421 protein-coding genes, 9 tRNA genes, 40 pseudogenes and 1 riboswitch (2 of these 471 only partly in view) are annotated in these 447,702 nt (G+C 65.7%); of the genes and pseudogenes, 226 read left to right on the forward strand and 244 right to left on the reverse strand.

Annotated features, from left to right (window positions below; all coding sequences use genetic code 11):
- The 7 genes in view from H9L12_RS01585 to edd are tightly spaced (at most 58 nt apart) and all read left to right on the forward strand, a layout consistent with a single transcriptional unit that may run on beyond the window.
- On the forward strand, positions 1-866 hold the 3' portion of the coding sequence (locus H9L12_RS01585) for an alpha-amylase family glycosyl hydrolase (protein WP_187542346.1). The gene continues 754 nt to the left of window position 1, outside the view; 866 of the gene's 1,620 nt are visible here — the last part of the coding sequence; the start codon falls outside the window, past its left edge; it ends in the stop codon at positions 864-866.
- Between the two features lie 2 nt (positions 867-868).
- Positions 869-2,959 (forward strand): glycoside hydrolase family 97 protein, encoded by a 2,091-nt coding sequence (locus tag H9L12_RS01590; protein ID WP_187542347.1) that lies wholly within the window; start codon positions 869-871, stop codon positions 2,957-2,959.
- Entirely contained in the window at positions 2,959-3,771 is an 813-nt protein-coding gene (locus tag H9L12_RS13845) for an FAD-dependent oxidoreductase (RefSeq protein WP_281399790.1), read from the forward strand. The genes H9L12_RS01590 and H9L12_RS13845 overlap by 1 nt, the downstream gene beginning before the upstream one ends.
- Positions 3,747-4,487, forward strand: a complete 741-nt coding sequence (locus H9L12_RS13850) for a tryptophan 7-halogenase (RefSeq protein ID WP_281399791.1) — start codon at positions 3,747-3,749, stop codon at positions 4,485-4,487. Before H9L12_RS13845 ends, H9L12_RS13850 begins: the two co-directional genes overlap by 25 nt.
- A gap of 58 nt (positions 4,488-4,545) precedes the next feature.
- Positions 4,546-6,003, forward strand: a complete 1,458-nt coding sequence (zwf, locus tag H9L12_RS01600; protein WP_187542348.1) for a glucose-6-phosphate dehydrogenase — start codon at positions 4,546-4,548, stop codon at positions 6,001-6,003.
- The gene (gene pgl, locus H9L12_RS01605) at positions 5,996-6,697 is read left to right on the forward strand and encodes a 6-phosphogluconolactonase (protein WP_187542349.1); all 702 of its coding nucleotides are present in this window, start codon (positions 5,996-5,998) and stop codon (positions 6,695-6,697) included. The genes zwf and pgl overlap by 8 nt, the downstream gene beginning before the upstream one ends.
- The gene (gene edd / locus H9L12_RS01610; RefSeq protein ID WP_187542350.1) at positions 6,697-8,550 is read left to right on the forward strand and encodes a phosphogluconate dehydratase; all 1,854 of its coding nucleotides are present in this window, start codon (positions 6,697-6,699) and stop codon (positions 8,548-8,550) included. Before pgl ends, edd begins: the two co-directional genes overlap by 1 nt.
- 4 nt (positions 8,551-8,554) lie before the next feature.
- On the opposite strand, the gene H9L12_RS01615 is transcribed toward edd, so the two are convergent.
- The 13 genes and pseudogenes from H9L12_RS01615 to H9L12_RS01675 all read right to left on the reverse strand — a co-directional run bounded on the left by H9L12_RS01615 (position 8,555) and on the right by H9L12_RS01675 (position 23,218).
- The gene (locus tag H9L12_RS01615; protein WP_187542351.1) at positions 8,555-9,127 is read right to left on the reverse strand and encodes a hypothetical protein; all 573 of its coding nucleotides are present in this window, start codon (positions 9,125-9,127) and stop codon (positions 8,555-8,557) included.
- A 119-nt stretch (positions 9,128-9,246) separates the two neighbouring features.
- Positions 9,247-10,659, reverse strand: coding sequence for a TonB-dependent receptor (locus tag H9L12_RS01620; RefSeq protein WP_187542352.1), 1,413 nt, complete (start codon positions 10,657-10,659; stop codon positions 9,247-9,249).
- A gap of 113 nt (positions 10,660-10,772) precedes the next feature.
- A complete protein-coding gene (locus H9L12_RS01625; RefSeq protein ID WP_187542353.1) occupies positions 10,773-11,753 on the reverse strand; it encodes a hypothetical protein in 981 nt (326 codons plus the stop codon).
- Between the two features lie 106 nt (positions 11,754-11,859).
- A complete protein-coding gene (locus H9L12_RS01630; RefSeq protein ID WP_187542354.1) occupies positions 11,860-13,644 on the reverse strand; it encodes a M56 family metallopeptidase in 1,785 nt (594 codons plus the stop codon).
- 3 nt (positions 13,645-13,647) lie between these two features.
- Positions 13,648-13,962: a BlaI/MecI/CopY family transcriptional regulator gene (locus tag H9L12_RS01635; RefSeq protein ID WP_223177139.1), complete on the reverse strand. Its 315-nt coding sequence runs from the start codon at positions 13,960-13,962 to the stop codon at positions 13,648-13,650.
- A 158-nt stretch (positions 13,963-14,120) separates the two neighbouring features.
- Complete coding sequence (locus H9L12_RS01640) at positions 14,121-15,758, reverse strand: MFS transporter (RefSeq protein ID WP_187542355.1); 1,638 nt, start codon at positions 15,756-15,758, stop codon at positions 14,121-14,123.
- A gap of 61 nt (positions 15,759-15,819) precedes the next feature.
- On the reverse strand, positions 15,820-16,302 hold the full coding sequence (locus H9L12_RS01645) for a DUF3833 family protein (RefSeq protein WP_187542356.1): 483 nt from the start codon (positions 16,300-16,302) through the stop codon (positions 15,820-15,822).
- Between the two features lie 3 nt (positions 16,303-16,305).
- Positions 16,306-18,236 (reverse strand): annotated as a pseudogene (gene acs, locus H9L12_RS01650) (acetate--CoA ligase).
- Complete coding sequence (locus H9L12_RS01655) at positions 18,233-19,282, reverse strand: NAD(P)-dependent alcohol dehydrogenase (RefSeq protein WP_187542357.1); 1,050 nt, start codon at positions 19,280-19,282, stop codon at positions 18,233-18,235. The pseudogene acs and the gene H9L12_RS01655 overlap by 4 nt, the downstream one beginning before the upstream one ends.
- Positions 19,283-19,301: 19 nt before the next feature.
- Positions 19,302-20,138, reverse strand: a complete 837-nt coding sequence (locus H9L12_RS01660; RefSeq protein ID WP_187542358.1) for an HpcH/HpaI aldolase/citrate lyase family protein — start codon at positions 20,136-20,138, stop codon at positions 19,302-19,304.
- Positions 20,135-20,587 (reverse strand): MaoC family dehydratase, encoded by a 453-nt coding sequence (locus H9L12_RS01665; RefSeq protein WP_187542359.1) that lies wholly within the window; start codon positions 20,585-20,587, stop codon positions 20,135-20,137. Before H9L12_RS01665 ends, H9L12_RS01660 begins: the two co-directional genes overlap by 4 nt.
- A gap of 31 nt (positions 20,588-20,618) precedes the next feature.
- Positions 20,619-20,879, reverse strand: coding sequence for a hypothetical protein (locus tag H9L12_RS01670; protein WP_187542360.1), 261 nt, complete (start codon positions 20,877-20,879; stop codon positions 20,619-20,621).
- A 24-nt stretch (positions 20,880-20,903) separates the two neighbouring features.
- Positions 20,904-23,218 (reverse strand): annotated as a pseudogene (locus tag H9L12_RS01675) (transketolase).
- A gap of 81 nt (positions 23,219-23,299) precedes the next feature.
- Here H9L12_RS01675 and H9L12_RS01680 point away from each other — a divergent pair.
- Both H9L12_RS01680 and H9L12_RS01685 read left to right on the forward strand, forming a co-directional pair.
- Complete coding sequence (locus H9L12_RS01680) at positions 23,300-23,740, forward strand: copper chaperone PCu(A)C (RefSeq protein ID WP_187542361.1); 441 nt, start codon at positions 23,300-23,302, stop codon at positions 23,738-23,740.
- A gap of 174 nt (positions 23,741-23,914) precedes the next feature.
- Positions 23,915-24,349 carry an SCO family protein gene (locus H9L12_RS01685; RefSeq protein WP_187542362.1) on the forward strand — a complete coding sequence of 145 codons (435 nt, stop codon included), beginning with the start codon at positions 23,915-23,917 and terminating at the stop codon, positions 24,347-24,349.
- A gap of 7 nt (positions 24,350-24,356) precedes the next feature.
- On the opposite strand, the gene H9L12_RS01690 is transcribed toward H9L12_RS01685, so the two are convergent.
- Entirely contained in the window at positions 24,357-24,551 is a 195-nt protein-coding gene (locus H9L12_RS01690) for a hypothetical protein (RefSeq protein WP_187542363.1), read from the reverse strand.
- A gap of 173 nt (positions 24,552-24,724) precedes the next feature.
- On the opposite strand from H9L12_RS01690, the gene H9L12_RS01695 reads away from it, so the two are divergent.
- Genes H9L12_RS01695 through H9L12_RS01705 form a run of 3 tightly spaced genes read left to right on the forward strand, consistent with a single transcriptional unit; the run spans position 24,725 to position 29,200 of the window.
- Positions 24,725-26,158, forward strand: a complete 1,434-nt coding sequence (locus H9L12_RS01695) for a class I adenylate-forming enzyme family protein (protein WP_187542364.1) — start codon at positions 24,725-24,727, stop codon at positions 26,156-26,158.
- A 1-nt stretch (position 26,159) separates the two neighbouring features.
- On the forward strand, positions 26,160-27,317 hold the full coding sequence (locus tag H9L12_RS01700; RefSeq protein ID WP_223177140.1) for an isocitrate/isopropylmalate family dehydrogenase: 1,158 nt from the start codon (positions 26,160-26,162) through the stop codon (positions 27,315-27,317).
- Positions 27,314-29,200 (forward strand): aldehyde dehydrogenase family protein, encoded by a 1,887-nt coding sequence (locus H9L12_RS01705; RefSeq protein ID WP_187542365.1) that lies wholly within the window; start codon positions 27,314-27,316, stop codon positions 29,198-29,200. The genes H9L12_RS01700 and H9L12_RS01705 overlap by 4 nt, the downstream gene beginning before the upstream one ends.
- Here the strand turns inward: H9L12_RS01705 and H9L12_RS01710 are convergent.
- Entirely contained in the window at positions 29,197-29,577 is a 381-nt protein-coding gene (locus H9L12_RS01710; RefSeq protein WP_246450499.1) for a winged helix-turn-helix transcriptional regulator, read from the reverse strand. The two genes, H9L12_RS01705 and H9L12_RS01710, sit on opposite strands and share 4 nt — an antisense overlap.
- A 132-nt stretch (positions 29,578-29,709) precedes the next feature.
- Here H9L12_RS01710 and H9L12_RS01715 point away from each other — a divergent pair, with 132 nt between their 5' ends.
- The gene (locus H9L12_RS01715) at positions 29,710-30,255 is read left to right on the forward strand and encodes an FMN-dependent NADH-azoreductase (RefSeq protein ID WP_187542367.1); all 546 of its coding nucleotides are present in this window, start codon (positions 29,710-29,712) and stop codon (positions 30,253-30,255) included.
- Positions 30,256-30,281: 26 nt separating this feature from the next.
- Positions 30,282-30,683, forward strand: a complete 402-nt coding sequence (locus H9L12_RS01720; RefSeq protein ID WP_187542368.1) for a DoxX family protein — start codon at positions 30,282-30,284, stop codon at positions 30,681-30,683.
- A gap of 25 nt (positions 30,684-30,708) precedes the next feature.
- Here the strand turns inward: H9L12_RS01720 and H9L12_RS01725 are convergent, their stop codons facing one another.
- From H9L12_RS01725 to H9L12_RS01740, 4 genes are all read right to left on the reverse strand, one after another.
- Positions 30,709-31,344, reverse strand: a complete 636-nt coding sequence (locus tag H9L12_RS01725) for a dioxygenase family protein (protein ID WP_187542369.1) — start codon at positions 31,342-31,344, stop codon at positions 30,709-30,711.
- A gap of 96 nt (positions 31,345-31,440) precedes the next feature.
- Positions 31,441-32,730: a dihydrolipoamide acetyltransferase family protein gene (locus H9L12_RS01730; protein ID WP_187542370.1), complete on the reverse strand. Its 1,290-nt coding sequence runs from the start codon at positions 32,728-32,730 to the stop codon at positions 31,441-31,443.
- The gene (locus H9L12_RS01735; RefSeq protein ID WP_187542371.1) at positions 32,730-33,755 is read right to left on the reverse strand and encodes an alpha-ketoacid dehydrogenase subunit beta; all 1,026 of its coding nucleotides are present in this window, start codon (positions 33,753-33,755) and stop codon (positions 32,730-32,732) included. The genes H9L12_RS01730 and H9L12_RS01735 overlap by 1 nt, the downstream gene beginning before the upstream one ends.
- On the reverse strand, positions 33,752-35,035 hold the full coding sequence (locus H9L12_RS01740) for a 3-methyl-2-oxobutanoate dehydrogenase (2-methylpropanoyl-transferring) subunit alpha (protein WP_187542372.1): 1,284 nt from the start codon (positions 35,033-35,035) through the stop codon (positions 33,752-33,754). The genes H9L12_RS01735 and H9L12_RS01740 overlap by 4 nt, the downstream gene beginning before the upstream one ends.
- A gap of 135 nt (positions 35,036-35,170) precedes the next feature.
- On the opposite strand from H9L12_RS01740, the gene H9L12_RS01745 reads away from it, so the two are divergent.
- Positions 35,171-35,437, forward strand: a complete 267-nt coding sequence (locus H9L12_RS01745) for a DUF3297 family protein (protein WP_187542373.1) — start codon at positions 35,171-35,173, stop codon at positions 35,435-35,437.
- Here the strand turns inward: H9L12_RS01745 and H9L12_RS13290 are convergent.
- Entirely contained in the window at positions 35,422-35,790 is a 369-nt protein-coding gene (locus H9L12_RS13290; RefSeq protein ID WP_246450500.1) for a hypothetical protein, read from the reverse strand. The genes H9L12_RS01745 and H9L12_RS13290 overlap by 16 nt on opposite strands.
- A gap of 75 nt (positions 35,791-35,865) precedes the next feature.
- Here H9L12_RS13290 and H9L12_RS01755 point away from each other — a divergent pair, with 75 nt between their 5' ends.
- From H9L12_RS01755 to H9L12_RS13295, 4 genes and pseudogenes are all read left to right on the forward strand, one after another.
- A complete protein-coding gene (locus H9L12_RS01755) occupies positions 35,866-36,006 on the forward strand; it encodes a hypothetical protein (protein ID WP_187542374.1) in 141 nt (46 codons plus the stop codon).
- A complete protein-coding gene (pspA, locus tag H9L12_RS01760; protein ID WP_187542375.1) occupies positions 35,999-36,784 on the forward strand; it encodes a phage shock protein PspA in 786 nt (261 codons plus the stop codon). The genes H9L12_RS01755 and pspA overlap by 8 nt, the downstream gene beginning before the upstream one ends.
- Positions 36,785-36,799: 15 nt before the next feature.
- Complete coding sequence (locus tag H9L12_RS01765; protein ID WP_187542376.1) at positions 36,800-37,201, forward strand: PspC domain-containing protein; 402 nt, start codon at positions 36,800-36,802, stop codon at positions 37,199-37,201.
- Positions 37,201-37,433 (forward strand): annotated as a pseudogene (locus tag H9L12_RS13295) (hypothetical protein). Before H9L12_RS01765 ends, H9L12_RS13295 begins: the two are co-directional and overlap by 1 nt.
- A gap of 10 nt (positions 37,434-37,443) precedes the next feature.
- On the opposite strand, the gene H9L12_RS01770 reads toward H9L12_RS13295, so the two are convergent.
- From H9L12_RS01770 to H9L12_RS01805, 8 genes and pseudogenes are all read right to left on the reverse strand, one after another.
- Positions 37,444-39,513: a TonB-dependent receptor gene (locus tag H9L12_RS01770; RefSeq protein ID WP_187542377.1), complete on the reverse strand. Its 2,070-nt coding sequence runs from the start codon at positions 39,511-39,513 to the stop codon at positions 37,444-37,446.
- Positions 39,514-39,626: 113 nt separating this feature from the next.
- On the reverse strand, positions 39,627-40,928 hold the full coding sequence (ribB, locus tag H9L12_RS01775) for a 3,4-dihydroxy-2-butanone-4-phosphate synthase (RefSeq protein ID WP_187542378.1): 1,302 nt from the start codon (positions 40,926-40,928) through the stop codon (positions 39,627-39,629).
- A gap of 73 nt (positions 40,929-41,001) precedes the next feature.
- Positions 41,002-41,077: transfer RNA gene (locus H9L12_RS01780), tRNA-Thr, on the reverse strand.
- Between the two features lie 42 nt (positions 41,078-41,119).
- Positions 41,120-41,829: pseudogene (locus tag H9L12_RS01785) on the reverse strand (VIT1/CCC1 transporter family protein).
- A 28-nt stretch (positions 41,830-41,857) separates the two neighbouring features.
- Complete coding sequence (locus H9L12_RS01790; RefSeq protein WP_187542379.1) at positions 41,858-42,709, reverse strand: hypothetical protein; 852 nt, start codon at positions 42,707-42,709, stop codon at positions 41,858-41,860.
- Positions 42,706-43,059: a hypothetical protein gene (locus H9L12_RS01795; RefSeq protein ID WP_187542380.1), complete on the reverse strand. Its 354-nt coding sequence runs from the start codon at positions 43,057-43,059 to the stop codon at positions 42,706-42,708. The genes H9L12_RS01790 and H9L12_RS01795 overlap by 4 nt, the downstream gene beginning before the upstream one ends.
- The gene (locus H9L12_RS01800) at positions 43,059-44,360 is read right to left on the reverse strand and encodes a mechanosensitive ion channel (RefSeq protein WP_187542381.1); all 1,302 of its coding nucleotides are present in this window, start codon (positions 44,358-44,360) and stop codon (positions 43,059-43,061) included. Before H9L12_RS01800 ends, H9L12_RS01795 begins: the two co-directional genes overlap by 1 nt.
- Before the next feature lie 59 nt (positions 44,361-44,419).
- The gene (locus H9L12_RS01805; RefSeq protein ID WP_187542382.1) at positions 44,420-45,739 is read right to left on the reverse strand and encodes a replication-associated recombination protein A; all 1,320 of its coding nucleotides are present in this window, start codon (positions 45,737-45,739) and stop codon (positions 44,420-44,422) included.
- A gap of 107 nt (positions 45,740-45,846) precedes the next feature.
- Between H9L12_RS01805 and H9L12_RS01810 the strand changes: the two genes are divergently transcribed.
- Entirely contained in the window at positions 45,847-46,476 is a 630-nt protein-coding gene (locus tag H9L12_RS01810; RefSeq protein ID WP_246450501.1) for a PadR family transcriptional regulator, read from the forward strand.
- Here H9L12_RS01810 and H9L12_RS01815 read toward each other — a convergent pair.
- Both H9L12_RS01815 and H9L12_RS01820 read right to left on the reverse strand, forming a co-directional pair.
- Positions 46,473-47,636 carry a glycosyltransferase family 4 protein gene (locus H9L12_RS01815; protein ID WP_187542383.1) on the reverse strand — a complete coding sequence of 388 codons (1,164 nt, stop codon included), beginning with the start codon at positions 47,634-47,636 and terminating at the stop codon, positions 46,473-46,475. The two genes, H9L12_RS01810 and H9L12_RS01815, sit on opposite strands and share 4 nt — an antisense overlap.
- A gap of 42 nt (positions 47,637-47,678) precedes the next feature.
- Positions 47,679-47,924, reverse strand: a complete 246-nt coding sequence (locus tag H9L12_RS01820; RefSeq protein ID WP_187542384.1) for a hypothetical protein — start codon at positions 47,922-47,924, stop codon at positions 47,679-47,681.
- A 65-nt stretch (positions 47,925-47,989) separates the two neighbouring features.
- Between H9L12_RS01820 and H9L12_RS01825 the strand changes: the two genes are divergently transcribed.
- From H9L12_RS01825 to H9L12_RS01835, 3 genes are read left to right on the forward strand one after another with little or no spacing between them, the layout of a single operon-like run.
- On the forward strand, positions 47,990-48,502 hold the full coding sequence (locus H9L12_RS01825; RefSeq protein ID WP_187542385.1) for a DNA-deoxyinosine glycosylase: 513 nt from the start codon (positions 47,990-47,992) through the stop codon (positions 48,500-48,502).
- The gene (locus H9L12_RS01830) at positions 48,502-48,798 is read left to right on the forward strand and encodes a hypothetical protein (RefSeq protein ID WP_187542386.1); all 297 of its coding nucleotides are present in this window, start codon (positions 48,502-48,504) and stop codon (positions 48,796-48,798) included. Before H9L12_RS01825 ends, H9L12_RS01830 begins: the two co-directional genes overlap by 1 nt.
- Before the next feature lie 18 nt (positions 48,799-48,816).
- The gene (locus tag H9L12_RS01835; RefSeq protein ID WP_187542387.1) at positions 48,817-49,338 is read left to right on the forward strand and encodes a sterol desaturase family protein; all 522 of its coding nucleotides are present in this window, start codon (positions 48,817-48,819) and stop codon (positions 49,336-49,338) included.
- On the opposite strand, the gene H9L12_RS01840 is transcribed toward H9L12_RS01835, so the two are convergent.
- Genes H9L12_RS01840 through crtY form a run of 3 tightly spaced genes read right to left on the reverse strand, consistent with a single transcriptional unit; the run spans position 49,223 to position 52,832 of the window.
- A complete protein-coding gene (locus H9L12_RS01840; RefSeq protein WP_187542388.1) occupies positions 49,223-50,230 on the reverse strand; it encodes a phytoene/squalene synthase family protein in 1,008 nt (335 codons plus the stop codon). The two genes, H9L12_RS01835 and H9L12_RS01840, sit on opposite strands and share 116 nt — an antisense overlap.
- Positions 50,227-51,693, reverse strand: coding sequence for a phytoene desaturase (locus H9L12_RS01845; protein WP_187542389.1), 1,467 nt, complete (start codon positions 51,691-51,693; stop codon positions 50,227-50,229). The genes H9L12_RS01840 and H9L12_RS01845 overlap by 4 nt, the downstream gene beginning before the upstream one ends.
- Positions 51,690-52,832 (reverse strand): lycopene beta-cyclase CrtY, encoded by a 1,143-nt coding sequence (gene crtY / locus H9L12_RS01850; RefSeq protein WP_187542390.1) that lies wholly within the window; start codon positions 52,830-52,832, stop codon positions 51,690-51,692. The genes H9L12_RS01845 and crtY overlap by 4 nt, the downstream gene beginning before the upstream one ends.
- Positions 52,833-52,878: 46 nt before the next feature.
- On the opposite strand from crtY, the gene H9L12_RS01855 reads away from it, so the two are divergent.
- The 4 genes from H9L12_RS01855 (at position 52,879) to H9L12_RS01870 (ending at position 58,602) form a co-directional block, all read left to right on the forward strand.
- A complete protein-coding gene (locus H9L12_RS01855) occupies positions 52,879-53,667 on the forward strand; it encodes a sterol desaturase family protein (RefSeq protein WP_187542391.1) in 789 nt (262 codons plus the stop codon).
- Entirely contained in the window at positions 53,609-54,010 is a 402-nt protein-coding gene (locus tag H9L12_RS01860; RefSeq protein WP_187542392.1) for a DUF2141 domain-containing protein, read from the forward strand. The genes H9L12_RS01855 and H9L12_RS01860 overlap by 59 nt, the downstream gene beginning before the upstream one ends.
- A gap of 126 nt (positions 54,011-54,136) precedes the next feature.
- Positions 54,137-55,030: an ABC transporter ATP-binding protein gene (locus H9L12_RS01865; protein ID WP_246450502.1), complete on the forward strand. Its 894-nt coding sequence runs from the start codon at positions 54,137-54,139 to the stop codon at positions 55,028-55,030.
- Positions 55,030-58,602: an ABC transporter permease/M1 family aminopeptidase gene (locus H9L12_RS01870; protein ID WP_187542393.1), complete on the forward strand. Its 3,573-nt coding sequence runs from the start codon at positions 55,030-55,032 to the stop codon at positions 58,600-58,602. The genes H9L12_RS01865 and H9L12_RS01870 overlap by 1 nt, the downstream gene beginning before the upstream one ends.
- 20 nt (positions 58,603-58,622) lie before the next feature.
- On the opposite strand, the gene H9L12_RS01875 is transcribed toward H9L12_RS01870, so the two are convergent.
- Positions 58,623-58,697 (reverse strand) — tRNA-Glu (locus H9L12_RS01875).
- A gap of 53 nt (positions 58,698-58,750) precedes the next feature.
- Positions 58,751-59,851, reverse strand: coding sequence for a non-hydrolyzing UDP-N-acetylglucosamine 2-epimerase (gene wecB, locus H9L12_RS01880; RefSeq protein WP_187542394.1), 1,101 nt, complete (start codon positions 59,849-59,851; stop codon positions 58,751-58,753).
- 142 nt (positions 59,852-59,993) lie between these two features.
- Between wecB and H9L12_RS01885 the strand changes: the two genes are divergently transcribed.
- On the forward strand, positions 59,994-60,878 hold the full coding sequence (locus H9L12_RS01885) for a phosphodiesterase (RefSeq protein WP_187542395.1): 885 nt from the start codon (positions 59,994-59,996) through the stop codon (positions 60,876-60,878).
- Positions 60,879-60,881: 3 nt separating this feature from the next.
- Here the strand turns inward: H9L12_RS01885 and H9L12_RS14335 are convergent, their stop codons facing one another.
- From H9L12_RS14335 to H9L12_RS01900, 4 genes are read right to left on the reverse strand one after another with little or no spacing between them, the layout of a single operon-like run.
- Positions 60,882-61,049: an NADH dehydrogenase ubiquinone Fe-S protein 4 gene (locus H9L12_RS14335; protein ID WP_425506832.1), complete on the reverse strand. Its 168-nt coding sequence runs from the start codon at positions 61,047-61,049 to the stop codon at positions 60,882-60,884.
- Positions 61,046-61,162 carry an ETC complex I subunit gene (locus H9L12_RS14535; protein WP_484592925.1) on the reverse strand — a complete coding sequence of 39 codons (117 nt, stop codon included), beginning with the start codon at positions 61,160-61,162 and terminating at the stop codon, positions 61,046-61,048. The genes H9L12_RS14335 and H9L12_RS14535 overlap by 4 nt, the downstream gene beginning before the upstream one ends.
- Before the next feature lie 31 nt (positions 61,163-61,193).
- On the reverse strand, positions 61,194-63,644 hold the full coding sequence (gene hrpB, locus H9L12_RS01895) for an ATP-dependent helicase HrpB (protein WP_187542396.1): 2,451 nt from the start codon (positions 63,642-63,644) through the stop codon (positions 61,194-61,196).
- Positions 63,645-63,677: 33 nt separating this feature from the next.
- On the reverse strand, positions 63,678-64,460 hold the full coding sequence (locus H9L12_RS01900; RefSeq protein ID WP_187542397.1) for an N-acyl amino acid synthase FeeM domain-containing protein: 783 nt from the start codon (positions 64,458-64,460) through the stop codon (positions 63,678-63,680).
- 657 nt (positions 64,461-65,117) lie between these two features.
- Here H9L12_RS01900 and H9L12_RS13300 point away from each other — a divergent pair.
- From H9L12_RS13300 to H9L12_RS01925, 6 genes are all read left to right on the forward strand, one after another.
- Entirely contained in the window at positions 65,118-65,528 is a 411-nt protein-coding gene (locus H9L12_RS13300; protein WP_246450764.1) for an FxDxF family PEP-CTERM protein, read from the forward strand.
- A 136-nt stretch (positions 65,529-65,664) separates the two neighbouring features.
- Positions 65,665-66,450 carry an EAL domain-containing protein gene (locus H9L12_RS01910; RefSeq protein WP_187542398.1) on the forward strand — a complete coding sequence of 262 codons (786 nt, stop codon included), beginning with the start codon at positions 65,665-65,667 and terminating at the stop codon, positions 66,448-66,450.
- Between the two features lie 81 nt (positions 66,451-66,531).
- A complete protein-coding gene (locus H9L12_RS01915; protein ID WP_223177141.1) occupies positions 66,532-67,005 on the forward strand; it encodes a hypothetical protein in 474 nt (157 codons plus the stop codon).
- Complete coding sequence (locus H9L12_RS13855) at positions 67,002-67,127, forward strand: hypothetical protein (protein ID WP_281399792.1); 126 nt, start codon at positions 67,002-67,004, stop codon at positions 67,125-67,127. The genes H9L12_RS01915 and H9L12_RS13855 overlap by 4 nt, the downstream gene beginning before the upstream one ends.
- Before the next feature lie 143 nt (positions 67,128-67,270).
- Positions 67,271-67,612 (forward strand): PadR family transcriptional regulator, encoded by a 342-nt coding sequence (locus H9L12_RS01920; RefSeq protein ID WP_187542399.1) that lies wholly within the window; start codon positions 67,271-67,273, stop codon positions 67,610-67,612.
- Positions 67,609-68,577 carry a hypothetical protein gene (locus H9L12_RS01925; RefSeq protein ID WP_187542400.1) on the forward strand — a complete coding sequence of 323 codons (969 nt, stop codon included), beginning with the start codon at positions 67,609-67,611 and terminating at the stop codon, positions 68,575-68,577. The genes H9L12_RS01920 and H9L12_RS01925 overlap by 4 nt, the downstream gene beginning before the upstream one ends.
- Before the next feature lie 3 nt (positions 68,578-68,580).
- Here the strand turns inward: H9L12_RS01925 and H9L12_RS01930 are convergent.
- From H9L12_RS01930 to H9L12_RS01950, 6 genes and pseudogenes are all read right to left on the reverse strand, one after another.
- Positions 68,581-69,593: pseudogene (locus H9L12_RS01930) on the reverse strand (polyprenyl synthetase family protein).
- A 60-nt stretch (positions 69,594-69,653) separates the two neighbouring features.
- A pseudogene (locus H9L12_RS13310) lies at positions 69,654-71,158 on the reverse strand (M13 family metallopeptidase).
- Between the two features lie 41 nt (positions 71,159-71,199).
- Positions 71,200-71,745 (reverse strand): annotated as a pseudogene (locus tag H9L12_RS13315) (M13 family peptidase); the annotation flags it as partial.
- Between the two features lie 74 nt (positions 71,746-71,819).
- Positions 71,820-73,129 (reverse strand): annotated as a pseudogene (locus tag H9L12_RS01940) (sensor histidine kinase).
- 77 nt (positions 73,130-73,206) lie between these two features.
- Positions 73,207-73,872 carry a response regulator transcription factor gene (locus tag H9L12_RS01945; protein ID WP_187542401.1) on the reverse strand — a complete coding sequence of 222 codons (666 nt, stop codon included), beginning with the start codon at positions 73,870-73,872 and terminating at the stop codon, positions 73,207-73,209.
- Between the two features lie 94 nt (positions 73,873-73,966).
- Complete coding sequence (locus H9L12_RS01950; RefSeq protein WP_246450504.1) at positions 73,967-74,287, reverse strand: hypothetical protein; 321 nt, start codon at positions 74,285-74,287, stop codon at positions 73,967-73,969.
- Between the two features lie 119 nt (positions 74,288-74,406).
- Here H9L12_RS01950 and H9L12_RS01955 point away from each other — a divergent pair, with 119 nt between their 5' ends.
- On the forward strand, positions 74,407-76,188 hold the full coding sequence (locus H9L12_RS01955) for an ABC-F family ATP-binding cassette domain-containing protein (RefSeq protein WP_187542402.1): 1,782 nt from the start codon (positions 74,407-74,409) through the stop codon (positions 76,186-76,188).
- Here the strand turns inward: H9L12_RS01955 and H9L12_RS01960 are convergent.
- The 5 genes from H9L12_RS01960 to prsK are packed head-to-tail and all read right to left on the reverse strand — an operon-like array spanning position 76,185 to position 82,311.
- Complete coding sequence (locus H9L12_RS01960; RefSeq protein WP_187543119.1) at positions 76,185-77,195, reverse strand: glycosyltransferase family 4 protein; 1,011 nt, start codon at positions 77,193-77,195, stop codon at positions 76,185-76,187. The genes H9L12_RS01955 and H9L12_RS01960 overlap by 4 nt on opposite strands.
- Positions 77,196-77,197: 2 nt before the next feature.
- Positions 77,198-78,793: an alpha-amylase family glycosyl hydrolase gene (locus H9L12_RS01965; protein WP_187542403.1), complete on the reverse strand. Its 1,596-nt coding sequence runs from the start codon at positions 78,791-78,793 to the stop codon at positions 77,198-77,200.
- Between the two features lie 52 nt (positions 78,794-78,845).
- Positions 78,846-80,219: a PEP-CTERM-box response regulator transcription factor gene (prsR, locus tag H9L12_RS01970; protein ID WP_187542404.1), complete on the reverse strand. Its 1,374-nt coding sequence runs from the start codon at positions 80,217-80,219 to the stop codon at positions 78,846-78,848.
- Positions 80,216-80,584, reverse strand: a complete 369-nt coding sequence (locus tag H9L12_RS01975; protein ID WP_187542405.1) for an ATP-binding protein — start codon at positions 80,582-80,584, stop codon at positions 80,216-80,218. Before H9L12_RS01975 ends, prsR begins: the two co-directional genes overlap by 4 nt.
- A 20-nt stretch (positions 80,585-80,604) precedes the next feature.
- The gene (gene prsK / locus H9L12_RS01980) at positions 80,605-82,311 is read right to left on the reverse strand and encodes an XrtA/PEP-CTERM system histidine kinase PrsK (protein ID WP_187542406.1); all 1,707 of its coding nucleotides are present in this window, start codon (positions 82,309-82,311) and stop codon (positions 80,605-80,607) included.
- Between the two features lie 113 nt (positions 82,312-82,424).
- Between prsK and H9L12_RS01985 the strand changes: the two genes are divergently transcribed.
- Complete coding sequence (locus tag H9L12_RS01985; RefSeq protein WP_187542407.1) at positions 82,425-83,483, forward strand: mannose-1-phosphate guanylyltransferase; 1,059 nt, start codon at positions 82,425-82,427, stop codon at positions 83,481-83,483.
- Positions 83,480-84,421 (forward strand): aldo/keto reductase, encoded by a 942-nt coding sequence (locus H9L12_RS01990; RefSeq protein WP_187542408.1) that lies wholly within the window; start codon positions 83,480-83,482, stop codon positions 84,419-84,421. Before H9L12_RS01985 ends, H9L12_RS01990 begins: the two co-directional genes overlap by 4 nt.
- On the opposite strand, the gene H9L12_RS01995 is transcribed toward H9L12_RS01990, so the two are convergent.
- Together H9L12_RS01995 and H9L12_RS02000 are read right to left on the reverse strand one after the other, a co-directional pair.
- Positions 84,418-85,047: a DUF4893 domain-containing protein gene (locus H9L12_RS01995; RefSeq protein ID WP_187542409.1), complete on the reverse strand. Its 630-nt coding sequence runs from the start codon at positions 85,045-85,047 to the stop codon at positions 84,418-84,420. The genes H9L12_RS01990 and H9L12_RS01995 overlap by 4 nt on opposite strands.
- Positions 85,048-85,056: 9 nt before the next feature.
- A pseudogene (locus H9L12_RS02000) lies at positions 85,057-85,841 on the reverse strand (3-hydroxybutyrate dehydrogenase).
- 103 nt (positions 85,842-85,944) lie between these two features.
- On the opposite strand from H9L12_RS02000, the gene ypfJ reads away from it, so the two are divergent.
- On the forward strand, positions 85,945-86,796 hold the full coding sequence (gene ypfJ / locus H9L12_RS02005; protein ID WP_187542410.1) for a KPN_02809 family neutral zinc metallopeptidase: 852 nt from the start codon (positions 85,945-85,947) through the stop codon (positions 86,794-86,796).
- Positions 86,797-86,803: 7 nt separating this feature from the next.
- Here ypfJ and H9L12_RS02010 read toward each other — a convergent pair.
- A pseudogene (locus H9L12_RS02010) lies at positions 86,804-87,789 on the reverse strand (NADP-dependent oxidoreductase).
- A gap of 139 nt (positions 87,790-87,928) precedes the next feature.
- The gene (locus tag H9L12_RS02015; RefSeq protein ID WP_187542411.1) at positions 87,929-88,783 is read right to left on the reverse strand and encodes a DUF2171 domain-containing protein; all 855 of its coding nucleotides are present in this window, start codon (positions 88,781-88,783) and stop codon (positions 87,929-87,931) included.
- Positions 88,784-88,967: 184 nt separating this feature from the next.
- Between H9L12_RS02015 and H9L12_RS02020 the strand changes: the two genes are divergently transcribed.
- A tRNA-Ala gene (locus H9L12_RS02020) sits at positions 88,968-89,043 on the forward strand.
- A 158-nt stretch (positions 89,044-89,201) separates the two neighbouring features.
- Here H9L12_RS02020 and H9L12_RS02025 read toward each other — a convergent pair.
- The 4 genes and pseudogenes from H9L12_RS02025 to truB all read right to left on the reverse strand — a co-directional run bounded on the left by H9L12_RS02025 (position 89,202) and on the right by truB (position 93,230).
- Positions 89,202-89,390: a hypothetical protein gene (locus tag H9L12_RS02025; protein ID WP_187543311.1), complete on the reverse strand. Its 189-nt coding sequence runs from the start codon at positions 89,388-89,390 to the stop codon at positions 89,202-89,204.
- A 142-nt stretch (positions 89,391-89,532) separates the two neighbouring features.
- Positions 89,533-91,880: pseudogene (gene pnp, locus H9L12_RS02030) on the reverse strand (polyribonucleotide nucleotidyltransferase).
- A 164-nt stretch (positions 91,881-92,044) separates the two neighbouring features.
- Positions 92,045-92,314: a 30S ribosomal protein S15 gene (gene rpsO, locus H9L12_RS02035; RefSeq protein WP_187542412.1), complete on the reverse strand. Its 270-nt coding sequence runs from the start codon at positions 92,312-92,314 to the stop codon at positions 92,045-92,047.
- A 19-nt stretch (positions 92,315-92,333) separates the two neighbouring features.
- Positions 92,334-93,230 (reverse strand): tRNA pseudouridine(55) synthase TruB, encoded by an 897-nt coding sequence (truB, locus tag H9L12_RS02040; RefSeq protein WP_187542413.1) that lies wholly within the window; start codon positions 93,228-93,230, stop codon positions 92,334-92,336.
- Positions 93,231-93,297: 67 nt separating this feature from the next.
- On the opposite strand from truB, the gene H9L12_RS02045 reads away from it, so the two are divergent.
- Positions 93,298-94,182, forward strand: a complete 885-nt coding sequence (locus tag H9L12_RS02045) for a hypothetical protein (RefSeq protein ID WP_187542414.1) — start codon at positions 93,298-93,300, stop codon at positions 94,180-94,182.
- Complete coding sequence (locus H9L12_RS13860) at positions 94,179-94,301, forward strand: hypothetical protein (protein ID WP_281399793.1); 123 nt, start codon at positions 94,179-94,181, stop codon at positions 94,299-94,301. Before H9L12_RS02045 ends, H9L12_RS13860 begins: the two co-directional genes overlap by 4 nt.
- Before the next feature lies 1 nt (position 94,302).
- On the opposite strand, the gene H9L12_RS02050 is transcribed toward H9L12_RS13860, so the two are convergent.
- From H9L12_RS02050 to H9L12_RS02095, 10 genes and pseudogenes are all read right to left on the reverse strand, one after another.
- Entirely contained in the window at positions 94,303-94,923 is a 621-nt protein-coding gene (locus H9L12_RS02050; protein WP_187542415.1) for a thymidine kinase, read from the reverse strand.
- Positions 94,923-95,459 carry a GNAT family N-acetyltransferase gene (locus H9L12_RS02055; RefSeq protein ID WP_187542416.1) on the reverse strand — a complete coding sequence of 179 codons (537 nt, stop codon included), beginning with the start codon at positions 95,457-95,459 and terminating at the stop codon, positions 94,923-94,925. Before H9L12_RS02055 ends, H9L12_RS02050 begins: the two co-directional genes overlap by 1 nt.
- Entirely contained in the window at positions 95,456-95,815 is a 360-nt protein-coding gene (rbfA, locus tag H9L12_RS02060) for a 30S ribosome-binding factor RbfA (RefSeq protein WP_187542417.1), read from the reverse strand. The genes H9L12_RS02055 and rbfA overlap by 4 nt, the downstream gene beginning before the upstream one ends.
- 70 nt (positions 95,816-95,885) lie before the next feature.
- Complete coding sequence (locus tag H9L12_RS02065) at positions 95,886-96,581, reverse strand: FkbM family methyltransferase (RefSeq protein WP_187542418.1); 696 nt, start codon at positions 96,579-96,581, stop codon at positions 95,886-95,888.
- A 158-nt stretch (positions 96,582-96,739) separates the two neighbouring features.
- Positions 96,740-99,249 (reverse strand): annotated as a pseudogene (gene infB / locus H9L12_RS02070) (translation initiation factor IF-2).
- The gene (locus tag H9L12_RS02075; protein WP_187542419.1) at positions 99,246-99,965 is read right to left on the reverse strand and encodes a DUF448 domain-containing protein; all 720 of its coding nucleotides are present in this window, start codon (positions 99,963-99,965) and stop codon (positions 99,246-99,248) included. The pseudogene infB and the gene H9L12_RS02075 overlap by 4 nt, the downstream one beginning before the upstream one ends.
- Positions 99,946-101,573 (reverse strand): annotated as a pseudogene (nusA, locus tag H9L12_RS02080) (transcription termination factor NusA). Before nusA ends, H9L12_RS02075 begins: the two are co-directional and overlap by 20 nt.
- Before the next feature lies 1 nt (position 101,574).
- A complete protein-coding gene (gene rimP, locus H9L12_RS02085; RefSeq protein ID WP_246450767.1) occupies positions 101,575-102,102 on the reverse strand; it encodes a ribosome maturation protein RimP in 528 nt (175 codons plus the stop codon).
- A 130-nt stretch (positions 102,103-102,232) separates the two neighbouring features.
- A complete protein-coding gene (locus tag H9L12_RS02090) occupies positions 102,233-102,727 on the reverse strand; it encodes an isoprenylcysteine carboxyl methyltransferase family protein (protein ID WP_187542421.1) in 495 nt (164 codons plus the stop codon).
- Positions 102,724-103,767 (reverse strand): type III polyketide synthase, encoded by a 1,044-nt coding sequence (locus H9L12_RS02095; protein ID WP_187542422.1) that lies wholly within the window; start codon positions 103,765-103,767, stop codon positions 102,724-102,726. Before H9L12_RS02095 ends, H9L12_RS02090 begins: the two co-directional genes overlap by 4 nt.
- A 75-nt stretch (positions 103,768-103,842) precedes the next feature.
- Here H9L12_RS02095 and H9L12_RS02100 point away from each other — a divergent pair, with 75 nt between their 5' ends.
- Together H9L12_RS02100 and H9L12_RS02105 are read left to right on the forward strand one after the other, a co-directional pair.
- Positions 103,843-104,979, forward strand: coding sequence for a PQQ-dependent sugar dehydrogenase (locus tag H9L12_RS02100; RefSeq protein ID WP_187542423.1), 1,137 nt, complete (start codon positions 103,843-103,845; stop codon positions 104,977-104,979).
- 90 nt (positions 104,980-105,069) lie between these two features.
- On the forward strand, positions 105,070-105,507 hold the full coding sequence (locus H9L12_RS02105) for a YybH family protein (RefSeq protein WP_187542424.1): 438 nt from the start codon (positions 105,070-105,072) through the stop codon (positions 105,505-105,507).
- A 79-nt stretch (positions 105,508-105,586) separates the two neighbouring features.
- Here H9L12_RS02105 and trmB read toward each other — a convergent pair whose 3' ends face one another.
- Positions 105,587-106,285 carry a tRNA (guanine(46)-N(7))-methyltransferase TrmB gene (trmB, locus tag H9L12_RS02110; RefSeq protein ID WP_187542425.1) on the reverse strand — a complete coding sequence of 233 codons (699 nt, stop codon included), beginning with the start codon at positions 106,283-106,285 and terminating at the stop codon, positions 105,587-105,589.
- Between the two features lie 65 nt (positions 106,286-106,350).
- On the opposite strand from trmB, the gene H9L12_RS02115 reads away from it, so the two are divergent.
- Complete coding sequence (locus H9L12_RS02115) at positions 106,351-106,932, forward strand: phosphatase PAP2 family protein (RefSeq protein ID WP_187542426.1); 582 nt, start codon at positions 106,351-106,353, stop codon at positions 106,930-106,932.
- Here H9L12_RS02115 and metK read toward each other — a convergent pair.
- The 23 genes and pseudogenes from metK to H9L12_RS02230 form a co-directional block, all read right to left on the reverse strand.
- The gene (metK, locus tag H9L12_RS02120) at positions 106,913-108,124 is read right to left on the reverse strand and encodes a methionine adenosyltransferase (RefSeq protein WP_187542427.1); all 1,212 of its coding nucleotides are present in this window, start codon (positions 108,122-108,124) and stop codon (positions 106,913-106,915) included. The genes H9L12_RS02115 and metK overlap by 20 nt on opposite strands.
- Positions 108,125-108,186: 62 nt before the next feature.
- Positions 108,187-109,611, reverse strand: coding sequence for an apolipoprotein N-acyltransferase (lnt, locus tag H9L12_RS02125; RefSeq protein ID WP_187542428.1), 1,425 nt, complete (start codon positions 109,609-109,611; stop codon positions 108,187-108,189).
- A 140-nt stretch (positions 109,612-109,751) separates the two neighbouring features.
- Positions 109,752-110,633, reverse strand: a complete 882-nt coding sequence (locus H9L12_RS02130; protein ID WP_187542429.1) for a hemolysin family protein — start codon at positions 110,631-110,633, stop codon at positions 109,752-109,754.
- Positions 110,633-111,133 (reverse strand): rRNA maturation RNase YbeY, encoded by a 501-nt coding sequence (gene ybeY, locus H9L12_RS02135; RefSeq protein ID WP_187543120.1) that lies wholly within the window; start codon positions 111,131-111,133, stop codon positions 110,633-110,635. Before ybeY ends, H9L12_RS02130 begins: the two co-directional genes overlap by 1 nt.
- Positions 111,133-112,134: a PhoH family protein gene (locus H9L12_RS02140; protein ID WP_187542430.1), complete on the reverse strand. Its 1,002-nt coding sequence runs from the start codon at positions 112,132-112,134 to the stop codon at positions 111,133-111,135. Before H9L12_RS02140 ends, ybeY begins: the two co-directional genes overlap by 1 nt.
- Positions 112,134-113,441 (reverse strand): tRNA (N6-isopentenyl adenosine(37)-C2)-methylthiotransferase MiaB, encoded by a 1,308-nt coding sequence (gene miaB, locus H9L12_RS02145; RefSeq protein WP_187542431.1) that lies wholly within the window; start codon positions 113,439-113,441, stop codon positions 112,134-112,136. The genes H9L12_RS02140 and miaB overlap by 1 nt, the downstream gene beginning before the upstream one ends.
- Positions 113,442-113,453: 12 nt before the next feature.
- Positions 113,454-114,044, reverse strand: coding sequence for a lysophospholipid acyltransferase family protein (locus tag H9L12_RS02150; RefSeq protein WP_187542432.1), 591 nt, complete (start codon positions 114,042-114,044; stop codon positions 113,454-113,456).
- 157 nt (positions 114,045-114,201) lie between these two features.
- Positions 114,202-114,624, reverse strand: a complete 423-nt coding sequence (locus H9L12_RS02155) for a Fur family transcriptional regulator (protein ID WP_187542433.1) — start codon at positions 114,622-114,624, stop codon at positions 114,202-114,204.
- Positions 114,625-114,707: 83 nt separating this feature from the next.
- A complete protein-coding gene (locus H9L12_RS02160) occupies positions 114,708-115,127 on the reverse strand; it encodes a Ros/MucR family transcriptional regulator (protein WP_187542434.1) in 420 nt (139 codons plus the stop codon).
- A 110-nt stretch (positions 115,128-115,237) separates the two neighbouring features.
- Positions 115,238-115,744, reverse strand: a complete 507-nt coding sequence (locus tag H9L12_RS02165; RefSeq protein ID WP_246450507.1) for a GNAT family N-acetyltransferase — start codon at positions 115,742-115,744, stop codon at positions 115,238-115,240.
- Entirely contained in the window at positions 115,741-116,400 is a 660-nt protein-coding gene (gene tsaB, locus H9L12_RS02170; protein WP_246450510.1) for a tRNA (adenosine(37)-N6)-threonylcarbamoyltransferase complex dimerization subunit type 1 TsaB, read from the reverse strand. Before tsaB ends, H9L12_RS02165 begins: the two co-directional genes overlap by 4 nt.
- Before the next feature lie 56 nt (positions 116,401-116,456).
- A pseudogene (locus tag H9L12_RS02175) lies at positions 116,457-117,034 on the reverse strand (NifU family protein).
- 31 nt (positions 117,035-117,065) lie between these two features.
- Positions 117,066-117,970 (reverse strand): annotated as a pseudogene (gene mmsB, locus H9L12_RS02180) (3-hydroxyisobutyrate dehydrogenase).
- A 263-nt stretch (positions 117,971-118,233) separates the two neighbouring features.
- Positions 118,234-119,007, reverse strand: coding sequence for an enoyl-CoA hydratase (locus H9L12_RS02185; protein WP_187542435.1), 774 nt, complete (start codon positions 119,005-119,007; stop codon positions 118,234-118,236).
- 10 nt (positions 119,008-119,017) lie between these two features.
- Positions 119,018-120,084: pseudogene (locus tag H9L12_RS14340) on the reverse strand (enoyl-CoA hydratase/isomerase family protein).
- A gap of 8 nt (positions 120,085-120,092) precedes the next feature.
- On the reverse strand, positions 120,093-121,784 hold the full coding sequence (locus H9L12_RS02195) for a PHA/PHB synthase family protein (protein ID WP_187542436.1): 1,692 nt from the start codon (positions 121,782-121,784) through the stop codon (positions 120,093-120,095).
- Complete coding sequence (locus H9L12_RS02200) at positions 121,781-122,923, reverse strand: acyl-CoA dehydrogenase family protein (protein WP_187542437.1); 1,143 nt, start codon at positions 122,921-122,923, stop codon at positions 121,781-121,783. Before H9L12_RS02200 ends, H9L12_RS02195 begins: the two co-directional genes overlap by 4 nt.
- 39 nt (positions 122,924-122,962) lie before the next feature.
- Positions 122,963-123,589: a glutathione transferase GstA gene (gene gstA, locus H9L12_RS02205; RefSeq protein WP_187542438.1), complete on the reverse strand. Its 627-nt coding sequence runs from the start codon at positions 123,587-123,589 to the stop codon at positions 122,963-122,965.
- A 78-nt stretch (positions 123,590-123,667) separates the two neighbouring features.
- Positions 123,668-124,099 carry a hypothetical protein gene (locus tag H9L12_RS02210; protein ID WP_187542439.1) on the reverse strand — a complete coding sequence of 144 codons (432 nt, stop codon included), beginning with the start codon at positions 124,097-124,099 and terminating at the stop codon, positions 123,668-123,670.
- Positions 124,086-124,478, reverse strand: coding sequence for a RidA family protein (locus tag H9L12_RS02215; protein WP_187542440.1), 393 nt, complete (start codon positions 124,476-124,478; stop codon positions 124,086-124,088). The genes H9L12_RS02210 and H9L12_RS02215 overlap by 14 nt, the downstream gene beginning before the upstream one ends.
- A complete protein-coding gene (locus H9L12_RS02220) occupies positions 124,475-125,413 on the reverse strand; it encodes a polysaccharide deacetylase family protein (protein WP_187542441.1) in 939 nt (312 codons plus the stop codon). Before H9L12_RS02220 ends, H9L12_RS02215 begins: the two co-directional genes overlap by 4 nt.
- Positions 125,414-125,417: 4 nt before the next feature.
- A pseudogene (locus tag H9L12_RS02225) lies at positions 125,418-126,919 on the reverse strand (CoA-acylating methylmalonate-semialdehyde dehydrogenase).
- A gap of 61 nt (positions 126,920-126,980) precedes the next feature.
- Entirely contained in the window at positions 126,981-127,739 is a 759-nt protein-coding gene (locus tag H9L12_RS02230) for a hypothetical protein (RefSeq protein WP_187542442.1), read from the reverse strand.
- Positions 127,740-127,819: 80 nt separating this feature from the next.
- Here H9L12_RS02230 and H9L12_RS02235 point away from each other — a divergent pair, with 80 nt between their 5' ends.
- On the forward strand, positions 127,820-128,743 hold the full coding sequence (locus H9L12_RS02235) for a DMT family transporter (protein WP_187542443.1): 924 nt from the start codon (positions 127,820-127,822) through the stop codon (positions 128,741-128,743).
- Here the strand turns inward: H9L12_RS02235 and H9L12_RS02240 are convergent.
- Entirely contained in the window at positions 128,740-129,288 is a 549-nt protein-coding gene (locus H9L12_RS02240) for an isopropylmalate isomerase (protein WP_187542444.1), read from the reverse strand. The genes H9L12_RS02235 and H9L12_RS02240 overlap by 4 nt on opposite strands.
- A gap of 75 nt (positions 129,289-129,363) precedes the next feature.
- On the opposite strand from H9L12_RS02240, the pseudogene H9L12_RS02245 reads away from it, so the two are divergent.
- The 4 genes and pseudogenes from H9L12_RS02245 to H9L12_RS02260 all read left to right on the forward strand — a co-directional run bounded on the left by H9L12_RS02245 (position 129,364) and on the right by H9L12_RS02260 (position 133,401).
- Positions 129,364-131,627, forward strand: a pseudogene (locus H9L12_RS02245) (ribonuclease R family protein).
- Between the two features lie 55 nt (positions 131,628-131,682).
- Complete coding sequence (locus tag H9L12_RS02250; protein ID WP_187542445.1) at positions 131,683-132,528, forward strand: cytochrome c4; 846 nt, start codon at positions 131,683-131,685, stop codon at positions 132,526-132,528.
- A gap of 34 nt (positions 132,529-132,562) precedes the next feature.
- On the forward strand, positions 132,563-133,162 hold the full coding sequence (locus H9L12_RS02255) for an NADPH-dependent FMN reductase (RefSeq protein WP_187542446.1): 600 nt from the start codon (positions 132,563-132,565) through the stop codon (positions 133,160-133,162).
- Positions 133,163-133,224: 62 nt separating this feature from the next.
- The gene (locus tag H9L12_RS02260; RefSeq protein ID WP_084184226.1) at positions 133,225-133,401 is read left to right on the forward strand and encodes a YegP family protein; all 177 of its coding nucleotides are present in this window, start codon (positions 133,225-133,227) and stop codon (positions 133,399-133,401) included.
- Between the two features lie 113 nt (positions 133,402-133,514).
- Here H9L12_RS02260 and dcd read toward each other — a convergent pair.
- A pseudogene (dcd, locus tag H9L12_RS02265) lies at positions 133,515-134,068 on the reverse strand (dCTP deaminase).
- A gap of 118 nt (positions 134,069-134,186) precedes the next feature.
- On the opposite strand from dcd, the gene H9L12_RS02270 reads away from it, so the two are divergent.
- Both H9L12_RS02270 and H9L12_RS02275 read left to right on the forward strand, forming a co-directional pair.
- Positions 134,187-135,680: a replicative DNA helicase gene (locus H9L12_RS02270; protein ID WP_187542447.1), complete on the forward strand. Its 1,494-nt coding sequence runs from the start codon at positions 134,187-134,189 to the stop codon at positions 135,678-135,680.
- Positions 135,681-135,720: 40 nt separating this feature from the next.
- Positions 135,721-136,119 carry a DUF2147 domain-containing protein gene (locus H9L12_RS02275; protein ID WP_187542448.1) on the forward strand — a complete coding sequence of 133 codons (399 nt, stop codon included), beginning with the start codon at positions 135,721-135,723 and terminating at the stop codon, positions 136,117-136,119.
- A gap of 28 nt (positions 136,120-136,147) precedes the next feature.
- Here H9L12_RS02275 and H9L12_RS02280 read toward each other — a convergent pair whose 3' ends face one another.
- The 3 genes and pseudogenes from H9L12_RS02280 to H9L12_RS02290 all read right to left on the reverse strand — a co-directional run bounded on the left by H9L12_RS02280 (position 136,148) and on the right by H9L12_RS02290 (position 139,595).
- Complete coding sequence (locus H9L12_RS02280) at positions 136,148-136,660, reverse strand: pyridoxamine 5'-phosphate oxidase family protein (protein WP_187542449.1); 513 nt, start codon at positions 136,658-136,660, stop codon at positions 136,148-136,150.
- Positions 136,661-136,734: 74 nt separating this feature from the next.
- Positions 136,735-138,165, reverse strand: a complete 1,431-nt coding sequence (gene astD / locus H9L12_RS02285; RefSeq protein ID WP_187542450.1) for a succinylglutamate-semialdehyde dehydrogenase — start codon at positions 138,163-138,165, stop codon at positions 136,735-136,737.
- A 52-nt stretch (positions 138,166-138,217) separates the two neighbouring features.
- Positions 138,218-139,595 (reverse strand): annotated as a pseudogene (locus H9L12_RS02290) (protein adenylyltransferase SelO family protein).
- Between the two features lie 39 nt (positions 139,596-139,634).
- Between H9L12_RS02290 and H9L12_RS02295 the strand changes: the two are divergent.
- Positions 139,635-140,510, forward strand: coding sequence for an alpha/beta fold hydrolase (locus tag H9L12_RS02295; RefSeq protein WP_187542451.1), 876 nt, complete (start codon positions 139,635-139,637; stop codon positions 140,508-140,510).
- Between the two features lie 2 nt (positions 140,511-140,512).
- On the opposite strand, the gene H9L12_RS02300 is transcribed toward H9L12_RS02295, so the two are convergent.
- The gene (locus H9L12_RS02300; protein WP_187542452.1) at positions 140,513-140,998 is read right to left on the reverse strand and encodes an EF-hand domain-containing protein; all 486 of its coding nucleotides are present in this window, start codon (positions 140,996-140,998) and stop codon (positions 140,513-140,515) included.
- A gap of 190 nt (positions 140,999-141,188) precedes the next feature.
- Between H9L12_RS02300 and H9L12_RS02305 the strand changes: the two genes are divergently transcribed.
- Together H9L12_RS02305 and eda are read left to right on the forward strand one after the other, a co-directional pair.
- A complete protein-coding gene (locus tag H9L12_RS02305; protein WP_187542453.1) occupies positions 141,189-142,169 on the forward strand; it encodes a glucokinase in 981 nt (326 codons plus the stop codon).
- A gap of 3 nt (positions 142,170-142,172) precedes the next feature.
- Positions 142,173-142,787, forward strand: coding sequence for a bifunctional 4-hydroxy-2-oxoglutarate aldolase/2-dehydro-3-deoxy-phosphogluconate aldolase (eda, locus tag H9L12_RS02310; protein WP_187542454.1), 615 nt, complete (start codon positions 142,173-142,175; stop codon positions 142,785-142,787).
- A gap of 2 nt (positions 142,788-142,789) precedes the next feature.
- On the opposite strand, the gene H9L12_RS02315 is transcribed toward eda, so the two are convergent.
- Positions 142,790-142,863, reverse strand: a tRNA-Cys gene (locus H9L12_RS02315).
- Between the two features lie 168 nt (positions 142,864-143,031).
- On the opposite strand from H9L12_RS02315, the gene H9L12_RS02320 reads away from it, so the two are divergent.
- The 5 genes and pseudogenes from H9L12_RS02320 to H9L12_RS02340 all read left to right on the forward strand — a co-directional run bounded on the left by H9L12_RS02320 (position 143,032) and on the right by H9L12_RS02340 (position 150,276).
- Positions 143,032-143,598 carry a protein-L-isoaspartate O-methyltransferase family protein gene (locus tag H9L12_RS02320; protein WP_187542455.1) on the forward strand — a complete coding sequence of 189 codons (567 nt, stop codon included), beginning with the start codon at positions 143,032-143,034 and terminating at the stop codon, positions 143,596-143,598.
- Between the two features lie 11 nt (positions 143,599-143,609).
- A complete protein-coding gene (locus H9L12_RS02325; protein ID WP_246450512.1) occupies positions 143,610-145,052 on the forward strand; it encodes a TolC family outer membrane protein in 1,443 nt (480 codons plus the stop codon).
- A gap of 38 nt (positions 145,053-145,090) precedes the next feature.
- A complete protein-coding gene (locus H9L12_RS02330; RefSeq protein ID WP_223177142.1) occupies positions 145,091-145,507 on the forward strand; it encodes a DUF2497 domain-containing protein in 417 nt (138 codons plus the stop codon).
- 40 nt (positions 145,508-145,547) lie between these two features.
- Positions 145,548-147,614, forward strand: a complete 2,067-nt coding sequence (locus tag H9L12_RS02335; protein WP_187542458.1) for a S9 family peptidase — start codon at positions 145,548-145,550, stop codon at positions 147,612-147,614.
- Positions 147,615-147,652: 38 nt separating this feature from the next.
- Positions 147,653-150,276, forward strand: a pseudogene (locus H9L12_RS02340) (valine--tRNA ligase).
- Here the strand turns inward: H9L12_RS02340 and H9L12_RS02345 are convergent.
- Positions 150,273-151,159, reverse strand: a pseudogene (locus H9L12_RS02345) (diacylglycerol/lipid kinase family protein). The pseudogenes H9L12_RS02340 and H9L12_RS02345 overlap by 4 nt on opposite strands.
- An 85-nt stretch (positions 151,160-151,244) precedes the next feature.
- A riboswitch (SAM riboswitch) is annotated at positions 151,245-151,366 on the forward strand.
- Between the two features lie 86 nt (positions 151,367-151,452).
- On the opposite strand from H9L12_RS02345, the gene metX reads away from it, so the two are divergent.
- The 4 genes and pseudogenes from metX (at position 151,453) to H9L12_RS02365 (ending at position 155,229) form a co-directional block, all read left to right on the forward strand.
- Positions 151,453-152,433, forward strand: a complete 981-nt coding sequence (metX, locus tag H9L12_RS02350; RefSeq protein WP_246450675.1) for a homoserine O-succinyltransferase MetX — start codon at positions 151,453-151,455, stop codon at positions 152,431-152,433.
- Between the two features lie 3 nt (positions 152,434-152,436).
- Positions 152,437-153,620 (forward strand): annotated as a pseudogene (metB, locus tag H9L12_RS02355) (cystathionine gamma-synthase).
- A gap of 39 nt (positions 153,621-153,659) precedes the next feature.
- The gene (hemB, locus tag H9L12_RS02360) at positions 153,660-154,670 is read left to right on the forward strand and encodes a porphobilinogen synthase (RefSeq protein ID WP_187542460.1); all 1,011 of its coding nucleotides are present in this window, start codon (positions 153,660-153,662) and stop codon (positions 154,668-154,670) included.
- Positions 154,663-155,229 (forward strand): GNAT family N-acetyltransferase, encoded by a 567-nt coding sequence (locus H9L12_RS02365; protein ID WP_187542461.1) that lies wholly within the window; start codon positions 154,663-154,665, stop codon positions 155,227-155,229. The genes hemB and H9L12_RS02365 overlap by 8 nt, the downstream gene beginning before the upstream one ends.
- Here the strand turns inward: H9L12_RS02365 and H9L12_RS02370 are convergent.
- Positions 155,226-155,735, reverse strand: coding sequence for a hypothetical protein (locus H9L12_RS02370; protein ID WP_187542462.1), 510 nt, complete (start codon positions 155,733-155,735; stop codon positions 155,226-155,228). The genes H9L12_RS02365 and H9L12_RS02370 overlap by 4 nt on opposite strands.
- A gap of 103 nt (positions 155,736-155,838) precedes the next feature.
- Between H9L12_RS02370 and H9L12_RS02375 the strand changes: the two genes are divergently transcribed.
- Positions 155,839-155,915 (forward strand) — tRNA-Arg (locus H9L12_RS02375).
- 343 nt (positions 155,916-156,258) lie between these two features.
- Positions 156,259-157,104, forward strand: a complete 846-nt coding sequence (locus H9L12_RS02380) for a zinc metalloprotease HtpX (RefSeq protein WP_187542463.1) — start codon at positions 156,259-156,261, stop codon at positions 157,102-157,104.
- 275 nt (positions 157,105-157,379) lie between these two features.
- Here the strand turns inward: H9L12_RS02380 and H9L12_RS02385 are convergent, their stop codons facing one another.
- Complete coding sequence (locus H9L12_RS02385; RefSeq protein ID WP_187542464.1) at positions 157,380-157,562, reverse strand: hypothetical protein; 183 nt, start codon at positions 157,560-157,562, stop codon at positions 157,380-157,382.
- Positions 157,563-157,835: 273 nt separating this feature from the next.
- Between H9L12_RS02385 and H9L12_RS02390 the strand changes: the two genes are divergently transcribed.
- Positions 157,836-158,180 (forward strand): hypothetical protein, encoded by a 345-nt coding sequence (locus tag H9L12_RS02390; protein WP_187542465.1) that lies wholly within the window; start codon positions 157,836-157,838, stop codon positions 158,178-158,180.
- On the opposite strand, the gene H9L12_RS14045 is transcribed toward H9L12_RS02390, so the two are convergent.
- The 5 genes and pseudogenes from H9L12_RS14045 to H9L12_RS02415 all read right to left on the reverse strand — a co-directional run bounded on the left by H9L12_RS14045 (position 158,107) and on the right by H9L12_RS02415 (position 162,531).
- Complete coding sequence (locus H9L12_RS14045; protein ID WP_343060454.1) at positions 158,107-158,466, reverse strand: hypothetical protein; 360 nt, start codon at positions 158,464-158,466, stop codon at positions 158,107-158,109. The genes H9L12_RS02390 and H9L12_RS14045 overlap by 74 nt on opposite strands.
- An 84-nt stretch (positions 158,467-158,550) precedes the next feature.
- A complete protein-coding gene (locus H9L12_RS02400; RefSeq protein WP_187542466.1) occupies positions 158,551-159,807 on the reverse strand; it encodes an N-succinylarginine dihydrolase in 1,257 nt (418 codons plus the stop codon).
- Complete coding sequence (locus H9L12_RS02405; protein ID WP_187542467.1) at positions 159,804-160,832, reverse strand: arginine N-succinyltransferase; 1,029 nt, start codon at positions 160,830-160,832, stop codon at positions 159,804-159,806. The genes H9L12_RS02400 and H9L12_RS02405 overlap by 4 nt, the downstream gene beginning before the upstream one ends.
- Positions 160,829-162,033: pseudogene (locus tag H9L12_RS02410) on the reverse strand (hydrolase). The gene H9L12_RS02405 and the pseudogene H9L12_RS02410 overlap by 4 nt, the downstream one beginning before the upstream one ends.
- A 27-nt stretch (positions 162,034-162,060) precedes the next feature.
- Entirely contained in the window at positions 162,061-162,531 is a 471-nt protein-coding gene (locus H9L12_RS02415; protein WP_187542468.1) for an RNA pyrophosphohydrolase, read from the reverse strand.
- Between the two features lie 294 nt (positions 162,532-162,825).
- Between H9L12_RS02415 and H9L12_RS02420 the strand changes: the two genes are divergently transcribed.
- The 9 genes from H9L12_RS02420 (at position 162,826) to H9L12_RS02455 (ending at position 171,072) form a co-directional block, all read left to right on the forward strand.
- Positions 162,826-163,470, forward strand: a complete 645-nt coding sequence (locus tag H9L12_RS02420; RefSeq protein ID WP_187542469.1) for a PEPxxWA-CTERM sorting domain-containing protein — start codon at positions 162,826-162,828, stop codon at positions 163,468-163,470.
- A 154-nt stretch (positions 163,471-163,624) separates the two neighbouring features.
- Positions 163,625-165,586 (forward strand): 2-oxoacid:acceptor oxidoreductase subunit alpha, encoded by a 1,962-nt coding sequence (locus tag H9L12_RS02425; protein ID WP_187542470.1) that lies wholly within the window; start codon positions 163,625-163,627, stop codon positions 165,584-165,586.
- 2 nt (positions 165,587-165,588) lie between these two features.
- Positions 165,589-165,723, forward strand: a complete 135-nt coding sequence (locus H9L12_RS13865; protein ID WP_281399794.1) for a hypothetical protein — start codon at positions 165,589-165,591, stop codon at positions 165,721-165,723.
- A gap of 1 nt (position 165,724) precedes the next feature.
- Positions 165,725-166,738: a 2-oxoacid:ferredoxin oxidoreductase subunit beta gene (locus H9L12_RS02430; protein WP_187542471.1), complete on the forward strand. Its 1,014-nt coding sequence runs from the start codon at positions 165,725-165,727 to the stop codon at positions 166,736-166,738.
- Positions 166,735-167,151 carry a hypothetical protein gene (locus H9L12_RS02435; RefSeq protein ID WP_187542472.1) on the forward strand — a complete coding sequence of 139 codons (417 nt, stop codon included), beginning with the start codon at positions 166,735-166,737 and terminating at the stop codon, positions 167,149-167,151. The genes H9L12_RS02430 and H9L12_RS02435 overlap by 4 nt, the downstream gene beginning before the upstream one ends.
- 6 nt (positions 167,152-167,157) lie before the next feature.
- Positions 167,158-168,153 carry a metal-dependent hydrolase gene (locus H9L12_RS02440; protein WP_187542473.1) on the forward strand — a complete coding sequence of 332 codons (996 nt, stop codon included), beginning with the start codon at positions 167,158-167,160 and terminating at the stop codon, positions 168,151-168,153.
- A 4-nt stretch (positions 168,154-168,157) separates the two neighbouring features.
- Positions 168,158-169,501, forward strand: a complete 1,344-nt coding sequence (locus H9L12_RS02445) for a cryptochrome/photolyase family protein (RefSeq protein WP_187542474.1) — start codon at positions 168,158-168,160, stop codon at positions 169,499-169,501.
- A 16-nt stretch (positions 169,502-169,517) separates the two neighbouring features.
- Positions 169,518-170,765 carry an SAM-dependent methyltransferase gene (locus H9L12_RS02450; protein ID WP_187542475.1) on the forward strand — a complete coding sequence of 416 codons (1,248 nt, stop codon included), beginning with the start codon at positions 169,518-169,520 and terminating at the stop codon, positions 170,763-170,765.
- 88 nt (positions 170,766-170,853) lie between these two features.
- A complete protein-coding gene (locus H9L12_RS02455) occupies positions 170,854-171,072 on the forward strand; it encodes a DUF1294 domain-containing protein (protein WP_187543123.1) in 219 nt (72 codons plus the stop codon).
- On the opposite strand, the gene H9L12_RS02460 is transcribed toward H9L12_RS02455, so the two are convergent.
- Entirely contained in the window at positions 171,069-171,785 is a 717-nt protein-coding gene (locus tag H9L12_RS02460) for an SDR family NAD(P)-dependent oxidoreductase (RefSeq protein WP_187542476.1), read from the reverse strand. The two genes, H9L12_RS02455 and H9L12_RS02460, sit on opposite strands and share 4 nt — an antisense overlap.
- Before the next feature lie 11 nt (positions 171,786-171,796).
- Positions 171,797-173,269, reverse strand: a complete 1,473-nt coding sequence (purF, locus tag H9L12_RS02465; protein WP_187542477.1) for an amidophosphoribosyltransferase — start codon at positions 173,267-173,269, stop codon at positions 171,797-171,799.
- A gap of 139 nt (positions 173,270-173,408) precedes the next feature.
- On the opposite strand from purF, the gene H9L12_RS02470 reads away from it, so the two are divergent.
- Together H9L12_RS02470 and H9L12_RS02475 are read left to right on the forward strand one after the other, a co-directional pair.
- A complete protein-coding gene (locus H9L12_RS02470; RefSeq protein ID WP_187542478.1) occupies positions 173,409-173,777 on the forward strand; it encodes a MerR family transcriptional regulator in 369 nt (122 codons plus the stop codon).
- Positions 173,778-173,796: 19 nt separating this feature from the next.
- Positions 173,797-175,593, forward strand: coding sequence for an acyl-CoA dehydrogenase C-terminal domain-containing protein (locus tag H9L12_RS02475; RefSeq protein ID WP_187542479.1), 1,797 nt, complete (start codon positions 173,797-173,799; stop codon positions 175,591-175,593).
- A 7-nt stretch (positions 175,594-175,600) separates the two neighbouring features.
- On the opposite strand, the gene H9L12_RS02480 is transcribed toward H9L12_RS02475, so the two are convergent.
- Genes H9L12_RS02480 through H9L12_RS02490 form a run of 3 tightly spaced genes read right to left on the reverse strand, consistent with a single transcriptional unit; the run spans position 175,601 to position 180,573 of the window.
- Positions 175,601-178,312, reverse strand: coding sequence for a putative bifunctional diguanylate cyclase/phosphodiesterase (locus H9L12_RS02480; protein WP_187542480.1), 2,712 nt, complete (start codon positions 178,310-178,312; stop codon positions 175,601-175,603).
- 60 nt (positions 178,313-178,372) lie between these two features.
- Positions 178,373-179,299 (reverse strand): cysteine synthase A, encoded by a 927-nt coding sequence (gene cysK / locus H9L12_RS02485; RefSeq protein ID WP_187542481.1) that lies wholly within the window; start codon positions 179,297-179,299, stop codon positions 178,373-178,375.
- The gene (locus H9L12_RS02490; protein WP_187542482.1) at positions 179,296-180,573 is read right to left on the reverse strand and encodes an MFS transporter; all 1,278 of its coding nucleotides are present in this window, start codon (positions 180,571-180,573) and stop codon (positions 179,296-179,298) included. Before H9L12_RS02490 ends, cysK begins: the two co-directional genes overlap by 4 nt.
- A gap of 90 nt (positions 180,574-180,663) precedes the next feature.
- Here H9L12_RS02490 and radA point away from each other — a divergent pair, with 90 nt between their 5' ends.
- Positions 180,664-182,031 (forward strand): DNA repair protein RadA, encoded by a 1,368-nt coding sequence (gene radA, locus H9L12_RS02495; protein WP_187542483.1) that lies wholly within the window; start codon positions 180,664-180,666, stop codon positions 182,029-182,031.
- A 147-nt stretch (positions 182,032-182,178) separates the two neighbouring features.
- Positions 182,179-182,514: a response regulator gene (locus H9L12_RS02500; RefSeq protein ID WP_223177143.1), complete on the forward strand. Its 336-nt coding sequence runs from the start codon at positions 182,179-182,181 to the stop codon at positions 182,512-182,514.
- A 267-nt stretch (positions 182,515-182,781) separates the two neighbouring features.
- Here the strand turns inward: H9L12_RS02500 and H9L12_RS02505 are convergent, their stop codons facing one another.
- From H9L12_RS02505 to H9L12_RS02515, 3 genes are all read right to left on the reverse strand, one after another.
- Positions 182,782-182,988, reverse strand: a complete 207-nt coding sequence (locus H9L12_RS02505; protein WP_187542485.1) for a cold-shock protein — start codon at positions 182,986-182,988, stop codon at positions 182,782-182,784.
- 240 nt (positions 182,989-183,228) lie between these two features.
- Positions 183,229-183,702 carry a nuclear transport factor 2 family protein gene (locus tag H9L12_RS02510; RefSeq protein ID WP_187542486.1) on the reverse strand — a complete coding sequence of 158 codons (474 nt, stop codon included), beginning with the start codon at positions 183,700-183,702 and terminating at the stop codon, positions 183,229-183,231.
- An 83-nt stretch (positions 183,703-183,785) separates the two neighbouring features.
- Entirely contained in the window at positions 183,786-185,783 is a 1,998-nt protein-coding gene (locus tag H9L12_RS02515; RefSeq protein ID WP_187542487.1) for a sensor histidine kinase, read from the reverse strand.
- Between the two features lie 237 nt (positions 185,784-186,020).
- Between H9L12_RS02515 and H9L12_RS02520 the strand changes: the two genes are divergently transcribed.
- The 4 genes from H9L12_RS02520 to H9L12_RS02535 are packed head-to-tail and all read left to right on the forward strand — an operon-like array spanning position 186,021 to position 190,136.
- The gene (locus tag H9L12_RS02520; RefSeq protein ID WP_187542488.1) at positions 186,021-186,530 is read left to right on the forward strand and encodes a CvpA family protein; all 510 of its coding nucleotides are present in this window, start codon (positions 186,021-186,023) and stop codon (positions 186,528-186,530) included.
- On the forward strand, positions 186,527-187,933 hold the full coding sequence (cysS, locus tag H9L12_RS02525) for a cysteine--tRNA ligase (RefSeq protein ID WP_246450514.1): 1,407 nt from the start codon (positions 186,527-186,529) through the stop codon (positions 187,931-187,933). Before H9L12_RS02520 ends, cysS begins: the two co-directional genes overlap by 4 nt.
- A complete protein-coding gene (locus H9L12_RS02530; protein ID WP_187542490.1) occupies positions 187,930-188,346 on the forward strand; it encodes an iron-sulfur cluster assembly scaffold protein in 417 nt (138 codons plus the stop codon). The genes cysS and H9L12_RS02530 overlap by 4 nt, the downstream gene beginning before the upstream one ends.
- On the forward strand, positions 188,343-190,136 hold the full coding sequence (locus H9L12_RS02535) for a cation:proton antiporter domain-containing protein (protein WP_187542491.1): 1,794 nt from the start codon (positions 188,343-188,345) through the stop codon (positions 190,134-190,136). The genes H9L12_RS02530 and H9L12_RS02535 overlap by 4 nt, the downstream gene beginning before the upstream one ends.
- Here H9L12_RS02535 and aroB read toward each other — a convergent pair.
- Entirely contained in the window at positions 190,133-191,224 is a 1,092-nt protein-coding gene (gene aroB / locus H9L12_RS02540; RefSeq protein WP_187542492.1) for a 3-dehydroquinate synthase, read from the reverse strand. The two genes, H9L12_RS02535 and aroB, sit on opposite strands and share 4 nt — an antisense overlap.
- Entirely contained in the window at positions 191,209-191,751 is a 543-nt protein-coding gene (locus H9L12_RS02545; protein ID WP_343060457.1) for a shikimate kinase, read from the reverse strand. Before H9L12_RS02545 ends, aroB begins: the two co-directional genes overlap by 16 nt.
- 77 nt (positions 191,752-191,828) lie before the next feature.
- Here H9L12_RS02545 and H9L12_RS02550 point away from each other — a divergent pair, with 77 nt between their 5' ends.
- The 5 genes from H9L12_RS02550 to H9L12_RS02570 all read left to right on the forward strand — a co-directional run bounded on the left by H9L12_RS02550 (position 191,829) and on the right by H9L12_RS02570 (position 197,187).
- Positions 191,829-191,966, forward strand: a complete 138-nt coding sequence (locus H9L12_RS02550; RefSeq protein WP_187542493.1) for a hypothetical protein — start codon at positions 191,829-191,831, stop codon at positions 191,964-191,966.
- A gap of 321 nt (positions 191,967-192,287) precedes the next feature.
- Entirely contained in the window at positions 192,288-193,775 is a 1,488-nt protein-coding gene (locus tag H9L12_RS02555; RefSeq protein WP_187542494.1) for a hypothetical protein, read from the forward strand.
- 43 nt (positions 193,776-193,818) lie between these two features.
- Positions 193,819-194,667 (forward strand): tyrosine recombinase, encoded by an 849-nt coding sequence (locus H9L12_RS02560; protein WP_246450677.1) that lies wholly within the window; start codon positions 193,819-193,821, stop codon positions 194,665-194,667.
- A 35-nt stretch (positions 194,668-194,702) separates the two neighbouring features.
- Positions 194,703-195,644 (forward strand): acetyl-CoA carboxylase carboxyltransferase subunit alpha, encoded by a 942-nt coding sequence (locus tag H9L12_RS02565; protein ID WP_187542496.1) that lies wholly within the window; start codon positions 194,703-194,705, stop codon positions 195,642-195,644.
- Between the two features lie 79 nt (positions 195,645-195,723).
- Positions 195,724-197,187 carry a M48 family metalloprotease gene (locus H9L12_RS02570; RefSeq protein ID WP_187542497.1) on the forward strand — a complete coding sequence of 488 codons (1,464 nt, stop codon included), beginning with the start codon at positions 195,724-195,726 and terminating at the stop codon, positions 197,185-197,187.
- 65 nt (positions 197,188-197,252) lie between these two features.
- Here the strand turns inward: H9L12_RS02570 and H9L12_RS02575 are convergent, their stop codons facing one another.
- The gene (locus H9L12_RS02575; RefSeq protein ID WP_425506793.1) at positions 197,253-197,435 is read right to left on the reverse strand and encodes a Flp family type IVb pilin; all 183 of its coding nucleotides are present in this window, start codon (positions 197,433-197,435) and stop codon (positions 197,253-197,255) included.
- A gap of 84 nt (positions 197,436-197,519) precedes the next feature.
- A complete protein-coding gene (locus H9L12_RS02580; RefSeq protein ID WP_187543312.1) occupies positions 197,520-198,278 on the reverse strand; it encodes a class I SAM-dependent methyltransferase in 759 nt (252 codons plus the stop codon).
- A 43-nt stretch (positions 198,279-198,321) separates the two neighbouring features.
- Between H9L12_RS02580 and H9L12_RS02585 the strand changes: the two genes are divergently transcribed.
- The 11 genes and pseudogenes from H9L12_RS02585 to H9L12_RS02635 all read left to right on the forward strand — a co-directional run bounded on the left by H9L12_RS02585 (position 198,322) and on the right by H9L12_RS02635 (position 206,949).
- A complete protein-coding gene (locus tag H9L12_RS02585) occupies positions 198,322-199,062 on the forward strand; it encodes a ComF family protein (RefSeq protein WP_246450516.1) in 741 nt (246 codons plus the stop codon).
- A gap of 33 nt (positions 199,063-199,095) precedes the next feature.
- A complete protein-coding gene (gene grxC, locus H9L12_RS02590) occupies positions 199,096-199,353 on the forward strand; it encodes a glutaredoxin 3 (protein WP_187542499.1) in 258 nt (85 codons plus the stop codon).
- Positions 199,350-200,199, forward strand: a pseudogene (locus H9L12_RS02595) (carbon-nitrogen hydrolase family protein). The gene grxC and the pseudogene H9L12_RS02595 overlap by 4 nt, the downstream one beginning before the upstream one ends.
- A 17-nt stretch (positions 200,200-200,216) precedes the next feature.
- A tRNA-Arg gene (locus H9L12_RS02600) sits at positions 200,217-200,293 on the forward strand.
- Positions 200,294-200,317: 24 nt separating this feature from the next.
- Positions 200,318-200,929 carry a GTP cyclohydrolase I FolE gene (folE, locus tag H9L12_RS02605; protein WP_187542500.1) on the forward strand — a complete coding sequence of 204 codons (612 nt, stop codon included), beginning with the start codon at positions 200,318-200,320 and terminating at the stop codon, positions 200,927-200,929.
- 102 nt (positions 200,930-201,031) lie between these two features.
- Positions 201,032-202,018: a HupA family protein gene (locus H9L12_RS02610; protein ID WP_187542501.1), complete on the forward strand. Its 987-nt coding sequence runs from the start codon at positions 201,032-201,034 to the stop codon at positions 202,016-202,018.
- Between the two features lie 161 nt (positions 202,019-202,179).
- A complete protein-coding gene (locus H9L12_RS13870; RefSeq protein WP_281399795.1) occupies positions 202,180-203,184 on the forward strand; it encodes a HupA family protein in 1,005 nt (334 codons plus the stop codon).
- Between the two features lie 299 nt (positions 203,185-203,483).
- Positions 203,484-204,281, forward strand: a complete 798-nt coding sequence (locus H9L12_RS02620; protein WP_187542502.1) for a transferrin-binding protein-like solute binding protein — start codon at positions 203,484-203,486, stop codon at positions 204,279-204,281.
- An 88-nt stretch (positions 204,282-204,369) separates the two neighbouring features.
- Positions 204,370-204,612 (forward strand): DUF6356 family protein, encoded by a 243-nt coding sequence (locus H9L12_RS02625; protein WP_187542503.1) that lies wholly within the window; start codon positions 204,370-204,372, stop codon positions 204,610-204,612.
- 2 nt (positions 204,613-204,614) lie between these two features.
- Entirely contained in the window at positions 204,615-205,943 is a 1,329-nt protein-coding gene (locus H9L12_RS02630; RefSeq protein ID WP_187542504.1) for an FAD/NAD(P)-binding protein, read from the forward strand.
- A gap of 142 nt (positions 205,944-206,085) precedes the next feature.
- Positions 206,086-206,949, forward strand: coding sequence for a HupA family protein (locus H9L12_RS02635; protein ID WP_187542505.1), 864 nt, complete (start codon positions 206,086-206,088; stop codon positions 206,947-206,949).
- 125 nt (positions 206,950-207,074) lie between these two features.
- On the opposite strand, the gene H9L12_RS02640 is transcribed toward H9L12_RS02635, so the two are convergent.
- Entirely contained in the window at positions 207,075-208,640 is a 1,566-nt protein-coding gene (locus H9L12_RS02640) for a calcium-binding protein (RefSeq protein WP_187542506.1), read from the reverse strand.
- Positions 208,641-208,935: 295 nt separating this feature from the next.
- Here H9L12_RS02640 and H9L12_RS02645 point away from each other — a divergent pair, with 295 nt between their 5' ends.
- The 4 genes from H9L12_RS02645 to H9L12_RS02660 all read left to right on the forward strand — a co-directional run bounded on the left by H9L12_RS02645 (position 208,936) and on the right by H9L12_RS02660 (position 210,574).
- Positions 208,936-209,328: a hypothetical protein gene (locus H9L12_RS02645; RefSeq protein ID WP_187542507.1), complete on the forward strand. Its 393-nt coding sequence runs from the start codon at positions 208,936-208,938 to the stop codon at positions 209,326-209,328.
- Positions 209,329-209,404: 76 nt separating this feature from the next.
- A complete protein-coding gene (locus tag H9L12_RS02650) occupies positions 209,405-209,746 on the forward strand; it encodes a VOC family protein (protein ID WP_187542508.1) in 342 nt (113 codons plus the stop codon).
- A 110-nt stretch (positions 209,747-209,856) separates the two neighbouring features.
- Complete coding sequence (locus tag H9L12_RS02655) at positions 209,857-210,117, forward strand: PilZ domain-containing protein (RefSeq protein WP_187542509.1); 261 nt, start codon at positions 209,857-209,859, stop codon at positions 210,115-210,117.
- A gap of 118 nt (positions 210,118-210,235) precedes the next feature.
- Entirely contained in the window at positions 210,236-210,574 is a 339-nt protein-coding gene (locus H9L12_RS02660) for an acyl-CoA thioesterase (RefSeq protein WP_187543126.1), read from the forward strand.
- Positions 210,575-210,577: 3 nt separating this feature from the next.
- On the opposite strand, the gene H9L12_RS02665 is transcribed toward H9L12_RS02660, so the two are convergent.
- Entirely contained in the window at positions 210,578-211,693 is a 1,116-nt protein-coding gene (locus tag H9L12_RS02665) for a glycoside hydrolase family 130 protein (protein WP_187542510.1), read from the reverse strand.
- A gap of 259 nt (positions 211,694-211,952) precedes the next feature.
- Here H9L12_RS02665 and H9L12_RS02670 point away from each other — a divergent pair, with 259 nt between their 5' ends.
- Positions 211,953-212,513 carry a hypothetical protein gene (locus H9L12_RS02670; RefSeq protein ID WP_187542511.1) on the forward strand — a complete coding sequence of 187 codons (561 nt, stop codon included), beginning with the start codon at positions 211,953-211,955 and terminating at the stop codon, positions 212,511-212,513.
- A pseudogene (locus H9L12_RS02675) lies at positions 212,510-213,852 on the forward strand (DNA-packaging protein). The gene H9L12_RS02670 and the pseudogene H9L12_RS02675 overlap by 4 nt, the downstream one beginning before the upstream one ends.
- Here H9L12_RS02675 and H9L12_RS02680 read toward each other — a convergent pair.
- The gene (locus H9L12_RS02680; protein ID WP_187542512.1) at positions 213,833-214,507 is read right to left on the reverse strand and encodes a hypothetical protein; all 675 of its coding nucleotides are present in this window, start codon (positions 214,505-214,507) and stop codon (positions 213,833-213,835) included. The pseudogene H9L12_RS02675 and the gene H9L12_RS02680 sit on opposite strands and share 20 nt — an antisense overlap.
- A gap of 47 nt (positions 214,508-214,554) precedes the next feature.
- Between H9L12_RS02680 and H9L12_RS02685 the strand changes: the two genes are divergently transcribed.
- The 4 genes and pseudogenes from H9L12_RS02685 to H9L12_RS02700 all read left to right on the forward strand — a co-directional run bounded on the left by H9L12_RS02685 (position 214,555) and on the right by H9L12_RS02700 (position 218,177).
- The gene (locus H9L12_RS02685) at positions 214,555-215,001 is read left to right on the forward strand and encodes a hypothetical protein (RefSeq protein ID WP_187542513.1); all 447 of its coding nucleotides are present in this window, start codon (positions 214,555-214,557) and stop codon (positions 214,999-215,001) included.
- A gap of 147 nt (positions 215,002-215,148) precedes the next feature.
- A complete protein-coding gene (locus tag H9L12_RS02690; protein ID WP_187542514.1) occupies positions 215,149-216,201 on the forward strand; it encodes a phage portal protein in 1,053 nt (350 codons plus the stop codon).
- Positions 216,202-216,226: 25 nt separating this feature from the next.
- Positions 216,227-217,401, forward strand: a pseudogene (locus H9L12_RS02695) (OmpA family protein).
- A gap of 152 nt (positions 217,402-217,553) precedes the next feature.
- Entirely contained in the window at positions 217,554-218,177 is a 624-nt protein-coding gene (locus tag H9L12_RS02700; RefSeq protein WP_187542515.1) for a superoxide dismutase family protein, read from the forward strand.
- A 6-nt stretch (positions 218,178-218,183) separates the two neighbouring features.
- Here the strand turns inward: H9L12_RS02700 and uvrA are convergent, their stop codons facing one another.
- Entirely contained in the window at positions 218,184-221,117 is a 2,934-nt protein-coding gene (uvrA, locus tag H9L12_RS02705; RefSeq protein WP_187542516.1) for an excinuclease ABC subunit UvrA, read from the reverse strand.
- A gap of 92 nt (positions 221,118-221,209) precedes the next feature.
- A complete protein-coding gene (thpR, locus tag H9L12_RS02710; protein ID WP_246450520.1) occupies positions 221,210-221,686 on the reverse strand; it encodes an RNA 2',3'-cyclic phosphodiesterase in 477 nt (158 codons plus the stop codon).
- A gap of 184 nt (positions 221,687-221,870) precedes the next feature.
- On the opposite strand from thpR, the gene H9L12_RS02715 reads away from it, so the two are divergent.
- Positions 221,871-222,599: a Bax inhibitor-1/YccA family protein gene (locus H9L12_RS02715; protein WP_187542517.1), complete on the forward strand. Its 729-nt coding sequence runs from the start codon at positions 221,871-221,873 to the stop codon at positions 222,597-222,599.
- A 67-nt stretch (positions 222,600-222,666) separates the two neighbouring features.
- Here the strand turns inward: H9L12_RS02715 and H9L12_RS02720 are convergent, their stop codons facing one another.
- The 8 genes from H9L12_RS02720 to H9L12_RS02745 all read right to left on the reverse strand — a co-directional run bounded on the left by H9L12_RS02720 (position 222,667) and on the right by H9L12_RS02745 (position 230,307).
- Positions 222,667-223,113, reverse strand: a complete 447-nt coding sequence (locus H9L12_RS02720; protein WP_281399796.1) for a dienelactone hydrolase family protein — start codon at positions 223,111-223,113, stop codon at positions 222,667-222,669.
- Entirely contained in the window at positions 223,110-223,535 is a 426-nt protein-coding gene (locus H9L12_RS13875) for a dienelactone hydrolase family protein (protein ID WP_281399797.1), read from the reverse strand. The genes H9L12_RS02720 and H9L12_RS13875 overlap by 4 nt, the downstream gene beginning before the upstream one ends.
- Entirely contained in the window at positions 223,532-224,167 is a 636-nt protein-coding gene (locus tag H9L12_RS02725; protein WP_187542518.1) for a glutathione S-transferase family protein, read from the reverse strand. The genes H9L12_RS13875 and H9L12_RS02725 overlap by 4 nt, the downstream gene beginning before the upstream one ends.
- 17 nt (positions 224,168-224,184) lie before the next feature.
- Positions 224,185-225,912 carry a M1 family metallopeptidase gene (locus H9L12_RS02730; RefSeq protein WP_187542519.1) on the reverse strand — a complete coding sequence of 576 codons (1,728 nt, stop codon included), beginning with the start codon at positions 225,910-225,912 and terminating at the stop codon, positions 224,185-224,187.
- Positions 225,912-227,096: a M28 family peptidase gene (locus H9L12_RS02735; RefSeq protein ID WP_343060460.1), complete on the reverse strand. Its 1,185-nt coding sequence runs from the start codon at positions 227,094-227,096 to the stop codon at positions 225,912-225,914. Before H9L12_RS02735 ends, H9L12_RS02730 begins: the two co-directional genes overlap by 1 nt.
- Complete coding sequence (locus H9L12_RS14050) at positions 227,015-227,587, reverse strand: hypothetical protein (RefSeq protein WP_343060461.1); 573 nt, start codon at positions 227,585-227,587, stop codon at positions 227,015-227,017. The genes H9L12_RS02735 and H9L12_RS14050 overlap by 82 nt, the downstream gene beginning before the upstream one ends.
- Before the next feature lie 94 nt (positions 227,588-227,681).
- The gene (gene clpA, locus H9L12_RS02740) at positions 227,682-230,033 is read right to left on the reverse strand and encodes an ATP-dependent Clp protease ATP-binding subunit ClpA (protein ID WP_187542520.1); all 2,352 of its coding nucleotides are present in this window, start codon (positions 230,031-230,033) and stop codon (positions 227,682-227,684) included.
- Between the two features lie 76 nt (positions 230,034-230,109).
- Positions 230,110-230,307 carry a DUF1192 domain-containing protein gene (locus tag H9L12_RS02745; RefSeq protein ID WP_187542521.1) on the reverse strand — a complete coding sequence of 66 codons (198 nt, stop codon included), beginning with the start codon at positions 230,305-230,307 and terminating at the stop codon, positions 230,110-230,112.
- Positions 230,308-230,403: 96 nt separating this feature from the next.
- Between H9L12_RS02745 and H9L12_RS02750 the strand changes: the two genes are divergently transcribed.
- From H9L12_RS02750 to queA, 7 genes are all read left to right on the forward strand, one after another.
- Positions 230,404-231,378 (forward strand): NAD(P)H-quinone oxidoreductase, encoded by a 975-nt coding sequence (locus tag H9L12_RS02750; protein ID WP_187543127.1) that lies wholly within the window; start codon positions 230,404-230,406, stop codon positions 231,376-231,378.
- Between the two features lie 128 nt (positions 231,379-231,506).
- Positions 231,507-232,199 (forward strand): DUF1013 domain-containing protein, encoded by a 693-nt coding sequence (locus H9L12_RS02755; RefSeq protein WP_187542522.1) that lies wholly within the window; start codon positions 231,507-231,509, stop codon positions 232,197-232,199.
- A 32-nt stretch (positions 232,200-232,231) separates the two neighbouring features.
- The gene (locus tag H9L12_RS02760) at positions 232,232-232,474 is read left to right on the forward strand and encodes an exodeoxyribonuclease VII small subunit (protein ID WP_187542523.1); all 243 of its coding nucleotides are present in this window, start codon (positions 232,232-232,234) and stop codon (positions 232,472-232,474) included.
- Complete coding sequence (locus tag H9L12_RS02765) at positions 232,464-233,372, forward strand: polyprenyl synthetase family protein (protein WP_187542524.1); 909 nt, start codon at positions 232,464-232,466, stop codon at positions 233,370-233,372. The genes H9L12_RS02760 and H9L12_RS02765 overlap by 11 nt, the downstream gene beginning before the upstream one ends.
- Before the next feature lie 11 nt (positions 233,373-233,383).
- A complete protein-coding gene (gene coaD, locus H9L12_RS02770; protein WP_187543128.1) occupies positions 233,384-233,863 on the forward strand; it encodes a pantetheine-phosphate adenylyltransferase in 480 nt (159 codons plus the stop codon).
- A gap of 64 nt (positions 233,864-233,927) precedes the next feature.
- Complete coding sequence (locus H9L12_RS02775; RefSeq protein ID WP_425506810.1) at positions 233,928-234,542, forward strand: peptidylprolyl isomerase; 615 nt, start codon at positions 233,928-233,930, stop codon at positions 234,540-234,542.
- Positions 234,542-235,576, forward strand: a complete 1,035-nt coding sequence (gene queA, locus H9L12_RS02780; RefSeq protein WP_187542525.1) for a tRNA preQ1(34) S-adenosylmethionine ribosyltransferase-isomerase QueA — start codon at positions 234,542-234,544, stop codon at positions 235,574-235,576. The genes H9L12_RS02775 and queA overlap by 1 nt, the downstream gene beginning before the upstream one ends.
- Here the strand turns inward: queA and H9L12_RS02785 are convergent.
- Both H9L12_RS02785 and H9L12_RS02790 read right to left on the reverse strand, forming a co-directional pair.
- Positions 235,573-236,568, reverse strand: a complete 996-nt coding sequence (locus tag H9L12_RS02785; RefSeq protein ID WP_187542526.1) for a sulfotransferase family protein — start codon at positions 236,566-236,568, stop codon at positions 235,573-235,575. The two genes, queA and H9L12_RS02785, sit on opposite strands and share 4 nt — an antisense overlap.
- A 27-nt stretch (positions 236,569-236,595) precedes the next feature.
- Positions 236,596-237,348 carry a TSUP family transporter gene (locus H9L12_RS02790; RefSeq protein ID WP_223177144.1) on the reverse strand — a complete coding sequence of 251 codons (753 nt, stop codon included), beginning with the start codon at positions 237,346-237,348 and terminating at the stop codon, positions 236,596-236,598.
- A 47-nt stretch (positions 237,349-237,395) separates the two neighbouring features.
- Between H9L12_RS02790 and tgt the strand changes: the two genes are divergently transcribed.
- Positions 237,396-238,529, forward strand: a complete 1,134-nt coding sequence (gene tgt / locus H9L12_RS02795) for a tRNA guanosine(34) transglycosylase Tgt (protein ID WP_187542527.1) — start codon at positions 237,396-237,398, stop codon at positions 238,527-238,529.
- Here the strand turns inward: tgt and H9L12_RS02800 are convergent.
- The gene (locus H9L12_RS02800) at positions 238,526-239,875 is read right to left on the reverse strand and encodes a DEAD/DEAH box helicase (RefSeq protein WP_187542528.1); all 1,350 of its coding nucleotides are present in this window, start codon (positions 239,873-239,875) and stop codon (positions 238,526-238,528) included. The two genes, tgt and H9L12_RS02800, sit on opposite strands and share 4 nt — an antisense overlap.
- A gap of 91 nt (positions 239,876-239,966) precedes the next feature.
- The gene (locus H9L12_RS02805) at positions 239,967-240,410 is read right to left on the reverse strand and encodes a hypothetical protein (RefSeq protein WP_246450523.1); all 444 of its coding nucleotides are present in this window, start codon (positions 240,408-240,410) and stop codon (positions 239,967-239,969) included.
- Positions 240,411-240,611: 201 nt separating this feature from the next.
- On the opposite strand from H9L12_RS02805, the gene H9L12_RS02810 reads away from it, so the two are divergent.
- Positions 240,612-241,403: a SapC family protein gene (locus H9L12_RS02810; protein WP_187542529.1), complete on the forward strand. Its 792-nt coding sequence runs from the start codon at positions 240,612-240,614 to the stop codon at positions 241,401-241,403.
- Positions 241,404-241,568: 165 nt separating this feature from the next.
- Here the strand turns inward: H9L12_RS02810 and H9L12_RS02815 are convergent, their stop codons facing one another.
- Positions 241,569-242,417, reverse strand: a complete 849-nt coding sequence (locus H9L12_RS02815; RefSeq protein ID WP_187542530.1) for an N-formylglutamate amidohydrolase — start codon at positions 242,415-242,417, stop codon at positions 241,569-241,571.
- A 95-nt stretch (positions 242,418-242,512) separates the two neighbouring features.
- On the opposite strand from H9L12_RS02815, the gene cpdR reads away from it, so the two are divergent.
- From cpdR to H9L12_RS02840, 5 genes are all read left to right on the forward strand, one after another.
- Positions 242,513-242,890 (forward strand): cell cycle two-component system response regulator CpdR, encoded by a 378-nt coding sequence (gene cpdR, locus H9L12_RS02820; protein ID WP_187542531.1) that lies wholly within the window; start codon positions 242,513-242,515, stop codon positions 242,888-242,890.
- Positions 242,891-242,995: 105 nt separating this feature from the next.
- Positions 242,996-243,070 (forward strand) — tRNA-Val (locus tag H9L12_RS02825).
- Between the two features lie 60 nt (positions 243,071-243,130).
- Positions 243,131-244,582: a cytochrome ubiquinol oxidase subunit I gene (locus H9L12_RS02830; protein WP_187542532.1), complete on the forward strand. Its 1,452-nt coding sequence runs from the start codon at positions 243,131-243,133 to the stop codon at positions 244,580-244,582.
- Positions 244,582-245,589, forward strand: a complete 1,008-nt coding sequence (gene cydB, locus H9L12_RS02835) for a cytochrome d ubiquinol oxidase subunit II (protein WP_187542533.1) — start codon at positions 244,582-244,584, stop codon at positions 245,587-245,589. The genes H9L12_RS02830 and cydB overlap by 1 nt, the downstream gene beginning before the upstream one ends.
- The gene (locus H9L12_RS02840) at positions 245,586-245,723 is read left to right on the forward strand and encodes a DUF2474 family protein (RefSeq protein WP_246450524.1); all 138 of its coding nucleotides are present in this window, start codon (positions 245,586-245,588) and stop codon (positions 245,721-245,723) included. Before cydB ends, H9L12_RS02840 begins: the two co-directional genes overlap by 4 nt.
- A 1-nt stretch (position 245,724) precedes the next feature.
- On the opposite strand, the gene H9L12_RS02845 is transcribed toward H9L12_RS02840, so the two are convergent.
- The 10 genes from H9L12_RS02845 to H9L12_RS02890 form a co-directional block, all read right to left on the reverse strand.
- The gene (locus H9L12_RS02845; RefSeq protein WP_187542534.1) at positions 245,725-246,483 is read right to left on the reverse strand and encodes a carboxylesterase family protein; all 759 of its coding nucleotides are present in this window, start codon (positions 246,481-246,483) and stop codon (positions 245,725-245,727) included.
- A gap of 56 nt (positions 246,484-246,539) precedes the next feature.
- Positions 246,540-248,057: a TadA family conjugal transfer-associated ATPase gene (locus H9L12_RS02850; protein ID WP_187542535.1), complete on the reverse strand. Its 1,518-nt coding sequence runs from the start codon at positions 248,055-248,057 to the stop codon at positions 246,540-246,542.
- Between the two features lie 60 nt (positions 248,058-248,117).
- Positions 248,118-249,662 (reverse strand): ArnT family glycosyltransferase, encoded by a 1,545-nt coding sequence (locus H9L12_RS02855; protein WP_187542536.1) that lies wholly within the window; start codon positions 249,660-249,662, stop codon positions 248,118-248,120.
- Complete coding sequence (locus H9L12_RS02860; protein WP_223177145.1) at positions 249,647-250,771, reverse strand: glycosyltransferase; 1,125 nt, start codon at positions 250,769-250,771, stop codon at positions 249,647-249,649. Before H9L12_RS02860 ends, H9L12_RS02855 begins: the two co-directional genes overlap by 16 nt.
- Before the next feature lie 67 nt (positions 250,772-250,838).
- Positions 250,839-251,099 (reverse strand): ATP synthase F1 subunit epsilon, encoded by a 261-nt coding sequence (locus tag H9L12_RS02865; protein WP_187542537.1) that lies wholly within the window; start codon positions 251,097-251,099, stop codon positions 250,839-250,841.
- A 1-nt stretch (position 251,100) separates the two neighbouring features.
- Positions 251,101-251,289 carry an eL24 family ribosomal protein gene (locus H9L12_RS02870; protein WP_187542538.1) on the reverse strand — a complete coding sequence of 63 codons (189 nt, stop codon included), beginning with the start codon at positions 251,287-251,289 and terminating at the stop codon, positions 251,101-251,103.
- 6 nt (positions 251,290-251,295) lie between these two features.
- Complete coding sequence (gene atpD, locus H9L12_RS02875) at positions 251,296-252,807, reverse strand: F0F1 ATP synthase subunit beta (RefSeq protein ID WP_246450526.1); 1,512 nt, start codon at positions 252,805-252,807, stop codon at positions 251,296-251,298.
- A gap of 27 nt (positions 252,808-252,834) precedes the next feature.
- Complete coding sequence (locus tag H9L12_RS02880) at positions 252,835-253,722, reverse strand: F0F1 ATP synthase subunit gamma (RefSeq protein ID WP_187542539.1); 888 nt, start codon at positions 253,720-253,722, stop codon at positions 252,835-252,837.
- Between the two features lie 18 nt (positions 253,723-253,740).
- Complete coding sequence (gene atpA / locus H9L12_RS02885; protein ID WP_187542540.1) at positions 253,741-255,270, reverse strand: F0F1 ATP synthase subunit alpha; 1,530 nt, start codon at positions 255,268-255,270, stop codon at positions 253,741-253,743.
- A gap of 2 nt (positions 255,271-255,272) precedes the next feature.
- Complete coding sequence (locus H9L12_RS02890; RefSeq protein ID WP_187542541.1) at positions 255,273-255,827, reverse strand: F0F1 ATP synthase subunit delta; 555 nt, start codon at positions 255,825-255,827, stop codon at positions 255,273-255,275.
- A gap of 209 nt (positions 255,828-256,036) precedes the next feature.
- Between H9L12_RS02890 and H9L12_RS02895 the strand changes: the two genes are divergently transcribed.
- Positions 256,037-256,498 (forward strand): DUF1203 domain-containing protein, encoded by a 462-nt coding sequence (locus tag H9L12_RS02895; protein ID WP_187542542.1) that lies wholly within the window; start codon positions 256,037-256,039, stop codon positions 256,496-256,498.
- Here H9L12_RS02895 and H9L12_RS02900 read toward each other — a convergent pair.
- Both H9L12_RS02900 and H9L12_RS02905 read right to left on the reverse strand, forming a co-directional pair.
- Complete coding sequence (locus H9L12_RS02900) at positions 256,495-256,968, reverse strand: GNAT family N-acetyltransferase (protein ID WP_246450527.1); 474 nt, start codon at positions 256,966-256,968, stop codon at positions 256,495-256,497. The two genes, H9L12_RS02895 and H9L12_RS02900, sit on opposite strands and share 4 nt — an antisense overlap.
- Complete coding sequence (locus tag H9L12_RS02905) at positions 256,956-257,852, reverse strand: endonuclease/exonuclease/phosphatase family protein (RefSeq protein WP_187542543.1); 897 nt, start codon at positions 257,850-257,852, stop codon at positions 256,956-256,958. The genes H9L12_RS02900 and H9L12_RS02905 overlap by 13 nt, the downstream gene beginning before the upstream one ends.
- 15 nt (positions 257,853-257,867) lie before the next feature.
- Here H9L12_RS02905 and H9L12_RS13320 point away from each other — a divergent pair.
- Positions 257,868-258,936 (forward strand): annotated as a pseudogene (locus tag H9L12_RS13320) (bifunctional transcriptional activator/DNA repair enzyme AdaA).
- Between the two features lie 51 nt (positions 258,937-258,987).
- Positions 258,988-259,953 (forward strand): CPBP family intramembrane glutamic endopeptidase, encoded by a 966-nt coding sequence (locus H9L12_RS02920; protein WP_187542546.1) that lies wholly within the window; start codon positions 258,988-258,990, stop codon positions 259,951-259,953.
- Here H9L12_RS02920 and H9L12_RS02925 read toward each other — a convergent pair.
- The 4 genes from H9L12_RS02925 to H9L12_RS02940 form a co-directional block, all read right to left on the reverse strand.
- On the reverse strand, positions 259,950-262,118 hold the full coding sequence (locus tag H9L12_RS02925) for a primosomal protein N' (protein ID WP_187542547.1): 2,169 nt from the start codon (positions 262,116-262,118) through the stop codon (positions 259,950-259,952). The two genes, H9L12_RS02920 and H9L12_RS02925, sit on opposite strands and share 4 nt — an antisense overlap.
- Positions 262,119-262,179: 61 nt before the next feature.
- Entirely contained in the window at positions 262,180-264,273 is a 2,094-nt protein-coding gene (locus H9L12_RS02930) for a S9 family peptidase (protein ID WP_246450528.1), read from the reverse strand.
- Between the two features lie 68 nt (positions 264,274-264,341).
- Complete coding sequence (purC, locus tag H9L12_RS02935) at positions 264,342-265,124, reverse strand: phosphoribosylaminoimidazolesuccinocarboxamide synthase (protein WP_187542548.1); 783 nt, start codon at positions 265,122-265,124, stop codon at positions 264,342-264,344.
- 110 nt (positions 265,125-265,234) lie between these two features.
- Complete coding sequence (locus H9L12_RS02940; RefSeq protein WP_187542549.1) at positions 265,235-265,411, reverse strand: hypothetical protein; 177 nt, start codon at positions 265,409-265,411, stop codon at positions 265,235-265,237.
- Between the two features lie 137 nt (positions 265,412-265,548).
- On the opposite strand from H9L12_RS02940, the gene H9L12_RS02945 reads away from it, so the two are divergent.
- On the forward strand, positions 265,549-266,463 hold the full coding sequence (locus H9L12_RS02945) for a LysR substrate-binding domain-containing protein (RefSeq protein ID WP_187542550.1): 915 nt from the start codon (positions 265,549-265,551) through the stop codon (positions 266,461-266,463).
- Here the strand turns inward: H9L12_RS02945 and H9L12_RS02950 are convergent.
- Together H9L12_RS02950 and H9L12_RS13325 are read right to left on the reverse strand one after the other, a co-directional pair.
- The gene (locus H9L12_RS02950; RefSeq protein ID WP_187542551.1) at positions 266,460-269,315 is read right to left on the reverse strand and encodes a M16 family metallopeptidase; all 2,856 of its coding nucleotides are present in this window, start codon (positions 269,313-269,315) and stop codon (positions 266,460-266,462) included. The genes H9L12_RS02945 and H9L12_RS02950 overlap by 4 nt on opposite strands.
- 140 nt (positions 269,316-269,455) lie before the next feature.
- Positions 269,456-270,253: a PEPxxWA-CTERM sorting domain-containing protein gene (locus tag H9L12_RS13325; protein WP_246450530.1), complete on the reverse strand. Its 798-nt coding sequence runs from the start codon at positions 270,251-270,253 to the stop codon at positions 269,456-269,458.
- A gap of 307 nt (positions 270,254-270,560) precedes the next feature.
- Here H9L12_RS13325 and H9L12_RS02960 point away from each other — a divergent pair, with 307 nt between their 5' ends.
- Both H9L12_RS02960 and H9L12_RS02965 read left to right on the forward strand, forming a co-directional pair.
- Positions 270,561-270,731, forward strand: coding sequence for a hypothetical protein (locus H9L12_RS02960; RefSeq protein WP_187542552.1), 171 nt, complete (start codon positions 270,561-270,563; stop codon positions 270,729-270,731).
- A 191-nt stretch (positions 270,732-270,922) separates the two neighbouring features.
- Positions 270,923-271,159 carry a hypothetical protein gene (locus H9L12_RS02965; protein WP_187542553.1) on the forward strand — a complete coding sequence of 79 codons (237 nt, stop codon included), beginning with the start codon at positions 270,923-270,925 and terminating at the stop codon, positions 271,157-271,159.
- 104 nt (positions 271,160-271,263) lie between these two features.
- Here H9L12_RS02965 and H9L12_RS02970 read toward each other — a convergent pair whose 3' ends face one another.
- On the reverse strand, positions 271,264-271,581 hold the full coding sequence (locus tag H9L12_RS02970) for a hypothetical protein (protein WP_187542554.1): 318 nt from the start codon (positions 271,579-271,581) through the stop codon (positions 271,264-271,266).
- A 92-nt stretch (positions 271,582-271,673) separates the two neighbouring features.
- On the opposite strand from H9L12_RS02970, the gene H9L12_RS02975 reads away from it, so the two are divergent.
- From H9L12_RS02975 to H9L12_RS03000, 7 genes and pseudogenes are all read left to right on the forward strand, one after another.
- A complete protein-coding gene (locus H9L12_RS02975; protein WP_187542555.1) occupies positions 271,674-272,528 on the forward strand; it encodes a hypothetical protein in 855 nt (284 codons plus the stop codon).
- Positions 272,521-274,719 (forward strand): UvrD-helicase domain-containing protein, encoded by a 2,199-nt coding sequence (locus tag H9L12_RS02980; RefSeq protein ID WP_187542556.1) that lies wholly within the window; start codon positions 272,521-272,523, stop codon positions 274,717-274,719. Before H9L12_RS02975 ends, H9L12_RS02980 begins: the two co-directional genes overlap by 8 nt.
- A 43-nt stretch (positions 274,720-274,762) precedes the next feature.
- Positions 274,763-277,032: pseudogene (parC, locus tag H9L12_RS02985) on the forward strand (DNA topoisomerase IV subunit A).
- Between the two features lie 77 nt (positions 277,033-277,109).
- The gene (locus H9L12_RS02990; RefSeq protein WP_246450532.1) at positions 277,110-278,813 is read left to right on the forward strand and encodes a putative bifunctional diguanylate cyclase/phosphodiesterase; all 1,704 of its coding nucleotides are present in this window, start codon (positions 277,110-277,112) and stop codon (positions 278,811-278,813) included.
- Positions 278,814-279,054: 241 nt separating this feature from the next.
- The gene (locus tag H9L12_RS02995; protein WP_246450534.1) at positions 279,055-279,636 is read left to right on the forward strand and encodes a sigma-70 family RNA polymerase sigma factor; all 582 of its coding nucleotides are present in this window, start codon (positions 279,055-279,057) and stop codon (positions 279,634-279,636) included.
- Positions 279,633-280,064 (forward strand): hypothetical protein, encoded by a 432-nt coding sequence (locus tag H9L12_RS14345; RefSeq protein WP_425506794.1) that lies wholly within the window; start codon positions 279,633-279,635, stop codon positions 280,062-280,064. The genes H9L12_RS02995 and H9L12_RS14345 overlap by 4 nt, the downstream gene beginning before the upstream one ends.
- Positions 280,064-280,396, forward strand: a complete 333-nt coding sequence (locus tag H9L12_RS03000) for an anti-sigma factor (RefSeq protein ID WP_425506795.1) — start codon at positions 280,064-280,066, stop codon at positions 280,394-280,396. The genes H9L12_RS14345 and H9L12_RS03000 overlap by 1 nt, the downstream gene beginning before the upstream one ends.
- Here the strand turns inward: H9L12_RS03000 and H9L12_RS03005 are convergent.
- From H9L12_RS03005 to H9L12_RS03015, 3 genes are read right to left on the reverse strand one after another with little or no spacing between them, the layout of a single operon-like run.
- On the reverse strand, positions 280,393-281,568 hold the full coding sequence (locus tag H9L12_RS03005; RefSeq protein WP_187542558.1) for a CCA tRNA nucleotidyltransferase: 1,176 nt from the start codon (positions 281,566-281,568) through the stop codon (positions 280,393-280,395). The two genes, H9L12_RS03000 and H9L12_RS03005, sit on opposite strands and share 4 nt — an antisense overlap.
- Positions 281,559-282,143 carry a CoA pyrophosphatase gene (locus H9L12_RS03010; RefSeq protein WP_187542559.1) on the reverse strand — a complete coding sequence of 195 codons (585 nt, stop codon included), beginning with the start codon at positions 282,141-282,143 and terminating at the stop codon, positions 281,559-281,561. Before H9L12_RS03010 ends, H9L12_RS03005 begins: the two co-directional genes overlap by 10 nt.
- Positions 282,140-282,709: a DUF1285 domain-containing protein gene (locus H9L12_RS03015; protein ID WP_187542560.1), complete on the reverse strand. Its 570-nt coding sequence runs from the start codon at positions 282,707-282,709 to the stop codon at positions 282,140-282,142. The genes H9L12_RS03010 and H9L12_RS03015 overlap by 4 nt, the downstream gene beginning before the upstream one ends.
- A 66-nt stretch (positions 282,710-282,775) precedes the next feature.
- On the opposite strand from H9L12_RS03015, the gene H9L12_RS03020 reads away from it, so the two are divergent.
- The 7 genes from H9L12_RS03020 to H9L12_RS03045 all read left to right on the forward strand — a co-directional run bounded on the left by H9L12_RS03020 (position 282,776) and on the right by H9L12_RS03045 (position 286,682).
- On the forward strand, positions 282,776-283,516 hold the full coding sequence (locus tag H9L12_RS03020; RefSeq protein WP_187542561.1) for an SDR family oxidoreductase: 741 nt from the start codon (positions 282,776-282,778) through the stop codon (positions 283,514-283,516).
- A complete protein-coding gene (locus H9L12_RS03025) occupies positions 283,513-283,935 on the forward strand; it encodes a dihydroneopterin aldolase (protein ID WP_187542562.1) in 423 nt (140 codons plus the stop codon). The genes H9L12_RS03020 and H9L12_RS03025 overlap by 4 nt, the downstream gene beginning before the upstream one ends.
- A 206-nt stretch (positions 283,936-284,141) precedes the next feature.
- Positions 284,142-284,372 carry a hypothetical protein gene (locus H9L12_RS14055; RefSeq protein ID WP_343060468.1) on the forward strand — a complete coding sequence of 77 codons (231 nt, stop codon included), beginning with the start codon at positions 284,142-284,144 and terminating at the stop codon, positions 284,370-284,372.
- A 62-nt stretch (positions 284,373-284,434) separates the two neighbouring features.
- Entirely contained in the window at positions 284,435-284,806 is a 372-nt protein-coding gene (locus H9L12_RS14060; RefSeq protein ID WP_343060469.1) for an energy transducer TonB, read from the forward strand.
- Between the two features lie 45 nt (positions 284,807-284,851).
- Positions 284,852-285,664: a MotA/TolQ/ExbB proton channel family protein gene (locus H9L12_RS03035; protein ID WP_223177146.1), complete on the forward strand. Its 813-nt coding sequence runs from the start codon at positions 284,852-284,854 to the stop codon at positions 285,662-285,664.
- An 83-nt stretch (positions 285,665-285,747) separates the two neighbouring features.
- Positions 285,748-286,230, forward strand: coding sequence for an ExbD/TolR family protein (locus H9L12_RS03040; RefSeq protein ID WP_187542563.1), 483 nt, complete (start codon positions 285,748-285,750; stop codon positions 286,228-286,230).
- Positions 286,231-286,247: 17 nt separating this feature from the next.
- Positions 286,248-286,682, forward strand: coding sequence for an ExbD/TolR family protein (locus H9L12_RS03045; RefSeq protein ID WP_425506796.1), 435 nt, complete (start codon positions 286,248-286,250; stop codon positions 286,680-286,682).
- A 226-nt stretch (positions 286,683-286,908) separates the two neighbouring features.
- Here the strand turns inward: H9L12_RS03045 and H9L12_RS03050 are convergent, their stop codons facing one another.
- Entirely contained in the window at positions 286,909-287,628 is a 720-nt protein-coding gene (locus tag H9L12_RS03050) for a leucine-rich repeat domain-containing protein (RefSeq protein WP_187542564.1), read from the reverse strand.
- 178 nt (positions 287,629-287,806) lie between these two features.
- The gene (locus H9L12_RS03055; RefSeq protein ID WP_187542565.1) at positions 287,807-288,466 is read right to left on the reverse strand and encodes a porin family protein; all 660 of its coding nucleotides are present in this window, start codon (positions 288,464-288,466) and stop codon (positions 287,807-287,809) included.
- 170 nt (positions 288,467-288,636) lie between these two features.
- Here H9L12_RS03055 and H9L12_RS03060 point away from each other — a divergent pair, with 170 nt between their 5' ends.
- A complete protein-coding gene (locus H9L12_RS03060) occupies positions 288,637-289,725 on the forward strand; it encodes a helix-turn-helix transcriptional regulator (RefSeq protein WP_187542566.1) in 1,089 nt (362 codons plus the stop codon).
- Between the two features lie 37 nt (positions 289,726-289,762).
- A complete protein-coding gene (locus tag H9L12_RS03065) occupies positions 289,763-290,527 on the forward strand; it encodes a hypothetical protein (protein ID WP_187542567.1) in 765 nt (254 codons plus the stop codon).
- On the opposite strand, the gene H9L12_RS13330 is transcribed toward H9L12_RS03065, so the two are convergent.
- From H9L12_RS13330 to H9L12_RS03080, 4 genes and pseudogenes are all read right to left on the reverse strand, one after another.
- The gene (locus tag H9L12_RS13330; protein ID WP_246450686.1) at positions 290,524-290,976 is read right to left on the reverse strand and encodes a hypothetical protein; all 453 of its coding nucleotides are present in this window, start codon (positions 290,974-290,976) and stop codon (positions 290,524-290,526) included. The two genes, H9L12_RS03065 and H9L12_RS13330, sit on opposite strands and share 4 nt — an antisense overlap.
- Positions 290,977-291,128: 152 nt before the next feature.
- Positions 291,129-292,226, reverse strand: a pseudogene (locus H9L12_RS13335) (cytochrome c biogenesis protein/redoxin); the annotation flags it as partial.
- Positions 292,226-292,711 carry a peptide-methionine (R)-S-oxide reductase MsrB gene (gene msrB, locus H9L12_RS03075; RefSeq protein ID WP_187542568.1) on the reverse strand — a complete coding sequence of 162 codons (486 nt, stop codon included), beginning with the start codon at positions 292,709-292,711 and terminating at the stop codon, positions 292,226-292,228. The pseudogene H9L12_RS13335 and the gene msrB, both read right to left, overlap by 1 nt.
- A gap of 63 nt (positions 292,712-292,774) precedes the next feature.
- Positions 292,775-294,544, reverse strand: coding sequence for an ABC transporter transmembrane domain-containing protein (locus H9L12_RS03080; RefSeq protein WP_187542569.1), 1,770 nt, complete (start codon positions 294,542-294,544; stop codon positions 292,775-292,777).
- Positions 294,545-294,676: 132 nt separating this feature from the next.
- Between H9L12_RS03080 and H9L12_RS03085 the strand changes: the two genes are divergently transcribed.
- The gene (locus tag H9L12_RS03085) at positions 294,677-295,906 is read left to right on the forward strand and encodes a polyhydroxyalkanoate depolymerase (RefSeq protein WP_187542570.1); all 1,230 of its coding nucleotides are present in this window, start codon (positions 294,677-294,679) and stop codon (positions 295,904-295,906) included.
- Between the two features lie 65 nt (positions 295,907-295,971).
- The gene (locus H9L12_RS03090) at positions 295,972-297,816 is read left to right on the forward strand and encodes a DUF885 domain-containing protein (RefSeq protein WP_187542571.1); all 1,845 of its coding nucleotides are present in this window, start codon (positions 295,972-295,974) and stop codon (positions 297,814-297,816) included.
- Here the strand turns inward: H9L12_RS03090 and H9L12_RS03095 are convergent.
- Both H9L12_RS03095 and H9L12_RS03100 read right to left on the reverse strand, forming a co-directional pair.
- Entirely contained in the window at positions 297,813-299,147 is a 1,335-nt protein-coding gene (locus H9L12_RS03095; RefSeq protein ID WP_246450536.1) for an MFS transporter, read from the reverse strand. The genes H9L12_RS03090 and H9L12_RS03095 overlap by 4 nt on opposite strands.
- Before the next feature lie 41 nt (positions 299,148-299,188).
- Positions 299,189-299,803, reverse strand: coding sequence for a DUF4126 domain-containing protein (locus tag H9L12_RS03100; RefSeq protein WP_187542572.1), 615 nt, complete (start codon positions 299,801-299,803; stop codon positions 299,189-299,191).
- Between the two features lie 291 nt (positions 299,804-300,094).
- Here H9L12_RS03100 and H9L12_RS03105 point away from each other — a divergent pair, with 291 nt between their 5' ends.
- A complete protein-coding gene (locus H9L12_RS03105; RefSeq protein ID WP_223177147.1) occupies positions 300,095-300,532 on the forward strand; it encodes a nuclear transport factor 2 family protein in 438 nt (145 codons plus the stop codon).
- A 1-nt stretch (position 300,533) separates the two neighbouring features.
- Here H9L12_RS03105 and H9L12_RS03110 read toward each other — a convergent pair whose 3' ends face one another.
- The 4 genes from H9L12_RS03110 to H9L12_RS03125 all read right to left on the reverse strand — a co-directional run bounded on the left by H9L12_RS03110 (position 300,534) and on the right by H9L12_RS03125 (position 303,158).
- Complete coding sequence (locus H9L12_RS03110) at positions 300,534-301,112, reverse strand: hypothetical protein (protein WP_187542573.1); 579 nt, start codon at positions 301,110-301,112, stop codon at positions 300,534-300,536.
- A 70-nt stretch (positions 301,113-301,182) separates the two neighbouring features.
- Entirely contained in the window at positions 301,183-301,488 is a 306-nt protein-coding gene (locus H9L12_RS03115) for a hypothetical protein (protein ID WP_187542574.1), read from the reverse strand.
- An 18-nt stretch (positions 301,489-301,506) separates the two neighbouring features.
- Positions 301,507-302,691, reverse strand: coding sequence for an acetyl-CoA C-acyltransferase (locus tag H9L12_RS03120; RefSeq protein WP_187542575.1), 1,185 nt, complete (start codon positions 302,689-302,691; stop codon positions 301,507-301,509).
- Positions 302,692-302,702: 11 nt separating this feature from the next.
- Positions 302,703-303,158, reverse strand: a complete 456-nt coding sequence (locus tag H9L12_RS03125; protein WP_187542576.1) for a MaoC family dehydratase — start codon at positions 303,156-303,158, stop codon at positions 302,703-302,705.
- Between the two features lie 119 nt (positions 303,159-303,277).
- Between H9L12_RS03125 and H9L12_RS03130 the strand changes: the two genes are divergently transcribed.
- Positions 303,278-304,315: a peptidoglycan DD-metalloendopeptidase family protein gene (locus tag H9L12_RS03130; protein WP_187542577.1), complete on the forward strand. Its 1,038-nt coding sequence runs from the start codon at positions 303,278-303,280 to the stop codon at positions 304,313-304,315.
- On the opposite strand, the gene H9L12_RS03135 is transcribed toward H9L12_RS03130, so the two are convergent.
- Together H9L12_RS03135 and H9L12_RS03140 are read right to left on the reverse strand one after the other, a co-directional pair.
- Entirely contained in the window at positions 304,312-305,460 is a 1,149-nt protein-coding gene (locus tag H9L12_RS03135) for a mechanosensitive ion channel family protein (protein WP_187542578.1), read from the reverse strand. The two genes, H9L12_RS03130 and H9L12_RS03135, sit on opposite strands and share 4 nt — an antisense overlap.
- Before the next feature lie 48 nt (positions 305,461-305,508).
- On the reverse strand, positions 305,509-306,588 hold the full coding sequence (locus H9L12_RS03140; protein ID WP_343060513.1) for a DNA topoisomerase IB: 1,080 nt from the start codon (positions 306,586-306,588) through the stop codon (positions 305,509-305,511).
- Positions 306,589-306,590: 2 nt separating this feature from the next.
- Between H9L12_RS03140 and H9L12_RS03145 the strand changes: the two genes are divergently transcribed.
- Entirely contained in the window at positions 306,591-307,133 is a 543-nt protein-coding gene (locus H9L12_RS03145) for a DJ-1/PfpI/YhbO family deglycase/protease (RefSeq protein ID WP_187542579.1), read from the forward strand.
- Between the two features lie 14 nt (positions 307,134-307,147).
- The gene (locus tag H9L12_RS03150) at positions 307,148-307,702 is read left to right on the forward strand and encodes a hypothetical protein (RefSeq protein WP_187542580.1); all 555 of its coding nucleotides are present in this window, start codon (positions 307,148-307,150) and stop codon (positions 307,700-307,702) included.
- A 16-nt stretch (positions 307,703-307,718) separates the two neighbouring features.
- On the opposite strand, the gene H9L12_RS03155 is transcribed toward H9L12_RS03150, so the two are convergent.
- Positions 307,719-308,051: a hypothetical protein gene (locus H9L12_RS03155; protein ID WP_187542581.1), complete on the reverse strand. Its 333-nt coding sequence runs from the start codon at positions 308,049-308,051 to the stop codon at positions 307,719-307,721.
- A gap of 270 nt (positions 308,052-308,321) precedes the next feature.
- Between H9L12_RS03155 and H9L12_RS03160 the strand changes: the two genes are divergently transcribed.
- The gene (locus tag H9L12_RS03160) at positions 308,322-308,972 is read left to right on the forward strand and encodes a S24 family peptidase (RefSeq protein WP_187542582.1); all 651 of its coding nucleotides are present in this window, start codon (positions 308,322-308,324) and stop codon (positions 308,970-308,972) included.
- On the opposite strand, the gene H9L12_RS03165 is transcribed toward H9L12_RS03160, so the two are convergent.
- Complete coding sequence (locus tag H9L12_RS03165; RefSeq protein WP_187542583.1) at positions 308,969-309,136, reverse strand: hypothetical protein; 168 nt, start codon at positions 309,134-309,136, stop codon at positions 308,969-308,971. The genes H9L12_RS03160 and H9L12_RS03165 overlap by 4 nt on opposite strands.
- A gap of 111 nt (positions 309,137-309,247) precedes the next feature.
- Here H9L12_RS03165 and H9L12_RS03170 point away from each other — a divergent pair, with 111 nt between their 5' ends.
- From H9L12_RS03170 to H9L12_RS03185, 4 genes and pseudogenes are all read left to right on the forward strand, one after another.
- The gene (locus H9L12_RS03170; protein WP_187542584.1) at positions 309,248-309,457 is read left to right on the forward strand and encodes a hypothetical protein; all 210 of its coding nucleotides are present in this window, start codon (positions 309,248-309,250) and stop codon (positions 309,455-309,457) included.
- A 63-nt stretch (positions 309,458-309,520) separates the two neighbouring features.
- Positions 309,521-311,512 carry an autotransporter assembly complex protein TamA gene (locus H9L12_RS03175; RefSeq protein ID WP_187542585.1) on the forward strand — a complete coding sequence of 664 codons (1,992 nt, stop codon included), beginning with the start codon at positions 309,521-309,523 and terminating at the stop codon, positions 311,510-311,512.
- Between the two features lie 2 nt (positions 311,513-311,514).
- Complete coding sequence (locus tag H9L12_RS03180; RefSeq protein ID WP_187542586.1) at positions 311,515-315,669, forward strand: translocation/assembly module TamB domain-containing protein; 4,155 nt, start codon at positions 311,515-311,517, stop codon at positions 315,667-315,669.
- Positions 315,669-316,956 (forward strand): annotated as a pseudogene (locus H9L12_RS03185) (MFS transporter). Before H9L12_RS03180 ends, H9L12_RS03185 begins: the two are co-directional and overlap by 1 nt.
- A gap of 23 nt (positions 316,957-316,979) precedes the next feature.
- On the opposite strand, the gene H9L12_RS03190 reads toward H9L12_RS03185, so the two are convergent.
- The 7 genes from H9L12_RS03190 to H9L12_RS03220 form a co-directional block, all read right to left on the reverse strand.
- Positions 316,980-317,900, reverse strand: a complete 921-nt coding sequence (locus tag H9L12_RS03190) for a PilZ domain-containing protein (RefSeq protein WP_187542587.1) — start codon at positions 317,898-317,900, stop codon at positions 316,980-316,982.
- Positions 317,901-318,016: 116 nt separating this feature from the next.
- On the reverse strand, positions 318,017-319,429 hold the full coding sequence (gene glnA, locus H9L12_RS03195) for a type I glutamate--ammonia ligase (protein ID WP_187542588.1): 1,413 nt from the start codon (positions 319,427-319,429) through the stop codon (positions 318,017-318,019).
- Between the two features lie 117 nt (positions 319,430-319,546).
- The gene (xth, locus tag H9L12_RS03200; protein ID WP_187542589.1) at positions 319,547-320,317 is read right to left on the reverse strand and encodes an exodeoxyribonuclease III; all 771 of its coding nucleotides are present in this window, start codon (positions 320,315-320,317) and stop codon (positions 319,547-319,549) included.
- Between the two features lie 43 nt (positions 320,318-320,360).
- On the reverse strand, positions 320,361-320,603 hold the full coding sequence (locus tag H9L12_RS03205) for a YgaP family membrane protein (RefSeq protein WP_187542590.1): 243 nt from the start codon (positions 320,601-320,603) through the stop codon (positions 320,361-320,363).
- 85 nt (positions 320,604-320,688) lie between these two features.
- Entirely contained in the window at positions 320,689-320,982 is a 294-nt protein-coding gene (locus tag H9L12_RS03210; protein WP_187542591.1) for a hypothetical protein, read from the reverse strand.
- Between the two features lie 47 nt (positions 320,983-321,029).
- Positions 321,030-321,254, reverse strand: a complete 225-nt coding sequence (locus H9L12_RS03215) for a helix-turn-helix domain-containing protein (protein ID WP_246450538.1) — start codon at positions 321,252-321,254, stop codon at positions 321,030-321,032.
- Between the two features lie 19 nt (positions 321,255-321,273).
- On the reverse strand, positions 321,274-321,612 hold the full coding sequence (locus tag H9L12_RS03220) for a P-II family nitrogen regulator (protein WP_187542592.1): 339 nt from the start codon (positions 321,610-321,612) through the stop codon (positions 321,274-321,276).
- A gap of 134 nt (positions 321,613-321,746) precedes the next feature.
- Here H9L12_RS03220 and H9L12_RS03225 point away from each other — a divergent pair, with 134 nt between their 5' ends.
- Complete coding sequence (locus H9L12_RS03225; RefSeq protein ID WP_187542593.1) at positions 321,747-322,499, forward strand: phosphocholine cytidylyltransferase family protein; 753 nt, start codon at positions 321,747-321,749, stop codon at positions 322,497-322,499.
- Here H9L12_RS03225 and map read toward each other — a convergent pair.
- Entirely contained in the window at positions 322,496-323,323 is an 828-nt protein-coding gene (gene map / locus H9L12_RS03230; protein ID WP_187542594.1) for a type I methionyl aminopeptidase, read from the reverse strand. The two genes, H9L12_RS03225 and map, sit on opposite strands and share 4 nt — an antisense overlap.
- A gap of 43 nt (positions 323,324-323,366) precedes the next feature.
- Entirely contained in the window at positions 323,367-324,554 is a 1,188-nt protein-coding gene (locus H9L12_RS03235) for a glycosyltransferase family 4 protein (RefSeq protein WP_187542595.1), read from the reverse strand.
- Positions 324,555-324,676: 122 nt separating this feature from the next.
- Here H9L12_RS03235 and H9L12_RS03240 point away from each other — a divergent pair.
- A pseudogene (locus tag H9L12_RS03240) lies at positions 324,677-325,437 on the forward strand (competence/damage-inducible protein A).
- Here the strand turns inward: H9L12_RS03240 and H9L12_RS03245 are convergent.
- The gene (locus H9L12_RS03245) at positions 325,434-326,606 is read right to left on the reverse strand and encodes a DUF1996 domain-containing protein (protein WP_187542596.1); all 1,173 of its coding nucleotides are present in this window, start codon (positions 326,604-326,606) and stop codon (positions 325,434-325,436) included. The pseudogene H9L12_RS03240 and the gene H9L12_RS03245 overlap by 4 nt on opposite strands.
- 293 nt (positions 326,607-326,899) lie before the next feature.
- Positions 326,900-327,583: an NADPH-dependent FMN reductase gene (locus H9L12_RS03250; protein WP_343060475.1), complete on the reverse strand. Its 684-nt coding sequence runs from the start codon at positions 327,581-327,583 to the stop codon at positions 326,900-326,902.
- A gap of 87 nt (positions 327,584-327,670) precedes the next feature.
- Between H9L12_RS03250 and H9L12_RS03255 the strand changes: the two genes are divergently transcribed.
- From H9L12_RS03255 to arsB, 4 genes and pseudogenes are all read left to right on the forward strand, one after another.
- Positions 327,671-328,012 carry an ArsR/SmtB family transcription factor gene (locus tag H9L12_RS03255; protein ID WP_187542598.1) on the forward strand — a complete coding sequence of 114 codons (342 nt, stop codon included), beginning with the start codon at positions 327,671-327,673 and terminating at the stop codon, positions 328,010-328,012.
- Complete coding sequence (locus H9L12_RS03260; RefSeq protein WP_187542599.1) at positions 328,009-328,479, forward strand: ArsI/CadI family heavy metal resistance metalloenzyme; 471 nt, start codon at positions 328,009-328,011, stop codon at positions 328,477-328,479. Before H9L12_RS03255 ends, H9L12_RS03260 begins: the two co-directional genes overlap by 4 nt.
- A pseudogene (arsC, locus tag H9L12_RS03265) lies at positions 328,476-328,882 on the forward strand (arsenate reductase (glutaredoxin)). The gene H9L12_RS03260 and the pseudogene arsC overlap by 4 nt, the downstream one beginning before the upstream one ends.
- Entirely contained in the window at positions 328,875-329,939 is a 1,065-nt protein-coding gene (gene arsB, locus H9L12_RS03270) for an ACR3 family arsenite efflux transporter (protein ID WP_187542600.1), read from the forward strand. Before arsC ends, arsB begins: the two are co-directional and overlap by 8 nt.
- Before the next feature lie 92 nt (positions 329,940-330,031).
- Here arsB and H9L12_RS14350 read toward each other — a convergent pair whose 3' ends face one another.
- From H9L12_RS14350 to H9L12_RS03315, 10 genes are read right to left on the reverse strand one after another with little or no spacing between them, the layout of a single operon-like run.
- A complete protein-coding gene (locus tag H9L12_RS14350; RefSeq protein WP_281399799.1) occupies positions 330,032-330,283 on the reverse strand; it encodes a cation transporter dimerization domain-containing protein in 252 nt (83 codons plus the stop codon).
- Positions 330,235-330,936, reverse strand: a complete 702-nt coding sequence (locus H9L12_RS03275; RefSeq protein WP_281399800.1) for a cation diffusion facilitator family transporter — start codon at positions 330,934-330,936, stop codon at positions 330,235-330,237. The genes H9L12_RS14350 and H9L12_RS03275 overlap by 49 nt, the downstream gene beginning before the upstream one ends.
- A gap of 11 nt (positions 330,937-330,947) precedes the next feature.
- The gene (locus H9L12_RS03280; RefSeq protein ID WP_187542601.1) at positions 330,948-334,208 is read right to left on the reverse strand and encodes an efflux RND transporter permease subunit; all 3,261 of its coding nucleotides are present in this window, start codon (positions 334,206-334,208) and stop codon (positions 330,948-330,950) included.
- Position 334,209: 1 nt separating this feature from the next.
- Positions 334,210-334,608: an efflux RND transporter periplasmic adaptor subunit gene (locus H9L12_RS03285; protein ID WP_187542602.1), complete on the reverse strand. Its 399-nt coding sequence runs from the start codon at positions 334,606-334,608 to the stop codon at positions 334,210-334,212.
- Complete coding sequence (locus tag H9L12_RS03290) at positions 334,605-335,144, reverse strand: efflux RND transporter periplasmic adaptor subunit (RefSeq protein ID WP_187542603.1); 540 nt, start codon at positions 335,142-335,144, stop codon at positions 334,605-334,607. The genes H9L12_RS03285 and H9L12_RS03290 overlap by 4 nt, the downstream gene beginning before the upstream one ends.
- The gene (locus H9L12_RS03295; protein ID WP_187542604.1) at positions 335,084-335,401 is read right to left on the reverse strand and encodes a hypothetical protein; all 318 of its coding nucleotides are present in this window, start codon (positions 335,399-335,401) and stop codon (positions 335,084-335,086) included. Before H9L12_RS03295 ends, H9L12_RS03290 begins: the two co-directional genes overlap by 61 nt.
- Before the next feature lie 10 nt (positions 335,402-335,411).
- Entirely contained in the window at positions 335,412-336,731 is a 1,320-nt protein-coding gene (locus H9L12_RS03300; protein WP_187542605.1) for a TolC family protein, read from the reverse strand.
- Between the two features lie 51 nt (positions 336,732-336,782).
- The gene (locus H9L12_RS03305; protein WP_187542606.1) at positions 336,783-337,115 is read right to left on the reverse strand and encodes a hypothetical protein; all 333 of its coding nucleotides are present in this window, start codon (positions 337,113-337,115) and stop codon (positions 336,783-336,785) included.
- 46 nt (positions 337,116-337,161) lie between these two features.
- Positions 337,162-337,569 carry a methyltransferase family protein gene (locus tag H9L12_RS03310; protein ID WP_187542607.1) on the reverse strand — a complete coding sequence of 136 codons (408 nt, stop codon included), beginning with the start codon at positions 337,567-337,569 and terminating at the stop codon, positions 337,162-337,164.
- A 41-nt stretch (positions 337,570-337,610) separates the two neighbouring features.
- Positions 337,611-338,246, reverse strand: coding sequence for a cation efflux transmembrane domain-containing protein (locus H9L12_RS03315; protein WP_187542608.1), 636 nt, complete (start codon positions 338,244-338,246; stop codon positions 337,611-337,613).
- 64 nt (positions 338,247-338,310) lie between these two features.
- On the opposite strand from H9L12_RS03315, the gene H9L12_RS03320 reads away from it, so the two are divergent.
- Positions 338,311-338,724, forward strand: a complete 414-nt coding sequence (locus H9L12_RS03320) for a MerR family transcriptional regulator (RefSeq protein ID WP_147493508.1) — start codon at positions 338,311-338,313, stop codon at positions 338,722-338,724.
- A 22-nt stretch (positions 338,725-338,746) separates the two neighbouring features.
- Here the strand turns inward: H9L12_RS03320 and H9L12_RS03325 are convergent, their stop codons facing one another.
- The 19 genes from H9L12_RS03325 to H9L12_RS13360 form a co-directional block, all read right to left on the reverse strand.
- A complete protein-coding gene (locus tag H9L12_RS03325) occupies positions 338,747-339,466 on the reverse strand; it encodes a PepSY domain-containing protein (RefSeq protein WP_187107831.1) in 720 nt (239 codons plus the stop codon).
- On the reverse strand, positions 339,463-340,167 hold the full coding sequence (locus tag H9L12_RS03330) for a PepSY domain-containing protein (protein WP_187542609.1): 705 nt from the start codon (positions 340,165-340,167) through the stop codon (positions 339,463-339,465). The genes H9L12_RS03325 and H9L12_RS03330 overlap by 4 nt, the downstream gene beginning before the upstream one ends.
- Before the next feature lie 73 nt (positions 340,168-340,240).
- Complete coding sequence (locus H9L12_RS03335) at positions 340,241-341,038, reverse strand: DUF305 domain-containing protein (protein WP_187542610.1); 798 nt, start codon at positions 341,036-341,038, stop codon at positions 340,241-340,243.
- Between the two features lie 33 nt (positions 341,039-341,071).
- Complete coding sequence (locus tag H9L12_RS03340) at positions 341,072-341,581, reverse strand: DUF411 domain-containing protein (protein ID WP_147493504.1); 510 nt, start codon at positions 341,579-341,581, stop codon at positions 341,072-341,074.
- 2 nt (positions 341,582-341,583) lie between these two features.
- Positions 341,584-342,090 carry a DUF305 domain-containing protein gene (locus tag H9L12_RS03345; RefSeq protein WP_246104811.1) on the reverse strand — a complete coding sequence of 169 codons (507 nt, stop codon included), beginning with the start codon at positions 342,088-342,090 and terminating at the stop codon, positions 341,584-341,586.
- Between the two features lie 203 nt (positions 342,091-342,293).
- Positions 342,294-342,791 (reverse strand): DUF2231 domain-containing protein, encoded by a 498-nt coding sequence (locus tag H9L12_RS03350; protein WP_187542611.1) that lies wholly within the window; start codon positions 342,789-342,791, stop codon positions 342,294-342,296.
- 1 nt (position 342,792) lies between these two features.
- Positions 342,793-343,293, reverse strand: coding sequence for a YybH family protein (locus tag H9L12_RS03355; RefSeq protein ID WP_147493502.1), 501 nt, complete (start codon positions 343,291-343,293; stop codon positions 342,793-342,795).
- A 16-nt stretch (positions 343,294-343,309) separates the two neighbouring features.
- A complete protein-coding gene (locus tag H9L12_RS03360) occupies positions 343,310-344,530 on the reverse strand; it encodes a copper resistance protein B (RefSeq protein ID WP_187542612.1) in 1,221 nt (406 codons plus the stop codon).
- Positions 344,527-346,623, reverse strand: coding sequence for a copper resistance system multicopper oxidase (locus tag H9L12_RS03365; protein ID WP_187542613.1), 2,097 nt, complete (start codon positions 346,621-346,623; stop codon positions 344,527-344,529). The genes H9L12_RS03360 and H9L12_RS03365 overlap by 4 nt, the downstream gene beginning before the upstream one ends.
- A gap of 79 nt (positions 346,624-346,702) precedes the next feature.
- Positions 346,703-346,966 carry a hypothetical protein gene (locus H9L12_RS03370; protein ID WP_147493499.1) on the reverse strand — a complete coding sequence of 88 codons (264 nt, stop codon included), beginning with the start codon at positions 346,964-346,966 and terminating at the stop codon, positions 346,703-346,705.
- A 34-nt stretch (positions 346,967-347,000) separates the two neighbouring features.
- Positions 347,001-347,372: a hypothetical protein gene (locus H9L12_RS03375; protein ID WP_187542614.1), complete on the reverse strand. Its 372-nt coding sequence runs from the start codon at positions 347,370-347,372 to the stop codon at positions 347,001-347,003.
- A gap of 29 nt (positions 347,373-347,401) precedes the next feature.
- Complete coding sequence (gene cueR, locus H9L12_RS03380; RefSeq protein WP_147493497.1) at positions 347,402-347,791, reverse strand: Cu(I)-responsive transcriptional regulator; 390 nt, start codon at positions 347,789-347,791, stop codon at positions 347,402-347,404.
- The gene (locus H9L12_RS03385) at positions 347,788-348,450 is read right to left on the reverse strand and encodes a class I SAM-dependent methyltransferase (RefSeq protein ID WP_187542615.1); all 663 of its coding nucleotides are present in this window, start codon (positions 348,448-348,450) and stop codon (positions 347,788-347,790) included. The genes cueR and H9L12_RS03385 overlap by 4 nt, the downstream gene beginning before the upstream one ends.
- A complete protein-coding gene (locus H9L12_RS03390; protein ID WP_246450540.1) occupies positions 348,447-350,732 on the reverse strand; it encodes a heavy metal translocating P-type ATPase in 2,286 nt (761 codons plus the stop codon). The genes H9L12_RS03385 and H9L12_RS03390 overlap by 4 nt, the downstream gene beginning before the upstream one ends.
- A 309-nt stretch (positions 350,733-351,041) precedes the next feature.
- Entirely contained in the window at positions 351,042-351,230 is a 189-nt protein-coding gene (locus H9L12_RS13340; protein ID WP_246450542.1) for a hypothetical protein, read from the reverse strand.
- Positions 351,227-352,354, reverse strand: coding sequence for a hypothetical protein (locus H9L12_RS13345; RefSeq protein ID WP_246450544.1), 1,128 nt, complete (start codon positions 352,352-352,354; stop codon positions 351,227-351,229). Before H9L12_RS13345 ends, H9L12_RS13340 begins: the two co-directional genes overlap by 4 nt.
- Positions 352,355-352,426: 72 nt before the next feature.
- Complete coding sequence (locus H9L12_RS13350; protein WP_246450546.1) at positions 352,427-352,570, reverse strand: hypothetical protein; 144 nt, start codon at positions 352,568-352,570, stop codon at positions 352,427-352,429.
- A gap of 45 nt (positions 352,571-352,615) precedes the next feature.
- Positions 352,616-352,987 carry a hypothetical protein gene (locus H9L12_RS13355; protein ID WP_246450548.1) on the reverse strand — a complete coding sequence of 124 codons (372 nt, stop codon included), beginning with the start codon at positions 352,985-352,987 and terminating at the stop codon, positions 352,616-352,618.
- Positions 352,987-353,580 (reverse strand): hypothetical protein, encoded by a 594-nt coding sequence (locus H9L12_RS13360; RefSeq protein WP_246450550.1) that lies wholly within the window; start codon positions 353,578-353,580, stop codon positions 352,987-352,989. Before H9L12_RS13360 ends, H9L12_RS13355 begins: the two co-directional genes overlap by 1 nt.
- Positions 353,581-353,781: 201 nt before the next feature.
- Here H9L12_RS13360 and H9L12_RS03400 point away from each other — a divergent pair, with 201 nt between their 5' ends.
- From H9L12_RS03400 to H9L12_RS03420, 5 genes are all read left to right on the forward strand, one after another.
- Positions 353,782-354,147 carry a hypothetical protein gene (locus tag H9L12_RS03400; RefSeq protein ID WP_187542617.1) on the forward strand — a complete coding sequence of 122 codons (366 nt, stop codon included), beginning with the start codon at positions 353,782-353,784 and terminating at the stop codon, positions 354,145-354,147.
- Positions 354,148-354,637: 490 nt separating this feature from the next.
- Positions 354,638-357,313 (forward strand): MobA/MobL family protein, encoded by a 2,676-nt coding sequence (locus H9L12_RS03405; protein WP_187542618.1) that lies wholly within the window; start codon positions 354,638-354,640, stop codon positions 357,311-357,313.
- Between the two features lie 107 nt (positions 357,314-357,420).
- Entirely contained in the window at positions 357,421-358,260 is an 840-nt protein-coding gene (locus tag H9L12_RS03410) for a 3'-5' exonuclease family protein (protein ID WP_187542619.1), read from the forward strand.
- 97 nt (positions 358,261-358,357) lie between these two features.
- Entirely contained in the window at positions 358,358-358,996 is a 639-nt protein-coding gene (locus H9L12_RS03415; RefSeq protein WP_187542620.1) for a hypothetical protein, read from the forward strand.
- 117 nt (positions 358,997-359,113) lie between these two features.
- A complete protein-coding gene (locus H9L12_RS03420; protein ID WP_187542621.1) occupies positions 359,114-359,890 on the forward strand; it encodes a 3'-5' exonuclease family protein in 777 nt (258 codons plus the stop codon).
- A 119-nt stretch (positions 359,891-360,009) separates the two neighbouring features.
- Here H9L12_RS03420 and H9L12_RS03425 read toward each other — a convergent pair whose 3' ends face one another.
- Together H9L12_RS03425 and H9L12_RS03430 are read right to left on the reverse strand one after the other, a co-directional pair.
- Positions 360,010-362,001 carry a DUF6538 domain-containing protein gene (locus H9L12_RS03425; protein ID WP_343060478.1) on the reverse strand — a complete coding sequence of 664 codons (1,992 nt, stop codon included), beginning with the start codon at positions 361,999-362,001 and terminating at the stop codon, positions 360,010-360,012.
- Positions 362,002-362,147: 146 nt separating this feature from the next.
- Positions 362,148-362,221, reverse strand: a tRNA-Gly gene (locus H9L12_RS03430).
- Positions 362,222-362,478: 257 nt separating this feature from the next.
- Between H9L12_RS03430 and gltB the strand changes: the two genes are divergently transcribed.
- Both gltB and H9L12_RS03440 read left to right on the forward strand, forming a co-directional pair.
- Positions 362,479-366,963 carry a glutamate synthase large subunit gene (gene gltB / locus H9L12_RS03435; protein ID WP_484592926.1) on the forward strand — a complete coding sequence of 1,495 codons (4,485 nt, stop codon included), beginning with the start codon at positions 362,479-362,481 and terminating at the stop codon, positions 366,961-366,963.
- Entirely contained in the window at positions 366,960-368,324 is a 1,365-nt protein-coding gene (locus H9L12_RS03440; protein ID WP_187542623.1) for a glutamate synthase subunit beta, read from the forward strand. The genes gltB and H9L12_RS03440 overlap by 4 nt, the downstream gene beginning before the upstream one ends.
- 72 nt (positions 368,325-368,396) lie before the next feature.
- Here H9L12_RS03440 and H9L12_RS03445 read toward each other — a convergent pair.
- From H9L12_RS03445 to H9L12_RS03455, 3 genes and pseudogenes are all read right to left on the reverse strand, one after another.
- Positions 368,397-369,829, reverse strand: a pseudogene (locus H9L12_RS03445) (ammonium transporter).
- A gap of 13 nt (positions 369,830-369,842) precedes the next feature.
- Positions 369,843-370,181 carry a P-II family nitrogen regulator gene (locus H9L12_RS03450; RefSeq protein ID WP_187542624.1) on the reverse strand — a complete coding sequence of 113 codons (339 nt, stop codon included), beginning with the start codon at positions 370,179-370,181 and terminating at the stop codon, positions 369,843-369,845.
- Between the two features lie 15 nt (positions 370,182-370,196).
- On the reverse strand, positions 370,197-370,949 hold the full coding sequence (locus H9L12_RS03455) for a TorF family putative porin (protein ID WP_246450553.1): 753 nt from the start codon (positions 370,947-370,949) through the stop codon (positions 370,197-370,199).
- 341 nt (positions 370,950-371,290) lie between these two features.
- Between H9L12_RS03455 and H9L12_RS03460 the strand changes: the two genes are divergently transcribed.
- A complete protein-coding gene (locus tag H9L12_RS03460; protein ID WP_246450556.1) occupies positions 371,291-372,319 on the forward strand; it encodes a CaiB/BaiF CoA transferase family protein in 1,029 nt (342 codons plus the stop codon).
- Positions 372,320-372,365: 46 nt separating this feature from the next.
- Here H9L12_RS03460 and H9L12_RS03465 read toward each other — a convergent pair whose 3' ends face one another.
- On the reverse strand, positions 372,366-373,052 hold the full coding sequence (locus tag H9L12_RS03465; RefSeq protein ID WP_187542625.1) for a queuosine precursor transporter: 687 nt from the start codon (positions 373,050-373,052) through the stop codon (positions 372,366-372,368).
- A 111-nt stretch (positions 373,053-373,163) separates the two neighbouring features.
- Positions 373,164-375,809: a TonB-dependent receptor gene (locus tag H9L12_RS03470; RefSeq protein ID WP_187542626.1), complete on the reverse strand. Its 2,646-nt coding sequence runs from the start codon at positions 375,807-375,809 to the stop codon at positions 373,164-373,166.
- Positions 375,810-376,174: 365 nt separating this feature from the next.
- On the opposite strand from H9L12_RS03470, the gene H9L12_RS03475 reads away from it, so the two are divergent.
- From H9L12_RS03475 to H9L12_RS03495, 6 genes are all read left to right on the forward strand, one after another.
- On the forward strand, positions 376,175-377,161 hold the full coding sequence (locus H9L12_RS03475) for an adenosine kinase (RefSeq protein ID WP_187542627.1): 987 nt from the start codon (positions 376,175-376,177) through the stop codon (positions 377,159-377,161).
- A 2-nt stretch (positions 377,162-377,163) separates the two neighbouring features.
- Positions 377,164-377,733, forward strand: coding sequence for an LOG family protein (locus H9L12_RS03480; protein WP_187543147.1), 570 nt, complete (start codon positions 377,164-377,166; stop codon positions 377,731-377,733).
- 27 nt (positions 377,734-377,760) lie between these two features.
- Positions 377,761-377,883 (forward strand): hypothetical protein, encoded by a 123-nt coding sequence (locus tag H9L12_RS14355; protein WP_425506797.1) that lies wholly within the window; start codon positions 377,761-377,763, stop codon positions 377,881-377,883.
- An 11-nt stretch (positions 377,884-377,894) separates the two neighbouring features.
- On the forward strand, positions 377,895-379,028 hold the full coding sequence (locus H9L12_RS03485) for a NupC/NupG family nucleoside CNT transporter (RefSeq protein ID WP_425506798.1): 1,134 nt from the start codon (positions 377,895-377,897) through the stop codon (positions 379,026-379,028).
- Positions 379,029-379,085: 57 nt separating this feature from the next.
- Positions 379,086-380,036, forward strand: coding sequence for an isopenicillin N synthase family dioxygenase (locus tag H9L12_RS03490; protein WP_187542628.1), 951 nt, complete (start codon positions 379,086-379,088; stop codon positions 380,034-380,036).
- 176 nt (positions 380,037-380,212) lie between these two features.
- On the forward strand, positions 380,213-380,737 hold the full coding sequence (locus H9L12_RS03495; protein WP_187542629.1) for a hypothetical protein: 525 nt from the start codon (positions 380,213-380,215) through the stop codon (positions 380,735-380,737).
- A gap of 50 nt (positions 380,738-380,787) precedes the next feature.
- Here H9L12_RS03495 and H9L12_RS03500 read toward each other — a convergent pair whose 3' ends face one another.
- Complete coding sequence (locus H9L12_RS03500) at positions 380,788-381,231, reverse strand: cytidine deaminase (protein ID WP_187542630.1); 444 nt, start codon at positions 381,229-381,231, stop codon at positions 380,788-380,790.
- An 89-nt stretch (positions 381,232-381,320) separates the two neighbouring features.
- Here H9L12_RS03500 and H9L12_RS03505 point away from each other — a divergent pair, with 89 nt between their 5' ends.
- Positions 381,321-383,069, forward strand: coding sequence for a bifunctional metallophosphatase/5'-nucleotidase (locus tag H9L12_RS03505; RefSeq protein ID WP_187542631.1), 1,749 nt, complete (start codon positions 381,321-381,323; stop codon positions 383,067-383,069).
- On the opposite strand, the gene H9L12_RS03510 is transcribed toward H9L12_RS03505, so the two are convergent.
- A complete protein-coding gene (locus H9L12_RS03510) occupies positions 383,066-384,517 on the reverse strand; it encodes an AMP nucleosidase (RefSeq protein ID WP_187542632.1) in 1,452 nt (483 codons plus the stop codon). The two genes, H9L12_RS03505 and H9L12_RS03510, sit on opposite strands and share 4 nt — an antisense overlap.
- Before the next feature lie 79 nt (positions 384,518-384,596).
- Between H9L12_RS03510 and H9L12_RS03515 the strand changes: the two genes are divergently transcribed.
- The 5 genes from H9L12_RS03515 (at position 384,597) to H9L12_RS03530 (ending at position 389,618) form a co-directional block, all read left to right on the forward strand.
- Positions 384,597-385,040, forward strand: a complete 444-nt coding sequence (locus tag H9L12_RS03515; RefSeq protein WP_187542633.1) for a MarR family winged helix-turn-helix transcriptional regulator — start codon at positions 384,597-384,599, stop codon at positions 385,038-385,040.
- On the forward strand, positions 385,037-386,110 hold the full coding sequence (locus H9L12_RS03520; RefSeq protein WP_187542634.1) for an HlyD family secretion protein: 1,074 nt from the start codon (positions 385,037-385,039) through the stop codon (positions 386,108-386,110). Before H9L12_RS03515 ends, H9L12_RS03520 begins: the two co-directional genes overlap by 4 nt.
- Positions 386,111-386,123: 13 nt before the next feature.
- Positions 386,124-386,564, forward strand: coding sequence for an MFS transporter (locus H9L12_RS13885; RefSeq protein ID WP_281399802.1), 441 nt, complete (start codon positions 386,124-386,126; stop codon positions 386,562-386,564).
- Positions 386,537-387,655: a DHA2 family efflux MFS transporter permease subunit gene (locus H9L12_RS03525; protein WP_281399803.1), complete on the forward strand. Its 1,119-nt coding sequence runs from the start codon at positions 386,537-386,539 to the stop codon at positions 387,653-387,655. Before H9L12_RS13885 ends, H9L12_RS03525 begins: the two co-directional genes overlap by 28 nt.
- Before the next feature lie 94 nt (positions 387,656-387,749).
- The gene (locus H9L12_RS03530; RefSeq protein WP_187542635.1) at positions 387,750-389,618 is read left to right on the forward strand and encodes a M3 family oligoendopeptidase; all 1,869 of its coding nucleotides are present in this window, start codon (positions 387,750-387,752) and stop codon (positions 389,616-389,618) included.
- On the opposite strand, the gene H9L12_RS03535 is transcribed toward H9L12_RS03530, so the two are convergent.
- Together H9L12_RS03535 and H9L12_RS13365 are read right to left on the reverse strand one after the other, a co-directional pair.
- Positions 389,615-390,460 carry an alpha/beta fold hydrolase gene (locus H9L12_RS03535; protein ID WP_187542636.1) on the reverse strand — a complete coding sequence of 282 codons (846 nt, stop codon included), beginning with the start codon at positions 390,458-390,460 and terminating at the stop codon, positions 389,615-389,617. The two genes, H9L12_RS03530 and H9L12_RS03535, sit on opposite strands and share 4 nt — an antisense overlap.
- A 133-nt stretch (positions 390,461-390,593) precedes the next feature.
- A complete protein-coding gene (locus tag H9L12_RS13365) occupies positions 390,594-391,208 on the reverse strand; it encodes a PEPxxWA-CTERM sorting domain-containing protein (RefSeq protein WP_187542637.1) in 615 nt (204 codons plus the stop codon).
- A gap of 265 nt (positions 391,209-391,473) precedes the next feature.
- Between H9L12_RS13365 and H9L12_RS03545 the strand changes: the two genes are divergently transcribed.
- A complete protein-coding gene (locus tag H9L12_RS03545) occupies positions 391,474-391,863 on the forward strand; it encodes an ArsR/SmtB family transcription factor (protein WP_187542638.1) in 390 nt (129 codons plus the stop codon).
- Entirely contained in the window at positions 391,823-392,308 is a 486-nt protein-coding gene (locus H9L12_RS03550; protein ID WP_246450558.1) for an SRPBCC family protein, read from the forward strand. The genes H9L12_RS03545 and H9L12_RS03550 overlap by 41 nt, the downstream gene beginning before the upstream one ends.
- 71 nt (positions 392,309-392,379) lie before the next feature.
- Here H9L12_RS03550 and rpsI read toward each other — a convergent pair whose 3' ends face one another.
- From rpsI to H9L12_RS03570, 4 genes are all read right to left on the reverse strand, one after another.
- Positions 392,380-392,952: a 30S ribosomal protein S9 gene (rpsI, locus tag H9L12_RS03555; RefSeq protein WP_187542640.1), complete on the reverse strand. Its 573-nt coding sequence runs from the start codon at positions 392,950-392,952 to the stop codon at positions 392,380-392,382.
- A 1-nt stretch (position 392,953) separates the two neighbouring features.
- Positions 392,954-393,433, reverse strand: coding sequence for a 50S ribosomal protein L13 (gene rplM / locus H9L12_RS03560; protein WP_187542641.1), 480 nt, complete (start codon positions 393,431-393,433; stop codon positions 392,954-392,956).
- Between the two features lie 123 nt (positions 393,434-393,556).
- Complete coding sequence (gene cutA / locus H9L12_RS03565; RefSeq protein ID WP_187542642.1) at positions 393,557-393,871, reverse strand: divalent-cation tolerance protein CutA; 315 nt, start codon at positions 393,869-393,871, stop codon at positions 393,557-393,559.
- Positions 393,868-394,857: a COX15/CtaA family protein gene (locus H9L12_RS03570; RefSeq protein ID WP_246450560.1), complete on the reverse strand. Its 990-nt coding sequence runs from the start codon at positions 394,855-394,857 to the stop codon at positions 393,868-393,870. The genes cutA and H9L12_RS03570 overlap by 4 nt, the downstream gene beginning before the upstream one ends.
- Before the next feature lie 173 nt (positions 394,858-395,030).
- Here H9L12_RS03570 and H9L12_RS03575 point away from each other — a divergent pair, with 173 nt between their 5' ends.
- The 14 genes and pseudogenes from H9L12_RS03575 (at position 395,031) to H9L12_RS03640 (ending at position 408,036) form a co-directional block, all read left to right on the forward strand.
- Positions 395,031-395,387 (forward strand): MerC domain-containing protein, encoded by a 357-nt coding sequence (locus tag H9L12_RS03575; protein WP_246450561.1) that lies wholly within the window; start codon positions 395,031-395,033, stop codon positions 395,385-395,387.
- A 46-nt stretch (positions 395,388-395,433) separates the two neighbouring features.
- Positions 395,434-395,895, forward strand: coding sequence for a Fur family transcriptional regulator (locus H9L12_RS03580; protein WP_187542645.1), 462 nt, complete (start codon positions 395,434-395,436; stop codon positions 395,893-395,895).
- 38 nt (positions 395,896-395,933) lie between these two features.
- Positions 395,934-397,868: a 1-deoxy-D-xylulose-5-phosphate synthase gene (dxs, locus tag H9L12_RS03585; RefSeq protein ID WP_187542646.1), complete on the forward strand. Its 1,935-nt coding sequence runs from the start codon at positions 395,934-395,936 to the stop codon at positions 397,866-397,868.
- An 8-nt stretch (positions 397,869-397,876) separates the two neighbouring features.
- Positions 397,877-398,287, forward strand: a complete 411-nt coding sequence (locus tag H9L12_RS03590) for a hypothetical protein (RefSeq protein ID WP_187542647.1) — start codon at positions 397,877-397,879, stop codon at positions 398,285-398,287.
- Complete coding sequence (locus H9L12_RS03595; RefSeq protein WP_187542648.1) at positions 398,284-399,375, forward strand: endonuclease/exonuclease/phosphatase family protein; 1,092 nt, start codon at positions 398,284-398,286, stop codon at positions 399,373-399,375. Before H9L12_RS03590 ends, H9L12_RS03595 begins: the two co-directional genes overlap by 4 nt.
- Positions 399,365-400,107 (forward strand): annotated as a pseudogene (locus H9L12_RS03600) (TlyA family RNA methyltransferase). Before H9L12_RS03595 ends, H9L12_RS03600 begins: the two are co-directional and overlap by 11 nt.
- Positions 400,104-400,640: a TspO/MBR family protein gene (locus H9L12_RS03605; protein WP_187542649.1), complete on the forward strand. Its 537-nt coding sequence runs from the start codon at positions 400,104-400,106 to the stop codon at positions 400,638-400,640. The pseudogene H9L12_RS03600 and the gene H9L12_RS03605 overlap by 4 nt, the downstream one beginning before the upstream one ends.
- Positions 400,641-400,643: 3 nt before the next feature.
- Positions 400,644-400,925, forward strand: a complete 282-nt coding sequence (locus tag H9L12_RS03610; RefSeq protein ID WP_187542650.1) for an accessory factor UbiK family protein — start codon at positions 400,644-400,646, stop codon at positions 400,923-400,925.
- 2 nt (positions 400,926-400,927) lie between these two features.
- A complete protein-coding gene (locus H9L12_RS03615) occupies positions 400,928-401,434 on the forward strand; it encodes a type III secretion system chaperone family protein (RefSeq protein ID WP_187543148.1) in 507 nt (168 codons plus the stop codon).
- Between the two features lie 3 nt (positions 401,435-401,437).
- Positions 401,438-402,247 (forward strand): pyrroline-5-carboxylate reductase family protein, encoded by an 810-nt coding sequence (locus H9L12_RS03620; RefSeq protein WP_187542651.1) that lies wholly within the window; start codon positions 401,438-401,440, stop codon positions 402,245-402,247.
- A gap of 56 nt (positions 402,248-402,303) precedes the next feature.
- Entirely contained in the window at positions 402,304-403,194 is an 891-nt protein-coding gene (locus tag H9L12_RS03625; RefSeq protein ID WP_187542652.1) for a branched-chain amino acid aminotransferase, read from the forward strand.
- Positions 403,195-403,360: 166 nt separating this feature from the next.
- Positions 403,361-405,637, forward strand: a complete 2,277-nt coding sequence (locus H9L12_RS03630) for a putative bifunctional diguanylate cyclase/phosphodiesterase (RefSeq protein WP_187542653.1) — start codon at positions 403,361-403,363, stop codon at positions 405,635-405,637.
- A 76-nt stretch (positions 405,638-405,713) separates the two neighbouring features.
- A tRNA-Gln gene (locus tag H9L12_RS03635) sits at positions 405,714-405,788 on the forward strand.
- Between the two features lie 178 nt (positions 405,789-405,966).
- On the forward strand, positions 405,967-408,036 hold the full coding sequence (locus H9L12_RS03640) for a TonB-dependent receptor (protein ID WP_187542654.1): 2,070 nt from the start codon (positions 405,967-405,969) through the stop codon (positions 408,034-408,036).
- Here the strand turns inward: H9L12_RS03640 and H9L12_RS03645 are convergent.
- Together H9L12_RS03645 and H9L12_RS14360 are read right to left on the reverse strand one after the other, a co-directional pair.
- Positions 408,033-409,169 (reverse strand): tetratricopeptide repeat protein, encoded by a 1,137-nt coding sequence (locus H9L12_RS03645; RefSeq protein WP_246450563.1) that lies wholly within the window; start codon positions 409,167-409,169, stop codon positions 408,033-408,035. The genes H9L12_RS03640 and H9L12_RS03645 overlap by 4 nt on opposite strands.
- 138 nt (positions 409,170-409,307) lie before the next feature.
- Positions 409,308-409,445: pseudogene (locus H9L12_RS14360) on the reverse strand (winged helix-turn-helix domain-containing protein); the annotation flags it as partial.
- 306 nt (positions 409,446-409,751) lie between these two features.
- On the opposite strand from H9L12_RS14360, the gene H9L12_RS03650 reads away from it, so the two are divergent.
- The gene (locus H9L12_RS03650) at positions 409,752-411,044 is read left to right on the forward strand and encodes a surface lipoprotein assembly modifier (RefSeq protein WP_187542656.1); all 1,293 of its coding nucleotides are present in this window, start codon (positions 409,752-409,754) and stop codon (positions 411,042-411,044) included.
- Between the two features lie 6 nt (positions 411,045-411,050).
- Here H9L12_RS03650 and H9L12_RS03655 read toward each other — a convergent pair whose 3' ends face one another.
- Positions 411,051-411,518 carry an FKBP-type peptidyl-prolyl cis-trans isomerase gene (locus H9L12_RS03655; RefSeq protein ID WP_187542657.1) on the reverse strand — a complete coding sequence of 156 codons (468 nt, stop codon included), beginning with the start codon at positions 411,516-411,518 and terminating at the stop codon, positions 411,051-411,053.
- Positions 411,519-411,713: 195 nt separating this feature from the next.
- Here H9L12_RS03655 and H9L12_RS03660 point away from each other — a divergent pair, with 195 nt between their 5' ends.
- Positions 411,714-412,988, forward strand: a complete 1,275-nt coding sequence (locus H9L12_RS03660; RefSeq protein WP_246450567.1) for an RNB domain-containing ribonuclease — start codon at positions 411,714-411,716, stop codon at positions 412,986-412,988.
- On the opposite strand, the gene H9L12_RS03665 is transcribed toward H9L12_RS03660, so the two are convergent.
- A complete protein-coding gene (locus tag H9L12_RS03665) occupies positions 412,985-414,130 on the reverse strand; it encodes an acyl-CoA dehydrogenase family protein (RefSeq protein ID WP_187542658.1) in 1,146 nt (381 codons plus the stop codon). The genes H9L12_RS03660 and H9L12_RS03665 overlap by 4 nt on opposite strands.
- A gap of 57 nt (positions 414,131-414,187) precedes the next feature.
- Here H9L12_RS03665 and H9L12_RS03670 point away from each other — a divergent pair.
- A pseudogene (locus H9L12_RS03670) lies at positions 414,188-415,341 on the forward strand (aminotransferase).
- Positions 415,338-416,828 (forward strand): L-piperidine-6-carboxylate dehydrogenase, encoded by a 1,491-nt coding sequence (gene amaB, locus H9L12_RS03675; RefSeq protein WP_223177148.1) that lies wholly within the window; start codon positions 415,338-415,340, stop codon positions 416,826-416,828. Before H9L12_RS03670 ends, amaB begins: the two are co-directional and overlap by 4 nt.
- On the opposite strand, the gene H9L12_RS03680 is transcribed toward amaB, so the two are convergent.
- Together H9L12_RS03680 and H9L12_RS03685 are read right to left on the reverse strand one after the other, a co-directional pair.
- Positions 416,770-417,654 carry an EAL domain-containing protein gene (locus tag H9L12_RS03680; protein WP_187542659.1) on the reverse strand — a complete coding sequence of 295 codons (885 nt, stop codon included), beginning with the start codon at positions 417,652-417,654 and terminating at the stop codon, positions 416,770-416,772. The two genes, amaB and H9L12_RS03680, sit on opposite strands and share 59 nt — an antisense overlap.
- Positions 417,651-417,968, reverse strand: a complete 318-nt coding sequence (locus tag H9L12_RS03685) for a response regulator (RefSeq protein WP_246450569.1) — start codon at positions 417,966-417,968, stop codon at positions 417,651-417,653. The genes H9L12_RS03680 and H9L12_RS03685 overlap by 4 nt, the downstream gene beginning before the upstream one ends.
- A 224-nt stretch (positions 417,969-418,192) precedes the next feature.
- Here H9L12_RS03685 and H9L12_RS03690 point away from each other — a divergent pair, with 224 nt between their 5' ends.
- From H9L12_RS03690 to H9L12_RS03705, 4 genes are all read left to right on the forward strand, one after another.
- Positions 418,193-418,411 (forward strand): hypothetical protein, encoded by a 219-nt coding sequence (locus H9L12_RS03690; RefSeq protein WP_187542661.1) that lies wholly within the window; start codon positions 418,193-418,195, stop codon positions 418,409-418,411.
- Positions 418,411-418,896, forward strand: coding sequence for a PilZ domain-containing protein (locus H9L12_RS03695; protein WP_187542662.1), 486 nt, complete (start codon positions 418,411-418,413; stop codon positions 418,894-418,896). The genes H9L12_RS03690 and H9L12_RS03695 overlap by 1 nt, the downstream gene beginning before the upstream one ends.
- 62 nt (positions 418,897-418,958) lie before the next feature.
- Complete coding sequence (gene msrA, locus H9L12_RS03700; RefSeq protein WP_187542663.1) at positions 418,959-419,510, forward strand: peptide-methionine (S)-S-oxide reductase MsrA; 552 nt, start codon at positions 418,959-418,961, stop codon at positions 419,508-419,510.
- A gap of 72 nt (positions 419,511-419,582) precedes the next feature.
- On the forward strand, positions 419,583-420,236 hold the full coding sequence (locus tag H9L12_RS03705) for a hypothetical protein (protein WP_187542664.1): 654 nt from the start codon (positions 419,583-419,585) through the stop codon (positions 420,234-420,236).
- 23 nt (positions 420,237-420,259) lie between these two features.
- On the opposite strand, the gene H9L12_RS03710 is transcribed toward H9L12_RS03705, so the two are convergent.
- Positions 420,260-421,192 (reverse strand): L-threonylcarbamoyladenylate synthase, encoded by a 933-nt coding sequence (locus H9L12_RS03710; protein WP_187542665.1) that lies wholly within the window; start codon positions 421,190-421,192, stop codon positions 420,260-420,262.
- A 54-nt stretch (positions 421,193-421,246) separates the two neighbouring features.
- Between H9L12_RS03710 and H9L12_RS03715 the strand changes: the two genes are divergently transcribed.
- Positions 421,247-422,890 (forward strand): acyl-CoA dehydrogenase family protein, encoded by a 1,644-nt coding sequence (locus tag H9L12_RS03715; RefSeq protein ID WP_187542666.1) that lies wholly within the window; start codon positions 421,247-421,249, stop codon positions 422,888-422,890.
- On the opposite strand, the gene H9L12_RS03720 is transcribed toward H9L12_RS03715, so the two are convergent.
- The gene (locus H9L12_RS03720) at positions 422,887-423,243 is read right to left on the reverse strand and encodes a GntR family transcriptional regulator (protein WP_187542667.1); all 357 of its coding nucleotides are present in this window, start codon (positions 423,241-423,243) and stop codon (positions 422,887-422,889) included. The two genes, H9L12_RS03715 and H9L12_RS03720, sit on opposite strands and share 4 nt — an antisense overlap.
- Complete coding sequence (locus H9L12_RS03725; RefSeq protein ID WP_187542668.1) at positions 423,240-423,863, reverse strand: nitroreductase family protein; 624 nt, start codon at positions 423,861-423,863, stop codon at positions 423,240-423,242. The genes H9L12_RS03720 and H9L12_RS03725 overlap by 4 nt, the downstream gene beginning before the upstream one ends.
- A gap of 137 nt (positions 423,864-424,000) precedes the next feature.
- Between H9L12_RS03725 and H9L12_RS03730 the strand changes: the two genes are divergently transcribed.
- The 10 genes from H9L12_RS03730 (at position 424,001) to folP (ending at position 435,847) form a co-directional block, all read left to right on the forward strand.
- A complete protein-coding gene (locus tag H9L12_RS03730) occupies positions 424,001-425,644 on the forward strand; it encodes a peptide MFS transporter (RefSeq protein ID WP_187542669.1) in 1,644 nt (547 codons plus the stop codon).
- Complete coding sequence (locus H9L12_RS03735; RefSeq protein WP_187542670.1) at positions 425,644-427,047, forward strand: amidohydrolase; 1,404 nt, start codon at positions 425,644-425,646, stop codon at positions 427,045-427,047. The genes H9L12_RS03730 and H9L12_RS03735 overlap by 1 nt, the downstream gene beginning before the upstream one ends.
- Entirely contained in the window at positions 427,044-428,435 is a 1,392-nt protein-coding gene (locus tag H9L12_RS03740) for an amidohydrolase family protein (RefSeq protein WP_187542671.1), read from the forward strand. Before H9L12_RS03735 ends, H9L12_RS03740 begins: the two co-directional genes overlap by 4 nt.
- The gene (locus tag H9L12_RS03745) at positions 428,432-429,115 is read left to right on the forward strand and encodes an NnrU family protein (RefSeq protein ID WP_187542672.1); all 684 of its coding nucleotides are present in this window, start codon (positions 428,432-428,434) and stop codon (positions 429,113-429,115) included. The genes H9L12_RS03740 and H9L12_RS03745 overlap by 4 nt, the downstream gene beginning before the upstream one ends.
- Before the next feature lie 59 nt (positions 429,116-429,174).
- On the forward strand, positions 429,175-430,185 hold the full coding sequence (locus H9L12_RS03750) for an acyltransferase family protein (protein ID WP_187542673.1): 1,011 nt from the start codon (positions 429,175-429,177) through the stop codon (positions 430,183-430,185).
- A 51-nt stretch (positions 430,186-430,236) separates the two neighbouring features.
- A complete protein-coding gene (glmM, locus tag H9L12_RS03755) occupies positions 430,237-431,577 on the forward strand; it encodes a phosphoglucosamine mutase (RefSeq protein WP_187542674.1) in 1,341 nt (446 codons plus the stop codon).
- A gap of 8 nt (positions 431,578-431,585) precedes the next feature.
- A complete protein-coding gene (thiD, locus tag H9L12_RS14365) occupies positions 431,586-432,785 on the forward strand; it encodes a bifunctional hydroxymethylpyrimidine kinase/phosphomethylpyrimidine kinase (RefSeq protein ID WP_425506799.1) in 1,200 nt (399 codons plus the stop codon).
- Between the two features lie 33 nt (positions 432,786-432,818).
- On the forward strand, positions 432,819-433,484 hold the full coding sequence (locus H9L12_RS03765; protein ID WP_187542675.1) for a ribonuclease HII: 666 nt from the start codon (positions 432,819-432,821) through the stop codon (positions 433,482-433,484).
- Positions 433,485-433,647: 163 nt separating this feature from the next.
- Positions 433,648-434,778 carry a site-specific DNA-methyltransferase gene (locus H9L12_RS03770; protein WP_425506811.1) on the forward strand — a complete coding sequence of 377 codons (1,131 nt, stop codon included), beginning with the start codon at positions 433,648-433,650 and terminating at the stop codon, positions 434,776-434,778.
- 7 nt (positions 434,779-434,785) lie between these two features.
- Entirely contained in the window at positions 434,786-435,847 is a 1,062-nt protein-coding gene (gene folP / locus H9L12_RS03775; protein ID WP_187542676.1) for a dihydropteroate synthase, read from the forward strand.
- Here folP and H9L12_RS03780 read toward each other — a convergent pair.
- Entirely contained in the window at positions 435,795-436,580 is a 786-nt protein-coding gene (locus tag H9L12_RS03780; protein WP_187542677.1) for a phosphodiester glycosidase family protein, read from the reverse strand. The genes folP and H9L12_RS03780 overlap by 53 nt on opposite strands.
- Positions 436,581-436,597: 17 nt before the next feature.
- The gene (locus H9L12_RS03785; RefSeq protein ID WP_187542678.1) at positions 436,598-438,034 is read right to left on the reverse strand and encodes a sigma-54-dependent transcriptional regulator; all 1,437 of its coding nucleotides are present in this window, start codon (positions 438,032-438,034) and stop codon (positions 436,598-436,600) included.
- A gap of 133 nt (positions 438,035-438,167) precedes the next feature.
- Between H9L12_RS03785 and H9L12_RS03790 the strand changes: the two genes are divergently transcribed.
- The gene (locus H9L12_RS03790) at positions 438,168-438,317 is read left to right on the forward strand and encodes an aa3-type cytochrome c oxidase subunit IV (protein ID WP_187542679.1); all 150 of its coding nucleotides are present in this window, start codon (positions 438,168-438,170) and stop codon (positions 438,315-438,317) included.
- Between the two features lie 20 nt (positions 438,318-438,337).
- Positions 438,338-439,462, forward strand: a complete 1,125-nt coding sequence (locus tag H9L12_RS03795; protein WP_187542680.1) for an NAD(P) transhydrogenase subunit alpha — start codon at positions 438,338-438,340, stop codon at positions 439,460-439,462.
- Positions 439,463-439,790: 328 nt separating this feature from the next.
- On the opposite strand, the gene H9L12_RS13375 is transcribed toward H9L12_RS03795, so the two are convergent.
- Positions 439,791-440,522: an EAL domain-containing protein gene (locus tag H9L12_RS13375; protein ID WP_246450571.1), complete on the reverse strand. Its 732-nt coding sequence runs from the start codon at positions 440,520-440,522 to the stop codon at positions 439,791-439,793.
- A 773-nt stretch (positions 440,523-441,295) separates the two neighbouring features.
- Positions 441,296-442,102: pseudogene (locus H9L12_RS13380) on the reverse strand (CHASE2 domain-containing protein); the annotation flags it as partial.
- A gap of 130 nt (positions 442,103-442,232) precedes the next feature.
- Between H9L12_RS13380 and H9L12_RS03805 the strand changes: the two are divergent.
- The 3 genes from H9L12_RS03805 (at position 442,233) to H9L12_RS03815 (ending at position 444,727) form a co-directional block, all read left to right on the forward strand.
- Positions 442,233-442,514 carry an NAD(P) transhydrogenase subunit alpha part 2 gene (locus H9L12_RS03805; RefSeq protein WP_187542682.1) on the forward strand — a complete coding sequence of 94 codons (282 nt, stop codon included), beginning with the start codon at positions 442,233-442,235 and terminating at the stop codon, positions 442,512-442,514.
- A gap of 1 nt (position 442,515) precedes the next feature.
- Positions 442,516-443,928: an NAD(P)(+) transhydrogenase (Re/Si-specific) subunit beta gene (locus H9L12_RS03810; RefSeq protein ID WP_187542683.1), complete on the forward strand. Its 1,413-nt coding sequence runs from the start codon at positions 442,516-442,518 to the stop codon at positions 443,926-443,928.
- Positions 443,929-444,010: 82 nt separating this feature from the next.
- The gene (locus tag H9L12_RS03815) at positions 444,011-444,727 is read left to right on the forward strand and encodes an aspartate/glutamate racemase family protein (protein WP_187542684.1); all 717 of its coding nucleotides are present in this window, start codon (positions 444,011-444,013) and stop codon (positions 444,725-444,727) included.
- Here H9L12_RS03815 and H9L12_RS03820 read toward each other — a convergent pair whose 3' ends face one another.
- Positions 444,728-445,075 (reverse strand): DUF6356 family protein, encoded by a 348-nt coding sequence (locus H9L12_RS03820; protein ID WP_187542685.1) that lies wholly within the window; start codon positions 445,073-445,075, stop codon positions 444,728-444,730.
- A gap of 208 nt (positions 445,076-445,283) precedes the next feature.
- Between H9L12_RS03820 and uvrC the strand changes: the two are divergent.
- Together uvrC and recO are read left to right on the forward strand one after the other, a co-directional pair.
- A pseudogene (gene uvrC, locus H9L12_RS13890) lies at positions 445,284-447,222 on the forward strand (excinuclease ABC subunit UvrC).
- Positions 447,222-447,702, forward strand: a pseudogene (gene recO / locus H9L12_RS03830) (DNA repair protein RecO) (it continues 255 nt past the right edge of the window). The pseudogenes uvrC and recO overlap by 1 nt, the downstream one beginning before the upstream one ends.

A 447,702-nucleotide genomic window follows, 5' to 3' on the forward strand; every position in this document is an offset into this window, starting at 1 on the left:
ATTCGGACGTGGTGAAGTTCATCGAGCGGATCCAGGCGCTGCTCGACAGCTATCCCGGCCGCTTCAGCCTGGCCGAAGTCGGCGGCGAGCAGGCGTCGAGCGAGATGAAGACCTACACCGCTGGAGAGGGGCGGCTGAACAGCGCGTACGGCTTCGACTATCTCTACGCCGACCGGCTGACCCCCGACGTGGTTCGCGACACGATCCGCAACTGGCCTGGCGGCGCGGGCGAGGGGTGGCCAAGCTGGGCCTTTTCCAACCATGACGCGCCGCGCTTCGCCTCGCGCTGGTGGGAGGCCGATACCCGTCCGCAAATGGTCCGGGTCGCAATGCTTCTGCTGATGTGCCTGCGGGGCAACGCAATCCTCTACCAGGGCGAGGAACTGGGCCTGCCGCAGGCCAATATTCCGTTCGAAAAGCTGCGCGATCCGGAAGCGATCGCCAACTGGCCGCAGACGCTGGGCCGCGACGGGGCGCGCTCGCCCTTGCCATGGACCGAGGCTCCCGACGGCGGCTTCGGAAGTGCCGACCCATGGCTGCCGGTCGACCCCGCGCACCTGGCGCTGAGTGTCGAAAGCCAGGAGGACGATCCGTCATCGATTCTCCACTGGACGCGAAGGATGATCGCGCTTCGGCACGCGGAGCCTGCATTGCGGTGCGGGACGATCCGGCTGGTCGATTGCGATCCGCGCCTGTTGGCGTTCGAACGCGCGGCCGATGGCCAAGTCGTGCTGTGCCTGTTCAACCTTGGCGACGAGGCGGTGCCCGTGCCATCAGCGTCGGGCCAGGCGCTGGTGACGGCGGGCGAGCCTATCGTCGACGGGGTCTTGCCGCCCCATTCGGCGGCTATCATTCGAAAGGGATAAGCATGCGGCGATTGATCATGTTGATGGCGTTGGCGTCGACGCCCTCGCTGGCCTTCGCGCAACAGAGCGATGTCGCCCCGCAGCCGCAGACCGACGTGGCGCAGGCGACCCAAAGCGGCGCAATCGCTTCCGCGACCAGCCCGGACGGTCAGATCAAGGTCGAGTTGTCGCTCAACGGCGAAGGGCGGGCGGGCTATGCCGTCACCCGGGCCGGCCGGCCGGTCATCACCGAAAGTCACATGGGCTTCCTGTTGACCGATGCCCCGCAGTTGCTCCGCAACTTCCGGCTCGTTTCCTCGTCGACCAGCGACCATGACGACACGTGGCAGCAGCCCTGGGGCGAGTGGAAATCCATCCGCAACCACTATCGCCAGCTGACCGCGACGTTCGAGGAGAAGACCTCGCTGAAACGACGGATCACGGTGGAATTCCGGATCTTCAACGACGGTGTCGGCTTCCGCTACCTGTTCCCGGACCAGCCCAACCTCAAGACCGTCAACATCGCCGAGGAACTCACCCAGTTCGCGGTCGCGCAGGACGGCAAGGCGTGGTGGGCGCCCGCGTTCGAAAGCAACCGCGAAGAATATCTCAACGAGAATACCGCGATCAGCGGCATCGGCACCGGCCAGACCCCGCTGACGATGGTACTGGCAGACGGCACGCACCTGTCGATTCACGAAGCGGCGCTGGTCGACTATTCGGGGATGAACGTCGCGCGTTCGACGGGCACGCAGTTGAAGGCGGTGCTCACGCCGTCGTCGACCGGGGCGAAGGTCAGCCGCCTCGCGCCGTTCTCGACGCCCTGGCGGACCCTGCTCATCACCGGTGACGCGCCGTCGCTTTATCATGCGTCGAAGATCATCCTGAACCTCAACGAGCCCAACAAATTGGGCGACGTCAGCTGGTTCAAGCCAATGAAATATGCCGGCATCTGGTGGGGGATGCATCTCGACACGCAGAGCTGGAACAGCGGGCCGAAGCACGGCGCGACCACCGCCTATGCCAAGAAGATGATCGACTTCGCCGCCGCCAACAACATGAGCGGACTGCTGGTCGAGGGCTGGAATGTCGGCTGGGACGGCGACTGGTTCGCGACCGGATGGGACTTCAGCTTCACCAAGCCCTATCCGGACTTCGACATCCGCGAGGTCGCGGCCTACGGCAAGTCGAAGGGCGTGATGCTGATCGGGCATCATGAAACGTCAGCGAACATCGCCAATTACGAAGCGCAGATGGGCGCGGCCTTCGACCTCGACAAGTCGCTCGGCATCCATGCGGTAAAAACCGGCTATGTCTCGGACGCGGGTGGCGTGCAGGCGCGCGGCCCCGACGGCAAGATCCGCTTCGAATGGCACGAGGGCCAGGTCATGTCGCGCCACCACCTCAAGGTCGTGACCGAAGCGGCCAAGCGGCAGGTCGCGATCAATGCGCACGAACCGATCAAGGATACCGGCCTTCGCCGCACCTACCCGAACTGGATTTCCCGCGAAGGCCAGCGCGGGATGGAATACAACGCCTGGGGCGTGCCCAAGAACCCGCCGAAGTGGGAAAGCGAGATCTTCTTCGGCCGGATGCTCGGCGGGCCGTTCGATTTCACCCCTGGCGTGGTCAGCCTGAAGGGCCGCGGCGACACCGACATCCTGTCGACGCTGGCCAAGCAACTGGCGCTCTACCTCGTCATCTATTCCCCGGTGCAGATGGCGGCCGACCTTCCGGAAAACTACGAGAAGGAGCCGGTCGCGCTGGACTTCATTCGCCGGGTACCGGTGGATTGGGACGACACGCGCGTCCTTGGCGGCGCCGTGGGCGACAGCGTCGTCGTTGCGCGCCTGGCCAAGGGAACCCGCGACTGGTGGGTCGGCGGCGTCACCGACGAGAATGCGCGCGACCTTGCCGTCCCGCTTGCCTTCCTGCCGAAAGGTCAGCGCTTCACCGCGGAAATCTGGCGTGACGGACCGACCGCCAGCTTCGGCGCCAAGGGCCACGACATGGTCAAGGAAACCCGCACCGTGACCGCGGCCGACACGCTGACCCTGCGCGCGGCGCCGGGCGGGGGCTTCGCGCTGAAGCTGTCGCCGGCCCGCCGGAAATAGTGGCGGAGGCGACCGACACCGGCCCGCTGCCGCGACGGATCCTGATCCTCGGAGGCGGTACGGCCGGATGGATGGCGGCGTGCCGGTTCCAGCAGCACTGGGGCCCGCGCGGCGTTTCCGTCACGCTGGTTGAGAGCGCGGAGATCGGGATCATCGGCGTCGGGGAAGGATCGACCCCGCAGCTCAAATTCTTCTTCGACACGCTCGGCATTGCCGAGTCCGAGTGGATGCCGCGCTGCAACGCCACCTACAAGACGGGCATCGAGTTCGTCGGCTGGTCGGATGCGCCGGGATATGAACGCTACTTCCACCCCTTCCAGACCGACCTGGACCGTTTCACCGCGGGCAAGTTCTTCCGGCAGACGCAGGCGCGCCGGGGCGGACTGGACGTTGACGCCCATCCCGACCGCTATTTCGTCCCGACCGCTCTCGCCCGCGAGCGCAAGGCGCCGCTGACGCCGCCCAACTTTCCCTTCTTCGTCAGCTACGGCTACCACTTTGATGCCTATCTGGTCGGCGCCCATCTGCGAGAGATTGCGGCGAAGCTCGGTGTCGAGCGGGTCGAGGCCACCGTGGCTTCCGTCGATGTCGATGCCGGCGGACTGGTCGACGCGCTGGTGACCAGTGACGGACGCCGGCTCGAGGCGGACCTGTTCGTCGACGCCAGCGGGTTTCGGGCCACGATCATCGAAGGCGCGCTTCGGGAACGCTACCTCTCCTTCGCCGACAACCTGTTCAACGACAGCGCGGTGGTGCTGCCGACACCCGTCCCCGCCGCCGGCCCGAGGTGGCGACCCGTGCGACCGCGCTGAGCGCAGGATGGGCGTGGCACATCCCGCTGACCAACCGCAGCGGCAACGGCTATGTCTATTCGTCGCGCTTCATCGATGCGGAGGCCGCCGAGCGCGAGCTCCGCGCCCACACCGGAGTCGGCGACGAGGTCGAGGCGCGGCACCTCAAGATGCGCGTCGGCCGGATCGAGAACTGCTGGTCGGGTAACTGCCTGGCGATCGGCCTGGCCCAGGGTTTCGTCGAACCGCTGGAGGCGACCGCACTCCACGTCGTGCTGGCCACCGTCGAAGGGTTCATCGGCACGCTCCAGCGTGACGGCGTGACACCGGAATCGATCGCCGGTTTCAACGCCGACATCGCTGCGCGGATCGAGGGCATCCGCGATTACCTCGTCTGCCACTATCGCGCCGCCCGGCGGTCCGACAGCGACTATTGGCGTGCCGCGACCGGCCACGACCATCTGTCGGATAGCCTCAAATCAATCTTCACCAGCTGGTTCACCGGCGGCGACCTGGCAGAGGAGGTCGAGCGGCAGGGCATCGACCGGGTCTACACGCCGTTCAGCTGGCACTGCCTGCTGGCCGGCTATGGCAACTTCCCCGATCCCGCCAAGCTGGTTCGGCCGCCCGTCGACCCGGTCGACATGGCGGAGGTAGACCGCTTCGTCGCCGGGTGCGCCAGTAACTTCCCGAGCCACGCCGACGCGCTGGCACGGTTGGCGAATACGACTTCATGACGCTTTTTCCGCCGCCGGTTATCGCATCCGCGGTCCGGTGGCGCTAGGAAGGCCCGCGATGACCCTCACCAAAGCTTCAACCCTGCTGCTGTTCGGCGCGACCGGCGACCTGTCGCACCGGATGCTGCTGCCTTCGCTCTACGGCCTCCACGTCGACGAACTGCTGCCGGAAGGCCTCAAGATCGTCGCCACGGCGCGCAGCCAGCTCACTGACGACGAGTTCCGCGCAAGCGCGATCGAGGCGCTGGAAGAACATGTTCCGGCCGACTTCTTCGACGCCGGCAAGGCGGCCGAGTTCGCCACGCGGCTGGTCTATGTCGGCCTCGACGCCACCGACATCTCCAGCTTTGCGCGGCTGCAGGAACATATCCGGCCCGATCAGTCCCTGGCGATCTTCCTGTCGACCGCACCGTCGCTGTTCGAGCCTACCATCGCGGGACTGGAATCGGTCGGCCTGACCGGCGAGCAGGTGCGGATGGCCCTGGAAAAGCCGCTTGGCTTCGACCTCGCGTCCAGCCGGGAGATCAACGACGCGGTCGGCGCCGCCTTCCCGGAAGACCGCATTTTCCGCATCGACCATTACCTCGGCAAGGAAACCGTCCAGAACCTGCTGGCGCTGCGCTTCGCCAATTCGATCTTCGAGCCGATCTGGAACGCGGGCCACATCGACCATGTGCAGATCAGCGTGTCGGAAACGGTGGGGCTTGAAGGCCGCACCGGCTATTACGACGGTGCCGGCGCGCTTCGCGACATGGTCCAGAACCATATGCTTCAGCTGCTCGCGCTGGTGGCGATGGAGCCCCCGACCGAATTCGACGCCAACTCCGTCCGCGACGAGAAGGTCAAGGTGCTGAGGTCGCTTCGTCCGATCCGCCCGGACGAGGTCGATCATGACATTGCGCTCGGCCAGTATGGCGCGGGCACGGAGGACGGGAAGGCGACACCATCCTACCTCGACGAACTGGGCAAGGATTCGACGACCGAGACGTTCGTCGCGCTGGAAGTCCGGGTCGAGAACTGGCGCTGGGCCGGCGTGCCGTTCTATCTTCGCACCGGCAAGCGCCTGCCGGAGCGCAAGACCGAGATCGTTATCCAGTTCAAATGCGTTCCGCACTCGATCTTCGCCGCCGGTGGCGCGAGATCGGTACCCAACCGGCTGGTGATCGAGATCCAGCCGCGCGAAAACATCCGGCTGGAGCTGATGGCCAAGAGGCCCGGCCTCGACCGCGATGGTATCCGCCTGCGCGAGGTGCCGCTGGACCTCAGCCTCGCCAACGCGTTCGCTGATCATCGCCGCCGCATCGCCTACGAACGGCTTCTGCTCGACCTGATCGAAGGACAGCAGACCTTGTTCGTTCGCCGCGACGAGGTGGAGGCGCAGTGGCAGTGGATCGATGGCGTCCGCGCCTCGTTGGCCGCGGCAAGGGCCGCGCCGCAGGAATATAAGGCGGGCAGTTGGGGACCGAGGGCGGCGCAGTCGCTGATCGAACGCGATGGAAGGCAGTGGAATGATTGAGGCCGAATTCTGGGATTATGACTCGGTCGACGAGATGGCGGACGCTGTCGCCGGCGACATCGGCTTCATCGTCGAAAGCGCGATCGAGGCGCGGGGCAATGCCCTGCTCGCGCTGCCCGGGGGCAAGACACCGGTGCCGATCTACCAGCGGCTGGCGAAAGCCGAACTGCCGTGGAAGCGGGTGACGATCATTCCCGGCGACGAGCGGCTGGTGCCGATGGACAATGAACTCAGCAACGTCCGCGCGCTGGCCAAGACCTTCCTTCCGGTGGGCGCGCGGGTCATCCCGGTGACCGGCGACATCGCCGATGTGAAGTTGGCCGGGAACAGCGCCGACGCGCGGTTGCAGGACCTGCCGTGGCCGCCCGACGTCGTCCTGCTCGGCATGGGCACGGACGGGCATACCGCCTCGATCTTCCCCGGCGCCGACCTGGAGGACGCGCTCAATGCGCCCAAGGCGCGCCGGATGGTCGGCGTCACGCCCGACCCGCTGCCGCCCGAGGCGCCGGTCGGCCGGGTGACGCTGACCCGGTCCGCGATCCTGTCGGCGCGCACCCTGCTGATCGCGATCACCGGTCAGGAGAAGCGCGACCTGCTGGAACAGGCGATCGAGGACGGACATTCCTCCAAGCTCCCGATCGGGCGAGTGCTCGCCGAGGCCGAGCAACCGATCGACATCCACTGGGCGCCGTGATGGCCGCGCTCGACCCCCGCATCGCCGCGGTCACCGACCGCATCGTCGAACGGTCGAAGGTCCGGCGCCGCCACTATCTCGACCTGATCGAGGCCGAAGCGGAACGCGGCATCGACCGCCCGCGCCTGTCGTGCGGCAACTTCGCCCACGGCTTCGCCGCGGCGGGTGAGGACAAGGCCGCGATCCGCACCATGCGCGGGCCGAACATCGGCATCGTCACCGCGTTCAACGACATGCTGTCGGCGCACCAGCCCTATGGGCGCTACCCGGAGCAGATGAAGATCTTCGCCCGTGAGGTCGGCGCGACGGCGCAGGTCGCGGGCGGCACGCCGGCGATGTGTGACGGCGTGACACAGGGCCAGACGGGCATGGAGCTGTCGCTGCAGAGCCGCGACGTCATCGCATTGTCGACCGCGGTCGCGCTGAGCCATGGCATGTTCGAAGGCGTCGCGATGCTGGGCATTTGCGACAAGATCGTGCCCGGCCTGCTGATCGGCGCGCTGCGCTTCGGCCACCTGCCGGCGCTGCTGGTGCCCGCCGGCCCGATGCCGTCGGGCCTCGCCAACAAGGAGAAGCAGCGCGTCCGCCAGCTCTACGCGGAAGGCAAGGTCGGCAAGGACGAGCTGCTTGCCGCGGAAGCCGCGTCCTACCATGGCGCGGGCACCTGCACCTTCTACGGCACCGCCAACAGCAACCAGATGATGATGGAACTGATGGGGCTTCACATCCCCGGCAGCGCCTTCGTCAATCCCGGTACGCCGCTTCGCCAGGCACTGACCCGCGCCGCCGTCCATCGCGTTGCCGCGCTGGCGGCCGCCAAGCAACGGCCGTTGGGACTGGTCGTCGACGAACGTGCCATCGTGAACGCGGCCGTCGGCCTGCTGGCGACCGGCGGGTCGACCAACCACGCAATCCACATCCCGGCGATCGCCCGTGCGGCGGGGATCGTCATCGACTGGCAGGACCTCGACGCACTGTCGGCGGCGGTGCCGCTGATCGCCCGGGTCTATCCCAACGGATCGGGCGACGTGAACGACTTCCACCACGCCGGTGGCATGGCCTTCACCACTCGGACGCTGCTCGAAGCCGGGCTGCTCCATGGCGACATCCTCGCCGCGGGTGCCGACGACTTCGAGGACTTCGCCACCAACCCGCGGCTCGAAGGTGACGACATCGTCTGGGACGCGGTCGGCGAAAGCCGCAACCCGGATATGCTCCGCCCGGTCGGCGATCCGTTTCTTGCCGACGGCGGCATGCGGCTCGTCACCGGCAACCTTGGCCGTGCGATCTTCAAGACCAGCGCGGTCGCGCCGGAACGCTGGACGATCGAAGCGCCGTGCCGGGTCTTTTCCGACCAGGACCAGGTGCTTTTGGCGTTCAAGGCCGGCGAACTCGACCGCGACGTCATCGTCGTCGTCCGTTTCCAGGGACCGCGCGCCAACGGCATGCCGGAGCTTCACAAGCTGACGCCGCCGCTTGGCGTGCTCCAGGACAAGGGCTTCAAGGTGGCGCTGGTCACCGACGGCCGGATGTCGGGCGCCAGCGGCAAGGTGCCAGCGGCGATCCATTGCTGCCCCGAAGCGCTGGTCGGCGGACCGCTCGCCCGGGTTCGGGATGGCGATATCGTTCGCCTGTCCGCACACGACGGCCGTATCGAAGTGGTCGGCGTCGACCTCGACCAGCGCGAGCCGACACCGCCGCCGCTGCCGAGCTGGGGCACGGGCCGCGAACTGTTCGCCTTCATGCGCCACGGCGCCGACAACGCCGAGCTTGGCGGATCGGCGATGCTGGCGGCGATGGAGGCGGAACAGCCCGTCGCCGACGAGACTGTCCCGGCCCCCGTTCCCGCGTGACGCTCTAGAAGCTGCCCCGCACCAGCAGTTCGAAGATCGGCCCGATCAGCTGGTCCTGTGACTGGTAATAGCTGACCGGCGAGTCGTTGCGGCGGCCGGTGTAGACCGTCCGTTCGAACCGATGGCGGGCGTTGAAGGCATTGCCGACGATGGCGCGGACATTGAGTCCGGCAACGTCCTTGTGCTCGACAAAAAAGCTTCCGAACACCGGACCTTCCCAGCCTCGCCCGACCTCGGTCAGGAAGGTGCTGTTGGTATAATGCTGGTGGTTGAAATTGGCGCCCCAGGCGATCTTGCTGTTGGGGATGTCGTGACGGAAGGAGGCGCTGACATAGCGGTCCTGCTCGCCGCTGATCTCGCGACGTTCGCCGGTCAGGGGATCGCGGACACGGTTGCGCTCCATGCCGATGGTGAGGTCGAGCCTCGCGCCTTTCCAGCCGATCGGGTCGAATTGCACGGTGCTCTTGCTTTCAAATCCGAAGCGGGTCGCGCGCGGCAGGTTGCCGACGCCTTCGGAGCCGTCCTCCAGCGGGATGATGTCGATGATGTCATCGACACGGTGGGCATAAACTTTCATCCGGGTCTTGCCCCACGCGCCGAAGTCGCGGCCAATCTCGCCCTCGACTTCCCAGCTTTGTGGCGGGACGAGGTCGGGGTTGCCGCCATTGTCGCGGTCCTGTGACAGGCTGGGCTGGGTCAGGAAGTCATAAAAGCTGATCTGGCCGACGCGTCGGCGCAGCTTGAAACTGCCATCCCACCCTTGGCTGGGCGCCAGCCGAGGGTCAGGCTCCCCTTGGGACGGAAGAATTTGCGCGGTGCGGTATCCCCGTCGACGCGTTCCAGGGTCGATCGCTCGGCACCTGCCGCAATCTGCAGGTCGAGGGTCGGGCTGAGTGCCCGGCTGAACGTCGCGATGCCTTCGTAGCGGACTTCCTGGACGATGCCGCTGAGGCCGGGGAAGTCGACTTCCTCGAAGTCGCCGGCGGGCGTCAGCTCCTCGAACTTTCCGCGCTGGTCGAGCTTGTTGAACGCGCGTTCGAAGGTGACCTGCCAGTCGTTCTTGCCCGTCTTCCAGCCATATTCGCCCTTGAACACGGTTTCACCGATGCGGCTGTCGCGGGTGAAGCGCAGGCCGGTGTCGGGGGCGCCGCTTTCATAGACGAAGCGCTGCGTCTGGATCATCGGTTCATGGTCGAAATGGCGCAGCCCGATCAGCTTCAGCCGCCCTGGCCCTACGGCAAATTCATAGTCGGCGTTGATGTCGATGTAATAGCCGTCGAGCTGCGTCTTGATGTCGCGCGTGCGGTTGTCGCCATCGGCGCGGACCCGGCGTTCGAAGTTCGATCCGGGCGCCCAATAAGGCGTGTAGCCAAGCAACAGGTTGGCCACCGACGACCCCGGTCCATCGATCGCGAACTTGCCCTGGAAAGTGACGAGGTCGCTTTCGTTGTGAAGCACCTGGTGGCGGGTTTCAACCAGCTCGCGATCGGCGTCATAGATGTAGATCGGGCCGCCGAACGCACCGCGTCCGGCCTGGTCCTTGACCGACAGCGTGTATCCGACCGGACCCTTGACGCCGGTGTAGCTGACGAACCCGTTGAACAGGTTGGGCTTCGAATAATGGGCGCGGAAGTCGGGGTTCCATTCGAATTGCCCGCTCGATTTCCTGGCCGCCTTCTGGATGATGTTGGCAACCTCGCCCGACAGGCCGGCTATGCCGAGGCTGGCCGCCTCGACGATCTCGATCCGCTCGACATTGGCGACGTTGATCTTGCGCACTTCTTCCAGCGCGCCGCCCGATTTGTTGTTGATGCGCTGGCCGTTGATGAGGACGTTTTCAGACGCCTGGCCAAGCCCGCGTTCCTGGACGGCGCTGTGGATGGTGAAGCCCGGCACCTGGACCAGCATGTCATACGCAGTCTTCGGTGCGAAGCGGGCGAAGTCGGCAGGCGTGTAAACCTGCTTCGTTCCCGCCGTGGACGCCGTGGGAGGCGGCGCCACGGCGGGATCGGCCGGCGCGGTTGATGTCTGGGCGACGGCCGGGATGGCGATCAGATTGGCGATGCCGGTCAGCAGCGCGATACGGTACAGGCGCGAAAACTTGGTCATTGGGTCCCCCTTGGACGTGGCCTTCCGGCACGGCGCCTTTCGGCACCACGGATGTTCGATGAAATGAGGTGACCGACTCGCCAGCCGACGAACGGCTGGACGAGCGGCGGAGGTTAGTCGGTGTGGCGGCCGCGGCGCATCGGCCCGAGGATCTTGCGTTCCACCAGCGCTTCGGCGGTCACCTTGCGGCCCTCGCGGCGAAGCGCCTCGAGGTCGGCGGTCGACACGTTGAAGATCTTGAGCTGGACCAGCTCGTCGGCGGTCAGGTTGGTGAAGCCGGCGCGGCGGAACTGGCCGACGAATTCCGGCGTGACTCCGACGGCCTTCATGCCGGCAATGTCGTCCGCCGACAGCTTGCCGTAGCCCGCGGCCTGCATCCCGCGCAGGTAATCCGGGGAAACGCCCAGCGCCTTGAACTGGACCATCGCGTCGGCGTCCATGTGGGCGTAGCCGGCACGGCTCATCGCATCGATATAGTCGGGCGAGATGTCGAGCGCCTTGAACGCGATCAGGTCGCTGGTCTCGCCCGGCTTGTAACCGCGACCGGCGAGGGCGGAGATGTAGGCGCGGTTCACGCCGATCGCCGACAGGCCCATCAGGTCGTCGAGGTCCTCGACGGCGTAGCGCGCCTCGGCCAGCGACGCGACCAGGTCGCGGTTGGCGTTGGTGATGGCAAGGCCGTAGCTTTCGTCGACCGACGGACGCGGCAGGCCGCTGCGGACGACATAGTCGGCAAAGGCCTGGTCCGGCGTGAAGCGACAGGTTCCGGTGGCCCGGCGGTTCTCGGCCCGGCCAGTGCAATCGAGGCGTCCGGCCTCGCGCACCAGGGCGAAGCTGACCGGTCCCGACGTGCCCGATTCCAGAAGGCGGCGATCTAAGCCGGCGAGGTCGCGGGCGGCGAAGCCGTTCGACGATTGGCCGCGGTCGCCGGAGCGGAGGCTTAGCTGGATGTCCCCAGCGTTGCGGGCCTCGGCGGTGAAGCGGATGTCCTTGGCGCTCGGTCCGACGTGCTGGTGTGGCTTGGCATAACAGGCGCTGGTAACGGCGATCGCGGCGCACATGGTGGCGGCGAGGAAGGCGAAGGTACGGGTCATGATGGTCTCCTTTTTCTTGAGGTCTTCAGGCAAGCCGGACCCGTTCGCCCCAGGCGGGGCGTCATCGGATCGGCATTCGGTGGTGGTTGTGGGTTAGCCGGTCAGCTTATTCGGGGTTGTCCGGGGCTTCGGGCGGTTCGGGCGGTTCCGCGACATGGACGTTGACGCTGACCGGCGGGATCGGAACCTTGATCTTGAACTTCCGCTCGATCAGCTCGTCGGAATCGGCGCCGGGATTGCGGCGGACGTCGTTCGGGGTGATGCCGACGGCGCGCAGCTCGACGAAATCGTCCAGGCTGCCGTTGACTCCGGCGGCGCGCATGGCGCGGATCCAGCCGCCGTTGAGGCCGATCGCCCGCGCTTCCATCAAGTCCTCCTGGTCGAGGTTGGGGAAGCCGGCGGCAGCCATGTCGCGGGCGAATTCCGGCGTGACCCCGAGCAGCTTCATCTCGACCGCGCGTTCGGCGATGCTGGAATTGCGGACCTTGTTCGCCTCGGCGCGAAGCTGGGCCGCGTCGGCACGGGAGCGCATCAGCTCCGTCATGCCGCGCACTTCGCGGGCGTCGACGAAGCTCATCGTCGAACCCTTGTGGTCGCGCATGTACATCGCGCGGCGGCCGCTGGCGTCGGGCGGGCCGAGGGTGATGATCGCACCGTTGGCGCTGGTGATGACCATCGACCCGTCCGGGCGCTGCTGGATCGACGACGCGCCGGGGTCGCGCACCATCTGCCATGCCTTCTGCGATTGCGGCGTGGTGGGATGGACGAGCTCGGCGACTTTCACGCCGTCAATCGTCTTGGTGGTCGTCGTCGTGCTGACGGCCTTCGTCTTGCCGGCGGCGGCGATGTCGCTTTCGCTAAGCTTGTCTTCGGCCTTTGGTCCGAAGCTGAGGGCGGCGAGGGGGGCGGCCATGACCAGCATGCCGGCGGCGAACCCGGTGATCCAGCTGCGGCCGGCCGGGCCGCGCGCCAGGGTGCTGTCGAGCACCCGGCCGACACGGCGGCGAAGCGATCCCTTGCTGGGGGCGACACCGTGTGCGCCGAGCAGGAGCCCGCGGCATTCGTGGCGGGCAACCCCGACCAGCAGCTGGGCGTAATCGGGGCCGGCGATGTTGGCGGCCAGCACCGCATCATCGGCTGCTTCCTCGCGCAGCTGGTGCGCTTCGCGGGCCAGCACCCACGCCAGCGGGTTGAACCAGAAAATGGCGGTGGCGACGCGCGACAGGATCAGCTTGGCCCAGTCGAGGCGGGCGACGTGCGCCAGTTCATGGGCAATGATCGCTTCGGCCTCGTGGGTCGCGACGAGCGCTTCCTCGTTCAGCAGGATTACTGGGCGCATCAGGCCCCAGCTGATCGGCGAATGAAGGTCGGTCGAGGTCAACAGCGCGGTGCCGTTCTTGAAGCCCATGCGCCGCTGGGCGTGGGCGAGCGCGCTGAGCCAGGTCGGGTCGACCAGAACCTGGGCGCGGCTGCGCAGCTCGACGAGCCGGAGCAGGGCGAACAAGGTGACGATCAGCAACGCGATGGCCGGGACGGCATAGGCAACGCGAGTCCAGTCGACTGACGCCAGCGCTTCGCTCAGCGCGGACGGTTGCGCGTCCACCGCCGGTGCGCTCGCCGCCGTGGCGGCGGTCGAAGGCGTTACATCGTCGAACGCGACCAGTGCCGCTTCGCTGACCACCGGCGTTGCCGGCGTCAGCATGTCGGGCAGGGGCACGCGCAGCGCCGGGAGCGCCAGGCTGGCAAAGGGAATGGCGACCATTGCGACCAGCCCGAGGTGGGCGATCAGCGACCGTTCGGCGGCCGAGCGGTGCGCGGTCAGGCGCAACAGTCCGAGCGTGGCGGCCGCGACGATCAGCGATTTCAGCGCCAGGCCGATGAGCAGTTCCATCGCCTATTCCCCCTTGGCCTTGCGCGCTTCGGCGATCATCGCCTCCAGCGCGTCGAGTTCGTCATTGTCGATCTTGTCGGACATGCCGAGCAGCGCGCTGGCCGCGCTGGCCGGCGATCCGTTGAAAAAAGTCTTCACGACATCGCCCAGCGCGGACTTGCGCGCCTGGGTGTCGGAAACGGTCGGCAGGTAGAGGAAGCCGCGGTCGGACGATTCGCGGCGGACGTAACCCTTGTCCTCGAGGCGTTTGAGCATCGCCCGAACCGCCGACCCGCTGAGATCGCCGGGAATGGTCTCGCACAGGTCGGTGACGGCCATCGCCCCCGCTGGTACAGCAGGTCGACAATCTGGCGTTCACGCGGCGGCAATCGATTCAACATGCGTCATTCTCCACACTACATTTGTAGCGTGCTACATTTGTAGCGTCGACGCAATCGCGGATTCGACAAACGGACGAACGGCGGTTCGTCGATCGGTCAGTCGAGGGGCTTCCCTGCTGTTTCCTTGAGGAAGAAGATTGTCGTCAGCACCGAGATCAGCGTGAAGATCACCGAGTACCAAAGGCCCGCGTAAATATCGCCGGTCAGCGCCACGATGGCGAAGCTGGTGAACGGTAGGAAGCCGCCAACCCATCCCGTGCCGAAGTGATAGGGCAAGCTCATCGCGCTGTAGCGGACCCGGGTCGGGAACATCTCCACCAATGCCGCGGCCTGCGGGCCATAGAGCGCGGTCGCGGCGACCACGAACAGCAGCAGCACGCCGACCAGGACGGGCCAGTTCATCCGCGCCGGATCGGCCGACGCGGGATAGCCGGCGGCGGTCAGGCTTTCCTTCAACGCGTTGCCGAGGTCGGCTTTCGCCGTCTTCAGTTCCGCATCGCTCAGCGTCTGGCCATTGGTCAGCGCGATCCGCTGGTTGCCGACGGCGATGACCGCACCGGTGGGATCGCTGCTATCGACGCTGTTGTAGTTGATGCCTCGCGCGACAAGCAGGCTCTTGGCGATGTCGCACGCGCTGTCGAAGCGGCGGGTCCCGGTGGGGTCGAATTGCGCGGAACAGGTCGACGGATCGGCCACCACCGTCACCGGCGTGGCCCGCTGCGCCTCGACCAGCGCGGGATTGGCGGCGTTGGCGATCCAGTGGCTTCCGGGGAAATAGAGCACCAGCGCCAGCAGCATTCCGAACAGCATCACCGGCTTGCGGCCCCAGCGGTCGCTGAGCTTGCCGAACACGACGTAGAGCGGCGCGCTGACGATCGTCATGATGATGAGCAGAAGGTCCTTGGTCGCGCCGGGAATGCCGAGCGACTTTTCCAGGAAGACCTGCATGTAGAAGAAGGTGAAGTACCAGACCGCGCCCTGCGCGCACATGATGGCGAAGAAGGCGATCGCCACCCGCTTCAGATTCTCGCGGTCGGCAAAGGCTTCGCGCAGCGGCGCCTTCGACACCTGCCCTTCGTCGCGAAGCTTGGCGAAGGCCGGGCTCTCCGACAATTTGACGCGCATCCACACCGAGATGGCGAGCAGGATGACGGAGACGAGGAACGGGATCCGCCAGCCCCAGGCGTCGAAGGCTTCTGCGCCCACCGCCCGCCGCGTCGCGAAGATGACCAGCAGCGCGGCGAGCAGGCCGAACGAGGCCGACGACTGGATCCAGCCGGTCGACGCGCCGCGGTGGTGGTCCTCAGCGTGCTCCGCGACGTAAATGGCCGCACCGCCATACTCACCGCCCAGCGCGGTGCCCTGGCAGATGCGCAGGATGATCAGCAGGATCGGCGCGATGACGCCAGCCTGGGCATAGGTCGGCAGCAGGCCGATGGCGAAGGTGGCGCCGCCCATGAGGCTGACGGTGGCGAGGAAGGTCGCCTTTCGCCCGACGCGGTCGCCCATCGCGCCGAAGATGATCGCGCCCAAGGGGCGGAACGCGAAGCCGACCGCGAACAGCGCCAGCGCAGCGACCAGCGCCGCGGTCGGGTCGAGCCCTGCGAAGAACACCTTGGAAATGATCGGCGTCAGCGAACCGAAGATGAAGAAGTCGTACCATTCGAACGCCGTCCCCGCCGACGATGCGGTCACGACGCGGGTCATCGACCAGGGCTTGGCCGTCTCGGACATCTTCACTCCCCCAGATGCTTTTCTTTGAGGGGTTAGCGGCTGCGCCGGACGGCGCAAGCGTTCAGCGCTTTTCGATGCGTTCCTGCAGCGTGGCGACGATCAGGCCGAGTTTCCGCACCCGCATCAGGTTGTCCATCACCCGGCCGCGTTCCTGCGGGGTCAGCGTCTGTTCGACCTGCAGCCCGTCCTTCATCTCGTAGCGGATTTGGACGGCCTGCGTGTCGCTGGTGACCGTCACCGGGCCGACGGCGTCGCTCAGCGTGCCCGTGTAGCGGCCCGGGGCCAGCCGGCGCAGAACCCAGCGACGGCTCTTGGCTTCCTTGCCTTCCTGGCGAACGCGCTGGTCGAGGATCAGCGTGCCGTTCCGCCCGCGCTTGCCGATGCTCTCGACCGTCACGGTCGTCGTCGGTTGCAGCAGGACCTTCAGCGTCGCTTCGCCGTGGCTCCGGCCGGTAAAGAAGGCGATCGGGTCGATCGGTCCCTTGGCCGTGGCCGCCGAGGGAAGAGTGGCAGCGAGAGCCGCTGCGACGGTCCAGACGCGCATGGCTCAGCCGATCCGGTTGGCGACCAGCGAGTCGACGACGGAGGGGTCCGCGAGTGTCGAGGTATCGCCCAGCTGGTCGATTGCCCCTTCCGCGACTTTGCGCAGGATCCGCCGCATGATCTTGCCCGACCGGGTCTTGGGAAGGCCCGGCGCGAATTGGATCGCTTCGGGCGCGGCCATCGCGCCAATGTGCTTGCGAACCTCCTGGTTCAGCTCGCGGCGGAGATCGTCGTCGCCGGGCTCGCCGGCAATCGGGGTGACGAAGGCGTAGATTCCCTGCCCTTCACGTCGTGCGGCACGCCGACGACCGCGGCTTCGGCGACCTTGGGGTGCATTACCAGCGCACTTTCGACCTCCGCGGTGCCGATGCGGTGGCCGCTGACGTTGATGACATCGTCGACCCGGCCGGTGATCCAGTAATAGCCGTCCTCGTCACGGCGGCAGCCGTCGCCGGTGAAGTAGAGGCCCGGATAAGCAGTGAAATAGGTCTGGAAGAAGCGGTCGTGGTCGCCCCAGACGGTCCGCATCTGCCCCGGCCAGGACGAGCGCAGGCAAAGGTTGCCGCTGACCGCGCCCTCAAGCTCGCGTCCCTCGGCATCGACCAGCAGCGGCTGGATGCCGGGCAGGGGACGGGTCGCCGATCCCGGCTTCATGTCGATCGCCCCGGGCAGGTTGGCGATCAGCGCGGCGCCGGTCTCGGTCTGCCACCAGGTGTCGACGATCGGGCAGCGCTGGTCCCCGACGACATCGAAATACCATTCCCAGGCGGCGGGGTTGATCGGCTCTCCGACAGTGCCCAACAGGCGGATCGACGAGCGATCGTGGGCCTTGACCGGTACGTCCCCCTCCCGTTCCAGCGCGCGGATCGCGGTCGGGGCGGTGTAGAAGATGGTGACGCCCAGCCGGTCGCAAGTCTCCCAGAACCGGCCGAAGTCGGGATAGTTGGGGACGCCGTCGAACATGACGGTCGACCGGCCCATCATCAGCGGCCCGTATACGACATAGCTGTGGCCGGTGATCCAGCCGACGTCCGCGGTGCACCAGAACAGGTCGTTGTCGGTCGCGCCGAAAATCCAGTCGAAGGTGGTCGCCGCCCAAGTCGCATAGCCGCCGGTGGTATGAACGACGCCCTTGGGCTTCCCGGTCGATCCCGAGGTGTAGAGGATGAACAGCGGGTCTTCCGCACCCATCGCTTCTGCCGGACAATCGTCGGAAAGCGACTCGAAGACGTCGTCCCAGCGAATGTCCCGGCCCTCGGTCCAGGCCACGTCGGCACCGGTGCGGGTAACGACGATCACCCGGTCGATCCTGCCGTGCGCCATGTCGCAGGCGGAATCGACGTTGGCCTTGAGCGGGATTTTCTTGCCGCCGCGGACGCCCTCGTCGGCGGTGATGACGACCCGGGCGTCGCAATCCTCGATCCGGCCGGCCAGGCTTTCGGGCGAGAAGCCACCGAACACGACCGAGTGGATTGCTCCGATGCGCGCGCAGGCGAGCATCGCCGCTGCCGCTTCGGGGATCATCGGCATGTAGATCATGACACGGTCGCCGCGTTTGACGCCCTCGCGTTTCAACAGGTTGGCGAAGCGACAGGTAAGAGCATGGAGCTCGCGGTAGGTCAGCGACCGTCCCTCGCCGGGTTCGTCCGCCTCGAACACGATCGCGGTCTTGTCGCCGCGCTCGGCGAGGTGACGGTCGAGGCAATTGACGCTGAGATTAAGCTCGCCGTCCTCGTACCAGCGAACGTGAAAATCTTCCCTCGCGTAGCTCCAATCGCCGGCCTTGGTCGGGAACCGAGTCCAGTCCAGCCGCTTCGCCTGCGAAAGCCAGAAGGCATCGGCATCGGCGGCGAAGTCGGCGTGAAGCTGCGCCAACTCCGCCGGGCCGATGGCGGCCTTGAAGCCTTGCGGAACGGCGTGGACTGTCTCGCTCATAGGCCGTGGGCCATGTCGATCACGAAGCGGTAGCGGACGTCGTTTTTGAGCAGCCGCTCATAGGCGTCGTTGACCTCGTCCATGCGGATCATCTCGCAGTCCGGGTAAATGCCGTTGGCCGCGCAGAAGTCGAGCATCTCCTGGGTTTCGGGGATGCCGCCGATGGCCGATCCGCCGACCGCGCGGTTCCACCAGATGATGTTGAAACCGGTGAACCCCGGCATCGGGGTCAGCGCGCCGACGATGACCATCCGCCCCGACCGGCCGAGCAGGTTGAGGTAGCCGTCGATCTCATGGCTGACCGGGATGGTGTTGAGGATGAAGTCGAACCGCGTCGCCGCCGCCTTCATCTGTTCCGGGTCGGTCGACACGATGACGTCGTGCGCGCCCAGCCGCCGCGCGTCCTCGCCCTTTTCCGGCGTGGTGGTGATCATGGTGACGTGCGCGCCCATCGCGGCGCCGAGCTTGACGCCCATGTGGCCGAGCCCGCCGAGGCCGACGACCGCCATCTTGGTGCCTTCGCCGACATTGTACTGGCGAAGCGGGGAATAGGTGGTGATGCCGGCGCACAGCAATGGCGCCGTCTTGCTGGCGTCCATGCCGTCGGGGACCTTGCACACGAAATGGTCGCGGACGACGATGTGGTCGGTGTAGCCGCCCTTGCTGATCGTGTGGTCGTGGCGGTCGGGGCTGTTGTAGGTCTGGACGCAACCTTCGCGGCAGAACACTTCCCAACCCTCGAGGCATTGGTCGCAGGCCATGCAGCTGTCGACCATGCAGCCGACGGCGACCGTGTCGCCGACCTTGTGATCGGTGACGTCGGCGCCGACCTCTGTAACGGTGCCGACGATCTCATGGCCGGGGATCACCGGATAGCGGGTGCCACCCCAGTCGTTGCGGGCGGTGTGAAGGTCGCTGTGGCAAATGCCGGCGTAGGTGATCTTGATCGCGACATCGTTGGGGCGAAGGTCGCGCCGCTCGAATTCCATCGGGCGCAGCGGCTGGTCGGGCGCGTCGGTGCCCCATCCCTTGGCTTGAGTCGGCATGTCGCGATTCTCCTTCGAATTAGCGGGCCCGGGCGATTACTCCCTGGGCCTGGATCAGGTGGGGGCGGTCGACCATGCGGCCGCCGACGGACAGGACGCCGGCCGACGGGTCGGCGGCGAACGCATCGACGATGGCGCGGGCGTGCGACAGTTCGGCGTCGCTGGGCGTGAAGGCGGCGTTGATCGGGTCGACCTGCGCCGGATGAATGGCGAGCTTGCCGGTGAAGCCTTCACGCGCCGCCGCCTCGGCTTCGGCGATCAGTCCGGCCTCGTCACGGAAATCGGCGAACACGCCATCGACCGGTTGCACCCCGGCGGAGACGGCGCCTGCCAAGCACAGCGATCGTGCAAGCTTGTAGGTGAAGGACAGCGACCCGTCGGCGTCGTATTTGCTCGATGCGCCCAGCGCCGCCGACAGGTCTTCCGCGCCCCAGCTCATCGCCCGCAGCGGCGACTTGGCATCGCGATAGCTGAGCAGGCCGAACAAAGAAGGCGCTGTTTCGGTGACGATGGCGTGAATCGGGATGTTGCCGGTGCGATGGGCGAGGCGGGTGACGTCGGCGCCGCTTTCCGCTTTGGGCAGGACGAAGCCTTCGACGTCGGCGACGCCGATCAGCTCCAGGTCTTCCTTGTGGAACGGACTGCCGATGGGGTTGAGGCGCACCCACCAGCGCGGACCGCCGTCGCGCTTCCCCATGTCCTTCAAGAATTCGCGCGCCGCCGCCTTGCGGTCGGGCGCGACGCTATCTTCCAGGTCGAAGATGAGGGCGTCGGCGGTGGTCTCGATCGCTTTCGCAATCTTCTTTTCGCTGTCGGCGGGGACGAACAGCCAGCTGCGCGGCGGCGCCTCGCTCATGCCGGCTTCCGCTTGAGCAGCGCGGATCGGGTGCATTCGCACACCAGTTCGCCGCGCTGGTTGAAGCTGCGATGCGCCCAGGTGACGATGCCGGCGTCCGGCCGCGACTTGCTTTCGCGGACGGCGATGCATTCGCTCTCCGACCGCAACGTGTCGCCAGTGAACACGGGCTTGGGGAACACCAGTTTGTCGTAGCCGAGGTTGGCGACCAGCGTGCCGAGCGTGGTGTCGGCAACCGACACGCCGATCATTAGGCCGAAGGTGAAGACCGAATTGACCAGCGGCTTGCCGAATTCGCTCGCGGCGGCCGCCTCATGGTCGAGGTGCATCGGCTGCGGATTGTGGGTCAGTGTCGAAATCAGGACGTTGTCGGTTTCGGTGACGGTGCGGCGAACCGCGTGGGCGACCTTGTCGCCGACCTGCCATTCATCGAAGTAGCGTCCTGCCATGCGCCGGCTCTAGGACAGTGAACGGCTGGCCTCAAGCGGCGCGGGACAGTTTCGCCTTCAGGTCGCACATGCCGATCTGCTCGACCGCGTGCGGCCGGTCCTCGGACCGCACGACGTTGGCGATATGACCCAGCATCTGGCCGACGATGTCGATCGCCTGCAGCGACAGGCCGTGGCGCGATACCACCGCGAAATCGGTCGACAGCTCATCGCCCATCATCACCAGCATGTCGCGGGCATGATCGAGTTCGGCGGCAAGGCGAAGATCGAGGTCGGTGAGGGGGCGGCCCATGCCATCCTCGCTACGCCGCCATCGTTAAGAAGAGGTGAGGAGAATCTCCGCGATGGCTTCCGTAATGGCCGCGCCATCAAGCCGGTAGGCGGCGTACAGGTCGGCAAGGTTGCCGGTCTGCCCGAACCTTTCGACTCCGAGCGGCGCAACCCGCTGTCCGAGGACGCCGCCCAGCCACGACAGCGACGCGGGCGCCGCGTCGCACAGGGTGACGAGGCCGGCGCCCGGCCGGAGTGCGCCAAGCAGCGTTTCGACGTGGCTGGGTTCGCGCCTTTCTTGCCATCGGGCGGCTTGGGCCGAGGTCCAGCCGCGATGGAGAAGGTCCGGCGAGGTAACCGCCAGCAGGCCCAGGCTCGGCAGGTCGGCACGCAATTCTTCCCATGCCGCCAGGGCTTCGGGCATCAGCGCGCCCATCGCGACAATCGCCGCCTCGGCGTCCGGTCCCGGCTCTCGAAGCCAATAACCGCCCTTGAGCGCCCCGTCCTTCCAATGATCGTCGATGCGTTCAACCTGCGCGATCGAGCGGGTCGACAGGCGAAGATAGGTCGACTCGCCTGCCGGGTCGTCGATCAGGCGGAAGGCCTCCTCCATCATCGCCGCAAGCTCGTCGGCGAAGGCAGGCTCGTAATGTCGCAGACCAGGCTTGCCGAGCGCGATCAGCGGGGGGTTGATCGACTGGTGCGCGCCGCCCTCCGGCCCAAGCGTCAGGCCGCTCGGCGTCGCCACCAGCAAGAACCGTGCGTCCTGGTAACAAGCGTAGTTCAGGCTATCGAGGCCGCGGGCGATGAAGGGGTCGTAGAGTGTCCCGATCGGGACCAGCCGCTGCCCGAACAGGTCGCCCGACAGTCCGAGCGCGGCCAGCATCAAAAACAGGTTGGATTCGGCGATGCCAAGCTCGATGTGCTGGCCTTGATTTGTCGCAGACCATTTTTGCGCCGAAGGAATCTTTGCGGCGGCGAAAACGTCCTTCATGTCGCGCCGCTTGAACAGGCCGCGCTGGTTCACCCAGGCGCCAAGATTGGTCGAAACGGTGACGTCGGGCGACGTTGTGACGATGCGGTCGGCTAACGTTCCGCCCGCGCGCGACAAATCGAGCAAAATGCGCCCGAATGCCGCCTGCGTCGATTGTTCCTCGCCGGTCGGCGCCGGTAGCGCCGGAACGCCGATCCGGCCGAAATCGCGCGGGCGCTTGTCACGCGCGACGCGCGTTCGTTCGAGCACCGCTTCAACTCCCGCGCGAGCATTGCCGCCCAGTCCTGCCAAAGGCTGCCACTCGTCACCCTCGGCGATGCCCATCGAGTCGCGCAGTGCGGCGGCCTGCGTCGGGTTCATCAGCCCGGCGTGGTTGTCCTTGTGGCCGGCGAACGGCAGGCCGAAGCCCTTGACGGTCCAGGCGACGAACAGAGTCGGGACATCGTCCTGCGCCGCGTCGAACGCCTCGACGAGGGACTCAAGGCAATGCCCGCCGAGGTTCGTCATCAGCGCACCCAGCGCGTCGTCGTCGCGATCACGCAGGAACGCGGCCGCACCCTTACCGAGGTCGCCATCCAGTCGTTCGCGCCACGCGGCTCCGCCCTGATAGGACAGGGCGGCAAAGTCGGCGTTCGGCAACGCATCGAGCCACCGCTTCACGTTCGGCGCCGATTGCAGGGCCGCAGCAAGCTGCTTGCCGTAGCGAAGTTCGACCGTCCGCCAGCCGCAGGAGGCAAAGATTTCGTCGAAGCGTTCGAACATGCGGTCGGCGCTGGTCGCGTCGAGGCTTTGGCGGTTGTAGTCGACAATCCACCAGCAATTGCGGATGTCGTGCTTGTAGCCCTCGATCAGGCACTCGTAGATGTTGCCTCGTCGAGCTCCGCGTCACCAATCAGGGCCACGAAGCGGCCGCGATCGGATTCGTCGATCATCGCGTGCGCCGTGAGGTAATCCTGCACCAGGCTGGCGAATGCGGTGATCGCGACGCCGAGCCCGACCGAGCCGGTGGAGAAATCGACCGGAATGCGATCCTTGGTTCGGCTGGGGTAGCTCTGCATCCCGCCAAAGCCGCGGAAATTCTGCAGCTGCTCCAGCGATTGCGAGCCGAGCAGATAGTGGATGGCGTGAAGCAACGGCCCGGCGTGGGGCTTCACCGCGACACGGTCGTTGGGCCCGAGCGCGTGGAAATAGAGTGCAGCCATGATCGCTGACATCGATGCGCAGCTCGCCTGGTGTCCGCCGACCTTCAGCCCATCGACGGATTCGCGCACATGGTTGGCATTATGGATCGTCCAGCTCGACAGGAATCGAAGCTTGTCGTCGAGCGCCTTCAGCGCGGCGAAATCGGGCGTGACCGTTTTGAGCATGCGCCGAGCCGTAGCGATTCGCTGCGCCGGGGCAAGCGCGCCGGACTGGCGGCGGGCGGCATTCCTCGCTAGCGGGCGGCCATGCGCATTCTTATCGCTTCGGCGTTGGCCGTGCTGGTCGCTGCCTGCAGCCCCGCATCGCCCAACCTTAACGTCACCGACGCCTGGGCGCGTCCGGCCGCCGCGGGGCAATCGTCCGCGGCCTATTTCACCATCACCAACCAGGGCGGCGCGGACCGGCTGGTCAGCGTCACGGCCGACGGGGCCGAGGCCTCGCTGCACCGTTCCTCAACCGAGGACGGTGTCGCCCGGATGCGGCCGCTGGCGGACGGCCTCGCGATCGGGGCCGGCGCGACGGCTGTCCTTCGCCCGGGCGGGGACCATGTCATGCTGATGAAGTTGCAGCGATCGCTGGTGGCGGGTGGAACGGTATCGCTTCGCCTGACCTTCGAACGGAGCGGCGAGCGAACCGTGACGGCAACCGTCACCAACAACGGAGCAGGCGCGCATGGCGGACACTGACCGGGTGCGAACCCTTCGGCGCGTCCAGCTGGCCATTTGGGCGCTCGTGATCCTCGCGCTTGGGGGGATGGCCTATCTACTGCTTCGCCCGGCCGCCCTCCGCTTGAGGTCGAGCAGTCGACCGATGTCAGCACGCTGGGCGGGCCGTTTTCCCTGACGGGCAGCGACGGGAAGGTGTTCTCCAGCAGCCGACTCAACGGCAAGCCCTACGCCATCTTCTTCGGCTTCACCCATTGTCCCGACGTCTGCCCGACGACGCTGGCCCGGATGGCGCGGCTTCGCCAGCAGGCGGGGATTGCGCCGGCAGCAATGCCGCTGCTGTTCGTGACAGTCGATCCGGAACGGGATGGCCCGGCCGAGGTCGGCAAGTACGCGGACCTGTTCGGCGCGCCGGTCATCGGATTGACCGGAAGTCCGGCGCAGATCGATGGGGTGAAGAAGCAGTTCGGGATTTTTTCGGCCAAGGTGGCCGGCGAGAATGGCGACTATTCCGTCGATCACACGGCGACGGTGCTGCTGTTCGGTGCTGACGGCAAATTCGTCGGGACGATCGCGCCCGAAGAAGGCGATTCAGTCGCCCTTGCCAAGCTGAGGCGACTGGTCGCCTGACGCCGCTTCAGCGCGCGAGGACGTGAATGCGCGGCATTTCAAGGCCGAGCATCCGGGTGCGCTGTCGCACCTCCTCTTCAGGCCGGCCGAGCATCCGCGCGATCTCGGCGGGCGGAATCTCGTTGGTGTAGAAGGCGCGCAGCGTCTGGGTGTCACGCTGCGTCCAGGGGGAATCGCTGAAAAACCGGATCGTACGCGCCATTGCTGTTCTCCCGCCCCACCTCGAATACCGGAGGTCGGTGGCAGTTTGGAGAATGCGCGAAGACACAAATGGTTGCGGTGCAGCGACACAAGGACGACGATCAACAATCGGGGTCATTGGCGTGTCTTGCGGCGCACGGCTTTATCCCTATCGTTGGCGCCAGGGGGACAACGGTGGATTTGATCGCACCGGGCGCAGCCGAAGACCGCGTGGCGGTCGCGGCGGGCGCCCAGCACCTGACTTATGGCGAGTTGCGCCGGCTGGTGCGCGCGGCAATCGCCTATTTCCGGCAGGCCGGTGTCGGGCCGAGTAGTCGAATCGCGATTGGCGCGGGATCCAACCGCGACGGACAAAGCCTCGACAACTGGATCGCGCATCTCGCTATCATGGCGATTGGCGCGACACATGCTTCGGTTGGATCGGGACAGGGGCTGGCCCGGCTGATCCAAGCGCGGCTCGTCAAGATCCTGATCGGTCCAGCGCGACCCGGCGAACCCGTGCCAAAGCCGCTGCGCCTGATCCCGTTCCGGGCAGCGCTGCTTGCCCCGGTCCGCGGCGACGACCCGATCACGCTCCACCCGCGAGCGGTCCGATTGAACATGTCCTCGGGCACGACCGGCACGCCCAAGCGCGTCGAGTGGGACAGCGCGATGATCGAACAGCGATTGGCGCAAGCCGGGGAGTTCGTCACCGGCGACACGAAACTGTTCGACTTCCTGTCGATGACGACCACGGCCGGTTTCCGCTATCCGCTGGCGACCTGGCGCGCGGGCGGAACGGTGCTGTTCTACCCGCAGGGCGACGAAAAAGGGCTCCGCAGGACGATCGAGCGGTCGAACCTGTTCGTGTGTTCGCCCGACGAACTGTCCCACCGCCTGAAGAAAAATGACGGACCGTGGCTGGGCCGCGAAGATCGCACGATCATGGTACTCGGGGCACGCCTGCCAACTGCGGTGCGCGATGCAGCTTTGCAGGATGTCGGTCGCGAGATCGTCATCAGCTACGGCTCTACAGAGGGCGGGAGTGTCGCATCGGGAAGTAGCGACCTTCTCGATCGTCATCCCGGCGCGGTCGGGTTCGTGCGTGAAGGGGTCACGGTCCGTGTCGCCGACGACAGGGGCGTCGAATGTCCGCCGGGGGTCGCGGGCGAGCTTGCCATCCAGGGGCCGGCGGTGTGCCGGGCCGCCTATCGCGGCTCGGGCAAGGGCGACCGCTGGTTTTATCCTGGAGACCTGGCGGTGCTCCACGAGGACGGACTGCTGGCGATAGAGGGACGCGTTTCGGAAACGCTCAACCTTGGCGGCACCAAACATAATGCGGCAGCGATGGAGACGCGCCTGCTGAAAATCGAGGGAATCGACGATGCGGCGGTCTGCGTGGTCAGCACGACGAGCAGCGACCACGGGGTCGTTGCGCTGGTCTGTGAAGCATCGGTCGATGTCGAGGCCATACGCCCTGCGATCACCGAGGCCGTGACGCTTCGGGATTTCGAGATCATCCGCATCGAGAAGCTGCCGCGCAATTCCATGGGAAAGATTGTTCGCCACGACCTGGGGCGACAGTTGAAGCCCGCGATCGAAGCGCTTGGAGCTCGCCAGGATGCATAAGATGATCAGCCGACCGATGAGCGATGGGAATGCCCGGCCACGGCTGACGTCAGTGCTTCAAACGCCGTTCGCTTCGTTCGACCGTTCCCGCGATCATCACATTGGCGTGTTTGTTGGTGAAGGAATCGGCGAAGAAGTCGTGCCGGTTGCGGTCCGCCTGCTCGAACGGCTTGGCGAGCATTTCGGTCGGCGCCTTGTCCTCCATGAAGGCGGGCTGATCGGCCTGCCCGCCAAGATCGAGTCCGGAAGTAGCCTGTCGGAGGCGGTGAAGGCGCAGGCGCGCGAGGTCTTCGCGCTGGGCGGCGCCCTGTTCTGCGGCCCGGGCGGCGATCGCTTCGTCTACGAGGTGCGGCGGGAATTCGACCTCTATTGCAAGTTCACGCCGATCGAGCCGTTTCCCGAGTTGCGCGGCGCCGGATCGGTCCGCGACGCCACAGTTGCAAAGGCCGACATGATCGCCGTCCGGGAGAATATGGGCGGCATCTACCAGGGCGAATGGAGCGACGAGCGCGGCGATGATGGCCGCGTTGCACATCATCGCTTCCACTATCGCGAGGCCGACGTCTGCCGGATCCTGGAGGTCGCGGCGCGGCTGGCGAGCACCCGCCGCGGCTCCCTGACCATCGTCCTCAAACCCGGCGGTATCCCATCGATCACCCACCTGTGGCGCGACTGTGCCGATCCGATCGCGCGCAGGTTCGATGTGCGCTTGAACGAGCTGGAGATCGACAATGCGGTCTACCAGCTGATTGCCGACCCCGGCCAGTTCGATGTGCTGGTGTCGCCCAACATGTTCGGCGACGTGCTGGCGGATTGCGGCGCGCTGCTGCTGGCCTCGCGCGGGCTGTCCTTCTCCGGCAATTTCAACGATTCCGGCAATGGCGTCTACCAGACCGGCCATGGCGCGGCGCGGGCGATTGCCGGCATGGGCGTCGCCAACCCGACCGGGCAAATCCTGTCGCTCGGCATGATGCTTCGCGAAAGTTTCGACTGGCCCGAAGCCGATGTGCTCCTGCGCGCCGCCGTCCGGCAGACCCTGGCCGATGGCATCGTCACCAGTGATGTCGCGGCGCCGGGTCAGGCGCCGGTTGGAACTGCGGAATTCGGTGCTGCCGTCGGCGATCGACTGGAACGGCTGCTCGACCAGCATCGGCCGTGACCGGCCGCATCGCGCTCCTGTCGATCGACCTGCAGCGCGATTATCTCGCGCGGCGCGGCCTGATGCCGGAGGCGGAAACGCTGGTCGCGAACGCCGAAGCCTTGCTTGGCTATGCGCGGTCGAAGGGCTGGCTGGTGGTCCATGTGCGGACCGAAAGTGACGCCGATCAGGTCATGCCGCATCGGCGCGACGTACCCGAAGTGGTCGCGGGCTCGGCGGGTGCGGAGTCGCCGCCCGAGCTGACGGCGGTCGATGGCGAGTCGGTGGTCATCAAGCGATTCTTCGATCCGTTCGACCGGCCCGAACTGGACGAACGGCTCCGCGAATCCGGGGTGGCGCGGGTCGTCCTGATGGGCGTGCAGTCGCACGCCTGCATTCGGGCGGCCGCCGTTTCCGCCTACGCCCGCGGTTATGATGTCGCCATTGCGACCGAGGCCGTCGGCAGCGACTCCCCCTTGGACGGCGATTTGGCGCTGGAGTGGCTGGACCGCAGGGCCATGACCTCGGTCCGGCTCGCTTCGCTTGGCGGCGTTTCGCCGGCGCCGGTCATGTGGCGTCATGTCGATCCGACCGACCGCACTGCCATCCTGTTCGAAGTCGAAAGCGGCTCGCCGGCCAGCGTCGCGGCGGCCGCCGACACCCTTCGTTGCCGGCAGCCCGGCTTGAAGGAACTGCCGACGGCCGAGCGCGCGTCAAGGCTTCGTCGCTGGCACGACGACTTGAACGCGCGCCGCCCGGACTGGGTCGAAGCGATCGTCCGCGATGTCGCCAAGCCGAGGCGAGATGCCGAGGGCGAGGTCGCCTACGGACTCGACCTGCTCGCCAATGTTGCCGCGACGGTCGCGCTCGGCGACGAAGCCCCGCATGTCGCCCGCCATCCGCATGGGCTGGTCGGCCTGATCACGCCTTGGAACAATCCGTTCGCACTCGCCGTCGGCAAGATCGCGCCCGCGCTCGGGTTCGGCAATGTCGCGCTGCTGAAGCCCGCGTTCCCGGGCGCGCGCATCGCCACCCGGCTCATCGAAAGCCTCGAGGCTGCCGGCCTGGCCGACTTCATCGCCGTCGCCCAAGGCGGGCCATCGGTCGGCCGTGCGGTCGCAAACGTCGCGGATGCGGTGTCGATCACTGGCTCGACGCTCGCCGGCCAGCAACTGGCCGGCCTCGGCGGCCATCGCCGCATCCCCGTGCAGGCGGAGATGGGCGGCAACAATGCGGCGATCGTCGACGAGAGCGCCGACCTTGACGCAGCCGCGGTCGATCTCGCGGCCGCCATGTTCAGCTTCTCTGGCCAGCGCTGCACTGCGGTCCGCCGGGTTATCCTTCTGGATTCGATCGCGGAGGCATTCACGGAGCGACTCGCGGCCGCGACGCGGGCACTCCCCATTGGCATGCCGTCGGACCCGGCGACGATCATCGGGCCGGTGATCAGCGAGGCGAAGCGCGACCAACTTCTGACGACGATCGCGTCGGTAGGAACCTCGGGCGGACGTCTGCTTTGCGGCGGGGAAGACGGCGGCTTGGAAGGCGGAAGCTGGCTCGCGCCGACGATCGTCGACCATATCGACCCCGCACACCCCCTGGTCTGCGATGAGCAGTTCGGGCCGGTGGTCGCGCTGGAAAGCGTCACGACCTTCGATGATGCCCTAGCCGCGCATGACCGCACCGGTGCTGGCCTTCTGGGTGCGCTATTTTCGACCGATGAGGCACGGATTGCCCGCTTTCGCCGCGTCGCGATGGCGGGAATTCTGTCGATCAATCGGGCGCGGCCTCCGTTCGACGCCGGTGGGCCGTTCGTCGGCTGGAAGGACAGCGGCTTTGGCGTGGCCGAGCACGGACGCTGGAACCGCGACGTCTATACGCGGGTCCAGGCCGTCTACCGCTAGGCGTCGTTGGCCTTGTCAAACCGTTCCTGTGCGGCGCGGATGCAGCCGATGTGCTCGATTGCCCAGTCGCCAAGCGCGCGGACGGGTCCGCGAAGGCTGACCCCCAGCTCGGTCAATTCATAGTCGACGCGCGGCGGGATGGTGGGCGTCACCGTTCGGGTGACGAGCCCGTCACGCTCCAGCCCGCGCAGGCTGAGCGTCAGCATCCGCTGTGAAATGCCGTCGATGGCGCGCTTCAATTCCGAAAAGCGCTTGGGTCCGTCGCTCAGGATCATGACGATCAGCATGCTCCATTTGTCGCCCACGCGGTTGAGCACCGGCGCGACGTTCTTGCAGCCGGCCTGGTGGAGTTCGGGCGGGGGCGCGACCTCGGTCAAATGCCCGCTCGAAGCTTGCCCGGGGGCGGTCACAGAAATGTGACCTGGTGACAAAATTTTGCGTTCTTGTGCGACGTCCATGCCTGGTTATTTAAAGTGTCCCGGTAACAAATCAATACCAAGGACCAAATCATGACCACCATCCTCAAGATCGACAGCAGCATCACCGGCGACGCCAGCGTCAGCCGTCAGTTGACCGAGGCAACGGTCGGCCAGCTGCGCCGCTCCGCACCCGACGCGAAGCTTGTCCAGCGCGACCTAGTCGCGACCCCGCTTTCGCACCTGACCCTTGGCGGATCGGGTGACGATGACGTCCTCGACGAATTCCTTGCCGCCGACGCCGTCGTGATCGGCGCGCCGATGTATAATTTTTCGATCCCCAGCCAGTTGAAAGCGTGGATCGACCGCATCGCGGTGGCCGGCAAAACCTTCCGCTATACCGACGCCGGTCCCGAAGGCCTTGCTGGCGGCAAGCGCGTGGTGATCGCCATCTCGCGCGGTGGTTTCTACACCCCGGATAACGCATTCGAGCATGTCGAAAGCTATCTGAAGAGCCTGTTCAATTTCATCGGCATCGAGCCGGAGTTCGTTCACTCCGACGGCGTCAACTACGGCCCCGACCAGCGCGCCGCGGGCATCGCCAATGGCCTCGCCGAAGTCGAGCGCCTGGCCGCCTGACCCTCACACTCTTGGAGATTGATCGAATGACCAACCAACTCGACGACAAGGCGCCGCTCATGCTCGGCGTGCTCCGGATCATGGCCGGCCTCCTGTTCCTGGCGCATGGCACGCAGAAATTCCTTGGTTTTCCCCACGGCCAGATGGCGGGCATGGGCCTCGCGCTCGACAATCCCGGCGCTTATGCCGGGATCATCGAACTGGTGGCGGGCGCGCTAATCGCGCTGGGCCTGTTTACGCGTCCGGCGGCGTTCTTGGCGTCGGGAACGATGGCCGCGGCCTATTTCATCGGCCACGCGCCGCAGAACTTCTGGCCGGTCAACAACATGGGCGACGCGGCCATTCTCTACTGCTTCGTCTTCCTCTATTTCGTGTTCGCCGGTCCAGGACGCCTGAGCGTCTCGGGCACGGCGCAGCGCGCGGCCTGAGTTGCCGGTCGGCAAGGCCTAGGTCCTAGCCAACCGCTAGGACGATGTCCCATTGCCAGCCCACGGCGCCGGGTTCCGGGGTCACGGCACCGACCGACTTCGCCAGCACGCTCGACTTGGGATTGGCAACCGCGAAGATGAAGTCCTTTTCGTTGAGCGGGTCGCCGGCAAAATACATCTGCGTCGTCAGCCGCTCTTTCCGGCCCGTGACGTCGACGTGGATGTGGGGCGGCCGCACCCGGTCGCCGGGGATCGGGTAGGCGCCGGGCTTGATCGTCCGGAACCGGTAGTTGCCGTCCGCGTCGGCGACGATGATCGCCGAACCCTGGAAATTGGGGTCGAGCGGAACGTCGCGGGCGTCGCCGGGATGGTCGTAACGGCCGAGTGCATTGGCCTGCCAGATATCCAGCCGTGCCTGCGGTACCGGCCGGCCGGCGGCGTCGGTCACCCGGCCGAATACGTCGATGACCTGGCCGCTGGCGACGCCCTTGCCATTCTTGACGCGGGTAAGGTCGGCGTCCTGCTCCAACGGTCGGATCACCGGGTAGAAGGGTCCGAGTTCCTGGGCGGACGTGGGGACTGCACCGATGGCGCGCGCGGCGACGAGGCTGACACCGGTCCCGATCAGGGCACGGCGCGACAGGACGATCGATTGAGACATGGCTTCCCCCCGGATGCGGTCATTGTAAACGCAGGCACAGGAGGCGCGGCGCGACCATGCGCCCAACGCCGCGGGGAATCCAGCCTTATCGGACGGTCAGGCCGAAAGCAGCTGGATCGGGTTTTCGATGAAGCCCTTGAGGTGCTGCATGAAGTTTGCCGCATCCCAGCCGTCGACCACGCGGTGATCGCAGGACAGCGATAAATTCATGCGCTTGCGCACTTCTAGGTCGCCATCGACGACGACGACCTTTTCCTCGAGCTTGTTGACCGCGATGGTCGCGACCTGCGGCGGGTTGATGACCGGGGTCGAGGCGATCCCGCCCATCGGGCCAAGCGAACTGATCGTGAAGGTCGGCCCGGTCAGTTCCTCGCGGGTCGCCTTGCCGGTGCGCGCTGCCTCGCTCAGGCGAAGGATTTCGCGCGCCAGCTGCCACACGCTCTTGCCATGCGCGTCGCGGATGACGGGGACCATCAGGCCGCCGTCGGTCTGGGTCGCGACGCCCATGTGCACCGCGCCGTGACGGGTCACCACGTTGGCGGCATCGTCGTAGGTCGCGTTGATCATCGGCCAGTCCGCCACCGCCTTGCTGAGCGCGGTGATCAGAAACGGAAGGATCGTCAGCTTCGGATTGTCGCCGCGGTCGCGGTTCATCATCGCCCGCGTGTCCTCGAGGTCGGTAACGTCGAATTCCTCGACCAGCGCGAAGTGCGGGATGCGGCGCTTCGCTTCCTGCATGTTTTCCGCGATCTTGCGGCGAAGCCCGACGACCTTGATCGTCTCGTCGGCGCGGCGCGCGCCGCCGCCGTGCGACACGCTGCCACCATTGTAGAGAAGGTAGGCGTCGAGGTCGGCATGGCGGATGCGGTCGCTCGACGTTTTCACTTCTGACAGGTCGATGCCGAGGTCGCGGGCGCGCTGGCGGACGGCCGGCGAGGCAAGCACCTTGGCGCCGTGCGCGGCCGGGGCCGGGGCGGGTTCGCGCACAGCCGGGGCAGAGGCCTGAGCAGCAGCCGGTGCCGGCGCGGTCGCGGTGACCGGAATCTCTTCCTCTTGCGCCGCCGTCGGCTCGACGATCCCGTCGGCCAGCGGCTGTTCGTCGGTGGTGGTCGGCGTCCGTTCCGGGGCGCTCGCGGCGGCGTCGCCCTCGGTCTCGATTTCGACCAGCACGCTGCCAATGGCGACCTGGTCGCCGACCTCGCCGGCAAGCCTGGTAACGGTCCCCGCGACCGGGCTTTCCATCTCGACCGTCGCCTTGTCGGTCATCATGTCGGCCAGCTGCTGGTCTTCCTCGACCCGGTCGCCGACCTTGATGTGCCAGGCGACGATTTCCGCCTCGGCGATGCCTTCGCCAATGTCGGGCAGCTTGAACTGATAGGTCGCCATTATGCGAGTACCTTCTTGAGTGCGTTCTTCATCCGCAGCGGGCCGGGGAAGTAAATCCATTCATAGGCGTGGGGGTAGGGCGTGTCCCACCCCGTCACCCGCTCGACCGGCGCCTCGAGGTGATAGAAACAGCGTTCCTGCACCAGCGCGGCGAGCTCGGCGCCGAACCCCGACGTCTTGGTCGCTTCCTGGACGACCAGGCAGCGGCCGGTCTTCTTGACCGATTCCTCGATGGTCTCGATGTCCAGCGGCACCAGCGTGCGCAGGTCGATGACCTCGGCGTCGATCCCGTTCTCCTCGACCGCCGCGCGGGCGATGTGGACCATCGTGCCGTACGCCAGAACGGTCAGTTCCTCGCCGGGGCGGACGATCGCCGCCTTGCCGAGGGGAACGGTGTAGTGACCGTCGGGAACCTCGGCCTCTTCCCGCTTCGACCAGGGCGTCACCGGCCGGTCGTGATGGCCGTCGAATGGGCCGTTGTAGATGCGCTTGGGTTCGAAAAAGACGACCGGGTCGGGGTCCTCGATAGCCGCGATCAGCAGGCCCTTGGCGTCGTAAGGGTTCGACGGGATGACCGTCTTGATGCCGGCAATGTGGGTGAACAGCGCCTCGGGCGACTGGCTGTGAGTCTGGCCGCCAAAGATGCCGCCGCCATAGGGCGAGCGGATGACCATCGGCATGGTCCATTCACCGGCAGTGCGATAACGCATGCGCGCCACTTCGCTGACGATCTGGTCGTAGCCGGGGTAGATATAATCGGCGAACTGGATCTCGATGACCGGCTTCAGCCCATAGGCGGCCATGCCGACCGCAGTGCCGACGATGCCGCCTTCCGAGATCGGCGCGTCGAAACAGCGGGTCTTGCCGAACTGTTTCTGCAGGCCCGCGGTCGCGCGGAACACGCCGCCGAAATAACCGACGTCCTCCCCATAGACGACGACGGTCTCGTCCCGCTCCATCATCACGCGATGGGCGTCGTTGATCGCCTCGATCATGTTGCGGGTTTTGGTGGGTCCTTGGGTCATTTCGGTTCGTGCCCCAGGAATTCGCGTGCCTCGGCCATCGATGCATCGCGCTGCTCGGCGAGGTGCCACGGCGTGTCGGCGTAAACGTCTTCGAACATCGACGGGATATTGTCGAAGCCCTGCTGCGGCAGCGTGCCCATGGCCTCGGCTTCCTTCTGTGCGGCGCGAACGAACGCGTCGAGGTCCTTGTCAAGCGCTGCGTCGCGCTCGTCATCCCATTCGCCGAGTGCGACGAGGTGCGCCTTCAGCCGGGCGATCGGGTCGCCCAGCGGCCACTTCTGCGCTTCGCCGGCGGGGCGGTATCCGGTCGGGTCGTCCGACGTCGAATGGCCCTCGGCGCGATAGGTGAAGAACTCGATCAGCGTCGGTCCCTTGTTCGACCGTGCGCGCTCGGACGCCCAGCGGACCGCGGCATAGACTGCCAGGGCGTCATTGCCGTCGACGCGGAGCCCGGCGATGCCATAGCCGACCGCGCGGGCGGCGAAGGTCGCCTGCTCCGCCCCGGCGATGCCGCTGAAACTGGAAATCGCCCACTGGTTGTTGACCACCGCAAGGATAACGGGCGCCTGGTAGACGGCGGCGAAGGTCAGTGCGGAATGGAAGTCGCCCTCTGCCGTCGCGCCGTCGCCGATCCAGCCCATCGCGATGCGGCTGTCCCCGCGGATCGCGCTGGCCATCGCCCAGCCGACCGCCTGCGGATACTGCGTGCCAAGGTTGCCGGAGATGGAGAAGAAGCCATGCTTCTTGTCGGAATACATGATCGGCAGCTGGCGGCCGTGTAGCGGGTCACCGGCGTTCGAGTAGATCTGGCACATCATCGTCTTGAGCGGATAGCCGCGGGCGACGAGCAGGCCCTGCTGGCGATAGGTCGGGAAGTGCATGTCTTCCGGGTCCATCGCCGTGGCGGCGGCGACCGCGATCGCCTCTTCGCCGGTGCACTTCATGTAAAAGCTGGTCTTGCCCTGCCGCTGAGCGCGATACATGCGGTCGTCGAAGACCCGGACGGTCTTCATGTCCTTCAGCATCTTGCGCAGCGTGTCGGGGTCGAGGCGCGGGTCCCACGGGCCGACCGCCCGGCCTTCATCGTCCAGGACGCGCACGAGGTGGGTAGTCAGCGGTTGGGTCGCCTCCGCCTCGGCCGCGATGTCCGGGCGGGGCGCTTCGCCGGCCGCCGGAACGCTGATCGAGGAGAAGTCAGGGGCGTCGCCAGGACGGTACGCGGGCTCGGGCACATGCAGTGCCAGCGCCGGGCGGTTGGCACGCGTCGGAGTCTCGGTCATCCTCACCTTTCATCGCCGGGCTTCTTGCGGGCGCCGGTCGTTCACGGATTCGCTGGTTCCCCTAGTCTCTAACGCCGCGCGCCTCAACCGCACCCGCGTTGACGGGGGCGAACGCCAGCGGCTAGACGCCCCGCCATGACCGACCTTCCCGACCGCCTTTCGCTCGACCCGCGCAGCCCGCATTTCAACCAGCCGCTGCTGGAACAGGGCATCGGCATCAAGTTCAACGGCGCGGAAAAAACCAACGTCGAGGAATATTGCGTCTCCGAAGGCTGGATTCGTGTCGCGGCCGGCCGCAGCCTCGATCGCTACGGCCAGCCGATGACGATCAAGCTCAAGGGCAAGGTCGAACCCTATCTGAAGGGTGACGACGACGCCCTCGGGGATCAGGCCGAGGCCTGACCCGTGCGGCGGTCGCGCCGGCGATCGTAAATCTTCTTCGCCGCCCAGCCGGCGCCAAGAGCCAGCGACAGCGGACCCAGCCCGCGACGGGCGATCATGGGCACGGCGGCGCCGATCAGCGCGCCGGCGGCCTTGTTGTTGCGTCCGGCAATCTTTTCGCCCGCGAGGGCCCCGAGAATCTTGGCAAGCATCGACTGTCCTTTTCGGAAAAATGGTGTCCGACAGGAAAGCCCCAGCAGGGTCGCAAGTTCCCCCGCACCCGGTTGGTAATCCGTCCCAACCTTGGGTGGGAAAATCCGCCAACCTCGGCGGATTCGATGCTCGCCAATCAATTTTTTGGCGGAAAACCGCAATTGGCACGGCTCATGAAATGAACTCGGCATGAACCTGCTGCTCCCATGCGGCGGTTCACAAAAGGGAGAATGAAAATGTCCGGTCTCACGTTCAAGCGTCATCTGATGGCGGCGTTCGCTTCGCTGCTGATGAGCTCGATCGCCGTCGGCGCCGCCATTGCGCCGAGCACTGTCTCAGCGGCTTCGGCCAACTCGGAAATCGTGACCTATGCCTGATTTCGAACCGATCGAAGCACGCCCCGCCGTCCGCATCCCGCGGCCCGGCAGCGAGGCGGACCAGGGTCAGACGACCACTGTCCGCTTCGCGCCGCTGGCGGGGCTGCTCTCGGGCCCGATCTTCACCCGCACCCGCGACATCATCGCCGCGAACGTCACCGAGCTGCTCGACCGCTCGGAAGACCCGGCGCGGATGATTCGGATGATCATCATCGAGATGGAAGACACGCTGTCCGACGTCCGCGCCACCGCGGCTCGCTCGATCGCCGACATCAAGGAAATGCGCCGCGCCTGCCAGCGCCTCGACGGTCTCGGCCTCGACTGGGGCGACAAGGCCCAGCTGGCGCTCGACAAGGGCCGCGAGGACCTCGCCCGCGCCGCCCTTTGCGAAAAGCAGAAAGTCCAGGAAATCGCCGAGGGCCTGCACGCCGAAATCGCGCAGATCGAGCAGGTGCTTCGCGGCTATGAAGCTGATATTCAACGGCTTCAGGCCAAGCTGGCCGAGGCTCGCGCCCGCCAGCAGTCGATCGAACTCCGGATGGAAAGCGCCATGTCCCGCGCCCGTACCCGCGAAGTGCTCCACGGCAGCCGTACCGAAGATGCGTTCGCGCGCTTCGAACTGCTGGAACGCCGCGCCGACCTGGCCGAAGGCCACGCCGACGCGCTCGCTTTGTCGGGTCCGCGCAGCCTGGAAGAAGAATTCGCCGAACTGCGTACCGCCGAAGCGGTCGACGCGGAACTCGACGCCATGAAAGCCGCGCTCGCGGCCCGCCGTTAAGAAGGGGACCAGACCATGTCACGCTATTCGATGAACCGCCGCGACAAGAAGCTGGCCGGCGTCGCTTCGACCCTGGGCGAGGTGTTCAACATCGACCCGACCTTCATCCGGGTCGGCTTCGCCGCCATCGCGTTGCTGATCAGCTGGAAGCTGGCGATCATCGCCTATGTCGGCGCCGGGCTTTACCTGCACTTCCAGAAGAAGGGCGTCATCAACCGCTTCGGCGAACGCCGGCGCCCGCCGGTCCTCGGCGGCGAATATGGCGACATGAACCGCCGCGCGCCGCGCGCATCCGTCCATGACCTTCGCACCAAGCTCGATGAGAACGATCGCCGGATGATGGCCATCGACCATCACCTGCACACGCAGAACGACGAGCTGGCCCGCGAAATCGAAGCTCTTCGGGGAGAGAAATGATGATGGACCCGATTTCCGCCGGACTGATCGGCGCAACCGTCCTGCTGACCATCGTTGCGGCAAGCTTCGCTGCGCTCAAGGGATGGCAGGGCTGGCTGGACCTCAAGCGGCTCGAACTGGCGAGCCATGCCGGCGACGCGACCCTGCCGCCCGCCGGGGCCGGATCGAGATCGCCGACCTCAAGGAACGCGTCCGCAAGCTGGAAGCGATTGCCGCCGGGATCGAGCTTTGAGGCTCGATCCCTAGTAGTTGAACCTGGCGGTCAGGCGAATGTCCCGCCCCGCCAGCGGCGCATAATCCTTCAGCAGGCTGGTCGAGCGCCGCGCCTCCACATCGAAGATATTGTTGGCCGCAAGGCCCAGCGTCAATTCAGGCCGCTCGCGAAGCGGCTGCCACTCGACCGACGCGTTGATCAGGGTGAAGCCCGGGGTCGCCGTTTCCAGTGGCGCGACGCGATCGTGCGACCAGTCGTGCTCGACCTCCAGCCGGGTGCTGACCGGTCCGCGTTCGGCGGTCAGCGCGCCGATCACCCGAAGTGGCGGGATCAGCGGCGCCGGGCCGAAGCCGCGGATGGTTGCGCGGGTCTTGTCCGCGCTGGCCTCCGCGCCCAGCTTCCAGCCCGATACGGTGCCAAGCCCGGCCTCGGCCTGGACCTCGAAACCGGTATAGGTCGCACGGCCCTGCCGGTATTCGTAGACCGGGAAGTCGTCCTCGATCTCGCCGGTCGGCGCCTGGTAGATGAAGTTCGAATAGCGCGTGCGATAGACGGTTGCGTCGAAGGTGATCGGCCCGGCGTGATGGTGCAGGTGCAGCTCGCCACCGATGCCCTTTTCCTGGCCGAGGTTGGGATTGCCGACCTCGAAGACCGCGTTGCCGGCGTGTGGGCCGTTGGCGTAAAGTTCCTCGACCGACGGCGCACGCGACGAGCGCGAGAGGCTGAGCGACACCTTCGATGACGGCGCGAAGGCGTAGCTGGCACCGCCCGAATAGCTCAGGCTGGTGAAATCGCGGCGGAGGTCGGGGTTGCCGACGACGTCACTCGCTTGCGCGGTCTGCCGGCTGCGTTCGAGGCGAAAACCGCCCTCGACGCGCCACGGTCCGCGGTCCAGGTGCTGGACCGAAAACAGCGCCACGTCCCGCGACCGGCTCGGCGGCAGATACTGCTCGTCGCCATTAATCCGAACCTTGACGTCGAATAGCTGGAGGCCGCTGGTGCCGCCCCATCCGTCCTTGTCGCGCTGGACGAAGTCGGCGCGGGCCTCGCCGCCCTTGGAGAAGACCTGGCTGCCGACCTCGCCATCCTCGGCAATCTCGCGATGCTGATAGTCGTTGTATCCACCGCGAAGCCGGATCGACTTCAGGAAGCCTTCCAGCGGGATTTCCGCCCGGGCATCGTAGCGGGTCTGCTCAAGGTCGATATGAACCGCCTCGGCCTCGACCGCGGGGTCGAGCGAATAGCGGATCGGCACGCCATAATTCGAGGTGCGCCGCGACACCGACGCGCCGACGTTGAACGCGCCATCGACGTAGGCGAGCGCGCCCGCGGCCTCGAACGACTTGCCGTCGCTGTTGGGTAGTTCGCCCTTGAGATCGGCCAGCGAACGGATTTCGGGATCGTCGCTGGCGGCGGCCTCCTCGCGAAGCGGTCGCGACAGGATGTAGCCGCCGGTCTTCAGATCGTCATTGCGGCTATAAGCGGCATCGACATGGGCAACCAGGTTGCCGGTCAGCGGAATGTCGATCTTGCCGCCGGCGAGGACCTCGTCGGCGGCGGTGCCATAGCTGACGGAACCGGCCACGCTCGGCGCGTCGATCTGGCGGCGCGGAATACGGCTGTCGCGGACATCGACCACGCCGCCAACCGCCGCGGAACCATAGATCAGGGCGGCAGGGCCATGAATGACCTCGATGGAGTCGGCGGTCAGCGGGTTGATCGCCACCGCATGGTCGCTGGACGAGGCGGAGACATCGAGACTGCCGATGCCGTCGATCAGGACGCGGATACGGTCGCCGGCGAGTCCGCGAAGAACCGGCTTCGAGACGTTGGGGCCGGAGCCGGTGGCAGTGACGCCGGGAATCTTGGCAAGCGTCTCGCCAATCGTCGGCCGGACACTGGCGGCCAGGTCGTCGCCGCTCAGGATCTTGACCTCGCCGAGAACGTCGTCGGTCCGCCGGCGGCCCGTGACAACTACTTCGCCAGCGGTGGTGGCTTGCGGTTGCGGAGCCGGGGACGGGGCGGTGGGCGCCGCATCCTGCGCGAACGCAGGGACGGGCAGCAGGACGGTGGCCAGAAGGGCAGGCATGAGGCGCATTTCAATCTCCGATTTGCGGCTCACATAGCTCCATGTGACAGTATATCAAGACGCGTGCATTCTCTCGGCGGGTTGCTTCGACCAACGGCACCGGCCTTACGACGAAGCGAGCGTTACGCCTGCGTCGACCCGCAATCGATCGGCCGTTCGCCGACGATGGCCAGATCATAGCCGTCAAGCGCGACCAGGCTGTGGTGTGTGTTGGTCAGCAGAACCATGTCATGGACGCCCATTTCGGCGAGGATCTGCGCGCCGACGCCATATTCGCGAAGCTCGTCCATGTCAGACGACGGGGCGGGTTTCGGCTCGGCCCCGCCGAATGACCGGCTGAACATGTCGGGCGTTCGGCGGCTGATGAACACAATCAGGCCGGCGCCTTCCTCGGCGATAATTTCCATCGACCGTTCCAGGATATTGCTTCGCTCACCGACGCGGCCAAACAAATCGTCGAGCACGCTGCTCTGGTGCATCCGAACCAGAGTCGGCTGGTTGGCGACGACATGGCCTTTCTGCAGCACAAGCTGCTCGCTCTCGGTCGCGCGGTTGTAGAAGACGATGGCCTTCCAGTCGCCGCCCCAGCGGCTGGCGAAGCTGAGCTCGCAGCGCCGCTCGACCAGGTTGTCGTGACGGCGGCGATAGGCGATCAGGTCGCGGATCGTGCCGATCTTCATGCGGTGCTTGCGGCCGAATTCCAGCAGGTCGTCGAGCCGCGCCATGGTCCCGTCGTCCTTCATGATCTCGCAGATCACGGCCGACGGGTTGAGCCCGGCGAGGCGGGCGATGTCGACCGCGGCCTCGGTGTGACCGGTGCGGACGAGAACGCCGCCGTCCTGGGCGATCAGCGGGAAGACATGGCCGGGCGAGACGATGTCGTTGCGGCCGCGCGACTGGTCGATCGCGGTGGCGACGGTGCGGGCGCGGTCGGCGGCGCTGATCCCGGTGTCGATCCCCTCGCGGGCCTCGATCGACACGGTGAAGGCCGTGCTGTGCCGCGCCTGGTTATTCTTGCTCATCGGCTCCAGCCCCAGCTGCGTCACGCGCTCGCGGGTGAGGGCGAGGCAGATGAGGCCGCGGCCGTGAGTCGCCATGAAGTTGATCGCGTCGGGCGTCGCCATCTGCGCGGGAATGATAAGGTCGCCCTCATTCTCGCGGTCCTCGTCGTCGACCAGGATGAACATCCGCCCGTTGCGGGCTTCGTTGATGATTTCCTCGGGCGAGGCGAGGGCAGCACCGCCTTCGCGCCGTTCCAGGTAGGCCTGCAGCTTGGCCAGCGTGTCCGCGGTGGGATTCCAGTCGTCCTCACCCATGCGACGAAGGCTGTTGGCGTGCAGGCCGGCGGATCGGGCAAGGCCGGATCGAGTCACCTCTCCAGTTTCGACGAGGTGGCAGAGATCTTCCATGAGGCCCGTGTGCATTGCCGCGACTCCAAATGCGTGGAGTCGTACCATTACAATGTGACCAACGCTTAAGGCAATCACATTGGAATGATGGTGCCGGTTGCAGGAATCGAACCCGCGACCTTCGGTTTACAAAACCGCTGCTCTACCAGCTGAGCTAAACCGGCAACGGGCCAGCCTTTGCGTCAGACGGAAGCGGCAGTCCAGTCCTATACCGCCGTCCCGGCAAGCTTCCCGATCCCCGCGGTCAGCGCCATCGCCAGGGCGCCCCAGAAAGCGACCCGCGCGGTCGCCTTGCCGACCGGCGCTCCGCCCGCCCTCGCGCCGATCGCGCCGAGAAGCGCCAGGAAGATGAGCGAGGCGACCGCGACGGACACCATCATCGCCTGACCGACGGGGGACAGCCAGGCAGTGGCGAGGGGAAGGGCCGCTCCGGCGGTGAAGGTCGCCGCGGAGGTGAAGGCGGCCTGCACCGGCCGGGCGGTGGTGATGTGCGTGATGCTCAACTCGTCACGGGCATGACTGCCAAGCGCATCCGCGGCCATCAATTGTTCTGCCACCTTGTCCGCCGTCGCCTCGTCAAGGCCCCGTTGCCGGTAGATGGCCGCCAGTTCCGCCCGCTCGAATTCCGGTGCCGTCGCGAGTTCCGCCTTCTCGCGGCGAGGTCGGCGTTCTCCGTATCGGCCTGCGAGCTGACCGAGACATATTCGCCGGCGGCCATCGACATCGCGCCGGCGACGAGGCCGGCGACCCCGGCGAGCAGCACCTCGTTGCGTCCGGACGCCGCCGCGGCAACGCCGACGATCAGGCTGGCGGTCGAGACGATTCCGTCATTGGCGCCGAGCACCGCGGCCCTCAACCAACCGATGCGTTCGACAAGATGCCGTTCGGGATGTGCGTGGGACAGTGCCATGACCATTACCTCCCCTGGGTGCGTCGATTGTCGTTCAGGCGATGCCGAAGGTCCACCCCTCGGTTTGGGCAAGAGACGGCGTCAGGCCCGGCGGGTCGAACGCGAACCGGCTGGCGGCGTGCGCCCGCATTCCCGCTGCGGTGATCAGCGCGTCGGTCTGGTGATCGGTTGGAACATGGTCGAGGAAGGCCGGATCGCTGCCGAGCGCAACGAGCGCCGTGTCGAGCTCGGCCGCGGTGCGGACCTTCTTGCCTGGCAACCCGGCATTGCGGATGTAGATCCGGGTGTAGATCTCGACAACGGCGCTGCCGTTTCCGGGAAGCGGGTCCATCGGCCAGATGGCGACCCTCTCGCTCAGCCGGTGGAGCAATCGCATGCCGGAAAAACTGGCCTTGGCGACCTGTGCCGCGCCGATCGCGTCGTAGGCGCTGGCCGTCTTGCGACCACCCTGCGCGTTGAGGTGCGCATCGCAAATGCGGAAGCGGACGAAGTCGGCCTTCACGCCGTCGGCGATGCCGAAATAGAAATGGCGGCGGTGCACCTCCTCCAGGAAGCTGGCTGCGCCCAGATCCTCGTCGGCGCTCTTGCCGTCGACATAGGCCCAAAAGTCGCGCGCATTGTCGGGAATGCCGTTCTCGCCCGGCAGGTAGGCGCCGCGCTCCGCGAACGGCGGTGCGAAACTGAAGTCGAACCCGAACAGCGTCGGTTCCCTGGCCGCCTCCACCAACAACCAGTCGAGCACTTCCCGTCGCGACCAGACATGACCCGGCCGGACCAGCGCGGGCGCGGCGTCGGCGCGCGCCTCCGCAATGGCGATGCCCTTGTGCCGCTGTCCCTTGGCGCCCGACCAGTCGATGGCGACGAAGCGCGAGAAGCGGCCGCTCACGCTTTCTTGCGCGATGCGGCAGGCTTCAGCGCCTCCGCCCAGTCACGCGCTCGTTCGATAGTATCGGCGACCCGCTCGGGATCGTCACTGTTGTAGCGGACGAGGACGCAGGGGTAGCCGTCGTAATGCGGCGTCTGCCAGAACGTCTCCGGGCCGGTTTCCATCAGCACCAGCTTGCTGTCCTGGTCGATATGCAGGCCGAACGAGTCGGCTTCGCGCGACGGCGTGACCAGCGGCCGGCCGTTGGCGGCGATCCTGACCGCCGGCCCGCCATAGTAGGTGCCGAGTTCCGTCCCGGGAAGCGTCAGTGCATGGGCGACCACCGCCTCCCAGGACGAAAGATCGGGCATCAGACCAGCGGCGGCTGGCTGTCGTCCGCCGGCGGCGCCTTCTTGAGGCGCGGCGGCGGGGGAGGCGCGAACGGCGGGCTGCCGCGCTGCCATTCCTCCAGCGTGCGGGCGGCGAAGTCGCGTCCCCCAAGCCCGAAGGCGATGGCGGTGGCGACCGCGGCCGAGCCCAGGATCAGGCCGAACGCCATCATCACGATCTGGTCGGCCAAGCCCATGAAGGTCAGGCCGATCGCGGTGAACAGCGCCAGGATAGCGTATTTGACAATGGTCTGGGCGTAACCGGCCTCGCCGGTCGAACTGCCGACCAGCCCGGCCAGGATCCGGGCCAGGAACAGGCCGACAACGATGATGACCGTGCCAAAGATAACCTTGCCGCCAAGCTCGGTGATCTGGAACAGCAGCACCGCAACGCTGTCGCCGCCCAGCTGCCGGGCCGCCTCGATCGCCGCGCCCAGCAGGATGGCGGTCATGGCGATCGCGCCGACGACCCGCGACGGGTTGGCGCTGGCCGGCATGATGCCCAGCGCGCGAACGCTGTTGTCGAAGCCAAGGCTGGGGAGCACGGTTTCGATCAGCGCCTTGACCCATTTGCCGATCAGGAAGGCGATCGCCAGCCACACCAGCGCGGCCAGCACGCGGGGGATGGCGGTGGCAATGGTGTTAAGCATCGCCGTCGCCGGATCGGAGATCGCCGACACCTGCAGGATCTGCAGCGCGCCGATCGCGGCGAAGATGATGATCGTCGCGCTGACGGTGACTCCGACCGCGCGGGCGATCGAGCTCCGCGCCGGGGCGGTGCCCTCGCTGGCGGTGCCGGACGCGTCGACCGTGACCGGGGCATCGCCAAGTTTCAATCCCGCGCGGCCCGCGAGCTTCTCGAGGTTGAGCGCACCCAGCGCGGCCTCGACGATGTGACGGACGATGCGGGCAAGGATCAGGCCGGCGAAGAAGAACAGACCGGCGCCAAGCAGGCGCGGCAGAAAGGCGAACACCTCGTTGGTCATCTGGGTGACCGGGGTCAGCACGCCCGACAGGCCAAGCGGCTGCAGCGCCGCGATCAGGCCGACCAGCCAGATCAGCCAGTAGGCGAGGCGGCCAAGCTCCTTGCCGACGCTGTCACCGCCGACGCCGGGATGGCGCTTCAGGATCGGCATCTTGTCGACGACGCGCGACACGCCCCACTGCACCGCCTTCGCCAGGAAGTGCGTGACGACGAGGATGAGCACGGCGAACAGGACCTTGGGTCCCCATTCGACGAGTTGTGCTTGCCAGTAAGCGGCCGGCGGCTGGTTCTGATACATGGTGAAGGCACCCCTCTGTTGCGTGCATTACGCTCACTCTAGCGCCTCGGGCGCGGGCCTCAACCGTCGCCGCGCAGTTCCTTGCGCTTCGTATCCCACCATTCGATGCGTTCGCGCACCTTGGCCTCGAACCCGCGATCGACCGGGTGATAGAAGGCCTGCGGCTCCATCTCGTTAGGCCAGTAGTTCGCGCCCGAAAAGCCGCCTTCCGCATCGTGGTCGTATTCGTAGCCCTTGCCGTAACCGGCGTCCTTCATCAGCCGCGTCGACGCGTTGACGATGTTCATCGGCGGCATCAGCGATCCCGTGTCGCGCGCGCTTCGCCACGCCGCGCCCATCGCCTTGTAGGCCGCGTTCGATTTGGGCGCGGTGGCGAGGTAGAGGCAGGCCTGGACGATCGCCAACTCGCCTTCGGGGCTGCCGAGGAAGTCGTAGGCGTCCTTGGCGGCAAGGCATTGCACCAGCGCCTGCGGGTCGGCGAGGCCGACATCCTCCACCGCCGCCCGCACGAGACGGCGAAGGACGAACAGCGGCTCCTCACCCGCGACCAGCATGCGCGCGAGGTAATAGAGCGCCGCCTGCGGGTCGGACCCGCGAATCGACTTATGAAGCGCGGAGATGAGGTTGTAGTGCCCCTCGCGGTCCTTGTCATAGACCGCGACCCGCCGCTGGAGCAGCGCGGCAAGACCGGCCGGATCGAGCGGCGCTTTCAGTTTCAGGTCGAGCAGGGTTTCCGCCTGGTTGAGCAGGAAACGGCCATCGCCGTCGGCGCTGGCGACCAGCGCGGCGCGGGCGTCATCGTCGAGCTGCAACGCCTCGCCGGCGGCCCGCTCGGCCCTGTCGAGCAGGGTCGCGAGCGCCGATTGATCGAGGCGGCGAAGGATCAGGACCTGTGCCCGGCTCAGGAGCGCCGCGTTCAATTCGAAGCTGGGATTTTCGGTCGTCGCACCGACCAGGGTGATGGTGCCGTCCTCGACATAGGGCAGGAAACCGTCCTGCTGCGATCGGTTGAAGCGATGGATCTCGTCCACGAACAACAGGGTGCGCTGGCCGGCACGGGCAGCGGTCTTCGCCTCCGCAAACACCTTCTTTAGGTCCGCGACGCCGGAGAACACCGCCGACAGCGACACGAAACGCAATCCGACCGCGTCGGCGAGTAGCCGTGCAATGCTGGTCTTGCCCGTGCCTGGCGGACCCCAAAGGATCATCGACGACAGCTTGCCGGCCGCGACCATTCGACCGATCGCGCCTTCCGGACCGGTCAGATGCTCCTGCCCTACGACCTCCTCGAGCGACTTGGGACGAAGCCGGTCGGCCAGCGGCGCTGTGCCGGCCACTTGGTCGTCGGGAAGCGGATCGTCGGCGAAAAGGTCGGCCATCGGTAGCGCCAATAGCCAAGCGCGGCGAACGTTGCATCTGCTCTTGACGAAATTCTATCAAGATATATCTTCGACCCATCTTGAATGATCATTTTGAAGGAATTGACATGCGACATCACGGTTGTGATCGGTCGGCCGACCGCTTCGGCCACTATGCTCGGCGCGCGATGAAGGCCGCGATGGCTTCGGGCCGGTGGGATCCGGTCGGCGGCGAGGGCGGCCCGGGTGGCTTGGGCCCCAGTTTCGGACGCGGGTTCGGCGGGCCGGGAGGCGGCCGTGGACGCCGCCGGATGTTTGACGGCACCCAGCTTCGGCTGCTGCTGCTCAAACTGGTCGGTGATGAGCCTCGTCACGGCTATTCGCTGATCAAGGCGATCGAGGAACTGTCGGGCGGCGATTACGCCCCGAGTCCGGGCGTCGTTTATCCGACCCTCAACCTGATGGTCGATGAGGGCCTGGTGATCCAGGCCGACGAGGAAGGGGGCCGCCGGTCCTATTCCATCACCGAAGCCGGAACCGCGGAGCTGGCGAACAAGGCGGACGAAATCGGCGACATCGTCGCCCGGTTGGAGCGCCATGGCGAACACCGCGCCGGCCGCGCTCCGGTCCGCCGGGCCGTCCAGAACCTGATGACCGCCGTGTTCCACCAGGTCCAGCAGGGCGGGTTCGACGACGACAAGCTGAACGCAATCGTCGACCTGATCGACGAGACCGCGCGCAAGGTCGAGCGGCTCTAGCGCATCGCTTCCAGCCGCCGTCGCCGTTCGATGACCCGCTTGTAGGTCTTGAGGACGGCGCCGTTGATCTCGTCCCAGTCCATCGTCCGGGCAAAATCCAGTCCCGCGGCCCCGTGCTTCCTGCGAAGCGCGGGGTCGCTGGCGTAGCGCGTCAGCGCGTCGGCGTACTGGTCGATCTCGCCCGGCTCGGCGAGTTGCCCGGTGACGTCATGCTGCACCAGGCTGGTGGCGCCCGAGGCGGCCGCGGCGACGACCGGCAGGGCGCAGGCCATCGCCTCCAGGGTCACGTTGCCGAAGGTTTCCGTGACCGAGGGATTGAGGAACACATCCGCCGACGCCAGCGCTTGGGCCAGGGCGTCGCCGGTCAACTGGCCGGTGAATTCCGCATCGGGAAGCCGTTCCTCGAAATAGGGACGCGCCGGACCGTCGCCGATGGCCAGCACGCGAATGGAGGTGCCCTGCGCACGCGCCGCGTCGATCGCGTCGGCGAACACGTCGAGCCCCTTTTCCAGCACCAGGCGCCCGAGGAACGCGACCACCATGTCGTCGGGCTTGAACCCGTGCGCCGTGCGGAACGCTTCGCTTCGCTGCTGCGGATTGAACTGTCCACGGTCGACCCCGCGCGCCCAGATCGAAATGTCGCGGTTCATGCGCTGGGCCCGAAGGATCGCCGCGGTCGACGGCGCGGGCGCCATGATCGCGTCGCAGCGCGTATAGAGCCGCCGCAAGATGCCGCGAATGATCGGCTCCAGCTTCTCCAGGTGATAATATTGGAGGTAGGTTTCGAAGCGGGTGTGGATGGACGCGACCGCCGGGATCCTGTTCCGCCGGGCCCAGCTGACGGCGCGATGGGCGACGATGTCGGGGCTGGCGATGTGGACGATGTTCGGCGCGAACTGCTCAAGGTCGCGCTGCGCCGCGCCCGCCAGCCGCCACGGCACGCGATATTCGTCGCGGCCGGGGATGGGGAACGACGGCACGTCGACCAGGTCGCCGGTCGGCGGAAAGGCGGGATCGTCGACGACCGGCGAATAGACGCGAACATGGGCGCCCTGCCGCAAGAGGTAAGCGACGAGACGATTCAGCGCCTGGTTCGCCCCGTCCCGGACATAATTGTAATTACCCGAGAACAGGGCGATGCGGAGCTCGTCGGGGTTCATCGCCCGGGCCTTAGCGGTTGCGTCGCCCATCGGGCAACCGGCTCACGGTTCGGAAGGCGGCCGGTAACCCAACGCCCCAAGATCGATTCCCTGTTCCTTCAGGCGCGCTGCATCGGCCGGCGTACCGTACCGCTTCAGCGCCTCCAGCTGATCCCGTTGCTCAAGATCGCCCGGCGACTGATTTGAAAGGTCGGGCGGCGGCGGTGCGTGGTTCCGCCGCTTGCGCGCGCTCGTCGCGGCGCCAATCCCGACCGCCGCCAGCACGAACAAGAACCACAGCCAGACCATCCGCCCGCACGCTGCGCCGCAAGCGGGTAGATGGCAAGCAGCCGCACCCGCGCTATCGGGAGGGCATGGTGCGCAAGGCTTCGATGAGCCCGGTCGGGTCGGACGATGCGGTGCTGCTGGTCCTCGGCAGCCTGCCGGGCGAAGCGTCGCTCGCCGCCCAGCGCTACTATGCCCATCCCCGGAACCAGTTCTGGCGATTGCTGGGCGATGCGATCGGCGAGCCGCTGGCGACGCTCGACTATGAGGAGCGACTGGCGCGTCTCGCCGCGCGGCGAATCGCGCTGTGGGACGTGGTTTCCGAAGCGACCCGGTCCGGAAGCCTCGACGGGGCCATCCGCGGCGCAACGGCCAACCCGCTGGCGGATTATGTGGAAACCCATGGCGATCTTCGCGCCGTCGCCTTCAACGGCCAGACCGCGGCGAAAATCGGCCGGCGCGCGCTCATCGGATCGGCGCTGACCCTGATCGACCTTCCATCCTCCAGTCCGGCCTACACCTTGAGCTACGCGGCCAAGGCGGACCGCTGGTCCGTGCTGGGACCGCTTGCACCGTCGGCGAAAAGCGGCAGGATGGCATGATGTCCGAGACATTTGACGAAACCGAAGACGAAGACGCCGACGCTTCCCCGCTGACGATGGTCGACGAGGCACTGGTTGCTGGCAACATCGCCAACACCAACGGATTGCTCGTCATCCTTGCCAAGCTGGTCGCCAAGGGCGTGTTCGACCAGGAAGACCTCCAGGCCTTTTCCGACAGCTATTCCAAGCCGCTGGACCATGAGGGCATGCGCGAGAACGAGTTGATCAGCCAGATGCAGGACCAGATGGAAGCGACGCTCGCCCAGCTCATGAGCTATCTGTCCGAACAGCAGTAGTCCTTCTATAGGAAGGACATGAGTTTGATCGGAATGCTGGCGCTGTTCGTTGCGACGGTCGCCTTCATGGAAGGCTTCGCCTACGTCGTGCACCGCTGGGTGATGCACGGCAGGCTCGGCTGGTTCCTTCACGAAAGCCATCACCGCCCCCGCACCGGGCGGTTCGAGCTCAACGACCTGTACGGGGTCATTTTCGCCATCCCGTCGATCGTCCTGCTCTACGGGGGTGTGCAGGCGGGCTGGGGCGACTGGGCGACCGCGGTCGGCGCGGGCATTGCCGCCTACGGCGCCATCTATTTCGGCTTCCACGACGTCATCGTCCACCGCCGCCTCGAACACCGGATCGTGCCGCGCTCGTCCTATTTCAAGCGCATCGTCCAGGCGCATCGGCTCCACCACGCGGTCGAGAGCCGCGAAGGCTGCGTCAGCTTCGGTTTTGTCTACGCCCCGCCGGTCGACCAGTTGAAGGCCGCGCTCGCCGCGAGCGAGGAGGCGCGGTTGCGGCGGCCTTCGGGCGTGTCCACAGTCCCGAACGGCTGACCGGCGCCGGGGCGCGGAAGGAATCCCACAGCGCCGCCGCGAGCAGCGCAAACTTGGTCGCCTTGGTCGTGACGATCCGCTGGTCCCAGGCGCGCGGCCCAAGCTCGGCGGCGCGGGTCGCGACCCAGCCGTAGATTCGCGCCGCGCTCAACACCGCCCAGCGGCTGCGGAAGGGCAGGCGGGCAGCGCCGACCATGCTCGACCGGCGATAGCGCTCGGCAAGGTCGGCCAGCCTGGTTGCGATCCGTGCCAGCGCCTGGCGGTGAGCGGGGTCGGCCAGTCCCTTGCCCTCAATCCCCTCCGCCGAGGTCCATTCCCGAGGCAGGTAGGTGCGGCCGACCCGGGCGTCCTCGACGATGTCGCGGGCAATATTGGCAAGCTGGAAGGCGATGCCGAGGTCGCTGGCGCGGTCGAGCGTGTCGCGGTCGCTGGCCGGCACGCCCATGACGTGCGCCATCATCACCCCGACCACCCCGGCCACCTGGTAGCAATAGGACAACAGGTCCTGCTCTGTTTCCGGCCGCCACCCCGCCGCATCGCGCGCAAAACCGGCCAGATGGTCATGGGGCAGCGAGTCGGGAATCGCGGTTTCGCCCGCTACCCGTGCCAGCGCATCGAACGGGACCAGCCCGGTCGGCTGACCGGCCAGCGCGCGGTCGGTGGCGTCGCGAATGAAGGCGATGCGGGCATCCGGGTCATTGGGAACCTGTGCATCATGGCCCAGAGTCTGCCCGTCGGTGATGTCGTCGCAAGCGCGGCACCAGCTGTAGAGAAGCCAGCTGCGCTCGCGGGTCTCCAGGTCGAAAATCTGGCTGGCGAAGCGAAAGCTCTTGGAGCCGCGCGCGATGGTGCGGCCGGCCTCCTCGACCAGTCGGTCGCGCTCCTCGCTCATGCCAGCATCAGGCCCGCGGTCGCCTCGGCCGATCCGATCACGCCGGGAATGCCCGCGCCGGGATGGGTTCCGGCGCCGACGAAGTAGAGGTTGCGGATGACATCGTCGCGGTTGTGAGTGCGAAGCCACGCCGATTGCCACAGCACCGGCTCCAGGCTGAACGCGCTGCCGAGATGCGCGAACAGGTCGGTCTGGAAGTCGGCGGGCGTGTAATGGAACTGCGTGCGGATCCGGGCGCGAAGACCGGGCAGCATGCGCTGTTCCAACGTGTCGAGGATGACGTTTGCGTAGCGATCGCCTTCCGCAGCCCAGTCGACCGGCGCGCGGCCAAGGTGGGGGACGGGGGCGAGGGCATAGAAGGTCGAGCAGCCCGGCGGCGCCATGCCCGGATCGGTCGCGGTCGGGTGGTGCAGGTAAATCGACGGGTCCGTCGGCAGGCTGCCGCGATCATAGATGTCGCCGAGTAGCCCCTCGTAGCGCGGGCCGAACAGGATCGAATGGTGCGGGACGTCGGGGTAGGTGCCCTCGACGCCAAAATGGAGGACGAACAGCGACGGCGAGTAGCGCTTGCGCTTCAGCGCCCGCACCCGCGCCGGTCCGCGGCGATGACCCTCGATAAGGCCGTAGCTCGCGACGACATCGCCGTTGGTCGCGACTGCGTCCGCCTCGCCCCGCCAACCGGAGGCGGTGCGGACGGCCGTGGCGCGGTCTGCGTCCGTTTCGATCGCCACCACCGCGTCGCCGAGGCGGATGGTGCCGCCCAGCCGTTCGAACAATGCGACCATCGCCGCGACCAGCCGGTTGGTGCCGCCCATCGCGAACCACACGCCGCCGTCCCGCTCCAATTTGTGAATCAGCGCGTAGATCGATGAGCAGGTCATGGGGTTGCCGCCGACCAGCAGCGTGTGGAAGCTCAGCGCCTGCCGCAAATGTTCTTCCGCGACAAATTTTGAAACGATCGAATAAACCGAGCGCCACGCCTGATATTTGGCGAGGGCGGGGGCGGCTTTCAGCATGTCGCCGAAACTCTCGAACGCCTTCGTGCCGAGCTTGCGATAGCCCTCCTCGAAGACGCCGGCCGAATAGGCGAGGAAGCGTTTGTAGCCCTCTACGTCGGCCGGGTTGAGCGCGGCGATCTGTGCGAACAGCGCCTCGTCATCATTGCTGTAGTCGAACCGCGTCCCGTCGGGCCAGTCGAGCGCGTAAAACGGCGTGACCGGGACCAGCGTGACATCGTCGGCAATATCCTGGCCGCTGAGCTTCCACAGCCGCTCCAGGCAATCAGGGTCGGTGATGACGGTGGGCCCGCCGTCGAAGACGTGGCCGTCGCGCTCCCAGTAATAGGCCCGGCCGCCGGGCTTGTCGCGCGCCTCGACGATGGTCGTCTGCACGCCCGCCGATTGAAGGCGGATCGCCAACGCCAACCCGCCGAACCCCGAACCGATAACGATGGCTGTCTTCACGCAGGCTCCATAATGGCCTTGATGGCCCTGGCGATGGATACGGGCGGCCGGCCCGCGAGGATGCGAACCCGGTCCGCCAATGTGGTCTGACCGGCATAGAAGCGTTCGATCAGCGGTGCCGGCAGCCGGTAGAATCGTTCCAGCACGCGATATCGCTGCGCGGGCTCCGCGGCCTTCATCAGCATTCGTGCCAGCATCCGGTCGAACCGTCCGCGCCGCCAGTGCGCCCGGGCGTAGGCGCGGGTCGCTGCGCCCAGCCGGTCGCCGGACGGCGCTTGCGTCGCCAGCCAGTGGGCAAAGCGGACGGCGTCGGGCAACGAATAGCTGGTCAGCGGGTGGAACAGCCCGGCCCTGACGCCGGCGCGAGCCACCCCGTCGTTGGCGGGCCAGAAGCGATCGAAATCACCGCCGGTGACGACGGGCAGCACGCCGCGTTCCTCGCGAGTGGCGACGGCACCTTTCCAGCCGCTGGCGCGCGCATAATCATCGATCCGTCGTCCCAGCGCGGCCTGGTCCAACTCCGGGCTTTCGGAATAATAGGTGTCCTCGACGAAGACCCTGGTTCGCGAAAGCGGCAGCAGGTAGATGAAACGATAGCCGTCGCGCTGGTCGACGGTGGCGTTCATCACGACCGGTTGATCGACACCGTGGCCGGACGGCACGTCGATCGCACGCCCGACGAACTTCTGCCAACCGCAGGACAGCCCCTGTGGCGGCGCGGTCAATCCCCGCGCGTCGAGGACGGCGGCACCATGGATGGTCGTTCCGTCCGACAGGCCCACGCTCGTCGGCGTCATATGCTCGGCCCGCCCCGCCACGATCATTGCGCCGCTTGCCCGGACGGCGCGATCCAGCGCTTCGCTTTCGATGGTCGAATAGGGTTGCGGCAGGTGCCGGCGATGGCCCGGAAAGCGCACGTCGTAGCCAGACCACGAATGGGCGACCAGCGGGTCGAGAAGCGCGCGATGGTCGCCGGCGATGTCGCTGCCGAAGAAGGACCACAGGTGATTGCCGCCGATCGGGCCCGGCTCGATCACCGTTACCGACCGGTCCGGGGTCGCCCGGCTTGCCGCCAGCGCGGCCAGTCCGCCCGCCAGCCCGCCGCCGACGATGATCAGGTCCGGTCGAGGCGCTGGCATCGCCACCGCTCTAGCGGCCCGCGTGCGCCGCGCCTAGTGTAGGCGCATGGCAACCGGCCTTATCCTTTCCTCCGTGGCGATGACGCTGATCGTCGGCGTGCGCTATCTCATCACCAGCGGGCTGTTCGCCGCCTGGACGGCGCGGCGTTTCCCGGGGCGATTGGCGGGAATGCGGCCGCAGGTGCGGCGGGAAATCGCGTGGAGCCTGGCGTCCGCGGCGATCTATGGCGCGCCGGCTGGCATCGTCGCCTGGGGCTGGCAGGAGCGGGGCTGGACCCGGATTTACGCGGATGTGGCCGACTATCCGTTGTGGTGGATGCCGGTCTCGCTGCTGGCCTACCTGCTGGCGCACGATACCTGGTTCTACTGGACGCACCGACTGATGCATCGGCCATGGTGGTTCAAGCGGATGCATTCGGTCCATCACGACAGCCGGCCGCCCACCGCCTGGGCGGCGATGAGCTTTCATCCGTGGGAGGCGGCGACCGGGGCGATCGTCATCCCGTTGCTGGTGTTCGTGATCCCGATCCACATCGCGGTGCTGGGCCTGGTGCTGACGATCATGACCGTGATGGGCGTCACCAACCACATGGGGTGGGAGATGTTTCCGCGCATCATGGTTCAGGGAAAATTGGGGAAATGGCTGATAACGGCTAGCCATCACGAGCTTCACCATCAAAAGTATCGCTGCAATTATGGCCTATATTTTCGACTCTGGGATCACCTTTGCGGCACCGACCGGGGCCTGGGCACGTTTGCCGCTCCTCGCCCTCGCGATGATCGGCACGACCGGCGCCAGCCCGCCGCAGGGCGCCAGCCTGCACCTGTCGATTGAAGGGCTGCGCAACACGAAGGGCGCGGTGATGCTGTGCCTGACCCGACAGCAGGCCTTCCTGAAATGCGCCGAAGATCCCGGACGTCTGTCGCGGACCATCAGCGCCGCGTCGGCGCGGTCGATTGACATCAAGGGCGTGCCGCCGGGCGAATGGTCGCTGCTGCTGGTCCACGACGAGAACCGCAACGGAAAGCTGGACAAGATGATGGGAATGCCGCGCGAAGGCTTCGGCTTTTCGCGCAACCCCGTGATCCGCTTTGGTCCGCCAAGCTATGGCGATGTGCGTTTCGCCTTGCCGCCCGGCGGATCGAGCCAGTCGGTCAAGGTCAAGTATCTGCTCTGACCGCGATCCGGCGACCACCGGCGGTCGACCGATCCATCCATTCGCAGAACGGCAGGTGCCAGACGGCGCATCTGTATTACCAACCTAACACAATGCATCAGCGATGTTGCGTTTGAGGGGGAGCGGATGATGCTGGAATTGAACGATCTTCGCCATGTCTACGGCGACGGGACAGTGGCGCTGGATGGGGTCAGCCTGTCCATTCCCGTCGGCATGTTCGGGCTTTTGGGCCCCAATGGCGCGGGCAAGTCCAGCCTGATGCGGACGATCGCCACGCTCCAGACACCGACCAGCGGATCGATCCGCTTCGACGGCATCGACCTGCTCGCCGATCCGGCGCGATTGCGGCAGGTGCTCGGCTACCTGCCGCAGGATTTCGGGGTCTATCCGCGGGTCACCGCCTACGACCTGCTCGACCATATGGCGGTGCTGAAGGGCATAACGGTCAAGGCCGACCGGCGTCAAACGGTCGAAACGCTGCTCGACCGCGTCAACCTTTGGGACGTTCGCAAGCGCGCGGTGGCCGGATTTTCCGGAGGGATGCGCCAGCGGTTCGGCATCGCCCAGGCGCTGATCGGCAGCCCGCGGCTGATCATCGTCGACGAGCCGACCGCCGGCCTGGACCCCGAAGAGCGCAATCGCTTCCACGGCCTGCTGGCGGAAATCGGCGAGAATGTCGTCGTCATTCTCTCCACTCACATCGTCGAGGACGTCGCCGACCTGTGTCCGCGCATGGCCGTGCTCGCGGCGGGCAGGATCCTGCTCGACGGCGCGCCGCAGGAATTGATCGGGGCGATGCGCGGGCAAGTCTGGCGGAAGGTCGTCGCCCGGCGTGATGTCGATGACTACCGCGCCCGCCTGCCGGTGATCTCGACCCGGCTGCGCGGCGGCGAGACGGTCGTTCATGTCCTGTCCGACGAGTCGCCGGGAACGGGCTTCGAGCAGGTGGCAGGCGACCTGGAGGACGTTTATTTCGCGGCGCTGTCCCGCTCGGCGCAGGCCGCGAAGGCCGCGGCCTGATGCTGCGCCCGGTCGCGGCGTTCGAAGTCCGCTATCTCGTCCGAAACCCGCTGTTCCTCGCGACGTTCGCGGCCTTCTTCCTTGCCTCGTTCTTCGACATGGCGATCTTCAAGCTGGTCCAGGAAGCCGGCGGGACGGTGCTGTTCAACAGTCCCAACGCGATCATCAAGACTCACCTCATTGCATCGCTGCTCTACTTGTTCGTCGGTGCGGCCTTCATTTCCAATGCCCTGCTGCGCGACCGGCAGACGGGGTACGCGCCGATCCTGCTGACAACTCGGGTCAGCAAGGCGGACGTCCTCCTCGGACGGCTGGCCGGCGCCATCGTCGCCGGCGCGGCAGTGCTGGCCGCCGTCAGCCTCGGCACGTGGCTGGGGACGCTGATGCCGTTCGCCGACCAGGCCATGCTCGGCCCCAACCGCCTTTCGGGCTGGGCCTTCGGTTACCTGTTCTTCGCGTTTCCCAATGCGATCATCATCTCGGCGATCCTGTTCGCACTGACCGGCGCGACCCGGTCGACCGCCGGCACCTTCATTGGTGTCGTGCTGCTGCTCGTCTTTTACCTCGTCGGCCAGCGGCTGATGGAAAACGCGCCGGACCTGATCAGCCTGCGCGTCCTCGCCGACCCATTCGGGATGAGCGGCTACATGGCCGGCGCGCGCTATCTTACCGCGCCCGAACTCAACGCAGGGATCGTGCCGGTAACGCCGTTGATGATCGGCAGTCGCCTGCTGTGGCTGGCGATTGCCGCGGTGCTCATCACGATGACGGTGCGCATGCACCGGATGGCCGAGCCGAACGTCTCGGCGCGTCGCCTGCGCAAGCTGGCCCGCGCGAGCCAAGCGCCGTCGACACGTCCTGACCGCGTCGCCGAGGCCGTCCTGCCGTCGGCAACATTCGACCGCCGCACCGCCCGCCGCCAGTTCGCCGCCCGGGTCCGGATGGACGCACGTCACGTGCTGAAGAGCCCGGTGTTCGTGGTCCTGCTGCTGATCGCCTTTGCCTTCGCGATTCCCGGCCTGCTCAGCGCATCGACGTTCGCCGGAACGCCGCTTTATCCACTGACCTCGATCCTCGTTCCGATCCTCAACGCCAGCTTCCGCACCTTCCTGGTCATCGTCGCCGCCTATTTCGCCGGTGAATTGGTGTGGCGCGACCGGGAACGGCACATCGACCAGTTGATCGACGCCGCACCGGTCCCGTCGTGGAGCCTGATGCTCCCGAAGTTCCTCGGCCTCGCGCTAGTGCTGTTGTCGACCCTGGCCGTGACCGTGCTGGTCGCGATGCTCGTCCAGTTCGCCAGCGGCGCCGTGCCGATCCGGCCGGGTGAGTATCTCCGCTGGTACGTCCTTCCGACCGGCGCCGACCTGCTGCTCGTCGCGGCGCTGGCAATCTTCGTCCAGGCGCTCAGCCCCGGCAAATATGCCGGCTGGGGCGTCATGGCGGTCTATGTCGTCCTCCTGTTCGTCGGACCGGCGATCGGCCTGGCGCACCCGCTCGCTTTCTACGGCCAGGTGCCGGGCGTCCCGCTGGCCGACATGACCGGAAGCGGATCGTTCGGCGCGGCGGCGTGGTGGGTGCGGCTGTTCTGGGCCGCGATCGCCGGGCTGATGCTGGTGGCGGCGCAACTGCTGTGGCCGCGTGGCATCGCCGGCGGAATGAGGACAAAGCTGCGTCTACTGCCGCGACGCTGGACGGGGCCGGCGCGCGCAATGACCTTGTCGTTGCTCGGGATGGCCGGCCTGTCTGGCGCCTGGATTTTCTACAACGGCCACATTCTCAACCGCTACGAAACCACCGCGCAGTCGGAAGATTATCTCGCCGATTATGAGCGCCGCTACCTGCGCTATGCATCACGGCCGCAGCCGGTGGTGACCCACCTTGCCCTGTCGGTCGACCTGTTTCCCGACCAGCCTCGCGCGGACGTTGGCGGCACCCTTCGCTTCGAGAACAAGAGCGGGCAGCCGATCCGCGACTTGCATGTGCGCGTCGCCAACGCCGGCCTCGAATTGCTCGCCGCCGATGTCGCGGGTGCGCGGCTGGTCCATGACGACCGCCGGTTCGGTTACCGCATCTTCCGCTTCGACCGGCCGATGCTTCCGGACGCGACCGGCACGCTCACCTTCCGCGGCCGGCGAGGGCGGGCCGGTTTCGTGCTGTCCGGGCAGGAACGTGCGCTGGTCGAGAACGGGACGGTGCTCGACGCCTTCGACCTCATCCCGCGGATCGGGATGCATGACAGCGGTCTTCTGACTGACCCGGCCGCGCGGAAGCGCCAGGGACTCGATCCGGCCCGGCCCTTGCCGGCTCTGGAAAGCCGCCGGGCGGTCGACACGCTGATGTCCGACAATGGCTGGATCACCGCCGACCTGACGGTGTCGACCGCGGCGGACCAGACGCCGGTCGCGCCGGGGCGGCGCGTTTGGGATCGGAAAGCGCATGGCCGGCGGGTCGCGCGCTTCGTCTCTGACGTCCCGACATTCAACGACGTCTCGTTCCATTCCGGCCGCTTTGCGCTCGCGTCACTGATGCATGGCGGGGTGAAATTCGCGGTCTATCACCATCCCGAGCATCGCTGGAACGTCCGGCGGATGCTGGACGCGATGACAAGGTCGGTCGACTATTACCGTTCGGCGTTCGGGCCCTATCAGTTCGACCGGCTGCAGATCGTCGAAAATCCCTATGGCGAGGGCGCACACGCCTATCCGCACACGCTCTCGATGGGCGAAGCCGGCGGTTTCGCGATGGACCTGCGCGATCCCAGCCAGCTCGACATAGCGACGATGCTGGTCGCGCACGAAACCGCCCATCAATGGTGGGGACACCAGCTGCGCGGCACGCGGATGGAAGGGACCGCCCTGCTGATCGAAACGCTTGCCCAATATTCGGCGCTGATGGTGCTCGAGAAGACCAAGGGCCCGGACCAGGTGCAACGCTTCCTCCGCTTCCAGCGCGACCGCTACCTCGCCGGTCGCCGGGCGCAGGTCGGCGCCGAACCGCCGCTGGTCCGCGTCGCGCCGGGAGATAATCACATCACCTACGGCAAGGGTGCGCTGGCAATGTATTTGCTTCGCCAGCAGATGGGCGAGGCGGTGGTCAATCGCGCGCTTCGCGGGCTTCTGGCGCGCCATCGCTTTTCGGTCCCGCCCTATCCGCGATCCCTCGACCTTGTCGCGGCGCTGAGGGCGGAAGCGCAATTGCCGCAGCAACAAGAGCTGATCACCGACGTGTTCGAACGCGTTACCCTGTACGACTTCAAGATCGACGGCGTTACCTCGGCCCGGCGCCCCGACGGCCAATGGACGACTGTCGTCACCGTCAAGGCCGCCAAGGCATTTGTCGGCGGTGACGGGATTGCCCGGACGGCCCCGCTCGACGCGATCGTCCCCATCGCCTTGCTATCGATGCATCCTGAAGAAGCGGTCGCGCGCAGCGCCGTTCTGCGCCAGTCGACGCAACGCTTGCGGTCGGGGGAGCAGAAGGTCCGCTTCGTCACGGCGAGGCGACCGGCCTATGTCGCAGTCGACCCGTCGGCCTTTATGTCGACCGGACGATCGACGACAATCTGTTGAAGGTTGCGTCGGACGAATGATGGTGACCCCTACGGGAATCGAACCCGTGTTTCAGCCGTGAGAGGGCCGCGTCCTAACCGCTAGACGAAGGGGCCAGCGTGCCGCCTGGCGCGCCGGGGCCTATGCGTATGTTGGCCAACGGAGTCAATCAGGCGCGGCGCGGCTCCGACCGGTCGCGATATTCGCGATCGAGCCACTGCAGGGCAGCGGCGGCAATGCGTGGCGCGGCCTGGCCGTCACCGAACGGGAAGCGCTGCTGCGACATGTTGGCGCGCAGTTTCCGGTCACCGGCGATCTCGTCGACCGAGGCAATGATCCGGCGGCTATCCGTGCCCACCAGGCGCATCGCACCCTGTTCGACACCCTCGGGCCGCTCGGTCTTGTCGCGAAGCACCAGCAGCGGAACGCCGAGGGTCGGCGCTTCTTCCTGCACCCCGCCGCTGTCGCTGAGGATCAGGTCGCTCCGCAGCATCGCCTCCAGCATCGCCGCGTGAGACAAGGGCGGCAGAAGCCGGATCGAAGCGTTGTGGCCAAGTTGCTCGAACATGGCCTCGCTGACCCGCGGATTGGGATGAAGCACGACGTCGATGCGGATGCGCGGGCGGCGGGTCAGTTCGACCAGCGCGGCCGACACCGCCGCGAACCCGACGCCCCAATTTTCGCGGCGATGGCAGGTGACGAGGATGTTGAACCGTCCCGCCGGCCAGTGGCGCGGGGCTTTGCCCGGAAGCCCACGGTCTGCAACACCGGCATCGATGCCGGTGTTGCCGGTGATGTGCACCTGGCCCTGACACCGCTCGCTGATCAGGTTGGACGCACTGGTCGATGTGGGGGCAAACAGCAGGTCGCTGACCCGGTCGATCTCGATCCGGAAATCTTCCTCGGGCCACGGCTGGCGGGAATCGAAGCTGCGAAGGCCCGCTTCGACGTGCGCCAGGGGAATCCCGCTGGCGACGGCCGCGCGGGCGCCGCCAAGGGCGCTCGACGTGTCGCCCTGAACCATCACCATGTCGGGACCGCGGAACTTCCAGATCCGCGCCAGGCCGTTGGCAACGCGGTCGACATGTTCGTGAGGGTCGGGAAGGCCGGGCTGCTGCAGTGGCGTGCAGGGAAACGCGTCGAGCCCATGGGCCGCAGGTTCCAGACCGGGATGCTGGCCCGTGAAATAGAGATGGACGGCGGCGCCGGCGCGGGCGAGCGAATGGGCGACCGGGACGAGCTTGATCGCCTCCGGCCTGGTCCCGATCACGAGACCCACGTTACGCTGAAACAGAAATCCCCCTAGCTCGGCGGACGGACACTGCCGTCTGGCCTCACGCTCGGCAAGGGGAATCAAAGGCTTTGACAACTCGTTTCGTTGGCAGCACCTATTGTCGAGGGGAGAGGGTTACTTGGCGAATGCGAGCGCGACGCGCGACCTCATCGTCGCGCAGATCACCGATCTTCATATCGGTTTCGACCGTGACAACCCTCACGAGATCAATGTTCGCCGCCTCAACATGGTCATCGACGAACTGATGACGATGCAGCCCAAGCCCGTTGTCCTGGTGGTCAGCGGCGACCTCGTCGAAAACGGCGACGATATCGACGCCTACCAGCATATGCGCGCCCTCGTCGGGCGGTGGGACGGGCCGGTGCTCTGGGCCATCGGCAATCATGACGACCGTGCCAATTTCCTGGCCATCGTCCATGGCGTCCCGACCGACCAGAACGGCTTCGTCCAGTATGAGGCCGACCATGAAGGGCTGCGCTTCATCGTCCTCGACACGCTCGATCCCGGCCGCCACGGCGGGATGATGTGCGAGCAGCGGATCGCCTGGCTGGCCGACCGGCTGGCCGAGCGGACCGAGGATCCGACCGTCATCATCCTCCACCATCCGCCGGTCGACACCGGCATCGACTGGATGAGCGCCCTGTCGTGCGAACAGTGGGTGCAGCGCCTAAACGCGGTGGTCGAACCGGCCCGGCAGGTGGTCGGCATGATGACCGGCCACGTCCACCGGCCGATCGCCACCAGTTTCGCTGGCAAGCCCCTGACCGTGTGCGCGTCGACCGCGCCGTGGCTGGCGCTCGACCTTGACCCGATCGACCCGGGCAAGCCGGACGGGCGGGCGTTGATTCTCGGCACCTCGCCGGCATTCGCGTTGCACTATTGGAATGGCGAGCGGATGCTGACCCATTTCGACGTCGCCGAGCCTCGTCACGTGCTGGCGAGCTTCGATACCACGCTGCAGCCCATGATCCGCGACTTCATCGCGGAGCGGGGGACGGGCTAGGCCCTAGCGGAAATTGTCCGCGTAGGCCTGGATCTTGAGCGATACCGGCGGCGCGGGCACCAGGTGGATGTCGAAGCCCTTGCGCGTCGCATAGGCGACCGCCTCGTCCTTGGTCGCGAACTTCAGACGAACCTGCGTGTTGGTGTCGCCGGAGCCCGCCCAACCGGTCAGGGGTCGGGGCGCAGCGGCTCCTGCCGCTCATATTCCAGCGTCCAGCGTCCATCGCGGGCCTTGCCCGACTGGGTGGTCTTGCGCTGTTCCTCGATGATCCGTGCGACGGGCATGGCGCGGCGATGGCTCAACCGTGCAGCGGAATCAAGAGGAGGCGCGCTTGGTGCGCAGCGTCGGTGGCGCGGACGCGGGATCATCGGGCCAGGGATGGCGTGGATATCGGCCGCGCATTTCCTTGGCAACGTCGCGCCACGACCCGGCCCAGAAGGCGGGCAGGTCCTTGGTGGTCTGGATCGGGCGGTGGGCCGGGCTGGTGATGGCGATGGTCAGGGGGGCGCGGCCGCCGCCGACCGTCGGGTGGTCGCGAAGGCCGAACAGGGCCTGGGCGCGGACCTCGACGATCGGCCCGCCGGTCGCAGCGTAATCGATCGGATGACTGGAATCGGCGGGCGTTCGGAAGTGGGTCGGGGCCAGGCGATCGATGAGCCGTCCCGCCTCGTAGCCGAGCAGTCCGTCAAGCGCCGACCGATGCTCGCCGGGCGTGATGGCGTCAAAGCGGCGTTTGCCGGCGATCAACGGCGGAAGCCATTCGTCCAGCCGATCGAGCAGGCCGGCGTCCGACAGGTCAGGAATGCTGTCGTCGAAGCGGCGGGCGAAAGCGGCGCGGTCACGAAGGGCGGAAGCGCTGTCGGTCCAGGGCAGTAGCCCGAGTCCGTGACGGCGCACGGCATCGACCATGCCCTGTTCGATCGCTGCCTGGTCCGGCCTGGGGTCGGGCGCGGATGACAACCGGATTGAACCCAGGCGTCGTCCACGGGTCGCCGACATCGCCGAGGTGGCGGGGTCGAAGCGGACCTCGCTGAATGCTTCGATCTCGTCGCCGAACAGCGTTTCAATGTCGCTCCAGTCGATCGTCGCGGCGGAGACGATGCGTGCGCCCGAGGCCGCGCCTGCCACTTCGGCGACGGCCAGCCATTCGCTGCTCGCCAGCGGACTGGCCGGATCGAGACGGAAACCGCGCCCGCCGACCGACTGCCAATGCTCGCCGCTGGAATCGCGGCGCCGGGCGAGCCGGTCCGGGAAGGCGAGGGCGACGGCTTGGGCCAGCGCGTGGGCAGCGCACTTATCGCCGCCACCTGCCCGTCGCGCCCAGCCGTCGGCCATGCGGCGGGCAGCAACGGCGCGCGGTCCGCGATCGCCCGACCAGCGGCGCCGACGAAGTTCCAGGTCAGCGTCATTCCCGCCAAGTCCGCGCTCGCCGAGCAGAGCGGCGACGTCGGCGGCGGCCGACGCGAAGCCGCGGTCGCCCGCTTCGACCATCATATGGGCAAGACGCGGCTCGAGCGGCCATGAGGCGATCTCCCGCCCGTGCGCCGTCAATCGACCGGCCCCGTCCAGGGCGCCCAACCGCGTCAGGCGCGCGCGGGCCTCGTCGAGGGCGGCAAGGGGTGGGGAATCGATGAAGGGCAGGCGTCGCGGATCCGCCTCGCCCCACAACAGCGAGGTTAACAACAGGCTCGAAAGGTCGGCCTCGAGGATTTCCGGCGGGTCATGGGCGGGCAAGGATGCGGTGGCTGCCTCTTCCCACAGCCGGATGGCGATGCCCGGACCCTGACGCGCCGCGCGGCCGGCGCGCTGGGTGACGGCCGCGCGGCTGGCGCGTTCGGTGACCAGCCGGGTCAGGCCTGCGTCACGGTCGTAGCGCGGACGGCGGGCGAGGCCGCTGTCGATCACGATCCGGACGCCGTCGACGGTAACACTGGTCTCGGCAATGGCGCTGGCGAGGACAAGCTTGCGTGTTCCGGGCGCGGCGGGTGCAAGGGCCGCTCGCTGTGCGGCGGGTTCGATGCCGCCGTGGAGGCGATGAAGGACGACGTCGGCCGGGAGATCGCCGAGCGCATCGGCGGTGCGCTCGATCTCGGCAACGCCGGGCAGGAAGGCGAGCAGCGAGCCGGGGTGGGCCAAGAGTGCCCGACGGATCGAAGCCGCGATCTGCGGTTCGATCCGTTGACCCGCGTCCCGGCCTTCGTGAATCAGGGTCAACGGATAGGCCTTGCCCTCGCTTTCGATGCGCGGGGCGTCGCCCAGCAGCGCCGCGAAGCGTTCGGCATCGAGCGTCGCCGACATCGCGACGATGCGAAGGTCCGGACGCAGGCCAGCCGCGGCGTCGAGCGCCAGCGCCAGGCCGAGGTCATTGTCGAGGCCGCGTTCATGAACTTCGTCGAACAGCACCGCCGCCACCCCGGCGAGTTCAGGGTCGGCCTGGACCCGGGCGAGAAAGACACCGTGGGTCATGACGACAATCCGTGTCGCCTTGCCGGTCTTGCGCTCCAGGCGGGTCAGCAGGCCGATGGTCGCGCCCGTTTCCTCGCCGCGCTCGCGCGCCATGAAGTCGGCGGCAGCGCGAGCGGCGAGGCGACGCGGAACCAGCAGCAGGATTTCACCGTCACACCAGGGCTCGCCCAGCAAGGCCGGCGCGATCCGGGTCGTCTTGCCGGCGCCGGGCGGTGCGACCAGCAGCGCGCGTGTGCCGTCGCGAAGCGCGGCGCACAAAGCCGGCAGGACGGAGTCGACGGGTAAGGCGGCGGTCGGCATCGTCCGCCCGATGGCAGGCGGCGGCGGCGCTGGCTAGAGCGCGGGGGTCGGGCCGGCGATGGCGGTCGGCTGGGGCAGCGGCCGACCCAATAGCCGCGACATCGACGCGCCGATTTCCTGGCCGAGCGCGCGGAGCATGCGGACGCGGTCACGAAGGCTCATCGAGAGGATCGCCTCCGGCGAACGGCCTTCTTCGGCCAGGCCGGCAAGGCGGTTGTAGATGCCCTGCTCCTCACGCTGGGAGAAAAAGTGCGGGTAAAGCGAACGGCCGTCGGTCACGCCTTCCGCGGTGTATTTGTCGATATAGCGGCGAATGTCGGCGACGTTGATCCACATCAGCTGCGACGGCGCGTTGACCGCGGTGTTGGTGCGAACCTCCCCGACCCGGCGGAAGCCCAGCATCACCTCGTAAAAGCGCCGATGGCGCGGATTGATCTCGATCAGCAGGTCGGTGCAACCGTAATGCATCGACCCGTAGATGAAGATGAGGTGGAACAGCGCGGCGAGGCGCGGGCGCGCCGGGCTGGACGTATCGAACGCGAACTTGGTGAGTTCGCAAAGCTTCGCCCCGGGGGCCCGGCGGAACGTGTCGACCTCGTCCTTGAAGGTCTGGTCGATCGCGAGGCCCGCAGGCGAATCGATGCCCAGCGTCAGCGTGCCGATGACGTCATCGCGGTCAGTCGCGGTAAAGGTGATGCAGTTCGGGTCGGCCGGCAGGCGAATGGTGTTGCCGTAGCCGCGCCAGGAATACATGCGGCTCAGCAGCATATTGGCGCGGTTGCGGTGGCCATCGCAGTCCGCGAGTCGGATGGTCATCGACGCATCTTCGTCGCCTGGCTGTTTCGGAAGCGCGAACGTGTGCAGGCTCGATCCGCCGATCGCGCGGTGCCTGTTGCTGACTGGTGAGCGCCGACGGAAGCGCCGAGCCGCCAATTCCGATTTCACGATTGTGCCCCACCCAGAGTGTCGAAAATCCTTACAATCCAGACTGAAGGCTTACGCGGCAAAAGTTTAGAGGTCGTGAAAGGGTAAGCGACGAACGGTGCATCGGAAGCGACTGTGCGCGATGCCTGCAGGAACAATCACGCCGCAAGCTCTCTCTACGTTGATCCAGATTAAGGGATTTGTCTCGAATCAGGACAGGCGCGGGGCGATATACAATGGAACGGACTGGTAATTTCCAAGTTTATCCGTAAGATTAACGAATCGATAACAGGTGGAATTAACGGGAGGCACTTTTATGCGCGCGTTTATGACAGGTCTGGCCGCACTCTCAGCAGTGGTCTTGGCCGCTCCGGCCTCGGCGGCCGATACGACCATCACCGTCCCGGTGAACACGACTTATGTCGGTCCCAACGGCTTCGCCTTTTTCTCAGCTTCTCCGAACCCGTATCTGGGCACAGGGCCGGTTGTGGCGACCTTGGGCATACCGGCATTCCGCTCGGAACGTTCCAAGATTTCTACACCTTCACGCTGGGCGAAGACGGCACCGGTAGCGGCTCGGTCACCACCAGCATCGACATCAACGCTCTCTTCGAGGGCGCGACCGACACGGACTTTATTTCGGTCCTGGTGAACGGTTTCGCCGCGACGGCGTCCTACCGCCTGCAGGACGGTGTAACGCCGTGCAATACGCCGGGCGTTGGCGGCTGCGGCTCGGTCGAGACCTATGCTCTGACCAACGTTCCGATCTACGCGTTCCAGCTCAACACGATCGAGATCAACGGCATCTCGCGTGGTCTTGGCTCGTACGGTGGCCAGGCTTCGTTCACCCCAGGCGCGGTTCCAGAACCGGGCACGTGGGCGATGATGCTCCTCGGCTTTGGCGCGATCGGCTTCGGCCTCCGCCGCCGCCGTCCGGCCTTCCAGGCGCAGCTGGCCTAAGCCAGGCTGACACCTGCTATCGATGGAGGAGGCGGTCTTCGGGCCGCCTCCTTTTTTCGTGCCTGCGACCCGGCGGCCGGTCAGAATGTCGTCCTTGAAAACAGCCTGTTAAGGCTTCGCGTGTAGCAAGGACGTCATGCAGGCGTCCGTAATCACCAAGTCCGGCTTCGCCGGCCAGACCGAGTTCCCGATCCGCGCGGCCTTCCAGCCGATCGTCGATATCGTGTCCGGGGACGTCTTCGCCTACGAAGCACTGGTTCGCGGCTCTCAGGGCCAGTCGGCCGGGGAGGTACTGTCGTGGATCAACGACGACAATCGCCATGCCTTCGACCAAGCCTGCCGGGTGACCGCGATCAACGACGCAGTGGCGGCCGGAATCCTTGAAACCCGGGCCAAGCTGTCGATCAATTTCATGCCGACGGCTGTCGACTCGCCCTATGCCGACATCCAGCTGACGTTGCGGACCGCGCGTCAGGCGGGCTTCCCGGTCGACCGGCTTATGTTCGAATTCACCGAGCATCAGAAGACCAACGTCGACCACCTGCGCAGCATCATCGCCACCTACCGCGAACTGGGCCTGACGACCGCGATCGACGACTTCGGCGTCGGCCAGTCGGGCCTGGGCCTGCTCGCCAGTATCCAGACCGATGTCGTGAAGCTCGACATGTACCTGGTACGCGGAATCGACAGCAATCGCCCGAAGCAGGCCATCGTCGAAGCCATGCTTGGCCTCAGTAACCGGCTGGGCATGAAGCTGATCGCCGAGGGCATCGAAACCGAAGGCGAACTGAACATGCTTCGCGGGCTCGGTGTCCGGCTGGCGCAGGGCTATTTCATCGGGCGGCCTGCGCTCGGCAAGCTCAGCGCCTTCCCGCCGCTGTTCAACCGCGGCCTTGCGGAGCGTCGCCGCCGCGTCGGCTGACCAACCCCCTTTCGACGGATTCCGCGCGAATTCACTGCCATTTCGTGGTAGTTGTGCCGCCCTCTACCGATGGAGGGCACCATGATGAATCGTGGCCTGATGATCCCGTTGGTTTCCGTTTCGATCGTCGCGCTGGGCGCTTGCAGCAAGCAAGCCGCCATTGCCGCCAACGATGGCGACTCGGCCGCCGCCGCGAAGCCCGCGGCAACACCGGCTGACCCCGTGCAAAGTGCGCTGGCCGCCGCACCCGCCTCGATCTCCGCCGAAGCCGCGGTCATGGCGCCGCAGCCGGACGGAACGATGAAGGTGCTGCGCCAGGGTAAGAACGGCTGGTCGTGCATGCCCGACAACCCGGCGACGCCCGGGCCCGACCCGATGTGCATGGACGCCAACGCCATGAAATGGGCGGAAGCGTGGATCGGCCACAAGGACCCGCCGAAGGACAATGTCGGGCTGATGTACATGCTGTCGGGGGAACCGATGCCAGCAATACCGACCCCTACGGGCAGAAGCCGCCGGAAGGGAAGGACTGGGTCAAGACCGGTCCGCACGTGATGGTGGTCGGCGCCGAGTCGCTCAACCGGATCTATCCCGGCGGCGAGGATCCGGACACGTCGAAGCCGTATGTCATGTTCGGTGGGACGCCCTACGCCCATGTCATGATCCCTATCGGCTAGACCAGTATTGCGCCGTGATGGGCGGTGATTCGCCGCCCGTCCCGCCGCGCCCATTCAAAAAACGCCCAGATTTCAAGGTCATCCGATATCTTGCATTTCACATACCGAGTGATAAACAGTGTGCACGACACAGGATGTGACGCATGGGTGATGAGGCCACTTTCGACAAGCTAAGGGTTGAGCTTCGGCGCGGCGCGCTGGTGATGGCGGTGCTGCTGTCGCTGCGAACCGAACGCTATGGCTACACGCTTCGCTCCGACCTGGAGGAAGCGGGGCTGCCGATCGACGAAGGCGCGCTTTACCCGCTGCTTCGCCGCCTTGAATCCCAGGGCTTGCTCAAGAGCGAGTGGCGCGAGGATGCCAAGCGCAACAAGCGATATTACCGGCTGTCCCCGGAAGGCGAAACGATGCTCGCCCAGCTTCGCGACGAATGGGACGGCATTTCCAACTCGATCACCAGACTTTCATCGGGAGGCCGTTCATGACGATGCTCGACAACTATCTGAACGCGGTGCGCCGCAACCTGCCGCCGGGCGGGGCCGACGACATCATCGCCGAGCTTCGCGACGTCCTGCTCGAGCGCGCAGAGGAGCGGGAGCGCGACGGCGCGGTCGACTGGCCGGCCCTGCTCAGGGATCACGGTCATCCGCTCAAGGTCGCTGCCCATTATCGCGGCGACCAGTATCTGATCGGGCCGGAACTCTACCCCTTCTATCGCCACTTCCTGCAAAAAGTGGTCGGCATCGTGGTGCTCGCGGTGGGCGCGATCACATTGTTCAAGCTGGCCAGCTTCGGCGGCGACGCCGGACAGATCATCGCCAAGCTGCTCGGCGCGTTGTGGTGGGCGGTGCTTTGCTCGGTCGGCGCGGTGACGCTGGCCTTTGTCCTGATCGACCGGTTCGGCGGAATGGACCGGCACTTCCTGGCGTGGAAGCCGGAGGAACTGCCCGAACCCGCCGTCGACCAGCCAAGCACCGCGGAATCGGTATTCGAGGTCAGCGCCAGCTCGCTCTTCATCCTGTGGTGGATCGGCATCCTCGCCACACCCGAACTAGGCGGTCCCAACGGCTTTCGAATCGAGGCCGCGCCGATCTGGACCACGCTCTACTTGCCGATCCTGGCCCTGCTCATCGCCCGGCTGGCCTACAGCCTGGTGTCGTGGCGCCGCCCCAACTGGCGCGCGCTTCGCGGCATCATGGACATCGGAACGAGTGTCGCGGCGATCGTGCTGGCCATCATCGTCCATCGTGCGGGACAGTGGGCGACGGTGGTGGGCGGCGACCCCGCCCAGGCCGCCCGTGTCGAAAGCAGCCTGAACTTCAGCCTCAAGATCGGCATCGCCGCCACCGTGATCATCCTGGCGATCACGGCGCTGGTGGCTTCATGGAAGCTGGTGCGGCCCCTGTTCACCGGCGAGGGCAGGGGCGACGCCCGAATGCTGTCGCTCTAGGCGTCAGTAGGCGCGGGACACCGCGAACTCGACCGCCTCGACCATCGCTGCCTTGGCCCGTCCGTTGTGGAACGGCGCCAGGGCATCGACGGCGCGGCGGCCGTAAAGGCGGGCGCGTTCCATCGTGTCGGCCAGCGCCCCGGTCTCGTTGATCAGGCGGGTGGCGTGGGCAAGGTCGTCGTCCCCCGACCGCTCCCCTGCATCGCCGCTTTCCAGAAGGCGCGGTCGGCATCGCTGCCCCGTGCGTTCGCAAGGATCACCGGCAGAGTCACTTTGCCGTCGCGGAAATCGTCGCCGCGCCCCTTGCCCATCGTCGCCTCGTCGCTGGCGTAATCGATCGCGTCGTCGACCAGCTGGAAAGCGACGCCGAGGTTGCGCCCGAAGCTGTCGAGCGCTTCTTCCGCCTGCTCGCCGGCCTCCGCCACCACGGGCGCGATCCGGCACGCGGCGGCGAACAGCGCCGCCGTTTTCGCGCCGATGATATGCAGGTAATGCTCCTCGCTGGTGCCGACCTGGCGCTGGGCGGTGAGCTGGTCGACTTCGCCCTCGGCAATCACCGCCGACGCGTTGCTGAGGATCCGCAGCACCTTGAGGCTGCCATCCTCGACCATCAGTTCAAAGGCTCGGCTGAACAGGAAATCGCCGACCAGCACGCTTGCCGGATTGCCCCAGATCAGGTTGGCGGCGCGCTTGCCGCGGCGCATCTCGCTCAGGTCGACGACATCGTCATGAAGCAGCGTGGCAGTGTGGATAAATTCGACCGCCGCGGCGAGCTTGTGATGGCGATTGCCCGGATAGTCGAGCAGGGCGGCGCTCGCCAGCGTCAGCATCGGCCGCATCCGCTTCCCGCCGCCGGCGATCAGGTGCCCGGCAAGCTCGGGTATCAGCGCCACTTTCGACTGCATCCGGTCGAGGATGACGGCGTTCACCGCATTCATGTCGCCGGCCGTCAGGGCAATCATCGGGTCGAGCGAGGGCGCACGCCTGTCGCCCAGCGAATGGATCGTCGCGGTCATCGCCCGCTGCCCTAGGCAGGCCAGCGACGAAGGGCAAGTTGGGCGGGCTCGCCGCGCTTGCTACCAGATGCGGATGCGCTGCTCCGGCGGCAGGTACATGGCGTCGCCGGGCTGGACATTGAAGGCGCGATACCATTCGTCCATGTTGCGGACGACGCCGTTGACCCGATATTTCGAAGGCGAGTGCGGGTCGGTCAGCAACTGCGACCGCAGCGTCCCTTCGCGGAATTTCGATTGCCAGCTGTAGCCATAGGCGATGAAGAAGCGCTGGTCGCCGGTGAGCCCGCCGATCACCGGCGGTTCCCCATGTTCCGCGACGTAGCGGCGATAGGCGGCATAGGCGACTTCGAGCCCGCCGAGATCGCCGATGTTCTCGCCAAGGGTGAGCTCCCCTTGATCCGCATGCCCGGCAGCGGCTCGTACTGATTATATTGCTTCACCAGCGCCGCGGTGCGCGTTTCATAGGCCTTGGCGCTGGCCGGGGTCCACCAGTCGCGAAGCAGGCCGGTGGCGTCGTACAGTCGCCCTTGGTCGTCGAAGCCATGGCCGATCTCGTGACCGATCGTCGCGCCGATGCTGCCGTAATTGGCAGCCGGGTCGGCGTTGGGATCGAAATAGGGTGGCTGCAGGATGGCAGCGGGGAAGGTGATCTGGTTGGTCGACGGATCGTAATAGGCGTTGTTGGTTTGCGGCAGCATTCCCCACAACGTCCGATCGACCGGCTTGGGCAGCATGGCGACCTGCCGCTCTTCCTCGAACTTGCCGGAACGGATGACGTTGCCGAGCAGGTCGCCGCGATCGACCTTGAGGTTGGTGTAGTTGATATATTTAACCGGATGGCCGGTGCGCGGGTCGAAGCTTGCAAGCTTGGCCTGCGCCTCCGCCTTGGTGGCGGCGTCCATCCAGCCGTTGTTGTCGATCTTTTCCTTGAGCGCGGCACGGACGTTGGCGATCAGTTCGCCCATCTGCCGGTCGCTTTCGGGCGGGTAGTGACGCTCGACGTAGATCTGCCCGACCGCCTCGCCGAGCGCGCCGTTGACGAAGCTGACACCGCGCTTCCACCGGTCGCGCTGGACCGCCTGGCCGCGAAGAGTCTTCGCATAGAAGTTGAAATAGGCGTCCTCGAATGCCTTCGGCAGGAAGTTCGCGGCGTTGCTCACGAAGTGGAACGCGACATAATCCTTCCACAACTCGACCGGCTGGCTGGCGACCAGCTTCGCCTCCTCGGCGATGGCGCTCTTTTCCTGGACGATGAAGCCCTGCTGCGCGCCAAGGCCCTGCGCGGCAAGGAAGGCGTCCCAATCGAGCTGCGGCGCGAAGGATTTGAGCTGCGCCCGGGTCATCGGGTTGGTGGTCGCCTTGGTGTCGCGGGCACGCTCCGGGGCCCAGTGAACCCGGGCGATCTGCGTTTCCAGCTTGATGATCCGGTCGGCCTTGGCCTCGGCGTCGGTAATGCCGGCCAGCTTCTGGACGGTGACGATATAGTCGCGATAGGCCTTGCGGATCGCGACGTATTTTTCATCCTGCAGCAGGTAATAATCACGGCCGGCAGGCCGAGCCCGGATTGGGTGATGTAGACCGTATTGCGGGTCGGGTCGGCCGAATCCGGCTGAATGAACGCGCCGATCGGCGAGGTGAAGCCGCTGCTGCCGAACAGGGTGGCAAGCTGGGCACGAGTCCGCACCGCCGCGACTTGCTGCAGATACGGCTTGAGCGGCGCGGCGCCCTTCGCCTCGATCGTGGCCTGGTCCATGAAGCTCGCGTAAAAATCGCCGACCTTCTGGCTGATGCTGCCCGGTGCGCCGGGGTTGGCGGCCTGGTCCTCGATGATCGAGCGGACGTCGCGGTCGATCTGGTCGTTGAGAACGGAATCAATTCCGACGAACGTCCGGTCGGCGGCGATTTCGGTGCGTTTTGCCCAACCGCCGTTTACGTAAGACCAGAAATCGTCGCCGGGCTTCACGCTCGGGTCGGCGGCGGTGAGATCGACGCCCCAGGGGCGGAATTTCGGCGCGGGCGCCGCCGTCGCGACCGCGGTCACAGCATCGGATGCGGCTCCCGCGACAGGCGTCGGCCCGGCGTCGTCGTTGACCGTGGCACAGGCGGCAAGAGTCAGGCTGGACGCGGCCAGCAAAAGGGCATGAAAACGCATGGAAACTCCCCGGCTCGATTTGAGCGCGACCTTAAGCGGAGCCCGCGACCGGGCAAGAGGCTTTCGACGGGGCGTCAGGCGACCGGCAGGCTGAGCGTCACGAGGAGGCCGCCCAGGTCCTCGCTTTCGTCCAGCGTCACGGTGCCGCCGTAGATTTCCGCGACGTCGCGAACGATGGCTAATCCCAGGCCGGTCCCGGGCTTGCCCGTCGTATCGAGCCGGGTGCCGCGGACGAACAGGTCGGCGCGCCGCTCGGCCGGAATGCCCGGCCCATCGTCCTCGACCAGGATCGCGACCTTGCCGTTGTCCGGCTTCTCGACGGTGACGAAGACCCGCCCACCCCCATATTTGGCGGCATTCTCGACCAGGTTGCCGAGCATTTCGTCGAGGTCCTGCCGCTCGACCCGGACCTGCGCAGTGCGGTCACCGGCGATGTCGATGGTCGCGTCCTCATACAGCCGGTCGACGGCCCGCTGCACCGCCTGCGCGCTGTCCCACACCAGCGCCCGGGCCTGCGCCGAGGCGCGGCGGCCAATGGCGCGGGCGCGGGCGAGGTGGTGGTCGACTTGCCGGCGCATGACCGACGCCTCGCGAATGACGGTGTTGTCGAGATCGGGGTCGTGGGCCGTCGCCGCGTTGGTGATGACGGTCAGCGGAGTCTTCAGCGCATGGGCAAGGTTGCCGGCATGGCGCCGCGCCTCTTCTGCCTGGGCCTCGCTGTGCGCCAGCAGCTCGTTGATCTCATCGACCAGCGGCCGGATTTCGGTCGGAAACTGCTCCGTGATGCGCGTCTGGGCGCCGGAGCGGATGGCCGCGACCTCCTGCCGCACCCGGCGCAGCGGCCACAGCCCGTAGAGGGTCTGCAGCGCGGCGAGCACCAACAGGCCGACCCGAGAAGGGTGAAGCTCCACGTCAGCGTTTCGCGCAATGACCGCAGCTGGCTGTCGATGGATTCGCGCGACTGCGCGACCTGGAAACGCCAGACCACCGCCGATCCCGGCAGGATGACGTCGCGCTCCAGCACGCGCAGCGGCTCGCCCGGGAATTCCAGGCTGTTGTATTTGTGGAGCTGCTTGTCGTTGTGGTTGCTGACAACCTTCAGCCGCCTGTCCCACAAAGACCGCGACGGGAAGCTTTCCGCGCCTTTGCCGGACACCTGGAAATAAACGCCGGAATATGGCTCCAAAAAGCGCTGGTCGGCGGGCGGGCGGGTGAACCGGACTTCGCCTTCCGGCCCAATCTCCGATGCCGCGATCATCGCGTTGAGCACGTAATTGAGCTGGGCGTCGAAATTGTCGACCACCGACCGCGACAGCACCCGGTCGAGCGCAAACCCGCCGACCAGGAGCAGCACGCCGATCCACAGCGCCGCCACGCCGATCATGCGCCGCGTCAGCGCTCCGCCTCGCGCGGGCTTGCGGGCCGGACCTGTCTCCGCCGCCTCCAGGGGGGCGGCATCATTCAAGCGGTCGGATCCTCAAGGCTGTAACCGAGGCCGCGAATGGTGGTGATGGTGTCGGCGCCCAGCTTCTTGCGGATGCGGGTCACGAATACTTCGATTGTGTTCGAATCGCGGTCGAAGTCCTGGTCGTAGATATGTTCGATCAGCTCGGTGCGGCTGACCACCTTGCCCTTGTGGTGCATCAGGTAGCTCAGCAGCTTATATTCCTGCGCGGTCAGCTTGACCGGCTCGCCGCCTTTGCTGACCTTGCCCGAACGGGTGTCGAGGCGGATGTCGCCGGCGATCAGTTCGGACGAGGCATTGCCCGACGCGCGGCGGATCAGGGCGCGAAGGCGGGCGATCAGCTCCTCGGTCTGGAACGGCTTGGCCAGATAGTCGTCGGCCCCGGCGTCGAGGCCGGCGACCTTGTCCGACCAGCTATCGCGCGCGGTCAGGACGAGTACCGGCATCCGGCGGCCTTCCTTGCGCCAGCGATCGAGCACGGTCAGGCCGTCGACCTCGGGCAGGCCGAGGTCGAGCACGACCGCGTCATAGCTTTCGGTGGAACCGAGGTAATGGCCGTCCTCGCCATCGGTGGCGAGGTCGACCGCGTAACCGGCGCCCTCCAGGGTCGAGCGCAATTGCCGACCGAGATTGGGTTCGTCCTCGACGATCAAGACGCGCATTTATTCTGCCCTCGCATTGGAAACCTGCCGCTTCTAACCGCCTCTAGCGGAGAAGGTTGCGAGGGCACAACGACCCGTGGCCGGAATGCGACGATCAGCGGCGGCGGCCGGACCGGTCGGACTTGCCGACGATGCGGCCCGACTGGGCATCGACATCGACCCAGATCACCCGGCCGTCGCGCATGAATTTCAGGCGATAGGTGTCGCCGTTGAATTCAGGGCCCAGATAGTCCGCGCCGCCCATGTGCGGCATCACCCGCCGCTCGATCATCGGCAGCGGCATCGACCGGCCATGCTGGGTGGCGGAATAGGCGCGATCCTGGTCGCGCGGCGCATGCTGCGCAGCGGCAGGAACGGCGGCAAAAGCCGCGGCGGTGCCCATCAGGGCGAGGAGGAGTTTACGATACTGGCTCATGGCGAAATCTTTCTTTGGCCGGTCTTACGGACAAGCCATTGAATGACTTATGAATGGCGCGGTCAGCCGGGTGCAAGCCCCGCTTGCGTGGGCGCTTCACGGGCGGCTAGGGCGCCCCCATGCCGCCGCCCGTGCTCAGCTTCGAAAATCTCGGCCTCGTCCAAGGGGAAGGCTGGCTCTTTCGCGGCATCGACGTTCATATCGGCCCGCGCGACCGGCTGGCGCTGATCGGCCGTAACGGGGCCGGCAAGACGACGCTGCTCAAGTGCCTCGCGGGCCAGATCGACACCGACGAGGGAATTCGCAAGACCGTTCCGGGCACCCGCGTCGTCCTGTTGGAACAGGACCCGCCGATGACCGGCTTCGCGACGCTGGAGGATTGGGTGCTGGCCGGGGAGGGCGCGCCGCAGGCCCACGAGGCAGCGGCCATCGCCGACCAGATCGGGATCGATCTTGGACGCGACACCGCGACCGCCAGCGGCGGCGAGCGTCGGCGGGCGGCGATCGTCCGCGCGCTTGCGCAGGATCCCGACGTGCTGCTGCTCGACGAGCCGACCAATCACCTGGATCTCGGCGCGATCGACTGGCTGGAAGAATGGCTCGGTCGCTTCAAGGGCGCATTCGTGGTCATCAGCCACGACCGGACCTTCCTGGCGCGCCTCACCAAGAGCTGCCTGTGGCTCGACCGCGGCACGATGCGCCGCGCGGAAATCGGTTTCGGCGGCTTCGATGCCTGGACCGAGAAGGTCTACGAGGAGGAGCAGCGCGCCGCCGAAAAGCTCGACGCGAAGCTGGCGATCGAACTCCACTGGCTCCAACGCGGGGTGACCGCCCGCCGCCGCCGCAACCAGGGCCGCCTCGCCAAGCTCAACGAGATGCGGGCCCAGCGCGCGGCGATGATCGGACCGGCCGGCTCGGCCAAGCTCGGTCTCGCCAAGGACGACGTGAAGACCAAGACGGTGATCGATGCGGAGCATGTGTCCAAGTCGTTCGGCGACCGCCCGATCATCCGCGACTTCACGCTGCGCATCCAGCGCGGCGACCGCATCGGGTTGGTCGGCGCCAATGGTACCGGCAAGACGACGCTGCTGAAACTGCTCACCGGCGAACTGGCGCCGGACAGCGGCAAGGTCGTCCAGGCCAAGTCGCTGGAAGGGATCGTCATCGACCAGCAGCGGCGGCTGATGGAACCGACCAAGCGGGTACGCGACGTGCTGGCCGACGGCGGCGACTGGATCGAGGTGCGCGGCGTCAAGAAGCACATCAAGGGCTATTTGAAGGAATTCCTGTTCGCGCCGGAACTGACCGAGGCGCCGGTCGCGTCATTGTCGGGCGGGGAGCGGTCGCGGCTGCTGCTGGCGCGGGAGTTCGCGCGCGAGTCCAACCTGCTTGTGCTGGACGAGCCGACCAACGACCTCGACCTTGAAACGCTCGACCTGCTTCAGGAAGTCATCGCCGATTACGAGGGCACCGTGCTGATCGTCAGCCATGACCGCGACTTTCTCGACAAGACGGTGACCGTCACGCTCGGCCTCGACGGGTCGGGCAAGGTCGATATCGTCGCCGGCGGCTACGAGGACTGGGCGCGGCGGCGGCGCGAGGTTCGGGCACCGTCAAAGGCCGCCCCGGTGAAGCCGTCCGCACCCGCCGCCGCGGCGCCCGCGCGGAAACTCAGCTACAAGGACCAGCGCGATCTCGATCGGCTGCCCGGCGAGGTGGATCGGCTGGAGACCGAGATCGCCGACATCGAGCAGCGCCTCGCCGATCCCGACCTCTACGCTCGCGATCGCAAGTCGTTCGACGAACTGACCGCGACCGCCGATGCCAAGCGCGCCGAAAAGGAAGCGGCCGAGGAACGCTGGCTGGAAGTCGTCGAGCTGTCCGAAGCGCTGGGGCGCTAGCGGCCGAGCAGGCGCCGATAAAGGGCGAGGTAATCGTCCGCCATCCGGTCGACGGTGAAGCGGCGTTCGACCGCGGCGCGGCACGCCCGACGGTCGATCTGGTCGAGCCTTGCGATGGCCGCGACCGCCTCGTCCGGCGTGTCCACCAGGAATCCGGTGACCCCGTCATCGATCAGTTCCGGCATCGATCCGCGCCGGTAGGCGATCACCGGCGTGCCGCACGCCATGGCCTCGACGACCGACAGGCCGAACGGCTCGTCAAATCCGATCAGGTGCAGCAGCCCGCGGGCGTGCCCAAGCGTCTCGAGCCGCTCGCGACCGCCGACGACGCCGCGATAGACGACCCGGTCTCCATCGATGAAGGGTGCCACCTCGCGCTGGTGATAGGCCTCGTCCTGGACCAGCCCGCACAGGATGAGGCGGCGGCCGGATGCCTGCGCTGCACGGATCGCTTCTCCCGCGCCCTTGTCGGCGTGGATCCGGCCGAAGAACAACAAATCGTCGCTGCCGTTCGGGTCGAAGGGAAAATCGTCGACCGGGATGCCGTGGTGGATCGTCGCGGCGTAGGACAGGGACGGCGCGCGGTCGGCATCGCTGATCGCGACATAGGCAACGTCGCCGTCATACTCCTCATAGACCGGCAGGATGCGCTCCGAGCCGAAGCCGTGGATGGTCGTCACCATCGGCGTGCCGATCAGCCGCGAGAAGGCCAGCGGTGGAAAGTCGGCCTGGTTATGGATCAGGTCGAACTCGCCCGCCCGCTCGAACAGGTGGCCGAAGTGCAGCGTTTCCCACACCTTGGCGTCGAGACCGGCGCCTTCCGAATATCCATGCGGCGCGACGCCATCGAGCTTGCCGCTCGTCAGTGAGTCCAGCGTGGCGAACAGGGTGACATCGACGCCGCGCGCGACCAGCGCTTCGGTAAGCAGGCTGGTGACCAATTCCCACGGCCCATAGGCCCGCGGAGGTGTTCGCCAGCTGATCGACGACAGCATCGCGACGCGCATCGTCATGCTACCGCTCCCAGATCGATGATGATTCCTTCATTGGGTCGAAGGACATCGCGGTCTGCTTCGTTCCCGAGCGTGGACAGTAGACATGCGCCTTCGCGGACGAACCCTGTCTCGACTTCGCCGAGGTTGAGCGCGATGCGCAGCCGCTCGGTGCCCGATATCCGGTCGAAAACCAGCAGGTCCCCGGCCGCCGAAACGCCCTGATAGTCGCCCAAGGCCAGCGCCGTCCTCTGCCGACGAAGGGCCAGCAGGTCGCGATAGAGCCAGAGCATCGAGCCGCGGTCCGCCTCCTGGTTCGCGACATTGCGCGTCTGCCAGTCGCCGTTCAGCGGCAGCCACGGCTCGACGCTGCTGAACCCGGCGAAGGGCGCATCGCCGGTCCACGGCATCGGCGTCCGGGACCAGTCACGGCCGAGGCCGAGCCCCGGTTCGCGCAGTTCGCGGGGATCGCGGATGCGGTCGGCCGGGATTTCGACCCGGCCGATGCCGAGCTCATCGCCCTGGTACAGCGTCGGCGTGCCGCGAAGGGTCAGCAGCAGCATCGCCGCGACCCGGGCCTGCGCCTCGCCGATCCGGGCCGCGATCCGTGCGGCGTCGTGGCTGCCATAGACCCAGTTCGGCCAGCCCCCGGGCGGCAGGGCGGCCTCATAGTCCGCCACCAGCCGGCCGATGGTTTCAGCGTTCCACGCGTTCTCGATCAGCGCGAAATTGAACGGCAAATGCACTTCGGGCCGCTCATCGTTGCCGTACCAGGCGCACAACCGGTCGTTGGGCAGGAAGATTTCGCCCACCAGCAGCCGGTCGCCATAGCTGTCGGCGAGCCGGCGCATCTCCGCGGCGATGGCGTGAGCCTCCGGCTGGTCGGTGGAATGGCGCTGGATCAGCATGTCGCGCTGGCCCAGCCTGTCGTGCCAATAGGGATTGACCGGGTTGTCGGGAAACCCCTCGGCTTTGACGATGTGCCACAGCACGTCGATCCGAAAGCCGTCGACCCCGCGGTCGAACCAGAAGCGCATGACGTCGAACATCGCTGCCTGGACGTCGGGATTGCGCCAGTTGAGGTCGGGCTGTTCCTTCAGAAAGGCGTGGAGGTAATATTCGCCGCTGGCCTCGTCCCACTCCCACGACGATCCGCCAAAGTCGCTGATCCAGTTGTTTGGCGGTCCACCATCCGGGCCGGGCGGAGCCCAGATGTACCAATCCCTCTTCGCGCTGCCCTTCGACGCCCGGCTGTCGACGAACCAGGGATGACGATCGCTGCTGTGGTTGGGGACGAAATCCAGCAGCAGCTTGAGCCCGCGCCGGTGGGCCGCCGCGACCAGCCGGTCAAAGTCCTCGATCGTGCCGAACATCGGCTCGATATCCGTATAGTCGGCGACATCGTAGCCGAAATCGGCCATTGGCGAGGGAAAGACTGGCGACAGCCAGATCGCGTCGACGCCCAGCGCCGCGACATAGTCCAGCCGCTGCTTTATGCCGCGAAGGTCACCGACACCGTCACCGTCGCTGTCCTGGAACGAGCGCGGATAAATCTGGTAGATGACTCCGCGCTCCCACCACGGCGGGATGCGGCCGGCACTCTTCTCGTTCATTCGCCCTCGCGTTCGCTCCTCGAACACGAACGGACGTCGGCCGGTTCCGGGTTCAGGCGCTCAGCTGATATTGTTTCATCAGGTCGTACAGCGTCGGGCGGCTGATCCCGAGCAGCTTGGCGGCGCCGGAGATATTGTTCTCGGTCCGGCTCAGCGCATGGCCGATGGCTCGGCGATCGGCGATCTCGCGCGCGGCGCGCAGGTTGATCTCCAGCCTCGCGCCATCGGCGTCCGCCGTACCGGGCAGGTCGAGGTCGGCGGCGCTCACCCATTTGCCGTCGGCCATGATGACCGCGCGCTTGATGCGGTTTTCCAGTTCACGGACATTGCCGGGCCAGGCGTAGGCGTCGATCGCTTCGAGGGCATCGGGCGCGAGGCCCTGGACCGGCGCATTCAGCTCACGCGCGAAGCGATTGACGAAATGGCGGGCGAGCAGCGCGGCGTCGCCGGGTCGTTCGGCAAGGCCGGGGATCTTCACCACAATCTCGGCGAGGCGATAGTAGAGATCCTCGCGGAAGCGCCCTTGGGCCTGCATCAGGTCGAGGTCCTGGTGGGTCGCGCAGACGATCCGCGTATCGACGGCGATCGCGACCCGGCCGCCGATGCGTTCGATAACCCGCTCCTGCAGGAAGCGCAGCAGCTTGACCTGGAGCGGCAGGGGAATGTCGCCGACCTCGTCGAGGAACAGCGTCCCGCCCTGCGCCTGCTCGATCTTGCCGGGCGTGGTTTTGACCGCGCCGGTGAAGGCGCCGCGCTCGTAACCGAACAGCTCGGCTTCCAGCAGGTTTTCGGGGATCGCCGCGCAATTGATCGCGACGAACTCGCCCTTGGCACGCGGGCTTAGGTCGTGAACGGCGCGGGCCAGCAATTCCTTGCCGGTGCCCGACGCGCCGAGCAGCATGACCGACACGTCGGCGCCGGCGACCCGCTCGATGGTCCGCGCCACCTTGAGCATTTCGGGCGCGCCCGAGACGATCGAGCCGAGAATGGTCGATCCGCCGTTGCTGGCGGCGAGGCGGCGGTTTTCGCTCTCGATAGCGTGAAGCGCGAAGGCGCGCGAAACGATCAGGCCAAGTTCGTCGATGTCGACCGGCTTGCGGTAGAAATCATAGGCGCCGAGCGCGATGGCACGAAGCGCGCTTTCCCGGGCGCCATGACCGGACGCGACGATGATCTTGGTGTCGGGCTTGATCGCCAGGATCTCGGTCAATGCAGCGAACCCTTCGGTGGTGCCGTCGGGATCGGGCGGAAGGCCAAGGTCGAGCGTCACCACCGCGGGCTCGTGCAGCCGGACCATGTCGATCGCGGCCGCCCGGCTGGTCGCCGAGACCACCTGGTAGCCTTCGTAGGCCCACTTCAGCTGGCGCTGTAGGCCTTCATCGTCTTCGATCACCAGCAGCACGGGAAGTTGCTTGTCGTCGCTCATGCTCGTTTCCGTTCGGGTTGCTCGTCTTGCGCGGCGTCCGCGGCGCAGAGGTGGATGGTGAAGCGGCTGCCCTCGCCGACGCGGCTGTCGACCGTCAGCCGGCCGCCCATCGCGGCGACCAGCGAGCGCGCCTCGAATGCGCCGACGCCGAATCCCCCGTCCTTGGTCGAGGTGAAGGGCTGGAACAGCCGGCTGCGGACGAACTCGGCGTCCATCCCGCTGCCTTCGTCGATGACCGAAATGGCAACGCCGTCGCCCTCGCGGCCAACCTTCACGGTGACGGCCTGGTGACGCGCGCTGGCGTCGATCGCGTTCTGGATCAGGTGGCCGACCGCCTGTTCCAGCCCCGCCTCGTCGCCAAGCACCCAAAGCCCCGCGTCGCCCTTCAGTTCGACGTCGTGACTACGGCGCTTGTCGGCGATCGTCGCGGACAGGAGGGGCGAAGCTCGATCGGGCGAAGCTGGGCAATCCGGGCACCGCCCTTGGGCGCGATCCGCTGCAGCAGGTCGTTCATCTTGCCGACCGACGATTTGAGCGTCGCGACCATGTCGGCGCGGAAGTCGGGGTTGTCGGCGTGGCGCTCGGCGTTGCGGCTGAGCAGCGACAGCTGGCTGACCAGATTCTTGATATCGTGGAGGATGAAAGCGAAGCGGCGGTTGAAATCCTCGAATCGCTGCGCGTTCATCAGGGCCTGCTGGCCATGGGCTTCGGACAGGCTGGACGCGGCCTGGCGTCCGGCGGTGCGGAGCAGGTCGTAATCTTCCCAGTCGAGCGACTGGCGGAAGGGGGGCGACGACAGCAGCACTAGTCCGATGAGCCGCCGTTCATGGATCAGCGGGACGCCGGCCCACGCCTCAGGCTCGGCCAGCAGCGCGTCCGGCACGGCCAGGGCCCGCTCCCGCGGGGTCGCCCAGCCGCCACGCCGCGCCTCGAAATCGATCATCCGCCCGTCTTCCGCGACTGCGTTCCAGAAGGCTGTGACCTCGTTGCGCGGCGCGTCGCGGGCCGGGGCGGCATCGCCGCGCCAGTTCCACGCGGCGGCCGGCTCCAGGCTGCCGCTGTCGTTGGTGACCAACAACAGGCCGCCCGGCGATTCCAGGATGGCGGCGAAGGCCTTGACGATGCGCTCGCCCAGCGGCGGTGCGTCGGGTCCCCAGGCGCCGATCGTGTCGGTAAAGCGCAGCCATTCGGCGCGGTAGTCGTAGCGATGCTCGAAGAAATGCTTGGCGACCTTCGTCCGGGTCCAGGCGCGGGCGCGGGCATTCATCAGCAATGCGATCGCGGCGACGGTGACGGGGATCAGCAAACCGATACCGGCCGCCCGTGCCCAGTTCAGCCCGATCCCGCGCACCGCGTTCGCGAACAGGATCATGCCCGCGAAATAGACGCAAATGGCGAGCAGCGAGATCGACTGGAAGGTCGCCGCGCGCGACAGCTTGATCCGCCAGCCTTGCCCGTCGCCGGCGCTCAACGCGAACAGCGGCGCCACCAGCGCCAGCGCCAGGCCGCGCCACCGCCACATGTAATCTGCGGCCGAGATATCGAGGTAGGCGAGGGTGTAGAGGTTGAGGTCGAACCCCCACATCAACGCGAGCGCCAGCATCGCCAGGCGGATCTCGCCACGACTGGACGGCGCGGACTGGCCGTAGAGATTGTGGACTAGGACGAGCGCGCCGGCGGCGGCGGTGATCCGCAACAAGAGTGCGGTGCTCATCATCGCGCGGGCGCTGGCGGGGTCGCTGGTGTCGACCAGCAAGGGCAGCGCGCCAATCAGCAGGTGCATGCCGAGGACCGCTGCAACCGCGACATAGACCGGAAGCACGCCGCGCTGGCGGGCGTCGGCGCCGTTCCACTGCGACAACCTGTAAAGCACGCCGACCCAGATGAGGTTGCGCGCGGTCTCGGCATAGTCGGTGGACAGCGCATCGGGCGCGACCGCGGACAGCCACGCCCACACCGCCGTCATCCCGAACGCGGACAGCAAGTAGCGCTGCGTCCCCGCCGGCCGGCCCCGCCGCAATTCCCACAGCAAGAGCGAGGCGAACAGGGCCGCGGCGAGCGCGTGAGTCCAGAAGGTGATCAGCCCCTCCACTCGTCCCCGCCTGTCAATTTCACCGACATGCCCAGGACTGTCGCAAAACTTTACAAATTTTGTCTGAACGAGCTTCGCTTTCCCTCGTTCTCCGCTTCGCTAGAGTGAGGTTTATGAGCCAGTCATCCGTATCCCCCGTCCGACCCGTGATTCTTGCCGGAGGTGCCGGCACCCGATTGTGGCCGCTGTCGACCGCTGAGGCGCCGAAACACCTGCTGCCCCTATTGGGGCCGCATACGCTGTTCGACGAAACGCTGGAGCGAGTCAGTGGACACGACATGTTCGCGCCGCCGATCGTTGTCGCCAATATCGCGCAGGAACAGGCACTGACCGGATTGCTGTCGCCAATCCCCGGCGCGCGGCTGTTGCTGGAGCCGATGAAGCGCGACAGCGCCCCCGCCATCGCGCTGGCGGCCCTCGCGGCCGAGGAGGACGAACTGTTGCTGGTCTGCCCCAGCGACCAGCATGTCGCCGATCCCGCAGCCTTTCGTGCCGCAATCGCGAAGGGCATCGTCGCCGCGCGCGACGGAGCGATTGTCACCTTCGGGATCGAGCCCGACCATCCGGCAACCGGTTTCGGCTACATCAAGGCGACCGCGGGCGAAGGCGCGGTGCCGGTCGACCGATTCGTCGAAAAACCGGCGCTGCCGACGGCGGAGGCGATGCTGGCCCAGGGCGGGCATTACTGGAACGCCGGTATCTTCCTCGCCAGCGCCGCGACCTGGCGGAGCGAATTCCAAGCCCACGCCCCGGCGATGCTGGAGGCGGCCGGGAAGGCACTTGAGGCGGGCAAATCGCGCGGCCTGGCAACGCTGGTCGATGCCGACGCTTTCGCCCATTCGCCGGCGCAATCGATCGACTATGCCGTGATGGAAAAGGCGGCGCGGGTGATGGTCGTGCCGGTGTCGATGGGCTGGTCGGACGTCGGTAGCTGGCAGTCGGTTCACGATGCGGCCGATAAGGACGAGGTCGGCAACGCCATCGGGCAGAACCACACCGTGATCGACGGCAGCGGCAACCTCCTCCGGTCCAGCGGCCCACGCATCGCCGCGATTGGGGTCGACAATCTCGTGATCATTGCCACGCCGGACGCGGTGCTGGTCACGCGCCGCGACCAGGCGCAGCGCGTTCGCGAAGCGGCCGCCTGGTTCGCGGAAGGGGGCGGGGTATGACCCACGCCAAGCGGATGATGGGATCGAGCGGCATCGAACTGGCGCCGCTTGCGCTCGGCGGCAACGTGTTCGGCTGGACCGCCGACCGCGACACCAGCTTCCGCATCCTCGACGCATTCGTCGATGCCGGCGGATCGATGATCGACACCGCCGACGTCTATTCGGCGTGGGTGCCGGGCCATGCCGGCGGCGAAAGCGAAACGGTCATCGGCGAATGGCTGAGGCGCGATCCCGCCAAGCGCGACAAGGTCATCATCGCCACCAAGGTCGGCTTCATGGCGGGACTGAAGCCCGACACGATCGCGCCGTCGTGCGACGCGTCGCTGTCACGACTCGGGGTGACCGAAATCGACCTATACTATCAGCACAAGGACGATGAATCGGTGCCGCTGGCCGACAGCATCGGCGAGTTCGACGCGCTGAAGAAGGCCGGAAAGATTCGTGAGGCGGGCCTCAGCAATTTTACCGCGCCTCGCGTTGAGGAGGCGCTAGCCGTCTGCCATTCCAACCACTTCGACCTGCCGGTGGCGCTGCAGAACTGGTACAACATGGTCGAGCGCGACCGGTTCGAGGGCGAGCTCGAGATGCTCGCCGCCAACCAGGGCCTGGCCGTGTTCTCCTATTACAGCCTCGCCAACGGGTTCCTGACCGGCAAGTACCGGTCGAAGGATGATCTCGGCCGAAGCCCGCGCGGGCTGCGCAACATCGGCTATCTGGACGGGAAGGGGCCGCGCGTGCTCGCCGCGCTCGACCAGGTCGCGGCCGAGACCGGCGCCAGCCTCGCCGCGATCGCGCTGGCCTGGACCATGGCACGGCCGACAATCACCGCGCCGATCGCCAGCGCCACGAGCCTTGAACAGCTGAGCGAGCAACTGGCGGCGCTGACCCTCGATTTAAGCCCCGCGCAAATGGAACTGCTGAACGAAGCCAGCGACTAGCGCGCCGGGACCAGTTCAACCACGTCGGTCAGGGATTCGAAACGCGGGCTGGGGAAGACCATCCGCCACCGGTTCGGTCCGATCCGCTCGACCCAGGCAATCAGGTCCCGGTCGGGGTCGTTGCCATATTGCATCGCCCGCGCTTCGTCGCCGAGTACCAGCGTGCCGAGGAACACCTGCCGGGTTGCCTCCGACGGGAAGACCAGGCCAACCGGGCGCTGCGATCCGGTCAGCTTGGCGAAACCCTGCAGGTTCCTCTCCTGCTGGATGCGGCAGCGGAAGGCGGGATAGGCGATGTAATCGAGCAGCCCCGGCTGCTTGGCTCCGACCTTGATCACGCGGCAGCGATACTGGCCGTTGGGGATCACCGCCCCGCCCAGCGCGGCATCCGGTTCCAGCAGCGCGCCCTCCGCCGCGATCGCGCTGCCATGACCGGCGGCGCGGGCTTGGGCGAGGGCGGTCGTGAAGGTGCTTCGCCAATTGCGCAGCCGTTCCCGGTCGTTCTCGGTCGCGACGGCGCGCCAGTCGCTGGACGGGACAAGCACCGGCGAGGAAGGGGCCTGGGCGGTCGTGGTGCAACCGGCCAGCGCGGTCGCCGCCAGTGCGGCGAGAAGGGGGAGCTTCATCGTCTTCACCTATTGCGCCGTCCAGCCGCCGTCCATGCTGAGGTTGGCGCCGGTGATCGAGCCGGCCTCGTCGCGGCACAGGAACAGGGCGAGGGCCGCAACCTCTTCGGGGGTGACGAACTTCTTGGTCGGCTGGGCGGCGAGCAGGACGTCGTTCATCACCTGCTCGCGGGTCAGGTTTCGGGCCTTCATGGTATCGGGGATCTGGTTTTCGACCAGCGGCGTCCAGACGTAGCCCGGTGAGATGCAGTTGACGGTGACGCCATCCTGCGCCGCTTCCAGCGCGACGGTCTTGGTGAAACCGGCAACGCCATGCTTGGCGGCGACATAGGCCGACTTGTTGGGGCTGGCGACCAGGCTATGCGCCGACGCGGTGTTGATGATCCGGCCCACGCCTTGGCGCGCATCGCGGGAAGGGAGAGGCGAGTGGTGTGGAACACCGCGGTCAGGTTGATCCGCAAGATCGCTTCCCATTTCTCGGGCGGAAAATCGGCGACCGGCGAGACGAACTGGATTCCGGCATTGTTGACCAGGATATCGGGCCCGCCGAGTTCGCTGCTGCAACGGGCAAGCATCGCCTCGATCGCCGCGGCATCGCCCAGGTCCGCTCCGTCGTGAAGGGCGCGGGCACCGGACGATTGCTCGAGTTCGCCGCGGATCGCCTCGATTTCCCCGGCATCGCCGAAGCCGTTGATCATCAGGCTCGCGCCCTCCGCGGCCAGCGCACGCGCGATGGCGAGCCCGATGCCCGACGTTGATCCGGTGACGAGCGCGGTCTTGCCCTGAAGCTGCATGCGATTCTCCGATTGGGGAGGGGCGGGTTTCGCTGTCGGACACGCCAATTGCAACCGTTACGGGCGTGGAGCATTTGAAGGGGAAGGACGAGGGAGACACGAAATGCGGTTGGACGGGCCCGGTAGCGACAATTTCGAAGACCGGACGGGCCAGTCCGGCCCGATGCTCGGCGGCATGGGCGGGGGCCTCATTGGCATGTTCCTGCCGATGATCCTGTCGCGCTTCGGCATCGTTGGCATCCTCATCCTGGCGCTCGGCTATTGCGCGCTGACGTCCCTGGGCGGCGGGCTCGGCGGTGGCGGCGGCGGGTCGCCGTCAGGCAAGTCGACGCTCGATCCGGCAACCGGCACATTCATGCGGCAGGTCCTCGGCTCAACCGAGCAGGTCTGGGGCCAGATATTCCAGCAGGCGGGTGCGACCTACAAGCCGACGACGCTGGTCGCCTACAGCAACTCGGGCCAGAGTGGCTGTGGCGCCGCCCAATCGGCGATGGGGCCGTTCTACTGCCCGACCGACCAACGCATCTACATCGATCCGGTGTTCTTCAACGAACTGTCGCGCCGCTTCCAGGCGCCGGGCGATTTTGCCCAGGCCTATGTCATCGCGCACGAGGTCGGCCATCACATCCAGAACCTCGAAGGCACGCTTGACCAGGCGCAGTCCGCGCAGGCGCGGATGAGCCAGGCGGAGGGCAACCAGGTCCAGGTCGCGATCGAACTGCAGGCCGACTGCTATGCCGGCGTGTGGGCTAACCGCTCCGGGGGGATCGAGGCCGGCGACATCGAGGAAGGCATGCGCGCCGCCGAAGCGATCGGCGACGATACGCTTCAGCAGCAGACGCAGGGGCGCGTCGTACCCGAAAGCTTCACCCACGGGTCTTCCGCCCAGCGCATGGAGGCGCTGCGCCGCGGCCTGTCGACCGGCGACCCGGCGCAGTGCCGCTACACCCGCTAGGCCCGGCCTAAAGCCGGACCAGCATCTTCCCGGTGTTGGCGCCGCGGAACAGGCCAAGGAACGCGTCCGGGGCCTGTTCCAAGCCATCAACGATCGTGTCGCGGTCCTTGACCGCGCCCGATGCGACCCAGCCGCCCATGTCGCGGTAGAAATCGCCCATCTTCGGCAGGTAATCGGTGTAGATGAAGCCTTGCAGCCGGATGCGCATCGCGATCACGCGCATGATGTAGCGGAAGGCCATCGGCTCCCCGCTATTGTAGGCGTCGATCATGCCGCAGATCGCGAAGCGTGCATTCTGCCGGGCCAGCGCGAAGGCGGCGTCGAGGTGTTCGCCGCCGACATTGTCGAAATAGACGTCGATGCCCTTGGGCGCCGCCTCTGCCAGCGCCTTGACCACCGGCCCCGCCTTGTAATCGATCACCGCGTCCGCGCCGAGGGAACGGACGAATTCGCATTTGTCCGGCCCGCCCGCCGAACCGATAACGGTCATGCCGCGCGCCTTGGCGATCTGGACGACGGCCGACCCGACCGCGCCGGCCGCGGCTGACACAAAGACAATGTCGCCCTCTTTCGCCGACGCCGCCTCGAACAGGCCGAAATAGGCGGTCGCCCCGGTAAGGCCGAGGTTGGCGAGGAACGCCTGGGGCGGCGCGCCGAGCTGCGGCAGCTTGTTGAGCGCGGAACCGGGAAGGACCGCTTCGTCGCGCCATCCGGCCATGTGGAACACCTGGTCGCCCGGCGCGAAATTGGGATCGCGGCTTTCGACGACGTCGCCCACCGCGCCGCCGTCCATGGGGGCGTCGAGCTGGAATGGCGGGACGTAGCTTTTCACGTCATTCATTCGTCCGCGCATATAGGGGTCGACCGACAGCCAGCGGTTGGCGACGCGCACCTCGCCCTCGGCAAGGTCGCGGGCGGAAGGTCCTTCAGCGCAAAATCTTCCATTACCGGCATGCCCTGCGGGCGGCGCATCAGATGCCAGGCCTTCGCCATTGGTCGACTCCATCGAAGAGGTTGCAATCCGCTACCGGCCTAGGCCCGACGGCGACCAAACGAAAGGCCCGGCCGCCAAGGGGGAAGCGGCCGGGCCTAGTGGTCAGTCGCAGGACGCGCCGACCATAGGGTTGGGCGGTTAGTAGGTGCCCGAGAAGCTACGATCGAGGATGTGCGGACCTTCGTTGCGATGGTCGTCATCCCGTTCGAACAGGGCGCGGTTGCGCACGTCGCTGTCGACGCACAACGCCCGCGCCTCGTCGGCATTCCTGTTGAGGATGACACGGTCACCCTCGACCCTGTCGACCAGCGAGCAGGAGAGCATGTGATGGCGGCCATCGCTGCTGTCATTCTTGGTCAGGACGATATTGTCGCCACGAACCTTGTCGACGGTGCCGATCTGCTCCTCGTCGGACCCGACCACGGTCATATGTTCGCGGACGGATTGCAGCATCTGGCGCTTGCCCTGGCGCTCGTTGCGCCAGCTCGAGAATTCATTCTCGAAGCGCGACTGGTTCTCGCGGCGATATTCATCATAATCACGGTCGAGCGCGTCGATCTGGCGGCGGCGCCACTCGCCATAATGCGGATCGTGGACTCCGCCTGCACTCCCGGCCGCCATTCCGGTGAAGTCACGCTGGCTCGCCCCGCGGTCAAAGCGGTTCTCGAACGACCTGCCCTGGTCCTGGCCGTAATCGCGGTTGGTGTAGCTGCCGGTGTAGGGGCGGCGAGCACCTTCGTCGCGGTATCGCGGCTGGTCGCCGTAGCTACGCGACGGCTGGCTCCAGCGATCGTCCCGGCTGTCCGTCCGGCGGCGGCGTTCTGCGTCGTCGTCACCGAACCAGCTGGCAACTTCGTCACCGGCTCGTTCGAACCAGCCGCGTTCGTCCCGATCATGGTCCCGCCCGTAACGGCCGTACCGGTCACTTCCATGCTCGTCATAGCGGCTGCGCGGTTCGCGCCAATCACGGTTTGGATTGCGATTCCTGGTCATCTTGGTCTCCTCTCGACGCAACTTTCCCCAGCGGAAAATCCACGTCGGTGAAACGCATGGCGACACGCGGCGTTGCGAGCGCTGCGGTGAACGGAGAAGGCGGAACGCCTAATTGACGGACGCATGAGGAACGGCGTTGCAAGGGGGCAAAAGCGCCGCTATTGGGGCCGCCTGCCGAGGGCGCGGGGCTGTAGCTCAGATGGGAGAGCGCTGCAATCGCACTGCAGAGGTCAGGGGTTCGATTCCCCTCAGCTCCACCACCCGCACCTTGGCTGTTTCCCCAACGTGGCAGCAAACCTTCGCACCGAAATCCGGTTAACGATTCGTTGCCGAAACTATCCCGATGCTGTATTGATGGCTGGCTGCCGTCGAGTTGGAGGGACCCCTTATCCCAGCGTCTCGGCGGCGGCACCGCTCGCTAGCGGATCGCGTCGCCCGGCGCTTGAGCCCGCTGAAGGTCGCGGTCGGCGTTGTCGATGGCTTCCAGCAACCCTTCGAACTTCGGTGATTGGTCGATCGGCCACAGCCGATCGAACGAGGAGCCCAAGACCTGGAGGTCTCGCCGGGTCAGCAGTCCGACTGCAACGATCATATCCCCGTGCGACACCTGTACGTCCTTTCGGCTACAGGATTAAACGACCTAGGGACGGTGAAGTGCCTTCCGTTCCGCGTCCGTAATCCGGCGCCAAGAAAAAGGGCCCCTCCGTCATGACGGAGAGGCCCCAATCCGGTTCAGGCTTCTACGAAGCTTAGTCGTCGTTGCGCTGCAGGAAGGCCGGCGCGAATTCGGGCGCCGAGCCTTCGTTGTCACGGTCCGAGCGTTCGCGGCGCGGGCCGCGATCGCCGCGGTCGCCACGATCACCGCGCGGACCACGGTCGCCGCCGTCACGGCGCGGACCGCGGTCGCCACGGCCACCGCCGTCGCGGCGCGGGCCCGGTCACCCCGATCGCCGCGCGGGCCGCGGTCTTCACGCGGCTCGCGGGCCGGACGGGAATCTTCCAGCTCCGCGCCGGTTTCCTGGTCGACGACGCGCATCGACAGGCGAACCTTGCCGCGCTGGTCGACTTCCAGCAGCTTGACCTTCACTTCCTGGCCTTCGGACAGGACGTCGCGGACGTTCTCGACCCGCTCGTTCTTGATTTCCGACACGTGGACCAGGCCGTCCTTGCCCGGCATGAACGTCACGAACGCGCCGAAATCGACGATGTTGGCGACCTTGCCGGTGTAGATGGTGCCGACTTCCGGTTCCGCGACGATGCCGTGGATCCACTGGCGGGCAGCCTCGATCTGCGACAGGTCGGACGAGCTGATCTTGATCAGGCCCTCGTCGTCGATGTCGACCTTGGCGCCGGTCGTCGCGACGATTTCGCGGATGACCTTGCCGCCGGTGCCGATCACTTCGCGGATCTTGTCCTTGGCGATTTGCATCGTTTCGATGCGCGGCGCGTGGGCGGACAGTTCCTCGCGGGTATGGTCGAGCGCCTTGGCCATTTCGCCGAGGATGTGGCTGCGGCCGTCCTTGGCCTGGGCCAAGGCGACCTTCATGATCTCCTCGGTGATGCCGGCGACCTTGATGTCCATCTGCATCGTGGTGATGCCTTCGGACGTGCCGGCGACCTTGAAGTCCATGTCGCCGAGGTGATCTTCATCACCAAGAATGTCGCTGATGACCGCGAAATCCTTGCCTTCGAGGATCAGGCCCATGGCGATGCCGGCGACCGGACGGACCAGCGGAACGCCGGCGTCCATCATCGACAGCGAACCGCCGCAGACGGTGGCCATCGACGACGAGCCATTGCTCTCCGTGATGTCCGACAGGACGCGGATCGTGTAGGGGAAGTCGTCCATCGACGGCAGCATCGGACGCAGCGCGCGCCACGCCAGCTTGCCGTGACCGACTTCGCGGCGGCCCGGCGCGCCAAAGCGGCCCACTTCACCGACCGAATAGGGCGGGAAGTTATAGTGCAGCATGAAGCGCTGGTACGACAGGCCGTCGAGGCCGTCGATCATCTGCTCGGCGTCCTTGGTGCCCAGCGTGGTGGTGCAGATCGCCTGCGTTTCGCCACGCGTGAACAGGGCCGAACCATGGGCGCGCGGCAGGAAGCCGACGATCGCTTCGATCGGGCGGACCGTCTTGGTGTCGCGACCGTCGATGCGGCGGCCTTCCTTGAGGATCGCTGTGCGGACGATATCCGCCTCGAGCGACTTGACCGCCTTGCCGGCTGACAGCTGCTCTTGCGGATCGGCGTCAGCGAAGGCTTCCTTGGCCTTGTCGCGGGCGGCATTGAGCGCGGCCGAACGGGCCGACTTGTCGGTCAGCTTGTAGGCGGCTTCGACGTCGGCGCCGATGATGCCCTTGAGCTTTTCCTTGGCGGCCTTCTTGGCGTCGCTGGTCGCCAGGTCCCACGGATCCTTGGCGGCCTTTTCGGCCAGCTTGATGATGCCTTCGCAGACCTTCTTGCTGGCGGCATGGGCGAACATCACCGCGCCAAGCATCGTGTCTTCCGACAGTTCCTTGGCTTCGGATTCGACCATCATCACGGCGTCGAGCGTGCCGGCGACGACCAGGTCGAGGTCACCTTCGGCGACTTCGGTGTTGGTCGGGTTGAGGATGTATTCGCCATCCTTGTAGCCGACGCGGGCGGCGCCGATCGGGCCCATGAACGGGACGCCCGACAGGGTCAGGGCGGCCGAGGCGGCGCACATCGCGACGATGTCCGGCTCGTTCTCGCCATCGTACGACAGCACCTGCGCGATCACGAGGACTTCGTTGTAGAAGCCTTCCGGGAACAGCGGGCGGATCGGACGGTCGATCAGGCGGCTGACCAGCGTTTCCTTTTCGGTCGCGCCGCGCTCACGCTTGAAGAAGCCGCCCGGGATGCGCCCGGCGGCCGAGAATTTTTCCTGGTAGTGGACGGTCAGCGGGAAGAAGTCCTGTCCCGGCTTGACGTTCTTGGCGGCGGTAACCGCGCAAAGGACGACGGTTTCGCCCATGGTGGCCATGACGGAGCCATTGGCCTGGCGGGCAACGCGGCCCGTTTCGAGCTTGAGGGTCTTGCCGCCAAGATCGATTTCTACAGTTTTGATATCGAACATTTGATTTCCTTCACCCGCGGGCCGGATGCTCCGCGGGTTCATCTGGTGCGGGCAATCCGGCCCGCGGCGGGGTGGGGCGTTCGTTCCTGCCCGGGTCCTGCGCCCCACGCCGAATTGCGAGGGCGTCAGATAGGTAAAGGGCGCCCGAAGGCGCCCTCGTGAAGTTACTTGCGGAGGCCGAGCTTGCCGATCAGGTCGGTGTAGCGCTGGGCATCCTTCTTGCGGAGATAGTCCAGGAGGCTGCGGCGCTTGTTGACCATCATCAGCAGGCCGCGGCGCGAATGGTTGTCCTTCGCGTGGCTCTTGAAATGCTCGGTCAGCGTCTGGATGCGGCTGGTCAGGATCGCGACCTGCACTTCGGGCGAACCGGTGTCGCCGTCTTCGCGGGCGTGTTCCTTGATCAATTCCGACTTCTTCTCAGCGGTAATCGACATCACATACTCCTTGTCGTTTCTAGATGTTGAACCCGCGCACGACGTTGACGTCGCTGTCCGAAACCTCGACCAGCGCCACCGGACGTGTCTCGTCGGTGGCAAGGTAGAGACCCGGATTTACGGGCTTCCCGCAAAGCCGCTGTCCATGACGGAGCAGCTGCGCTTCATCGGGAGTGACGGGGAGGGCCGGGATGTCGTCCAGCCCCGCGCGTAGCGGGAGAACCACCTCGTCAAGGGTGCGCGCCTTAGCGGCTTCGTCCAGAAAGTCCAGCGATATCGCCTGATCAAGGCCGAACGGCCCGGCGTGCGTCCTGCGTAACATGGTGACGTGGCCGCGCGAATTCAACGCCAGCGCGATGTCGCGGGCGAGGCTGCGGATGTAGGTGCCCTTGCTGACGGTCGCCGACAGGGTCGCCTCGCCGGGCGCGAACTTGACCAGGTCGAGCGCGTGGATCTTTACCGCGCGGGTCTTGAGTTCGACCGCCTCGCCCTTGCGCGCAAGGTCGTAGGCGCGCTGCCCGTCGACCTTCAGCGCGGAGTAGGCGGGCGGCACCTGCTCGATCGGTCCGGTGAAGCGGGGCAGGACGGCGCGCACGTCCTGCTCGGTCGGAATGACCTCGCTGGTGGCGATGATCGCGCCTTCCAGGTCGAGCGTGTCGGTTTCGGCGCCGAAGCGGATGGTGAAGTCGTAAGCCTTGGTCGCGTCGAGCATCCGGCCGGCCAGCTTGGTCGCTTCGCCGATCGCGATCGGAAGCACGCCGGACGCCAACGGATCGAGCGTCCCGCCATGACCGACCCGGCCCTTCGACACCCCCGCCTCCCGAAGCGCGCGCTTGACCCAGCCGACGCAGGTCGTCGATCCCTTGCCGACCGGCTTGTCGATGATGATCCAGCCATGCAAGGGGGTCGCCGTCATGGGCGGGCCTGTAGGGGCTTGGCGTGGACAATGCCATGGCCGCGGCTCATAAGCGGCGCCGCGCCCGATGAACGAGCAACCGCCCTCCCGAAGCAAGTTGCGCACCCGGAGCCGCAAGGTGGCGCGCAAGGCCGTCCACCTCACCGCCCGCGAATATCTGCCGATGGCCGCCGCGATCGCCTTCTGGGCGGTATCGGCGCTGGCGGTCGGCCATGCCGACGCGGCGCGACTGCTGTCGGCGACGGTCCTGTTGCGCGCCATCGTCATGCTGGTCGACCTTTCGACCGTGGGCCCGCTTCGCGCCCGCCGCGATGCCCCCGCCGCCGTGTGGCGAAAGAGCCGCCGCAACACCTTCCTGATGCAAGGGGCGGGCCTTGCGCTGGCCCTTGCCATCGTCACGCTGGCCAGCATGGCGCTGTTCGAAGCCGGACAGCAGGCGCTGGCGATGGCCCTGCCGCTGGTGGCGAACGGCCTGCCGGCTCGCGCTTACCGCGGCGCCGATATCAATGCCACGTCGCCCTATTTCCGGCTGATCGTGTCGGGAAGCGCGCTTGCCGCTGCGCTGGCGGCGTGGGCGATGGGGGCTGGCCTGCCGGGCCTCGCGGTCGCCTACGGGCTGCGCGAATGGATCGCGACGATCGTGATGAAGCTCATCCCGCGCCCGCCGGCCGAGAATGAGCGGCAGACCGACGAACCGCTGCGCTTCGCCGAGGTGGCACGCAACACCGTCGTCACCAGCCGTCGCCTGCTGACCTACCGGCTGACCAAGAACATCCTCACCGTGTTCGGTCCGTTCGGCAATTTCGCCGCCCGGACCGGGCGTGGGCTGAACTGGCACAGCCGGCTGGAGCCCTACATGCCCCACCGCCGCAGCGGCTTCATCCTGTTTGCGCTGTTCACCGGGGGGCGGCGATCGGGCTGGTCGTCTGGAGCGGCGAGCCGGCGGCGATGATCGCGGCTGCGGGCCTGACGCAGCTTTGCGCCATCGCCATCAACGTGCTCATCCTGTGGCGTTACCTGCCGCGGCGGGACGATCCGGACCTCGTCATCGACGAGAGCGAGGACGAATAGGTCAGGGCCGGCGCGACAGGCCGAGAGACAGCTGGCGGGCCTCACCCTCGCGCAGCCGTTCGAAGAAATGCTTGCGGCACAGCGCGACATAGCGGTCGTTGCCGCCGATCTCGGTCTGCGCCCCGGCGGCGACGGCCAGCCCCTCGGCGTCGACGCGAAGGTTCATCGTCGCCTTGCGCCCGCATTCGCAGACTGCCTTCAATTCGATCAGGCTGTCGGCCAGCGCCAGCAGGGCGGCCGATCCCGGGAACAGCTGCGCCTGGAAATCGGTCCGCAGGCCGTAGCACAGCACGGGAATGCCAATCTCGTCGGCGACGCGGGTGAGCTGCAGCACATGGCCGGTCGTCAGGAACTGCGCCTCGTCGACCAGCACGCAATCGAGCGGACGCTGCTTGATCTCATCGCCGATCGCCTGGAACAGGTCGATGTCGGGGGCGAACCGGTGCGCATCGGTGGCGAGGCCAATGCGAGAGCCGATAACGCCGTCACCCTGCCGATCATCGAGCGCCGCGGTCCACAGCATCGTGCCCATGCCGCGCTCACGATAGTTGAAGTCGGCTTGCAGCAGCGTCGTCGATTTTCCCGCGTTCATCGCCGCGTAGTAGAAATAGAGTTTGGCCATCAGCGCGCCTCCCACTCGTCGCGCAGGATCGAGAACAGCACCGTGTCGCGGACATGGCCGGTCCAGGTGATGCGGTCGGCGCGCATGACGCCCTCACGCACCGCGCCCAGCTTGGTCATCGCCGCCTGGCTCCGGGCGTTGCGCGCGTCGACTCGGAACTCGATCCGGCGGTATCCGCAGTCGAAGGCGCGGCGCATCATCATGTCCTTGATCCGGCGGTTGATGCCGGTGCCGCGATAGCGCGGACGGTAATAGGTATTGCCGATCTCCAGCACGCCGCGGGCTTCGTCGATGCCGAGGAAGCAGCTCATTCCGATCGTCTCGCCATCCGCATCGAACAGCACGAAGCGCACCCACGGCAGGGCCATGATCTTGTCGAAGCTGGCGTCGAACGCCTCGCGACCGAAATTGGTCGCGTAGATTTCCCAAATTTCCGGGTCTTCGGCGCAGGCGGCTTTCAACGCCGGGCGATGCGCCTCGGTCATCGGCACCGCACGAACGCCATCACCTTCGATCGGCGCGGCAAGGCCGCTCATTCGGCCTCATCGTCCAGGTCCTGCGCCACATGCTCACTGCGAAGGATCTGGTCGATCTTGCCGCCTTCGTCGAAGCTCTCGTCGACCAGGAACTTGAGGCGCGCGGCATATTTCATGCTCACGCGCTGGGCGACCTCGCGCTGCAGATAGGCGGTGTTGGTGCGCAGCGCCTTCAGCACGACCGCCTCGTCCTGGCCGAGCAGCGGTTTCACGAACACGGTCGCGTGGCGAAGGTCGGGCGACATGCGCACCTCTGTGACGCTGACGAGATGGCTTTGCAGCGTGTCGTCGTGGACATCGCCCCGCTGCAGGATGTCGCTCAGGATGTGACGCACCTGCTCGCCAACGCGCAGCAATCGGACGCTGCGTCCTTCGGGGAGGTGTCGTTATGCCGGGCCATTGAGGTTTTCTAACTCCAAGATCGGGTTACGTCTTCCGCCGGAAAACGCAGTCGAATTCGACCGCGCTGGCGGGATCGTCGGGCAGGCTGTTGACCATGTGGAACTGCGCCGGGCTGAATCCCATGCCGTCAAGCTCGACGATCGCCTCTGGGAAGGTCCAGACACCTTCATAAAGCCGCTCGACCGGGATCTCGAGCTGAACGCCGGCGCAGCTCTTCAACAGTTTGCCCGCGCCATCAAGCACCGCCTTCTCGAACCCCTGGGTGTCGATCTTGAGGAAGATCGCCCTCGCGTCGTTCCCCTTGAGCGTCGAATCCAGAGTTACCAGCGGCACCCGCTCGACATGCACCTTTTCCAGCGACCGGTAGTTCGCGGCGCCATAGTCAGACGCGGGAAGGATGGAGCTGAACACGTCGTTGCGGGTGACGTTGACCGTCGCCTCGCCCTTCCTGGCGCCAACCGCCGCCCGGGTGGTCGTCCAGTTTCCGTCGGCCTTGGCGATGGCCGACAGGTCGTCATAGGCGGCGGCGACCGGTTCGAACGACCAGATGCGGCCGCGATAGCCGCGCTCACGGAGCATCGTGCCATACTGGCCGCGGTTGGCGCCGACATCGAGCACCAGGTCGACCTTGCGATGGTCGAGGAAGCGGCGGAGACCCGGTTCGTTGTGGATCTCCGCGCCGAAGCGATAGGCGATGTCGTGAACCAGCCTTTTAAACATCGTCCCGCCTTATTGGCCTTGCCCGAAAATAATGGGCACAAGCACGATCGCCAGGCAGCTGGCGGCCAGCCACAAGCAACCCAGGTCGCCAAGGCAACCGATGAAGACTTCCGCGCAGCCTTGGCGCTCGCGGACCTGTTCGTCGGTTGGCCCGTCCGTCACAGCGTGCGTGCGCGCTCTTCCGTCTCGAAGACTTCAAGCATGTCGCCCGGCTTGATGTCGTTGGTGTCGGCCAGGAGGACGCCGCACTCGGTGCCCGCGACCACTTCGGATACGTCGTCCTTGAAGCGGCGAAGCGACGAGATGGTCGTGCGGCTGACGATGACGTCCTCGCGGGTGAGGCGGGCGTTGAGACCCTTGCGGATCGCGCCTTCCAGCACCAGCAGGCCGGCGGCCTTGTCGCGCTTGCCGGCCGGGAAGACTTCCTGGACCTTGGCGCGGCCGACGACGGTCTCAATAACTTCCGGACCAAGCTCACCCGCCATCGCCGACTTCACCCAGTCGGTGAGGTGGTAGATGACGTCGTAGTAGCGAAGCTCGACCTTGTTGCGGTCCGACGCCTCGCGCGCTTTGGCGTTGGGACGGACGTTGAAGCCGATGATCGGCGCTCCCGTCGAGGCGGCCAGCGTCACGTCGCTTTCGGTGATCGCACCGACGCCCGAATGCAGCACGCGGACGCGGATCTCGTCGGTCGAGATCTTGTTGACCGCGCTGACGATCGCTTCGGCCGAGCCCTGCACGTCGGCCTTGATGACCAGCGGGAATTCGATGGTCGTCGAGGCGCGGTTGGCGAACATGTTCTCCAGGCTGAGCGGTGCCGAGGTGGTGCGCTTCTTGTCGAGCACGCCCTGGCGATAGGCGGCGACTTCGCGGGCGCGCGCCTCGTTCTCGACCACGGTCAGCTGGTCGCCCGCCGATGGCACGGCGCCCAGGCCGAGCACCTCGACCGGGAACGACGGACCGGCTTCCTTAACCTGCCGGCCATGGTCGTCGAGCATGGCGCGGACCTTGCCCGACGCGGCGCCGACGACGATGACGTCGCCAACGCGAAGCGTGCCGCGCTGCACCAGCACGGTCGCCAGCGGGCCGCGGCCCTTGTCGAGCTTGGCCTCGACCACCGTCGCTTCCGCGGCGCGGTCGGGGTTGGCCTTCAGCTCCAGTATTTCGGCCTGCAGGTTGATGGCGTCGATCAGCCCTTCGAGGTTGGTTTTCTTCAGCGCCGACACCTCGACGTCCTGGACGTCGCCGCCCAGCTGTTCGACGACGATCTCGTGCTGCAGCAATTCTTCGCGGACTCGCTGCGGCTTGGCTTCCGGCTTGTCGATCTTGTTGATCGCCACGATCATCGGCACGCCGGCCGCCTTCGTGTGGTTGATCGCCTCGACCGTCTGCGGCTTCAGGCCATCGTCGGCGGCGACGACCAGCACGACGATGTCGGTGACGTTGGCGCCGCGGGCGCGCATTTCGCTGAACGCTTCGTGGCCCGGCGTGTCGAGGAAGGTGACCTTCGACTTGTCCTTCAGCGCGACCTGGTAGGCGCCGATGTGCTGGGTGATGCCGCCGGCTTCGCCCGACTGCACCGATGCGCCGCGAATGGCGTCGAGCAGCGAGGTCTTGCCGTGGTCGACGTGGCCCATGATGGTCACGACCGGCGGGCGGGTCTGCAGGGTTTCGTCCGCATCGACGTCGCTGGCGCTGTCGATGTCGATATCGCTTTCGCTGACACGCTTGATGTTGTGGCCGAACTCGGTGACCAGGAGCTCGGCGGTGTCTTGGTCGATCGTCTGGTTGACGGTGACCATCATACCCATCTTGAACAGCGACTTGACCAGGTCCGCAGCCTTTTCGGCCATGCGGTTGGCGAGTTCGCCGACGGTGATGCTTTCCGGGACGACGACGTCACGGACCTGCTTTACCGACGGCCCGGCGCTCATGTGGGCGCGCTTTTCCTTTTCGCGCGCACGGCGGAGCGCGGCGAGGCTGCGAGCGCGGCTGTCGTCCTCACCCGACAGGGCGCGGCTGACGGTCAGCTTGCCCGAATGGCGGCGGTCGTCGCGGCCGCGGTTCTGGCCCGGACGGGCCGGCTCCGGACGGCGCGGCGCAGGCGCGGAGGCCGGACGCGTAAAGCGGCGCTCTTCCTCGGCGCCAGCGGCAGCCGTGGCCGGTGCCTCGGGGCGGGCGCGGGGGCGTTCTTCGCTTCCTCGGCCAGGCGCGCGGCTTCGGCCGCGGCGGCTTCCTCGGCCTTGCGGTTTTCCTCGGCGCGGCGCTTTTCTTCCTCGGACTGCTCCTGCCTGGAGCGGTCTTCGCGGCGGCGGGCCTCTTCCAGGCTCGCCATGCGCGCTTCCTCGGCCTCGCGCAGCAAGCGCTCCTGCATTTCCTTGCGGGCGGCGATATCGTCGACCGGGCGGCGCGGCGCGGGCTTGGGCTCGGGCGCCACCGGCTTCGGCGCGGGCGCGGGCGCGGGCGCGGCGGCCTCTACCTTGGGCTCGGGCGCGGCGGCGGGCGCTTCGCCGGGCTTGCCCAGGATGCGGCGCTTCTTGACCTCGACCACCACGGTGTTCGAGCGGCCATGGCTGAAGCTCTGCTTCACCTTGCCGGTCTCGACCGTGCGCTTGAGGCCCAGCGGCGGCCGGGTACCAAGCTTGGGCTTGTCGCTCTGGTCGGTCATGCGTTTCCTTCGTTCTTCGTCAAGTCGGCCGGGCGCGAGCCGCCATCGGAGGCGCGCTCTAACCCAGCGAGGGGATCAATGAAAGCTTGCCACCGGTCGATGGCATGGCGGACCCGCCGGGCGGCGGCGGGATCGGTCAGCGCGCAATGTACCACATTTTCGCGCCCAAGCGCCATCGACAAGATGGTGCGTCCTTCGGGAAAAACCACTCCCTGCGGCTCGCCGCCGCCGACGCGCCATGCCTGGTCGAGGCGGCGATTGCCGTCCTCACCCGCATCGGCGGCGTGGATCAGGAGGTGAACCTTACCCTGGCGCGCGGCCTGCTCAACCCGCTCGGCGCCGTTGACCAGCGTCCCGCTGCGCGCCTCTAGGCCAAGCCGGTCGAGCGCCGCCTGGCGAAGCGCGGTCTCGACCAGCGCGCCAAGGTCGGCGGGGACGGTGACGCCCTGCGACTTGAACGCCCGGTTGAGCGCGCCGCGAAGCTTGCCCTTGGCATTCGCCTCGTCGAGCTCGGCCCGGCCGACGCCGATCCACGCACCGCGGCCCGGCGCTCGGGCGCGAACGTCGGGGGCGACGACGCCGTCGGGGGACAGCGCGAGGCGGATCAGCTGGTCCTTGGGGCGGCAGGCGCGGGTCAGCACGCAGGTCCGTTCCGGACCCGCGCCTTCAACCACGTCGCTGTCGGCGACTAGCGGATCATTGCGAGGATTCCGCATCGGCGGCCTCCTCGTTGTCGGCGGCGGGTTCGTCCTCGAACCAGTGCGCGCGCGCGGCCATGATGATCTCGTTGCCCTGCTCTTCGCTGAGGCCGTACTCGGCGAGCACGCCGGCCTTGTCCTCGGCCCGCTTGGGCGCGTCGGCGCGGCGGCGCGGCTCGACGCGCTTCTTCTGGATCAGCTCGTCGGTGGCGAGGTCGGCGAGGTCGTCGAGCGTCAGGATGCCGGCCTTGCCCAGCGTGACCAGCATCGCTTCGGTCATGTAGGGCAGCTCGGCCAGCGCGTCGTCGACGCCCATGGCGCGGCGTTCCTCGCGGGCAGCGGCCTCGCGGCGTTCCAGCGCTTCGCCGGCGCGGCTCTGCAACTCGCCCGCGATGTCATCGTCCAGACCCTCGATCGAGGCGATTTCGTCGGCTTCGACGTAGGCGACTTCCTCCAGGCTGGTGAATCCTTCGGCGACCAGCAGCTGGGCCAGAGTCTCGTCGACGTCGAGCTCGTTCTGGAACATCTCGGAACGCTCGACGAACTCGCGCTGGCGCTTTTCGGAAGCGTCGGCCTCGGTCAGGATGTCGATCTGCGACGCGGTTAGCTGCGACGCGAGGCGGACGTTCTGGCCGCGGCGGCCGATGGCCAGGCTCAGCTGGTCGTCGGGGACGACGACCTCGATGCGGCTTTCTTCCTCGTCAATGACGACGCGGCTGACGGTCGCGGGCTGGAGCGCGTTGACGACGAAGGTCGCGGTGTCCTCGCTCCACGGGATGATGTCGATCTTTTCGCCCTGCAATTCCTGGACGACCGCCTGGACGCGGCTGCCCTTCATGCCGACGCAGGCGCCGACCGGGTCGATCGAGCTGTCGTAGCTGATGACGCCGATCTTGGCGCGGCTGCCCGGGTCACGGGCGGCGGCCTTGATCTCGATGATGCCGTCGTAGATTTCCGGCACTTCCTGCGCGAACAGCTTCTTCATGAACTCCGGATGGGCGCGCGACAGGAAGATCTGCGGCCCGCGCACTTCGCGGCGGACCGCCATGATCAGGCTGCGGATACGGTCGCCGACGCGGACCATTTCGCGCGGGATCTGCTGGTCGCGGCGGATGACGCCCTCGGCGCGGCCAAGATCGACGACGACGTGGCCGAACTCGACCCGCTTGACGACGCCGGTGATGACCTCGTTGGCGCGATCCTTGAATTCCTCATACTGGCGCTCGCGCTCGGCGTCGCGGACCTTCTGGAAAATGACCTGCTTGGCGGCCTGGGCGGCGATGCGGCCGAATTCGATCGGGGCAGGGGATCGACGATGAAGTCGCCCAGCGCGGCACCCTTCTGAAGCTTCTCCGCGCCCTTCAGGTCGACCTGCTTGAAGTGATCGTCGACTTCCTCGACCACCTCCAGCACGCGCCACAGGCGAAGATCGCCGGTGTTCGGGTCAAGCTTGGCGCGAATGTCGTTCTCGGCGCCGTAGCGGGCACGGGCGGCGCGCTGGATGGCGTCTTCCATCGCCTCGATGACGATGCCGCGGTCGATCAGCTTTTCGCGCGCGACGGAGTCGGCGATGGCGAGCAGCTCGGCCTTGTTGGCGGTGGCGGCAGCAGGTGCGGCAGTGGCCATCTTAGTCTTCCTCTGTCTCGAAAATTTCTTCGGCGCCGTCGGTGCTGAGCGGCGCGGTGGCGTTGATGAGCTTGTCGGTCAAGACCAGCTTGGCCGACGCGATGTTGGCGAAATCGACGGTGCGTTCGCCCATGGTGGTGGCGACGCGGATGGTGTCGCCGTCGATGCCCTCGATGATGCCGGAAACCTGCTTGGCGCCGTCGACCGGCTGCTCGAAGCGGATGCGCGCTTCATGGCCTGCCCAGTCGGCATAGTCGGCGCGGCGGGTCAGCGGCCGGTCGATGCCCGGCGAGCTGACTTCCAGGCGATAGGCCTCCTCGATCGGATCGGCCTCGTCCAGGATGTCCGACAGCTTGCGCGACAGGTCGGCGCAATCGTCGATGTGCAGCTGACGCGTATCGGGCCGTTCGGCCATCACCTGCAGCGTCGGGTCGGACTTGCCGCCGATCATCGCCACGCGCACCAGCTCGAACCCCAGTTCCTTGACGGCGGGTTCGATCAGTCGGGCGATGGCAGCGGTGTCGGTCAAACAGGTCCTCGATGAAATCCAGCAGCTCCCGTTGCCGGACCGACCCCGGCCCGGCCCCAACGTCTTGACGATGTCGAGGAGAGTGAGGGCCATATAGGCCTCGGCAAGGGGAGTCGCAAGCGCGAAGAGTCTAGCGGCCCAGCGCCCGGTCCTCGGCGCGAATCCGGACGGTCAGGATCGCGGCGTTCAAGAGGCTGAACAATAACGCGAGCTGCCACAGGCCGAACACCAGCGGCAGCACGGCGATCTCGCCGATGACGACGAAATAGTTGGGGTGGTGGAGGAAGCGATAGGGTCCGCGCGCGACCAGCGTTTCGCCGGGCACGACGATGATCCGGGTCGTCCAACGCGGCCCGAGGGTCTGCAACGTCCAGACGCGTATCACCTGCAAAAGGCCAAACAGGACGAGCAACGGAATCGAGATCGGCTCGCCCGGCGCCAACCACCACAGCGCCGCGAGCCACGACGCGTGCAGCGCGACGATGAAGGGGTAATGCCCCGGCGCGACCTCGCGGCCACCACGCGCCAGCAGGCCCTGCGTGTTGGCGCGGGCGATGGGTAGCTCCACCAGCCGCTGCAGCGTGACGAAGCCGAGGATGGCAATATGCGGCCAGAGGGGGGTCATCGGTCGAGCAACAGTCCGGCGCAGGTGAAACCCGGTCCGAAGGCGGTCATCATCGTCCGTCCGGGCAGGCCCCGCGCGATGAGGTTCTCAAGCACGAACAGCACGGTCGGCGCGCTCATGTTGCCGAAGTCGCGCAGCACCGCGCGTTCCACGTCCAGCGCCTGCGGTTCGAGCGTCAGCGCGGTCTCGATCGCATCGATCACCTTGATCCCGCCAGGGTGGCAGCAGAAGCGGTAGATGTCGGTCCGCGTTCGCCCGTTTGCGGCAAGGATACCGTCGACGGCGACGGCCAACTCGGCCTCGATGAACGGCGGAATGGCCCGGTCGAAGACGACGCCGAGGCCGGGGTCCTCGACCCGCCAGCCCATGATGCCCAGCGTGTCCGGCCACAGCTTCTCCCCCGCGCCGGCGATGGTGGCGATGCCGTCGCCCGCGGTGGACACGATCGCGGCGGCCGCCCCGTCGCCGAACAGCGCGGTGGCGACGATGGCCGCCGGGTCGTCGCTGTCGAGGCGGATCGAGATCGAGCAGGTCTCGATAGTGACGAACAACCATCGAGTGCCCGGCTCCGCCGCCGCCAGCCGGGCGGCGGTGGCAAGGCCCGACACGCCGCCTGCGCAGCCCAGGCCGAAGACCGGCACTCGCCGGACGTCCGGACGAAGCCCGATCGCCGGCCCGTTGCGCGCCTCCAGGCTGGGTGTCGCGATTCCGGTGGTCGATACGGTCACGATCCCGTCGATGTCGGTCGGCTGTAGCCCGGCCCCGGAGATCGCCTTCGTTGCCGCGTCGATAAACAGCGTGTCGGCCGCGTCGAGGAAGACCCGGTTGCGCTCCCCCCAGCCGTGTTGCTCGCGGTACCAGTCGACCGGCGCGACGATATGTCGCTGGTCGATGCCGGCATTGTCGAACACGCCCGCCAGCCGGTCGAACAATAGCTTGCGTCCGCCGAACAGCTCGCGACCAAGCCGCTTGGCGTCGGCTTGGGAAATGATCGTCGGCGGCACCGCGGTGGCGACCGACAGCAGGCGGGTGGATTGCAAGGCGCGGACCTTCGCTTGATCGTCAGGCAGCGAATCTGCCGCTTGGACATTGTTACGCGCGACGGAGGAAAAAGGATGCGGAATCGATTGCTTCAACCGCTGCTGGCAACGGCGATGGTCCTGGGTGCCTGCCAGGCGTCGCCCGATGCCAGCTCGGCCGCACCCGCCTCGGCATCGAAGCCGTTCGAAGCGCGTGAGGTGGCTTCGTTCGGCACTCCCTGGGCCATGCAGTTCCTGCCCGGTCGCGGAAACCAGGCGCTGGTGACCGAAAAGGACGGCAAATTGTGGCTGGTCGACGCCGGCAGTGGCCAGCGCAAGGAAGTGACCGGCATCCCGGCGCCGTACGTCGCCGGTCAGGGCGGACTTGGCGATGTCATCGTCCACCCCGACTTCGCCAATAACCGGCGCGTCTACCTGACGTGGGTCGAAGCCGGCCCGAACGGCACCAGCGGCGCGGCGATGGGCTATGGCCAGCTGGTCGACACCGGTGGCACGATGAGCCTCATGGATTTCAGGACCGTCTGGCGCCAGAACCCGAAGGTCGAAGGCAACGGCCATTTCTCGCATCGCATGGCGTTCGGCCCCGACGGCTTCCTCTACCTGACGTCCGGTGAACGGCAGAAGTTCGAGCCTGCGCAGGACCTGTCCGGCAACCTGGGCAAGGTCCTTCGCCTGACCGCCGAGGGGCAGCCCGCGCCCGGCAATCCCTTCGCTTCGCGCGGCAGGGTCAGCGCGGAAATCTGGAGCTACGGCCACCGCAACCTGCTTGGGCTGGCGTTCGACGCCCAGGGTCGCCTGTGGGAAAGCGAGATGGGCCCGGAGGGCGGCGACGAGGTCAACCTGATCGCGGCGGGCAAGAACTACGGCTATCCGCGCGCGTCGAATGGCAGCCATTATGGCGGCAAGGACATTCCCGACCATAAGCCGGGCGACGGATTCGAAGCGCCCAAGGTGTGGTGGACTCCGTCGATTTCCCCGGGTTCATTGATGATCGTTCGCGGCGACAAATATCCGGGGTGGAACGGCGATGCGCTGGTCGGCGCGCTGTCGGGCGAGGCGCTGATCCGCGTCGACCTCGACGGCGACAAGGCGGCCAAGGCGGACGAGTGGCCGATGGGCGGGCGGATCCGCGAGGTCGAGGAAGCGCCCGACGGCACGATCTATTTGCTGGAGGACAAGGGGCGCCTGCTGCGCCTCGACCCGGTCAAGTAGACGCGCGAGGATGTCCGCTTTCGATCCATAGCGGACGTTCAAGTTCGCATGTTACGTTGTGTCGAGGATTTGGGGCCGAGGGGCTATACGATGAGCAAGTGGGCTGTGGCGCTGGCAATCTCGGCGCTACTTTCGGGCTGTGCGTCCTTGCCGGACAAGCGGCAGGCGGGCGACACGCGGGCTGCCGAAGCGGAAATCAGACGTCTTGAGGAAGGCTGGACGACGGCGTTCAACAACCGGGATACCCGCTTCATGAAGGATGTAATGGCTCCCGAATATGTGCTGTTCAGTGCGGGTGAACCCCAGGGTAGGAATGTCACCAACCGCGACGCTTGGATGCGGGTCTGGCTGCGCCAGGATTCGCTCCCTTACGAAGCCAAAGTTCTAGGCGTGGTGGTTGTCGGCGACACAGCGGTAGCGACTCTTGAGGCACGTTGGCGGCGAGAGTCATACCTGACCGATACATGGGCGCGGCGACAGGGGCGCTGGCAACTTATCTTTCGCCATTCAGCGGCCCGACGCCGATAGTCGCAGTGTAGCCTGCGAAGGTCCGCTTTCCACCCATTGCGGCCATCCTCGCACTCGATAGCGATATTGATCCGGCTCCCTAACGCCTCCGGTATCGAAGCGCGTAGGCGTCGCGGCCCTCGCGTTTGGCCTTTTGCTCGTATCGAGTCGCCGGCCATCCACCCGGGCGCTGCAGAAAATCCTTCGGCGTTTCCGCCAGCCAGTCGAACGCCTCGGTATGCCGCTGCATGACCATCAGCGTATGGGCGAGATAAACCGGATGGTCGGTGGCGATCCGGAATTCGCCGCCGGGCTTCATTTTCGACGCGATCAGTTCGATCGGCCCGTCGTTGGCCATGCGCCGCTTGGCATGGCGGGCCTTGGGCCAGGGATCGGGATGGAGCAGGTAGACGAACGACAGCGCGCCGTCCGGAATCCGCCGAAGCACGTCCAGCGCGTCGCCCATCCACAGGCGGACATTGGTCAAGCGCTGGTCGCGAATATGTCCGAGCGCCTGCGCCACCCCGTTGAGGAACGGTTCGCAGCCGATGAAGCCATGGTCGGGCAGCATGTCGGCCCGGTAGGCAAGATGCTCGCCACCGCCGAAGCCGATCTCGAAATGCAGCGGCCGGTCCTCGCCGAACAGCCCGACCGCGGTCACCTCGCCATCGGCGGGCACGGAAATCGCCGGCAGCAATGTCTCGACCAGTTCGGCCTGTCCCTGGCGCAGCTTGTGGCCGCTCGACCGGCCATACAGCCGGTTGAGAGTCGTCGGGTCCCCGGATTTGAATGCGGTCATGGGCGCGGCGGCTAGCGAATGCACCTGCCCGGCACAAGGTCGGCCGCACGAGCGTTGAGGCATGCATGGCTCGTCAACTCCATCCCGTTGAACGGCTCGATCTCGACCTGGCGAAGGCTTCGGCACTTCCCGAGGGCAGCGATGCGCAGCGCATCGCCAAGGGCATCGCCGGGGTGGGCGACCAGCCGCCGCTGATCCTGGCCTGCGGAGTGACGATCGCCGTCGGAACGCTGGCCCGGGACGAGCGGCTGGCGCGGACGGGCCTGCGGATGCTGGCGGCGCACGCCTTCAGCATCATGGGCAAGCTGATGGTCAAAGGCGTCGTCGACCGGACGCGCCCCGACGAGGCGTTGAAGCGGGGCCGCTACAAGCTGGAGGAGGGCGGAAGCGAGAGCGGCGAGCTTCGCTCGATGCCCTCGGGACATAGCGCCGGGACGGTCGCCGTGGCGATGGCCGCGGCCGTCGATTACCCCGCCGCGCGTCCGGCGCTGGCCACCGGGGCGGCGACCATCGTCGGCGCACAATTGCCCAGCCGCAACCATTTCCTGTCGGACACCGTTGCGGGCAGCATGATAGGCCTTGGCGCCGCGGCGCTCGCGGCGTGGCTCATCCCCGCCGAGCGGAAGGTCAGGCCAGCGCGGCCTTGAGGTCATCGACCAGGTCGGTCTTTTCCCACGGGAAATAGTCACCCTCGGCATGGCGGCCAAAATGACCGTAGGCCGCGGTGCGCTGGTAGATCGGCTTGTTGAGGCCGAGGTGCGTGCGGATGCCGCGCGGCGTCAGGTTGCCGAGCTTGTCGATCCGTCCGATCGCCGCCTCGATGGCGTCGTCACCGACCGTTCCCGTGCCGTGCGTGTCGACGTAGAGGGACAGCGGCTTCGACACGCCGATCGCATAGGCCAGTTGGATCGTGCAGCGAGTGGCGAGGCCCGCGGCGACGATGTTCTTGGCAAGATAGCGGCTGATATAGGCGGCCGACCGGTCGACCTTGGTCGGGTCCTTGCCGCTGAACGCGCCGCCGCCGTGGGGCGCCGCCCCGCCATAGGTGTCGACGATGATCTTGCGCCCGGTGATCCCGGCGTCGCCGTCGGGTCCGCCGATCTCGAAGCTCCCGGTCGGGTTGATGTGGTACACAGTCTCGTTGCCGAGCAGGCTGGCGGGCAGCACGTCGGCCACGACCTGCTTCACATAGGCGTGAAGTTCAGCCTGCTTCTCGCCCTGGTCGTAGCCCGGCTTGTGCTGGGTCGACACGACGATCGCGGTCGCCTTGGCCGGCTTGCCGTTCTCGAAGCGGAGCGTGACCTGGCTCTTGGCGTCCGGCTCCAGGAACGGCGCGGCGCCCGAATGGCGGTCGGCGGCCATCCGTTCGAGGATCTTGTGGCTGTAATCCAGCGTCGCGGGCATCAGGTCGGGCGTCTCGTCGCAGGCGAAGCCGAACATGATGCCCTGGTCACCCGCGCCCTCGTCCTTTTCGGCGCCGGCATCGACGCCCTGCGCGATGTGCGCCGACTGCGGGTGGAGGTGGTTGGCGAAGTCGAGGCGGTCCCAATGGAAGCCTTCCTGTTCGTAACCGATGCGCTTCACCGTCTCGCGCACGGTGCGCTCGATTTCCTCGCGCACGCCCTCGGCCCAGTTGCCGGCCTCGTCCATGATCCCCTTGCCGCGAATTTCGCCGGCCAGCACGACCCGGTTGGTCGTGGTCATCGTCTCGCACGCCACGCGCGCTTCGGGGTCCTTCGACAGGAACAGGTCGACGATGGCGTCGCTGATCTGGTCGGCGACCTTGTCGGGATGGCCTTCCGAAACGGATTCGGACGTGAATAGATAGGCGCTGCGCATGGGCCGCTGGTTTCCTTGAGGCGTTGGGTCCGCTGACGCGGATTCAAGATATAAAGATTCGCTTATGTCTGCCTGTAGCGATGGCCCGCGCCGGTGGCAATCGCCAGCGCGATCAGCAGGAAGCCGAGGGCGAGCGGGATGATATTTCCCCAACGGGCGAACGCCGTCACTCCTATCGCGGGGCGCGGCAGGGTAGCGCGGATGACACCCGCCCGCTGCCATGGCAACGAAGCGTAAAGTTCGCCCGCCGGCCCGACCAGTGCGCTGATCCCCGTCGGGGTCGACCGGATCACCGGCAACGCTTCCTCGGCGGCGCGAAGCCGCGCCTGGGCCAGGTGCTGCGGCGGCCCCCAGCGCCCGAACCAGGCGTCATTGGACGGATTGAAAATGAGGTCGGGCCGCTGCGCACGATCGACAACCTGGCCGGAGAATATGATCTCATAGCAGATTTGGAAGCCAATCCGGCCCCAGCCGTTGGGAAGGTCGATCGAGCGGGGACCGGGACCCGGCGCGAAATCGAGGTCGCCGGGGGCCAACCGCGACAGGCCGATCGCCGACAGGATCGGCCGCATCGGCAGATATTCGCCGTAAGGGACCAGGTGCGCCTTGTCATAGCGGCCGTAGCCCTGGCCGAGTGGGCCCATCACGAACACGCTGTTGGTTGCGCCGGTGACCCGCTGCCCGTCGTTCGACAGGAAGGCGAGCCCGCCGGTCAGCAACAGGTCGTCGTTGTTGAGCGTCCGCGTGGCTTCCGAGCGGACCTCGCTGACCACTTGCCCGGCCGCTTTCCGCCCGTCCTGCAGCGGATCGGTGACCGCTGCCTCAGGCCAGAACACCAGTTCGGGCGTGACGGTCCGGCCGACGACCGACAGCCGCTCCAGCCGGCGCGCGGCCTCGTCCTCGAACCCTTCGCGCCATTTGTCCTGTTGGCCGATGTTGGGCTGGACGATGCGGACGGGCGGCATAGCGATCGGTCGCGGCGCCAGCGCCACGGACGGCAGAAAGGTAAGCAGCATCGGCACCGCCAGCAGCGCGGCGGTCGGCCGCACCTCGCGCCGGGCCGCCAGCCACAACGCGCCGCCGAGCAGGACGACCAGCGCCGACAGCCCGTAGGTGCCGATGAAGCGGCTGGCCTTCAGCAGGTCGGTATCGACCAGCACCACGCCGACCGGGTTCCAGGCGAAGCCGGTGAAGATGGTCGCGCGCAGCCATTCGGCGATCGCCCAGCCGCCGGCCAGCGCCAGCACCAGCGCGAGGCGCCGCCCTCTGCCGAAGCGCCACGCCAGCCCGACGGCAAGCATCGGATAAACGGCGAGGTAGAGCGACAGCAGGACGACCGCGATCCACCCGAGCCAAGCCGGCATCGCCGCCTGGAAGGTGAAGGCGGTGGCGATCCAGTTCAGCCCGACGCAGAACTGCCCGACCCCGAAGCCCCACCCGACCAGCAACGCGCTGCGCAGCCGAGGGCTCGGTCGGTCAGTTCGCATAGGGCCGCGAAGGCCAGGGGCATCAACAGGCCGATGGCGAAGGGCTGGAAAGCAAAAGCGGACAGTGCGCCGGCGGCAAGCGCAATCAGGAACAGCATGGCAGCGGTCGCTAGCGGCTGGCGACGTTCGTGGGAAGGAGCCTATTCGTCCACGGTCTCGATCACCGGGGCGTGCAGGCGGAAACGGATCATCCGCCGCGCGTCGGCCTCGACGCACTCGATCCGCCATCCCGACGGATGTTCGACCGACTCGCCCGGCGACAGGAGCCGCCCGGCGAGCAGGAAGGTCAGCCCGCCGATGGTGTCCACTTCGTCATCCTCGGCGACGAGCCGCGCGTCGATGTCGCGGGCGACCTCTTCCAGTTCGGCGCGCGCGTCCGCTTCCCACAGCCCGTCGTCGAGCAGTCGAAGGCCGGCAGCCTCCTGCTCGTCATGCTCGTCCTCGATCTCGCCGACGATTTCCTCGACCACGTCCTCAATCGTGACCAGGCCCTCGGTGCCGCCGAATTCATCGACGACGATGGCCAGGTGGACGCGCTCGGTCCGCATCCGCGCCAGCAGGTCGAGGACGCCCATCGATTCCGGAACGAACAGCGGCACGCGAAGCAGGCCGTCGATCGACCGGTCGCGGCTGGTGTCGACCTGCGCCTTGAACACGTCCTTGATGTGAATCATGCCGATCACTTCATCCAGGCTGTCGCCGGTGACCGGAAGGCGGCTGTGCTCGGCCTCGGCAAATGCCGCGACCAGCTCTTCGAAAGTCACGCTGCTCGGGATCGAGATGATGTCGCCGCGCGTCACCGCAATCTCTCCGGCGGTGCGGTCGCCGAAGTGCAGCAGGTTGCGCAGCATCTGCCGTTCCAGCACCGACAGGTCGCCGCGCTTGGGCGCCGCCGTCTCGGCCTCGTCGATCGCTTCCTCGATCTGGTCGCGAAGCGTGGTGTCGTAATCCTCGCCGAAGATCAGCGCGCGCATTCCGCGCCACAGCCGCGAACCGCCGTCATCGTCGTTGCGGGTCGCCATCAGCAGCGGTCTCCGTAGGGGTCTTCAATACCAAGGCGGGCGAGGGCGCGGACCTCGCGTGCCTCCATGTCCTCGGCCTCGGCGTCGTCGTGATGGTCATAGCCGAGCAGGTGCAGCGTGCCGTGGACCATCAGGTGAGCGGCGTGCTTTTCGACCGGGATCGATTTCTCGGCGGCCTCGGCCAGGCACACGCCACGCGCCAGGATGATGTCGCCAAGCATCAGCTCGGGACCTTCGCCGGCGGTATCGGCAAGCTCGTCGGGCTCGCTCATCGGAAAGGACAGGACGTTGGTGGGCTTGTCCTTGCCGCGCCATTCGGCATTGAGGGCGCGCACTTCCTCGTCGCTGGTCAGGCGGATCGACAGCTCGACCTCGCGCGCCCCGCGGCCAAGCTGCGGGAAGGCACTTTCGGCGATGGCGGCTTCGGCGGCGGAGCGCGCAAGCGCGCCCCAGTCGCTACTGTCCCACTCCGGATCGGCGTCGATCGCGATATCCAGCATCATCGTCCCGGGCCTTCATAGGCTTCGACGATCTTGCCGACCAGCGGGTGGCGGACGACGTCGGCGGCGCCGAAGCGGACCATCGACAGCTTCGGGATGCCCTCCAGCTTCTCGACTGCGTCGTTCAGCCCGGATTCGATGCCGCGCGGCAAGTCGGTCTGGTTGGGGTCGCCGCAGATGACCATCCGGCTGCGCATTCCGAAGCGGGTCAGGAACATCTTCATCTGCGGCGGCGTGGTGTTCTGCGCCTCGTCGAGGATGATGAAAGCGTCGTTCAGGGTGCGGCCGCGCATGAAGGCGATCGGCGCGATCTCGATCTCGCCCGACGCGATGCGCCGCTCGACCTGTTCGGTCGGCAACATGTCGTAGAGCGCGTCGTAGAGCGGGCGGAGATAGGGATCGACCTTCTCCTTCATGTCGCCGGGCAGGAAGCCGAGCCGCTCGCCGGCCTCGACCGCCGGACGGGACAGGATCAGCCGGTCGACCTGGCCGGTAATCAGCATCGCCACCGCCTGCGCGACGGCGAGGTAGGTCTTCCCAGTGCCCGCGGGCCCCAGCGCGAAGATCATGTCGTCGCGGCCCAGCGCTTCCATATATTGGGTCTGGATGGTCGAGCGCGGGACGATGGTCTTCTTGCGCGTGCGGATCATCACCCGCGGCGCGTTCGATACTTCCGGGGAAATGATGCCGTCGAGCGCGGGCTGCGCGGCCATGCCGAGCAGGGCCTCCACCGCCGCGCTGTCGACATCGTGGCCCTGGTCGAGCCGGTTGTAGAGCCCGGTCAGCACGTCGCGGGCGCGCGCCGCGCTGTCGGCGTCGCCCTCGATCATCACGCGGTTGCCGCGGGCCGCGATGTTCACGCCAAGCCGGTCCTCGATCATCACCAGGTGGCGGTCGTAATCGCCGAACAGCGGCCCCAGCAGGTAAGGCTGGTCGAATTCCAGTTCGAGGCGGGCGCGGTCGCCCTCGTCGACGGCGCGAAGGTCGGGTTTGCGAGCCATCAGGCGGCCACCCGCGCGTCGCGAAGGACGCCGCCAAGGCTGTTGGGAAGCGCGTGGGTGACGGTCACGTCGACCATGTCGCCGATCGCCGCGTCGGTGTCGACGAACACCGACTGAAGCCAGGGCGACTTGCCGATCATCTGTCCGGGGAGGCGGCCCTTGCGGTCGATCAGGATTTTAAGGTCCTTCCCGATCGTGGCGCGGTTGAAGGCGAGGCTATGCTCGGCGAGACGCGACTGAAGCCGCTGCAACCGTTCATCCATCACGTGGGCTTCCACCGCTCCTTCCATGGTCGCCGCGGGCGTTCCCGGCCGCGGAGAATATTTGAACGAATAGGCCGAAGCGTAACCGACCGCATCGACGATGGCGAGGGTGTCGGTGAAATCTTCATCGCTCTCGCCCGGGAAGCCGACGATGAAGTCGCCGCTGATGGCGATGTCCGGCCGCGCGGCGCGCACCTTGTCCAGCGTACGCAGGTAGGATTCGGCGGTGTGGCTGCGGTTCATCGCCTTGAGAATCCGGTCGCTGCCCGACTGCACCGGCAGGTGGAGGTAGGGCATCAGCTTGTCGACCTCGCCATGCGCGGCGATCAGCGCGTCGCTCATGTCGGCGGGATGGCTGGTGGTGTAGCGAATCCGCTCCAGCCCATCGATTTTCGCGATCGCCCGGATCAGCTTGTCGAGCCCGCCCTCGAACGCGTTGACGTTCTGGCCGAGCAGCGTGATCTCGCGCGCGCCGCCGTCGACCAAGCCCTGCGCCTCGGCCACGACGTCGTCGAACGGGCGGCTAATCTCCGCGCCGCGGGTGTAGGGCACCACGCAATAGGTGCAGAATTTGTCGCAGCCTTCTTGGACCGTCAGGAAGGCGCTCGGCCCGACGCGGCGGCGGGCGGGCAGGGCATCGAACTTGGAAATCGCCGGCATGTTGGTGTCGACCGGGCGTTCGCCGCGCGCGACCTGCGCAATCATGTCCGGAAGGCGATGGTAGGCTTGCGGCCCCACGACCATGTCGATCGCCTTCGACCGGCGCTTGGCCTCCGGCCCTTCGGCCTGTGCAACGCATCCGGCCAGCGCGACCAATGGACGGGTGCCGTCCTCGCGGGTCAGCCGGCCGACGTCCGAATAGGCCTTCTCGGCCGCCTTCTCGCGGATGTGGCAGGTGTTGAGGACGACCAGGTCGGCGTCGTCAGCCGGACCGGCGGCGCGCATGCCGCTGGACTCAAGCAGTTCGGCCATGCGCTCGCCGTCATAGACGTTCATCTGGCAGCCGAAGCTCTTGATTCGAAAGCGTTGGGGAAGGTCGGTCATGATTGGCGCGGCCTATAGTCGCCCCGCCCCGTTCACGGAAGAGAGGGCGGATTCGATCGCCGTCGCGGCCTTGCGGGCCAGCGCCTTGCGGTCGCCGGTCGGCGGCAAGGGATCGAGCAGCCGGACCGTGACCGACAATCGCCCACGCCGCCCCAGGACCCGCATGACATTCTCCATCCCGCGTTCCCCGTCGTGCCAGCTGATTTGGTCGACCGCCTCCGCATAGTCGATGGCAATGCCGCGTACGGTCGCGCCTTCGGGCGGCGGGCTGACCGCGGCGAGGAGGGTAGAGCGGAACGGCAGCAGGCTGCGGCCATGCCCGGTCGTGCCTTCAGGGAAGATGGTGAGCGGCTGCCCGCGACCGAGCGCATGGCCGATCTGTTCGATCTGCCGGCGCGCATCGCCGCGCTCGCTTCGGGAAATGTAGACGGTGTCATTCTGGTCGGCGAGCCAGCCGATCAGCGGCGTCGATCTTACTTCCGCCTTCGACACAAATGCGGTTCCGGTCGATCCGCCGAGGATCAGGATGTCGAGCCAGCTCGTATGGTTGGCGACCGTCAGCGTGTGGGGCTCGAGCGGCGGTCCTTCGACGCTTGTCCGCACACCGGCAATCCGGCTCGCCGCCGCCAGGAACCGCCGCGGCCAAGTCGACCGGCCGCCGCGAACCGACTTTTCAATCAGGTGCGGCGGTAAATAGGCGAGAAACAGGCCGACGAGCCCGGCGATGCGGGCATAGGCGCGGAGGCGGGACGGCGGCGCCTCAGGAATCGCGGCTGGTGGTGACGCCGTAAAGCTCCATGCGATGATCGACCAGGCGATAGCCGAGCTTCTCGGCGATGCGCCGCTGGAGCGCCTCCAGCTCCTCGTCGACGAATTCGATGACCTTTCCGGTCTCGACGTCGATCAGATGGTCGTGGTGTGCTTCCGAAGCCGCTTCATATCGCGAGCGTCCGTCGCCGAACTCGTGCCGCTCCAGGATGCCGGCCTCTTCGAACAGGCGGACGGTGCGGTAGACGGTGGCGATGGAAATGTTGGGATCGATCGCTGCCGCCCGGGCGTGCAGCGTCTCGACGTCCGGGTGATCCTCGCTTTCGCCTAGCACCCGCGCGATGGTCCGGCGCTGCTCGGTGATGCGAAGGCCCTTGTCGGCACACAATTGTTCGATGTCGATCTGGCGATGCATGGCAGGAAACGTAGTGCCCGCGCCTCGCAAAGGAAAGGGGAGGACGTTCGGCGCGTCCTCCCCTCCTTACTTGGCTGAAACGATTATTTGCCGCGCGTCTTGCGGCGCTTGGTGCCGAGGCCGATCGACTTGGCCAGCGTCCGGCGCTGTTCGGCATAGTTCGGCGCGACCATCGGGTAGTCGGGCGACAGGCCCCACTTCTGGCGGTATTGATCCGGGGTCATCTGGTAATGCGTCATCAGGTGACGCTTCAACATCTTCAGCTTTTTCCCGTCTTCAAGGCAGACAATATAGTCCGGCTTGATCGACGAGCGAATGGAAACGCGTGGTTCCGGCTTCGCTTCCGGTACGGCAACCGCGCCTGAAAGTCCCGACAAGGCGCCGTGAACGTTCTGGATAAGTTGCGGGAGGTCGTTGACCGCGACGCTGTTGTTGCTCACGTGCGCGGCGACAATGTCCGCCGTCAACGTGATCAGCGTGTCGTCAGATTGCTGATTGTCCATGATTCCATACCCCGAGCATAAGTAGGGGACAGGACGAAAATCGTTCTCTCCCTTTACTGTAAATAATACTCAGCCAATTTGGATACAAGGCGCGATCATATTGCCTTGGATCAGCTTTCGACGGTTTTCCGAAGGGTCAGCGCGTCGTGATGCCCGCCGTTCGCGCCATGGTAATATTCGTGTCGCCGGCCGGCGACGGCGAAGCCGGCGGCGTGGTACATCCTGATCGCGGGATTGCCGTCGCGCACTTCCAAATGAAGATGTCGGGCGCCGTCGGCGATGGCGCGGTCGATGAAATCTTCCAGCAAGGCCTGCCCAATGCCGCGCCGCCGTGCCTCCGGCGCGACGGCGATCAGCAGCAGTTCCGCTTCGTCCGCGACGGTGCGCATCAGTGAAAAGCCAATCGGCGCGGAAGCCCCCAGGCTGGCGATCCGCAACTCGACGCCGCTCATCGGCAGGATCCCCGCGCACTGCGAGCGGGTCCAGCGCTCGCCGAACTGGGCATCGAACGCTGCGTTCATCACCTCGATGACGCCGTCCAGGTCGCCGACCCCGCCATGGCGGATGGTCGGCGCCGGCATCAGGCTGGGCGAAGCCATGTCGCGGCGCTCGCTCACGCCGCGACCTTCGGCTTGGCATCGGGCGCGCGGGCATAGGCCGGTTTCGGGTCGAGCGAGCGCAGGTCTTCGGGGAGGCTGAGGACCCGCGAGGCGCTTGGAACGATGTCGTCCACGTCGCCATGGCCGCGCACATCGACCAGCGCCGCAGCGCCGCTGCCGACGACCAGGGACGCGGTAATCGCCGTGGCTGCGTCGCCGGGTTTCAGGCTCCGGACGTCGTCCAGCGGCTGGAGCGTGCGGCCGTCGAACGTGCGGACGAACAGTTCGCCATGACCGCCGTTGATCGCCACCGCGACAGGCTGATCGGTGCGGCGGTCGCTCGATGCGGCCAGCAGCGCCAACGAGTCGACGCCGCGAAGGTCGACCTCCCAGCCGATGGACAAGCCCTGCGCCGTGGCCAGGCCGACGCGGATGCCGGTGAAGCTGCCCGGTCCGATCCCGACCAGGATTTGCGTCGGGATATGGCCGCCCAGAAGCTGTTCGATCATCGGCGCCAGCCGCTCGGCGTGACCGCGATCGATCCGCTCGTCGATCGACGCGTGCACCTCGCCGCCGGTCGTCAGCAGGGCAACCGTGCAGGCGGCGCTGGAACTGTCGATCGCGAGGATCATCGGCCGTCGGTGCGGGGCGGGGTCATTCGGCAAAGTGGGCATGATTCGGCGCTGGCGGGCAAGCAAAAACCGACGCGCTGCCCCGTCGGCGGGACGGCCTAGACCGCTTCGATCGTCTCGACCTCGGGGACGTAGTGCTTGATCAGGCCCTCGATCCCGCGCTTCAGCGTGATCGCCGACGATGGGCAGCCGGAACAGGCGCCCTGCATGGCGAGGTAGAGCGTGCCGTCCCTGTAGCCGCGATAGACGATGTCGCCGCCGTCATTGGCGACCGCGGGACGAACGCGGGTGTCGAGCAGTTCCTTGATCTGGTCGACGATGTCGGCATCGGCCGGGTCTTCCTCGACCGCGAAGTCGGCATCGGGGGCGACGTCGATCCGGCGGCGGTGCCGGGGCGAAACAGCGGCGCGCCGGTGACGAAATGGTCGAGCAGCAGGCCGATCACGTCGGGCTCGAACGCGTCCCAGAAGGTCGGGTCCTTGAGGCTCACCGAAATGAAGTCGCGGCCGAAGTAGACGCCGTCGACCTCGCCGGTTGCGAACAGCGCGGCGGCCAGCGGGCTGGCCTCGGCCGCTTCGGCGGTGGCGAAGTCGCGACCGCCCGATTCCATGACGGTCTGTCCGGGCAGGAACTTGCGGGTCGCCGGGTTGGGCGTGCGTTCAGTCTCGATCAGCATGCGCGCCATGTGGTCGCTGGCGGCCCGGCGATCAAGCCTCGTCGTCGGGCACCTGCCAGCTGTCGTCGATCATCTTGATCAGCGCCGAGAAATCCTTGGTGCCGCCACCGCGCTCGACAAAGCGCTGGTACAGCTCCTCCGCCTCGCCGCCCATCGGGGTGTAGGCGCCGGCCTCCTTCGCCGCCTCCATCGCCAGCTTGAGGTCCTTGAGCATCAGCGCCGCCGCGAACCCGCCGACATAGTCGCGGTCTGCCGGCGTTTCCGGGCCAACGCCGGGGACGGGGCAGTAGCTGGTCATCGACCAGCTCTGGCCGCTCGCCTTGGACGAAATGTCGAAGAAGGTCTGCGGGTCGAGCCCCAGCTTCTGCGCCAGCACGAACGCTTCACAGGTGCCGGCCATGGTGACGCCCAGCAGCATGTTGTTGACGATCTTCGCCGCCTGACCCGCGCCCGGTCCGCCGGCGTGGATGACGGCCTTGCCCATCTTGTCGAGGAAGGGCTGGGCCCGCGCGAAGCCTTCGTCGCTGCCCCGACCATGAAGGTAAGCGTTCCGCCCTCGGCCGCGGCGATGCCGCCGCTGACCGGCGCGTCGACCATGGTGAAACCGGCGAACGACGCCTCGTCCTCTACCTGCTTGGCGGTGGCGACGTCGATGGTCGAACAATCGATCAGGATCGCGGTCTTGGGCGCGTTGATCAGGACGTTCTTGCGATAGACTTCGGCGACATGCTTGCCGGCGGGCAGCATGGTGACGACCGCGTCGACATCGGCCACCGCCTGCTCCGCGCCTTCGGCGATAGTGCAGGCGTTGGTCGCCGCACGCGCCAGCGCGTCCTCGCTCAGGTCGAAGGCAATGACCTCATGCCCGGCCTTCGACAGGTTCGCGGCCATCCCGCCGCCCATGTTGCCAAGCCCGATGAATGCGACGCGTGCCATTAGTCCGTCCTCTTATGCATAACGTGACGAGTGAGTCTTCCGCCGAAGGCCAGAAACAGAATGAGCGGGAGAGCAATCAAACTTACGCGCCCGAACGCCGGCCAATCTCTCCACGGCCAATCCAATAAGAGGCCAGTCAAAAGACCGAACAGCGCGTAACCTATGACCACACTCAACGCGAACGATTGACCTCGTAGCGATAAAAAGAGCGCGCTCACGCTTGCGAAAAAGATGCAAGCGATAATGACAATACCGGCGCCCAACTATTTCCCCGTCCAGTTGCCCGGGCGCTTTTCGACGAAGGCGGCCATGCCCTCCTTCTGGTCGGCGCTGCCGAACAGGCCGTGGAACAGGCGCCGTTCGAAATTGATGCCCTGGGCCAGGCCCATCTCAAACGCGGCGTTGACCATTTCCTTGTTGGCGATCGCGGCGAGCGGGGCCATGCCGGCGATGGTTTCGGCGGTTTTGAGCGCTTCGTCGATCAGGTCGGCGGCGGGAACGACCCGCGCCACCAGCCCGCTGCGTTCAGCTTCCTCCGCGCCCATCATCCGGCCAGTCAGGCACATTTCCATCGCCTTGGCCTTGCCAATCGCCCAGGTAAGGCGTTGCGACCCGCCCATGCCAGGCGTCACGCCCAGCTTGATTTCCGGCTGGCCGAACTTGGCGGTGTCGGCGGCGATGATGAAGTCGGCCATCATCGCCACTTCGCAGCCGCCACCCAGCGCGAAGCCGGCGACCGCCGCGATCCACGGCTTGCGCGTGCGCGTGACCTGTTCCCACCCGGCGAAGAAGTTCGACGCGTACATCTCGGCGAAGCCTTGGGCCTGCATTTCCTTGATGTCGGCGCCGGCCGCGAACGCCTTTTCGCTGCCGGTCAGGACCAGGCAGCGCTGGCTGTCGTCCGCGTCATAGGCGGCGAACGCGTCGATCAATTCCTTGAGCACGCTCGTGTTGAGCGCGTTCAGCGCCTGAGGGCGATTGAGCGTGACCAGCGTCACCGCGCCCTTCTGTTCGACCAGGATGGTTTCGTAGCTCATCGTCACCTCGTCAAAAATCGAACGGCCGCCACGCTTCCTCGACCGGCAGCGGTACGAAAAAGGCGTCGACATCGCGGCTTCCGATCGACGCCGGATTGGTCGGCCGCCATTGCGGCGCATTGTCCTTGTCGATCAGCAGCGCGCGGACGCCTTCGCGGAAATCGGGATGGTGGATCAGGCGGACCATGATGCCATATTCCATCCGCATTTCGTCGATGAAATGAGGCTGGAACGGGCTTTCCTGGAGCAGCTTCAGGCTGACCTTGCAGGCCATTGGCGATCGCTTGCGGATCGTCGCCGCTTCCGTCGCCGCCCACTCGTCGCCCTCCTCGGCGCCGCGATCGAGGGCGTCGAGGATTTCCTCGAGCTCGTCCGACTCGAAATAGCGGTCGATCTTCGGCAGGTTGTCCATGATGCGCGGACGGGGCGGCTCGTCGTCGCTCAATTCGTCAAGGACGGCCTGCACGCGGAACGGCTGGTCCAGGATCCGGTCCTTCGCCTCGGGAAGCCGCTCCGACGGGACGTAGTGGGAGGCGAGACGCAGCTTGAGGCATTCGGACCCGTCGAGGCGAGCGCCGGTCAGCGCCAGGAATTGCGCCAGCCGCCCCGAAGCCGCGACAGGTATCGACCGCCGCCGACGTCGGGGAAGATGCCGATCGTCGTTTCCGGCATCGCCAGCACCGTCCGCTCGGTCGCGACGCGATAGCGGCAGGGCAGGGCGATGCCGACGCCGCCGCCCATCGTGATCCCGTCCATGAACGCCACGCCCGGCTTGGGGTAGGTATATTCGAGGTGGTTGAGGCGATATTCGTCGAAGAAGAAGGCGCGCGCCGCCGCATCCGCGCCGTCGACGCTGTTAGCGATATCGACCACGTCGCCGCCCGCGCAGAAGCCGCGCCCCTCGGCATGGTCGATCAGGATGATCCTGACTTCGGGATCGTCCCGCCATTCGAGCAGCGCGCTCGCCATGTCGCGCACCATCTGGCGATTGAGGCTGTGCAGGGCCTTGGGCCGGTTGAGCCGCAGGCGTCCGCCCTGGCCCTCCTTGATCGTCAATACGTCGGCGTTGGTCGTCATCATGTCCATCACGGCATCATCGCGTAGCGGCCGGGGGCAGGCTCGATGCCATCGGCGATGGCCCGCGCCGCGACCTGCTTGCCGCTGCCATGGTCGGTCAGCCAGCTCGTCCACCAAGGCCACCAGCTGCCCTCGTTGCGGGTCGCGCCGGCAAGCCAGTCGTCGGCATCTTCGGGCTTGTCGTCACGGGTCCAGAAGCCATGCTTGTTGGCCGCGGGCGGATTGATCACGCCGGCGTTATGTCCGGATCCGCCCAGCACGAAGTCTGCGCCGATATTGCGCGCGCCTCGATACACCGCGTCCCACGCGGAGACATGGTCGTCCTTCAAGGCGATGACCAACATCGGCGCCTCGATCTTGGCGAGGTCGACCGGCGTTCCGCGCACCGCGAAGCCGGCCGGTTCGGCCAGCTTGTTGTTGAGCAGCAGCTCGCGGTTGTAGCTCTTGAGGAAGGCGGCCGGGATGCGCGCTCCATCCTCGAACCAGTAGAGCAGGTCGCTCGGCGGCGCTTCCTTGTCGAGGAGGTAGTGGTTGACCACGCTCGACCAGATGAGGTCGTTGGCGCGCATCGCCGCGAACAGGCGCTGCAATTCCAGGCTGTCGATGAAGCCCTGGCTTTCGAGATGATCCTCGAGCGCCGACAGATGCCCTTCGTGAACGAAGGCCGACCAGTCGCGCATGTCGGCGAAGTCGACCAGGCTGCCGATCAGCGTAGCGCTGTTTGCGTCCTTGCCGCGCCCCTGCGCCGCCAGCCACGCCAGCGCGATCGCGACCAGCGTCCCGCCCAGGCAAAAGGCGAACAGGTCGGGCGCGGTGCCGGTGCGCCGCCGAACCTCGTCGACCGCTGCGACGACGCCGTCGACGACATAATCCTCGACGCCCTTGTCCTTGTGCGCTTGCGTGGGATTGACCCAGCTGACGACAAAAACGGTGCGGCCCTCGTCGACCAGCCACTTCACCAGGCTTTGGCGCGGCACCAGGTCGATCATGTAGAAACGGTTGACCAGCGGCGGCACGTACAGCAGCGGCTCGACCGCGACCTTGTCCGTCGTCGGCGAGTACTGGATCAGCTGGAACAGCTCGTTCTCGAACACGACCTCGCCCGGCGTCGCGGCGATGGTCTTGCCCTTTTCGAACGCACTCGGGTCGCTTCGGCGCTGGACGATGCCCTTGCCGCTGGTGACGTCTTCCAGGAAGTGCGCGAAACCCTGCACCAAATTGGCGCCGTTGGTTTCCTTCGTCCGCTTGACCACGTCCGGGTTGGTGCCGGCGAAATTGCTGGGCGATACGGCGTTCAAATATTGGTCGAGCAGGAAGCGGGCCATGGCCTGGCCGCTTCCGGTGCCGTCGCCGACCGAGATGACGTCGCGCAGCTGCTTCGACGCCAAGAGGTACGCGTCGCGCAGCCCGCGATAATAGGCGTCGTCCTGCCACTCGGGCGAGGCGAAGCGGCGGTCGCGGGGTTTTTCGCCCGCCTGGCCCGACAGGGCGCCCATCCAGAATTCGCCCCATTGGCGCGCCGCGTCCATCTGGACCTGCATCAATTCCTGCGGCCGGGCGGCGAGACCCATGGCGAATTCGCCGCTGGCCTGGGCGATGGCGAATGGATCGAACGGCAGGGTTGCCTTGACCTCGCCGCGCATCATCCGTTCCGCGGCCTCGGTCAGCCGCCGGGTCATATCCGCAAAGCCGTCGGTCACTGGCGGGTCAACTCGCGGCCGACGATCATCCGCATGACCTGGTTGGTGCCTTCCAGGATCGAATGGACGCGCAGGTCGCGCCAGAAGCGTTCGATCGGGTAATCCTGAAGGTAGCCGTAGCCGCCGTGAAGCTGCAGCGCGCGGTCGACGATCGAGCTGCCGTTGTCGGTCGCCAGCCGCTTGGCCATCGCCGCGAACTTGGTCTTGTCGGGGGCGTTGGCGGTCACCTTGGCCGCCGCGACATAGAGCAGCATCCGCGCCGCCTGCAGGTCCGTTTCCATGTCGGCCAAGGTAAACTGGGTGTTCTGGAAATCGGCGATCGCCTTGCCGAACTGCTTGCGGTCCTTCGTATAGGCGATCGCTTCGTCCAGGCAGCGCTGCGCCCCGCCCAGCGAGCAGGCGCCGATGTTGAGGCGGCCGCCGTCGAGGCCCATCATCGCGATGCGAAAGCCCTCGCCCTCGCCGCCGACGCGGTTCGACACCGGCACGCGCACCTCGTCGAAATTGACCTGCGCGGTGGGCTGCGAATGCCAGCCGAGCTTCTTCTCGTTCGCCCCGAAGCTGACCCCCGGCATGTCCTTCTCGATGACCAGGCAGCTGATGCCCTTCGGCCCGTCCTCGCCTGTGCGGACCATCGTCACGTAAATCTCGTTCTCGCCGCCGCCGGAGATGAACGCCTTGCTGCCGCTGACGACATAGTGGTCGCCATCGCGGACCGCGCGGGTCTTGAGCGCCGCTGCGTCGCTGCCCGATGACGGTTCGGTCAGGCAGTAGCTTCCGATCCGCTCCATCGGGATTAGCGAGGGGAGATACTTGTCCTTCAGCGCCTGGTCGCCGAAGCGGTCGATCATCCAGCTCGCCATGTTGTGGATCGAGATGAAGGCGCTGGTCGACGGGCAGCCATAGGCCATCGCCTCCATGATCAGCGCCGCTTCCAGCCGGCCAAGGCCGATGCCACCGGATTCCTCGCTGACATAGATTGATCCGAAGCCGAGCTCGGCGGCTTGCCGGATCGTGTCGCGCGGGAAGATGTGCTTCTCGTCCCACTCGGCGGCGAACGGCGTGATGGCGTCGGCGGTGAATTTCTGCGCCATCTCCTGGATCTGGCGCTGGTCGTCGGTCAGGTCGAACTGCTGCATGGCGGCGGCCTTAAGAGCCTCGTGCGCGGGCGACAAGCGCTATCGGGCGCTCGCCTCCTGCCGCCGCTTTTCCACCGCCAGCACTTCCTGCACCGACGGCCGCTGCTTCATCGTCTCGCGGAATTCGGCGAGGCGCGGCCAGCGGTCGAGGCCAAGGAATTTCTCGGCCCAGCCGGTGATGACGAAAAGATAGGCGTCCGGCAGGGTGATGTCCTTGCCCATTAGGTATGGGCCTTTGAACTCGCGCTCGACATAATCGAGCTTGTCGCTGACCAGCGCCTTTGTAAAGCTTTTGACATCATCGCTGGCGTCCGGCCTGAACAGCGGGCCGAAGCTCTTGTGAAGATCGGTGGTGATGAAATTCACCCACTCCAGCACTCGGTAGCGGCGGAAATCGCCGAGCAGGGGCAGCATGTCACCAAGCGCGGCGCGGTCGCCGATATATTGCAGGATGACCGCATTTTCGGTGAGCACCTCGCCATTGTCGAGCGCCAGCGCCGGCACGGCGCCCTTCGGATTGATGGCGAGATAATCGCCGCCATCGGCGGTCGTCTTGGCGCGAAGGTCAACCGGCACCGACGAGTGCGCCAGGCCCGTTTCGTGGAGCACGATGTGCGGGGCCTGGCTGCAGGCGCCGGGTGCGTAATAGAGGGTGAGCCCGCTCATCGCGTCACGCGCACCTTGCATAGTCGTAGGTGCCTTCGTCGTCGGCGCGTTTCAGCTTGTCGCCGGTGCGGGTCAACGTCACGACCTTGGTCCATTCCTGGCCCTCGCCGATGAAGGCATATTCGCCGCGAAACTGGTCGCGATTGCCGGACGCTGTTCCTTTAGCGTGGCGCGCGATTCGTAGAATTTGATCGTCTTGTCGTCGATCGTGATCAGGCCCTTGTTATCCGCCCGGGACGGGTCGCAATCGGCCGGGACCATTCCCCATCGGCCACGATACTGCGCGGGAATCTTCGCGGACACGGCGGTCGGCTGCGAACCGTTGGCGACCGCGTCGACCTGGTTCTCGGTCGGCTCGAGCGCCGGATTGCCCTCGTCGGCCGGGATGGTTTCGACGTCGGCTCCGGCCAGGTTGGCGTCGACGTCGTTGGCGGAAGTGTCCGTCCGCTGGCAGGCCATGGCTGCGAACGAGAGCAGGGCGGCGGCGATGAGGGTGCTAGTGCGTTTCATCCCCGACCAACGCCTCGGCCTCGATTTCGATGCGCCACTCGGGCCGGAGCAGCGCGGCCACGACGACCATCGTCGCCGCCGGACGCACCTTGCCGAAGAATTCGCCGTGAACCGCCCCGACCTCGTCGGCATCGGCCGGATCGACGATGAACATGCGGGTGCGGACGACGTCGCGGGCGCTTCCGCCCAGGTCGGCGATGGCCTTGAGGATGATCGCAAAGCAGCGCCGGGCCTGCGCGGCGGCGTCGCCGGGGGTCGACGACCCGTCGTTCTCGACCGGCGCTGTACCGGACACGAAGATACGATTGCCCACGCGGTGGCCGCGCGAGAAGCCGTAGAGCGCTTCGTAAGGGGAAGTCCCGTGCGCTTGTCGCCTCACTTCGTGGCCTCGTGAAGCACACGCTCGCGGAACAGCCTGCCCTGCAATTCCGTATTGTTGCGCTCGTACCAGCGCGGCTCGGGCTCGCCGGCCGCCCAGGCGATTGCCTCGGTCAGCGTGCCTTGGGCGGAGGGCACATCGACCCTCATCGCCAACGCGGCGATCGGGTCGGCATAGGCCTCGTCGGCGCTGACGATTGTCCAGCCGCGCTTGCGCAATCCCGCGACCAGGTCGCGGATATAGAGCGCGGCAAGGTCGGTCTCGTGAAGCAGCAGCATGTGTACCGGCGATCGCCCGGTCGTCTTGACCGCCAGCCGGTCGTAGAACTCCGACGCCTCGACCATGGTCTCGACATAGAGGTCGCGAAGCGCCTTGCGATCGATCTTCCGGCCCGCCGTCGCCGCCTCGACGGTCAGCGTTTCGAGGTTCCAGTCGGAACCGTCGACCGTCACATAGCCGTTCGCCAGTCCGCGCGCCTTCAGGCCCGCGCGAACCGCGTCCCGCTTGGCCTTGTCGCCCTGGCCTTCGTCCAGGAAGGGGAAGCGGAACCAGGGGCGGTGGCCGGGACGGCCGCGAAGCCAGCGCTCGGCCCGGTCGATGTCGGCCAGATAGTCCGCTGCCGGGATGGCGTTCAGATGGCGGTGGGCGAAGCTGTGGTTGGCAAGGACGTGCCCCGCCGCCGCATAGCGCGCGATCCGCCGCTCGCCGCCCGCCCCGTCGGGCTCGGCAAGGTTGCCGGGCGTGACGAAGAAGACGGCTTGCCGGACACCGGCAGCTTTCAGTCCGGTAATCAGCCGTGCAGTCCGCTGGTCGGGCGCCAGGAAGGCGCCGCGACCGCGCGGAACGTCGTCGAACGACAGGGCAATCCGCTTTTGCGCGACGGCCGGCGCGGACCAGCCGAACAGCGCGAGGATCAGCAGGATCGCCCAGCGCACCCGCTTACCCCATCGTCGGGATGTGGAACGCCTCGCGATGGTCCCCGCCGCCGATCCGTCGGGCCAGCGCTGGGTGACCGTCTTGACCTTGGTCCAGAACTTCACGCCTTCCATGCCGTGCTGGTTGGTGTCGCCGAAGCCGCTGCGTTTCCAGCCGCCGAAGGTGTGATAGGCGACCGGCACGGGGATCGGCACGTTGATCCCGACCATGCCGACATTGACCCGCGCCGCGAACTCACGCGCCGCGTGGCCGTTGCGGGTGAAGATGGCGACGCCGTTGCCATAGGGATGCTCGCTCGGCAGGCGCAGCGCCTCCTCGAAGCTGTCGGCGCGGACCATCTGCAGCACCGGCCCGAAGATTTCCTCCTGATAGCTCTGGAAGTGCGGCTTGACGTGATCGAACAGGGTCGGGCCGACGAAAAAGCCTTCCTCGTGCCCCTGCAGCGTGAACCCGCGACCGTCAACGACCAGCTCGCCGCCTTCGTCGGCGCACATCTGGATGTAGTTCTCGACGCGCTGCTTGTGGGCGGCATTGACCACCGGGCCGTAGTGCGCGTCGGGATCGTTGGACACGCCGACCTTCAGCTTGTCGATCGCGGGCACCAGCTTCTCGCGAAGCGCTGCCGCGGTGTCGTCGCCGACCGGCACGACCACCGGCAACGCCATGCAGCGTTCACCGGCCGAACCGAATGCGGCGCCGGTCAGGTCGGTGACGACCTGGTCCAGGTCGGCGTCGGGCAGGACGATGCCGTGGTTCTTGGCGCCGCCGAACGCCTGCACCCGCTTGTTGTTCGCGGTGCCGCGCGAGTAGATGTACTGGGCGATATCGGACGACCCGACGAAGCTGACCGCCTTGATGTCGTCATGGTCGAGGATCGCGTCGACCATTTCCTTGTCGCCATGGACGACCTGAAGGATGCCGTCGGGAAGGCCGGCTTCCTTCATCAGTTCGGCCAGCCGCACCGGCACCGAGGGGTCGCGTTCCGACGGCTTCAGGATGAAGGCGTTGCCGCAGGCGATGGCGACCCCGAACATCCACATCGGGATCATCGCCGGGAAATTGAACGGGGTGATGCCCGCGCCGATGCCCAGCGGCTGGCGCATCGAATAGACGTCGATGCCGGGACCGGCGCCGACCGAATATTCGCCTTTGAGAGCGTGCGGGATTCCGCAGGCGAACTCGATCACTTCAAGGCCGCGCTGCACGTCGCCCTTGGCATCGGCGACGACCTTGCCATGCTCGCTGGACAGCAGTTCCGCCAGGTCGTCCATATTCTGTTCGACCAGGTCCTTGAACCGGAACATCACGCGGGCGCGGCGCTGCGGATTGGTCGCGGCCCAGGCGGGCTGCGCGGCGAGCGCGGCGGCGACTGCCTTTTCCAGTGTCGCGGCGGTGCCGAGCCCGACCCGGGCCTGCACCTCACCATGGCTCGGGTTCCACACGTCGCTGCTGCGCGGGGCGTCCGAATGGCTGGTGCCGTTGATGAAATGGTCGATGGTACGCATGGGGCGGGGCCTCTTCCTGATTCCGTTTGGACCGCTCCCTATGCCCTGAAACGCGCGCTGGCTAGGCGGGGCAGTTCGCGTAGTGGCCGCGAAGCAGCCGCTGCCACGCCGCCGCCCCGCCCGCCTCGGTCCTGTCCAGCTTCAGCCGGAAATCCCTCATGCCGGGATGGTTGGGGACGCTCGCCTCCGCCTCGACGATCGCACCGGAGGCCGGATCGGTCCACAGCGTCCCGCTACCCTCCGTCCCGGCGATGAAGTGAAGGTCGAAGCGCCGCACGCTTCGGCCGTCGCGCTGTTCGATGCCGCGATGGGCGGCGTGGATCGTCGCCATCGACCGGACGAAATCCTTGTCGTCGGGCCACACCAGCGCCAGGGCGAACATGAACTCGTCGCTCGGTCGACGCTCCTGAAGGAAGGCGTTGAGGTCGCCCAGGTCGTAATCGAACAGGAACCACGGCATGCCCGCGGGCATCGTCGCGGTGTCGCTGATCGTCCCCTCGGGCAAGGTCACTGAAGCTGAAAGGGTGCGCGTGTTGGGCTCCATGCTCAGCCGCCCGAAGCGCGCCTGCGTGCCGTCCTTCGCGACCTTGCCGGCGTCGAGATACTTCGCCTCCCAACTGGCCGGGTCCATTTCGGCCGTGACGAAAGCGGCGGTCGCGCACTTCGACACCCACTTGTAAACCGCGACCTCGGTCGCGGCGGGACGGAACTGGACGATATGCTCCGGCTCGCTGCCGTCACGATTTGACCGGATGTAGTGACGGATCAGCCCGTCCGGCGAACCGGCGGCCAGCGCGGCAACGGCGATCAAGCTCAGCATCAGCCCCCTTTAAGTGTATTAGGCGTATAACACAATAAGCGGCTCGACGGGCGGGCGGCGATGCTGGTAGCGGCGCAGCCATGCCCGTCGCGCCGCTTTCCACCGATCGCCCGGTCGCCCAGCGCCAGCTGGCGGGGATGGCGCTGCGGTTGCTGACGGCGGCGCTGCTCAGCGCGATGTTCGCGATGATCAAGCTGGCTGGACAGCGCGGAGTCCACGTCGTCGAAAGCCTGTTCTGGCGGCAGGTCGGATCGGCGGTCTGCGCCACCGCCTGGGTCGCGATCGGCCCGGGGTTTGCCAGCCTGCGCACGCGACGGGTACGCGCCCATGTCGAACGGATGGCGCTCGGCCTCGTTACCATGGCGCTCAACTTCCTCGCTTTCATGATGCTGCCGCTGGCGGAGGCGACGGCCATCTTCTTCTCGGCGCCGATCTTCTCGACCCTGCTCGCGGCGACGATGCTGAGCGAACCGACCGGACGCTGGCGGTGGGGCGCGGTGATCGCCGGCTTCCTCGGCGTGCTGGTCATCGTCCGTCCCGGCGGGGCGGATCTTCCGTTGTCGGGCGCGTCGGTCGCGCTCGTCGCGGCGCTGCTGACCGCGTCGGTGACCATCGTCATCCGCCGGCTGTCGGCGACCGAGGCGGCGGCGACCACCGTGTTCTGGTTCGCGACCAGCTCGCTGGTCCCGCTCGGACTGCTGATGCTCTTCTTCGGGCAGGTGCACGATGCGACGACGATGGCCCTGTTCGCCGGGATCGCGCTGACCGGCGGGCTGGCGCAGCTAGCGCTGACCGGGGCGCTTAGGCTGGCGCCGGTCGCGCTGGTCATGCCGATGGATTACACCGGCCTGATCTGGGCGGCGCTGCTCGGCCTGCTGATCTTTGGTGAATGGCCGGCACCGGTGACCTGGATCGGCGCGCTGATCGTCATCGCCTCCGGACTCGTCATCCTGTGGCGCGAACAGCGGCTCCATCGCCGCGCCGCGCCGGTCACCGACAGCTAGCGCCGGGACCGCCGTCCGGCCGGGCGGAGCATCCACAGCGCCCCGGCGGCGATAACGACGATGCCGCCGATCTCGAGCCAATGGTTGAGGCGAGGCGTCCCGATCTGGCGGTTGATCAGCGCATCGATCCTCTCCAGAGACGCGGCGCGGATGAAGACGAAGCCCATCAGCATCGCCAGCCCGACCATCGACAGCTTGACCTGCGCGCCGGCCCGCCGGAGCCGCGCCACCATCAGCACCGCCGCGACCAGCATCAGCGCCAGGATCGCCCCGACGAACATGTATTGATAGGGCCGCCGATCCTCGTACCAACCCTGGTTCTTGGCGACGGTCCGGCCGATGTCGGTGAACAGCGTCTGCAGGTCGATCTGCTTGTTGATGCATAGCAGGGCGAGGATGACGGCCAGCGCTTGCCACCAGCGCCGCTCGGTCTTGGGCGACTTGCCCGCCGCCAGCCAGCACAGCACCGCCGCCACCGCGTAGGCCGCGACCGTTACCCATCCCAGCGTCGTGGGATCGCCGATTCCCGGCTTCCAACCGAACATTACTGCCCCCTCAATCGTTCCTGGCGGTGTCCTATTGGGTTGCCGATGGGGCAACAAGCCGCCACTTGAGGACCGATGCCCAAAAAACCGGCCCCCGGCCTGCCAACGCCGAAACAGATCCTCGACTTCATCGAACAATCCGGCAGTCCCGCCGGAAAGCGCGAGATCGCCCGCGCCTTCGGGCTGCACGGTCATGAGAAGATCCTGCTCAAGGCGCTGCTCAAGGACATGGCCGACGAAGGCCTGATCGACAGCGCGCCCGGCCGCGCCTTCCACAAGGCGGGCGGCGTGCCGAAGGTCACGGTGCTTCGGGTCATCTCGGTCGATGACGGCGAGGTATGGGCGACGCCGGAAAGCTGGCACGCCGACACGCCCGCGCCGCGCCTTCGCGTGATGGAGCGCGGCAAGCGGTCCGCGCTGGCGCTTAACGACCGGATCTTGGCCCGCACGGAAGAGCGGGGGAAGGGGCACATCGCCCACCCGATGAAGCGGCTCGCCCGGTCGGCGGAACTGATCCTTGGCGTCGTCCGCAAGGAAGGCAGTCGCCACTATCTATCGCCGGTCGACAAGCGCGAGCGGAGGGAATTGCCGATCGCCGACCTTGGCGAGGCGCAACCCGGCGACCTCGTGCTGGCCGAACCGCAGGGCCGCCCGCCCAAGACGGTGGCGCGGGTCGATGCCATCCTTGGCGATCCCTTCGCGCCGCGCAGCTTCAGCCTGATCGCCATCCACAAGCACGGCATTCGCGACACCTTCCCCGAGGAGGCGATCAAGGAGGCCGAACGGGTCGCCAAGCTCGACCTCGGCGAGCGCGAGGACCTCACCCATCTGCCGATTGTCGCCATCGATCCGGAGGACGCGCGCGACCATGACGACGCGATCTGGGCGGCGCGGCGCGAGGACGGCGACGGGTGGGACGCGATTGTCGCCATCGCCGACGTCAGCTTCTACGTCCGCGAGAATTCGGCGCTCGATAAGGAGGCCTCGGCGCGCGGCAACAGCGTCTATTTTCCCGACCGCGTCGTGCCGATGCTGCCCGAGGAATTGTCCGCTGACATCTGCTCGCTAAAGGCGGGCAAGGTGCGCGCGGCGATGGCCTGCCATCTTCATGTCGGCAAGGACGGCGCCCCTAAATCATGGCGCTTCTCACGTGCCAAGATTTGCGTGGCCGCAAACATTGCGTACGAAAATGCACAGGCTGCCATCGACGCGGCCGGAGAGGAAATCGTCGAGGTCGCCTCATCGCCGTGCTCGATGCCGCCGGTCGAAGGGCCGGTGCCGGCCGAGCTGGTCGAAGGCGCGCTGAAGCCGCTGTGGGAATGCTGGCGGGCGCTGCTCGCCGCCCGCGAAAAGCGCGAACCGCTGGAGCTCGACCTGCCCGAACGGCGCGTGATGCTCGACGAAAAGGGCCGCATCCTGTCGGTCGCACCGCGCGAGCGGCTCGACGCCCACCGGCTGGTCGAGGACTATATGATCGCCGCCAACGTCGCGGCGGCCAAGGCGCTGGAAAAGAAGAAGGCGCCGGTCATGTACCGCGTCCACGAAGCGCCGGGCCGCGAGAAGCTGGTCGCGCTCAAGGATTACCTTGGCACCTTCGACATCGAGTTCGCGCTGGGCCAGGTGATCAAGCCCGGCACCTTCAACCGCATCATCGAACGGCTGGGCGACAGCGATTCCCGGCCGGAGATCATGGAGCAATTGCTGCGCACTCAGATGCAGGCACGCTACGGCCCCGAACCGCTCGGCCACTTCGGGCTGGCGCTGCCGAGCTACGCCCATTTCACCTCGCCGATCCGCCGCTATGCCGACCTGCTCGTCCATCGTGCGCTGGTGCGAAGCTACAAGCTCGGCGACGGGCCGCTTAGCGAGGGCCGCGCTAGCGAATTCGAGAAAATCGGCGAGCATCTTTCGATGCTGGAACGGCGCGCGATGGAGGCGGAGCGGGAAACGATCGATCGCTACGTCGCCGCCTACCTCGCCGACCGTGTCGGGCAGATCATCCCCTGCCGCATCACGGGCGTGCAGCCGTTCGGTTTCTTCGCGACGGTCGAAGGGCTGGGCGGCGACGGGCTGGTCCGGCGGCGATCCTCGGCAACGAATATTTCCGCTTCGACGAGGCGGCCCGGGCCCTGATTGGGGATCAGAGCGGGGAGACCTTTAAGCAGGGCCAGCGACTGGAACTGAAGCTGGTCGAGGCCAATCCGGCGTCGGGTGCGCTGCGCTTCGAATTGCCCCAAGGCAGGTTCGCCGCCCCGCCGCGCGAACGCCGCGACCGCACCCGCGTCACGCCGCGCCGTGGCCGCCCGACGAATATCCGGCACCAGGGGCGCAAGCGCTAGGAAGCGCGTTTCACCTGCGTTATAGGCCCGCGTCAGGAAAAACCGGGGGCTTTTCATGCGCTGGCTCAAGCGAATCGGAATTGCGGTGCTCGTCGTCGTCGTGGTCGGCGTCCGGTTCATCTACATCGCCTCGCATCGAATGCTGAGCCGCAAGGTCACCGGCCACCCTGAAACACTGGCGGCGTCGAACCTGCCACTGGCCGAAGCCGCACGGCGCGCGCGCACGTTTGGTTGTCTCGACTGCCACGGTGAGGGGCTTCGCGGAAAGAAATTCGTCGAGATTCCGCAGGTGGTGACGATGTACGCCCCCAACATCACCCGCGTGGCGGCAAGGGCCACTGACGAGCAGCTTGCTCGAGCGATCCGGCAGGGCATTGGCGTCGATGGCCGATCGCTCTTCATCATGCCGTCAATTTCGTATCGCAATCTCACCGACCAGGAGACTGGCGACCTCGTCCGCTATATCCGGTCGCTGCCCGTCAGCGGAGCAGATCATCCCCTGCCTTCTGTCGGTCCGCTTGGACGAATCGGCGTTATCCAGGGCAAGTTCGAGGCGCAGCCCGATGTCATCGCCGCGTCCGCCGACCGCCGCATTCCCGATCTCGGCCCGGCCACCGCCGCCGGGCGGCACTTGGTCGAAACGCACTGCAGCGACTGCCATGGCGTCACGCTAGAGGGAGGCGAAGCAGAACCTGGCCTGATGGCGCCCGACCTCTCGATCGCGGGCGCGTATAACGATCCGGCGTTCTTGCGCCTGCTGCGGGCCGGCGTTCCCGCCGATGGCCGGCAAATGAAGCTGATGGACAAGGTCTCCAAGAGCGCCTTCTCTCATCTCACCAACGCGGAAATCGCCGCGATCCACGCTTATTTGAAGGCCCGGGCCAATGTGGTGGCAGATTGACGCAACCTTGTGCGCCTCGGCTCATTGAGGGGGCATGGAAAACCACAGCATCGCCATCATCGTCGGCTCGCTTCGCGACGGCAGCATCAACCGCAAGGTCGCCCGCTCCATGTGCGCGCTTCACGACCGCCTGGATTGCACGATCGTCGAGATCGGCGATCTGCCGCTTTACAATCCGGACATCGACGGCGATTCGCCGCCCGAAGCCTATACCCGCTTTCGCGACGCGATCCGCTCGGCGGAAGGCGTGCTGTTCGTAACCCCCGAATATAATCGCTCGGTACCCGGGGCGCTCAAGAACGCGATCGACGTCGGCTCACGCCCTTACGGCAAGAGCGTGTTCGCCAAGAAGCCGGCGGCCATCGTCACCGTGTCGCCCGGCGCGCTCGGCGGGTTCGGCGCCAACCATCACCTTCGCCAGTCGGCGGTATTCCTCGACATGCCGGTGATGCAGCAGCCCGAAGCCTACCTCGGCCATGTCAGCGACGACGCGTTCGGTAAGGACGGGCTGCTCAAGGACGGCGACCTCAAGAATCTGGTCGAAAAGCTGTCGGCGGCGTTCGCGGACTGGATCGACCTGATCAAGGCGGGTCGCGAGAAGCTGCTCGGCGATAGCGCAGGGTCGAACGGCTAAGTCATCGACACGACTCAATCGTCGGTCTAGCCTGCTCGCAGTGATCGCGAGGGAGGCAGACGATGGCCCACAAGTTCGTCATCAAGAAATCGTCGAACGGCGAGTATGTCGCCAGCTTCGAATATAATGGCGAGAAAGTGTTCTGGACCGAGACCTACAAGTCGAAATCCAGCGCGCAGAATGCCATCGATTCGATCAAGAAGAACGGCCCGATGGCCGAAGTCCACGACGCCACCTGAGCGCCCGAGCACAAGGCAAAGCCTTGCGTCGAAGAGAGCGCGAAGGCCGGCCGGCAGGTCGCGCCAGCGAACCTGATCGACGTCACGGATTCACGCCCGTGACGCCCCGCGTCCTACAACTTCGGCAGCGTCACGCCCTTCTGGCCCATGTATTTCCCGGCGCGATCCTTGTAGCTGGTCTCGCACCGCTCGTTCCCCTTCAGGAACAGGAACTGGCACCCGCCCTCGTTGGCGTAGATCTTGGCCGGCAGCGGGGTCGTGTTGGAAAATTCCAGCGTGACATGGCCTTCCCAGCCCGGCTCCAGCGGGGTCACGTTGACGATGATCCCGCACCGGGCGTAGGTCGACTTGCCCAGGCAGATGACGAGAACGTCTTCGGGCACCCGGAAATATTCCACCGTCCGCGCCAGCGCGAAGCTGTTGGGAGGGATGATGCAGACGTCGGTCTGCCGGTCGACGAAGCTGTTGGCGGCGAAATCCTTGGGTCGACCACCGCGCTGTCGACATTGGTGAAGATCTTGAATTCGTCGGCGACCCGCGCGTCGTAGCCGTAGGACGACAGGCCATAGCTGATGCAGCCGTCGCGCCGCTGCGCCTCGACGAACGGCTCGATCATGCCGTTGGTGGTGGCCTGCTCGCGAATCCAGCGGTCGGAAAGAATGCTCATGGGACAACCGCTAGCCGCCCCATGGGCAGGCGCGCAACGCCCCTGCTTATCCACAGCCTCACCCACGGAAAAATGGCCGGGGGAATCGCGAAGGCGCATTTTCGTGTAGGGTCCGCGCATGGCCGAGATCATCCGAATCAACGAGGGCGCGGAAGCGCCGGCGAGCACTACACTGCCCCAGAATGTCGAGGCGGAGGCCGCGCTGCTGGGCGCGCTGATGATCGACAACCGGCTGGTCGAGGACGTCCAGATCCGGTTGAAGCCGCACCATTTCTTCGAACCGCTGCACGGCCGCATCTACGAGGCGATCCTGCGCCTGACGGACCGCAACATGGTCGCCAACCCGGTCACGCTGAAGCCGCTGTTCGAGGCCGATGAACCGATGAAGGAAGTCGGCGGGCCGGCCTATCTCGCCAAGCTGACCGGCTCCAGCGCCGCGGTGATCGGCGCCCGCGATTTCGCGTCTCAAATCTACGACCTGGCGCTGCTTCGCGCGCTGGTCACGGTCGGCCGCGATCTCGTCGAAAACGCGCTCGACACGTCGGAGGACGTTGCCCCGCTGCAGCAGATTGAGCGGGCCGAGGGCGAGCTTTACCGCGTCGCCGAAGAGGGCGGCAACGAGGGCAAGGTCAAGAGTTTCGGCGAGGCGTCGATCCTCGCCGTCCGCCAGGCCGAAAAGGCGCTCAACAGCGGCGGCCACCTGAGTGGCGTCACCACCGGTCTCAACGGGGTCAACACCAAGGTCGGCGGCCTGCACAAGAGCGACCTTGTCATCCTCGCCGGCCGTCCCGGTATGGGCAAGACCTCGCTGGCGACCAACATGGCGTTCGCCGCCGCGCAGCGTTGGGTGCGCGACCAGGAAGACGGAATCGAACTGGCCAAGTCGGCCGGCGCGCCGGTCGCCTTTTTCAGCCTGGAAATGTCGGCCGACCAGCTCGCCACGCGTATCCTCGCCGAACAGTCGGGAATCAGCTCCGAGAACCTGCGCATGGGCAAGATTTCGAAGCAGGAATTCGCCAACCTCGCCCGCGCCTCGGGCGAGCTGTCGAACCTGCCGCTCTACATTGATGATACCCCCGGCCTGACCATCGCGTCGCTTCGCGCCCGCGCTCGCCGGCTGAAGCGGCAGAAGAACATCGGCATGATCGTCGTCGACTACCTGCAGCTGCTTCAGGGGTCGGGCAAGGGCAGCGCCGGCGACAACCGCGTCCAGGAAATCTCGGAAATCAGCCGCGGCCTGAAACAGCTCGCCAAGGAACTCGACGTTCCGGTGCTGGCGCTGTCGCAGCTCAGCCGCGCGGTCGAACAGCGCGAGGACAAGAAGCCGCAGCTGTCCGACCTTCGCGAATCCGGCTCGATCGAACAGGACGCCGACATGGTCTGGTTCGTCTTCCGCCCCGACTATTACGTCGCCGCCAAGCAGCCGCAGGAAGACCATCCGGACTTCGCGGCGTGGCAGGAAGAGATGGCCCGCGTCTACGGTACCGCCGAACTGATCGTCGCCAAGCAGCGCCACGGCGCCACCGGCAAGGTCCGCATGCGGTTCGACAGCCGCATCACCAAGTTCAGCGACCCGATCGACGAAGGCTATATGCCGGAGCTTCGGGGGTAGTTGCGGGGAAACGGCGGGTCAGGGGGGGACGGATTCCTAGATGTCATTGCCGCTCCTTCTCGCACTGGCCCTCGTCCCCTCCGATCTTCCCTCGGGAACCGGCCTCGAAGGTCACTGGCGCAACCCCAGCGAGACCGTGGTGATCGTCATAGGCCCTTGCGGAACGGAGCTTTGCGGCCGGGTTCAGTGGGCTTCCGAAAAGGCGACCGTCGACGCGCGAAAGGGAGGGACCGACCCGCTGGTCGGCGCGACCCTACTCAGCCGGATCGTCGCTCGTGGTCCCAATCGCTGGGATGCGCGACTGTTCGTGCCGGACCTCAACAGGACGTCCAAGGCCCAACTCCGCGTCGCTCCGTCGGGAACGCTGAAGGTTACCGGTTGCGCGGTGGGCCGCATGATCTGCAAATCGCAAATCTGGACCCGCACCGAACCCAGGTAGTTCGAAAATCCCGCCAGGGATGACGGGCTCAGTTCATCGGCGGGATATTGCTTCCATAACCCCAATCGTGATGCTGGTCCTCGGCCTCGCGGACGGTTCCGTCCGGATCGAGCTTGAGCAGCGTCGAATGGCCGTAGCCCTTGGAGTAATCGAGAAGCCGGATTTCCTCGGGAACGGCGACCATCACCGCAGAGTGGCGGTCGTCGGGTTCATCCAGCTTCTTGAGCGCGGGCCGCTTGTCGAACAGCAGCTCGAGGGCGCGCTTCCGCTCCGCCGGGTCTTCGACGACACTCGCACGGGCCTTGATGGCCAGCGCACGAATGCTCGACGGATCGATCACGTCGCGCCCGATGGCCATCGAGACGCGGTCGTCGCGTTCGATGTCGATCAGCTTCTGGCTGCCGCGGGCGATCACGAAGTAAATGCGGGCCCGGTCGTTCGCGATCCCCACCGTCGTGCAGTGCGGCCACCCGTCTGGATCGACGGTCGCCATCGCCGCCAGCCGGTTGTTGCGCAAGATTTCGAGAACTTGTTCGATCATCGCCGCTCACCCCTTCAGGCACGGGCCCATGATGGAGTGTTGCGAGCCGCGCGACAAGGCGACAAAGGCCGGCCCTATTCGTCCTCCGGAACATAGGCAGGACGAAGCCCCTCGGTGATCACCGCGCGAACCATTTCCGCCTCGACGCTGGTGACCGGATAGGCGCAATAGTCGGCGGCGTAGTAGGCGCTGGGGCGGTGGTTGCCGCTGGCGCCGATGCCGCCGAACGGTGCGTTGGACGGGGCGCCGTTGGTCGGCTTGTTCCAGTTGATGACGCCGGCCCGGCCGCTCGCCCAATATTTGTCGTAAAGCGCCGGGTCCTTGCACAGCAGGCTGGCGGCGAGGCCGAAGCGCGTGCGGTTGGCCTCGTCGATCGCGGCGTCGAAATCGGGAACGCGGATCATCTGCAGGACGGGTCCGAACAATTCCTCGTCCGGGCGTTCCTTGGCCTCGGTCATGTCGATGAGCGCCGGGGACAGGAACGGCTTGTCCTCACTGTGGCGCTCCAGCCGGCGGATCGGCTGGCCGCCCTTCATCATCAGCGCCAGATACTGTTCCTGCAGGTGGTCGGCGGCGCCATTGTCGATCAGCGGTCCCATGAACGGCGCCGGGTCGGCGTGGGGATGGTCGATGATGATGCGATCCATCAGCTTGACGATCTCGCCGACCAGCGGCTCGTGCTGGCCGTCCTCGACGATCAGGCGGCGGGCCGCGGTGCAGCGCTGCCCGGCCGACAGGAAGGCGGACTGGACGACGATCGCCGCCGCCGCCTGAAGGTCGCCGGGGTTCCACACCACGATCGGGTTGTTGCCGCCCAGTTCCAGCGCCAGGATCTTGCCCGGCGTTTCCGCGAACTGGCGGTGGAGCGACTGGCCGGCGCGGGCCGACCCGGTGAACAGCAGGCCGTCGATGCCGGGCTCTGCGGCAAGCTCCTTGCCTTCCTTCGGGCCGCCGATCAGCAGGCGGACGACGCCCTCGGGAATACCCGCCTCGTGAAGGCACTCGACCAGCATCGCGCCGGTCGCGGGGGTCTTCTCCGACGGCTTGAACACCACCGCGTTGCCGGCGATCAGCGCGGGCAGGATATGGCCGTTGGGCAGGTGCGCCGGGAAATTGTAGGGGCCGAGCACCGCCAGCACGCCGTGCGGCTTGTGGCGGACGGTGACCTTGTTGCCGATCGCCGCTTCCAGCCGGCGCATCGGCGTGCGCTCGCCATAGGCGGCGATCGAGATTTCGACCTTGTTGATGACCGAGGTGACCTCGGTTTTCGCTTCCCACAACGGCTTGCCGGTTTCGCGGGCGATGAGGTCCGCGAACGCGCCCTCGCGGCTGCGCACGACATTGGCGAAGCGGCGGATCGCCTCCATTCGATAGGCAACGCTGTGCGCGGCCCACGCCGGCCACGCCTCGCGGGCGGCGGCAACCTCGGCGGCGGCATCACCGACCGCGCCGCGCCAGACTTCGGCGCCCGTCGCGGGTTCGGTCGAAACGATGACGTCGCTCATGGGGTCTCCGGGCACAAGGGAGCCGCGGCGTTCCCATGCTGCCGCGCCCCGGTCAACCCTGCCGCTCCAGCATGGCGCTTCCCATCCGGCGGATCGCGGCGATCTTGGAGTCGAACGGTCCCCAATCGTCGCGCTCGGCGATGGCGGACCAGATCGCCTCGACCTCGTCGATCAGCATCGAGCAGGGCGCTTCATCGCTCCAGTAGGCGTGGGCGAGGGGACGGCGCGCCCTTCGACGGCCGTCCGCAGGTCGTCGAAGGCCGCGTCGGCGTAGTCCTCGCCGGCTGGCGTCCGTCCGCCCTGCCAGTCGAAGAAGAAGCGGTCGATGCCGACCCGCTGGCTGCGCAGTCCCTTGAGCATCGCCGACACCAATGCGCGGTCGGCGGCCTCGTCAGTCGCGCCGATGCCGATCCGGTCGAGCAGCCGCCCGATCAGCGCCGCCTCGAACCGCGCCGGCCATTCGCCGAGAATTTCCGACAGGGCGGGGCGGGGCTTAGTCGGGCGAGGCAGCCGGCGAGTTGCGCGACGTCCCAGTGGATCGCCTCGGGCTGCCGGCCGAAGGCATAGAGCCCGGCATGGTCGAAGTAAGCGGCGGTGAACCCTTCGTCCCACGTCGGCGCGAACCTCCACGGGCCGTAATCGAAGCTTTCGCCGGTGATGTTGATGTTGTCGCTGTTAAGCACGCCGTGGACGAAGCCCGCGGCGACGTAGGAAGCGGCGAGGGTCGCGGTTTGCTTTGCGACCAGGTCGAACAGGCGAAGGGCGTTTCCGGCCTCGTCGCCGCCCGGCGTTTCGTCGAACAGCTGGGCGAGGGCGTAGCGGACCAGCGTCGCCATGCTGGCGTCGTCCTCAAAGAAGGCGAGCCGCTGGAACGTGCCGATGCGCACGTGCGAATGGCTCAGCCGGGTCAGCACTGCCGAGCGAGTGGGGGAAGGCTCGTCGTTGCGCTCCAGCGCTTCGCCGGTCTCGAACAGCGCGAAGCTCTTCGACGTATTGACGCCCAGCGCCTCCAGCATCTCGGTAGCCAACACTTCGCGGACCCCGCCCTTCAGCGTCAGCCGCCCGTCGCCGAAGCGGCTGTAGGGGGTCTGTCCGCTGCCCTTGGTGCCGAAGTCGAGCAGTCGCCCGCGATCATCGCGCCACTGCGCGAACAGGAAGCCGCGCCCGTCGCCGATGTCCGGGTTGTAGTGGCGAAACTGGTGCCCGTGATAGCGCAGCGCAAGCGGCTGCGGCAGGCTGCCGGGCAGGGGCTCGAACCGTGCGAAATGCGCCGCCCAGTCGATGTCGCCAAGTCCCATCCGGTCCGCCCAGCGGCGATTCAGGAACCGCGGGATGTGGGCCGGGAAGCGCGCCGGCTCGACGGGATCGTAGAACGCATCGCCAAGTTCCAGGATCGATTGTGCCGGCTGACAGGATTGCGCGGGTGGCATTTGCCCGCGATAGGGGTGTGGGCGATCAAGGGGAAGCGAATGAAGCGCTGGCAGGACAGATACTGGAACAGCGCTGACGGCCTTCGACTCCATTATCGCGACTATCCCGGTCCCCATGACCGGCCGCCCTTGCTGTGCATCCCGGGCCTGACCCGCAATGCCGCCGATTTCGAGCCCATTGCCGACCATGTCGCCGGCCAATGGCGGGTGATCGCGGTCGACCTTCGCGGACGTGGCTTGAGCGACCGCGATCCCAACTCGGGCAACTACACGCCGCCGGTCTACGCCACGGACCTGCTCAAGCTGCTCGACCAGCTCGGAATCGCCGACGCCGTGTTCGTCGGAACGTCGCTCGGCGGGCTGGTGACGATGCTTATGGCGTGGAGCGACAGCGAGCGGATCGCTGGCGCGCTGATCAACGACATCGGTCCCGATATTGACCGCGAGGGGCTGGAATGGATCTCGACCTATGTCGGCAAGGATGTCCGCTATCCCGACTGGTCAGCGGCCACGGCCGCGATCCGCAAGCGCAGCGGCGCCAAATTCCCGTACTGGTCGGATGGCGCGTGGGACCGCTTCGCCCGCCGCGTGTGCCGGGAGGAAAAGGGCGAGGTCCGCTTCGACTACGATATGGCGCTGGCGGAGAATTTCCGCCGGGCGATGGACGAGGAACCGGCCGACCTGTGGCCGGGCCTCGCCGCGCTATCGGGCGTGCCGGTGACGGTGCTTCGCGGCGAGCTGAGCGACCTGCTGTCGGTCGAAACTGCCCGGCGCATGGGTGAGACGGTGCCCGGCGCGGAGATCGTCACCATCCCCGCGACGGGCCACACGCCCAATCTGGAAGAGCCGGAAAGCCTGGCGGCGCTCGACCGCCTGCTGGCGCGGGTGCTCGAATCGCACACCGCGCCGGAATAGGCTTAGCGCGCGGCGGCCTTCTTCTGCTCTTCGACCGACACTGTGCCGTCCTTGTTGGTGTCGAGCTTCGCGAAGACCGTAAGCATCGGCGCCTTGAACTCGGCCGCCGTCACCTTGCCGTCCTTGTTGGTGTCGAGCTTGGAGAGCGTCTGCTTGCCGTCGCTGTTTAGCTTCGGCGTACCCGTCGCCGCCGAGAATTCGGCGAAGCTCAGGTTGCCGTCCTTGTTCGTGTCGGCCTTTTCGAACGATGCCTTGCGGCGGGCGAGCAGCTGCGCCTCGATCTGCTGGCGGGTGCGGGTTTCCGCCGCGCTCAGCTCGGCAAGATTCAGCGAACCGTCCTTGTTACCGTCGACGGAGGCGAAGCGGCCATCCAGTTCCTTTTGGTAATTCGCCTTGGTGATCGGCTTCGGCGCCTGCGCGGTCTGCGCGGCGAGCGGCGCAGCGACCAGCGCGGCGAGGCCCATCGCGGCGAAATGGAATTTGGTCATGTCATGCTCCTTGTCAGGAACGGGCGGCAAGGCGGCCGCGCCGTTCGTTGAATTTCATCCGTCCCTAAAGCCTAAGCCAAACTGACGCTGAAATGAACGGCGTCGTCGTCGGGCGACCCGATCCGCGCGGTAAAACGGCTTCGAGCCGCCGCTGCTCGCCATCGCGGTTCGACTATGGCAAGGCGCGGGCATGAAACTTGTTGCTGCCGATATTGGGGGCACGCACGCGCGATTCGCCCTCGCCGAAATCGACGCCGGGCGGGTCGTGTCGCTGGGCGAAGCGGTCACCCTGCCGACCGCCAACTTCGCCAGCATGCAGACGGCGTGGGAGGAATTCGGCCGCCAGGTCGGCGATCTTCCGCCCGCTGCCGCAATCGCCATCGCCGCCGCGATCGAAGGCGACGAAATCAAGCTTACCAACAACCCGTGGGTGATCCGACCGTCACAGGTCAACCGCGCGCTCGGACTCGACCGGTCGGTGCTGGTCAATGATTTTGAAGCGGTCGGCCATGCCGTTGCCCAGGCTGACGACGATCATTTCGTGTGCCTGTGCGGGCCGAAGACGTCTCTGCCCGTCGAAGGCGTGGTCAGCATCATCGGCCCGGGCACCGGCCTCGGCGTGTCCTATGTCCTGCGCTCGGCAGCGCTTGGACCGGGCGGCTACCATGTCCAGGCGACCGAAGGCGGGCACTCCGACTTCCCGCCGCTCGACCCCATCGACGATGCCATCCTGGAGCGGATCCGCCTTCGTCACCGCCGCGTATCGTGCGAGCGGATGGTCGCCGGCCCCGCGATCGTCGACATCTACGAAGCACTCGCCGCGCTGGAAGGGCGAAGCGTCCCGACCCGCACCGACCGCGAATTGTGGACGCTGGGACTGGCGCGCGAGGACAGCCTTGCGGTGGCCGCGGTCGAGCGCTTCTGTCTTTCGCTGGGCAGCGTCGCGGGCGACGTCGCGCTGGTGCAGGGCGGCAGCGGGGTGGTGATCGCCGGCGGCCTCGGCCTGCGGATCCGCGACACATTGCTGGCCTCGGGCTTCGCCGATCGCTTCCGCGCCAAGGGCCGGTTCGAACGGATGATGAACCGGATGCCGGTCAAGCTGCTCGTCCATCCCCAACCCGGGCTATACGGCGCCGCCGCCGCCTTCGCCCAGCGCCATCCGGGAGACTGATCCATGCGGCCGGTCGAAACCATCATGCGCACCGCGCCGGTCATCCCTGTGCTGGTCATCGACCGGCTGGAGGACGCGGAGCCGATGGCGCGCGCGCTGGTCGCCGGCGGCCTCCGGGTGCTGGAAGTGACCCTGCGCACGCCCTGCGCGCTCGACGCGATCCGGGCGATGAAGAACGTCGACGGCGCCATCGTCGGCGCGGGCACCGTGACCGGCGAGGAAACGCTCAAGGCCGCGCTCGACGCGGGGTCGGAATTCATCGTTTCGCCGGGGCTGACTGAGCGGCTGGGCCGGGCGGCGATCGAAAGCGGCGTGCCGTTCCTGCCCGGCGTCGCCAACGCCGGCGACATCATGCGCGGGCTGGAGCTCGGGCTCGGCCACTTCAAATTCTTCCCGGCGATGACGTCCGGCGGCCTCCCGGCGCTGAAGTCGCTCGCCGGTCCGTTCGGCGATGTGCGCTTCTGCCCGACCGGCGGAATCACGCCCGCGAACGCGCCGGAGTGGCTCGCCGCCGACCCGGTGCTGTGCGTGGGTGGAACCTGGATCGTCCCGAAGGGCCCGCTCGACCCTGCGGCGGTCGAGGCAACCGCCCGCGCCGCCGCCGCGCTTCGCCGATAGGGTGGAGGCCCGAGCCGGAATCGAACCGGCGTGCAAGGATTTGCAGTCCTCTGCGTAACCACTCCGCCATCGGGCCCCGAGGCGTGGAGGCGCCGCCTTGGGCGAGGCGGGCGGGGCTTGTCAATGTTGTGTTTCGACCAACGGCGGACGCTGGTGCTTCCCCTGCCGCACCGCAGCGGATAAAGACGCCTTGAAGCCTCACTGTATTACTGCCATATAACAGTCCGGCAAGGGACGAGTTTCGATGACCGATTTTCAAGTCGCACGGCGGGCGATGATCGACAGCCAGCTGCGGCCACAAGGCGTGACCAACACGGCGGTCCTCGCGGCCATGGCCGGGGTTCCGCGCGAGGACCATGTGCCGGAATCGGCGCGCGCTTTCGCCTACTTCGACCGTTCCATCCCGCTGGGAGATGGCCGCGCGATGATGCCGCCGGCCGCGATCGGTCGCCTGCTCGACGCGCTCGACCCGAAGCCGGGCGAGCGCGCGCTCGTCGTCGCCGGGGCCGGTGGCTATGCCGCCGCGCTGCTCGAGGCGATCGGCTGTTCGGCGGATTCGATCGACGCCGGAGCATCGCCGTCGGGCAGCTATGACCTGATCCTCGTCGACGGAGCCATCGAGGAATTGCCGGCCGCTTTTGCGGGCGCGCTGGCGCCGCATGGCCGCCTTGGCACCGCACTGCTCGATCGCGGGGTCGCGCGCCTCGCCATTGCCACCGTTGCCGGGGGCGCGCTTGCGTTCCGGACATTCGCCGATGCGGACGTTGCGCCGCTTGCCGCCTACCAGCGCCCGCGGGCGTTCACTTTTTGATGGGATTTGCTGTGACGAAGCGGAAGCTTGGCGCCGCGCTGGCGCTGTCCTTGTTGTCGACCGCGGCCTCGGCCGACACGCTGCGTGAAGCGCTTAACCGCGCCTATGCGTCGAATCCGACCCTGACCGCGCAACGGGAAGCGTTGAAGGCGACCGACGCCAACGTCGCCATCGCCCGTGCCGCCGGGCGGCCGCAGGTCACCGGCGTGGTCGGCCTCAACCGCAACCTGACGCGCAGCGGCGTCATCGCCCAGACCCAGGGTAACGACAAGAACATCAGCCTGTCGGGCGGCGTCGACCTCAGCCTGCCGATCTTCAGCGGCGGCGCGGTCCGCAATTCGGTCGCCGCGGCCAAGACCCGGGTCGAGGCCGGCCGGGCCACGCTTCGCGCGGTCGAAGGCGACGTCTTCACCGAGGCGACCGCCGCCTACATGGACGTGATTCGCGACCGCGCGATCGTCGAGCTCAACGACAACCAGGTGAAGGTCCTGTCGACCAACCTGGAGGCGACCCGCGACCGGTTCGAAATCGGCGACCTCACCCGGACCGACGTCGCCCAGTCGGAATCGCGCCTGTCACTGGGCCGCGCCAACCTTGCCACCGCGCGTGGCCGGCTGACCTCCAGCGAGGAAAACTACCGCCGCGTGATCGGCAAGGCCCCGGGCGTGCTGGCCCCGCCGCCGCCGCTGCCGCCGCTTCCGGCGACCGCCGACGAGGCGGTGCGCATCGCGCTGGCCAACAACCCCGACCTCATCGCCGTCACCCGCCAAGCGTCGGCCGCCGGGCTCGATGTCCGCGCGACCCGTGCCAGCCGCCTTCCGACCGTGTCGGGCGTGGCGAGCGGCGACTATACCAACCAGCTGACCGGCGACACCAACGGGCTGCAGCGTTCGGGCACGGCGACCGCGATCGGCGTGCAGGGCCGGATCCCGCTCTACCAAGGCGGCCTGCCCTCGGCGCGGATCCGCCAGGCGCAGGCGTTCGAGGGCCAGGCGCTGGAGCAGGTCATCGGCACCGAGCGCGCGGTGGTGTCCTCGACCCGTTCGGCGTTCGCCCTCTACCAGGCGGCCCGCGGCGCAATCAGCGCCAACGAAGTCGCGGTGAAGGCCAACGAGCTCGCACTGGAAGGCGCCCGCGCCGAAAACAGCGTCGGCACCCGCACCATCCTCGACGTCCTCAACGCCGAGCAGGAATTGCTCAACGCGCAGGTCGCGCTGGTGACCGCCCGCCGCGATGCGTACGTCGCCGGGTTCCAGCTGCTCAACGCTATGGGCCAGGCCGAGGCCGACGACCTCGGGCTCGACGGCGGGCCGCTCTACGATCCGCTCGGCAATTACCGTCAGGTCGCGGGCGATTGGTCCGACTGGGCCGGCGATCCCAGGCACACGCCGGTTGCCACGCGCACCGTCGTTCCGGCCGAAGAACCTCAGAGCGTGACTCCCGCAACGCGTTAGGTAAAAGGACGTCCATGTCCTCGGCCCGCGAACCATCGATGGAAGACATTCTGGCGTCGATCAAACGGGTGATCGCCGAAGAAAAGGAAATTCGCGCCTCTGCCCCGCCGCCGTCACCGGCGATCGACGGGGAGGTCCTGCCGGAGGACGAGGACGTGCTGGAACTCGACGCCAGCATGACCGCGCCGGAGATCGCCTCGGCGGAAGAGCTGATCGATACCGGCCCGCCGCTGGTCGAAGCCACGGTGGTCGATTCCAGCCGGTCGAGCTTCGCCGCGCTGGCCGATGCCGCCGCAAAGGCGCCGCCGCCCGCGCCGGCCGCCAACCCCCTGGAGGAAGTTGTGCGCGAGATGCTTCGCCCGATCCTCAAGGACTGGCTCGACGATCATTTGCCGCGAATCGTCGATGAACATGTGAAGCGCGAAATCCACCGCATCACGGGGCGCCAGGTCTAAGCCACTGGCGAACGACGCGGCGGCTTGCTAGCCATCGCCCATGATCCAGCGTCTCGCTTTCGCCGCCACCGTCGCGGCCGCCGCCCTCTTCACCGCCACCCCCGCGCTCGCTCGCCCGATGACCGCGACCGACATGCACATGATGCATCGCCTCGGCGCGCCGAGCATCTCACCCGACGGACGCTATGCGCTGTTCACCCTGTCGACGACCGACCTTGCGAAGAACAAGCGCAACAACCCGGTCCACATCCTCGACCTGCGCGCCGCCGGGGCGAAGCCGAAGCCGCTGACAGGCCTTCCGGCGGGTGCGCACGACGCGGTATTCGGTGCGGACGGCTCGGTGTGGTTCCTGGCGCCGGTCAAGGACCGCGACCAGCTTCACCGCATGGCGATCGGCGGCAAGCCCACCGTCCTGAGCGACTTCGGCGCCGACATCTCCGGCTTCAAGGTCGCCGACAACGGCAGCCGGGTGATCGTCTGGGCCGACACCCGCGATTGTCCCGACATCGCCTGCGCCGCGACGACCTTCGCCGCCAAGCCGGAAGGGTCGGGCCGCGAATATGACCAGCTGTTCGTGCGCCACTGGGATACGTGGGCGGAGCCGGGCGTCCGCTCGCGAATCTTCAGCTATCCGGTGGTCGGCGGAAAGCTGACCGGCGGCGGCGTCCGCGTTACCGGCTCGCTGGTCGGCGACACGCCGTCGAAGCCGTTCGGCGGCGGCGAGGAAATCGCGCTGTCGAAGGACGGCCGCACCGTCTATTTCGCGCTGCGGGAGGCGGGACGGATCGAGCCGACCTCCACCAACCTCGACATTTTCGCAGCGCCCGCCGACGGCTCCGCGCCGCCGGTCAACCTGACCGCCGACAACGACGGCACCGACAATCTTCCGACGCTGTCACCCGATGGCCGGACGCTGGCCTATTTCTCGATGGCCCGCGCCGGCTACGAGGCGGACCGCCAGGTGCTCAAGCTTCGCGACCTCGCCACCGGCCGGGTTCGCGCCGTCACCGCTAATTGGGACCGGTCGGTCGGCTCGATCGCCTGGGCCAAGGACGGCCGCTCGCTGCTCGTCACCGCGCAGGACGTCATGGAAGAGCCGATCTTCCGCGTCGACGCGGCCAGTGGGCGGGTGACGCGCCTGACCGGCAACGGTCACGCCGGCAACGTCAATCCGACCGCCGACGGCGGCGCCATCTTCACCCAGAACAGCGTGATGGCGCCCGACGACCTGTTCCGGGTCGATGCCCGCGGACGGGTGGTGCGCCTGACCGACGTCAACCGCGCCATCCTGTCGCAACTCGACCCGGTGACGTTCGAGAAATTCAGCTTCAAGGGCGCCAACGGCGACACCGTGTGGGGCATGAAGGTCAAGCCGGTGATGAACCGCACGCTGCCGATCGCCTTCGTCGTCCATGGCGGGCCGCAGGGCAGCTTCGGCAACGGCTGGTCCTACCGCTGGAACCCGCGGCTGTTCGCGGCGCCCGGCTACGCCGTGGTCAGCGTCGATTTCCACGGCTCGACCGGCTACGGCCAGGCCTTCACTGATGCGATCCGCAACGACTGGGGCGGCAAGCCGTTGGAAGACCTGAAGCGGGGCCTGGCCTTCGCCACCGCCAACGACCCTCAACTGGAAGCCAACAATGCCTGCGCGCTTGGCGCCAGCTATGGCGGCTACATGATGAACTGGATCGCGGGGCAGTGGCCCGACCGGTTCAAGTGCCTCGTCCAGCACGACGGCGTGTTCGACGCCCGCGCCATGGCCTACGAAACCGAAGAACTGTGGTTCGACGAGTGGGAACATGGCGGGAAGACCTATTACGAGGACCCCAAGGCGTTCGAGCGCTGGAACCCGGTCAATTACGTTGCCAACTGGCGCACGCCGATGCTGGTCATCACCGGCGAGAAGGATTTCCGGATCCCTTACACGCAGGGCATCGCCGCCTTCACCGCGCTGCAGCGGCGGGGCATCCCGTCGAAGCTGGTCGTGTTCCCGGACGAAAATCACTGGGTGCTGAAGCCCAAGAACTCGATCCAGTGGTACGACAATGTCTTCGCGTGGATGAACCGGTGGACGGGCAGGGGCGAGGTCTCTGCCATCGCCCGCTGATGTTGCAGTGCGGCGTGCTTATGCTTTAGGCGCGCAAAATGACCGAGCTTGCCAAGACGTTCGAACCCGGCCCGATCGAGGCCAAATGGTATGCCCATTGGGAAGGCGAAGGGCTGTTCCGGCCCGAACGCCCGGACGCCGAGCCGTTCACCATCGTCATGCCGCCGCCGAACGTCACCGGCTCTCTGCATATCGGTCACGCGCTGGACAACACGCTGCAGGACGTGCTGGTCCGCATCGCGCGGATGCAGGGCAAGGACAGCCTGTGGGTCGTCGGCATGGACCACGCCGGTATCGCCACCCAGATGGTGGTCGAGCGCCAGCTGGATTCCGAGCAGGTCAAGCGCACCGACCTCGGCCGTGAGGCCTTCGTCGAGCGGGTGTGGCAATGGAAGGCCGAAAGCGGCGGCCAGATCACCAAGCAGCTGCGACGCCTCGGCGCCTCGTGCGACTGGGCCAATGAGCGCTTCACAATGGACCCCGGCTTCTCCGCCGCGGTCACCAAGGTGTTCGTCGAGCTTTACCGGCGCGGCCTGCTCTATCGCGACAAGCGGCTCGTCAACTGGGACCCGCGTTTCCAGACCGCGATCAGCGACCTTGAGGTCGAGACCAAGGACACGCCGGGCAAGTTCTGGACGCTGCGCTATCCCATCGAGGACGGCAGCGGGTTCGTGGAGGTCGCGACCACGCGCCCCGAAACAATGCTCGCCGACATGGCGGTCGCGGTGCACCCGGATGACGAGCGCTATGCGAACATTGTCGGCAAGAAGCTGAAGCAGCCGATCACCGGCCGCCTGATCCCGGTCATCACCGACGAACACGCCGATCCCGAACTGGGCTCGGGCGCGGTCAAGATCACGCCGGGACACGACTTCAACGACTATGAGGTCGGCAAGCGGGCCGGGTTCAAGCCGGCCGAGATGCTCAACATGCTGAGCGCCGACGCCCATGTCTGCCAGACCGCCGACGGGCTGATCCCCGCCGACCTGATCGGGCTGGAACGGTTCGAGGCGCGCAAGGCTGTGGTGGCGCTGCTCGAAGCCGAGGGCGCGCTGGTCAAGGTCGAGGACCGCCAGATCGCGACGCCGTTCGGCGACCGCAGCGGCGTGGTGATCGAACCGTGGCTCACCGACCAATGGTATGTCGACGCGGCCAAGCTGGCGGTGAAGCCACTGGAGGCGGTTCGCTCCGGCGAGATCGCGGTAGTGCCCGAAACCTGGAAGAAGACCTGGTACAACTGGCTGGAGAACATCCAGCCTTGGTGCGTGTCGCGCCAGCTGTGGTGGGGCCACCGCATCCCGGCGTGGTTCGATGCGGACGGCAATGTTTTCGTGGCGGAAACATTTGAGCAGGCGCAAGCCGAGGCCGGTGACGGCGTCTCGCTTCGCCAGGACGAGGACGTGCTCGACACCTGGTTCAGTAGCGCGCTGTGGCCGTTCGCGACTCTCGGCTGGCCGGAACAGACGCACGACCTCAAGCGCCATTACCCCAACGACGTGCTAATTTCCGGCTTCGACATCCTGTTCTTCTGGGACGCGCGGATGGCGATGCAGGGCTTTGAGTTCATGGGCGAGGCGCCGTGGAAGACGCTCTACCTTCATGGGCTGGTGCGCGATGCGACCGGTGCCAAAATGTCGAAATCCAAGGGCAACACCGTCGACCCGCTCGGCCTGATCGACCGCTTTGGCGCCGACGCGCTGCGGTTCACGCTGGCGGCGATGGAAAGCCAGGGCCGCGACATCAAGCTCGATGAAAAGCGGGTCGAGGGCTACCGCAACTTCGCCACCAAGCTGTGGAACGCCGCACGCTTCTTGGCTGGCAATGGCGTCGGCGCCAGCGCCTCGATCAAGGCGCCGGACGCGACCCGCCCGGTTAACCGCTGGATCATCGGCGAGGTGGTCGCGACGCTCGACGCGATGAACGCCGCCATCGCCGAACTTCGCTTCGACGGCATGGCCGACGCCATCTACCATTTCACTTGGGGCACCTTCTGCGACTGGTATGTGGAACTGGTGAAGGGCAGCTTCGACGACGAAACCCGCGCCGTCGCGGCGTGGGTGTTCGACCAGATCCTGGTCATGCTCCACCCGCTGATGCCGTTCGTCACCGAGGAACTGTGGCACGCGATGGGGACCGGCCCTACGACCTGATCGTCGCGAAATGGCCGCAGCCGGATGCGCAGGGCGACCCGCAAGCGAAGGCCGAGCTCGACTGGGTCACGCGCCTGATCGGCGAACTTCGCTCAGCCCGGACCGAGCTCAACGTCCCGCCCTCGGCCAAGCTCAACCTGTTCGCGGGCGACGCCGACGCGGTCACCGCGGCACGGCTGGATTCGCAATTCGCGACGCTGCTCCGCATGGCGCGGCTGGAATCGATCCAGCTGTCGTCGTTCGCCGGCAGCGGTGCGGCGCAGGTGGTTGTCGACGGCGCGACCTATGCACTGCCGCTGGAGGGCGTGATCGATCTCGACGCCGAGAAGTCGCGTCTCGCCAAGGCGATCGCGGCGGCGGAGAAGGACCGTGACAGCCTCGCCGCCCGGCTCGGCAACCCGGCGTTCGCGGAGCGGGCGAAGCCGGAGGCGGTCGTCAAGGCGCGCGAGGATCATGACGCCCGCGCCGCCGAGGCGGAGCGGCTGTCGGCGGCGCTGGCGAGGCTCGGTTAAGCGGGCGCGGCGACGTCGATCGCCGCGTCGGCCACTTCGACCGTCACCGGTGTGCGCGCCGCGATTTCGCCGTCGATGCTGATCTTCTGGCGCGGGCGCGCCTCCAGCCGAAGCTTCTGGCCCCGCCATTCGGTGGTCGTCTGGGCGCGGTGGCGGAGCTTGAATAGGGTCGAGAACCAGCTCCAGGCGAGGCCCCACAGGCTTTTGCCGGTGACCGCCTGGATGACGATGTCGCCGCTGTCGAGCGACTGGTCCTCGACCAGCTCGACCCGCCGTGGTGCGTCCCGTTGGCGATCCGCGCCTCGGTCGCCCAGGTCTTGACCATCGTGCCGTCGTCAAGGGTGATGCGCAGCCGGAACGGCCGGAACAGGAAGGCGACCCGCGCCGCCCAGATCAGGTATCCGACCATCCCGAGATATTTCTTGAGCTTGTGCGGCACCGTGTCGGCGATCAGCGGCGAAAGGCCGAGCGCGGCGGCATTGACGAAATAGTCCCCGTCGATGACGCCAAGGTCGATCCGCTTGCGCCGGCCGTGCGCGATCACGTCGACCGCCGCATCGAGGTCGGTGTCCATGCCCAGCGTCTTGGCAAAGCTGTTGGCGGTGCCCAGCGGCAGGATGGCGAACACCGTGTCCTTGCCGACGAAATGATCGACATTGGACGACAGCGAACCGTCGCCACCGCCGACGATGACCATTGGCGCGCGATCGATGGCGTCGACGACGATCTTGTCCATCTGGTCCGGCTGGTCGACCGCGATGGCATCGATCAGCTCGACTCCCGCCGCGACCAGCTTGGAACGCGCGTCTTCGAACGCGGCCGCGCCGCGCCGGCTCATGGCATTGACGATCAGGATCGCCTGGCGGGGAAGCGGCTTCGACATCGGCAGCACAATGCATGGCCGGTGCGAAATCTCCGTTTCGCAATCGCAGCAATTGACTCTTTGTCCCGTTCGGGCAATTTCGGGGCATCCATCGAGACCGGCTGAGGGACAGGCCCGAAGACGCCGGGGCAACCGGGGAGCAGCGCCAAACTGCTTTCAAAGGTGCCAAGTCCTGCGGGGACCTGAGTGTCCACCGGCAGATGGTCTGGGCAGGTTCCCGCGCGGGAAATCGCCGCCCGCGCTGTCCGTCGCCCCGCAAGCCTCCTTGGACGTGAAGAGGCCGGGTGAACGCGATGCTGAAGACACTGACACGAACCGCGACGGACGACGGGTCATTGCCCGATGCCGGACGGTTCACGGTCGAAATGCATTTGCCGCTCCATCATGGCGGAGAGGCCGAAGTCGCCATTCGCGCCGAGGTCGTTGGCCCCGCGCGTGCTCCGGTGCTGCTTGCCGCCGGCGGCATTTCCGCCGGCCGCCATGTCCTCGCCAACCGCCTCGACCCCTCGGACGGGTGGTGGCAGTGCCAGGCGGGATCCTTCGCCGGCCATCGCCTGCTGGCGATCGACTTCCTTGCCGCCGACGGAACGCTCGACCGGCCGGTCGACACTCGCGACCAGGCCCGCGCGATGCTCGCCGTCATGGATTACCTCGGGATCGCTCATGCCGCCGGCTTCGTTGGTGCGAGCTACGGCGCGATGGTCGGGATGCAGCTTGCAGTGATCGCCCCGCACCGCGTCGGCGGCCTGCTGGCGATCAGCGCCGCGCACCGCGCCCATCCCTTCTCCAGCGCCCAGCGCGCGTTGCAACGGCAGGCGATCGAGCTTGGCGAGCGGTTCGGCGATCCGGCGGCGGGCGTCGCGCTGGCGCGCAAGTTCGCCATCCTTACCTACCGGTCGGCGGCCGAGTTCGAGGGCCGTTTCCGCGACGCGCCGCGCGTCGGCACCGGTCGCGCCAAGGTCTCGGCCGAACCCTATCTCGACCATCAGGGCGACCGGCATTGCCGACGGATGAGCGCCGCCGCCTACCGCCGCCTGTCGGAATCGATTGACCTTCACTGCATAGAGCCCGGCAACATCGCCGTGCCGGCCACCTTCGTCGCGGTCGAAAGCGACGCGCTGGTGCCGATCGCCGATATCGCCCGCGCCGCGACCGGCGCGCCGCTCGGGAGGCTGGTGACCATCGCCTCGCGCTTCGGCCACGACGCCTTCCTCAAGGAAGACGCCGCCATCGCCGCGATCCTCGACACCTTCCTCACATCAATGGGGGCCTAACGAATGACCCGCAAGCGCCTGTCCACCACCGCGGTCCGCGCCGGGATCGACACCGATACGCAATTCGGTGCGGTCGTTCCGCCGGTCGTCCTGTCGACCAATTTCACCTTCGAAGGTTTGGGCGCCAAGCGGCCCTACGACTACAGCCGCAGCGGCAACCCGACCCGCGACCTGCTCGGCAACGCCCTCGCCGAGCTGGAGGGCGGCGCGGGATCGGTCGTGACGTCGAGCGGAATGGCCGCGGTCGGACTTGTCCTCCAGGCGCTGCTCAAGCCGGGCGACCGACTGCTCGTCCCGCACGACTGCTACGGCGGCAGCTGGCGGCTGTTCCAGGCGCTCGCCAATCGTGGCGCTTACATTCTCGACACGGTCGATTTCACCGACGAGGACGCGCTGGCCGCCGCGATCGCGGAAAAGCCAACCATCGTCTGGATCGAAACACCGTCGAACCCGCTGCTCCGCATAACCGACCTTGCTGCCACCGCCGACCTGGCCAAGTCGGTCGGCGCGATCGTCGTCGCTGACAACACCTTCCTGTCGCCGGCGTTGCAGCGGCCGATCGAGCATGGCGCCGACATCGTCGTTCATTCGACCACCAAATATCTGAACGGCCACAGCGACATCGTCGGCGGCGCCGCCATCGCCAGGGATGCCGCGCTGCTGGAAACGCTGGCGTGGTGGGGCAATTGCCTTGGGCTGACCGGGTCGCCGTTCGACAGCTTCCTGACGCTTCGCGGCCTGCGCACGCTCGACGCGCGACTCCGCATCCACCAGGAAAATGCTATGGCCATCGCGGAGCTGCTATCGGCCCACCGCGCCGTGTCGCGGCTGCATTTCCCGGCTGCGTCGGCCATCCCGGCCATCAGATCGCGAGGAAGCAGCAGGACGGCTTCGGGGCGATGATCTCGTTCGAGTTGGCCAACGGCGAGGCGGGCGTCCGCGCCTTCCTCGACGGACTGCGCTTTTTCAGCCTCGCGGAATCCCTGGGCGGGGTCGAAAGCCTGGTCGCGCACCCGGCGACGATGACCCACGCCGCGATGGACGAGGAGGCGCGGCGCAAGGCTGGGATCGGTCCGGGCCTGCTCCGCCTGTCGGTCGGCATCGAACATGCCGACGACCTCACCGCCGACCTGATCGCCGGGCTTGACCGGGCGGCGCTGGCCACGCCGAACCGGTCCGCCGCCTGACGCTGGCGCGGTGGGGCAGGGGGCGCTAACAGGCGCGCCATGTCCCAAGCTTCCTTCCCGGCCCAGTCTTTTCCTGCAACGCGCATGCGGCGCGGCCGCTCCAGCCCCTGGATCCGCGAGATGCTGGCGGAACACCGGCTGCATCCCAGCGACCTCATCTGGCCGCTCTTCATCGCCGACGGCAAGGGCGCGGAGGAGCCGGTTGCCAGCCTTCCCGGCGTGTCGCGCTGGTCGGTCGACCGGCTTGCGGACCGCGCCCGCGAAGCGCACTCGCTGGGTATCCCGTGCCTCGCCCTGTTCCCCAACACGCCGCCCGCTTTGCGCAGCGAGCGTGCCGAGGAAGCGCTCAACCGCGACAACCTCGTCTGTCGCGCCATCCGCGCCATCAAGGACGCGGTGCCGGACATCGGAGTACTGACCGACGTCGCGCTCGACCCTTATACCGCTCATGGCCATGACGGGCTGGTCGACGCGGCGGGCTATGTCCTCAATGACGAAACCACCGAGATCCTGACCGGCCAGGCGCTGGTCCAGGCCGAGGCGGGGGCCGACATCGTCGCCCCGTCGGACATGATGGACGGGCGTGTCGGTGCGATCCGCGAGGCGCTGGAAGCGGGCGGCCATCGCAACGTCGCGATCATGGCCTACGCCGCCAAATACGCCTCCGCCTTCTATGGCCCGTTCCGCGACGCTGTCGGCTCGCGCGGCCTGCTGAAAGGCGACAAGCGGGGGTACCAGATGGACCCGGCCAACGGCGGCGAGGCGCTGCGCGAAGTCGCGCTCGACCTGGCCGAAGGCGCGGACATGGTGATGGTGAAGCCCGGCCTGCCCTACCTCGACGTCGTTGCCCGGGTGAAGGATGCGTTCGGGGTCCCGACCTTCGCCTACCAGGTGTCGGGCGAGTATGCGATGATCGAAGCCGCGGTCGCCGCCGGCGCCGGGGAGCGTGACGCGCTGATCCTCGAAACGCTGATGAGCTTCAAGCGGGCAGGCGCGACGGGCGTTTTGACCTACCACGCGCTCGACGCGGCGCGCCTCCTCCATGGCTAGCACGATCGTCGAAACCGGGCGGCTTCGGCTGCGCGAATGGGACAACGCCGACGAGGCCAGCTTCTACGCGGTGATGAATACGCCGGCGGTAATGCGGCACCTCGGCGGCGTGCAGACCCCCGACCAGTGGCACGCGGCCTACGAGCGGCTGCGCGGGTACCAGCGCGATTTCGGCTTCACCTTCTGGATCGTCGAACGGCTAGGCGATGGCGAACTGCAGGGCTTTTGCGGCCTGAAGCGGGTCAATTACGACGGCGCCCCCAATCCCGGCGAGTGCGAAATCGGCTGGCGCCTTCGCGAAAGCGCGTGGGGGCAGGGGATCGCCAAGGAAGCGGCCATCGCCACGCTCGACCTTGCCTTCGGCCGCTTCGCCGAACCGAGCGCGGTCGCACTGACGTTCGACGCCAACGGATCGAGCTGGGGGCTAATGGAGCGGCTGGGCATGACCTACGACCCTGCGCTCGATTTCGTCGATCCGCGATTCCCCGACGACATCGTCAAGCAGTGGCGGATGACCGCCGCCGACTGGCCGGCGGCACGCGCGGTGGCGCTCGCCTAGCCGCCGAGGCGCGCCGTCAGCTCGCTGATCACCGCGGCCTGCGCCTCGTCGATCGCGCTGACCCGTGCCGCCGCCTGCTCGATGGCGATCCGGTCGCCGGCGGGAAGGCCGCCCCGTTGCGCCAGCGCCTGCGCGCCGACCGCGTCGACGTCGCCCATCGCCCTGGTGACCGGCGCACGCGACTTGACCAGTGCAGACAGCGCCTGCTGCGCCACGATCCAGCTTTCGCTCTGCGGCGCACCGGCGGCGTTGGCGGCGTTGCGCGCGATGGCTGCCTGCGCGTCGAAGCCCGACCGGCCCGCCTCGGCGTCCGCCACCAGCCGTGCCAGCGTCGCCGCCAGTGCCGGCGACACCGGACCGGCCTTCTCCTCGGACGGGATCGGCAGGCGGGGGTCGATCGCCTCGGCCGCGCGCGGGGCCAGCCGGACGCTGGGGTCGGGCCCGCCGGTGCACGCGGCGACCGCGAGGGCGAGGGCTGCGAGGATCGGGAGCGCGCGAAGCATCATTGCGCCCGTCCTATGCGGCCCGCGCGGCGAGGGCAATCAGGCAGGAAAATCCCCCGCGGGGGTTGCGCCCCTCGAACCATCCCCCTATTGGCCTCCCCGGCACGCGCCCGTAGCTCAGCTGGATAGAGCATCAGACTACGAATCTGAGGGTCGGACGTTCGAATCGTTCCGGGCGCGCCATTTTCTTGATTGACCCACGTCCGGTGCCGGTTGCTGGCGGTCGCCCGTTCCCCGAGCGGCATATGCACGTCCTCCGCTCGTCGCGGCACCTTCCCAGCCCGACCAGTCCCATCAGAACTCTCGCCGCAACGCCAGCCAAGGCGAGGGCGTCTCTCCGGGTCCTTACGCTCCGTGAGCGGCGGGCTTTCACAAAGAGGAGCAGCGGCAAAATTTTGGGATGAGCCTGCGCACTTGATTAACGATCCCGGCCTAAGCGCGGCCCCGGCTCAATGTTGGCCGGGTAACGGGGAATGGAGATGAACGGGGTGGGTACGCGAGATCTTGGGAACCGGATTTCTTCTGGATGTGGTTCGTCGCCGTCAACGCGACGCTTCTGATCGGGATCATATGGGTCGGCGCTGTCGGGCTGTTTGCACCCGTCATCGGCATCGGTGGCGCGTTTCTGTCCCTTCTTTTCGCGAAGGCACTCGCAATCCGGGCGCATGGCATCAAGCTGATCGAGCCGATGAATCCACGTTCCGGTGCTGAGCGTGAATTGCTCGACATGATAACCGATCTTGCGGGTCGAGCAGGCCTTGAACACGTTCCGGCCGTTGGCGTCTACGCCAGCCCTGACCTGAATGCCTTTGCCACGGGGACCAACCAAAAGGGATCTTTGGTCGCCTTCACAGATCGATTGCTCGAAGAGCTGCCAGCCGAGGAAATCCGCGCTGTTGCCGCTCACGAGATTGCCCACATCGCCAACCGTGACATGCTGGCCATGGTGCTGCTGCAAGGCGCAATCAACTCGATCATCATCGCGATCGTGGTACCGATCAGCTTCATGCGCTTCTTCGTCGATAGCTCCGACAAGTATGGAGTGATGCTCGATGGCCTGCTTTGGCTCCTCAAGGCGGCGCTTGCGCTAGTGCTGACCTTTCTTGGGAGTCTGCTCGTAAAAGCCTTCTCAAGGCGGCGAGAGCTGCGTGCAGATGCGTTGGCTGCACGACTGTGCGGAAGCGGTTCAATGATCGCGGCACTGAAATCCATCGATCGAGATACTGCGATCATTCCGCGCGCGCAGCTCGGCTACGCTGCATTCAAGATTGCCGGCGGCTCTTCGTGGGGCGAGTGGTTCTCCACCCATCCAAGCATGGCACGCCGTATCGCCAACCTGGATTCGCTTCCCCATGGGCCGGTGGAAGGATGAGCTGTTTGTCGACGCCGCCTGACGTGGACCATCGTTGATCAGTTCAGCAGTGAGGGTGGGCTGCAGGCCCCCTCACTGCCCGCTAGGATTGGTGGTCGGGGTAAGTGGAAGATCGGTGGCATTACGATCCGCCTTGCCCGAGCCCCCTCAGTATTCTGCGAATCCAAGGGCAGCCGTTCGAATCGTTCCGGGCGCGCCATTTTCCCGATTCCACAACGAAAAACGGCCCTGGCGATGGCCGGGCCGTCGTGCCGTTCGCGGGTCTTGGGGAGCGCTCAGGCGCTCAGCGCGACCGGGACGGAATTGGCGATGGTCGAACCGGCCGCTGCCAAGGCGCGCTCGGCGAAGTCTTCGGCGAGCTTCTTGTGCCATTCACGGGCCTGCGGAGTCATGGAGCGCATCGCGGCGGTGCGTTCTTCCGCCGCCCGGCGAAGATAAAAGCGCTGGTTCGATTCCATCCTGTCGCACTCCCCCACAGCCTTGTCGGCATCGCAACAATGCCTGTGGACTGGTAAATCGAACGTTAAAGCGCTCGGCGCCCCCACGACGCTGAATTCACAGGGGAAATGTGCCAAAAGACCGATACGGGAGCGAATCGGTTCAACGCAGCGACAAAACGCCTTGCCGACAATCCGATTATTTTACGTCCGTTGAACGCCAAACCTTTCCGGTCTTGTAGGATCACTGCTTAACCCTTTGAAAAGCACGATCAGGCCATTATTTCAGGTGTCATGAAAGTCGCATCGATCCTGACCGCGCTGGCACTGCTGGTGACGACGCCCACCGCCGCCATTGCCGGCGCCAACGGCTTCACTCTGGTCAACCAGTCGGGAAGCGGCATCACCTCGTTGTCGATCCGCCGAACGGGCACGCAGGCGTGGCAGCCGGTCGGCAACGCGCTGTCGCTGGGTGCGCGCAGCAAGGTTGCCTTCGCCGACGAGGATTGTGCGTTCGACATTCGCGCGACGCTCGCCGGCGACGGCGAGGCGATCTGGCGAGGCGTCAATCTCTGCGAGGTGACGAACGTGACCCTGCAGCGTAACGCAGCGGGCGCGACCTGGGTCGAGTATGATTGAACGCACGCCGGCGTGGCCGCGCCGGCATTGAACGTGCGGCCAGTCGCTTCGCCGTCGCCGCTTCCAGCGCCTGTTCGGCCCGCACCGCATCGAGGATCTTGGCGCCGGCGATAAACACCACGCCGGTGCACAGCACCGCGAACACCATTCCGGGCCAGCCGGGCAGCATGTTCATGTAGTGAAGGCCGCGCTCGGCCGCGCCGACGGCAATCGCGTAGATGACGAGAAAAGCCTCGAACCGCGTCTTGACGGTGAACAGTCTGGCGACGCGGCTACGCATGCTCATGGTAAAGCAAACGTTATGCCAATGGCGGAGTTCCGCCAATTCGTCGTTAAGACTGATCGTTTACTGTCAATTAACCCGACATTTTTACCGGGCGTTGACCAGCTCGGGCAGGGACAGGGCGTCGAGCAAAGCCGCGCGGGCACGCTCGATGTCGGCGATGAGGGACGCTTTCTGAAGGTCGGCGACCTCGATCGCCACCGGCCAGTGCGACCCGATGACATCCGCCAGCCGGTCGAGCTTGGCATCGTCGACCAGGAAACGCGGATCGACATCGGCGGGATCGCAGGCGACGCGGAGCCGCAGGCACGCCGGGCCGCCGCCATTGGCCATCGACTGGCGCACGTCGACGAACTCGACCCGGCGGATGGCACCGTTGGAGGCGAGGTGGCGGTCGATCCACGCCTTGACGCTCGGCGTGTCGCTGCACTCGGTCGGCGCCACCAGCGTCATCGCGCCATCGGGCGGAGTCACCAGCTGGGCGTTGAACAAATAGCTCTTGATCGCATCGGCCAGCGGGACCTCGGCGTCGGCGACCTCGACCAGCTCGAACCCCGGAACCTTGGTCGACAATTCGTCGACCAGCGCGCCGACGTCGGCGAAGGCGCGTTCGTGCGCGAACAGCACGGGGCCGTTGGCGACCGCGACGACGTCGTTGTGGAAGGCGCCGGCGGCAATCGCTTCCTCGCTCTGCGCGGCGAAGATGGTGCGGGCCGGGTCGAGCCCGTGGAGCCGAGCGACCGCGCGCGACGCCTCGACATGCTGGCGGGCAGGGAAGGGACCGCCGGACACGCCGTAGACGAACACCTCGACCCCCGGCGCATCGTGTGACGGCGTCAGGCGCATGTGGTTGGCCGCGCCCTCGTCGCCGAACGCGGGCGGGACGGGGCCGTGGACCGCGAAGGCATCGCTCGCGAAAATGGTGCTGAGCTGCGCCAGCGTCGCCGGCCATTCGTGACTGCGATGCGGCATCGATTTCAGGTTGGCGACGGTCAGGTGGCAGCGGCCGTCGGCGGTGTCGGGCGCGGGGCTGACCGTGGCCGCATTGGCCGCCCACATCGCCGACGCGCTCATCGCATTGGCGGCAAGGACCCGGTCCGCATCCTCGATGGTCGTTCCCAGCGCCGACAGCCAGCCGCGCGCCGGGCGCGGCGGCGGGACGAACAGGCCCTGGACCAGGCCCAGCGCCAGGTTGGCCCGCATCTTGTCGAGACCCTGCAGCGCGGCGGCGCGCGGCTGTGACACCTCGCCGGCATTGCGGGCGGAGGCGAGGTTGCCGAAGCTCAGGCCCGTGTAATTGTGGCTCGGCCCGACAAGCCCGTCGAAGTTGATTTCCCGGATCATCCGCGCGGCACCGACAGGACGCGGTCGCCGCTTTCCAGCTTCAGCCGGTCGAACGCTTCCTGGTCGATCAGCAGTTCGCCGCCGCCGGTCATCGTCACCTGGCCGTAGCAGCACAGGAAATTGTCGAGCATGCCGGTCGCCAGCATTCGTGTTTCAGCCTTCTCGGGATTGCCCTCGATCGGTCCCGCGACGCGCAGCCAATCGGCGGTGCGGATCGTCTTGATCTGGTCGGTTGCGGCGGTGACCGTCGGGCCGCCATCGAAAATGTCGATGTAGCAGTCCCAGACGAAACCCTCATTTTCGAGCATCTTGAGCGCCGCGCGCCCGGTCGGGTGCGGCTGGCCGATCACCGCCCGGGCGCTTTCGGGCAGCATGTTCACATAGACCGGCGCGTTGGGCATCAGGTCGGCGATGAACTGGGTGCCGTGAACGGCGTTGAATTCGTCGGCTTCGGGGAAGGTCATGCCGAAGAAGCGCCCGGCCAGCGCGTCCCAGAAGGGCGAGTGGCCGGCCTGGTCCATCACCCCGCGAAGCTCGGCAAGGACCCGGTTCCCGAACCGCGGCCGGTGCTGCTTGATGAACAGGTAGCGCGATCGCGCCAGCAGCATGCCAAGCCCGCCGGCGCGCTCGTGCGGGTGAAGGAAGAGGCCGCCGACCTCGCTCGACCCTTCAAGGTCGGTGCACAGGCTGAGCGTCTGGTTGCGGAAGATGCGGCCCAGTTCCTCGCTCTTCTGGGTCAGCGTGGACAAGCGATAGCTGTAGAAAGGGCGGTCGGCGCCCACCTCGCCGAACACCTGGCAGGTGCCGCGGATCGCGCCGGTGCGGGTGTCTTCCAGCACGAACACGTACAGGTCGTCGCCCTGGTTCTGGCCTTCCCGCGCGAAGCCCTCGGCGCTCTTGGCCAGCTTGCGTTCCAGCGTGCCCTTGTCGGCCGGCAGGTTGGTGAACCCGCCGCCGGTCAGCTTGCTGAGGTCATAGAGCGCGGTGAGGTCGTCGGTCGTCGCGGCGCGGATCAGGTGGGTCACGCGGCGCCTCCCGCCAGTCGCAGGATCGTCAGCGCGGACAGGGCGGATCGTTCGGCCAGGCTCTCGGCGATCAGATATTCCTCCATCGAATGAATCTTGCCGCCGCGCACCCCCATCGTGTCGATCACGGGACGCCGCAGGCGGCGATGTTGTTGCCGTCGCACACCCCGCCCGACGGCTGCCAGGCAATGGGCTGGCCAAGGTCGGTGCCGGCCCGCTTGACGACGCCGAACAGCGCCTCGAGTTCGGGCGTCATCGGTTTGGGCGGGCGGGCGAAGTGGCCGTGGACGTCGATCGCCACGTCATGTTCCGACGCGACCAGCGCCACCGCCCCCTCGATCAGGCTTTGCGCCCGCGCCTGATCGTCCAGGGTCGCGGGCCGCATGTTGACGCGCAGGATGGCTAGGTCGGGAACGACATTGTTGGGGCTGCCGCCATCGATCCGCGCGGCATTGACCGACAGGCGCGGTCCCTTGGCCTTGTCCAGACGCAGGGCGAGGTCCGCGGCCGCGACCAGCGCGTTCCGGCCGTCCTCCGGATTGCGCCCGGCATGGGCCGACCGGCCGCGAATGGTGAAGCTGAAATTGCCGCTGCCGGGACGCGCGCCGGCCAGCGTGCCGTCTGGCAGGGCCGATGGCTCATAGGTCAGCGCGGCGCGCTTGCCGCGCGCGGCCTCGGCGATCAGCGCCGCGGAGCCGAGCGAACCGACTTCCTCGTCGCTGTTGATCACGATTTCGTAGCCGAGCTGGTGCTGGCCAGCCGCCTCGACCGCGGTCAGCGCGGCGAGCATGACGGCGATTCCGCCTTTCATGTCGGCAACGCCGGGGCCGCCCAGCGTTCGCTCGTCCAACCAGGTCAGATCCTGGAACGGGTGGTCGGCGGCAAACACCGTGTCCATGTGGCCCGTGAACAGCAATTGCAGGGGCGCGTCGGGGCGGACCCGGACGTGGAGGTTGCGGCCATGCGCCAGTTCGAACCGCTGGCCGTTCTCGTCGACCGCCTCGACCGGCGCCGGATCGACGAAACGAACCTCGCCGGGAAGGTTGGCGAAGGCATCGGCCAGCATCCCGCCGACCTCGGCCAGCCCGCCAAGGTTGCGCGAGCCGCTGTTGACCGCCGCCCATGCCTCGACGCGGTCCAGCATCTGCTCCGCGGCCGCGCGCTCGACACAAGCCCGTTCGATATTGGTCAGCCCCTCCATGGCGCGCTGCCTAGCGCGGCACGGGCTTCAAAGCCAGTCGGAGAAGCCGTCGACGATCCGGCGGTACATGTCGCGCTTGAAGGGGACGATGAGGTCGGGGAGGCGCGCCGGCTCGACCCATTGCCAGGCGTTGAATTCGGGTTCTTGGGTGGCGATGTCGATGTCGCTGTCGTCGCCCAGGAAACGTGCCAGGTACCAATCCTGGATCTGCCCCTTCCACTTACCGCCCCACAGGCGGGAGGCGATGGCGTCGGGAATGTCATAGCGAAGCTGTTCGGGGTGGCAGGCGACCTGCTCGACCAGCTTCTTGCGGATGCCGGTTTCTTCCTTGAGTTCGCGCAGTGCCCCGGCCCAGCTTTCCTCGCCGTCGTCGAGGCCGCCTTGCGGCATTTGCCAGGCTTCGTCGGTGTTATCGATACGCTGGCCAACCCATACCAACTTGTCGGCATTGATCAGCATCACGCCGACCCCGCGGCGATAGAGGTTTTCTTGATTCATTCGTGCTCCGTCGCAGTCGGCTCGACCGGCTATAGCGTGCCGTCGCGGTTCGGCACCATCCCGGGCGGAACGTCGAATTAGGCGCAACGAAATGGCTCACCCCTGTCTCGAATCGAGACATGCAACCCTTAAGTCGCGAGAACTATGACCCTATTCGCTGAGCGCGCCGCGCACGGAATTTGGCGCCGCAAACATTGATTATGGTTAACTCTCCATTTATCCTATTCCAATGAGTCGATGATGACCCCGGCGAACCGGCCGGACAGGAAATCGGCTCCGCCAAGGGGTCTTGAGATGCGGATTTTCCTTCCTTTCGCCGCCGCCGCCGTTGCTTGCCTTGCAAGCCCGGCCACGGCGCAGACGCTGGATTTCGAAGGCATCGCGAACAGCACGCCGGTCGCATCATATTATGCACCGAACTACATTTTTTCGCCCGCGACCCTGGCTCTCGTCGATGAAGATGCCGGCGGGACGGGCAACTTCGCCAACGAACCCAGCGCGAATACGATCATGTTCTTCCTCGACACGAACAATGCGATCCTCGATGTGACCAACGGGTTCACGACGGGGTTCAGCTTCTTTTATACCTCGTCGACCGCGGCGACGATCAACGTTTACGATGGCTTGGGCGGAACCGGGAATATCCTCGCCACGCTCGGGGTGACCGCGCAGCATACCAATAATTGTGTCGGCGATCCGACCGGAACCTTCTGCAATTGGACGGCGGTGGGGGTCACCTTCGCCGGGACGGCCTATTCGATCGATTTCGGTGGCACGGCCGGTCAGACCGGATACGACAACATCACCTTTGGCTCGGCAACTCCAGGCGGCGCGGTTCCCGAACCGGGCACCTGGGCGATGATGCTGATGGGTTTCGGCGCTGTCGGGTTTGCGATGCGTCGCCGCCGCTCGACGTCCGGAGCGCTCCAGGCCGCCTGATCACAGTGTAGGGGGCAGAAGGTCAAAATCGGTCCGGCCGCGTGGCCGGGCCGATTTTCCTTTGTGCGCGATGCGGGGCTGACATCACCACTGGCGGTTGGCGTCCCGCAGTCGTAAAGAAGGCGGCAAGCAGTTCACCACAGGACAAGCGTTCATGGCCTCGGCCACCCATTTTACGACTCTCGAAGAATCCGAAGCTCACCCGCCGCTGGAGGCGATGGTCGTCCGGTTCGCCGGCGACAGCGGCGACGGCATGCAGTTGACCGGCGGGCAGTTCACCCTGTCGACCGCGCTGGCCGGCAACGATCTTGCGACCTTCCCCGACTTTCCCGCCGAAATCCGCGCGCCGCAGGGCACGACGTTCGGTGTCTCCGCCTTCCAGATCAATTTCGGATCGACCGCGATCGAGACCGCGGGCGACGCCCCCGACGTGCTGATCGCGATGAACCCGGCGGCGCTGAAGGTGAACGTCAAGTCGCTGCGTGACGGCGGGCTGATCATCGCCGACGAGGGCGAGTTCACCGCGCGCAACCTCGCGAAGGCGGGGTATGACTCGAACCCGCTGGAGGACGACAGCCTTGCCCGCTGGCAGCTGGTCAAGTTCAACATCTCGCAACTGACGCTCGACAGCGTGAAGCCGTTCGGCCTTGGCAACAAGGAAGCGCTGCGCTGCAAGAACATGTGGACGCTGGGCCTGGCGCTGTGGATGTTCGACCGCGAGCGCGGGCCGATCGTCGATTGGCTCAACACCAAGTTCGCCAAGAAGCCGGAGCTGGCCGAGGCCAATATCGCCGCGCTGAACGCCGGCCATGCCTATGGCGAGACGGTGGAGATCGGCGCGCAGGTCCGCCGCCACCACATCGACGCGGCGCCGGCCGAACCGGGCCTCTACCGCACCGTCACTGGCGCCGAGGCGATTTCGGTCGGCCTGGTCGCGGGCGCGCAGCTGGCCGGCCTGCCGATGTTCTTCGGCGGTTATCCGATCACCCCGGCGTCGGCCATCCTGCATCACCTGTCGCGCCTCAAGGAATATGGCATCACCACCTTCCAGGCGGAGGACGAGATCGCGGCGATCTGCTCCGCGATCGGCGCCAGCTACGCCGGGCAGTTGGGGGTCACCTCCTCGTCGGGTCCGGGGATCGCGCTGAAGGGCGAGGCGATGGGCCTCGCCTTCATCACCGAACTGCCGCTGGTCATCGTCAATTCGCAGCGCGGCGGCCCGTCCACCGGCCTGCCGACCAAGACCGAACAGTCGGACCTGTACCAGGCGGTCTACGGCCGCAACGGCGATGCGCCGATCCCGGTGGTCGCCGCGCGATCGCCCGCCGACGCGTTCGATTGCGCGATCGAGGCGTGCCGTATCGCCACCCGCTACATGACGCCGGTGATGCTGCTGACCGACGGCTACATCGCCAATGCGGCGGAGCCGTGGAAGGTGCCGGACATGGCCGATTACGCGCCGTTCCCGGTCGCCTTCGCGCCGCCGGCTGCCAACGACGATCCGGTCCAGCCGTTCGCCCGCAACGGCGATGGCGCGCGTCCGTGGATCAAGCCCGGCACCGTCGGGCTGGAACATCGCATCGGCGGGATCGAAAAGGCGCCGGGATCGGGCGCGATCGACTATTCGCCGGAAGCGCACGCGCAGATGACCCGCGAACGGCTGGGCAAGGTTGCCGGCATCGCCGACAGCATCCCCGACCAGGACGTGGCGCTGGGCGAGGCGAGCGGCAAGCTGGCGGTGGTCGGCTGGGGCTCGACGTTCGGCCCGATCCACCAGGCGGTGCGCCGTGCCCGCCGCAAGGGCCAGGACGTCGCCCACATCCACATCCGCCACATCGTGCCGTTCCCGAAGAACCTCGGCAAGCTGCTGAAGGGCTATGACCGGATCATCGTCCCGGAAATGAATTCGGGCCAGCTCAAGACCATCCTTCGCGACCAGTTCCTGGTCGACGCACGCCCGCTCAACAAGGTCAGCGGCCAGCCATTCCGCATCGCCGAGATCGAAACCGCGATCGACGAGGCGCTGGCCGGGCAGGATCCCCATCCGCTCGGCGCCGACGCGACCCAGCTGCCCGAACCCGAATCCGGTTTCGATCCGGGCAGGCAGGCGAACTGACCATGGCCTACACGCCGCGCAACCCGAACACGCCGCCCAAGCGAGAGCCGGCTCCCAAGCCGATCAATCCCTTCCCGCTGATCGCCCTGCTGGTGGTGGTCGTTTTCATGATCCTTTGGTTTGGTGGCTACGTCTGACATGAACGAAATCACGAAAATCACCACGGCGAAGGACTGGGCGTCCGACCAGGAGGTCCGCTGGTGTCCCGGCTGCGGCGATTATGCCGTGCTGAAGGCGGTGCAGCGGACGATGCCCGACCTTGGCGTCGCGCGCGAAAAGACCGTGTTCATCAGCGGCATCGGCTGCTCCAGCCGCTTTCCCTATTACATGGCGGCCTACGGCTTCCACACCATCCACGGCCGTGCCTGCGCGGTGGCGACCGGGACCAAGCTCGCCAACCCCGAACTCGATGTATGGATCATCACCGGCGACGGCGACGCGCTGTCCATCGGCGGCAACCACACCATGCACCTGCTGCGCCGCAACCTCGATTGCCAGCTGCTGTTGTTCAACAACGAGATCTACGGCCTGACCAAGGGCCAATATTCGCCCACCAGCCGCATCGGCACGCGCAGCCCGTCGACCCCGTTCGGATCGGTCGACCGGCCCGCCAATCCTTGCGCCTTCGCGCTGGGCAGTGGCGCGCGCTTCGTGGCCCGCGGGATCGACGTTCACAAGAACCTCGTCGACGTGCTGAAGGCGGCGCACGCGCACCGCGGCGCCAGCTTCGTGGAAATCTTCCAGAACTGCGTCGTCTACAACGACGACGTGTTCGCGCCGTTCACCGACAAGGGCGTGGCGGCGGAAAAGCAGCTGTGGCTGCAGGCGGGCGAAAAGATGCTGTTCGCCAACGGCACCAAGGGCATCGCGCTCGACACCGAGCGGCTGATGCTGAAGGTCGTCGATGGCGACAACGACGAGGTCATCGTCCACAATCCGCGCAATCGCGCGGTGGCGCATATGCTGGTCGAAATGCCGGCGGCATCCTTCCCGGTCGCGCTGGGCGTGATCTACGAGGATCCGGCACCGACGTTCGACAGCGCGGTGGTCGAACAGAACGCCGCCGCCGCGGCGGGCAAGACGCCCAACCTCCAGAAACTCGTCAGCCAGGGCCAGACCTGGCAGGTCGAGAAGGAGCCTCGCGCCGAATGATCGCCCTGTTCGCGTTGCTTGTCGCGGCCCAGGCCGTGGCGCCCCAGCCCGTCACCGTCGTCCGAACCCCGCCCGTGGTCGCCGTCCCGGCCGATCCGCTCGCCGGCATGACAGCGGCGGGCCGCGCGCTGGTCACCGCCCAGTTGCCGGTGCAGCGCGCTCTCAAGGAAGCCGATGCGCAAGCGATCGCCGCCGCGCACCAGCAGGTGGTCGCCGTCCTCGCCAGGCGGCCGATGGACCTTGCCGCGCTTCGCACCGCGCTCGCCGCGCGCGATGCCGCGGTCGACACGGCGCGCCGTGCCCAGTCGCAGCGGGCGATCGACCTGATGGCGAAGCTGGTCGAAGCCGACCGCCAGATCGTTGCCCGCGCCCTGCTTGCCGACGGCGCCGCGACACCGGCCGCCGCCCGCTAATCCCGCTTGGACAATTTCACCCACTCGCTCGCCGGCTGGGCGCTGGGGCAGGCCGGCCTCAAGACCAAGACCCGCAAGGGCCTTGCCGCGCTGATCCTCGGCGCGAACATGCCCGACCTCGACGTGTTCGTATCCGGCGGCTTCCCGTGGGAGCCGCTGGCGATTCACCGGGGCTTCACCCATTCGCTGATCGGCGGGATCATCGTCCTTCCGCCGGTCCTGTTCGGCTTCCTGATGTTGCTCGACCGCTGGCAGGAACGGCGCGGCAAGCCGTTCAAGAGCGGCCTGGCATTGCATAAGGGCTGGCTGCTCGCGCTGTGCAACCTCGGTGTGCTGACCCACCCGCTGCTCGACCTCCAGACGACCTACGCGGTGCAGCTGTTCACGCCGTTCTCGGGCGAATGGTGGCACAGCGACACGCTGTTCATCATCGACGTCTGGGTCTGGACCTTGCTCGCCGGCAGCATCGCCTGGTCCCGCTGGCGCGAAAAGCGCGGGCGTGAGTGGAAGCGGCCGGTGCAGGCGGCGATCGGCATTTTCCTCGCCTACCTGGGTCTCAATTCGGCGATCACCGTCTCGGCGGTGAACAGTTTGCCGGAAGTGGCGACCTGCGATGCGCCGACCATTGCCTTCGCCAGCCCGCCGCCGGCGTGGTCGTGGCGGCGGGATGTCGCGTGGCGCTACGCCAGCGCGAGGCCGCCCGAATCGTGGTTCGTCTACAACCGCGCTCACTACGCGCCCTTTTCGGGCTGGTCGAAGCGGGAGGCCGAATGCTCGGGCCGTCCCGACCATATGGCCGATCCCGTCGTGCAAAAGGCGATCCGCAACGACCCGTCGCTCAAGCGCTTCCTCGCCTGGTCGGTGATGCCGGTCGCCAGCATCGAGCGCGGCCGCTGCGAAGCGCGGGTGACGATTGCCGACTATCGTTACGGCGATCCCGATCGTGGCACGTCGCGGATCAACCGCGAAACGGTCGTGCCAATCGCCGGACCAGGTTGCTAAGCCGATGAGCGCGCCCGCGCTGCTCTGGTTCCGGCGCGACCTGCGGATCGCCGACCATCACGCGCTCACCGCCGCCGCCGCTGCGGGCAGGGTCGTGCCATTGTTCGTCCTCGACGACGACACGCCCGGCGAGTTTCGCATCGGCGGCGCGCAGCGGTGGTGGCTCCATCACAGCCTCGCCGCGCTGAACGAGTCCATCGGCGGCAAGCTGGTGCTGCGGCGGGGCAGGGCCGCTGACGTGGTTCGGGCAGTAGCGCAGGAAATCGGCGCGGCCGAGGTGCATGCCACCGCGCTGTACGAACCGTGGGAGCGGGAGACCGAGGCCGCGCTGGCCGACCTCGTCACCTTCCACGACGGCGACACGCTGGTCCCGCCTGACCGGGTGACGACGCAAGGCGGATCGCCGTTCAAGGTCTACGGCGCGTTCTGGCGCGCGCTGACCGAGCAGCTTCCGCCCGAGCAGGCGCTGCCCGCGCCCGATGTACAGTTCGTCGCCGGTCCAGGGGGAGACAAGCTGGCGAACTGGAACCTGCTGCCGACCAAGCCCGATTGGGCGACCGGCTTCGGCAAGGAATGGACGCCGGGGGAAGCGGGCGCGCTCGAGCGCCTTGACGAGTTCGTCACCGAGGTCGCGGCCTACGAACGCCGCCGCGACCGGCCGTCGGAGGAGGGGACGAGCCGCCTGTCGCCGCACCTCCATTGGGGCGAGGTATCGCCGCGCCAGGTGTGGGACGCGCTTCACCCGCGCGGCGGGTCCAAATTCCTCAAGGAACTGGCGTGGCGCGACTTTGCCCGATCGGCGATGCTGGCCCAGCCTGACATCGGCTGGAGCAATGGCCGCGCGGCGATGGACCGCCTGCCGTGGCGGACCGGCGCTGACGCCGAGGCCGATTTCGCCGCGTGGACGAAAGGCCGCACCGGCTATCCGATCGTCGACGCGGGCATGCGGCAATTGTGGGCGACCGGATGGATGCACAACCGGGGGCGGATGATCGCGGCGAGCTTCCTTACAAAGCACTTGCTGATCGACTGGCGGCGCGGCGCGGCCTGGTTCTGGGACACGCTGATCGATGCCGATTATGGCAACAACAGCCTCAACTGGCAGTGGATCGCCGGCACCGGCACTGCCAGCCAGATGTTCAACCGGATCATGGCGCCGCTCGCCCAGTCGGAGAAGTTCGACGCCGGCGATTACATCCGTGAGTGGGTGCCGGAACTGGCCGGCCTTGATGACGACATGATCCACGATCCGGCCGACGACCGGCGCGGCGCCTATCCGCCAAGGCTGATCGGCCACCGCGAAGCGCGCGACCGGGCGCTGTCGGCGCTTGCCAAGGTCCGCGGCTAGGGGGATAGCGCGGCCCATGGCCAGTCGCGGGCATCACCTCGTCAAAAGCGGACGATCGTTCGTCAACGGCAGCGGCTTGTTGAGCCGCCTGTTCGCGCGGGGTTTCGCCCGGCTGATCGACCAGCTTCACGAGCGACTTCAGGTCGGCGGCATCGACGCGACCCTGCCCGACGGCAGCAAACGCCGCGTCGGCTTCCACGCAGCCGGGCCGGTGGCCGTCGTTCATTTGAAAAGCTGGAACGCGCTGGTGCGGCTGGCGACGTCCGGCTCGATCGGCTGGTATCGCGCCTGGGCCAAGGGCGAATGGACCTCGCCCGACCCTGTGCCGTTGTTCGAACTGTTCATGGCCAACGCCGTCGCGCTGGGCGATGCCGCGCGGGCCAAGGGCAGTGCGCGCCTGCTCAACCGCTTCCGCCATCGCCGCCGCGACAACGACCTTGCCGGCGCGCGCGACAACATCGCCGCCCACTACGACCTCGGCAACGATTTCTACGCCGAATGGCTCGACCCAAGCATGACCTACTCGTCGGCGCGGTTCGAAGGCAGCGACGACCTGGAGGCGGCGCAGCATCGCAAGGTGGCCATGCTCCTCGACCGGCTCGACCTGCAACCGGGACAGCGCTTGCTGGAAATCGGCTGCGGCTGGGGCACGCTGGCCATCGCGGCGGCGAGGCGCGGGGTCGATGTCGTCGGCCTGACCCTGTCGAAGGAACAGAAGGCGTGGGCCGACGCACGGGTCGCGGAGGCGGGGTTATCCGAACGCGTCGAAATCCGCCTCGCCGACTATCGCGAGACCGCCGGTCAGTTCGACGCGATTGCCTCGGTCGAAATGGTCGAGGCGGTCGGCCAGCGCTGGTGGCCCGCCTACATGGATTGCATCGCGCGCAACCTCAAACCCGGTGGCCGGGCGGCGCTGCAGTTCATTTCGATCGATCACCGCCTGTTCGATGCCTATTCGCAGAGCGCGGATTTCATCCAGGCGTACATTTTCCCGGGCGGCATGCTGATCGACGAGCCGAGCTTCGCGGCCCTGGCGGCGGAACGGGGGTTAAGCTGGCAGGACCGCGACGGCTTCGGCCTCGATTATGCCGAGACGCTCAAGCAGTGGCGCGAGCGATACGATACGGCAGTGGCGGGCGGCCGCCTTCCGGAATTCGCCTCGGCCTTCCACGACCTGTGGCGATACTATCTGATGTACTGCGAAGGCGGCTTCCGCGGCCGCGGGATCGACGTCGCGCAAGTGACGCTGGTGAAGGCCGCCTAAGGTTTTTGTAATCCGCCGCTGGTAGGGCGCAGTCGTGTTTACCCTTCCGAACATCCTGATAGCGCTGGCGGCGATCAACCTCTGGACGATGGTCGCCTTTTGGCGGGACAAGCAGGCGGCGGTCGAAGGCCGGCGTCGGACGTCGGAGGCCGACCTTCTGCTCTTCGCCATCATCGGTGGCTCGCCGGGCGCATACGCGGCGCGCAGGATGTTTCGGCACAAGACCAGGAAGGAGCCGTTTTCGACCCAGCTTTTCGTGATCGCCACGCTGCAGGTCGGTGCGGCGATCGGCTTCCTGCTGGTCTAGCCTTCGACCCGCATCCGCTCGCCGGTCGGGGCATCACCCTGCAGCCGGTCGACGATTGCAGACGCGACGACCTCCGGTCCCTTGAGCGTCGAGGCTTCCTCGCCCGGGAAGGCGAGCTGGCGCATGCGGGTTGCGGTGGCGCCCGGGTCGACGATGTGGACCCGGAGGCGGCCAGCGTGGGCCGTTTCGTCGGCATAGGCGCCGAGCATCGTGTCCAGCGCTGCCTTCGACGCGCCATAGCCGCCCCAGAAGGCGCGGGGCTCCGCCCCGACCGACGAGGTGACGCCCACGACCTCGGCCCGTTCCGACCGGCGCAGCAGCGGGTCGAACGCCGCGATCAGCACCTGGTTAGCGAAGACGTTCAGCGCGAACAGTCGGCCCAGTTCCTTGGCGTCGAGATGCTCGACCGGGCTCAACGAGCCCAGCATTGCGGCGTTGAGGACAAGGATGTCGAGGCTGCCCCAGCGGCCGGCGACGGCCTCCGCCAGCTTCTTCACATGCTCGGTTTCGGTAAGGTCCATCGGCGCGATGGTCGCGCTTCCGCCGGCGTCATGGATCCGGCCCTCGACCTCCTCCAGCGCGGTGGCGCCGCGGGCGGTGAGGATGACGTGCGCTCCGGCGGCGGCGAGCGCCTCGGCGGTGGCGGCGCCGATCCCGCGGCTGGCGCCGGTGACGAGCGCCAGCTTGCCGGCAAAGGGCTTCGCGTCGGTCATCGATTCAGCTCCTAGCGGGCGACGAAGCGGACGACCTGGTCCGCCATTTCCGCTTCCTTGGTGCCCTCGTCGGTGCCCGGGTCGCAGTCGGTCAATGTGGTCGGGTAATTGCCGGTGAAGCAGGCATCGCAGCGCTGCGGCCGGTCGGCGTCGCGGTTGTCGCCCAGCGCGCGGTACAGACCGTCGATCGAAATGAAGGCGAGGCTGTCGGCGTCGATATATTTCGCCATGTCCTCGACGCTCATGTGCGACGCGATCAGCTTGCTGCGCTCGGGCGTATCGACGCCGTAGAAACAGCTATGCTTGGTCGGCGGCGAGGCGATGCGCATGTGCACCTCGGTCGCGCCGGCGTCCCGCATCATCTTCACGATCTTCAGGCTGGTTGTTCCGCGCACGATCGAATCATCGACCAGAACGATGCGCTTGCCCTTGATCAGCGCGCTGTTGGCGTTGTGCTTCAGCTTGACGCCCAGGTGGCGGACATCCTGGCTCGGCTGGATGAAGGTCCGGCCGACGTAGTGGGAACGGATGATGCCAAGCTCGAACGGGATGCCCGACGCGTGGCTGAAACCGAGCGCGGCGGGAACGCCGCTGTCGGGGACGGGGACGACGAAATCAGCCTCGATCGGCGCTTCGCGGCTCAGTTCGGCGCCGATGTTCTTGCGCACTTCGTAGACCGACGTTCCGTCGACCACGCTGTCGGGGCGGGCGAAATAAACATGTTCAAAAATGCACGGACGGGGGGCGGCCTTCGCGAACGGATGGAAGGAGCGTTCGCCTGCCTCGTTGACCAGGATCATCTCGCCCGGCTCCACGTCGCGGATGTAGTGCGCGCCGATGACGTCCAGCGCGACCGTTTCCGAGGCGAAGATGGTCGCGTCGCCGATCTTGCCCATGACCAGCGGCCGGATGCCGAGCGGGTCGCGGCAGGCGACGAGGCCTTCGGGCGTCAGGCAGACCAGTGAATAGGCGCCTTCGACCTGGCGCAGGGCGTCGCCCAGCCGGTCGATGATGCCGGACTTCGACGATGTCGCGACGAGGTGGATGATGACCTCGGTGTCGCTGGTCGACTGGAAGATCGACCCCCGCCGGTTGAGCGCCTTGCGCAGCGTCATCGCGTTCGACAGGTTGCCGTTGTGCGCGACCGCGAAACCGCCGTCCGACAAGTCGGCGAACAGCGGCTGGACGTTGCGAAGCGCGGTTTCCCCGGTGGTCGAATAGCGGACGTGGCCGATGGCGACCCGGCCCGACAACTTGCGAATGATGTCGTCGCGGTCGAAGTTGCCGGCGACATGGCCCATGGCGCGATGGGCGTGATAATGTTCGCCGTCGGAGCTGACGATTCCCGCCGCTTCCTGGCCGCGATGCTGCAGCGCGTGGAGGCCGAGGGCCACGAAGCTCGACGCCGTGTCGGCGCCCCAGATTCCAAAGACACCGCATTCTTCGCGGAGTTTATCGTCGTCGAACGGGTTGGTCGTCAGCATGGGTGAGGGCGAATCCATGTGGGGGCGATGCGCGCGCCTATACGCGCCTGTCATGGATTTGTCGCGCTTCGGCTGAATGGCGATTGAAGCGCGCGACAATCGGTTGACCTTTACGGAAGCGTAAGGCATTGATCGGCCCATGCTGACCGCCAAATCCCACTTCTCGATCGGCGAGCTTTGCGACGAGTTCGCGGTGACCGCCCGTGCCCTTCGCTTCTACGAGGACGAGGGGCTGATCGCGCCCGAGCGGCGCGGCACGCAGCGGCTCTATTCGGAGCGGGACCGCGCCCGGCTGGCGTGGATCCTGCGCGGCAAGCGGGTCGGCTTCAGCCTTGCCGAGATCAAGGAACTGCTCGACCTCTACGACGTCGGCGACGGCCGCCAGACGCAACGGCTCAAGACGATCGAGCATTGCCGCAACCGGATCGCCAACCTCGAACGGCAGAAGATCGACATCTACGCGACCATCGATGAACTCAGCGAATTCCTCAAAGTCCTGAACGGCTAACCTTCAAGGAAGACCGACCATGCCCACCTACGCAGCGCCCGTCCGCGATACGAAGTACGTCCTCGACCACGTTGTCGGCATGCAGAAATATTCGAACCTGCCGGGCTTCGCCGACGCGACCCCCGACCTGGTCGAAGCGATCCTGTCGGAAGGCGGCCGGTTCTGCGAGGAGGTGCTGCAACCGCTCAACCGCATCGGTGACGAACATGGCTGCACTCGCCATGACGACGGGTCGGTGACGACGCCGCCGGGGTTCAAGGATGCGTGGGACCAATTCGTCGCGGGTGGCTGGACGACCCTACACGCGCCGACCGAATTCGGCGGGCAGGGCCTGCCGTCGGTGCTCGCCACCGCGATTGCCGAATATTTCGGCTCGTCCAACCACAGCTTTGAAATGTACAACGGCCTGACGCAGGGGGCGATCGCGTCGCTGCTGGTCAAGGGATCGGACGAGATCAAGGCGACCTACGTGCCCAACATGGTCGCCGGCAAGTGGACCGGCACGATGAACCTGACGGAGCCGCATTGCGGCACCGACCTCGGCCTCATCAAGACCAGGGCCGATCCCAATCCGGACGGCAGCTATTCGATCACCGGCACCAAGATCTTCATCTCGTCGGGCGAGCATGACCTTAGCGAGAACATCATCCACCTCGTCCTCGCCAAGATCGCCGGCGCGCCGGACAATGTGAAGGGCATCTCGCTGTTCGTCGTGCCCAAGTTCCTGGTCAACGAGGACGGTTCGCCGGGCGAGCGAAACTCGCTGGGCTGCGGGTCGATCGAGCACAAGATGGGTATCCACGGCAATTCGACGTGCGTCATGAACTATGACGGCGCGAAGGGCTGGCTGGTCGGCGAGCCGGAAAAGGGCCTCGCCGCCATGTTCATCATGATGAACGCGGCGCGGCTCGGCGTCGGCCTGCAGGGCCTGGCGCAGGGCGAGGTCGCCTACCAGAACGCGGTTGCCTACGCGAAGGACCGCCGCCAGGGCCGGGCGTTGAAGCCCGACGACCGCGATCCAAACGCCAAGGCTGACAATCTGTTCGTCCACCCCGACGTCCGCCGCATGCTGATGGAAGGCAAGGCGTTCAACGAAGGCGCGCGCGCGTTCATCCTGTGGGGCGCGCTCCAGGTCGACCTGGCGCGCAAGGCGCAGACCGAGGAGGAGCGGCTGGCGGCCGACGACCTCATCTCGCTGCTGACCCCGGTCATCAAGGGCTACCTCACCGATCGCGGGTTCGAGGTCGCGGTCAACGCCCAACAGGTGTTTGGCGGCCACGGCTACATTCGCGAATGGGGCATGGACCAGTTCGTCCGCGACGCCCGCATCGCCCAGATCTACGAAGGCACCAACGGTGTGCAGGCGATGGACCTCGTCGGCCGCAAGCTGGCCAAGGACGGCGGGCGCGGCGTTCGCGCCTTCTTCGACGCCGTCACCACGGACATCGCCGCGGCGCGGGCCGCGGGCGATCCGGCCGGGGTCGCCGGGCCGCTCGAAAAGGCGCTCCAGCACCTGCAGGCGTCGACGATGTGGCTTGCCCAGAACGGCATGGCCGATCCCAACAACGCCGGCGCGGGCGCCTACGCCTATATGCAGCTGATGGGGCTCACCAGTCTCGGCTGGATGTGGCTCAAGATGGCGATGGTGTCGGACCGGCTGAAGGATGAGGCTGGCGAGGACCGCAAGTTCCACGAGAATAAGCTGGCGACCGCCCGCTATTTCGCGGAGCGCGAGCTGGTCAGCGCCGGCGCGCTGCGCAGCAAGGTCGAAGCCGGGGCGGGCTCGCTGATGGCGCTGGCCGAAGCCGACTTCTGATCGAAGCCTAGCTCGCCTTCACTTCGGGCGGTGGCGACAGGTACCAAGGCGTCATTACCGAAGGGCTGGCCCTGCGCTCGACCTTGGGCGCCAGGCGGCCGAGGTCGAACTGCTCCGTGAACTGCAGTCCGAACTTGCCGGACTGCGCCCAGCGCACGGTGCCGATGACCGGGCCGACGCCGACGATGTCGATCGTCATCGTTTCGCCCGGCGTGACGACCTGGTCGCATTCGGCCAGGGCGCCCATCGACGAAATGTTGCGCAGGCGGATTTCCTTGGTCTCGCCGCCGATCGAGGCGATCGCCCGGCGCATCAGCCGCTGGCGCGGCGCACGAACGCAGGAATAGCCGTCGGCCTCGACCCGCATCGAATTGGCCATGGTCCGCGCCTGGTCCGACGGCGCCGGCTTGCCGAAGATATAGCCCTGGACCTGGCTGACGCCGAGGTCGCGGATCAGCGCGAGATCGTCGTGCGTCTCCACGCCCTCGGCGGTGGTATCCATGCCAAGGCTTTCGGCAAGGGTGACGATGGCGCGGATGATGGCGGTGTTGCGGTGCGCGGTCGAGGCGGCGCCGCGAACGAAGCTCTGGTCGATCTTGATCTTGTCGAACGGCGCCTTTTTCAAATAGCCGAGCGAGGAATATCCGGTGCCGAAGTCGTCGAGCGCCAGGCGAACTCCCAGTGATTTGAGGCGGGCGAACGTATCGTCGGTGGCGTCGCTGTCGGCCAGGAACACGCCTTCGGTGATCTCCAGCTCCAGCCGGTTGGCGCGTATCTTGTGCTCCGCCAGCGCGGCGCCGACGACGTCGACGATCGCCGGATCGTTGAACTGGATCGGTGACAGGTTGACGGCGATGCGTACGCTGTCCGGCCAGTTCGCGGCCTCGGCCATTGCCTGGTTGAGCACGAATTCGCCGATCTTGGCGATCATCCCGCACTCTTCCGCCAGCGCAATGAAGCGGTCGGGCGACACGGGACCCCGGGTCGGGTGGTTCCACCGGACCAGCGCTTCGAACCCGGAGATTTCTTCGCCCGCGGTGCGCACGATCGGCTGGTAGGCGACCCACATCTCCCCGCGGTCGAGCGCCTGGCGGAGGTCGTTTTCCAGCACCTGCCGGTCCGACGCCTCGCTGTGCATCGACGCTTCGTAGAACATGTGCTTGCCGCGCCCGGCGGCCTTGGCGGCATAGAGCGCAAGGTCGGCGTTGCGGATCAGGCTGTCGGCGCAGCTGCGTTCCGGGTCGCCGATGGCGATGCCGATCGACGCGCCGATCGTCACCCGGTGCCCTTCGATGATGTAGGGGCGCGAGACATGGTCGATCATGGTCCGCGCCAGGCTTTCCAGCAGGCCGGTCTCGACCGCACCCGGAAGCACCGCCTTGAACTCGTCACCGCCGAGGCGTCCGACCTGGCCATGGTCGCCCATCACGCTGGTCAGGCGCTGCGCGACCTGGCGAAGGAGCGCGTCGCCGATGGGGTGGCCGAGCGTGTCGTTGACGTTCTTGAACCGATCGAGGTCGATCAGGAACAGGGTGCAGCCCTTGCGGCGGCTGGCGGCGTTGCGCAGCGCCTCGTCGAGGGTCTGGCGCATCAGCGCGCGGTTGGGCAGGCCGGTGAGCGAGTCAAAGCGGGCAAGGCGGGTGATTTCCTGTTCCGACCGGCGCTGTTCGGTAAGGTCGGTGCCGATGCCGCGAAAACCGAGGAAGCGGCCACGCTCGTCGAACACCGGGTTGCCCGACAGCGACCAGTGCACGTCCTCGGTGCTGGCGGCGCGCACGACGACATCGCTGAACGGGAAGCGCGCCGACAGATGGAAGCCGAGCGTGCGCTCCTCGCGCATGATGTCGCCGGGGGTGGTGTCGACCGACAGAAGGTCGGTGAACTGGCGGCCCAGCAGGGCATCGGGTTCGCAATGGAAATCGTCAGCCAGCTGCTGCGACACGTAAGACAGTGTGCCCTGGTAATTGGTTTCCCAGAACCAGCCGCGGCCGCTGTTCTCGAACTCGTTGACGAAATGGAGCGCCTTGTGCGCCTCGTAGTCGAGCTTCAGCCGGGCGCGCGCGGTGGCGATCATCGTGCTGGAACTGGCCGCGCTGAACACGACGACGATCAGCGCCAGAAAGGCGATGCCGGCGGTGAAGGTGGGGTCGTTGCTGAACAGTGCGGAGCCGACCGTGCCGACGATCGCGCTGACGATCGCCAGCGGCGGCGATTCGATCGCCACCACCGCGCAGGCGGTAACCGAAGTGCCGATCACCAGCGACAGCAGCGGGCCGTCGCTCATCGCCGGGATCCACGATGCGATATGTCCGAAGAAGGTCATCATCGCCGACCCGAACCCGACCAGCGTGCACAGCGCCAGCGTCACCGTCCGCGAGGACAGCCGGAAGCGGGTGCGGGCCTGGAGCAGGACGAACGCCAAGATATCGGAGGCAATCGCCAGGCCGATGGCGGCCAGCAGGAAGCCTGGATTGATTGGCCCGAAATTGCCGTGGCTGTGAAGGTAAACCACCGCACCGCACACCAAGTGCGCGACGGCCAACAAGAGGGGGACATGCATCAGCTGCGCAGCGCGCTGCGCAGCGATCGTCTCGCTTTCCTCGTTTTCCGGGGCGCGGATGTCGAAGAACAGGGCTTCGGCGAACTGGCTCGGCCGATCCGCCGCCTCGTTCGTCACCCCCGCGAATCGCGATCGCCTTGCTCTTTCCAATCCGGACATGGGGGAACGATTAAACGGAAAGGTTTAACACATCCCTCACAGTGGCCGGTATGCCGGAAGTTAACCTTCCTCGGGCAAGAAGTCCGCTACGGAGAGGTAACGCTCGCCAGTATCGTAATTGAAGCCGAGGATTTTGGCGCCGGCGCCGAGTTCCGGTAACTTTTGATTAATCGCCGAAAGCGTCGCCCCGGACGAAATGCCGACGAGCACGCCTTCCTCGCGCGCGGCGCGTCGCGCCATCTCCTTGGCGTCGTCGGGCGCGACCTGGATCACGCCGTCCAGCAGGCCGACGTCGAGGTTCTTGGGGATGAAGCCGGCGCCGATGCCCTGGATCGGGTGCGGCGCGGGTTCGCCGCCGGAAATGACCGGCGACAGGGTCGGTTCGACCGCGAACACCTTGAGGTTGGGCCAGGCCTTTTTCAGCACCTGGGCGCAGGCGGTAATGTGGCCGCCGGTGCCGACGCCGGTGATCAGCGCGTCGAACGGCGCATCGGCGAAGTCCTTCAGGATTTCCTGCGCCGTGGTGCGGACGTGGACGTCGATGTTGGCCGGATTGTCGAATTGCTGCGGCATCCACGCGCCGGGTGTGGAGGCGAGGATTTCCTCGGCGCGGGCGATGGCGCCCTTCATGCCGTTGGCCCGCGGGGTCAGGTCGAAGGTCGCGCCATAGGCCAGCATCAGCCGGCGTCGTTCGATCGACATGCTGTCGGGCATGACCAGGATCAGCTTGTAGCCCTTGACCGCCGCGACCATCGCCAGGCCGACGCCGGTGTTGCCGCTGGTCGGCTCGACGATCGTCCCGCCGGGTTTCAGCTTGCCCGATTTCTCGGCGTCCTCGATCATCGACAGGGCGATGCGGTCCTTGATCGACCCGCCGGGGTTGGACCGTTCGGACTTGATCCAGACCTCGGCCTGGTCGCCGAACAGGCGATTGACGCGGATCGTCGGCGTATTGCCGATGGTATCGAGGATGGTGTCAGCCCTCATGTCGCATTCTCCATCTGGGGTCGGCCCGGTACATCGGGAGGGTCAAAGGTTCGCGCAAGCCTGAGTTCCGGAAATTTCCACGCCCACAGGCCGACGACAAGCATCGCGCCCACCCCGCCGGCGATAACCGCGACGACCGGCCCGATCAGCGCGGCGAGGAACCCGCTTTCGGCCTCGCCAAGCTCGTTCGACGCGGAAATGAACAGCGAACTGACCGCCCCGACCCGGCCGCGCATCGCGTCGGGGGTATGAAGCTGGATCAGCGACTGGCGGACATAGACCGAGAGCATGTCGGCTGCGCCGAGCAGTGCCAGGCAGGCCAGGCTGAGCGGCATCCAGCGCGACAGGCCGAACACGACCGTCGCCGCGCCGAACACGCCGACCGCGACCAGCATCTTGGCGCCGACATTGGTTTTCAACGGCCGGAACGCGAACAGCAGCGCGGTCAGCGTCGCCCCGACGGCCGGCGCGGCGCGCAGGTGGCCAAGCCCCTCCGGACCGGCGTGGAGAACATCGCGGGCGAACACCGGCAACATCGCCGTCGCCCCGCCCAGCAGCACCGCGAACAGGTCCAGGCTGATCGCGCCCAGCACCAGCCGGTTGCGGCGGACGTAGCGGATGCCCTCCGCCAACTGTGTCGCGAACGGCGGCCTTTCCTCCGGCCGTTCGGGCATGGCGATCGGGCCGATGGTCAACAGGGCGATCAGCGACAGCGCGAACAGGCCCGCGCTGACCGCATAGGGCGCGAGCGGCGAGGCGGCGTAGAGGTAACCGCCGAGCGCCGGCCCGGCGATGCTGCCGGCCTGCCAGGCGATGGCCGACAGGGCGATGGCGTTGGGCAGGATGGCGCGCGGCACCAGGTTAGGCGCCAGCGCGCCGAGCGAGGGACCGGCGAAGGCGCGGGCCACACCGAGTAGCGCGGCGATGCCATATAGCGGCACCAGGCTGCGGCTGCCGGTCGCGGCGAAATAGGCGAGGGTCGCGGCGCAGACCAATTCCAGCGCGACCGCCGCCCGCGCTACCCAGCGCCGGTCGACATGGTCGGCGGTCCAGCCGCTGACCGGGGTCAGCACGAACAGCGGCACGAACTGGACGACGCCGATGATGCCGAGACGGAGTGCCGCCGCCTTTAGGTCCATCGTGTCGCGGGCGATGTCGTACACTTGCCACCCGATGACGATGACCATCGCCATCTGCGCCACCGTCGCCGCCAGCCGCGCCACGAAATAGGCCCGGAAATCGGCGATCCTCAGCGGCTCGGGCAGGATGCTCATCCCTCGCGGCGTAGACGACCATGCTGCACCGCGCAATCAAGGCCCCACATCGCCCTTGCGTTCCCGCTTCGTTCCGATATCGTCGCGTCCATGGCGAAAGCGAAGAAGGTCTATGTCTGTCAGGCGTGCGGCTCCTCCAGCCACCGCTGGCAGGGGCAATGCGACGATTGCAGCGAGTGGAATACGCTGGTCGAGGAAGTGCCCGTCGGCGCAACCGTCTTCGCCGCGCGGCATGATTTGCAGGGCGGCGGCCGCGCGATCGAACTGGTCGGGCTCGACGCCGAGGTCGCGCTTCCGGAACGCATCCAGTCGGGCATTGCCGAATTCGACCGCGCGGTCGGCGGCGGCATCGTCGCCGGATCCGCCATGCTGGTCGGCGGCGATCCCGGCATCGGCAAGTCGACCCTGCTGCTGCAGGTCGCGGCGAAGATCGCGGGGCAGGGGCGGCCGGTGGTCTATGTCTCGGGCGAGGAAGCGGCCGACCAGGTGCGGCTGCGCGCGCTTCGCCTCGGGCTTGGCCGATCGCCGGTACGGTTGGCGGCGGCGACCAGCGTTCGCGACATCCTGACCACCGTCGGCAGCGCCGAACCGCCCGCGTTGCTGGTGATCGACAGCATCCAGACGATGCACAGCGACCTGATCGAAGGCGCGCCGGGGACGGTCAGCCAGGTGCGCGCCTCGGCGCAGGAATTGATCCGCTTCGCCAAGGAACGCGGCACCGCGGTCATCCTGGTCGGCCATGTCACCAAGGATGGCACCATCGCCGGCCCGCGCGTGCTGGAACATATGGTCGATGCGGTGCTCGGCTTCGAAGGCGACCGCAGCCACCAGTACCGAATCCTCCGCGCCGCCAAGAACCGCTTCGGCGGCACCGACGAGATCGGCGTGTTCGCGATGGAGGGCGCCGGCCTGGCCGAAGTGCCCAACCCGTCGGCGCTGTTCCTGACCAACCGCGGGGCGCCGGTCAGCGGCACCAGCGTCTTCCCGGCGCTGGAGGGCACGCGGCCGCTGCTGCTCGAAATCCAGGCATTGGTCGTGCGGCTGGCCAGCGGGGCGACCCCGCGCCGCTCGGCGGTCGGCTGGGACAGCGGCCGCCTGGCGATGATCCTCGCCGTGCTGGAGGCGCGCTGCAACCTGAGCTTTGCTACCGCCGAAGTGTATCTCAATGTCGCCGGCGGCTACCGCCTCGCCGACCCAGGGGCCGACCTCGCCGTCGCCGCCGCGCTGGTCTCGGCCTTGAGCGAACGCCCGATCCCCGACGGCACGGTGGTGATGGGGGAAATCGCCCTGTCCGGCGAAGTCCGCCCGATCGCCCACAGCGCGCTCCGCCTCAAGGAAGCGGCCAAGCTTGGCTTTGAATCCGGCTGGGCCCCTTCAGGCGCCGATGGTCCGAGCGGCCTGTCGATCAGCCACTTCCCCCACCTCCGCGACCTCGTCGACCGGATTTTGGGGCGGTAGCCAGGGCAGTCACCGGAACTTCGCCACTAGTGACGGGTTTCCTTGATCGTGGAGCAGGCTCCTGAGCTGCGAGACCGGTCGCCCTCGCCACGAAGTGACCGCCTAGGGCGCAGCTCCCAAATGCCAAATCGATCAGTCGTCCTTTTGGTGGAGGACGAGTCCTTCATTCGTTTATCGACTGCGGATGAGTTGCAGCAGGCTGGTTTTGTCGTTTTGGAAGCGGATTCCGCCAGCGAAGCAATCCGAATTCTTGAGCAGCGACACGACATATGCATCGTCTTTACCGACGTGCACTTGGAAGATTCGATGGACGGCCTCGAACTCCTTCGCTTCGTCGCTAGCCGCTGGCCACCGATCCGCCTGTTCGCGACATCGGGAGCGGCCGCAGTTACGGATTCCGAATTGCCGAGTGGCGCGAAGTTTTTTCCGAAGCCGTACGATCGCGCCTCGTTAGTGAGCGCCTTTCAAAATGCCCTGCGATGAAGAAGGCTTTCTTCAATCTTGAGATGATTGCGAGGCCTTAACTCTCTCGGTTTCTTGTCGCGCAAGGTCCGTCCTGCGCGCACGGTTTGCCATCGCCTCCCAAGCCATCTGAGCGCGCCGGCAACGATCCCGAACATTATCCAGCGTCGCAGCATCACCCTCCGCGATGGCTTGGGCCGCCCGTGCAAGGTAGAAGTCGAGTTGTGACAAAGTGTTTCTCCATCGATGAGGTTTCTCCCGCCGCGGAAGGCGCGGCGGGAGAAGAATTCATGCTGACTGGAGGCGCACCGCGCTCATCTTGCCACGACGGTCCTGCTCAAGCTCGTACGACACGCGCTGATCACGATCGAGCGTTTGCATCCCTGCGGCCTCGACCGCAGAAATATGCACGAACGCATCGCCCGTGCCGTCTTCCGGCTGGATAAAGCCATAGCCCTTGTCGGCGTTGAAAAATTTTACGGTGCCAATCGGCATAGTTGTTCCCTTTTCTTACGAAAGCCGACTGTCGGCTCTCCCATGCCAGGAGCTGCGAAGAGAAGGAAAGAGGGCCGCAAAGCGCCAGAGACCGTCAAATGCGACTAGAAGCAGGTGCAAGGTAGGGGAATACGGCCGAAAGCGCAAACTGACGGAGGTCCAACGCCCGGTTCGGGTCGAACGCGGACGCGGTCGGACCTTCCTTCGCTTGCAGTGGCGTCGCGTGCGGACGCCCGCCTTCTAGGGGCGCGGGTCTTTCGGGGTGGAGTGGAGGAAGGTCATCACCCACCGGTCGCCCTGGCGGCGGAGGACAGCGGATTCCAGCCAGGCGCGCGGCTTCAGCTTTCCCTGACGGCCGGACGAGCCATTGTTCTCCCAGGCCGCGGTGGCGACGGTGCAGTCGACATGCATGGTCATCGGGCCAAGGTTCCAGTTGATGATCTGCCCGTCGGCATGGTCCTTGGCGATGATGTCGCGCAATTCCTGGCCCGTGTATCGCTTGCCGATTTCGTAGGCGAAGAAGTGGGGCGTCGTCGCGCGCTGGAAGGCGGCGGCGTCGTCCGTCCTGAGGGCGTCATAGAAAGATTGAACGGCCTGCCGCACCGCGCCTCGCGCGGCGGGGTTGTCGCATCCGTTGGCGAGTGAACCGGCGGGAAGGCCGGTCGTCTGGCAGGACGTCAGCGAAAGCAGGGCCAAGGTGGCCAATGGTCGCACAGGAATTTCCCCCGATGACTGGTGCCTGAGGTTTCCACATCACTTCCCCGCCCGCAATGGCGGACCGGCACGCTGCTTATCGCCTAGTTTGCGGACTGGCCGGCCAATGGTTCGGGCAGATCCTCACTGTCACCCAACTCGTCATTCGACTGGCCCACGACGTTGGCGAGGTCGGTCCGGATCCGGCAGCGAAGACCGCTGGCGGCGAAGTCGAGGTCGACGTTGCCGCGGATGTCGGCGGCGAGCGCACGCTGCAGCATGCGCGTGCCGAATCCGGCGTCGCGCGGCCCCTCGACGGGCGGGCCGTCGCGTTCGCGCCACTCGATCACTAGGTCGTCACCGACCGTCCAGGCAATGTCGACGCGGCCGTTTTCGTTGGAAAAGGCGCCGTATTTGACGGCATTGGTGGCCAGTTCGTGCAGCGCCAGCGACAGGCTCACCGCGACGGCGGGAATAATCCGGATCGCCGGTCCTTCGATGCTGCAGCGCCCGTTCGCGCAGAATGCCGCCAGCGCATGCTGCACCACGTCGTGGAGCGAGGCGTTGTCCCAATTCTCGCGTGTCAGCAGGTTGTGCGCCGCAGCCAGCGTGCCCAGCCGGCCCTCGAAGGCCTTGAACGCCTCCATGGGCGGCTTGTTGGCCTTGAATGTCTGGTGGGCCAGGCTTTGCACTACCGTCAGGCTGTTCTTCACCCGGTGGTTCAGTTCGGCGACCAGCAGGCGCTGGTGATGTTCCCACCGCTTGCGGTCGGTGACGTCGCGACCAACGACGTGAAGCCCGATCGGATGTCCGCCCTCGTCGTACGTCAGTCCCGAATTCACTTCCCAGTACAACAGGTCTCCCGACCGGCTGCGCACCCGGACGTCGTATCGGGTCGTCCCGCCGCGGCCGAGCTTCTGGCGAAGCATGCCGCTGGTCCTCTCGAAATCCTCCGACGAGAGGAAGTCGGCAATATTGCGCCCGATCGCTTCCTCGCGGGTCAGGCCGACGGCGGCGGCGGCGGAATCGTTACAGTCGGTGACGACCTGCTGCAGGTCGGCGGTGATGATGAGGTCGCTCGCCTGCTGGAAGATGCGGCGATAGCGCTCCTCGCTCAGCCTCGCGTGCCGTTCGGCCGTGGCGCGGGCGAGTTCGGTCCAGGTCCGTTCGGCGACGTCCTGGACCAGCCGCCGGTCGGCCTCGCCCCATACCCGCGGCTCGCGGGCGTGGGCGTAGAGCGCGGCGACCATCCGCCCGCCCTTGACCAGCGAGGCGGTGATCGCGGCCCGGGTGTCGATCGCTTCGAACGCGGCAACGAAGTCCGGGCTGGAGGTGCGCGGATCGCGGCGCACATCCTCGATCACCAAGGGCTCGCCCCGCTTCAGGGCGCCATGGATATCGGGACCGAAGCCGGCGAGGTCGTGGGTGCCGTGCCGGGACGGAACGCCGTCCGTCCAATTGTCGGTGGTCGTGAAATAACGCTCGGTCGGGTCGACGTCGCCATAGCCGACGCGGTTGGCGCCAAGCTCCTCGCCCAGCAGCCGCTGCGCGGTGCGGATGATGTCGGCGGGGTCGAAGATCGGGCGAAGGGCGTCGCTGAACCGCAGCAGGAATTGCTGGCGGCGTTCCTCGAGGACTTTGTCGGTGACCTCGTTGCCCTGGTTAAAGATGCCGACGACCTGGCCGTCCTGGGCCACGATCGGCGTGAAGCTGTAGTTCCAGAAGGTTTCCACTGGTCCGTTGCCGCGGTCGATCATCAGCGGCTGGTCGAAGGTCGAGAACCCCTCGCCGGTTTCCATCACCTTCCTCATCTGCGGAGCGACGACGTCCCAGATGTCGGTCCACACCTCGGCGGCGGCACGGCCCATCGCCCACGGGTGGCGATCGCCCGGGATGAACGACCAGGCGTCGTTGTAGATGAGGCGCAGGTCATGGCCCCAATAGATCGACGTCGGGACGCTGGAACGAAGGCACAGGTTGAGCGCGATGATCAGCGCCGGCGGCCACTGGGACGGCGCGCCGATCGGTGACGCCGCCCAGTCGTACTCGCGGATGCGGGTCGCCATTTCACTGTCAGCGGGAAGGATCAAACTGAGAGGCAACGACTACTCCGTTACGCGGGTGCAAAGGGTTAGCATCAGGAAGCGCCGCTAGCGAGTGGTTCCCTTCAGTCGGGAGAAGGTCCGCAAACGACAAGAGAATGAATGGTGACCGCGAAGTCCCCGAACAGTTTCAATTGCCATAATCATGTCTGATTACAATAGCCTAGGTCAATCCGGCGATGCCGCTGCCCGCCCCTCCCTTGCGGTGGGTGAGCGATAGCGGCTAGCCGACGGGTCATGACGCCGCTCGACATCTTCGTTTTGCTGCTGCTAGGCGGGGCCGCCCTCATCGGCTTCACGCGTGGATTCGCGCACGAAGTGCTGGCGCTGATGGCGTGGATCGCGGGCATCGCCGCGGTGAAGCTGTTCCATGCCCCGCTGGCGGCGCGGTTGGCGGGAAGCGTCGAGGATTCGACCTCGGCGGCGATCGTCGCCTTCGCCCTGCTGTTCCTGCCGACCTACGTCGCGCTGCGCCTGTTCGGCAAGGCGGTGGGGCATCGCACGCGTCGCTCGATCCTCGGCCCGGTCGATCGGGTACTGGGCGGCGGGTTCGGGATGCTGAAGGGCCTGCTCGGCGCGACGCTGGTGTTCCTGGTCGCCAATTTCGCCACCGACCTCACCTATGGTCCGATGGCCGACCGGCCCGAATGGATGACCAGGTCGCGGACCTATCCGCTGCTCAACGCCAGCGGCCGCGCGGTTGTCGACTGGGTCGAAACGCGCCGCCACCCCGGAGTAACGATGTGATCCAGCTCTATGACACGATGGCACGCAGGAAGCTGCCGTTCGCGCCCGCCGACGAGAAGCGGATCACCATGTATGTGTGCGGGCCGACGGTCTACGGCCGCGCCCACATCGGCAATGCCCGCCCGGCGGTGGTGTTCGACACGCTCGCCCGCCTGATCCGGCACCAGTACGGCGCTGACAGTCTGGTCTATGCCCGCAACGTCACCGACGTCGACGACAAGATCATCGCGTCGGCGCAAAGCGAGGGCGTCGACCCGTCGTTGATTACCGAGCGGTTCGAGCGCTTCTATCTCGAGGACATGGGCGCGCTGGGCGTCGCGCCGCCCGACATCGCGCCGCACGCCACGCAGGAAATTCCGGCGATGGTGGCGATGATCGCCGAGCTGATCGAGCGCGGCCATGCCTATGAGGCCGACGGCCATGTGCTGTTCGAAGTCGCATCCGACCCCGATTATGGCGCGCTGTCGAAGCGCGACCGCGAGGCGATGCTGGCCGGGGCGCGGGTCGAGGTCGCGCCCTACAAGCGCGACGGCGCCGACTTCGTGCTGTGGAAGCCGAGCGCCGAAGGCGTGATCGGCTGGGACTCGCCATGGGGCCGGGGACGACCGGGATGGCACATCGAATGTTCGGCGATGATCCGCGCGCACCTGGGCGAAACGATTGACATCCACGGCGGCGGCCTCGACCTCATCTTCCCGCACCATGAGAACGAGATTGCGCAGAGCCGCTGCGCCCACGGCGGCGCACCGCTGGCCCGCCACTGGGTCCACAACGGCTTCCTCGACATGGGCGCGGAAAAGATGTCGAAGAGCCTCGGCAACGTCGTGACGGTCGATGCGCTGCTCGACGCCGGCCACAGGGGCGAGGTGCTGCGTCTGGCGCTGCTCAGCGCGCACTACCGCCAGCCGCTGCCGTGGACGGAAACCCTGATCGCGCAGAGCAAGGCGACTCTGGATCGGTGGTATCGCTTGCTTTCAGAACTTTGCCACTTTGAGGGGGCAGAGGAAACGAGCGAGATCAACTGGCAAGCATTGGAAGCGTTGTCCGACGATATCAATTCGCCAGCATTTCTAGCGCGGCTCAGCTTGATGGCCGACCACCTTTGGAAACTGCGAAATGACTACTTTCATTCAACAAGCGACACAGTTGAGTATCAGGGGCTCGCTTACCAGCGTGACGTTTTCCGGAATACAGCTCGCCTAATCGGACTGCTCCTCGAAGAGCCAGACGAATGGTTCCGCGGCGAAGGGGACAATTCCGCCATCGACGCGCTGATCGCCGAGCGCGACGCCGCCAAGAAGGCGCGCGACTTCGCCACCGCCGACCGCATTCGCGACGAGCTGAAGGCGGAGGGCATCCTGCTTGAGGACGGGCCGGGGGGGACGACATGGCGGCGAGCGTGAGCGAACCGCTCTACACCCGCGATATCCTGCGGCTGGCGTCTTCGATCCCGTATCTCGACCCGATCGACCGGGCTGATGGGCAGGCGGCGCTGCGCTCGCCGACGTGCGGGGCGACGATGACCGTCGCCGTGCGCCTCGACGGTGAGGGCCGGGTCGTGGCGCTGTCGCAATCGGTCAGCGCCTGCGCCTTCGGGCAGGCCACCGCAGCGCTGATGGGGCAGGGGGCCATCGGCATCGACCGCGCCGCCGCCGCCCGGGCCGAGGCCGACGTCCGCTGCTGGCTGGCGGGGGAAGCGGTCGATCCATGGCCGGGTTTCGAGGCGCTGGAGCCCGCCCGCACCCGCGTTGGCCGCCATGGCGCCATCCTGCTGCCGTTCCGCACCCTTCTCGCCGCCATCGAGGAGGCGCAATGATCGCCGCCGAACCCGTCGCCGTCGCCACCGCGTCGAGCCTGCTCGAAGGCGCGGCGATCATGCTCGGCGCCGCGCTGGTATCAGTCACCTTGTTCCGCAAGGCGAAGCTTGGCGCGACGCTGGGCTATATCGTCGCCGGCATCGTCATCGGGCCGCAGATGCTCGGCTTGTTCGGCGACGCCGAGGCGCTGTTGTCGATCAGCGAAATCGGCATCGCCATGCTGTTGTTCATCGTCGGGCTGGAATTGAATCCGGGCCGGCTGTGGCGGCTGCGCAAGGATCTGTTCGGGCTGGGTTTTGCGCAGGTGATGCTGTGCGGCCTGGCGCTGGCACTGTTCATTCGGCTGGCGCTGGGCGTCACCTGGCCGGCCGCGCTGGCGATCGGCCTGCCGCTGGCGCTGTCGTCGACCGCGCAGGTGCTGCCGATGCTTCGCGCCGACGGCGACCTCAACACCCGCGACGGGGAGCGCGCCTTCTCCGTCCTGCTGTTCCAGGATCTCAGCATCGTGCCGATGATCACGCTGGTCGCGGCGCTGTCGCGGGTTCCGCCCGACCCGTCGGAGCCCGTCGGCTGGACGCTGGTGCTCTACACGCTGGGCGCGATCGCCGCGCTGGTGCTGATCGGGCGGATCGTCCTCAACCCGCTGTTCCGGCTGATCGGCCGCTTCGGCGAGCGCGAGCTGTTCGTCGTCGCCGGGCTGTTCACGGTCATCGCCGCGGCGGCGATGATGCACGCGCTGCACCTGTCGGTGCCGCTGGGCGCGTTCGTCGCCGGCGTGATGCTGGCCGAAAGCCCGTACCGGCACGAACTGGAAAGCGATGTCGAGCCGTTCCGTTCGATCCTGCTCGGCCTGTTCTTCCTGTCGGTGGGCATGATGCTCGACCTCGGCGTCATCATGCAGCGGCCGATGTGGGTGCTGGGCATCGCGGTCGCGGTGATCGCCATCAAGAGCGGCGTCATCACCCTGTTGACCCGGGCCTTCGGGCAGAAATGGACCACCTCGCTGCGGCTCGGCCTGCTCTTGAGCCAGGCGGGCGAGTTCGGCTTCGTCCTCTTTGCGCAGGCGACGCAGGCGCAGCTCATCCTGCCCGAGGCGGCATCGCTGTTCGGCGCGGTCGTTACCCTGTCGATGGTCTCGACGCCGTTCCTGATGCGCCTGATCGACCGGCTGGAGCGCAACGAGGTGGCGCGCACGGCCGGCCTAGAAGGGCCTGAAAACTCGCCGTCTGGCGGGGCGATCATCGTCGGCTATGGCCGCTTCGGCCAGACCGTCGGCCAGATGCTGATGGCCAAGCGCGTGCCGGTCACCCTGATCGACCTGGCGCCGCGGACGATCGAACTGAGCGGCGAATTCGGGACCAAGGTCTATTACGGCGACGGGCTCCGGCTGGAACTGCTCCGGACGGCCGGTGCCGACTCCGCCCGCGCGATCCTGTTCTGCATCGACGGCACCGCCGCCAACCGCGAAACGATGCAGCGCGTGTTGGAGGCGTTTCCGCAGGCGTCGATCATGGTCCGCGCCTACGACCGCCGCCACCTGATCGAGCTTCGCGGTCTCGACCTCGCCGTCGCCCAGCGCGAGCTGTTCGAGAGCGCGGTCAAGATGGGCAAGGCCGCACTTCGCGCGGTCGGGATCGAGGCGAACGAGGTCGAGCGGGTCGAGGAAGAATATCGCCTGCGCGACTGCGAGCGGCTTGAGCGGCAGGTGGAGGCCGGCAATCTGAAGGCGGGCCTCGACCGGATGTTCGCGGTCGACAATCCGCTGCCCGAAGAGCCGAAGGCGGGCTAGGCCGCCTCGAGGAAGGGGCCGAGCTGGTCGCTGGTGATCCCGTGCTTCAGGAACGCCCGGCCGATGCCGTGCGACAGCACCAGCGTCACCGCGCCGCGCTCGTTCTTCTTGTCGCGGACCATGTGTTTCAGCAGCCGGTCGCCGCGCCCGCCGAGGCCGACCGCGGCGAGGCTGGTCGGCAGGCCGGCGCGACCGAGCAGGCTCACCATCCGCTCCGCGTCGCTGGCGTCGGCCTGTCCGGCGCGCGCGGAAAAGCGCAGCGCCAGCACCATGCCGACCGCGACCGCCTCGCCGTGAAGCACCTCACCAAGCCCGCACTCGGCCTCGATGGCGTGGGCGAAGCTGTGGCCGAAATTGAGCAGCGCGCGCTGGCCGCTGCGGTCGGTAACGTCGCCGGCGACGGTGCGCGCCTTGGCGGTCACGCAATGGACGATGGCGTCGGTCAGCCGGTCGACATGGCCCGCGACCAGTGCGTCGATGCTGGATTCGCACCAGGCGAAGAAGGCGGCATCGTCGATCGCGCCATATTTGATGACCTCGGCCAGGCCGGAGCGGAACTGGCGCTGGTCGAGCGTCGCCAACAGCGACGGGTCGGCGATGACCAGCGACGGCTGGTGGAAGGTGCCGACCAGGTTCTTCTGCCCGGCGAAGTCGATCGCGGTCTTGCCGCCGACCGCGCTGTCCGACTGGGCGAGCAGGGTGGTCGGCACATGGACGATCGGGCAGCCGCGCTTGAACAGGGCGGCGGCCAACCCGCTGAGGTCGCCGACCGCGCCGCCGCCCAGCGCGACTATCGGCGTCGATCGGTCGGGGTCGATGGCGGCGATCCGGTAGAGCAGGTCCTCGAGCACGGCGAAGGTCTTGCCGTCTTCGCCGCGCGGGACGACCAGCGGCTCGACGTCGAAGCGGTCGCGGATGGCACCGCCGTGAAGGCCGAGGACCAGTTCGTCGCTGACCAGCGGGATCCGCCCGCCGCGCCCGTCGATCAAGGCTTCTAGCGCGTCGAGCCCGGGGGCGAGCGGACCGACGACGACGTCGTAGCGCCCGCCCTCGGTATCGACCGCGACCCTGTTCACTTGTCCAGCCATTCGCTCAGCGCCTCGACGATGCGGTTGACGACCTCGCCGTGGGAAGCGGTGCTGCTCGTCACGTGGATATGCGCTTCGGCATAGGCGGGCGCGCGCTCCCTTGCCAATCGTCCCAGCACCTCCGCCCGGTTGCCGTCGCGGAGCAAGGGGCGGGTGTCCCGCCGCCCGGTGCGCTCGGCGAGCAGTTCGACCGGCGCGTCGAGCCAGACGGTGATCGCGCGCTCGGTCAGCAGGCGGCGGGTGTCGGGGTCGACGAAGGCGCCGCCGCCGGTGGCGATGACGCGGACCTGCCCGTTGATCAGGCGGGCGACCACCCGCCGCTCGCCGTCGCGATAGGCCCGCTCGCCGTGACGTTCGAACACTTCGGCGGCGGAGGTGCCGCCGTTGGCGTCCTCGATCGCGGTGTCGGTATCGATGAAATCCAGCCCCAGCCGCTTCGCCAGCCGGCGGCCGACGGTCGACTTGCCGACGCCCATCAGGCCGACAAGGACAATCGGTCGATCGAGGCGGTCGGTCGGATTTTGCACGAAGCGGGGCTATACATAAGGCGGCAAGGTCGGGCAAAAGCCCTTTCGCATCGCGTCACATGTTCACGGGAGCCGGCATGCCCAAGGGCCTATTCGTCCTGATTATCCTACTCGTCATCCTCATCGGCGGGGCCTTTTTCCTGTCCGGCCGGGTGACCGAACAGCCCACCCAGACGATCGAGGTTGACGTCGCCGGCAATGCATCGTCGAATTAAACTGGACTGGCGCGCCGGCGTCGCCGGGGCAGCGCTGCTGATCAGCCTGCCCGTGCTGGCGCAGGACCGGCCGGAATCAATCCTGCCGCCCGGTTTCGGCGACCCCGCGCCGCCGCCCGCGCCACCCCGGCCGCAACGCCGGCGCCGGCGCCGGCGCCCGGCCAGCCGTCCGCGCCGTCGGCCGAGCCCGACCGCTCACCGCTCGACGACCTCGTCATCGGCCTGTCGAGCCTGACCGAGGAAGAACTGGCGCTGAGCGAACCGCCGCCGCCGCCACCCGAATATCCCGCCGCCGCCCGCCGCGACCTCGCCGACGCCGGCGTGCTCGATCCGGCGGCGCTCGGCCTTGGCGACAGCCCGTGGGGCGGGGCGCACGGCAAGGTGTTGTCGACCATGCTCCGCCGGATGGATGCGCCGTTGCCATCACGCTGGGCGCATATCGGCCTTCGCAACGCGCTGATGGTGCGCGGGCCCGCGCCCCATGGCGTCCACCCCGCCGACTGGGCGGCCGAGCGCGCCTGGCTGCTGCTGCGGATGGGCGAGGCGGATGGCGCGCGGCTGCTGACGGCGTCGGTCGACACCGATCGCTTCACGCCCAAGATGTTCCAGGTCGCCTCGCAGGCAGCGCTGGCGACGAGCGATCCATCGGGCCTCTGTCCGCTCGAATCCGGCCTGTCCAAGACCGACAAGCGGATCACGCCGCTGGTCAACGCGATGTGCGCGTCGCTGAGCGGCGAGGCGGAGCGTGCCGCGGCCGACATCGAATCCGCCCGTCGCCGCGGGTCGATTGGCGGTATCGACCTGGCGCTGGCCGACAAGGTCGTCGGGGCCGGGGCCGATACCGCCCGCGCCGTGACCATCGAATGGGAACCGGTGCAGCGGCTCAATGCCTGGCGCTACGGCCTTGCCAGCGCCACCGGGGCCATGCCGCCGGTCCGCCTGGTCGACGCCGCGAGCCCGACGCTGCGCGCATGGATGGCGCGCTCGCCCATCTACTCGCCGCTGCAGAAGGTCGATGTCGCCCGCACCGCGGCGGCGCTCGGCGTGCTGTCCTCGTCCGCCTATGTCGACCTTTATTCGGCGGTGTTCGACGCGACCGATCCGGACGAGCTTGGCGAGACCGACGCCTGGAAGCTGCGCCTGGCCTATGTCGGTCGGAACATCGACGACCGCCTGTCGGCAATGCGCGACCTGTGGGGCGCGAAGTCGGGCAAGGGCAATGACCGGTTCGCCGCGCAGGTGCTGACCGCGCGGGCGGCGACGCTGGTCCCGCCGTCGGCCAAATATGCCGCGGATGCGCCCGACCTGATCGCGTCGATGCTGGCGGCCGGTTACGACCAGGCGGCGGCACGCTGGATCCCGGTGCTGGCCGACATGGACGACAAGGAAGCCGACGAATGCTGGGCGATGCTGGCCCTGGGCGCGCCAAGCGCCAACGGGCTGGAGATCGACGCGAACCGGATCGAGGACTTCGCCGACCGCGACGAAAGCAAGGACAAGCGCCGAACCGCGCTGCTGGTCGCCGGCCTTGCCGGCCTTGGCCGGATCGATGGCGAGACCGCCGGCGCGCTCAACGGCAGCTACCGCCTTGGGCTTGGCGGGACGACGCAATGGACCCGGATGATCGACGGCGCCGCGGCGCGGCGGCAGGCGGGGACGGCGATGATTTTTGCCGCCAGCGGGCTGCAGGGCAGCAGTATCGGCGACGTTCGCGGCCTCTACCAGTTCCACGGCATCACCGCGCTCAAGCGCGTCGGCCTGGACTTCCTGGCGCGGATGGTCGCCGCCGAGGCGCTGGCGCGGGCCTAACGTGAACGCCGGCGACCGCGCGCTCGTCGACCGTTTCCTCGACATGATGGCCGCCGAAGCCGGCGCATCGCGCAACACGCTGGCGGCCTATCGAAGCGACCTCACCGCCGCCGCCGCCGACCTTGGCGGGCTGGAGGGGGCGCAGCCCGACCGGCTGGGCAGGCTCGGCGAGCAATGGGCCGACCTTGCACCCTCGACGGTGGCGCGCCGGTCCGCGGCGTTGCGCCGCTTCTACGGTTTCCTGCTCGACGAAGGGCTTCGGGCCGATGATCCCTCGACGGTGCTTCCGCGCCCGACGTTGCAGCGGCCGCTCCCCAAGATCCTCGACCCGCACGAGGTCGAGGCGATGTTCGCCGCGGTCGAGGAGCGCGCCGCCTCGGGCCAGCCGCTCGCGCTGCGTAACCTCGCCCTGCTGGAATTGCTCTATGGATCGGGCCTTCGCGCGACCGAGCTGGTCGCCCTGCCGCGCCGCGCGGTCCGGGCGGGCCAGCCGTTCCTGATGCTGCGCGGCAAGGGCGACAAGGAGAGGCTGGTGCCGGTGTCGTCCCGCGCCGCCGACGCGGTGGCCAACTGGGTCAAGACCGCGCCATCCGAATCCAGCTGGCTGTTTCCGAGCGGCAAGAGCCACTTGTCGCGGGTGCGGTTGTACCAGCTGGTGCGGTCGATGGCGGGGCTTGCCGGAATCCCGCCGGAACGGATCAGCCCGCACGTCCTTCGCCACGCGTTTGCGACGCATCTGCTGGCCAACGGCGCCGACCTGCGCGTGCTGCAGTCGCTGCTCGGCCATGCCGACATCGCCACGACGCAGATCTACACCCATGTCGATTCGGCCCGGCTGGTGGAGATCGTCAACGCCCGCCACCCGCTGGCCGACCGCGACCGGCGTCGTTGACGCCGCGCGCGGCTCGCCCTACCTCGCGCGGCCAGATGCAGACCTATCTCGATTTCGAAAAGCCGATCGCCGAGCTCGACTCGCGCATCGCCGCGCTCCGTGAAACCGCCGAGTCCGGCGACATCGACATCGATGTCGAGGTCAGCAGGCTGGAGGCCAAGTCGCAGAAGATGCTGCGCGAGGCCTATGGCAAGCTGAGCCCCTGGCAGAAGACCCAGGTCGCGCGCCATCCGGAGCGGCCGCACTTCAAGGATTATGTGGCCGGCCTGACGGAAGATTTCCTGCCGCTGGCGGGCGACCGCGCCTTTGCCGACGATCCCGCGATCATCGGCGGCCTGGCCCGCATCGAAGGGCGGCGCGTCCTTCTCATCGGGCATGAGAAGGGCGACGATACCGCTAGCCGCCTCAAGCATAATTTCGGGATGGCCAAGCCCGAGGGCTACCGCAAGGCGATCCGCCTGATGCAGCTCGCCGACCGCTTCGGCCTGCCGGTCGTCAGCCTGGTCGACACCCCCGGCGCCTTTCCGGGCGTCCAGGCGGAAGAGCGCGGCCAGGCCGAGGCCATCGCGCGATCGACCGAGCAATGCCTGGCGCTCGGCGTGCCGATGATCGCGGTGATCGTCGGCGAGGGCGGTTCCGGCGGCGCGGTCGCGCTGGCTGCCGCCAACCGCGTGCTGATGCTCGAACACGCCGTCTATTCGGTGATCTCGCCGGAAGGCTGCGCGTCGATCCTGTGGCGCACCGCCGACAAGGCCGCCGACGCCGCCGAGGCAATGAAGGTCACCGCCGCCGACCAGAAAAGCCTGGGCGTGGTCGACCGCGTCGTCGCCGAGCCGACCGGCGGCGCGCACCGCGATCCGGCGGGCGCGATCGCCCTTCTGAAGGACGCGCTGGTCGAGGAACTGGATGGCTGTTCGCGGCTGTCGCCGGCCGCGCTTCTGGAACAGCGCCGCGCCAAGTTCCTTGCCATCGGCTAGGGAATCGTTTCGGAACCAGAAGCAGTCGCTTGCCGTTTTTGAGGCTGATTCCTCAATTCACGAGACGGAGCGGCTTGTAATGCGCACCCCCATTCTACTTCTCGCCGCGGCCTCGGTGCTTGCTACCGGTGTCGCCCACGCGCAATCCAACGCGCTGAACCAACGGGACGTCGCGGAAGCAGCGCGCCAGCATCCCGAAGTCGTCCAGGAATTCGGCGGGGCCGAAACCGGGCCGCGCGCCGCCTATGTCGAGCGCATTGGGCGCAAGGTGGCGGCCTATTCGGGCACGACCAACGCGTCGCAGGTTTATCGCTTCACCACGCTCAACAGCGCGGTCGAAAATGCCTTCGCGGTTCCCGGCGGCTACGTCTACATCACGCGCCAGCTGATGGCGCTGATGAACGACGAGGCGGAACTGGCATTCGTCGTCGGCCACGAAACCGGCCACATCGCCGCCAACCACTCGCGAAAGCGCCAGCAGGCGTCGACCAAGAACAGCGTGCTCGGCGTGCTCGGCGTGCTGCTCGGCTCGGTGGTCGGCGGCGGGTTCGGCGACCTCATCGCGCAGGGTGCCCAGTACAGCTCTCAGCTTCGGACGCTAGGCTTCAGCCGCGACCAGGAATATCAGGCCGACCAGCTTGGCATCCGCTACATCACGTCGGCGGGCTATGATCCGCTGGCGAGCGCATCGATGCTGTCGGCACTCGGCCGGGCGTCGGCGCTGGAGGCGCGGGTGCAGGGCCGGGACAACCGCTCGACGCCGGAATGGGCCTCGACCCACCCGCTCAGCCAGAACCGCGTGACCCAGGCCAGCAACGTCGCCCGCCAGACCGGCCGTGCAGGCAACGGGCTGCGCAACCGCGACGCTTTCCTGTCGCAACTGGCCGGCGTTTACGTCGACGACGATCCCGCGCAGGGCATCATCGACGGGCGCAGCTTCACCCACCCCGACCTGCGCCTGCAGTTCGTCGTGCCCACCGGCTACATGATGCAGAACAGCACCAGCGCGGTTGCGATCGAAGGATCCGCCGGCAAAGCGCAGTTCAGCGGCGGCCGATACACCGGCGACCTCCAGACTTATGTGCAACGGGTCATCTACGGCCTGACCAAGGGTCGCACCCAGGTGCAGATGTCGCCGCTCCAGCGCACGACCATCAACGGCATTCCCGCCGCCTACAGCATCGGCCGGGCGCAAACGTCGAGCGGCATGGTCGACGTCAGTGTCATGGCCTATCAGTGGGATCGCGACACCGTGTACCACTTCGTCACGCTGACCCGGGGCGGGCAGGGCCTCAACCCGTTCGCGTCGATGGTCAATTCGCTGCGACGGATCACGCCGACGGAAGCCGCGTCGATCCGGCCGCGGATCATCCGCGTGCATACGGTGACGCGAGGCGACACGATCCAGTCGCTGGCCAACCAGATGGCCTATCGCGATTTCAAGGCGGAACGGTTCGTGTCGCTGAACGGGCTGGCGGCCAACGCGGCGCTGGTCCCGGGGCAGAAGGTCAAGCTGGTCGTATACGGCGCGCGCCGAACCTGACGAACGCGCGAACGACCCCCGCCGCGAGGGCGGCGGGGGTCATGCAACGCTTACGAAACCATCGGTCAGCCGTTGTTGAGGACGGCGTCCCTGACCTTGGTCCACATCCCGCCGGCACCGCCGCCGAGTTGGCCCAGCGCCCCGATCATCGCGACGACGATGAGCGCGGCGATCAGGCCGTATTCAATGGCCGTTGCGCCTTTCTGAGAAGCGCGAAACCTGCGAAAATTCGATCGGATAGCGAGCACGCCACCCTCCTCTGGTCTTGGTCCACGGTTCCACATTGAACGGTTGAAGTTAACGAAACCCCCTCGCGCCAAGGTTAATTTCACTTAGCGCAAGATTGGCGGGCTCCAGGCGATCCAGTGGAGCAGTTCGAACCGTTCCTCGAACCGTCCCTGCGCGCCGCTTGCGACCAGCGGTTCTTCCAGGCGGTCGCGCCATCGCTTGCCGGCAAAACGGTGCGAGCGGGCGGCGAGGATATTGGTTTCGGCCGCGGCGCGAAGGTCGGCGACGAGGCGATCGAGCGATCCGTAGCGAAGGTTAAGCCGGTCGACGCCGACTACCGGGTTGGCGAAGCCGGACCGGTCGAGCAGCGCGGCGAGCGTCGGCGCATCGATCCGCGGATGGGCGCGGGGCGCGACGCTCCCACCGCTTGCCTGGTCGGCGGCAATCAGCGCCTTGCGCAGCGCCGGCAGGCTATCGCCGCCGATGAGTGTGCCGAGGAACGGGCTGTCGCTTTCCAGCGCCTGGCGAATGCGCACAAGCAGGTGCGGCAGACGGTCGACGGTGGCGAGCGAACCGACCGCGACGACCGCGTCGAACGGGCCGGACGGGATCTCCAGCTCGTCGCCGTCGAACGCCGGCTCCCACGTCGTTACCGTACGCCCCGGCGCACCCAGACGCTCCGCCCACGTCGGCGACAGCGCCCCTATCAACAGCATGCGAGGCAGCGGCCGGGCAATCGAGCCCAGCCGCTCGGCAAGGTCGTCCACCGCCCGGTCGAACAGGAACGGGTCGCCGATGGCGAGCGCGCGGCGCCGGCGGAGGAGGCGTGTAGCGGGGTCGAAAAGGTCGGGTGGGGATGACACGCAGGCGCTTGTGCGATGCGCGGCGGCGGGCGACAAGGGCCGCGTGCAGCCCGTTTTTCGCTTCGCCCGGTCCAGCCTGCAAACCCTGGTCGATTTCGCGTTGCCGCCCCGCTGTGCCGGCTGCTCGGCGATCGTCGCGACGGTCGATACCTTCTGCGAGCGCTGCTGGCCGAAGCTCGATTTCCTGCGCGGCGGCTGCACAACCTGCGGAATCCCGCTGGAGGCGACCGAGGCCGACCATTGCGGCGCGTGCCTGGCGAGCCCGCCGGTGATCGACCGGACCCGCGCCGTGCTGGGGTATGATGACACCGCGCGGCAGCTGGCGCTGAACCTCAAATATGGGCGGAAGGTCGCGCTGGCGCGGACGATGGCGCGCTACATGGACGGGCTTCGCGGCGAATGGGGGGACGAAGCGGTCATCGTCCCGGTGCCGCTGCATCGCCGGCGCCTGTGGTGGCGCGGATTCAACCAAGCGGGCTTGGTGGCGCGCCACCTGTCGCGGCGCTGGTCGCTGCCGGTCGATAACCGGTTGCTGGTCCGGCGCCGGCCGACGCGGTCGCTGAAAGGGCTCACCCAGCATCAGCGGCGTGAGGCGGTGCGCGGCGCGTTCGCGGTGCGCGGCGGGGCCGACGTCAAGGGGCGCACCGTCGTCCTGATCGACGACGTGCTGGCCAGCGGGGCGACCAGCGACGGCTGCGCCCGGGCGCTTCGCAAGGCCGGGGCGGCGCGGGTCGAACTGGTCACCTGGGCACGGGTGGTGCGCCCGGCGCATCTTGTGCGTTAAGCACGGCAACGAACGATCGGAGGAGTTTCACGAATGGCGCGTGTCGAAATCTATACCAAGGTCACTTGCGGCTTTTGCCGCCGCGCCAAGATGCTGCTCGACATGAAAAAAGTGCCCTATGAGGAGATCGCGGTCGATTTCGGCGGTCCCGACAAGGCGCGGATGGTGGAGCGCGCCAATGGTCGGATGACGGTGCCGCAGATCTTCATCGACGGCGTCCATGTCGGCGGCTGCGACGACCTGATGGCGCTGGAGCAAGAGGGCAAGCTCGACACGATGCTGGCGGCGTGACCGCGACCCGGATCGCCCTGTTCCAGGCAACGAGCGGGATCGACCCCGCCGCCAACGCCGACGCGCTGGTCGCGGCGATCGAGGCGGCGCGGGCAGGCGGCGCGGCCATGCTGTTCACCCCGAAATGTCGGGCCTGGTCGACCGGGACCGGACACGGATGCACCCCAAGGTTCGCGGCGAGGCCGACGATCCGGTGCTGGCGCGGGTCCGCGAGGCCGCGGCCAAGGCCGGGCTGTGGATCCATCTTGGCTCGCTGGCGCTGGGCGACGAGGGTAGCGGCAAGCTGGTCAACCGCGGGTTCGTGATCGATTCCGAAGGCGCGATCCGCGCCCGATACGACAAAATCCATTTGTTCGACGTCGACCTGCCGACCGGCGAAAGCTGGCGGGAATCGGCAAGTTACCAGCCGGGCGGCAGCGCGGTCGTCGTGCGCGATACGCCGGTCGGGGCGCTCGGCCTTTCGATCTGCTACGACCTTCGCTTTCCCGCGCTGTTCGAACGGCTGTCGGAAGCCGGCGCGGAGGTGATCTCCGTCCCGGCCGCCTTCACCGTTCCCACCGGGCAGGCGCACTGGCACCTGCTGCTCCGGGCCCGGGCGGTCGAAGCGGGCATTTTCACCGTCGCCGCGGCGCAAGGGGGCCGTCACGAGGATGGCCGCGACACCTACGGTCACAGCCTGGTCGTCGGTCCATGGGGGAAGTCCTGCTCGACATGGAACAGCGCCACGGCGAACTCGGCTTCGCGGAGATCGACCTGGGCCGGATCGCCGAGGTTCGATCACGGTTGCCTGCGATCAGCCATCGCCGACCCGTTCCGGCGATTGACCCGAACGGGACGCCTTCGTAACGCTCTGCCCGTTGGTCGGCCCCGTAGCTCAGCAGGATAGAGCATCAGATTCCTAATCTGAGGGCCACTGGTTCGAATCCAGTCGGGGTCACCAGCGAATTTGAAAGGGTTTTTTGCAATGGCGTGCAGTCCCGACGACGGCGACCTGGTCGATGCCGAGGGCAAGGTCGCGGTGCCCGACGAGGTTGCGGAGGCGGTTCGGACGCTGATCCGCTGGGCCGGTGACGACCCCGCGCGCGAAGGGCTGGCCGACACCCCGAGGCGGGTGGCCCGGGCGTGGAAGGAATATGCCCGGGGCTATGCGGAAGATCCGTGCATCCACCTGTCGCGGACGTTCGAGGAGGTCGGCGGCTATGACGAGATCGTGCTGCTGAAGGACATCCCGTTCCAGTCGCATTGCGAGCATCACATGGCGCCGATCATCGGCAAGGCGGCGATCGCCTACCTGCCCGGCGACCGGGTGGTCGGAATCAGCAAACTGGCGCGCGTGCTCCACGGCTTCGCCCGGCGGCTCCAGGTCCAGGAACGGCTGACCGCCGAGGTCGCGGACTGCATCTGGGAGCATTTGCATCCCAAGGGAGTCGCGGTCGTGATCGAGGCGAGCCACGCCTGCATGACTGCGCGCGGGGTCAACACCCCGGGCGTGATGATGACGACCAGCCGGATGATGGGCACGTTTCGCGAGGACGAGCGCAGCCGGAAGGAAGTGCTGGCCCTGATGGGTTATTGAGAGCCGTTCATCGACTGATCGGCAAACGATCAGAACTTGATCATGGTCAATAACCGAAAGCTATGAGAATTCTCGTTCCTCGCTTCGACAGGGGGAACGATCATGATCGAGTCGCCCGTAACATTCCGATGGGCATTGCTCGCCTCGGCCGCCGCCATCCTGACCGCGTGTGGCGGTGGCGGCAGTACCTTCGTCGGAAACACTCCGACGCCCACTCCGACCCCAACGCCGACGCCGCCCGCGGCGCCGCCGACCCCGACGCCCTACGGCCTGACCATCCCGAGCGGTGAATTCGCCACCGCCGGGGTGGCGTTCAAAACCGTGGCATCCCCGTCCGGGACGACATACTCGGCGCCGATCGCCGGTCCCGACGTGATGGACATCAGCTACTCCGCGGCGACCGGCCACTACACGGTGTCGCTGCCGGAATATGTTACGGGCGATCTCGAGCGGACGGAAACCTTCGGGAATTGGGACGCGAACGGCTGGACGCACATCAGCGAAACCCAGCACAAGGTCCTGGGTAACACGGGCATCAACGACGAACGGATTCGCGTCAATCTGAGATGGCCGGACAGTAGCGCACCCTACGAGTATACGAACTTCGGCAGCTGGTTCGGGTACGTGCTCGGCGACGACAGCACCACCCTGCGGATCGGCACCTTCGCCTATGGCATCCCGACCGCCGCCGGAGACATCCCGTTGGTGGGGACCGCCTCATACCAGGGGGAGGTGTCCGGCCACCTGGCCGACGCCTACAACACGTTCCTGGGCGGAAGCGTGAACCTGAACTTCGACTTCGCGGCAGGAACGCTGGGCGGAGACATCGACCTCTACACCTATGATTTTTACTACGACAGTTTCGACATTCCCCGGCTGACATTCAGCGAGACGCTGTTCGCGGCGGGAAGCCAGACCTTCTCCGGCAAGTTCGACCAGGCCGGGGTCAGCCGCGGGACCAGTTTCCAGGGGCAATTCACCGGGCCGGGTGCCGTCGAGCTTCTGTCCAGCTTCAAGGGTGAGGTGATGGAGCCCGGAACCGACACCTGGCATCCGATGGGCGGGGTGTGGATCGCCCGGAAGCAGTGAGCGGCGGCTCGACCGTCGCGGGACAGGGACGGCAGTGAAAGGTGGCGCCTGAGAAGAGCTTCCGCCTGGTCGGCGGTTGATCGGCAATCACTCACAAGTCGATCATGGCGATCAGGACGGAATGGGGAGACCGTTTCCAACACTTCAACAGGGGGTCGATCATGAAACATTCGACGAGAAATTTTCGCTGGACCTTGCTCGCTTCGGCAGCGGCGATCCTGACCGCGTGTGGCGGTGGTGGAGGCGGCTTCGTCGGCCACACCCCGACCCCGACCCCCACGCCGACCCCGACTCCGACCCCGACGCCCACGCCAACCCCGGCCGTGGAGCCGCCGACGCCGACGCCCTATGGCCTGACCAGCGCGAGTGGCGAGTTCGCGACCGCTGGTGCGGCGTTCAAGACGGTGTCGACGCCGCTCAGCCAGACGCACTCGGTGCCGGTGGCCGGCCCCGACGTGATGGACATCAGCTATTCGGCCGCGACCGGCAAATATACGGTGTCCCTGCCCGAATTTGCCACCGGAGAGCTCGAGCGGAAGTGGACCAGCGGCAATTGGGACGCCACCGGCTGGACTCAGATTTACGGAACCGGGCACACGGTGACCGGCAATCCGGACACCGAGGAGGATTCGCACACCGTCTATCTGACGTGGCCGTCCTACTCCACCTATCAGTACACCAACCGCGGCTTCTGGTCCGGGAACGAGTACGCCGACGGTACCACGACAATTCGCCGGGGTAGTTTCGCCTACGGCGTAGCGACCGCCGCCGGTGACATTCCGTTGATCGGAACCGCGTCATACCGGGGCGAGGTCGGCGGCAATACAGCTGATTCGAGCGGTTACTTAGGCGGCATCGTCAACCTGAACTTCGACTTTGCCGCAGGGACGCTGGGCGGAGACATCGATCTGTATGTCGACATCGGCTACTACGATGGCTTCGACGTTCCCCTGATCACCTTCAGCGAGACGCTGTTCGGCGCGGGCAGCCAGACCTTCTCGGGCAAGTTCGACCAGGACGGGGTCAGTCGCGGAACCAGCTTCCAGGGACAATTCACCGGGCCGGGCGCGGTCGAGCTTTTGTCCAGTTTCAAGGGCGAGTTGCTGAGGCCGGGGAGCGAGACCTGGTACCCGATGGGCGGTGTGTGGATCGCCAAGAAACAATGATCCGATCGCGTCGCCGGAAGATGATCGGCAGACGATCATGTGTCGGTCATGGCCCGGCGACGGGAGTGGTGGGACGGTTTCCTCCGGATTTTTGAAGGGGACAGACGATGAGACATCCGCTGGTGACGTACCGCTGGGCCTTGCTGGCATCGGCCGCGGCCATGCTGACCGCTTGCGGCGGAGGTGGCAGCTCGTTTGTCGGAAGCACACCGACCCCAACGCCCACGCCGACCCCAACGCCGGCCGCGGAACCGCCGACGCCGACACCCTACGGTCTGACCAGCACGAATGGCGAGTTCGTGACCGCTGGCGCCGTGTCGAAAACAACGTACGACAGCGCGTCCCAAGCCTACACATTCGCACCGATCCAGGCCGGGCCAAGTGTCATGGACATCAGCTATTCCGGAGCAACCGGCAAATATACGGTTTCGGTGCCCGACTATCCGGCCGGAGAGCTTGAGCGAACGGGCACGAACGGAAATTACGACGCAAGCGGCTGGACGGCGATCTACTCGACGACCCATCGGATCCTCGGCAGCGCCGGTCCCGGCACCGACGGCGTCAGCGTCACCATCGATTGGCCGGACAATTCCACCTTTAGCTACACAAGCTTCGGCAACTGGTACAACCTCGCCAATACCTCCACCGGCTCGACCTACATTTCCGGCAACTTTGCCTATGGTGTCCCGAGTGCGCCTGGCGACATACCGCTAACGGGTACAGCGCATTACACCGGATCCATTCGCGGTGGCGGGAACGAAGCCTGGTTCACCTGGCTTACGGGCACGGTTGCGATGGACTTTGATTTTGCGGACGGGACGCTGGATGGCGAAATCGATATGGCGTTCAACGAGTATTACGACACGGGTTTCGACGTGCCACTGCTGACATTCAGCGAAACACTGTTCGCGCAGGGAAGCCAGGTGTTTTCCGGCAAGTTCGACCAAGCGGGTGTAAGCCGTAACACTGGCTTCCAAGGGCAATTCACCGGACCCGGTGCGGCGGAATTGCTGTCGAGCTTCAGCGGCGAACTCAATCGGCCGGGCACCGACGAATGGGTACCGGTCGGCGGAGTTTGGATAGCCAAGAAGCAGTGAGCGGGGGCGCGGGCGGGGCATCAACACCCGCCCGCCGACCCGCGCCACGCCTTGAACTTGCCGCCGCATCTGGCGCATGACGCGCCGCATGGAGAAATTCGCGAACCCCTTCACGGACCATCCCCGATCGCTGGGGATGAGCTGGCTGTCGCATGGAATCGGCGCGGTCGTCATCGGCGCGCGGATGATCGGCGCCGGCGCGGCGTGCATCGTCCATGCCGCGGTCCCGGCGCTGTTCACCGACACCGCCGGCCGGACGGTCCAGTCGCTGGCCGAGCATATGCGCGCCCGCAAGGCGAGCTGCCCCGACTGGCCGGACTATGAAATCTGACCATGGCCGATGAGCAATCGGCCGCCGCCGACGTGGTCATCGTCGGCGGGGGTTTTTCGGGCACCATGCTGGCGGCGCAACTGGCGCGGCGCGGTCACCGCTCGCTGATCATCGAGAAGGCCGGCCGGGCGGGCGAGGGCACCGCCTTTTCGACCGGCGAGCCCGCGCACCTGCTCAACGTCCGCACCGAGGTGATGAGCGCCTGGCCCGACCGGCTCGACGATTTCGATGGCTGGCTGCGGGCGCGGGGCGAGGAAGCCGGTGGCTTCGTCCGGCGGATGCAGTTCGGCGCGTACCTCAAGGAACAGCTCGCCGAGGCGGTCACCAGCGGGCAGGTGAGGGTGATCGACGGTGAGGCGGTCCGGGCCGAGCCCGCGGACAATGGCTGGACCGTCAGGCTGGACGACGGTCGGTCGGCCGCCGGGCGGCACTTGGCGCTGGCGCTGGGCAACCAGCCGCCGATGCCGCTGAACATCCGCGGACTGGAAGACAGCGCGCTGGTCGTCGACGACCCGTGGAGCGACGAGGGGCGGCGGCTGGCGGAGCAGGCGGCGGCGGAGCAGCTTCCGATCCTGATCGTCGGCACCGGCCTGACCATGGTCGACATGGTGCTGACGCTGGAGGCGGCCGGCCATGACGCGCCGGTGACCGCGGTATCGCGGCGCGGCCTGCTGCCCCGTCCGCACACCGCCCAAAAGGCGCCGCCGCTTGACGGTGGCGCGGCCCCGCATGGCCTCGCCTCCTTGTGGCAATGGGTGCGGCGGCAGGTCGCCGGCGGCGATGACTGGCGCGCGCGAGTGGATTCGCTGCGGCCCAGGACGGCGGAATTGTGGCGCGGCCTGTCGGCGGACGAGCGGCGGCGGTTCATGCGCCATGCGCGGCCGTGGTGGGACGTCCACCGCCACCGCATCGCGCCGCAGGTCGCGGCGCAGCTCAAGGCGCGGATCGAGCGCGGCACGCTGGAAATCATGGCCGGGCGGATCGTCGGCGCGGAATCGCGGGACAGCCGGGCGCAGGTCCGGATCGCCCGGCGCGACGGCCAGGCGGCGGTTCGCGAGGCGGGCCTGGTGATGAATTGCACCGGGCCGCTGCACGCCCTGACCGCGACGCGCGACCCGCTGCTCCGGCAGATGCAGGACGACGGCCTGATCCGGCCCGACCCGCTCAACATCGGCATCGATTGCGATGAGCGCGACGCGGCCACCGGTTCGCCGGGGGTGTGGGCGCTAGGCCCGCTGAGCAAGGCCCGCCGCTGGGAAATCATAGCCGTCCCCGACATCCGTGGCCAGGCGGAGGCGGTGGCCGTGTCGATCAGCGAAGAGCTAGGCTAGCGTCCGCATTCGACCCGTTGTTGCAAGCATTCCAAGTGGTTGCGCTCTCGGTCGGTTCTTGGTCGGCTCTTGGTCGCCAGATCGCCATCCCGGTCGCTGTGGCCTCCCCTAACGTTCGGCCGGTTCGTGGAGGAGATCAATCATGTCCGCTTTCGCCCTTCGTTCGTGGATCGCGGTGTCGGCACTCGCTTCGCTGTCTGCTTGCGGAGGGGCGGGCGGCGGCGTCGGGAGCACGCCGACCGCGCCTTCGCCGCCTTCGCCTCCGAGCGCGGCGGGCATCGGCGCACTGGCGGCCCCACCGGCCGGCGTCGCAAGCTCGACAAACTTCCAGACGATGCTCGCGCCGTCGCAGAGCGGTGATGAGGTGATCGTCCGCTGGAACGCGGAAGCCAAGGTCTACCAGGTCCAGATGCCCGAGACGACGCTCGCCTGGATCGACCAGACCAGCTTCAGCAAGATGTACGGCGTTGCCGGCGGCGACGTCCTCCAGACCGACGGTGCGAAGCTTGGCTATGCGATCGCAATCGTGCCCTACAGCTACACCGGGCGCATGGAGGTGGGCATTGACGATGGGCTTGGGCCGTACCGCTATATTGCCTTTGGCGTGGCCACCCCCGCCGGGGCGGTTCCGACCGTCGGCACGGCGACGTACGACGCGGACCTGGTCGGGCGTGCCGGAACCTCCTGGGGTCTTTACGGCACGGCGGAGTTCCAGTTCGATTTCGCGGCCGGGACACTGAGCGGATTCATGGATCCGCAAACCAACGGCGCGATGGGTTCTCCTGCCGTCGGCAGGTATACATTCAGCGAGACGTTGTTTGCGCCCGGAAGCACGGCCTTTTCGGGAAGCTTCGACAAAGGGGGATCGTTCGCGGGCATCTTCACCGGTCCCGCCGCGCAAGAGCTGATGGCGAATTTTTCGGCCCCGTTCATGGATTGGGATTCGAGCGGCGAACCGACCGTCCCTGCCACCCTGGAAGGCGTGATGATCGGCAAGGCCCGGTAACGCGATTCCGGCGGCAAGTTCGGCCACAGATGTTGCTGTGTCAGCCGAATGTCCGCTTTCGACCCATTGCGGACACTAGCGCACTCACGATCGCATGAATCACGCTCGGTAAAATCATTAAGCCGTCAGAGAAGAATGTCCGTGATCAGGAACTCGACCGGCATCCAATTATCATCCCAAAGACCGCCGTCGATGTTCAGGTGCAGGTCGGCAAAACCATCCCCGTCGATATCAGCGAAAATATCAGCATATCTGTTGAGAAACGCCGTTCCGTCATATCTGTCGTAGTAAGTGATCCACAGCTGTCCGGCCTCACCGGTTGGCCCGTCGACAAAGGTGAAAGCCTGATTTCCGTAACGACTTGTGTCTGCGTCGATCCGCGACAGATCCAGAACATCTATTGCGCGCTTAAAGTTCAAAACGTCGCCAGCCCCCTCTTCGGCAGAGAAATACACATAAAGATCGCTGCCTAAGCCGCCGTCGAGCCGGTCGAACCCTAAACCGCCGCGCAACACATCGCTACCGGCGCCGCCGTCCAACACGTCATTGCCACCACGACCCTGCAGGAAATCATTGCCGTCGCCCCCCACAAGTCGGTCGCCCTGTTCCGCACCGTAAAGCCGGTCGTCGCCTGCCATCCCAAACAGGGTCGACCGGACGGAGCTTACGCTAAGGATGTTGTTGAGCGCGTTTCCCCTCAGATACATTGGCGCGGCGGTCCCGACAGTCACGCCGTTCTCGACATTGTCGGACAGGGTATAATCTGCCGCGGAACTGCGCACTGTATCGATGCCTTCGCCGCCAATTTCGACGATCTTATCCGTGCCGCTGTCGACGAAATAATTGTCGTCACCGCTGCCGCCGACCATTCGATCGGCGCCGCCGCCATCGTGGAAGACGTCGTTCCCGGCCTCTCCGTAGAGCACATCGTCGCCGCTGCCGCCATCAAGCACATCGTCGCCATTCCCACCCCACAGGGTGTCGTTGCCGCCCTTGCCAAACAGCACGTCGTTGCCATCGAGCCCCGCGATCGTCTCGACCACGTCGCCGCCCCGGATGACATTGCGGACCCCGTTGCCGGTGAGAACCGCGGGCCCGGCCGAAGCCCCGGCGCCGACCACGGTCAAGTTTTCGAAATGGGTGGCCAGCGTGAAGCTGGCGCCCCCGCCGACCTCGACCGTATCGGTTCCCTCGTCGACATGCTCGACCATCTGGACCGGCGCGGCGGCATCTACGCGATAGATATCGTTCCCGATGCCGCCATGAAGGACGACGGACGAGCTGGAGAGACTGCCGAAGTCATAGAAACGATCATCGCCGGCGTCACCGTGGATCGTGCCTCCAATGGTATGGGCGTAGCCGAAAAACCGATCGTCGCCAGCGCCGCCCGCAAGATCGACGCCTGTGACGTCCGCATAGAAGTTGAAACGGTCGGCACCGCCGTCTCCCTCGACGTCCACAGTCCCGCCACGGATCAGGACGAGGTCGCTTTCGTCACCCATCGATGCGGTAACGGCACCACGCCACACAGACAGGACGTCGGCCCCGCCCAGAAACGCCAGAATGTAGGTGTCATCCAACTCTACCGAGTAGACGTCGTTTCCATCGGTGAACGACTTTACAACCGGCATGCGCTTACTCCCGCAAATGGTGCCAAGAAGGACTTTGATCGACGCCCAAGTAGAAAGCAAGAAGTCGAAGCTAGTTTTGATTTATTGATGCTTTCCCACAGTCCCTGAGACTGAAAGACTGATCGAAGGATCCCTGGTGGCCGCTTTCCACCCAAAGCGGACGTTGCGAGTGCACCCTTATCTTCTCGGATCGGTGTAGAGCAGGGCCGTATCTGGCACCGATCGCCATCGCGGGCGTTGGCTGGGGATGGCGCTCGCGCATCTTTCCCACGCCGTTGCGGCGGCAGTCGTCTTGACGGGCTGCGTCCAGCGACTGGCGGTCCTTCCTCCACCTCATGCGGAGGTTCGACCGGTCGTGGCGGCGGACAATCTGCAGGGGCGGTGGATCATCGCGGCGGTCAACGGTCGGCAGGTTTCCGGCTTGTGGATCGAGCTGGGCGGCGAGGGCGCGGCGACGATCACGCACAAGGCGGGCCGCGTTTACGTCGCGTCGCCGCAACCGCCGACGCGGGCCTTCCTGGGGTGCAACGAGTGGCGGCCGAGCGGATGGACCCGCAACGGCGACAAGCTGAGCCTGGGCACCGAGATGTCGACGCGCACCGAACGCGGCTGCGATACGGCACGAGAGGCGCTGGACGAAGCGGCCTATGCCATCCTGCGCCGGACGATGACGATGGAATTGACGCCGCCCGCCCGGCTGCGGCTGATCAACGAATTCGGAACGCTCGACTTGGTCCGCGACAAATAGAGGTATTCTCCGCCGGGAGCAGTGCCAGTACCCCGGCTGCTGCCGTCCGGATACTGATTGACAGGGAAAACAGACGATGGACTTCAAGCATTCCGCAGTGGCGATCGTGCCGAGCGAGGACCTGGACTCGAGCGCGGCGTTCTATGCGCGGCTGGGGTTCGGGGTGACTTCGGATTATGCCGCGCACGGCTATCGCATCCTGCACGACGCGGGCGGGGCGAGCGTTCACCTGACCCGGGTCGAGGCGGGGACGATCGATCCGGCGGTCACCGCGCACGGCATCTATTTCTATTCCGAGGAGGTCGCGGCCCTGGCGGAGGCGTTCGGATTGCGGGCGGAGGCCAAGCCGTGGGGCCTTACCGAATTCGCGGTGTCCGACCCGAGCGGGGTGCTGGTGCGGGTCGGCTGGCCAGGCTGATCCGCTGACTTGGGTTAATGTCCCGGATTGGGTCGCGCGGGATTGGGCGGCGGCGCAAGGCCGTTCGGCGAGGTAAAAGGCGCGCGTCAATTCAAGTGGGGCAACTTTCGATGAACACCGCCAATCCCGAGTTCCAGCCGCGCCGTTCGGAGCGCCGGAGTGTCGAGCTTCGCGCCTTCCTGGTCCGCGGCGAGAAGCAACTCACCGACGCCTTCGTGACCGATATCAGCTATGACGGATGCCGGATCGAAACCGAGGAAAAGCTGAAGGCGGGCCAGCGGCGCGAGCTGCGCGTCGCCCGGCGCGGCATCAGCCACGTCGAGGTGCGCTGGACCGACGGCGACAAGGCCGGAGCAATGTTCGTCGGCTGATACGGAACGAGTCATCTGTTGACATGTTTGTCAGTAGAGTGAAGGCTTAGCGCCTTAGAGGAGACTCGTTTCCGTGTTCCGCCATGCCGTCGCCATCCACCCGTCCGACATCGACCACATGGGTCACGTCAACAACAGCGTGTACCTGCGCTGGGTGCAGGACGCAGTGGTCGATTACTGGCAGAGCGTCGCGCCCAAGGAGGCCGTGGCACGGCACCTGTGGGTCGCGATGAAGCATGAGATCACCTACCTGAAGCCGAGCTTCCTGCAGGACGTGGTCGTCGCCGACGTCGTCGCCGAGAAGGTGGAGGGCGCGCGGGCGTTCTTCACCACCGTCGTCAAGCGCGGCGAGGAAGTCGTCAGCGAGATCCGCAGCTGCTGGTGCTGCCTCGACGCGACCAGCCTGCGCCCGGTGCGGCTGGCGCGGGACATCGCCGCGCGGTTCGTGGGCGACTGACGCTCAGGCGAACACCGATTTCGGAATGTGGGTGATGCGGCAGGCGAGGTCGGCCTCGCCCGAGGCGACGACGTAGTGATCGCCGGCGTCGGCAATGCCGGTCGTGAAGACGACGTCGCGAACGTACATCAACTCTTCCAGCGGGGCGGTGAGGGTCGGATTGGCCTCCAGCAGCGGTTCGTGCTGCGTGCGGACGACCTTCGACGGATCGTCGCGGTCGAGGATCGACCAGTAGGTGCGGTAGATGCCGACCACTTCCTTGGGTTCGACCCCGTGCCACAGCGTAAGCCAGCCGTCGTCGGTGAGGATCGGCGGGGTGCCGCCGCCGATCCGCGCGGTAGCGACGGTGGCGCTGTGCGGACGGATGCCCGGCTTGAGGTGCGGGCGCCAGTGGAAGAGGTCAGGCGAGGTGGCGAGGTTGATGGAGGGGCCCGCGCGCCATTCGCTGCCGGGCGGATAGGCGAAATAGAGGTCGCCGAGCGGGCGGGTCTGCGCCCAATATTGCCCGCCGACCTGACCTTCGAAGACCAGCATATCCTTGTTCTGGTGATCGAGGACGATCCCCTCGAACGTCCAGTCGAGCGCGTCGTCCGAGGTGTAGAGCGTGGTCGAGTGTCGTTCCGGGCTGACCGAGCAGCTGGTCATGACATAGCGGCCGTCGACGCGGCTGATACGCGCGTCCTCCACCCCATAGCATTGGAAGCTGCCCTGCGGCGCGATGGCGCGATCGTAGTGGACGGCGACGATGTCGAGGCCGTCGGGGGTCATTTCGACCGGGAGCAGCCAGGACAGGGAGGTCAGGGCCATCACTCTCCACCCGCTGCCGGCAATCATGAATTTGCGCGGGTCGGCGGTGTCGACGGTCTCGAGCGGCCAGCCGTCGAGGTGGTAGTGACCGTCTGCCCAGCGGATGGCGTGGACCTTGCTGTCCCGCTTGGGATTGCTGAGCGCCTCGGCGATGCGGACCATCATCAACAGGTTGCCGTTGGCGAGGCGGGTCAGGCCGGGGTTGAACGCGCCCAGCACATAGGTCTGGCCGTGAAGGTCGGCCGCCAGCGGCGAGCGCGACAGGTCGACGTCGGCGGGCGTGAAAACGAGGCGGTCTTGCGGGAAGGTCATGGGCCGATCTTACAAACTCCGCCGAGCGGTGCACGTTGCATTCGTTGCGGAACCGCCGATCGCTAGGATAAGGCCGGTTTATAAGAAAGAACCAAATAGGCAAATTCTGGCTTGACATTGTCACGCTATCTGGTTAGACGTCAGGAACAGTCAAGAATTGCGAGTCGGCGGAGCGGGCGCCGGATCGCAAGGCGAAGGGCCGGGACATCTTTTCGAGGTGTCACCGGCCCTTCGCCGTTTCAGGCGGGGATGGGATCAGATGGCTCGGAAAGCGGCGGCGGATGCGCTGACGATCGATGGCGGCCGCCGGCCGCGGAGGCGCAAGGCGACGGCGGCGAGCTGGTCGCGGACCAAGGAGCGGCGGTTCCTGGAGGCGCTCGGCGAAAGCTGCAACGTCACTTATGCGGCCAGCGAGGCGGGCGTGTCGTCGACCAGCGTTTATCGTCGGCGGGCGCGCGAGGCGGCGTTTCGCGAAGCGTGGGGCCAGGCGGTGGCGATCGGTTACGCGCAGCTGGAACTGGTGCTGCTGGAACGGGCGCTGAAGGGCACTGAGAAGAGGGTCGTTCCGAAGGGCGGCGAGCCGATCGTCATGCGCGAATATAGCGACCAGCTGGGCATCGCCCTGCTGCGCCATCATCGCGACACGGCGGTCGAGGCGGACCGCGAGATCGACAATACGGAAGCGGCCGAGGCGATGGAGCGGATCCTTCATCGGCTGGGCAAGCTTCGCCAGCGCGAGGGGGATGTGGAAACCAAGTCGGCCTCGAAGCGGACCGACGCGATCGCGGCGGCGGTACGCGCGATACGGTCGCATCGATGATCGTTGATATTCCGCTGCACCAAGTTCTGCGGTTCGCGAGCCTGGGTGAGCGGGCGGCGCGGCGCGAGCTGAGCAGCCTGACCCCGCGCGTCATCCTGGACATCGATGCGATGTTCGAGACGTGGGCGCAGCGCGGGCAGATTTCGCCGGGCGACGCGGGCTGGCAATGCTGGCTGATGATGGCCGGGCGCGGGTTCGGCAAGACCCGGGCAGGGGCGGAGTGGATCCACAAGCTGGCGATGTCGGGGCCGAAGCGGCGCATCGCCCTGGTCGGGGCGACGATCGACGAGGCGCGGTCGGTGATGGTCGAGGGGCAGAGCGGGCTGCTGTCGGTCGCGGCGCGGCACGGATCGCGGGTGATCTGGGAGCCGAGCAAGCGGCAGTTGCGCTGGTCTAACGGCAGCGTCGCCGAGCTTTACTCAGGGGAAAGCCCGGACGGGTTGCGCGGGCCGCAGTTTCATTTTGCGTGGTGCGACGAGCTTGCCAAGTGGGGCGAGGCCGAGGAAGCGTGGGCGAACCTGGACATGGGCATGCGGCTGGGCGACCGGCCGCGCGTGCTGGTGACGACGACTCCGCGGTCGATGCCGCTGCTGGAGCAGATCCGCGCGCGGCCGTGGACGGTCGAGACCGGTGGGCGCACCGACCAGAATATCAGCCTGCCCGACCGCTTCATCGACGTGATGATGGCTTCTTATGCCGGGTCGCGGCGCGGGCGGCAGGAATTGAACGGCGAGCTGATGACCGAGGCCGAAGGATCGCTGTTCCCGCGTGATTTGATCGAACGGGCGCGGATTGGCTCGGCGCCGGAGGCGTTCGACAAGGTGGTGGTCGGGGTCGATCCGCCGGCGGGGCCTTCGACAAGCTCAGGACAGGCGCGGGGCGGCGATGCGTGCGGCATCGTGGTAGCGGGGCGATCGGCGGGGAAAAGCTATGTGCTGGCCGATTGCAGCGTTCGTGGCCTGTCGCCGGAAGGCTGGGCGCGGGCGGTCGCGGCGGCGGCGCGGGAATGGAACGCCTGCCTGGTGGTGGCCGAGGCCAACCAGGGCGGGGCGATGGTCGAAAGCGTCCTGAAGGCGGCAGACGCGGGATTGCCGGTGCGGCTGGTCCACGCCTCGCGCGGGAAAGCTGCTCGGGCGGAGCCGGTCGCGACCCGGGTGGCGGTCGGCAAGGTGTGGTTCGCGGGGTGTTTCCGGAGCTGGAGGCGGAATTGAGCGGGCTCAGCGCGGGCGGCGGATACGACGGGCCGGGTCGGTCGCCGGATCGAGCGGATGCCTGCGTGTGGGCATTGACGGAATTGGGCGAGACGAGGAGCGGGGTGCCTAGGGTGCGGATGGCGTAGGCGGAGTGAAATGCGGGCACCGGCGATAGGCTGAGATGCCGAGGGAATCGTCGAGAATGTTCGGGACGGTCACCTTCCTCACGCCCCAGCGACCCGTAGCGACGGTGAAGATCAGGCAGTCGCGGCCGGGATATCGATACACATCAAGTTGCTCGTAGAGTTGTTCGTCGATGTGCACCAAGAATTTCCGAGTTTCAGGGCTGAACTGAGCGCGGGCCGACGGACCGAAGCGGCCGCGACCTCTCATGGACATAACAGTCGCCAGCGTGGACTCCAAAGTGGACGGAAAATTGAAGAAGGCGGCGTGAACTGCGACCTGGCGGCTAAAGTAGGGGCCGATGAAGGGTGCCATTATGAGCATGCCCATGGAGACGAAAAAGCGCCGAAAGTGGGACGGATCAGAAGTGTTTCCGGCAAACTTCCAAGCCATCCAGTAGAACGGTGCGGCCACGATGACGGAGCTGCCAAGCGTGACGAGGAAGGGTAGGCGCGTAATCAGCGTGCTGCGATCAAAGAACCCGTCGAAAAGCAGCAGGAAGAATGTCGCCACGACGAGTATTTTTTCTCGCCGGTTCCAGGGTGATTTGGGCTTGCTGGCGGATTCGTCATTCTTTTTCACGAACGCTTGCTGCCCGGCGGCGCCCAGCCGCGTCAACGGCACGGATTAAGGGAAAATTGAATTCGCAAAGTTAGTTCGGCGGAGTGACTGCCGAGAACCAGAAGTTCTACCCAGGCGATGACGCCACTGCCGAGGAAGTCTTGGCGCTTGCGCGAGTCTATCATCTGGCAGCCGAGACCCTGCGATCAAATGCCAAGGGCGGCGGTCGACTCTCGTTCGCGCCATTCCGGTTCGTCACGATCCACGCGGTCGAGCTGTACTTGAATGCCTACCTGATGAAGTCGGGGCTGACGGTGACGTACGTTCGGGGCCTGCAACATAATTTGAATGAACGGACCCGCAAAGCGTTGAGCGCTGGTCTCGTCCTCAAAGGCAAGACGATCGAGCATCTGGCGAAGATGACGAAGAGCCGGGAATATCTGTTCGCACGGTATGAGCCTGACGCGTTCGATGGCGCTTCAGAAATCACTCAGTTGCAGTCGACTTTGAATAACGTCGCGAAGAAGGTCGAAGCCGAATTCAAAACGTAAGCATCGCCGCGGAGTGAATCCGCGGCGTCGGTCCTGTCGCGCTTGGGCGCGCAGGCCAGCCGGCTTTCGCGCTCTCTTCGACATAAGGCCGGGGTCGCGGTCGCGACCGCAGTCTTATGCTCGGGCGCTCAAGACTAGGAGTACAACATGTTCAATTGGTTCGGGCGCAAGAGTGCGCCGGCGGCCCGCTTTGCCGTGCCTTGGTTGCAGGGGCGGGAGACGGGGTTTGCGGCGGGGTATGAAGCGCAGCTGGACGAGGTCTATCGGCGCAATCCGGTGGGGCTTCGCGCGGTTCGGCTGGTGGCGGATGCGGTGTCGGGGCTGGCGATTGTCGGGGACGAGCGCGGGCTGGTGAAGCCATCCCTGCTGGAGCGGGTGACGGCGGGAGTGCTGCAGCACGGCAATGCCTATGTGCAGCTGATTACCGACGGCCGCGACGCGCCGGCGGAGCTTCATGCGCTTCGGCCCGAGCGGGTCAGCGTGGTGCCGGGCGCGGACGGGTGGCCGGCGGCCTATGCTTATCGGGCCGGGACGCAGGAGACGCGGCTGGCGCGGACCGATCCGCTGGGGCGGCGGCAGGTGGCGCACCTGCGCTCGCTCGATCCGGCGGACGATCATTATGGGCTGGGCTGCCTGGACGCGGCGATCGCGGCGGCCAGCGTGCACAATGGCGCCAGCCGTTGGAACAAGGCACTGCTCGACAATGCGGCGCGGCCGAGCGGTGCGCTGGTGTATGAGAATGACGAGGGCGCCAACCTGTCGAACGAGCAGTTCGACCGGCTGAAGGCGGAATTGGCCGAGCAATTCGCGGGGAGCGCCAACGCCGGGCGGCCGCTGATCCTGGACGGCGGGCTGAAATGGCAGGCGCTGAGCCTGTCGCCGGCGGAGCTGGACTTCGCGGCGCAAGGCGCGCGTTGCCAGTGTCGTTGTCGGTGGCAAGCAGGTGATCGGCGGTCGGACAGCGTCGATCGACGCGCCGTCGGCGGGAAGCGTGGTCGACGCGGAGGCGCGAGCGTGCATCGGCCTGATCCTCGGGGCGCTACGCGGCCACGGCCTCATCGAAACATAATTTTTCTGTTCTGTGACAGGCTTTTGATCACCCCGGGCCCGGCTTTTGCGGCTTTTGGGCAACAGAGGGTGGAATTCCCCCGCTTGCGCAGCAACCGGCGCTCTCATAATGTGTTCGGGCAGTTCTACTGAAGAATGCATGTGAAAGGGGATTTCTATGCGCAAGCTAGCCATTGCGATGGCGCTCGCTTCGACCGCGTTGGCGACCCCGGCTGTCGCTCGCGACAAGTCGGTTTATGTCGGCATCGAGGGCGGCGCGATGCTCGTCCAAGACATTAATATGGACTTCACCGACGAAGACGGCGTGACCACCGAAGGTGGCGTGATGGTCGATCATCGGACCGGCGTCGACGCCGATCTGATCGCCGGTTACGATTTCGGCATGTTCCGTCTGGAAGGCGAACTTGGTTACAAGCGTTCGCGTATCAAGGACATCACGCTGGCCCCGACGGTAAGCTCGGTCGACCCGACCGAGTTCCCGTATGAGGCGAAGGGTAGCGCTCGCGTTTACTCGGCGATGGCCAACCTGCTCCTCGATTTCGGTGACGAGAACGACTGGAGCGGCTTCATCGGCGTTGGTGGCGGTCTCGCCAGTGTCAAGTACAAGGCATCGCTCGACTTCACGGCGGTCGATCCTGACTATGACTATTACGCCGACTATTACGACACGACCTTCAGCGACACGGACAGCGGCTTCGCTTACCAGCTGATCGCCGGCATGCGTAAGGCGATCACGCCGAACCTCGACCTCGGCATCAAGTATCGTTACTTCTCGACCCGTGACTTGTCGTTCGAAGACAACACGTTGTCGGGCAAGTTCCGGTCGCACTCCCTGCTCGCCAGCCTGGTGTACAACTTCGCGGCCCCGCCGCCCCCGCCGCCGCCCCCGCCGCCCCGCCGCCCCCGGCTCCGCCGGCCACGCAGACCTGCCCGGATGGGTCGGTCATCCTGGCCACGGAAACCTGCCCGGCGCCGGCTCCGGTCGCGGTTGGTCCGTTCATCGTGTTCTTCGACTGGGACAAGGACGACATCACGCCTGAAGCGGCGGCGATCCTTGACAACGCAGCGGCTGCCTACGCGCAGACCGGTTCGGCCCAGGTCATGCTCGCCGGTCACGCCGACCGTTCGGGTAGCGACGAATACAACGTCGGCCTGTCGCAGCGTCGTGCCAACAACGTCCGTGCCTACCTGGCCGGTCGCGGTGTTGCCGATGGAGCGATGACCACTTCGGCGTTCGGTGAGAGCAAGCCTCTCGTCGCCACCGAAGACGGTGTTCGCGAGCCGCAGAACCGTCGCGTGGAAATCACCTTCGGCCCGGGTTCGGGTCAGTAAGGTGCATCGGGCGGTGCCAAGCGCCGCCTGATCGTCCAACGACAAGGACGGCCCGGGAGGAAACTTCCGGGCCGTTTCTTTTTGTCCGCGGCGGACGATTGGCTTGAACCCGATGCGATGGGTGCGCGTTCGACTGGGCGGAGGTCCCAATCATGATCCGAATATCAAAGCATTCCCTGGCGCTGTTGGCCGGTGCGGCGGCTCTGCTGGGCGCTTGCCAGCGCGAAGCGAACTCCGATGTCGATACCAACGTCAAAGAGACGACCGCCGTCGCGAACGACGCCGACGCGGATGGCCTGCCGACCACGCAATCGGCGAGCGTTCCCGTGATGGCCGGCGACGGCTCGCCGAAGGGGAATTTGACGGTGACCGAGGACGCCGGGGGAATTGTGGTAGCGCTGGCCGCGACGGGACTGCCCGAAGGCGTGCATGGCGTTCACCTGCACACGACCGGCCTTTGCGAAGGTCCGAAGTTCGAAAGCGCCGGAGGCCACTGGAATCCGTCCAGCAAGAAGCACGGCCGCGACAATCCGGCCGGAGCGCACTTGGGCGACCTCGACAATCTGACCGTGGGCGCCGACGGCTCGGCGACGCTTCGCTTCACGGTGAACGGAGCCACGCTGGCGGCGGGAACGACCTCACTGGCCGACGCCGACGGGACCGCGTTCGTGATCCACGCCAAGGCCGACGATTACAAGACCGATCCAAGCGGCGACAGCGGTGACCGGATCGCGTGCGCGGTCATTGCGCCGGCCCAGGCACCGAAGAGCGCCTAGCCCGGCTTACTTCGCCAACTGAAGTTCACCGGGCGCCGATTGGGGTGCCCGGGCAGGAGCCTTGAGCAGCGGCGCGAGGTAATGCCCCGTGTGGCTATGGGGAGTGGCCGCAATCTTTTCCGGAGTGCCTTCCGCAACGATTTCGCCGCCGTTGACGCCGCCGTCGGGCCCAAGGTCGAGTATCCAGTCCGCCGTCTTGATGACGTCGAGATTGTGCTCGATGACCACGACCGTGTTGCCCTGTTCGACGAGGGCGTGCAGCACCTCAAGCAGCTTGCGAACGTCTTCGAAATGGAGGCCGGTGGTGGGCTCGTCGAGGATGTAGAGCGTGTTGCCGGTGGCGCGGCGGGATAATTCCTTCGACAGCTTCACGCGCTGCGCTTCGCCGCCCGACAGGGTAGTCGCCTGCTGCCCCACCTTGATGTAGCCGAGACCGACTTCCGCCAGCATCGCCATCTTGTCGCGAATGCCCGGTACCGCCTTGAAGAACTCGACCGCGTCCTCGACGGTCATGTCCAGCACGTCGGCGATCGACTTCCCCTTGAACTTCACCTCCAGCGTTTCGCGATTGTAGCGCTGGCCGTGGCAGACGTCGCAGGTGACGTAGACGTCCGGCAGGAAGTGCATCTCGATCTTGAGCAGGCCGTCACCGGTGCAAGCTTCGCAGCGGCCACCTTTCACGTTGAAGCTGAATCGTCCCGGCTTGTAGCCGCGCGCCTGGCTTTCGGGCAGGCCGGCAAACCAGTCGCGGATTTGGGTGAAGGCGCCGGTGTAGGTTGCCGGGTTCGACCGCGGCGTGCGCCCGATCGGCGACTGGTCGATGTCGATGACCTTGTCGAGGTGCTCGAGTCCGGTGATCTTGTCGTACTTGCCAGACAGGATGCGTGCGCCGTTCAACTGGCGAGCGGCTGCCGCGTAGAGCGTGTCGATCGTAAAGCTCGACTTGCCCGAACCCGATACGCCGGTGATGCAGGTGAAGGTGCCGAGCGGGATCGACGCCGTGATGTTGCGGAGGTTGTTGGCGCTGGCATTGTGGACGGTGAGCTTCTTGCCGGTCCCTTTGCGGCGCTTCTCGCGCACCGGAATGAACCGGCGCCCCGAAAGATAATCGGCCGTCAGGCTGTCTTCGCATTTCAGCAATTCGTCGAGCGTGCCGGCGCACACGACTTGGCCACCATGAACGCCGGCGCCCGGCCCCATGTCGATGACATGGTCGGCGGTGCGGATGGCGTCCTCATCATGTTCGACGACGAGGACGGTGTTGCCGAGACCCTTCAGCCGCTTCAGCGTCTCGAGCAGCCGGTCGTTGTCCTTCTGGTGGAGCCCGATCGACGGCTCGTCGAGGACGTAGAGAACGCCGGACAGCCCCGAGCCGATCTGGCTGGCGAGGCGGATGCGCTGGCTTTCTCCGCCGGATAGCGTGCCCGACGTGCGGTCGAGGTTGAGATAATCGAGGCCGACGTTGTGGAGGAAGCCGAGGCGCTCGTTAATTTCCTTGAGGATCGCGCGGGCGATCTCGCGCTGCTGCGGGCCCAGTTTTTCTTCCAGCGAACCGAACCACTGAAACGCGTCGGCGACGGAGCGGCGCGCCGACAGGCTGATGTCCTCGCCGGCGATCTTGACCGAGAGCGCCTCCGGCTTGAGGCGGGCGCCGTGGCAAACCTCGCACGGATGGGAAGCCTGGTACTTCGATAGCTCCTCGCGCATCCATGCGCTTTCGGTCGACAGCATCCGGCGTTCCAGGTTGCCGAGCACGCCTTCGAACGGCTTCTTTACCTCATAACTCTTGCGGCCATCGACGAAGCGCAGCGCCACCGGCTTGCCCTTGGTGCCGCGAAGAACCACCTGCTGCGCCTCGTCACCAAGGTCCTTCCACGGCGTGTCGAGCGAGAAGTTGTAAGCGCGGGCGAGGCTCCCCAGCACCTGCATATAGTAGGGCGAGGGCGGATTGGACTTCGCCCAGGGCACCACTGCGCCCTTGGCGATCGATAGCGCGTGATTGGGAACGACGAGGTCCTCGTCGAACAGCAGCTTTTCGCCAAGGCCGTCGCAGGCCGGACAAGCGCCCTGAGGAGCGTTGAACGAGAAGAGCCGGGGTTCGATTTCGGCGATGGTGAAACCCGACACCGGGCAGGCGAATTTTTCCGAAAAGACGATCCGCCCCGGAGCGCCGAAGTCGAGCTTCATGCCTGACTGGGCCGTATCCATGTTTTCGGTTGGCGGGTCAGCCGGGTCAAGGTAGGCGAGGCCTTCGGCAAGTTTCAGCGCGGTCTCAAAGCTGTCGGCGAGGCGGCTCTCGATGCCCTCGCGGATGACGATGCGGTCGACGACGACCTCAATGTCATGTTTATATTTCTTGTCGAGCGCCGGCGCTTCCTCGATCGCATGGAATTCGCCGTCTATGCGGACTCTGGTGAAGCCGGCCTTCTGCCATTCCGCCAGTTCCTTGCGGTATTCGCCCTTGCGGCCACGAACGACCGGCGCGAGCAAATAGTGCCGCGATCCCTCGGGCAGGGCCATGACGCGATCGACCATCTGGCTAACCTGCTGCGCCTCGATCGGCAGGCCGGTGGCGGGCGAGTAGGGAACGCCAACCCGCGCCCACAGCAGGCGCATATAGTCGTAGATTTCGGTGACCGTCGCGACGGTCGAGCGTGGGTTGCGGCTGGTCGTCTTCTGCTCGATCGAGATGGCCGGGGACAGGCCGTCGATATGTTCGACGTCCGGCTTCTGCATCATCTCAAGGAATTGCCGGGCGTAGGCGCTCAATGATTCTACGTAGCGGCGCTGACCCTCGGCGTAGATGGTGTCGAAGGCGAGGCTCGACTTGCCCGATCCGCTCAAGCCGGTGATGACGGTCAGGCTTTCGCGCGGGATGTCGATGTCGACTCCCTTGAGGTTGTGTTCGCGCGCTCCGCGAACGCTAATGTGAGTCAGCATAGCCGGCTATTTGTTCCATATTTGTTCGCGCGCGGCAAGGGGGCCGCGGACAATGAACGTGAGGGCCCTAGATGGGTTTCCACCGCTGTGGATCAACCGCGCCCCAGCCGATAGGTCTCGACCGTTTCGTAGAGCGCTCCGGATCGGGAAAGCGTACTTTCCATCAGCGTGAACGCCTCGACGCGTGACGGATCACCGGCAAGGCCGGCGTGCCGCTCCAACCAGTGATGGGGCGCAGCGGCGCCGCGGCGACCCCGGGCCAGGGTGATATGCGGCAGGTAGGCGCGACCCTCCGGCAAAAGTCCGACATTCGTGATCGCCCTGTCGATCTTGGCGTGAAGCGTCGCCAGCGGCTCGCGCGGGCCGACGCGGGCAAACAAGGTCCCGCCACCCCGCTGGTCGAACCAACCGACTCCGGTGAGCGACAGCTCGACCGGCGGGGCATGGATCGAGGTGAGTGCCGCGGCGATGTCGTCCCCGACGCGGCCATTAACTTCACCGATGAAGCGTAGGGTGACGTGCAATTGTTCTTCATCCTGCCAGCGCCATCCGGGCAGTCCCTCGTCCATCACGTCGAGGCATAAGTCTTGGATCGCGGGGGCGGGCGGAGGGCGACGAACAGGCGGTGCATGATGAAAGGCTAACCAACGGATCGACGAACCGCGACCGGTTTTCCTTGAAGTGCCCCCCTAAAACACCGATATTGGCCGCATTAGGGGATGTGTCGTCGAGGCCCCCAGAAGAGGAGTTGGAATGCAGAACCAGTTCGACCCGCGTATTCGGAGTGTGGATCCGGCGATTGCCGTCGGTGTCCCGCGCGCCGCTCGCGATGCCGGCCTTCGGTCCTACATGCTGAAAATTTACAATTACATGGCGTCGGGCGTGCTGCTGACCGGCATTGTCGCCTTGCTGTTTGCCGAGTCCGGCTATGCCGCACAGGTGATGCAGACGCCGCTGCGCTGGCTGATCATCCTGTCGCCGCTGGCGATCGTCTTCGCGATGAGCTTCGGCATCAACCGGATGAAGGAATCGACGCTCCAGACGCTGTTCTGGTCGTTCGCGGTCCTGATGGGCCTGTCGATGTCGACGATCTTCCTGGTCTATACCAATACTTCGATCGCGCAGACCTTCTTCGCCGTGACCGCGTCGTTCCTGGGACTGAGCCTCTATGGCTACACCACCAAGCGCGACCTGTCGGGTTTCGGTACCTTCCTGATCATGGGTGTCGTCGGCCTGCTGGTAGCGATGGTCATCAACCTGTTCCTGCAGTCGCCGGCCATGTCCTTTGCGATCAGCGCCATCGGCGTCCTGATCTTCGCGGGACTGACCGCCTATGACACGCAGAAGCTGAAGTCGATGTACGCTTATGTCGCGGGCACCGACATGATGGGCAAGACGGTCATTATGGGTGCGCTGACGCTGTATCTGGACTTTATCAACATGTTCCAGTTCCTGCTCAGCTTCATGGGCAACCGCGAATAGTTTTCGCGGATAGCGGACAAGGAGAGGGCCCGGCGGTCGATCCGCCGGGCCTTTTTTGTCCGAAGCCTTAGTCCAGGTGCTTGTGGAAGAAGGCGACCGTCCGGTCCCACGCAAGGTCCGCGGCGACCTTGTTGTAACGTTCCTTCGACGTGTCGTTGTTGAAGGCGTGATCGACCCCCGGGTAGGTGTAGGCGGTGACGTCCTTCTTCGCCGCCTTCAGCGCCGCTGCCCACGGCTCGCCGGTCTGCGCGACGCGTTTGTCGAGCCCGGCATAGTGGAGCATCAGCGGCGCCTTGACCTTCACGGCCTCGGCAGGGTCGGGGGCTGACCCATAGTAACTGACGCCGGCATCAAGCCCTGAACCGGCCGACACGGCAAACCGGTTGACGAACGCACCACCCCAGCAGAAGCCGACGATCCCCAGCTTGCCGTTGACGTGGTCCTGCTTCTTCATCGACGCGCCGAGCTTCGAGGCGGCGGCGTTGGCGGCGGTGAGGTCGAGCTTGCCGATCATCTCGCGCGCCTGGTCCTCGTCGGGGGCGTTCCTCCCACCAGCGACAACATGTCGGGCGCGATGACGAAGAAGCCGGCCAGCGCCAGGCGCCGCGCGACATCCTCGGTATGGGCATTGAGGCCGCGATTTTCATGGATGACCATGACCGCGCCGACCTTCTTGGCGTTCTTCGGCGCGGCGACATAGCCCTTGAGCCCGCTGTCGCCGCCGACCGGGCCGCGGCCGGTGACGAGGCGGGCGTCGGCCGGATCGGTGATCGCTGCTGCCGCAGGGCTGGCCGAAATCGAGGCGATCAGCGCGGTCGCGGCGGCCGCGCTTCCCGCCAGCAGCGTCATCTGCTGCATGAAGACCCGCCGATCCATGCCGTCATGGGTGAAGCGGTCGTAGAGGTCGATGGCCTGCCGGCGTTGGTCGGGTGTCACGCGTCCGCTCCCTGCTTGGCCTGCATCTCGGCGATCAGGCCGTTGTCGATTGCCTTCCCGCGCCCGTACGCCTCACGCGACGACAGTCGCTCGCCATAGGCCTTGAAGCTATCGAGCGCGGGCAAGGTTCCGAATTGCGTGCCCCACATGATCGCGCTTCCTACATAGACGTCGGCAGCCGTGAACCGGTCGCCGGTCACGTAGCTGTGCCCGCGCAGGTGGTGGTCGATGGTGTCGACGGCCAGGTCGTAGCTGCCATAGCCGAACATGCGGCTGCGTTCTTCGCTTGGCTCCCAACCGTTGGCCTTGTTGGTCACCGCTTGCTCCAGCGGGCCAGCGGCGAAGAACAGCCAGCGGTAATAGTCGGCGCGTTCGTCCGCCGTCGGCGCAAGCCCCGCCTGCGGGAAGGCCTCGGCAAGATAGGCGCAGATGGCGGCGCATTCCGTCACCACGCGGCCGTCATGGACGATGGCCGGGACCTTCTTCATCGGATTGATGCGGGCGTAGTCGTCCGCCTTCATCGTCGAGGCATAGTCGAGGACGACGGTTTCGTACGGCTCTCCGACCTCCTCCAGCATCCAGCGGACGATCTGTCCGCGCGACATCGGGTTGGTGTAGAACGTCAGCGCCATCGCCGGTTTCCTTTCGTTCAGCTGGTCTTGGCCTTCGCAGCATTCCAGTCGCGATAGGCGTCGATCGCGTCGTTCTGGCGAAGAACGAAATCGTCGGGGTCGATCGTCACCAGGCTGTCCGCGGCCGGAAGCTGGACCGTCGCCCGGCCCCTGTCCATTGGTACCCGGACCCGCTTGCCATCGACCTCCAGGTCGAGCGGCATGGGGAAGGGGATGCCCTTGGGCGTCTGCCACTGCAGGTGGAGGACGTTGCCCTGCCGATGCTCGACCAGCTTCGGCAACCGCGCGTGGCGCAGGTAAGCGTTGAAGAACCACGTCAGGTTGCGCCCCGACTCCTGGTTGACCAGCGCGACATATTCGTTGGTCGACCCGAAGCGCGGCTGGAAGTTGCCGGGCGCGGGATCGGGCCGCCCGTAGACCAGCCGGCGGGTCGCCCGGAAGAACGGCTCGTCACCGGTCAGCCAGCGCAGCGTGCGCAGGATCCAGGCCCCCTTCGAATAGATGTCGTTGGCCGGGCCGGTCGCGGGGTCGTAGACCTCATGCTCAAGGCGGTGCTTGCCGCTGACGATCGGGAACTTGTTCTGGATGCCCTGGCGGTTCTTGAACAGCCAGTTCTTGGCGGCGAGGTCGCCCACCATCGACTGGAGGTAGAGCGGCTGCATGTAGCTGCCGAACCCTTCGTGCAGCCACATGTCGTCCCAGTCGCGATTGGTCAGCTGGTTGCCGAACCATTCATGCGCGAATTCATGGTTGAACAGCCAGTCGTAGCCTTCAGGCGCCGGCTTGTAGGCATTGCCGTAGGCGTTGATCGTCTGATGCTCCATGCCGAGGTGCGGAGTTTCGACCACGCCCAGCTTTTCGTTGGCGAACGCGTATGGGCCGATCGCGCGCTCGAAGAAGTCGAGCGTGGGCGCGAATTCGGCGAACAGCTTCTTAGCCTTGTCGTCCTCGCCCGGCAGGTACCAATAGTCGATCTCGACCATGTTGCCGAAGCGGCTGCGATGCTGCTGCGTCAATTGCTTGTACGGCCCGATGTTAAGGGAAATGGCGTAGTTGTTCGGCTTAATCGTCCGCCAGTCGTAGGTGCGGCGGCCGTCGCTGTGCTCGCGGACCCCGACCAGCTTGCCGTTGGCGGGGGCGACGAGGCCCTTCGGCACCGTGATGTGCAGGTCGACCTGCCCGATCTCGACCAGGCTGTTGTCGAAGCACGGCCAGAACAGGTCGCATCCTTCGCCCTGGACTGCGGTCGCGATCCACGGCTGCCCGTCCTTCGTCCTGGACCAGACGAAGCCACCGTCCCACGGCGCCTTCTTGGCCACGTGCGGCTTGCCGGCATAATCGACCGTTAGCTGGAGCTTGTCACCGGCCTGCTTGGCCACCGGCAGGTCGACAGTGACGAGGCCGCCCGCGTTGCGCCATTCCCGCGATGACAGCGGCGCGCCGTCGACCGCGAGGGCGCGGATGGGCAAGTTCTCGTCTAGGTCGAACTGGATGCGCTGGATCGGCTGCTTGACGGCGAAGTTGAGCACGGCGTGGCCGTTGATCGACTTGCGATTGGGAAAGACTTCGAACGACAGGTCGGCCTTGGTGAAGTCGACCGATTGCTGCTCGCGGGTCAGCGGCGCTCCGGTGCCTTCCGTCCGCTCGCTCAACCCGCCATGCTTGGCGCCGCGATCCTTGAGGGCATAAAGCCCGCCGCCGATCAGGACGACCGCCGCGACCGGCGCGATCCACGCCCGGCTCATCAGCGGCGCTCCGACGCGGTGGCGTCGCGCGCGGCGCGAAATTCGGCGTCCGCGCTCCAGTTCGGCCACTGCCGACTGTTGGCGAGCGTCGACCCGACGCGGTAGAGCAATGTGCCGTCAGCGATCATTCCGTCGTACCTCCAGTCGGGGTTCCATTCGTCATCGGGCTGGTGGTAGCGATTTGCCTGATATTCCGCGCCCCATTTCTCGCCGGCGGCGATGCCGCCTTCCAGCAGGTTTCGGCCGGACTTGAAGCTGATCGCCGGCACGCCCCGCTTGGCAAAGCTGAAATGGTCGGAACGATAGAAGCCGCCGGACTGAGGATAGGCGTCCGGTGTGAAGGTGCGGCCTTGCCCTGCTCCTTCCGCTACGAGCAGGTCGACCAGTTCAAGTTTGGTCAGGCCGGCCATCGAGAAATCGCGCGCGGCCCCCGCGATCCCCATCGAGTCGGTGTTGAGCACCGCGACCGTCTTCGACAGCGGGTAGAGCGGGTTCGAGGCGTAATATTCGGACCCGAGCAGCCCCTTTTCCTCTGCGCCCACCGCGAGGAATAGAACCGACCGTTGCGGCTTGGGTCCCTTGGCGAAGGCGCGCGCCATTTCGATCATCAGCGACACACCGGTGCTGTTGTCGACCGCGCCGTTGAAGATGCGGTCGCCGTTGGCATCGGGCTCCCCGATGCCGAGATGGTCGTAGTGCGCGGAATAGACGATATTCTCGTCCGGATGTGTCCGGCCGCGGACCCGCGCCGCGATGTTGTAGGTGCGGATCTGCTCTGACTTCGCCGTCAGCGACGCGCTCAGGCTGGATTTCAGCGCAATCGGCTTGAAATCCTTCCGCCGCGCCGCCGCCTTGGCCTCGGCGAAGTTCAAGCCGCTGTCACGAAACAGATGCTCGGCGAGGCCCAGCTGGATCCAGCTTTCGAACGGCACATGGCTCTTGGCGGGTTCGGCGCGGACGATGTCGAACATCGTGTTGGTGTTGCTGTTCTTGACGGTCGCCCAGCCGTAGGATGCCGGTCCGGTTTCGTGGACGACCATCACCCCCGCCGCACCGCGGCGCGCCGCCTCCTCGTACTTGTAGGTCCAACGGCCGTAGTAGGTCATCGCCTTGCCGCCGAAGTCCCCGCCGGCACCGTCGGGCAGCGTGCCTTCGAAATCGGGATCGTTGACCAGGACGACCAAGATCTTGCCCTTGACGTCGACGCCCTTGAAATCGTCCCAGCCGCGCTCCGGCGCCGAAACGCCGTAACCGACGAACAGCAGCGGGCGGCGTCCAGCTTGACCGCGCTGGCACCATTCATCGGCGCCCGGACCGCGATTTCCTCGCCCTGCGCCAGGCTGATCGGTCGGCCGGCCGCCAGCGAGATCGAGACCTTCGGCTGGCCGACGATGTCCGCTTTCAAAAGCGGCACGGCCTGGGTCCATTGGCGCCGGCCCTGGTCGAAGTCGCCGGCCGGCTCAAGCCCGGCCGCGCGAAGCTGGCCGACGATATAGTCGATCGCCTTCTTTTCGCCCGGGGTCGCGGGTCCGCGACCTTCGAAGGCGTCGCTCGACAGCGTCTTGATATGGCTTTCAAGCCGTTTGCCGTCGAAGCTCGGCGCGGCGGATTGGGCGGAAGCGATGCCGGCCGCGCCAACGAAAAGGGCGGCGATCAGCGGACGCAAAAGACGCAAGGCGGTTCTCCGAAAAGCAAACGAAAAAGGGCGGGACTCGCAAACGCTGTCCCGCCCTTCCTCGATCGTCAAGCGCCTGTCGGCAGACGGCGGTCTACTCGACCGGCTTGTCCGCCTTCGGTTTCTTTGCGGCCTTCTTCGGGGCCGCCGCGGCAGGCGCCGAACCCTTGCCGCGCGCCGCCTTGGGAGGCGAGGGCACGACTTCGAACGCCGGCTGGTTGTCCTTGATGCGGACCTTGACCTCGCCGCCGTCGACCAGCTTGCCGAACAGCAGTTCCTCGGCCAGCGGCTGCTTGATCTTTTCCTGAACCAGCCGCGCCATCGGCCGCGCACCGTAGAGCTTGTCGTAGCCCTTGGCCGTCAGCCATTCGCGCGCCTCGTCGTCCAGTTCGATATGCACGCCGCGGTCGGCAAGCTGCATTTCGAGTTGCAGGATGAACTTGTCGACCACGCGGGCGACGACGGCCGGCGGCAGGTAGCCGAACGGCACCACCGCATCCAGGCGGTTGCGGAATTCCGGCGTGAACATCTTCTTTACCGCGTCTTCCTGCATGTCCTCGCGGCTCATCGCGCCAAAGCCGATGCTTTCCCGCGCCATGTCGGCGGCGCCGGCATTGGTCGTCATGATCAGGATGGTGTTGCGGAAATCGACGGTCTTGCCGTGGTGATCGGTCAGCTTGCCGTTGTCCATCACCTGCAACAGGATGTTGAACAGGTCCGGATGGGCCTTCTCGATTTCGTCGAGCAGCAGGACGGAATGCGGCTGCTGATCGACCGCATCGGTCAGCAGGCCACCTTGGTCGTAACCGACATAGCCCGGCGGCGCGCCGATCAGACGGCTGACCGAGTGCCGTTCCATATATTCCGACATGTCGAACCGCTGCAGCGGGATGCCGAGGATCGACGCCAGCTGGCGTGCCACCTCGGTCTTGCCGACGCCGGTCGGACCCGAGAACAGGTAATTGCCGATCGGCTTGTCGGGATCGCGAAGGCCGGCCCGGCTGAGCTTGATCGCCGAGGCGAGTTTTTCGATCGCCAGGTCCTGGCCGAACACGACCCGCTTCAGGTCTGCCTCGAGATGCTCGAGCACGCGCTTGTCGTCGCTCGACACCGACTTCGGCGGGATTCGTGCCATGGTCGCAACCACCGCCTCGATTTCCTTGGTCGTGATTGTCTTCTTGCGGCGTGACGGCGGCACCAGCATCTGCATCGCGCCGACCTCGTCGATCACGTCGATCGCCTTGTCCGGCAGCTTGCGGTCGTGGATGTAGCGTGCCGACAGCTCGACCGCCGACTTGATCGCGTCAGTTGTGTAGCGGACACCGTGGTGCTGCTCGAACGAGCTGCGCAGCCCGGCGATGATCTTGATCGTGTCCTCGACCGTCGGTTCGTTGACGTCGATCTTCTGGAACCGGCGCAGCAACGCTCGGTCCTTTTCGAAGTGGTTGCGGAATTCCTTGTAGGTGGTCGACCCGATGCAGCGGATCGCACCCGAGGAGAGCGCGGGTTTGAGCAGGTTCGACGCGTCCATCGCCCCGCCGCTGGTCGCGCCCGCGCCGATGACGGTGTGAATTTCGTCGATAAACAGGATGGCGTGCGGCAGCTTCTCGAGCTCCGACACCACCGACTTCAGCCGCTCCTCGAAATCGCCGCGATAACGGGTGCCGGCGAGCAGCGCGCCCATATCGAGCGAATAGATGATCGCTTCCTTGAGGACGTCGGGGACGTCGCCTTCGACGATCTTGCGGGCAAGACCTTCCGCGATCGCGGTCTTCCCGACGCCGGGATCGCCGACGTATAGCGGGTTGTTCTTCGACCGGCGACACAGGATCTGCACGGTGCGGTCAACCTCCGGCATGCGGCCGATCAGCGGGTCGACCTTGCCGCCCTTGGCCTTGTCGTTGAGGTTAACCGTGAACTGCTGGAGCGCGCTCTCCTTCTTGTCGCCGCTCTTGGCTTCTTGCTTTTCCTCGGTGCCTTGCGGCGGCTGAGCCTCCGTGGACGCTTCTCCCTTGCCGACGCCGTGGCTGATGAACGTTACCGCATCGAGGCGGCTCATGTCCTGCTGCTGCAGGAAATAGACGGCGTAGCTCTCGCGTTCCGAGAACAGGGCGACAAGAACGTTGGCGCCGGTCACCTCGTCGCGCCCCGACGACTGGACGTGCAGGATCGCACGCTGGACCACGCGCTGGAAGCCGCTGGTCGGGGTCGGGTCGGTCGCGCTGTCGGCGACCAGCGCGGTCAGTTCATTGTCGAGGTAGTGCTTCACCGTCGACTTCAATTCGTCGCGGTTGACGCCGCACGAGGTCATTACCTGGCTGGCGTGGGCATCGTCGACCAGCGCCATCAGAAGATGTTCGAGCGTGGCATATTCGTGGCGGCGGCGTGACGCCTCGCCAAGCGCATTGTGTAGAGTCTGTTCGAGGTCCCGTGCGAAACTGGGCATTTAGGTCTCCTTGACCCTCAATGTCGTAGTGTCGGAAGCGCCGATCAAGGGCGCGGCGGCGCGAAAAGCTGGCGGTCTATCGCTTGAACAGGGCATCGGCGGCACTGCGATGCTGCTCGGTCGCCGCGATATGCGCTTCGACCCGGGCGATCTCACCCTTCAGGATCTCGATTCGTTCGTGGAGCTCGGCGATCGAAATCGGACCGAGGTCCTGCTTGACCAGCAGGGTCAGCGGGTCGCTCGGGCGGCTGGAGAAAAAGTCGTCGTCGTCCATCGCCCATGCAGCGTTGACCCTGCGCGTGGCCAAGTCAATAAGCTTGCCGCCGGTGGGGAGAGGGTGGCAGTCATGAGTGTGGTGATCCCGGACGTCATGCGTGCGGTGGAGGTGGATCCCGCCAATGGCGGCCAGTTGCGGCTGACGTCCCGGCCGACCCCGCGTCCCGGCCCCGACGAGGTGCTGATCAAGGTTGCGGCCGCCGGCGTGAACCGGCCCGACGTCCTGCAGCGCAAGGGGCTCTATCCGCCTCCGCCCGGCGCGAGTGACATCCCGGGCCTCGAGATCGCCGGCACCGTGGTGGCGGCCGGCGAAGGGGCGGCAGTCCTGCCCGGAGCGAAGGTCTGTGCACTGGTCGCGGGCGGCGGCTATGCCGATTATTGCTTGGCCCCGGTCGGAACCTGCCTGCCCGCACCCGAGGTGCTGCCGATCACCGAGGCGGCGGCGCTTCCCGAAACGCTGTTTACGGTATGGGTGAACCTGTTCGAACGTGGCTTCGCCGCCGACGGCGACACCGTGCTGGTCCATGGCGGGACCAGCGGGATTGGCACCATGGCGATCCGCCTCGGCACGCTGTTCGGCCTGGACGTCATCGTCACCTGCGGCAGCGAGGAAAAACGCCGCGCGGCGCTCGACCTGGGCGCGACCGAGGCGATCAATTACCGGACCACCGATTTCGTGGAGGTGGTGAAGCGAGTGACCGGGGGCCTCGGGGTATCGGTCGTGCTCGACATGGTCGGCGGTGATTACGTCGCCCGCAACCTTCAGTGCCTCGCCGATGATGGCCGCCACGTCTCCATCGCCTTCCAGCATGGAGCGAGGGCGGAAATCGACATCCCCGACATCATGCGCCGCCGCTTGACCCTCACCGGCTCGACGCTGCGCGCCCGCGACGTTTCGTTCAAAACGATGGTCGCGGACGAGATCGCACGTACCGTCTGGCCCTACGTCGAGGGAAACCGGCTGCGCCCCGTCATGGACCAGACGTTTCCATTGGCGGATGCCGCGGCCGCCCATGCGCGAATGGAGGCGGGCGACCATGTCGGCAAGATCGTGCTGGTCATGGACTGATAATCCGTCCCGCCGCCCTGTCCGGCGGTAACGACTCAATCCTTGCCCTTGCTGCCTGTGGGGAGTAATCGCGCCTTAACGCTGGCCGCTCCGTGAAGGGGCGGCCACATCTGTTTTTGGAGACGACGATGGCCCAGCCCCTCATGCCGCACGCGACCGCCGCCTGGCTGGTCGACAATACCGCCCTCAGCTTCTCGCAGATCGCCGAATTCTGCGGGCTCCACATCCTGGAAGTACAGGCGATCGCCGACGATACCGCCGCGACCAAGCTGACCGGCCGCGACCCGGTCCGCGCCGGCGAGCTGACCCACGAGGAAATCGAAAAGGGCCAGGCCGACAGCGACTATGTGCTAAAGATGCACAAGGAGCCGGACCCCGTGCGCCGCACCAAGGGCCCGCGCTACACGCCGGTGTCGAAGCGGCAGGACAAGCCGGATGGCATCGCCTGGATCATTCGCAATCATCCGGAAGTCACCGACGGCCAGATTTCCAAGCTGATCGGCACCACCCGCACGACCATCGCGTCGATCCGCGACCGGTCGCACTGGAACATGGCCAACATCCAGCCCAAGGACCCGGTGACGCTGGGCCTGACCTCGCAGCGCGAACTCGACGCGGCGGTGGCCAAGGCGCAGAAGGCGGCGGGCATGGAGGCCCAGGTCGACACGCGCCTCGACAGCGACCGCGCCAGCCTGATCGAGCAGCTTCGCGCCGAGCGAGAGCAACACGCCCGTGATGTCGAGGCGGCGATGGCCGATGCTGACGGGGTCGATACCTCGGACGAGATCGTCCCGGGCATCAAGGATCCGTTCAAGCATTGATTCACCACGGCGCGCGGGCCAAAGATTGACCGATGGAGCAAAGTGACATCGACGGCCTGACGTTCGAGGCGGCGCTGGCCGAGCTTGAACAGATCGTCCGCGCGCTGGAGCAGGGTGCCGAGCCGCTCGACAAATCGATCGAGATGTATCAGCGCGGCGACCGGCTGAAACGCCATTGCGAGGCGCGCTTGAAGGCCGCGCAGGCTAAGATCGAAAAGATTACGCTGGGCGCGGACGGCGCTCCGTCGGGTACGGCGCCGTTCGATGCTGGCTGAGCCGTTGGCAAGCATCGACTTAGCGGAGGAATCCCGCCGCGTCGGCGCGGGAGTCGACGCGATCTTCCTGTCCTACCTTCGCCCTCCCGGCGATGGGCGCGACCGCCTTTTCGAGGCAATGCGCCATGCCGCGATCGGCGGCGGCAAGCGGCTTCGGCCTCTGCTGACCGTCGCTGCAAGCCGGCTGTTCAAGATCGATCAGGACCGCGCGCTGCGCGTCGGCTCTGCGATCGAGGCGATCCATGTCTATTCGCTGATCCATGACGACCTGCCGTGCATGGACGACGATGACCTCCGTCGCGGGAAGCCGACCGTCCACAAGGCGTTTGACGAAGCCACCGCGGTGCTGGCGGGCGATTGCTTTCATGATCTCGCTTTCGAAATCCTGGCTGACGAGCGGACCCACGAAGATCCTTTCGTCAGGTCGGAACTTGTATTGGAACTCGCCCGCGCGTCCGGCCTTGGCGGCATGGGCGGCGGTCAGATGCTCGACCTTGCCGCCGAAGGGCAGTCGCTCGACATCGGTGCGATCACCCGGCTCCAGCAGCTGAAGACCGGCGCGCTCATTGAATATGCGATCGAGGCGGCGTGCATCATGGCGCGAATCCCGGCGTCCGGCAGGACATCGTATCGCGGCTATGCCCACGACCTCGGACTCGCCTTCCAGATCTGCGACGACCTGATGGACGAAGACGGGGATGAGGAGGCCGCGGGCAAGCGGCTCCACAAGGACGCCGCCGCCGGCAAGGCGACTTTCGTCTCGCTGCTCGGCAAGGATCGTGCCCGCCAACAGGCGTCGATGCTGGTCGACCAGGCAATCGCCCACCTGCAGGAACATGGCGGAGAGGCCGACTTTCTTCGCGCCATCGCGAATTACGTGACGGAAAGGGACCGCTGATGGCCGCCCGCATCCGCATCGGCGTTTATCCCGGTACGTTCGATCCGATGACCCTCGGCCACATCGACATCGTCCGGCGCGGCGTCCACCTCGTCGACCGCCTGGTTATCGGCGTCACGACCAACCCGTCGAAAGAGCCGATGTTCACCGTCGCCGAGCGAATGGACATGGTCCGACGCGAGGTCGCCGACCTGCCGAACGTGAGCGTTGTCGAATTCGACAGCCTGCTGATGGATTTTGCGGAGCGGGAAGGGGCCAGCCTCATCCTGCGCGGCCTGCGCGCGGTCGCGGACTTCGAATATGAATATCAGATGGCGGGCATGAACCAGCAACTCAACGACCGCATCGAAACGGTCTTCCTGATGGCCGACGTCTCGCTGCAGCCGATTGCGTCAAGGCTGGTGAAAGAAATCGCCCGCTATGGCGGCGCGATCGACAAGTTCGTGACCGCGGCGGTTGCCGCCGATGTGGCGCGGAAGCTTGGCAAGTAAACCCTGGATCGCGCGGAAGCGCGGCGGAGACGTGGTGATGATGAAGAAGTTGATCGGCCTGTCGATGATGGCGGTGGCGCTGGTTGCGGCCAAGCCGGCGCCGGAAGTGAAGCCGAAGGTATCGGTCGTTGCGCCGGCCGCGATCGCCGCCGATCCGGCCAACCGCTGGATCCTGGAATTATCCACTGGCGGCCGCGTGGTCGTGCAGCTTCGACCCGACGTCGCCCCCAATTCGGTTCGTCGGATCCAGGAACTGACCTCGCAGGGGTTCTACAACGGCCTGAAGTTTCACCGCGTGATCCCCGGCTTCATGGCGCAGAGCGGCGATCCGCAAGGGACGGGACAGGGCGGCTCGACTCTTCCCGACCTCAAGGCCGAATTCAACGACTTCCCGCACGTCCGCGGCGTCGTCGCCATGGCCCGGTCGGAGGCGGTGGATAGCGCGAACAGCCAGTTCTACATCATGTTCTCGCCGAACTTCGGCCTGGACCACCGCTACACCGCGATCGGTCGGGTGATCGAGGGGATGGCCGCCGCCGACGCCATCGCGCCGGGCGAGCCGCCGGAAGTGCCGACCACCATCGTCCGCGCTTCGCTGGGCGGTCCGCTCGCCGGCGCCCCCGCCGTCGCGGCACCGGCCTCGGCGCCCGCACCCGCACAGGCGACGCCCGCCGGCTGATGCGCGTCGACGAGTTCGATTTCGACCTTCCCAACGACCGGATAGCGCTACGGCCCGCGCGGCCGCGTGACTCGGCGCGCCTGCTGCTGGTCGACGGGGAGCGGATGAGCGACCGTGGCGTGCTCGACCTGCCGGACATCCTGCGGCCCGGCGACGTCCTATTGTTCAACGATACCCGGGTCATTCCCGCGCAACTGGAGGGCAAGCGGGGCGAGGCGGGCATTGGAGCGACCCTCCACAAGCGGGAATCGCTGCGGGAATGGTGGGCGTTCGTTCGCAACGCCAAGCGAGTGCGCGACGGCGATGTCATCGACTTCGGCCAGGGCGTCCATGCCACCGCGGTTCAGCGCGACGAGGCCGGCGCGATCCTGCTTGCCTTCCACGGCGCCGAGCCTGTCGAGACCTTGCTCGAGAAGGCCGGGCAGATGCCGCTTCCGCCCTACATCGCGTCCAAGCGCGGAACCGACGATGCCGACCGCGACGATTACCAGACCATGTTCGCTCGAGAGGCAGGGGCGGTCGCCGCGCCGACCGCGGCGCTCCACTTCACCGACCGGCTGATCGCGGCGCTCGACGCTCGGGGCGTCAAGCGAGAAACGCTGACGCTGCACGTGGGTGCCGGGACGTTCTTGCCGGTGAAGGTAGACGATACCGCCGACCACCGCATGCACGCCGAGTGGGGACGGATCGACCAGGCAACGGCGGAGCGGCTCAACGCCGCGCGCGCTTCGGGCGGTCGCCTGATCGCCGTCGGAACGACCTCGCTCCGGCTTCTCGAAAGTGCAGCGCGGGAGGATGGCACGATTGCGCCCTTCGAGGGCGATACCGCGATCTTCATCACGCCCGGCTACCGGTTCAAGGCGGTGGACGGGCTGATGACCAACTTCCACCTGCCGAAGTCGACCCTGTTCATGCTGGTATCAGCACTGATGGGGCTGGACGTGATGAAGGCGGCCTACGCCCACGCCATTGCGAACGACTATCGCTTCTACAGCTACGGCGATTCCTCGCTGCTGCTACCGGAGCGCGGCTAGCCCTTCCGGCCCTCGCGAACCTCGAGCCAGTGCGACAGGTCACGTTCGATCAGTCTGCCTAACGTCGCGACTTCGCCGGTCAGCTGCTCCCGGATTTGCATCTGGACATCGATCGGGATGACCTGTTTTTCCAGCGGCACCTTGTTCCAGCGAAGGATGCGCTTGCGGATCGAGAAGATTTTCTCGGTGACCGCGTCGTCGCCTGACTTGCCGTCGAGTGCCATCTCGCGTTGCCGGAATTTCTTCCCGGCAAGATAGTTGCGGGCAAAGGCCGGCGGGCGCTTGAGCAAGCGCTGTAACCAGCCGAAGCGGAACCCCTGGCTTTCGCGTTTCGGCGAAAAATCGGTGTCGGCGAACGGCTCCAGCCCCAGAAAGCCCGTCATCCGCTGGTAATGCGCCTGCGGATCGGCGGCGAGGTCGTCGAACACCGATACCCAGCAGCGGTCGCGCCCGAACATATCGACGAACTGGCCGACGTAGGTGCCGAACTTGCCCCCCTCGTCATAGCGCAGCCAGCGCGGTTCGAGCGTCGAGCGCGGGATACGCCGGCCGGCAGCGCGGTCGGGAATGGCGGCCCAGGCATCCTCGAACCGCTCGATCGTCTCGTCGCCCGTGACCTTCAGCCGGGCATGGAGCGAGGGCAGCATCTGCATCGGGTCGCGAACCGCGATGATGAATTTCGCGTTGGGCCACAGCTTCAGCGCGGGCAGCAGCATTTCAGGCGCGTAGAGATAGCTGACCGAGCCATCGACCCCGGTGTCGCGTTCCGGCCCGCAACCGGCATAGAACCGGTCGAGGTATTCGCGTTCGACAAAGGGGCGCAACTCCGCATCGTCCATCCCGCGCATGTCGTGCTGCAGGAAGGTGTGCGGCTCCTTCACGAAGGGAAAACAGACGCGGGGATGCTGCTTCAGCCAATCGGCCAGCGTCGTCGTTCCGCACCGCGGCGCGCCGACGATGAACACAAAGTTGGGGAGGTCGCTGATTTTCACGGTGCGCTTCCTAACGGCCGACGAGCGTCACGCAAAGGTGTCCCAAAGCACCCGCGCCGTCAGCGCCAGCGACAGCACCACCAGCAGCGGCCGGATGACCCGTGCGCCAAAGCGCATCGCGGTGTGGCTGCCGACATAATTGCCGGCCATCGACCCCAGCGCCATGCACAGGCCGAGCAGCCACAGCATCTTCCCGCCGATCGCGAAGAAGAGCAGGCTGGCGACATTGCTGGTCAGGTTGAGCAGCTTGGTCGTGGCCGTGGCGCGGGTCAGCCCCATGCCGCGAAGTCCGACCAGCGTGGCGGTGTAGAAGCTGCCGGCGCCCGGGCCGAAGAAGCCGTCGTAGAAGCCGATTCCCGCCGCGACCGGCGCATAGCCGCGCTGCGTGAGGCGCTCATGGGCGTCCTCGTCGCTCATCCGCGGTGACAGGATGACGTAAGCCGCGATGCACAGCAGCAGCGCGGGAATGATCAGCTTCAGCGCGTTAGCATCGATCGCCTGCACCGTCAGCACGCCCGCCGCCGCGCCGGCGAAGGTCATCAGGACCAGCCAGCGATTGCCCCGGAAATCCACCAGTCGCTTTCGCGCGAAGTTCCATGTCGCGGTCGCGGTCCCGAAGGTCGACTGCAGTTTGTTGGTCGCCAGCGCGTTGATCGGCGGCACCCCGGCGAACAGCAGCGACGGCATCACCAGCAACCCGCCGCCGCCGGCGATGGCATCGATGAACCCGGCCAGCGCGGCCACGGCGGTCAGCGCGACGATGATCTCCGGTTCGATCATGCGGCCGCCTGTAGCGACGCGCGGCCCGAGCGGCTAGGGAGCGCGCCATGTCTCGTTTCGCCTTCTCCATCGCCGCCACCGACGGCGCCGCCCGCACCGGCACGATCACCATGCAGCGCGGCGAAATCCGGACGCCGGCCTTCATGCCGGTCGGGACCGCAGCGACGGTGAAGGCCGTTAAGCCGGAGGGCGTTCGTGCGGCGGGTGCCGACATCATCCTCGGCAACACTTATCACCTCATGCTCCGCCCGGGCGCGGAGCGGGTGGCGCGGCTCGGCGGGCTTCACCGCTTCATGAACTGGGACCGGCCGATCCTGACCGACAGTGGCGGCTATCAGGTGATGAGCCTCAGTGACCTGACCAAGGTCACCGAGGAGGGGGTGGCGTTCAAGAGCCACCTCGACGGTTCGCGGCACCTGTTGACGCCCGAGCGATCGATCGAGGTGCAGCGGCTGCTTGGATCGGACATTGTCATGCAGTTCGACCAGCTGGTCCCGACGACGTCGACGCCCAAGGCGCAGATGGAGGCGATGGACCGATCGATCCGCTGGGCGAAACGGAGTCGCGAGGAGTTCGACCGAGGCGGTGACCATGCGGAGCGCGCGGCCCTGTTCGGGATCCAGCAAGGCGCGCTCGACGAAGAGTTGCGCAAGCGGTCCGCCGACAGCCTGATCGAGGTCGGCTTCGATGGTTATGCGGTTGGTGGGCTGGCGGTCGGCGAAGGGCAGGAGGCGATGCTCGGTTGCCTCGACTTTGCGCCCGGACAACTACCGGCGGACAAGCCCCGCTACCTGATGGGGGTCGGCAAGCCCGACGACATCGTCGAGGCAGTATGCCGCGGCATCGACATGTTCGATTGCGTCCTGCCCACGCGGTCCGGGCGGACGGGACAGGCCTTCACCGCCGATGGCCCGATCAACATTCGCAATGCGCGGTTCGCCGAGGATCCGGAGCCGATCGAGGCGGACTGCCCCTGCCCGGCCTGCTCGAGCTACTCGAAGGCCTATGTCCACCATCTCGTCCGGTCAGGCGAGATCCTCGGCGCGATGCTGATGACCGAGCATAATCTGTGGTTCTACCAGCGGATGATGGCCGGTTTGCGCGACGCCATCGCCGGCGCGCGTCTCGCGTCCCATGCCCGCAATTTCCTCGACCGCTACCGGGCCGGAAAAGCGGCCTAGCTGGCGGCGAACGACAGGAACGACGGGACCGGCCCGTTCCAGGCCGGTTCGGCATCGTCGGCGGTAAGCGGCTCGACGGTCGGTCGATAGGCGTCGCCCTCGTCGACCAGCTCCGGCTGGCGTTCCTTCTTGGCAGCCTCGGTCTTGCGCTTCGGTTCCTCGCGGCGCGGGCGCTTTTCGCTCTTCGCGGGACGCTCGGCCGGTGCCGCCGCTTCTTCGGCCGGTGCGGCATCCGCCGTCGAGACGCGCGCGATCTTGTGGCCGGTCAGCTTCTCGATCGCGCCGACCGCTTCGGCGTCGGCGGACGTCGCCAGCGTGTAGGCGATGCCCTTGGCGCCGGCACGGCCGGTGCGGCCAATGCGGTGGACATAGTCATCCGGCTGCCACGGCACGTCGAAATTGATGACGTGGCTGACGCCTTTGACGTCGAGGCCACGCGCCGCGACGTCCGACGCGACGAGGACGTTGATATCGTCCTTCTTGAACCGGTCGAACTCCTCGATGCGGCTCGATTGGTCCATGTCGCCATGAATCTGGCCGACCGCGAAGCCCGAGCGCTTGAGGCTGGTGTAAAGCTCGCGCACCGTCACCTTCTTGTTGCAGAAGATGATGGCGTTCTTGAACCCGTCTTCCCGCAGGATGGTTCGCACCGCGTCGCGCTTCTTGGCGCCGGGGACGCTCAGCAGCTTCTGTTCGATGTTCGCGTTGGCGCTGGCCGGGCGGGCGACCTCGATCTGCTTGGGATCGGTCAGGAACTTGTCGGCCAGCTTCTTGATCGGCGGCGGCATCGTCGCCGAGAACAGCAGCGTCTGGCGCGCCTTCGGCAGCTTGGAGCAGATTTCCTCGATGTCGGGGATGAAGCCCATGTCGAGCATCCGGTCCGCTTCGTCGATCACCAGAAGGTTGCAGCCGGTCAGCAGGATCTTCCCGCGGCCGAACAGATCCATCAGCCGGCCAGGCGTCGCGATCAGCACGTCGACGCCCTTTTCCAGCGCCTTGATCTGGTCGCCCATCTGCACGCCGCCAATCAGCAGCGCCATCGAGAGCTTGTGATACTTGCCGTATTTCTCGAAATTCTCCGCGACCTGGGCGGCGAGCTCGCGGGTCGGTTCCAGGATCATGCTTCGCGGCATGCGCGCCCGGCTGCGGCCTTCCGCCAGGATGTCGATCATCGGCAGGACGAAGCTGGCCGTCTTGCCGGTTCCGGTCTGGGCGATGCCGATCAGGTCCTTGCCCATCAGGACGGACGGGATCGCGCCCTTCTGGATCGGGGTCGGGACATCGTAGCCGCTGTCATGGACCGCGCGCAGCAAAGGATCGGAGAGGCCGAGATCGGCAAAAGCCATTCAAAAAATCCGGATGAAAAGGGCGTCGCGCAAATGACGGCGCCGAACGATTGGGCGCTACTGCGCAAAAGGCCAAAATGTCAAGAAAAGCCTAGCGCTTGGCCTGTGGTTCGAGGCGGCGGAATCGCGCGATGCGGCAGCTTCCGCCGATACGTGAGCGGATCATTTCACGCTTCGCGCAGATTAGCTCATCTTCGTTGGCTTGGAGATAGAAGCCGCTATAGAAGTCGAGCGCCGGGCAATCGTCGTCCAGTTTCGCGCGGATGCGCCGCCGGTCGCGGAGCACGAAATCGATCGACGACGGGCCGGACAGGGTGGCGCCGGCGATGGCCCTGGCAGGCAGGCACTTCGGCCCCTTCTCCTCGATCCATTCGATCGGCCGGCTGGTCCGCATGGGGCGGACGGGCACTTTCAGGATAATCGTGTCCTCGATGACCACGCGCCGTACCACCGGGGCGGCCTGCTGCGTCGCCTGAAGTCCCGTCAGCGACGCTAACCAGGACGAAACGCCGGCAAAAAAGGAAAACAGGCTCATCAGGCAGGGACCATGGCGGCGAGGGTGATGCCCGGCAAGGTTTGAATAGGTGATGAACTGGCCGGCGGGTCGCAGGCGCCGGTTGTCGGCGCCATGCTTGCGCTGAAAGCCGGGCGCTCTTAGAGGCTTGGCCCCATGCGTGACAGGACTCGCGAGCGGCGCAGGTCCCAGGCCACGGAACGATAGTGGAGATGATCAGACATGGCGAGCCAAGCGCCGAACAACCTGCCCCTGCTGTACAATGACATTCAGCCGATCCAGCGGCAGGTTCATGGTGACAAGACATTCCGCCGGATGGAGCGCATCAAGGAGCTAGGCACCACCCACGCCATTCCGCTGACCGTCGACGAATTCGTCCTCGCCCAACGCTGGTACCCGATCGTCTTCTCGTCGGGCGACAACCCTGTGCCGCTGGCTCTGATGGGCCTACACGAAGGCACCAACATCTTCTTCGACGGCGAAGGCAACCTGCGCCAGGAAGGAATCTATATTCCGGCCTATATCCGCCGCTACCCGTTCCTCCTTGCCCGCCTCAACGAGGGCAGCGACCAGCTGTCGCTGTGCATCGATCCGGTGGCCGACATCCTCGGTGACGGCGAAGGCGATCCGCTGTTCGTCGGCGACGAGCCGTCACCGGCGGTCAACGATATCCTCGCCTTCTGCGAACAGTTCGAGCAGGCCGGCCAGCGCACCGGAGCCTTCATGAAGGAACTGGGCGACATGGGCCTCTTGATGGAAGGCGAAGTCGCCATCCAGCCCGAGGGCCTCGAGCAACCCTTCATCTACCGTGGCTTCCAGATGGTCGACGAAGAGAAGTTCCGCGGCCTCCGCGGCGACGAGCTTCGCAAGATGAACCAGAGCGGTATGCTCGGCATCATCATGGCCCACCTCTTCTCGCTGCCGATGATCCGCGACATCTTTGCGCGCCAGGTCGAACAGGGGACCGGCCCGATCGAGCGCATCGACGGAAAGCCCGCTACCGTCGAAGCGTGACCGTCGTGCGATGAATCGGGAAGGGCCGGTGCTTGAAAGGGCGCCGGCCCTTCCCATTTAGGCTTCAGTGCTGCGGGGCATGTATGCCTCGCGCCGGATGCGCATTCCCCCCTGTGCGCTCCTTTGTACTGGCCACTCCGGACCCAAGTCCGGGGTGGCCTTTTTTCATTCGGCGGCCATCGCGGCGACCGGGGACATCGCGTCGCCGGAACGGTCGGCGAGGGTCTCGATGAACCGGGCGACCCGTTCGAAGCCCGGTCCGGGCGTGCGGCAGTCGCGCAGGCAGTAGGCGGAGCGGTCGATCTCGATCTGGAGGGCGTGCACGTTGTCGGCCGGCCGGCCGTGGCGCGCCACAATATGGCCGCCGGCAAAGGGGTCGTTGCGAAGTGCGCTGAAACCTGCATCGCGGGCGATGCCCCATGCCAGGTCCGACAGCCAGGCCGCAGCGCTCGTCCCGTGGCGGTCACCGATAACGATCTGGGCTTGTGGCGCACCGCGCGGCCGCGGTGGCATGGAATGAAGGTCGATCAGCACCGCGCCGCCATGATCCGCCGCGAGCGCTTCCAGACGCTCCGCCAGTTCCTCGTGGTAAGGGCGATGGACGCTATCCAGCCTGGTTTTGACCTCCTCGTCGGTGAGCAGGCGGCGCCACAGTCCGCCGTGGCGCTGGGTCCGCGAGGGGAACAGGCCAAGCCCTGCCCGGGCGCGGCTGCCGGGCGCGGGGGCGGGGACGTTTTCGACCGCCGAGGGATCGAGCTCGTCTTCGGCGCGGTTGCAGTCGATCGCGGCGCGGGGACAGCGGGCAATGACCGCGCCGTGCCCGGCGGCGATGGCCCGCCACGCGAGCCGGTCGACCAGCGGGTCCTCCAGGGGCTCCAGCGACGCTCGTCCCGACCAGGCGAGCGCGCTCAGCCAATTGGGATAGTCGCGCCCGGCATGGGGGATCGAAAGCAGCACCGGTTGGTTGGTGCGCGACGGAACGCTGCTGTGACCGGGAAGCGATCGGGTTGCCACGAGGATCAGGCGTAGGCGTGCCAGCGTGGGACATCAATCGAGGAACCCGGGGTTTGACTGGAAAATCTTTAGACTTGGGCGCATAAACCAAAACGATGATCCGAATCCTCCTTGCCGAAGACGACACGTCGATGCGCGAATATCTGCAGCGCGCACTGACCCGCGTCGGTTACGACGTCGAAGCCGTCGGCTGCGGCACGGAAGCGGTCCCCCTGCTGGAGGTTGGAAAGTACGACTTGCTGCTGACCGACATCGTCATGCCGGAAATGGACGGCATCGAACTGGCCCAGAAGGCGAGCGCGGTCGATCCGGCGATCCGCGTCATGTTCATCACCGGCTTTGCCGCCGTCGCCCTGCAGGGCGGGCGCACGGCCCCGGAGGCGAAGCTGCTGTCGAAGCCGTTCCACCTCAAGGACCTGGTCGCCGAAGTCGACCGCCTGTTCCAAACTGAGGACCAGCACGGCCGCCTCTAGACTGGAGTGCGCACTTTAGGGCCTTGCCCTTATCCCGATCCCCGCTTAAAGGCCCGCTCCAGATGTCCCCGTTGCCCGTTTCGGCGCGCGGGATTTTCCCCGGGTGGGCGTGTAGCTCAGTGGTAGAGCACTGTGTTGACATCGCAGGGGTCGCAAGTTCAATCCTTGCCACGCCCACCATTTTCCCTTCCTGAAATCACTGGTTGAAGCCGGGGCGCGGGTCGCCTAGGCGTCACCGCGATGGTTGTGGATCCGACCGCACTGGTGCTGGCCCGCGCTCAGTTCGCCTTCACCGTCAGTTTCCATTTCATCTTTCCGGCGTTCTCGATTGGTCTTGCGAGCTTCCTTGCCGTTCTGGAGGGACGCTGGCTTCTGACCGGCCGGGCGCTCTACCTCGATCTCTACCGCTACTGGCTGAAGATCTTCGCCATCGTGTTCGCGATGGGCGTCGTCAGCGGGATCGTCATGTCCTACCAGTTCGGCACCAACTGGGCGGTCTTTTCCGACAAGGCGGGCGGGGTGATCGGGCCGCTGATGGCCTACGAGGTGCTCACCGCCTTCTTCCTGGAGGCCGGATTCCTCGGCGTGATGCTGTTCGGCATGCGCAAGGTAGGGAAAGGGCTGCACTTCGCCGCGACTCTGATGGTCGCGATCGGTACGGCGATCTCCGCCTTCTGGATCCTTAGCGTCAACAGCTGGATGCAGACTCCGACCGGCTTTGTCATGTCGCCGGACGGACGCTTCCTTCCGGGGCCGAGCTGGTGGGACATCATCTTCAATCCCAGCTTCCCCTACCGGCTCGTCCACACCGTCATCGCCGCCTACCTCACGACCGCGTTTATCGTCGGCGCGGTCGGGGCGTGGCACCTGCTCAAGGACACGGCCAACGAGCATGCCCGCAAGATGTTCTCGATGGCGATGTGGATGGCGGCACTGGTCGCGCCGGTGCAGATCTTCGTCGGTGACGTCCATGGACTGAACACGCTGGAACACCAGCCGGCCAAGGTGATGGCGATGGAAGGCCATTATCAGAGCCATCCCGACGGTGCGCCGCTTTACCTGTTCGGCATTCCCAACGATCGCGAGCAGCGGCTCGACTACCCGGTCGCGATTCCCAAGGCGTCGAGCCTGATCCTGACGCATGATCCCAACGCTCCGCTCGACGGTCTCGACACGATCGCTCCCGAGGACCGCCCGCCGGTGTGGATCGTGTTCTGGTCCTTCCGGATAATGGTCGGCATCGGCTTCGCGATGCTTGCGCTGGGCCTGTGGAGCCTCGTCGCTCGGGCGCGCAAACGGCTCTACGACTGGCGCGCGCTTCACCGCACCGCGATCGTCATGGGACCGTCAGGGCTGGTCGCGGTGATCGCGGGATGGGTGACGACCGAGGTGGGACGCCAGCCCTTCACGGTTTACGGCCTGCTGCGTACCGCCGACAGCGCCAGCCCGCTCGCGGCGCCGGCTGTCGCCGCGTCGCTAATCGCCTTCGTCGTTGTCTACACGGCGGTCTTCGGGATCGGGGTCTGGTATATCTTCAAGCTGATGTCGCATGCCCCGCACCCGCACGAGACGGGAATCGAGCAGACCGAGCGCGCACCGCTTCGCACGGCGGGCATCACGCCCGGACCGACCCAGAATCCGACGCGCGAGCAGGATGGCTCGCCGCTGCCCACCGTCGAGGACGACCGCTGATGGCCGTCAACGCCGACCTCACCACCATCTGGGCGCTGATCATCGCGTTCGCGGTGTTCATGTACGTCGTGATGGACGGGTTCGACCTTGGCATCGGCATCCTCTTCCCGGCCTTCGCGCCCGGCGAGGAGCGGGACCAGGCGATGAACGCCATCGCGCCGGTGTGGGACGGCAACGAAACGTGGCTGGTGCTGGGCGGCGGTGGCCTGTTCGCGGCCTTCCCGCTGGCCTACGCCATCATCCTTCCGGCGACCTATCCGCTGATTATCGCCATGCTGCTCGGGCTGGTGTTCCGCGGTGTGGCGTTCGAATTCCGCTGGCGCGATCCCCGTCACCGCGCCTTTTGGGATTGGGCCTTCACCAGCGGCTCGCTGGTCGCCGCGATGACGCAAGGCATGATCCTGGGCGCGCTGCTGCAAGGGATCGAAGTCGACGGACGCAATTACGGCGGCGGCTGGCTCGACTGGCTGTCACCTTACTCCCTGCTGACCGGACTGGGCGTCGTTGCGGGATACGCGCTGCTCGGCGCCTGTTTCCTGGCGATGAAGGTCGAGGGGCGCGCCGAGGATCATGCCTATCGGCTGGCGGGGAAGGCGGCATGGGCGACGCTTGCGCTGATGGTTGCGGTCAGCCTCTACACGCCGCTGCTGGACGGCCAGTACTGGCGGCGCTGGTTCACCATGCCGAACATCCTGTTCGCGGCGAACGTGCCGATCGTCACCGGTATCCTGTTCTTCGCGCTCGGCCGCAGCCTGCGCAAACGCCGCACTTACCGGCCATTCCTGATTGCGCTTGGCATCTTCCTGCTCGGCATGATCGGGCTGGGCATCAGCATGTGGCCGTTCCTGGTGCCGGACACGGTAACGATCTGGGATGCCGCCGCGCCGGAACGGAGCCAGGTGTTCATGCTGGTCGGAGTCGCGATCATCATGCCGATCATCCTTGCCTATACCGGCTGGTCCTATTGGGTGTTCCGGGGGAAGGTCGGGACGGAAGGTTACCATTGATCGAACCCGACCTGCGGGAACCGAGCGGGCACGTCCCGCTCCGGTCGCGTTTAGGCTGGCTGCTGCTGATCTGGGGCCTGTCGATCGCCGCGCTGGGGGCCGTCGCGATGCTGCTGCGGTGGTGGCTGCGCTAGGCTAGTGCTTGGGCGGAAGCCGCTGTTCAAGAAGCCAGAGGTACAGGCCGGGGTCGGCATAGGCGGGTTCCCAACTGTCATGGCCGCGGTCGGGAAACAGGCTCATCCGCGGATGCCCGCCGCATTTCTGGATGGCACGGAGCATGGCGAAGTCGGACGCATTGTCGACCGCGTCGTCGCGATCGCCGTGGAACGCCCACACCGGCTTGTCCTTCAACGCGCAGGCCGTCTTTTCATCCGCGGAGCCCGCCACCGGCGCAAGCGCAGCGAACCGCTCCGGCCGCGCCGCGCCCCATTCCCACGTCGCGATTCCGCCAAGGCTCAGGCCGGTCAGGTAGACGCGCTTCGGATCGACCTTCAGCGTCTTGAGCGCGTGGTCGAGCAGCGCGTCGAGCGGCGGGATCGGCCACGGATCGTCCTCATTCGCGGAAGGGGGCAGCTGCGGCGAAATGATGACGAAGGGCAGGGCGGGATTCTGGTCGGCGATCTTCGGCGGACCGTGGACCTTGACCCGGGCGATGTCGGTTCCACGCTCACCCGATCCGTGGAGGAAGATGATCAGCGGCCATCGCTCGGCCGGATTGTCGTTGTATCCCCGGGGAATGAATAGCTGGTAGGGCAACCCGCCGGGCGCGACGGCCGGTTGCGGCGACTGACCTTGGGCGAGGACGGCTGGCGGCGCGGGCTTGCGCGACTTCGCGCTGGCGGGCGAAGCGATCGCCAATGCGGCTAGCGCCAACAATCCGATAGTGCGTCTCATCCCTCAACCTCCCCTTGTCGCATGTGCTGCCATGGGAAAGTGCGGGGCGCGAGCCTTTACAGGCAGGCTTCCAAATAGGGCTGGTCGAAGCCGAACTGCTTGGCCTTGTCCATCGTGTAGGGGCGAAGGCCCATCGAGTGATATTCGCCGACGATCTTGCCGTCGCTGCTTTCATCCAGATATTCGAACTTGAACAGCTCCTGGGTGACGATGACGTCGCCTTCCATGCCGATCACCTCGGTGATGTTGGTCGTGCGGCGCGAGCCGTCGCGAAGGCGCTTCACCTGGACAATCAGGTCAACCGAGTCGGCGATCTGGCGGGAGATTGCTTCCTTCGGCACCTTGATGTCCGACATCATCACCATATTTTCCATACGCGCCAGGCATTCGCGCGGGCTGTTGGAGTGGAGCGTCGCCATCGAGCCGTCGTGGCCGGTGTTCATCGCGGCCAGGAGGTCGAAACACTCTGGGCCACGAATTTCGCCGAGGATGATGCGGTCAGGACGCATACGCAGGGCGTTGATGACGAGGTCGCGGATGGTGATGGCGCCCTGGCCCTCAAGGTTGGCCGGACGGGTTTCGAGCGGCAGCCAGTGCGGCTGCTGCAAGCGAAGTTCGGCGGCGTCTTCGATGGTCAGCACGCGCTCGCCGGGGTCGATCATCTTCGACAGGGCGTTGAGCATGGTCGTCTTGCCCGAACCGGTACCGCCGGAAATGACGATGTTCATCCGGCTGGCGCCGGCGATCTTGAGCACCGTCGCCATCTTTTCCGACATCGACCCGAAACCGCGCATCATGTCGAGCGTGATCGGCTTCTCGGAGAATTTACGAATCGAGATGGCGGTGCCGCGAAGCGACAGCGGGGGAACGATGACGTTGACGCGGCTGCCGTCGGGCAGGCGGGCGTCGGCCAGCGGGGTAGTCTGGTCGACGCGGCGGCCGACCTTGTTGACGATGCGCTGGGCGATCTGGAACAGATGCTCCTCGTCGCGGAACTGGATCTGCGCCAGTTCCAGCTTGCCCTTGCGTTCGATGTAGGTCTGGTCCGGGCCGTTGACCATGATGTCGCTGACGGCCGGATCCGACAGCAGTTCCTCCAACGGTCCGAGGCCGAGCAATTCGTCGACCAGCACCTTTTCCAGCGCGAACTGTTCGCGGCGGTTGAGGGTGATCTTCAGCTCGGCGAGCACTTCGGAGATGATCGGGCGGAATTCCTCGGCCAGCTCGTCCTTGCCGAGCGTCGCTGCCGCTTCCGGATCGACTCGCTCCAGCAGGCGCGGAAGCACCTGTTCCTTGATCCGGTGGACAGAGGCTTCGAAGCCTTCCTGCTTGCTGTTGCCCGGCTCGCTCGCGGCGTTCTGGCGCTGGTTGAGGCGATCCATGGCTCCGCCCGGGGTCGGCGGCGCGGCCGGGAATGGCGAGGGCGCTTCCGCGGCCGGAGCGGCCTCTTCCTCTTCAATCGAGGGGAACTGGTCGCCGCCCGGAATGCTCGGGCCCGACTTCATCGGGCGAGCCACACCGAAGCTCGGTCGTTGACCGCCGCCCAGTCCGTTCCTTTTGCCGAAAGCGTTCATGTTCAACCCAACCGTTTCTTGATCTGTGATGGTGAATAGCCGCCAAACTTTTAGAAAAGCCTAATTGCTGACCGATTGAATAAGGCCGAGCGGCGTCGGCGTGCCGATGCAGCCACCTTTCGGACCGGGCTTGAGCGTCCAGATATCCAGCGTCTTGCCGCGGCTCGCCGGGATCCTGTGTTTCACTTCGTAGTCGCACCACAGGTGCCGCTCGACGATCGCCGTGGTGCGGTTGTTTCGTGCCAGGAACTTGCGGTGGCCGGTGACGACGACGCCTGGCCGCTGCGCGAAAATCCGCTCGACCTCCGCTTCGGGGACGACCGGCAATGCGGTCGACTCTACCTCGGTCTCCAGATGGTCCGGAAAGACGTAGGGTGACAGGTGGCAAGCGTTGGCGGCGGTGTAGAGCTGCGTCGGACCGTAGAAGACATAGAGGCAGCGCCCGTCCAATTCCTTCCGCACCAGCGCCGCGGTGCGATCGAAGCCCTCGCGATTGTGGAGGATGCCGTAGGGATTGGGCGCCTCGATCAGGATCGGGACCGCCGCGACCATCGTGGCCAGGATCAACCCCTCGCGCTTGTCGGCGAGGGCGATGGCCATGATCACGCTCATCGGCAGGATCAGCGGCAGGGTATAGTGGTTGAAGAAGTTCGGCACCGAGAGGAAGCCGACGATCGCCGCCAACGCCCACCCCGCGAGGAAGATCGTCACCGGCCGGGCGCCGCGCGCGAACTGGGTGGCCAGCGCGCTGAGGGTCACAAGCGCCGGAACCGTGAGGTAGAGCGCCATCTGCGGGAAATCGCCGACCCGCTCGGCCCAGGTCAGAGGTGTGCGCATGAAGATCGACACGACGGTGGCAAACCACATCGCGTCGGCATGGCCGAGGATGCCATAGGCGGCGAAGGCGATGGCGGTCGGTGCGCCGGCGGTCAGCGCCATGGCGACGGCGAGCGCGGCAACGCCGGCGAATGTCTTCTCGGCCCGCCATTGAGCGACGAGGAAGAGGAGGGCGAAGAAGGCGCCTTCGAACAGGGTCGTCGGCTTGATCTGGATGGCGATGCCGACCAGCGCCATCGCGGCGATCGCGCGCGGCCAGACGGATTTCCCGCGGACGAAGCTGTCGAACGCCAGCAGCGCGGCGATGCCAATCAGCAGATTGTAGAAGACCGGCGACTGTCCGCCGCCACCGCCCATCGTCGGCAGGATGGCAAGGTAGACGATGCCGGCCCGGAGCGCGCCCGCGGAACTGACGAAGCGCCGGGCGAGGAAGTAGATGGCGATGGCCGTTGCCAAGGCGGCGGCGGCGCCGACGAGGTGGTAGACGATGACGGAATCACCGCCCAACGCGGCGATCCCGGCATATATCAGGAAAAGGCCGATCGGCTTGCGGTCCCACACATCGACGTAGGGCAACTCGCCATTGAGCATGGCCTTGCCGGTGAACAGGTAAAACTGGTCATCGACATGGGTCAGCGGGTTGTTGATTTCGCCGACGCGGGTGAACAGCGTGACGGCGATGAGGATCAGCAGGACCTTGGCGAAGCTGCTGTGTCGCTCCGCGCCCGATTTCAGCGAATGACCGATGACGCCTACTTGCGCGTCCACGTCAGCCACCCGCTTGCGACGTAGTTCCACACCGATCCGACGACCGCGCCGGCGATGCCCGCGATCCACCATTCCGCCCAGTGCGAATAGACCAGGCTGCCGATGCCGACATTGGCGACCGCGCCGACCGAGCAGACCAGCATGAAGCTCACCAGACCCTTGATCCAGGCAGCGCCCTTCAACTGCTGGTCGCGATAGGTGAAGCGGTTGTTCATGGCGAAGTTGAAGGTCATCGCGCCAATCACCGCGCCCGCCTGCGCCCAGGCGAAGCTCTCGCCGAGTCCGGCCATCAGCAGCTTGAGAAGGGTGAGGTGGACGATGACGCCGATCATGCCGACCGCGCCGAACAGGATCAGCTTGACCGGGATGAAGCGCCCGACGGTCTTGTCGAGTAGCAGTTCGAGATATTCGAGGGCGACGGTCTGGTCGAGTTTGGATTCACCGTGCTGGCGCGTGCCGAAGGTGTAGCCGACTTCCGACGAAGACAGTTCGCGCGGCGCCGAGGCGACAAGGTCGAGCAGGATCTTGTAGCCGACGCTGGACAGGTTCGGCGCCGCCTCCAGCAGGACGCTGCGGCGGATGGCGAAAAAGCCGCTCATCGGGTCCGACAGCGGCGTCTTCATGATCGGCGCGGCGAGCGAGGTGGCGAAGCGGCTGATCTTCAGGCGATTGGCGTCCCAGTCACCGGTCGAACCGGTGCCGGCGTAGCGCGTGCCGATCGCCAGTTCCTTGCCGCTAGCGACCTCGCGGTAGAGGTCGGGCAGGATCTTCTCGTCGTGCTGCAAGTCGGCGTCGATCACCGCGATGACCGGCGCGGTCGAGGCGAGGGCGCCTTCGACCACCGCCGAGGAGAGGCCGCGACGGCCGATGCGGCGGATCAGGCGGACGCGCCGGTCCTGCTGGGCCAGTCGTTCGACAAGTTCGGGAGTGCCGTCCTTCGATCCATCGTCGACGAAGATCGCTTCCCATTCGACTTCGGCGAGGGCGAGGCCGATGCGGTCGAGCAGGATTTCGACATTGTCGACCTCGTTGAAGGTCGGAATGACGACCGTCATCTGCAGCGGCGCGAGCGCGTTCGCGGCCTCGAGACGGACGACTTGCTGAAACATGGAAAAAGGGCCCCGCGCTGTGCGAGGACCCTTTTGAAGAGAATAGGGTAAAGGAGACGTTAAACGATCAGCCTTCGGCGCTTTCCGCCAGCACGGTCAGCCCGGCGTCGTTCACTTCCGCGAACCCACCCGACACATTGATCGATTCCGGCTGCGACCCGGCGGTCTTGTAGACCTTGACCGCGCCGTCCTTCAGCACGGTCATCACCGGCGCATGGCCGGCCATCGCGCCGAATTCGCCTTCGACGCCGGGGACGACGACCATGTAGACGTCCTCGGAACGGACCAGCCGCTCCGGGGTCACCAGTTCGAAGTGAAGATCGGCCATTTTACTTCTTTCCTTGCGGAGCGGCGTCGAACACCGCGATCGCTTGCTCGAACTTGTCTCGGCATCCAGTGTTGCAGAAGCCCACGACCTTGCCCTGGTAGAGCGTCAGACTGTCCGCACTGACCGGTTCGCCGGACCAGGGACAGTGCGTGTTGACGCAATCTTCCAGACGGAGGTCGGCGCCCGTCACGACCGCTTACGCGTCCTGCGCCATCTTCTCGGCCTTGGCGACCGCTTCGTCGATGCCGCCGACCATGTAGAAAGCGCTCTCCGGCAGGTGGTCGTACTCGCCATTCACGACGGCCTTGAACGACTTCACCGTGTCTTCGACCTGGACGAACTTGCCCGGGATGCCGGTGAACACTTCGGCGACGTGGAACGGCTGCGACAGGAAGCGCTGGATCTTGCGGGCGCGGCTGACGACCAGCTTATCTTCTTCCGACAGTTCGTCCATGCCGAGGATGGCGATGATGTCCTGAAGCGACTTGTACTTCTGCAGGGTTTCCTGGACGGCGCGGGCCACTTCGTAATGCTCCTGGCCGACGACGGCCGGGGTCAGAACGCGGCTGACCGAGTCGAGCGGGTCGACGGCCGGATAGATGCCCAGTTCCGAAATCGCGCGTGACAGGGTGGTGGTGGCGTCGAGGTGGGCGAACGAGGTGGCAGGCGCCGGGTCGGTCAAGTCGTCGGCCGGAACATAGATGGCCTGCACCGAGGTGATCGAACCCTTGTTGGTCGAGGTGATGCGTTCCTGCAGCTGGCCCATGTCGGTCGACAGGGTCGGCTGATAGCCCACCGCCGACGGAATACGGCCCAGCAGCGCCGACACTTCCGAACCCGCCTGGGTGAAGCGGAAGATGTTGTCGACGAAGAACAGCACGTCCTGGCCTTCCTGGTCGCGGAAATATTCCGCCTGGGTCAGGCCCGACAGGGCGACGCGGGCACGGGCGCCCGGCGGCTCATTCATCTGGCCGAACACCAGCGCGACCTTGCTGCCTTCGGGCGTCGGGTTGCCGTCGGCGTCCTTGGCGATGACGCCGGCGTCGAGGAATTCGTGATAGAGATCGTTGCCCTCGCGGGTCCGCTCGCCGACGCCCGCGAACACCGACACGCCGCCGTGACCCTTGGCGATGTTGTTGATCAGTTCCTGGATCAGCACGGTCTTGCCGACCCCGGCGCCGCCGAACAGGCCGATCTTGCCGCCCTTGGCGTAGGGGGCGAGCAGGTCGATGACCTTGATGCCGGTGACGAGGATGGCCGCTTCGGTCGACTGGTCGACGAAGGCCGGTGCCTCGGCGTGAATCGAGGCCGACAGGTCACTGCCGATCGGGCCGCGCTCGTCGATCGGCTCACCGATGACGTTCATGATGCGGCCCAGGGTCTTCGGGCCGACCGGCACGCGGATCTGCGAACCGGTGGCGGTAACGCGCTGGCCGCGGGTCAGGCCTTCGGTCGCGTCCATCGCGATGGTGCGGACGATATTCTCGCCAAGGTGCTGGGCGACTTCGAGGACCAGGCGCTGGCCGTTGTTGTCTGTTTCCAGCGCGGCCAGGATCGGCGGCAGTTCGCCTTCGAACGCGACGTCAACGACGGCGCCGATGACCTGCGCGACGGAGCCGACCAGATTGCCGCTGGTCGTCGCCTGGGTGGCGGTGGGGTCGGCAGCGGCCTTCTTGCTGCGGGTCTTGGCGGGGGCGGCGGTAGCCATGGTCTTATTTCCTCAGCTTTGGTCCGGTTAGAGCGCTTCAGCGCCCGAAATGATTTCGACGAGTTCGGTGGTGATCGCCGCCTGGCGCTGGCGGTTGTACTTGATCGACAGCTTATTGATCATGTCGCCCGCGTTGCGCGTAGCGTTGTCCATCGCCGTCATCTGCGATCCGTAGAAGCCCGCGGCGTTTTCCAGCAGCGCGCGGTAGATCTGGATCGCGACGTTCTTGGGCAGCAGCGCCTTGAGGATTTCTTCCTCGTCGGGCTCATATTCGACCGCCGGCGACGCCGCGCCGCCGGCCGGGGTGGCCGACGCTGCGCCGGGCTTCACCGGGATGATCTGGTCGACCGTCGGTTCCTGCAGCAGGGTCGAACGGAAGTTGGCGTAGGCGAGGTGCGCGACGTCGAACTGGCCGCTTTCGAACCGGTCGATGATGTCGTCGGCGATTTCCTGTGCATTGGCGTAGGCCGGGGCCTTCATCGCGCTGGTATCGTACTGGCTGGCGATGGCCTTCGGATAGAAGCGCGCGATGACCGGGCGGCCCTTGCGGCCGACGATGTAGAAGATGACCTTCTTGCCGTCGGCTTCCAGTTCCTGCGCCTTCTTGCGCGCGGCACGGACGATGTTGGTGTTGAACGCGCCCGCCAGGCCGCGGTCGCCGGTGGCGAGCACGATCAGGTGGGTTTCGTCCTTGCCCGTGCCGGCCAGCAGCTTGGGGCTGTGGGGGCCAGGGGTAACGCGGCTGGCCAGCGAGGCGACGACCGACGCCATCCGCTCCGAATAGGGGCGGCCGGCCTCGGCGTTCGACTGCGCACGGCGCAGCTTCGCCGCGGCGACCATCTTCATCGCCTTGGTGATCTTCTGCGTCGACTTCACCGAGCCGATGCGAAGCTTCAATGCCTTGAGGCTGGCCATCGCCGTGTCGTTCCTAGCTTACGCGAACTGCTTGCCGAACGCGCCCAGCGCGTCCTTGAGCTTGGCGGCGGTGTCGTCGTCCAGTGCCTTCGTGTCGCGGATCGCCTTCAGCACGTCGGCATGGTCGCTGCGCAGGTAGGCCAGCATCGCCTGTTCGTAGCGGGTGACGTCCTTGACCTCGACCGTATCGACGAAGCCCTGCGTGCCGGCGAAAATCGAGGCAACCTGCTCCTCGACCGGCATCGGCGCATATTGAGCTTGTTTGAGCAACTCGGTGAGGCGGGCGCCGCGGGCCAGCAGCTTCTGGGTCGAGGCGTCAAGGTCCGAACCAAACTGCGCGAAGGCCGCCATTTCGCGGTACTGCGCCAGCTCCAGCTTGATCGAGCCGGCGACCTTCTTCATCGCCTTGGTCTGCGCGGCCGAGCCGACGCGGCTGACCGACAGGCCGACGTTAATCGCGGGGCGGATACCTTGGTAGAACAGGTCGGTTTCCAGGAAGATCTGGCCGTCGGTGATCGAGATGACGTTGGTCGGGATGTAGGCTGACACGTCGCCCGCCTGCGTCTCGATGATCGGCAGCGCGGTCAGCGAGCCGTTGCCGTTGTCGTCGTTCATCTTCGCCGCGCGCTCCAGCAGGCGCGAGTGGAGATAGAAGACGTCGCCCGGATAGGCTTCGCGGCCCGGCGGACGGCGCAGCAGCAGCGACATCTGGCGGTAGGCGACGGCCTGCTTCGACAGATCGTCATAGACAATGACGGCGTGCATGCCGTTGTCGCGGAAATACTCGCCCATCGCGCAGCCGGTGTAAGGCGCCAGGAACTGCAGCGGGGCTGGTTCCGACGCGGTCGCGGCGATGACGATCGAATATTCCATCGCGCCATTTTCTTCGAGCGCGCGGACGATCTGCGCCACGGTCGAGCGCTTCTGGCCGACCGCGACGTAGATGCAGTAGAGCTTCTTGCTCTCGTCGTCGCCGGCGTTGGCATCCTTCTGGTTGATGAAGGTGTCGAGCGCGACGGCGGTCTTGCCGGTCTGGCGGTCACCGATGATCAGTTCGCGCTGGCCGCGGCCGACGGGGACGAGGGCGTCGAGCGCCTTGAGCCCGGTCTGCACCGGCTCGTGCACCGACTTGCGCGGGATGATGCCCGGCGCCTTCACTTCGACGCGGCTGCGCTTTTCGGCGACGATCGGCCCCTTGCCGTCGATCGGGTTGCCGAGCGCGTCGACGACGCGGCCGAGCAGGCCCTTGCCGACGGGGACGTCGACGATGGTGCCGGTGCGCTTGGCGGTCGAACCTTCGCGGATGGCGCTGTCGGCGCCGAAAATGACGACGCCGACGTTGTCGGCTTCGAGGTTGAGGGCCATGCCCTTGGTGCCGTCCTCGAACTCGACCATCTCGCCCGCCTGGACGTTATCGAGCCCATGGATGCGGGCGATGCCGTCACCGACCGACAGGACGCTGCCGACTTCGGAGACCTGCGCATCGGCGTCGAAGTTCGCGATCTGGTCGCGGATGACGCGGGAGATTTCAGCGGCGCGGATGTCCATGTTCAGCCTTTCATCGCATTCGCGAGGGTGTTGAGTTTGGTCTTGATGGAGGCGTCGATCATCTGGCTGCCGAGCCGGACGACGATGCCGCCGAGAAGCGAGGGGTCGACCCGCGCATCGATCGCGACGTCGCGGCCGAGACGGGTCTTGAGATTGCTCTTGAGCGCGGCAACCTGCTGGTCGTCGAGCGCCCGGGCGGAAGTAACCTCGGCGGTGGTTTCGCCGCGGTGGCCGGCGGCCAGCTGGCGGACCACGCGGATCACCGACTTCAACTCTCCCAGGCGGCCGTTCTTGGACAGCACGTTGAGGAAGTTGGCGGTGGTCGGGTCGATGCTCAGCGTCGGGACCAGCGCAGCGATCGCCTTGGCGGCATCGGCGCGGCCGACCATCGGGCTGGACACCAGCGCCGCGAAGTCGGTCGATTCGGTCAGCGCCCGATCCAGCGAATCGAGGCTGCGGGTGACCGCATCGATCTTCATTTCGTCGCGTGCGAGGCCGAACAAAGCAGTCGCGTAGCGCCCTGCTAAGCTGGCCTGAATGCCGCCGGATGTCTCCACGTGCTCGAAGCTCCAGACAAGGAATTTGCCTCATACGGAACGGGCGCCCCGGAAAACCGCGCGCCCCCTATGAGTTGGCGCGCCCCTAGCAAGCACCGGGCCGCGATGCAAGGCGGCGGATGGGCGTCCTCGCGTCTGTCGCCAACGGCCAAATTTTTGGGCGCAAGCAACGGGATGCGGCGACCGGTGTCCGCGGCTAGCCCCGGACCATGACCTACCGAATCACGGGCCTCGATCCCACCCCCTACCGCCCCTTGTTCGCGCTTGACGTTGAAGCGCTCCGCCAGCGCGGCGTGGTACGCATGGTCGCGGACGCGCAGCCGGGATTTCCGTGCCGGGTGACGCTCGACGATTGCGCGGTCGGCGGGGCGGTCCTGCTCGTCAACCACGTGTCCCATGATGCCGGCCCCTATCGCGCCAGCCACGCCATCTTCGTCAGCGAAGGGGCCGACGCCGCCGAATTCCGCGATGCGGTCCCGCCAGCGCTCGACCGCCGAGTCCTGTCGCTGCGCGCCTTCGACCGCGACGGGATGATGAGCGCAGCGATGCTTGTACAGGCCGGCGAGGCCGATGACGCCATCCGCACCTTGCTCGACGATCCGGCCGTCGATCATGTCGACGCACACAACGCGGTGCGGGGCTGTTTCGCGGCGCGGATCGAGCGAGACTAGATCGTGCGCGTGTAGAAATGGGTGAACGGCGTCGGCTTGTAGTCGCCGAACGGAGCGCAGTGTTCGAAGCCATCACGCTCGTACAAGCGGTTCGCGGCGGCAAAGAGTTCGGTGTTGCCGGTTTCAAGACTTAGGCGGGTCAGGCCCATTTCTTGCGCCGTCTCGATCAGGTGCGCCAGCATCCGGCCACCGACCCCTCGGCCGAGGGCTTCCGGTTCGGTCCGCATGGATTTGAGTTCGCCGTGTGTCGCATCGAGCGTCTTCAGGGCGCCGATGCCGAGCAGGCGATCAGCCTCTCGCAACGAAAAGAAGCGGATGGCCGGATCGCGAAGCGAATCGAGATCGAGGACGTGGCAGGCGTCACGCGGCGAGCCGGCACGCATCTGCTTGAAGTGAAAGGTCAGCAAGGCGCGAACGTCGTCGCGATCGAGTTCGCCTTCGTGGACCATCCAGCCGGTCACCGTCCGCATCCGCGCGACAGGTCGGCAATGACCGCGAAATGGTCGGATGCCACGCGGCCACCGTCGCCGTGCCACGCCAGCGTCGCATGGCGCCGCACCCGCCAGTCGTCCGACACCAGGATGTAGTCGATCCGCCGGCTTTCGGCGGGAAGCGCCCGGAACTCGTTGAAGGTGCCTTCCGGCCCCAGCGGTGCCGTCTGGCTGGCGGCGCGGCTGTCGCGAAGCGTCGGTGTCCCGGTCGTCAGCGCGACGATCGGCGCGGTCGTCGGTTCTGTATTGAGGTCACCGGTCATCAGCAGCGCCTCGCCCGGACGCCGCGCCGTCGCGAGCCAGCGTTTGACCTGCCTGGCCGATTCCAGCCGCGCGGTCGTGCCGACATGGTCGAAATGGCTGTTGACCGCCAGCACGCGCCGCCCGCTCTTGCGGTCGACAAGGTGCGCCCAGGTGGCGATCCGCGGGAAGGCCGCGTCCCACGCCTTCGACGGGCGGTCCGGCGTCGGTGACAGCCAGAAGGTGCCGCTCGACGTCACGCGAAAGCGGTCGCGCCGGACGGCAAGGTTGGAATATTCGCCCTTCGACTTCCCGTCGTCGCGGGGGACGCCGAGGATGACGTAGTCGGGCAGCGCCCGGCGCAGGTCGTCGCGCTGGCCGGGAACGACTTCCTGAAGGCCAAGGATGTCGGGGCGCATCAGCGCGACCTGCCCGACGAAGAAGTCGCGCCGGCGCTCCCACCGATTGTCCCCATCGGCGGCGATGTCGAGGCGGATGTTGAAGCTCATCGCCCGAACCTCGTCCGGAGCGCAGGTCGCCGCGCCGGCGGGTTCAGCAAGGGTGAGTGCCAATCCGGCCAGCAAGGTCTTCCAGCTTTGACCGCAAGCCGCGGGATGCATCATGCCCTGCCTCATTCTATGACCATTCCCATGACCAGACCCGACCCCCTGCTCGCCTGGGCCGCCTTCGAGGCCCGCGACCGCGCCAAAGACGGCCAATTCGTCGGCGCCGTCAAGACGACGGGTATCTATTGCAAGCCAAGTTGCCCGGCGCGCCACCCCAAACGCGAGCATGTCGAATTTTTCGCAACGGCGGCCGACGCGCGAGCCGCCGGCTATCGCGCCTGCCTGCGTTGCCGTCCTGACGAGGTCGGCCGCGATCGCGAAGCTGTCGCCCGCGCGGTGCAGATCATCGAGGAAACGGAAGAAGTGCCGCGGCTCGACGCGCTCGCCGCCGCCGTCGGCTATGCGCCGCACCACTTCCAGCGCCTGTTCACCCGCGACATGGGCGTATCGCCCGCTGCCTACGCACGCGCGCTCCGCGCCCGACGGGCCGAAGAACACCTTGATGAGGATAAACCGGTGACCGAAGCCATCTACGATGCCGGCTATGCCGCCCCAGCCGATTTTACGCCGACACGAAGGAACGGATCGGCATGACTCCGTCGGCATGGCGCGACGGGGGCGGGGCGAAACCATCCGCTATGTCGTCACTGACAGCCCGCTCGGGCCATTGCTGGTCGCGGCCACGTCACGCGGCATCTGCCGACTGACCTTCAACGAGGACGAGCGCGCCCTCCATCGCCGCTTCCCCAACGCCGACATCCGTCCCGACGACGGTACCATTGCGCCGTGGGTCGAGGGGGCCATGCGGGCGATCCGCACGCCTTCGCAGGCGCCGGAGGTGCCAATCGACGTTCGCGGCACGGCCTTCCAGGAGGCGGTGTGGCAGGAACTGCGAAAAATCCCGCTGGGCGAAACGCGAAGCTACGCCGACATTGCTGCCGCGATCGGCCAGCCCGGCGCCGTGCGTGCCGTGGGGACGGCCAACGGCTCCAACCCGGTGTCGGTGCTGGTGCCCTGCCACCGCGTTATCCGCGCTGACGGCAGCCTCGGCGGCTACGGCGGCGGCATCGAGAACAAGAAGAAGCTGCTCGCCGCCGAAGGCATCACTCCGCGCGAACCCGTCCTGCCGCTGGTCGATTAGCTGCTTGCCCTTCTCGCCCACCTTGGCCAGCATGGCCGCAAAGGGGTGGGGATGATGACAAGCGACGTGGTGGTCGGCGTCAAGCCGACGTGGAAGAAGATCATCGATTTTCCGCTGGTGGCACTGGTCATCGCGGTGCTGTGCCTGATGCTCGCAAACCTGGTCGCGCCAATGGTGATCGGCTTTCTCGCGGGCCTTGCCGGCGAGCCGCAAATCACCCGCGAGCGTGTCCAGGAGCTGCTGACCGGCACGTACCTGATTCCCGCTGCGATTATCGAAGTCATCGCATCGGTCGTCATCTACAAGCTCGTCATCCGCCGCCTCGGCGACAATCCGCACGATGACCTGCCGCTGGCCGGCGCGGTTCGGGACGGAGGGCACGGACTGCTGGCCGGGGCGGTCATCTTCAGCATCATCGTCGGGATCGCCGCGTTGCTCGGCGTCTATCACATCACCAGCGGGGGCGACTGGTCGTCCTTCACCTACTCGCTGGTCGCGATGGGCCTGATGCCCGGCTTCCGCGAGGAACTGCTGTTCCGCGGGGTCCTGTTCCGGTTCCTGGAGGATTTCGGCGGAAGCTGGGTCGCGCTGTTCCTGACCTCGGCCCTGTTTGGTTTGGCCCACCTCGGCAACGACAAAGCGACCTATTTCAGCAGCTTCGCCATCGCGGTCGAGGCAGGGCTGCTGCTTGGCGCGGTCTACATGCTGACCCGCAGCCTGTGGATGGCGATGGGCCTGCACGCGGCGTGGAATTTCACGCAAGGTTTCATCTGGGACGTCAACGTCTCGGGCTTTGAAGCGGACGGCATTGTCACTGCACGCCTTGACGGCCCCGTGTACCTGTCGGGCGGCGGTTTTGGCCTGGAAGCGTCGGTCATCGCGCTGGTCTGCGCGACGGCGTTGGGTCTGTTCTACCTCCGGCTCGCCATCCGGCGCGGCCACCTGGTCCAGCCATGGTGGGTGGGCCGCCGCATCGCCCGCGACAACGTCAGCGTACCCTCAACCGCCGAAGCCTAGAGAAAGCTGTAGGGATCGACGTCGACCGCGACGCGAACTTTCGACCCCCATTCGACGCCGCCCAGCCAGTCGCGGATGACGTCCTGGACGTCGAGCTTGCGGGCGGCGTGGATCAGCAGGCGCTGGCGGTGGCGGCCGCGCAGCATCGCGAGCGGGGCTGGCGCCGGGCCGAACACCGCCATGTCGTCGACCTTGGGCGCGGCGTGGCCGATGCGGCGGGCGACGCCTTCCGCCTCGGCCTTGTCCTCGCTCGACACGATGATCGCCGCCAGCCGGCCGAATGGCGGCATCGCCGCGTCGCGACGGGCCTCGGTTTCGGCGGCGTAGAAGCCGGGGCCGTCGCCACTGACCAGCGCGGCTATCACCGGCGCGTCGGGATCGTGGGTCTGGACCAGCACCCGGCCCGGCTTGTCGCCGCGACCGGCACGGCCGGCAACCTGCTGTATCTGCTGGAAGCTGCGTTCGGCGGCGCGGAGGTCGCCGCCCTGGAGGCCAAGGTCGGCGTCGACCACCCCGACCAGGGTCAGGTTGGGAAAGTGATAGCCCTTGGTCACCAGCTGCGTGCCGACGACGATGTCGAGTTCGCCCGCGTCCATCGCCCGAACGAACTCGGCGGCCCGGGCCGGGGACCAGATGGTGTCGCTGGTGACGATCGCGGTGCGCGCGTCGGGAAACAGCTCGGCGACCTCGTCCGCGATACGTTCGACGCCGGGACCGCAGGCGACCAGGCTGTCCTCCTCGCCGCATTCGGGGCAGGCCTTGGGCGGCGGCATGACATGGCCGCAGTGGTGGCAGGCCAGGCGGTGCATCAGCCGGTGTTCGACCATCCACGCCGTGCAATTCGGGCACTGGAAGCGGTGGCCGCAGTGCCGGCACAGGGTCAGAGGCGCGAAGCCGCGGCGGTTGAGGAACAGCAGGGATTGTTCGCCGGCGTCGAGGTTGGCCTGAAGCTCCGCCACCAGGCTTGGCGCCAGCCAGCGTCCGCGCGGCGGCGGGTCCTGCGTCAGGTCGATGGCCCGGATCGCGGGCATCGACGCGCCGGCGTGGCGCTCGGTCAGCTGAACTTCGCGATAGCGGCCGATCTCGACCATGTGGCGCGTCTCGATCGCCGGGGTGGCGGACGCGAGGATGACGGGGATTTCCTCGAAATGGCCGCGCATCACCGCCACGTCGCGGGCGTGATACTGGACGCCCTCTTCCTGCTTGAACGACGGTTCGTGCGCTTCGTCGACGACGATCAGTCCAAGGTTGGCGTAGGGCAGGAACAGCGACGAACGCGCGCCAACCGTCACCCGGGCCTCTCCGCTGGCAATGGCGCGCCAGGCACGGCGGCGCTGCGAGGAACGAAGGTCGCTGTGCCATGCCACCGGCTCGCAGCCGAAGCGCGCGGTGAAACGGGTCAGGAAGGGTTCCGTCAACGCGATTTCGGGAAGCAGGACCAGAACCTGCTTGTCCTGTCGGAGCGCCTCGGCGATCGCCTCGAAGTAGACTTCGGTCTTGCCGGAACCGGTGACGCCGTCGAGCAGGGTCGGGTCGAAACCACCGCCGATCGCGCCGGTCAGGCTGGCGGCCGCCTCGCGTTGTTCGTCGCTTAGCTGGGGAGGGGCGAAGTCGGGGTCGGGTTCGGGAAAGGGCTGGTCGCCGTCGACCTCGACTCGCTCCAACGCGCCGGCGTTGACCAGTCCGCGCATCACCGCCTCGCTGACCTCGGCAAGGGCGGCAAGCTCGCGAACCGTCCCCTGCCGCCCCTCGATCCGGGCCAGCGCCTGCTCGCGCTGCGGAGTCAGGCGGGCGGGGGCGTTGCCGGTCGGGCGATACTCGACCATCGTCCGTGGCCCGGCAAGCGCCGAGGACGACGGCAGGATCATGCGCAGTACGCTGGCCAGCGGCGACAGGTAATAATCGGCGGTCCATTCGGCCAGACGGCGCAGCGCCGGCCGCACCGGGGGTACTTCGACCAGCCCGGCCAGCGGACGCAGGCGATTGTCCCCGACTTCCTCGCTCGGCAGTCGCTCGGCCTCCCACGCCACACCCAACATCTGGCGCGGACCCAATGGTGCGACGACGACGCTGCCCGGTTCGACCGCCATTCCGTCCGGCACGCGATAGTCGAGCGGGCCGAGGGCCGCGTTGAGCGTGACGATTCGGGCGCGGGGGAGGGGCATCGCGCCCCGACTTAGTGCGAAACGGGTCGCGGGCAATGGCAGCCCGCGACCCAGCCCCCTGTTACTTGCCCGCCGTTTCCGCCTCGGCGGGTGCGAGCCCGGCGATCAGCGACCCGCCGACTTTCACCTGTCCGCTCGACGCCGCGAAGCTGGTGCCGACCGGCTCGGCGCGGCCGCCCAGGCAATTCGCGAGGAATTGTTCCTGGATGGCGTTCCAGCCGATGCGGTTGGGCGCCCGGCGCAGGCCGTGACCTTCGTCGGGGAACAGGATGTAGGTCACCGGAATTGACCGCCTGGTCATCGCGTCGACGATCTGCTCGGCCTCCGACACTTTCACGCGCGGATCCTTGGCGCCCTGGCCGATCAGCAGCGGCTTGGTGATGCGGTCGGCAAGGTAGACCGGCGAGCGCTCCTTCAGCCACGCCAGGCCTTCCGGCGTGCGCGGGTCGCCCATGCGGCGATAAAGCTGGTTGCGCATGCTTTCCCAGTGCGCCGGCATCGACGCCAGCAGCGTTTCCAGGTTGGACGGCCCGACCATGTCGACGCCGCATGCGAAGCGATCCGGGGTCATGGTCAGCGCCGCCAGCGTGGCATAGCCGCCGTAGCTTCCGCCCATGATCGCGACCTTGTCCTGGCTGGTGACCCCGCGCGCGACCGCCCAGTCGACCGCGTCGAGCAGGTCGTCCTGCATCTTGCGGCCCCATTCGCCGTTGCCCGCGGCAACGAACGCCTTGCCGAAGCCGGTCGAGGCGCGGAAGTTCGGTTCCAGCACCGCATAGCCGCGGTTGGCGAGCAGCTGGTGGGTCGGGCTGCTGCCATATTCGGAGCGTCCCCACGGCCCGCCGTGAACAATCACGACCATCGGCACCGGATGGTCGGGGACTCCGTCGGCGTCGGCGTCCGACCCTGGCGGAAGGGTCAGGTAGCTGACCAGCGTCAGGCCGTCGCGCGACTTGATTTCCAGCGGATGCATCGCCGCCAGCGGTTTCCCTTCCAGATCCGGCCGCGACAGGAACAGGCGGGTCAACGCCTTGGTGGGGCGGTCGTACAGCCAATATTCGCCCGGCGCCTTGATCGGATCGACGACGACCACCCAGCGGCGATTATCGCTCGACCGGCTGCCCAGGTAGAAATCGTTGCCGAAGCGCTGCTTGAGGATCGCAATGTCGCCGGCGATCGCCCCGCCCACCGGACGATATTCGACCGTTGTATAGTTGAGTTCGAACGCCTCGGCGTCGCCCGTCGTCGGATCGGTGAGGAGACCACCAAGGTCGGCCCGCGCGTCTTCCGCGACCAACGTCCGCGCGCCCGTCGCGACGTCGACCGCGAACAGCGCCGCCGTGTCGCGCCCGCGCGCATCCGACCAGTAAAGCGTACGGCCATTGCCGCCGAAGCCAAGCGGCCGCGTGGTCTGGGACTCTTCGAAAGCGATAGTCTCGAACGGGGTCGCCTCGACCTTGAAGCCATCGGCGCGGTGAAGGTCGTATCCGCCGTCCGCGCCATTCTTGCGCGCGAGACGCAGGTTCAGCTTCTCGTCGAACATCCACCGGGCATATTGACCGTCGTTCCGGAGCAGCAGCGTTCGGTGACCCGTCGCCAGGTCGACCGAATAAAGATCGTGCCACTTCGGGTCGCGGTCGTTGAGGCCGACGACGATCCGGTCGCCGACCAGCGGCGAGATGGCCTCGACCGTGACGGTCGAATCCTTCGCGGCGACCAGTGTGCGCATGGCGCCACCCGTCGCCGGGACCGAAAAGAGCCGCCAGTTCTCGTCGCCGTCATTGTCGAGCGCGATCAGCAGCGACTGGCTGTCGGGTGCCCAGAAGTAACGTGACAGCGGCCGCTTCTTTTCGGCGGTGACCGGCTTGGCGGCCGCTGGATCGGCTACCGGCGCAACCCACAGGTTGAGCATGCCATCGACCGGGGCCAGCCAGCTCAGCTTGCTGCCGTCGGGTGAAATGCGGACCGCGGTGCGCGCCGCGTCGCCGAACAGCAGGTCGCGCGGCAGCAGCGGGACGCCGCTCATGTCCGGTACGCGTGCAACCTTCGGCGCGGCGGGCGTGCTCGCCACTGGTGTCCCGCCCATGCTGCATGCGCCGAGCGCCAGCGCGCCGGTGCCGGCCAGCAATGATTTTCCGAGTAGAATGCGATCCACGACTTTCCTCCCTTTGCTGCCCTAGTGTATTAGGTCAGCAACACAGGAGTCAACCCGTGGTCAGTTGGCTATTTGCCCCGCTTCTTGCGGTGGGTGTCGAGGTCTAGGACGGCATTCTCCTCGCCGTCCTCCGGCAAAAGCCCCAGCCGGCGCGCCACTTCCTGGTAAGCCTCGGCCTCGCCGCCCAGGTCCTGGCGGAAGCGGTCCTTGTCCAGCTTTTCATTCGACTTCATGTCCCACAGGCGGCAGCCATCGGGGCTGATCTCGTCGGCCAGGATGATGCGGGCAAAGTCGCCGTCCCACACCCGTCCGAATTCCAGCTTGAAGTCGACCAGCCGGATGCCGATCGCCGCGAACATGCCGCACATGAAGTCGTTCACGCGGATCGCCATGTCGGCGATGTCGTTCATTTCGTCCTGGCTGGCCCAGCCGAAGCAGGCGATATGCTCGTCGGCGATCAGCGGATCGCCCAGTGCGTCGTCCTTATAATAATATTCGATGATCGTCCGCGGCAGCTGCGTGCCTTCCTCGATCCCCAGCCGCTTCGACAGCGAACCGGCGGCGACGTTGCGGATGACGACCTCGATCGGGACGATCTCGACCTGCCGGATCAACTGCTCGCGCATGTTAATGCGACGGATGAAATGGGTCGGCACGCCGATCGTCGCCAGTGCCGTGAAGATATGTTCCGAAATGCGGTTGTTGAGCACGCCCTTGCCATTGATCGTGCCCCGCTTCTGCGCGTTGAACGCGGTCGCGTCGTCCTTGAAATACTGGATCAGCGTGCCGGGCTCGGGACCCTCGTAGAGGATCTTGGCCTTACCTTCGTAGATCTGGCGACGACGGGACATAGGGCGTGGGGACTCCGGTGCCGGGAAGGGAGCGCGGCCTATAGGCGAGCCGCGCTCCGCAAGCAATCGAGCACCGGGAGATGGACCCTGGTTCGTCGGAGTTGCTGCCGTCAGGCGTTCTTCGAGCGTCGCGACCACGGCGCATCGAACTGGACGCGGTGAAGGCTGCGGAACGCTTCCATGAACGCTTGGCCGATTTGCTTGAGATCCTGGACCAGGCCGTCGATCGAACAATTGAGGTCGTCGCGGGCCATCTGATATTCGCGGTCATAAATTTCATCGCGCATCTTTCCGTCTCCTCTCCAATAGGTCGTGGCCGGCGCAGGCTGGGGAGTTCGTCAGGGGCTCCGGCCACCAAAGGGAGATAGGCTGAAGGCGTTGGCTTGCCCAATTGAATAGGCAGGCGTAACGATAAGCACAGCTTATGACGCAGTCCCCACGCAACCTGCCGCCGCTGTCTGCCATCCGTGCCTTCGAAGCCGCCGCTCGACTGGAAAATTTCACGGCGGCAGCCGCCGAACTTGGCATGACCCAGGCGGCGGTCAGCTATCAGGTTAAGGCGTTGGAACAGCGGCTCGGCGCGCCGCTGTTCGCGCGGGAACGGGGCCGCGCGGTGCTGACCCCACTCGGCGCCCGCCTGCTTCCCGCGCTGACCGGCGCATTCGATGCGATGGCCCAGGCCTTCGCCATCAACCGCGAGGAGGACGAGGGGCTGCTGACGATTGCCACTACCTTCACCTTCGCCAACACCTGGCTGACGTGGCGGTTGGGGTCCTTCCAGATCGAACACCCCGACCTCGCCGTCAGGCTATCGACCGGTAACGCGCTGGTGAACCTGGTCGCTAGCGAAGCCGATGTGGCGATCCGCGCCGGGACCGGCGATTGGCCCGACTTGGATGTCGTCGAGCTGATGCCGGTCGACTTCACCCCAATGTGCACGCCGTCATTCCTGAAACGGACGGAGGATCGGCTGGGAAGGCCGATCCAGCCGGGCGATCTCACCAGCCTGTCCCAGCTCAGCCCGGATGACCCCTGGTGGGACCTGTGGTTCGACGCGGCCGGTGTCGATCACAAGGAGCGACGCCGCCCGGTCGGCCTTCGCCTCGACAGCCAGGCCGACGAGGGGCATGCCGCGATGGGCGGCCAGGGGATTGCGCTGCTGACCCCGGAATTCTGGCGCAACGACATGCGCGACGGACGGCTGGTGCAGCCGTTCCCGATTACCGCCACCGCCGGCTACCGCTATTGGTTGGTCACCGCGCCGGGCCGGTCGCGCGTACCCAAGATCAAGCGGTTCCGTGAATGGCTGCTCGACCGGATCGCCGACACCCGTTCCTAGGACGCGGGCTTCGCCAGCTTGTCGCTGACGATGCGCACCTTCACCTGCCTGGCCGGATCGAACACCTGCCGTGCCATCCGCTGCAGGTCGGCGGCAGTCACCGCGCCCAGTCGCTGGCGGGTAGTGAGCATCCGCGTCAGTCTGAAGGGATCCGACTGGGCAACCGCGACCCGCGTCAGCCAGTTGCCGTTTTCGCGGAGCGAGCGGTCGGCGCGCTGCAGCAACGGGTTGCGTGCCCGCGCCAGGACATCGGCGTCGACCGGCTTGTCGCGAAGCGTCGCGGCGGCGGCAGCGATGACTTTTTCGACCTCGTCCATCTTGGTCGGTGACACGACGGCGCTGGCCGTCACCGTGCCGAAGTCCTTGTAGGTGTCGGACAGGCTGGCATCGACCGACGCGCCGTAACTGGCGCCGAGCTGCTCGCGGATCTCGTCGACCAGCATGTTCTGGAAAACGGTGGTCAGCAGCGCGAGCGTCGTCACCCGCTGCACGTCGCTGTCATCGAACGCAGGCCACGCCTCCACCACCATCGCTTGGTCGGCGCCACCGGTGTGGGTGAGCGTGATCGGGGCAAGGCTTGAGCGGAACCGCGCGGTTCGCGCCTGCGCATAGGCTGGTTCGGCCGCGGCGCGAGCGGGGAGCGCGCCGAAGCTGGCGGCGACGGCGGCGATCGTCTGCGCTTCGTCAAGGTCCCCGACGACGCCGATTTCGATCGGTGCATTCGCCGCGACCGGCGCGTAGGCGGCGGCGAGCTGCTTCAGGTCACGCTTGGCCAGTTCGGCCGCCGGCGGCACGCCGAAGCGCCAGTCGTCGTTGGCGAGGATCGCGGGCAGGATCGCCTGCGCGACCGCGGCCGGCTGGGCGCGAATCTGCCGGTCGATGACGGGCAGCAGGTTGGCGAATTGCGACGCGGCTTCGGGACGATAGCCGGGGTCGGTCATGAAGGCCGCGCTGACCTTCATCTGCGCCGCCAGGTCGGCCGGCGTCGTAATCCCGTTCGAGACGAAGGCGTCGTCCTCGACCTGCACGCCATAGCTGATCAGCTTTCCGGCCATGACTTCCTTGAGATCCTCCAGCGACTGCTTGCGCGTCGCGCCGATGTCGCTGGTCGCGCTCATCGTCATGTCGAGGCCGGGAAGGCTGCGTGGAAGCGCGAGCTGCCCGCCGGCCATCCGGACGGAATATCGGACGCGGCCCTTTTCGAAGTCGGTCTTCTTGAGGTTTAGGCGGACGTTGTTGGCGAAGCGGATCTGGCGAACGCCCGACGCGGCATCGACCTTGTCGGCGACGACTTTCCCGGGCGCTCCGAAGCTATCATAGGCGAAGGCCAGCGCACCATTGTCGGCGGGTGCAGCGACCTTGACCGCGCGGCTAGTGGCGTAGGCGGCGGCAAGCTGCTGCGGTGTGCCAATCGGCGCCTTGTCGGAGATGTAGGTAACCGGTGCACTGCCGGTCCACAGCCGATTGAACTCGGCGTTGACCTCGGCCAGCGTGATCGTCGGTGCGGTCGCCTTGAACTGGGCCAGCCGCCATGCGGGCGCGGTGATGACCTGCCGCTCGATGATGTTGGAAACGATCTGCCCGGCCAGCGCCTGGCTGGTGCGGGTATCGGCCTGCGCGGCCTCGGTTTCGGCGCGGGTGGTGAGGTCGGCCATCTGCCGCTTCAGCTCGGCCTGGGTAAAGCCGAACTCGCGGGCACGGCGGACCTCCTGCTCGATCGTGGTCAGCGCCGACTTCCACTCGCCGTCCTTGGCGTAAAGCGAGACCGAGCTTTGCAGCGCCTGGTCGCGGAACTGGCTGTCGACGTCCATCGACCCGCCGAGCAGCGGCGAATTGGGGGCATTGGCGATGCGCGCCAGCCGCTTGTTGAACATCCCGACCGCGACGTTGCGGATCAGCTTGCGGCGGCGTTCGGCAATGGTGTCGGCAGGATCGTCCCACGGACGAAGAACCGACAGGGTGACCGACGTTGGCGTGGCGGGATCGACGAACGTGCCGAACGCGGCCGGGCGCTTGAGGTCGACGGTGCCCCGGGGCAGCGGGGCGCCGGCCGGACCCTTGCCGCGCCAGTCGCCGAACTTGGCCCTGATCTTCGCTTCGACGACATCGGGGTCGATATCGCCGACGACGACCAGCGTGGCGTTTTCCGGGCGGTAGTAGCGGCGATAAAGGTCCGCGATCCGCGCCGCGTCGACCTTGGTGATGACGTCGGTGGTGCCGATCGGGATGCGCTTCGCATAGGGCGTGCCGGGCGCCTGGAAATCGAGCAGGCCGAGGAGGTAACGGATCTGGTAGCTGTCGCGGGCGCGGCGCTCGCCTTCGATCACCCCGCGCTCGCGATTCACCGCGGCGGGATCGAACGTCACCTCGCTGGCGATTTCGCGCATCAGGAACAGCGCGGTGTCCATCCGCGCGGCGTCGGCCTGCGGAATGTCGAGCATGTAGGTGGTGGCGTCAAAGCCGGTCTGGGCGTTGGTGTCGGGCCCGAAGGCGAGGCCCTGCCGCTCCAGGAGCTTGATCATGTCGCCTTCGGGGACGTTGGTCGTCCCGTTGAACGCAAGATGCTCGATGAAGTGGGCAAGGCCGCGCTCGGCATCGCTTTCGCCGAGCGATCCGAAGCCGATGTTGAGCCGGACCGCCGCGGTGCCCTTCGGAGTCGCGTTCTTGCGGATGGCGTAGCGCATGCCGTTGGCGAGGCGGCCATAGCGGATCGCGGGATCGGGAACGACGTCGGTCGCCTGCTGGCCCCAGGCGGCGGGCGAGTTGGCGGCTGGTGCTTGCCAGGCGAGTGCGGGCGGGGTGAGCGCCAGTGCGGCGGTGGCGAGCAGGACGAAACGGACGGCGCGGATCATGAACGAAAAACCCCTCCCACGGGAAAATCCCATTGGGGAGGGGCTTAGCGGCGGCGGAAGCGAGAGGCGAGTGGCCTATTCGCCAAGTGGCCGCAAATTTCGACGGGCGGCACCGGGGCGCCGCCCGCTCTTTGTCTCGGTCAGGCGACCTGCATCGCGAGGCCGCTGCGGCGCTTGGAGCGGCGCATGCCGGCGCCGATCGCGCCGAAGCCGACCAGCATCATCGCCCAGGTGCCCGGTTCCGGCACCGCGGCGGCGGCCTGGAAGTTGTAGCCGAGCGAGCCTTGGGTGGTCGTCAGGACGACATTGTCGGCCAGCGCGTTGAAGGACGTGCCGGCACCGCCGCCCTGGCCAACGCCGAAGGCGCTGACGAACCAGTTGCTGCCAAGGACATTGCCCCAGTCTTCGGCGGTGCGTAGGATGTACGAACCGGCGCCGCAGCCGGTGGTGCCGACGAAGCCGGTGCAGCCCCCGCCCGCCTGATACATCCAGAACAGGTCGGAAGCGGCGGCGCTGTCTTCGACGCCGAGGGTATATCCACCGTTATAGGCGGCTTCCCAGATCAGTTCGCCGCGAACCCCGTCGGTGTTGACATAGACGCGGAAGGCCGGCGACTGGATGCCGCCGCTGCCGCCGTCGAGGACGAGGTAGTCGCCGGTCAGGCTGACGATGCTGTCCGCCGCGCCGTAGTTCGTGGTCGGTACATAGTTGTTGCCGTTGAGGACGCGGGTGCGGTTGCCGGTCAGCTGCAGCGAGCCGTCGGCGTCGAGCGCGGTGTTGGACGTGATGGTCGCCGACGATCCGGCAGCCATTTCGCCGGCCGGGGCGGCGACGCCCTGCGATCCGTCGAGGGTGGTGATGTCAACGGTCTGCGCGGCGACGGGTGCAGCGAAGGCCACGGTGGCGAGCGCCACCGTCAGGACGTGCGAGAATTTCATGTGTCTTACTCCCCAAAAGCAACAAGTGCGCGCGACTACGAATGGCCGCGGCGGCGATACCAACAAGTCCTGAGCGGTTGCCCCCGACTCGGAAACCAGAGAGTTAACAGGCGTTAACTTTCTGTTAACCGCCGGAATAGTTGACAAAATAGTAACGGTCCCGAATTGAACCGGCACGATCCAAGTCTTGGCGAGCTGCTCGCGGCGGCTGTAGCCGGTTGCCGCGAACGAGTGCGGGCACCGGCGAATCCCCGCTTGAGATTGACGGCGCGATGGGTCAGGCTCTGTCCGGGCCGGGGAGGGTCGCATGAAGCTTTATCGAGTGAACAAGCTGGCCAAGCGCGGCGGCATGGTCGTCAAGCAGAAGAATGTGCTGGCCGCCAGCGACCAGCAGGCGGTCGCCGAGGCGGCGGAGAGCGACGATTGCCCGGTGTGTGACGTCCTTCACAACGGCACGCTCATCGGCCGGATCGACTAGTCGCAGGCGCGCCGAGCGCAGCCGAGCGATTGCGAAGCGATCGGGAGGCAGCGCGTAGAGTCGCGCTAGCCCGGCCAGCGGCGGCACGGCCGCCGACTGACGTCACGGATCTATTCCGTGACGGCTTCATTCCTTTCCTTGCGTCGCCAACCCGACGGAACAGCATCGCGGTGGCGCGGGTTGCGCCCTGCATGGCGTTTACCCAGCTCGATCCCCCGATCCCCGTCCACATCGTCGACCGCGGCGCCGGCCAGGCGTTCGCGGTGATCGACTATGGCCCCGAATTCGACCTGTTGTGGGTGACCGGCATGGACGACGGCGGCGAAATCTGGTGCGTCCCCAACCCGCAGGTCCGCCTGCAAGCCAACTGGTCGATGGGCCGCCGCCCGGCCAAGGCCAAGGAACCCAGAATCGCCGCGATCAGCTAGCGCGCCAAGCGCAGCCGAGCGATTGCAGGGCAATCGGGAGGCAGCGCGAAGAGAGGCGCTAGCCCGGCCAGCGGCGGCGCAAGCCGCCGACTGACGTCACGGATTTACTCCGTGACGGCTACCGCGCGCTCATCCCACAAGCCGCGCGGCGTGGCGGACGGAGGGCACGCGGGCGAGGAGGGCAATGAACGCCTGCTGCCGCTGCTCATCCCGCCCTCGCCGGCCTTCCACGCGGCGTTGCCGCGCAGAGCCTGGGCCGTCTCGCCCACGCGCCGCCGCCGAAGCTGCGGCACCGGCTTGAACTGGATGAAGGGATAGCCGTCCTCATCGAACAGCATCGGCAACGGCTCCCGCTTCTGCGAGATGAAGAAGGGATGGCGGTAGCGAGGCAGGGGCTCGCGCTCGTCAGGATCGTATTTCATCCACCAGCTTATGGGTTCGCGCGACCTCCGTAGGAAAGTGGATTTTCGCCTCGCCCGCACTTCTTGACTCAAAAATAAATTGCCGGTCAAAAATGGACATGGACTATTTAGTCGAATCTTTTCGTGCATCTGATCCAGTCAGACAGGGCGACGTCTTTCGACTAACTTCAGACGATGGCGTTTACGGAATTCTCGTCACCGCCGACTGCGATATATCAAATAGTAAACACGGCGGAGAACTTACTCTCATTTTAGCGTATCCTCCCTCACGTTATTTGCGAGATTTCTGGTGTAGAATGGAATGCGGGCGGCTGAAAGCAAAGCTGTCCAGGCAAGTTTTAGAAGCTGCGAATCAGTCTTTCGTCGGGCGAGGCGGCGCAAAGCTTCTTGACGAGGACGGCTTGCAATTATTGCTGTCCACGTTTGAGCCGGAAGCGCTTGCTGATCGGCTGAAGTTCGAAGCCGGGAAGAAGAGGGAAGAATTCCTCGAAAAGATCGAAGCGCTGAAGCTAATGGATGTCATCCTTGATGAAGAACAGTTTGATATCCTGAAAAAGGCCTCGCTGCTATTGGGACACAGCAAGAAAACCATTGAAAGTTCATTTTTAAGCGTACTGGACGACAGAAAGGGCCCGGCAGACATTTTCCACCTCCCGGCTCTTCCTGACCTCGGTCATGGGCCTCTAATCGTGCGTCTCAGATCATTCATTTCGATATCTGAAAATGACGTTGGTACTAGTACTGTTTCGGTGGAAGATACCGGGCCGAAATACATTAGGTGTGCCCGACTGGCTGATAACGTTCGGTTTGCTATGATTCAGAAAATGGCATTCCTCTTCTCGAGGATCGGATTATCGGCGGATTATGAGAATGACTTGCGATCAAGATTGAAGGCGACTGAATCTGAGATCGTTGAGGAATTTCTAGGAGATTTGGTAAATGATTGAGGCTCTAGTTCTTGATCAAAGTGCTATAACGCTATTTTCGCGATCTCTAATTCTGGATAGCTTTCTGGATAACTTCAAAATTCACGACTCTAGTGATCGTTTGAAGCAAGGCACGCAAGGAACTGTTAGATATTTTCTGGCAAAGAATGCTTCGCTAGAAACACCTATTCTCGTTCTCAACCTTAAGCAAATCGACCTGAAATCGGCTCCAGACGGTCGGAAGTGGTTTCAGAGAATTATGCGCGTCGCACTTAAGAGCATGGACAAGAATATCGTTATACCGGCTGCGTGGGCTCCTTATCACGAGGGCAGTCGAATATCCATTTACGCTGAGGGGTTGAATTCGACGACAGATTACCGCCTATATTTTGATACTTGCCCACGAGGCGACGATGGCAGCGTATTTGCATTCGCGGTGTCTGAGGGGCCAAGGCGATTAGACGAGCACGAGCCAGAGTGGGATCTGTATCGTCGAGCTAAAGAGGGCCTGTTAGAAGCGATCGTCGCAGAGCCGGAGGTCGTTACTCCGGAAGATGGTCAGTTCGGCATTACCTTAGCTGAGCCAATCGGCGCTCAAATTGCAGGCATGATCTCCTTGCAAGATTGGCTAGCTAGACGAGCCACGGTCCCCCAACTCAAGTTCATCGCTAGCCCGTTAACGGGGCCAGTACGGTTGAAGGGAGCTGCGGGCACGGGCAAAACGCAGGCGATCGCCATCAAAGCCTTGAAGGAAATGCGTGACGCGAACGAGGCCAGTCGCGCCCTTAGACTAGCTGTTATCACGCACAGCGAAGCGCTTGCCGACGAGGTCATCCTGGGCATGCTCTACGCAATGGATCCTGCCAGTGAGTGGGAGCATTTCGCGGCGCAACATCTGTTCGTTGGAACTCTATACAAGCTCGCGGAGCGATTGCTCAATTATGAAGGAAAGGGCCTTAAGCCATTGTCGCTTGATGGACGCGAAGGGCGGGAGCTCCAACGCATTCTCATCTCTGATGCTATCGACTCAGTCCGCACCCGCCCAGACATACTGCTCACTATCGAAGAGTCGGCAGGCGCTGAATTAAAGCGACTCTTGGACCCCGAAAATAGTGATCACCTGATAAGCGAAATCATGAATGAGTTTGCCTCAATCATAGATGCAGATAACATTCAGAAGGGCAGTATTGAGGCGGAACGCTATCTTAAATCTGATAGGGAGGGGCATTCCTTTTCTCTAAACGAATGGGACAGGAAGTTCCTGCTCGACGTACACGAAATATACTCGGATGAATTGCTTGAACAAGACTTTATGAGCATGGATCAGATGATTTCTGATTTAAACAAGTATCTTGCCTCTCATGCGTGGAGAAGATTACGGCAAGAGCAAGGGTTCGATGCAATTCTTGTCGACGAGTATCATTTTTTTAATAGGAACGAGGCGGCCTCGTTCCACCACTTGTTCAAAGCAACAGCTGGTATCGACGGAAATTTACCGCTCTTCATGGCTTACGATCTGAAGCAAGGCACTTCCGATGCGGGCCTCGTTGGCCGAACGTCCCCGCAGTTTATGGCGACGCGCGCCGGACACAGCGACCTTGTGGAACTTACTGAGGTCTTTCGCTCGACGCCAGAAATTGCGGCATTCTTGCAGTCAATTGACGGATCATTTCCGGCTCTTGATCTAGAGGGGGAGTGGTCGACCTATGCTGGCAAGTCCCAATTGGAACATGGTGATCGACCCACTTTGAAAACCTTTGCTACAAATCAAGCATTGATCGACCACGTTTTTAGATCTGCTTCAGAATCAGCGCACAGCATCGATGGGGGAGGGCGCCAAGTCGCAGTAATATGTTTGAATGAACGGCTCTTCGATGTTTACCGTCAAGCTGGACGAGGAAAAGGGTTACACGTCCCTGTCGTTTCACGTGAGGAGATGGCAGAACTAAAGTATGCCCGACGAAAATTCGTTCTGAGCATGCCGGAATATGTTGCTGGGCTGCAATTCGAAGAAGTCCACCTGATAAATGTCGATGAGGCAGATTTTGATATAAAGCATGGTGTTAACGCTCAACGCAGGATGATCAGTCGACTCTACCTCGGCGCAAGTCGCGCAAGGAATAAACTTTATCTTCATTCTGCAAACGAGCAACGTGGTCCGGCCAAAATACTTACCGGGTCTCTCAGCAACGGAACATTGATGCAAGGCTAGGGCACTGGTGGAAGCGCCGCGCTGCGCTTGCTAACGCTGCGCCATGCAAGTCCCGTCCGATTCCATCATCGACACGCCGTTCGATAGCGCCCTCTCCGAACGCTACCTCGTCTACGCCCTCTCGACGATTACCGCGCGATCCCTCCCCGACGTCCGCGACGGCCTCAAGCCCGTCCACCGCCGCCTGTTGTGGGCGATGCGGCTGCTGAAGCTCGATCCGGCCAATGCCTACAAGAAAAGCGCGCGGGTCGTTGGCGACGTCATCGGCAAATATCATCCGCACGGGGACGCGTCGGTTTATGACGCGATGGTGCGGCTCGCCCAGTCGTTCGCGCTTCGTTATCCGCTGGTCGACGGGCAGGGCAATTTCGGCAACATCGACGGGGATAATGCCGCCGCCTATCGCTATACCGAGGCGCGGCTGACGGCGACGGCGACGCGGCTGATGGCCGGTCTGGACGAGGGCACGGTCGATTACCGCGCGACCTATAATGGCGAGGAGGAAGAGCCCGAGGTCTTCCCCGGCCTGTTCCCCAATCTGCTGGCCAACGGCGCGAGCGGGATCGCGGTCGGCATGGCGACGTCGATCCCGCCGCACAACGTCGGCGAGCTGGTCGAGGCGGCGACGCACCTGATCGACAACCCGCACGCTGAGGACCGGGCCCTGATGGACTTCGTCCAGGGGCCGGACTTTCCCACAGGGGGCGTGCTGGTCGACGGGCGCGAGGCGATCACGCAGGCCTATGCCACCGGGCGGGGCAGTTTCCGGTTGCGGGCGCGGATCGAGGTCGAGCGGGAGAAGGGCGGGGGCTGGCACCTGCTGGTCAGCGAGATCCCTATGGCGTCCAGAAATCGAAGCTGATCGAGACGATCGCGGACCTGATCGCGACCAAGAAGCTGCCGATCCTGGCCGACATTCGCGACGAGAGCGACGAGCATGTGCGGATCGTGCTGGAGCCGCGGTCGCGGACGGTCGATCCCGAATTGCTGATGGAGAGCCTGTTCAAGCTCTCCGAGCTGGAGGTGCGCTTCCCGCTCAACCTCAACGTGCTCGACAAGACGCGGACGCCGGGGGTGATGAGCCTTCGCCAGGCGCTGCTGGCGTGGCTGGAGCACCAGATCGAGGTGCTGGTGCGGCGATCGACCACGCGGATCGGCAAGATCGACGACCGGCTGGAGCTGCTCGACGGGTTCCTGAAGGCGTTCCTCAACCTCGACCGGGTGATCGAGATCATCCGCACCGAGGACGAGCCCAAGGCGGTGATGATCGCGGAATTCGAACTGACCGACCGGCAGGCCGAGGCGATCCTCAACATGCGGCTGCGGTCCCTGCGGCGGCTGGAGGAAATGGAGATCGGCAAGGAGCGCGACGCGCTGGCCAAGGAGCGGGAGGAGCTGGCGAAGCTGGTGGAAAGTCCCGCTCGGCAGCGGACGCGGTTGAAGCGCGACCTGGGCGAGCTGGCCAAGGCCTATGCGGGCGACGAGCGGCGGACGCACCTTGTGGAGTCTGGCCCGAGCCGGGAGCTCGACTGGAGCCAGATGATCGAGAAGGAGCCGATCACCGTCATCCTGTCGCAGCGCGGCTGGATCCGGGCGATGCGCGGGCATCTGGCGGCGGGGGAATTCGATAGCCTCAAGTTCCGTGAGGGCGACGAACTGTGGGGCGCGCCGATCCATGCCCAGACGACCGACAAGATCCTGATCGCGGCGAGCAACGGGCGGGTGTTCACGCTGGCCGGCGACAAGCTGCCCGGCGGGCGCGGGTTCGGCGAGCCGGTTCGGCTGACCATCGACCTGGAGGCGGAGGCCGAGGTGGTGGCGATGCTGGTGGTGCGGCCGGACACGCGGCTGCTGGCGGCGTCGTCCGACGGGCGCGGCTTCGTGACGAGCGGCGAGGCGGTGCTGGCCGAAACGCGCAAGGGCAAGCAGCTGATGAACCTTCGCACCGGCGCGCGGATGGCGGTGCTCAATACGGTGCCGGGCAATGCGGATTCGGTCGCGGTGATCGGCGAGAACCGCAAGATGCTGGTGTTCAAGCTGGACGAGCTGCCCGAGCTGGGACGCGGCAGCGGCGTGCAGCTTCAGCGCTATCGCGACGGGGGCCTCAGCGACGTCATCGCCTTCGCGCTGGCCGAGGGAATCTCCTGGCCGCTGGGCGGGGAGAGCGGGCGCGTGCGCAGCGAGACCGACCTGACGCCGTGGCGGGCGATCCGAAGCGCGGCCGGTCGGATCGCGCCCAACGGTTTCCCCCGCTCGAACCGGTTCGAGCCGGTGCCTGCGGCGGCGCAAGTTAATCCTGATCAAGGCAAGTGAAAGCACTACGTTAACCTGTCCCGTTTAATGCCGGGCGAATGACGGCTGCAGCACCTCGCTCGGTGACGCCTTTTGGCGTGCCTGCAGGAACGAAGAGTCCCTACGAAACGCGCCTCGGCGCGAACGACCGGGCCTTGCTCGAAGCCTTGCCGATTGCCGCCGCCATCGTCGGTCTCAACCGGCAGGGCGTGCTGAAGCTGGTCGACCGCAATCCCAAATTCGACGAGGCGATGGCGACGACCGGCGACGCGGCGATCGTGGCGGGCAATTTCACCGGCTGCACGCATTTGCAGATCGCCCGGCTGATGACGGACTTCCTGGCCGATTTCGGAAGCCCCAGCGAACTCGACTTCACCGACGGCGAGGGACTGTCGGCGCGGCATTTCCGGATCAAGCTGGCGCCGCTCGGCCGGAGCGAGAAATACGGCCCGCATTGCCTCGTCAGCCTGGTCGACCGGACGATCGAGGTGCAGACCGAGCGGAATTTGCGCGCCGAGATGCTGCGCGACAGCCTGACCGGGCTTCCCAACCGCCTGGCCTTTACGGAATCGATCGAGCACATGCTCGAGACCAAGAATGAGGCATCACGGCACGCGGTGCTGGTGGTCGACCTTCGCCGGTTCAGCCGGATCAACGAGTCGATGGGCGGCCTGGCCGGCGACGAGCTGCTGATCACCTTCGCGCGCCGCCTGATGTCGGTGCTTCGCGCCGGTGACGTGCTGGCGCGGACGGGCGGCAATGAATTCGGCGTGCTGGTGCGCATCGGCCGCGGGGTGGGTGACGCGTTGTCTGCCGCAGACCGCATCCAGGACGTGATGAACGCGCCGTTCAAGCTGAGCGAGATGGAGATCCGCGTCGAATGCGCGGTCGGCGTGGCGCGGATGGAAAAGGGGCAGGACCCGGAAGAATTGTTCCGGAGCGCCCAGTTCGCGGTCAAGCAGGCCAAGCTGGCGGGCAAGCCCCAGGTCTACAAGCCGGACGAGGCGGTGGCCGCGCGGCGGCGGTTTTCGATCGAAACCGAGCTTCGCCGGGCCCTGGAAAAGGACCAGCTCAAACTGTTCTACCAGCCGCTGATCAACCTGAAGAGCGGCGAGGTCAGCGGATTCGAGGCGCTGGCCCGCTGGACCCACGAGGACCGCGGCGAAATCAGCCCGACCGAGTTCATCCCGGTGGCCGAAGAAAGCGGCCTCATCCTCCAGCTTGGCCGCTGGGCGATGGACAAGGCGTCCCACACGCTGGCCGACTGGGACGCCCAGGTGGGCGCGCGGCTGCCGGTCTATGTCGGCGTCAACTTGTCGGCGATCCAGGTCGCCCGCGACAATATTGCCGACATGGTGGGGGAATCCCTGCGGTCCTCGGGGATCGGCGGCGACCGGTTGACGGTCGAGCTGACCGAAAGCTCGATCGTCCAGGATCCGGCGCGCGCGATCCGCGTGTTCGAAGCGCTCAAGGCGCTCGACGCGACAGTGGCGATGGATGATTTCGGAACCGGTTATTCCAGCCTCGCCTACCTCCAGCGCCTGCCGATCGATGTCCTCAAGATCGATCGCAGTTTCGTATCGGGCATGATGAAGGACAGCGACAGCGTGGCGATCGTTCGCGCGGTCCTGAGCCTCGCCGACGCGCTGGGCATGTCGACCACCGCCGAGGGCATCGAAAGCGTGGAGCTGGCGACGACGCTGGCGGCGCTTGGTTGTTCGTCGGGCCAGGGCTTCTACTTCGCCAAGCCGCTCGAGGCGTCGGCCGCGCTCGATTACTGGAAATCCCGCCGCAAGCATTGACCGTCGGCCTTTCTGGCCGCTGCTGCATCCGTTCCTCCCTGCCGTCCGTATTCTCCCCGCACCGTATCCACCGCGGCCGGGAGGACATTTGGACGGTTTCCCAAGGTCCGCGGAATTCGGAACGGGGCTCCGTGGCTCGTCCCCCTGTCGGAGCCCTGCTCGGCGGAAGGCCGGCAAGTCCGCCTCCTGGATTGCCGCGCTTTCCGCCGGGACCCCATTTCCCTCCTGCGCGGAATGTCGCATGGTCGACGCGATGACGGGAGGCACCAGGGACGACACGGCCGACATCGAGCCGCGCCAGCTGCAGCAATTGATGCTGCGTGTGGCGGCCGAGGATTCGTCCGCGCTGGCGGAGCTTTACAAGCGGACGTCGGGCCGACTGTTCGGGATTTGCGTTTCGATGCTGCGGTCGGAAAGCGATGCGGAAGACGTCCTTCAGGACGTTTACACATCCGTGTGGCGGCGAGCGCGGCAATATGATCCGGCCAAGGCCGGGGTGTTGAACTGGATGGCGGTCATTGCCCGAAACCGGTCGATCGACCAGTTGCGGGGACGACGGGCGAGCGCGCCGATCGACGAGGCCGGCGAGGTTGCGGATGACGCGCCGTCGGCGTTCGACCTGGTCGAGGCCGCCGATGACCGGCGCAGACTTGCGGGTTGCCTGGAAGAGTTGGACGAAACGCCGCGCCGGGCCATCCGAACCGCGTTCTTCGAAGGGTTGAGTTACGCCGAACTGGCCAGCCGTGAGGCCGTGCCGCTGGGGACGATGAAGAGCTGGATCCGCCGCGGATTGTTGCGGTTGAGAGGTTGCTTGGATCGATGAGCGACGACGTGTTCCTTGCCGAAGACGAGCGCGACCTGAGGGCCGCGGAGCTTGCCCTTGGGCTGGTCGACGGCAGCGACGAGGCGGACGCCCTGCGTCTGGCGGAGTCCGATGCGGATTTCGCGCAGCAAATCGCGCGCTGGCGGGCGCGCTTTGTGCCGCTGTTCGCCGACGTCGAGGCGGTCGAGCCACGGGCCGAGGTATATGGCCGGATCGAGCGGGCGTTGCGGCTGCGTCAGGGCGGGGTGGCGGACGCGAGCAACGACAACGAGCTTCGCCGAAAGCTGGTGCGGTGGCGCTTTTCGGCGGCGTCCCTCGGCGCGGTCGCGGCGGCGCTGGCCCTGGTGCTGTGGGTGCGTCCGCCGGTCACGCCCGAGCCGGCATCTTCGCCGGTGATTGCCGAACGGGCGGCCCTGAAAAACCTGTGATGGTTGCGGCGATCGCGGGCGAGGACAAGATCGTGCGCATGGTCGCGACTTACGATCCGGCGAGCCGCCACTTGGTCGTCGCCGATGCCGCGCCCGTACCGACGCCGAGCGGCCGGTCGCACGAATTGTGGATGATACCGGCCGGCGGCAAGCCGGTGTCGATGGGGGTAATGCCGTCGGGCAAGCCGATGGTGGCGACCATCGAGCCGGCAAAGGCAACGGCATTCGTTGACGGCCTGACGTTGGCCGTATCGGACGAGCCGGCCGGTGGTTCGCCAACCGGGCAGCCGACGGGTGACATGCTTGCCAGCGGCGCGCTGACCAACAGCTAGCGCAGGGCAGCGGCCACCAGCGCCTCCAGCCCGTCACCGTCGGGGAAGCCGGCCGACACCCACCGCCGCTCGATCGCTTTCAGGGTGCGCGCCACCTCGGGGCCTTGCGGCACACCGCGGGCAATGAGCTGGCCGCCGGTAAGCGGCAGGCGAGGGACCGTCCAGTCGGCCAGCCCGGCGGCGTCGGCCGGCTGTCCGGCCAGGAGCAGGCGATCCGCGGCACTTTCGACCCCAATGTCGTACGCCAGGGCGCGCGGGTTCTCGCCAAGGGCCGGATTGGCGGCCGAGGCGACGCGCTTGGTCGCCTTTTTCGACAGCTTCAGGCGCTGCGCGACGCGCTCAGCAATGGCCGGGTCGCGCGGCAGGATGGCGGCTAGCCTGCGCGTCGCGGCTGGCGCAAGGCCGGCGCCCTGCTCCGCTTGGCGAAGTGCGCCGAGGCGGGCACCGGCATCGGCGACCACTTCTGGAATGACCGGCGCGAAGATGCCGCGTTCGACCATCAGGGCAACGGTGGCGGCGGGATCGTCCATGCCCAGCAGCTTGGTCAATTCGTCCGCGATCCGTTCGCGCGACAAGGCCATCAGGTCGTTGGCGCGCGCGGTGCATGCTTCCAGTCCCGCCGCATCGGGCTCACCGCGGCCGAAACGGGCGTGGAAGCGGAAAAAGCGGAGGATTCGAAGATGGTCCTCGGCGATTCGGCGCAGCGGCTCACCGATGAATCGCACTCGGCGGTCCTCGATGTCGGCCTCGCCGCCGACGCTGTCGAATATCTGGCCCGTAAACGGCTCGGCGTAGAGGGCGTTGATCGTAAAATCGCGGCGCGCGGCGTCCTCTGCCCAGCTGTCGGTGAACGCAACGGTGGCGCGGCGGCCGTCGGTCGTCACGTCGCTGCGCAGCGTCGTCACTTCGACGACCGTCCCCGATGAAACTGCGGTCACGGTCCCATGCTCGATTCCGGTCGGCACGGCCTTGATACCGGCAGCGTCGAGGCGCTCGATCACGTCGGCGGGACTGAGCGTGGTGGCAAGGTCGAGGTCGGCGACGGGCAGGCCGAGAAGCGCGTCCCGAACGACGCCGCCGACAAAGCGAGCGGTGCCGGCCCGGGCGTCGAGCGCGTCGAGCAGGCGGGGGACGCCGTGGCGATCGAGCCATATCGCCGGATTCAGCTCCATCGGAGCCTCCGCGACAGGTTGACGATCATTGCGGCGGTTGCGCCCCAGATGCGGCGCCCCTCCCATTCGATCTCTATGTACGAGCGGTCACGGCCCTGGAACCGGGCCGTCGCCTTTCGGTGGTTTGCGGGGTCGAGGACGTGCGCCAGCGGCGCCTCGAAGAGCGATTCGACCTCGGCCGGGTTGGGCGTGAGTTCCAGGTCGGGCGGGATCACGGCGACAATCGGCGTCACGCCGAAGCCGGTGATGGTGCGGTAGTGATCGGCTTCGGCGACGATGCGGACTTGCGCCGGGTCGAGGTCGACCTCTTCCCACGCCTCGCGAAGCGCCGCCTGGCGTGCGGTTTCCCCGGAATCGATGCGCCCGCCCGGAAACGCGACCTGGCCGCCGTGAAGGCGAAGGTCGGCGCGGCGCTCGGTGAGCAGCAGGCCCGGTTCGGACCGGTCGGTAATCGCGACGAGCACCGCCGCTTCGCGCAGCGCTTCCGCGACGCCGTGGTCGTGCAGGTCGCCGGGAAGCAACTCGGCGGGCGCGGCCAGGGTCAGGCCCGCGGCTAGGCGTTCGAACAGGCTCATTCGCCGGCCAGCGGGAAGAAGGCGCCGTCCGACCAGATGCCGGGCGGGTCGGCGCCCTCGGCGATCGCCGCTTCGGCAAGCTCGTAATAGAGCGGGCGCGCAATCTCCGCCTCCAGGCCATGGCGAACGGCGACGCGGGGGCTTGGACCTTCCGGGGTGGCGATGATGCTGATGGGATGTTGCGGGCCGGCGATCACCGCGTCGCCGCTATCCAGACGGAAGGCGATGCGGCGTTGCTCACGCTCGCCGGCCATCGTCATCTCGAGCGCGCGAAAGGCGGTCGCCTCGACCTCGATGCCGAGTTTTTCGACCGGTGTGACGAGGACGTGGCTGCCGTCAGGCTCGCGGCGAAGCACGGTCGAAAACAGGCGGACCATCGCCGGCCGTTCGATCGGCCGGCCCTGGTGGAACCAGGTGCCGTCGCGGGCGATACGCATCTCGCTGTCGCCGCAGTGGTCGGGATTCCAGCGGTCCACCGGCGGAAGACTGCCGCGCGCCTCGATCTGGGCGGCGAGCGCGGCGAGGCTTTGGCCGCTTAAATCGATCGGTGGGCGTGTCTCCGGCATCGACGCGCCCTTAGGACAGTGTGCCCGCCATTGCGAGGGGAGGCTGGGGCTGCTTAAGGGGGCGCCATGGCGCTCGTCCCGCAAACCGCACTCGTCACCGGCGCTGCGCGTCGCATCGGGCGAGCCGTTGCCGAGGCGTTGCTTGCCGACGGCTGGTCGGTCGCCGCGCACGTCCATCACGACGACGACGACGTGCCGGCTGGCGCGACGCGGATCGTGGCCGACCTGGCCGCCGCCGATTGTGCGCAGCAAATCTTTGCCGCGATCGATGCCGCCGGCCTCCCGCCGGTGACGCTGGTCGTCAACAATGCCGCTCGATTCGCCTATGATACGTTCGGCGCGGCGAGCGCGGATGAGTTCGATGCCCATATGGCGATCAATGCGCGCGCGCCGATGCTGATCATCGCCGAGTGGGCGCGGCGGCATGCCGGGGAAGCCGCGCTCGCAGTCAACATCAGCGACGCCAAGCTGGCTGCGCCCAACCCCGATTACCTTTCTTATACATTGAGCAAGTACGCGCTGGCCGGCCTTACCGAAGTGGCGGCGCGGGCGCTCGCTGCGCGGGGACTTCGGGTCAACGCCATCGCCCCCGCGCAGATGCTGCCTTCGGGAGGGCAGGACGAGGCGGCGTTCGAGATTACGCACGACCTCAACCCGCTCCAGCACGGCGTGACGCCTGATGACCTGGTAGCGGCGCTGCGCTTCCTGATCGCGCAGCCGGCGATGACCGGGCAGACGCTGACCATCGATGGCGGGCAACGATTCCTAGCGCTTTTGCGAGACGTCCAATTTTTGGAGCAACAATGAACGACTGGCCGATAAAACTGGATGGCATGGTGCCCGACCGGCTGCGCCCGAAAAGCGGCCGCATCATCGTCGATTCGCTGGAGGTGATGGCCGACATTGGATTCCACGATTTCGAACGCGGAAATCCGCAGCGCCTGCACATTTCGATTGAGCTTTGGGTCGATGGCCTGCTGCACCCGCCGGCGGCGGACGAGCAGGCGCACGCATGGGATTATGACGTCGTCGTCAAGGAGGTCCGGCGGTTGGCGGGCGAGCGTCGCTACAATCTGCAGGAAACGCTGATTCACACGATATATGAACGACTTGCCGCGGCGAAAGGTGTCAACGCGCTGCGCATCCGAAGCGTCAAACCGGACGTGTATCCCGACGCGCGCGGTGTCGGCGTCGAGATCGCTTCCTTCGATGGACCGACGCCCTGATCGGCAAGCGTCCATAACTTCATTTGCAAACACATCGGGAGCGGAACAAAATCGATTGCGCGGTCATTAGGCGTTCATTAAGGAGGCGCCTTTGTGGCCGATGATATGTTGATACATCGGGCGCCAAGAACAGGTCGGCGGGCCTCGTGCCGGTCCATCGTCCAACCCCGCGGCCCCGGTCGCGGAACAAGGAGATTTGCGGGTTAATGTCCTACGCCAATCGCAGAGAGATGAGCAGCAACAAGACGATCCCGATCGTCATTGTCGCCCTTCTCCATATTTTCCTTGGCTACGCGCTGGTGACAGGGCTGGCCTACAATGTGGTCAAGAAGGCCGCTGAAGATCTCAAAACCTTCGACGTCGAGGAAGAGCCGCCGCCCCCGAGGAGCCGCCGCCCCCGCCCGAGGACAGTCCCGTCCCGCCGCCGCCGTCGGTAAGCTCGCCGCCGCCGCTGGTTCGCATCGAAACCCCGTCGCCGATCGTCGTCCCGCCGACGCCGATGGTCCCGGTTCCCGTGACCCCGCGCGCCGACCCGGTGCCGCCGGCTCCGCCCGCGCCACCGGCGCCCCGAATCTCGCAGGCAGCCCGCGCCAAGGGTAGTCTGACGTCGCTGTTCTCGACTGACGATTATCCGCCGGCCGCGCTCCGTTCGGAAGAGCAGGGCCTGACCGTGGTCTCGCTGACCATTGGTACCGACGGGCGTGTCAGCAACTGTTCGGTGACGTCCTCGTCGGGTTCGACGGCCCTGGATAATGCGACCTGCAGCATCATTCGCCGCCGCGCTCGCTACACCCCGGCCAAGGACCAGAACGGCCAGCCGATCACGGGTACGGACACGGGCCGCATTCGCTGGCAATTGCCGGACGAATAAGAGCCAAGACTTCAGACAACGAATTTTTTGAGGAAAGACCAAATCATGGCAGCTGGAAATCCCAACGTCGCTTCGGCGCAAGACTTCGGCCTGATGAACGCCCTGAACGAAGGTGGCGTGATCAGCTGGTCGGTGTTCATCATCTTGGTGGGCATGTCGATCTTCTCGTTCTACATCCTGTTCACCAAGCTTCTGCAGCAGCAGAAGATCATTAACCAGGGCAAGAAGGTCCGCGCCAGCTTCTGGAACTCGGCGAACCTTCGCGATGCTTCGAACAAGCTGGAAGCCAAGAGCGCCTATCGCGCGATCACCGAAGACGCGCTGACCGCGCAGTCGCAGCACAGCAAACTGACCGACCCGGTCGACCAGCATGAATGGGTCGCCGGCGGCCTGGCCCGCTCGCAGGGCGCGATCGGTTCGCGTCTTGGCGAAGGCCTAGCCTTCCTCGCCACCGTCGGTTCGACCGCGCCGTTCATCGGCCTGTTCGGTACCGTCGTCGGCATCTACCGCGCGCTGATCAAGATCGGTGCGTCGGGTGACGCGTCGATCACCACCGTCGCCGGCCCGGTCGGCGAAGCGCTGATCATGACCGCGCTCGGCCTGGTCGTCGCGGTTCCGGCCGTGCTCGCCTACAACTGGCTGATCCGTCGCAACAAGACGATCATGGAAGACCTTGGTGCCTTCACCAACGACATCCATGGTTACCTCGCCTCGAACGGCGCGGTCGTCCCGACCCTGGACGGCCCGGTCAAGACGACGGCGCAGACCAAGACCGCGGCAGCGCCGACGCAGCGTGGTTCGGAACCGGTTCGTCCGGGCCTGACCCCGACCGGCGCGCAGGCCGACCCGACCCGCTAAGCGGTTCGAGAACCGATCCGGCGGCGCGGGGTCCGTGCCGCCGGACCGTGGCCCGAGAGTTTGTTAGATAAGGACACCGTGAAATGGGAATGAGCGTAGGCTCCGACAACGGCGACGAAGACGTCCCGATGTCCGACATCAACACGACGCCACTCGTGGACGTCATGCTGGTGCTGCTGATCATCTTCCTCATCACCGTTCCCGTGGTCATCCAGACCGTTCCGGTGAAGCTGCCGAGCGTTCGTTACGAGGTCACCCAGACCAAGCCGGAGAACGTCTCCCTGTCGGTCCGCGGTGGCCCGGGCGGCACCTGCGAGGTTTACTGGAACCTGACGCGGGTGACGAATGAGGAACTGCTCGAACGGGCGGTGAAAAAGCTGGAAGACCAGATCGCGGCGGTTGGTGGTGTCGAGAACATCACCGAGGAAAACATGCCGGAAGCGCACATCCGCGGCGACGTAGATACGCCGTACAAGTGCATCGGCGGCGCGGTCATCACGATGCAACGCGCGGGCTTCGCCCGGGTCGGCTTCATTTCGCAGCCTGACCTGGTCGCGGCGCAGTAAGCGAAGGAATATTTCGCATGGCAATGCAAACCACTGGCTCGAACACCGAAGGCGAGCCGATGATGGACATCAACACGACGCCGCTCATCGACGTCATGCTCGTTCTCCTCATCATGCTGATCATCACCATCCCGCCGCAGACTCATGCGGTGAAGCTGGACCTTCCGCAGAACGACCCAAGCAACACGCCGCCGCCGATCGACCCGGTCAAGAACAAGGTCATCGTCACGGCGTCGGGCCAGATTCTGTGGAACGGCAGCGCCGTCGACCAGGGCCAGCTGCGCCAATTCTTGGACGTCACCCAGCAGATGAACCCGGTTCCCGAACTTCACCTGCAGCCGGAAGCGGAAGCCCGCTATGAGCTGGTCGACGAGGTGCTGGCGGTGACGAAGGAAGCCAAGGTCAGCAAGATGGGCTTCGTCGGCAACGAGAACTACATCAAGGCCTTCTAGCTCGTGTTTCCGCCGTTCGGACGGAACGAAACAAGGGCGGTCCTTCGGGGCCGCCCTTTTTCGTTGGCGTCATGGCGATGGGCACGGCGATGGATCGCACGCGGCGCCTGCCACCAATCGCTCTGCCGACGCGTCTCTCGTCAATCAGGCGGAACTGGAGGCAATCGGATTCGTCGGTAACGAATCGCATCCCTTCTGAGCGTCCAGCAAGTTTGCCGTGCCGGCTCTAACGCCACATCCCGGGCCGCAGCCAATGACAAACGAGGTCGGGACGAGATGCTCCGAGCGCTTCGAATTCCTGCCGCGGTGCGAACCTGGCGGTGCGGAGGTATTCGAGGCGCGGACACTGGGCGAGCGGCGCAAGATCCTTGTCGGCCAGTAGCGTCGAGACGGCGAGGAATGCGCGCAACGATCGTAGGCCAGCGAGCGGTGCAATGCTTGGGATGGTATAGGTCGAGTACATCCCGCCTTCGATGCCGATCACCTCGAGATGATGTGCATCGCGGAGCCAGTCCAGACTGCTCATCTTCTTCGCATTGGTGATCAGCAGGGTGCGAAGCGTCGGGATCTGCAGAATCGGCGCGAAGTCGTCGATGGTGCGCGGGCTATCGATGCTGAGGAAGGTCAGGTTGCGAAGGCCAGTCAGCGGCGCCAGGTCCTTTGCCACGACAGGCGACTCTAGCTCCAGCCGCCGGAGCCCGACGAGATGGGCGATTTCCTCCAAGAATGGTTGGTCGACGTTGCCCGCGATGAGGTGGCGGAGCGCTTGGCGGCCGCCGATGCCGCGGTAGTTGAACTTCTTGCGAATGACCCAGGCGTTGGGCGCATCCGACGGCACGTCCGTCGCGCTCTCGTGGAAATGGTCACGCCATTCCGTCCAGTCCCGGTCGACGTGACCGCGGAACCGATCATTGAGCGCGCTGTCGAGGGTCGGCGGGAAATCCATGGTTTGGCCTGCGCTGGAAAGACGGCTGTTCGCAGTCTTCCTTGCCACAAGCGGAGTTAACGGCGAGTTTTGACACTCCGCGAACCGGCTTCTCGCGGCGGATGCCGGTTGCGGCGACGCCGGACGAACAAGGGGGCGCCAGCTTTCGCCGACGCCCCGCTACGCACCCACGACTTGGTTAGAAGCGGTAGCCGATTGACAGCTGGACGATGGGATAAATCTTGAACTTATCGATATCGTCCTCGACTTCCTCTTCTTCCCGCCGGAGACTGGCCTGGAAATCGGGATCCGATGCCAGCAAGCCGGTGGCGCGCAGGTCCTTGACCGTCGGAGAACCCTGGAACATCCCGCCGGCTTCGATGCCGACCTTGAGGCCGCGGCTCAGGCCACCGCCCCAACCCAGGGTTAGGGTCGGCGCCAGCTTGTTGGCCTTGACCGTCCCGCTGAGGGTGCCGACTTCCTCCGGCGTGTAGGTTTCGTCGCCGACCTCGACGTCGTCAGTCGGCTTGGCGACCAGCTTGACGCGGTTGCGGTTGACGCGTGCGCCAGCCGAGAGGCGGAAGCCTCCGCCGAACGGGTGGACGTCGACCATGACGCCGCCCGACTTGAGCTTCAGGTCCCCGTCATAGCTGATGTCATCAGAATCGACGTTGCGGCTGATGCCGAGGAAAGTGACATTGCCGCGCACGCCGAAATTGTCGGACATGCGATAGCCGACCTCCGGACCGATCCCGAGCGTTCCGCCCGTCACCCCGGCGGAAAAGCCACCGCTACTTTCCTGGGCCGCCGCCGGCGCGGCGAGACCGAGCACGACCAAGGCCGTCGCGAATAGTTTCATGAAATACCCCGATTACGCTTTCATTCGCGGAAAGCCCTCGCTCCCGCGGTGCCGGTTTCGGGCGTGGGACGGAACTTGTCATACCCCACTTGAGGTATGCGCGATTTTTCACCTAGGATGGTGCCGCCCGTTGTGTTGCACGATCGACGGGCGGTCGCGGGGGCCGGCGAGTGAAGCTTGATTCCAACCTGATTTACGACGCGGCGCTTGATGACGAGTTGTTCGCGCGGTTACCGAATATACTGGCCGAAGCGACGGGTTCGCGAAGCTGTGTCCTGCACTGGCGCGACCAGCAGGGAAGCGCCGAGGTTTTCGCCCACTCCGGCTATTTCAGCGATGACCATATGGCCGATTACGCCGCCAATTTCGTGGCCCATGACCTGTGGACCGAAGCGGGCATGCGGCAAGGATTCATCAACCAGGCGTGGCGGGTCACCGACCTGGTCGCGACTGACGATTTCGAGCGCAGCGTCTTCTTCAACGAGTGGATCCGCGCAATGGGTGACGACACCTATTATTGCAGCGGTTCGGTCATGCGAACGCGTCATGGCGATGGCATCGTCGGGCTGCACCGCGGCCGCGGCCAGGACGATTTTTCAAGGGAAACGCTGGGCAAGCTCAATGGCTATGTCGGCCACCTGCGCCGCATGTTCGAGATCAGGGCGCGTGTTGCTGGCCTTGGCGAACGCAATCGCCTGCTGGACTCGATGCTGGCCTGTAACGGACAGGCGGCGTTCGTCCTGGATCGCCACGGACGGGTCGTATTGGCCAGCCGCCCGGGCGAGACAATCCTGACGGACGGCAGCCTGCTCCGGCTTTCGCGTGGCATGGTGAAGGCGGCGCGGGGCGACGATGACGCCGCGTTGCAGCGCGCGGTCGCGGCCGCCGCAAGCCCGTCTAGTTCCGCAGCCTCCACAGTCGTGCTCCACGACCGGATGGACCGCGCCATTGTGGCGACAGCCATGCCGATCGGAACCGCGGTCCATTCGTCGGCGGCAGTACTGCTGAGCCTGCAATCGCCGCCGCCGCCGTTGCCAGGCGACCTGGCCAGGCAGCAGTTGCAGGAACGATACGGGCTGTCGGCGGCGGAAGCGGATATCGCGATTCGCCTGGCGGACGGCGGTTCGCCCCGGTCGATCAGCGACCAGCGCCAATCGTCGATCGCGACTGTCCGGTCGCAGATCAAGCATGTGCTGGCGAAAATGGGAGTGCAGCGACAAACGGACGTCGTGCGACTGGTGTTGCAGGCGCCACGGTAAACCTGCTGGTGAGGATTGGCGCGCTAGCACCGGCGCCATGGATATCATCGCGTCTTACCAGCACGGTAGAATCGAGCAGTTGGCCGAGGAGGCGCGGGGGCTCGCCGGTCGAGAGTGCGACCATGTGCAGCGGGCGATCGTCTATCACCACCTGTACCAGCACAGCGGGGACCGGCACGCCTACGCGCTGATCGCCGCGCAGGCAGCCCTCCGGCTGGAGGATGCCTTGGCGAACGTCGAGGCCGCGGCCGAGCGGTCATGGTGGCGGATCGGTCGGGCGCGCGCGGCCGCCCTGGCTGAACGCGCACGCGACTTCGCCGCGGCGCTTCGCACCATCGATCGCGATCGGTGCGAGGCGATGCAACTCGCCTACCGGCTGGCGCACACGCACGGGCTGTCGACATTGGCCGAGGACCAGCTTCCGGAGGAGTTGCGGCAGGCCTTCGCTAGCGACGATCGGCGGGCGCTGTTCCTGGCCCACCAGCAATGGGTGGAGAACCGCTGGGGGCTGGCGCTCGAGGCTGCGATCCACCGGCTCGAGTGGCCGCTGCGCAAGGGCGCCGTCGAGCGGGCGATCGCGGCGTTGCGGCCCGGGGTCGCCATGTTTTCGGCCGTCGAACGGCGCGGCTTCACGGTCTTCGAACGCAAGCTGTTCACCGACGACGCCTTGCCGCGCGCCTTCGCAGGCAACCCGGGCCAGCATTATTACCGCTTGCAGCGGGACCTGGCCGACAAGCGCCGCCGTGCACGGGCCGAGGCGTGCGACCTGGCCGCCGACGACACGGTCGTGCTTGCCGCCTAGCCAAAGGTGAAGGCGTAGGCCTCTACGCCCGGGTCGAGGAAGCGGATCTCGAAGACGTGTTCCCCCTTCGGATCGCGCTGCCGAACCAGCTGGTAGAGGCGGTGGCCGGTGACCGTGCCGCGCCCGGCGGCGTCGGTGTCGACGCCATGGTCGTCGCCGAGCGGTTTTCCGTCCAGGGTCACGACATAGCGGATCGGACGGCCGTCCGGGCTGCCAAGCACCAGGTGCACATCGCGCGCGGCGAAGCGGAAGCGGATCGTCCCGTTCGGGGCAACGAGGCGCGACGACTGCTTGTCGATCGTCCAGCGGCCGGTGAGGCCCCACTGGTTGAGCGAGAGCGCGTCGGGGACGCGATATTCCGACTCTGCGCGGCGCGCACCCCGGGCGAGACGAAATTCTTCATCCGCGCGGTGCCGAGGTAGGTCTCCGGGCTCTTGACCGAGGCCCAGTCCGCGGCGGCCCGCGCGCCGCGCTGGTCGGCCGGGCCGGCCATCGCGCCGAGCCGCGCGCCGTTTTCGGTCAGCAGCCTGCGGATCGCAGCCTCGGTCCGATCCTCACCGCCCTCACCGAAGTGGTGGTAGCGGACCCGGCCCTTGGCGTCGGCGAGGTATTGGGCGGGCCAGTAGCGGTTGTTGAACGCGCGCCAGATGATGAGCTTGTTGTCGATCGCGACCGGGTAGCGGATGGCGAAGTCGCGGGTCGCCTGGCGGACGTTGGCAAGGTCGCGCTCGAACGCGAATTCGGGCGCGTGAACGCCGATCACGACGAGGCCGTGCCGGGCATAGCGTTGGTAGAGCGAGTTCACGTGCGGGACGGCGCGGATGCAGTTGATGCAGCTGTACGTCCAGAAATCGACCAGCACGACCTTGCCCTTGAGCTGCTCGCGGGTCAGCGGCGGAGAGTTGACCCATTCGACCGCACCGTCGAGCGGGGGCAGGGCGCCTTCGTCGGCAAGGCCTTCCGCGCTGGTTCGAGGCATGTCGTCGCCCACGCCCAGCTTGGCGGCGAGGCCCTGTTCGAGGCTGAAGGTTTGGGCGCTCGACAGTCGGGACAGCACGCGGATGTCGAGGCCAAGCGCGATCGCGGCGACGCCGACCAGGATGAGCACGCCGAGCACACGGCGGATCCGGTCGCCGGCACCGATCGACCGCTTCATCGCCGCGAACGCCCGGCCGCCGACGACAAGGGCGAGCGCAAGGCTGGTCGCGGCGCCGAGGGCATAGGCGAGCAGAAGAAAAGCCGTCGTCGCCGAGGCGCCACTGATCGCCGCGCCGGTGAGGATCAGGCCAAGGATCGGTCCCGCGCATGGCGCCCAGAGAAGTCCGGTGGCAAGGCCAAGCACCAGGGATGAGCCGACGCCGCCGCTGTTCGATCTGGTCGTCAGGCGGTCGCCAAGGCCGACCAGCGGACGCATCGCGCGGTCGGCGAGGCTGGGGAAGATGAGCAGCAGCGCGAAGACCGACAGCAGCGCGAGCGCGATCCATCGGCCCCACTGGTTGGCCGCCAGCGCCGCTTCACCGCCGACCGCGGCCAGGGTCGCGACCAGCGCGAAGGTCAGCGCCATGCCGACCAGCAACGGCAGGCCGTTGGTCAGGAACGGACGGTCGGCGCGGGCGAAGACGAACGGGAGCACCGGCAGGATACACGGGCTGACGATGGTCAGGACACCGCCGAGATAGGCGAGCAGGAAAAGCAGCATCAGGCCGGCCGGAAGATCAGTGACAAGCCGTTGATGCAGTGGCGCTTGCCGGTCGGGCGCGGACCGTCGTCGAAAATGTGGCCAAGGTGCCCGCCGCAGCGCCTGCAATGTTCTTCGACGCGATCCATGAACAGGCTGGTGTCTCGGCGCGTTCCGATGGCGTTCGGAAGTGCCTGCCAGAAGCTGGGCCAGCCGGTGCCGCTGTCATATTTCGCGGCCGACGAGAACAATGGAAGGCCGCAGCCCGCGCAAGCGAACACGCCCTTGCGCTTTTCCTTGAGCAGCGGGGAGGTCCAGGCGCGTTCGGTGCCCTGTTCGCGAAGGATGCGAAATCGCTGGTCTCCGAGCTTGCGGCGCCATTGCGCGGGCGTCAGCTTGTAGCTGCCGGTTCCGGCATCGGCGGGGGAGCGGGAGATGGCGAGCGCCGCCATCGCGATTCCGGCAAAGCCAGCCCCGAGCAGGGCGCGGCGGTCGAAACTGATCATGGGAGATCCATCTGGAGCGGTTGCCCATTATACGCGGGACGCGGCGGGATGGATGCGCGATCGTTACGCGGCCATTCCGTCGAACTGCAAGCGTGCGAGGCGCGCGTAGAGGCCGCCGCGGTCGATGAGCGAGGCGTGGGTGCCTTCCTCGACGATCCGGCCGTCGTCCATGACGACGATTCGGCTGGCGGCGCGGACGGTGGCCAGACGGTGGGCGATGACCATCGTGGTGCGCGTGTCCATCAGCCGTTCGAGCGCGTCTTGCACCGCCTTTTCACTTTCGGCGTCCAGCGCCGACGTCGCCTCGTCGAGCAGAAGCAGCGGCGCGTCGCGGCGCAGCAGGGCGCGGGCGATCGAGATGCGTTGGCGCTGGCCGCCGGACAGGCGCGCGCCGCCTTCGCCCATGAAGGTGTCTAGGCCATCGGGCAGCGCGCGGAGGAAATTCTCGGCATTGGCATCGCGCGCGGCGGCCCAAATTTCGTCCTCGGTCGCGTCCCAATTCCCGTAACGCAGATTGTCGCGCGCCGACGCGGCGAACAGCACGGTCTCCTGCGGCACCATGGCGATCCGCTGACGGATGTCGGCAGGGTCGGCGGTGGTCAGGTCCACGCCGTCGAGGAGGACGCGCCCGCCTTGCGGGTCGTAGAAGCGCTGCGCGAGCTGGAACAGGGTCGACTTGCCGGCACCGGACGGGCCAACGATGGCGAGCTTCTCGTTGGGCTTGACCGACAGGCTGAGGCCGTGGAGCGCGGGCGCATCAGGCCGGGTCGGGTAGCGGAACTCGACATTGTCGAAAACCAGCTCGCCGCGCGCAGGGGTCGGCAAGGCCACCGGGCTGGCGGGCGGCGCGATGGTCGGCTCGGCTTCAAGCAATTCGTTGAGACGGTCGGAGGCCCCGGCGGCGCGAAGGAGGTCGCCATAGACTTCGCTCAAGGCGCCGAATGCGCCCGCCACCAGCCCGCCCGACAAGACGAACGCGGCGATCGTTCCGCCGCTCATCCGGCCGGCGGCGACGTCGATCGCGCCTTGCCAGATAATCAGAGTGATCGACCCGAAGATGACGAGGATGAAGGCGAGCGTCATCAGCGCCCGGAGGATGATGCGTTTCTTGGCGGTCGAGAAGACAGTTTCGGTGGCGTCGGCGAAGCGCTTGGCCTCGCGGCCCTGCTGGTTGAACGCCTGGACGACCTTCATCGCGCCGAGCACCTCGCTAGTGACGGTGCCGACGTCCGCGATCCGGTCCTGGCTCTTGACCGAGACGGCGCGAACCCGCCGACCGAGTAGCAGGACCGGGCCAAGGACCAGCGGGATCCCGAGCAGCAGCATCGCCGCCAGCTTAGGCGCGAGGTAGAAGAGCAGCGCGGTGCACAGCACGCCCATGACGATGTTGCGCAGCGCCACTGACAGGGTCGTGCCGACGACCTGCTCGATGATCGTCGTGTCGACGGTGATGCGGCTAGTGATTTCCGCCGGCCGGTTTTCCTCGAAGAAGCCGGGGGCAAGGCGCAGCAGGTTGCGGTGCACGGCGAGACGGATGTCGGCGACGACCCGCTCGCCAATCCAGCTGACGAAGTAGAAGCGGGTGGCTGTGGCGATGGCCATCACCGCGACCAGCATCAGCAGATATTCGAACCATCGGTCGATATCCCCGCCGGCAAAGCCATGGTCGATGATCAGCTTGAACGCCATCGGCATTCCCGAGGTGGCGGCGGCGGCGACCAGAAGGGCGAGCAGCGCGCCGAGGATATGGCCGGGATATTGGGCGGCGAAGCGCCACACCATCCTCAGGCTCGAAAAATTGCGGCTCGGCTTGTCGCCCGGGGTGGTGGCCATGGCTGCGCCCTAGCAGTGTGGCGCGGGCGCCTCAATCGCGCTTCGCCGCGGGACAGGGGCGAGCAAATCTGTTGCACCTGCGAGCGAACGGTTCCAGACAGGCGAACCCGCCGAACAATCCCCGGAGAATGAATGCTTTACGACGCCTATGAGGTTCAACGCTCGCTGCTGGCAGGGGCGAGCAGGCTGGCCGGAATGGGCGCGGGGTGGCTGAACAATCCGGCCAATCCGTTCAGCTATGGCGCCGCAAGTCCGCTGGTCGCCGCAGGCCTGGAAGTGTTCGCCCACGCATCGGCGCCCCGCGGCAAGCCCGAGTTCGGGATCGGCGAGATCGTCGTCGACGGAAAGCCGGTTGCGGTCACCGAGGAAATCATCGTCCGTCACCCGTTCGGACAGCTCAAGCATTTCAAGAAGGCAGGCGTCACCGGGCAGGACAAGCTGCTGATCGTCGCGCCGATGAGCGGACACTTCGCGACCCTGCTGCGCGGCACGGTCGAGCGGATGCTGCCCGGGCATGACGTCTTCATCACCGACTGGCGCGACGCGAAGAACGTCCCGCTGGACGAGGGCAGCTTCGACCTCGACGATTACATCGATTACCTGATTGAATTCCTTGAGGCGGTGAAGGGCGACGACAAACGCCGCCCGCACATGCTGGCGGTGTGCCAGCCGTCGGTGCCGGCGCTGGCCGCGACCGCGATCATGGCCGAAATGAAGAACCCGGCGCGGCCCGCGACCCTGACGATGATGGGTGGCCCGGTCGACACGCGCCAGGCGCCGACCGCGGTGAACACGCTGGCGACCGAGCGGCCGATGGCGTGGTTCCAGCAGAACGCAATTGCGACCGTGCCCTTTGGCTATCCGGGCGGCGGACGGCGGGTCTATCCGGGCTTCCTGCAACTCGCCGGCTTCATGACGATGAACCTTGGCAGCCACCTCGTCAGCCATTGGGAGATGTTCAAGCATCTGGTCGAAGGTGACGAGGAAAGCGCCGATGCGACCCGCGACTTCTACGACGAATATCGCTCGGTCGCCGACATGACGGCGGAATTCTACCTGCAGACGATCGACGTGGTGTTCCAGAACCACCTGCTGCCCAAGGGCGAGATGATGCACCGCGCCCACCGCGTCGACGTGTCCGCGATCAAGGACACCGCGCTGCTGGCGATCGAGGGCGAGCGCGACGACATTTCCGGCCTTGGCCAGACGAAGGCGGCGCTTGACCTGGCCACCAGGCTGCCGGGGTCTATGAAGCAATATCTGATGGCTAAAGATGTCGGTCACTACGGCATTTTCAACGGCCGCAAGTGGCGCGAGCGGATTGCGCCGGTCGTCGAAAAGTTCATCGCCGCCCATCGCTAGACCGTTTGCCGCGCTGCCGCCGCCGCTGTAGCGGTCATGTGAAGGCAGCAGCAGCGGAGGACCTCATGGGTTTCGAACTTGGCCGGCGCGAATTTCTGGGCGGCGTGGCGATGGCAGGCCTGCTTGCCGGGTGCCGGGTCAGCGAGACGGGCGGCAACGCGGCGACCGCCGCGAGCGGGGACCTCGCGAAGACGCTGGACGGGCTCGCCGACCAGATGCTGGCCGAATATCCGCAGAACGCGACGATCCTCGGCATCGCCACGGGGGCGCGGGCACCGCTGGCGCATCAATGGCAGGACCAGACCCCGGCCGGGGTCGCCGCACGCAAGAGCGCAATCGGCGAGCGGCTGAAGACGTTGCAGGGTCTCGATCTCACCGACCTCGGCAACCTCGACAAGCTGAATGGCGCGGTGGCATTGCAGGCGCACGAACTGGCTGCGGCGGGCTATGCATTTCCCTTCGGCGATCCGTTGGTGCTCGATCCCAACAACGGTTATCGGAATACGCCCTATGTCGTGAACCAACTCGGATCGAGCTTCATCGACCTGCCGGACTTCCTCGACAGCCGACATGTGGTGGAAAATGCGGACGGCGCCGCCGCCTTTGCCGACCGGGTCGACGCCTACGCGCGCAATATCGATGGCGAGACCGAGCGGCTGCGCCATGATCGCGGGATCGGCGTGGTCGCGCCAGACTTCGTGCTGGACAAGGCCATCGCCATGATTGCGACCGGCGCCGGCGAGACGCCCGAGGGCTCGGGGGTGGTCAAAACATTCGAAAAGAAGATGGGCGAGGCGAAGCTCAGTGACGCCGCCCTGACCGAGCGCGTCAAGCGGGCGATGGGCGAAAAAGTCATCCCCGCGCTGCAGCGACAGCTGGAGGAATTAAAGCAGCATCGTGCCGTCGCGACCAGCGATGCCGGCACGTGGCACTTCAAGGATGGGGATGCCTACTACGCCTGGGCGCTGAAGGCCGGGACGACTACCAACAGGACTCCAAAGGAAATCCACGAGCTCGGACTGGCGCAGGTCAGGGCAATCCAGTCGCGCATGGACCAGATCCTGGTCAAGAACGGGATGAGCGGCGGGACGGTCGGCGACCGTATGGCGGCGCTGGGCAAGCGGCCTGACCAGCTGTTCCCCAACACCGACGCCGGACGGGCCGAACTGCTGCAGTATCTCAATGGCCGGATCGACGACATCCGCACGCGCCTGCCGCGTGCCTTCGCGACGATGGTGCCGGGCAAGCTGGTCATCAAGCGCGTACCCGTGGCGATCCAGGACGGAGCGCCGGGCGGCTACGCCGCCGCCGGTTCGATCGACGGCAAGGTGCCGGGTCAATATTACATCAACCTCAAGAGCACCGACGAGTGGCCCAAATTCAGCCTGCCGACGCTCTGCTATCACGAGGGTATTCCGGGCCACATCTGGCAGGGGGACTATGCCAATCGGCTGCCGCTGATCCGGTCGATGCTGGCGTTCAATGCCTATAGCGAGGGGTGGGCGCTTTATGCGGAGCAACTGGCCGATGAGCTTGGCGTTTACGATGGCGATCCGCTGGGACAGTTGGGTTACCTGCAATCGCAATCCTTTCGCGCCTGCCGCCTTGTGGTCGACACGGGGCTGCACGCGCTGAAGTGGACGCGGGCGCAGGCGATCGACTGGTTCGTGAAGACCAACGGCGATGATCCGGGATCGATCGCGAGCGAGGTCGACCGTTATTGCGCGATGCCGGGGCAGGCGTGCGGCTACATGATCGGGCGGCTGGAGATCCTGCGGCTGCGCGAGAAGGCTAAGGCGGCGATGGGCGCGAAGTATGACCTGCGGACCTTCGACGACGCGGTAGTCAAGGGCGGCGGGGTGCCAATGACCCTGCTGGAAGCGGTCATCGACCGCTACATCCAGGCCTAGGTCTTCTTTGGTTTCTGGGCGGCGAGGCCAATCCACGCTGCAATGCCGCCCAGCGCCGCGACCACGGCCATGACGATCAGCGCGACCCGGAACGGACCGAAGATCGCCTGCCCGCTGTCCGCCAGCACCGCTCCGAGCAGCGCGACCGCGATCAGTCCGCCGGTTCGCGACAGGGCGCTGTTGAAGCCTGATGCCATGCCGGTCTGCTGTTCTTCCACCGAGCCCAGGACAGAGGCGGTTAGCGGAGCGACCAGGATCGCCATGCCCAGCGCCATCAGCGTGACGGCGGGGAAGACATGGCTCCAGAAAGACTGGTCCTGGCCGATGCGGATGGCGAGGATCATGCCCGCGGCAACGATTCCCGGGCCGATGGTGAGCGGCAGGCGCGGGCCGATCCGCTCGGCGAGCTTGCCCATGATGGGCGAACCGAGGCCGATCAGGATCGACAGCGGCAGCAGCGCGAGGCCTCCCTGGATCGGCGAATAGCCCCCGCCTTCGATCAGCACGTAAGGCACCAGCAGCATCACGCCGCCGAACGCGCCATAGAGCAGAAAGGTCGTAAGATTGAGCGAGGAGAAACAGCGGTTGGCGAACAGGTCGAGGGGAATCATCGCCCGGTCGCCCAGCCGCTTTTCGACCAGGACAAAGGCGACCATCAGTGCGGCCCCGATGGCGAGCGCAACCCCGGCCGTGACGGAGAAGGCGCGATCGGACGACCATAGCGTGAGGCCATAGGTAGCCGCGCCGAGGCCGAGGGTAGCCAGCGCCGCGCCGGAGAAGTCGAGCCGCGCCTTGCTGCGTTCCGACGATTCCGCGACGCGGGTGAGGGCGACCATGACCGCGAGGGCGACGATCGGCACGTTGATGTAGAATATCGAGGGCCAGCCGGCATGATCGACCAGCCAACCACCGATCAGCGGGGCGATGGCCGCGGCGATCGCACCTGCAGCAGCCCAGATGCCCACCGCCCGTCCACGCGCCTCGCCCGAATAAGCACCGTTGAGAAGGGCAAGGCTGTTGGGCAACAGCAGCGCCGCGCCTATCCCCTGGAGCGCTCGCCCCGCCAGCAGAGCGGTAGGGTCGCTGGTTAGCGCGCACAGCAAGGATGCGGCGCCGAACAGGCTGGTACCGATCACCAGCCACAGCCGGCGGCCGTAATGGTCGCCGAGCGCCCCGCCGAGCAGGATCAGTGCGGCGAGCGGCAGGTTGTAGGCATTGACGACCCACCCGACCTCCGCCGCCGATGCCTGCGTCGCGTCGCGGATCGCAGGCAGGGCGACGTTCAGCACCGAACCGTCGATAAACGACAGGCTGGACGCCGCGATCGACATCAGCAGCGTCCATATTGGGGCGTGGGTAGTGCTGGTCGGCCTCAAGCCGGCGGCACCGGCCGCGGCGGCGGGTTGAGCCGGTCGATGACCTGCCGGAACACGCGCCGGGCCGCGATGACCAGCCAGATCGAAAGAATGACGAGGATCACCGCGATCAGGGCGGCCGCAACCGGGTTGGCGATGGCCAGTGCGAGCAGGCCGCCAGTGGCGACGTCCTCGGCGGTGGAGACGATGACGTTGGAGAATGGCTCCGGCGAGGCGTTGACGATGGTTCGTGCACCCGCCTTGCCGGCATGGGCGACGAACGCCGCGCCGCCGCCGAGAAGGAAGCTTGCCACCTGCCAGCCGGTGTCGCCGCTATCGATGATTGCCAGCGACAGCAGCGCGCCGCCCAGCGGGCGGATGAAGCTGTGAATCGCGTCCCAGGCGCTGTCGACCCACGCCACCTTGTCCGCGAAGAACTCCGCAAAGGTGCCGACCGCCGCAGCGGCAAGCACCCAGTTGCTGGCGAGGACGTCGAGCGCCCGTAGCTGGTCGGGCAGAGCGACCCAGCCGAACTTCATGGCGAGGCCGGTGACCAGCGTCACCAGGTAAAGCCGCCAACCCGCAAGCAGGCTGGTCGAGGCGGCGAGCGCGACGAGTTCGACGGGGGTCATGACGGCTGAACGCGCAACGGCCGTTGCGGTGCCGTCATGGTCGCGGCGGGCAACGAGTACGCGCTCCGTAGACCTGAAACAATCACCCCCGCGTGGACCTCGTTTCGTTCACTGCGCCGACGCTACGGTTCGGGCGGACGAAGTCAACGCGGCGCCATGCACATGGTACGGGATGCCTGCTTTTGCAGAGATCGAGGGCGAGGATCGCCGCCTGACCTTTCGTCGATAAGCGCTTGCCGTGACGAACCCGACGTCGAAAGTCAGTGATGCCATTGGGGAAAGGGAACAACGATGATCGTGTCGATGATGACGGCGTTGGCGCTGGCTGCGGCGCCGGTGGCCGGACAAGCGCCGGTGAGCGCGGACGAGCAGGCGGTCAGGGCGGCGCTGCAGCACTACCTCGACGGGCATGCCACCGGCCGGTCGGCGGACTTCGACAAGGCGTTCTATCCGGAATCGCGGCTGCTGTTCGTTCGCGACGGCAAATTCTCGACGATCGAAAGCAAGGACTACGTCGCGCGTGCGCCGGGCAAGCCGGCCGACGACGAGGCGAAGCGCAAGCGGTGGATCGAATGGGTCGATGTCGCGGGCAGTGCCGCCGTCGCCAAGATCGTTCTCGATTACCCGACGGTCCGTTTCACCGATTATATGACGCTGCTGAAGGTCGATGGCGGCTGGAGGATCGCCAACAAGGCGTTTCACGCGGACCGGCGCGACCCACCCAAGTAATTCAGCGACCTTCGGCGGCCAGGCGCTTGACGATCTCGCGCACCATCGGTCGAACTTCGTCCTGTCCCATCGCTGCCAACTGTTGCGGCGTGCGCGTTTTCCCTGCTTCGCGCGCCACAAGGTAGCCAAGATAATAGCCTACACGCGGCGGGAGGGCGCCGTCGCCCTTGCCATTGCTGAACAGTGCGCCGCTGTCCTCACGGCTCGTCGACTCCAGCAGTGGCAGCAGCTCGGCGAAAGCCGCCTTGCGGTTGCGCTCCACCGCAGCACGAAGCGGGGTTGGTTCGGTCAGCAACAGCTGCGCGTCGGACGCGCCCGGATTAAGCAACTCGCTGGCGTAGACCGCGAGGCCTTCCGACCAGAGGTCGCACCATACCGCATCGCACGCCGTGAACCGGTTGCCGTGGAAAACGTGGAACAGTTCGTGGTGCACGAACGGCTCGGCCCCGTGCGCGAGATGAAGCCTGGCGATGACATCCGCCCCGAACACCAGGGTGCGGCCGGTGCCGGGCAGGGTTCGGACCCCGCCATCCATTTCGCCAAGGCTGTGGAGAAGGATGATTGGCGGCAGGGAGCCCATCGGGCCGAATAGTGCCTCGAACCGGGATCGCGCCGGGACCGCCATCGACTGGAAGGTCCGGCTGACCTGTTCAATCCCGCGCGCTGCTCGGGTAGGCGTCGAGCGCTTTGAGGATGAGGTCGCCATAATCGAACGGACCGACCGTGGTCCGGTCGTAGAACCCCGGGATCAGCGGTTCGAAATGCCGCTTGAACGCCGTCACCCGCTCCGCCTTGTCGATGCCTACACTGGCCGCCTGGAAACGGGCGAAGTCGTCGGTCAGGTCGACAAGCGGCAGTCCCTGCGTGACCGGCACCGCCGGGACGGCTGGAATCGGGGACGGTCGGGCGCAAGCGGTGAGGGCGCCAGCCAGCAGCAGGCAAATCATCCGTTTCATCGGGATAGACTCTCGAGACTAAAGGACTTCGAACAATCCAGCCGCGCCCATGCCGCCACCGATGCACATAGTGGTGACGACGTAGCGGGCGCCGCGGCGCTTGCCTTCGATGAGGGCGTGACCGGTGAGGCGCGCGCCGCTCATACCATAAGGGTGGCCGATCGAAATGGCGCCGCCGTCGACGTTGAGCAGGTCGTTGGGAATGCCAAGCTTGTCGCGGCAGTAGAGCACCTGCACCGCGAACGCCTCGTTCAATTCCCACAGCCCGATGTCGTCGATCTTGAGGCCGAACCGGTCGAGCAGCTTGGGCACCGCGAACACCGGGCCGATGCCCATCTCGTCGGGTTCGGTACCCGCGACCGCCATGCCGATGTAGCGGCCAAGCGGTTCGATACCGCGCTTCTCGGCAACCGCGGCGTCCATCAGGATGCAGGCCGACGAACCGTCGCTCAGCTGGCTGGCATTGCCGGCGGTGATCGACGTGCCCGGACCCAACACCGGCTGCAGCGCCGCGAGGCCTTCGATGGCAGTGTCGGGACGGTTGCCCTCATCCTTGTCGAGTGTGACTTCGCGCTTCGATGTCTCGCCGGTTTCCTTGTCCTTGACGCCCATCGTCACCGTCACCGGCACGATTTCGGCGGACAGGCGACCCTCCGCCTGCGCGGCGGCGGTGCGCTGCTGCGACTGGAGAGCATACTCGTCCTGCGCTTCACGGCTGATGCCATAGCGCTGGGCAACGGTCTCGGCGGTGCCGAGCATCGGCATGTAGACATCCTTGTGCATCGCGACGAGCGACGGATCGCCGCCGATCCGCATCTCCGGCGTCTGGACCATGCTGATCGAGTCCTGGCCGCCCGCAGCGACGATATCCATGCGGTCGACGATGACCTGCTTGGCCGCCGTCGCGATAGCCATCAGGCCCGACGCGCACTGCCGGTCGATTGTCATCGCCGAGCTGGTGACCGGGCACCCGGCGCGAAGCGCGACCTGGCGGCCGATGTTGCCGGCCTGGGTGCCCTGGGTGAGCACGCAGCCCCACACGACATCGTCAACCTCGCCGGCGTCGATCCCGGCGCGCTCGATCGCCGGCTTGAGGCTCAAGGCGCCGAGCGTGGCACCCGGCGTCATGTTAAACGCGCCCTTGTAGGCGCGGCCGATCGGCGTGCGGGCGGTGGAGACGATGACGGCGTCGCGAGCGGACATGGGGTGTTCTCCTAGGTGAAAATGAGGCCGAGCCATTCGGCGGTCAGGGCGGGCTTGGGTTCGCCCTCGATTTCGACGGTGACGGTGTGACGCAAGAGGATCTGGCCGGGCGCCTTGTCGTCGACGCTGTCCAGCGTGAAATGGCCGCGGACCCGCTTGCCGGCGCGGACCGGCGCGATGAACCGGACCCGGTCGAGGCCGTAGTTGACGGCCATCTTCGTCGTATCGGGAACCTGCATCACGTCTGCCGCCATGCGCGAGAGAAGCGAAAGCGAGAGGAAGCCATGCGCGATGGTCCCGCCGAAGGGCGTCTGCGCGGCGGCGGCCGGATCGACGTGGATGAACTGGTGATCTTCGGTCGCGTCCGCGAAGGCGGTGATGCGATCCTGCGTCACCTCGATCCAGTCGCTGGCGCCGATCGACTGGCCGATGCGGGCGCGAATATCGTCGAGGGTCGCGATGGGCATGCCCGGGTCTAGGCACGCCGCGAAGCGCCTGACAAGCCCCGCGCACGTGACGCTACGGCACAGGCTTGCGACGGCCCCGACAGCGTGTATTATATCAGCAATACAGTGGGGAGCAGCCGATGATTCTGATGATGCTCGCAGGGGCGGCGGCCGTAGGCCCGGTGCGGATCGAGGCGCGTCCGGCGCGTCCCTTCGCGGAGATCACCGGGTCGGGCATCGACATCGATGGCGATTTCATTGTCAGCAACACTGGCGACAGCGAATTCGGCATCGACGAGATCAGCGTCGAGGTTCGCGACCCGCAAGGCCGGCTGGTCCAGCGCAAGGAATGGAATTCAAATGGTATCGCGCCAAGCATCCGGATGCTGAATACCACCAGCGTCCCGGCCAAGAGCCGGGTGATGCTGTTCAACCCCTTCGCGCACTTCGCGGCCGATGTTCCGATCGGCCGCCTCGATTATGCCGTCGTCCTGTCGCGCAAGGGCGTCGACGAGCGGATCGAGGCGCGCACCAGGGTCACGCCGCGGCACGAGCCGCAGCGGCTATTCGCCTTCCCGTTGCAAGGCCGGGCGCTGGTGTGGGACGGGCACGACTTCGCCTCGCATCACCGGCGGTGGGATACGACGCACCCGATCCTGAGCGGCGCGGGTTTCGCGACCACGGCCGCGCGCTACAGCATGGACCTGATCCTGATCGACGCCGAGGGGAGGCGGTCAACTGGCGACGAGAATAAGAACGAGAGCTGGATGTCGTTCGGGGCGCCGGTGCGGGCGATGGCGGCGGGAACGGTGAGCGCGGTTCGCAACGACCAGGCCGACGACCGCAATTTCGACGTGGCAACGGTCAAGATGCCCAACGCCATGTATGGCAATTACGTCATCATCCGCCATGCGGATGGCAGCTATTCGATGTACGGCCACCTGAAGCAGGGCAGCGCCATGGTGAAGGTCGGCGACCGCGTCGCGGCGCGGCAGGCGATCGGGCAGATCGGCGCGTCGGGATCGGCGCTATTCCCACACCTTCATGTGCAGCGGATGGACGGTCCCAACGACCGCAGCGAGGGTGTCCCGACCCGCTTCACCGGCGTCTTGCGGCCAACCGGGACGCCGCCGGCCAACGGCTTCGTCGACAGCGGCGACGTGCTGATCGCGCGTTAGGCTTCCGTCGTTTTCGCCGGCGGTGCCCACGGCATGACCAGCGTTCCGTCGGGGGCGGCGGTGTAGGTGGTCTGCGTCGGGTAGGCAAAGTCGATCCGCTCGGTACGGAAAAGCTTGGCAAGGCCGATCAGGATTTCCGACCGGGTCCGGGCAATGACATCAGGATCGTTGGTGCGCTGGTCATAGACCACTTCGCAATCGATCGAGCTGGCGCCGAAATTGGTCACCAGCGCGCGGACCAGACGGCAGTTCTTCTGCGGTTTGACGATCGTGTCGGCGAGGCGCGGCAGGTCTTCCAGCACCTCCGGCGCCGTTTTGTAGACAAGGCCGAACAGGATGACGACGCGGCGCACCTTCGCGTCGGCGACATTGGTCACTTCCTGTTCGAGCAGCTTGGTATTGGAGATGATCACCTGCTCCCCACTGACGGCGCGGACGCGGGTGGTCTTGAGGCCGATGCGCTCGACGGTGCCGACGGTGGTGCCGAAGCGGACCGTGTCGCCTCGGCGGAAGGGGCGGTCGAAGACGATCGACAGCGCCGCGAACAGGTCGGCGAAGATGCCCTGCGCGGCAAGGCCGATGGCGATGCCGCCAATGCCAAGGCCCGCGACCAGCGTGGTGACGTTGACGCCCAGATTGTCGAGGATGACGATCAGGGCCAGCGCGAACACCGCGACGCTAACTAGCACGCGGATGATCGCCATGGCATTGCCGAGGGTGGACTCGCCCGGGTTTTCGCCGACCCGGCTGCGTACCGCGCCAAGAATGATCTCGCGCGCCCAGATCGCGGCCTGGAACGAGGCGGCGATGATGAAGAGGATGTCGGTCAGCCGCTGCAGCCGGGCCGGCACCGGCGCGAAGTTGGTGACGATGTCGATGGCCGCCGCCACCATGAACAGGACGGTCGTGCGCGCGAGCACATGGCCGATGACCGATTTCCAGCTGTTCGGGTCCGGATGTTTCTCGATCAGGCGGCGCCCGAACCAGCGGACGATCAACATCAGGCCGACGATGCCGGCGGCGACAAGGCCGCCGACAAGAAGGCCGTTGAAGTTGTCGATCGCCCATTCGAACAGGGATCCGACCGGCCGGACGATGCGCTCGCCGCGCTCGGCGACGTCGTTGACGGGATTGCTGCTGATCATCGAGGGCGGCTTTGGCGGAAGGGTGCGCGGCGGGTCAAGACAGCCGGGTCAGGCAGCTTTCCTCGCACGACGACGTGAGCGGCGCGGCTTTTTCTTCAGGAATTTGAGGAAACCGGTCTCGGCGCTAGTCAACCGCCGCCGGGCGCGCGGCCGTTTCATGCCGTTCAGAGGATCCTCAGGGTCTTCCTGCAGTGCCTCGATCAGGCAGGGGTGGACATAGCTCTTGCGGCTCATGGCAACGGTGTTGCCCAGCGCCTCGGCGACCGGTTCGAGCACGGTCTTCAGGCTGATGCGCTTGCTCTCGGCCTTTTCCAGCAGTTGTTCGAAAAAGATGACACTGGCGCCCCAGGTTCGGAAATGCTTGGCGGTGAAATCGCTGCCGGTGGCCTCGCGGATATAGTCGTTGACGTCGGACGAGGTGATCGCCTTCGGTTCGCCGTCGCCGTTCAGATATTGGAACAGGTTCTGGCCGGGCAGGTCCTCGCACTTGCGGACGATGCGCTTCAGGTTGGCGTCGGTGACGGTGACCTCGTGGACGATGCCGTGCTTGCCGGTGAATCGCATCTTGAGCTTGCCGCCGACCTTCTTGAGGTGGCGGCTGCGCAGCGTGGTCGCGCCGAAGCTCTTGTTGCTTCGCGCATATTGCTCGTTGCCGACGCGGATATGTTCCTTGTCGAGCAGGCGGATAACGGCGGCAAGCACCGTGTCACGTTCCAGCTTCCGCTTTCGCAGGTCCCGTTCGACCGTCTTGCGCAACCTGGGCAGCGCTTCGCCGAATTCCCGGCAATTGTCGTATTTCGATGCATCCCGCTTCGATCGGTAGTCGGCGTGATAGCGGTACTGCTTGCGTCCCCGCGCATCCTTGCCAGTCGCCTGGATGTGACCATTGGCGTCCTTGCAGAACCAGGCGTCGGTGTAGGCCGGGGCAGGGCGATCGAATTTAATCGGTCGATTTCGTCGCGATCGGTGATCCGCTTTCCCTGCTCGTCGAAGTACTGGAAGTAGCGGCCCTGCTTCTTGCGGGTGTAGCCGGCCTCCGTGTCGGACGAATGGCGCAACATTGATCGACTTTCTAACGTTTGACTGCGTGAAGCGGACAGCCGCCGCCGATGTTCCAAAGGAAGAGATAGATGCCCAAGGTTTCCGATGCCCACGTCCTGATCATGGCCACCAACCGGTTCGAGGAGAGCGAGCTGTTCGGCCCGCGCGACATCCTGTTGGAACGGGGTGCGAAGGTGACGCTGGCCTCGATCGACCGTGACGAGATCCAGGCGACGGTGCACGACGAACCGGGCAGGACGATCGCGCCCGACCTGACGATCGCCGAGGCGGATGAGGGCGACTATGACGCGCTCTTGCTGCCCGGCGGGGTGGGCAATCCGGACCGCTTGCGGACGGAGGCCAAGGCCATCGACCTCATCCGGGCGTTCGACGCCGCGCGAAAGCCGGTGGCGGCGATCTGCCACGGTCCTTGGCTGCTCGTCGAAGCCGATATCGTGCGCGGGAAGACGGTGACGAGCTGGCCGTCGATCCGAACCGATCTCCGCAATGCCGGCGGCGAGGTGATCGACAAGGCGGCGGTGACCGACGGTCACCTGGTCACGAGCCGCAATCCCGACGACGTGCCGGCCTTCACGGAGGCGCTGATCGCGGCGATCGAGGCGCGCGATTAAGGGCCTAGTGACCTTTGGCCGCCATAAGCGGCGGCATGGACGGGTGGGACCAACAGAAAATCGGTGACCGCATTGCGGATTGGACCGCGGCGTCATCGCTAGGGCTTGCGAGCGGGTTCGCTGGATTCGCCCTGGCCCCGGCGAATGTGTTTCCGCTGGCGCCGGTCGCGAGCGGGATCGCCGCGGCGCTGGCGATGACGCTGGTCGGGCTTGCCGCGATGCGACAGGTGAAGGGCGAACTGATCGCTCAGGCCGGCTTCGAACTGGTCGACTTCCCCGATGACGTCCTGCTGCTCGACGTCGTTGCGAGCGCGGGCGATGACGCGCTTCTGCTCGACGATCCGATCGCGCCGATCGCCGAGGATTCGCGGGTGGTCAGGCTGTTCGCGCCGGAGACGATTGCCGCGCCCGGCGAACTGGCGGAGCGGATCGATCAGTGGCTCGACGGGGCGCGCAACCGCGTCCGAACCGAAGTGCCAGTCGCCGCATCGGGCCATGGGCCACGGTCGAGCGTGGCCAGTGCGGCGCTTCACGCGGCGCTCGACGATATTCGCCGCTCGTTGCGCTAAGCGCCGCACCTCATCGTCATTCGACGATCGTCAGCGCTTCAAGGGCAATCGTGATCGAGCCGTCGTCTCCTTCGACGGGCGGGGCACCGCTCGCCATGTCGGCGACGATCTGGCCGGGGACCGTCCATTCGGCCTCGGCCAGGTTTTGCAGCAGGCGATCGGCAACGACCCGTGCGTCCGGCCCAAGGATCTTGAGGCGCATTTCATGGCGTTCGCCGACGAAAGTAAGTGATTGCCAATCGACCGAGCGGAAATCGATAAGCAAAACCCTTTCGCGGCCGACCGCAGCCCTGGCGAGGATACCGCGCAGCAGGCCGGCAGCGGCGGAGGACAGGGGCGGACGCATCATTGGACCGACTCCAGATACGCACGAACCCGTCGGACGGTGCGCGGGCGCGGCTCCCGTCCGTTGCGAAGATCAAAGATGAAGCGGGGGTCGCCCATGACCTCACGGCCAAAACGGGCAGGGGGCATGTTACTGTTTTGGAGGAATTTTTCGAGTTCCCGGAGAAGATGCACGGTGCTTCCTAACTGATTCGATCACGACTCGGCCTGTCGCTGAATTCCAATGCGTTTCCTACTTGTCTAGGCACTTTCCTATGATTAAGGTCAATTTGCCATGTCTGATGATTCTCGTGCCATCCTGGAGAAACTATGTGCGGAGCGGGGGGAAAGCCTTGCCGGCCTGTCCCGTCTGCTGGGGCGAAATGACGCCTATATTCAACAGTTTCTGAGGAAGGGGACGCCCCGCCGCCTGCCGGAACGGGAGCGGCGCGTACTTGCCCGTTACTTCAGCATCCCCGAATCGATGCTCGGTGCGCCCGAAGCGGATCCGGAGCTGGACACGGGAGCTTTGGTGCCGGTAGCGCGTGTTGCGGCGCGTGCCTCGGCGGGTCCGGGCGCGCTTGGCCATGACGAGGCCGCCAGGCCCTATTTCGCGTTCGACCAGCGCTGGCTTCGCGCGATGACCAACTCGTCGGCCAGCCGATTGTCGGTCATTCGCGTCGAAGGCGATTCGATGGCGCCGACCCTGGATGCCGGCGACGACATCCTGGTCGACCTTGACGACACCGGCGACCGGCTGCGCGACGGCATTTACGTCCTTCGCGTGGACGAGATGCTGCTGGTCAAGCGGCTCGCCCTTCACCCCTTCGCCAAGCAGGTGACGGTACAGTCGGACAATCCGGCCTATCCCGACTGGCCCAACCGTAACCTCGACGAATTCGACATCATCGGCCGGGTGATCTGGGCCGGTGGACGGGTTGGTTAGGACCGCCGGTCGAGAAGCCAGACGATGATGGCGAGCACCGTCCCGATGAGCGTGCCGATCAGTGCGCCGCCAAGTGGGTCACCGCGCAGCACGCCCCAGACGAAACCGGCGATGATCGCGACGATCAGAAAGAAGCCGCCGGCGGCGGAGGGGCGCTTGGTCATGGCCGCGCTCATGGCACGATCCGGCCACGCGCTCCAGCCAGCTATGGTTAGCGAGCCGTTCACCGCCTTCGTGCGCGTGGTCGTAACGCGGACGCGCCTAACAGCGTCGCCATGCAAGCGATGTTCATCAACGGCCGGGGTGCACTGGATGACGCCCACCGGCTGATCGACACCTATGGCGACGACGCCGGGTTCGAGGCCGCGATCCTGGCCGAGCAGAGCCGCAGCGACGGCAACGTCGTCCGTTTCTGCCACTGGCGCCAGATCGAACGGGTAATCGCCACGCTCGCCAGCGACGAAGTGCACGGCAGCATTCATTAATTTTGCCGCCTGCCCTCAGTGGCGGGGGTGGCGCGCCGCGATGCCCGTGCTAGGTCTGCCGCCATGGTGGTTGGTTCGGGCCGGGGAGCCGCGTTCATCCTGCTGGCGGCTGGGGCGGCGTCGAACCTGACGCCTGCCCTCGCGCGGGCGCAGGTCGCGCCCACGGTGCCGCCCGCTACCGACCCCGGCGGACTCGATCCTTCCGCGCCGCTTGACCCGATGACCGACATCGGTGTCGCCTGGCCGGACATGAACGCGCCGGACGCGGTCGCTGACCCGACCGATCCCGCAGCGCGTCCGGTGACGGCGGGCGCCACCGACGATCTCGCCACCCTGCGCCGTTACTCCGTCGCGCTGTCGGGGATGGACAGTGTCGAGGAGGCCAATGCGCTGCGCGACAAGTTCGACGAGCAGTCGGCATTGGTCGAGGGAGAGGGCAAGCCGGTCAACGCCGCACAAATCGATCGTCGGGCCCGGGCGGACTCGGAGCTGCTGGCGGAATTGCTTCGCGCGGACGGCTATTACGACGCCGAGGTCGAGCCGCAGATCGACACGGCCGGCGGTTCGGTCGCGGTGACCTTGGCGGCGACGCCCGGCGAGCGATACCGCTTCGCCGGGGTCGAGCTTCCCGGTCTCGACGGCGCGGCGAGCGACCGCGACGATCTTCGCGCCGCCTTCGCGGTCAAGGCCGGCGACCCGGTGGTGGCCGAAAAGGTCATTGCCGCGGGCATCGCGCTCCAGGTCGAACTCGGCCAGCGCGGGTTCGCCACCGCCAACATCGGCGAACAGGACATCGTCATCGACCACGAAGCGCGCGAGGCGCGGCTGGTGCTTCCGGTGACTCCCGGTCCGGTGGCGAAGTTCGGATCCATCAGCGTCAGCGGCAGGCCCCCGTTCAGTGCTCGTCACGTCGGCAACATCGCCCGGTTCAAGCGGGGCGACCGTTTTGACCAGGCCGATGTCGACGACCTTCGCCGGGCGCTGGTTGCGACCGGGCTGGTGTCGAGCGTCGAGGTTCGCCAGGTGCCAATCGATGCAGGGCGGACGATCGACCTGGCGGTCAAGCTCGAACCGGCACCGATGCGGACGATCGCGGGAGAGCTTGGCTACGGCACCGGTGAGGGCATCCGCGCGGAGGCCAGCTGGCAGCATCGCAACTTTTTCAATCCCGAAGGCGCGCTGACGCTCCGCGCGGTTGCGGGAACCCAGGAACAGCTCGCTTCGGCGACGGTCCGTCGAAACAATTTCGGCCGGCGCGACCGGGCGATCTACGCCGTCGCGTCGGCCAGTCACATCGACCGCGATGCTTATGAGGCCAAGACCCTGTCGCTTGCCGCCGGCCTCGAGCGGCAGAGCAATTTCATCTTCCAGAAGCGCTGGACCTGGAGCATCGGCGCCGAATTGGTGGCGTCGGACGAGCGCGACACGATCGTCGCCACCGCCGAGGAACGGCGACGCACCTTCTTCATCGGCGCGTTACCGGCAAGCCTGACCTACGACGGCAGCGACAATCTCCTGGACCCCACGCGTGGCTTCCGGCTGGGCGGGCGATTGAGCCCGGAACTCTCGTTGCAGGGAGGGGCGTCGGGCTATGCCAAGGCGCAAGTCGATGCCAGCGCGTACCAGCCGGTTTCGGACCGCTTGGTCATCGCCGGGCGGGTGCGGGTCGGACAAATCCTCGGCGCGGGCCGCGACGATATTGCGCCGTCGCGGCGTTTCTACGCAGGGGGCGGCGGTTCCGTGCGCGGCTATGGCTATCAGGCGCTCGGACCCCGCGATGCGGACAACAACCCGATCGGCGGCAAGAGCCTCGCCGAGTTCGCGGTCGAAGGGCGATTCCGTCTCGGCAATTTCGGCATCGTTCCGTTCTTCGATGGCGGCACCCTGTCGTCCAAGGCGAAGCCCGACTTCAAGGGCTGGCAGTTCGGCGCCGGCGTGGGTGCGCGCTATTATTCGAGCTTCGGCCCCATCCGCATCGATGTCGGGACGCCATTTAACCGCCAGCCGGGTGACAGCCGGATCGCGGTGACGGTCAGCCTGGGGCAGGCGTTCTAGGGATGACGGAGGGGGACGAACCAGTCGCAGCGATCCGCCGCCCGTCGTGGCCCCGCCGCCTGCTCGGCGAGTTGATTGCACTGATCGTGTCGCTGGCCATTCTGGCGATGGTTGGCCTCGTCGCGCTCGACACGGCGCCGGGTCATCGCTTCCTGGTCGACCGCATCGCGGGTATGGAGACGGCGACCGGGCTCAAGATCCGGATTGGCCGGATCGACGGGTCGTTGTTCGGCACGTCCCGCCTCAGAAACGTGCAGGTATCGGATCCGCAAGGCGTCTTCCTGTCGAGCCCGGAGATCGAGCTCGAATGGGCACCGCTCTCCTGGCTCTACAACAGCCTTCACATCGACCGCATCGAAGCCGACCGGGTTCGGCTCGATCGCCTGCCCAAGCTGCGGCCGAGCACGAAGAAGGGACCGCTGCTTCCGGGCTTCGACATTCACATCGGCAAGCTCGATATCCGGCGGCTGGAGGTCGGCGCCGCGGTCAGCGGACGACCGCAGTTGGGGCGCGTACTGGGCAGTGCCGACATTCGCGCGGGCCGGGCGATGATCAATCTGCAGGGAGCGATGAGCGGGGGTGACCGGCTCGCCATCCTGCTTGACGCGGACCCCGACCGCGACCGGTTCGACCTAGAGCTTCGGGCAAGCGCTCCAGCCAACGGCTTCCTGCCGGCGCTGGCCGGATCGAAGCGGCCGGTCGAGGCGGTGATCACCGGCAATGGCGGCTGGACCCGCTGGCGCGGAAGGGCGCAATTGCGTCTGTCGGGGATCGAAGCGGCCGGGCTGGAGCTCGTCACGGAATCGGGCAGATACCGCCTGTCCGGACTGCTTCGTCCAGCGCCTTTCGCCGGTGGGAAGGTGCGGCGACTGACCGCGCCAACGGTTCGGGTAACCGGCAATGCCCAGCTCAAGGATCGCCAACTCAAGGGGCAGCTGACCCTGGCCTCGCCGGCGATGCGCGCGGTGGCGGCGGGAACGCTCGACCTTGCTGCAAACGCCTTTCGCGGCGCCAGCGTCGGCGCTGACCTGATCCAGCCGCGCGCGCTGTTCCCGAACATGAGCGGGCGGAATGTGCGCCTGCTGATGACGCTCGACGGACCGTTCGCGACGGCCAACTATTCCTATCGCCTGACCAGTCCGCAGGTCGCGTTCGACAATACCGGCTTTGTCGATGTGCGCGCCGAGGGACGGGGAAGAATGGCGCCGTGGCCGATGCGGGTGCCACTTCGCCTGCAGGCGCGGGCGATCACCGGGATCGGCGACGTGGCCGGCGGGATCCTTCGCAACTTGTCGGTCGAGGGCATGCTCGCGGTGACGCCCCAGCTAGTGCGCGGTGATAATCTGGCGCTGAAGAGCGACAAGGTCGCGGGCAAGATGGCGCTGCTCGTCGACCTGCGCACCGGCCGGTTCGACGTCACCTTGTCGGGCGGTCTGAAGCGCTACCTCATCCCAGGCATCGGCCTGGTCGATGTGCTGACCGACCTTCGCGTGGTGCCCGGACCCAACGGCAAGGCGCGTGTGGTGGGCAAGGCGCAGGCGTGGGTCCGGCGGCTCGACAATAGCTTCTCCGCCGGGCTGATGGGCGGACTGCCCCGCCTGACGACCGACCTGGAGCGGGGTGCCGACGGCATTCTGCGCCTCCGCAATCTGCAGCTCTACTCTCCGACGTTGAGGCTGTCCGGCCAAGGCTATCGCCGCCGCGATGGCACCTTCCACATCGAGGCGAGCGGACGGCAGTCGCAGTACGGGCCGGTGCGGATGGTGCTCGATGGACCAATCGAGCGGCCGGCGGTTAACCTTCTGCTCGACCGGCCCAACGACGCGATGGGCATTCGCGCCATGCGGCTGCTGCTCAAGCCGACGGCGGCGGGCTTCGACTACACGGCATCCGGCCAGTCGCGGCTGGGCCCGTTCACGTCGGACGGGCAAATCCAGCTGCCCAAGGGATCGCCGGCGGTCATCGATGTTGCCGCGCTCCGCGTAGCCGGAACGACCGCAACGGGGCGGTTGCGCAGCGATCCCGGCGGCTTCAACGGCCAGTTGACGCTGGCCGGCGGCGGGATCGACGGGCGGCTGCTGTTTGCGCCGCAGCAGGGGGACCAGCGGATCGAAGCGCATTTGGCGCTGGCCAACGCCAGCCTGCCGGGTCCGACGCCGATCACGATCGGTGCGGGGCGGATCGACGGGCATGTCCTGCTTGCCGAAGGGCAGACGGCCATCGACGGAACGTTGACGGCCCGCGGCCTGAAGTACGGCACCGTCAGCCTGGCGCGGCTGACCGCCAACGCCAAGCTGGTCAACGGATCGGGCGAGGTCCGCGCCGCGCTGGCGGGACGAAGGGGCAACGCCTTCGAGTTCGTCACGTTGGCGCGGATTACGCCCGACAGCATAGGGCTGACCGGGCGCGGGACGATCGACCGGCGGCCTCTCATGATCGACGGGACGATGAACGTTCGCCGCGACGGGGATGCCTGGGTGGTCGCGCCCACGCGAGTGCGTTTCGGTGGCGGGGTCGGGACGCTATCGGGACGGACCGGAGCGCAGCCTGCGCTTCGCGCCGACATTTCGTCGATGCCGCTGCAGCTGCTGGATATCTTCTGGCCCAAGCTCGGGCTTGCCGGGGTCGCCAGCGGCACGGTCGATTACCGGTTTGACGGCAACCGCCCGAGCGGCCGCGCCGACCTCAAGGTTCGGGGGCTGAGCCGCGCCGGCCTGGTGCTGACATCGCAACCGATCGACCTTGGCTTCGCCGGGGTACTCGACGGCGGCAAGGCCGGCTTCCGCGCGGTCGCGGTATCCGGCGGCAAGACCATCGGCCGGGCGCAGGGGCGGTTCGCGCCGCTGGGTGCGGGGCCGACCGTCGCGGCGCTGCTCAACGCGCCGATGCTGATGCAGGTGCGCTACGCCGGGCCGGCCGATACGCTGTGGCGCCTGTCGGGGGTCGAAGTGTTCGACCTGTCCGGGCCCATCGCGATCGGCGCGGATATCGGTGGACGGATGATCGATCCGCAGATCCGCGGGTCGCTTCGCGCACAGGGCGCCCGGATCGAGAGCGCCGTGACCGGCACGGTCATCACAGGTCTTACCGCTCGCGGTCGCTTCGCCGGACCGCGGCTGACGCTCGACCAGATCAGCGGGGCCACGCCGGGCGGAGGATCGCTGGCCGGCCGCGGCTCGGTGGACTTCTCGGGCGGCATGGCGGCGTTCGATCTCGCCTTCCAGACGCAGAATGCGCGGGTTCTCGACCGTGACGATCTGGCCGCCAACGTCACCGGGCCGCTCCGCATCAAATCCGACGGGAACGGCGGGGTCATTTCCGGCGACCTGCGGCTCGTGTCCGGACGCTTCACGCTGGGCCAGGCCAGCGCCGCGGCCAAGGTGCCGCAATTGAAGGTTCGCGAGATCAACCTCGATCCGGCCGAGGTGATCGAGGTCCGCCAATTGTCGCCGTGGCGGCTCGACGTGAAGGTCGCCGGTGAACTCAACGTTCGCGGGCTCGGCATCGACAGCCGCTGGCGGACCAATCTGCAGATCGGCGGCAACGTTGCCTCGCCCGCCGCGACCGGCACGGCGAACCTGGTGCGCGGAAATTACGAATTCGCAGGCCGGGTCTTCCGGCTCGATCGCGGCGTCATCCGCTTCCGCGGTGAAAGCCCACCCGATCCGCTGCTCGACATTCGGGCCGAGGCGCAAGTCCAGGGCGTTGACGCATCGGTGCTGGTTCGCGGGACGGGCCTCAAGCCGGAAATCAGCTTCGCTTCGGTCCCGGCGCTGCCGCAGGACGAGTTGTTGTCGCGCCTGTTGTTCGGGACATCGATCACCAACCTGTCGGCACCCGAAGCGCTGCAGCTTGCGAGTGCCGTGGCCGCCCTCAATAGCGGTACCGGCAGCCTGGACCCGATCAACGCCGTACGGCGCGCGGTCGGGCTGGACCGGCTGCGCATCCTGCCGGCGGACATCGCGACCGGGCAGAAGACAGCCATCTCCGCCGGCAAATATATCGGCCGCAAGCTGTTCGTGGAGGTGATTACCGACGGCCAGGGCTATTCAGCCACGCGGGTCGAATATCAGGTCACGCGCTGGCTCTCGCTGCTGTCATCGGTTTCGACGATTGGACGGACGAGCGCCAACGTCCGTATTTCAAAGGATTATTGATGGCGGCAGAGCCCGATCAGCGGCGGCGGCTGCTCAACATCGTCGGCGGATCGGCAGGCAACCTTGTCGAATGGTTCGACTGGTACATCTACGCCGCCTTCTCGCTCTACTTCGCGCAGAGCTTCTTTCCCGAGGCTTCGCCGACCGCGCAACTGCTGTCCACCGCGGTGGTGTTCGCGGTCGGGTTCGTCATGCGGCCGGTGGGGGCGTGGGTGATGGGCATCTATGCCGATCAACACGGCCGCAAGGCGGGGCTGACGCTGTCGGTCGGGATGATGTGCGCCGGATCGCTGATGATCGCCGCGGCGCCGACCTATGCCCAGGCCGGGATTGTCTCGCCGGCGATCCTTGTCGCCGCACGGTTGCTGCAGGGCCTGAGCCTGGGCGGGGAATATGGATCGAGCGCGGTCTACCTGTCCGAAATGGCGGGCGAAAAGCGCCGCGGCTTCTGGTCGAGCTTCCAGTACGTGACCCTTATTTCCGGCCAGCTGCTGGCCCTGTTCCTGTTGCTGGCGCTGCAGGCGATGCTGGGCGAAGCGGCGTTAACCGCCTGGGGTTGGCGGATCGCCTTCCTGACCGGGCCGTCCTCGCCGTGGTGGTCTTCTTCCTTCGCCGCCGGCTGACGGAAACCCCGAGTTTCGAGATGGTCGCCGCGCAGGGGAGGCGCGGAAGGCGTCGAGCGGCCTCAACCTGTTCCGCGACCATCCGCGCGAGGCCTTGTTGGTCATTGCGCTGACCGCGGGCGGGACGCTCGCCTTCTACGCCTACACGACCTACATGCAGAAATACCTCGCCAACACCGTCGGATTCGACAAGGTCACCGCGTCGTGGATCATGACCGCGGCGCTGGCGGTATTCATCGCCTTGCAGCCGCTGGCCGGCCTGCTCAGCGATCGCATTGGACGAAAGCCCCTGATGATCGCGTTCGGACTGGCAGGCATGGTGCTGACCGTCCCGATGTTCACCGCGCTCGAACAGGTCCGGGATCCCCTGACCGCCTTCCTGCTGGTGCTGGCGGCCCTGGTGATCGTCACCGGCTACACCTCGATCAACGCCGTGGTGAAGGCGGAGCTGTTTCCCGGTCACATCCGCGCGCTGGGCGTGGCCTTGCCCTATGCGATCGCCAATACGCTGTTCGGCGGGACGGCGGAAAGCGTCGCCCTATGGCTCAAGGACAGTGGCTACGAATCCGCGTTCTACTGGTACGTCGCGGGAATGATCGGCCTCAGCCTCATCACCTACGCCACGATGCGCGAGACCAAGGCGACCAGCCTGATTGAAGGCTGACGGCCGCCGTCGAAGCTAGCGCTTCATGAAGCCTTCGAGGTCCTCGCGGAGCTCCGCGATCGACGCGCGATTCCACTGACTGTCCCACGGCGAGCCATTGTTGGCGGTGTTGTCGAGGAAGCCGGGCGGACCCAGCGCTGCGGGGTGACTTCCGGCGCCCGGGCTTCGGCCAGGCGCGACAGGTCGAATGCCTCGGTGAACGCCAGGCCGCTCTGGTCGCCCCGGCACCAACTGACCGTCGCGAAAAGTTGCACGCCGGCGCCGAGGTCGAGCATGATCTCGACGCCTTCGGGGAAGCTGTGAGCGCATTCGACGAGCGCGCCCGACGAGCTGATGTTGCGAAGGCGGACAGGGTGCATGTCGTGGTTGTACAACAGCTGGCCGGTCCAGATCAGTGGATGACGACGGTCACCGCGACGCGATTCCTCGTCGGACTCGGCCGTTTCATGGCTCGCCCGTTCCGGCGCAGGCGGAGCGGGAATCGCTTCGACCGACGCGAAGGTGCGCTGGATGACATCGAGCAGGACGGCGTCGCGCTTGGCGGCGTCACCCTCGATCTTGGTTTCGTGCGCGAATTCAAGGCCCACGCGGTCGCCACGAACCCAGCGGACGGCGCACTCGATCGGGCTGCCGTTGCCAAGGTGGAGATCAACCCGATCCCACAGGCGCGGCATGAAGGTCACGCGAACCATGGCGCCGCCGCCGGACAGGTTGATCAGTTCCGCGTCGCTCGACCGGCCGTTGTGATCGACCTTGACCAGTTCCTCGCTCAAACGATGGCGATCGCCCTCACGATGGTCGGCGGTTCGTGCCTCCGCGCGGTCGATGGGAATTGAGGTGAGGTTGTCGCTTTCGACGCCACGGGTGCTCTTGCCCCTGATCAGCGGATTCGCCGACGCCGCTTGCTCGCGACCGGGGATCAGTGACGACCGGAACTTGTTCATCGATTTGACCTCACATGACATGTCGAGGCCAATGATGCGCCAGTGAAGGTTACGATAGGGTAACCAGCGTTATAAAATTGGCGCGGGACCGCCGGGTCCCGCGCCTTGGACCTGTCTTACGACGAATAGTACATGTCGAATTCGACCGGGCTGGGGGTGGTTTCCCAGCGCAACACTTCTTCCCACTTCAGTTCGATGTAGGCGTCGATCTGGTCGGCGCTGAATACATCGCCCTTCAGCAGGAATTCCTTGTCGTCGGCCAGCGCACCGAGCGCTTCGCGCAGCGATCCGCACACCGTCGGGACCTGCACCAGCTCGGCCGGCGGAAGGTCGTAAAGGTTCTTGTCCATCGCCTCACCCGGGTGGATCCGGTTCTGGATGCCGTCGAGACCGGCCATCAGCAGCGCCGCATAGGCGAGGTACGGGTTGGCCATCGCATCCGGGAAGCGGAATTCGACGCGCTTGGCCTTTTCGCCCGCGCCGTACGGGATACGGCACGAGGCCGAACGATTCCGCGACGAATAGGCTAGCAGCACGGGCGCCTCGAAGCCCGGTACCAGCCGCTTGTAGCTGTTGGTCGTCGGATTGGTGAACGCGTTGAGCGCGCGGGCGTGCTTGATGACGCCGCCGATGAAGTAGAGCGCGGTCTCGCTGAGCCCCGCATAGCCATTGCCGGCGAACAGCGGCTTTCCGCCCTTCCAGATCGACATGTGGGTGTGCATGCCGCTGCCGTTATCCTGAGCGATCGGCTTGGGCATGAAGGTTGCCGTCTTGCCATAGGCCTGGGCGACCATGTGCACGACATATTTGTAAACCTGCATGCGGTCGGCTGTTTCGACGAGCTTGCCGTAGGTCAGGCCGAGTTCGTGCTGCGCGGCCGCCACCTCGTGGTGGTGCTTATCGCAAGGCAAGCCCATTTCCAGCATGGTCGAGACCATCTCGCCGCGAATGTCGACGGCGCTGTCGACCGGCGCGACCGGGAAATAGCCGCCCTTGGCGCGCGGACGGTGGGCGAGGTTGCCGCCTTCATATTCGCGGCCGGTGTTGCCCGGCAGTTCGATGTCGTCGAGCTTGAAGTAGCTGGTCGAATAGCTGTCTTCGAAACGGACATCGTCGAACATGAAGAACTCGGCCTCGGGACCCACGAACACGGTGTCGCCGATGCCGGTCTGCTTCAGATAGGCTTCGGCGCGGGTCGCGGTCGAGCGGGGGTCGCGGGCGTATAGCTCGCCGGTCGAAGGCTCGACGATGTTGCAGACCAGGATCAGCATCGGCGTCGCCGAGAAGGGATCGACATAGGTCGCGTCGAGGTCCGGCATGAGGATCATGTCGCTCTCGTTGATTGCCTTCCAGCCGGCGATCGAGCTTCCGTCGAACATGAACCCGTCGGTCAGCATGTCTTCGTCGATGACCGACGCGACCATGGTGAGGTGCTGCCACTTGCCCTTCGGATCGGTGAAGCGGAGGTCGACATATTCGATCTCACTATCTTCGATCAGCTTGAGTATTTTCGACGCGGCGCTGGCCATGGTCGGCTCCCTTGAGATGCGGTGCAAGAATCATCCACGGCCCCCCGGCCGCGGCATGGCTCGCCTTTCCCAGCGCGGACGCCGCGAGTCACGGGCAGGGTGAATATTTGACGCTGTTCAGCCTAGCTTGACCCACACCGGGGCGTGGTCGCTGGTCTTGTCCCAGCCGCGCGGCGTCCGATCGACGCCGGCCGCCTTCAACTTGCGCGCCGCGGGCCGGTTGAGCAGGACATGATCGATTCGCATCCCGGCATCGCGTTCGAAGCTGTTCCGCCAGTATTTCCAGAACGTGTAGGGCGGCTTCTCGGGATGTTTCTTGGCCAGCGCGTCGACCCATCCGGCCTCGAGCAGCGCGGCAAATTGAGCGCGCGCTTCCGGCGCGAACAGGGCATCGTCGATCCAGCGTTCGGGCTTGTAGACGTCCGACGGGGTCGGGATGATGTTGTAGTCGCCCATCAGCACGACCGGCGCCTTCACCGCGAACAGCGTCGCGGCATGCGCCGCCAAGCGGTCGGTCCAGGCCAGCTTGTAGTCGAATTTGGAGCCGGGCTTCGGATTGCCGTTGGGCAGGTACATGTTGCCGATCAGCATTCCGCCGATCGCCGCCTCGATGTACCGCGACTGGCTGTTATCCGGATCACCGGGGAGCCCGCGACGTGTTTCGACGATGTCGAGCCCGCGCGCCAGGATGGCAACCCCATTCAAGCTCTTCTGGCCATGCCAGATCGCCCGATATCCGGCCTTTTCGAGCTCCAGTGCCGGGAAGCGGTCGTCGCTGGTCTTGAGTTCCTGGAGGCCGACGACGTCGGGCGCGGCTTCGGCCAGCCAGCGGAGAAGCACCGGCAGCCGGCCGTTGATGCCGTTGACGTTGTAAGTCGCGATCCTCACCGCCGTTCAACTCGCCAACGGCGAGCTGGTTCGGCGAGTGGGATCAGAGGCCGGAGCGATCGTCCGTCGTGGAGTAGGATTGCTCCTGAACCGACGTGTCGACGTCGACCATCTTGTAGAAGATGCACCGGGCGAGCAGCCCGCTGATGATTAGGTAGGCGGCGATCACGCCCGTGACGATGTTGGCCGCCTGGCTTTCGATGATCTTCAGATAGATGAGCAATGCGAGGCCGAGACCGGCGACGACGCGAACGACACGATCTTCAGGTCCAATATTCCTGGCCATTATAATCCCCTGTGTTCACCGCTCACAGCAACAGGCGTGTGCAACGTTACGCAATCCTAAGTGCGTCGCAAAGAGATTCCAACCGTCAAAAGGAGGCCGGATCGAGCGTTCGGAACCTAGCGATCGCCCGGTCGATCTCAACACGATCGACGCCCGCCAGTTCAAGATCTCCGAGCGAGCCCATCCTCGCCTGAAATTCGCCGGTTCGGCGGCGCGGAAAACATCGCCGAAGCGCCCGAACCATAGCGGGGTGGCGGTCGACGGCGAGGGACAGCCAGTAACGGCGGCCCTCGGCAACCTCGGCCGCGCGATGGATGACGATCGCCATGGAGATGTTCGTGAGACCGAGCCGTGCCTCGACAAGGTCAGCGAGCGCCATGAGGCGCTCCCGCGTTGCGGGGTCGAGGAAATAGGGCGGTTTAAGCGTCAATAGGGACGGCGCTGGGCGCCCACCAGCATCCGCAGCAGCATCGCGACCGGGCGCGGCACGCCGACCTTGCCCTCAAGCCAAAGGCTGACCGCCGACCGGCTGACCCCAATGGCGGCGGCAAGATCCGCCTGTGTCTTGTAGCCAAGCTTGCGCATGAGGTTGCGAAGCTCTTCCGGCGCCATCGAGGCCAGCATTTCCGGGTTGTGGGCGGACTCGGTCATCGGCGCAGGGGCAGGTCGGTCAAATCGCGTCCTGGCCGCGATCGCCGGTACGGATGCGGATCGCCGTCTCGACGGGAATGACGAAAATCTTGCCGTCGCCGATGCGGCCGGTGCGCGCGGCGTTCTCGATCGCCTCGACGGTGCGGTCGGCAAGGCCGTCGTCAACGACTACCTCGACCTTCACCTTTGGCAGGAAGTCGACGACATATTCGGCGCCGCGATAAAGCTCGGTATGACCCTTCTGCCGGCCGAAGCCCTTGACCTCGGTCACCGTGATCCCGCTGACGCCGACATCGTGAAGCGCATCCTTCACGTCGTCGAGCTTGAACGGCTTGATGATCGCTTCGATCTTCTTCACGGTGCCTCCGTCGCGCTGGTCCGGCACCAAGCATAGTCATGAGGGCAGGAGCGCGCCACCCTGACCGGAAAGCGTCAACTTTCGTTCATCGCTCTGCCAAAAGTTGGCCGCAATTTGCCGCCAAAGAGCCCGCCATGAAGGCGATTATCCTTTCTGCCGGCCAAGGATCGCGGCTTGGGCACCTGACCTCCGATCGACCAAAGTGCCTGATCGAGTTCGCGGGCCGTTCGCTGCTCGACCGTCAGCTCGACACGCTTGCAGCCAACGGCATCGACGACGTCGTGGTCGTGACCGGTTTCCGCGACGACCAGATTGAGGCGGCACTGGCGCGACGGGTCGGCGGCCCCCGGGTGCGGACGATCTACAATCCCTTTTATAAGGTCGCCGACAACCTCGGCTCGCTCTATGTCGCCCGCGATGAACTCGAGGGCGATGTGCTGGTCTGGAACGGCGATACGCTGGTCAGCGAAGCGCTGATGGCGCGGGTGCTTGGCAATGACCGCCAGGGCATCAGCGTCACGATCGACCGCAAGGAAGATTATGACGCCGATGACATGAAAGTCGTCGTCGACGGCGAGGGCCGTCTTCATGCGATCGGCAAGCGCCTGCCGATGGCGAACGTGAACGCCGAATCCATCGGCTTGCTCGCGTTCCGCGGGGACGGCGCCGCCCGCTTCCGTCAGGCCATCGAGAGCGCCATTCGTACCGCCGAAGGCACGACGATCTGGTACCTTCGCGTCATCCATCACATCGCCCAGAAGACGGACGTGTGGACGCTGGATATTTCCGGCGAGGAATGGGGCGAGGTCGACTTCCCGGCCGATGTCGTCAACGCCGACGCGCTGGCGCAGCGCTGGGACGAAGCCGGCGCGAGCCGCGCGGCTTAGTAGGGCGGCCGGTCGAGCCCGTTCGGACTCTTCGTGAAAACCTCGTGCCCGTCTTCGGTAATTCCGATCGAATGTTCGAATTGCGCCGATAGCGAACGGTCGCGGGTAACCGCAGTCCAGCCATCGTCGAGCAGCTTCACGTCGCCGCGACCGATGTTGATCATCGGTTCGACGGTGAAGAACATGCCGGGGCGAAGCTCCGGTCCTGTGCCGGGACGGCCGGCATGGACCACCTCGGGGCTGTCATGGAACAGTCGGCCAAGACCGTGGCCGCAGAAGTCGCGGACAATGCCGTAGCGGTGCTTTTCGGCGTGGCGCTGGATTGCAGCGCTGATGTCGCCCAGGCGGTTGCCCGGTTTCGCCTGTTCCAGTCCAAGCATCAGGCATTCATAGGTGACGTCGACCAGACGGCGCGCCTTGATCGGTACATCGCCGACCAGGAACATGCGGCTCGTGTCGCCATGCCAGCCATCGAGGATCGGGGTGACGTCGATGTTGACGATGTCGCCGTCCTTCAGGACCTTGTCGCCGGGAATGCCATGGCACACGACGTGGTTGATCGAGGTGCAGCAGCTCTTGGTATAGCCGCGGTAGCCGAGCGTCGCGGGGATTCCTCCGCCCGCCAGCGTCAATTCGTAGACCAACTCGTCGATTTCACCGGTGGTGACACCCGGCACGACCTTGGTCGCCAATTCGTCGAGGATCGACGCGGCGAGGCGTCCGGCCGTGCGCATGCCCTCGAAGCCCTCCGGTCCGTGGAGCTTGATGACGTGGCTACGAGGCTCGGCCCGGTCCTCGGGGCTGACGGTGAGATATTCGGTCATTGCCAGCCATATAGGTGCTGGCGACGTGATTGGCGAGGGTCGCTCAGCCGAGCGCGTCGAGCGCCTCGGCCAGCTTGGCGCCATAGCTGTTGGCAGGGTCATAGAACTGCGCCTGGCATTGCCGCGTCGCCGCAACCTTGGCGTCGTAAAAGTCGCGGTCGGTCATCAGCCGCTCGAACGCCGCGGCATAAGCGGCAACGTCGTCGGGCGGCACCTCGACCGCGGCGGGGCGGACGTAAGCCAGCGCCGGACACACCCGAGAGGTGACGACCGGACGTCCGGCCAGCACCGCCTCGGCAACGATCATCGCGAAGCCTTCCTCCAGCTCCGATCGGGTCGGGACGGCGACTGCGTGGGAGCGGCCAAACATCGTGATCAATTCGTCGCGCTTGCAGAACCCGTGGAAGACGAACTGGTTCGACAAATCCACTTCGGCCGCTTCGTGCTTCGCGGCGGCAAGCGCCGTCCCCTCACCGCAAAAGTGAAACTCGAAATCCAGGCCGCGCCTTTTCATCCATTGCCCGGCGGCGATCATGTCGAACACGCCCTTGTCGGCCTCGATCCTGCCAGCGACCAGTATCCGAAACGGTTCGGACGGTCCCCGGACCGGCGCTGGGATGGCGGCGAAGGCGGCCGGATCATATGTCGGCAGGAAAACCTGCGGTTGCGGGCGCAAGCGTTCCGTGATCTGCTCGACCTGCCGGGCAATGGCATCTGATGCGACGATCGTTTGCCGAACGAACGGCCGGAAGAACCAGCGCCCGTTGAACCATTCCAGTATCCGGTGGGTGAGCCGCTTGGCGCGATGCGTGCTCCACAGTTGACCGTGAAGCGCCGGCAAGAGCTTGGTCCCTCGACGACCCATCTTGCGGGCCGCGAACCAATAGGGCGAACTTTCCGTCATCACGACGGTGGCAGCGCCCTCGTCGATCATGACATCGGCCGAGCGACGGATGCGCTGGATGACGTCGCGGTGGTACCCGAGACCGGGATATTCGAAGCGCCGGATGTTGTAGAAGACCGCATCGTCGACCTCGATCCGGCTGTCGGGTTGGTCATTGTAGGTGACGATCACGGGCCTGGCGCCGCGATCGCGCACCACGGTCAGGAACTGGCTAAGGTAGCTGGTGCCGAAATAATCGAGCGCCTCACCCGCTTTCCACTTGGCGTAGACGGCAGGCCCGTCGACCGGTCCGCTCAAGTAGCCAATGACCTCTTTGGCCTTGCCCAACGCCGCACTCCCTTTGCTGTGGGGGAGGTAGGGTGGACCAATCAGAGCGTCAATCGACGGGCTCGGGCATTGCGGACTGGCTTCGCGGCGGTAGGGTGGTCGAATGACAAGGGACATCCACCATGACTGAAATTGAGCGGATCTGGACCGCCGGCATGGTCGTCATCGGTGACGAGATCCTGTCAGGCAGGACCCAGGACAGGAATGTCGCCCAACTCGCCACCTGGCTCAATGTGCAGGGCATCCGTCTGGCCGAGGTGCGCGTGGTGCCGGACGTCATCGAGCGCATCGCCGAGGCGGTCAACGCACTCCGCCAGGCCTACGATTATTGCTTCACCACCGGCGGGATCGGACCGACCCATGACGACATCACCGTCGACGCGGTCGCGCATGCGTTGGGCGTCCCCGTCGTCATCCACCCAGAGGCTCGCGCGATCCTCGAGCGCTACTACGAAGCGCGCGGGGGCTGAATGAGGGTCGCCTGCGGATGGCGCGGGTGCCGGACGGCGGCGACCTGATCCCGAACCCGGTGTCGGGCGCGCCGGGCATCCGCATCGGCAACCTGTTGCTGATGGCCGGCGTCCCGCACATCACCGCCGGCATGCTGGAAGGCCTGACAGGGCAACTTGAGGGCGGACGACCGATTGTGTCCGTCACCATCGGCGGCTTCATCCCCGAAAGCGAAGTGGCCAGCCTTCTTCGCGACGCAGAGCGGTCGCACGACAACATCTCCATCGGCAGCTATCCGTTTTTCAAGGAAGGCCGTGTCGGCAGCAATTTCGTCGTGAGGTCCGATGACGGTGAATTGGCCGGACGCGTAGCCAACGAACTGGCCGACAAGCTTCGCGGCGCCGGATTCGCCGTTACCGAAGGCGGAATTTAGTCCCGGTCTCCGTGGCCTGCCCTGGGCATTCCATTCGGCAAGGTGGTCGGGATGCTGGATAGCGGCACTAGTCGCTTCGCGATGGGTTGGCGCCAGCCGTAAGTGGGAACGGCCGCACCATCCATCATCGTTCCATTGCCCAAGTTGCCGCCCGCGCAGGTCAGTAGTTTGTTGATGCAATGGTCCATCCAAGTGGCCATGATCTTTTCATCCCATGCCCCGAACCAGTCGGCATGAAAAGTCGATCCCGGCACTGCGCCGGGAGCCATCGAGTCCGACGACAGGCGCCACAGGCCGACGTTGGCGTCGACCGTATACCAAGCGCCCATTGTGAAGGCGGGAATGACATAAGGGTGCGCGGCGTCGCATTTCCATTTACCGAAATTATGGTCCAGCACCGGGTAGCCGACGTGACTTCGATGATCGGCGCTATCGAGGTTCTTGCCGTCCCAGCACATCGGCGCATTGATCACGGCACCAAGTTGATTTTGCTGGTCGGCGGGCATTGACGGGTCGAATGGGCAGGCCGCGGCTGCCTCTCTCAGATTGGCATAATGGCCAGGCTTTGCGGTTGGTCCGGTACAATCGAAGTAAGCGGCCCCGGTCGGGGTGCTCGCAGGGTTCACCGGGTCCCATCCGAAAATGAAACGCAATCCGTTGGGTAGCGGAACGCATTTCCCTTCATGCATGCCCTTGCGATCTGCGCATGCCGGGTCGCTGATCGGGCGGCGTTTGTAATAAATCGATACCGCGTCCGGCCGCACCGCATGGCCGTGCCCGTCAAGCATGGCAGGCATCCAGTAACCGGAGCGATTGCCGGGCGTCTCCGACCAGTTGCAGGTGGATTTCCCGGAGGCCCGCAAGCTTTGATAGGTCGAATGTGCGTTGGCTTCGAGGTTGCCATAATATTGGTGGAGATGGCTTCTTCCCGGCTGGGAAGGGTACAGAATGGGGTCGTCGTTCGACAATTGACCCTCGCCGCCGCAGACGAAGCGAAAGGCGCCAACGACGTCCGGTGCGCTGCTGTTCGCGACGGGAATTCCGCGAATCAGGTTCCGCTCCGCGTCGAAGCCGCTGGCGACCGTCGGAAGACCCACCCCCGCGGAAAAAGCCTGTTCTTGAACGGGCGCAATTGGCGCCGAGGGCAGATCAACGAACACAGGCGGCATTCTCCAAGGCCTACAGATCCTAAGCGACGATGGTTCTGGTGCCAAATTTAAGGAGCTGCGCTGAACGGGCGCCGAATGGAGCGGGTGAAGGGAATCTGTCCCACTTCCAAGGTCCGACGAAAATGGCGGAAATCCAAGGTTGAATAGCGTTCGCAAAACACTGTGTGATACAGTTCGGTGAGGCCGTCAACGAGTAAGCGGGTTATAGTTATCGGGTTGGGGTCGAGTGACCGTTTTGCGCCCTTATCGGTCATGTAGGCGATGCTCTGAGCCACCCGTAAGCAGACGCTCGCTCAGGGAGCGTTGCGCTGTGATGGGTCCCGAACGAAGGCTCCTGTAGCCTCGCCCGATCGATCCCGCTGATCGGCGGCAGCCTCGGCCCACCAGGCAAGCTGATCAAGTCCGCGTCCGATGTAGCCGTCCCAGCGAGAACCATCGTTTCCTTCGAGATAGGCTCCATCCTCATCAAAAACGGAATGAGCTTCGGGAACATGCACCATCGCTGACACCGGCAAGCAGCCGAGTTCCGAGAGGAAAGGCCGCATCGCCATGGCTGCGCGCGTGCCGCCCCATTGGCCTGCCGAGTAGGTGACGATCAGGCTCGGCTTCCAGGAAAAATGGGACGAGCCGAAGTGGTTGAGCAGGTTGGCCAAGGCCGGGCTCATCGAATGGTTATATTCCGGGCTAATCATGACGAAGGCGTCAGCCGCCCGGATTTTGGCAGCAAGCGCCTCCAGATCGGGTGGGGCCATGTTTTGAGCGTACGAGAAATGCGGCTTGAACGGCTGCGGCAAAGGCCAGTCGAGCGGATCAATCAGCTCCGGCGCACCGCGTTGCTCCAGCAACCGCATGCATGCCCTCGCTACCCGAAGACCAAGTCTCGCGGGACGAGGTGGCGCGCTGTCGCGGGTTGAGCCGAGGAAGGCGAGGTAAGAGAGAGCCATGGTGACCTCTTTACTGCCAACGAGTGTCACCATCCAGCTTATTTCGACATTTCTAGAATAGTCGTTGACATATTCTCTGACCTATGTCATTTCGACTATTGTCGAAGTGAGGAGAGTCCGATGAATACCGTTAATGCAGTCGCGGCCCTCGCGGCCCTCGCGCAGGAACATCGCCTCACCCTCTTCCGCTTGCTGGTGAAAGCAGGCGAGAGCGGCATGCCAGCTGGCGAGATCGCGCAGACGCTGGGTGTTCCAAGCAGCTCTCTGTCGTTCCACCTGGCCCAGCTTAGGAATGCTGGCCTTATCCTGCAGGAGCGTCAGCATCGCTCCCTCATCTACCGGGCGAACTATCAAGCAATGAACGGCCTCGTAGCCTTCCTGCTCGAGAATTGCTGCGCCGGGACCGACTGCGGGCCGGCCGCGGCCTGCGACACCGCACATCCAGAAAGGAAATCCGCATGAAGCGTTTGCACGTGCACGTCGGCGTGAAAGATCTTGATCGGTCTGTCGGCTTCTACTCGACCTTGTTCGGGGCAGAGCCCACTGTCCGAAAGGGCGATTACGCCAAGTGGATGCTCGATGATCCCCGGGTGAACTTCGCCATCTCATCGGGCAACCACGCAGCGAAGGGCATCGAACATCTCGGCATCCAGGTAGAGAGCAGCGAGGAGCTGACCGAAGTGTACGATCGCCTGAAGGCGGCCGACCGCCCCGTGCTTGATGAAGGGGCGACAACCTGCTGCTACGCCAAGTCGGAGAAGAGCTGGATCGCCGACCCGGATGGCGTCGTCTGGGAGGCCTTCTTCACGAACGGCGAAGCCACCGTCTACGGAGATAGTCCGACGTTGACGGCGCTTTCCGACAATGCCGCCGACAATGCTTGCTGCGCGCCAGCGATCGCGCCTGCGAAGGTGAGCTGCTGCGGATGACGACCACGATCTATCACAACCCGGCTTGCGGGACGTCCCGCAACACGCTGGCGCTCATCAAGGCGACGGGCATCGAGCCTGAAGTGATCCACTATCTTGAGGCGCCGCCGAGCCGGGAAGAGCTGACGTCGTTGATTGTGCGCATGGGCATCTCGCCGCGAGATCTCTTGCGGAAGAAGGGCACGCCGTACGCTGAGCTTGGCCTCGACGACCTATCGTTCAGCGATGAGCGCCTGATCGACGCGATGCTGGCGCACCCCATCCTCATCAATCGGCCGATCGTGGAGGGACCGAGAGGTGTCAGGCTTTGCCGCCCTCGGAGGAAGTGCTTGCGGTGCTGGATCGAACGCTGACGAGTGACTTCGTCAAGGAAGACGGGGAAGTGGTTCCGGCCAATGGCTGACGCAGCTGCATTAGCAAAGCCCGCGATCTCGACTTTCGAGCGTTACCTCTCGATCTGGGTCACTCTCTGCATTGTGGTCGGAATTGCCCTAGGTGCGGCGGTGCCTAGCCTTTTCGAGGGCATCGCCAAGGCCGAGGTTGCCAAGGTCAATCTGCCTGTCGCTGCATTGGTCTGGCTGATGATAATCCCGATGCTGTTGAAGATTGACTTCGGCGCCTTGGGGCAGGTCCGCCAGCATCTTCGCGGCGTCGGCGTGACCCTCTTCATCAACTGGGCGGTCAAGCCCTTCTCGATGGCGCTGCTCGGTACGCTCTTCATCGGTTGGCTGTTCCGCCCGCTGCTGCCCGCCGACCAGATCGACAGCTACATCGCCGGGCTGATCCTGCTTGCAGCTGCGCCCTGCACTGCGATGGTTTTCGTGTGGTCGAACCTCTGCGAGGGAGAACCGCACTACACGCTGAGTCAGGTCGCCTTGAACGACATCATCATGGTGTTCGCCTTCGCGCCGCTAGTTGGGTTGTTGCTGGGCGTGGCGTCGATCACCGTGCCGTGGGACACGTTGCTGCTCTCGGTGGTCCTCTACATCGTGGTGCCGGTGATCGTGGCTCAGGTCGTTCGCAGTTCCATACTGAAGAGTGGGGGTCAGCCGGCGCTCGATGCCTTGCTTCGCCGCCTAGGTCCGGTGTCGCTCGTCTCGCTGCTCACCACGCTGGTGCTGCTGTTCGGCTTCCAAGGCGAGGCCATTCTTGCACAGCCGATGGTGATCGCCCTTCTCGCTGTCCCAATCCTTATCCAGGTCTACTTCAACGCCGGTCTCGCCTATTGGCTCAGCAAACGGTTCGGGGTGGCTTGGTGCGTCGCGGCGCCGGCGGCACTGATCGGGGCCAGCAACTTCTTCGAGCTGGCCGTGGCTGCCGCGATCAGCCTGTTCGGTCTCCAGTCGGGCGCCGCGCTGGCGACCGTGGTTGGTGTGCTGGTCGAGGTGCCGGTGATGCTCTCGGTGGTGGCGATCGTGAAGCGAACACGCCGCTGGTACGAACGTCCGCTTACGGCCTAGCGCCGCCGTAACCGGTCAAGCCGCTATCGGCCAACTTCAGCCATTCGGCGAATGACATATTCACGCGAATGTCATAGGGTTCGAAATAATTCTCATCGATGCAACCCGTCTGCATCGTCACATGCTTCCCGCTCCACCTGGATCGTGGCGTGTTCGATTTCGTAGCGGTCGTGCAGAATTTTGGCGACGGCGGTCCTGACCGTCTCGAAATCCGCCCCGTTGGCCAGTTCAACATGGGTCGACAGGCTGTGCTCGTCGCTCGATAGGGACCAGACATGGAGGTCGTGGACGCCGCCTACTCCCGGCGTTGCCGCGATCGACGCTCGGATCGCCGAAATATCCATTCCCCGCGGCACGCCTTCCAGCAGGATTTGGGTGGTGTCCTTGAGCAGGATCCAGGTGCGGGGAGCACCCATAAGCCAATCCCGATTGCGACCAATGGATCAACCCACTGCCAGCCGGTGAACATGATGACGAGAGCGCCAACGATGACACCGATTGAGCCGAGCATGTCCGCCCAGACTTCAAGATAGGCACCCTTCACATTGAGGCTGCTTTCCTTGCCAGCCGAGAGCAGCTTCATGGCGATGAGGTTCACGACAAGGCCGATCGCCGCGACGATCAGCATGCCGGTAGACTGGACTTCGGCCGGCTCGAAAAAGCGACCGATGCCTTCCCACAGAACATAGCCGGCCACGGCGAACAGCAGCAGCGCATTAAACGCGGCGGCGAGGATCTCGAACCGGCGATAGCCAAAGGTTCGTGCATCGTCGGCCGGTCGCTGACCAATCTTCACCGCCGCCAGCGCGATGGCGAGCGCCGCGCTGTCGGTGAACATGTGGGCGGCGTCGGACAATAGCGCGAGGCTGTTGAAGACGAACGAGCCGATCAGTTCGGCGATCAGAAAGGCCGTCGTAAGGCCAAGCGCGATGGCCAGCATCTTGCTGTTCGCGCCGGCCGCGTGGTTGTGGGCACCCCCGCCGTGATCATGTGCCATGCTTCACTCCCTCACTTCGACGGCAATGGTTCGCGCCCGAACGCATCTTCGTCACCATATTCTCCCTCGACATGCCGCTGCCGGCCGCGATGCAAGAGCATTTGGCTGATGGCCGGGAGCACGAACAGGGTCAGCAGGGTTGCAACGACCAAGCCGGCGATGACGACGATCGCCAGCGGCTTTTGCACTTCCGCCCCGCGGCCGGTGGCGATCGCCATGGGGACGAAGCCGATCGCAGGGACGACGCCGGTGATGATGACGGCGCGCACGCGCTCCATCATGCCGGCCTTGATCGCTCCACCTATCGGCGCTCCCTGTTCGATATGCTGGCGGATGCTGGTCATCACGACCAAACCGTTGAGCACGGTGACGCCGGACAGGACGATAAAGCCGACCGCCGCCGAGATCGAGAAGGGCAACCCGGCGAGGAACAGGCCGAATACGCCACCGGCGAGGCCGAGCGGAACCGCCGAATAAACCGCGAGCGCCGAAGTGACGCTGCGCAGGGCGACGAACAGGATGCCGAAGATCAGCGCGAAGACCAGCGGGATCACGAGAGTCAGGCGCTGCGAGGCGGCCTGCAGGTTCTCATACTGACCACCCCATTGGATGAAGACGCCCGGCGGCAGCTTGACCTGGCTTTCGACCGCCGACCGCGCCGCCCCGACATAGGAGCCGAGGTCGCGTCCCCGGACATTGGCCTGGACCACGACGCGCCGCTGGCCGTTCTCGCGGCTGACCTGGTTGACGCCCTCGGTGAACTGAAAGTTCGCCAACTCGCGCAACGGCACGGACGCGCGCGGCCCCGATCCGCTCGCTTCCAGCATGACCGGCAGGGCGCCGATCGCATCGAGGTTGTCGCGCGTCACATTGTCGAGACGGACCACGATGTCGAACCGGCGGTCGCCCTCGAACACCAGCCCGGCCTCGCGACCGCCGAGGCCGGCGGCGACGGTATTGGCGACTTCCTCGGTCGACAAGCCGTAACGGGCAATGGCGTCGCGGTTGAATTGCACTTCCAGCGTTGGAAAGCCGCCGGTCTGTTCGGTGCGGAGATCGGCGGTGCCCTCGACCTTGCCGATCGCCGACGCAACTTGGGAGGCGACGGTTTCCAACTGCTCCATGTTGTCGCCGAAGAGCTTGATCGCGACATCGCCGCGCACCCCCGCGATCAGCTCGTTGAAGCGCATCTCGATCGGCTGGCTGACCTCGAAACCGTTGCCGACCAGCCCTTCCATCTTCTCTTCGATGCGCTCGACAATGTCTTCCTTGCTATCGACGCCGGATGGCCACTCATCCTTGGGTTTCAGGATGACGAAAGCGTCCGAGGCATTCTGCGGCATCGGGTCGGTCGCAACTTCCGCCGTGCCGGTCTTCGAGTAGATAAACGATACCTCCGGAAGCTTCGAGATCGCGGCTTCGACCCGCTTTTGCATTTCGAGGGACTGGTCGAGCGAGGTCGAGGGAATGCGGATCGCCTGCATCGCCAGGTCGCCCTCGTCGAGTTGCGGAATGAACTCCTGACCCAGAGTCATGAACAGCAACCCCGCGGCAACAAAAGCACCGACGCCGGCCATGACCCATTTGCGCGGCGCCGCGATCACCTTGGCGAGTAGCGGCTCGTAGCGGGTCTTGACCCAGCGGATCGCCCTGACATCCTCTTCCGAGACCTTGCCGCGGATCAGCACCGCGACCATCGCCGGCACGAAAGTCAGCGAGAGGATGAAGGCGCCCGCCAGCGCCAGAATGACGGTGATCGCCATCGGCGTGAACATCTTGCCCTCAACCCCGCTGAACATCAGCAGCGGCGCGAAGACGAGGAAGATGATCGCCTGGCCGAAGATCGTCGGCCGGACCATCTCCTTCGATGCCTCGAACACCTCGTGCAGGCGCTCGGACAAATTGAGCAGGCGTCCTTCATGATGCTGCCGCTCGGCGAGGCGTCTCAGACAGTTTTCGATGATGATGATCGAGCCGTCGACGATGAGGCCGAAGTCGAGCGCGCCGAGGCTCATCAGATTGCCCGACACGCCATAGCGGTTCATGCCAATCGCCATCATCAGGAAGGATAATGGGATGACCAACGCGGCGATGATGGCGGCGCGGATATTTCCCAGCAGCAAGAATAGCGCGACGATGACCAGCAATGCCCCTTCCACAAGGTTCTTCTCGACGGTCGAGATGGTTGCATCGACCAGCGCCGAGCGGTCGTAGAGCGTCGTCATGCGAACGCCGGGGGGCAGGGACTTCTTTACCTCGTCGAGACGCTCGGCGACGCCCTGCGCGACGATGCGGCTATTCTCTCCGGCGAGCATGAGTGCTGTTCCGATGACGACTTCCTTGCCGTCGAGCGAGGCCGCGCCGGTGCGAAGCTCTCCGCCCAGCGTGACGGTGGCGACATTGGCGACGGTGACCGGCACCCCATTGCGGTTGGCGATCACCGTTCGGCCGATCTCGTCAATGTGGCGGATACGGGCGTCGGCGCGAACCAGGAATGCCTCGCCGCCGCGCTGGATGAAGTTGGCTCCGACCGACAGGTTCGCCTTCTCGAGAGCCTCGGCGAGTTCGGTGAAGGAGACGCCATAAGCGGCAAGCTGGCCGGGGTTCGGCTGCACCACGAACTGTTTTTCGTAGCCGCCGATACTGTCGACACCGGCGATGCCGTCGACGCCGCGGATTTGCGGGCGAATGATCCAGTCCTGGACGGTGCGCAGATAGGCCAGGCGCGACACGTCGTCGGTCAGGCGTTCCCCTTCCGGCGTCAGGTAGCTGCCGTCCGGCTGAAAACCGGGCCGGCCGGGAATCTTGGGGTTTTTGGCGGTCGCGGTCGGGGCATAATCGACCGACCACATCAGCACTTCGCCAAGACCGGTCGAGACCGGCCCCATCTGCGGCTGGATGCCATCGGGTAGGCTCTCGCCGGCCTGGGCAAGCCGTTCCGCGACCTGCTGGCGTGCGAAATAGAGGTCGACATCCTCCTCGAACACGGCAGTGACCTGGGCAAAGCCGTTGCGCGAGATGGAGCGCGTGTAGTTGAGGCCAGGAATCCCGGCGAGCGAGTTTTCGACCGGGAAGGTCACTAGCCGTTCCATGTCGAGCGGACTGAACTGGGGCGCGGCGACATTCACCTGCACCTGCTTGTTGGTGATGTCGGGAACGGCATCGATCGGCAGCCGGAACAGCTGGAACGCGCCGTAGATGGCGACGAGCGCCGTGATGGCCAGCACTGCCCAGCGGAAGCGGACGGAGGCGTCGAGGAGGCGGTCGATCATCCTAGTGCTCCGCCTCGCTTGCGCCCAGCTGGGATTTGAGGACGAAGGCGCCCTTGATAACGACCGTCTGCCCGGCGCGCAGGCCGTCCAGAATCTCGATCCTGCCGCCGCTCCGTGAGCCGACGGAAACGGGCATGGCCTGAAAGCCGCCCTTGACCTGGACGAACACCATGTCGCGGCCCTCGATCTGCTGCACCGCCTCTTCGGGCAGGATGATGCCGCTCTCCTGGCTGCCGCGCGGCGTGATCCGCACCCGCACCGCCTGACCCTGCGTCAATCCGGCCGGCGCGCCGCCCAGCTCAACGACCACCGTGGCCGAGCGGCTTTGCGGATCGACCGCAGGCGTGACCGAGCGAACGACGGCCTCGACGATGCTGCCGGTGGGCAGTTCGACAATCACGCGGTCCCCGGACGGATACGCTGGGCGTCGGTTGCCGGCACCGCCGCGTCGATCTGGATGCGGTTCGGGTTCGAGACATTGAACAGTTCCGCTCCGGCCGAAACATAAGCGCCAAGTTGGGTGTCGACCTCGGTGATCCGGCCGGAAATGGGGCTCCGCACGGCAAGGTAGCGCCCGCCGCCGGTCACGCCGGCCGCGCTGACGGCGGCATTTGCGCGCTGCAGCTCAGCTTCGGCGGTTTGCCGTGCCGCGACGGCAGCCTCAAGATCCTGCCGGGCCGTGATCCTGGCATTGAACAGGCGTTGCTCGCGATTGGCTGCCGCCCGCGCCGCCTGGGCACGTGCAGCGGCAGCATTGCGATCGGCAACGAATGCGGCTGCATCGCGGCTTTCAAGCAGTGCGACGGTCTCGCCGGCACCGACTGGATCACCGAGGCGCTTGTTCATGCGAACGACGGCGCCATCGGCGCGAGCCGTCAGCAAAGCCTGGCCTTCGGGTGGGGCCGTGACCGTCGCCTGAGCGATAATTTCCGACATGAGAGAGCCGAGCACGACCTGCTCGCTGGCGATACCGCTCGCGGCGAGCTTCTCCGGGTCATCGCGATGAAGCCCTCGGGGCCATGTTCTTCACCTTCGGCCTCCTCGGTTTGCTCGGTCGCGACCGGCTGGTCGGTCATCGACCGTCCGATCAACAGGCCGCCGACCCCGGCGAGGAGTGCGGCAGCTGCGACGCCGGCGAACCAGCGATTGCGGTCCGACAGGCGGATCAACTTGATGTCTCGGATGGACTGCATGGAGATATTCCTATTGCGCCAGGATCCGGCCGAGATCGGCCGTGGCGAGTGCGAGTTCGAGGCGAGCTTCGGTCAGTGAAGTCCGCGCGGCGGTGTAGGCATTCTGGATGTCGATCAGCTCGATCAGCGAGGCGCGGCCTTCCCGATAGGATAGTTCGGCAAGCCGAAGCGCTTCCGTGGCTTCCGGCACTGCAGCCCTTTCAAGAGCTTCCACGCGACGCTGGGCGGCCTCGACATTGGCGATGGCATTGCGCGCCTTTGCGGTGGTCGTGGCCAGCGTGGACGCGCGCCGGGCATCAGCGGCGGTTGCGGCCTGGCGAGCGGCCTCGATATTCCCCTGATTGCGGTCGAATAGCCGGAGCGGCATCGACAGGCCGGCAACCAGCCCAACATCGCCGGTCTCGCGGATATGGCGGACTCCAACCCCGACCGCGGGATCGAGGCGTCGTTCGGCGAGCTGCTCCCGAACCCCGGCCTGCGCAGCCACACGCTCCGCATCGGCGAGTCGCACATCGAGACTTTGGTCGGGATTGACCTGGCGAGGCGTGACATCGAGCGCCGTTCCGGAGACAGCCCAAACCGGCTCGCTGACGCCAAACAGCGCGGCAAGCGAGGAGCGGGCGGCAAGCTCATCGGCCGCCGCGGCTTCACGCGCGGCCTGCGCCTGCGCCAGCGCCGAACGAGCCCTCAACGCGCGCAATGGAGGATCGCGCCCGGCTTCGACCAGGATGCCAGCGACCCGCGCCAGTTCCCGCGCACGCCCCTCATTCTCGGTCGCCTGGGCCAGCTTTTCCCGCGCAGCGATGGCGCGGGCAAATTGCTCGCGAACGGACTGCAACAGATCGGCCTTGGCCATCGCGAGCTTGAGCTTCTGCACTTCGAGTGCGGCCTGGGCGGCATTCACCCGCGCCGACCGTCGGCCGCCGAGATCGAGCCGCTGGTTGAGCGCGACCGTCGTCTCGGTCGACCGCAAGCCGCGAAGCTCGCCGGTCCCGGCAAAGTTCTCGACCTCGACGCTCAGCTCCGGATTGCTGCGGTAGCCGGCCTGCCGAATGCGCGCCTCGGCGGCGGCGACCTCGGCCTCCGCCGCGACAATAGCGGGTGAACGAGCGGCCGCCTCATCCAGCGCTTGCGGAAGCGAAAGGCTGCCCGGAAGCGGGCCAGCGCGCGGCTCGGGTCGAGGTGCAACGACCGGCGCGGGTGGCCCGGCTGGTTGCGCCGACGGACTGCCGACACGCGGTGTGGCTGGATTGCCGACCTGCGCGGCCGCAGGCATCATCGGCCCCGCCGCCGCCACCGCGGCACACGCCGCGGCTGCTAAAAATCTCATTGAGTTGACTCCTGACGATCGAACGAACCCGCATCGCGGGCGCGAACCTCGTCAGGCGATCGGCGGCCTCAACTGGCTTTCCGGCTCTCTGCCGGGATGGTCCGCATCCTGTCTGGCGCTGGTGAGACCGGCCGAGCGGATTGAAAAACCGAGGGTGGCGAATTGTCCGGGCGTCGCGACATGATGGCCGCTGCAACCCGTGTGATGGTGCGCGACCCCTTGGTCGGGATCGGACGGCACTTCGTCGCGGTCACCCTCGAAATGTCCCGCGTTCTGTTCGGTAACCGGAATGCAGTCGAACCGTTCTGCGGCATGCGCCGACGATCCCGTCCACACCATCAGGACGAGAAGCAGCGCGCCAACGAGGTTGGTCCAGCGAGACATCGAACCGGCCATTAGCAGGCGGCCTGCCGGAAGGAAATGGCGCTGGTCACAACCATCGGCGCACCTGGTCGAGATAGGCCCGGTAATCGTCACCGAAGCGGCGCGTCAGATAGGCTTCCTCGCGACGGATCACGATTCGGTCGACGATCAGGCCGGCTAGCAGTGCACCGACGGCCGCGCCGAAACTCGACAATCCAAGCGCAGCCGCAAGGCCAACCACAACCATCCCAAGATACATGGGGTTGCGCGTGAAACGATAGGGGCCAGCGGCCACCAGCAACCTTGCTCCGCGCCACGGCTCTGCCCTGGTTTTGCTGCGAAAGAAGAGCCCAAGGGCCGAAATGATGAGCCCAACGCCGGCGAGCGCCATGAGAATGGCAACAGCAAGAACGATCCCGCTGGCGATCGGCCCGCCATCGATCAGCAGGCCGACGCCCACGAACACCGCCAGCATCAACGGAGGCGGCACGAAAACGCGCGGGTTGTCCTCGACTGTCATCGATGGGCTTCCGCTGGCATCGGCTCGTGGGTCAGTTCACTCACGGCGAGCCGGATGATCTTGATACCGCCGGTGATCCCGAGCATCGCCATGATCGCGGCGACGATAAGGTCCGGCCAGGCGGTTCCGCTGCCGAACACGCCGAGCGCCGCGGCTACCACGGCAAGATTGGCGATCGCGTCATTACGCGAGCAGATCCAAACCGACCGCATGTTCGCGTCGCCTTCCCGGAAGCGGTAGAGCATGAGCGCGACCCCGACATTGGCCGCCAACGCCGCAAGGCCGACGCCGCCCATGATCGCGGGCTGCGGCGACGAACCGTCGAACGCCGCGATGAGCGCTCCTACGATCACATAGATGCCCAAGGCGGTGAGGGTCAGCCCTTTGACCAACGCCGCGCTCGCTCGCCAAACCAGCGCCATCCCCGCGACACCGAGAGAGATGGCGTAATTGGCCGAATCCGCGAAGAAATCGAGCGCGTCAGCCTGCAACGCGCGGGAATTGGCGATTTCGCCGGCACCAAGTTCGCCTAGGAACATCACTGCGTTAACGATCAACGCAATCCACAGCGCTCGCCGCCAGCGCGGATCGACGGCCGGTTTCTTCGCTGGACCACAACAACTCGCGGACATTGCCACCTCGACAGACTCGATGTGACACCCCAAATGAACCCTGTAGCAACTACAGGGTCAAGTGATGATTGGCATGAAAATCGGCGAGCTCGCCAGATCGACCCGCACGGCGGTCGAGACCATCCGCTACTACGAGAAGATCGGCCTGATGCCGCAGGTCGCCAGGACCGAGGGCAACTACCGAAGCTACGGCTCGAACGAGGCCGAGCGCCTGGGCTTCATCCGACGAGCGCGGGATTTGGGATTTGGCATCGATCAGGTGCGAGCTTTGCTGAGCCTCGCCGACGAGCGTGATCGCGACTGCGGAGAGGTGGATTTCATCGCCAAGTCCAATCTGCTGGAAGTGGAACGGAAAATTGCAGCACTTCAGAATCTGCAACAGGAACTCTCTGCAGTCGTGCGGCAATGCCGCGCCGGCAAGGTTGCTGATTGCCGCATACTGAAGGCGCTAGGTCGGCCCGCAGATTGGGCGGATTGACCAACCAGTGCGTAACGAAGCGTCAGCTGCGCTCCGCAAATTGCCGCAACTTCACGAGATCGTGGCGCCACATAGTCCGAAAGAGGAGCCAGAAGCCGGTGACTGCGAGCCAAGCCATGGCGAAGCCCACCATGATGATTAGTGGATGGTTGAAGCTCGTGCGCTTCGCGTAGTCCATGTTGTGGAGCATCCAGAAGAAGTCCCACCAGCGCCAGCTGTCGTTGCGGCGTTCGAGCACCGCGCCGGTCGTTCCGGAGACATAGTAGCTGCTGTGCTTGGCGTCCGCGAAGTCGGCTCGCCAGATCGGCAGTTCGTGCTCGCGGACGGCGAGGGTTAGGTCAGTCAGCGGCGTAACCCGCGTTGGCTCCAAACCGTCGGGATGCGTCGCCCTCGCGACGGCAGCGGCCTTCGCTCGATCAATGACCATCGGCAGGCCGCTGGTCGCGTCAAAGAGCTTTACGCCACCGCTGATCTTTACTTCAATAGCTTGGCTGTCCGGCATGGCGCGAAGGCCCACGGCTTGGATCCCTTCGCCGCTCAGTTGGCGCTGGATGGTTGACCAGCCGCGAGCAGTCGGCAGCGGTGCCGGCTCAGCCTGAACGGCCTTCTCGCCGCCTGCGACCTCGTCCATGCTGATCAATGCCATGGCCGCGCCGCTGATCGCCCAGATCAGAAATTGCACGCCGATCACGATCCCGACCCACTTATGGATTTTGCGAAGCCAGATGGATTTGACGATCACTTGGTCAACGCCTTTTTCTTCTTCTTTTTGGGGAAGGCGTAAAGCAGCAGCCAGACACCGGAGAGGGCCATCAGCACCGCTCCCCAAGTGAAGACCCGGAGCAGCGTGTTGTTCACATTCTCCCGCTCGTCATAGTCCATGATGTGGAGCATCCAGACGAAATCGAAGATGCGCCACAGCTCGTGCCGCCGCGACACCAACTCACCCGTCACAGGCGACAGGTAGAACGTCGGTTTGTTCCAATGGTCGAACTCGACCTGCCACAGCGGAGGCTTTCGCCCGCGTATCTCGCCGGGGATGTCTGTGATCAGTCTTGCCGCCAGAATTGGTTCGCGGCCGGTATAGTAGGAGCGGGCCAATTCTCGGATCGCCGCTTCATTCGGTCCCGCTACAAGCTTCCCGGTACTCGCGTCGAACGCCGTTTCTCCAGCTTCCGACGTGGTCACAAAGAGCGGCTGGTCACGGAGCCAGGCAAGCCGCACCGCATTCGCCCCGTTGGCCGAGGCCAAGGCGACAGGATCGACCAGCGAATCGGCTGCAGCGAATCGCTGATGCGTCGATCGCACGAGATGGTCGCCGTGGATCGTGTCGATGTGGACGACGGTCATGTAGAGGCCGCTCAGCGACCAAATGACGACCTGGAGACCAATAAACAGCCCAAGCCACTTGTGCGTCTTGCGGGCGATGATGTGCGTGCGCATCGGCGGCGGTTATTCCAGTTCTCAAATGAAGACGACCCCGGGCGTGCTTGCCGCCGGGGTCGTTATCAAGTGCTCAGCAGTGTCCCGCAGCGCGATGCTCGGGCAAGCAAGTCGGCTCTGGCGCTTTAGGTTCTGGGGCCGGCTTGGGTTTGGCCGGAGCTGGTTTTGCCGTGGCCGGTTTCGGATCAGCAGGACTTGCGGCCGGTGCCGGCGCCTTGGCCGGGCTCGCGACTTGTGCCGCGGGCGTCATCGGCTCGCCGCGCAGCATCGCTTCGACAATTGCGACTTCCTTCTGCTGGTCCGCCTTGGTCTTTTCGATCTGGGCACGGACCGCGCCGGTTGCGCCGTTGGCCAGCGCGACATCCGACATCGCGACCGCGCCCTGGTGATGGGCCAGCATTTTGCGGAGGTAGGTCTCGGAAATGTCCGCGCCCTTGGCTCCCATCATGGCATCATGCATCTGCATGGTCGCGGCACGATACAGTTCGCCACTCGCCGCGTCCGGGTTCCCGGTCGCGACCAGCTTTTCGAGATCGGCAATTTCCTTCGTTTGCTTGTCGATGGTCTGCTGCGCCATCATTGCCGCATCAGCCGTTGGCTTCTGCGTCAAGGCAACGCGCGACATCTCAATCGCGCCCTTGTGATGCTCAATCATCTTGCGAACCCAGCTGTCCCCGGCGTTCACGCCGACCGCGGCGTTGATTGCACTGTCCATCGCCATTTCCGACTGGGCGAACGGATTATCGGGATCGGCCATCATTGTGTTCATGTCGTTGGCCGCACCATTCTGCGCGGTTTCGTCGGTGCCGCTGCACGCTGCCAGCGAGGCCATCAGGGCGATAGCGCCGAGGCCGGTCATTACCTTCTTCATAATTAACTCCATCTAGTTTGTTGGGCGCCCCGCCTAAGCTTTGAAGGCCGACAACTTTCCGGCCGCGTCGAACGCCATGACTTGGAAATCGTCCTTTGATCCGTCCGGCATTTCCATGCCCGGCGATCCGCGCGGCATGCCAGGAACTGCGATTCCGCGAATGCCTTCGGATTTGTCCTTGAGCAAACGCGCGACGTCCTCCATCGGCACATGCCCTTCGATGACAAAGCCTTCGACGGTCGCCGTGTGGCAGGAGGCGACTTCTTCGGGAACGCCGAGCTTCGCCTTGATGGCCGGCATATCCGGCCGGTCGACGAGCGACACGTGATAGCCGGCCTGGCGGGCAATTGCGGCCCAGGCTTCGCAGCAACCGCAACTGGGATCGCGGTAGACGGTCATTTGGGCAGCCTGGACTTTCGGCGGGCTCTCCGAACGGGATTGCGAGTTGCCGGATTGCTTCGCCTGTCCGCATCCGGTGATCGCGATGACGCCGGCGCTCGCGAGCATTGCGACCAGCGTTCGCCTGTCGAGGGTGTTCGGCATGGTCATTTCCTTTCGAGAATCGCCTTCATCTGGTCGATCTCGGCTTTCTGGCCGGCAATGATATCCGCGCAGAGTTGCTGGACTTCGGGGTCACTGATCTTAGCTCGCTCGCACATCAGGATGGCGCCCGAATGGTGCGGGATCATCGAGCGCAGGAATTGCTTGTCGCCGACCAGTGACTGCGCTCGGATCGCGGCGAAGGAGAGGACGAGGGTCAGCACGAAGACCGCGTAGAGGATCAGGTTCAGGCGCTTGTCCTGATACATCGACTTCATCGTCAGCAGCATGACGATTGCCATCGGCGCCCACATGACAAGAGCCATGTAGAGGAAGTTCACATTCTGGATGAACTCGCCGAAGCTCCAGATCATGGCGAACATCGCCACATACATAACCAGCAGGCTGAGGGCGAGATTGACCGCTAGCATGCGGTAATGATGGCGCTGCATGTCCTTGGACATCTTCATGTCGCTCGGCATTGTTCCGTGACCTTCATGACCCTGTTCCATCACTCATCCTCCTCAAAACATCAGATGTTCCATGCCGTGGGTGACCGCTGCGCCCAGGAAGCCCTGCACGGCGATCGCCAGCGTCATGATCGACAACGCAAGGATCATTCCGGCCCCGCGGTCTTCCCAAGGCCGGCGCCAAGCCCAGACTCCCAGTCCGGCACCAGCGATCCCGATGCCGACACCAAGCCAACGGTGATAGGTCAGTATTGGATCGGGATCGGCCGACATGCCCGCCAGCCACCCGGCGGCGGCCGCGAACGGCGCGAGCAAGCCCCGGCGACGACAAGGAACTGAACCGGCGCCGAAAATGCCGGTCGCCGTCGGCCGACAACCGCGGTGAACAACGCGGCTGGAAAGAAAGCGATCGGGAAGTGCACGACAAATGGATGCAGGCGGCCGAGCCAGCCCAACAGCCGTTCAAGGAATGGCAGTTTCGAGCGGTCGACCTCCATCTCCATGTCGCCCATCATGTCGTGCGACATCGGCTGGGCCGCCGCAGGTTGATTGCCGGCTGTCGCAACATTTCCCGGCGCCGTCGGTGGCTGAACGACCTGGGCCGCCTGCGCCTTGTTCTTTTTGTGCTTCTCGTGGCCAAAGGCCGGTGTAGCGACGAGCACCAAACCGATCACGACAGCCAACAACACGATGAATTGGAGCAGGCGAGCCGCGCCGACTTTTCGGTGTTCCGCCAAGATCATCTCAGCTTCCTTTCGGCTTGCGCGCACTATTGTGCATTGACAGGATCTTCCATTGCCCACCGATCTTCTTGAGGACGCTGGTCGCCACACCGCGGCGCTCGGCGATTTCGCCCGACTTGGTCTCGATGCGATAGTTGTAGGTCTCGGTGGCGAGCGCGACCGGACCCTCGAAGCGCACCGCGACTTTGTAGTCGGAGAAGGCGAACGCCTTGAATGCCTTCAACTCCGGGCCAAGGTGGTGGTCCAGATATTGAGCGTAGGTTCCCTCAACCCCGCCTGTCTCGAAGATGGCCGAGTCGGCCGCGAACAGCGCGGCGGTCCCCGTCGCGTCGAGCCGTTCAATGGCCGACTTATAGCGCGACAGCACATCCTTGACCGCTGCCTCGTCGGCTGTGGCGGCGGCCGGAGTAGTCTTGGAGTGGCCCGGCGGATGCTGGACGGGTTGAGCTATAGCCGTCTGACCGACCAGCCCAATGGTTGCGAAAGCGGTGACAAGTCTCATGATTTTCTCCCCTTGATCAGAACCACATGCGAATGCCGCTGACGACGCTCCAGCCGGCCGCATCCTCGCCTTCGGCGCGCAGGAACTGGCGGGTGTCACCGAAGGCACGGCGGTATTGGACGCCGATGTAGGGCGCGAACTCACGGCGGATGTCGTAGCGCAGGCGGAGCCCCAGCTCGGCGTCGCTCAGTCCCTTGCCGACGCCGATCTCGCGGCTGCTCTGCGCGGCGAAGTTCAGCTCGGCGCGGGGCTGAAGGATCAGCCGCTGGGTAATGCGCTGGTCATAATAGCCTTCGAGGCGAGCCATCAGCTCGCCCTTGTTCGACAGGAATAGCGCGCCCTCGACATCGAAAAAGCTCGGCGCCAGTCCCTCGAACCCGACAGTCGCATAGACCCGCGACGGGTTGGGTTTGAAGTCGTAACGCACGCCACCTTGGACATTGAAATAGGGTCCGATCGCGCGGCTGTAGAGCGCCTGCACTTCGGCCTTTTCAACGGGGCGTCCGAACGCCGCTTCGCCCTCGCTCTTGAGCCACAACCGGTTGATGTCGCCGCCATACCAGGCTTCGCCATCCCATTCGTAACCGTCGCGGCCGTTGCGCAACTGTGCCTCGAACACATTGAGCAGCGCCTGGAAGAACTTCTGGTCGCCATGGAACTCCTTGAGGTGGTGGCGTCCCATCTCCATCGCTGGCGTGCCGTAGACGGCATCGCCCGCATGGTCGGTCGGCACCGGCGGCCGCGGGGCGTTGCCGGCTGGAAAACTCGTGCCCTCGGCGGTGTTGGTTGTCGCCGGGGTGCAATGGCCCATCGCGGCATGCTCTGGCATGCAGGTGGGCTCAGGAGGCGGGGCTGGCTGGGTCGTCGGCAGAGTGCAGTGCCCCATCGCCGCATGCTCCGGCAGACAGGTCGTCTGCGGCGGTGCCGATGCGGCCGGTGTTTGCATGCCCGGCATTGACGACATGTCATGACCCGCATGCGGATCTGCCGGCTTGGTGGCACCCTTTTGTGCAACCGGCTTTTTTGGGCCAGCCTTTTTTGCGGCCGGTTTCTTCGCGATCGGCTTCTTGGCGATCGTTTTCTTCGCAGCGGGTTTTTTCGCCGGCGCCTTCTTCGCCGGCATCGGCATCGTCATGCCCGGCATGTTGCTATGGTTCATCTGCGCGGCGGCGGGCGCCGCGACGGCGACGCTGGCGGTCGCCGCGAGTAGCGGCAGGATGCACTTTACGAAGGTCATTGGTTGCCTCCCTGATCGGGACGGACCGTGACGACGCGCATCATCCCGGCGGTCATGTGGTAGAGATTGTGACAGTGGAACGCCCAGTCGCCCTGGGCGTCGGCAGTCACATCGAAGCTGACCTTTCCACCCGGCGCGACATTGACCGTGTGCTTTCGCGGCCCATAGGCGCCATGGCCCGTCACCAGCTCGAAGAAATGGCCGTGCAGGTGGATCGGGTGCGGCATCATCGTGTCGTTGATCAGCGTCACCCGCACCCGCTCGTTGAGGCGGAACGGAATCGGCTCAGCCGGCTCGCTCATCTTTACGCCGTCGAACGACCACATATAGCGTTCCATGTTGCCGGTGAGATGGATGTCGAGCGAGCGCGTCGGCGCCCGCACATCTGGATTGCGGTTGAGCGACACCAGGTCGCGATAGGTCAACACGCGATGATCGAGACCTTCCAGACCAGCGCCCGGTTCACCAGTACGATCGACCGGGTTCGGTGAAATCGTCTGGACGCCGGGGTTCTTGTCGACCTGAGGCGCATTGGAGAAGTCCCGCATGCTGTGCGACATGGAACCCCCGCTTGCCCCATGACCCATCGGCGCAGCGGCTGTGCCGCCGGTCGGCGCGGCTCCGGTCATCGCGGAATGATCCATGCCGGCCATCGAACCCGACCCGGCGGCGCCCTGAGTCATCGCCGAATGGTCCATTCCGGCCATCGAACCGGTAGGAGCGGGGGTGGCAGCCGCGGTGCCGTGGCCCATGGCGGCATGATCCATGCCCGCCATAGCGGCGCTCGCCGCAACCGCGGCCGACTTGATCGTTCCGTGGTCGGTCGGCTCCTTCCATCCGGTCAGCTTCCACAGGTTGCGGGAGGCATTCTGCTCGGCCGATGGGTCGACGCCGCGAACCGCCGCCGGGTTAGGCGCATTGGGCATGTCCATCCCGGCCATGCCAGCCATTCCGCCGTGATTCATGCCGCTCATGTCCATCCCCATGTCCTTCATGGTCAGCACCGGCCGTGGGCGGAGCGGCGGAACGGGTGCCGACATGCCCTCGCGCGGCGCCAGAGTGGCGCGGCCGAGGCCGGACCGGTCGATGGACTCGCTGACGAAACTGTAGGCGCGGTCGCCCGGCGTCACGACGACATCGTAGGTCTCGGCGACGCCGATCTGGAGTTCATCGACGGTGACCGGACGGACATTCTGCCCATCGGCCTGGACCACCGTCATCGGCAAGTCGGGGATGCGGACATTAAAGTTGGACTGCGCGGCGGCGTTGATGATGCGCAAGCGCACCCGCTCGCCCGGCCTGAACAGGCCGGTCCAGTTGTCGAACGGTCCAAAGCCGTTGACCGTAAAATTGTAAGTCGAGCCGGTAACATCGGCGATGTCGGCCGGATCCATCCGCATCTTGGCCCATTCGCGGCGTTCGGAAGCCGGCAGGTCGCGGCCGGCAAGCTGTCCCGACAGGGTCAGGCGCTGCATGTTGAAATAGCCGCCGCCCATCTGCTTCAGTTTCTTGTAGATGGTGGCGCCGGCCATCGGACTGTGGTCCGACAGGACCAGCACATGCTCGCGATCGAAGGCCACTGGATCGGGACCGGCCGGATCGATGACGATTGGCCCGTAAACGCCATCTTCTTCCTGGTAAGCGCTGTGGCTATGATACCAGTAGGTGCCCGACTGATTGACCTCGAACTCATAGTCGAAGGTCGACCGGGGCATAATGCCGGGGAAGCTGATGCCAGGAACACCGTCCATTGCGAATGGCACGAGCAAGCCATGCCAGTGGATTGAGCTTTCCTCGTCCAGCGTGCTCTGAACGCGAAGGCGGACCTTCTGGCCTTCCTTGAGCCGCACCAGCGGGCCGGGGACGGTGCCGTTGATGCCAACGGCGCGGCTGACCTTGCCATCGACACGGACGGCGACCTTGCCGATGGTGAGGGCAATGTCGTTGCCGCTGACCGTCGGCAGCGGCCGGACGAGGCCGCCGGATACAGGTTGCGCCCAGGCGGGCATGGCTCCGGCCACGCCAAATCCGGCGCCGGTTAGCGCCGCGGCGCGCAGGAAAGCACGCCGCTCAAGCGCGACATTATCGATCATAGGGAATCCTCGCTCGGTCACGGACAAATATGCCGGTCCTGCCACCGGGCGAATGCCCGGCGACAGGAGTCAGCAATCGTTAGTTGCCGTGGTTTTGGTGAGCGTCAGCGCTCGGCGCTGCCGCCGGAGAAGGCGACATGTTGTGGCCCGCGTGCGCGTCGGCACCGGCCTTCGTGTCGTGCTTGGAATGGTCCATCTTGGCCATGTCCTTGCAGCAGTCGCACTTCTCTTTCATCTTCTCGCAGCACTCCATCTTCTTGGGTGCCGGAGCGGGGGCCGTTTGCGCGCTGGCAACGGCCGGAAGGGCGATCGACATCGCGATCGCAAGCATCATCTTGTTCATTGGTAACTCCGTGAAAATCGGTTGAAGTCGATTTTCACGCCACCCGCGGAGGGGGTGTGGGGAGTTCTCCGAAATAGCCGAACTGGAAACCTTGAGGCGTTACGGAGGGACTGACCCTCGCATAAGCATGAGGCTCAATCGACGCCGCCGGCGTCACGGCAACTGCTGCACACATGGCCACACAGCAGCTCTTGCCAGCCTTGCTGGTATCCTTGTCGGAGCTCGAACTCTTGTCGCAGTGTCCCTTGCCCATCATCTGGGCGTGATGGTCGGTTGGCGCCATGGCCATCGCCGCGCCAGACTGCATCGCCAACGGCGCAAACAGCATCGCTACGGCAATGAGAATCGAGAAGATCGCTCGGGCATTCACAAGCGCCGATATGGGCGCAAAACCCAGAATATACAATCGAGTGGTCTTTGAAGCGGCCATGAGTGTTATTCCGCGTCCAGTTCGTCGAGGATCGGACAATCGGGGCGAGCGTCTCCGTGGCAACTGGCCGCTAATCGTTCCAGAGTTCGCTTCATGCCTTGCAGAACCTCAATCCTGTCGCGGAGTTCCGCTGCGCGAGCCAAGGCAATTTCCTTTACATCGGCGCTTGCGCGATCCTTATCGCTCCAAAGTGCCAGCAGCTGGCGGATCTCGTCGATCGGAAATCCGAGATCGCGAGCCCTGCCGATGAACCGAAGCGTGTGGAGATCCCGGTCATCGTAATCGCGATAGCCGGAGTCGCGGCGCGCGGCCGGCGGCATGAGACCGATCTTCTCGTAATGACGGATCATGCGCTGGCTGACGCCGGACGCGATCGATGCTTGGCCGATTTTCATGCCGTGATTTTCCTCGCGGTCAGCAGATCGATTGACCCGCTGGGCGTGGCGATGCGGTCTAGCTGTCGAACATCGATGAACCCCGCCTCACGCATCAAGCGGGGCAGGATACCATCGGCGTTCGGCTGGGTATCGGAAACGCCATCGAGCAACTGAACGGTGAAACGGAAAGCCACCTTCATCGGGATCGAGCGCTGCTCGCCGTAATCGGCAATGAAGATTGAACCACCGGGCTTCAACCAGTCCCGCATGGCGGCCAGAAGCCGAATTTTCTCGCTAAGGGGCACCTGATGGAAGACGAGACTACTGGCTACCTTGTCAACCCGGTGTGCATCCGACGGTGGCTTGTCAGCCAAAAACCCTTCGTCGAACAATGCGCTCGATCCAGCCGACTTGGCTTTCGATCGAGCCGAGCGCACAGCATCGGCATCAGGATCGATGCCCCGATAGAAAGCATTCGGCTCCCTGCTCGAGAGGATAACACCCAGGCTACCGGTTCCAGAGCCGACATCCAGGATCGTCTCTCCGGGTCGCGGATCAATGGCTTTCGCCAGTTTGGAGCGCCAATGCGCTTCTCTCGTGAACAGACCAATCGCCCGATCGTAAAACGGCGTTAGAGCCGCGACGCCGAGCGGCGGAGTGTAAGGGGCGGCGCTCACAACCTCACCCGATTCAGCCGCAGCGAATTGCCGATCACCGCGACCGAACTGAAGGCCATCGCCGCGCCGGCGATGATCGGCGACAGCAGGATGCCGAACCAGGGGTAAAGCACACCAGCCGCGATCGGCACGCCGGCCGCATTGAAAATGAAGGAGAAGAACAGGTTCTGGCGGATGTTGCGCATCGTCGCCCGGCTCAAATGCCGAGCCCTAACAATTCCTACGAGATCGCCTTTCACCAGCGTCACATGCGCGCTTTCCATTGCAACATCGGTGCCGGTGCCCATCGCGAGGCCGACATCGGCGGCAGCCAAAGCCGGGGCGTCGTTAATGCCGTCGCCGGCCATTGCGACCCTGCGTCCGGCTGAGCGCAATTCCGCGACCTTTGCCTGCTTCTGATCGGGCAGGACATCCGCCATGACCTCGTCGATGCCGACTCTGCGGGCGACGGCCTCGGCGGTGCGGCGGTTGTCGCCGGTCATCATGACAACATGGACGGCAGCGCGCCGCAATTCGGCCACGGCATCAGCCGCGCTCTTTTTGATCGGATCTGCCACCACCAGAAGCCCGGCGAGCTTGCCGTCGATGGCCACGAACATAACGCCCTGGCCGTCGGCGCGATGCTGGTCCGCGCTTGCTTCCAGCGGCGCCGTATCGATGCCAAGCTCGGCAAGCATCGCCGTGTTGCCCAGAGCGACCTTTCGTCCGTCGACCGTGCCGCTCACGCCTTTGCCGGTGACCGACTTGAAGTCGCTGCTTGGCGGAAGGTCGATTTCCCGCTCTTCCGCGCCGCTGACGATGGCTTCAGCCAAAGGGTGCTCGCTGCCACGCTCCAAGGAAGCCGCAAGACGCAGCACATCGTGCTCGTCGAAGCCATCGAAAGTATTGACGCCGACCAGCCTGGGCCTGCCCTCGGTGAGTGTGCCGGTCTTGTCGACGACCAGCGTGTCGACCTTCTCCATCAGCTCCAGTGCTTCGGCATTCTTGACCAACACACCCACCGATGCGCCACGGCCGGTCCCGACCATGATCGACATGGGGGTGGCGAGGCCGAGCGCGCAGGGGCAGGCAATGATCAATACTGCGATCGCGTTGACCAACGCGTGGGCAAGGCGCGGTTCAGGGCCGACCAGGCTCCACACCGCGAACGCGGCGATCGATACCAAGACCACGCCGGGGACGAACCAGGCGGACACTTGATCGGCCAGCTTTTGGATCGGCGCTCGTGACCGCTGGGCATCGGCGACCATGCGCACGATCTGGGCCAGCATCGTGTCGCGGCCGACCCGCTCGGCCCGCATCAGTAGGCTGCCGGTGCCGTTGACGGTCCCGCCGGTGACCTTCTGGCCGGGCAGCTTCTCAACCGGGACCGGCTCGCCGCTGATCATCGACTCATCGACCGAGCTGTGACCGTCGACGATCACCCCATCCACCGGGATCTTCTCGCCGGGCCGGATACGGAGCCAGTCGCCGACTTGGACATGCTCCAGCGGAATGTCCTCCTCGGCGTTGTCACGGACACGCCTTGCAGTCTTGGGCGCGAGGCCCAGAAGTGACTTGATCGCCGCTCCAGTCGCGCTCCGTGCCCGCAGTTCCAGCACCTGGCCCAACAGCACCAGCGTCGTGATGACCGCTGCGGCCTCAAAATAGACGGGGACGAGACCGCCCATCGTTCGCAGCGAAGTCGGGAAACTCTCCGGGGTGACAGCGGCCACGACGCTATAGCCGTAGGCAACGCCCACGCCGAGACCGATCAAGGTGAACATGTTGAGGTTGCGGGTCTTGAGGCTTGCCCAGAAGCGCTCGAAGAATGGCCAGCCGCCCCACAACACCACCGGCGTGGCGAGCGCAAGCTGCACCCACATCGAGGTTCGCATCGGGATCGGCTCCCAGCCGAAAAGCTCGGCGCCGAAGGTCAGGATGACAAGCGGCAAGCTGAGTGCTGCGCTAACCAAGAAACGGCGGCTCATGTCGATCAATTCGGGATTGGGCCCTTCGTCGAGCGTCGGCTCAAGTGGCTCCAGAGCCATGCCGCAAATCGGACACTGGCCCGGCTTGTCCCGTCGGATCTCCAAATGCATCGGGCAGGTCCAGATCGTTCCGACTGCCGGTTCCGCAGATGCCCCCTCGGCCGGATGACCGATCGCAGGGCCGCTTGCTGCGGGATTCAGATAGGCATCGGGATTGGCAGCGAACCTGTCGAGACAGCGGGCACTGCAAAAATAATACGGCTGGTCGGCGAAGTCGTAGCGATGCTCGGTCGTCCGGGTGTCGACCTTCATCCCGCACACCGGATCGGTGGTTGTTGCGGCTTCTTCGGCGCCTTTGTGGCAGCATTCTACCATAGCAAACTTCCCTCGATCGGCTCTCCTTACGCCTAGATGGACCTTGACACCATGTTAGGGTCAAGGGGTCACCGGGCTAGGGAGGAATCCAACCAAAGGCCTCCCGCTAGGGTTGGACACGTCAATGATGAGCCGAGGACGAATTGCGTCGCTAGGTCATTAACCTGGAACTTAAACGTGTCACGAAATCAGGTCGGTCAGCGCCGTCCGCCATCCAGAAGACGACTTGGCCGCCGCTGATCTCTTCTAACCGGGCGCCGATGTTGGTCTTCTCGGCCGTGTCCTCGTTGGCGGCGAGGTGAGCCCCTTATACTCCAGCACCAGCATCCGCCCGTCGATGAGTTCCGCGACGAAGTCGGGATAGAAGCGATCCGTTGAGGTCGGCAGCCAGTAGGCATGGGGACCGCGAACGATGTTGCGGACCCAGTGCTTCACCGACGGATGGCCGTCGATTGCGACGGCACATCGGAATTCCTCGCCGCCCTCTTTGATGTCGTCCGGCGCGGGAAGAAATGCTTCTGCCAGACGTAGCTGCCCGAATAGGGGCGAGGCGGCAGGTAACGGCCTTCCGCGAAGGTGAAGCCGTTTTCACCGAGCGCGAAAGCAGGAGTGATGTCTCCGAGCAGGAGCTGCATGCCTCGCGCGCCCGAGGCCGCGCGAAGCTCGGCGACCCGCACGGCGATCGCCCGCTTCAGCACGTCCTTGGCCCGGACCAATGCCGCCAATGCCAACCCGCGCTGATCGACGAGATGCGACACGACCCGCCGGCAATATTCCAGAAACACCGGTTGCGAAACGTCAACCTGCCGGGTCATTCGGTCGAGCCAGCGGGAAAGGTCCGACACGGTCCACGCCCTTTCGTCGTCGAGCTGCAGCGTCATCTGGTTGCTAGCGCGGCTGATCCGCACCTGCCCATCGTCGACGTCGACCACGACGGTGTCCGGCGTCTCGCTCAACTGGAAGCCCGGCAAGTCGGGATCGACCCCGTCCAGTGTCCAGCCGGACAGGTCGAGCAGCGTATCGGGATAGACGAGGTCGAGCTCGCCATGCGTCTCGAGCGCAAGGCCCGGCACAGTAAACGATGCGCCCTGCTGAGATGGCGTCGCTGCGGCCTGCCGGCGTTCCACATGAGCGGCAATGGCGGGACGCGGGTCTTGGTCACCGGCCAAAGCCGCGAGCGCTTCGCCGATCTGCGCCAGAACCTCGTCGCTGGCATCGGCATTGATGACGACCGACACGCCGTCCCCTTCGCCAACAACGGTCACCGCATCGCGAACCGCTGGCGGCAGGGCGGCCAGGTCAGGCCGGGCCGACAACACAACCGGCGGAATCGCCGAACGCGCGGTAATTGGCAGGACAGCTGCGGCGGCATCGGCGGCTTGCTGGGCGATGATCTCGTCGCGGGCGGTGCGCTCGTCGAAGCCCATCGCGACCAGCGTATCCTTGAGCTTGTTGGCGGCCGCGTGGAAACCAACGCCGGTAACGTGCGCGTAGGCGCGGTTCAGCTCCTCGGTCGCGCGCCGCTTGGCGAATGGCATGCGAAGTACGCGGCCCAGCAACTGTTCGACCGCCGTTGCCGACTGGATGTTCGCGACCGAACAGAAGACGTAGGCGAAGCTGCAATCCCAGCCTTAGCGCAAAGCCTCGACCGTGATGACATGCTCGATTGGACAGGCCGGGTCGAACAGGTCAACGCCGTCCAACTCGCGCTGGTTGCCGGTCGCGATGGCGATGGCCGTCTCCGGCACGCCATGTTCCAGCAGCGTCGCCTTCACTACATCGACTGTCGCTTCCGCGCCGGCGGTCGCGGCCTGCGCTTGTTAAAGGGCGATGGGCCGGATCGGCTCGTTCGCATCACGGGCAGTGGTGGCAAGACCGGCGCGCTGCTGAAGCGCATGGACGATCGCCGCTTCCCAGCCGGTGTGCTGGGTCAGATGGATCGGCAGCTTGACCATCTGCTCCGTCTTCAACTCGTCGGCGGTGGCGGATACGATGACGTTCGAGCGGACGGGCGTGGCGGTGAATTCGATAATGGCGCTCGGGTTCAGTCGCGCGCCCGTGGTTTCCGACAGGCCGGTAACAAAGTTTTGCGCCTCGTCGACGATCATGACCGGCCGCACCAGCCGCATGATATTTGCGAATGACCAGCTCACCTCGCCCGGCCGCACCGTCGCATCGGCCTCGTTCCGCATCAGGTCATCGGGTAGCGCGCGACCCTTGAAGAAGGGCTCGTAATTCTCGTCATCCCTGTAGACGTTGCGTTGCGCCGCCTGGGCGACGCGGAACGCCTGCACCGTGGCGACGAAGACATGCGCAGCCGTCGCCAGATCCTGCGGCGTGATTTGTCGCCGTTCGTCGATGCCCAGCACACGGACGTTGCCACCAAAGGCCGCTTCCAGCGCCATGCGATACGGATGGCCCGGGTTTTCAAGGCGTCCAGCGTCTGGTCGCCGATGGTCGTCGATGGCACCAGCCACAGCGCGACCGGATATTGCGGGCCGTCGACCCGATGCTTGTGCGCGATGCCGACGCTATGCGCGCCGAGCAGAGTCTTGCCGCCGCCGGTCGGCAGGCGAAGGCAGCAATAGGGCACGTCGCGCAAGTGGTTCAGCGGCTCGTAGATCGAGGCGTAGAACCCCGGATCGCCGACCTTGCAGGCGATGTTGTAGGCCACGCCATGCGGCTTGGTCACCGCTTCGGCGAGGAAGGTGCCGAGGGCGTCGAGCGCGCGGAACTGATACTTCTTGGAACAGCATGTTCGCCGGATCGCGGTCGCCCCCGTCAAGCGCCGGCACCGCCTCCAGCATCCGATACGGCACCCGCGCGTGAGCGGTCACATCCACCCCCGCGTCATCCAGTCCAACGTCGGCAACGATAACTCCCCCACACGCGCGCATAAGGGGCCCGGCATTCCCCTTTCGTCGGTTTCCATGAACCCGTCCTATAACTTCATTGCAAGGGCAATTCCGCCCTCGCGGAACACAGGATGAAGACCATGAACAACACCAATCAAGTGCGACCAGCCCCCGCGGCTGGACCAATCCAGCCGCAGCAAACTCTTCCGCTGGCCAATCCGATGGCCGGGATCACCTCGGGACCATCACCGTTCGGGCGTAACGTCACGCCGGACGAGGCCAAACGATATGCGGACGATACGCGACGGCGAGGTAGTCGGGCAAAGCCGAGTCCCACGATCATCAAGCACCGTGACACCATCAAGGCGGTTCTTGAGCACGGACCGAACAAGAAAGTCATGTTCGAGGATCTTATCCATGCGGATCCTGACGCACGCGCCGAGTTCGGCGACGATGGCTACAAGGCGTTCAACGCCAGGCTCAGCCGCGAACTCTAAGCTTGCTTAAGCTGGCGGAGCCGGGTCGACACGGTTCCGCCAGCCTCGGCCCGTTCTGAGGCCTCGCAAGATCAATCGAGCCCATTGCCATCCCCGATATGCAATCGCTCACGAACAGGCTAAGCGCATAACAGGCCCAAAGTAGAATTGCAGAAGTCCAAGAATAACCACCAAATGGTTATCGAGAATTAGGTTAGGTGCAAAAGGCCAAATGTTATGATTTTCATCATAACGATTTGACATAGGTCCGTCGGACCGTATCTAATGGTCCGTGAAACGGCAAAAGTCTCTCCCGGCAATCTCGCCCACTAAAGGCGCCGCCATGGCGCGTGCGGCTCGTCGTGAAATCAAGAAGGAGATAGCCGCCGCACTATCGGCGGCTGCGAAGATGGCGCGCCTGAAGCGCGCTTTCGAGGGCGACGGAGAGCCACTCTGGCGACCGCTAAAGACGCGTCGGACTAGTTATGTTGCGTCGCCCAGTAGGTTGGCGATGACCCATTGGTCGGCTCCAACGGTCTACTCGCCGCGCTTCTATTTCAAGGGAGCTGACGGGCGGCGTTCGTTCCACTGCAAGGTCACTTACATCCCCAAGACCATGCGGCAGCGCACTTTAAGCGACGGGACGCGGATCGCCCCCGGCGCCGCCCAAGCGTCCGCGAAATACAAGGCCGGTGCCAACCGGGACGATCGACAAGGATACCTGATGGGCGAGCGAGTCCAGCAGACCGAGGATGGTAAGACTTATTTTGAAAGCAACATCTCACATGACTCGCTGGGCGATATTTTCGCGTTCTTCGACCTGGTCGAGCAGTGCGAGCGCACGCCCTCAAACGACAAGGTCGCGGTGGACTTCCACCACGACCCCGTCCTTTGGCGAAATGTCGCTAATGACCCCGACTGCGAACCTGCTGTTCGCCAGGCTTGGGCGGCCCGCAACGTAGCACGAGGTGGCAAGATCGAGTTGACACGGGGTGGCGACCATCTGTTCAGAATCATGCGCAAGCACGGCTTTAAACCCGCTTCACACTTTGACCCCCAAGGCAAGAAGCGCACGGCCAAGCAGCGCGCGAAACTGGACGGGATCAACTGGATTTACGGCAGGGGCGGGGTCACCCAGATCCGAGTCATCCATGCTCTTCCGCACGAATTCAATGCCGCCCAGCGGATCGAAACGGTCAAGGTCATCTGCGCCCGCTTGGACAAGCTCGGCGTGATGTATTTCGCGGTCATCCACGAACCCGAAGCGGACAATGATGCGCGAAACTTCCATGTCCACATCGACATCTACGACCGCCCGTGTCGGCGTCTCGACGGGACCGAGAATGACTTGGCTACGGTCAACCCAAAGATTGTCGGCGACATCCGCAAGGCTCTCCGAAAGGGTGATTTCAAAGACCAGGTGGGTCAGTGGGATTTCGCCGTCACGCGGGAATATCGGTCCTCGTCCGGCAACCTCCTGAAGCATCGCCCCTTCCGCCAGAACAAACAGCGCGACGCGCACAAAGTCGGCCTAGCCAAACGGGTTCGGCAATGGGTCGAAACCGACGTCAACGCAGTCGCCAACAGGCATGGACTCAAAGCGATTTACGATTGCCGAACCTACAAGGAAATGGGAGTCGCAAAGGTGCCCGACGTGACGCTCGGCCCGCGGGAGCATGCCTTGGTGAAACGTGGCATTCCAACGCGGAAGTCCACGATAAACGAAAACCGCCATGCTGCTGCGCATATGCGTTTGGTTCACCAAAAATATCTCCGCGAACTCCAGAACGTCGACGATCTAGAGGCCCAGCTGATGTCTATTCTGACCGCGGCCGATCCCAGCGGCAAGGCCACAAAGACCAAGGTCAAGGAAACGAAAAAGGAGCTTGATCGCTTGAGGGCTTACGCGAACGCGGAGCGCGAACGCGCCTTACTCGAGCTGACGATCGAACGGTCGATGTCGACCTGTTACGCAGTTGGGGATCGGGCTGACCGCCTTGTGGAATCAGGCGCGGATAGGGACGGTGAGTTCCGCGACCGGCACCGGCATGCCGAGGCCTGGCTGGGTGGTGGGGGCGCCAGTTATCCAGCAATCACGTCGGCTTACCTACAGTTGATGAGTGAGCTGACCACGCGTTCGGCAGCGCGAAAGAGGCTCGTCGAGCGTGTTGAGGACCTACATTCCGCAGCCGTCAGCGATGCAGTTGAGTCTTTGCCAACCGCCGAGCGAGACAGCGCGCCGGCAGGCTTGCCGATCTCGCCCCGCCGTCTGGAACCTGCACAGCTGAGCAGTAAAAAATCGTCCGCCGAAACTCCGCATTGGCCCTCCGTAGAACAGGAGAACGATCGAACAATGGGCCTCGCGGATGCAAATCTGGGCTCGGGGAAGACCATCGAGCGGATTATGGATGCCTCTGCCTCAATATCCCGCCCGCATGAGCGTATTGATGGAAAACTCAACGACCGGATGCTTCCCGCAGGAGCGACAACGGTTTCAGAAAGTCCTCGGGTTCAACACGTTGCAGCCGAGCCAAGCGCCAAATCGCCGAAGATTTGTCCACTTGGCGTCGACGCGTCCGCCGATACCGGTGCGGCGGAGCCTGTCCCCGCTCGCGTCGTCAAAACCGTGACCACAAAACCTGCAAACACGCCTTCCGCGGCGCTTGTCGCTGAACCTCCACCCGCATCCGAAGGGCATTCCGCAATCCGCACCGAGGTTACTTCGACCCCGCATCAGCCGACGGCCGGCTATGACTTCCCACTAAATCGGTTCGGCCAAGCGCCGTGGAAAGTGGAGGAAGTAATCAAGCGCTGGAATGGCGACGATCTGCGGTCCACGGCATCTTGGGACGCGCCGGTTGGCGCAACGACGGGACCGGTCTCGCGCCATATTGTGAACAGCCGTTGGGCGCTGCAGCGCACTCCGAGCGGAGTTATTTTCGCGAAGCCTGATGAAGTTCCATTGGCCTTCCGGGAGTGGATCAAGGCAAATCCAGCCATTGGCGTGAACCTGTTCAATGAGCGACAGGAACGGATCATGCGCCGGTATCGCGAACGGATCGCGAGCGGCCAAAAAGAGCAAGGCGTAGCTCGAGCCAACCCAGGAAAAGGATTGATCGATCGAGTGGCTGGGCAAACCAGCAATAAGGTTAGGCGACCACCGTCGGACGATGGATTGGGATTTTAACCGAGAAAGTGAGCACCGTGAGGCTGAGGGCATGAGACCGGTAGGGGAATGGAAAAAGAATCGGCATTCCGCTGATCGCTCCCGCCGGCTCTTTAAGGAGCCTCACGATGTCCAGATATTTCAACCGCCCATCGGCCCCGCCGATGCGGCTCGCCGTGCTCGACGCGGAAACGCTCGCGCCCCCGGTAGCCGATGGGGGGTTTCCGCCGTGGCCTGCGCACATTCCCGTTTGCGTGTCGATCCTGATCGCCGACAGCAAGCGATACGGCGAGTGGTATTTCCGCTTGGAGACGGTGTCGTTTCGCGACGATCCCGCGACCGCCATCGAGAGGGTCAGCTACCTTCTTGAGCGCCGAACTATGATCGGGTTTAACTCGCGCGGATTCGATGCTGGCGTGCTCGCGCTTGCCGCCGCGCGCGCGACTAAGCTGGAGTTGGCAGGCTTAAACCGCATTTGGTCGGCCAACCGATACGACCAGGCGGCTCATATCGATGTCGCCGACCTGTGGTCGAACTTTGGAGCCGCCCGCGGCGCCGGTTTGGAGACGCTTTGCACGGCGCTCGCCATTCCGGTTAAAACCGACGCGCACGGTTCTGATGTGGCAGCCATGATGGCCCAGGGCCAATTCGATCGTGTCTGCCGATACTGCGAAAGCGACGTCGCCGCGACGCTGTGCCTTGCAGCGGTCGGGATTGGCATGCGCCATTCCGATCCCGGATATGCGGCGTCGCTCATCTCGTCGTTCGGCCGGTTCGTGGCGGACAATGGCATCGACCATCTGTCGGCGTTTGAGCGCCTCGATGGCGCGGAAGAGTATGACCGGCTGGCCCTGTTACATCAGCTGACCACGGGCATCGAAGCGATCGAGCACCGTCAGCAGATGCGATTCGTGACGCATCTCCCCGGCCAGTCCGATGCCTTCGCACAGGACCATTCCGACGGCTGACCGCAGCTCTCACGCCGACCCTTTCCATCAACCCGCCGTCAGCCGCGCCGACCAGTCGGCCACGGGTGACGGTGCATGCGTCAATGAAAGACACACCATGCCCAATTATCCTACCGACTTGACCGTCATCGACTGCGACTTTCGCAAGGTGACAGTGAACAATGCCGACCAGTTCAGCCGGCACCTCGTCTACCTTCGAGGGTTCGCACTGCTGCGGGTCCGCCAGAGTGAAACCGGCAACCTCGAGTTTAACGAAGCGATTGCCACGGACTTGGCCGAGACCGGCGATGTGTCGCTCGATTTGCTGACCAACCTCGCCGAGCAGGTCGATCCTGACAGCGCCATTGGCGGCTGGCAGCTTGCCCGCCTCGTCGCGAGCCTCGTCCGGTTGCCGCGCGATAGCGAGCGCGAGCAGGACGGGATTCGCCCACTGATGCGGTTCACGGCAGCTTTGGCCCAGCAACCGCTCGATGCCCGCTGGTTGGCGACCGGTAAGGCGACCATCCCGCTGCATCAGATCGCCGTGTCACGGGGCTACTCCGCTGCCGATTGGGGCGAACGCGAAAAGGACGCTCTTCAGCTCAACCCGGCGTTGGTCGAGCGCCGCCTGTCGCACCGCGTGCGCAGTATCTGGGTCGCATTCGCTCAGTCGCTCATGGCGGTCGGCGACGACCGTCGCCGGGCTTTTGCTGCGTTCGATCAGTGGGAATCGAAAGGGAAAGGAAAAGGAAGATGAACTGACATCCCGCGCCCGTCAGGCGCACCGGCCCAGCCGGACTTTCAGCATCAAGACCTCCAAAGGGCCGCCATCGCGCGGCCCTTTGGCGTTTCTAACCACCAAAAGGAAAACATCATGTTCAAGGCGAACGACAACCACATCAGCACCAGCGAATACATCATCCTGGATCTCGAATTTATCTACGATCGGCAGCTCTATGAGCGCTACGCTTCACGTGATCGTGACGATGCGGCACCGATGAGGTGGCCGATGCGACGTGTCGCAGCCGCAAGCGTCATGGCCGTCACCGTCGACGACGGTATCCTGGACGTTAGGGCCATGCAAAGCTGGTCGGGACCGGACGAGGCACGGACCGTCGCGCGTCTTTTCGCCTTCATCCGCGAGCGCCCGTTCGCGCGACTAGTGAGCTGGGGCGGCATCAGCGCAGACGTGCCGGTCCTTCGAATCGCCGCTCACGAGCATGGCCTGAAGCTGCCTCGTCAGCTCAAATCCAACATCAACAGCCGGGCTGTCCATTTGGATCTCGCACAGGCGTTCAAGGGAGGCGAACGCAACCACGTGCACATGACGGAGGTTGCGGTTCGTCAGAACATCCCAGTCAAGATGGGTGGCAGCGCGGCGATGATACCGGCCTTCGTTCAGGCTGGCAAATATCGTTCGTGCGAGCACGTCAGCGAAGCTGACGTGGTTAGCACCAGCTTGATCCTCTGTAATTGGCTGGCGGCCGAAGGCGACCTGATGTCGGGCAAGGCGGCCCAATTGGCTGTCATCCGATTTGTCCGGCCGATCCGTTCGAAGGCCCCCTACGCGCGGATACTGGGAAATGTCGCCGATCGACTTCGGCGGGAGATCGAGAACGACATCCGGGAGGCGATGCGCCGCGCCGCATGACCACCCTATGTGGCCGGTGAGTCTCGCTCACCGGCCACATTCAACGCCGGATCCTTCAAGCGCTCCAGTGGCGACGGCCCGCTAGGTCGACCCGCCAATGGGGGTCAAATTGATGCAATTCACTTGGCGGCCTTATCGCGCTTCCGGCGTTCGGCCTTTGACAACGAAGCGCGTCGACCAGGCGCCGAACCAGTTCGAGATCGACGGTCCAACGGTAGCAAGTTGATCTTGGGTGGGCAGACGAGATGACCGGTCACGATCGGAGCGACGGTCACTAGCCCGTCATGAAGCCGCTCAAGATACTCAGCTTCATCAAGGGTCAGTCGAGCCCTGCCATATTTTCGCAAGTTTGTTCCAGCCGATGCATGCCCGAACAACAGATCGACGATCGCCTGCTTCACATCAGTAGTTTCAGCGTGGCTCGCGCCATAGGTGCGGAAGCTGTGAAAGTCGGCGTCCTTACCGCTGACGGTTCTGGGAAGCGGCATAACAGCCGCCACGGCATCGACCTGGTAACGGAAGGAGGATTGCCAGAACCGCTTTCCGCCACGCACCTTCAAATCCCGATGATAAAGTTCAGGAAATATGGCGACGTGACCTTCGGCAGCGACGGCTTCGACATATTCCAGAAACCCGAGGCGGATCAATTCAGGGTGTATCGGGACGACGCGATCACGATGGAGGTTCTTAAGCCCATCTGCCGTATGACCGTCCTTCGATTTGGTCATGTTTCGCCGGACAGCGATGTAAGGCCTATCCGCACTTGAGACGACATCCTCGCACTCGAGCCCACAAATCTCTTCCCGCGACATATAGGCGTAGGCGGCAATCATCGGCACCCAATAGGACGCGTCGTGCCACACGGTCGGTAAATCTGTCGCGTGATGGCGTTTGGCCGTGCCGCCTCCTCCAAGATAGACGCGCGAACTGAAGAACGCCTTGAGATGATCGACAGTCCATGGGACCCGCTCGGGCTCCAGCGGGTTTTCCTTAATCTCGACGTAGTGTTCGCTGAAGTCCATGATCCGGCCGTGTCCCGATCGCGGCTTCCAGCTCGATTTCGACAGATGCTTTGCGACACGTTCCATTGTCGACAGGTCCCGATTGAGCGTGCGACCGTTGCGCTTATTCGTCTTCGGGATGGTCGGATAGCTGGCCAGCACGTCTTCGACCGCCTGCTGGTGGCCATCCCAACGATGCGTCGTTGGGATTCGTTGTAGGGCCGATTTGTAGCCTTCGATATCGGAAGGCCGATAATCGCATAGGCGCTTGTCGCCCGTCAGCCAGGCAAAGGTTCTCAAAATGGTTTGTCGCTGGGATACGTCGACACCCCAATGGTCGTCCGCTTGAAGAGCCTGCGTGACAATCGGAATTATGGCGCTGAAACGGCGCGTGTCATGTTCCAAATAGAGATGCGCATCGTCCGGCGATGCTGCGGCAGTCGCAGCAATAGTGGCCGACTGCACGATACTGGCGCCATCGAACAACGTGTCGTCTAATAACACTACCAGCGGATGTCCACGCGCGCGGATCGACGGGGCCGACAGGTGTTCGGTCCGCTGATGCGCTGATAGTCGACCGCGAAGGATCTGGTGGACGGCACCGCGCATTCTCGTCGGGGAGACCGCTTTGCCTTCGCTTAATAGTCGGGACCGAGCGTCATCCTTAGCGCGGTCAAGATAATGCTGCGCAATCCGATAAACGGGCTGAAACTCGTCGATGTCTTGGGGCCATTCGTGAGCAGACACCGGGTCTTCGTGAGCCTGAAGTGCCAACGCGATGGAACCCGCCATCACTCGATTTGCGCGGGCGCAGACTTCCTCGTTGGGCGAGTGCTTCTCATAGGCCTCAATCGCCTTCGCCAACTCCCGTTCGAGGCCATGGCGAAAGAAAGCGTAGGCTTCCTCGGCTGTTAAGTCTGTCAACGCTGCGCACATCCCGACCAATTCCTCGAACGCCACCGACAAATGGGCGCTTAACCGCCTTGCCTTGAACGGCGTGGCGGTGCCCAACGATACCGTTATAGGGCGGAAGTGGTGAAACGGCGAAGGCAGTCGCCGACGATAGCTGTAGCGTCCATTGCGCCTAATCACGTGGGGTATGAAGGACATGAGGGGTCTCCGCCCTGATCATGGCCTCAGCATTAGGCGGCGAACCGGTCGGCCGACCGCGTGAGCAGCCAGGTGTTACAAAATCCGACCCGCCCAGCCGAGGCTGTGATCAGGTTTGGCGGATTTCCGAAATTTTCGTTGGAAAGTGGAGCGGGTGAAGGGAATCGAACCCTCGTCGTAAGCTTGGGAAGCTTCTGCTCTACCATTGAGCTACACCCGCCTGCGAAGTTGCGATTGCATAGGGTGGGTTGGTTGGTCAACGCAGCTGCGTTGACCGGCCTCGATATCCCATTGCCGGTGCCTCGCTTTCCTCATCGCAAATTGTGCTATGGGTGAGCGCGAAAAATGGGATCCAATGGTCCTTGACAGCGCCTCAGCCCACCGGATTAATGTTGCAACGCAGCATGATTCTGGTCCTATCGAATCGCGCTGGGCGTGTCCGCTTGCTGGTGCCTCCGCGAGAAAGATGACCTGACCGTGCGTGACCTGCCACCCGCCCAAGGCCTGTATGACCCTCGCTTCGAACGCGACGCCTGCGGCATGGGATTTGTGGCGAACGTCAAGGGTGCGCGGTCCAACCAGATCATCGCCGACGGGCTGAGGCTGCTCGAGAGCCTGGTGCACCGCGGCGGCGTATCCGCGGACCCGGAAATTGGCGACGGCGCGGGATGCCTCATCCAATTGCCCGATGCGCTGCTCCGCGAATGGGCGTCGAGCGAGGCGATCGAGCTACCATTGGCGGGCGATTATGCGGTTGCGATGTGCTTCCTGCCTCGTGACGAGCAGGCGCGATCCGTTGCGATGGATCGGCTGGAACATTTCGTCCAGCGCGAGGATCAGCTTTTCATTGGCTGGCGGGACGTGCCCGTCGATCCCGCAGTGCTCCCGAAATCGGTGCGGGACGGCGCGCCCGTCATTCGCCAGGCCATCATCGGGCGGGGCGCAAAAATCCGCGATCAGGATGCGTTCGAGCGCAAGCTGCTCGCCATCCGCAAGCAGACGCAGAACCCGCTGGAACTGATAGCGCAGCAGAAGCGGCTGCCGGCTCTCGCCGATTTTTACATCCCGTCGATGTCGAGCCGGACCGTGGTCTACAAGGGCATGCTGCAACCGCGGCAGATCGGCGCATTTTATCGCGACCTGACAAACCCGCTGACGGTCTCGGCGCTGGCACTCGTTCACCAGCGCTTTTCGACCAATACCTTTCCGTCATGGCGATTGGCGCACCCGTTCCGCTTCGTCTGCCACAATGGCGAGATCAACACGCTGCGCGGCAATGTGAACTGGATGAACGCGCGGCGCCGGTCGATGGAATCGCCGCTGCTTGGCGCCGACCTCGACAAGATGTGGCCAATCATTCCGCACGGGCAGTCGGACACGGCGTGTCTCGACAATGCGCTCGAGTTGTTGGTCGCCGGCGGCTACAGCCTTGCGCACGCCATGATGCTGTTGATCCCTGAGGCATGGGCGGGGCATGAGGCGATGGAGCCCAAGCGGCGCGCCTTCTACGAATATCACGCCGCGCTAATGGAGCCGTGGGACGGCCCGGCGGCGGTCGCCTTCACCGACGGAAAGCAAATCGGCGCATCGCTGGACCGCAACGGACTTCGACCGGCGCGCTACATCGTCACCGACGACGACCGGGTGGTAATGGCGTCTGAGACTGGCGTGTTGCCGATCGCGGAAGAGAATATCGTCGCCAAGCGCCGGCTGGAGCCGGGGCGGATGCTGCTGATCGACTTGGCCGAAGGGCGCATCATCGGCGATGACGAGTTGAAGGCGACGCTGGCCGACGCCAATCCCTACGGCGAGTGGCTTCGCGAAACGCAGTTCACACTCGACGACCTGCCCGAGGGCGCCAACCCGGTGAAGGTGCCGACCGACGAGGAGCTGGACGAGGCACAGCGCCTGTTCGGGTATACCGACGAGGACCTCAAATTCTTCCTGACGCCGATGGCGCGAGAAGGGGACGACCCGATCGGGTCGATGGGCACCGACACCCCGCCGGCAGTGCTCTCGGACAAGCCGCGGTTGCTCTACGATTATTTCAAGCAGAACTTCGCGCAGGTCACCAATCCGCCGATCGATCCCATCCGCGAAAGCCTGGTGATGTCGTTGGTATCGATGATCGGCCCGCGCCCCAACCTTCTCGGGCCGCAGGCGGGCACGCATAAGCGGCTGGAAGTGCCGCAGCCGATCCTGACGAACGCGGAGCTGGAAAAGATCCGCTCGATCGAAGGCAGCCTGGATGGCGCCTTCAGCACGGCCACCCTCGATGCGACCTTCGCCCGATCTGGCGGGCCGCAGGCACTGGAAGCGGCGCTGCAGCGCCTCTGCTGGGAAGCGACCGAGGCGGTGCTGGCCGACAGCAACCTCATCATCATTTCCGACCGCGCCGCGTCGTCCGAACGCGTCCCGATACCCGCGGCGCTGGCCACCGGTGCGATTCACCACCAGTTGATCCGCCAAGGGCTTCGCATGCAGGCGGGACTGGTGCTGGAAACCGGCGAGGCGCGCGAGGTGCATCATCTGTGCGTGCTGGCAGGCTATGGCGCGGAGGCGATCAACCCGTGGCTGGCGTTCGACACGATCGCGGCTGCGGACGGCACCGGGGATGGTGAGAAGCGCTACATCAAGGCGCTCAGCAAGGGCATGCTGAAGGTGATGTCCAAAATGGGCATCTCCACCTTCCAATCCTATTGCGGCGCCCAGATTTTCGACGCGATCGGTCTCGGCAGGGGTGTCATCGATCGTTATTTCACGGGCACGACATCGCGGCTTGGCGGGATCGAGATTCTCGAGCTCGCCGAGGAATCGATCCGCCGACACGATCGCGCCTGTGCCGATGCGCGGCTCGATCTCGGCGGCATGTATGCCCAACGCGAGGGCGGCGAAGAACATGCCTGGACGCTGACCAGCATCGCCAATCTGCAGCATGCGGTGCGTGGGTCGATCCCGGAGAAATACCGGGCGTTCGCAGCGGAGATCAACGCCGCGGACCGGCGCCTGTTGACGATCCGTTCGCTGCTCGAGCCGCGGACCGCAAAGACCCCTTTGCCGATCGACGAAGTCGAGCCTGCCGCCGAAATCGTGAAGCGCTTTTCGACCGGCGCGATGAGCTTCGGGTCAATCAGCCGCGAGGCGCACACCACGCTGGCGCGGGCGATGAACCAGATCGGCGGGCGGTCGAACACCGGCGAGGGCGGCGAGGAGCCCGAGCGGCTGGCTGCGCCGCGAACCGGTGACAGCGAACGCAGCGCGATCAAGCAAGTCGCCTCGGGCCGCTTCGGGGTGACGACCGAATATCTGGTCAACGCCGACGAGATCCAGATCAAGATGGCCCAAGGCGCCAAGCCGGGCGAAGGCGGGCAATTGCCCGGTCACAAGGTCGACGGCGCGATCGCGTCGGTGCGCCATTCGACACCGGGCGTCGGGCTGATCTCGCCGCCGCCGCACCATGACATCTATTCAATTGAGGATCTGGCGCAGCTGATCCACGACCTCCATTCGGTCAATCCGGCAGCGCGCATTTCGGTCAAGCTTGTGTCGGAAGCGGGGGTCGGGACAGTCGCTGCGGGGGTCGCCAAGTGCCGCGCCAACCATGTCACCATTTCCGGCTACGAAGGCGGGACCGGCGCATCGCCGCTGACATCGCTGACCCATGCCGGGTTGCCGTGGGAAATCGGGCTGGCCGAGGTTCAGCAGACGTTGGTCATCAACGGCCTTCGCGACCGGATGCGGGTGCAGGCCGATGGCGGTCTTCGCACCGGCCGCGACGTGATGATCGCGGCGTTGCTCGGCGCTGACGAATTCGGCTTCGCCACAGCGCCGCTGGTCGCTGCGGGCTGTATCATGATGCGCAAGTGCCACCTCAACACCTGTCCGGTGGGAATTGCCACCCAGGACCCTGCCCTGCGCGCGCGCTTCACCGGCGCGCCGGAACACGTCATCAATTACCTGTTCTACGTCGCCGAGGAGGTTCGCGAACTGCTCGCCGAACTGGGGCTACGCAGCCTGGGCGAGGCGGTCGGCAGGACCGACCTGCTGCGCCATGCTGGCGGCGCGCGCGATGGCTGGAAAGCGCACGGTATCGACCTCGATCCGCTGCTTCATCGGCCGCAGCCCTATGTCGGCTCGGGCGTCAAGCCGGTCGAAGAGGCATCCGGCATGCGCATCGACGATGCGCTGGTCGGCCGGCTCGGTGAGGCGGGGCCGGTTCTGGTCGAGCTCGATGTCGGCAACGAGGACCGATCGGTCGGCGCCGGAATTTCGGGCGAGATCGTCCGGCGGATGGGCAGCGAGCGTTTATCTGATGACGGTCTGACTGTGCGGATGACGGGATCGGCGGGGCAAAGTCTCGGCGTCTTCCTGGTCGCCGGAATCACGCTGGATGTGATCGGCGATGCCAACGACTATGTCGGCAAGGGCCTGTCCGGTGGCCGGATCGTAGTTCGCCAGCCAGGGAATGTCGCGCGAGAGGCGGCCCGCAACATCATCGTCGGCAACACCTGCCTCTATGGTGCAACCTCTGGCCAGGCCTTCTTCAACGGGGTCGCCGGGGAGCGGTTTGCCGTGCGCAATTCCGGTGCGACCGCGGTGGTCGAGGGCATCGGCGATCATGGCTGCGAATATATGACCGGCGGCGTGGTCGTCGTGCTCGGCCCGGTCGGCCGCAACTTCGCCGCCGGCATGTCCGGAGGAATCGCCATGGTCCACGATCCGGATGGGAAGCTGGCAGGCGGACTGTGCAACATGGCCGCCGTCACTCTGGAGCCCGTCGAGGACACGGATTTGCTGCGCGGCTTGATCGAGGAACACGCGCGCCGCACGAACAGTTCACGCGCGACGGCGTTACTCGACCGCTGGGACCGGTCGCTGGACGAGTTCGTGCTGGTCATGCCGAACGAATATCGCCGCGCGCTGGAAGCGGTGGCGGCGGCCGAAGCGGAGTTGGCGGCGTGAACGATCCGACCGCCTTCCTCCGCATTCCCCGCCATGATCGCACCACCCGTCCGGTGGCGGAGCGGGTGCACGACTACCGCGAATATGTCTTGCCGCTGCCGCCGGAAGAGGTCGCCCGCCAGGCGTCGCGCTGCATGGATTGCGGCGTTCCCTTCTGTCACACCGCCTGTCCCGTCGGAAACCTGATACCCGACTGGAATGCGCTGGTCAGCGAGCAGGACTGGTTCGACGCCTGCGAGCGTCTCCACCGCACCAACAACTTTCCCGAATTCACCGGGCGGGTCTGTCCGGCACCATGCGAAGCGGCGTGCACCCTAGCGCTGGTTGACGCGCCTGTGACAATCAAGACGATCGAATGCGCCATCGTCGACCGCGGCTGGAGGGAAGGGTGGATCAAGCCGTTCATCGTCCCGCGCGGTACCGGCAAGCGGGTCGCGGTGGTCGGTTCTGGCCCGGCGGGCCTGGCCTGTGCGCAGCAGCTCGCGCGCTGGGGCCATTCGCCGACGGTGTTTGAGAAGAATGACCGGATCGGCGGTTTGCTTCGCTACGGCATCCCCGATTTCAAGATGGACCGCGCGCTGATCGACCGGCGCATCGCCCAGATGGAAACCGAAGGGGTCATCTTCCGGCCGAACATGGAGGTCGGGGTGACGGTCAGCGTCGACCGGCTGCTCGACGATTATGACGTGATGGTGCTGGCCGGCGGGGCGGAGTGGCCGCGCGACCTTAATGTCCCCGGGCGCGACGCCGGCAATATCCATTTCGCGATGGATTATCTGACCCAGCAGAACCGCCGCAACGCGGGCCTGCCGGTTGTCGGCGATCCGATCGACGCCAGTGGCAAGCACGTCGTCGTCATCGGTGGCGGCGATACCGGCAGCGATTGCATCGGTACTGCCAACCGGCAAGGCGCCGCATCGGTCACTCAGCTGGAAATCATGCCGCAACCGCCCGAGCGCGAGAACAAGGCGCTGGTCTGGCCGCATTGGCCGCTGAAGCTGCGTACCTCGACCAGTCATGAGGAGGGTGCCGAGCGCCTGTTCTCGACGCGGACGCTGTGCGCGGAAGGCGGGCCGGGCAGGATCAGCTCGCTGACCTGCGAGCATGACGGGGAAACGATCTCGATCCCCGCCGACCTTGTGTTCCTGGCAATGGGCTTCGTCGGATCGCCGGCCGATGGCGTACTGGCCTGGTCGGGTGCGGAAATCGACCGGTCGTCCTACGCGACGTCACGCGAGGCGATCTTCGCGTGTGGCGACATGCGTCGCGGCCAGTCGCTGATCGTCTGGGCCATCCGCGAAGGCCGCGAATGCGCTTCGGCTGTACACCGCCACCTGCAACAGGCGTCGGCCGCCGCCTGATTTTCCGGTGTTGCAAAGCATGTGAACCGGCCCTTTCGGACCGGCTCACCCACCCCGCCAACAGACGAGACGCTACAGATTGTAGGCGCGCTCGCCATGTTCGTTGATGTCGAGGCCTTCGCGTTCGACGTCCGCTTCCGGGCGAAGACCGATGGTATGCTTTAGCGCCAGGAACAGCGCCGCCGAGACCACGCTGGTCCAAACGATCGTCAGGCCGACCGCCCACAGTTGCGTCACGACCTGACCGGCCATGTCGTACACGCCGGCCTTGGCGACCGGGGCGGTGTAATCGATCCAACCCTGGCCGCCGAGCGCGGGGTCCGCGACGATGCCGGTACCGATCGCGCCGACGATTCCGCCGACGGCGTGGACGCCGAACACGTCGAGGCTGTCGTCATATTTGAACCTGTTCTTCACCGTGGTGACGAAGAAGAAGCAAACGCCCGATGCGACCGCGCCCAGAATGATGGCGGTGCCGGGATGGGCAAAGCCCGCGGCCGGGGTAATGGCGACCAGGCCCGCCACGACACCGGTTGCTCCGCCCAGCAACGACGGCTTCTTGTGCAGCACCTGCTCGATGATCGCCCAAGTCGCGCCGGCCGCGGCGGTCGCGGTCAGCGTGTTGATGAAGGCCAGCGCGCCGAACGCATTGGCTTCCAGCCCCGAACCAGCGTTGAATCCGAACCAGCCGATCCACAGCAACGAGGCGCCGATCATGGTCATGACCAGACTGTGCGGCGGCATCGGTTCGCTCTTGTAGCCAATGCGCGGCCCGACGATCAGGCAGCCAACGAGGCCGGCGATGCCCGCATTGATATGGACCACCGTGCCACCCGCGAAGTCGAGGGCGCCCCAACCCACAGCAGCCCGGTGTCGGTCGGCGCGGCGTGGAGGAAGTCCGGACCTGCCCAGTACCAGACCATGTGCGCGATCGGGAAATAGGCCAGCGTCAGCCAGCCGACCACGAACAGGATCAGCGGGGTGAACTTGATGCGCTCCGCGAACGCCCCGACGATCAACGCCGGTGTGATGCAGGCGAAGGTCATCTGGAAGATGACGAACACATATTCGGGCAGGTAGACCCCGTTCGAGAAGGTGGCGGCGAAGGTCGTCGGATCGACGCCTTTCAGGAAGGCCTTGTCGAGCCCGCCGAACAGCGACGGGAAGGGTGTCCCCGTCGAGGTGAACGCCATCGAATAGCCCCACCCGAACCAGACCAGCGCCGCGACGCAGACGATGGTCAGCACCTGCATCAATACCGACAGCATGTTCTTGGCGCGAACGAGGCCGCCGTAGAACAGGGCCAGTGCGGGAACCGACATCATCAGCACCAGCGCCGACGCGACCAGCATCCAGGCGACGTCGCCCTTGTTGACCATCTCCGCCGTCGGAACGAACGGAGCGGCGGGTGCGGCCGTGGCGGCTGCTTCCTGTGCCCATGCGGGAGCCGCGAATAGCGTCGCCGCGGCGGCGGCGCCCGCCCATTTCCTGACAGAATTCATCATGCGCCTTCCCTGGTCAAAGTGCGGAGTCATTGCTGTCTCCCGTACGGATGCGAAGTGCGCGCTCGACGTCGATGACGAACACTTTGCCGTCGCCGATCTTGCCGGTCTTGGCGGTGGCTTCGATGGTTTCGACGACACGGTCGACGATGTCGTCGCTGACGACGAGCTCCAGCTTCACCTTGGGCACGAACATCGTCGCATATTCGGCGCCGCGATAAATTTCAGGATGACCCTTCTGGCGGCCGAAGCCCTTGACCTCGGTGACCGTCATGCCCTGGACGTCGATCGCGCTAAGCTCGTCGCGCACCTCGTCCAGCTTGAATGGTTTGATAATCGCAATCACGAGTTTCATGCGTTCCCCCTCCCGTTAGAATGACACGCCGACCGATCCGACGATCCCGGCCTTGCTGATGTTGCGGCCGGATGGGCTGAAGGCGTTCTTGTTGGTGTCGACGTAGGACACGCCGAAGGTGATGCCCTTGAGCGTTGCCGACGCCCCGATGCTCCAGTCGGTGTAGCCGTCGCCGATGGTCAGGTAGCTCGGCCCGAAGCTGTGACCGAAGTGCGCCGACACGCTGATGGGCGTTTGCGGTATCGCGGCGCCCACATCTCCGGCGAGGTAGAGGTTGTCTTCCCTGCCGTTGCCGATGGTCAGCGCGCGTTGCTTGGGGGCGTAGGCGGCGCTGGCCTTGGCCGTGATGGCGCCGAACGCCTGGGTCACCGCGACATAGGGTTCGACGAAGTCGGTGTCCGCGCCGTGGGAGCCGGGATAGTAGTAATAAAGGACGCCGATATCGAACGTCGTCGATCCAAGCGTCTTCTTGTAGCCGGCGATAAGGTCGAGTTCCTGATCGGCCCCGGCCGCAACATAGTCGTCGATCGAGGAACCCCACAGGCTGGCGTACAGGCCGGACGAATGAGCGACCGTGATCGTGCCTTGCAGTGCGAAGCGCTTGTCGGTCTGTGAGATACCGCGGAAGCGATAGTCCGACACCAAGGTGGCGCCGCCGGACAGCGTAAAGGCACTCGCCGGTGTTTCCTCCTGGGCATGGGCCGGGGCGGCGTTGACGAGTGAAAGGACGGCGCCAAGCAGCGTCATCGACAGCTTTAGATCAGTCATGGAAAGTCCCCCTTGAATGGCAAAGCTCATTCCTCCCCATGTTGGCGTCGCGACTCTCCGGCCACGACCGCCAGCAACCTGAAGCAATCATATTATGTTGCGACGCACAATCGGCTCCGCGGAGCGGAAACGAGGTGACGGGCAGGCGCTGTCGAGCGGCAAGTGGCTGATAACGCCAATCAAATTTGCGGAAGCTTGGGGTGATCAAGATGCGGGCGTGTTGCAGGTGCGAATAATTCACCACGCTGATGGACCAGCTACACGGCCGACCTCGCGAAAGTTCGGCCAAGGCCTGCTTCCCGGTGTAGGCTCATGAACCCGGCAAGGCGCAGGAGCATCTGATGAGCGGCAGCGGACCATTGGCAGGCATTCGAATCGTCGAGTTTGACGCGATCGGCCCCGTGCCGCTGGCGGGGATGATTCTTGCCGGCCTCGGCGCCGACATCGTCCGCATTTCGCGACCCGGGACGGGTGCGTGGAGCGAGGTTGGCGGCGCCGTGCTCCACCGGGGTCGGGCGACGGTCACGCTGGACCTTCGCGATGCGACGCAGCGCGAGCAGGCGCTTGCCCTGATCGATCGAGCGGACGCGGTGATCGAAGGGTCGCGCCCCGGTGTGATGGAACGGCTGGGCCTTGGCCCGGATGATGTACTTCCGCGAAATCCATCCTTGGTGTTTGCGCGGGTGACCGGCTGGGGGCAGGAGGGGCCGCTGGCGACGACAGCCGGGCATGACATCAATTACATTGCGCTGACCGGGGTGCTTCACGCCATCGGTTCGGCTGGAGAGCCGCCGACGGTGCCGCTCAACCTGATCGGCGACTACGCCGCGGGGTCGATGTTCGCCTGCCTCGGTCTGGTGTCTGCCATCCTGTCGGCCCGGCGGACAGGCCAGGGCCAGGTCGTCGATGTGGCGATGGTCGATGGTGTCGTGACGATGATGAGCCTCTTTCACGCGCTGGGCGCGGCCGGGCTCTGGCGCGACGAGCATGGCACGAACCTGCTCGACGGCAGCGCGCCCTTTTACCGCTGCTATGTGTGCGCCGATGGGAAGTCAGTGGCGGTTGGCGCGCTCGAGCCGCAGTTCTTCGCCCGGCTCTTGGAAGGTTTGGCGATCGACGTGGCTTGCAGGCAATATGACTCGAGCGAATGGCCGGCGATGACGGCGCTGTTCGAGGAGCGATTTGCCGAGCGAACCCGCGACGAATGGGCCGACCTGTTCGCAGGCACCGACGCGTGCGTGACGCCGGTTCTGTCGATCGCGGAATCGCTGAGCCACCCGGCCAATGTCGACCGTAGCGTGTTTATCGATGTCGATGGCGTCCGCCAGGCCGCGCCGGCCCGCGCTTTTCATTGGGGGTCGCACCGGTGAGCTCGCCCTCGGAATCGAGCGTGGACGACGTCCTGGCGCGCTGGATTTAGCGTTCGCGGTCCAGCGCTCCGTCGCTGATCGGCCGGCCATCGAGGTGACGGGCGAGCATGACGAAGAGCAGGATGATCAGCGGCACGAGGCCGATCGACAGGACGACCTTGGCGGTGGCCTGGCCGATGAGCAGCTGGCCGATCGGCCGGACGCCGTAGAAGCTTATCGTGATGAAGAGCAGCGTGTCGACGATCTGGCTCACCACCGAAGCTAAGGCGGCGCGGATCGCAACCAGCTTTCCGGGACGGCCGATGCGCGAAAAGATCAGCACGTTGAGCGTCACCGAAACGCCGTAGGCGATGACGCCGGCCGCCATCATCCGACCGCTCTGCCCCAGGATGATCGGGAAAGCTTCCTTCGCCGGCTCATACATTTCCGGATCGGTCGGAAGCTGGAGGACGATGAAGGTCAGCGCGATGGCGGTGATCAGCGGAACGAAGCCGAAGCGCACCAGCCGGTTGGCAGTGCCCTTGCCATAGACTTCGGCCACCGCGCTCGACAGGCCGACGAGCATGAGGAACGGGAAAATCCCCGCCTCGACGCTGATCGGGCCGATGGCGACCTGCTTTGCGCCGAGAACGCCGGCGATGCAGGTCATGCCGCCATACAGGATCGACAGCAGGAAGAGACCGCGCGGAATGGTCAGCGTGGCAGGCGGTGGCGATGCGGAAGCGTCTGTCATGGCCGAAGGGGTAGCGGCTTTCGGGAAGCGGACAAGGCCTTTTGAGGCCCACAAACGACAACGGCGCCGCCCCGAAGGACGACGCCGCTGCGTTGGCATTGATGCCAGGACTTAGAAGCCGACGTTAACCGTCAGGCTCACTGTCCGCGGCGCACCGATCTGGACGTTCGGCGCAAAGCCGTACACGCCCGACGAGCTGACGCCCTGGTTCAGACCGCCGCCAAAGCCGCCGACGTAGGTTTCGTCGAACAGGTTGTAGACGTTGAGCTGAAGGTAGGTTTTGTCGAGCTGCTTGTCGAAGTGGCCCATGTTGAGGCGAGCATCGAGGTTGACCAGCCAGTAGGCCGGAGCCGCCGCCGAGAAGATCTGCACCGGATCGTCGGTGGTGACCGTCGTCGACAGGCCGTCGACGTCACCCGAGTAGACCGCCATGTTGGTGTCATAGATGTAGCGCTTGCCGGTCTTCTTGGCCGTGACGCCCAGGTCGACCGGGCCGAGCGAAACTACGCCCGAGCCACCGTAGGTGTACGTCGGCGAACCGGATTCGCGATTGCCCGCCGTGAACGCGCAGTTGCGCAGACCGGTCGCATCCGCCGTGGCTTCGTCGCAATCGAAGTCCGCGCCGCCGCCGATCTGGATGTTGTCCTGGATCTTCGACTTGTTCCACGAACCGAATGCATAAAGCGTCAGGATCTTGTTCGGCTGGTAGGCAACCGAACCGTCGATGCCCCACTTATTGACGCGGCCAAGGTTACGATAAACCGAACGGTCCAGTTCGGGGTCGTAGGCCGAAGCCAGACGATCCGTGAACTTGGTGTACCAGGTCGCCAACTGAGCCTGGATTTTCGAGCTGCGATAGCGGACGCCGCCGTCGAACGAGTCCGTCATTTCCGGGCGCGGCTTCGCATTATTGGTCGAAAGCGGGAAGTAGAACGCGTTGTAGAGGTTGTCCGTGCTCGGCACCGACAGGCCCTTGGCATAGTTGGCGAACGCCGAGATGCGGGGCGTGAAGTCATACACCACGCCGACGTTCGGCAGGAACTTGCTGTACTTCAGCACGCGCTTGCCTGGCAGCGCGTAGCCGCCGGTCGGGAGGCCCGTGGTCGGGCTGATGACGTAGGGGTTGTACTGCTGGACGAGCGCGTCGATCGCAATGTCACCGCCACTGCATTCCACGTTGCCGTCGGCCGACGAAGCGAAGCAGTTGTTTTCAAGATCGCGCTTGAAGAAGGGCAGGCGGGCGCCGGCATTGACGGTCAGCGGACCGAACTCACCGCGATATTCACCCGCGACCTGGTTCAGGATCGCGTACGACTGGCGGTCGCGCTTCTGAAGGGCCACGCCGTTCGCGCCCTCCAGCGGGTTATTGACCGGGAAGACGTCCAACGGCTCGCCATCGCGATCGATAAGGCCAACCTGTCCGGTCTGACGGTGGTTTGAATAGTCGTGCGTGAAGGTCGCGCGAACTGTGTGATTGTCGTTGATGTCGTAACGCAGGCCCGCGATAACCGCATAACGGCGCGTGCGGGTCTGGCTCGGCGCCAGCACGGTCACGCTGTCGAGCGTATCGCCGTCACCGTTGAGGTCAACACCATCGAAGTAGGGGGCGCCGCCGAAATAGCCGGGGATGCAGACCACCGTGGCACTTTCCACAGTCGTCGAGCAGTTCGAACGACCGCCGGCTGGATTGATGTCATAGCCATACTCACGTGCGGGCCGGCTCGAGCTCGTCGTGCCGCCGCCATTGGCCTTGGTATATTGGTAGCTCGGGTCCACCGTCAGGACCAAGCCCGGCGCCAGGGTGAAGCGCGAGTTGGCGCGGATGTTGACGCTGTTCGACGGGTTGTAACGGCGATCGAACTGCGTTCCGCACGAGTTGTTGGTGTCGGCAACGCCGGCCTGCGGCTCGTCCGTGGTGCAGGGATAACCGGAGATGACGTACTCGCGCTCGTCCTTCGTGGTCGGAAAGTTCTGATCAAGCGCCAGCGAGCCGAAGAAGTTGTTGCGATCCTGATTGTAGCGACCAGCAACGGAAACGAAGTCGCCGGCGCTGCCGATCGGCTGATAGACCTTCGCATTGTATTGCTGGCGGTCGAGCTTGCCGTAGTTGTTGAAGGGATTGTCGTACTTCGACGTGCTGGCCGAAACGAACGCGCGGGTGCCCCACGGCGTGAATTCACCGGTGTCGAAAAGGCCGAAGTAACGGCGATAGTCGTACTGGCCGACCGACGCGCTGAACCGCCCGCCCATTACCTTGGCCGGGTTACGGGTGCGCTGGTTGATCGTGCCGCCTACCGCCGACGCGGTCGGCGAGTCGACGTCGGTCGAGCCGAGGTTGACGTTGACCTGCTCGATCAGTTCCGGGTCGATCGAGAAGTTCGAATAGATGCTGTAGTTGCCGCTGTCGTTCAGCTGGATGCCGTCGAGCGTGTAGCTGACGCGGGTCGAATCAAAGCCGCGAACGGTGAGCGTGCCGCCGGCGTTGCCGTAAGCGTCGTTGTTCTGGAAGCTGACGCCCGGAACGACGTTGATCGTGTCGAGGACGGTCTGGCCGGGGCCATTGCGTGAAATCAGTTCCTGCGTGACGACGGCCTTGGCCTTGGACGTGTCAGGCGACTGGATGCCGCCGACGTCCTGCGTGCGCGTGCCGGTGACGACCACGGTTTCCTTCTCGAAGTCGACTGAACCGGTCGACTGGGCGAACGCTGCGGTCGGCGCGACGAAGGCGGCCGAGCAAAGAAGAATGACTTTTTTCACGTGAAGACCCTCAAACAAGATGGATTCCGGAAAGCGGAACAGGTTGATCGGTTAGGCTGAAGGACTGGCGCACCCCTCGGCGGCCACTCCCAAATGATCTCAGGTTGGATTTCCCCTAGGTCCGCCACCCCGCGACGACGGGCCTAAACCCCAGTAATGTGACAGCTTTAAGTCGAGCCGCGCGAGCGAATCGGCTTACACGGGCGTCAATAGCCAAATTTGCCGTTTTCGCCACCGGACCGAAGGCCATTCGTCCCCGACTGTGACATGAATCACACGGTTGCGGGGGCGGATTTGACGGTCGCGAAGCAGGCCGCTACCGCGCCGCCACTTTTCGTTCAATCCAAGGACTTCAAGCACTTCGCATGGCCGACGCCGTCTTCGATATCGTGGCCATGGGGGACGCCATCGTCGACGTCATCGCGACGTGCGACGAGCAATTCCTGATCGATCACGACCTGCCCAAAGGGTCGATGCAGCTGCTGACGCCGGATCATGCCGAGCGGCTGTACGCGGCGATGGGCGGTGCGCGCGAAACGAGCGGCGGATCGGCCGCCAATTCGATGGCCGGGGTCGCCGCGATGGGCGGCAGGTCGGCGTTCATCGGGCAAGTCGCCGACGACCAGCTCGGCGCGATCTTCACCCATGACATGCGCGCGCTCGGCGTCCACTTCGATACCGCGCCATTGGCCGACGGACTGCCGACCGGCCGCTGCCTGATCCTCGTTACCCCCGACGCCCAGCGGACGATGAACACATCGCCCGGCGCGAGCCATGAACTCAGTGAGCAGCGGATTGACGAGGAACTGATCGCCGCATCCTCGATCCTCTACCTCGAAGGCTATCTGTTCGGGCCCGCCAAGCCGCGCGCGGCGATGATGCGGGCGATCGAGATTGCGCACCGGTCGGGGCGCAAGGTTGCCTTCACCCTGTCGGAAAGCGTGTGCATCGCCGAGCGTCGCGAAGGTTTCGGCAAAATGGTCGATGCCGGCGGCGTCGACCTGCTGTTCGCCAACGAGGACGAGGCGCTGCAGCTGACCGGACGAGGCGATCTCGACGCGGCGCTCGCAGAGCTATCGGCCAAGGTGCCGACGCTGGTCATCACCCGCGGGCCGGCCGGCGCGCTGGCCGTGCAGGGCGGGGAGACGGTGCGAATTCCTGCCATGCCGGTGCCCCGCGTGGTCGATACGACTGGTGCCGGCGACCTGTTCGCGGCGGGCTACCTCGTCGCCCACTGCAAGGGCGCACCGATCGCGAAATGCCTTTCGACCGGCGCGATCGCGGCCGCCGAGGTCATCAGCCATTTCGGCGCCCGTCCCGAGGCCGACCTCAAAGAATGGATCGACCTGTGAGCATCGGCCGCCTCGCCGTCTATTGCGGATCCGCGCCGGGCAACGATCCGGCCTTCGCGGACGCGGCACGGGTGCTGGGCCGGACGATGGCCGAACGCGGCATCGACCTTGTGTACGGCGGCGGCAAGCTCGGCCTGATGGGGATCGTCGCCGACACGGTGCTCGACGCCGGCGGCAAGGTGTTCGGGGTCATTCCCGAAGCGCTGGTGGCGCACGAGGTCGCGCACCTCGGCTGCACCGAGTTGTACACCGTCGCCAACATGCATGAGCGCAAGGCGCGCATGACCGAGCTGACCGACGGTTTCGTCGCGCTGCCGGGTGGGATCGGCACGTTGGACGAGTTGTTCGAGGCGTGGACGTGGAACGCGCTTGGCTATCATTCGAAGCCGCTGTGCCTGCTCAATGTCCACGGCTTCTGGGACGATCTGATCGAGTTCATGGACCATGTGTCGGAATCAGGTTTCCTTTCCGCGGCACGGCGTGCGCAACTGCTCAGTGCGACGAGCGCCGAGGAAGCCATCAAATTGCTGGACGAAGCCGCGACCGACGCGCCACAAGGCATGGTCTGGTAAGCGCCATTCGGGGGAGCGCGTAAATCAATGAATCCTTTGTTCGGTATCCTCGGGATCGTCGCGATCCTGGCCGTCGCTTTCCTCCTGTCGACCAACCGCAAGGCGATCCGCCGAGGGTCGTCGGCGCCGCTTTCGCGCTGCAGGCGCTGATCGCCTGGCTGGTGCTGTGGACGCCATGGGGGCGCGAGGGGATCCAGGGCCTGTCGAACGGCGTCGCGGCGCTGCTCGGTTACGCCACCAAGGGAACCGAGTTCCTGTTCGGACCCTCGGCGAGCAATCCGCTGGCCAACACCTTCGCGCTGGCGGCGCTGCCGGTAATCATCTTCTTCGCGTCGATCGTGTCGATCCTCTACTACCTGGGCATCATGCAGCGCATCGTCCGCTGGGTGGGCGGGGCGATCGGCTGGGTGACCGGCATCAGCCGCGTCGAATCGCTGAGCGCGGCGGCCAACATCTTCGTCGGCCAGTCGGAATCGCCGCTGGTGATTCGCCCCTACCTCGCGGCACTGTCGCCGGCGCAACTGTTCACCGTCATGACGGTGGGCATGGCGGGTGTCGCCGGCACGATCCTCGCCGCTTATGCCAGCCTGCTCGGCGCGTCATACTTGCCGTACCTGCTGGCGGCCGCGTTCATGTCCGCGCCGGGCGGCATCCTGATGGCCAAGATGATGATGCCCGACGACATCGCCGGGCCTGACCAGCTTCCCCTCGAAGGCGGAAGCGCCGAGGACCAGGTCGACATCGCCGAGACGTTCGAGGAGGGCGAGCGCCCCGCCAACATTATCATGGCCGCCGCGCAGGGTGCGCAGACCGGCGTCAAGCTGGCGGTGGCGGTCGGGGCCATGGTGCTGGCGTTCGTTGCGCTGGTGGCGCTGGCCAACGGCCTGCTCGGCACCGTCGGCGGCTGGTTCGGACGGCCGGACCTTAGTTTCCAGATGCTCGTCGGCCTGGTGTTCCAGCCGATCATGTACCTGATTGGCGTTCCGTGGAGCGAAGCCGGAACAGCCGGCGGCCTGTTCGGGACGAAGATCGTCCTCAACGAATTTGTCGCCTTCATCGACCTCGGCAATGCGCAGGGCGTCGCCGCGGGCCTGAGCGACCGGAGCCGGGCGATCGTCACCTTCGCGCTGTGCGGTTTCGCCAACTTCTCGTCGATTGCCATCCAGATGGCGGTGACCGGCGGGCTGGCGCCCAACCAGCGGCCGATGATCGCCAAGCTGGGCATCCGCGCGCTGATCGCGGGCAGCCTCGCCAACCTGATGAGCGCGGCGCTCGCGGGGTTGATGATTCCCTGATTTTCGTTTGATCGCCGTCAATTGCCCGCGCTTTGCGGGAGGAGTAAAGGCGCGTCCATGACCGACGTAATCACCAGTGACACCATCGCTTCCGTCTCGCTCAACGACGCGGATCGCGATCCTGACGGCTTCGCGCGAGAGCTTGGCGAGAGCTTCGTCGACTATGGCTTCGCGATCGTCCGCGATCATGGCATTCCGCAGGAACTGATCGACCGCGCCGAGGCAAAGGCGAAGGAATATTTCGCGCTGCCGGACGCGGTGAAGCAGCAATATGTCATTCCCGGCGGCGGCGGTGCGCGTGGCCATACGCCGTTCGGGATCGAAACCGCCAAGGGCGCAAAGGCGCACGACCTTAAAGAGTTCTGGCATGTCGGGCGCGAGCTTCCCGCCGGTCACCCGTTCCGCAACGTGATGGCCGACAATGTCTGGCCGTCGGAAGTGCCGGGATTCAAGGAAACATTCCTGGAACTCTACGACACCTTCGACCGCACCGGCGTGAAGGTATTGCGCGCCATCGCCCGCTTCCTGAAGGTCGACGAGGACTATTTCACCGATACCGTCCGCGACGGCAATTCGGTGATGCGGATGCTGCACTATCCGCCGCAGACCGAAGCCACCGGCGAACATATTCGCGCGGGCGCGCATGAGGACATCAACACGATCACGCTGCTGCTTGGTGCGGAAGAAGCGGGGCTGGAATTGAATACCAAGGACGGGCGCTGGATCCCGGTCAGCCCGAAGAAGGGTGAATTGGTCATCAACATCGGCGACATGCTGCAGCGGCTGACCAATGGCCGGCTGCGCTCGACGTCGCACCGGGTGGTCAACCCGACGCCGGACCGAGCGTCGAAGGCGCGATACTCCATGCCGTTCTTCCTGCATTTCCGGCCTGACTTCATGATCGAGGCGCTGCCTGGAACGGTGCCGGAAGGCGAAGAGCCGAAATGGCCGCCGATCAGCAGCCACGATTACCTTCAGGAGCGGCTTCGGGAGATCAAGCTCAAGTAGGCGGGTCGACTGGCAAGCGGCTCCGACGAAGCGTTACGGGCCGAAAACCGCCATTTCCGCTCGCCTTCGCGACCGGATGCGTTGTTGTTTTAGGTTCATGCAACACCCGCGCTTGCCCATCCGTTCTTTCTTGCACTGGGCCCCGCGTATCCGGGCCGGCTGTAAGGAGTATCGTGATGAACCGCCTCATACTTGCCACCGCCGCTTTTGCTGCCGCGACCCCGGTCGCCATGGCCGCTCCGGCGGCCGCGCAGTCCAACTACCAGCGCGAGCTTCGCGAATGTAATCGCGAGCTTCGTCGGGCCGACAGCCGCGCCGACTATCGACAGGAACTGCGCGAATGCCGCCGCGAACTTCGCCGGGCGCAGGCCCGCGATTGGCGCCAGTACAACCGCTACGACTACAACCGGTACGAGCCGGGCTATAATCGCTACTATGCGGACCGTTACTATCGTGACGGACGTTATTACGCCGACCGCCGCCTGACCCGCTACGACCGGATTTATCGTGGTCAGAACGGCCAGTATTATTGCCGTCGCAGCGACGGGACGACCGGTCTGATCATCGGTGCCGGTGTCGGGGCGCTGCTCGGGAACCAGCTCAACCTGGGTGGTTCGGCCACGGTGCGCACGATCATCGGTGGCGCCGGCGGCGCACTGATCGGCCGGGCAATCGACCGCGGCAATGTCCGCTGCAACTAAGCGCGTAACTTGCGAGTAAGGATGGGCCGGCGTTCGCGCCGGCCCATTTTCTATCCGGCGTCGGCGAGGTTGGCCGGGCCAAAGCCGTGGGGGATCAGGGTCGACAGGCGAAGTCGCTCGACCGATTCTCCATCCCCCGAGGCGCAAATGATCTCGAGGTCGCGGCCGCCAAGATGCGAAGCCTCGAGCAGCGCTTGGCGACAGCCGCCGCAGGGGGTGACGCTGGCAATACCGGTGAGTTCGATCCCCGAACCGTCACCGCCGGCCACGGCGATCCGCGCGACCTTGTCGAGCCCGAAAGCGTGCTGGGCGGCCGTCAACGCGCTCTGTTCGGCGCAGATGCCAAGGCGATAACAGGCATTTTCCATGTTGGCCCCGGTGACGATGTCGCCGTCGATGCTTTCGATCGCGCAACCGACGGAGAAGCGGGAGTAGGGCGCGTAGGCCTTGAGCGCGGCGGTGCGGGCGAGGGCGATGAGTTGTTCGTCGGTCATGCCGGCGTCCTAGACTGGATCGCGGGCGCTTGTCGAAGCGCGATTGGCCGTCGTATCGCGCGGTCGCAGTCCCGTAGCTGGAGCCATCGATGAGTCGCCGCTTTCTGTCCCTCGCTCCGGCGCTGCTGCTTGCCGCCTGTTCGTTCACGCCGCGACCGGCGCCTATCGCACCCGTCCCGGATGTTGCAACGCGCGAAATCCAGATCCTCGCGCTCAACGATTTCCACGGCAACCTGGAGCCGCCGGGCCAGAGCCTCGACAGCGACAAGGGGAAAATCCCGGTTGGCGGTGCTGCTTATCTCGCGACGGCGATCAAGCAGTTGCGCACAAAGGACAGCATTACCGTCGCGGCCGGCGACCTGATCAGCGCCAGCCCGCTGACCAGTTCGCTGTTCTACGACGAGCCGACGATCCAGGCGATGAGCGACATGGGCCTGTCGCTCGCGGCGGTTGGCAATCACGAATTCGATCGCGGTTGGCAGGAATTGCAGCGGCTCCAGAACGGCGGTTGCCGCCTGCACGTCGAAGGCGAACCGCGCGTCAGCTGCAAGGTGCAGTCGTTCCAGGGTGCGGGCTTCCAGTACATGGCCGCCAACGTCATCAAGCCGGACGGGCAGGCGCTGTTTCCCGGAACCGCTGTGCGTGAAATCGGTGGAGTGAAGGTCGGCTTCATCGGCATGACACTGAAGGAGACCGGGACGCTGGTGTCGCCGGCGGGCGTCGACGGTCTGAGCTTCCGGGACGAGGCCGAGACCGCCAACGCAGCGGTTCCTGCGCTCAAGGCGGCCGGCGCCCGGGCGATCGTCATGCTGATCCACCAGGGCGGAGCGAGCACGGGCCGCTGGGACGACCCCGCCTGCCCGGGATTCAGCGGCGATATCCTCCCCATCCTCGCGCGGCTCGACCAGTCGATTGGCCTCGTTGTCTCCGGGCACACGCACAACGCCTACATCTGCCGGATGCCGATGGCCAATGGGAATACGCGGCTGGTGACCAGCGCCGGACGCTACGGCGCGCTGGTGACGGACATCCGCCTGACGTTCGGGCCGGACGGGAGTTACCGCGGCGAGCGCGCGACGCAGGTGCCGGTGCAGGGCGAGGCGATCGCCAACGGTCGCCAGAATGTTCCGCTCAACACGGCGTTCAAGATCTTTGCCGCCGACCCGGGGGTTGGCGGGTTGGTCGCCCGCTACAAGCAAGCCGCGTCGATCGTCGCGGACCGTCCCGTCGGGAAGCTTTCGGCTTCGCTGCTGAAGAGTGCCGGTCCCGCCCAGTCGCAGGCCGCGGAATTCATTGCCGATGGCCAGCTGTTCGTCGCGCGCGACCCGAAGCGCGGCAACGCCGACTTCGCGCTGATGAACACCGGCGGCGCACGAACGGACCTGATCCCCGGGCCGGGGGGCATCGTCACCTACGGGCAGATTTTCGCGATGCAGCCGTTCGCGAATAACCTGGTCACGCTGACGCTGAGCGGGGCCGAGGTGAAGGCGCTCCTGGAACAGCAGTTCGACAGCGGGCTGAATACGGCCGCGCGGCCCAACCTGTTGATGCCGTCGGCGAATTTCCGCTTCTCCTTCGACAGGTCCAGGCCGGCGGGACAGCGGATCCTGTCGATGGGCCTCAATGGCAGGCCGATCGTGCCGACCCGGAACTACCGGGTGACCGTCAACAATTTCATGGCGTCCGGCGGCGACAATTTCACGGTGCTGACCAAGGGTCGCGACGCCGTCGACGGAGGCCTCGATCTCGACGCGACCGAAGCCTACCTGAGGACCAATCCGAAAGTGCCGACGCCAGGGCGGATCACCGATCGCACCCCGGCAAGCTGGAAGCCCTAGCGCAGCGGCGGTTCATCGAAGCTGCGCAGCTTGCGGCTGTGCAGCCCGTCGCCTTCTTCCTTCAGTAGGTGGAGCGTCTCGATGGCGATGCGCAGGTGCTGGCTGATGGCGCGCTCGTAGAAGGCGTTGGCCTGGCCGGGCAATTTAAGCTCGCCGTGAAGCGGCTTGTCCGACACGCATAGCAATGTCCCATAGGGCACGCGGAAGCGGTAACCCTGCGCCGCCACGGTCGCCGATTCCATGTCGATCGCGACCGCCCGGCTCTGGTTGAAGCGAAGCGCGGAGAGCGTGTAGCGAAGCTCCCAGTTGCGGTCGTCGGTGGTGACGACCGTGCCGGTGCGCAACCGGTTCTTGACCCCGTCTTCATCCTCGCCGGTGACGAGGATCGCGGCGTTGTAGAGCGCGGTCTGCACCTCGGCGATCGGCGGGATCGGGATTTCGGGCGGAAGCACGTCGTCCAGCACATGGTCGTCGCGCAGGTAGGCATGGGCCAGAACGTAGTCGCCGATGCGCTGGCTGGGACGAAGCCCGCCGCAGTGGCCGATCATCAGCCAGGCGTGCGGACGAAGCACCGCGATATGGTCGCAGATCGTCTTGGCGTTCGACGGACCGACGCCGATGTTGACCAGCGTGATGCCGGCGCCGTTCGGCGCAACCAGGTGGTAGGCAGGCATCTGGTGACGGCGCCACACGCCTGCGGCAATCTGTTCTTCCGCGTCGGTCAGGTCGCCATGTTCGTAGAAGCCGCCGGGGACCGACAGACCGGTGAAGCGGCTACCGGGTTCGCGAAGGGCTGACACGGCAAAGCGGACGAACTCGTCGACGTAACGGACGTAGTTGGTAAACAGCACATAATGCTGGAAATGGTCGACCGGCGTTCCGGTGTAGTGCTTGAGGCGCGCCAGGCTGAAGTCCACGCGCGGCGCATCGAACAGCGACAGTGGGCGGGTCGGGTCGATGGCCAGATCCCAGCCGCCGTCAGCAACCTCGTCGCCGATATGGACCAGTTCGCTCGATGGGAACCACCGGCTGAGCTCGGAAACCTGGACTCCCTCAAGGTCGATGTTCCCGCCGTCGAGGACATAGGGGAAGGGGATCTCGCTGGCCGAAGTGCCGACGCTGACCCGAACCGGATAGTCGCGGACGATATGGCCAAGCTGTTCGCCGAGGTATTCGTGGAACAGCGCGGGGCGGGCGATTGAGCTGGTATAGACGCCGGGCGCGTTGAGGCGCGCAAACGCGCGGGCCAGGTTGGGCGGCGGCGAGTCAGGGTCATATTCGATGCGCAGTTCGGGGTAGGCGAAGGCGCCTTCGTCACGGGCATGAGGGTCCGGCCGGACCCCTTCGTTGGCATAAGCGTTGAGGGCCTGCCTCAGGCGGTCGGTCGAGGCTGCGTAGCGCGCTTCCAGTTCGTCGAGCAGCGCGGGAATTTCATCTTCTGTGGTCATGAGGGCACGCGAATGAGCAATTCGATCCGGCTTGGCAAGGCGTCTTGAAATAGTAAGCACACTTATTATATGCGGGCGTATGAAATCGGAATTGGGCTTTGAAATCGCCGAGACGGCGAACGCGCTGCGGCGATACTTCGATCGCAGGGCGCAGGCGCTCGGGATCACCCGAGCCCAGTGGAAGGTGCTGGCGCGGTTGAAACGCGAGCCGGGACAGAAGCAGGTCGAGCTTGCCGACCGGTTGGATATCGAGCCGATCACGCTCAGCCGGATCGTCGATCGGCTGGAACAGTCGGGGCTAGTATCGCGGAGGCCCGACCCGGCCGATCGCCGGGCATGGCGGCTGCACCTGACGCCGATGGCCGATCCGACGCTCGAAAAGCTATTCGGCCTTGCGGACGAAGTGACCAGCCAAGTGTTCGCCGGGCTGGACGACAAGGACGTGGATCAACTTCGCGGAAGTCTCCGGACGATCCGCGACAACATTGGCGAGTGCGAGGGCGCTCGCAAGGCGGTGGCATGACCGAACATCAGAAACTGGAAGCGGCCGGCGAAGCGACGGCTGAAGACCTCGAGGCGGTCAAGCCCGCGCGCAAGACCCGCAAAATCAGGGTCAGGAAGCCGTCGAACCGCGTGCTCCTGTTCTCGGTACCGCTTCTGATCGCGGCGGTCGGCCTGTTCTTCTGGCTGACCGGCGGCACGTCGGTGTCGACCGACAACGCCTATGTGAAACAGGACGTCACCTCGATCTCGACCCAGGTCAATGGGCCGGTGGCCGCGGTGTACGTCGATGAGAACCAGCATGTGAACAAGGGCGACCTGCTGTATCGCATCGATCCCGCGCCGTTCCGCGCGGCGCTCGATGCGGCGGAAGCGCAGCTTGCCGCGGCCCGCCTGCAGACCAGCCAATTGGTCGTCACGGCGCAGGGCACGGGGGCCGACATCGTCGGTGCACAGGCCGACCTGTCGATCAAGCGCCGCGCGCTGCAACGCCAGAGCGAGTTGCTCCGCCGCGGATTCACCACCAAGGCGAATTACGACGACGCGCTGGCGGATGTCCGCAAGGGCGAGACCGCGCTGGCGGACGCACGGGCGCGGTCGAACACAGCATCCGCGGCGATTGCCCCGCGCGGCGACCAGCCGCAGATCGCGGCCGCGCTGGCGGCGGTGGAAAAGGCCCGCCTCGACCTCGCCCACACCGAAATCCGTGCGCCAAGCGCGGGGATCGTCGCCAAGTCCGACCGCCTGCTGGTCGGTCAGAGCGCGATCACCGGCGTCGCCATGCTGTCGATCGTCAGCGACAAGGCGCCGTGGGTCGAAGCCAACTTCAAGGAGGGCGACCTTGCCCGAATGAAGGTCGGCCAGCCCGCCACGATCAAGTTCGACGCCTATCCCGGGCTCAAGGTCAAGGCGCACGTCTGTTCGATCGGTGCGGGAACCGGCAGCGAATTCGCGGTGCTTCCGGCGCAGAACGCCAACGGCAACTGGGTCAAGGTGACGCAGCGCGTGCCCGTCCGCCTGTGCTTCGACGAGAAACCCGGACGCCAGATGATCGCCGGCCTGTCGAGCGAAGTCGAAGTCGACCTGAAGTAAGCAACCGCCGATCATGACCGAACATGTGCTGGAGCCTGGACGGCGCCTTCTGGTCACCATCGCGGTTATGCTGGCGGTGCTGATCCAGGTACTGGATACGACGATCGCCAACGTCGCGCTTCCGCATATGCAGGCGGCGCTCGGCGCGACCCAGGAAAGCATCAACTGGGTGCTGACCAGCTACATCGTCGCCGCCGCGATCGCGCTGCCGATTTCCGGCTGGCTGGCGGACAAGGTTGGGCGCAAACGGCTGCTGATCATTTCCGTGGTCGGCTTCACCATCGCCAGCTTCCTGTGCGCCATCGCGCAAAGCCTACCGGAAATGGTCATCTTCCGGCTGCTGCAGGGCATCACCGGGGCGTTCCTCGTGCCGCTGTCGCAGGCGACGCTGTTCGACATCAATCCCCCGAAAATCATGCGAAGGCGATGGCACTGTTTGGCGGCGGGATCATGATCGGACCGATCCTGGGGCCGGTGCTTGGTGGCTGGCTGACCGACAGTTTCGACTGGCGCTGGGTCTTCCTGGTCAACATTCCGGTCGGCACGCTCGCGACGCTGATGCTGATGCGCTACATGCCCAACTCCGAAACGACGGGGCGAAAATTCGACCTGTTCGGCTTTGCACTGCTAGGCCTTGCGCTCGGCAGCCTGCAGCTCTTGCTGGAACGCGGTCAGCAAAAAGATTGGTTCGACAGCATCGAGATCTGGATCGAGGCAGGGCTTTTCGCCGGCGCCGGCTGGATGTTCGTCGTCCATACCATCACCGGCAAGGCGCCGCTGTTCGAACGCGGCATGTTCGCGGACCGCAATTTCTCGCTTGGCCTGCTGTTCATGGCGGTGACTGGCGTACTGCTGCTGGCGGGCCTCGCGCTTCTGCCGCCGCTGCTGCAGCGGCTGTACGGATATTCCGTGCTCCAGTCGGGCATTCTCACCGCGCCGCGCGGGATAGGGACGCTCATTTCGATGCTGGTGGCGGGAAGGCTGGTGGGCAAGGTCGACCTGCGCTTCCTGGTTGCGCTTGGCATGGCGTTGATGGGCTGGTCACTGCACATGATGACCCGCTTCGCGATCGAGATGGGAACTGGCCCGATCATATGGTCAGGTTTGGTCCAGGGCCTCGGACTCGGTCTCGTCTTCGTGACGATGCAAAGCCTCGCCTTCGCCACGCTTCAGCCGCGGTTGCGCACTCACGCCGCCAGCTTGCTGAACCTGTCGCGCAACATCGGGGGATCGATCGGGATCAGCCTGGTCGCGACCCTGCTGGCCCGCAGCATGCAGGTCGCCCACGCGGACATGGCCGGCAGGGTCAGCGACCAGGTCATGCCGTCCATCAGCACCACCGTCGTTTCACAGCTGGGATTGCCGGCCGAAAGCGCGCTCGCGCTGATCGACGCGGAGATCAACCGCCAGGCGGCCTTCATCGGCTACCTCAACGACTTCTGGATCATGCAATGGGTCACCTTTGCCGCGATCCCGCTGGTGCTGCTTCTGCGTCCCGCCAAGCCTCCGAAGGAAGGCGAAGCGGCGCCGGTCATGGCCGACTGACCGTTCGGGCGCGCCGCGCGCCGGTTCGTCGATCAATGGCTTGCCGCCCGCGAGGCGCATGCCCAACCTCCCTGCAGATCAGAGGGGGAAAAACATGTTCGAAGCATCGCGCCGCGAGGTGCTGCTGACCGCGACTGCAGCCGCCGCCATCGCCAATTCAGGAGCCGCCATGGCCTTTTCCGATCCCGCGACCGACGCCTCGGGTGCCACCTGGGACCTGACCGACCTCTATTCGACACCGGCGGCGTGGGAGACCGAGCGCCAGGCGCTGATGAAGGCAATCCCGACGCTGGTGCAGTACAAGGGCAGGCTCGGCCAGGGCGCTTCGACGCTTCGTGGCGCGTTCGAGGCCCAGTCTGCACTGTCGAAGCGTCTCGGCCGACTCTATATCTACGCTTCGCTCAAGTCGGACGAGGACGTCCGCATCGCCGCCAACCAGGAACGGAAGCAGAAGGCGCGCGATGCCTACACCGCCTACAGCGAAGCCACATCGTGGGTCGTACCCGAACTGATCGCGGTCGGCGCCTCCAAGCTGCGCGGCTTCATCGCTTCCGACCCCGGCCTGAAGAAGTTCGCGTTCGGTATCGAGGATACGCTGCGCCTGGCGCCGCATACGCTTGACGCCAATGGCGAACGGTTGCTGGCGCTGGCCGGAACCCCGCTTTCGGGTCCGTCGGATATCAGCGAACAGTTGCGCAGCTCGGACATTCCGAGGCCGACGGTCAAGCTGTCCGACGGCCGCGAAGTGCGGCTGGACGACCAGGGCTATACCAACGCCCGGTCGGCCCAGAACCGCGCCGACCGAAAGCTCGTCTTCGATAAGTTCTGGGGCAGCTACAAGGCGTTCGAAAATTCGCTCGGCACTTCGCTTGCCGCGCGGGTGCAAGGCTCGATTTTTTCATCCAAGGCGCGCAACTACAAGAGCTCGCTCGACGCGGCGCTCAGCGACAGCAACCTGCCCGAAGGGGTCTACCGGACGCTGATCGCGGAAACCAACCGCGGCCTGCCGGTGCTTCACCGCTATTTCGCGCTTCGCCAGCGCATGCTGGGCCTGCCCGACATGGGCTATTGGGACATCTACCCGCCGCTGGTGAAGTCCGACCGCAAATACTCGCTCGACGAGATGCAGGCACTCACGCTTGAGGCGATCAAGCCGCTCGGCGCAGACTATGTCGCGCAGTTCGACCGCGCCAGCCGGCAGAAGTGGATGGATCCGTTCCCCCGCAAGGGAAAGACGAGCGGCGCCTACATGAGCGGCGGTGCCTACGACGTTCACCCCTATCTGCTGTTGAATCTCAGCGACCAGTACGACGGCCTGTCCACCTACGCCCACGAATGGGGCCATGCGATGCATACGCTGCTCGCCAAGGCGGCGCAGCCGTACGAGCTGGCGGGGTATCCAACCTTTACCGCCGAGGTGGCGTCGACGGCCCAGGAATTAATGCTCGTCCAAACGCTGCTCGACCGGGCGCAGACGAAGGAGGACAAGCTGTTCTTCCTTGGCCAGCTGATGGAGAATTATCGCGGCACCTTCTTCCGCCAGGCGATGTTCGGCGAATTCCAGTTGGCGATCCACGAAATGGCCGAGCGCGGCGAGGGGCTGTCGGGCGAGAAGATGAGCGCTCTCTATATCGACTTGCTCAAGCGCTATCACGGGCCGAACGTGAGGATCGAACCGGATTATGCGGTCGAGTGGGCGTTCATTCCGCACTTTTACCGCACTTTCTACGTCTACCAATATGCGACCTCGATCACGGCCGCGAACTTCTTCGCCGACAGCGTGATGAAGGGGGGACCAGCCGAACGCGACCGCTACCTCGCGGTGCTGAAGGCGGGGGGCAGTGATTATGGCTACAACCTGCTGAAAATCGGCGGCCTCGATATGGCGTCGCCAACGCCCTACCGGACGCTGGTCGCCAATTTCAGCAGCGTGCTCGACCAGGCCGAAAGGCTGCTTGCCTAACGCGGGTTACTTCGCCGGACCGTCGAGGAAGTTCGTGGCGACGCGAACGAATTCCGAGGCCCGTGCCCGTGGATCGGGACATGGTCGCCATTGGGCACGACCCACAGCTGGGCGCTCGGGATTGCCTTGTAGAGCGTGACCGGAATGTCGATGGGGAAGAACTCGTCGCGGTCGCCGTGCAAGATCAGCGTTCGGGCACGAACCTTCGCGAGATCGGCCGACGTCAGGTTCATATCGTCGTAGCTGTTCGCGAAGCCGCGCATCTGCTTCATCAGGCCGCGCGCCTGGTCGTCCCCGCGCGATGTGCAGGCAGACAGATAGCCTCGCATCTCGGTGCTTTCCGTGTCGAAGCTCATCGTCCGCACCCGGTTTCGCGCCTGTTGCGGGAAGGCGTTGGTGGCCCCGATCAGCACCATCGATTCCAGCCGCTCCGGATGCTTGATCGACAGGTGCAGCAGCGTCATCCCACCTGCGCTGATCCCCATCGCCTTGACCCGGCGCAGTCCAAGTTGGTCGAGCAGGGCGCGGATATCGTCGGCCGACTGGCGCATGGAGAATCTGTTGGACGGATTGGTCGACCAGCCATGGCCGCGCAGGTCGGGCATGATCACCCGGTGGTTCCTGGCCAGCGCATCGACGACATGCGCCCAATCGTTGAACCCGCACATGCCGAACCCGTGCAGCAGCAGCAGCGGCTCGCCCGACCCGCGCTCCTGATAGTGCATGGTGATGCCGTTGACGTTGACCAGCTTGCCCGGCGCCGTGGCCGGCTTTGCCGCGACAGGCGCTGCAATGAGAAGGTTCGACAAGATTAGGACAGCGATGTTCCGGCGAATCGTCATCGCTTCTCTCCCGGTTGGCCGACCTTCGCCATCATTCATGGTTCAAGCGCCAGAGCATTCGTGCACCAGGAAACCCCACGCGACAATGCCGCCGGAAAGGTCCCGGCGGCATTGCAGTGTCCCGGCGATTTTGTCAGGCGATCGCGTGCAGGTACCCGCGCTTACGGTTGGACCGGCGCATCGCCAGGCCTATGCCGCCGAAGCCGAGCAGCATCATCGCCCAAGTGCCCGGCTCGGGAACGGCCGCGACCGATACCGCATCGAGCAGGATGCCCTCATTGCGTCCGCCGGTCAGGTTGGTGAACGTCAGCGTCGCCGACGGTCCGTCGGCGACAAAGCTGCCGATATAGGTCTGCCAGTCCAGGTCGGCGTTGGTGCCGGTGGAGTGGGAAATCGTACCCAGCAATCCGTCGACGCTGAAGCTCGCGGAGGCCGACGGCGTTCCGCTGAACAGGTTGTGGGAATACAGGAAGCTGATGTTGTAGGTTTCGCCCATCATCGTCGCGAAGGTCTGCGAAATCGAGCCGGTGCCGCCTTCGCCGACGAGGTCGAGATACTGAGTCCCTTCGCCCGCGAGATTGCCACTCGAGCTTGAGAAGGTGCCATTGACGATGTTGACGTTGGGCGTCGCCGTCCATCCAGGGATCGGGACCGGTGGGGACGTAACGCAGCAGGGGTCGGATACGGTCGGAGATTCAAAGCCGCCGTTAACGATGGATTCTTGAGCGAATGCGGGTGTGGCAGTCATCGCGATCACACTCGCCGCAAGCAAAGCACGCAACATAATCGTCCTCCCCATTTTTCGAGTCGCCCCAAACAATTAATGGAAATTAAACCACATCATTTGCCCGCGTCCAGCAGTTTCTTAACTTTCGTCAACAATTCCTTGTCCGCCATCCTCGCCCGCCTCGATGACTGGCTGTGTTTCGGTGATCTGAATGCCGCCGGCTTAGGATCCAAACAGGCTGCTGACCGGTTGCCATCGCCAACTTAGAACGATAATACTGAACCATATGGTTCACTGTACCCCTTCGCTCGACCGATCATTCGCCGCCCTGTCCGACGTCACGCGCCGGGGAATTCTGGAACAGCTGGGCAGGGCCGACGCGTCGATTTCCAGCCTGGCCGAGCACTTTCACATGACCCTGACCGGAATGAAGAAGCACGTCGTCGTGCTCGAACAGGCGGGATTGGTCACGACACAGAAGGTCGGGCGTGTTCGGAACTGCCGACTGGGCGTGCAACGGCTGGAGGCAGAGGCGCAATGGATCGACGCCTACCGCAAACTTTTCGAGGCTCGGTTCGAAGCGCTCGACGGCATCATTGAGGAAATGAAACAGGAGGAAGCCCATGGAACAGCAAATGAGCAATCACCCGATGGCGCGAAACGCGACGACGATTGAGAAGAAGGGGGATCGCGAACTGGTCGTCACGCGCACGTTCGATGCGTCGCCGAGCCTGGTCTTCAAGGCATGGAGTGACGCCGACCTGTTTCGGCGATGGTGGGTGCCCAAGGGCGCGCCGATGGTCCTGTCGGGATGCGAGATGGACGTTCGTACCGGTGGCACCTACCGGCTGGAATTCCGGATGGGTGACCAGTCAATGGCCTTCCACGGCAAGTACCTCGACGTGGTGCCCGGAGAGCGCATCGTCTGGACGAACGAGGAAGAGGATGATGGCGCGGTGACGACCGTGACCTTTGAGGACCGGGACGGAAAGACGCTCCTCATTTTCCACGAGGTGTATCCGACGGCCGCCGCGCTGGACGAAGCGATGCAGGGTTCGGCGGCCGGACTGCCGCAACAACTCGACCAACTTGACGAGCTGCTGCCGGCTATCGGTGGCTAGGTTCGCCAGGGAAAAGAAAAGGGCGGCCCGGAATGTCCGGACCGCCCCAATCGATTGGACGTGAGAACGTCTTAGCGCTTCGAGAACTGGAAGCTGCGGCGAGCCTTGGCGCGGCCGTACTTCTTACGTTCGACGACACGGCTGTCGCGGGTCAGGAAGCCTTCGCGCTTCACGGCGGTGCGGAGCACCGGCTCGAAGCGGCTCAGCGCCTGGGCGATGCCGTGAAGCACCGCGCCGGCCTGGCCCGACAGGCCGCCGCCCTTGACGGTGGCGACGACGTCATACTGGCCGGTGCGCTCGGTGATTCCGAACGGCTGGTTGATGACGAGGCGCAGCGTCGGACGCGCGAAATAGACTTCCTGGTCGCGGCCATTGACCGTGATCTTGCCCGAGCCCGGCTTCAGCCAGACGCGCGCAACGGCATCCTTGCGACGGCCGGTCGCATAGGCGCGGCCGTACTTGTCGAGCTGCTGCTCGCGAAGCGGAGCTTCCGGCTGCGTGTTGACCGGGGCGGTGGGCGCCTCGGCGCCCGTGGCTTCCGGAGCGGCAGCTTCGGTGGCGGCGGTTTCCGGCGCGGTGGCCGGAGCTTCCGGCTGCTGGCCGGTCAGCGACCCGAGGTCGGAGAGGGACTTCTTGTCGGCCATGTTATGCGCCCACCTTGTTCTTGCGGTTCATGCTGGCAACGTCGAGCACTTCCGGGCTCTGGCCGGCGTGCGGATGTTCGGTGCCGTTGTAGAGGTGCAGCGCGCGCATCTGGTCGCGGCCCAGCGGGCCACGCGGGATCATGCGCTCGACCGCCTTTTCGAGCACGCGCTCCGGGAAGCGGCCTTCGAGGACCTTGGCGGCAGTGACTTCCTTCAGGCCACCGGCGTAACCGGTGTGCTTGTAGTAGATCTTCTGGCCAAGCTTGCGGCCGGTAAAGCGCACCTTGTCCGCGTTGATGACGACGACATGGTCGCCGCAATCGACGTGCGGGGTGAAGCTCGCCTTGTGCTTGCCGCGCAGGATGTTGGCGATGATCGTCGCGACCCGGCCAACCACGAGGCCTTCGGCATCGATCAGATGCCACTTTTTCACCACCTCGGCCGGCTTTGCCGACTTGGTGGTCTTCATCAGCGCCTTCATGGCGGTGATCCTTCCCATCAAAAATGCATGAAGCGCCGCCATCTGGCAGCGCCGTCGGGCGGGCTAATGATGAAAGTGGCGAATTTTGTCAAGCAAATGGCGGGTTTGCCGACGGGTAAAATATTACCGGCAGCTTTCCTCAATCCAGTCGCCGAAGGTGGAGGGCAGGCGCTCGATCGGCCAGGCGACGATCGCCGGTTCCGAATAGCTGTGGAGCTCGCCGATGCGCATGATGAGTTCGTCGGCCTTGGCGCTGGTCGTCTTGAAGATCGTAGGCACCTCGGTCCCGGACTCGATTGCGTCCTCCCAGCGGTAGATGGAGCGACAGGGACTCAGGATGTTGACGCAGGCGGCGAGGCGGCTTTCGACCATCTCGCGGCCGATGCGCTGCGCCTCGGCGAGATCTGCGAAGACCGCATAGACGGTCAGCGCGGTCATCGCACCGACCCCAGCCGATGTGCGCCCCAGACGCATGACGCGACGACCAGCGCGCCGACCGCCTGGTGAAGGACCGCCAGCCAGATCGCGACGCCGGTCAGAACGGTGAAGATGCCCAGCAGGATCTGGGTTCCGAACGCAGAGTTGATGGCGATCGACGCTCGCCGGTCGAGCAGTTTCACGCGCCGGGCGAATAGGACCAGCGCGACAACCACGATCCACGCCCACCAACGATGGATGAAGTGGATCAGGAACGGATCATGGGTCAGCGCGAACAGGACGCCGTTCGACCAGTCGATACCGTCCGGTACAAGCCGGTCGTTCATCAGCGGCCAGCTGTTCGAAACCTGGCCGGCGCGCAATCCGGCGACCCATGCCCCGTAGAGTAGCTGAATCGCCAGCACGCCGAGGACGTTGGCAGAGAGGGCGGTAAGCCTTGCCGAACGTTTCTCGCCCGCGGCACGAGCACGAAGGTCAAGGGCCGTCCAGATCAGCCCGGCCATCGTAAACAGCGCCAGGAGCAGGTGGGCGGACAGGCGGAAATGGCTGACCTCGGTGCGATCCTGGAGGCCGGATTGAACCATATACCAGCCAAGCGCGCCCTGTGCCGCGCCCAGTGCAAGCAGCGCAAACAGTCGCGGCGCGTAACCGCGCGGGATTGCCCGCTTGTAGGCGAACCACGCGAAGGGCAGCGCCATGGCGGCGCCAGACAGCCGCGCCAGCAGGCGGTGGACCCATTCCCAGAAAAAGATGAACTGGAATTGCGACAGCGTCATGCCCGCCGGGCCGGTCACCTCCTTATACTGCGTCGTCGTCTTGTAGAGGTCGAAGGCATGCTGCCAGTCGGCATGGGTCAACGGCGGGATCACGCCCGAAACCGGCTTCCATTCGGTGATGCTGAGGCCGCTTTCGGTCAGCCGGGTAATGCCGCCGACGACGAGAATCGCGAACACGATGGCCGCGACCGCCAGCAGCCAGTTGGCCATCGCGGCGGGGCGCTCCTTCCCCTCAACTGCTTCATTTGCGGGCGAAAGGAGGGCCGATTCCATGGTGGCGGCGCTATGGCCGGTTTGCATCGCCTTGCCAATATTTGACGAAATGGGGTGATGTGATGTTGTAACTTCCAGGGCGCGACGTTATATCCTCGGCCATGGGATCGATGGTTTCAACGGAGCGGCTTGATCGACTGGCCATCGGCCTGTCGGGGCTCTGCCTCGTCCATTGCCTCGGAACCGCCGTGGCGCTGGCGTTGCTCGCGAGTGCCGGTGGGGTCCTTGGCGCGCCGATCATTCACGAGATTGGTCTGACATTGGCGATGATCATGGGGACGCTCGCGCTCGGTCGCGGCATCTTCGATCATGGCTACACGATGCCCAGCGCCATCGGCGGTCTTGGCCTTGGTGTCATGGCCGGAGCGCTGACCTTGCCGCACAATGGCAGCGAGGCCCTGTTCACGGTGGTCGGCGTCGCCATCCTGGCGCTCGGCCATCGGCTTAACCACATCGCCTACGAATAGCCGGGTCGGCTTGTCGCGACGGCGCGGCAGGCCTATCTTGTCCGTCATGGCCGCTTCCCATTCGCACCACCTCCACTCGGGCGATTCGCTCCGGCAGGAAGCCGAGAAGCAGATCGTGTCGCGTGGCGAGCAGTGGACCGACATGCGTGCCGCCGTGTTCGACGCGCTGGCGACGTTCGACAAGCCGGCGTCGGCCTATGACATCGCCGAAGCTGTCTCCAAGGCGCTTGGCCGGCGGATCGCCGCCAATAGCGTTTATCGCATACTCGACCTGTTCGTGACGACCAACCTGGCGATGCGCGTCGAAAGCGCCAACGCCTATGTCGCTAACGAGCATCCGGGCTGCCTCCACGATTGCATCTTCCTCATTTGCGACAATTGCGGATCGACCCGCCACATCGACAACGACCGGCTGTCCGGCGGCGTCAGAGAGGCGGCCGAGGCGGCGGGGTTCGAGCCGGTGCGGCCGGTCATCGAGGTGCGCGGCAAATGCGGGACGTGCGACTGAGGCTTTTGCTGTCTTCCGGAACCGAGTAGGGCCATCCGATGTCTGATCGTCCCGTGACCCCGCTTCTCGACACCATCCAGTCGCCCGCCGACATCCGCAAACTATCGAAGTCGCAGCTGCCGCAGCTCTCCGATGAGCTCCGGCAGGAGATGATTTCGGCGGTCTCCGTCACCGGCGGGCACCTTGGCGCGGGGCTTGGCGTGGTCGAACTGACCGTCGCCATCCACCACGTGTTCAACACACCGGACGACATCCTCATCTGGGACGTCGGGCACCAGGCCTATCCCCACAAGATCGTCACCGGCCGCCGCGACCGCATCCGGACGCTCCGCCAGGGCGGGGGGCTCAGCGGCTTCACCAAGCGCAGCGAAAGCGAATATGATCCGTTCGGCGCCGCGCACAGCTCGACCTCCATCTCCGCCGCGCTCGGCTTCGCTGTCGCCAACAAGCTCAGTGGCAGTCCGGGACGGGCGATTGCCGTCATCGGCGATGGCGCGATGAGCGCCGGCATGGCCTACGAGGCGATGAACAATGCCCAGGCCGCGGGAAGCCGTCTGATCGTCATCCTCAACGACAACGATATGTCGATCGCGCCGCCCGTCGGTGGGCTGTCGCATTATCTCGCGCGGCTGGTCTCGTCCGGAAAGTATCTCGGCGTCCGGGATTTTGCGCGCAAGGTGTTCCGCCGGATGCCGCGTCCGGTCGAATCCGTCGCGCGCAAGGCCGAGGAATATGCCCGCGGCATGGCGACCGGCGGGACATTGTTCGAGGAACTCGGCTTCTACTACGTCGGTCCGGTCGACGGTCATGACGTCGAGGGGCTGGTCGAAATCCTCGAAAATGTCCGGGACGCTCACGAGGGGCCGATCCTGGTCCATGCCGTCACCAAGAAGGGCAAGGGCTACGCCCCGGCGGAAGAATCTGCCGACAAGTATCATGGTGTGGTCAAGTTCGACGTCGTTTCGGGCAAGCAGGACAAGGGCCCGGGCGGCGGTCCGCCGGCATACACCGCCGTCTTTGCGGATGCGCTCGTTGCGGAGGCGCGCCGCGACGACAAGGTGGTCGCGATCACCGCCGCGATGCCCTCGGGCACCGGCCTCGACCGGTTCGAAAGAGAATTTCCCGACCGCACGTTCGATGTCGGAATCGCCGAACAACATGCGGTGACCTTCGCCGCCGGTCTGGCCGCGCAAGGCTATCGCCCGTTCTGTGCGATCTATTCGACCTTCCTGCAGCGCGCGTACGACCAGCTGGTCCACGACGTCGCCATCCAGAACCTGCCGGTGCGCTTCGCAATGGATCGCGCCGGGCTGGTCGGTGCTGATGGCTGCACCCACGCCGGGGCATTCGATCTCGCTTACCTGTGCACGCTGCCCAACATGGTGGTGATGGCCGCGGCGGACGAGGTGGAGCTTACGCACATGGTTCATACCATGGCGCTCCATGACAGCGGCCCGATCGCGGTCCGCTATCCTCGCGGGAACGGCCGCGGTCTGGAGATGCCCGCCCAGCCCGAACGACTGGCGATCGGCAAGGGCCGCATCGTCAAGGAAGGCAAGAAGGTCGCCATCCTGTCGCTCGGCACCCGCCTCGAGGAAGCTGAAAGGGCGGCCGCGCTGCTGGAAGCCAAGGGCCTGTCGACGACGGTCGCGGACATGCGTTTCGCCAAGCCGCTCGACGAAGAGCTGATCCGCAAGCTGCTGACCAGCCATGAGGTGGCGGTCACGGTTGAGGAAGGGGCTGTTGGCGGCTTCGGCGCGCACGTCCTCACGTTGGCCAGCGACGAAGGATTGATCGATGCCGGGCTGAAGCTCCGCACGATGCGCCTGCCCGACATCTTCCAGGACCATGACGCGCCGATGAAGCAGTACGACGAGGCCGGTCTCAATGCGCCGCACATCGTCGAGACGGTCCTGAAGGCGCTTCGCCGCAACGATGTCGGCATCGATGCGGACGCGGGAGCGATCGCCTGACACTCGGTATGTGGGGAGTCGTCGGCGCACTGGCGCTGATGGGCTTGTTTTTCGCGACCATGCCGATTGCGCGGGCGCGTCATGCCCGGCTGGCGAAGAAGCGCGGGCGGACGACCAGTGAGAGCTTTGATGCCCTCATGCTGCGCGCCGGCGTTTCAGGGACCACTTCGCGTTATTTGTGGAAGAACCTGCAGGCCTATTATCACGAGCCACTGACTCCCCACCCGGACGACCGGCTGGAAAGCGTCATTGCCATTGATCGCCCCGAGATCGAGGGCCTCGTGTCGCACTTCTGGTCGACGATGCGCGGGCATGACGCCTTCCCGACGCGCTCGCCGCTCCGTGACGATCCGACCGTTGCCGAACTCGGTCGCTATTTCGACAGCCTCACCGGCTGGACCGTCCTCCGCGCCGCATGACCCGGTGGCGGCGTTGGGGGCGACGCGCGCTGGCCGCGCTGGCGACGCTGGCCATTCTCCTTTCTTTCCTGCCCGCGTGGCAGACCGACCGGTGGTGGGTCCGGCAATGGGACTATCCGCGGCTGCAGGTGGCCGCAGTCCTGCTGGTCATCCTGCCGCTCCTGTTCTGGGCCGCGTACCGGCGGACAGCCGGCTTCTGGGCGCTGACCGCCGGATCCGCGGCGGCGCTAGCTTGGCAGGTTACCCACTTCGTAGCCTATCTGCCGCCCTACCCAAGGCAGGTCGCCAGCACGGATCGTTGCGCGCCGGGCGAGACGATCTCACTGCTCAACGCCAATGTCCTTCAGACCAACCGCGATTACGATGCGGTCCTGCAACTGGTTGCCGCGAAGCAGCCCGACATCCTACTGGCGCTCGAGACAGGACCCGACTGGGCGCGCGCGATGGTGCCGCTCAAGAAGGCGTATCCCTATCGCCTGGTCGAGCCGGTGCCGTCGACGTACGGCATGATGCTGTTTTCGAAGCTGCCGATGCGCGGCGAGGTGCGCAACCTGCTCCAGCCGGCGGTTCCTTCGGCGTGGACGCAGGTGCAACTGCGCGGTGGCCAGTGGATCGACTTCTATGCGCTCCATCCCGAACCGCCCTGGCCGGGCGACGACAGCGGTGAACGCGACGCCGAGCTTCTGACGGTCGGCAAGCAGGTTCGCGCCAAAGGCCGCGCGGCGATCGTCATGGGTGATCTCAACGACGTCGCCTGGTCCTACACCTCGCGCCTGTTCAAGCGCGTGGCCGGCATGCACGACCCGCGTGTGGGTCGCGGCTTTTACCCTACGTTCAATGCCAATTATCCGCTGCTGCGCTGGCCACTGGACCACCTGTTCGTCAGTCCGCATTTCAAAGTGATGCAGGTCGACCTGCTCAAGGACGTTGGCTCCGATCATCTGCCGATCTATTTCAAGCTGTGCCTGACCGACCGTGCCGGTGAGCGCGAAGTTGCTCCGGCTGTCGGTCCGGCCACCGCTGCCGAAGCGAACGAGGAAATAGGCGAGGGCAGGCAGGAGTCGCACGAGGAAAATCGTGGGGAATAAAGTCCGTGCCGACCAATTGTTAGTGGCCCGGGGACTGGCGGAAAGCCGTGCCCGTGCCCAGGCACTAATCCTTGCCGGCAACGTGTTTGCCGGGGAGAAGCGCGTCGCCAAGGCGGGCGACACCTTTCCCGAAGAGGTCCTGCTGACGGTGAAGGGGCGCGACCATCCCTGGGTTTCGCGCGGGGGATCAAGCTCGCCCACGGCCTCGCGCATTTCGGCTTCGACGTGGCGGGCGCGGTCGGGCTTGACGTCGGCTCCTCGACCGGCGGGTTCACCGACGTGTTGCTGACGAACGGCGCGGTGCGCGTCTACGCCATCGATGTCGGCACGAACCAGCTGGCGTGGAAGCTTCGCTCCGACGATCGCGTGATCGTGCATGAGCAGACCAACGCGCGCGCTCTAACCCACGATATCGTGCCGGAAGCGGTCGACATCGTCGTGTGCGACGCCAGCTTCATCGCTCTGTCGAAGGTCCTCGACGCTGCCCTCGATCTTGCCCGGGACGGCGCGATGCTGGTGGCGCTGGTCAAGCCGCAATTCGAAGCGGGGCGGGGTGAAATCGGCAAGGGTGGCGTGGTGCGCGATCCCCACATCCATGCCCGCGTTTGCGACGAAGCGAGGGCATGGGTCACTTCGAAGGGCTGGCGCGTTCTGGGGATCGAGCAAAGTCCGATTACCGGCCCGGAAGGCAATGTCGAATTCCTGCTGGGCGCCATCAAGGAGCCAATATGAGCGAGCTGTCGAAATCCGGCGATTCAGGCATCTGGAAGAAGGCGCTGTTGACGGTGCCGGCGATCGTCATTGCCGGAAGCCTGATGGGGTATCTGTCGAACAGTGGTTTCGGCAACGCCTGGTACGATCCGCTTCAGAAACCCTCCTTCCAGCCGCCGGGTTGGGCGTTCGGCGCGGTGTGGACCACGCTTTACACGATGATGGGCATCGCGCTTGCGACCATCCTCAACGAGCCGCGCTCCAAGCACCGCAGCACCGGCCTGGTGCTGTTCTTCATCCAGCTGGGGCTCAACTTCCTGTGGTCGCCGGTGTTCTTCGGCGCGGGCGCGATCGACTGGGCCTTCCTCATCATCCTGGCGATGAATGTGCTGGTGACGATGACGATAATCGCGTTCTGGAAAGTGCGCCCACTGGCGGGCGCGCTTCTCATTCCCTATCTGGCATGGTTGTGCCTGGCCACCGTGCTCAATCATGAGACGGGGCGGCTCAACCCGGGCGCGGATCGCGCGCCGCTGGGACTAACGGGAGCCTGACGAATGCAATCCGAAAACCGCCTGTTCGAAGACCTCGTCAAAATGATGAACGGCGCGGCGGGCACCTTTGCCGGCATGGGCCGCGAGGCTGAATCCTCGATGCGCCAGAAGATGCGTGAATGGGTCGGCGGCCTCGACATGGTCAGCCGCGAGGAATTCGATGCGGTCAAGGCGATGGCCATCGCCGCCCGCGACGAGAATGACGCTCTGAAAAAACGGATCGACGCGCTGGAGGCGGCCGCCAAGCCAGCCAAGGCACCGAAGGCGCCCAAGGCGGGAGCCTGACCCTGACCGACGCGACCGACGAAGCAGAGGAGCGCGACGACGGCGCGCCGATCGACGTGCTCGAACAATATTTCGAAGCGCGCGGCTGGGCCTGTGAACGTACGGGCGACGGCGAAATCATTGCGTCCGCCACTGGCAGTTGGGCCCAGTATGAGCTTCGCGGCGTTTGGCGCCCGGACGACCAGGTGCTCCAGTTCCTTGCGTTCCCGGACATCAAGGTCGGCCCCGAAAAGCGCGGCCAGATCTACGAATCGCTCGGCCTGATCAACGAGCAGCTCTGGCTGGGGCATTTTGAGCTGTGGTCTGGTTCCGGGCTGGTGGTATTCCGCCACGCGACGCTCGTCGGCGAGGGTGACGGTCTCAGCTTCGAACAGGCCGAGGCCATTGCGGAGGCGGCGATCGAGGAATGCGAGCGCTTCTACCCCGTGTTTCAGTTCGTGCTGTGGGGCGGGAAGTCCCCGTCCGAAGCCATTTCGGCCGCGCTGATCGACACCGTCGGCGAAGCCTGACGCGTGATCGCCCTTCCCGAGCCCGCCTGGTTCGTCGGTTGCGGCAACATGGCGGGCGCCATGGTCGACGGCTGGCGGAAGGCCGGTGCCGACCTTTCCGGCGTTACCGTCATTCGGCCGAGCGGGACGCCGGTCGAAGGTGTCCGGACCGTCACCGCATATCCGGCAGGTGATAAGCCGGTATTCGTGATGCTCGGTTTCAAGCCGCAGAAGCTTGACGAGGTCGTGCCGTCGCTGGCGCCTCTGGTCGGTTCGAACTGCATCGTCGTCTCCCTTCTTGCCGGCGTTTCGGCGGAGACGCTGCGCGCGCGCTTTCCATCGGCGCGCTTCGTCGTTCGCGCCATGCCGAACCTTGCCGTGTCGGAGCGGCTCGGCGTTACCGGCCTCCATGCCGTCGAGGACGACCTCGAAGCGCGGGAACTGGTGGAAGGCCTGATGTCCGCGTTGGGCCTAGCGCCATGGTTCGAGACCGAGGCGGAGCTCGGGGCGCTCGGCGCAGTCGCCGCGGCGGGCCCGGCCTATGTCGCTCGCTTTGCCGCTGCGATGGCTGCAGGGGGTGAAGCGCTAGGCCTCCCTGCCGACCTGTCGCGGCAGATCGCCGACAAGACGCTGGTCGGGACCGCAGCGCTGGCCGCCAAGGGCGAGAGCATGGAGTCGATCGCCCGGCGCGTTGCAAGCCCGCGAGGGACCACTGAGCAGGGTCTGCGGGTGCTCGACGCGTCCGATGGCCTGCAGCCGCTCGTTGATCGAATGCTTGAGGCCGCGGTCCGCCGGGGCCGTGAGCTGGCCGAGGAAGCTGCCCGCCACGGTTGATTCAGTGCGGCCGCTCCCGTAGGCGCCTCGTGCACTGCATCGAAGGACAATAAGGGATGGCGGACACCGCAAGTTTCGACGATCGGGACGGCTGGATCTGGTTTGACGGGAAGCTCGTTCCGTGGCGCGAGGCGAACGTCCATATCCTGACGCACGCGATGCACTACGCGAGTTCTGTGTTTGAAGGGCAGCGCGCTTACAACGGAGTCATCTTCCGGCTGAACGACCATAGCGAGCGCCTGCGCCGCTCGGCGTCGATCCTTGGCTTCGACCTTCCCTGGTCAGCCGAGCAGATCAGCGATGCCTGCAACGAGGTCCTGAAGGCCAATGGCCTGACCGATGCCTACGTGCGTCCGATCGCCTGGCGCGGTTCGGAGCAGATGGGCGTCAGCGCGCAGAAGACCAAGCCACATCTCGCCATCGCGGCGTGGGAGTGGGGCAAGTATTTCGATCCGTCCATTGCCGAGAGGGGTATCCGCCTCGACATTTCGCCGTGGCGTCGTCCCGCGCCCTACACTGCGCCGACCCAGTCGAAGGCGGCTGGCCTGTACATGATTTGCACCATGGCAAAGCACGCCGCCGAGGATCGCGGTTACAACGACGCGCTGATGTTCGACTGGCGTGGGCAGGTGGCGGAAGCGACCGGCGCGAACGCCTTCTTCATCCGCGACAACAAGCTCTACACGCCGACGCCCGATTGCTTCCTGAACGGCATCACCCGCCGCACCGTGATGGGACTGGCCGAAAAGCGGGGCATCGAGGTCATCGAACGGGCAATCTGGCCAGAAGAACTTGAAAGCTTCCAACAATTCTTCCTGACCGGCAGCGCCGCGGAAGTAACGTTCGTCCAATCCGCCGGACCGTGGAATTTTGAAGTCGGAGAGTTGTCGCGCCAGCTTAGTCGTGACTATGATGACCTCGTCAATGGGCGCGCCGTTAACAACTAGGGGCGGCCGTTCCGTTCACACTTTTTTGTAACCTGTCTCTGCAAAAGCGGGATTGGCGAATGGTGTTGGGGAACCCCGTCTTGAGTCGCGTTTTGCGTCGGAAGATTTCCGGATGAAGGGGCACGTGACGGAGCTGCCTCGCGCGTCATTGCGCGAGGTATTCGATATGCGTGTGCCCCGTGACGCGCGCGGCCGGGCCATCCGCCGCGCCCAGCTGGATGCTTTCGTCCGGTTGGTGCCGACTACGGTCATCGTCCAGCTACTGACGGCCGCGGTCCTTGTCGCCTCATTCCGGGGAAGCGTCGATTCCCTCTGGCTCGGGCTCTGGTTTGGGGCGGCCGTCCTGGCCTGCTTTGCCCGGTTGGCGCGCGCCATCCGTTTGCGCATCGATTTCGAGTACGCCCGCGCGCATCCCCCGAACCTCCTGAACATCTGCGTCATCGTCTGCGTCCTGGCCGGCCTGTGGCTGATCCCGCCCATATTCTGGTTCGACCAGGCCGGACCCGAGCAGCAATTGTTCCTCTGCGTGCTCGCCGCCGCGCTGATCAGCGCCGGATCGGTCACGATGGTCTCGGTGCCGCCGGTCGCGCTGTCCTACGTCAGCATCATGCTGATCGCCTGCGTGACGATCACCTACAAGCTCGACAATTATCCGCTCATTGCCCTGTCGGTGATCTACGCGGCGCTGCTGGTCGGGGCGATCGTTACCAACTCCCGGCAATTCATCGCTAACGTGAAAGCCAATCTCGACCTGCAGGAACGCGGCGAGATCATCCAGCTGCTGCGCGAATTCGAGGCGTCCGGGTCGGGCGGATTGTGGGAACTCGACGCGGATCTCCACATCACCAACATCTCGACCGAGCTCGCGTCGGGCATCGACATGACCACCGATGAAATCATCGGCCGGCATGCGCGCGATTTGCTCGATCCCGGTTACCGCGCCAGCGACCTGTCGACGGGCATGCGACGCCTCTTCGAGCAATTGGAGTCTGGGCAGCCATTCCGTGACCTCGCCGTTCCGGCGGTGAAGACGGGCCGCTGGTGGTCCCTGTCGGGGAAGCCGCTGCGCGATGCCTATGGCGAAGTCATCGGCTGGCGCGGCGTCGGGTCCGACATTACCGACCTGCGACTGACCGGCGACGATGCGGTCCGCGCCGCGCGCCGCGATCCCCTTACCGGCCTCGCGAATCGCCTGCTCGTGCGAGAGTTGCTCGAGGAATCGATCCTGTCGCACTGGAAAGGTCGTGGCGGCTGCGCGCTGCTGCTCGTGGACCTCGACAAGTTCAAGCTGGTCAACGACACGCTGGGACACGCCATCGGGGACCAGCTGCTGATCGAGGTCGCCCGCCGGCTGGAACGGACCACTGGCGGCCACGGCAGCGTCGGACGCCTCGGGGGGGACGAGTTCGCGCTGATCTGGACGGGGCCGACCGACAACGAAACGCTGTCGCGCCTTGCCGACAAGATCATCGCGCAGCTCAGCAAGACCTACACGATCGGTGCCGCCAGCCTTCACATCGGCGCGACGATCGGCATCGCCCGCGGCCCCGTCGATGGCCGCCGCGAGGAACAGCTGATGCGCAGCGCCGACCTCGCGCTGTATCGCGCCAAGGAAGCGGGCCGGGGCGGGTACGCCTTCTTCGAAAGCTACATGTTCGAAGAGGCGGAAGATAACCGCCTGCTGGAAAACGACGTGCGCGACGCGCTTCACGGCGACGGACTCCGGCTGGCCTATCAGCCGATCGTCGATGCGCGGACTGGCGAAGTCGTCGGGCGAGAGGCACTTCTTCGGTGGCGCCATCCCACGCGGGGCGAGATTTCGCCCGAACTGTTCGTCCCGATTATCGAAGATGCCGGTCTCATCCACCAGATCGGCGACTGGGTGATCCGCGAGGCGTGCGCCGAAGCGTCGAAGTGGGACGAGAAATTCCGGGTCGCGGTGAATGTATCGGCGGCGCAGCTCCCGGGGGCCGGCCTTGCCAAGACAGTTCTGGGGGCCCTTGCGAACAGCGGACTGGAGCCATCACGGCTCGAGCTGGAGGTGACCGAGACTGTATTCCTTGGGGATGATGCCTCGACGCTGGCGTCACTGGAACGGTTGCGGGCACTCGGCGTGCGGCTCGTGCTCGACGATTTCGGCAAGGGCTACTCGTCGTTCGGTTATCTCTCACGAGCGCATTTCTCGAAGATCAAGATCGACCAGACCTTCGTGCGCGGCGCGGCGCAGGGCGAAAAGGAAAGCATCGCCATCGTCCACGCAATCCTCGCGCTTGCCAACGGCCTGGACGTGGAGACCACGGCCGAAGGGGTCGAGACCGAACGCCAGGCCAAGGTCATGCGCGATCTTGGCTGCACGCAGTTGCAGGGCTTCTTCTTCGGCCGGCCGGTGCCGCCGGAATCGCTGGTCGGCGTTGACCGGCGAGCCGTTCGCCACCTCGCCTGACCCCCTTTCCTCAGCACGATCAGCCGCTATAAGCCGCCGCGACCCGCTGCGGCCCACGCGTGCCGCAAGCCCATGCTGGGGCGTCGCCAAGTGGTAAGGCACCGGTTTTTGGTACCGGCATTCGCAGGTTCGAATCCTGCCGCCCCAGCCAGCATCCCTTCCCGATCGGTGACAAACCAGGAGCTTGGTCCTGTCCCGTCCTGGAATAATGCCTGGATGCGGCAGTCCAGTTTGCTGGACGAACCCACCATCCCTGACCTGGTCGTTGGTTAAGCACGTCGCTCTGCCTGCGCCATCTTTAGTTGACTTGGCCGAGCGGGCAGCCTTCCATGCTGTGGTCCGCGGTCGAGGGGAACGGCGTGCTGGGTGAAACGGCGATGGCGGCACTGGCGGCGGCGGGCCTGCAGCCCACTTCGACGGCGAAGGTCGACCTCGACGCGCCGGATACGGTCATCGTCACGGGTGAGCGAACCACGCGAACGCTTCGGCGGACTTCGTCCAGCGTGGAGGTTTACGACGAGAGGCAAATCGAACGGAACAGCGGCGCCGACCGTATCGAGCAACTGCTCGACCTCACCCCCAACGTCCAAGTCGGCTCGGGCGGGGAGGGGCCGACCATCCGCGGCCAGGATACGACCGGACCGACACGCGACCTGCCTGCCTTCCTTGGCGGCACCAGACCCCGCACTACCCTGATCGTCGATGGTCGAGCGATATCGTTCAACGAATTCGTTTTCGGTGCCGCGCCGCTATGGGACGTGCAGCGGGTCGAGGTATTCCGAAGCCCGCAGACGACGACACAGGGCCAGAATTCGATCGCCGGCGCCATCTTCGTGGAAACCGGCGCCCCGACGTTCGTGCCCGAGTTCCGGATGCGAGCCATCGCCGGCGATTATCGGACCCGGCAAGTTTCGCTGATGGGCTCGGGGCCCCTGTCCGACGACGTGGCGATCCGCATCGCCGGCGACATGCGAAGCAGCAGGCCGTCAAGCCTCCTTGCCGACCGCGCCGTCGGCGCCGATCCCAACCGCGACCTTTACGGCACGCTGCGCACCAAGCTGCTGTTCCGGCCGTCGGGATCCGCCGGACCGAAACTCGAACTGGGCTATGCGCACATCGAGTCGCAGATGCCGCAGATCGAGGGAGTTCGACCTCCGTTCGAGGAACGCCGCGATCCCGTCGCAACCTACGGCACCTTCCGCGTCAACGTTGATAGCTTGACGGCACGGAGCGAAATACGACTTTCGCCGGTGCTGCTGTTGCGGACAACGCTAACCGGCGGCGAGACGAAGGTGCGGCGCTTTGCGCCTGCCGGTCTTGGCCAGAATTTCATCCGAGGGCGTGACCGGTCAGCGGAAACGGTGTTCGACTGGACGCCTTCGGATGGCTTCAAGGTCATCGTCGGCGCATCCGTCCGTCAGGCAAAGTTGCGGCAACGCATAGATCTGTCCCAGCTATCCGGCATCGGCCGCTTTCGCGACCGGCAGTCCGCTGTCGGCATCTTTGGCGAAGGGACCTGGGCGCTGGCGCCAGGATTGGAAGTGACCGCAGGACTTCGGTTCCAACGCGACTCGCAGGAGAGGGTCGGGGCGTTGGAGTCGTCGGGCGGACCGATCGATCTTGCTTATGATCAGCGGTTTCGGGCGTGGCTTCCGAAGGCTTCGATCGCCTGGGACGTCACCAAGTCCGTTCGGGTGGGTGCGGTCGTCCAGCGGGCCTATAATCCGGGAGGGACGACGCTTCGTTTCGATACCGGCGAAGCGGACAATTTCGGAGAGGAGCGTCTGACTGCCTACGAGATCTTCGCCCGTTACTCATTCGCCAACGGGAGGCTGACCGCGAACGCCAATCTGTTTCGCTATGAAATGGATGATCCACAACGCAGCCGAAGCATCACCATTTTCGCGCCAACGGGTGCTCCGGTCGGCTTCGCGGACCTTTTCAACCTGCAGCATGCCCGCAGCCACGGAGGCGAGGCGACTCTGAACTGGCAGCCTTCGACGCGCTTTTCGATGAGGGCAGGTGTCGGCCTGCTTCGAACGCAGATCACGGAGGCGGACGGCGAATACGCGAGTTTCAAGGGTAAGCAGTTCCAACGCTCACCGAAGTTCAGCGCCTCGCTAGCCATCGACTGGATGCCGTTGCGCGGCCTAAACTTGTCGGCACAAGCCCGGCGAAACAGCGGCTATTTCAGCGATGATCTTAACGCGGCCGACCGCCATGTTGCCGGTTGGACCAACGTGGACGCCCGCGTGGCGTACGACCTGCGTAAGCTGCGCCTGTTCGGCTACGTTCGCAACGTTTTCGATAGCTTTCACCTAACCTATCTCCTGAATTCGAGCCTCGCCACCGCCGGCGATCCGCGCGAGTTCGGAATGGGGATCGAATATCGCTATTAGGGCATCCGAGTCGGCGGATAGTCCGGTCTGACCCCCCGCAGCTTCCAGTACGCCGTCAGTCCCATTCCATCGCACAACGATTGGAATCTCGGATCCTGGCGAAAGGCGAACATTGGAGGCGTGGAAATCCATTGCGTGTGCCGCCAACTCTGGTCGTTGATCAGCGAAGTCGAACCGTCCGCGGGCCGTTTCGGGATGACATCCCCGTGCGCGAACATCAGGCCGTTCGTAATCGCGTAGGCCGCGTCCAATTCTCCGATCGCCGACATCGCCATTGCCGCGTAAGCAGCCTGTCCGGCGCTTTGCCTTGCCGCTGCGATGTTGGCCTCCACTGCGGCACGCCGGTTGGCGGGTGTCGGCGAATCAAGTGCGGCGAAAGTCGGCCGCCATTGAACCATTGAGGCCGGTTTGACGCTTTTTGGCAGTGCGGCCGTGTAATCCAGCATCGCCTGCGCGGCGCCGGTGCGGTCGGTGAAGGCAAGGACCAGAAATCGAGCGTTCCAGATCGACGCGTGCGCTGGCCAGATCCGGATCAGGCGTTCGAGCACCTTGTCGGCCTCTGCCGTGCGGCCGTAGATCCAGCTCTTCAGTCCGCGGCGCATCATTGGGATGGGCGCGACCGGATCGAGCTTGATGAGGCGCTCGTTGACGTCCCAGCTTCGACCTGTCAGCCCCGCACCCTGGTAAAGGAACACGAGGCGGCTGAGGGCGAAGTGATTATCCGGATCATCCTTGAGCACGGCGAGCAACTCGTCTTCGGTCTGGACCCAGTCGAAATTCGACGTGTTGAAAAAGAGCAGGGCGAGACGTGCGTTGGGGTTGCGTGGATCCAACGCCAGAGCCCGGTCGATAGCGACTTTCGCTTCGGCAATCCTGCTGCCTGCGTCCTTTTCCACCGCGCTTTCGGCCAAGGCGTAAGCGAGAAGTCCTAACGCCTCGCTGTTGTTCGGGTCTTGCGCCAAAACCTCCTTGAGAAGAGCCGTGGCGGAGACCTCGGAGGTCGATTGCCCGAAGCGAAGGATTTGCCCAGCTTCCTCGACACGGTCGTCCGTGCCTGACCTGGCGCGATGAGGTTTGAGAAACCAAAGCCCGGCACCGGCACTGATGGCGACAGCGCCGCCGGCCAGCGCCAAGGCGCGGCGCGACAAGCCTTGGGTTCGCGTCGCCTCGATCGATTCTGCTCTTGTCTCGAAGCCCGGGAAATCGCCGATCAGGCGATAGCCGGTTCGCGGAATGGTCTCGATCTCGAACAGGTCGGGTCCTGTTTCCGCCGCGATCCGCCGTACCCGGTTGATCGCCCGGTTGAGGCTGTCGTCACCGACCATCGCACCGCCCCACCCGGCCGCGAAAATGGCATCACGGGTGACGACTTCGTTGGCGTGATCGAGCAGCAACAGGAACACCTGCATCGTCAGTGGTTCGACCTGAAGGGACCCGGCTGGCCCTCGATCTTTCGACGAGCCGGGCTGACCATCATCGCCCCGGCCTGGAAGTCAGCCCTAGCCGCAAGATCCGCTGGTTTCACCAACCCCGTTCCCTTCGCGCACCGGACCATCGGCAGATGGTCAGATCATGATCGGCACATCCTCATCGCACAAGAAGGCAAGCCATTCTACGCCGCTGCTGGTGTAGCGGAGTTGGGCCTTGCAAATGTTTAAGGGGTTCGGTCAGTCCGGTGGCTTGCGCGCGTCATGACTGCCAAGTCATTTCGGTGGATGATGACGGCCATCGCGCTGACGAGCGCGGTTCCGACAAGCGCTGTCGCTGGCGAACGCGAGTTTAGCGCAACCTCGCTCCTGGCCCTTGCGCAAAAACTTGAACGCAGCGGCCACCGCGACGAAGCCGCGCGCCTGTACCAGGCCCTGACCGAGGATCCCAACCCCGACATCAGGGCCGAAGCACAGTTCCGGACCGCCAGATACCTCGCTGGCGAAGGCAAGACTCGTGAAGCCGCGGTCCTCCTTCGCCGCCTGATCGACGAGCATCCCAAGGCAGCGCCCCCGCGGTTCGAGCTTGTCGGGCTGCTTCAGAAAATGGGGGACGAGGCCGCCGCGCTTCGTGAGCTCCGCTCGCTGGGAACCCTGGACCTTCCCATGAACGCCGCGCGGTTGGTCGATCGGATGAGCGCTTCCCTGCGGGCAAATCAGCCCTTCTCCTTCCAGCTCGAGATGGCGATTGCGCCGGACAGCAACGTCAATCGGGCCACCCGATCCGACACGCTGGATACGGTGTTCGGCGAATTCGAAGTCAATGAAAGTGCGCGCGCCAAGTCCGGGCTCGGCGCATCGATCCGCGGACTGGCGCAAGGTCGCGTGGACCTGACGGAAGACACGGCGCTCAAGCTCTACGCGTCCTTCGACAGCAATCTCTACCGGCAGCGGCGGTTCAATGACATCAGCCTGTCCGCGGGCCTTGGGCCTGAATTTCGCATCGGCTCCACACGGCTGGCACTGAACGTCGGCGGGTCGCAGCAGTGGTACGGGATGCGGTCGTTCGTTCGAAGCCTTCGGGCCGGCGGGACGGCATGGCTGTCGGTGGATCGCATGTCCCAACTCCGCCTCGACGGGTCGGCGCGATGGACGAACAATCTGTTCAATGACCAGCAGGACGGACGCGGTCGAAGTGTGACCGCGCGCTACGAACGAGCCTTGTCGCCGCGCCTGGTGGCCAGCGTCGGCGGGGGCATCGATCGTTTCGCCGCGACGGGCCCGGCCTATTCGACCCGGTCGCGGTCGGCCTCGATCAATCTTTATCGCGACATGGGTCGGGCGACGGTTTCGCTGGGCGTGGAGGTTGGCCGTCTCAAGGCCGACGAGCGCCTGTCCCTGCTGCCCAAGGTCCGGCAGGACCGGTCACTTCGTCTCCAGGCGGGGATGGTCCTTCGCAAGCTGACCTTCGCGGGTTTCGCGCCAACGGTGCGGGTGACCCATGAGCGCAACAGCAGCACGGTGGAATTCTACGATTATCGCCGCACCCGGACCGAGTTCGGCATCAGCCGGGCGTTCTAGAACGGCCTAAGCCGGTGTCACCGACCGGAGCGCCAGTCGAAAGCGCAGGATGCTTCCGGCGGGGATTTCGTCGAGGGTTCGGTCTCCATAGCCAAGCTGAGGCGGGATCCAGACGATCCACTCGTCACCGGGCTTCATCATCTTGAGTGCTTCGTCGAAACCCTTGACGAATTTACCGACGTTGCCGGTCAGCGGCTCGCCCCGGGCGAAGCTGCTGTCGAACACCGTGCCGTTGGTCAGCTTGCCCTCATAGTCGAAGGTCACGAGGTCACCGTCCTTCGGCGAGATGCCCGATTTCGGTCCCGACTTGACGATGAAATACTGAAGGCCGCTCGCGGTCTGAACCACGCGCTTCGATGCGGCGGCGTTGCGCGCGAGGAAGTTGGCCCCGGCCGGGGTCTCGGGCGGTGTGCGGGTCGCGCAGGCGCTAAGAGATAGCGAGACGGCGGCGACGGCGGGCAGCAGGATTTTCATGCGGCCCTGCTTAGCGCCTCCGCTGATCCGCGAAAGTCATTTTCCGGCGCTTTGCGTTCGGCAGCGCAGCGGCTAGCGCACTTCCATGAAGGCAATCGTCGATCCTCACCACGTCCTCGCCAGTGGGCTTGGCGCCATTCGCCAGCAATTCCAGGTGCCATTGGACTTCCCCCGGACGTGCTGGCGGAGGCGGAAATGCTCGCCCGAAAGCCGGTTGACGGCCACGCCGATCGGACCGAACTGCCATTCGTCACGCTCGACCCGGCGACGTCCACCGATCTCGACCAGGCGTTCTGCTTCTCGCGCGACGCCGCCGCGATCGTTCTCCACTATGCCATCGCGGATGTCGGCTGGTTCGTCCCTGAAGGCAGCCTGGTCGACGCCGAGGCATGGCGCCGCGGCGCAAGTATTTACCTTCCGGACGGGAAGGAGCCGCTTTATCCGCCGGTAATAAGCGAAGCAGCGGCCAGCCTGCTGCCCGACGGACCGCGGCCGGCGGTCATTTTCGAGGTGCGGGTCGACGAAGCGGGCGAGGTCGAATTAGTTGGCGTGGAACGCTCGCTGATCCGGAGCCGCGCAAAGCTGGCTTATGACCAGGTTACGCCCGAGCAATTGCCGGCGGATTTCCACGAGTTCGCCGAACGGATCCAGGCGGCCGAGGCCCGGCGCGGCGCGTCCCGCGTCGATCCGCCCGAGCAAGAGGTCAACGCGGTGGAGGGCGACGGCTATGAGCTTCGCTTCCGTCCGCGGCTCCGGTCCGAGGCGCAGAACAGCGCATTGTCGCTCGCCTGCAATCTTGCGGTCGCGAAGCTGTTGTTTGAACGACGCACGGGTCTCTTCCGGGTAATGGCCGAACCGACGAAGCGGGCGGTCAGGCGTCTCCGCCATACGGCGCAGGCGTTTGCCATCGACTGGCCGGCCGCGGTTAGCCTGGAGCAATTCGAGACCCGGCTCGATCCGTCGAACCCGCGCGATGCGGCAATGATGATGGCCATCCGCCGAGCGGGCGAGGGCGCGTCCTATGTTCCCTATCGCGAGGGAGCGGTGCCGTTCCACTCGGCAATGGCCGCGACCTATGCCCATGCCACGGCTCCCCTGCGGCGGCTGGCGGATCGCTATGTGGTCGAGGCGGCACTGGCTGTGGCGAATGGCTTGCCCGTTCCGGCCAGCGTCGCCGCGGCATTCGAAAAATTGCCGGGCGTCATGGCCAAGACGGACTCGCTGGATGCCAACCTGCGGCGGGCTGTCGTCGATCTAGCGGAGGCTGTGATGTTGATGGACGGAGTGGGCGCGACCCATTCGGCGGTCGTAACGGATGTCGATGATCGCGGCACCCGGATCCAGCTTTGCGACCTGCCAATCGTGTCGCGGGTCGTGACCGACGGCGCTTCGCCCGGGGATGCGCTGCAGGTGAAGCTGACTGAGGCCGACCCGGACCGCCGCCTGATAAGGTTCGAACGGGCGGCCTAGCCGAGGCTTCGGCCGATCAGTTCCTTCATGATCTCGCTAGTGCCGCCATAGATACGGGCGACGCGGGCATCCCGCCACAGCCGCGCGATCGGATATTCGTTCATGTATCCGGCGCCGCCGTGAAGCTGCAGCGCGGCGTCCATGATCCCCCAGCCGGTTTCGCTGTGCCACAGCTTGGCCGCGCTCGCTTCGGCCGGTGTCAGCCTGCCGGCGACATGGCGGGCAATGGCCCAATCCAGGTGCGCCCAGCCGACCTGAAGCTTGGCCGTCATGTCGGCCAGGGTGAACCGGCTGTTCTGGAAATCGATAATACGCCGACCGAACGCCTTGCGGTCCGAAGTGAACTTGACCGCTTCATCATAAGCGCGCTGCGCGCCCGCCTGGCATTGGACCGCGATCGACAGACGTTCTTGCGGCAACTGCTGCATGAGCATGATGAAAGCGGCATTCTCGGCGCCGATCAGTCGGTCGGCGGGAAGCGATACCTCGTCGAAGAAAAGCTCGGCGGTGTCGTTGCCGTGAAGCCCGATCTTGTCGAGGTTGCGGCCGCGGCTGAATCCTTCGTCGCCATCTTCTACCAAAAACAGCGACAAGCCCTTTGCGCCGCCTTCCTCGGTCGTACGGGCGACGACGATGACCAGGTCGGCGCTGAAGCCGTTGGTGATGTAGGTCTTGCTGCCCGACAGCGTCCAGCCGTTACCGTCGCGCTTCGCAGTGGTGCGGATACCCTGAAGGTCGCTGCCGGCGCCGGGCTCGGTCATGGCGATGGCGGTGATGGTCGTTCCGTCGACCATGCCGGGAAGGTACCGCTTCTTTTGCTCCTCGCTGGCGTAATGGACGAGGTAGTCGGCGACGATGTCGCTTTGCAGCGTGAAGCCCGCAGCCGAGCCGAGGTAGCTCAACTCTTCCCCGACGATGGCGTTGAATGAAAAGTCGAGGCCCGGGCCGCCGTAGGCCTCCGGCACTTGCGGACACAGCAGGCCGGCCGCGCCGACACGCGCCCACGCCTCGCGCTCGACGATTCCGTTGCGCTCGTGATCGTCGAGGCGCGGCTCGATGACGTCGGCGAGAACCTTGCGCACCGTGTCGCGAAAGGCGTGGTGGTCGTCACTGAACAGCGAGCGGTCGGCAGCATTGATCATGAGCGGGAGCCTAGCGAACGCTTGCCCGCTTGCAATGCGGCGCTACGGTCCGGCGCCATGAATCCCCTCTACGAAAAAATGCCGGTCAGCGTGTTCGAACGCATGAGCCTGGCAGCGGTGAAGCATGGCGCGGTCAACCTGGGGCAGGGCTTCCCCGACTTCGGTTGGCCGACGGAAATCCTCGACGCCGCGGCGCGCGCGTTGACCGAGGGGTCGAACCAGTATGCGCCTTCGCGCGGCCTGCCGGCGCTTCGGCAAGCGGTCGCGGACCATTACCGCCGTCATCACGGGCTCGACCTGTCGGCGGAGGGCATCTGCGTCACGTCGGGCGCGACTGAAGCGCTGGCGGCCTCCATCCTCGCCACGATCGAGCCGGGTGACGAAGTGATCATCCTCGCGCCGGCCTATGATGCGTATGCGCCGCTCGTGCGGCGCGCCGGCGGCGTTGTTCGTGAGGTGGCACTTCGGGCACCCGATTTCCGTATCGAGCGCGATGCCCTGGCCGCTGCGGTCAGCCCGCGAACGCGCGCAATCATCTTCAACAACCCGCACAATCCCCTCGGCCGATTGTTCGACACCGATGAACTCGAAGCGGTGGCTGCACTAGCCGCGAGCACGACCTTGTCGTCATCAGCGACGAGGTATGGGAACATCTGGTGCTCGACGGGCAGCAGTTCGTCCCGATCGCTTCGCTGGATGGAATGGCGGACCGAACGTTGAAGTGCGGCTCCGCTGGAAAGATCTTTTCGCTCACCGGCTGGAAGATTGGCTGGATCGCGGGCAATCCGGCACGGGTTTCGGTCGCGTCGCAAGCCCACCAATTCCTGACGTTCGCGACCGCGCCCAACCTGCAGGCGGCGGTGGCATTCGGACTTGCGGAAGGCGACGCCTGGCTGGCGCCGATGCGAGCAAGCTTCGCCCGCGCTCGCGACCGGATGGCGGATGGGCTTCGGGCCGCGGGATTTGTCGCGCTGCCCAGCGATTCCACCTATTTTCAGGTCGTTGACCTGGCGGCTTCCGGCATCACGATGAACGATGAAGAGTTTGCCGCCATGGCGGTCGAGCGTGCGGGAGTGGCGGTGGTGCCGCTGTCCTCTTTCTATGAGCAGGACGCGCCGGGTCACCTGGTGCGCATCTGCTTCGCCAAGCGCGACGAGACGATCGACGCCGGCATCGCAGCCATGGCACGGGCGCGGGAGTTGGCGCGATGAAGACCAGCGAAGAGATGCGCGGCTTATACGCAGCGCTTGGCATGGTCCCGGAGAACGGCGATCTTGAGTCCGTGTCGCCGATCGACGGCGAAATCCTTGGCTCGGTGCAAACCCCGAAGGCCGCCGACGTCGACAAGATCATCGCCGATGCCCGGCACGCGTTCGAAGCGTGGCGCGCCGTCCCGGCGCCGCGCCGTGGCGAACTGGTCCGCCTGCTGGGCGAGGAGCTTCGCGCCGCCAAGGAGCCGCTTGCCCGGCTGGTAACGCTGGAGGCCGGCAAGATCGTTTCCGAAGGCCTCGGCGAAGTGCAGGAGATGATCGACATCTGCGACTTCGCCGTCGGGCTGTCGCGGCAACTGTATGGGCTGACCATCGCCAGCGAACGGCCGGAGCACCGGATGATCGAACAATGGCATTCCCTGGGGCCGGTCGCGATCGTCAGCGCGTTCAACTTCCCGGTCGCGGTGTGGGCTTGGAACGCGGCGCTGGCCCTGGTCTGCGGCAATTCGATCCTGTGGAAGCCGAGCGAAAAGACACCGCTCACCGCCGCGGCGGTGATGACCTTGCTCGATCGCGCCGTCGCCCGTTTCGGGGACGCGCCAGCGGGCCTTGCGCAGTTGCTTCACGGCGGCCGCGAAATCGGCGAGGCCCTGGCGCGCGATCCACGCATCGCCCTGGTCTCGGCGACGGGTTCGACGCGAATGGGCCGCACGATCGGCCCGCTGGTCGCGGCGAGATTCGGACGTTCGCTGCTCGAACTGGGCGGCAACAACGCGATGATCGTCGCGCCGAGCGCCGACCTCAAGCTTGCCGAGCGGGCCATCCTGTTCTCGGCAGCGGGGACGGCGGGGCAGCGATGCACGACGCTCCGTCGACTGATCGTCCACCAGTCGATTGCCGATGGCTTTGTGGCGCGCCTCGCCGCGCTTTACGCGCTTCTACCGGTCGGCGATCCGCGTGACGACGGCGTGCTGGTCGGCCCGCTGATCGACGAGGCAGCGGCCGACACGATGGCGGATGCACTGGATGCGGCCCGTTCACAGGGCGGCATCGTCCATGGCGGCGAACGACTTGGCCCCCGCTTCGTCCGCCCGGCGCTCGTCGAAATGGCGGCGCACGACGGCGTCGTGCTGCAGGAGACGTTCGCCCCCATCCTCTACGTGCTGCGCTACGACACGCTGGCAGAGGCAATCGCGCTCAACAACGCGGTTCCGCAAGGGCTGAGCAGCGCGATCTTCACCACCGACCTTCGAGAAGCCGAAGCATTCATCGCCGACACCGGCTCCGACTGCGGGATTGCCAACGTCAATATCGGCCCGTCAGGTGCGGAGATCGGCGGGGCTTTCGGTGGAGAAAAGGAAACCGGCGGCGGCCGCGAAAGCGGGACTGACAGCTGGCGCGCCTACATGCGGCGCTCGACCAACACCATCAACTATGGGTCGGCTCTGCCTCTGGCTCAGGGTGTCCGTTTCGAGATCGACGGCTAGTGGGGTCGGCGCGCGGGCGCCGCCGCTCCCCCACCAGTTCGGGCCACTGCTTCTTCCAGCTTTCGTACCACGCGCCGAGCGTGTCGGGCGCCAGCGGCTGCGACACGAGATAGCCTTGGGCGATGTCGCATTCGAGCGCACGCAGCAGGCGCAGCTGCGCCGGCGTTTCCACGCCTTCCGCGGTGACGGAGAGGCCAAGTCCGTGGGCAAGGTCGATGATCGAGCGCACGATCAGCGCGCTGTCCTGTTCCTGCGGTGAATCCTGGACGAAGAAGCGATCGATCTTGAGCTCGGTAAAGGGCAGCTGGCGGAGCTGCATCAGGGTCGAATAACCAACCCCGAAATCGTCGATCGCAAGGCCGATGCCCTTGATCCGGAAGCGCGTCAGCGTGTCCATCAGCTTGATCAGGGGCTGGGTCGCGCCTTCGGTCAGTTCAAGGACCAGGCGCTCGGTCGGCACCGCAAGCGCGCGGCACATCCGTTCGACCAGGTCTGGAAAGTCGAGCTGGTCGAGGCTGACGGCTGAAATGTTGAAGGCGAGGTCGGTGTCGATGCCTTCGTCCTGCCATTTGCGCCATTGGCGAAGGGTCGTGCGGAGGCCCCATTGGGTGAGGTCGTCGATCAGTCCATGGCGTTCCGCGAGCGGGACGAAGCGGGAAGGGGGCACCGCGCCCAGTTCGGGATCGTCCCAGCGGACCAGTGCCTCGACCCGGCGGAGCGACCCGTCGCGAAGCGAGACCTTGGGTTGGTAGGCCATGTGCAGGCGGCCATTGAGGAGAGCCCGTTCGAGCCCATCGAGCATGCCGAGATCGGCTTGCGCGATCATTCCACCAGCCGCGGCTTGCTTCGTTCGAGGATCGCTTCAAGTTCGTCGATCCGTGCGGGCTTTTCCAGCGGGCCGACCATGTCGAGGCCCAGCGCCGATCCGAGTCGGAACGCGCTTTCCAAGATGCGCCGGTCAAATCCCGAAATGATCAGCACAGGCCCCTCGAAACCCTGAGCCGACAGAAAGCGCAAAAGTTCGATTCCGTCCATCCCCGGCATTCCGAGATCAAGGGCAACCATCGCTGGCGGATCGGCCATGAACTGGTCGCGAAACGCCGTGTCGTTGCTCGTCTGCATCGGCAAAAAGCCGCACATCTCAGCTGTTTGGGCGACGAAGTCCGCCAGGGCCGGTTCGTCGTCGATCACAAGCAGTTTGGGCTGGCTCGATGGCAAAAATATTTCCCGATCGTGACAAGGTTAACGGTCACCCTGTACTGCTTACCGACAAGAGGTCAAACGCACGAAACGCCTTTTTAACCCCGTTCCGCATATCGTCCCGCTTTGAAGCAATTTATGTCCTCTTCGCGGGAGACCTGTGAATGTTCGAAGCGCTGATCCGGCGCCGCCCCAGCCGCCCGCTCGGGCTCGATGACGGCGCGTTCGACTCGACGACCTTTTCGTTGTCGACCGCGGTGCCGCGTCCCGAAGAGCGCCGCGACGACGAACGCATCATGCCCATCCTGCAGATTGCCAAGGTGTTGGAGGAAAGCGGCCGGGAGCAACTGGTGCGTGTCCGTAACGTGTCCGCCGGGGCCTGATGGCGGAGGTCGGCCACGCAATCCCGGTCGGCACCAAGGTCCGGCTCGAATTCTCCTCGCAGAAAATACCCTGCCACGTGGTGTGGACACGCGAAGGCACCGCCGGCTTCAAGTTCGACAACAACCTCGACCTCGGCGAGCTGCTTGCTGGCCGCAAGCCGCGGCACGGTTTTCGCCCGCGCCCGCCGCGCCTCAGCGTCGAATGCAAGGCCAGCCTGAAGGTCGGCAAGACCTATTACACGGTCGACGTGCATGACATTTCGCTTGGCGGCCTCAAGGTCGAGCCGATCGAGGAATATTGCCTAGGTCGCGAAGTGGTCGTCGTGGTCGAGAGCCTGCGCCCCATTCGCGGCGAGGTCCGTTGGTTCTCCGACCGCCGCGCCGGCGTGGTCTTCGACCAGCCGCTGAAGTTCGAGGAACTGGCCGAGTGGATCGGCAAGCGGCTCGAGATGGCCGCGCTCAAGGCGAGCATCAAGAAAGGCTGACCCCTTTCGTCAAGCCCCGGCGCTTCCTATCTTCGCTTCAACTCGACAAGCGGAGAATGACGATGGCTGACCAGGTTGCGGTGCTGGCGGGCGGATGTTTCTGGTGCACCGAGGCGGTGTTTCTGGACCTTGTTGGCGTACGGTCGGTCGAGAGTGGTTACACCGGGGGCCAGACGACCAACCCGACCTACAAGGAAGTGTGCGGCGGCAACACCGGTCATGCCGAAGCGATCAAGATTGCCTTTGATCCCGAGCAGATCAGCTACGCCGACCTTCTCGACATCTTCTTCGCGACCCACGATCCGACGCAGCTCAACCGGCAGGGCAATGACATCGGTACGCAATATCGCTCGGCGATCTTCCCGCAGGACGACGAGCAGCGCGCCGAAGCCGAAGCCGGCATCGCCCGCGCCAACGCCGACCACGACGGCAAGGTGGTCACGACGATCGAGCCCAAGGCAGACTGGTATCCGGCCGAAGACTATCACCAGGATTACTGGGCCGGCGAAGGCCAGCGCAATCCTTACTGCCTGGCCGTCATCCCGCCCAAGCTGGCAAAGCTGCGGAAGAGCTATCAAGCCAAATTAAAGTCACAGGAAACTCTCGCCAGATAACAATTTGTAAACTGTTGCCGGTGCAGGGCGCGTTCCCGCCGAATTGTTAGTTCGTAATTGGGGGGGGAATTCATGAAACTTCTGCTGTGCGGGGCGCTGTTTGCAGCGTCCGCGATGCCTGTTGCTGCCCAGACGCTGCAACCGGTGGTGCCGCCAGTACCGACTGTCCAGCCGATGCCGGTCGCTGCACCGAGTCAGGCCGTCCTGCGGGTCGGAACCGAGGTGCCACTTCGATTGCTCGAAGAATTGACCACGAAGGGCAAGAAGCTGCGCGTCGGGCAACGCTTCCGCCTTGAGACGACCGAGCCCGTTATGGTTCAGGGCGCGACCGTCGTCCCTGTCGGCAGTCCCGCAGTCGGCGAGATCACCGATGTCCGTAACAAGGGGATGTGGGGCAAGTCCGGGCACCTAGGTGCGCGGGTCCTCTATGTGACCGTTAATGGCCGGCAGATTCGCTTGAGCGGAGCTTTCGACGACAAGGGCGTCGCGGGCGGCGTCGGTGCGGCAGCGGTCTCGGCGTTGGTCTTCTTGCCGGCAGGATTTTTCATGACTGGTACCAGCGCAAAGGTGCCGGTGGGAACCATCGTCAAAAGCTTCGTTGACGAGGACGTGCCCCTGGCTATGCCAGTTGCTCCGCTCGCACCATTGCCGGTGGCCGTAAAGCCAGCACCTTTGCCGGCCGTGCCGGTGAGCGCGCTGACGCCGGTCGCCACTCCGATTCGCTGAGCGTTGGGGCGGCGGGAGCCGCCCTAACTCTTCCGAGGCGCCGCCGCTCGCTTGAGGCGGTCGCGGATGGCGGCGGCGATGCCGTTGCCGGGGATGGGCGCGACCGCGATGGAGGGGGCGTCGGCGGCGTCGGCCTGATGAAGCAGGTCGAACAGCCGGGCGGCGGCCTGGACCGGGTCGCCACTCTCGCTGAGGGAATCGTCGCCCGCGATGGGCCCAAAGCCGATCAGATATTCTCCCTCGCGCCGGTCGGTCGCGTCGAGCCGGAGCGGCTTCGAAGGGGCGTAATGGCTGGCCAGTTGGCCGGGCGCCTGGATGCCCGAACCGGGCGCGGGCAGCTGCGCGTCGATGTCGATCGGGCCGCGCCGTAACAGACGTAGTGGCCCGCCGGTCGCAGCGACGATGGTGGATTCGATGCCGCGCTGGCTGGCGCCACCGTCGATGATCAGGGCGACGCGATCGCCCAGGCTCGCGGCGACATGGCTGGCGCGCGTGGGACTGATCAGGCCGCTGGCGTTCGCCGAAGGAGCGGCAAGCGGGACGCCTGAGGCATTAAGCAGGGCCCGAATCGCCGGGTGCGCCGGGACTCGAAGCGCGACCGTTGGAAGGCCGGCCGTGACCAGCGCGGCGATGGTCGCGTCAGGCCGGAGTGGAACGACCAGGGTCAGGGGCCCCGGCCAATACTCCGCCGCCAGCGCCCGCGCTTCGTCGGTGAACTCGCCGAGTTCCTCGGCGGCCGCGAGATCCGGCACGTGGACGATCAGCGGGTTGAAGCCTGGCCGGCCCTTGGCGGCATATATTCGCGCCACGGCCTCTGCGTTCGTTGCGTCGGCCGCAAGTCCGTAGACCGTCTCTGTCGGCACGGCGACCGGCTGCCCCGCCGCGATCAGTCGCGCCGCCTCCGCGATCGCCTCGTCGCCGAACGGCATGATCCGTGGGTTGGGTGGCGGCGCCATGACCTGCCCGCTATAGCGCGGTGACCATTGCATCAAGGCCGAGGACCCATCCGCATGAGCTTCAATGCCCCCGTGTCCGACCAGCGCCTGGTCCTTCGCGACGTGGTCAGGATCGGCGAATTGCCCGCCGCGAGCGATCCCGACCTGGTCGACGCCGTGCTGGACGGTGCGGCCGCGCTGGCAGAAGGCGAGTTCGCTCCGCTCGACCGCATCGGCGATACCGTCGGCGCGCGGTGGGACAATGGCGTGGTTCGAATGCCGGAGGGCTTCAAGGCTGCCTATCGCTCCTTCGTCGACGGAGGCTGGATGGGTCTGTCGGCTCCGGAAGCGGCCGGCGGACAGGCGCTTCCGCTCGCTTTGTCGGCGGCGCTGATGGAAGACCTCAACGCCGCGAATATCGGCTTCGCACTGTGCCCGATGCTGTCGTTCGGCGCCATCGAGGCGCTGGAACGGCACGGCTCGGACGAGCTCAAGCGCGACTATCTTCCCAAGATCGTGTCGGGTGAATGGCCCGCGACGATGAACCTGACCGAGCCGCAAGCCGGAAGCGATGTGGGCGCGCTCAAGACCCGCGCCGAACCCAACGGGGATGGAAGCTGGCGGATTTTCGGCACCAAGATCTTCATCACCTATGGCGAGCACGACCTGGCCGACAACATCATCCACCTTGTGCTGGCGCGGACGCCCGGCGCTCCGGAAGGGACGCGCGGCATCTCGCTGTTCCTGGTTCCCAAGGTCCTGCCGGACGGACGCGCCAACGACCTTCGCTGCGTTTCGATCGAGCACAAGCTTGGCATCCACGCCTCGCCGACCTGTGTCATGAGTTATGGCGACCACGGCGGCGCCACCGGCTGGCTGGTCGGCCCGGAGATGGGCGGCATGCGGGCCATGTTCACGATGATGAACAACGCGCGTTTGAATGTCGGATTGCAGGGGGTCGGTATCGCCGAACGTGCGACGCAGCGCGCGGTCGCCTATGCCTTGGATCGCCGCCAGTCGGGCAAGGCCATTGCCGAATTTCCCGACGTCCGTCGAATGCTGCTTCGGATGCGGGCGCTCACCTCGGCGTCACGGGCGCTAGTCTACTACGCGTTTGGCCAGCTCGACCGGGGTCTCGCCGGAGACCCGGTCGCCGCGATGCGCGCCGAGGTGTTGACCCCGCTGGCGAAGGCGTGGGGGACCGATGTCGGATGCGAGGTGGCGAGCCTCGGAATCCAGGTCCATGGCGGGATGGGGTTCATCGAAGAGACCGGTGCGGCACAGCATCTTCGCGACGCCCGGATCGCGCCAATCTATGAGGGCACGAACGGCATCCAGGCAGCCGACCTCGTTGGACGCAAGCTGGGGCTCGACGGCGGCCTGGCCTTCGACGGCCTGATCGCCGACATCGAGGCGGAAGCGACCGATCCGTTGCTGATCGCCTTGACCGACGCGGTCGAAGTTGCCGCGGCGACGATGCGCGCCCGCAGCGGCGACGACCGGATGGCGGGCAGCTACCCGTTTCTGACGATGTGCGCGGTGATGGTTGGTGGATGGCTGATGGAGCGGCTTGCAAAAAGCCCGGATGCCGACGATCGAGTTCGCGCGACGAGTGCCTTTTTCCTGTCGTCGGTCGTGCCGGAGGCGATCGGGCTGGCCGCTGCCGCGGAAAGCGGTGCGGAGCAACTCTACGTCGTCTCGGCGGAGGCCCTCGCCTAGGCCCGTTCGGTTCGCATCAGTTCGGCGGGATCGAGGCCGAGGCGCTGCATCCGCTCGCGGATGGCGGGCCATTCCTGCTTGACGAAGCGGCTGCGCTCGGCATCGCGCAGCTTGGCGCGCGCGCCGGGCGCGACGAACATGCCAACGCCGCGGCGGACCAACACCAGGCCTTCGTCCTGGAAGCCTTGATACGCCTTGGCGACGGTCAGCGGGTTGGCGCCTTCCTCGACCGCGAGCGCGCGGACCGAGGGAAGGGGATCGCCGTCGCCGAACCTCCCGGACAGGATCGCGTCCGCGATCACTTCGCGGATGCGGACATAAACGGGCTTTTCGTGCGTGGTTCGGAGCGTCATGGTGTCATAATACACCGATGCGCGATTTGTTCAAGTCTTGGGGGCACCCATTGCCGCGCGACCGTCGCCAGCGGCGCGCGAGGCCGTTCCACCAGTTCCGCGCCGGGCGATCCGATGAAAAGAAAGCCGGCAATACGCTCGCCCGGTCCGCAGAAGGCGGCGCGGACCCGTTCCGAATAGGTTGCCCAGCCGGTGATCCACCCACCGACGTAGCCCAATGCGTGAACCGCCCACAGCAGGTTCATCGCCGCGGCTCCGCACGACAGTTCCTGTTCCCACACCGGGATCTTGTGGTTGGCGACCGGCGCCGAGACCAATGCGACGAGCGACGGCGCCTGGTGCGCGAATTCCAGCGCCTTGGCGAAGTGGGCGGGCAGGGGTTCGGGCTCGCTTTCGGGAAGGGCCTTCGTCAGTAATTCGGCCAGAGCATCGCGCTGGTCCTTGCCGACGGTGACGAAGCGCCACGGGAAGAGCTTGCCATGATCGGGCGTGCGTGCCGCGATGGTCAGGATCTGCTCCATTTCCTCGTCGCTGGGGCCGGGTTCGACCATTTCGCGGGGCCGCCCTGACCGGCGGCTTTCGAGCAGGGCAAGGGTCGAGCTTCGATCGTTGAGAACCATTCGCATTGACTAGGGACTCGCCGTTCGTCGAACAAGTCGCTTCACAATGCGCCGTTCGCCGCTAGTCTGCGCGGCTTTCAAGGCGATAAGACCGCAATGCGACGGTTACGCCGAGTAGTTCAAGGATGCCCAAGCTGATGAAACCCGTATCCACCTGGAACGAAGGCGACTGGATCGCGGCGATCGCCGTAGTCATCCTCGGCTTTTTCCTCGTCGCCGGCGCGACCATTGCCGCGTCGCGCAAGCCCGAAGCCCTTGGCCACCCCAAGGGCCTCTACATGCTGTTCTTCGCCGAAATGTGGGAGCGTTTCTCCTACTACGGCATGCGGGCGCTGCTGATCTTCTACCTGACGAAGCACTGGCTGTTCGCCGATGACAAGTCGAACCTGATCTACGGCGCCTACACCAGCCTTGTGTACATCACGCCGGTGCTAGGCGGCTATCTCGCCGACCGGTACCTCGGGCAGCGCAAGGCCGTGCTGTTCGGCGGCATCCTGCTCGCGCTGGGTCACGCGACGATGGCGGTGGAAGGAACCGGCGGGCAGTCGGATCCGACCATCAACGTCTTCTGGCTGGCGCTGGCGTTGATCATCGTCGGCTCAGGGTTCCTGAAGGCCAACATCTCGGTGATGGTCGGGCAGCTTTACCGTCTGACCGACACCCGGCGGGATTCCGCCTACACCATCTTCTACATGGGCATTAACCTTGGCGCCGCTGCCGGTTCGATCCTCGTCGGTTACCTGGGCGAGCGCATCGGCTGGGGCTACGGCTTTGGCCTGGCGGGCATCGGCATGCTCGCGGGCCTGGTGGTGTTCGTTCTTGGCAAGGGCGTGCTGAACGGCGCGGGCGAACCGCCCAACCCGGCAGCGCTCAAGGATCGCGTCGCGGGGGTCAGCCGCGAGGCGTTCCTCTACGTCATCGGCTTCGCCGCGGTGGCGGTGATGTGGGGCCTGATCCAGTATCAGGATGTTATCCAGAACCTGTTGATCATCTCGGGCCTCGCCCTCCTCGGCTACGTGCTTTACGAGGCGTTCAAGATGCCCAAGGAGCCGCGCGAACGGATGTTCGCGATCCTGTTCCTCATCGGCCTCAATCCGTTGTTCTGGGGCCTGTTCGAGCAGGCGGGCGGTAGCCTCAACCTCTACACCGACCGCTTCGTCGACCGCGGCGACGTGCCGGCGTCGGTGTTCCAGTCGATCAACTCGATCTACATCATCCTGCTGGCGCCGCTGTTCGCCGGCCTCTGGGTCACGCTTGGTCGCCGCGGTCTGGAACCTTCGGCTCCGGCAAAGTTCGGTCTGGCGCTGATGCAGGTCGGCCTTGCCTTCCTCGTCTTCGTCTGGGGCGCGACGTCGGTCGGCATGGCGGCGATGACTCCGGTGATTTTCGTCTTCCTGATCTACCTGTTCCAGACGACTGGTGAGCTCTGCCTCTCGCCGGTCGGCCTCAGTGCCATGAACCGCCTGGCGCCGCGTCACCTCGCGTCGCTCATTATGGGCGCGTGGTTCTACATGACCGCCGTCGGCAACTTTGTCGCCGGCAAGATTGGCGAGGCCACGGGCGGTGAAGGCGGCGAGATGTCGAAGGAGCTGACGCTGGCGATCTATAACAAGATCGGTTGGGTCGCGGTCGGCGCGGGCGTCGTGGTCCTGTTGCTCAGCCCGATCGTGAAACGCTGGATGCATCTCGACACGCTGCGCGACGATCGGCTTGCCGGCGATTCCGAGCTCGGCGAGCCACAGGCGGCGGGCACTAACCTCGCCGGCGAAGCCAAGGCTTGATGGTCATGATAGGGGCGAGGATCGTCGGCGCGGCGGTCCTCGCCCTTGTCGTGGCAAGTTGCGCCGAGACGCCACCGCCCAAGAAGGCGGCAAGGCCCTCGGTCCGGATCAACGACAATCCCTATCCGTCGACCTACGTCCGCTATCCGGGCGTCCCGACGCTGATCCGCGGCGCCACGCTGTACGATGGCGAGGGCGGGCGAATTGACGATGCCTCCCTGCTGATTGCGGACGGCACGGTCCAGGCGGTCGGCGGGCCCGAAGTGACGGCACCGGCCGGCGCGGTGGTCATCGAGGCGGCCGGGAAATGGGTCACTCCGGGAATCATCGACGTGCATAGCCATCTTGGTGACTACCCATCGCCCGGCGTGGAAAGCCATTCCGACGGCAATGAAGGAACGGCGCCCGCCCGGCCCGACGTCTGGGCCGAGCACAGCGTCTGGCCGCAGGATCCGGGATTCAGCCGCGCCCTCGCCAATGGCGGGGTGACGACGCTGCAAATCCTGCCGGGATCGGCAAACCTGTTCGGCGGCCGCTCGGTCGTCCTCAAGAACGTCTATGCCCGAACCGTCCAGGGGATGAAGTTTCCCGCCGCCCCCTATGGCCTCAAGATGGCGTGCGGCGAAAATCCGAAGCGTGTTTATGGCGGGAAGGGCGGTCCGGCGACCCGGATGGGCAACGTCGCCACCACGCGCGCGACCTGGATCAAGGCGCAGGAATATAAGCGCAAGTGGGACAGATACGACGCGGTGGGCGGCGACATCCCCGTCCGCGATCTCGCGATGGACACGCTGCGCAACGTTCTGGCGGGCAAGATTCGCGTCCACAACCATTGCTACCGCGCCGACGAGATGGCGATCATGATCGATATGAGCCGTGAGTTCGGCTACAAGATCGCCGCCTTTCACCACGCTGTGGAGGCCTACAAGATCGCCGACCTGCTTGCGAAAGAAGGTATCTGCGCGGCGATGTGGGCCGACTGGTATGGGTTCAAGATGGAAGCGTACGACGCGATCCAGGAAAATATCCCGTTCGTCGACAAGGCTGGCGGCTGCGCCATCGTCCATAGCGATGACGCGAACGGCATTCAGCGACTGAACCAGGAAGCGGCCAAGGCCCTCGCCAACGGGCGCCGGGCCGGCCACGTCATCAGCGATGCGTCCGCGTGGCGCTGGCTGGGCATCAACCCTGCACGGGCGCTCGGCATCGACGACCGCACGGGCAGCCTGAAGGTCGGCAAGATGGCCGATGTCGTCCTGTGGAACGGCGATCCGTTCAGTGTGTACACGCGCCCGGAACGCGTGTGGGTCGACGGGGCGCTGTTGTACGATGCGTCGAACCCGCGCCGCCGGCCGGTGAGTGACTTCGAGCTGGGCCAGCCTGGCGAAGGCGACGTCAAATGATCCGGTTGCTGGCCGCCGCCGCGCTCGCCGCCGCCGCCGTCACCCCGGCATCCGCCCAGACCATCGCCATCGTCGGCGGGACGGTCGCATTGGGCGACGGATCGGAGCCGATCGTCGGTGGCACCGTGGTCCTGCGCAATGGTCGGATCGTCTCCGCCGGCGCGGGTCGGCGCGTACCGGCGGGCGCGCGGATCATCGACGCGGCCGGCAAGTGGGTCGCTCCGGGGATGATCGCAGGCTTTTCGCGCCTTGGGCTAGCCGAAGTCGACCTTGGCGCGGACGGTGCCGACGATACTGAGGCCAATGGCAGCCCGTTCAATGCCGCCATCGATATCGCTCCGTCGATCAATCCCAAGGCCTCCACCATCGCCGTCGGCCGTGCCGATGGAGTGACTCGCGCCATCGTCGCGCCGTCGGCGGGGCGCAGCATTTTTGCCGGGCAGGGTGCAGTGATCGACCTCGGGGATGACCTTGACGCGGTGATGCGGCCGCGCGCGTTCCAATTCGTCGAATTGGGCGAGGGCGGTGCCGGCAAGGCAGGCGGATCGCGTGCCTCGGCCTTCACCCTGTTCCGCAACGCCCTGCGCGAGGCGCGCGACCTGGCCGGCATGCGGCCGATCGCCGGAAGTGCTGGCCGCGCCTTGCCACGGCAGGGCGACGACATACCATACGTCAGCCGCGAGGATGTGCGCCTCACCGGGCTCGATGCTCGGCGGAGCGATGACGTGCTGCTTACTCGGTTCGACGCCGCGGCGCTGGTTCCGGTCCTTCGCGGCCAGCAATTGCTGCTTGTCCATGTCGAGCGTGCGGTCGACATCCGCAACGTGCTTCGGTTGCGCTCCGAATTTCCGGCGCTGCGCCTCGCGCTGGTCGGTGCGACGGAGGCGTGGATGGTCGCGCCGGAGATTGCGCGCTCGGGCACGTGGGTGATTGCCTCCGCGCTCAATGACCTTCCGGCCAGTTTCGAGCAGCTCGCCGCGACACAGTCCAACGTCGGTCGTCTGCGCACCGCAGGGGTCAAGGTTGCGATCGGGATGATCGGGGAGGACGATACCCGCCGTCAGCGCAACCAGAGGCAGAATGCCGGCAATCTCGTTGCCGTCAGCCGCATTCCCGGTGCCAGCGGAGTCAGCTGGGGCGACGCGTTTGCCATGGTGACCTCGCGCCCGGCGCAGGTGATGGGCCTGGACGACCAGATCGGCAGCCTCAAGGCAGGCGCGCGAGCCGATGTCGTCATCTGGTCCGGCGACCCGCTGGAAAATGCCTCGCGCCCGGAGGCAGTGTGGATCGACGGGGTCGCGCAACCGCTCGACAGTCATCAAACGAAGCTGCGGGACCGTTACAGGGACCTCACCCGCCGCGACCTTCCGGAGGCTTACCGCCGATGACCCCGATGACCGCTCTCGCGCTCTTCTCCGCCCTGTTCGTCGGCACCCATTTCCTGATGTCGCATCCCCTGCGCGCCGCCATGGTGGCTCGGCTCGGCGAGCGTGGCTTTGCCGGCGTCTATTCGCTCATTTCGCTGTTACTCTTTGGCGGGATGATCTGGGCGTATGGTCCGGCGGTCAGGACTGCGACCGAGGCGTGGTGGGCGGTTCCGACCTGGCTTTGGTGGGTGGCGACGCTCCTCATGTGGCTCGGATCGGTGTTGTTTGTGGGCTCGCTCCGCCGCAATCCGGCGTTTCCCAATCCCGGCAAACCGATCACCAGCATCGGAGAGGCACGTGGCACGTTCGCGGTCACCCGCCATCCGATGATGTGGGGCTTCGCGCTGTGGGCGCTGGTCCATGCGCTGGTGGTTCCCAACTGCGCCTCGTTCATCCTGAGCGGCGCGATTCTCGTCCTCGCCCTTGGTGGCGCGGCAGGACAGGACGCCAAGAAGCGAAAGCTGATGGGTGCGCCGTGGGTCGATTGGCAGCGGCGCACCGCCTTCGTGCCCTTTGCCAAGGGTTTCGCCCTACCGGACGCGTTCGCGCTGGCCGGCGGGACGATCCTGTGGCTGGTCGCGACCTGGGCGCACGGTGCGTTGGGGTATATGCCGGCGGGGATTTTCGCATTCGTGTCGTAAAGGCGCTGGTCAGCGGACCGATAACACCGCGCCAACAGCATTATCATGTCATCGACGTCGTGCGCGGATTGGCGGCCTGCGCCATCCTGTTCTGGCATTACCAGCACTTCACCGGCCTCGGGAAATCGCAGGTCGGGAAGATGGCGGACTATCCGCTCTACTCCGTATTCCGACTGCTGTACGAACATGGCGGCCTGGCGGTTCAGCTGTTCTGGATCATCTCGGGCTTCGTGTTCGCGGCCGTCTATCAGGGCTCGCGCATTTCGGGCCGCGACTTTGCGCTGCACCGCATCGCTCGGCTGCATCCCTTGCACCTGGTCACTCTATTGGTCGTTGCCGGCCTGCAAATCGCCTGCGGACGGATATTTGGGGCGCCGCTGATCTATCCCAACAATTCACCGGCGACATTCATCGCCCACCTTGCGTTCGCCAGTGGCTGGGGAATCTGGAACGCATCATCATTCAACGGTCCGATCTGGTCGGTATCGGCGGAGGTGTTCATCTACGCCCTGTTCTGGGCGTCGCTGGGCTTTCTGTTCCGATGGCGGCTGGTCCTTCCGCTGGCGGCGTCCGCGATTTTCTTCCTCTTACGGGATTCACCGATCGCGGCGTGCGGCGCCTATTTCTTCATGGGGTGCAGCATCTACGTCATCCATCGCGCCGCGCCCGTTGCCTGGCAGGTGGTTTGCATCGTCGCGGGCGTCACTGCGTTCGCCGCCCTGCTCGTGCTCGGGAAGGAGGGAATTGCGGTTCTGGCGCTGTTCGCGGCCCTGGTGCTGGCCTGTGCCATGCTGGAGGCCACCAGGGCGTCGCGCTGGGCCAAGGCAGTACCGTGGGTCGCCGACAACACGTACGGCGTCTACCTGTGGCACGTCCCGATCCAGTTGATGATCTTGCTGGCCATGCATCAGTTCGGCGTGTCGACGGCGATATTCACCTCGCCGTGGTTCCTGTTTTTCTTTCTGGCCGCCGTGATCGTGGTTGCCCGGCTTTCCTTCATCGCCATCGAACGGCCGGCCCGCCGAGCCATCAGGGGCCTCCACCACCGGGAAGCAGCCGCTCGGTCGTGATCCGCCTCCTTAGCGTTTTCGCTTAACGCTTTTCGGGCTAAGCCGTCTGGCATGGGACGGAAATTCTTTGGCACCGACGGGATTCGCGGTCGCACCAACACGCCGCCGCTGACCGCCGAGATTGCCCTTCGGGTCGGCCAGGCGGCCGGCGCGCACTTCTTGCGCGGCGACCACCGCCACCGCGTCGTGATCGGCAAGGACACGCGCCTGTCGGGGTACATGATGGAATCGGCGATGGTCGCGGGCTTTACGTCGGTGGGGATGGACGTCGTCCTGCTCGGCCCGATGCCGACGCCGGCGGTGGCGATGCTGACCCAGTCGATGCGCGCCGACCTGGGCGTCATGATCAGCGCCAGCCACAACAAGTTCGAGGACAATGGCATCAAGCTGTTCGGCCCCGATGGCTACAAATTGTCGGACGAGGACGAGGCGGCGATCGAGAAGCTGTTGTTCGAAGCGCCGACACTGGTGCCGCCTGACAAAATCGGCCGGGCGAAGCGGATCGACGACGCGCGCGGCCGCTACGTCCACTTCGCCAAGTCGACCTTCCCCGACCGGCTTCGTCTAGACGGGCTGAAGGTCGTGCTCGATTGCGCCAATGGCGCCGCCTACCAGGTCGCGCCCGAAGCCTTGTGGGAACTGGGCGCGGAGGTCATCGCGATCGGCACGCGGCCCGACGGGACGAACATCAACGACGGCGTCGGCTCAACCGCGCCGGACGTGCTCCGCGAGACGGTCGTCGCTTCGGGCGCGCACCTCGGGCTGGCGCTTGATGGCGATGCCGACCGGCTGATCGTCGCCGACGAAAAGGGCCAGATTGTCGACGGCGACCAGCTAATGGCGCTGATCACGCTCAGCCAGCGCGACGCCGGCACGTTGCGTGGCGGCGGGCTGGTGGCGACGGTGATGTCCAACCTCGGCCTTGAACGGAAGCTGGACAGCGAGGGGCTTGCGCTTCATCGCAGCGCGGTCGGCGACCGCTATGTGCTGGAAATGATGCGCGACAAGGGCTGCAACGTCGGAGGCGAGCAGTCGGGTCATATCATCCTGACCGACCACGCGACCACCGGCGACGGCCTGGTCGCCGGCCTGCAAATCCTTGCTGCCCTGGTTGATACCGGTCGGCCTGCAAGCGACCTGCTGCGCCAGTTCGAGCCGCTGCCGCAATTGCTGAAGAACGTCCGCTTCAAGGACGGCCAGCCGCTGGAGGATGCGTCGGTCAAGACCGCGATCGCCAGTGCGGAGGCCGAGCTTGACGGTAGCGGGCGACTGCTCATCCGAAAGTCCGGCACCGAGCCGCTGATCCGGGTCATGGCGGAAGGCGAGGACCGGGCGCAGATCGAGCGTCTGGTCGACACCATCTGCGACGCCGTCGCCCGAGCGGCCGCCTGACCGCGACGATGAAGCCTGCGCGTATCCTGACCATCGCCGGATCGGATTCCGGCGGCGGAGCCGGCATCCAGGCCGACATCAAGACCGTCACCATGCTCGGCGGCCATGCGATGACGGCGATCACCGCGATCACCGCGCAGAACACCGAGGGGGTCAGCGGGATCCATGCGGTCCCGGCCGAGATGGTCCTGGCGCAGATCGACGCGGTGGCCGACGACCTCGGCATCGACGCGATCAAGATCGGGATGATCGGGTCGGCCTTCACCGCCAACCTGATCGCGGAGCGGCTCAGCCTGCTCGAGAATGTCCCGATCGTGTTCGATCCGGTAATGGTCGCAACGAGCGGCGCGACCTTGGCCGACGACGCGACCGTGGCTGCCTTCGGAAGGCTTATGGACGTCGCCACCATCGTCACGCCCAATCTGCCCGAACTTCGCCGCCTGACCGACGCCGAGGACGAGGTCGCCAGTGCCCTGCAGCTGGTGTCGAAGCATCGCTGCGCCGTACTGATCAAGGGCGGCCATGAGGAAGGCGACGCCCTCGCCGACGCGCTGGTCGAGGACGACAACATCACCAGCTGGCAGGGGCAGCGGATCAACACGGCCTCCAACCATGGCACCGGTTGCACGCTCGCCTCGGCGATCGCCTTTTACCTCGGCTGCGGCTGCTCGCTACCCCAGGCGGTCGAGCGAGGACGGCTGTTCGTGCGCATGGCGCTGCATTCGGCGCCGGGGCTGGGCAGGGGGCATGGACCGCTGGGACAGCAGGCAGTGCGGATGGATACCGGCCTTGGTCTTCGCCTTAACCAGGTGACGGTGACCGGCAAGGATTACGCCAAGATGGTCGCCTTTTACCGCGCGCTCGGGCTGACCCAGATCGTCGACGCGCCGGACAATAATTATGCCCGGTTCGAAACGGCGGGGGCACGACCTTCTCGATCCAGATCGATCCGGAGGAAACGATCGGCGAGTCGACCGCCATCTATTTCGAATGCGACGATCTCGACGACCGAGTCGAACAATTGGCGCGCTCGGGAATCGCCTTCGAACATGGTCCACGAAACCAGCCGTGGATGTGGCGCGAGGCACGGCTGCGCGATCCCGCCGGCAACACCGTTTTCCTCTACCGCGCAGGTGAAGCCCGCCGCTTTCCGCCGTGGCGGATGCCAAGCGGCGGGTAATCCACAAGAATTTGGCGGGCGGGCTTGAAGCGCGTGCGGCCATCCGTTTAGCGTCGCCGCCATGGGCCGGCCCTGCTTCAAGATCGAGCGCGACTATCCGACGCCGCTGGCGGGCGTGGACGAGGCGGGCTGCGCTCCGCTTGCCGGTCCGGTCGTCGCTGCGGCGGTGGTTCTCGACCGGGAGAAGTTCCCGCGCGGGATCGACGACAGCAAGAAGCTGGACCTGGAAACGCGAGAGTCCATCTTCGGGCGATTGCAGAAGGTGGCGCGGATCGGCGTCGGCGTGTGCAGCGTCGAGGAGATCGACACGCTCAACATCTTCTGGGCGCGGATGCTCGCCATGGCGCGTGCGGTCGACGCGCTGGGCTTCGAGCCGGCGATGGTGCTGGTCGACGGCAACCGCCTGCCGAAATGGCAACGACCGTCGGTGGCGATCGTGGCCGGGGACGCAAAGTCGCGGTCGATCGCCGCCGCTTCGATCATCGCCAAGGTTACGCGTGACCGGCTGATGGCCGACCATGCCCGCGAGCATCCCGGCTACGGGTGGGAGCGGAACCGTGGCTATCCGACCCCCGAACATTGCCGCGCGCTGGAGGCGCTGGGACCGACGCCGCTGCATCGCCGAAGCTTCGGACCGGTGCGCGAAGCTTTGGCCCGCGCGGGTCAGGGCAGGCTCGGCCCCGAAATCTTGATGACGAGTCCTTTAGGCCACACCACTACCGCTTGAGTCTGGAGCCCGTCGGAAGACTCAAGATGTTGTGGTTGGAATCGTTCGGATTCCTTTTGTTCCGCGGACCCGCCGAACTTGTCCGGATAGCTGCCGCTTGACCGCGACTCCGCGCTGACTCACCCATGGGTCAAGTGACGTGGGGGACCATCCAGTGACGTTGATCGTACCGATTGGGGAGGGCGCGCGCGCCGCGCGTTCGCGAAGCACGCCGGCCCGGGCCAAGGCGCTACCGCTCGACCAGATCTTGATGGGGGATTGCATCGCCGAGATGGCGCGCCTGCCCGACAAGTCGGTCGACATGATCTTCGCCGACCCGCCCTACAATTTGCAGCTCGGCGGCGATCTGATCCGTCCTGAGGGTGGCAAGGTCGACGCCTGCGACGATGATTGGGACAAGTTCGACAGCCTCGCGACCTACGACGACTTCACCCGCGAATGGCTGGCCGAAGCTCGCCGGATCCTGAAGGACGACGGGACGATCTGGGTGATCGGCAGCTATCACAACATCTACCGCGTCGGATCGCTGCTGCAGGACGCCGACTTCTGGATCCTGAATGACATCGTCTGGCGCAAGTCGAATCCGATGCCGAACTTCCGTGGCACCCGCTTCACCAACGCGCACGAGACCTTGCTTTGGTGCGCCAAGGACGAGAAGGCGCGCTACACCTTCAATTATCGCGCGATGAAGGCGCTCAACGACGACCTGCAGATGCGCTCCGACTGGGTGCTGCCGATCTGCAGCGGCGGGGAGCGCGTCAAGGACGAGTGGGGCGAAAAAGCCCACCCGACGCAGAAGCCCGAGGCGCTGCTCTACCGGATCCTGCTCGCCTGCACGAAACCGGGCGACGTGGTGCTCGACCCCTTCTTCGGCACCGGCACGACCGGCGCAGTCGCACGCCGGCTGGGCCGCAAGTGGATCGGGATCGAACGCGAACGCGCCTATGTGAAGGTTGCGACGGCCCGCATCGAAGCGACCCTGCCGCTCGACGAAAGCGCAATGACGGTCATGGCCGACAAGCGCTCGGCGCCGCGCGTGGCCTTCGGCCTGCTGGTCGAGAGCGGCCTGGTGCCGGCCGGCGCCACCCTGACCGACAGCAAGCGCCGCTGGTTTGCCACTGTCCGCGCGGACGGATCGATCGCCAGCGACATGCACAGCGGGTCGATCCACAAGGTCGGCGCCGCGCTTCAGGGCGCGCCGTCGTGCAACGGCTGGACCTTCTGGCATCTCGACGATGCTACCGGCCTGACCGAGCTCGACGTGCTTCGCCAGCGCCACCTCGCCGCGCTATAGCGGAGCGATGCGCACCCTGATCCGGCCCACGGGCTTCGTCGATTCCCCCTTTGGCCACGACGGCCAGGTCGCACGGCTCGCCGGGGGTTTGAACTGGTTCGCGACAGTCGAGCTGATCCATCCGGATGGCCGCCGGGAAATTCGGCCAGTGGATGGTATCGAAGCGCGCTTTGACGACGCGATGGCAGCCGATTGGGCGCGGCTTACAGGTCCGCGAAAGCCCTTGCAGCTCGGCCAGCGCACCATCCGCCTCGACCAGCCGCAGGTGATGGGCATCGTCAACGCCACGCCCGACAGTTTTTCCGACGGCGGCTCTTACGCCGACGCGCGGTCGGCCGCCGAAGCCGGGGCGGCGATGGCGGCGGCGGGCGCCGCGATCATCGACGTCGGCGGCGAATCGACCCGCCCGGGCGCCAAGGAAGTTTGGGAAGGGGACGAGATCGAGCGCGTATTGCCGGTCGTCCAGCAACTCGCCGGCGGCGGCACGGCGGTCTCGATCGACACGCGCAAGGCCGCGGTGATGGAGGCTGCGCTGGGCGCCGGCGCCACGCTGGTCAACGACGTGTCGGCGCTCACCTGGGACCCGCGGTCAGCCGAGGTCGTCGCCGCCAAGGGCGCGCCGGTCGTGCTGATGCATCACCGGGGCGATCCGGCGACGATGCAGGATGCCCCCCGCTACGGCGACGTGCTGGTCGAAGTGTTCGAATGGCTGGAGGATCGGATCGCGGCGGCGGAGGAGGCCGGCGTGAGCCGCGCCAATATCCTCGTCGATCCGGGCATTGGCTTCGGCAAGTCGGTCGCGCACAACCTGGAGTTGTTGAACGGCCTCGCGCTTTTCCACGGCCTGGGCTGCGGGGTCGTGGTCGGCGCCAGCCGCAAGCGGATGATCGGCGCGCTGTCGGGGGAAGCGCCGACGGATCAGCGGCTGCCGGGCAGCCTCACGCTGGCCCTGAAGGCGGTAGAGCAGGGCGCCCAACTCGTTCGGGTCCACGACGTCCCGGAAACGGTGCAGGCGCTCAAGGTGTGGCGCGGCCTTCGCGACCAGGCGTTGACCCCGCGCTTGGCTTGAAGGCGACGATGATCGGGCCAAGCTCGGTGAAGTCATCCTGCCGCCCATTGGCCGGGTCCCACAGCGAGCTGACCGACCCGTCGAAGTAGAGCGCGTTGGGTGTCTTCAGCGCATCCCGAAAGAAACGGGCGAACCTGCCGAGCGATACGGCGTCGAGGCTGATCACGAACAATGGGTGGCCCGCTGGCGTTACCCCGACGCCGTTTCGGACGTAACGGCTCGTGCCATCCGGCGCGAGCTTGGGATGAAGCTGGCCATCGATCACCAGCATCGGGCCCGATTGCGTGTACAGGCGCGGCGCTGCCCGGAACATGAGGGCCGGGGCCTTTTTGCTCGGCAATACCATTGCCCCGCCGCCGATGCTGACGATCAGTACGCCGTTCGGTTTCAGGTGGAAATTGCCACCGCCATCGCGAAGGTTGATGGCATTTTTTTGGCCATCCTCGTTGGCCGCCATGCCAATCGGACGCCCGGCCTCGTCGAACATTCCGGCGTTCATGGCGAACGCGACCTTTGCCGGATCGACGGGAAGGTCCGCGAAGCGGCGGATGGGTTGTTCGTCCTTGGCCGCCGCGAACAGGCGCAGTTCGCCCTTGCCGGGATCGCAGACAATGAATTGTGCGCCTTCGAATGCCGTTTCGCGGCACGGCGAGACGGGCGGGGTGACGGTCTTGGCGTCGCTGCCCCCGCAGGACGCGGTCACGATAAGGAGCAAGGGGATAAGCCGCCGCATCGCGCCAGCCTAGACGGTCAGGCGGCGGTGTCGATGCCCAGCTCGCCAAGCTTGCGGTAGAGTGTCGAGCGGCCGATTCCGAGGCGACGAGCGACTTCCGTCATCCGCCCGCGGTAATGGCCGATGGCGAGCCGGATGATGTCCGCTTCAATCTCTTCCAGGCTACGCAGGTGCCCGTCGCGGCGATAGAGCGTGACCTGCGGTGCGCCCGAAACCGCGGCGTCGGTCGACGCCTGGCCGATGTCGGGCGAAATGTCGGTGGTGCGCTGGGTAAAGCGCGACTGGATCGCGATATGCGGGAAATCTTCGGCGGTCAGCGAATGGCCGTCGGCCTGGAGGGCGGCGCGGAACAGGACGCCGGCGAGCTGGCGCACGTTGCCCGGCCAGCCATAACGCATCAGCACCGCCAGAGCGTCGTTGCCGATCGACAGCGACCGCATTCCCGGCTCGTCGGCGTATCGGGTCAGCAAATGGCGGGCCAGCGCGGGAATGTCGCCGCTGCGCTCGCGGAGCGGCGGGATGGTGACGGTGGTGGTCGTCAGGCGGCTGGCGAGCGCCGGATCGAAGTCGTCCGGCAACGGACGGCAGGCAGTGGCGACGATGCGAACGTCGACCGAATTGGAACCGTTGCAGCCGACCGGACGAACCTCGCCGGTGGCGAGCACCCGGTCGAGCAGGCGCTGCGTCTCGATCGGCAAGGCGCCAACCTCATCGAGCAGCAGCGTTCCGCCGTCGGCCTCGACCAGTCGGCCGATCTTCTCCGCGAACGCTCCTGGGAAGGCGCCCGGCATATGGCCGAACAATTCGCTGTCGATGCTGTTGGCGGTAATCGCCTTGCAATCGACGGTAAGAAGAGGGCCTTTGGCGCGCAAGCTCGCGGCATGAATCGCCTTGGCGAAGGTTTCCTTGCCGGTGCCGGGCTCCCCGATGATGAGGATCGGCAAGCGGTTGCGCGCGGCCTTGGCGGCGACCGCCAGCGCGGCGCGGAAGTCGGGCGCTGCGCCGACCAGCTCTTCAAGCGGCAGTTCGTGCGCCATCTTCTCCGATAGCGGCATCAACTCGCCACCGGCACGGCGGCGGTCGGTCTGCGCTTCCAGCGCGTCGAACAGGCGTTCAGGGGCGACCGGCTTGGCTAGATAGTCGGTCGCGCCGGCCCGCATCGCTTCCACCGCCAGGCTGATCGAGCCGCCTTCGGCCAGGACGATGATCGACATGTCCGGCGCCGCGTCGCGAAGAGTCGCGACCAGCTTGGGCCCGTCCCCCTCGTCCCAACTGGAAATGATGATGGCGCGGACATCGCGGCCATGCGGACCCTGCAGCAGCGCGACCGCGGTCTCGGCATCCGATGCACCCACCACGCTCCAGCCGAAGCGTGACGCGAACGCGGTCAGTTGCCGGCGCTCATTGGCGTCGGCATCGACCAGCAATAGCGACCGCAGACTTGCTTCGCGCACTCGGACCTCCTGTTCAGGGCGCAACCATAGGGGCGGAGGATGAAGGTCGGGTTAAGGACGCGAAAAGCTCTTGGGCATGGCCGACGGGCTTGATAAGAGCCGGTCAAGACTATCACCGAATGAAGGGACTTCGATGGCGGGCGACAAGGTGGAGCACACCGCGACCGAGATGGATTATCCGGCCCATAACCGGAACTACGCGGGTTTTCTGAAGCTGCTCAAATGGTCGATCGTGGTGACGGCGATCGTTACCGCAATCGTCATGATCATCATCGCCAACTGATCGGCAACGGGGGCCGCCACATGAAGATCGCGGTCCTCAAGGAAGCAGCGGATGAGCCGCGGGTCGCGGCGATCCCGGAAACCGTCAAGAAACTGACGGCGCTTGGCGTCCGTGTCGCGGTCGAACGCGGCGCGGGAGCGCGCGCGTCGATTGACGATTGCGAATATGAAGCAGCCGGAGCCAGCCTCGGCGACCGCACGGAAGTGCTCAAGGACGCGGGGATCATCCTGTCCGTCCAGGGGCCTGCGCCGTCAACGTTGAAGGACGCCGCAAGGGGCGCGATCCTGATCGGTGCGCTCGACCCGACGCGCCGCAGGGATGATATCGACGCCTACTCCAAGGCGGGGCTGCAGGCATTGGCGATGGAATGGGCCCCGCGCATCACGCGCGCGCAATCAATGGACATCCTGTCCTCCCAGTCCAACCTCGCCGGTTACAAGGCCGTGGTCGATGCGGCTGCGGCCTATGGCCGTGCCTTTCCGATGATGATGACCGCAGCCGGAACGGTAAGCGCCGCCAAGCTATTCGTCATGGGTGTCGGAGTTGCCGGTCTGCAGGCGATCGCGACAGGCCGCCGGCTTGGCGCGCAGGTCAGCGCGACCGACGTCCGCTCCGCAACAAGGGAGCAGATCCAGTCGCTCGGCGCAAAACCGGTCTTCGTGGACAGTGTCGCAGGCATCGAAGGCGAGGGTAGCGGCGGGTACGCTGGCGAGATGAGCCCCGAGTATCAGGCGGCGCAAGCCGAACTGGTGTCAGGTCACATTGCCAAGCAGGACATTGTCATCACCACCGCACTCATTCCCGGCCGACCCGCGCCGCGGCTGATCAGCGACGCGCAAGTCGCGACGATGCGGGCGGGCAGCGTGATTGTCGATCTTGCCGCCGAAGCAGGCGGGAATGTCGAAGGCGTGGAGCCGGGCAAGACGGTCGTTCGCCATGGCGTGACACTGATCGGCGCGGTGCAGTTGGCCCGGTCGCTGGCCGCGGATTCGTCGGCGCTCTTCGCGCGCAACCTGTACAACTTCATCGCCGCTTTCTGGGACAAGGAGGGCGCGGCCCTGGCGCTGCCCGACGACGACGAGATCGTGACGGCAATCCGCCTGACCAACGACGGTAAGGTCGTCAGCGAACGGCTGAAATCCTGATCGCAGGGACGAAAAAGGCCGGACACTAGGACCGGCCTGCAGCGGATATCCGCTGAACTCACGTTCACCAGCACGCGAAAACTGGCGGCCGACGCGCCTCCGCCGACCGCCAGATTCTATCTGGTCATCCGACCCGAGCGCCGGATGATTTTAGGGCTTAGCCCTGGCCGCCAGCCGACGACCAACCGCCGCCGAGAAGCCAGCTCCAGAAGCCACGCTGCGGCTTGCTCTGCTTGGTCATGGTAATCCCCTTTTTCCACGAGCGACGACTCGCCCGACAGGGGAATATTAACCTTAAGCGAAATGGTTATCAATCCATTTACCAAGTCTACGCGGCTCGACCCTTCGCGTCGAGGCTTAGTCGACGAAGTAGTCCGTCGTAACTTGTTGGCCGGCCAATTAAATATCCTTGCGCGTAATCGCAGTTCAGGCCGATCAGCGCGTCCAGAGTTTCACGATTTTCGACACCTTCGGCCACAACCACGCGGCCAAGCGAGTGGGCGAGGGCGATCGTCGACTTAACCATGACAAGGTCGCTACGCGTATCGTTCATCGACTTGATGAAACCTTGGTCGATCTTGATTTCGCGCGCCGGGACCTTTTTCAAATAGTCCAGGGTCGACAGGCCGGTGCCGTAGTCGTCGATCGAGATGGCGACGCCGAGGTCGCGCAGGCGAAGCAGGGGATCGAGATCGGACCCGTCGTTGGCCAGCGCCGCGGTCTCGGTAAGCTCCAGTGTAAGCCTGGATGCGTCCAGCCGATACTCGGTGAGCATTTCGCGCACTTCGTCGGGCAGTGTCCGTCGCGACAGGGTGCGGGCGGACAGGTTGACCGACATGTTGAAATCGTGACCCGAGCGGTTGATCTGCGCGGCGGATTTGATCGCCTGTTCCAGCATGAACAGCGTCAGGCGGTCGATCCGGCCATGCTGTTCCGCCGCAGAAATGAACTCGTGCGGGCTGATCGGGCCCTTTTCCGGGTGGGTCCAGCGCGCCAGCGCCTCGGCGCCGCGGATCCTGCCGGTCGCCAGCTCCAGTTGCGGCTGGTAGGCGACCCACACTTCGCCGCGGTCGATCGCCTGGTCGAGCTGGGCGAGCAGCGACAGGCGCCAGTTCTCGTCCTTGAAACGCTCGGGTCGTGATATTTCCACTTCAGGCCTTCGCTCGCGGCTTCGTCGGCGGCGACCAGGGCGCTGCCCAGGCGATTGCCGATCGAACGGCCGCTGCCGATCTCGACGCCGAAACTGATGGCGATGTCATAGGCTGTTCCGCCGATTCGCGCCGGGCTGCGAAACAGGGCGTGGAGCGCTTCGACATGGTGGCCGACGGCAATGCCCGGCTCCGCGAGCCAGGCGAAGATGCCCTCATCGCCCTGGTAGATCGGCGTCTTAGAAGAGCCGACGCCCAACCGCGACACGACCTGTTCGACAAGGGCCCGTTCGTGAGTGGCGTTGAGGGTCGCCGCGAGCTGCGCATAGTTGAGGACCCGGGCCACGATCAGCGCGCGATCGCTGCTGCTCGAACGGGCCTTCAACGCCGCGAGATTGGGCAGTCCGGTCGCCGCGTTGACGAGGCCGCCGGCGCGGTAGCGGCGCCATGCGAGCACTGAACCCGTGCTGATGAGCAAGAAGAGCGCCGGTGTGATGTCGATAAAGATGTGCAGCCGTTCCGACATTGCCGGAATGACCAGCAACAGGACGCCGCTGCCCGTCAGGTAGAGCGTCTGATAGGTCGAGCGTTGCAGGCGCAGGGTAGCGGAAACGATCAGCAGTGCCGCGAGCAGGGCCGGAATCCAGCCAAAATCCACCGGCATGCCGTCGAGCAGCGTCTCTGACGCATAGAGGTGGGTGAAGACACCGCCATACCGTCCGCGACCCGGGATGTTGTACTGGTCGCCGATGGTCGCGCCGGTGATGCCGACAATGACTGACTTGTCCTTGACGATGTCGAGGTTGGCCCGGCCGCTGATGATGTCCGACGCCGCCAAGCGGGGGAAGCTGTTCATCCGGTAGCGGTAGTCGATCGGAAACCATTGCTTGGCGTCCGCTGGCGTGTCGGTCAGCAGCGCCGCATAGGTCGGATAAATCCGGTCCTTCGCGGGCAATGCGAGCGCGGTGCGCCACACCGCCATCTGATAATTGTAGCGGACGCTGATCGTGCCGATCGTCGCGTGGCGGCCGATCAGGTCGATCGGCATGTGCGTCACCTGGACACCGCCGCCGTCGCCCTGCCGGACCCGGACCGGCAGGATAACCTTGCCCGACCGCTTCAGCGCATCCGCGAAGGCCTGGTCTTCCTTGGGTTCGGTGCGGAAGTCGTAGCTGAGGTCGAGCGCGATATGCTTGGCGCCCGCCTGACTCAGCCGGTCGATCAGCTCGGCCTGAACAGACCGCTTCCACGGCCACGAGCCCAATTCAGTCTGGTCGCGCTCACCGATGTCGATCAGGACGACCTGGCCACTGGCGTCGGCCGGAAACACCGAATTGCGCGCGACACGGAGAGTATCCTCGAAGATTTCACCCATGCCGAGGATGCCGAAAATCAGGCTGAGCGTGGCCAGCACGCCAAGCGTTCGCGCGGGGCGCCGCTTGTCGTTCAAGCGGGCGACTTCATCACCGGTGCGCTTGACGCTGCCTGTCATGCCGCCGCTTGTGCCTCGAAAAGGTTATTAAATCGGAAACCTCGACTCGATTAACCGCACCGCCGCGCCGGTGGGCCTCGACAGTCGCGCCTGCCCTTGCCACAACGCTGACCAAGCAAAGGGGAGGGGCATGGATTTCATCTCGATCCTGTCGATTTTCGTACTGGCCTGCTTCGTCGGTTACTACGTCGTCTGGTCCGTCACACCGGCCCTCCACACTCCTCTGATGGCCGTCACCAACGCCATCTCCTCGGTGATCATCGTCGGCGCCCTGATCGCCGCCGCCGCGGCCGGCAGCGCCAGCGCGAAATGGCTCGGCCTGATCGCGGTGGCGCTGGCCTCGGTGAACATCTTCGGCGGGTTCGCGGTCACCGCGCGGATGCTGGCGATGTACAAGAAGAAGGACCGCTAGAATGCACGAGGTCTCCGCGACCCCGGCCTGGGTCCTCATCGCCTATCTGATTTCGGGCGTCTGCTTCATTCTCGCGCTTCGCGGCCTGTCGAGTCCATCGACCAGCCAGCGCGGCAATCGCCTCGGGATGATCGGCATGGCGATTGCAGTGGGTACGACACTAGCGATCCATGAAATAGCGTCGATCGCGGAAATCGTAGGCGCGATCGCCATTGGCGGCGCCATCGGCCTTGTTACCGCCAAGCGAATCCAAATGACTGCAATGCCGCAGCTCGTCGCCGCTTTTCACAGCCTCGTCGGCATGGCGGCGGTGCTGGTCGGCGCTGCCGCCTTTCTCAATCCGGCCGCCTTCGGCATCGTCGATGCGGCCGGCGCCATCCTGCCGGTCAGTCGGGTCGAAATGGGTCTCGGCGTCGCAATCGGCGCGATCACCTTCTCCGGGTCGGTAATTGCCTTCCTGAAGCTTAACGGCAACATGAGCGGCGCGCCGATCCTGCTGCCGCTGCGGCACGTGATCAATCTCGGCACGCTGGTTGCGATCCTCGGTTTGATCGCCTACTTCACGCAGGACCAGTCGCCGTGGATCTTCTGGACGGTGACGGCGCTGGCGTTCGCCATCGGCTTCCTGCTGATCATCCCCATTGGCGGGGCAGACATGCCGGTCGTGGTCAGCATGCTCAACAGCTATTCCGGCTGGGCGGCAGCGGCGATGGGCTTCACGCTTCACAACAGCGCGATGATCATCACCGGCGCGCTGGTCGGGTCGTCGGGCGCGATCCTCAGCTACATTATGTGCCGCGCCATGAATCGAAGCTTCATTTCGGTCATCGCCGGTGGCTTCGGCGCGGTCGAGGGGCCGGCGGGCGGCGCTGCGGCGATCGACCGGCCCTACAAGCGCGGTTCGGCCGAGGATGCGGCGTTCCTGATGCAGCAGGCCGACAAGGTCATTATCGTCCCCGGCTACGGCATGGCGGTGGCGCAGGCCCAGCACGTGCTTCGCGAAATGGCCGACCTGCTCAAGAAGGAGGGGGTCGAGGTCAAATACGCTATCCACCCCGTCGCGGGTCGAATGCCGGGTCACATGAACGTCCTGCTGGCCGAAGCCAATGTGCCCTATGACGAAGTGTTCGAGCTGGAGGACATCAACAGCGAGTTTGCCCAGGCCGACGTCGCCTTCGTCATCGGCGCCAACGACGTCACCAACCCGGCCGCCAAGACCGACAAGTCGTCGCCGATCTATGGCATGCCGGTGCTGGACGTGGAAAAGGCCCGGACCGTCCTGTTCATCAAGCGGTCGATGGGAGGCGCCGGTTATGCCGGTGTCGACAATGAGCTATTCTATCGCGACAATACGATGATGCTGCTCGCCGACGCCAAGAAGATGGTCGAAGAGATCGTCAAGGCGCTCGGCTAAGTCGCTGGGGTGAAATCGTTTCTGGGTTAAAGCCCCCAGCCCGGACGCCGGGTTGAGGGCGTTCGGGAAAAGGCGGGAAGCGTTGCGAAAACTGGGGATCATCGGCGGGGTCAGCTGGGCGTCGACCGTGCTCTATTACGAGATTATCAACAAGGGCGTGGCGCATCGGCTGGGCGGCCTGTCGAGTGCAAGCCTTGCGATCGAAAGCCTCGACTTCGCGCCGGTGGCGCGGTTCCAGCAAAATCAGGAGTGGGGGACCGTCGCGCATATCGCGATCGATGCCGCCAGGCGGCTCGAGGACTCGGGCGCGGAAGGCCTGTTGATGGCCTCCAACACGATGCACCGAGTCTTCGACGAGGTGGCCGGCGCGGTATCGATCCCCGTCCTCCACATCGCCGATTCTACCGTCGACCGCCTCATGGCCGATGGCCGGAGCAAGATTGCGCTCCTCGGTACCGACTTCACCATGACCGAGCCGTTCCTTCGCGACCGGTACGAGGCCGTTGGCATCAGCTTCGCGACCGTCGACACCGGTTGGCGGCGCGAGGTCCACCGCATCATCTACGAAGAGCTGGCCGCTGGCCAGGTCGTCCGCGAGAGCCAGCGCAAGCTGAAGTCGCTGATCACCGAGCTTGGCAAGCAGAAGACCCAGGCCGTCGTGCTGGCCTGCACGGAGCTGGTCTTCGCGGTCGACGTCCGCGCCAACGTCCTGCCGGTCTATGACACCACCGCCATTCATGCGAAGGCGGCGGTCGACTGGATGCTCAGCGACAAGGATGAGGCGCGCGCGGCCGCTTGATCAGGCGCGCGCCGGCTCCAGCCGATCGAGCTCCCGGTTTGACAGGAGATGCGCCGCCGGGATCGCGAACGCCAGCAGCGTATAGGCGATGGCCAGCGGCTGCGGAACGTCGAGGATCCACAGCGGGAGGGTTACCGCGCCGGCGAGCAGGATGAGGACCGCAAAGGCGACGACGTCGACGGACTGCTCGCGCACGGACTGGAGCTCCCCGCGTTCGTCCATCAGGCGGTAAAGCAGGCGGATGGTCCGGCTGGCGGTGCGCGTACACAGGGCCGGGATCAGCGCATGGATCAGGCAGGCCAGTCCCGCCGACAGGGTCAACAGACCAACCGTCGCGGCGAATGCCATATGCTCGACATAAGATTCGCCGGCATCTTGCAAGTGCCGGCGCGACTGTCGCGCCATCGAAAGCAATGATTTCATCCCGCCAGTCGAACGCGGCTGCACGGCCGCGTCAAGCGTCAGCGCGCCGAAACGAGGCTGGAATTTGGCAAGTGGCGCCCGGACTGGTGGGCCGTGGCCTCTCGCATGTCCGGAAGGAAGCCCCTAGATCAGCATGGTGAGCAAGGCCGATCGTCCCGACCAACCCAACGCCAAGGAGCGCTTTCTCGAGGAGAAGGCGACTTTCGCGGTGCGCGGCAGCGATGCTCCCGATCTCGACGCCGGCGTCAAGGCGATCCGTAACGTCCTGAAAACGCTGCCCGCGCGGCCAGGCGTCTATCGCATGCAGGACGTGAAGGGCGAGGTGCTCTACGTCGGCAAGGCCAAGACGCTAAAGAACCGGGTGACCAGCTACACCCAGGTCGCGCGCTTGCCGAAGCGATTGTCCCGCATGGTGGCGCAGACGCGGTCGATGACGATCGTCACGACCCGGACGGAGGCCGAGGCGCTGTTGCTGGAAGCACAACTGATCAAGCGTTTCCGGCCGCCGTACAATGTGCTGCTGCGCGACGACAAAAGCTTCCCGTTCATCCTGCTCCGCGAGGATCATCCCTTTCCACAGGTGCGCAAGCATCGCGGTGCGCGGCGGACGAAGGGACAGTATTTCGGGCCGTTCGCCAGTGCGGGATCGGTGACCTCGACACTTAACGCACTGCAAAAGCTTTTCCTGCTACGCAGTTGTTCGGACAGCTTTTTCGCCAATCGCCAGCGGCCCTGTCTGCTGTACCAGATCCGCCGCTGCTCGGCGCCGTGCGTCGACCGGATCAGCGAGGCCAATTATGCCGAGCTGGTCGAGGACGCGAAGCTGTTCCTGGCAGGCAAGTCTACCGGCGTGCAGGCGCGGCTGGGCAAGCAGATGGCCGAAGCGGCGGAGCGGCGGGATTTCGAACTGGCAGCCGTTTATCGCGACCGGCTTCGCGCGCTGACCTATGTCCAGGGATCGCAAACGGTTCATGCGGAGGGGCTTGGCGACGGGGACATCTTCGCGCTCGCCTGCAAGGCCGGGCAGATTTGCATCCAGGCCTTCTTCATCCGCGGCGGCCAGAACTGGGACACCGCAGCTTCTTCCCCGCGCACACCGCCGACGTGCCCGAAGCGGAGGTGATGACCGACTTCCTGATGCAGTTCTACGAGGAGGTGCCGCCGCCAAAGCGCATTTTGCTCGACCGCGAGCTTCCAGAAGCAACGCTGGTCTCCGAAGCCCTGTCTGAACGCGCCGAACGCAAGGTCGAGATCGAGCGTCCGCAACGCGGTGCGCGCAAGAAGCTGATCGAACAGGCCCGCCGTAACGCCGAGGAAGCGCTGGAGCGCCGGATGGCGGAGTCGACCACCCAGGGGAAATTGCTGGCGGAGTTGGCGGAGTTCTTCGAGCTGCCCGAACCGCCCAAGCGCATCGAAGTCTACGACAATAGCCACATCATGGGCACCAGCGCGACCGGCGCGATGATCGTCGCCGGGCCGGAGGGTTTCCGCAAGAACAGCTATCGCAAATTCAATATCAAGTCGGCGCGGACCGACGACGATTTCGGGATGATGCGCGAGGTGCTGGAGCGGCGCTTCGCGCGGCTGGAGAAAGACGATCCCGACCGCTCCTCGGCGAATGGCCCGACCTGCTGCTGATCGACGGCGGGAAGGGGCAGTTGTCGGCGGTGTGCGAGGTGATGGAGAATGCCGGGGTCCACGACATCCCGGTGGTTGGGGTGGCCAAGGGCCCGCACCATGGGCGGGAGGGGCGCGAGGTGTTCCACCTTCCCGGCGGTCGCGAGATGACGCTGCCGGTCAACTCTCCGCTTCTCTTTTACATCCAGCGGCTGCGGGACGAGGCCCACCGCTTCGCCATCGGCACGCACCGCGCCAAGCGCGCCAAGAATCTGACGACCTCGACCCTGGACGAGGTTCCCGGAATCGGTCCCAACCGGAAGCGGGCGCTGCTGATGCACTTCGGGACGGCGCGGGCGGTCAAGGGCGCGGCGCTGGATGACCTCGAGCGGGCGCCGGGGATCAGCAAGGCGATGGCGCGCCAGCTTTACGACTACTTTCATCCGCGCGGCTGATGCGGTTCACGACGCCCGCCATCGTCGTCGCGCTCCGTCCACACGGCGAGCATGGCGCGATCGTCCGCCTGATGACCGCCGGGCAAGGTCTGCAGGCCGGATACGTCCGCGGTGCGCGGGGACGACGGCTTCGTCCGGTGCTCATTCCCGGCAACATCGTCGAGGCGCAGCTGAGCGCGCGCACCGAGGGGCAGTTGGCTCAGGCGACCGTGGAACTTGTGCACAGCCGCGCCCCCTTGCTGTCGGAGCCGTTGCCGGCGGCGGCGATAGACTGGGCCACTGCATTGACCGCGACCGCCTTGCCGGAAGGCCAGCCCTATCCGCGAATCCACGCCGCGCTCGACGGGCTGCTGGCCGCGGTCGAGGCGGCGCCGTCGGCATGCGGGTGGGGGCGGCACTGGTGCGCTACGAGTTGCTCCTGCTTGCGGAGCTTGGGTTCGGGCTTGATCTCAGCGAGTGTGCTGCGTCGGGTGCGACGAA

Source organism: Sphingomonas rhizophila, assembly GCF_014396585.1.
GTDB classification, from domain to species: Bacteria; Pseudomonadota; Alphaproteobacteria; order Sphingomonadales; family Sphingomonadaceae; genus Sphingomicrobium; species Sphingomicrobium rhizophilum.

Bases quoted from the DNA above. Each gene is read 5' to 3' on its own strand.
- H9L12_RS03245 (WP_187542596.1), bottom strand. From the start codon at position 326,606: ATGCCGCCTGTGTTCGTTGATCTGCCCTCGGCGCCAATTGCGCCCGTT.
- H9L12_RS02905 (WP_187542543.1), bottom strand. From the start codon at position 257,852: ATGATGCATCCCGCGGCTTGCGGTCAAAGCTGGAAGACCTTGCTGGCC.
- H9L12_RS02155 (WP_187542433.1), bottom strand. From the start codon at position 114,624: ATGCATCGCCAGATCGACATCGAACAATTGTGTGCCGACAAGGGCCTT.
- H9L12_RS02045 (WP_187542414.1), top strand. From the start codon at position 93,298: ATGAACGAGCAACCGCCCTCCCGAAGCAAGTTGCGCACCCGGAGCCGC.
- H9L12_RS02445 (WP_187542474.1), top strand. From the start codon at position 168,158: ATGAGCGCGCCCGCGCTGCTCTGGTTCCGGCGCGACCTGCGGATCGCC.
- H9L12_RS14350 (WP_281399799.1), bottom strand. From the start codon at position 330,283: ATGGATATTTCGGCGATCCGAGCGTCGATCGCGGCAACGCCGGGAGTA.
- H9L12_RS01665 (WP_187542359.1), bottom strand. From the start codon at position 20,587: ATGGCAGGACGCTACTTCGATGAATGGCAGGTCGGCGACAAGGTCGCC.
- H9L12_RS02980 (WP_187542556.1), top strand. From the start codon at position 272,521: ATGATTGAGGCTCTAGTTCTTGATCAAAGTGCTATAACGCTATTTTCG.
- H9L12_RS03295 (WP_187542604.1), bottom strand. From the start codon at position 335,401: ATGCAGTCCATCCGAGACATCAAGTTGATCCGCCTGTCGGACCGCAAT.
- H9L12_RS02760 (WP_187542523.1), top strand. From the start codon at position 232,232: ATGGAGCAAAGTGACATCGACGGCCTGACGTTCGAGGCGGCGCTGGCC.
- H9L12_RS03765 (WP_187542675.1), top strand. From the start codon at position 432,819: ATGGGCCGGCCCTGCTTCAAGATCGAGCGCGACTATCCGACGCCGCTG.
- H9L12_RS03050 (WP_187542564.1), bottom strand. From the start codon at position 287,628: ATGGATTTCCCGCCGACCCTCGACAGCGCGCTCAATGATCGGTTCCGC.
- H9L12_RS02830 (WP_187542532.1), top strand. From the start codon at position 243,131: ATGGTTGTGGATCCGACCGCACTGGTGCTGGCCCGCGCTCAGTTCGCC.
- H9L12_RS01815 (WP_187542383.1), bottom strand. From the start codon at position 47,636: ATGAACCCCGACGAGCTCCGCATCGCCCTGTTCTCGGGTAATTACAAT.
- H9L12_RS03315 (WP_187542608.1), bottom strand. From the start codon at position 338,246: ATGTCCGCGAGTTGTTGTGGTCCAGCGAAGAAACCGGCCGTCGATCCG.
- H9L12_RS14055 (WP_343060468.1), top strand. From the start codon at position 284,142: ATGTCCTACGCCAATCGCAGAGAGATGAGCAGCAACAAGACGATCCCG.
- H9L12_RS03710 (WP_187542665.1), bottom strand. From the start codon at position 421,192: ATGGCGCCGCCACCCAACCCACGGATCATGCCGTTCGGCGACGAGGCG.
- clpA (WP_187542520.1), bottom strand. From the start codon at position 230,033: ATGCCCAGTTTCGCACGGGACCTCGAACAGACTCTACACAATGCGCTT.
- H9L12_RS02365 (WP_187542461.1), top strand. From the start codon at position 154,663: ATGGCTAGCACGATCGTCGAAACCGGGCGGCTTCGGCTGCGCGAATGG.
- H9L12_RS03130 (WP_187542577.1), top strand. From the start codon at position 303,278: ATGATTCTGATGATGCTCGCAGGGGCGGCGGCCGTAGGCCCGGTGCGG.
- H9L12_RS01960 (WP_187543119.1), bottom strand. From the start codon at position 77,195: ATGCGCGTCGCGATGCTGTCGTCGATCAGCTGGCGAACACCTCCGCGG.
- radA (WP_187542483.1), top strand. From the start codon at position 180,664: ATGGCGAAAGCGAAGAAGGTCTATGTCTGTCAGGCGTGCGGCTCCTCC.
- H9L12_RS02055 (WP_187542416.1), bottom strand. From the start codon at position 95,459: ATGAGCGGCCTTGCCGCGCCGATCGAAGGTGATGGCGTTCGTGCGGTG.
- H9L12_RS02280 (WP_187542449.1), bottom strand. From the start codon at position 136,660: ATGATCGAACAAGTTCTCGAAATCTTGCGCAACAACCGGCTGGCGGCG.
- cpdR (WP_187542531.1), top strand. From the start codon at position 242,513: ATGATCCGAATCCTCCTTGCCGAAGACGACACGTCGATGCGCGAATAT.
- H9L12_RS02450 (WP_187542475.1), top strand. From the start codon at position 169,518: ATGGCCAGTCGCGGGCATCACCTCGTCAAAAGCGGACGATCGTTCGTC.
- rpsI (WP_187542640.1), bottom strand. From the start codon at position 392,952: ATGGCCGACAAGAAGTCCCTCTCCGACCTCGGGTCGCTGACCGGCCAG.
- H9L12_RS01755 (WP_187542374.1), top strand. From the start codon at position 35,866: ATGTCCGGTCTCACGTTCAAGCGTCATCTGATGGCGGCGTTCGCTTCG.
- H9L12_RS03400 (WP_187542617.1), top strand. From the start codon at position 353,782: ATGAAGACCATGAACAACACCAATCAAGTGCGACCAGCCCCCGCGGCT.
- H9L12_RS02720 (WP_281399796.1), bottom strand. From the start codon at position 223,113: ATGATCGGCAAGCTCGACCTCACCGCCGCCAACGCCGCCGCCTCGAAG.
- H9L12_RS01725 (WP_187542369.1), bottom strand. From the start codon at position 31,344: ATGTCTCAATCGATCGTCCTGTCGCGCCGTGCCCTGATCGGGACCGGT.
- H9L12_RS03330 (WP_187542609.1), bottom strand. From the start codon at position 340,167: ATGCGCACGCACATCATCGCCCGCAAGACGCACAAGTGGCTTGGGCTG.
- H9L12_RS01805 (WP_187542382.1), bottom strand. From the start codon at position 45,739: ATGGCCGACCTTTTCGCCGACGATCCGCTTCCCGACGACCAAGTGGCC.
- H9L12_RS13865 (WP_281399794.1), top strand. From the start codon at position 165,589: ATGGCCTACACGCCGCGCAACCCGAACACGCCGCCCAAGCGAGAGCCG.
- map (WP_187542594.1), bottom strand. From the start codon at position 323,323: ATGACCGAATATCTCACCGTCAGCCCCGAGGACCGGGCCGAGCCTCGT.
- H9L12_RS01680 (WP_187542361.1), top strand. From the start codon at position 23,300: ATGCGCATTCTTATCGCTTCGGCGTTGGCCGTGCTGGTCGCTGCCTGC.
- H9L12_RS03120 (WP_187542575.1), bottom strand. From the start codon at position 302,691: ATGTCCGCTCGCGACGCCGTCATCGTCTCCACCGCCCGCACGCCGATC.
- H9L12_RS03165 (WP_187542583.1), bottom strand. From the start codon at position 309,136: ATGACCAAGCGCCCCTCCGCCGCCGGCGGCTTCTTTCTGATCGTCGCG.
- H9L12_RS01995 (WP_187542409.1), bottom strand. From the start codon at position 85,047: ATGAAGCTCCCCCTTCTCGCCGCACTGGCGGCGACCGCGCTGGCCGGT.
- H9L12_RS01640 (WP_187542355.1), bottom strand. From the start codon at position 15,758: ATGTCCGAGACGGCCAAGCCCTGGTCGATGACCCGCGTCGTGACCGCA.
- grxC (WP_187542499.1), top strand. From the start codon at position 199,096: ATGGCGCGTGTCGAAATCTATACCAAGGTCACTTGCGGCTTTTGCCGC.
- H9L12_RS02850 (WP_187542535.1), bottom strand. From the start codon at position 248,057: ATGAACGCTTTCGGCAAAAGGAACGGACTGGGCGGCGGTCAACGACCG.
- H9L12_RS01800 (WP_187542381.1), bottom strand. From the start codon at position 44,360: ATGTATCAGAACCAGCCGCCGGCCGCTTACTGGCAAGCACAACTCGTC.
- H9L12_RS02965 (WP_187542553.1), top strand. From the start codon at position 270,923: ATGGCGTTTACCCAGCTCGATCCCCCGATCCCCGTCCACATCGTCGAC.
- H9L12_RS03100 (WP_187542572.1), bottom strand. From the start codon at position 299,803: ATGACCCCCGTCGAACTCGTCGCGCTCGCCGCCTCGACCAGCCTGCTT.
- cueR (WP_147493497.1), bottom strand. From the start codon at position 347,791: ATGAAAATCGGCCAAGCATCGATCGCGTCCGGCGTCAGCCAGCGCATG.
- H9L12_RS03530 (WP_187542635.1), top strand. From the start codon at position 387,750: ATGTTCGAAGCATCGCGCCGCGAGGTGCTGCTGACCGCGACTGCAGCC.
- H9L12_RS03505 (WP_187542631.1), top strand. From the start codon at position 381,321: ATGAGTCGCCGCTTTCTGTCCCTCGCTCCGGCGCTGCTGCTTGCCGCC.
- H9L12_RS03660 (WP_246450567.1), top strand. From the start codon at position 411,714: ATGCTCGCCCGAAAGCCGGTTGACGGCCACGCCGATCGGACCGAACTG.
- H9L12_RS03040 (WP_187542563.1), top strand. From the start codon at position 285,748: ATGGGAATGAGCGTAGGCTCCGACAACGGCGACGAAGACGTCCCGATG.
- H9L12_RS03520 (WP_187542634.1), top strand. From the start codon at position 385,037: ATGACCGAACATCAGAAACTGGAAGCGGCCGGCGAAGCGACGGCTGAA.
- H9L12_RS01870 (WP_187542393.1), top strand. From the start codon at position 55,030: ATGCTGCGCCCGGTCGCGGCGTTCGAAGTCCGCTATCTCGTCCGAAAC.
- H9L12_RS01965 (WP_187542403.1), bottom strand. From the start codon at position 78,793: ATGAACGAGAAGAGTGCCGGCCGCATCCCGCCGTGGTGGGAGCGCGGA.
- H9L12_RS02015 (WP_187542411.1), bottom strand. From the start codon at position 88,783: ATGACCAGGAATCGCAATCCAAACCGTGATTGGCGCGAACCGCGCAGC.
- H9L12_RS03455 (WP_246450553.1), bottom strand. From the start codon at position 370,949: ATGACTGATCTAAAGCTGTCGATGACGCTGCTTGGCGCCGTCCTTTCA.
- miaB (WP_187542431.1), bottom strand. From the start codon at position 113,441: ATGACCGACCTTCCCCAACGCTTTCGAATCAAGAGCTTCGGCTGCCAG.
- H9L12_RS03745 (WP_187542672.1), top strand. From the start codon at position 428,432: ATGACCCCGATGACCGCTCTCGCGCTCTTCTCCGCCCTGTTCGTCGGC.
- H9L12_RS02425 (WP_187542470.1), top strand. From the start codon at position 163,625: ATGGCCTCGGCCACCCATTTTACGACTCTCGAAGAATCCGAAGCTCAC.
- H9L12_RS03665 (WP_187542658.1), bottom strand. From the start codon at position 414,130: ATGATCAATGCTGCCGACCGCTCGCTGTTCAGTGACGACCACCACGCC.
- H9L12_RS03730 (WP_187542669.1), top strand. From the start codon at position 424,001: ATGAAACCCGTATCCACCTGGAACGAAGGCGACTGGATCGCGGCGATC.
- H9L12_RS03370 (WP_147493499.1), bottom strand. From the start codon at position 346,966: ATGAACAAGATGATGCTTGCGATCGCGATGTCGATCGCCCTTCCGGCC.
- H9L12_RS03810 (WP_187542683.1), top strand. From the start codon at position 442,516: ATGCACGAGGTCTCCGCGACCCCGGCCTGGGTCCTCATCGCCTATCTG.
- H9L12_RS03170 (WP_187542584.1), top strand. From the start codon at position 309,248: ATGCAAGCGATGTTCATCAACGGCCGGGGTGCACTGGATGACGCCCAC.
- H9L12_RS02160 (WP_187542434.1), bottom strand. From the start codon at position 115,127: ATGGACAATCAGCAATCTGACGACACGCTGATCACGTTGACGGCGGAC.
- H9L12_RS03460 (WP_246450556.1), top strand. From the start codon at position 371,291: ATGAGCGGCAGCGGACCATTGGCAGGCATTCGAATCGTCGAGTTTGAC.
- H9L12_RS03320 (WP_147493508.1), top strand. From the start codon at position 338,311: ATGATTGGCATGAAAATCGGCGAGCTCGCCAGATCGACCCGCACGGCG.
- H9L12_RS01950 (WP_246450504.1), bottom strand. From the start codon at position 74,287: ATGAGCCAGTATCGTAAACTCCTCCTCGCCCTGATGGGCACCGCCGCG.
- H9L12_RS02670 (WP_187542511.1), top strand. From the start codon at position 211,953: ATGGCTCGGAAAGCGGCGGCGGATGCGCTGACGATCGATGGCGGCCGC.
- H9L12_RS02455 (WP_187543123.1), top strand. From the start codon at position 170,854: ATGGTCGCCTTTTGGCGGGACAAGCAGGCGGCGGTCGAAGGCCGGCGT.
- H9L12_RS02090 (WP_187542421.1), bottom strand. From the start codon at position 102,727: ATGACCCCCCTCTGGCCGCATATTGCCATCCTCGGCTTCGTCACGCTG.
- H9L12_RS02550 (WP_187542493.1), top strand. From the start codon at position 191,829: ATGCCCAAGGGCCTATTCGTCCTGATTATCCTACTCGTCATCCTCATC.
- H9L12_RS02240 (WP_187542444.1), bottom strand. From the start codon at position 129,288: ATGTTCGGTTGGAAGCCGGGAATCGGCGATCCCACGACGCTGGGATGG.
- H9L12_RS13860 (WP_281399793.1), top strand. From the start codon at position 94,179: ATGATCGCGGCTGCGGGCCTGACGCAGCTTTGCGCCATCGCCATCAAC.
- H9L12_RS02925 (WP_187542547.1), bottom strand. From the start codon at position 262,118: ATGCCCCTCCCCCGCGCCCGAATCGTCACGCTCAACGCGGCCCTCGGC.
- H9L12_RS03335 (WP_187542610.1), bottom strand. From the start codon at position 341,038: ATGAAGAAGGTAATGACCGGCCTCGGCGCTATCGCCCTGATGGCCTCG.
- H9L12_RS03160 (WP_187542582.1), top strand. From the start codon at position 308,322: ATGTCTGATGATTCTCGTGCCATCCTGGAGAAACTATGTGCGGAGCGG.
- H9L12_RS02210 (WP_187542439.1), bottom strand. From the start codon at position 124,099: ATGAAACGCACTAGCACCCTCATCGCCGCCGCCCTGCTCTCGTTCGCA.
- H9L12_RS02505 (WP_187542485.1), bottom strand. From the start codon at position 182,988: ATGCCGATTGGCACCGTAAAATTTTTCAACGCCGACAAGGGCTATGGC.
- H9L12_RS01630 (WP_187542354.1), bottom strand. From the start codon at position 13,644: ATGGAACTGCTCATCGGCCTGGCGCTGAAATCGCTGATCGTCGCGGCC.
- H9L12_RS03465 (WP_187542625.1), bottom strand. From the start codon at position 373,052: ATGACAGACGCTTCCGCATCGCCACCGCCTGCCACGCTGACCATTCCG.
- H9L12_RS14060 (WP_343060469.1), top strand. From the start codon at position 284,435: ATGGTCCCGGTTCCCGTGACCCCGCGCGCCGACCCGGTGCCGCCGGCT.
- H9L12_RS01625 (WP_187542353.1), bottom strand. From the start codon at position 11,753: ATGACCCGTACCTTCGCCTTCCTCGCCGCCACCATGTGCGCCGCGATC.
- H9L12_RS13355 (WP_246450548.1), bottom strand. From the start codon at position 352,987: ATGCGGAACGAGGCCGATGCGACGGTGCGGCCGGGCGAGGTGAGCTGG.
- arsB (WP_187542600.1), top strand. From the start codon at position 328,875: ATGGCTGACGCAGCTGCATTAGCAAAGCCCGCGATCTCGACTTTCGAG.
- H9L12_RS03500 (WP_187542630.1), bottom strand. From the start codon at position 381,231: ATGACCGACGAACAACTCATCGCCCTCGCCCGCACCGCCGCGCTCAAG.
- H9L12_RS14535 (WP_484592925.1), bottom strand. From the start codon at position 61,162: ATGCCCGTCGCACGGATCATCGAGGAACAGCGCAAGACCACCCAGTCG.
- H9L12_RS03095 (WP_246450536.1), bottom strand. From the start codon at position 299,147: ATGTCGATCGCGGCGTCCAGCCTGTCGTTTATCGACGGTTCGGTGCTG.
- thpR (WP_246450520.1), bottom strand. From the start codon at position 221,686: ATGGACGAGGGACTGCCCGGATGGCGCTGGCAGGATGAAGAACAATTG.
- H9L12_RS02320 (WP_187542455.1), top strand. From the start codon at position 143,032: ATGACCGATTTTCAAGTCGCACGGCGGGCGATGATCGACAGCCAGCTG.
- H9L12_RS02700 (WP_187542515.1), top strand. From the start codon at position 217,554: ATGATCCGAATATCAAAGCATTCCCTGGCGCTGTTGGCCGGTGCGGCG.
- H9L12_RS14355 (WP_425506797.1), top strand. From the start codon at position 377,761: ATGAATCCTTTGTTCGGTATCCTCGGGATCGTCGCGATCCTGGCCGTC.
- H9L12_RS03020 (WP_187542561.1), top strand. From the start codon at position 282,776: ATGGCGCTCGTCCCGCAAACCGCACTCGTCACCGGCGCTGCGCGTCGC.
- H9L12_RS03000 (WP_425506795.1), top strand. From the start codon at position 280,064: ATGGTTGCGGCGATCGCGGGCGAGGACAAGATCGTGCGCATGGTCGCG.
- H9L12_RS03415 (WP_187542620.1), top strand. From the start codon at position 358,358: ATGCCCAATTATCCTACCGACTTGACCGTCATCGACTGCGACTTTCGC.
- H9L12_RS14345 (WP_425506794.1), top strand. From the start codon at position 279,633: ATGAGCGACGACGTGTTCCTTGCCGAAGACGAGCGCGACCTGAGGGCC.
- H9L12_RS02715 (WP_187542517.1), top strand. From the start codon at position 221,871: ATGCAGAACCAGTTCGACCCGCGTATTCGGAGTGTGGATCCGGCGATT.
- H9L12_RS01770 (WP_187542377.1), bottom strand. From the start codon at position 39,513: ATGCGCCTCATGCCTGCCCTTCTGGCCACCGTCCTGCTGCCCGTCCCT.
- H9L12_RS03190 (WP_187542587.1), bottom strand. From the start codon at position 317,900: ATGAACAAGTTCCGGTCGTCACTGATCCCCGGTCGCGAGCAAGCGGCG.
- metK (WP_187542427.1), bottom strand. From the start codon at position 108,124: ATGCGCAGCGCCTATCTATTCACGTCCGAATCCGTTTCGGAAGGCCAT.
- H9L12_RS03365 (WP_187542613.1), bottom strand. From the start codon at position 346,623: ATGATCGATAATGTCGCGCTTGAGCGGCGTGCTTTCCTGCGCGCCGCG.
- H9L12_RS01795 (WP_187542380.1), bottom strand. From the start codon at position 43,059: ATGCCCGATCTTTCGTCCTGGGAGGCGGTGGTCGCCCATGCACTGACG.
- H9L12_RS03110 (WP_187542573.1), bottom strand. From the start codon at position 301,112: ATGGGCTCCCTGCCGCCAATCATCCTTCTCCACAGCCTTGGCGAAATG.
- pspA (WP_187542375.1), top strand. From the start codon at position 35,999: ATGCCTGATTTCGAACCGATCGAAGCACGCCCCGCCGTCCGCATCCCG.
- H9L12_RS02660 (WP_187543126.1), top strand. From the start codon at position 210,236: ATGGGTCACGTCAACAACAGCGTGTACCTGCGCTGGGTGCAGGACGCA.
- H9L12_RS02725 (WP_187542518.1), bottom strand. From the start codon at position 224,167: ATGGCGCTGACGTTCTACACCAACCCGATGTCGCGCGGACAGATCGTC.
- H9L12_RS03740 (WP_187542671.1), top strand. From the start codon at position 427,044: ATGATCCGGTTGCTGGCCGCCGCCGCGCTCGCCGCCGCCGCCGTCACC.
- H9L12_RS02385 (WP_187542464.1), bottom strand. From the start codon at position 157,562: ATGGAATCGAACCAGCGCTTTTATCTTCGCCGGGCGGCGGAAGAACGC.
- H9L12_RS02230 (WP_187542442.1), bottom strand. From the start codon at position 127,739: ATGCTGAGCTTGATCGCCGTTGCCGCGCTGGCCGCCGGTTCGCCGGAC.
- H9L12_RS02730 (WP_187542519.1), bottom strand. From the start codon at position 225,912: ATGAGCCGGGCGTGGATCGCGCCGGTCGCGGCGGTCGTCCTGATCGGC.
- H9L12_RS02235 (WP_187542443.1), top strand. From the start codon at position 127,820: ATGCCCGTCGCGCCGCTTTCCACCGATCGCCCGGTCGCCCAGCGCCAG.
- ribB (WP_187542378.1), bottom strand. From the start codon at position 40,928: ATGCACACGGGCCTCATGGAAGATCTCTGCCACCTCGTCGAAACTGGA.
- H9L12_RS02270 (WP_187542447.1), top strand. From the start codon at position 134,187: ATGGCCGAGATCATCCGAATCAACGAGGGCGCGGAAGCGCCGGCGAGC.
- H9L12_RS02690 (WP_187542514.1), top strand. From the start codon at position 215,149: ATGTTCAATTGGTTCGGGCGCAAGAGTGCGCCGGCGGCCCGCTTTGCC.
- hrpB (WP_187542396.1), bottom strand. From the start codon at position 63,644: ATGCCGACCGCCGCCTTACCCGTCGACTCCGTCCTGCCGGCTTTGTGC.
- H9L12_RS03340 (WP_147493504.1), bottom strand. From the start codon at position 341,581: ATGCCGAACACCCTCGACAGGCGAACGCTGGTCGCAATGCTCGCGAGC.
- H9L12_RS03005 (WP_187542558.1), bottom strand. From the start codon at position 281,568: ATGGAGCTGAATCCGGCGATATGGCTCGATCGCCACGGCGTCCCCCGC.
- H9L12_RS02520 (WP_187542488.1), top strand. From the start codon at position 186,021: ATGACGCCGCTCGACATCTTCGTTTTGCTGCTGCTAGGCGGGGCCGCC.
- purF (WP_187542477.1), bottom strand. From the start codon at position 173,269: ATGCTGACGACCAACCCGTTCGACGACGATAAACTCCGCGAAGAATGC.
- H9L12_RS01655 (WP_187542357.1), bottom strand. From the start codon at position 19,282: ATGCCGACTCAAGCCAAGGGATGGGGCACCGACGCGCCCGACCAGCCG.
- H9L12_RS02075 (WP_187542419.1), bottom strand. From the start codon at position 99,965: ATGCGGAATCCTCGCAATGATCCGCTAGTCGCCGACAGCGACGTGGTT.
- H9L12_RS02750 (WP_187543127.1), top strand. From the start codon at position 230,404: ATGCGTGCGGTGGAGGTGGATCCCGCCAATGGCGGCCAGTTGCGGCTG.
- glnA (WP_187542588.1), bottom strand. From the start codon at position 319,429: ATGGCCAGCGCCGCGTCGAAAATACTCAAGCTGATCGAAGATAGTGAG.
- astD (WP_187542450.1), bottom strand. From the start codon at position 138,165: ATGAGCGACGTCATCGTTTCGACCGAACCCGCGACGGGCGCCGAAGTC.
- H9L12_RS01985 (WP_187542407.1), top strand. From the start codon at position 82,425: ATGAGCCAGTCATCCGTATCCCCCGTCCGACCCGTGATTCTTGCCGGA.
- H9L12_RS01590 (WP_187542347.1), top strand. From the start codon at position 869: ATGCGGCGATTGATCATGTTGATGGCGTTGGCGTCGACGCCCTCGCTG.
- H9L12_RS02560 (WP_246450677.1), top strand. From the start codon at position 193,819: ATGATGGCCGCCGAAGCCGGCGCATCGCGCAACACGCTGGCGGCCTAT.
- H9L12_RS01690 (WP_187542363.1), bottom strand. From the start codon at position 24,551: ATGGCGCGTACGATCCGGTTTTTCAGCGATTCCCCCTGGACGCAGCGT.
- H9L12_RS02800 (WP_187542528.1), bottom strand. From the start codon at position 239,875: ATGGCTTTTGCCGATCTCGGCCTCTCCGATCCTTTGCTGCGCGCGGTC.
- H9L12_RS03580 (WP_187542645.1), top strand. From the start codon at position 395,434: ATGGCCGCTTCCCATTCGCACCACCTCCACTCGGGCGATTCGCTCCGG.
- H9L12_RS03610 (WP_187542650.1), top strand. From the start codon at position 400,644: ATGCAATCCGAAAACCGCCTGTTCGAAGACCTCGTCAAAATGATGAAC.
- H9L12_RS02920 (WP_187542546.1), top strand. From the start codon at position 258,988: ATGATGACAAGCGACGTGGTGGTCGGCGTCAAGCCGACGTGGAAGAAG.
- H9L12_RS03045 (WP_425506796.1), top strand. From the start codon at position 286,248: ATGGCAATGCAAACCACTGGCTCGAACACCGAAGGCGAGCCGATGATG.
- H9L12_RS02535 (WP_187542491.1), top strand. From the start codon at position 188,343: ATGATCGCCGCCGAACCCGTCGCCGTCGCCACCGCGTCGAGCCTGCTC.
- H9L12_RS01765 (WP_187542376.1), top strand. From the start codon at position 36,800: ATGTCACGCTATTCGATGAACCGCCGCGACAAGAAGCTGGCCGGCGTC.
- tsaB (WP_246450510.1), bottom strand. From the start codon at position 116,400: ATGCCCACTTTGCCGAATGACCCCGCCCCGCACCGACGGCCGATGATC.
- H9L12_RS03515 (WP_187542633.1), top strand. From the start codon at position 384,597: ATGAAATCGGAATTGGGCTTTGAAATCGCCGAGACGGCGAACGCGCTG.
- H9L12_RS01615 (WP_187542351.1), bottom strand. From the start codon at position 9,127: ATGAAAGTTTATGCCCACCGTGTCGATGACATCATCGACATCATCCCG.
- msrB (WP_187542568.1), bottom strand. From the start codon at position 292,711: ATGATCAGTTTCGACCGCCGCGCCCTGCTCGGGGCTGGCTTTGCCGGA.
- H9L12_RS03535 (WP_187542636.1), bottom strand. From the start codon at position 390,460: ATGACGATTCGCCGGAACATCGCTGTCCTAATCTTGTCGAACCTTCTC.
- H9L12_RS03525 (WP_281399803.1), top strand. From the start codon at position 386,537: ATGGCACTGTTTGGCGGCGGGATCATGATCGGACCGATCCTGGGGCCG.
- H9L12_RS03655 (WP_187542657.1), bottom strand. From the start codon at position 411,518: ATGAAAATCCTGCTGCCCGCCGTCGCCGCCGTCTCGCTATCTCTTAGC.
- msrA (WP_187542663.1), top strand. From the start codon at position 418,959: ATGGCTGACCAGGTTGCGGTGCTGGCGGGCGGATGTTTCTGGTGCACC.
- H9L12_RS03590 (WP_187542647.1), top strand. From the start codon at position 397,877: ATGTGGGGAGTCGTCGGCGCACTGGCGCTGATGGGCTTGTTTTTCGCG.
- H9L12_RS03155 (WP_187542581.1), bottom strand. From the start codon at position 308,051: ATGATGCGTCCGCCCCTGTCCTCCGCCGCTGCCGGCCTGCTGCGCGGT.
- H9L12_RS02105 (WP_187542424.1), top strand. From the start codon at position 105,070: ATGAGCAAGTGGGCTGTGGCGCTGGCAATCTCGGCGCTACTTTCGGGC.
- H9L12_RS03780 (WP_187542677.1), bottom strand. From the start codon at position 436,580: ATGCGGCGGCTTATCCCCTTGCTCCTTATCGTGACCGCGTCCTGCGGG.
- H9L12_RS01700 (WP_223177140.1), top strand. From the start codon at position 26,160: ATGATCAGCCGACCGATGAGCGATGGGAATGCCCGGCCACGGCTGACG.
- H9L12_RS01865 (WP_246450502.1), top strand. From the start codon at position 54,137: ATGATGCTGGAATTGAACGATCTTCGCCATGTCTACGGCGACGGGACA.
- dxs (WP_187542646.1), top strand. From the start codon at position 395,934: ATGTCTGATCGTCCCGTGACCCCGCTTCTCGACACCATCCAGTCGCCC.
- H9L12_RS03145 (WP_187542579.1), top strand. From the start codon at position 306,591: ATGCCCAAGGTTTCCGATGCCCACGTCCTGATCATGGCCACCAACCGG.
- H9L12_RS03405 (WP_187542618.1), top strand. From the start codon at position 354,638: ATGACCCATTGGTCGGCTCCAACGGTCTACTCGCCGCGCTTCTATTTC.
- H9L12_RS13870 (WP_281399795.1), top strand. From the start codon at position 202,180: ATGAAACATTCGACGAGAAATTTTCGCTGGACCTTGCTCGCTTCGGCA.
- H9L12_RS01715 (WP_187542367.1), top strand. From the start codon at position 29,710: ATGACCACCATCCTCAAGATCGACAGCAGCATCACCGGCGACGCCAGC.
- glmM (WP_187542674.1), top strand. From the start codon at position 430,237: ATGGGACGGAAATTCTTTGGCACCGACGGGATTCGCGGTCGCACCAAC.
- H9L12_RS02630 (WP_187542504.1), top strand. From the start codon at position 204,615: ATGGCCGATGAGCAATCGGCCGCCGCCGACGTGGTCATCGTCGGCGGG.
- H9L12_RS02765 (WP_187542524.1), top strand. From the start codon at position 232,464: ATGCTGGCTGAGCCGTTGGCAAGCATCGACTTAGCGGAGGAATCCCGC.
- H9L12_RS01910 (WP_187542398.1), top strand. From the start codon at position 65,665: ATGCAGGCGTCCGTAATCACCAAGTCCGGCTTCGCCGGCCAGACCGAG.
- H9L12_RS03680 (WP_187542659.1), bottom strand. From the start codon at position 417,654: ATGATCGCGCAAGCCGATCTCGGCATGCTCGATGGGCTCGAACGGGCT.
- H9L12_RS03790 (WP_187542679.1), top strand. From the start codon at position 438,168: ATGGCGGGCGACAAGGTGGAGCACACCGCGACCGAGATGGATTATCCG.
- H9L12_RS03625 (WP_187542652.1), top strand. From the start codon at position 402,304: ATGGCGGACACCGCAAGTTTCGACGATCGGGACGGCTGGATCTGGTTT.
- H9L12_RS01820 (WP_187542384.1), bottom strand. From the start codon at position 47,924: ATGGTCTGGCTGTGGTTCTTGTTCGTGCTGGCGGCGGTCGGGATTGGC.
- H9L12_RS03035 (WP_223177146.1), top strand. From the start codon at position 284,852: ATGGCAGCTGGAAATCCCAACGTCGCTTCGGCGCAAGACTTCGGCCTG.
- H9L12_RS02130 (WP_187542429.1), bottom strand. From the start codon at position 110,633: ATGGCGACCCGCAACGACGATGACGGCGGTTCGCGGCTGTGGCGCGGA.
- H9L12_RS02065 (WP_187542418.1), bottom strand. From the start codon at position 96,581: ATGTTTAAAAGGCTGGTTCACGACATCGCCTATCGCTTCGGCGCGGAG.
- gstA (WP_187542438.1), bottom strand. From the start codon at position 123,589: ATGAGCGGGCTCACCCTCTATTACGCACCCGGCGCCTGCAGCCAGGCC.
- H9L12_RS02140 (WP_187542430.1), bottom strand. From the start codon at position 112,134: ATGGCTCGCAAACCCGACCTTCGCGCCGTCGACGAGGGCGACCGCGCC.
- H9L12_RS03065 (WP_187542567.1), top strand. From the start codon at position 289,763: ATGGATATCATCGCGTCTTACCAGCACGGTAGAATCGAGCAGTTGGCC.
- H9L12_RS03510 (WP_187542632.1), bottom strand. From the start codon at position 384,517: ATGACCACAGAAGATGAAATTCCCGCGCTGCTCGACGAACTGGAAGCG.
- H9L12_RS02945 (WP_187542550.1), top strand. From the start codon at position 265,549: ATGACGCAGTCCCCACGCAACCTGCCGCCGCTGTCTGCCATCCGTGCC.
- H9L12_RS01810 (WP_246450501.1), top strand. From the start codon at position 45,847: ATGCGACATCACGGTTGTGATCGGTCGGCCGACCGCTTCGGCCACTAT.
- H9L12_RS03205 (WP_187542590.1), bottom strand. From the start codon at position 320,603: ATGGCCAGGAATATTGGACCTGAAGATCGTGTCGTTCGCGTCGTCGCC.
- H9L12_RS03010 (WP_187542559.1), bottom strand. From the start codon at position 282,143: ATGAGCCTGTTCGAACGCCTAGCCGCGGGCCTGACCCTGGCCGCGCCC.
- H9L12_RS03475 (WP_187542627.1), top strand. From the start codon at position 376,175: ATGGCCGACGCCGTCTTCGATATCGTGGCCATGGGGGACGCCATCGTC.
- H9L12_RS01745 (WP_187542373.1), top strand. From the start codon at position 35,171: ATGACCGACCTTCCCGACCGCCTTTCGCTCGACCCGCGCAGCCCGCAT.
- purC (WP_187542548.1), bottom strand. From the start codon at position 265,124: ATGTCCCGTCGTCGCCAGATCTACGAAGGTAAGGCCAAGATCCTCTAC.
- H9L12_RS02860 (WP_223177145.1), bottom strand. From the start codon at position 250,771: ATGTTTCAGCAAGTCGTCCGTCTCGAGGCCGCGAACGCGCTCGCGCCG.
- H9L12_RS01735 (WP_187542371.1), bottom strand. From the start codon at position 33,755: ATGACCCAAGGACCCACCAAAACCCGCAACATGATCGAGGCGATCAAC.
- H9L12_RS02415 (WP_187542468.1), bottom strand. From the start codon at position 162,531: ATGAATCAAGAAAACCTCTATCGCCGCGGGGTCGGCGTGATGCTGATC.
- H9L12_RS02895 (WP_187542542.1), top strand. From the start codon at position 256,037: ATGACCTACCGAATCACGGGCCTCGATCCCACCCCCTACCGCCCCTTG.
- eda (WP_187542454.1), top strand. From the start codon at position 142,173: ATGCGGCCGGTCGAAACCATCATGCGCACCGCGCCGGTCATCCCTGTG.
- H9L12_RS03490 (WP_187542628.1), top strand. From the start codon at position 379,086: ATGACCGACGTAATCACCAGTGACACCATCGCTTCCGTCTCGCTCAAC.
- H9L12_RS03135 (WP_187542578.1), bottom strand. From the start codon at position 305,460: ATGATCAGCAGCAATCCCGTCAACGACGTCGCCGAGCGCGGCGAGCGC.
- H9L12_RS02565 (WP_187542496.1), top strand. From the start codon at position 194,703: ATGCAGACCTATCTCGATTTCGAAAAGCCGATCGCCGAGCTCGACTCG.
- H9L12_RS01740 (WP_187542372.1), bottom strand. From the start codon at position 35,035: ATGACCGAGACTCCGACGCGTGCCAACCGCCCGGCGCTGGCACTGCAT.
- H9L12_RS02775 (WP_425506810.1), top strand. From the start codon at position 233,928: ATGATGGCGGTGGCGCTGGTTGCGGCCAAGCCGGCGCCGGAAGTGAAG.
- H9L12_RS02970 (WP_187542554.1), bottom strand. From the start codon at position 271,581: ATGAAATACGATCCTGACGAGCGCGAGCCCCTGCCTCGCTACCGCCAT.
- H9L12_RS03545 (WP_187542638.1), top strand. From the start codon at position 391,474: ATGGTTCACTGTACCCCTTCGCTCGACCGATCATTCGCCGCCCTGTCC.
- H9L12_RS03735 (WP_187542670.1), top strand. From the start codon at position 425,644: ATGGTCATGATAGGGGCGAGGATCGTCGGCGCGGCGGTCCTCGCCCTT.
- H9L12_RS02960 (WP_187542552.1), top strand. From the start codon at position 270,561: ATGAAGCTTTATCGAGTGAACAAGCTGGCCAAGCGCGGCGGCATGGTC.
- prsR (WP_187542404.1), bottom strand. From the start codon at position 80,219: ATGAGCGACGACAAGCAACTTCCCGTGCTGCTGGTGATCGAAGACGAT.
- uvrA (WP_187542516.1), bottom strand. From the start codon at position 221,117: ATGCTGACTCACATTAGCGTTCGCGGAGCGCGCGAACACAACCTCAAG.
- H9L12_RS03630 (WP_187542653.1), top strand. From the start codon at position 403,361: ATGCGTGTGCCCCGTGACGCGCGCGGCCGGGCCATCCGCCGCGCCCAG.
- H9L12_RS03015 (WP_187542560.1), bottom strand. From the start codon at position 282,709: ATGCCGGAGACACGCCCACCGATCGATTTAAGCGGCCAAAGCCTCGCC.
- H9L12_RS01620 (WP_187542352.1), bottom strand. From the start codon at position 10,659: ATGACCAAGTTTTCGCGCCTGTACCGTATCGCGCTGCTGACCGGCATC.
- zwf (WP_187542348.1), top strand. From the start codon at position 4,546: ATGACCCTCACCAAAGCTTCAACCCTGCTGCTGTTCGGCGCGACCGGC.
- aroB (WP_187542492.1), bottom strand. From the start codon at position 191,224: ATGGCTGGACAAGTGAACAGGGTCGCGGTCGATACCGAGGGCGGGCGC.
- folP (WP_187542676.1), top strand. From the start codon at position 434,786: ATGCGCACCCTGATCCGGCCCACGGGCTTCGTCGATTCCCCCTTTGGC.
- H9L12_RS13885 (WP_281399802.1), top strand. From the start codon at position 386,124: ATGACCGAACATGTGCTGGAGCCTGGACGGCGCCTTCTGGTCACCATC.
- H9L12_RS02050 (WP_187542415.1), bottom strand. From the start codon at position 94,923: ATGGCCAAACTCTATTTCTACTACGCGGCGATGAACGCGGGAAAATCG.
- rplM (WP_187542641.1), bottom strand. From the start codon at position 393,433: ATGAAGGCGCTGATGAAGACCACCAAGTCGGCAAAGCCGGCCGAGGTG.
- H9L12_RS02100 (WP_187542423.1), top strand. From the start codon at position 103,843: ATGCGGAATCGATTGCTTCAACCGCTGCTGGCAACGGCGATGGTCCTG.
- H9L12_RS01955 (WP_187542402.1), top strand. From the start codon at position 74,407: ATGCCGCCGCCCGTGCTCAGCTTCGAAAATCTCGGCCTCGTCCAAGGG.
- H9L12_RS03115 (WP_187542574.1), bottom strand. From the start codon at position 301,488: ATGAAACGGATGATTTGCCTGCTGCTGGCTGGCGCCCTCACCGCTTGC.
- H9L12_RS03250 (WP_343060475.1), bottom strand. From the start codon at position 327,583: ATGGTGACACTCGTTGGCAGTAAAGAGGTCACCATGGCTCTCTCTTAC.
- lnt (WP_187542428.1), bottom strand. From the start codon at position 109,611: ATGCGAACTGACCGACCGAGCCCTCGGCTGCGCAGCGCGTTGCTGGTC.
- H9L12_RS03685 (WP_246450569.1), bottom strand. From the start codon at position 417,968: ATGTGCGGCTTTTTGCCGATGCAGACGAGCAACGACACGGCGTTTCGC.
- H9L12_RS02420 (WP_187542469.1), top strand. From the start codon at position 162,826: ATGCGGATTTTCCTTCCTTTCGCCGCCGCCGCCGTTGCTTGCCTTGCA.
- H9L12_RS02745 (WP_187542521.1), bottom strand. From the start codon at position 230,307: ATGGACGACGACGACTTTTTCTCCAGCCGCCCGAGCGACCCGCTGACC.
- rpsO (WP_187542412.1), bottom strand. From the start codon at position 92,314: ATGTCGATTACCGCTGAGAAGAAGTCGGAATTGATCAAGGAACACGCC.
- folE (WP_187542500.1), top strand. From the start codon at position 200,318: ATGGCGTGCAGTCCCGACGACGGCGACCTGGTCGATGCCGAGGGCAAG.
- H9L12_RS14045 (WP_343060454.1), bottom strand. From the start codon at position 158,466: ATGAGCATGCGTAGCCGCGTCGCCAGACTGTTCACCGTCAAGACGCGG.
- H9L12_RS13365 (WP_187542637.1), bottom strand. From the start codon at position 391,208: ATGACTGCCACACCCGCATTCGCTCAAGAATCCATCGTTAACGGCGGC.
- H9L12_RS03390 (WP_246450540.1), bottom strand. From the start codon at position 350,732: ATGAAGGTCGACACCCGGACGACCGAGCATCGCTACGACTTCGCCGAC.
- H9L12_RS02650 (WP_187542508.1), top strand. From the start codon at position 209,405: ATGGACTTCAAGCATTCCGCAGTGGCGATCGTGCCGAGCGAGGACCTG.
- H9L12_RS01860 (WP_187542392.1), top strand. From the start codon at position 53,609: ATGATCGGCACGACCGGCGCCAGCCCGCCGCAGGGCGCCAGCCTGCAC.
- H9L12_RS03180 (WP_187542586.1), top strand. From the start codon at position 311,515: ATGACGGAGGGGGACGAACCAGTCGCAGCGATCCGCCGCCCGTCGTGG.
- H9L12_RS02755 (WP_187542522.1), top strand. From the start codon at position 231,507: ATGGCCCAGCCCCTCATGCCGCACGCGACCGCCGCCTGGCTGGTCGAC.
- H9L12_RS02790 (WP_223177144.1), bottom strand. From the start codon at position 237,348: ATGATCGAACCGGAGATCATCGTCGCGCTGACCGCCGTGGCCGCGCTG.
- H9L12_RS03595 (WP_187542648.1), top strand. From the start codon at position 398,284: ATGACCCGGTGGCGGCGTTGGGGGCGACGCGCGCTGGCCGCGCTGGCG.
- H9L12_RS02490 (WP_187542482.1), bottom strand. From the start codon at position 180,573: ATGAGCATCCTGCCCGAGCCGCTGAGGATCGCCGATTTCCGGGCCTAT.
- H9L12_RS03085 (WP_187542570.1), top strand. From the start codon at position 294,677: ATGCTTTACGACGCCTATGAGGTTCAACGCTCGCTGCTGGCAGGGGCG.
- H9L12_RS03225 (WP_187542593.1), top strand. From the start codon at position 321,747: ATGAAGGCGATTATCCTTTCTGCCGGCCAAGGATCGCGGCTTGGGCAC.
- H9L12_RS03350 (WP_187542611.1), bottom strand. From the start codon at position 342,791: ATGATCTTGGCGGAACACCGAAAAGTCGGCGCGGCTCGCCTGCTCCAA.
- H9L12_RS01825 (WP_187542385.1), top strand. From the start codon at position 47,990: ATGGTGCGCAAGGCTTCGATGAGCCCGGTCGGGTCGGACGATGCGGTG.
- H9L12_RS02400 (WP_187542466.1), bottom strand. From the start codon at position 159,807: ATGATCCGGGAAATCAACTTCGACGGGCTTGTCGGGCCGAGCCACAAT.
- H9L12_RS03820 (WP_187542685.1), bottom strand. From the start codon at position 445,075: ATGGCATTCGCCGCGACGGTTGGTCTGTTGACCCTGTCGGCGGGACTG.
- H9L12_RS03425 (WP_343060478.1), bottom strand. From the start codon at position 362,001: ATGTCCTTCATACCCCACGTGATTAGGCGCAATGGACGCTACAGCTAT.
- edd (WP_187542350.1), top strand. From the start codon at position 6,697: ATGGCCGCGCTCGACCCCCGCATCGCCGCGGTCACCGACCGCATCGTC.
- H9L12_RS02845 (WP_187542534.1), bottom strand. From the start codon at position 246,483: ATGAGACGCACTATCGGATTGTTGGCGCTAGCCGCATTGGCGATCGCT.
- H9L12_RS02390 (WP_187542465.1), top strand. From the start codon at position 157,836: ATGAAAGTCGCATCGATCCTGACCGCGCTGGCACTGCTGGTGACGACG.
- H9L12_RS03360 (WP_187542612.1), bottom strand. From the start codon at position 344,530: ATGACCTTCGTAAAGTGCATCCTGCCGCTACTCGCGGCGACCGCCAGC.
- H9L12_RS02570 (WP_187542497.1), top strand. From the start codon at position 195,724: ATGCGCACCCCCATTCTACTTCTCGCCGCGGCCTCGGTGCTTGCTACC.
- H9L12_RS01635 (WP_223177139.1), bottom strand. From the start codon at position 13,962: ATGGCCGTCACCGACCTGTGCGAGACCATTCCCGGCGATCTCAGCGGG.
- H9L12_RS03575 (WP_246450561.1), top strand. From the start codon at position 395,031: ATGGTTTCAACGGAGCGGCTTGATCGACTGGCCATCGGCCTGTCGGGG.
- H9L12_RS03025 (WP_187542562.1), top strand. From the start codon at position 283,513: ATGAACGACTGGCCGATAAAACTGGATGGCATGGTGCCCGACCGGCTG.
- atpD (WP_246450526.1), bottom strand. From the start codon at position 252,807: ATGGCTACCGCCGCCCCCGCCAAGACCCGCAGCAAGAAGGCCGCTGCC.
- tgt (WP_187542527.1), top strand. From the start codon at position 237,396: ATGTCTCGTTTCGCCTTCTCCATCGCCGCCACCGACGGCGCCGCCCGC.
- cysK (WP_187542481.1), bottom strand. From the start codon at position 179,299: ATGAGGGCTGACACCATCCTCGATACCATCGGCAATACGCCGACGATC.
- H9L12_RS02625 (WP_187542503.1), top strand. From the start codon at position 204,370: ATGGAGAAATTCGCGAACCCCTTCACGGACCATCCCCGATCGCTGGGG.
- H9L12_RS02330 (WP_223177142.1), top strand. From the start codon at position 145,091: ATGGAAGACATTCTGGCGTCGATCAAACGGGTGATCGCCGAAGAAAAG.
- H9L12_RS03080 (WP_187542569.1), bottom strand. From the start codon at position 294,544: ATGGCCACCACCCCGGGCGACAAGCCGAGCCGCAATTTTTCGAGCCTG.
- H9L12_RS02635 (WP_187542505.1), top strand. From the start codon at position 206,086: ATGTCCGCTTTCGCCCTTCGTTCGTGGATCGCGGTGTCGGCACTCGCT.
- hemB (WP_187542460.1), top strand. From the start codon at position 153,660: ATGTCCCAAGCTTCCTTCCCGGCCCAGTCTTTTCCTGCAACGCGCATG.
- H9L12_RS03725 (WP_187542668.1), bottom strand. From the start codon at position 423,863: ATGGTTCTCAACGATCGAAGCTCGACCCTTGCCCTGCTCGAAAGCCGC.
- H9L12_RS02275 (WP_187542448.1), top strand. From the start codon at position 135,721: ATGTCATTGCCGCTCCTTCTCGCACTGGCCCTCGTCCCCTCCGATCTT.
- H9L12_RS02430 (WP_187542471.1), top strand. From the start codon at position 165,725: ATGAACGAAATCACGAAAATCACCACGGCGAAGGACTGGGCGTCCGAC.
- atpA (WP_187542540.1), bottom strand. From the start codon at position 255,270: ATGGACATCCGCGCCGCTGAAATCTCCCGCGTCATCCGCGACCAGATC.
- H9L12_RS03125 (WP_187542576.1), bottom strand. From the start codon at position 303,158: ATGCCCATCGCGACCCTCGACGATATTCGCGCCCGCATCGGCCAGTCG.
- H9L12_RS03260 (WP_187542599.1), top strand. From the start codon at position 328,009: ATGAAGCGTTTGCACGTGCACGTCGGCGTGAAAGATCTTGATCGGTCT.
- H9L12_RS01900 (WP_187542397.1), bottom strand. From the start codon at position 64,460: ATGACCATCCGACTCGCGGACTGCGATGGCCACCGCAACCGCGCCAAT.
- H9L12_RS02250 (WP_187542445.1), top strand. From the start codon at position 131,683: ATGCGCTGGCTCAAGCGAATCGGAATTGCGGTGCTCGTCGTCGTCGTG.
- H9L12_RS03650 (WP_187542656.1), top strand. From the start codon at position 409,752: ATGATGACGGCCATCGCGCTGACGAGCGCGGTTCCGACAAGCGCTGTC.
- H9L12_RS01670 (WP_187542360.1), bottom strand. From the start codon at position 20,879: ATGGGCCGCCCCCTCACCGACCTCGATCTTCGCCTTGCCGCCGAACTC.
- H9L12_RS13325 (WP_246450530.1), bottom strand. From the start codon at position 270,253: ATGAAATTCTCGCACGTCCTGACGGTGGCGCTCGCCACCGTGGCCTTC.
- H9L12_RS02335 (WP_187542458.1), top strand. From the start codon at position 145,548: ATGATCCAGCGTCTCGCTTTCGCCGCCACCGTCGCGGCCGCCGCCCTC.
- crtY (WP_187542390.1), bottom strand. From the start codon at position 52,832: ATGCCAGCGCCTCGACCGGACCTGATCATCGTCGGCGGCGGGCTGGCG.
- H9L12_RS02305 (WP_187542453.1), top strand. From the start codon at position 141,189: ATGAAACTTGTTGCTGCCGATATTGGGGGCACGCACGCGCGATTCGCC.
- H9L12_RS03175 (WP_187542585.1), top strand. From the start codon at position 309,521: ATGGTGGTTGGTTCGGGCCGGGGAGCCGCGTTCATCCTGCTGGCGGCT.
- H9L12_RS03550 (WP_246450558.1), top strand. From the start codon at position 391,823: ATGAGCAATCACCCGATGGCGCGAAACGCGACGACGATTGAGAAGAAG.
- H9L12_RS03715 (WP_187542666.1), top strand. From the start codon at position 421,247: ATGAGCTTCAATGCCCCCGTGTCCGACCAGCGCCTGGTCCTTCGCGAC.
- H9L12_RS02300 (WP_187542452.1), bottom strand. From the start codon at position 140,998: ATGACCAAATTCCATTTCGCCGCGATGGGCCTCGCCGCGCTGGTCGCT.
- metX (WP_246450675.1), top strand. From the start codon at position 151,453: ATGCTGAAGACACTGACACGAACCGCGACGGACGACGGGTCATTGCCC.
- trmB (WP_187542425.1), bottom strand. From the start codon at position 106,285: ATGACCGCATTCAAATCCGGGGACCCGACGACTCTCAACCGGCTGTAT.
- H9L12_RS01645 (WP_187542356.1), bottom strand. From the start codon at position 16,302: ATGCGCGTCTGGACCGTCGCAGCGGCTCTCGCTGCCACTCTTCCCTCG.
- H9L12_RS02200 (WP_187542437.1), bottom strand. From the start codon at position 122,923: ATGCAGCAGTTCGACCTGACCGACGACCAGCGCCAGATCCAGGAGATG.
- H9L12_RS03695 (WP_187542662.1), top strand. From the start codon at position 418,411: ATGGCGGAGGTCGGCCACGCAATCCCGGTCGGCACCAAGGTCCGGCTC.
- H9L12_RS02950 (WP_187542551.1), bottom strand. From the start codon at position 269,315: ATGATCCGCGCCGTCCGTTTCGTCCTGCTCGCCACCGCCGCACTGGCG.
- H9L12_RS02805 (WP_246450523.1), bottom strand. From the start codon at position 240,410: ATGAGCCTGTTTTCCTTTTTTGCCGGCGTTTCGTCCTGGTTAGCGTCG.
- pgl (WP_187542349.1), top strand. From the start codon at position 5,996: ATGATTGAGGCCGAATTCTGGGATTATGACTCGGTCGACGAGATGGCG.
- H9L12_RS03310 (WP_187542607.1), bottom strand. From the start codon at position 337,569: ATGCTGGCGGTGTTCGTGGGCGTCGGCCTGCTGATCGATGGCGGGCCG.
- H9L12_RS01835 (WP_187542387.1), top strand. From the start codon at position 48,817: ATGAGTTTGATCGGAATGCTGGCGCTGTTCGTTGCGACGGTCGCCTTC.
- H9L12_RS02185 (WP_187542435.1), bottom strand. From the start codon at position 119,007: ATGAGCTACGAAACCATCCTGGTCGAACAGAAGGGCGCGGTGACGCTG.
- H9L12_RS02810 (WP_187542529.1), top strand. From the start codon at position 240,612: ATGGCGAGCCAAGCGCCGAACAACCTGCCCCTGCTGTACAATGACATT.
- H9L12_RS03720 (WP_187542667.1), bottom strand. From the start codon at position 423,243: ATGACGCTCCGAACCACGCACGAAAAGCCCGTTTATGTCCGCATCCGC.
- H9L12_RS03410 (WP_187542619.1), top strand. From the start codon at position 357,421: ATGTCCAGATATTTCAACCGCCCATCGGCCCCGCCGATGCGGCTCGCC.
- H9L12_RS02260 (WP_084184226.1), top strand. From the start codon at position 133,225: ATGGCCCACAAGTTCGTCATCAAGAAATCGTCGAACGGCGAGTATGTC.
- H9L12_RS02470 (WP_187542478.1), top strand. From the start codon at position 173,409: ATGCTGACCGCCAAATCCCACTTCTCGATCGGCGAGCTTTGCGACGAG.
- H9L12_RS03570 (WP_246450560.1), bottom strand. From the start codon at position 394,857: ATGGCCAACTGGCTGCTGGCGGTCGCGGCCATCGTGTTCGCGATTCTC.
- H9L12_RS02480 (WP_187542480.1), bottom strand. From the start codon at position 178,312: ATGTCCGGATTGGAAAGAGCAAGGCGATCGCGATTCGCGGGGGTGACG.
- H9L12_RS03690 (WP_187542661.1), top strand. From the start codon at position 418,193: ATGTTCGAAGCGCTGATCCGGCGCCGCCCCAGCCGCCCGCTCGGGCTC.
- H9L12_RS02665 (WP_187542510.1), bottom strand. From the start codon at position 211,693: ATGACCTTCCCGCAAGACCGCCTCGTTTTCACGCCCGCCGACGTCGAC.
- H9L12_RS03305 (WP_187542606.1), bottom strand. From the start codon at position 337,115: ATGTCTCGCTGGACCAACCTCGTTGGCGCGCTGCTTCTCGTCCTGATG.
- H9L12_RS03105 (WP_223177147.1), top strand. From the start codon at position 300,095: ATGATCGTGTCGATGATGACGGCGTTGGCGCTGGCTGCGGCGCCGGTG.
- H9L12_RS03255 (WP_187542598.1), top strand. From the start codon at position 327,671: ATGAATACCGTTAATGCAGTCGCGGCCCTCGCGGCCCTCGCGCAGGAA.
- H9L12_RS02995 (WP_246450534.1), top strand. From the start codon at position 279,055: ATGGTCGACGCGATGACGGGAGGCACCAGGGACGACACGGCCGACATC.
- H9L12_RS03495 (WP_187542629.1), top strand. From the start codon at position 380,213: ATGAACCGCCTCATACTTGCCACCGCCGCTTTTGCTGCCGCGACCCCG.
- H9L12_RS03605 (WP_187542649.1), top strand. From the start codon at position 400,104: ATGAGCGAGCTGTCGAAATCCGGCGATTCAGGCATCTGGAAGAAGGCG.
- H9L12_RS03210 (WP_187542591.1), bottom strand. From the start codon at position 320,982: ATGGCGCTCGCTGACCTTGTCGAGGCACGGCTCGGTCTCACGAACATC.
- H9L12_RS01945 (WP_187542401.1), bottom strand. From the start codon at position 73,872: ATGCGCGTCTTGATCGTCGAGGACGAACCCAATCTCGGTCGGCAATTG.
- H9L12_RS01830 (WP_187542386.1), top strand. From the start codon at position 48,502: ATGTCCGAGACATTTGACGAAACCGAAGACGAAGACGCCGACGCTTCC.
- H9L12_RS02655 (WP_187542509.1), top strand. From the start codon at position 209,857: ATGAACACCGCCAATCCCGAGTTCCAGCCGCGCCGTTCGGAGCGCCGG.
- H9L12_RS02975 (WP_187542555.1), top strand. From the start codon at position 271,674: ATGGACATGGACTATTTAGTCGAATCTTTTCGTGCATCTGATCCAGTC.
- H9L12_RS03640 (WP_187542654.1), top strand. From the start codon at position 405,967: ATGCTGTGGTCCGCGGTCGAGGGGAACGGCGTGCTGGGTGAAACGGCG.
- queA (WP_187542525.1), top strand. From the start codon at position 234,542: ATGCGCGTCGACGAGTTCGATTTCGACCTTCCCAACGACCGGATAGCG.
- H9L12_RS02865 (WP_187542537.1), bottom strand. From the start codon at position 251,099: ATGGCCGATCTTCACTTCGAACTGGTGACCCCGGAGCGGCTGGTCCGT.
- H9L12_RS02115 (WP_187542426.1), top strand. From the start codon at position 106,351: ATGGCTCGTCAACTCCATCCCGTTGAACGGCTCGATCTCGACCTGGCG.
- H9L12_RS03290 (WP_187542603.1), bottom strand. From the start codon at position 335,144: ATGTCGGAAATTATCGCTCAGGCGACGGTCACGGCCCCACCCGAAGGC.
- H9L12_RS03420 (WP_187542621.1), top strand. From the start codon at position 359,114: ATGTTCAAGGCGAACGACAACCACATCAGCACCAGCGAATACATCATC.
- H9L12_RS01720 (WP_187542368.1), top strand. From the start codon at position 30,282: ATGACCAACCAACTCGACGACAAGGCGCCGCTCATGCTCGGCGTGCTC.
- H9L12_RS01840 (WP_187542388.1), bottom strand. From the start codon at position 50,230: ATGAGCGAGGAGCGCGACCGACTGGTCGAGGAGGCCGGCCGCACCATC.
- H9L12_RS03280 (WP_187542601.1), bottom strand. From the start codon at position 334,208: ATGATCGACCGCCTCCTCGACGCCTCCGTCCGCTTCCGCTGGGCAGTG.
- H9L12_RS02460 (WP_187542476.1), bottom strand. From the start codon at position 171,785: ATGACCGACGCGAAGCCCTTTGCCGGCAAGCTGGCGCTCGTCACCGGC.
- H9L12_RS01915 (WP_223177141.1), top strand. From the start codon at position 66,532: ATGATGAATCGTGGCCTGATGATCCCGTTGGTTTCCGTTTCGATCGTC.
- H9L12_RS03795 (WP_187542680.1), top strand. From the start codon at position 438,338: ATGAAGATCGCGGTCCTCAAGGAAGCAGCGGATGAGCCGCGGGTCGCG.
- H9L12_RS01920 (WP_187542399.1), top strand. From the start codon at position 67,271: ATGGGTGATGAGGCCACTTTCGACAAGCTAAGGGTTGAGCTTCGGCGC.
- H9L12_RS01855 (WP_187542391.1), top strand. From the start codon at position 52,879: ATGGCAACCGGCCTTATCCTTTCCTCCGTGGCGATGACGCTGATCGTC.
- H9L12_RS03450 (WP_187542624.1), bottom strand. From the start codon at position 370,181: ATGAAACTCGTGATTGCGATTATCAAACCATTCAAGCTGGACGAGGTG.
- H9L12_RS02610 (WP_187542501.1), top strand. From the start codon at position 201,032: ATGATCGAGTCGCCCGTAACATTCCGATGGGCATTGCTCGCCTCGGCC.
- H9L12_RS02255 (WP_187542446.1), top strand. From the start codon at position 132,563: ATGGAAAACCACAGCATCGCCATCATCGTCGGCTCGCTTCGCGACGGC.
- H9L12_RS01990 (WP_187542408.1), top strand. From the start codon at position 83,480: ATGACCCACGCCAAGCGGATGATGGGATCGAGCGGCATCGAACTGGCG.
- H9L12_RS02475 (WP_187542479.1), top strand. From the start codon at position 173,797: ATGCCCACCTACGCAGCGCCCGTCCGCGATACGAAGTACGTCCTCGAC.
- H9L12_RS03705 (WP_187542664.1), top strand. From the start codon at position 419,583: ATGAAACTTCTGCTGTGCGGGGCGCTGTTTGCAGCGTCCGCGATGCCT.
- ybeY (WP_187543120.1), bottom strand. From the start codon at position 111,133: ATGCTGGATATCGCGATCGACGCCGATCCGGAGTGGGACAGTAGCGAC.
- H9L12_RS02380 (WP_187542463.1), top strand. From the start codon at position 156,259: ATGTGGTTCGTCGCCGTCAACGCGACGCTTCTGATCGGGATCATATGG.
- truB (WP_187542413.1), bottom strand. From the start codon at position 93,230: ATGACGGCGACCCCCTTGCATGGCTGGATCATCATCGACAAGCCGGTC.
- H9L12_RS01925 (WP_187542400.1), top strand. From the start codon at position 67,609: ATGACGATGCTCGACAACTATCTGAACGCGGTGCGCCGCAACCTGCCG.
- H9L12_RS01730 (WP_187542370.1), bottom strand. From the start codon at position 32,730: ATGGCGACCTATCAGTTCAAGCTGCCCGACATTGGCGAAGGCATCGCC.
- H9L12_RS01660 (WP_187542358.1), bottom strand. From the start codon at position 20,138: ATGAGCGAGGCGCCGCCGCGCAGCTGGCTGTTCGTCCCCGCCGACAGC.
- cydB (WP_187542533.1), top strand. From the start codon at position 244,582: ATGGCCGTCAACGCCGACCTCACCACCATCTGGGCGCTGATCATCGCG.
- H9L12_RS03355 (WP_147493502.1), bottom strand. From the start codon at position 343,293: ATGAGACTTGTCACCGCTTTCGCAACCATTGGGCTGGTCGGTCAGACG.
- H9L12_RS03805 (WP_187542682.1), top strand. From the start codon at position 442,233: ATGGATTTCATCTCGATCCTGTCGATTTTCGTACTGGCCTGCTTCGTC.
- H9L12_RS02880 (WP_187542539.1), bottom strand. From the start codon at position 253,722: ATGGCCAGCCTCAAGGCATTGAAGCTTCGCATCGGCTCGGTGAAGTCG.
- H9L12_RS02295 (WP_187542451.1), top strand. From the start codon at position 139,635: ATGAAGCGCTGGCAGGACAGATACTGGAACAGCGCTGACGGCCTTCGA.
- thiD (WP_425506799.1), top strand. From the start codon at position 431,586: ATGAAGCCTGCGCGTATCCTGACCATCGCCGGATCGGATTCCGGCGGC.
- H9L12_RS03055 (WP_187542565.1), bottom strand. From the start codon at position 288,466: ATGAAACTATTCGCGACGGCCTTGGTCGTGCTCGGTCTCGCCGCGCCG.
- H9L12_RS03345 (WP_246104811.1), bottom strand. From the start codon at position 342,090: ATGGAACAGGGTCATGAAGGTCACGGAACAATGCCGAGCGACATGAAG.
- H9L12_RS03215 (WP_246450538.1), bottom strand. From the start codon at position 321,254: ATGACCGAGTCCGCCCACAACCCGGAAATGCTGGCCTCGATGGCGCCG.
- H9L12_RS02370 (WP_187542462.1), bottom strand. From the start codon at position 155,735: ATGATGCTTCGCGCGCTCCCGATCCTCGCAGCCCTCGCCCTCGCGGTC.
- H9L12_RS02435 (WP_187542472.1), top strand. From the start codon at position 166,735: ATGATCGCCCTGTTCGCGTTGCTTGTCGCGGCCCAGGCCGTGGCGCCC.
- cutA (WP_187542642.1), bottom strand. From the start codon at position 393,871: ATGACCGCGCTGACCGTCTATGCGGTCTTCGCAGATCTCGCCGAGGCG.
- H9L12_RS02900 (WP_246450527.1), bottom strand. From the start codon at position 256,968: ATGCGGACGGTGACCGGCTGGATGGTCCACGAAGGCGAACTCGATCGC.
- H9L12_RS03275 (WP_281399800.1), bottom strand. From the start codon at position 330,936: ATGGCACATGATCACGGCGGGGGTGCCCACAACCACGCGGCCGGCGCG.
- H9L12_RS03090 (WP_187542571.1), top strand. From the start codon at position 295,972: ATGGGTTTCGAACTTGGCCGGCGCGAATTTCTGGGCGGCGTGGCGATG.
- H9L12_RS02940 (WP_187542549.1), bottom strand. From the start codon at position 265,411: ATGCGCGATGAAATTTATGACCGCGAATATCAGATGGCCCGCGACGAC.
- amaB (WP_223177148.1), top strand. From the start codon at position 415,338: ATGAAGACCAGCGAAGAGATGCGCGGCTTATACGCAGCGCTTGGCATG.
- H9L12_RS03300 (WP_187542605.1), bottom strand. From the start codon at position 336,731: ATGAGATTTTTAGCAGCCGCGGCGTGTGCCGCGGTGGCGGCGGCGGGG.
- ypfJ (WP_187542410.1), top strand. From the start codon at position 85,945: ATGCGGTTGGACGGGCCCGGTAGCGACAATTTCGAAGACCGGACGGGC.